The 461,373-nt window shown below is 53.7% G+C and carries 400 protein-coding genes, 1 tRNA gene, 4 pseudogenes, 4 riboswitches and 1 other annotated feature (1 of these 410 only partly in view); of the genes and pseudogenes, 285 read left to right on the top strand and 120 right to left on the bottom strand.

The genetic code is table 11. The features are described 5' to 3' along the window. The first annotated feature begins 193 nt into the window (after positions 1 to 193). Both AC27KL_RS02500 and AC27KL_RS02495 read left to right on the top strand, forming a co-directional pair. Positions 194 to 1,675, top strand: a complete 1,482-nt coding sequence (locus AC27KL_RS02500) for a chitinase (protein ID WP_487168694.1) — start codon at positions 194 to 196, stop codon at positions 1,673 to 1,675. Between the two features lie 510 nt (positions 1,676 to 2,185). Continuing rightward, the gene (locus AC27KL_RS02495; protein WP_487168693.1) at positions 2,186 to 6,001 is read left to right on the top strand and encodes a glycosyl hydrolase family 18 protein; all 3,816 of its coding nucleotides are present in this window, start codon (positions 2,186 to 2,188) and stop codon (positions 5,999 to 6,001) included. Positions 6,002 to 6,160: 159 nt separating this feature from the next. On the opposite strand, the gene AC27KL_RS02490 is transcribed toward AC27KL_RS02495, so the two are convergent. Further along, positions 6,161 to 6,460: an MGMT family protein gene (locus tag AC27KL_RS02490; protein WP_487168692.1), complete on the bottom strand. Its 300-nt coding sequence runs from the start codon at positions 6,458 to 6,460 to the stop codon at positions 6,161 to 6,163. Positions 6,461 to 6,660: 200 nt separating this feature from the next. On the opposite strand from AC27KL_RS02490, the gene AC27KL_RS02485 reads away from it, so the two are divergent. The 3 genes from AC27KL_RS02485 (at position 6,661) to AC27KL_RS02475 (ending at position 9,957) form a co-directional block, all read left to right on the top strand. Then, positions 6,661 to 8,259 (top strand): ATP-binding protein, encoded by a 1,599-nt coding sequence (locus AC27KL_RS02485; RefSeq protein WP_487168691.1) that lies wholly within the window; start codon positions 6,661 to 6,663, stop codon positions 8,257 to 8,259. Between the two features lie 62 nt (positions 8,260 to 8,321). Continuing rightward, entirely contained in the window at positions 8,322 to 9,170 is an 849-nt protein-coding gene (locus AC27KL_RS02480; RefSeq protein ID WP_487168690.1) for a hypothetical protein, read from the top strand. A 193-nt stretch (positions 9,171 to 9,363) separates the two neighbouring features. Then, the gene (locus AC27KL_RS02475; RefSeq protein ID WP_487168689.1) at positions 9,364 to 9,957 is read left to right on the top strand and encodes a TetR/AcrR family transcriptional regulator; all 594 of its coding nucleotides are present in this window, start codon (positions 9,364 to 9,366) and stop codon (positions 9,955 to 9,957) included. A 62-nt stretch (positions 9,958 to 10,019) separates the two neighbouring features. On the opposite strand, the gene AC27KL_RS02470 is transcribed toward AC27KL_RS02475, so the two are convergent. Both AC27KL_RS02470 and AC27KL_RS02465 read right to left on the bottom strand, forming a co-directional pair. Then, positions 10,020 to 11,468 carry an NAD(P)/FAD-dependent oxidoreductase gene (locus AC27KL_RS02470; RefSeq protein ID WP_487168688.1) on the bottom strand — a complete coding sequence of 483 codons (1,449 nt, stop codon included), beginning with the start codon at positions 11,466 to 11,468 and terminating at the stop codon, positions 10,020 to 10,022. 342 nt (positions 11,469 to 11,810) lie between these two features. Then, positions 11,811 to 12,620, bottom strand: coding sequence for an AraC family transcriptional regulator (locus AC27KL_RS02465; RefSeq protein ID WP_487168687.1), 810 nt, complete (start codon positions 12,618 to 12,620; stop codon positions 11,811 to 11,813). A gap of 163 nt (positions 12,621 to 12,783) precedes the next feature. Here AC27KL_RS02465 and AC27KL_RS02460 point away from each other — a divergent pair, with 163 nt between their 5' ends. The 3 genes from AC27KL_RS02460 to AC27KL_RS02450 all read left to right on the top strand — a co-directional run bounded on the left by AC27KL_RS02460 (position 12,784) and on the right by AC27KL_RS02450 (position 14,338). Next, entirely contained in the window at positions 12,784 to 13,236 is a 453-nt protein-coding gene (locus tag AC27KL_RS02460; RefSeq protein ID WP_487168686.1) for an SRPBCC family protein, read from the top strand. A 329-nt stretch (positions 13,237 to 13,565) separates the two neighbouring features. Then, on the top strand, positions 13,566 to 13,994 hold the full coding sequence (locus tag AC27KL_RS02455) for a hypothetical protein (RefSeq protein ID WP_036715152.1): 429 nt from the start codon (positions 13,566 to 13,568) through the stop codon (positions 13,992 to 13,994). Continuing rightward, the gene (locus AC27KL_RS02450; protein ID WP_339323022.1) at positions 13,991 to 14,338 is read left to right on the top strand and encodes a hypothetical protein; all 348 of its coding nucleotides are present in this window, start codon (positions 13,991 to 13,993) and stop codon (positions 14,336 to 14,338) included. Before AC27KL_RS02455 ends, AC27KL_RS02450 begins: the two co-directional genes overlap by 4 nt. A 40-nt stretch (positions 14,339 to 14,378) precedes the next feature. Here AC27KL_RS02450 and AC27KL_RS02445 read toward each other — a convergent pair whose 3' ends face one another. Then, entirely contained in the window at positions 14,379 to 15,212 is an 834-nt protein-coding gene (locus tag AC27KL_RS02445) for an AraC family transcriptional regulator (RefSeq protein WP_339323023.1), read from the bottom strand. Positions 15,213 to 15,409: 197 nt separating this feature from the next. On the opposite strand from AC27KL_RS02445, the gene melA (AC27KL_RS02440) reads away from it, so the two are divergent. From melA (AC27KL_RS02440) to AC27KL_RS02430, 3 genes are all read left to right on the top strand, one after another. After that, positions 15,410 to 16,708: an alpha-galactosidase gene (gene melA, locus AC27KL_RS02440; RefSeq protein WP_487168685.1), complete on the top strand. Its 1,299-nt coding sequence runs from the start codon at positions 15,410 to 15,412 to the stop codon at positions 16,706 to 16,708. Positions 16,709 to 17,250: 542 nt separating this feature from the next. Then, positions 17,251 to 18,543: a cupin domain-containing protein gene (locus AC27KL_RS02435; RefSeq protein WP_487168684.1), complete on the top strand. Its 1,293-nt coding sequence runs from the start codon at positions 17,251 to 17,253 to the stop codon at positions 18,541 to 18,543. A gap of 48 nt (positions 18,544 to 18,591) precedes the next feature. Next, positions 18,592 to 21,117 carry a glycoside hydrolase family 95 protein gene (locus AC27KL_RS02430; protein ID WP_487168683.1) on the top strand — a complete coding sequence of 842 codons (2,526 nt, stop codon included), beginning with the start codon at positions 18,592 to 18,594 and terminating at the stop codon, positions 21,115 to 21,117. A 3-nt stretch (positions 21,118 to 21,120) separates the two neighbouring features. Here AC27KL_RS02430 and AC27KL_RS02425 read toward each other — a convergent pair whose 3' ends face one another. Continuing rightward, on the bottom strand, positions 21,121 to 21,396 hold the full coding sequence (locus AC27KL_RS02425) for a hypothetical protein (protein WP_487168682.1): 276 nt from the start codon (positions 21,394 to 21,396) through the stop codon (positions 21,121 to 21,123). Between the two features lie 64 nt (positions 21,397 to 21,460). On the opposite strand from AC27KL_RS02425, the gene AC27KL_RS02420 reads away from it, so the two are divergent. From AC27KL_RS02420 to AC27KL_RS02350, 15 genes are all read left to right on the top strand, one after another. After that, positions 21,461 to 22,354, top strand: a complete 894-nt coding sequence (locus AC27KL_RS02420; RefSeq protein WP_339325005.1) for an ABC transporter permease — start codon at positions 21,461 to 21,463, stop codon at positions 22,352 to 22,354. 18 nt (positions 22,355 to 22,372) lie between these two features. Continuing rightward, positions 22,373 to 23,236 carry a carbohydrate ABC transporter permease gene (locus tag AC27KL_RS02415; protein WP_487168681.1) on the top strand — a complete coding sequence of 288 codons (864 nt, stop codon included), beginning with the start codon at positions 22,373 to 22,375 and terminating at the stop codon, positions 23,234 to 23,236. A gap of 136 nt (positions 23,237 to 23,372) precedes the next feature. Then, on the top strand, positions 23,373 to 24,953 hold the full coding sequence (locus tag AC27KL_RS02410; protein WP_487168680.1) for an extracellular solute-binding protein: 1,581 nt from the start codon (positions 23,373 to 23,375) through the stop codon (positions 24,951 to 24,953). Positions 24,954 to 25,026: 73 nt separating this feature from the next. After that, positions 25,027 to 26,049 carry a response regulator transcription factor gene (locus AC27KL_RS02405; protein ID WP_487168679.1) on the top strand — a complete coding sequence of 341 codons (1,023 nt, stop codon included), beginning with the start codon at positions 25,027 to 25,029 and terminating at the stop codon, positions 26,047 to 26,049. A 5-nt stretch (positions 26,050 to 26,054) separates the two neighbouring features. Beyond that, positions 26,055 to 27,941 (top strand): cache domain-containing sensor histidine kinase, encoded by a 1,887-nt coding sequence (locus AC27KL_RS02400; protein WP_487168678.1) that lies wholly within the window; start codon positions 26,055 to 26,057, stop codon positions 27,939 to 27,941. Between the two features lie 205 nt (positions 27,942 to 28,146). Beyond that, positions 28,147 to 29,709, top strand: a complete 1,563-nt coding sequence (locus tag AC27KL_RS02395; RefSeq protein ID WP_487168677.1) for an extracellular solute-binding protein — start codon at positions 28,147 to 28,149, stop codon at positions 29,707 to 29,709. A 33-nt stretch (positions 29,710 to 29,742) separates the two neighbouring features. Further along, a complete protein-coding gene (locus AC27KL_RS02390; RefSeq protein ID WP_487168676.1) occupies positions 29,743 to 32,175 on the top strand; it encodes a glycosyl hydrolase family 95 catalytic domain-containing protein in 2,433 nt (810 codons plus the stop codon). Between the two features lie 146 nt (positions 32,176 to 32,321). Then, positions 32,322 to 33,518: a glucuronate isomerase gene (locus tag AC27KL_RS02385; RefSeq protein WP_487168675.1), complete on the top strand. Its 1,197-nt coding sequence runs from the start codon at positions 32,322 to 32,324 to the stop codon at positions 33,516 to 33,518. Further along, positions 33,518 to 34,558 (top strand): glycoside hydrolase family protein, encoded by a 1,041-nt coding sequence (locus tag AC27KL_RS02380; protein ID WP_487168674.1) that lies wholly within the window; start codon positions 33,518 to 33,520, stop codon positions 34,556 to 34,558. The genes AC27KL_RS02385 and AC27KL_RS02380 overlap by 1 nt, the downstream gene beginning before the upstream one ends. Positions 34,559 to 34,569: 11 nt before the next feature. Next, a complete protein-coding gene (locus tag AC27KL_RS02375; protein ID WP_487168673.1) occupies positions 34,570 to 36,786 on the top strand; it encodes a glycoside hydrolase family 31 protein in 2,217 nt (738 codons plus the stop codon). Further along, positions 36,779 to 37,957, top strand: coding sequence for a glycoside hydrolase family 88 protein (locus tag AC27KL_RS02370; RefSeq protein WP_487168672.1), 1,179 nt, complete (start codon positions 36,779 to 36,781; stop codon positions 37,955 to 37,957). The genes AC27KL_RS02375 and AC27KL_RS02370 overlap by 8 nt, the downstream gene beginning before the upstream one ends. 61 nt (positions 37,958 to 38,018) lie before the next feature. After that, positions 38,019 to 39,881: an alpha-L-fucosidase gene (locus tag AC27KL_RS02365; RefSeq protein WP_487168671.1), complete on the top strand. Its 1,863-nt coding sequence runs from the start codon at positions 38,019 to 38,021 to the stop codon at positions 39,879 to 39,881. Positions 39,882 to 40,002: 121 nt separating this feature from the next. Beyond that, a complete protein-coding gene (locus AC27KL_RS02360) occupies positions 40,003 to 40,785 on the top strand; it encodes a TrmB family transcriptional regulator (protein ID WP_487168670.1) in 783 nt (260 codons plus the stop codon). Positions 40,786 to 40,863: 78 nt separating this feature from the next. Continuing rightward, entirely contained in the window at positions 40,864 to 41,661 is a 798-nt protein-coding gene (locus AC27KL_RS02355) for an inositol monophosphatase family protein (protein ID WP_487168669.1), read from the top strand. Positions 41,662 to 42,188: 527 nt separating this feature from the next. Then, positions 42,189 to 43,418, top strand: a complete 1,230-nt coding sequence (locus AC27KL_RS02350; protein ID WP_487168668.1) for a family 8 glycosyl hydrolase — start codon at positions 42,189 to 42,191, stop codon at positions 43,416 to 43,418. 106 nt (positions 43,419 to 43,524) lie between these two features. On the opposite strand, the gene AC27KL_RS02345 is transcribed toward AC27KL_RS02350, so the two are convergent. Next, positions 43,525 to 44,478 (bottom strand): phospho-N-acetylmuramoyl-pentapeptide-transferase, encoded by a 954-nt coding sequence (locus AC27KL_RS02345; protein ID WP_487168667.1) that lies wholly within the window; start codon positions 44,476 to 44,478, stop codon positions 43,525 to 43,527. Between the two features lie 321 nt (positions 44,479 to 44,799). On the opposite strand from AC27KL_RS02345, the gene AC27KL_RS02340 reads away from it, so the two are divergent. The 8 genes from AC27KL_RS02340 to AC27KL_RS02305 all read left to right on the top strand — a co-directional run bounded on the left by AC27KL_RS02340 (position 44,800) and on the right by AC27KL_RS02305 (position 54,070). Then, positions 44,800 to 45,468 carry a response regulator transcription factor gene (locus AC27KL_RS02340; RefSeq protein ID WP_487168666.1) on the top strand — a complete coding sequence of 223 codons (669 nt, stop codon included), beginning with the start codon at positions 44,800 to 44,802 and terminating at the stop codon, positions 45,466 to 45,468. Between the two features lie 2 nt (positions 45,469 to 45,470). Then, a complete protein-coding gene (locus AC27KL_RS02335; protein WP_487168665.1) occupies positions 45,471 to 46,904 on the top strand; it encodes a HAMP domain-containing sensor histidine kinase in 1,434 nt (477 codons plus the stop codon). Between the two features lie 43 nt (positions 46,905 to 46,947). Next, on the top strand, positions 46,948 to 47,739 hold the full coding sequence (locus AC27KL_RS02330) for a DUF3919 family protein (RefSeq protein WP_212949489.1): 792 nt from the start codon (positions 46,948 to 46,950) through the stop codon (positions 47,737 to 47,739). 20 nt (positions 47,740 to 47,759) lie between these two features. Then, the gene (locus tag AC27KL_RS02325; RefSeq protein ID WP_052146951.1) at positions 47,760 to 48,797 is read left to right on the top strand and encodes an ABC transporter substrate-binding protein; all 1,038 of its coding nucleotides are present in this window, start codon (positions 47,760 to 47,762) and stop codon (positions 48,795 to 48,797) included. Between the two features lie 90 nt (positions 48,798 to 48,887). Further along, positions 48,888 to 50,543 carry an ABC transporter permease gene (locus tag AC27KL_RS02320; RefSeq protein ID WP_036709476.1) on the top strand — a complete coding sequence of 552 codons (1,656 nt, stop codon included), beginning with the start codon at positions 48,888 to 48,890 and terminating at the stop codon, positions 50,541 to 50,543. A gap of 48 nt (positions 50,544 to 50,591) precedes the next feature. Continuing rightward, positions 50,592 to 51,677 (top strand): ABC transporter ATP-binding protein, encoded by a 1,086-nt coding sequence (locus tag AC27KL_RS02315; protein WP_487168664.1) that lies wholly within the window; start codon positions 50,592 to 50,594, stop codon positions 51,675 to 51,677. 127 nt (positions 51,678 to 51,804) lie between these two features. Continuing rightward, positions 51,805 to 52,836, top strand: coding sequence for an extracellular solute-binding protein (locus AC27KL_RS02310; RefSeq protein ID WP_052146953.1), 1,032 nt, complete (start codon positions 51,805 to 51,807; stop codon positions 52,834 to 52,836). A gap of 1 nt (position 52,837) precedes the next feature. Then, positions 52,838 to 54,070, top strand: coding sequence for a hypothetical protein (locus AC27KL_RS02305; RefSeq protein WP_487168663.1), 1,233 nt, complete (start codon positions 52,838 to 52,840; stop codon positions 54,068 to 54,070). 100 nt (positions 54,071 to 54,170) lie between these two features. On the opposite strand, the gene AC27KL_RS02300 is transcribed toward AC27KL_RS02305, so the two are convergent. Both AC27KL_RS02300 and AC27KL_RS02295 read right to left on the bottom strand, forming a co-directional pair. Continuing rightward, on the bottom strand, positions 54,171 to 55,961 hold the full coding sequence (locus AC27KL_RS02300) for an ABC transporter ATP-binding protein (RefSeq protein WP_487168662.1): 1,791 nt from the start codon (positions 55,959 to 55,961) through the stop codon (positions 54,171 to 54,173). After that, a complete protein-coding gene (locus tag AC27KL_RS02295; protein ID WP_339323049.1) occupies positions 55,958 to 57,700 on the bottom strand; it encodes an ABC transporter ATP-binding protein in 1,743 nt (580 codons plus the stop codon). The genes AC27KL_RS02300 and AC27KL_RS02295 overlap by 4 nt, the downstream gene beginning before the upstream one ends. A gap of 425 nt (positions 57,701 to 58,125) precedes the next feature. On the opposite strand from AC27KL_RS02295, the gene AC27KL_RS02290 reads away from it, so the two are divergent. Both AC27KL_RS02290 and AC27KL_RS02285 read left to right on the top strand, forming a co-directional pair. After that, the gene (locus AC27KL_RS02290; RefSeq protein ID WP_339323050.1) at positions 58,126 to 58,800 is read left to right on the top strand and encodes a response regulator transcription factor; all 675 of its coding nucleotides are present in this window, start codon (positions 58,126 to 58,128) and stop codon (positions 58,798 to 58,800) included. Then, positions 58,797 to 60,077, top strand: a complete 1,281-nt coding sequence (locus AC27KL_RS02285; RefSeq protein WP_487168661.1) for a sensor histidine kinase — start codon at positions 58,797 to 58,799, stop codon at positions 60,075 to 60,077. Before AC27KL_RS02290 ends, AC27KL_RS02285 begins: the two co-directional genes overlap by 4 nt. Positions 60,078 to 60,137: 60 nt before the next feature. On the opposite strand, the gene AC27KL_RS02280 is transcribed toward AC27KL_RS02285, so the two are convergent. Both AC27KL_RS02280 and AC27KL_RS02275 read right to left on the bottom strand, forming a co-directional pair. Continuing rightward, entirely contained in the window at positions 60,138 to 60,800 is a 663-nt protein-coding gene (locus AC27KL_RS02280) for a DUF2642 domain-containing protein (protein ID WP_487168660.1), read from the bottom strand. Between the two features lie 274 nt (positions 60,801 to 61,074). Then, positions 61,075 to 61,806, bottom strand: coding sequence for a DUF6897 domain-containing protein (locus tag AC27KL_RS02275; RefSeq protein WP_487168659.1), 732 nt, complete (start codon positions 61,804 to 61,806; stop codon positions 61,075 to 61,077). A 298-nt stretch (positions 61,807 to 62,104) separates the two neighbouring features. On the opposite strand from AC27KL_RS02275, the gene AC27KL_RS02270 reads away from it, so the two are divergent. Further along, entirely contained in the window at positions 62,105 to 63,163 is a 1,059-nt protein-coding gene (locus AC27KL_RS02270) for a CotH kinase family protein (RefSeq protein WP_487168658.1), read from the top strand. Between the two features lie 88 nt (positions 63,164 to 63,251). Here AC27KL_RS02270 and AC27KL_RS02265 read toward each other — a convergent pair whose 3' ends face one another. The 4 genes from AC27KL_RS02265 to AC27KL_RS02250 all read right to left on the bottom strand — a co-directional run bounded on the left by AC27KL_RS02265 (position 63,252) and on the right by AC27KL_RS02250 (position 67,779). Continuing rightward, positions 63,252 to 65,186 carry an FtsX-like permease family protein gene (locus tag AC27KL_RS02265; RefSeq protein WP_487168657.1) on the bottom strand — a complete coding sequence of 645 codons (1,935 nt, stop codon included), beginning with the start codon at positions 65,184 to 65,186 and terminating at the stop codon, positions 63,252 to 63,254. Then, the gene (locus AC27KL_RS02260) at positions 65,161 to 65,931 is read right to left on the bottom strand and encodes an ABC transporter ATP-binding protein (RefSeq protein ID WP_487168656.1); all 771 of its coding nucleotides are present in this window, start codon (positions 65,929 to 65,931) and stop codon (positions 65,161 to 65,163) included. The genes AC27KL_RS02265 and AC27KL_RS02260 overlap by 26 nt, the downstream gene beginning before the upstream one ends. A 177-nt stretch (positions 65,932 to 66,108) precedes the next feature. Next, positions 66,109 to 67,080 (bottom strand): sensor histidine kinase, encoded by a 972-nt coding sequence (locus AC27KL_RS02255; protein WP_487168655.1) that lies wholly within the window; start codon positions 67,078 to 67,080, stop codon positions 66,109 to 66,111. Continuing rightward, positions 67,081 to 67,779, bottom strand: a complete 699-nt coding sequence (locus AC27KL_RS02250; protein WP_487168654.1) for a response regulator transcription factor — start codon at positions 67,777 to 67,779, stop codon at positions 67,081 to 67,083. Between the two features lie 285 nt (positions 67,780 to 68,064). Between AC27KL_RS02250 and AC27KL_RS02245 the strand changes: the two genes are divergently transcribed. Then, positions 68,065 to 69,519 (top strand): catalase, encoded by a 1,455-nt coding sequence (locus tag AC27KL_RS02245; protein ID WP_487168653.1) that lies wholly within the window; start codon positions 68,065 to 68,067, stop codon positions 69,517 to 69,519. Positions 69,520 to 69,689: 170 nt separating this feature from the next. Here the strand turns inward: AC27KL_RS02245 and AC27KL_RS02240 are convergent, their stop codons facing one another. Continuing rightward, entirely contained in the window at positions 69,690 to 70,799 is a 1,110-nt protein-coding gene (locus AC27KL_RS02240; protein WP_487168652.1) for a tetratricopeptide repeat-containing glycosyltransferase family 2 protein, read from the bottom strand. Positions 70,800 to 71,083: 284 nt separating this feature from the next. Between AC27KL_RS02240 and AC27KL_RS02235 the strand changes: the two genes are divergently transcribed. From AC27KL_RS02235 to AC27KL_RS02215, 5 genes are all read left to right on the top strand, one after another. After that, the gene (locus tag AC27KL_RS02235) at positions 71,084 to 71,782 is read left to right on the top strand and encodes a class I SAM-dependent methyltransferase (RefSeq protein ID WP_487168651.1); all 699 of its coding nucleotides are present in this window, start codon (positions 71,084 to 71,086) and stop codon (positions 71,780 to 71,782) included. A 37-nt stretch (positions 71,783 to 71,819) separates the two neighbouring features. Continuing rightward, entirely contained in the window at positions 71,820 to 72,668 is an 849-nt protein-coding gene (locus AC27KL_RS02230; protein WP_487168650.1) for a glycosyltransferase family 2 protein, read from the top strand. 188 nt (positions 72,669 to 72,856) lie between these two features. Beyond that, positions 72,857 to 73,081, top strand: a complete 225-nt coding sequence (locus AC27KL_RS02225) for a hypothetical protein (protein WP_036709509.1) — start codon at positions 72,857 to 72,859, stop codon at positions 73,079 to 73,081. A 167-nt stretch (positions 73,082 to 73,248) separates the two neighbouring features. Then, positions 73,249 to 77,031: a stalk domain-containing protein gene (locus tag AC27KL_RS02220; RefSeq protein ID WP_487168649.1), complete on the top strand. Its 3,783-nt coding sequence runs from the start codon at positions 73,249 to 73,251 to the stop codon at positions 77,029 to 77,031. Positions 77,032 to 77,395: 364 nt separating this feature from the next. After that, a complete protein-coding gene (locus tag AC27KL_RS02215; RefSeq protein ID WP_487168776.1) occupies positions 77,396 to 78,595 on the top strand; it encodes a multidrug effflux MFS transporter in 1,200 nt (399 codons plus the stop codon). An 84-nt stretch (positions 78,596 to 78,679) separates the two neighbouring features. On the opposite strand, the gene AC27KL_RS02210 is transcribed toward AC27KL_RS02215, so the two are convergent. The 6 genes from AC27KL_RS02210 to AC27KL_RS02185 all read right to left on the bottom strand — a co-directional run bounded on the left by AC27KL_RS02210 (position 78,680) and on the right by AC27KL_RS02185 (position 85,379). Continuing rightward, entirely contained in the window at positions 78,680 to 80,008 is a 1,329-nt protein-coding gene (locus tag AC27KL_RS02210) for a 6-phospho-beta-glucosidase (protein WP_487168648.1), read from the bottom strand. Positions 80,009 to 80,055: 47 nt separating this feature from the next. Beyond that, a complete protein-coding gene (locus AC27KL_RS02205) occupies positions 80,056 to 81,048 on the bottom strand; it encodes an N-acetylglucosamine kinase (protein WP_487168647.1) in 993 nt (330 codons plus the stop codon). Between the two features lie 12 nt (positions 81,049 to 81,060). Continuing rightward, positions 81,061 to 82,059 carry a LacI family DNA-binding transcriptional regulator gene (locus tag AC27KL_RS02200; protein WP_339323063.1) on the bottom strand — a complete coding sequence of 333 codons (999 nt, stop codon included), beginning with the start codon at positions 82,057 to 82,059 and terminating at the stop codon, positions 81,061 to 81,063. A gap of 130 nt (positions 82,060 to 82,189) precedes the next feature. After that, positions 82,190 to 83,584 carry an ABC transporter substrate-binding protein gene (locus AC27KL_RS02195; RefSeq protein WP_339323064.1) on the bottom strand — a complete coding sequence of 465 codons (1,395 nt, stop codon included), beginning with the start codon at positions 83,582 to 83,584 and terminating at the stop codon, positions 82,190 to 82,192. A 56-nt stretch (positions 83,585 to 83,640) separates the two neighbouring features. Then, positions 83,641 to 84,525, bottom strand: a complete 885-nt coding sequence (locus tag AC27KL_RS02190; protein ID WP_339323065.1) for a carbohydrate ABC transporter permease — start codon at positions 84,523 to 84,525, stop codon at positions 83,641 to 83,643. Beyond that, entirely contained in the window at positions 84,522 to 85,379 is an 858-nt protein-coding gene (locus tag AC27KL_RS02185) for a carbohydrate ABC transporter permease (RefSeq protein WP_487168775.1), read from the bottom strand. The genes AC27KL_RS02190 and AC27KL_RS02185 overlap by 4 nt, the downstream gene beginning before the upstream one ends. Before the next feature lie 441 nt (positions 85,380 to 85,820). On the opposite strand from AC27KL_RS02185, the gene AC27KL_RS02180 reads away from it, so the two are divergent. Next, positions 85,821 to 87,230 carry an MATE family efflux transporter gene (locus tag AC27KL_RS02180; protein WP_487168646.1) on the top strand — a complete coding sequence of 470 codons (1,410 nt, stop codon included), beginning with the start codon at positions 85,821 to 85,823 and terminating at the stop codon, positions 87,228 to 87,230. 190 nt (positions 87,231 to 87,420) lie between these two features. Further along, on the top strand, positions 87,421 to 88,134 hold the full coding sequence (locus tag AC27KL_RS02175; RefSeq protein WP_487168645.1) for a DsbA family oxidoreductase: 714 nt from the start codon (positions 87,421 to 87,423) through the stop codon (positions 88,132 to 88,134). A gap of 90 nt (positions 88,135 to 88,224) precedes the next feature. On the opposite strand, the gene AC27KL_RS02170 is transcribed toward AC27KL_RS02175, so the two are convergent. Beyond that, positions 88,225 to 89,280 carry a serine hydrolase domain-containing protein gene (locus AC27KL_RS02170; protein WP_487168644.1) on the bottom strand — a complete coding sequence of 352 codons (1,056 nt, stop codon included), beginning with the start codon at positions 89,278 to 89,280 and terminating at the stop codon, positions 88,225 to 88,227. 240 nt (positions 89,281 to 89,520) lie between these two features. On the opposite strand from AC27KL_RS02170, the gene AC27KL_RS02165 reads away from it, so the two are divergent. Next, on the top strand, positions 89,521 to 91,899 hold the full coding sequence (locus AC27KL_RS02165; RefSeq protein WP_487168774.1) for an Ig-like domain-containing protein: 2,379 nt from the start codon (positions 89,521 to 89,523) through the stop codon (positions 91,897 to 91,899). 82 nt (positions 91,900 to 91,981) lie between these two features. On the opposite strand, the gene AC27KL_RS02160 is transcribed toward AC27KL_RS02165, so the two are convergent. Beyond that, complete coding sequence (locus tag AC27KL_RS02160; RefSeq protein ID WP_487168643.1) at positions 91,982 to 93,754, bottom strand: hypothetical protein; 1,773 nt, start codon at positions 93,752 to 93,754, stop codon at positions 91,982 to 91,984. Between the two features lie 136 nt (positions 93,755 to 93,890). Between AC27KL_RS02160 and AC27KL_RS02155 the strand changes: the two genes are divergently transcribed. Further along, a complete protein-coding gene (locus AC27KL_RS02155; protein WP_487168642.1) occupies positions 93,891 to 94,595 on the top strand; it encodes a hypothetical protein in 705 nt (234 codons plus the stop codon). A 19-nt stretch (positions 94,596 to 94,614) separates the two neighbouring features. Then, positions 94,615 to 95,934, top strand: a complete 1,320-nt coding sequence (locus AC27KL_RS02150; RefSeq protein ID WP_487168641.1) for a polysaccharide deacetylase family protein — start codon at positions 94,615 to 94,617, stop codon at positions 95,932 to 95,934. Between the two features lie 218 nt (positions 95,935 to 96,152). On the opposite strand, the gene AC27KL_RS02145 is transcribed toward AC27KL_RS02150, so the two are convergent. Then, positions 96,153 to 97,091 carry a hypothetical protein gene (locus AC27KL_RS02145; RefSeq protein WP_487168640.1) on the bottom strand — a complete coding sequence of 313 codons (939 nt, stop codon included), beginning with the start codon at positions 97,089 to 97,091 and terminating at the stop codon, positions 96,153 to 96,155. After that, positions 97,088 to 97,237, bottom strand: coding sequence for a hypothetical protein (locus AC27KL_RS02140; protein WP_197069951.1), 150 nt, complete (start codon positions 97,235 to 97,237; stop codon positions 97,088 to 97,090). Before AC27KL_RS02140 ends, AC27KL_RS02145 begins: the two co-directional genes overlap by 4 nt. Positions 97,238 to 97,539: 302 nt before the next feature. On the opposite strand from AC27KL_RS02140, the gene AC27KL_RS02135 reads away from it, so the two are divergent. The 7 genes from AC27KL_RS02135 (at position 97,540) to AC27KL_RS02105 (ending at position 112,378) form a co-directional block, all read left to right on the top strand. Next, a complete protein-coding gene (locus tag AC27KL_RS02135) occupies positions 97,540 to 99,321 on the top strand; it encodes a vWA domain-containing protein (RefSeq protein ID WP_487168639.1) in 1,782 nt (593 codons plus the stop codon). A 64-nt stretch (positions 99,322 to 99,385) separates the two neighbouring features. After that, positions 99,386 to 102,778, top strand: coding sequence for a tubulin-like doman-containing protein (locus tag AC27KL_RS02130; protein WP_487168638.1), 3,393 nt, complete (start codon positions 99,386 to 99,388; stop codon positions 102,776 to 102,778). Further along, positions 102,778 to 105,228: a transcription initiation factor TFIID gene (locus AC27KL_RS02125; RefSeq protein WP_487168773.1), complete on the top strand. Its 2,451-nt coding sequence runs from the start codon at positions 102,778 to 102,780 to the stop codon at positions 105,226 to 105,228. Before AC27KL_RS02130 ends, AC27KL_RS02125 begins: the two co-directional genes overlap by 1 nt. 58 nt (positions 105,229 to 105,286) lie before the next feature. Next, positions 105,287 to 106,567, top strand: a complete 1,281-nt coding sequence (locus tag AC27KL_RS02120) for a vWA domain-containing protein (RefSeq protein ID WP_487168637.1) — start codon at positions 105,287 to 105,289, stop codon at positions 106,565 to 106,567. An 18-nt stretch (positions 106,568 to 106,585) separates the two neighbouring features. Next, positions 106,586 to 107,233: a beta-mannanase gene (locus AC27KL_RS02115; protein ID WP_487168636.1), complete on the top strand. Its 648-nt coding sequence runs from the start codon at positions 106,586 to 106,588 to the stop codon at positions 107,231 to 107,233. Between the two features lie 697 nt (positions 107,234 to 107,930). Then, on the top strand, positions 107,931 to 109,193 hold the full coding sequence (locus AC27KL_RS02110) for a hypothetical protein (protein WP_212948614.1): 1,263 nt from the start codon (positions 107,931 to 107,933) through the stop codon (positions 109,191 to 109,193). Continuing rightward, positions 109,190 to 112,378, top strand: a complete 3,189-nt coding sequence (locus AC27KL_RS02105) for a GAP1-N2 domain-containing protein (RefSeq protein ID WP_487168635.1) — start codon at positions 109,190 to 109,192, stop codon at positions 112,376 to 112,378. Before AC27KL_RS02110 ends, AC27KL_RS02105 begins: the two co-directional genes overlap by 4 nt. Before the next feature lie 55 nt (positions 112,379 to 112,433). Here the strand turns inward: AC27KL_RS02105 and AC27KL_RS02100 are convergent, their stop codons facing one another. Beyond that, on the bottom strand, positions 112,434 to 112,841 hold the full coding sequence (locus AC27KL_RS02100) for a VOC family protein (RefSeq protein WP_339323076.1): 408 nt from the start codon (positions 112,839 to 112,841) through the stop codon (positions 112,434 to 112,436). 282 nt (positions 112,842 to 113,123) lie between these two features. Continuing rightward, positions 113,124 to 113,223: riboswitch (purine riboswitch) on the top strand. 140 nt (positions 113,224 to 113,363) lie between these two features. On the opposite strand from AC27KL_RS02100, the gene AC27KL_RS02095 reads away from it, so the two are divergent. The 7 genes from AC27KL_RS02095 to AC27KL_RS02065 all read left to right on the top strand — a co-directional run bounded on the left by AC27KL_RS02095 (position 113,364) and on the right by AC27KL_RS02065 (position 125,389). Beyond that, on the top strand, positions 113,364 to 114,794 hold the full coding sequence (locus AC27KL_RS02095; RefSeq protein WP_487168634.1) for an NAD(P)/FAD-dependent oxidoreductase: 1,431 nt from the start codon (positions 113,364 to 113,366) through the stop codon (positions 114,792 to 114,794). Between the two features lie 416 nt (positions 114,795 to 115,210). Further along, positions 115,211 to 116,539: an MATE family efflux transporter gene (locus AC27KL_RS02090; RefSeq protein WP_246536749.1), complete on the top strand. Its 1,329-nt coding sequence runs from the start codon at positions 115,211 to 115,213 to the stop codon at positions 116,537 to 116,539. A 245-nt stretch (positions 116,540 to 116,784) separates the two neighbouring features. Beyond that, the gene (locus tag AC27KL_RS02085) at positions 116,785 to 117,384 is read left to right on the top strand and encodes a TetR family transcriptional regulator C-terminal domain-containing protein (RefSeq protein ID WP_487168633.1); all 600 of its coding nucleotides are present in this window, start codon (positions 116,785 to 116,787) and stop codon (positions 117,382 to 117,384) included. A gap of 102 nt (positions 117,385 to 117,486) precedes the next feature. Continuing rightward, positions 117,487 to 117,759 carry a hypothetical protein gene (locus AC27KL_RS02080; RefSeq protein WP_487168632.1) on the top strand — a complete coding sequence of 91 codons (273 nt, stop codon included), beginning with the start codon at positions 117,487 to 117,489 and terminating at the stop codon, positions 117,757 to 117,759. A 458-nt stretch (positions 117,760 to 118,217) separates the two neighbouring features. After that, entirely contained in the window at positions 118,218 to 120,620 is a 2,403-nt protein-coding gene (locus AC27KL_RS02075; RefSeq protein ID WP_487168631.1) for a glycoside hydrolase family 95 protein, read from the top strand. Between the two features lie 258 nt (positions 120,621 to 120,878). Next, positions 120,879 to 122,006, top strand: coding sequence for a GntR family transcriptional regulator (locus tag AC27KL_RS02070; RefSeq protein WP_212948623.1), 1,128 nt, complete (start codon positions 120,879 to 120,881; stop codon positions 122,004 to 122,006). A 173-nt stretch (positions 122,007 to 122,179) separates the two neighbouring features. Further along, a complete protein-coding gene (locus tag AC27KL_RS02065) occupies positions 122,180 to 125,389 on the top strand; it encodes an alpha-mannosidase (RefSeq protein ID WP_487168630.1) in 3,210 nt (1,069 codons plus the stop codon). Positions 125,390 to 125,437: 48 nt separating this feature from the next. Here the strand turns inward: AC27KL_RS02065 and AC27KL_RS02060 are convergent, their stop codons facing one another. Continuing rightward, positions 125,438 to 126,601 (bottom strand): MFS transporter, encoded by a 1,164-nt coding sequence (locus AC27KL_RS02060; protein ID WP_487168629.1) that lies wholly within the window; start codon positions 126,599 to 126,601, stop codon positions 125,438 to 125,440. Positions 126,602 to 126,747: 146 nt separating this feature from the next. Here AC27KL_RS02060 and AC27KL_RS02055 point away from each other — a divergent pair, with 146 nt between their 5' ends. The 6 genes from AC27KL_RS02055 to AC27KL_RS02030 all read left to right on the top strand — a co-directional run bounded on the left by AC27KL_RS02055 (position 126,748) and on the right by AC27KL_RS02030 (position 132,515). After that, a complete protein-coding gene (locus AC27KL_RS02055) occupies positions 126,748 to 127,110 on the top strand; it encodes a winged helix-turn-helix transcriptional regulator (protein WP_036709587.1) in 363 nt (120 codons plus the stop codon). Positions 127,111 to 127,337: 227 nt separating this feature from the next. Beyond that, positions 127,338 to 128,381 carry a Gfo/Idh/MocA family protein gene (locus tag AC27KL_RS02050; protein WP_487168628.1) on the top strand — a complete coding sequence of 348 codons (1,044 nt, stop codon included), beginning with the start codon at positions 127,338 to 127,340 and terminating at the stop codon, positions 128,379 to 128,381. Between the two features lie 2 nt (positions 128,382 to 128,383). Continuing rightward, the gene (locus AC27KL_RS02045) at positions 128,384 to 129,319 is read left to right on the top strand and encodes a Gfo/Idh/MocA family protein (RefSeq protein WP_487168627.1); all 936 of its coding nucleotides are present in this window, start codon (positions 128,384 to 128,386) and stop codon (positions 129,317 to 129,319) included. Positions 129,320 to 129,443: 124 nt separating this feature from the next. Next, on the top strand, positions 129,444 to 130,331 hold the full coding sequence (locus tag AC27KL_RS02040) for a sugar phosphate isomerase/epimerase family protein (RefSeq protein ID WP_487168626.1): 888 nt from the start codon (positions 129,444 to 129,446) through the stop codon (positions 130,329 to 130,331). Positions 130,332 to 130,382: 51 nt separating this feature from the next. After that, positions 130,383 to 131,168: a glucosamine-6-phosphate deaminase gene (locus AC27KL_RS02035; RefSeq protein WP_487168625.1), complete on the top strand. Its 786-nt coding sequence runs from the start codon at positions 130,383 to 130,385 to the stop codon at positions 131,166 to 131,168. A gap of 108 nt (positions 131,169 to 131,276) precedes the next feature. Beyond that, positions 131,277 to 132,515, top strand: coding sequence for an N-acetylglucosamine-6-phosphate deacetylase (locus AC27KL_RS02030; protein WP_487168624.1), 1,239 nt, complete (start codon positions 131,277 to 131,279; stop codon positions 132,513 to 132,515). Between the two features lie 241 nt (positions 132,516 to 132,756). Here AC27KL_RS02030 and AC27KL_RS02025 read toward each other — a convergent pair whose 3' ends face one another. Continuing rightward, entirely contained in the window at positions 132,757 to 135,048 is a 2,292-nt protein-coding gene (locus tag AC27KL_RS02025; protein WP_487168623.1) for a helix-turn-helix domain-containing protein, read from the bottom strand. Positions 135,049 to 135,293: 245 nt separating this feature from the next. Here AC27KL_RS02025 and AC27KL_RS02020 point away from each other — a divergent pair, with 245 nt between their 5' ends. The 4 genes from AC27KL_RS02020 (at position 135,294) to AC27KL_RS02005 (ending at position 139,003) form a co-directional block, all read left to right on the top strand. Then, positions 135,294 to 136,271: an ABC transporter permease gene (locus tag AC27KL_RS02020; protein ID WP_487168622.1), complete on the top strand. Its 978-nt coding sequence runs from the start codon at positions 135,294 to 135,296 to the stop codon at positions 136,269 to 136,271. Continuing rightward, the gene (locus AC27KL_RS02015) at positions 136,265 to 137,149 is read left to right on the top strand and encodes a carbohydrate ABC transporter permease (protein WP_212948636.1); all 885 of its coding nucleotides are present in this window, start codon (positions 136,265 to 136,267) and stop codon (positions 137,147 to 137,149) included. Before AC27KL_RS02020 ends, AC27KL_RS02015 begins: the two co-directional genes overlap by 7 nt. Before the next feature lie 51 nt (positions 137,150 to 137,200). Continuing rightward, positions 137,201 to 138,763, top strand: coding sequence for an extracellular solute-binding protein (locus tag AC27KL_RS02010; RefSeq protein WP_487168621.1), 1,563 nt, complete (start codon positions 137,201 to 137,203; stop codon positions 138,761 to 138,763). A 63-nt stretch (positions 138,764 to 138,826) separates the two neighbouring features. Then, positions 138,827 to 139,003 carry a hypothetical protein gene (locus tag AC27KL_RS02005; protein ID WP_487168620.1) on the top strand — a complete coding sequence of 59 codons (177 nt, stop codon included), beginning with the start codon at positions 138,827 to 138,829 and terminating at the stop codon, positions 139,001 to 139,003. A 255-nt stretch (positions 139,004 to 139,258) separates the two neighbouring features. Here the strand turns inward: AC27KL_RS02005 and AC27KL_RS02000 are convergent, their stop codons facing one another. Beyond that, entirely contained in the window at positions 139,259 to 140,506 is a 1,248-nt protein-coding gene (locus AC27KL_RS02000) for a peptidase (protein WP_487168619.1), read from the bottom strand. Between the two features lie 408 nt (positions 140,507 to 140,914). Further along, a riboswitch (cyclic di-GMP riboswitch) is annotated at positions 140,915 to 141,010 on the top strand. 36 nt (positions 141,011 to 141,046) lie between these two features. Between AC27KL_RS02000 and AC27KL_RS01995 the strand changes: the two genes are divergently transcribed. From AC27KL_RS01995 to AC27KL_RS01870, 26 genes and pseudogenes are all read left to right on the top strand, one after another. After that, positions 141,047 to 143,062, top strand: a complete 2,016-nt coding sequence (locus AC27KL_RS01995) for an S-layer homology domain-containing protein (RefSeq protein WP_487168618.1) — start codon at positions 141,047 to 141,049, stop codon at positions 143,060 to 143,062. Further along, on the top strand, positions 143,055 to 149,753 hold the full coding sequence (locus AC27KL_RS01990) for a polymorphic toxin-type HINT domain-containing protein (RefSeq protein WP_487168617.1): 6,699 nt from the start codon (positions 143,055 to 143,057) through the stop codon (positions 149,751 to 149,753). Before AC27KL_RS01995 ends, AC27KL_RS01990 begins: the two co-directional genes overlap by 8 nt. After that, positions 149,754 to 150,164, top strand: a complete 411-nt coding sequence (locus tag AC27KL_RS01985) for a YxiG family protein (RefSeq protein WP_487168616.1) — start codon at positions 149,754 to 149,756, stop codon at positions 150,162 to 150,164. Between the two features lie 500 nt (positions 150,165 to 150,664). Next, positions 150,665 to 151,138 carry a hypothetical protein gene (locus tag AC27KL_RS01980; RefSeq protein ID WP_339323100.1) on the top strand — a complete coding sequence of 158 codons (474 nt, stop codon included), beginning with the start codon at positions 150,665 to 150,667 and terminating at the stop codon, positions 151,136 to 151,138. A 15-nt stretch (positions 151,139 to 151,153) separates the two neighbouring features. After that, a pseudogene (locus AC27KL_RS01975) lies at positions 151,154 to 151,430 on the top strand (RNA 2'-phosphotransferase). A 614-nt stretch (positions 151,431 to 152,044) separates the two neighbouring features. Further along, the gene (locus AC27KL_RS01970) at positions 152,045 to 152,485 is read left to right on the top strand and encodes a hypothetical protein (protein ID WP_487168615.1); all 441 of its coding nucleotides are present in this window, start codon (positions 152,045 to 152,047) and stop codon (positions 152,483 to 152,485) included. 14 nt (positions 152,486 to 152,499) lie between these two features. Next, a complete protein-coding gene (locus AC27KL_RS01965; RefSeq protein ID WP_487168614.1) occupies positions 152,500 to 153,012 on the top strand; it encodes an immunity 42 family protein in 513 nt (170 codons plus the stop codon). A 186-nt stretch (positions 153,013 to 153,198) separates the two neighbouring features. Next, positions 153,199 to 153,894 (top strand): RHS repeat domain-containing protein, encoded by a 696-nt coding sequence (locus AC27KL_RS01960; protein ID WP_487168613.1) that lies wholly within the window; start codon positions 153,199 to 153,201, stop codon positions 153,892 to 153,894. Between the two features lie 20 nt (positions 153,895 to 153,914). Beyond that, positions 153,915 to 154,889: a polymorphic toxin-type HINT domain-containing protein gene (locus AC27KL_RS01955; protein WP_487168612.1), complete on the top strand. Its 975-nt coding sequence runs from the start codon at positions 153,915 to 153,917 to the stop codon at positions 154,887 to 154,889. Continuing rightward, entirely contained in the window at positions 154,890 to 155,411 is a 522-nt protein-coding gene (locus tag AC27KL_RS01950) for a hypothetical protein (RefSeq protein ID WP_487168611.1), read from the top strand. A gap of 196 nt (positions 155,412 to 155,607) precedes the next feature. Continuing rightward, positions 155,608 to 155,763 (top strand): annotated as a pseudogene (locus AC27KL_RS01945) (RHS repeat-associated core domain-containing protein); the annotation flags it as partial. A gap of 574 nt (positions 155,764 to 156,337) precedes the next feature. Then, positions 156,338 to 156,595, top strand: coding sequence for a DNA-binding protein (locus AC27KL_RS01940; RefSeq protein WP_487168610.1), 258 nt, complete (start codon positions 156,338 to 156,340; stop codon positions 156,593 to 156,595). 50 nt (positions 156,596 to 156,645) lie between these two features. Continuing rightward, positions 156,646 to 156,975 carry a hypothetical protein gene (locus AC27KL_RS01935; RefSeq protein ID WP_487168609.1) on the top strand — a complete coding sequence of 110 codons (330 nt, stop codon included), beginning with the start codon at positions 156,646 to 156,648 and terminating at the stop codon, positions 156,973 to 156,975. Between the two features lie 233 nt (positions 156,976 to 157,208). Beyond that, on the top strand, positions 157,209 to 157,835 hold the full coding sequence (locus AC27KL_RS01930) for a hypothetical protein (protein ID WP_487168608.1): 627 nt from the start codon (positions 157,209 to 157,211) through the stop codon (positions 157,833 to 157,835). Between the two features lie 235 nt (positions 157,836 to 158,070). Further along, positions 158,071 to 158,793 carry a hypothetical protein gene (locus AC27KL_RS01925; RefSeq protein ID WP_487168607.1) on the top strand — a complete coding sequence of 241 codons (723 nt, stop codon included), beginning with the start codon at positions 158,071 to 158,073 and terminating at the stop codon, positions 158,791 to 158,793. 165 nt (positions 158,794 to 158,958) lie between these two features. Further along, entirely contained in the window at positions 158,959 to 159,201 is a 243-nt protein-coding gene (locus AC27KL_RS01920; protein WP_487168772.1) for an RHS repeat-associated core domain-containing protein, read from the top strand. 647 nt (positions 159,202 to 159,848) lie between these two features. Next, entirely contained in the window at positions 159,849 to 160,145 is a 297-nt protein-coding gene (locus tag AC27KL_RS01915) for a hypothetical protein (protein WP_487168606.1), read from the top strand. A gap of 219 nt (positions 160,146 to 160,364) precedes the next feature. Continuing rightward, positions 160,365 to 160,499: pseudogene (locus AC27KL_RS01910) on the top strand (RHS repeat-associated core domain-containing protein); the annotation flags it as partial. 651 nt (positions 160,500 to 161,150) lie between these two features. Further along, positions 161,151 to 161,411 (top strand): hypothetical protein, encoded by a 261-nt coding sequence (locus AC27KL_RS01905; RefSeq protein ID WP_487168605.1) that lies wholly within the window; start codon positions 161,151 to 161,153, stop codon positions 161,409 to 161,411. 547 nt (positions 161,412 to 161,958) lie between these two features. Continuing rightward, complete coding sequence (locus tag AC27KL_RS01900; protein WP_487168604.1) at positions 161,959 to 162,267, top strand: hypothetical protein; 309 nt, start codon at positions 161,959 to 161,961, stop codon at positions 162,265 to 162,267. 176 nt (positions 162,268 to 162,443) lie between these two features. Next, complete coding sequence (locus tag AC27KL_RS01895) at positions 162,444 to 162,731, top strand: magnesium and cobalt transport protein CorA (protein ID WP_487168603.1); 288 nt, start codon at positions 162,444 to 162,446, stop codon at positions 162,729 to 162,731. Positions 162,732 to 163,026: 295 nt separating this feature from the next. Then, on the top strand, positions 163,027 to 163,362 hold the full coding sequence (locus AC27KL_RS01890; RefSeq protein ID WP_487168602.1) for a hypothetical protein: 336 nt from the start codon (positions 163,027 to 163,029) through the stop codon (positions 163,360 to 163,362). A 116-nt stretch (positions 163,363 to 163,478) separates the two neighbouring features. Continuing rightward, positions 163,479 to 163,721, top strand: a complete 243-nt coding sequence (locus AC27KL_RS01885) for a hypothetical protein (protein ID WP_487168601.1) — start codon at positions 163,479 to 163,481, stop codon at positions 163,719 to 163,721. 4 nt (positions 163,722 to 163,725) lie between these two features. Beyond that, positions 163,726 to 164,388 carry a YfjL-like protein gene (locus AC27KL_RS01880; RefSeq protein ID WP_487168600.1) on the top strand — a complete coding sequence of 221 codons (663 nt, stop codon included), beginning with the start codon at positions 163,726 to 163,728 and terminating at the stop codon, positions 164,386 to 164,388. 1,020 nt (positions 164,389 to 165,408) lie between these two features. Further along, on the top strand, positions 165,409 to 166,332 hold the full coding sequence (locus AC27KL_RS01875; RefSeq protein WP_487168599.1) for a WG repeat-containing protein: 924 nt from the start codon (positions 165,409 to 165,411) through the stop codon (positions 166,330 to 166,332). A gap of 171 nt (positions 166,333 to 166,503) precedes the next feature. Further along, positions 166,504 to 166,854 (top strand): hypothetical protein, encoded by a 351-nt coding sequence (locus AC27KL_RS01870; RefSeq protein ID WP_487168598.1) that lies wholly within the window; start codon positions 166,504 to 166,506, stop codon positions 166,852 to 166,854. Between the two features lie 217 nt (positions 166,855 to 167,071). Here the strand turns inward: AC27KL_RS01870 and AC27KL_RS01865 are convergent, their stop codons facing one another. Next, positions 167,072 to 168,244 carry an acyl-CoA dehydrogenase family protein gene (locus AC27KL_RS01865; RefSeq protein ID WP_487168597.1) on the bottom strand — a complete coding sequence of 391 codons (1,173 nt, stop codon included), beginning with the start codon at positions 168,242 to 168,244 and terminating at the stop codon, positions 167,072 to 167,074. Between the two features lie 230 nt (positions 168,245 to 168,474). On the opposite strand from AC27KL_RS01865, the gene AC27KL_RS01860 reads away from it, so the two are divergent. From AC27KL_RS01860 to AC27KL_RS01845, 4 genes are all read left to right on the top strand, one after another. Then, complete coding sequence (locus AC27KL_RS01860) at positions 168,475 to 169,353, top strand: transporter substrate-binding domain-containing protein (protein ID WP_487168596.1); 879 nt, start codon at positions 168,475 to 168,477, stop codon at positions 169,351 to 169,353. 111 nt (positions 169,354 to 169,464) lie between these two features. Further along, positions 169,465 to 170,172, top strand: a complete 708-nt coding sequence (locus AC27KL_RS01855; RefSeq protein WP_487168595.1) for an amino acid ABC transporter permease — start codon at positions 169,465 to 169,467, stop codon at positions 170,170 to 170,172. Positions 170,173 to 170,185: 13 nt separating this feature from the next. Continuing rightward, the gene (locus AC27KL_RS01850; RefSeq protein ID WP_487168594.1) at positions 170,186 to 170,899 is read left to right on the top strand and encodes an amino acid ABC transporter permease; all 714 of its coding nucleotides are present in this window, start codon (positions 170,186 to 170,188) and stop codon (positions 170,897 to 170,899) included. A gap of 24 nt (positions 170,900 to 170,923) precedes the next feature. Beyond that, complete coding sequence (locus AC27KL_RS01845) at positions 170,924 to 171,679, top strand: amino acid ABC transporter ATP-binding protein (RefSeq protein ID WP_339323115.1); 756 nt, start codon at positions 170,924 to 170,926, stop codon at positions 171,677 to 171,679. A gap of 216 nt (positions 171,680 to 171,895) precedes the next feature. Here the strand turns inward: AC27KL_RS01845 and AC27KL_RS01840 are convergent, their stop codons facing one another. The 12 genes from AC27KL_RS01840 to AC27KL_RS01785 all read right to left on the bottom strand — a co-directional run bounded on the left by AC27KL_RS01840 (position 171,896) and on the right by AC27KL_RS01785 (position 184,339). Then, entirely contained in the window at positions 171,896 to 172,531 is a 636-nt protein-coding gene (locus AC27KL_RS01840; RefSeq protein WP_487168593.1) for a hypothetical protein, read from the bottom strand. Between the two features lie 185 nt (positions 172,532 to 172,716). Continuing rightward, a complete protein-coding gene (locus tag AC27KL_RS01835; protein WP_487168592.1) occupies positions 172,717 to 173,142 on the bottom strand; it encodes a DUF1801 domain-containing protein in 426 nt (141 codons plus the stop codon). A gap of 96 nt (positions 173,143 to 173,238) precedes the next feature. Continuing rightward, positions 173,239 to 175,020: a DUF5050 domain-containing protein gene (locus AC27KL_RS01830; RefSeq protein ID WP_487168591.1), complete on the bottom strand. Its 1,782-nt coding sequence runs from the start codon at positions 175,018 to 175,020 to the stop codon at positions 173,239 to 173,241. A 264-nt stretch (positions 175,021 to 175,284) separates the two neighbouring features. Then, entirely contained in the window at positions 175,285 to 176,457 is a 1,173-nt protein-coding gene (locus tag AC27KL_RS01825) for an MFS transporter (protein ID WP_487168590.1), read from the bottom strand. A gap of 75 nt (positions 176,458 to 176,532) precedes the next feature. Beyond that, a complete protein-coding gene (locus AC27KL_RS01820; protein WP_487168589.1) occupies positions 176,533 to 177,081 on the bottom strand; it encodes a TetR/AcrR family transcriptional regulator in 549 nt (182 codons plus the stop codon). Positions 177,082 to 177,267: 186 nt separating this feature from the next. Beyond that, entirely contained in the window at positions 177,268 to 178,500 is a 1,233-nt protein-coding gene (locus AC27KL_RS01815; RefSeq protein ID WP_487168588.1) for an aminopeptidase, read from the bottom strand. Positions 178,501 to 178,690: 190 nt separating this feature from the next. Then, positions 178,691 to 179,341, bottom strand: a complete 651-nt coding sequence (locus AC27KL_RS01810) for an amino acid ABC transporter permease (RefSeq protein WP_339323122.1) — start codon at positions 179,339 to 179,341, stop codon at positions 178,691 to 178,693. A gap of 41 nt (positions 179,342 to 179,382) precedes the next feature. After that, positions 179,383 to 180,048: an amino acid ABC transporter permease gene (locus tag AC27KL_RS01805; RefSeq protein ID WP_212948664.1), complete on the bottom strand. Its 666-nt coding sequence runs from the start codon at positions 180,046 to 180,048 to the stop codon at positions 179,383 to 179,385. 83 nt (positions 180,049 to 180,131) lie between these two features. Beyond that, positions 180,132 to 180,938: a glutamate ABC transporter substrate-binding protein gene (locus AC27KL_RS01800; RefSeq protein WP_487168587.1), complete on the bottom strand. Its 807-nt coding sequence runs from the start codon at positions 180,936 to 180,938 to the stop codon at positions 180,132 to 180,134. Positions 180,939 to 181,004: 66 nt separating this feature from the next. After that, complete coding sequence (locus tag AC27KL_RS01795; protein WP_036713440.1) at positions 181,005 to 181,733, bottom strand: amino acid ABC transporter ATP-binding protein; 729 nt, start codon at positions 181,731 to 181,733, stop codon at positions 181,005 to 181,007. A gap of 178 nt (positions 181,734 to 181,911) precedes the next feature. Further along, positions 181,912 to 182,613 (bottom strand): YcnI family copper-binding membrane protein, encoded by a 702-nt coding sequence (locus tag AC27KL_RS01790; RefSeq protein ID WP_487168586.1) that lies wholly within the window; start codon positions 182,611 to 182,613, stop codon positions 181,912 to 181,914. Positions 182,614 to 182,668: 55 nt separating this feature from the next. Continuing rightward, positions 182,669 to 184,339 (bottom strand): copper resistance CopC/CopD family protein, encoded by a 1,671-nt coding sequence (locus AC27KL_RS01785; protein ID WP_339323125.1) that lies wholly within the window; start codon positions 184,337 to 184,339, stop codon positions 182,669 to 182,671. Between the two features lie 665 nt (positions 184,340 to 185,004). On the opposite strand from AC27KL_RS01785, the gene AC27KL_RS01780 reads away from it, so the two are divergent. Beyond that, positions 185,005 to 185,172 carry a hypothetical protein gene (locus AC27KL_RS01780; protein ID WP_197070030.1) on the top strand — a complete coding sequence of 56 codons (168 nt, stop codon included), beginning with the start codon at positions 185,005 to 185,007 and terminating at the stop codon, positions 185,170 to 185,172. 148 nt (positions 185,173 to 185,320) lie between these two features. On the opposite strand, the gene AC27KL_RS01775 is transcribed toward AC27KL_RS01780, so the two are convergent. Further along, the gene (locus tag AC27KL_RS01775; RefSeq protein WP_487168585.1) at positions 185,321 to 187,180 is read right to left on the bottom strand and encodes a bifunctional diguanylate cyclase/phosphohydrolase; all 1,860 of its coding nucleotides are present in this window, start codon (positions 187,178 to 187,180) and stop codon (positions 185,321 to 185,323) included. A gap of 267 nt (positions 187,181 to 187,447) precedes the next feature. On the opposite strand from AC27KL_RS01775, the gene AC27KL_RS01770 reads away from it, so the two are divergent. From AC27KL_RS01770 to nfsA, 6 genes are all read left to right on the top strand, one after another. Beyond that, the gene (locus AC27KL_RS01770) at positions 187,448 to 187,813 is read left to right on the top strand and encodes a metal-sensitive transcriptional regulator (RefSeq protein WP_339323128.1); all 366 of its coding nucleotides are present in this window, start codon (positions 187,448 to 187,450) and stop codon (positions 187,811 to 187,813) included. Positions 187,814 to 187,858: 45 nt separating this feature from the next. Beyond that, positions 187,859 to 188,059, top strand: coding sequence for a copper ion binding protein (locus tag AC27KL_RS01765; RefSeq protein WP_036713454.1), 201 nt, complete (start codon positions 187,859 to 187,861; stop codon positions 188,057 to 188,059). A 164-nt stretch (positions 188,060 to 188,223) separates the two neighbouring features. Next, complete coding sequence (locus AC27KL_RS01760; RefSeq protein ID WP_487168584.1) at positions 188,224 to 190,665, top strand: heavy metal translocating P-type ATPase; 2,442 nt, start codon at positions 188,224 to 188,226, stop codon at positions 190,663 to 190,665. A gap of 65 nt (positions 190,666 to 190,730) precedes the next feature. After that, positions 190,731 to 190,960: a binding site (T-box leader), on the top strand. A gap of 88 nt (positions 190,961 to 191,048) precedes the next feature. After that, the gene (locus tag AC27KL_RS01755; RefSeq protein ID WP_487168583.1) at positions 191,049 to 192,599 is read left to right on the top strand and encodes a 2-isopropylmalate synthase; all 1,551 of its coding nucleotides are present in this window, start codon (positions 191,049 to 191,051) and stop codon (positions 192,597 to 192,599) included. A gap of 38 nt (positions 192,600 to 192,637) precedes the next feature. Beyond that, positions 192,638 to 193,114: a YbaK/EbsC family protein gene (locus AC27KL_RS01750; RefSeq protein WP_487168582.1), complete on the top strand. Its 477-nt coding sequence runs from the start codon at positions 192,638 to 192,640 to the stop codon at positions 193,112 to 193,114. 116 nt (positions 193,115 to 193,230) lie between these two features. After that, complete coding sequence (gene nfsA / locus AC27KL_RS01745) at positions 193,231 to 193,974, top strand: oxygen-insensitive NADPH nitroreductase (RefSeq protein WP_487168581.1); 744 nt, start codon at positions 193,231 to 193,233, stop codon at positions 193,972 to 193,974. A gap of 21 nt (positions 193,975 to 193,995) precedes the next feature. On the opposite strand, the gene AC27KL_RS01740 is transcribed toward nfsA, so the two are convergent. The 6 genes from AC27KL_RS01740 to AC27KL_RS01715 form a co-directional block, all read right to left on the bottom strand. After that, positions 193,996 to 194,775 (bottom strand): TatD family hydrolase, encoded by a 780-nt coding sequence (locus AC27KL_RS01740; protein ID WP_487168771.1) that lies wholly within the window; start codon positions 194,773 to 194,775, stop codon positions 193,996 to 193,998. Between the two features lie 208 nt (positions 194,776 to 194,983). Then, on the bottom strand, positions 194,984 to 195,445 hold the full coding sequence (locus AC27KL_RS01735; RefSeq protein ID WP_487168580.1) for a DUF3888 domain-containing protein: 462 nt from the start codon (positions 195,443 to 195,445) through the stop codon (positions 194,984 to 194,986). Positions 195,446 to 195,616: 171 nt separating this feature from the next. Continuing rightward, positions 195,617 to 196,450 carry an ABC transporter ATP-binding protein gene (locus tag AC27KL_RS01730; RefSeq protein ID WP_487168579.1) on the bottom strand — a complete coding sequence of 278 codons (834 nt, stop codon included), beginning with the start codon at positions 196,448 to 196,450 and terminating at the stop codon, positions 195,617 to 195,619. A 29-nt stretch (positions 196,451 to 196,479) separates the two neighbouring features. Next, positions 196,480 to 197,241 (bottom strand): ABC transporter permease, encoded by a 762-nt coding sequence (locus tag AC27KL_RS01725; RefSeq protein ID WP_487168578.1) that lies wholly within the window; start codon positions 197,239 to 197,241, stop codon positions 196,480 to 196,482. Continuing rightward, on the bottom strand, positions 197,238 to 197,531 hold the full coding sequence (locus AC27KL_RS01720; protein WP_339323136.1) for an MTH1187 family thiamine-binding protein: 294 nt from the start codon (positions 197,529 to 197,531) through the stop codon (positions 197,238 to 197,240). Before AC27KL_RS01720 ends, AC27KL_RS01725 begins: the two co-directional genes overlap by 4 nt. A 75-nt stretch (positions 197,532 to 197,606) precedes the next feature. Then, positions 197,607 to 198,653 carry an ABC transporter substrate-binding protein gene (locus tag AC27KL_RS01715; RefSeq protein ID WP_487168577.1) on the bottom strand — a complete coding sequence of 349 codons (1,047 nt, stop codon included), beginning with the start codon at positions 198,651 to 198,653 and terminating at the stop codon, positions 197,607 to 197,609. Positions 198,654 to 198,832: 179 nt separating this feature from the next. Next, positions 198,833 to 198,944: riboswitch (TPP riboswitch) on the bottom strand. Positions 198,945 to 199,139: 195 nt separating this feature from the next. Between AC27KL_RS01715 and AC27KL_RS01710 the strand changes: the two genes are divergently transcribed. Genes AC27KL_RS01710 through AC27KL_RS01700 form a run of 3 tightly spaced genes read left to right on the top strand, consistent with a single transcriptional unit; the run spans position 199,140 to position 202,758 of the window. Next, entirely contained in the window at positions 199,140 to 200,180 is a 1,041-nt protein-coding gene (locus tag AC27KL_RS01710; RefSeq protein WP_487168576.1) for a GerAB/ArcD/ProY family transporter, read from the top strand. After that, complete coding sequence (locus AC27KL_RS01705) at positions 200,177 to 201,616, top strand: spore germination protein (protein ID WP_487168575.1); 1,440 nt, start codon at positions 200,177 to 200,179, stop codon at positions 201,614 to 201,616. Before AC27KL_RS01710 ends, AC27KL_RS01705 begins: the two co-directional genes overlap by 4 nt. Further along, the gene (locus AC27KL_RS01700; RefSeq protein ID WP_487168574.1) at positions 201,613 to 202,758 is read left to right on the top strand and encodes a Ger(x)C family spore germination protein; all 1,146 of its coding nucleotides are present in this window, start codon (positions 201,613 to 201,615) and stop codon (positions 202,756 to 202,758) included. Before AC27KL_RS01705 ends, AC27KL_RS01700 begins: the two co-directional genes overlap by 4 nt. Before the next feature lie 23 nt (positions 202,759 to 202,781). On the opposite strand, the gene AC27KL_RS01695 is transcribed toward AC27KL_RS01700, so the two are convergent. After that, positions 202,782 to 204,026: an MFS transporter gene (locus AC27KL_RS01695; protein WP_487168573.1), complete on the bottom strand. Its 1,245-nt coding sequence runs from the start codon at positions 204,024 to 204,026 to the stop codon at positions 202,782 to 202,784. Between the two features lie 205 nt (positions 204,027 to 204,231). Between AC27KL_RS01695 and AC27KL_RS01690 the strand changes: the two genes are divergently transcribed. The 3 genes from AC27KL_RS01690 (at position 204,232) to AC27KL_RS01680 (ending at position 207,696) form a co-directional block, all read left to right on the top strand. Further along, complete coding sequence (locus AC27KL_RS01690) at positions 204,232 to 204,651, top strand: pyridoxamine 5'-phosphate oxidase family protein (RefSeq protein WP_036713466.1); 420 nt, start codon at positions 204,232 to 204,234, stop codon at positions 204,649 to 204,651. A gap of 243 nt (positions 204,652 to 204,894) precedes the next feature. Continuing rightward, a complete protein-coding gene (locus AC27KL_RS01685) occupies positions 204,895 to 207,174 on the top strand; it encodes a bifunctional 2',3'-cyclic-nucleotide 2'-phosphodiesterase/3'-nucleotidase (protein ID WP_487168572.1) in 2,280 nt (759 codons plus the stop codon). A 180-nt stretch (positions 207,175 to 207,354) separates the two neighbouring features. Further along, positions 207,355 to 207,696: a hypothetical protein gene (locus AC27KL_RS01680; protein WP_487168571.1), complete on the top strand. Its 342-nt coding sequence runs from the start codon at positions 207,355 to 207,357 to the stop codon at positions 207,694 to 207,696. A 38-nt stretch (positions 207,697 to 207,734) separates the two neighbouring features. Here the strand turns inward: AC27KL_RS01680 and AC27KL_RS01675 are convergent, their stop codons facing one another. The 3 genes from AC27KL_RS01675 to AC27KL_RS01665 all read right to left on the bottom strand — a co-directional run bounded on the left by AC27KL_RS01675 (position 207,735) and on the right by AC27KL_RS01665 (position 212,120). Beyond that, entirely contained in the window at positions 207,735 to 210,050 is a 2,316-nt protein-coding gene (locus AC27KL_RS01675) for a glycoside hydrolase family 65 protein (RefSeq protein ID WP_487168570.1), read from the bottom strand. Between the two features lie 104 nt (positions 210,051 to 210,154). Then, positions 210,155 to 210,826, bottom strand: coding sequence for a beta-phosphoglucomutase (pgmB, locus tag AC27KL_RS01670; RefSeq protein WP_487168569.1), 672 nt, complete (start codon positions 210,824 to 210,826; stop codon positions 210,155 to 210,157). 256 nt (positions 210,827 to 211,082) lie between these two features. Continuing rightward, on the bottom strand, positions 211,083 to 212,120 hold the full coding sequence (locus AC27KL_RS01665) for a LacI family DNA-binding transcriptional regulator (RefSeq protein ID WP_339323146.1): 1,038 nt from the start codon (positions 212,118 to 212,120) through the stop codon (positions 211,083 to 211,085). A gap of 417 nt (positions 212,121 to 212,537) precedes the next feature. Between AC27KL_RS01665 and AC27KL_RS01660 the strand changes: the two genes are divergently transcribed. From AC27KL_RS01660 to AC27KL_RS01645, 4 genes are all read left to right on the top strand, one after another. Further along, the gene (locus AC27KL_RS01660; protein ID WP_487168568.1) at positions 212,538 to 214,277 is read left to right on the top strand and encodes an alpha-amylase family glycosyl hydrolase; all 1,740 of its coding nucleotides are present in this window, start codon (positions 212,538 to 212,540) and stop codon (positions 214,275 to 214,277) included. Positions 214,278 to 214,557: 280 nt separating this feature from the next. After that, the gene (locus AC27KL_RS01655; RefSeq protein ID WP_487168567.1) at positions 214,558 to 215,877 is read left to right on the top strand and encodes a sugar ABC transporter substrate-binding protein; all 1,320 of its coding nucleotides are present in this window, start codon (positions 214,558 to 214,560) and stop codon (positions 215,875 to 215,877) included. Between the two features lie 204 nt (positions 215,878 to 216,081). Next, the gene (locus AC27KL_RS01650) at positions 216,082 to 217,377 is read left to right on the top strand and encodes a sugar ABC transporter permease (protein WP_487168566.1); all 1,296 of its coding nucleotides are present in this window, start codon (positions 216,082 to 216,084) and stop codon (positions 217,375 to 217,377) included. Further along, positions 217,374 to 218,219, top strand: a complete 846-nt coding sequence (locus AC27KL_RS01645) for a sugar ABC transporter permease (protein ID WP_339323150.1) — start codon at positions 217,374 to 217,376, stop codon at positions 218,217 to 218,219. The genes AC27KL_RS01650 and AC27KL_RS01645 overlap by 4 nt, the downstream gene beginning before the upstream one ends. A gap of 241 nt (positions 218,220 to 218,460) precedes the next feature. Here the strand turns inward: AC27KL_RS01645 and AC27KL_RS01640 are convergent, their stop codons facing one another. Continuing rightward, complete coding sequence (locus tag AC27KL_RS01640; protein ID WP_487168565.1) at positions 218,461 to 219,891, bottom strand: TolB family protein; 1,431 nt, start codon at positions 219,889 to 219,891, stop codon at positions 218,461 to 218,463. Between the two features lie 477 nt (positions 219,892 to 220,368). Here AC27KL_RS01640 and AC27KL_RS01635 point away from each other — a divergent pair, with 477 nt between their 5' ends. The 13 genes and pseudogenes from AC27KL_RS01635 (at position 220,369) to AC27KL_RS01575 (ending at position 232,546) form a co-directional block, all read left to right on the top strand. Continuing rightward, positions 220,369 to 220,992, top strand: coding sequence for a flavin reductase family protein (locus AC27KL_RS01635; protein WP_339323152.1), 624 nt, complete (start codon positions 220,369 to 220,371; stop codon positions 220,990 to 220,992). A 155-nt stretch (positions 220,993 to 221,147) separates the two neighbouring features. Next, on the top strand, positions 221,148 to 221,849 hold the full coding sequence (locus AC27KL_RS01630; RefSeq protein ID WP_487168564.1) for a response regulator transcription factor: 702 nt from the start codon (positions 221,148 to 221,150) through the stop codon (positions 221,847 to 221,849). After that, a complete protein-coding gene (locus tag AC27KL_RS01625; RefSeq protein ID WP_487168563.1) occupies positions 221,846 to 222,817 on the top strand; it encodes a sensor histidine kinase in 972 nt (323 codons plus the stop codon). Before AC27KL_RS01630 ends, AC27KL_RS01625 begins: the two co-directional genes overlap by 4 nt. Positions 222,818 to 222,946: 129 nt before the next feature. Then, complete coding sequence (locus tag AC27KL_RS01620; RefSeq protein ID WP_487168562.1) at positions 222,947 to 223,714, top strand: ABC transporter ATP-binding protein; 768 nt, start codon at positions 222,947 to 222,949, stop codon at positions 223,712 to 223,714. After that, a complete protein-coding gene (locus AC27KL_RS01615; protein ID WP_487168561.1) occupies positions 223,689 to 225,638 on the top strand; it encodes an FtsX-like permease family protein in 1,950 nt (649 codons plus the stop codon). Before AC27KL_RS01620 ends, AC27KL_RS01615 begins: the two co-directional genes overlap by 26 nt. 84 nt (positions 225,639 to 225,722) lie before the next feature. Continuing rightward, positions 225,723 to 226,343 carry a DedA family protein gene (locus AC27KL_RS01610; RefSeq protein ID WP_487168560.1) on the top strand — a complete coding sequence of 207 codons (621 nt, stop codon included), beginning with the start codon at positions 225,723 to 225,725 and terminating at the stop codon, positions 226,341 to 226,343. 31 nt (positions 226,344 to 226,374) lie between these two features. Continuing rightward, a complete protein-coding gene (locus tag AC27KL_RS01605) occupies positions 226,375 to 227,202 on the top strand; it encodes an undecaprenyl-diphosphate phosphatase (protein WP_445164778.1) in 828 nt (275 codons plus the stop codon). 116 nt (positions 227,203 to 227,318) lie between these two features. Beyond that, a pseudogene (locus AC27KL_RS01600) lies at positions 227,319 to 227,724 on the top strand (response regulator); the annotation flags it as partial. Then, positions 227,700 to 228,032: a response regulator transcription factor gene (locus tag AC27KL_RS01595; protein ID WP_487168770.1), complete on the top strand. Its 333-nt coding sequence runs from the start codon at positions 227,700 to 227,702 to the stop codon at positions 228,030 to 228,032. The pseudogene AC27KL_RS01600 and the gene AC27KL_RS01595, both read left to right, overlap by 25 nt. Positions 228,033 to 228,052: 20 nt before the next feature. Beyond that, a complete protein-coding gene (locus AC27KL_RS01590; protein ID WP_487168559.1) occupies positions 228,053 to 229,159 on the top strand; it encodes a sensor histidine kinase in 1,107 nt (368 codons plus the stop codon). A gap of 146 nt (positions 229,160 to 229,305) precedes the next feature. Further along, positions 229,306 to 230,241 carry an ABC transporter ATP-binding protein gene (locus AC27KL_RS01585; RefSeq protein ID WP_487168558.1) on the top strand — a complete coding sequence of 312 codons (936 nt, stop codon included), beginning with the start codon at positions 229,306 to 229,308 and terminating at the stop codon, positions 230,239 to 230,241. A gap of 27 nt (positions 230,242 to 230,268) precedes the next feature. After that, positions 230,269 to 231,393, top strand: coding sequence for an ABC transporter permease (locus tag AC27KL_RS01580; protein ID WP_487168557.1), 1,125 nt, complete (start codon positions 230,269 to 230,271; stop codon positions 231,391 to 231,393). A gap of 1 nt (position 231,394) precedes the next feature. Beyond that, positions 231,395 to 232,546: an ABC transporter permease gene (locus AC27KL_RS01575; RefSeq protein ID WP_487168556.1), complete on the top strand. Its 1,152-nt coding sequence runs from the start codon at positions 231,395 to 231,397 to the stop codon at positions 232,544 to 232,546. 99 nt (positions 232,547 to 232,645) lie between these two features. On the opposite strand, the gene AC27KL_RS01570 is transcribed toward AC27KL_RS01575, so the two are convergent. Then, positions 232,646 to 234,403 (bottom strand): alpha-glycosidase, encoded by a 1,758-nt coding sequence (locus AC27KL_RS01570; protein ID WP_487168555.1) that lies wholly within the window; start codon positions 234,401 to 234,403, stop codon positions 232,646 to 232,648. Between the two features lie 254 nt (positions 234,404 to 234,657). Here AC27KL_RS01570 and AC27KL_RS01565 point away from each other — a divergent pair, with 254 nt between their 5' ends. The 12 genes from AC27KL_RS01565 (at position 234,658) to AC27KL_RS01510 (ending at position 249,883) form a co-directional block, all read left to right on the top strand. After that, positions 234,658 to 235,332, top strand: coding sequence for a response regulator transcription factor (locus AC27KL_RS01565; RefSeq protein WP_036714246.1), 675 nt, complete (start codon positions 234,658 to 234,660; stop codon positions 235,330 to 235,332). Continuing rightward, complete coding sequence (locus AC27KL_RS01560; protein ID WP_487168554.1) at positions 235,329 to 236,771, top strand: HAMP domain-containing sensor histidine kinase; 1,443 nt, start codon at positions 235,329 to 235,331, stop codon at positions 236,769 to 236,771. Before AC27KL_RS01565 ends, AC27KL_RS01560 begins: the two co-directional genes overlap by 4 nt. Before the next feature lie 100 nt (positions 236,772 to 236,871). Further along, on the top strand, positions 236,872 to 237,786 hold the full coding sequence (locus AC27KL_RS01555; RefSeq protein ID WP_487168553.1) for an ABC transporter ATP-binding protein: 915 nt from the start codon (positions 236,872 to 236,874) through the stop codon (positions 237,784 to 237,786). Continuing rightward, complete coding sequence (locus AC27KL_RS01550; protein ID WP_487168552.1) at positions 237,786 to 238,505, top strand: ABC transporter permease; 720 nt, start codon at positions 237,786 to 237,788, stop codon at positions 238,503 to 238,505. Before AC27KL_RS01555 ends, AC27KL_RS01550 begins: the two co-directional genes overlap by 1 nt. Position 238,506: 1 nt before the next feature. Then, entirely contained in the window at positions 238,507 to 239,250 is a 744-nt protein-coding gene (locus AC27KL_RS01545; protein ID WP_487168551.1) for an ABC transporter permease, read from the top strand. A gap of 284 nt (positions 239,251 to 239,534) precedes the next feature. Then, on the top strand, positions 239,535 to 240,704 hold the full coding sequence (locus tag AC27KL_RS01540) for a GntR family transcriptional regulator (protein WP_487168550.1): 1,170 nt from the start codon (positions 239,535 to 239,537) through the stop codon (positions 240,702 to 240,704). A gap of 240 nt (positions 240,705 to 240,944) precedes the next feature. Next, positions 240,945 to 242,237: a glycoside hydrolase family 125 protein gene (locus AC27KL_RS01535; RefSeq protein WP_487168549.1), complete on the top strand. Its 1,293-nt coding sequence runs from the start codon at positions 240,945 to 240,947 to the stop codon at positions 242,235 to 242,237. Positions 242,238 to 242,361: 124 nt separating this feature from the next. Continuing rightward, on the top strand, positions 242,362 to 243,261 hold the full coding sequence (locus AC27KL_RS01530) for a carbohydrate ABC transporter permease (RefSeq protein ID WP_212948733.1): 900 nt from the start codon (positions 242,362 to 242,364) through the stop codon (positions 243,259 to 243,261). A 15-nt stretch (positions 243,262 to 243,276) separates the two neighbouring features. Next, complete coding sequence (locus tag AC27KL_RS01525; protein ID WP_487168548.1) at positions 243,277 to 244,143, top strand: carbohydrate ABC transporter permease; 867 nt, start codon at positions 243,277 to 243,279, stop codon at positions 244,141 to 244,143. Between the two features lie 107 nt (positions 244,144 to 244,250). Continuing rightward, complete coding sequence (locus tag AC27KL_RS01520) at positions 244,251 to 245,582, top strand: ABC transporter substrate-binding protein (RefSeq protein WP_487168547.1); 1,332 nt, start codon at positions 244,251 to 244,253, stop codon at positions 245,580 to 245,582. 103 nt (positions 245,583 to 245,685) lie between these two features. Next, positions 245,686 to 248,946, top strand: a complete 3,261-nt coding sequence (locus AC27KL_RS01515; protein ID WP_487168546.1) for a carbohydrate-binding protein — start codon at positions 245,686 to 245,688, stop codon at positions 248,944 to 248,946. Between the two features lie 181 nt (positions 248,947 to 249,127). Beyond that, positions 249,128 to 249,883 (top strand): MerR family transcriptional regulator, encoded by a 756-nt coding sequence (locus AC27KL_RS01510; protein WP_487168545.1) that lies wholly within the window; start codon positions 249,128 to 249,130, stop codon positions 249,881 to 249,883. 162 nt (positions 249,884 to 250,045) lie between these two features. On the opposite strand, the gene AC27KL_RS01505 is transcribed toward AC27KL_RS01510, so the two are convergent. From AC27KL_RS01505 to AC27KL_RS01490, 4 genes are all read right to left on the bottom strand, one after another. Further along, on the bottom strand, positions 250,046 to 250,300 hold the full coding sequence (locus tag AC27KL_RS01505) for a hypothetical protein (RefSeq protein ID WP_339323175.1): 255 nt from the start codon (positions 250,298 to 250,300) through the stop codon (positions 250,046 to 250,048). Positions 250,301 to 250,306: 6 nt separating this feature from the next. Beyond that, positions 250,307 to 250,852 carry a dihydrofolate reductase family protein gene (locus tag AC27KL_RS01500; protein ID WP_487168544.1) on the bottom strand — a complete coding sequence of 182 codons (546 nt, stop codon included), beginning with the start codon at positions 250,850 to 250,852 and terminating at the stop codon, positions 250,307 to 250,309. 75 nt (positions 250,853 to 250,927) lie between these two features. After that, positions 250,928 to 251,221, bottom strand: coding sequence for a MazG-like family protein (locus AC27KL_RS01495; RefSeq protein WP_339323177.1), 294 nt, complete (start codon positions 251,219 to 251,221; stop codon positions 250,928 to 250,930). A 60-nt stretch (positions 251,222 to 251,281) separates the two neighbouring features. Continuing rightward, positions 251,282 to 252,598, bottom strand: coding sequence for an outer membrane protein assembly factor BamB family protein (locus AC27KL_RS01490; protein WP_487168543.1), 1,317 nt, complete (start codon positions 252,596 to 252,598; stop codon positions 251,282 to 251,284). 386 nt (positions 252,599 to 252,984) lie between these two features. On the opposite strand from AC27KL_RS01490, the gene AC27KL_RS01485 reads away from it, so the two are divergent. The 9 genes from AC27KL_RS01485 to AC27KL_RS01445 all read left to right on the top strand — a co-directional run bounded on the left by AC27KL_RS01485 (position 252,985) and on the right by AC27KL_RS01445 (position 258,838). Continuing rightward, positions 252,985 to 253,200: a hypothetical protein gene (locus AC27KL_RS01485; RefSeq protein ID WP_036714239.1), complete on the top strand. Its 216-nt coding sequence runs from the start codon at positions 252,985 to 252,987 to the stop codon at positions 253,198 to 253,200. A gap of 31 nt (positions 253,201 to 253,231) precedes the next feature. Continuing rightward, the gene (locus AC27KL_RS01480) at positions 253,232 to 253,939 is read left to right on the top strand and encodes a hypothetical protein (protein WP_339323180.1); all 708 of its coding nucleotides are present in this window, start codon (positions 253,232 to 253,234) and stop codon (positions 253,937 to 253,939) included. Continuing rightward, positions 253,936 to 255,132 carry a glutathionylspermidine synthase family protein gene (locus AC27KL_RS01475; RefSeq protein ID WP_487168542.1) on the top strand — a complete coding sequence of 399 codons (1,197 nt, stop codon included), beginning with the start codon at positions 253,936 to 253,938 and terminating at the stop codon, positions 255,130 to 255,132. The genes AC27KL_RS01480 and AC27KL_RS01475 overlap by 4 nt, the downstream gene beginning before the upstream one ends. Further along, on the top strand, positions 255,133 to 255,795 hold the full coding sequence (locus tag AC27KL_RS01470; protein ID WP_487168541.1) for a signal peptide protein: 663 nt from the start codon (positions 255,133 to 255,135) through the stop codon (positions 255,793 to 255,795). Next, complete coding sequence (locus AC27KL_RS01465) at positions 255,792 to 256,184, top strand: DUF350 domain-containing protein (protein ID WP_036714242.1); 393 nt, start codon at positions 255,792 to 255,794, stop codon at positions 256,182 to 256,184. Before AC27KL_RS01470 ends, AC27KL_RS01465 begins: the two co-directional genes overlap by 4 nt. Before the next feature lie 54 nt (positions 256,185 to 256,238). Further along, positions 256,239 to 257,258: a potassium channel family protein gene (locus AC27KL_RS01460; RefSeq protein WP_487168540.1), complete on the top strand. Its 1,020-nt coding sequence runs from the start codon at positions 256,239 to 256,241 to the stop codon at positions 257,256 to 257,258. 195 nt (positions 257,259 to 257,453) lie between these two features. After that, positions 257,454 to 257,864 carry a hypothetical protein gene (locus AC27KL_RS01455; protein ID WP_487168539.1) on the top strand — a complete coding sequence of 137 codons (411 nt, stop codon included), beginning with the start codon at positions 257,454 to 257,456 and terminating at the stop codon, positions 257,862 to 257,864. A gap of 50 nt (positions 257,865 to 257,914) precedes the next feature. Next, positions 257,915 to 258,418, top strand: coding sequence for an NUDIX domain-containing protein (locus AC27KL_RS01450; protein ID WP_487168538.1), 504 nt, complete (start codon positions 257,915 to 257,917; stop codon positions 258,416 to 258,418). 48 nt (positions 258,419 to 258,466) lie between these two features. Continuing rightward, on the top strand, positions 258,467 to 258,838 hold the full coding sequence (locus AC27KL_RS01445) for a hypothetical protein (RefSeq protein WP_487168537.1): 372 nt from the start codon (positions 258,467 to 258,469) through the stop codon (positions 258,836 to 258,838). A 61-nt stretch (positions 258,839 to 258,899) separates the two neighbouring features. Here AC27KL_RS01445 and AC27KL_RS01440 read toward each other — a convergent pair whose 3' ends face one another. Continuing rightward, on the bottom strand, positions 258,900 to 259,322 hold the full coding sequence (locus tag AC27KL_RS01440; protein WP_487168536.1) for a GNAT family N-acetyltransferase: 423 nt from the start codon (positions 259,320 to 259,322) through the stop codon (positions 258,900 to 258,902). Positions 259,323 to 259,498: 176 nt separating this feature from the next. On the opposite strand from AC27KL_RS01440, the gene AC27KL_RS01435 reads away from it, so the two are divergent. The 3 genes from AC27KL_RS01435 to AC27KL_RS01425 all read left to right on the top strand — a co-directional run bounded on the left by AC27KL_RS01435 (position 259,499) and on the right by AC27KL_RS01425 (position 262,211). Beyond that, positions 259,499 to 260,200: a Type 1 glutamine amidotransferase-like domain-containing protein gene (locus AC27KL_RS01435; RefSeq protein ID WP_487168535.1), complete on the top strand. Its 702-nt coding sequence runs from the start codon at positions 259,499 to 259,501 to the stop codon at positions 260,198 to 260,200. A gap of 74 nt (positions 260,201 to 260,274) precedes the next feature. Further along, positions 260,275 to 260,664 carry a DUF4440 domain-containing protein gene (locus AC27KL_RS01430; RefSeq protein WP_487168534.1) on the top strand — a complete coding sequence of 130 codons (390 nt, stop codon included), beginning with the start codon at positions 260,275 to 260,277 and terminating at the stop codon, positions 260,662 to 260,664. Positions 260,665 to 260,708: 44 nt separating this feature from the next. After that, complete coding sequence (locus tag AC27KL_RS01425) at positions 260,709 to 262,211, top strand: amidase family protein (protein ID WP_487168533.1); 1,503 nt, start codon at positions 260,709 to 260,711, stop codon at positions 262,209 to 262,211. 173 nt (positions 262,212 to 262,384) lie between these two features. Here the strand turns inward: AC27KL_RS01425 and AC27KL_RS01420 are convergent, their stop codons facing one another. From AC27KL_RS01420 to AC27KL_RS01390, 7 genes are all read right to left on the bottom strand, one after another. Further along, positions 262,385 to 263,347, bottom strand: coding sequence for an L-lactate dehydrogenase (locus AC27KL_RS01420; RefSeq protein WP_339323191.1), 963 nt, complete (start codon positions 263,345 to 263,347; stop codon positions 262,385 to 262,387). Positions 263,348 to 263,498: 151 nt separating this feature from the next. Further along, positions 263,499 to 263,765, bottom strand: coding sequence for a hypothetical protein (locus AC27KL_RS01415; protein ID WP_487168532.1), 267 nt, complete (start codon positions 263,763 to 263,765; stop codon positions 263,499 to 263,501). A gap of 335 nt (positions 263,766 to 264,100) precedes the next feature. Further along, the gene (locus AC27KL_RS01410; protein WP_339323193.1) at positions 264,101 to 265,279 is read right to left on the bottom strand and encodes an NAD(P)/FAD-dependent oxidoreductase; all 1,179 of its coding nucleotides are present in this window, start codon (positions 265,277 to 265,279) and stop codon (positions 264,101 to 264,103) included. A gap of 37 nt (positions 265,280 to 265,316) precedes the next feature. Beyond that, entirely contained in the window at positions 265,317 to 265,757 is a 441-nt protein-coding gene (locus AC27KL_RS01405) for a DUF1641 domain-containing protein (RefSeq protein ID WP_339323194.1), read from the bottom strand. Positions 265,758 to 266,226: 469 nt separating this feature from the next. After that, on the bottom strand, positions 266,227 to 266,763 hold the full coding sequence (locus tag AC27KL_RS01400; RefSeq protein ID WP_339323195.1) for a CcdC family protein: 537 nt from the start codon (positions 266,761 to 266,763) through the stop codon (positions 266,227 to 266,229). A gap of 98 nt (positions 266,764 to 266,861) precedes the next feature. Next, positions 266,862 to 267,440 (bottom strand): TetR/AcrR family transcriptional regulator, encoded by a 579-nt coding sequence (locus AC27KL_RS01395; RefSeq protein ID WP_339323196.1) that lies wholly within the window; start codon positions 267,438 to 267,440, stop codon positions 266,862 to 266,864. Position 267,441: 1 nt separating this feature from the next. After that, positions 267,442 to 268,158, bottom strand: coding sequence for an MBL fold metallo-hydrolase (locus tag AC27KL_RS01390; protein ID WP_487168531.1), 717 nt, complete (start codon positions 268,156 to 268,158; stop codon positions 267,442 to 267,444). A gap of 484 nt (positions 268,159 to 268,642) precedes the next feature. Between AC27KL_RS01390 and AC27KL_RS01385 the strand changes: the two genes are divergently transcribed. Next, positions 268,643 to 269,248 carry an RNA polymerase sigma factor gene (locus AC27KL_RS01385; protein ID WP_339323198.1) on the top strand — a complete coding sequence of 202 codons (606 nt, stop codon included), beginning with the start codon at positions 268,643 to 268,645 and terminating at the stop codon, positions 269,246 to 269,248. Further along, on the top strand, positions 269,196 to 270,821 hold the full coding sequence (locus tag AC27KL_RS01380; RefSeq protein ID WP_487168530.1) for a DUF4179 domain-containing protein: 1,626 nt from the start codon (positions 269,196 to 269,198) through the stop codon (positions 270,819 to 270,821). The genes AC27KL_RS01385 and AC27KL_RS01380 overlap by 53 nt, the downstream gene beginning before the upstream one ends. Before the next feature lie 103 nt (positions 270,822 to 270,924). Here the strand turns inward: AC27KL_RS01380 and AC27KL_RS01375 are convergent, their stop codons facing one another. Both AC27KL_RS01375 and AC27KL_RS01370 read right to left on the bottom strand, forming a co-directional pair. Then, on the bottom strand, positions 270,925 to 271,500 hold the full coding sequence (locus AC27KL_RS01375; RefSeq protein ID WP_487168769.1) for a methyltransferase domain-containing protein: 576 nt from the start codon (positions 271,498 to 271,500) through the stop codon (positions 270,925 to 270,927). After that, positions 271,434 to 271,820 carry a putative RNA methyltransferase gene (locus AC27KL_RS01370; RefSeq protein WP_487168529.1) on the bottom strand — a complete coding sequence of 129 codons (387 nt, stop codon included), beginning with the start codon at positions 271,818 to 271,820 and terminating at the stop codon, positions 271,434 to 271,436. Before AC27KL_RS01370 ends, AC27KL_RS01375 begins: the two co-directional genes overlap by 67 nt. Before the next feature lie 408 nt (positions 271,821 to 272,228). On the opposite strand from AC27KL_RS01370, the gene AC27KL_RS01365 reads away from it, so the two are divergent. From AC27KL_RS01365 to AC27KL_RS01355, 3 genes are all read left to right on the top strand, one after another. Next, on the top strand, positions 272,229 to 272,663 hold the full coding sequence (locus AC27KL_RS01365) for an RrF2 family transcriptional regulator (protein ID WP_212948779.1): 435 nt from the start codon (positions 272,229 to 272,231) through the stop codon (positions 272,661 to 272,663). A gap of 213 nt (positions 272,664 to 272,876) precedes the next feature. Next, complete coding sequence (locus AC27KL_RS01360) at positions 272,877 to 273,404, top strand: sigma-70 family RNA polymerase sigma factor (protein ID WP_340996744.1); 528 nt, start codon at positions 272,877 to 272,879, stop codon at positions 273,402 to 273,404. Then, entirely contained in the window at positions 273,394 to 274,785 is a 1,392-nt protein-coding gene (locus AC27KL_RS01355) for a DUF4179 domain-containing protein (RefSeq protein WP_487168528.1), read from the top strand. The genes AC27KL_RS01360 and AC27KL_RS01355 overlap by 11 nt, the downstream gene beginning before the upstream one ends. 56 nt (positions 274,786 to 274,841) lie before the next feature. Here AC27KL_RS01355 and AC27KL_RS01350 read toward each other — a convergent pair whose 3' ends face one another. Further along, positions 274,842 to 275,423 (bottom strand): LOG family protein, encoded by a 582-nt coding sequence (locus AC27KL_RS01350; protein WP_339323203.1) that lies wholly within the window; start codon positions 275,421 to 275,423, stop codon positions 274,842 to 274,844. A gap of 385 nt (positions 275,424 to 275,808) precedes the next feature. On the opposite strand from AC27KL_RS01350, the gene AC27KL_RS01345 reads away from it, so the two are divergent. From AC27KL_RS01345 to AC27KL_RS01325, 5 genes are all read left to right on the top strand, one after another. Next, the gene (locus AC27KL_RS01345) at positions 275,809 to 276,855 is read left to right on the top strand and encodes a lactonase family protein (RefSeq protein WP_339323204.1); all 1,047 of its coding nucleotides are present in this window, start codon (positions 275,809 to 275,811) and stop codon (positions 276,853 to 276,855) included. Positions 276,856 to 277,208: 353 nt separating this feature from the next. Next, positions 277,209 to 278,318, top strand: coding sequence for a sulfate ABC transporter substrate-binding protein (locus tag AC27KL_RS01340; RefSeq protein WP_487168768.1), 1,110 nt, complete (start codon positions 277,209 to 277,211; stop codon positions 278,316 to 278,318). A gap of 30 nt (positions 278,319 to 278,348) precedes the next feature. Further along, the gene (gene cysT, locus AC27KL_RS01335; protein ID WP_036708671.1) at positions 278,349 to 279,188 is read left to right on the top strand and encodes a sulfate ABC transporter permease subunit CysT; all 840 of its coding nucleotides are present in this window, start codon (positions 278,349 to 278,351) and stop codon (positions 279,186 to 279,188) included. After that, positions 279,189 to 280,049, top strand: a complete 861-nt coding sequence (cysW, locus tag AC27KL_RS01330; protein WP_487168527.1) for a sulfate ABC transporter permease subunit CysW — start codon at positions 279,189 to 279,191, stop codon at positions 280,047 to 280,049. A 173-nt stretch (positions 280,050 to 280,222) separates the two neighbouring features. Continuing rightward, positions 280,223 to 280,450: a YezD family protein gene (locus AC27KL_RS01325; protein ID WP_487168526.1), complete on the top strand. Its 228-nt coding sequence runs from the start codon at positions 280,223 to 280,225 to the stop codon at positions 280,448 to 280,450. A gap of 140 nt (positions 280,451 to 280,590) precedes the next feature. Here the strand turns inward: AC27KL_RS01325 and AC27KL_RS01320 are convergent, their stop codons facing one another. Both AC27KL_RS01320 and AC27KL_RS01315 read right to left on the bottom strand, forming a co-directional pair. Further along, a complete protein-coding gene (locus AC27KL_RS01320) occupies positions 280,591 to 281,457 on the bottom strand; it encodes a hypothetical protein (protein WP_487168525.1) in 867 nt (288 codons plus the stop codon). A gap of 71 nt (positions 281,458 to 281,528) precedes the next feature. After that, complete coding sequence (locus AC27KL_RS01315) at positions 281,529 to 282,182, bottom strand: MgtC/SapB family protein (protein ID WP_487168524.1); 654 nt, start codon at positions 282,180 to 282,182, stop codon at positions 281,529 to 281,531. Positions 282,183 to 282,599: 417 nt separating this feature from the next. Between AC27KL_RS01315 and AC27KL_RS01310 the strand changes: the two genes are divergently transcribed. The 5 genes from AC27KL_RS01310 (at position 282,600) to AC27KL_RS01290 (ending at position 289,359) form a co-directional block, all read left to right on the top strand. Beyond that, positions 282,600 to 283,169 (top strand): glycerol-3-phosphate responsive antiterminator, encoded by a 570-nt coding sequence (locus AC27KL_RS01310; RefSeq protein WP_339325016.1) that lies wholly within the window; start codon positions 282,600 to 282,602, stop codon positions 283,167 to 283,169. Positions 283,170 to 283,188: 19 nt separating this feature from the next. After that, positions 283,189 to 284,664, top strand: a complete 1,476-nt coding sequence (glpK, locus tag AC27KL_RS01305) for a glycerol kinase GlpK (RefSeq protein ID WP_487168767.1) — start codon at positions 283,189 to 283,191, stop codon at positions 284,662 to 284,664. A gap of 158 nt (positions 284,665 to 284,822) precedes the next feature. After that, positions 284,823 to 286,505 (top strand): glycerol-3-phosphate dehydrogenase/oxidase, encoded by a 1,683-nt coding sequence (locus AC27KL_RS01300; protein ID WP_487168523.1) that lies wholly within the window; start codon positions 284,823 to 284,825, stop codon positions 286,503 to 286,505. Between the two features lie 501 nt (positions 286,506 to 287,006). Next, the gene (locus tag AC27KL_RS01295; protein WP_487168766.1) at positions 287,007 to 287,639 is read left to right on the top strand and encodes an NAD(P)-dependent oxidoreductase; all 633 of its coding nucleotides are present in this window, start codon (positions 287,007 to 287,009) and stop codon (positions 287,637 to 287,639) included. A 97-nt stretch (positions 287,640 to 287,736) separates the two neighbouring features. After that, positions 287,737 to 289,359 (top strand): NAD(P)H-hydrate dehydratase, encoded by a 1,623-nt coding sequence (locus tag AC27KL_RS01290; protein WP_487168522.1) that lies wholly within the window; start codon positions 287,737 to 287,739, stop codon positions 289,357 to 289,359. 21 nt (positions 289,360 to 289,380) lie between these two features. Here the strand turns inward: AC27KL_RS01290 and AC27KL_RS01285 are convergent, their stop codons facing one another. Then, positions 289,381 to 289,854, bottom strand: coding sequence for a hypothetical protein (locus AC27KL_RS01285; protein ID WP_487168521.1), 474 nt, complete (start codon positions 289,852 to 289,854; stop codon positions 289,381 to 289,383). A 278-nt stretch (positions 289,855 to 290,132) separates the two neighbouring features. On the opposite strand from AC27KL_RS01285, the gene AC27KL_RS01280 reads away from it, so the two are divergent. After that, positions 290,133 to 290,348, top strand: a complete 216-nt coding sequence (locus AC27KL_RS01280; RefSeq protein ID WP_339323211.1) for a hypothetical protein — start codon at positions 290,133 to 290,135, stop codon at positions 290,346 to 290,348. A 249-nt stretch (positions 290,349 to 290,597) separates the two neighbouring features. Here AC27KL_RS01280 and AC27KL_RS01275 read toward each other — a convergent pair whose 3' ends face one another. Together AC27KL_RS01275 and serS are read right to left on the bottom strand one after the other, a co-directional pair. Continuing rightward, positions 290,598 to 291,122: a DUF1572 family protein gene (locus AC27KL_RS01275; protein WP_487168520.1), complete on the bottom strand. Its 525-nt coding sequence runs from the start codon at positions 291,120 to 291,122 to the stop codon at positions 290,598 to 290,600. 278 nt (positions 291,123 to 291,400) lie between these two features. Then, entirely contained in the window at positions 291,401 to 292,693 is a 1,293-nt protein-coding gene (serS, locus tag AC27KL_RS01270) for a serine--tRNA ligase (RefSeq protein ID WP_339323213.1), read from the bottom strand. 509 nt (positions 292,694 to 293,202) lie between these two features. Here serS and AC27KL_RS01265 point away from each other — a divergent pair. Beyond that, positions 293,203 to 293,505, top strand: coding sequence for an MTH1187 family thiamine-binding protein (locus AC27KL_RS01265; protein ID WP_036708885.1), 303 nt, complete (start codon positions 293,203 to 293,205; stop codon positions 293,503 to 293,505). A gap of 100 nt (positions 293,506 to 293,605) precedes the next feature. Then, positions 293,606 to 293,677 (top strand) — tRNA-Thr (locus AC27KL_RS01260). Between the two features lie 545 nt (positions 293,678 to 294,222). Here AC27KL_RS01260 and AC27KL_RS01255 read toward each other — a convergent pair. Continuing rightward, entirely contained in the window at positions 294,223 to 294,846 is a 624-nt protein-coding gene (locus AC27KL_RS01255; protein ID WP_487168519.1) for a site-specific integrase, read from the bottom strand. A gap of 13 nt (positions 294,847 to 294,859) precedes the next feature. Here AC27KL_RS01255 and AC27KL_RS01250 point away from each other — a divergent pair, with 13 nt between their 5' ends. After that, positions 294,860 to 295,123 carry a holin gene (locus tag AC27KL_RS01250; RefSeq protein ID WP_487168518.1) on the top strand — a complete coding sequence of 88 codons (264 nt, stop codon included), beginning with the start codon at positions 294,860 to 294,862 and terminating at the stop codon, positions 295,121 to 295,123. A gap of 150 nt (positions 295,124 to 295,273) precedes the next feature. Next, positions 295,274 to 296,386 carry a hypothetical protein gene (locus tag AC27KL_RS01245; protein ID WP_487168517.1) on the top strand — a complete coding sequence of 371 codons (1,113 nt, stop codon included), beginning with the start codon at positions 295,274 to 295,276 and terminating at the stop codon, positions 296,384 to 296,386. Between the two features lie 146 nt (positions 296,387 to 296,532). On the opposite strand, the gene AC27KL_RS01240 is transcribed toward AC27KL_RS01245, so the two are convergent. Both AC27KL_RS01240 and AC27KL_RS01235 read right to left on the bottom strand, forming a co-directional pair. After that, positions 296,533 to 296,940 (bottom strand): hypothetical protein, encoded by a 408-nt coding sequence (locus AC27KL_RS01240; RefSeq protein ID WP_487168516.1) that lies wholly within the window; start codon positions 296,938 to 296,940, stop codon positions 296,533 to 296,535. Between the two features lie 63 nt (positions 296,941 to 297,003). Then, positions 297,004 to 297,459, bottom strand: a complete 456-nt coding sequence (locus tag AC27KL_RS01235; protein WP_487168515.1) for a hypothetical protein — start codon at positions 297,457 to 297,459, stop codon at positions 297,004 to 297,006. A 505-nt stretch (positions 297,460 to 297,964) separates the two neighbouring features. Between AC27KL_RS01235 and AC27KL_RS01230 the strand changes: the two genes are divergently transcribed. The 5 genes from AC27KL_RS01230 to atpF all read left to right on the top strand — a co-directional run bounded on the left by AC27KL_RS01230 (position 297,965) and on the right by atpF (position 301,707). Beyond that, positions 297,965 to 298,135 (top strand): hypothetical protein, encoded by a 171-nt coding sequence (locus tag AC27KL_RS01230; protein WP_487168514.1) that lies wholly within the window; start codon positions 297,965 to 297,967, stop codon positions 298,133 to 298,135. Beyond that, entirely contained in the window at positions 298,116 to 298,301 is a 186-nt protein-coding gene (locus AC27KL_RS01225; protein WP_487168513.1) for a YolD-like family protein, read from the top strand. The genes AC27KL_RS01230 and AC27KL_RS01225 overlap by 20 nt, the downstream gene beginning before the upstream one ends. Positions 298,302 to 298,504: 203 nt before the next feature. After that, positions 298,505 to 299,005, top strand: a complete 501-nt coding sequence (locus AC27KL_RS01220) for a hypothetical protein (protein WP_487168512.1) — start codon at positions 298,505 to 298,507, stop codon at positions 299,003 to 299,005. A gap of 57 nt (positions 299,006 to 299,062) precedes the next feature. Further along, the gene (locus tag AC27KL_RS01215; RefSeq protein WP_487168511.1) at positions 299,063 to 301,270 is read left to right on the top strand and encodes a hypothetical protein; all 2,208 of its coding nucleotides are present in this window, start codon (positions 299,063 to 299,065) and stop codon (positions 301,268 to 301,270) included. After that, positions 301,267 to 301,707 carry a F0F1 ATP synthase subunit B gene (atpF, locus tag AC27KL_RS01210; RefSeq protein WP_487168510.1) on the top strand — a complete coding sequence of 147 codons (441 nt, stop codon included), beginning with the start codon at positions 301,267 to 301,269 and terminating at the stop codon, positions 301,705 to 301,707. The genes AC27KL_RS01215 and atpF overlap by 4 nt, the downstream gene beginning before the upstream one ends. Positions 301,708 to 301,777: 70 nt before the next feature. Here atpF and AC27KL_RS01205 read toward each other — a convergent pair whose 3' ends face one another. After that, positions 301,778 to 302,938 (bottom strand): hypothetical protein, encoded by a 1,161-nt coding sequence (locus AC27KL_RS01205; protein WP_487168509.1) that lies wholly within the window; start codon positions 302,936 to 302,938, stop codon positions 301,778 to 301,780. A gap of 388 nt (positions 302,939 to 303,326) precedes the next feature. Here AC27KL_RS01205 and AC27KL_RS01200 point away from each other — a divergent pair, with 388 nt between their 5' ends. The 5 genes from AC27KL_RS01200 (at position 303,327) to AC27KL_RS01180 (ending at position 307,610) form a co-directional block, all read left to right on the top strand. After that, positions 303,327 to 303,539 (top strand): hypothetical protein, encoded by a 213-nt coding sequence (locus AC27KL_RS01200; protein ID WP_036708697.1) that lies wholly within the window; start codon positions 303,327 to 303,329, stop codon positions 303,537 to 303,539. A 190-nt stretch (positions 303,540 to 303,729) separates the two neighbouring features. Beyond that, positions 303,730 to 304,200: a 2-thiouracil desulfurase family protein gene (locus tag AC27KL_RS01195; protein ID WP_487168508.1), complete on the top strand. Its 471-nt coding sequence runs from the start codon at positions 303,730 to 303,732 to the stop codon at positions 304,198 to 304,200. Between the two features lie 124 nt (positions 304,201 to 304,324). Then, positions 304,325 to 304,609: a YolD-like family protein gene (locus tag AC27KL_RS01190; protein WP_212948815.1), complete on the top strand. Its 285-nt coding sequence runs from the start codon at positions 304,325 to 304,327 to the stop codon at positions 304,607 to 304,609. Positions 304,610 to 304,746: 137 nt separating this feature from the next. Beyond that, positions 304,747 to 305,625: a DUF4097 family beta strand repeat-containing protein gene (locus AC27KL_RS01185; RefSeq protein WP_487168507.1), complete on the top strand. Its 879-nt coding sequence runs from the start codon at positions 304,747 to 304,749 to the stop codon at positions 305,623 to 305,625. Between the two features lie 530 nt (positions 305,626 to 306,155). Further along, positions 306,156 to 307,610, top strand: coding sequence for a SulP family inorganic anion transporter (locus tag AC27KL_RS01180; RefSeq protein ID WP_487168506.1), 1,455 nt, complete (start codon positions 306,156 to 306,158; stop codon positions 307,608 to 307,610). A gap of 78 nt (positions 307,611 to 307,688) precedes the next feature. Here AC27KL_RS01180 and AC27KL_RS01175 read toward each other — a convergent pair whose 3' ends face one another. Beyond that, a complete protein-coding gene (locus AC27KL_RS01175) occupies positions 307,689 to 308,243 on the bottom strand; it encodes a GNAT family N-acetyltransferase (RefSeq protein WP_487168505.1) in 555 nt (184 codons plus the stop codon). A 339-nt stretch (positions 308,244 to 308,582) separates the two neighbouring features. On the opposite strand from AC27KL_RS01175, the gene AC27KL_RS01170 reads away from it, so the two are divergent. Together AC27KL_RS01170 and AC27KL_RS01165 are read left to right on the top strand one after the other, a co-directional pair. Further along, complete coding sequence (locus AC27KL_RS01170; RefSeq protein ID WP_487168504.1) at positions 308,583 to 309,320, top strand: glycoside hydrolase family 73 protein; 738 nt, start codon at positions 308,583 to 308,585, stop codon at positions 309,318 to 309,320. 133 nt (positions 309,321 to 309,453) lie between these two features. Beyond that, positions 309,454 to 309,822 carry a sensory rhodopsin transducer gene (locus AC27KL_RS01165; RefSeq protein WP_487168503.1) on the top strand — a complete coding sequence of 123 codons (369 nt, stop codon included), beginning with the start codon at positions 309,454 to 309,456 and terminating at the stop codon, positions 309,820 to 309,822. Positions 309,823 to 309,910: 88 nt separating this feature from the next. Here AC27KL_RS01165 and AC27KL_RS01160 read toward each other — a convergent pair whose 3' ends face one another. Further along, positions 309,911 to 310,249 (bottom strand): L,D-transpeptidase, encoded by a 339-nt coding sequence (locus tag AC27KL_RS01160; protein WP_212948822.1) that lies wholly within the window; start codon positions 310,247 to 310,249, stop codon positions 309,911 to 309,913. Positions 310,250 to 310,372: 123 nt separating this feature from the next. Between AC27KL_RS01160 and AC27KL_RS01155 the strand changes: the two genes are divergently transcribed. From AC27KL_RS01155 to AC27KL_RS01140, 4 genes are all read left to right on the top strand, one after another. After that, positions 310,373 to 311,359: a polysaccharide deacetylase family protein gene (locus AC27KL_RS01155; RefSeq protein WP_487168502.1), complete on the top strand. Its 987-nt coding sequence runs from the start codon at positions 310,373 to 310,375 to the stop codon at positions 311,357 to 311,359. Between the two features lie 511 nt (positions 311,360 to 311,870). Continuing rightward, the gene (locus tag AC27KL_RS01150; RefSeq protein WP_487168501.1) at positions 311,871 to 312,560 is read left to right on the top strand and encodes an ArsR/SmtB family transcription factor; all 690 of its coding nucleotides are present in this window, start codon (positions 311,871 to 311,873) and stop codon (positions 312,558 to 312,560) included. Positions 312,561 to 312,755: 195 nt separating this feature from the next. Beyond that, positions 312,756 to 314,294: an HD domain-containing phosphohydrolase gene (locus AC27KL_RS01145; RefSeq protein ID WP_487168500.1), complete on the top strand. Its 1,539-nt coding sequence runs from the start codon at positions 312,756 to 312,758 to the stop codon at positions 314,292 to 314,294. A 170-nt stretch (positions 314,295 to 314,464) separates the two neighbouring features. Continuing rightward, positions 314,465 to 314,767 carry a hypothetical protein gene (locus AC27KL_RS01140; RefSeq protein WP_487168499.1) on the top strand — a complete coding sequence of 101 codons (303 nt, stop codon included), beginning with the start codon at positions 314,465 to 314,467 and terminating at the stop codon, positions 314,765 to 314,767. A gap of 174 nt (positions 314,768 to 314,941) precedes the next feature. On the opposite strand, the gene AC27KL_RS01135 is transcribed toward AC27KL_RS01140, so the two are convergent. The 7 genes from AC27KL_RS01135 to AC27KL_RS01105 form a co-directional block, all read right to left on the bottom strand. Further along, complete coding sequence (locus AC27KL_RS01135) at positions 314,942 to 316,084, bottom strand: ABC transporter permease (protein ID WP_339323246.1); 1,143 nt, start codon at positions 316,082 to 316,084, stop codon at positions 314,942 to 314,944. Between the two features lie 42 nt (positions 316,085 to 316,126). Further along, complete coding sequence (locus AC27KL_RS01130) at positions 316,127 to 317,098, bottom strand: ABC transporter ATP-binding protein (protein WP_487168498.1); 972 nt, start codon at positions 317,096 to 317,098, stop codon at positions 316,127 to 316,129. An 11-nt stretch (positions 317,099 to 317,109) separates the two neighbouring features. Beyond that, on the bottom strand, positions 317,110 to 317,874 hold the full coding sequence (locus AC27KL_RS01125) for an ABC-2 transporter permease (protein ID WP_487168497.1): 765 nt from the start codon (positions 317,872 to 317,874) through the stop codon (positions 317,110 to 317,112). Continuing rightward, on the bottom strand, positions 317,874 to 318,587 hold the full coding sequence (locus AC27KL_RS01120; RefSeq protein ID WP_487168496.1) for an ABC transporter ATP-binding protein: 714 nt from the start codon (positions 318,585 to 318,587) through the stop codon (positions 317,874 to 317,876). The genes AC27KL_RS01125 and AC27KL_RS01120 overlap by 1 nt, the downstream gene beginning before the upstream one ends. Continuing rightward, a complete protein-coding gene (locus AC27KL_RS01115) occupies positions 318,584 to 318,991 on the bottom strand; it encodes a GntR family transcriptional regulator (protein ID WP_339323250.1) in 408 nt (135 codons plus the stop codon). Before AC27KL_RS01115 ends, AC27KL_RS01120 begins: the two co-directional genes overlap by 4 nt. 220 nt (positions 318,992 to 319,211) lie before the next feature. Next, positions 319,212 to 320,594 carry an MATE family efflux transporter gene (locus AC27KL_RS01110; protein ID WP_487168495.1) on the bottom strand — a complete coding sequence of 461 codons (1,383 nt, stop codon included), beginning with the start codon at positions 320,592 to 320,594 and terminating at the stop codon, positions 319,212 to 319,214. Between the two features lie 40 nt (positions 320,595 to 320,634). Beyond that, entirely contained in the window at positions 320,635 to 321,279 is a 645-nt protein-coding gene (locus tag AC27KL_RS01105; protein ID WP_487168494.1) for a TetR/AcrR family transcriptional regulator, read from the bottom strand. Between the two features lie 284 nt (positions 321,280 to 321,563). On the opposite strand from AC27KL_RS01105, the gene AC27KL_RS01100 reads away from it, so the two are divergent. After that, complete coding sequence (locus AC27KL_RS01100; protein WP_487168765.1) at positions 321,564 to 322,253, top strand: oxidoreductase; 690 nt, start codon at positions 321,564 to 321,566, stop codon at positions 322,251 to 322,253. 119 nt (positions 322,254 to 322,372) lie between these two features. Here the strand turns inward: AC27KL_RS01100 and AC27KL_RS01095 are convergent, their stop codons facing one another. Further along, positions 322,373 to 323,986: a response regulator gene (locus AC27KL_RS01095; protein ID WP_487168764.1), complete on the bottom strand. Its 1,614-nt coding sequence runs from the start codon at positions 323,984 to 323,986 to the stop codon at positions 322,373 to 322,375. After that, on the bottom strand, positions 323,986 to 325,791 hold the full coding sequence (locus AC27KL_RS01090) for a cache domain-containing sensor histidine kinase (RefSeq protein WP_487168763.1): 1,806 nt from the start codon (positions 325,789 to 325,791) through the stop codon (positions 323,986 to 323,988). Before AC27KL_RS01090 ends, AC27KL_RS01095 begins: the two co-directional genes overlap by 1 nt. 153 nt (positions 325,792 to 325,944) lie before the next feature. Here AC27KL_RS01090 and AC27KL_RS01085 point away from each other — a divergent pair, with 153 nt between their 5' ends. The 7 genes from AC27KL_RS01085 (at position 325,945) to AC27KL_RS01055 (ending at position 336,822) form a co-directional block, all read left to right on the top strand. Beyond that, positions 325,945 to 326,826 carry a carbohydrate ABC transporter permease gene (locus AC27KL_RS01085; RefSeq protein WP_339323254.1) on the top strand — a complete coding sequence of 294 codons (882 nt, stop codon included), beginning with the start codon at positions 325,945 to 325,947 and terminating at the stop codon, positions 326,824 to 326,826. Beyond that, the gene (locus tag AC27KL_RS01080) at positions 326,826 to 327,662 is read left to right on the top strand and encodes a carbohydrate ABC transporter permease (RefSeq protein WP_487168493.1); all 837 of its coding nucleotides are present in this window, start codon (positions 326,826 to 326,828) and stop codon (positions 327,660 to 327,662) included. Before AC27KL_RS01085 ends, AC27KL_RS01080 begins: the two co-directional genes overlap by 1 nt. 170 nt (positions 327,663 to 327,832) lie before the next feature. Further along, entirely contained in the window at positions 327,833 to 329,119 is a 1,287-nt protein-coding gene (locus tag AC27KL_RS01075; RefSeq protein WP_339323256.1) for an ABC transporter substrate-binding protein, read from the top strand. 153 nt (positions 329,120 to 329,272) lie between these two features. Then, positions 329,273 to 331,723 (top strand): glycoside hydrolase family 31 protein, encoded by a 2,451-nt coding sequence (locus AC27KL_RS01070; protein WP_487168492.1) that lies wholly within the window; start codon positions 329,273 to 329,275, stop codon positions 331,721 to 331,723. Positions 331,724 to 331,961: 238 nt separating this feature from the next. Then, positions 331,962 to 335,045 carry a DEAD/DEAH box helicase gene (locus AC27KL_RS01065; protein WP_487168491.1) on the top strand — a complete coding sequence of 1,028 codons (3,084 nt, stop codon included), beginning with the start codon at positions 331,962 to 331,964 and terminating at the stop codon, positions 335,043 to 335,045. Positions 335,046 to 335,086: 41 nt separating this feature from the next. Continuing rightward, positions 335,087 to 335,818, top strand: a complete 732-nt coding sequence (locus AC27KL_RS01060; RefSeq protein ID WP_487168490.1) for a hypothetical protein — start codon at positions 335,087 to 335,089, stop codon at positions 335,816 to 335,818. Between the two features lie 179 nt (positions 335,819 to 335,997). Next, positions 335,998 to 336,822 (top strand): M15 family metallopeptidase, encoded by an 825-nt coding sequence (locus tag AC27KL_RS01055; RefSeq protein WP_373316214.1) that lies wholly within the window; start codon positions 335,998 to 336,000, stop codon positions 336,820 to 336,822. Positions 336,823 to 336,958: 136 nt separating this feature from the next. On the opposite strand, the gene AC27KL_RS01050 is transcribed toward AC27KL_RS01055, so the two are convergent. Together AC27KL_RS01050 and AC27KL_RS01045 are read right to left on the bottom strand one after the other, a co-directional pair. After that, the gene (locus AC27KL_RS01050) at positions 336,959 to 337,576 is read right to left on the bottom strand and encodes a GTP pyrophosphokinase (protein ID WP_081992265.1); all 618 of its coding nucleotides are present in this window, start codon (positions 337,574 to 337,576) and stop codon (positions 336,959 to 336,961) included. A 394-nt stretch (positions 337,577 to 337,970) separates the two neighbouring features. Beyond that, on the bottom strand, positions 337,971 to 338,456 hold the full coding sequence (locus AC27KL_RS01045) for a MarR family winged helix-turn-helix transcriptional regulator (RefSeq protein ID WP_487168489.1): 486 nt from the start codon (positions 338,454 to 338,456) through the stop codon (positions 337,971 to 337,973). 214 nt (positions 338,457 to 338,670) lie between these two features. Between AC27KL_RS01045 and AC27KL_RS01040 the strand changes: the two genes are divergently transcribed. The 3 genes from AC27KL_RS01040 to AC27KL_RS01030 are packed head-to-tail and all read left to right on the top strand — an operon-like array spanning position 338,671 to position 342,019. Then, positions 338,671 to 339,420: an SDR family NAD(P)-dependent oxidoreductase gene (locus AC27KL_RS01040; protein WP_487168488.1), complete on the top strand. Its 750-nt coding sequence runs from the start codon at positions 338,671 to 338,673 to the stop codon at positions 339,418 to 339,420. Between the two features lie 20 nt (positions 339,421 to 339,440). Further along, complete coding sequence (locus tag AC27KL_RS01035) at positions 339,441 to 339,878, top strand: SgcJ/EcaC family oxidoreductase (protein WP_052146911.1); 438 nt, start codon at positions 339,441 to 339,443, stop codon at positions 339,876 to 339,878. A gap of 53 nt (positions 339,879 to 339,931) precedes the next feature. After that, positions 339,932 to 342,019 carry a multicopper oxidase family protein gene (locus AC27KL_RS01030; protein WP_487168487.1) on the top strand — a complete coding sequence of 696 codons (2,088 nt, stop codon included), beginning with the start codon at positions 339,932 to 339,934 and terminating at the stop codon, positions 342,017 to 342,019. Positions 342,020 to 342,179: 160 nt separating this feature from the next. On the opposite strand, the gene AC27KL_RS01025 is transcribed toward AC27KL_RS01030, so the two are convergent. Then, entirely contained in the window at positions 342,180 to 344,321 is a 2,142-nt protein-coding gene (locus AC27KL_RS01025; protein WP_487168486.1) for an ATP-dependent helicase, read from the bottom strand. Positions 344,322 to 344,657: 336 nt separating this feature from the next. On the opposite strand from AC27KL_RS01025, the gene AC27KL_RS01020 reads away from it, so the two are divergent. Together AC27KL_RS01020 and AC27KL_RS01015 are read left to right on the top strand one after the other, a co-directional pair. After that, positions 344,658 to 345,449, top strand: coding sequence for a zinc ribbon domain-containing protein (locus AC27KL_RS01020; protein WP_487168485.1), 792 nt, complete (start codon positions 344,658 to 344,660; stop codon positions 345,447 to 345,449). A 79-nt stretch (positions 345,450 to 345,528) separates the two neighbouring features. Continuing rightward, complete coding sequence (locus AC27KL_RS01015) at positions 345,529 to 346,341, top strand: TrmB family transcriptional regulator (protein ID WP_487168484.1); 813 nt, start codon at positions 345,529 to 345,531, stop codon at positions 346,339 to 346,341. Positions 346,342 to 346,498: 157 nt separating this feature from the next. On the opposite strand, the gene AC27KL_RS01010 is transcribed toward AC27KL_RS01015, so the two are convergent. Beyond that, a complete protein-coding gene (locus tag AC27KL_RS01010) occupies positions 346,499 to 347,149 on the bottom strand; it encodes an NUDIX hydrolase (protein ID WP_487168483.1) in 651 nt (216 codons plus the stop codon). Positions 347,150 to 347,236: 87 nt separating this feature from the next. Here AC27KL_RS01010 and AC27KL_RS01005 point away from each other — a divergent pair, with 87 nt between their 5' ends. After that, positions 347,237 to 347,542, top strand: a complete 306-nt coding sequence (locus AC27KL_RS01005; RefSeq protein ID WP_339323267.1) for a hypothetical protein — start codon at positions 347,237 to 347,239, stop codon at positions 347,540 to 347,542. Positions 347,543 to 347,609: 67 nt separating this feature from the next. Here AC27KL_RS01005 and mscL read toward each other — a convergent pair whose 3' ends face one another. Continuing rightward, positions 347,610 to 348,098 (bottom strand): large-conductance mechanosensitive channel protein MscL, encoded by a 489-nt coding sequence (gene mscL, locus AC27KL_RS01000; protein WP_339323268.1) that lies wholly within the window; start codon positions 348,096 to 348,098, stop codon positions 347,610 to 347,612. A 193-nt stretch (positions 348,099 to 348,291) separates the two neighbouring features. After that, positions 348,292 to 348,392: riboswitch (purine riboswitch) on the top strand. Positions 348,393 to 348,613: 221 nt separating this feature from the next. Here mscL and AC27KL_RS00995 point away from each other — a divergent pair. Beyond that, positions 348,614 to 349,183 carry a xanthine phosphoribosyltransferase gene (locus tag AC27KL_RS00995; RefSeq protein WP_036708925.1) on the top strand — a complete coding sequence of 190 codons (570 nt, stop codon included), beginning with the start codon at positions 348,614 to 348,616 and terminating at the stop codon, positions 349,181 to 349,183. A 36-nt stretch (positions 349,184 to 349,219) separates the two neighbouring features. After that, the gene (locus tag AC27KL_RS00990; protein WP_036708772.1) at positions 349,220 to 350,560 is read left to right on the top strand and encodes a nucleobase:cation symporter-2 family protein; all 1,341 of its coding nucleotides are present in this window, start codon (positions 349,220 to 349,222) and stop codon (positions 350,558 to 350,560) included. Positions 350,561 to 350,607: 47 nt separating this feature from the next. Here the strand turns inward: AC27KL_RS00990 and AC27KL_RS00985 are convergent, their stop codons facing one another. The 4 genes from AC27KL_RS00985 to AC27KL_RS00970 form a co-directional block, all read right to left on the bottom strand. Then, on the bottom strand, positions 350,608 to 351,504 hold the full coding sequence (locus tag AC27KL_RS00985) for a diacylglycerol/lipid kinase family protein (protein WP_487168482.1): 897 nt from the start codon (positions 351,502 to 351,504) through the stop codon (positions 350,608 to 350,610). Positions 351,505 to 351,598: 94 nt separating this feature from the next. Next, positions 351,599 to 351,940, bottom strand: coding sequence for a DUF4870 domain-containing protein (locus AC27KL_RS00980; RefSeq protein WP_212952979.1), 342 nt, complete (start codon positions 351,938 to 351,940; stop codon positions 351,599 to 351,601). Between the two features lie 124 nt (positions 351,941 to 352,064). Continuing rightward, positions 352,065 to 352,349 carry a hypothetical protein gene (locus tag AC27KL_RS00975; protein WP_036708775.1) on the bottom strand — a complete coding sequence of 95 codons (285 nt, stop codon included), beginning with the start codon at positions 352,347 to 352,349 and terminating at the stop codon, positions 352,065 to 352,067. A 56-nt stretch (positions 352,350 to 352,405) separates the two neighbouring features. Further along, a complete protein-coding gene (locus AC27KL_RS00970) occupies positions 352,406 to 353,419 on the bottom strand; it encodes a serine hydrolase domain-containing protein (protein ID WP_487168481.1) in 1,014 nt (337 codons plus the stop codon). A 396-nt stretch (positions 353,420 to 353,815) separates the two neighbouring features. Between AC27KL_RS00970 and AC27KL_RS00965 the strand changes: the two genes are divergently transcribed. From AC27KL_RS00965 to AC27KL_RS00880, 18 genes are all read left to right on the top strand, one after another. Beyond that, on the top strand, positions 353,816 to 354,004 hold the full coding sequence (locus AC27KL_RS00965; RefSeq protein WP_036651115.1) for a hypothetical protein: 189 nt from the start codon (positions 353,816 to 353,818) through the stop codon (positions 354,002 to 354,004). A 161-nt stretch (positions 354,005 to 354,165) separates the two neighbouring features. After that, positions 354,166 to 354,915, top strand: a complete 750-nt coding sequence (gene map, locus AC27KL_RS00960; RefSeq protein WP_487168480.1) for a type I methionyl aminopeptidase — start codon at positions 354,166 to 354,168, stop codon at positions 354,913 to 354,915. 453 nt (positions 354,916 to 355,368) lie between these two features. Next, positions 355,369 to 356,412, top strand: coding sequence for a cytochrome c oxidase subunit II (coxB, locus tag AC27KL_RS00955; protein ID WP_036708780.1), 1,044 nt, complete (start codon positions 355,369 to 355,371; stop codon positions 356,410 to 356,412). Between the two features lie 111 nt (positions 356,413 to 356,523). Further along, a complete protein-coding gene (gene ctaD / locus AC27KL_RS00950; protein ID WP_052146912.1) occupies positions 356,524 to 358,374 on the top strand; it encodes a cytochrome c oxidase subunit I in 1,851 nt (616 codons plus the stop codon). Continuing rightward, positions 358,371 to 358,988 carry a cytochrome (ubi)quinol oxidase subunit III gene (locus AC27KL_RS00945; protein WP_036708785.1) on the top strand — a complete coding sequence of 206 codons (618 nt, stop codon included), beginning with the start codon at positions 358,371 to 358,373 and terminating at the stop codon, positions 358,986 to 358,988. The genes ctaD and AC27KL_RS00945 overlap by 4 nt, the downstream gene beginning before the upstream one ends. Positions 358,989 to 358,991: 3 nt before the next feature. After that, positions 358,992 to 359,312 (top strand): cytochrome C oxidase subunit IV family protein, encoded by a 321-nt coding sequence (locus tag AC27KL_RS00940; protein ID WP_212952253.1) that lies wholly within the window; start codon positions 358,992 to 358,994, stop codon positions 359,310 to 359,312. Between the two features lie 101 nt (positions 359,313 to 359,413). After that, the gene (gene ctaG, locus AC27KL_RS00935; RefSeq protein ID WP_339323274.1) at positions 359,414 to 360,322 is read left to right on the top strand and encodes a cytochrome c oxidase assembly factor CtaG; all 909 of its coding nucleotides are present in this window, start codon (positions 359,414 to 359,416) and stop codon (positions 360,320 to 360,322) included. A 33-nt stretch (positions 360,323 to 360,355) separates the two neighbouring features. Then, complete coding sequence (locus AC27KL_RS00930) at positions 360,356 to 360,820, top strand: DUF420 domain-containing protein (RefSeq protein WP_036708792.1); 465 nt, start codon at positions 360,356 to 360,358, stop codon at positions 360,818 to 360,820. Positions 360,821 to 361,189: 369 nt separating this feature from the next. After that, the gene (locus AC27KL_RS00925; protein WP_487168479.1) at positions 361,190 to 362,020 is read left to right on the top strand and encodes a DUF4850 domain-containing protein; all 831 of its coding nucleotides are present in this window, start codon (positions 361,190 to 361,192) and stop codon (positions 362,018 to 362,020) included. 244 nt (positions 362,021 to 362,264) lie between these two features. Beyond that, the gene (locus AC27KL_RS00920; RefSeq protein WP_339323277.1) at positions 362,265 to 362,984 is read left to right on the top strand and encodes a hypothetical protein; all 720 of its coding nucleotides are present in this window, start codon (positions 362,265 to 362,267) and stop codon (positions 362,982 to 362,984) included. A gap of 95 nt (positions 362,985 to 363,079) precedes the next feature. Then, entirely contained in the window at positions 363,080 to 363,490 is a 411-nt protein-coding gene (locus tag AC27KL_RS00915; RefSeq protein ID WP_339323278.1) for a GntR family transcriptional regulator, read from the top strand. After that, positions 363,490 to 364,404: an ATP-binding cassette domain-containing protein gene (locus AC27KL_RS00910; RefSeq protein WP_487168478.1), complete on the top strand. Its 915-nt coding sequence runs from the start codon at positions 363,490 to 363,492 to the stop codon at positions 364,402 to 364,404. The genes AC27KL_RS00915 and AC27KL_RS00910 overlap by 1 nt, the downstream gene beginning before the upstream one ends. Before the next feature lie 4 nt (positions 364,405 to 364,408). Continuing rightward, entirely contained in the window at positions 364,409 to 365,311 is a 903-nt protein-coding gene (locus AC27KL_RS00905; RefSeq protein WP_487168477.1) for an ABC transporter ATP-binding protein, read from the top strand. Further along, positions 365,304 to 366,596 (top strand): ABC transporter permease, encoded by a 1,293-nt coding sequence (locus tag AC27KL_RS00900; RefSeq protein WP_339323281.1) that lies wholly within the window; start codon positions 365,304 to 365,306, stop codon positions 366,594 to 366,596. The genes AC27KL_RS00905 and AC27KL_RS00900 overlap by 8 nt, the downstream gene beginning before the upstream one ends. 41 nt (positions 366,597 to 366,637) lie before the next feature. Then, a complete protein-coding gene (locus tag AC27KL_RS00895; protein ID WP_487168476.1) occupies positions 366,638 to 367,852 on the top strand; it encodes a TraB/GumN family protein in 1,215 nt (404 codons plus the stop codon). A gap of 529 nt (positions 367,853 to 368,381) precedes the next feature. Beyond that, positions 368,382 to 369,920, top strand: coding sequence for a spore germination protein (locus AC27KL_RS00890; RefSeq protein ID WP_487168475.1), 1,539 nt, complete (start codon positions 368,382 to 368,384; stop codon positions 369,918 to 369,920). Positions 369,921 to 369,926: 6 nt separating this feature from the next. Then, complete coding sequence (locus tag AC27KL_RS00885; RefSeq protein WP_487168474.1) at positions 369,927 to 371,036, top strand: spore germination protein; 1,110 nt, start codon at positions 369,927 to 369,929, stop codon at positions 371,034 to 371,036. Beyond that, on the top strand, positions 371,033 to 372,235 hold the full coding sequence (locus tag AC27KL_RS00880) for a Ger(x)C family spore germination protein (protein WP_487168473.1): 1,203 nt from the start codon (positions 371,033 to 371,035) through the stop codon (positions 372,233 to 372,235). Before AC27KL_RS00885 ends, AC27KL_RS00880 begins: the two co-directional genes overlap by 4 nt. A gap of 216 nt (positions 372,236 to 372,451) precedes the next feature. Here the strand turns inward: AC27KL_RS00880 and AC27KL_RS00875 are convergent, their stop codons facing one another. Then, positions 372,452 to 373,939, bottom strand: coding sequence for an alpha/beta hydrolase family protein (locus tag AC27KL_RS00875; protein WP_487168472.1), 1,488 nt, complete (start codon positions 373,937 to 373,939; stop codon positions 372,452 to 372,454). A gap of 187 nt (positions 373,940 to 374,126) precedes the next feature. Between AC27KL_RS00875 and AC27KL_RS00870 the strand changes: the two genes are divergently transcribed. The 6 genes from AC27KL_RS00870 (at position 374,127) to AC27KL_RS00845 (ending at position 379,538) form a co-directional block, all read left to right on the top strand. Further along, entirely contained in the window at positions 374,127 to 374,864 is a 738-nt protein-coding gene (locus AC27KL_RS00870; RefSeq protein WP_487168471.1) for a response regulator transcription factor, read from the top strand. Beyond that, positions 374,861 to 376,309 carry a sensor histidine kinase gene (locus AC27KL_RS00865; RefSeq protein ID WP_487168470.1) on the top strand — a complete coding sequence of 483 codons (1,449 nt, stop codon included), beginning with the start codon at positions 374,861 to 374,863 and terminating at the stop codon, positions 376,307 to 376,309. Before AC27KL_RS00870 ends, AC27KL_RS00865 begins: the two co-directional genes overlap by 4 nt. A gap of 101 nt (positions 376,310 to 376,410) precedes the next feature. Further along, entirely contained in the window at positions 376,411 to 377,352 is a 942-nt protein-coding gene (locus tag AC27KL_RS00860) for a DUF5643 domain-containing protein (RefSeq protein WP_487168469.1), read from the top strand. A 204-nt stretch (positions 377,353 to 377,556) separates the two neighbouring features. Next, positions 377,557 to 378,093 carry an RNA polymerase sigma factor gene (locus AC27KL_RS00855; RefSeq protein ID WP_487168762.1) on the top strand — a complete coding sequence of 179 codons (537 nt, stop codon included), beginning with the start codon at positions 377,557 to 377,559 and terminating at the stop codon, positions 378,091 to 378,093. Continuing rightward, a complete protein-coding gene (locus AC27KL_RS00850; RefSeq protein ID WP_487168468.1) occupies positions 378,080 to 379,282 on the top strand; it encodes a DUF4179 domain-containing protein in 1,203 nt (400 codons plus the stop codon). The genes AC27KL_RS00855 and AC27KL_RS00850 overlap by 14 nt, the downstream gene beginning before the upstream one ends. Positions 379,283 to 379,397: 115 nt before the next feature. Next, entirely contained in the window at positions 379,398 to 379,538 is a 141-nt protein-coding gene (locus tag AC27KL_RS00845; protein WP_197069941.1) for a hypothetical protein, read from the top strand. Between the two features lie 123 nt (positions 379,539 to 379,661). On the opposite strand, the gene AC27KL_RS00840 is transcribed toward AC27KL_RS00845, so the two are convergent. After that, positions 379,662 to 380,210 carry a cysteine hydrolase family protein gene (locus AC27KL_RS00840; protein WP_487168467.1) on the bottom strand — a complete coding sequence of 183 codons (549 nt, stop codon included), beginning with the start codon at positions 380,208 to 380,210 and terminating at the stop codon, positions 379,662 to 379,664. A gap of 73 nt (positions 380,211 to 380,283) precedes the next feature. Next, positions 380,284 to 380,655: a winged helix-turn-helix transcriptional regulator gene (locus tag AC27KL_RS00835; RefSeq protein WP_487168761.1), complete on the bottom strand. Its 372-nt coding sequence runs from the start codon at positions 380,653 to 380,655 to the stop codon at positions 380,284 to 380,286. Positions 380,656 to 380,903: 248 nt separating this feature from the next. Between AC27KL_RS00835 and AC27KL_RS00830 the strand changes: the two genes are divergently transcribed. From AC27KL_RS00830 to AC27KL_RS00810, 5 genes are all read left to right on the top strand, one after another. After that, positions 380,904 to 382,703, top strand: coding sequence for a sensor histidine kinase (locus tag AC27KL_RS00830; RefSeq protein WP_487168466.1), 1,800 nt, complete (start codon positions 380,904 to 380,906; stop codon positions 382,701 to 382,703). A gap of 17 nt (positions 382,704 to 382,720) precedes the next feature. After that, a complete protein-coding gene (locus AC27KL_RS00825) occupies positions 382,721 to 384,052 on the top strand; it encodes a response regulator transcription factor (RefSeq protein WP_487168465.1) in 1,332 nt (443 codons plus the stop codon). Between the two features lie 198 nt (positions 384,053 to 384,250). Further along, complete coding sequence (locus AC27KL_RS00820; protein ID WP_487168760.1) at positions 384,251 to 385,084, top strand: carbohydrate ABC transporter permease; 834 nt, start codon at positions 384,251 to 384,253, stop codon at positions 385,082 to 385,084. Next, positions 385,081 to 385,956, top strand: a complete 876-nt coding sequence (locus AC27KL_RS00815; RefSeq protein ID WP_487168464.1) for a carbohydrate ABC transporter permease — start codon at positions 385,081 to 385,083, stop codon at positions 385,954 to 385,956. Before AC27KL_RS00820 ends, AC27KL_RS00815 begins: the two co-directional genes overlap by 4 nt. Before the next feature lie 118 nt (positions 385,957 to 386,074). Beyond that, positions 386,075 to 387,523 (top strand): ABC transporter substrate-binding protein, encoded by a 1,449-nt coding sequence (locus tag AC27KL_RS00810; protein WP_487168463.1) that lies wholly within the window; start codon positions 386,075 to 386,077, stop codon positions 387,521 to 387,523. Positions 387,524 to 387,748: 225 nt separating this feature from the next. Here the strand turns inward: AC27KL_RS00810 and AC27KL_RS00805 are convergent, their stop codons facing one another. Next, entirely contained in the window at positions 387,749 to 390,646 is a 2,898-nt protein-coding gene (locus tag AC27KL_RS00805) for a carbohydrate-binding protein (protein WP_487168462.1), read from the bottom strand. A gap of 404 nt (positions 390,647 to 391,050) precedes the next feature. After that, a complete protein-coding gene (locus AC27KL_RS00800) occupies positions 391,051 to 392,085 on the bottom strand; it encodes a LacI family DNA-binding transcriptional regulator (RefSeq protein ID WP_487168461.1) in 1,035 nt (344 codons plus the stop codon). A 260-nt stretch (positions 392,086 to 392,345) separates the two neighbouring features. On the opposite strand from AC27KL_RS00800, the gene AC27KL_RS00795 reads away from it, so the two are divergent. The 9 genes from AC27KL_RS00795 (at position 392,346) to AC27KL_RS00755 (ending at position 401,508) form a co-directional block, all read left to right on the top strand. Beyond that, positions 392,346 to 393,626, top strand: a complete 1,281-nt coding sequence (locus AC27KL_RS00795) for an ABC transporter substrate-binding protein (protein WP_487168460.1) — start codon at positions 392,346 to 392,348, stop codon at positions 393,624 to 393,626. Positions 393,627 to 393,684: 58 nt separating this feature from the next. After that, the gene (locus AC27KL_RS00790; RefSeq protein WP_487168459.1) at positions 393,685 to 394,578 is read left to right on the top strand and encodes a carbohydrate ABC transporter permease; all 894 of its coding nucleotides are present in this window, start codon (positions 393,685 to 393,687) and stop codon (positions 394,576 to 394,578) included. A 17-nt stretch (positions 394,579 to 394,595) separates the two neighbouring features. Then, positions 394,596 to 395,420 carry a carbohydrate ABC transporter permease gene (locus tag AC27KL_RS00785; protein WP_487168458.1) on the top strand — a complete coding sequence of 275 codons (825 nt, stop codon included), beginning with the start codon at positions 394,596 to 394,598 and terminating at the stop codon, positions 395,418 to 395,420. A 20-nt stretch (positions 395,421 to 395,440) separates the two neighbouring features. Further along, complete coding sequence (melA, locus tag AC27KL_RS00780; RefSeq protein ID WP_487168457.1) at positions 395,441 to 396,742, top strand: alpha-galactosidase; 1,302 nt, start codon at positions 395,441 to 395,443, stop codon at positions 396,740 to 396,742. Further along, on the top strand, positions 396,739 to 397,692 hold the full coding sequence (locus AC27KL_RS00775) for a carbohydrate kinase family protein (RefSeq protein ID WP_487168456.1): 954 nt from the start codon (positions 396,739 to 396,741) through the stop codon (positions 397,690 to 397,692). The genes melA (AC27KL_RS00780) and AC27KL_RS00775 overlap by 4 nt, the downstream gene beginning before the upstream one ends. 116 nt (positions 397,693 to 397,808) lie before the next feature. After that, the gene (locus AC27KL_RS00770; protein ID WP_487168455.1) at positions 397,809 to 399,344 is read left to right on the top strand and encodes a right-handed parallel beta-helix repeat-containing protein; all 1,536 of its coding nucleotides are present in this window, start codon (positions 397,809 to 397,811) and stop codon (positions 399,342 to 399,344) included. A gap of 229 nt (positions 399,345 to 399,573) precedes the next feature. Next, positions 399,574 to 399,828, top strand: coding sequence for a DUF2164 domain-containing protein (locus tag AC27KL_RS00765; RefSeq protein WP_487168454.1), 255 nt, complete (start codon positions 399,574 to 399,576; stop codon positions 399,826 to 399,828). Between the two features lie 128 nt (positions 399,829 to 399,956). After that, positions 399,957 to 400,286, top strand: a complete 330-nt coding sequence (locus AC27KL_RS00760; protein WP_487168453.1) for a four-helix bundle copper-binding protein — start codon at positions 399,957 to 399,959, stop codon at positions 400,284 to 400,286. A gap of 148 nt (positions 400,287 to 400,434) precedes the next feature. Beyond that, a complete protein-coding gene (locus AC27KL_RS00755; RefSeq protein WP_487168452.1) occupies positions 400,435 to 401,508 on the top strand; it encodes an SDR family oxidoreductase in 1,074 nt (357 codons plus the stop codon). Between the two features lie 66 nt (positions 401,509 to 401,574). Here the strand turns inward: AC27KL_RS00755 and AC27KL_RS00750 are convergent, their stop codons facing one another. The 3 genes from AC27KL_RS00750 to AC27KL_RS00740 form a co-directional block, all read right to left on the bottom strand. Beyond that, positions 401,575 to 401,949, bottom strand: coding sequence for a winged helix-turn-helix transcriptional regulator (locus tag AC27KL_RS00750; RefSeq protein WP_487168451.1), 375 nt, complete (start codon positions 401,947 to 401,949; stop codon positions 401,575 to 401,577). A gap of 133 nt (positions 401,950 to 402,082) precedes the next feature. Beyond that, positions 402,083 to 403,399: a bifunctional DedA family/phosphatase PAP2 family protein gene (locus tag AC27KL_RS00745; RefSeq protein ID WP_487168450.1), complete on the bottom strand. Its 1,317-nt coding sequence runs from the start codon at positions 403,397 to 403,399 to the stop codon at positions 402,083 to 402,085. Between the two features lie 71 nt (positions 403,400 to 403,470). Further along, entirely contained in the window at positions 403,471 to 403,854 is a 384-nt protein-coding gene (locus tag AC27KL_RS00740) for a DUF6220 domain-containing protein (protein ID WP_487168449.1), read from the bottom strand. A 687-nt stretch (positions 403,855 to 404,541) separates the two neighbouring features. Between AC27KL_RS00740 and AC27KL_RS00735 the strand changes: the two genes are divergently transcribed. Then, positions 404,542 to 404,676, top strand: coding sequence for a hypothetical protein (locus AC27KL_RS00735; protein ID WP_487168448.1), 135 nt, complete (start codon positions 404,542 to 404,544; stop codon positions 404,674 to 404,676). A 138-nt stretch (positions 404,677 to 404,814) separates the two neighbouring features. Here the strand turns inward: AC27KL_RS00735 and AC27KL_RS00730 are convergent, their stop codons facing one another. Further along, the gene (locus AC27KL_RS00730) at positions 404,815 to 405,693 is read right to left on the bottom strand and encodes a LysR family transcriptional regulator (protein ID WP_339325022.1); all 879 of its coding nucleotides are present in this window, start codon (positions 405,691 to 405,693) and stop codon (positions 404,815 to 404,817) included. 147 nt (positions 405,694 to 405,840) lie between these two features. Between AC27KL_RS00730 and zwf the strand changes: the two genes are divergently transcribed. Then, positions 405,841 to 407,376, top strand: coding sequence for a glucose-6-phosphate dehydrogenase (gene zwf / locus AC27KL_RS00725; protein ID WP_487168447.1), 1,536 nt, complete (start codon positions 405,841 to 405,843; stop codon positions 407,374 to 407,376). Between the two features lie 69 nt (positions 407,377 to 407,445). Next, positions 407,446 to 408,111, top strand: a complete 666-nt coding sequence (gene fsa, locus AC27KL_RS00720; RefSeq protein ID WP_487168446.1) for a fructose-6-phosphate aldolase — start codon at positions 407,446 to 407,448, stop codon at positions 408,109 to 408,111. A gap of 123 nt (positions 408,112 to 408,234) precedes the next feature. On the opposite strand, the gene AC27KL_RS00715 is transcribed toward fsa, so the two are convergent. The 4 genes from AC27KL_RS00715 to AC27KL_RS00700 all read right to left on the bottom strand — a co-directional run bounded on the left by AC27KL_RS00715 (position 408,235) and on the right by AC27KL_RS00700 (position 412,910). Next, positions 408,235 to 409,590, bottom strand: a complete 1,356-nt coding sequence (locus AC27KL_RS00715) for a sodium-dependent transporter (protein WP_339323319.1) — start codon at positions 409,588 to 409,590, stop codon at positions 408,235 to 408,237. A 236-nt stretch (positions 409,591 to 409,826) separates the two neighbouring features. Then, positions 409,827 to 411,203: an Nramp family divalent metal transporter gene (locus tag AC27KL_RS00710; RefSeq protein ID WP_339325025.1), complete on the bottom strand. Its 1,377-nt coding sequence runs from the start codon at positions 411,201 to 411,203 to the stop codon at positions 409,827 to 409,829. Positions 411,204 to 411,478: 275 nt separating this feature from the next. After that, positions 411,479 to 412,153 carry a M50 family metallopeptidase gene (locus tag AC27KL_RS00705; protein WP_339323324.1) on the bottom strand — a complete coding sequence of 225 codons (675 nt, stop codon included), beginning with the start codon at positions 412,151 to 412,153 and terminating at the stop codon, positions 411,479 to 411,481. Between the two features lie 127 nt (positions 412,154 to 412,280). After that, on the bottom strand, positions 412,281 to 412,910 hold the full coding sequence (locus AC27KL_RS00700) for a flavin reductase family protein (RefSeq protein WP_339323325.1): 630 nt from the start codon (positions 412,908 to 412,910) through the stop codon (positions 412,281 to 412,283). Positions 412,911 to 413,304: 394 nt separating this feature from the next. On the opposite strand from AC27KL_RS00700, the gene AC27KL_RS00695 reads away from it, so the two are divergent. From AC27KL_RS00695 to AC27KL_RS00685, 3 genes are all read left to right on the top strand, one after another. Next, a complete protein-coding gene (locus AC27KL_RS00695) occupies positions 413,305 to 415,002 on the top strand; it encodes a DUF4127 family protein (RefSeq protein WP_339323326.1) in 1,698 nt (565 codons plus the stop codon). A gap of 180 nt (positions 415,003 to 415,182) precedes the next feature. Further along, entirely contained in the window at positions 415,183 to 415,557 is a 375-nt protein-coding gene (locus AC27KL_RS00690) for a hypothetical protein (protein ID WP_339323327.1), read from the top strand. 2 nt (positions 415,558 to 415,559) lie between these two features. Continuing rightward, positions 415,560 to 415,733 (top strand): hypothetical protein, encoded by a 174-nt coding sequence (locus AC27KL_RS00685; RefSeq protein ID WP_339323328.1) that lies wholly within the window; start codon positions 415,560 to 415,562, stop codon positions 415,731 to 415,733. On the opposite strand, the gene AC27KL_RS00680 is transcribed toward AC27KL_RS00685, so the two are convergent. Beyond that, positions 415,720 to 416,031, bottom strand: coding sequence for a hypothetical protein (locus AC27KL_RS00680; RefSeq protein WP_212949964.1), 312 nt, complete (start codon positions 416,029 to 416,031; stop codon positions 415,720 to 415,722). The two genes, AC27KL_RS00685 and AC27KL_RS00680, sit on opposite strands and share 14 nt — an antisense overlap. A gap of 210 nt (positions 416,032 to 416,241) precedes the next feature. Beyond that, positions 416,242 to 416,823: a DUF6609 family protein gene (locus tag AC27KL_RS00675; protein WP_339323329.1), complete on the bottom strand. Its 582-nt coding sequence runs from the start codon at positions 416,821 to 416,823 to the stop codon at positions 416,242 to 416,244. A 329-nt stretch (positions 416,824 to 417,152) separates the two neighbouring features. Here AC27KL_RS00675 and AC27KL_RS00670 point away from each other — a divergent pair, with 329 nt between their 5' ends. The 26 genes from AC27KL_RS00670 to AC27KL_RS00545 all read left to right on the top strand — a co-directional run bounded on the left by AC27KL_RS00670 (position 417,153) and on the right by AC27KL_RS00545 (position 448,471). After that, a complete protein-coding gene (locus AC27KL_RS00670; RefSeq protein ID WP_156124501.1) occupies positions 417,153 to 417,323 on the top strand; it encodes a thiazolylpeptide-type bacteriocin in 171 nt (56 codons plus the stop codon). A gap of 60 nt (positions 417,324 to 417,383) precedes the next feature. Further along, entirely contained in the window at positions 417,384 to 417,554 is a 171-nt protein-coding gene (locus AC27KL_RS00665) for a thiazolylpeptide-type bacteriocin (RefSeq protein WP_081992076.1), read from the top strand. 123 nt (positions 417,555 to 417,677) lie between these two features. Continuing rightward, positions 417,678 to 420,116, top strand: coding sequence for a hypothetical protein (locus AC27KL_RS00660; RefSeq protein WP_339323330.1), 2,439 nt, complete (start codon positions 417,678 to 417,680; stop codon positions 420,114 to 420,116). A gap of 22 nt (positions 420,117 to 420,138) precedes the next feature. Beyond that, positions 420,139 to 421,236 carry a hypothetical protein gene (locus AC27KL_RS00655; protein ID WP_339323331.1) on the top strand — a complete coding sequence of 366 codons (1,098 nt, stop codon included), beginning with the start codon at positions 420,139 to 420,141 and terminating at the stop codon, positions 421,234 to 421,236. After that, complete coding sequence (locus AC27KL_RS00650; protein WP_487168445.1) at positions 421,233 to 423,074, top strand: YcaO-like family protein; 1,842 nt, start codon at positions 421,233 to 421,235, stop codon at positions 423,072 to 423,074. The genes AC27KL_RS00655 and AC27KL_RS00650 overlap by 4 nt, the downstream gene beginning before the upstream one ends. A gap of 105 nt (positions 423,075 to 423,179) precedes the next feature. Continuing rightward, the gene (locus AC27KL_RS00645; protein WP_487168444.1) at positions 423,180 to 424,043 is read left to right on the top strand and encodes an ABC transporter ATP-binding protein; all 864 of its coding nucleotides are present in this window, start codon (positions 423,180 to 423,182) and stop codon (positions 424,041 to 424,043) included. After that, the gene (locus tag AC27KL_RS00640; RefSeq protein ID WP_036707305.1) at positions 424,040 to 424,765 is read left to right on the top strand and encodes an ABC transporter permease; all 726 of its coding nucleotides are present in this window, start codon (positions 424,040 to 424,042) and stop codon (positions 424,763 to 424,765) included. The genes AC27KL_RS00645 and AC27KL_RS00640 overlap by 4 nt, the downstream gene beginning before the upstream one ends. Before the next feature lie 5 nt (positions 424,766 to 424,770). Continuing rightward, entirely contained in the window at positions 424,771 to 425,961 is a 1,191-nt protein-coding gene (locus AC27KL_RS00635; RefSeq protein ID WP_487168443.1) for a M20 metallopeptidase family protein, read from the top strand. Next, the gene (locus tag AC27KL_RS00630) at positions 425,933 to 428,512 is read left to right on the top strand and encodes a lantibiotic dehydratase (RefSeq protein WP_487168442.1); all 2,580 of its coding nucleotides are present in this window, start codon (positions 425,933 to 425,935) and stop codon (positions 428,510 to 428,512) included. Before AC27KL_RS00635 ends, AC27KL_RS00630 begins: the two co-directional genes overlap by 29 nt. After that, entirely contained in the window at positions 428,493 to 429,593 is a 1,101-nt protein-coding gene (locus tag AC27KL_RS00625; protein ID WP_487168441.1) for a hypothetical protein, read from the top strand. Before AC27KL_RS00630 ends, AC27KL_RS00625 begins: the two co-directional genes overlap by 20 nt. Beyond that, the gene (locus tag AC27KL_RS00620) at positions 429,574 to 430,902 is read left to right on the top strand and encodes a hypothetical protein (protein WP_487168440.1); all 1,329 of its coding nucleotides are present in this window, start codon (positions 429,574 to 429,576) and stop codon (positions 430,900 to 430,902) included. The genes AC27KL_RS00625 and AC27KL_RS00620 overlap by 20 nt, the downstream gene beginning before the upstream one ends. Then, entirely contained in the window at positions 430,899 to 432,836 is a 1,938-nt protein-coding gene (locus AC27KL_RS00615; protein WP_487168439.1) for a TOMM precursor leader peptide-binding protein, read from the top strand. Before AC27KL_RS00620 ends, AC27KL_RS00615 begins: the two co-directional genes overlap by 4 nt. Positions 432,837 to 432,852: 16 nt before the next feature. Next, positions 432,853 to 433,767 carry a thiopeptide-type bacteriocin biosynthesis protein gene (locus AC27KL_RS00610; RefSeq protein WP_487168438.1) on the top strand — a complete coding sequence of 305 codons (915 nt, stop codon included), beginning with the start codon at positions 432,853 to 432,855 and terminating at the stop codon, positions 433,765 to 433,767. Then, positions 433,751 to 434,578 (top strand): SagB/ThcOx family dehydrogenase, encoded by an 828-nt coding sequence (locus AC27KL_RS00605; RefSeq protein WP_487168437.1) that lies wholly within the window; start codon positions 433,751 to 433,753, stop codon positions 434,576 to 434,578. Before AC27KL_RS00610 ends, AC27KL_RS00605 begins: the two co-directional genes overlap by 17 nt. A gap of 17 nt (positions 434,579 to 434,595) precedes the next feature. Further along, entirely contained in the window at positions 434,596 to 435,381 is a 786-nt protein-coding gene (locus AC27KL_RS00600; RefSeq protein WP_487168436.1) for a hypothetical protein, read from the top strand. A gap of 170 nt (positions 435,382 to 435,551) precedes the next feature. After that, positions 435,552 to 436,472 (top strand): polyprenyl synthetase family protein, encoded by a 921-nt coding sequence (locus AC27KL_RS00595; RefSeq protein ID WP_339323343.1) that lies wholly within the window; start codon positions 435,552 to 435,554, stop codon positions 436,470 to 436,472. A gap of 157 nt (positions 436,473 to 436,629) precedes the next feature. Continuing rightward, complete coding sequence (gene comX, locus AC27KL_RS00590) at positions 436,630 to 436,803, top strand: competence pheromone ComX (RefSeq protein ID WP_156124503.1); 174 nt, start codon at positions 436,630 to 436,632, stop codon at positions 436,801 to 436,803. A 57-nt stretch (positions 436,804 to 436,860) separates the two neighbouring features. Then, a complete protein-coding gene (locus AC27KL_RS00585) occupies positions 436,861 to 439,236 on the top strand; it encodes a sensor histidine kinase (protein WP_339323344.1) in 2,376 nt (791 codons plus the stop codon). Further along, positions 439,214 to 439,873 carry a response regulator gene (locus AC27KL_RS00580; protein WP_339323345.1) on the top strand — a complete coding sequence of 220 codons (660 nt, stop codon included), beginning with the start codon at positions 439,214 to 439,216 and terminating at the stop codon, positions 439,871 to 439,873. The genes AC27KL_RS00585 and AC27KL_RS00580 overlap by 23 nt, the downstream gene beginning before the upstream one ends. Positions 439,874 to 440,276: 403 nt before the next feature. Next, a complete protein-coding gene (gene metG, locus AC27KL_RS00575) occupies positions 440,277 to 441,911 on the top strand; it encodes a methionine--tRNA ligase (RefSeq protein WP_487168435.1) in 1,635 nt (544 codons plus the stop codon). 163 nt (positions 441,912 to 442,074) lie between these two features. Then, positions 442,075 to 442,701, top strand: coding sequence for a TetR/AcrR family transcriptional regulator (locus tag AC27KL_RS00570; RefSeq protein WP_487168759.1), 627 nt, complete (start codon positions 442,075 to 442,077; stop codon positions 442,699 to 442,701). Between the two features lie 47 nt (positions 442,702 to 442,748). Beyond that, positions 442,749 to 444,248, top strand: a complete 1,500-nt coding sequence (locus AC27KL_RS00565) for a DHA2 family efflux MFS transporter permease subunit (protein WP_339323347.1) — start codon at positions 442,749 to 442,751, stop codon at positions 444,246 to 444,248. A gap of 330 nt (positions 444,249 to 444,578) precedes the next feature. Beyond that, the gene (locus AC27KL_RS00560; RefSeq protein WP_339323348.1) at positions 444,579 to 445,889 is read left to right on the top strand and encodes a hemolysin family protein; all 1,311 of its coding nucleotides are present in this window, start codon (positions 444,579 to 444,581) and stop codon (positions 445,887 to 445,889) included. 3 nt (positions 445,890 to 445,892) lie between these two features. Then, on the top strand, positions 445,893 to 447,038 hold the full coding sequence (locus AC27KL_RS00555; protein ID WP_339323349.1) for an AI-2E family transporter: 1,146 nt from the start codon (positions 445,893 to 445,895) through the stop codon (positions 447,036 to 447,038). Positions 447,039 to 447,189: 151 nt separating this feature from the next. Then, the gene (locus tag AC27KL_RS00550) at positions 447,190 to 448,071 is read left to right on the top strand and encodes a serine hydrolase domain-containing protein (RefSeq protein WP_487168434.1); all 882 of its coding nucleotides are present in this window, start codon (positions 447,190 to 447,192) and stop codon (positions 448,069 to 448,071) included. A 151-nt stretch (positions 448,072 to 448,222) separates the two neighbouring features. Next, positions 448,223 to 448,471, top strand: coding sequence for a hypothetical protein (locus tag AC27KL_RS00545; RefSeq protein ID WP_487168433.1), 249 nt, complete (start codon positions 448,223 to 448,225; stop codon positions 448,469 to 448,471). Positions 448,472 to 448,571: 100 nt separating this feature from the next. On the opposite strand, the gene AC27KL_RS00540 is transcribed toward AC27KL_RS00545, so the two are convergent. Both AC27KL_RS00540 and AC27KL_RS00535 read right to left on the bottom strand, forming a co-directional pair. Continuing rightward, positions 448,572 to 449,228 (bottom strand): glycosyltransferase, encoded by a 657-nt coding sequence (locus AC27KL_RS00540; protein ID WP_487168432.1) that lies wholly within the window; start codon positions 449,226 to 449,228, stop codon positions 448,572 to 448,574. 122 nt (positions 449,229 to 449,350) lie between these two features. Beyond that, a complete protein-coding gene (locus tag AC27KL_RS00535; RefSeq protein ID WP_487168431.1) occupies positions 449,351 to 449,764 on the bottom strand; it encodes an SRPBCC family protein in 414 nt (137 codons plus the stop codon). A gap of 104 nt (positions 449,765 to 449,868) precedes the next feature. Here AC27KL_RS00535 and AC27KL_RS00530 point away from each other — a divergent pair, with 104 nt between their 5' ends. After that, positions 449,869 to 450,306 carry a GNAT family N-acetyltransferase gene (locus AC27KL_RS00530; protein ID WP_487168430.1) on the top strand — a complete coding sequence of 146 codons (438 nt, stop codon included), beginning with the start codon at positions 449,869 to 449,871 and terminating at the stop codon, positions 450,304 to 450,306. A 108-nt stretch (positions 450,307 to 450,414) separates the two neighbouring features. Continuing rightward, positions 450,415 to 451,665: a serine hydrolase domain-containing protein gene (locus AC27KL_RS00525; RefSeq protein WP_487168758.1), complete on the top strand. Its 1,251-nt coding sequence runs from the start codon at positions 450,415 to 450,417 to the stop codon at positions 451,663 to 451,665. A 199-nt stretch (positions 451,666 to 451,864) separates the two neighbouring features. Here AC27KL_RS00525 and AC27KL_RS00520 read toward each other — a convergent pair whose 3' ends face one another. Further along, a complete protein-coding gene (locus AC27KL_RS00520) occupies positions 451,865 to 452,731 on the bottom strand; it encodes an arginase family protein (protein WP_487168429.1) in 867 nt (288 codons plus the stop codon). 104 nt (positions 452,732 to 452,835) lie between these two features. Here AC27KL_RS00520 and AC27KL_RS00515 point away from each other — a divergent pair, with 104 nt between their 5' ends. Continuing rightward, a complete protein-coding gene (locus AC27KL_RS00515; RefSeq protein ID WP_339323353.1) occupies positions 452,836 to 453,180 on the top strand; it encodes a winged helix-turn-helix transcriptional regulator in 345 nt (114 codons plus the stop codon). A gap of 190 nt (positions 453,181 to 453,370) precedes the next feature. Next, positions 453,371 to 455,320: an ATP-dependent DNA helicase gene (locus AC27KL_RS00510; RefSeq protein WP_487168428.1), complete on the top strand. Its 1,950-nt coding sequence runs from the start codon at positions 453,371 to 453,373 to the stop codon at positions 455,318 to 455,320. A 161-nt stretch (positions 455,321 to 455,481) separates the two neighbouring features. On the opposite strand, the gene AC27KL_RS00505 is transcribed toward AC27KL_RS00510, so the two are convergent. Beyond that, a complete protein-coding gene (locus AC27KL_RS00505) occupies positions 455,482 to 456,756 on the bottom strand; it encodes a serpin family protein (protein WP_487168427.1) in 1,275 nt (424 codons plus the stop codon). 182 nt (positions 456,757 to 456,938) lie between these two features. Between AC27KL_RS00505 and AC27KL_RS00500 the strand changes: the two genes are divergently transcribed. The 3 genes from AC27KL_RS00500 to AC27KL_RS00490 all read left to right on the top strand — a co-directional run bounded on the left by AC27KL_RS00500 (position 456,939) and on the right by AC27KL_RS00490 (position 459,175). Further along, complete coding sequence (locus AC27KL_RS00500) at positions 456,939 to 457,415, top strand: MarR family winged helix-turn-helix transcriptional regulator (RefSeq protein ID WP_487168426.1); 477 nt, start codon at positions 456,939 to 456,941, stop codon at positions 457,413 to 457,415. A 55-nt stretch (positions 457,416 to 457,470) separates the two neighbouring features. Next, positions 457,471 to 457,782: an ArsR/SmtB family transcription factor gene (locus AC27KL_RS00495; RefSeq protein ID WP_339323357.1), complete on the top strand. Its 312-nt coding sequence runs from the start codon at positions 457,471 to 457,473 to the stop codon at positions 457,780 to 457,782. A gap of 205 nt (positions 457,783 to 457,987) precedes the next feature. Further along, positions 457,988 to 459,175, top strand: a complete 1,188-nt coding sequence (locus AC27KL_RS00490) for an MFS transporter (RefSeq protein WP_487168425.1) — start codon at positions 457,988 to 457,990, stop codon at positions 459,173 to 459,175. Positions 459,176 to 459,241: 66 nt separating this feature from the next. Here AC27KL_RS00490 and AC27KL_RS00485 read toward each other — a convergent pair whose 3' ends face one another. Both AC27KL_RS00485 and AC27KL_RS00480 read right to left on the bottom strand, forming a co-directional pair. After that, complete coding sequence (locus AC27KL_RS00485) at positions 459,242 to 460,591, bottom strand: Nramp family divalent metal transporter (RefSeq protein WP_487168757.1); 1,350 nt, start codon at positions 460,589 to 460,591, stop codon at positions 459,242 to 459,244. 200 nt (positions 460,592 to 460,791) lie between these two features. After that, on the bottom strand, positions 460,792 to 461,373 hold the 3' portion of the coding sequence (locus AC27KL_RS00480) for a ZIP family metal transporter (RefSeq protein WP_339323360.1). It continues 153 nt past the right edge of the window; the window shows 582 of its 735 coding nt (coding positions 154-735); the start codon falls outside the window, past its right edge; the stop codon is at positions 460,792 to 460,794.

The following is a 461,373-nucleotide window of genomic DNA, read 5'->3' as shown; positions in this document are numbered from 1 at the left end:
AATCGGCGTTTCTTCCTTCGTTTATGCAGGTCAGGCCGGGTTTTTCCGTGGTTTTGCCGTGCCGACATGGTTACTTACATCCCTTTGACATAAAGCCAGGAGTTTAAGGAAAAGGAGGTGGCCGGAGCAAATTCAGGACGGTTCGACCGGAAGCATGAGAAGCAGAAGTTAAACAAATGAAGGAGGCGTATCGATGAGAAATGCATGTTCCCCGAAAAGCAAGCTGATTCGCAAATTTTTGCCGCTGCTGCTGATGATGGTGCTCGTCGTCGGATTGGCGCCGTCCATCGCCGCAGCGGCCGACCGCGGGGCTTGGGCGCCCAATGTCGCTTATGCGGTTAATGATACGGTGACGTATAGCGGAAGCACGTACAAAGCTATCCAGCCGCATACTTCCTTGGTCGGCTGGGAACCGCCGAACGTGCCGGCGCTGTGGCAGCTTGTCGCTGGAGGCGGGGGAGGCGGCACGACGGATACCCAGGCGCCGACGATGCCGACGAACCTTGCCGTCACGGGCACGACATCCTCAAGCGTGTCCCTATCCTGGACGGCCTCGACCGATAATGTCGGCGTCACGGGCTACGATGTTTATCAGGGCACGTCGAAGGTCATGACGGTTGCAGGCACGACGGCGACGGTTACCGGCTTGTCGGCAAGCACGGCTTATACGTTCCGGGTTGCCGCCAAAGACGCCGCCGGCAACGTATCCCCGCAAAGCGCCGCGGTGACGGCAACGACGCAAAGCGGCAGCGGCGGCGGAGGAGGCGGAGGCGGTCAGCTTCCGAAGCATGTGCTTACCGGTTATTGGCATAATTTCATCAACGGATCTTCCAATTTGAAGCTGAGCGACGTGCCGGACCAATACGATATCATCGTGCTGGCTTTTGCCGATATGGACCCTTCCAAGCCCGGGGGCGTTACGTTTAACGTCGATTCTTCGCTGTCGAACGCCCTCGGCGGATATACCAAGGCCGACCTGATCAACGACATCCAGGCGAAACACGCGAAAGGCAAAAAGGTCATCATCTCCATCGGCGGGGAAAAAGGAAACGTCAATCTCGGCAGCGCATCGCCGAACATCGCCAACTTCGTCGACAGCATGTCCAACATCATCACGACGTACGGCCTTGACGGGATCGATATCGATTTGGAGAACGGCATGAACGTGGCCAACCTGACCACGGCCGTCAAGCAGCTGCAGCAGCGGTTCGGCTCCGGTTTTATTTTGACGATGGCCCCGCAGACGATCGATATGCAGAGCCCGAATACGACTTATATGCAGCTGTATAACAACTTGAAGGACATCACGACCGTCATTAACGTTCAGTATTACAATTCGGGCTGCATGCTAGGCCGGGACGGCAAATGTTATTCCCAGGGCACGGTCGATTTCCTGACGGCGCTCTCCGATCTGTCCCTCCAGTGGGTGGCCCCGTCGCAGCTCGGCATCGGGGTGCCCGCCGTTCCGGCTGCCGCGGGCGGCGGCTATGTATCCCCGTCCGTCGTCAACAATGCGCTTAACTGTCTGGCGACCGGCACGGGCTGCGGAAGCTACAAACCCGTCGCAAAATACCCCGACATCCGCGGCGCCATGACGTGGTCGATCAACTGGGATAAAACGAGCAATTACAACTTCGCGGGCACGGTGAAGCCATTCCTCGTTTCCATGCCTTAGTTCCTTTTCCGACAACCCTCGGCCGCACAGGCCGGGGGTTGCGGCATGAGGAAGATACAAATCAACGAAATAAGATACTTATCCCGAAACCGATTTTCGCGCTGGAACCGGGGTGGTATGATGAGGCTGCAACGATCTTCATTCGCGATCCGCAGAACTTCCCCGGAGAACAGCTTATACGCCGCGTAATGCTGCGCCGCCTGCCATAAGACGGCCGATCCCGTTTTTCCTTGACAAATCTTTATGGCGGCTTTGCATATTTCCTAACGGGCAATCACCATTGCCGAAGTGACTTCAACGAAAAATCTCAAAACTTTTTGCTTGCTGCAGCTTTCCCGTCGGGCCGGCCCGATAGGGAACATACCGTTTGCGATTAAGTCCGGTCCAACGGCCGGGTTTAATACTCATGCCATACGCCCCCCGTTCCGAAGCCGAAGGAGGTGGAATATGCGTTTGACGAAGGAGGGGAGAAAGGGCGCGTGGCCAAAAAAGGATAGATAGGGGTGTATTATGAAAGCGCTTCATAACAGGATGGAATGGAAGTGGTTTATTTGCTTCGTCTGCGCAGCCGTCATCGTATCTTCATTCGCTTTTGCGGGACGGGCTGCAGCCGCCTCGTCCGACGTCAAGGGCCATTGGGCGGAACAGCTTCTTGCCGGATGGCAGGATCAAGGCCTGCTTAAAGGGTATCCCGACGGCTCCATGAAGCCGGATCGGGCGCTGACCCGAATCGAGCTGATGGCCATGATCAACCGGTATTTTCATTTGACGGCCGAGAAAGCGGCCTCCTTCCCCGATTTGAAACCCGGGCAGTGGCAGTATGCGGAAGCCGCAAAAGCTTTGGAGGCGGGCTATGTCTCCGGTTACGCCGACGGTTCCGTCCGCCCGGATCAGCCGGTTACACGGGAAGAGGCGGCCGTGATGCTGTTTAAGGTTTTGAAGGCCGAAGCGGACAGCGATCCGGGCGTCCTTAAAGCGTTCAAGGATGCCGGTAACATTGCCGATTGGAGCCGACAGGCGCTCGCTTATCTGGTTCTGAAGGGCAAGCTTGGCGGATACCCCGACGGCACGATTCGCCCTCAATCGGCGCTGACCCGGGCCGAAGGGGCGGTGCTGATCAGCCGTATGCAGGTGAGCGTGCCTAAGACGCTGCAAACCTATAACAAAGCCGGCACCTACGGTCCCGCATCGGGAACCGAAACGGTTGGCGGGGATGCCGCCATATCCGCCTCCGGCATTACCCTGCAAAATATGGTCATCCGCGGGAACCTTACCCTCGAAAAGGGAGCCGGCCCCGGCACCGTAACGCTGAAAAACGTGAAGGTGGAAGGGAAATTGGTCATTTTGGCAGAGGGAGTGGAGCTGGTCATCCAGGGAAGCCGGCTGGATTCCGTCGTCGTGGACGGACAAGGCAATACGCTGCAGCTCGGCAGCGATGCGGGCATCGCCCATTTGGTGCTGAATGCGAAGGCCAAGGTTCTTGGCTCCGGCAAAATCCAAAAAGCAACCCTTAACGAAGGGGCTAAAGGTTCCTCCTTCCAAACCGCTCCGCAAAGCGTCGACGGTCCGCAGGCCGGATCTATCCAAACGGGTGTACCCGGCAGCAGCACCCCCGGCGGCAGCTCCGGAGGAAGTTCCGGCGGCTCCGGCGGGGGATCGGGCAGCGGCGGCGGAAGCGGGGGCAGCCCCGGCGGCGATTCGACCGTTCCGCAGGCGCCCGTCGTCACCGGAGTCGCCAATGGCGAGATCTATACTTCGGGCGTGCTTCCGAACTGGACCGACGCCGCGGATACGACCAGCAGCGCCACGCTGAACGGAGCGGCCTACGTCAAAGGCACCGGCATTATCGAGGCGGGTCAATACACGCTGGTCGTCACCGCCGTCCACAAGAACAGCGGCAAAAAAGCAAGCACGACGGTCGACTTCACCATGAAGCCGGAGGTTAAGCTGATCGGCTACGTGGCGGGCTGGAAGGATTGGTCATCGGCGCAGCCGGTGGACGCCGCCAAGCTGACGCACATCAATTATGCTTTTACGCATATCAAAGACAATAAAATCATTCCGATCGAAGGCCAAAACGATGACGCGAACTATGCGTACCTGCAAAGCCTGAAAGCCCAAAACCCGAACCTCAAAATTTTGAACTCGGTCGGCGGCTGGGGGGCGGACGGATTTTCGGATGCGGCCATGACCGAAACTTCGCGGAACGCCTTTGCGGACAGCATCATCGAATACGTCAAAAAATACGGCCTGGACGGCATTGACCTCGACTGGGAGTATCCGACCCAAGATGCAGGCGGGATCGTGACGGGAAGGCCTGAAGACAAAGAGAACTTTACGCTCGTGCTCAAGCTGATCCGCGAGAAGCTGAACGTGCTGGGGCTGGAGAACAACAAGTATTACGAGCTGACCATCGCGGCCGGAGCGGGCTGGGGGTATTTGAACGGCGTCGAGATCGGCAAAATCACTCCGCTGCTCGACAACATCAACGTGATGACGTATGACTTCGCCGGAGGCTGGGTGCAAAATACGGCCCATCATACGCATCTGTACGGAACGAACATCAGCACGGATTTATCCGTCGACGTTTTGCTGAAAAACGGAGTGCCTGCCCATAAGATCGTGATTGGCGGCGCTTTTTACAGCCACAAGTGGACGGACGTGACCGGCGACGGGCCGATGGTGGGACGCAGCGCCAAAGGCAGCGAAGACACGCCGTCGTACAGCGCAACGATTGCGGCCTATAACGGGGAAACCGGATTTACCCGGTACTGGGACGAAAACGCCAAGGCGCCTTACCTGTTCGACGGCAGCACGTTCCTGTCCTATGACGATCCGGAATCCTTGGCGGAAAAGGCAAAATACGTGCTGGACCGCGGACTGGCAGGAGCGATGTTCTGGGAATACAGCCAGGATACGACGGGCGTGCTGCTTACAGCTTTGGCGGACGGCTTAAAGGGCAAACCTTACGAAAAAGACACGACCTCCGTTCCGGATGCACCGGCCATTCGCCCCATTACGGAAGGCGGGGAGTATGATCCGGGCGTCGCGGCAGACTGGAACGATGCGCCCGGAACTGCTAGCGCAGCTTTCCTGAATGAAGCCGTCTACGAAAAAGGAACCCCGATCACGAAAGCCGGAAGCTACACGCTGACCGTGATTGCGGCGCATGGCAAAAGTATGAAAACCGCAAAAACAACCGTTCATTTTACAGTCAAAAGCAAAGAACAGCCGCCTGCCGGGCCGAAGCTGATCGCCTACGTGCCGGGCTGGGTCGCCTGGTCCGAGGCCAACCCGATCGATGCAGGCAAGCTGACTCATATCAATTATGCCTTCACCCATATCCGGGATAACCAAATCGTGCCGATGGCGGGATCTTTCGACGAGGAGAACTATGCTTATCTTCAGCGTTTGAGAGCGGAACATCCGCATCTTAAAATTTTGAACTCGGTCGGCGGTTGGGGAGCGGACGGTTTTTCGGACGCCGTACTGACGGAAGAGAGCCGGGAGATTTTCGCTTCCAGCATAATAGACTATATCAAACGTTACGATTTGGACGGCATCGACCTGGATTGGGAGTATCCGACCCAAAGCGCGGACGGCGTCATGAAGGCAAGGCCCGAAGACAAACAAAATTTCACGCTGATCCTCAAGCTGCTGCGGGAGAAGCTGAACCAATTGGGTGCCGAAAACGGAAGGTATTACGAGCTGACGATCGCCGCCGGGGCGGGCCCATCTTATCTTAACGGCGTCGAGATCGGGGAAGTGGCTAAATACGTGGACAATATCAACGTGATGACGTTCGATTTTGCCGGAGGCTGGAGCCCGTCCACGGAACACCATACGAATCTGTACGGCGGGAATTTTAGCGTGGATGCGTCCATTCAGCTGTATTTGAACAGCGGTATTCCGGCGAATAAGCTTGTGATCGCGGCCGCATTTTACGGGCATGTTTGGACCGACGTCGAAAACGCCGGTTCCGGCGGCCTGGGCCAACAGGCGAAAGGTTCGCCCGACACGCCGACTTATACGGACATTTTGGCCAAATACAACGCGCAAACCGGGTATACGCGCTATTGGGATGAGACTGCCCATGCACCTTATCTGTTTGACGGCAGCACCTTTATTTCCTATGACGACCCCCAGTCTATCGCGGCGAAGGCGAAATACGTTCTCGACCGCGGACTCGCAGGGGCGATGTTCTGGGAATACAGCCAAGATGCGTCGGGAAGTTTGCTGGCCGCGCTTTCGAACGGGCTCAAAGACATTCCTTATGAAACGGATGCAGCTGCGGTTCCCGTCGAGCCGGTTATAGACGAACCCTAAGCTAAATAATTCAGCAAGTCCCCCGTAAAGCAGTGTGAAATGGCATGATGGTCATGCCCGCTTTGCGGGGTTTTTTCATTGGAACGCGTTGCGGTACAGTAGGGGCAGGTTGAAGCTTTATAGTTTCATGACGTACATAAAGTCGCTTCAGGCATTCTTTTATACTCCATATACAGACAAATCGATCCGGCCGCCGATCCCGACTTCGACCCCTTCGTCTTCCAGCAGGGCCTGCTGCAAAAAGCGGGACTCGTCGTCGCGCAAGGCGATCTCGCCTTTGGCATTGACCACCCTGTGCCACGGAAGATCGTATTTGGCGCTCATGGAATGCAATATTCGGACGACCTGCCGGGCGGCGCGCGGACTGCCCGCAGCGGCGGCGACGCCGCCGTAAGTCATGACTTTGCCCGGCGGTATGGATTGGATCTGCTCGATCACGGCCTTTGTAAATGGCTGCATCGTTCCTCCTTTGTAGCCGGACTCCGGCCCGTCTTCCAAAAATATAACATGCTTATGACAACATCAAAAAACCTCTAGTGAAGGATTCATTTTGAATGGTATGATATAGGGGTGGGCAAATAATTCTTACTATAATAAATGATCCGCTTCCAAACGATCCAATCACTAGGTAAAGTATATAACAAAATGAGGTGTGCTGCATGGGCGAGCCCTTATATCAATTGAATGATGCACACGCCATCGAGGTGTCCAAACAATATTGCATACATACGGGACTTGATCCGAGTGAGCCTCCGAGGTTCAATCAGAGATACAGTCCAGCGGAGCTGGCCGCCAAGCTGGTAAAGTACAAGGAGTACATCGAAGTCATTCATTTTTTCATAGGCAAATTTTTATCTTCCATTTCAGGCAGTCCCATCACGATCACCGTAACGGACGATCAGGGATATGTGCTGGAGTTTGCCGGGGATGAGACGATTATTAAAACGGTTAAACAATTAGGGATCGAGGAAGGCGTCCGGTTCAGCAAAGATGCGGGCACCAATTCCATTGATCTGTGCCTGACCCATGGCCGGCCGTTTCAGCTGCTGGGACAGGATCATTACCATACCATATTGCACAAGCTGGCTTGTTACTCCACGGGATTCCGCAGCGAAGACGGCCGCATTGTCGGGACGATCTCGCTGATGACGGAACTCGGGTTCGCCCATCCGCATTTACTCGCGCTTCTCTGCACGATGGCCGATTCCGTGGAGCGCGAGCTTTTGCTGCGAAGGCAAAACACCCAGCTGCAAATGCTGAACCAGTTTTTGCTGGATACGAATTTTTACGGTGTCGTCATTACGAACCATCTGGGCCATATCCTTGAAATGAATGAACGCTGCCGCTCGATGCTGCTTTTGGACGGGCAAACCGATTATGCAGGGACGTCGGTATTTAACATCGATTTGATCAGCCCATATTTTCAAAGAGCGATCAGGCGTCATGAGGAAACCATCGGGGTAGAGCTGAGCCTGGCGGTAAAGGACGACGAACACCGTTACATGCTGGACGTGCTTCCGGTGTACGACACGGACCGGACGATCATCCGTGTGGTCGGCAGCATCCGCGACATCACCGAAATGAAGAAAACGGAGGAAATCCTCCGCAATACCGAAAAACTTGTATTCGCCGGTCAGATCGCGGTGGGCATCGCCCATGAAATCCGCAACCCGCTGACCACGGTCAAAGGCATGCTGCAGCTCCTCGGCAAGGACAACTGCCTGCGCCATTATAACCTGATCATGTCGGAGCTGGAGCGGATGAACATGATCGTGAGCGAATTTTTGATTCTGGGCAAACCTCAAGCGGTGCTGTTCCGGAAGGATCGTTGCTTCCCGGTTCTTCAGGAAGTGCTCAACCTGTTTGAAATTCAGGCCGCTTTGAACTGCATCACGGTCGACTGCGTCGTTCACGCCGATCATCCCATCCGCTGCGACCGAAATCAGATCAAGCAGGTATTCATGAACATCGTAAAAAATGCGATCGAGGCTCTGCCTCACGCTGGGAAAATACATATACTTCTTGAAACCCGCGAGGGATACCAACGGATACGTTTCGCCGACAACGGCGTCGGCATGAGTGAAGAGATGCTGCAGCGGATCGGCGAGCCCTTCCATACCACCAAATCGGAAGGCAACGGCCTGGGCATGATGATCGTCAAAAAAATTATCGATGCCCACCATGGACGGATGGACATTGTCAGCGAAGCGGGGAAAGGGACGATCGTGGATATTTACTTGCCGCTGAGCGAGGACTAATGCAGAAAGTCGAATAGGGGCTTCCCACGGGCAACCCAGCCCTTTAAAACAGGAGGAAGAACATGCGTATGGAAAACGGACTGAAAAGCAATTTCGGAAAATACGCCGTCCCCAAAGCGCTGCAAGTTCTGGCCGAAATCGATCAAGGCTTAAAGGCGAAGGGCGGCAATTTGTATGACGGGTTGTCTTTTTATCTCGTGCATGAGGAGAATTTCCGTTACTTTAACACGCCATGCGATGTCGTGGTGTTCGGAAACATCGGCGCGGACGGAATCCATTACGGGCTGTTGACGGATTTCGGAACGGCGGCGGTGCTGGATGAAGCGCCTGTTGTTTGCGTCTCGCCCATGAGTTTTGATCATCCGGTTCACATCGTCGCCGAGAACCTGGAGCATTTTTTGAGCTTGAACATGAACGATTCGGGGCTTTTTTACAATCATTTTCGTTCCGAGGAGGACTATGCCCGGTTTTTGGGGGAACAGGATGATTCGCCTTATCGTCCAAGCGAGGAGGAAGAGGAGCGGGCTGAGCACATTCGGCAGCAGGTTCGGGATCGGCTTCATCTTCCGCGGATCGATCACCCCTACCGATATGTCCGGGAGCTGCAGGCAAAGCGGGACCGCGATGCCTGGATTCGTGTTCGAGGCGGGCTGCATGTGCTTCGGCCCCCGGGACAGCATGCCTCGTTTTCAGGGAAACGGTTTCACGTCGATCCTGAGGGAAGGTTCGAGACTGAGGAAATTTTCCGTTTTCTGGACGATGCCGAACCTCCGGCCGTGATGGCGCTCGTGCGGGATTTGCAGCTGCATGCGCTGAACGGCATGACGGACTTGCAACACAGGCTGTGGCATGCGCTGACCGACATCGGCCTTCATGACGAAGCAGAACGGTTGCGGATCAGCATGGAATGAAGGCGTATCTGGAACTTTACGGCCGCTTACGATGCTCAGGGGGGAAAGGCAGGATGAAACGGATACCGCAACTTTCGCTATACATACGGTAGAAACGGGTTGACGAGCATAATAAAATGCTGTATTTTTATCCTTGACTGACTTGATCAATCTAAAATTATTGCCTATGAAGCTGTAAGGGGGCGGGTGCGGCGTGGCACCATTAAATGAGGAACAACTGATTCAGATTCGGGATGAGCGCCGGGAACAGATTTTGGCAGCTGCCTTAAGGGTTTTTTCCAGACGGGGCGTTGTCGGGACCAAAATGAGCATGATCGTGAAGGAAGCAGGCATCAGCCATGGCCTGGTGTACCATTATTTTAAATCCAAGGAAGAGCTTTTTGTTACGCTTGTCAAAGGCGCCATCGATGGTGCGCAGGAAGCCCTTTCGTTCTTCACATCGCTCCCGGGAACCGCTTACGATAAAATCAGAAGATTTGTTGAAGAAATGATAGACGAGAAAGGGGCCCCGTACTTTCGATTGATTTATCAGGCGAGAACGTCCGACGGCGTGCCCGAAGAGGCAAAACGGCTGTTGGATCAATACACGTTGGATGATTACATCGAAGTTTTGAAACCCTTGTTCGAAGAAGGACAAAGAGACGGGACGATTGCACCGGGGGACCCGGGGGAATTAATTGCCGGTTTCCTAACGGTACTGACCGGCGTTACGGTGGTGGGATCGGTGGATGAACGCCAGTTTCGTATGCCGAATATCGAAATGTTGATGAAGATGATCAGCAAATAAAGCACCTATCGCCGTTTTGTGGCGGCAGGTGCTTTATTTTTAAAAGCGTCTATCGGTGTCTCTTATTGCGGTACGATCTGATCCAGCACCTCTTCAAGCGGCAGACGATGCTGCTCCAATAGTTCGTCGAGTATTGCTTTTCCTTCGTCCGATGCTTCGAGCACCGTTCGGATCATTTGCGGATTGAACAGCTCGCCGAGCGGTACGGCTAACGTGTTGATACCCCAATACATGCCGTAAAGCTGAAAGTTCTGGTTAGCCGTCCCCTCTTTAAGGAGTAAATCCATCACCTTCCGGCAGAAATCAATCCCTTCGAGCGGCTCCGCCCCGGCTTCGTATTCGACGCCTTCCCATTGCAAATCCGCTGCGCAGTTCAACCACCAGGCAGGCGTAATGGCTTCGCGCTGCATCCGTTTAAGCACCCGCTGCTCAAACTGCGGCTTCGGATCGCCAAGCTGCTCCCGCAAGGAGGATTGCAATATTTCCGCTTCGATGGCCGCGACCGTCATCCCCTGACCGAAAATCGGATCGTAGATGCAGTAAGCATCGCCGAGGACGAGCAGGCCGGCAGGCCAATTCTCAATCTTTTCATAATGGCGGCGGTACAATTCCGCTACGCGAAAGCCCCGTGGCTTGCCGACAGGCTCCAAGCCCCGGACGATTTCGGCGATCAGGGGAGACGGCAGCCCGGCCGCCGTTTGTTCGAACGCCTCCGCATCCGTAGGAGGAAACTGCCCCCCGGGACGGTACAGCAGCAGTTCGGCGACTTGATTTTCGATGAATGAGAAGACGCCCGTAAAAGTGTTGTTCTCCGGTTGGCCCATAATGTTGACGACGTCCCATTCTTCGGCCAGGTGACGCTTAGCGGGCGGCAATGTATAGCGGCGGGTGCTGTACCCGATCGACGCCTTCATCAAATCGGGCTTTGGCAATTCGTATCCCATGCCCTCCAGCCATTGCGGCAGCCGGGAGGTTCGGCCGCCGGCATCGACGACCAGGTCGGCCATCCGTACGCTTTCCGTTCCGGCAGTTTTCCTTTCCCGGATTCGAACCCCGGTAATGGCCGAGAGGTCTGGAGCCGCAATAAGCTCTAGCACGTCGTATCCTTGGAGAAACCTTACGTTCGGATTGGCGCTCACGCGACCGCGAATAACCCATTCAAGCGTAGCGCGGCTAAATTTAATATCATTCCGCATATAAGGACCGCTAACGACTCCATACTGATTCATAATATGCGCCGTTTTACTGAACGAGGAAGGCGAACCTAGCGCGGTCAACTCTTCTTCATAGCCTGGGAACAGGCTTTCCGTAATCATTTTGCCGCGATTCGTGAACCGGTGAGGATGGAAGCCGTGAGGTACGCCGGCCCGGTCGGTTGGCTGCGCCGGAAAATGATCTTTATCAATGATAAGCACCTCTGCGTAATAATCCGCCAATACTCGGGCAGTCATCAAACCCGCCATGCCGCCACCGATGACGATTGCCTTTTCCATGCCTGCACTGTTTACCATAAATGATCGCTCCTTTTTTGATTGATTAAATCAGTCAATAATTGAACGTACATATTCTTATGATTTTGGGATTAGATTCGTTGTTCATTGTTTTAGATTGACTAAATCAGTCAACAAAAGAATAAACTATGAATCGCCTTATGTCAACCAATTAATGTCATTTGAATATGGCTGATATCTTCCGGGAAATCGAAAAGGGATGGTTCAGAAGAAATCATCGAAAAATCGGCAAGTGATGTATCCGCGGTGGCTAAGGGAGCTATCAAAATACGATTTTTCGATTTTGGGAAAAAGGACACAGGGGCCCGCAGGCGCTCTGAAGCCCCGTGTTCAAACCCAACGTTACTGTTCCTGCAACCACCTCCGGTATTCCTCCGGCGTGCAGCCGACGACCGCTTTAAAGTCTTTAATGAAATGGGGCTGGTCATGGTATCCAAGCTCCGCGGCGAGCCGGGACAAATCAACGGGAAGGCTTCGGTCCATCGCTTCGGCGGCGTTTTGCAGGCGATAAAGGCGGATGACCCATTTCGGACTGATGCCGACGTATTGGTCGAACAGCCGCTGCAGCTTGCGGATATGAATCTGAAAATGTTCGCATACCTGGTCTACCTTGGAAATTTCCCGTTCGTCCGCGATAAAGTCGATGATGCGGTTGATCCGCAGCACCTCGTCGTCCAGCGGAGGAAGTTTGGGCAGCAGCAGCTTTTCCATGGCACGGACCATATCCTGGTCGTAGTCCATGGATAGGATCGTTTTTTCGAGTTCGGTTCCGTCCGCGCCCAAAATGCCGCGTACCCCAAGCGGCTGATCCAGCAGGTTGGACACGGGCCGCCGCAGGAAAGGGTAAAAACCGCCGGGCTTGAATTTGATGCCAAAAACAACGCCCTTTCCGTGGATCGGGTAAGAAAATTTGCCGGGAGACGGGGCATAAATAAGCGTCTTACCGGGCTCGACGACCAGATTGACGCAGGGATTCGGGACGACATGCTGCATGTACGGCTCCTCGTCCCGGCAATCCCAGCGGATGATCCAGTAATGTTTAACGAAAAAGCCCAGCGCTTCCGAAGCGGCGTGGCGGGACAACGCAAACCTTTTTTCGCCGCCCTGCGGGTTCAGAATTCCCATGCTTGGTTTGATTGCACCGGAAGACATGTCGATCAGCTCCTGAAAATATTTATGGAACAGGCGTTCTTGTCGCGTTTTTACAATACGTGGCATTCTATCAAAGGTATCATGAGTTTAGCATACAATTTCCGTTTGGGGAATTTTGCGGCAAATGAATAAACGAATACGAATTCCAAGGGAGCGTGAACGCATGAACAGCCTGAAATATGAATTTTATATCGGAGCCGAGCCGGAAAAGGTGTGGGATCTGCTCGTGGCGCCGGAAGGAACGAAAAAAACGTTTTTTAACTGCGTGCTTCAGTCCAGCTTTAAAGCCGGGGAGCCTTTTGCTTACGTCGGACCGGGCAATGACGGCGATGAAACGGTGCACGTGTACGGGGATATTTTGGCGTATGAGCCGAACCAAACGTTGAGTTATCTTGAGCATCCGGGGCCGTCTTATCATGCCAATCATGAGGAGCTGACTTCGCGTGTGACCTTTACGCTGGACACGGTGGGCAAATGCACGAAGTTAACGCTCGTGAACGATCAGTGGTCGGACAACCATCCCGCTTTTCAAAACGCCGAAGGCCATTGGTGGATGATTCTGAGCAACATCAAAACGGTGGCCGAAACGGGAAATACGCTTGATTTTGGCTGGTAAAAGGGAATAGCGAATCGGACAAGGGCGGCTGCGGATGGCAGCCGCTTTTTTTTTTATCTATAAACATGTCCCGCTTCCGGTGATATTTTGCATTTTTATGCATAGCAACCAGGCCCTTGATCATATAAGGTGTAGAGAAAGCTCTAAGGATTTTAGTAAAATAATCCAAAAAATGGGTACAAACCTAGAAAACTTGCAAGTTGAAGCAAAACCGTGCATAAAATAGCAGAACTAAGGACGCCTTCTGATATGTCAGCCAATTTTCACATCTCGTTATCACAAATCAGCTTCTCATTACATATTAGAATGGTATATGGGGGAATCCAATCATGCATTGGACTGATTTCGCGGTGATCATAGCGTCAGGTTCATTCGGCGGTCTTTTGTCAAGTTTGTATATCCACGACGGATCCCTTATACTGCCCAAAATCATCGAACTGGAACTCAGCGACGGATCCAGAAGGAAAAATTATCATATCGGCTTTCTTTCGGATATCATTTTGGGGGCTGGCGCAGGCTTGATTTCGGCACTTCCGCTTGGACTCGAGTTCCCGAAATATATTTACGTGGCGATGATCGCCGGCTTCGGCGGCGGCAGCTTTATCGCGAAACAAGCCAAGCTGACGGCCGAAGAAAAAATATCCTCCCAGGATAAGCTGCCGACGATCATTGCGTCCAGCGCTCCTGATACGGACGGTTCCGATGAAATGACGTTTGAACTTGCTATCCCAGACCGTAAAGGAGAGAAGTTGACATGACCCTTGGTAAGATCACGTTAACGAACGACGAAATCAACGAGTACAACAGGCTGAAGAAAAAAATCAGGGATGCCAGAACAAGGCTGGAAGTCTCGTTGTACACGAAGCAGGCAGAGCAAATCCTTGAGAGAGGGCGTCTTCGTTACGTCAGCAAGCTCGAGCAGAATAAGCCGCAAATCAAAGGCATCCAGGAAAAAAGCAAACCTCAGGTAAAAAACCAACCCCAAGAAAAGAAAGCGAAGCTTTCGGCGTACATGGCGGCAAATCAGAGTTATGCCCTTCCGCAAAGCATCAAACGTACCGCGTTTATGGGGAAATTGGCGAAATCGAATTCGGGCCGGTAAGGCTCTTTTTATTTTGAAAAATGAACCGGGGAAGTCCGCGTTACAGCCGCGTTTCCCGGTACTGCCGCGGGGAGGCGCCGGTGACCTTCTTGAACATTTTGGAAAACAAAAACGGATCGATATACCCGACGGAACGCGAGACGTCGCTGACGGAAAGCTCGGGATTGCGCAGCAGGACTGCGGCCCGCTTCATCCGGTATTCCAGCAAAAAAGCCTGAAGTGACACGCCGTACTGTTCCTTGAATAATCCGGACAGATACGTGCGGTCGAGGCCGACCGAACGGGCGATGTCAAGCACGGACATTTTTTGGCTGTAGCTGCTTTCTATATATTCAATTGCCTTTCGGATATAGCCTTCACGCGAATGCCGCGGCTTCTGCTCGTCGGTCGGCTCGGGAGAGCAGCGGATCAGATCGGCAAGGACCCGGTAGAGAATGCTATGGCCGACGACATCGCTGCCCCGTTCGCCTTCCGCTGCCTTTAGGTCATGATAGAAGCTGCCGAGACTGTTTTCGGAAAGCTCGGTAAACACCGGATGCCCGGCGTGAATTTGCGCACGCTGCAGCAGCGATTTCGCGTTCAGTCCGGCGAACCCGATCCAAGAGTACGTCCAGGGGTCCGCTTCGTCTGCGCTGTAATGGACAAGCATTTCCGGGAAAATGACGAAACCCTGCCCCGCCTCCAGCTCATATGCCTTCTCGGTTGTGCGGAAGACGCCGCAGCCGCTGTGGACGTAATGCAAAATATACGAATCGCGGAGCCCCGGACCCCATGTATGCCCAGGCAAACATTCCTCAAAGCCAAAAAAAAGCAGATTTAGATCCATTTGTCCCTGGATCGCGGGTACGGTAAGGTATTCGTCAACGCGGGCCATAAAACGGCATCCCCTCCTTTTTCATAAGGAACTTACTCTATATTATAACAGGTGAATCGTCATATTTCCCTATTGTAAACGGATACGAAAATGGGATTATGACATGTTTTGCTTTGTTTGCTCCATGTCGCTTCCGCGGGCGGAGAGGTATAGTTAAAACCAAGTTGAAGCGAATCGCGAAAGGGAGGAATCATTCCATGTCCAAAATTACGTTCATCGGTGCGGGCAGTACCGTTTTCGTCAAAAACGTGCTTGGCGACGTCATGACGACGCCGGCGCTTCAGGGCTTCGAGCTCGCCTTGTTCGATATCGATCCGGAGCGTCTCCAGGATTCCGAGCGCCTGCTGAACAGCATCAAAGCCACGCTTGGCAGCACCTGCGTCATCAAAGCCTACTCCGACCGCAAAGCCGCGCTGAAGGGCGCCAAATACGTCATCAACGCCATCCAGGTCGGCGGCTATGATCCATGTACGATCACGGATTTCGAGATTCCGAAAAAATACGGCCTGCGCCAAACGATTGCCGACACGGTCGGAATCGGCGGCATTTTCCGCAACCTGCGTACGATCCCGGTCATGCTCGATTTTGCGAAGGACATGCAGGAAGTGTGCCCGGACGCGCTGTTCCTGAACTATACGAATCCGATGGCGGTGCTCACCAACGTCATGAACACGGTGGGCGGCATCCAAACCGTCGGCCTCTGCCACAGCGTGCAGGTGTGCGTGCCTCACCTGTTCGAATCGCTTGGCATGGACCCGACCGGGGTGAAGGCGAAAATCGCCGGGATCAACCATATGGCATGGCTGCTCGAGGTGTCGAAGGACGGGGTCGACCTGTATCCGGAAATCAAACGCCGCGCCGCCGAGAAGCAAAAGGAAAAACATCACGACATGGTGCGTTTCGAACTCATGAACCGTTTCGGCTACTACGTGACGGAATCCTCCGAGCATAACGCCGAATACCATCCGTATTTCATCAAAAAGGCATATCCCGAATTGATCGAAAAATACAACATTCCGCTCGACGAATACCCGCGCCGCTGCGTCAACCAGATCAACGGCTGGAAAGAGATGCGCGAGAAAATTTTCGCCAGCGAAAACATCGAGCACAAACGTTCCAAAGAGTATGCGTCCTACATCATGGAAGCGATCGAAACCGACGTGCCGTTCAAAATCGGCGGCAACGTCATGAACACCGGGCTGATCACGAACCTGCCGAAGGAAGCCTGCGTCGAAGTGCCGTGCCTTGTCGACCGTTCCGGCATCACTCCGACGTACGTCGGGGATTTGCCGCCGCAGCTCGCCGCGCTGAACCGTACCAACATCAATACGCAGCTGCTCACGATCGAAGCGGCCGTAACCGGCAAAAAGGAGCATATCTACCATGCCGCGATGCTGGATCCGCACACCTCCGCCGAGCTGTCGCTGGACGATATCGTGGCGTTGTGCGACGATCTGATCGAAGCTCACGGCAGCTGGTTGCCGGAGTTTAAATAAGGAACGGCCGACCATTCGCGAGGCCGGTTGATATTGAAGACACGCTTTGCCCCTTGATTTCAAGGGGCTTTTTTATTTGGCGAAAAAGCAGGGGACTTCGAAATCGTCATTACCGATGCCGGGAAAAATGCGTCTAACAAGGAAAGGGCCGTTGTGGGCAATTCTCTTTTATACAAAGGAGGAGTTAAGGTGGGCATTCGGAGGATTTTTGGCCTGTTTTTTATTGTACTGATTGTTAAAAATATTCATTTATCGTCTCGCCCCGTTTTTTTCCTGTGCTTGTAAAGTATGATCCGATAAAACAAGAAGCGGCTGGGTATGGAAGGTTTCAGCACCGTAAACTTGAATAACATAATACAAGGTTAAGCGGGGGGCTTATATGGTTTGCCTTGAATACGAATTCGGAAAGCCCGGCAAGGTGCCGGGCTAATTTGCGTTTCATAAAAAAACACAAGCCGTACGCAACCCTCGCCATGGAGGAGAAGTGCTGCCGGTAGTAGCATGGAGGAAAGACGGATAAACGGGAAAGGGGAGGTTGTTTTGTGAAAGCGCTTTTAGTGGGGATGGGCGAAGCCGGAAGCGGCTGGTACCGAAGAGTGCGGAGCATGCACGGAGAACTGGAGCTGGCTGTTTCGGACCCGGACGAAAGCAGGCGGGAGCAGCTGCAGGCGGACGGGGTTCCTTTTTATATGGATGCGAAGGAAGCGATCGAGCGGGAAAAACCCGACTTCGTCATTAATGTGACGCCGCGCCATGTGCATACGGCCATCAACCATTTGGCTTTCGATTATAAGCTGCCGGTGCTTTGCGAAAAGCCGATCGCCGAAAACTACGAGAAAGCCCTCGAAATCGTAAAAAGAGCGGAGGAGGAGCGGATTCCGTTCATGATCGCGGAGAATTACCGCACCTTCGCGCCGCTGCGGAAGCTGAAGCGGCTGATCGAGGCAGGCGCGGTCGGGGAGCTGCAGTCGCTGGAATGCGAGTTTTTCCGGAAGCGCCAAAAGGTGGCGCTCGAGCCGAACGACGAACTGGAGGAAGTGATCATTCACCATTTCGATTTGCTGCGCCATTTGTCGGGACGGGAGGTCGGCAAGCTGTATGCCGTCAAACGCCACGTGTTTCATATCGTGATGGATTTGCAGGCAGGCATCCAGGCCTCCTTTCGCTGTTCGCTGCACAGCGCGGGGCGCGAAACCCAGTGGCCGGGCGATTGGCGGATCGAAGGGACAAAAGGCAGCCTGATCTTCAAGGATGGCGGGATCGAGCTGACGACGCCGGAAGGCATGCAGCGCTGGGACGACTTCAGCGATGTTTCGGCCCCGACCGCTTTGCAGGAATTTCTGGCTGCGCTGGCGGAGAAACGTCGCGGCGAAACCGATGCGAAGGAATATTTAAAAAACCAGGCGCTTGCCCATTATACGCGCTTGTCACTCCAGCAGGGGGAGCAGGTGGATACGTCGGCAAGCTGGGGATACGGCCCGGCGGACATCCGCAATTTTTTGCGGGCTGAACGGAAGCCGTCCCAAAGCCACGGGGGCCGGGGGATGGTGGAAGGCGCCCGGCTGTTCGGCGAAGGGGATTTCGAGACGCCGCTTAAGTTTTTGTATTATTCGGTGCTGCCTCCGGGCACATCGATTGGGTACCACGGGCATCGCGAGGATGAAGAGGTTTATATCATCCTGGAAGGCACCGGCCTGATGACGGTGAACGGGACCGAAATCCGGGTAGGTCCGGGGGATATCGTCGTCAACAAGCCATGGTGGAAGCACGGCCTGCTGAATGACGGCAGCGAGCCGATCCGGGCGATCGTGTTCGAGGTGGGCAAAGGCAGTTGATGCGGGAGCCGAAAGGACGTTGGCTTTGGAAGGGAGGATTTCGGGAAAGTGAGAGCGGCAAACGAGCGGGAATGGAAGGATGGGCCGGAGGCAAAAGAGGGAGCTCAAGCAAAATTTGACGGAGGAAACGGAATTGGAGCCAAAAGCAATACCGCCAGGCACGGCCGCCCGCTGCGGCTGTGGTATGCCGCGCCGGCGGCTAAGTGGGAAGAAGCGCTGCCGATCGGCAACGGGCGTCTCGGCGCGATGGTGTACGGCTCGACGGGGCTCGAAACGATCCGCCTGAACGAAGATTCACTGTGGTATGGCGGGCCCGGGCGGGCGGCTAACCCGGATGCCCGGCCGTATCTGGATGAAATCCGCGGACTGCTGCGTGATGGCAGGCAGGCGGAAGCGGAGCATCTTGCCCGCATGGCGATGACCGCCTCTCCCAAATACGAGCAGCCTTATCAGCCGCTTGGCGATTTGATGCTGAAGCCTTTGAATGGCGCCACTCAGGTTGAAGACTATGAGCGGGAACTGGACCTGGAGCGTGCCGTCGTCAACGTATCCTACCATGCGGACGGCGTCAATTACCGCCGGCAGTATTTCGTCAGCGACCCGGACGGGGTGCTGGTCATCCGCCTGACGGCAGATCGCCCCGGCGCGCTGACCTTTGCCGTCAATTTGATGCGCCGTCCCTTCGACGGCGGCTGCCGGGCCCTTGCAGACGGCACAGGCACGGTCGTCATGAACGGGGAATGCGGCGCGGACGGCGTTCGTCTCAGCGCCGCGTTCCGCGCCGTCCATGAAGGGGGAGTGGTGCGGAACATCGGGGATTTTGTATCCGTGGAAGGCGCGTCTTCGGTGACGCTGCTGCTGGCCGCGCAGACGTCCTTCCGCGCGGACGATCCGGAGGCAGCCAGCCTTGAGCAGCTTAAGCGGGCGTCGGAACGGCCATTCGACGAGCTGTTCCAGCGCCATGTCACGGAATACCGGCAAAGGTTCGACCGGTTCCAGCTGTCGCTGACGCCGGGCGGCGATCCACTGGCATGCCTGCCGACCGATCAGCGGCTGCTTCGGCTGAAAGAGGCGGAGAAGGCCTCGGGCAGCGAGCCGCCGGAACAAGCGAAAGCATCCGCCGATCCCGGCTTCATAGCCCTCTACGTGCAGTATGGCCGCTACCTCCTGCTATCCTGTTCGCGACCAGGTTCTTTGGCCGCAAACCTGCAGGGCATTTGGAACGACAGCTTTACTCCGCCCTGGGAGTCGAAATATACGATCAACATCAATACGCAGATGAATTATTGGCCCGCCGAAAGTTTAAACCTTCAGGAATGCCATGAGCCGCTGTTCGACCTGATTGAACGGATGCTGCCCAACGGGAAAGCCACCGCCCGCGACATGTACGGGTGCCGCGGGTTCGTCGCCCATCACAATACCAACCTATGGGGCGAAACCCGGCCCGAGGGCATCCTGATGACCTGCACCGTCTGGCCGATGGGCGCCGCTTGGCTCAGCCTCCATCTGTGGGAGCATTACCGCTACGGAATGGACGTTTCGTTTTTGAAGCGGCGCGCTTTTCCGGTCATGAAGGAAGCAGCCCTTTTCTTGCTCGATTACATGACGGAAGACGAGGACGGCATGCTCGTCACCGGCCCGTCGGTATCGCCGGAGAACCGCTTTTTGCTCCCGAACGGCCAAACCGGCAGCTTATGCCTGGGGCCGTCCATGGATTCGCAAATCGCGCTGACCCTGTTTGAAGCTTGCCGGGAGGCGGCGAAAACGATCGGCCGGGCCGAACGGACGGCTTCCGGTGCGGAGTTTGGCGGCGGCTATGTACCGCAAGGGGAAGCTGAGTTCGTGGCGGAACTGGAGCGGGCCATCAAGCGAATACCGAAACCGTCGGCCGGGCGTTACGGGCAAATCATGGAGTGGCGCATCGACCACGAAGAAGCCGATCCCGGGCACCGCCATATCTCGCAGCTGTTTGCGCTGCATCCGGGCGAGCTGATCGACGCGCTTGAAACCCCGGAGCTGGCGGAAGCGGCCCGGACGACGCTGGCCCGCAGGCTGGCGTCCGGGGGCGGACATACGGGCTGGAGCCGCGCCTGGATCGTCAACTTTTATGCGCGGCTGATGATGGGCGGCGAAGCGCATGGCCATTTGGAGAAGCTGCTGTCGCATTCCACGTACCCGAATATGCTGGACTGTCATCCGCCGTTTCAAATTGACGGCAATTTCGGCGGCGCTGCCGGGGTGGCGGAAATGCTGCTGCAATCCCATGCCGGCGAGCTGCGGCTGCTGCCGGCGCTGCCGCCGCAGTGGCCCGCGGGACAGGTGCGCGGATTGCGTGCCAGAGGCGGCTGCAGCGTCGATCTGAGCTGGAAGGACAGCATGATCGTGGAAGCCGTCATCCATCCGCAGCGCAGCGGAACCTGCCGGGTGTGGTCCTCCGTGCCGCTCCATGTGCAGGACCCGCACACCGATTGGCGCGAAGCAAGCGGCGGCGCCGAAACGCCGGGATACCGCTATCTCATCGAGGCTGCCGAAGGGCAAAGCATTATGCTCGTAGCCAAAAAGGACCGGCGGTAACATTCATGCTTCGGCCGAAAGAAAATAATAAAACACAAGCCAGCCGACAAATCCCCATTCCGGCGCAAGGACCGCGAACGTTAAGATAATCACGAAGGCAAGGGATCGTTCCGAACGTGGGCCGGCCCGACCGAACCGATTGAACGGGAGAACGGCAAGTTTCGGCCGATCGGTTTGGATAACGCTTTCTTTTCCAGAATACATTCCTGAACCGGTCTTACCAAGCGAGCCATCCGGCTTTCCAAACCGGTTCAAAAGCGAAAAAGGAGCGATGGACATGTCAGGACAGGCGCCGACGGCCCCCCGGGCAAGCCTCAAAACACCCAGCCGGTTCGCCAGGCAAATGAGCAATTTCCGCAAATACAAAGCGCTCTATTTGATAACGATTCCGGGCATTCTTTATTTTATCGTGTTTAAATATTTGCCGCTGATGGGCTCGGTCATGGCTTTTCAAAATTACAACATTTTCAAAGGATTCACCGGCAGCCCGTGGGTGGGTCTGGACCAGTTCAGGCGGATGTTCACCTACACGGAATTTCTGCGCATTTTGGAAAATACGGTGCTGATCGGCTTGTACGACATCCTGTTTGCGTTTCCGGTGCCGATCATCCTCGCGCTGCTGCTCAACGAGCTGCGAAAGGTGCTGTACAAGCGCATTTTGCAGACGGTCGTTTATTTGCCCCATTTCCTGTCCTGGGTCATCATCGGCGGGATCATGATCGGCATTTTGTCGCCGACGACGGGGATCGTCAATCAGGTGCTGAACTTTTTCGGCTTCCAGTCGGTTTATTTTCTCGGGGAGGATTCCTACATCCGCAGCATTCTGGTGGGCACGGGGATTTGGAAGGACAGCGGCTGGGGGACGATCGTGTATCTGGCTGCGCTCGCCAGCGTGAACCCCGAGCTGTACGAGGCGGCGCGGATGGACGGGGCGAACCGCTGGAGGCAGACGTTATCCATCACCATCCCGGCGATTTTGCCGACGGTGACGATCATGTTCCTGCTGCATATCGGCAACTTCCTGGATTTTGGCTTCGAACGGGTTTTCGTCTTCGTCAATTCGCTGAACGAGCAAAAGGGCGACATTCTCGATACGTACATTTACCGGGTCGGCCTGATCGACCAGCAGTACAGCTATACGACGGCGATCGGCCTGTTCAAGTCGCTTGTCGGCCTGATGCTGATCATGATCGGCAACGCCCTCAGCAAGAAGGCAAGCGGAGAAGGACTTTATTAGGGAAAGGAGCATGCGACAATGAACATCAAAGGACGCTGGTTCGACTGGTTCAACTCGATATTTTTGGCGCTCGTCGGCTGCCTCATGGTTTTTCCGCTGCTCCATGTGCTTGCCAAGTCGTTCAGCAGCAGCAAAGCGATCAACGCCGGCCTCGTGAAGCTGTTTCCGGTGGATTGGACCTTGGTCAATTATCAGGTCATTTTGTCGGACAGTTCGATCTGGAGGGCGTTCCTGGTCAGCGTCATCATCACCGTCGGCGGCACGGCCATCAACTTGATCCTCACGGCATCGCTGGCCTACCCGCTGTCCCGTCCGGAGTACACGATGCGAAAAATGGTGCTGATCTTCATCCTGGTCACGATGATTTTCCAGGCCCCGCTGATCCCGAACTATCTCATCATCAAAAATTTGCATCTGCTGAACACGTTATGGGCGCTCATTATCCCGTCGGCGATCAGCGCGTATAACCTGTTCATCATGAGGTCCTTTTTCGTCGGGCTTCCGTCCGAGCTGATCGACAGCGCCAGAATCGACGGGGCCGGCGAGCTGCGGACGATGTGGAGCGTCATTTTGCCCCTGTCCAAGCCGGTGATGGCGACGATGGGATTGTTTTACGCCGTATCGCACTGGAACTCGTATTCCACGGCCCTGTATTACATCAATAACCGCGCCCTGTACCCGCTGCAAATGCGCCTGCGCGAAATCGTGCTGAGCAACGATCTTGGCCAGGCCGGCAGCCTGCTGGAAGGCTTCAACGAAGTGTCTCCGGCGGGGGTGCAGATGGCGGTGATCATCGTTTCGGTGCTGCCGATCATCATCGTCTATCCGTTCCTGCAAAAGTATTTCATTAAAGGGATGCTGATCGGGTCGATCAAAACCTAGAACGCGGTACGTCCTGCCATTGAATGCGATTTCATAGTTGCGAAATTATGATAATATAGAGGTGTTCCGCACCAACGCGAAAAAGCGCCCGTCACGTCCTGCAGCGATACTCCGGAAGAAGAAAGTGGGGGAGGCCATGAAAAAATGGTGGTATGCGATCCTGACCATGATTGTGACGCTTGCAGGCTGTTCTTTTCCGGGAATGACCCATTCGCCGGGCACCTCCGAATCCTCCCCTGGGCAGGCGGCCGGCAGCGGCGCGTCTCCGGGGGCTTTATCGTTTTCCATCGCTCTGTCCACCGGTTCCAATCCATATGCGGCCAAGTCGCCCGACATTCAGCAGGATAAATGGGTCAAACAATTGGAAGCGCTGACAAACACCGATCTGCAAATTACGATGCTTCCGCTGAAGGATATCGACAAACGCCTGCCGGTGCTGCTGACCGGGGACGATTTTCCGGACGTCATCCAGACCATCGGCGGGGCAAGCTCCGCGGCCATGGCCGGAACCGTGGAGGCCGGATTGTTTATGCCTTTGGACGACTTGCTCCATCAGTATGCGCCCCGCCTGCTTGCCCGAATTCCGCAGGAAGCGTGGCAGGAAACGAGCTACCAGGGAAAAATCTACGGCATTCCGGCCTGGCTGGATAATCCGTCGCGGCGGGGCACGTACATCCGTACCGATTTGCTGAAAAAAACGGGGCTTCCGGCGCCGAAAACGGTGGACGATTTTCTGAACGTGCTGCGCGCCTTCAAGAAGCTGGGCGTGGAAAATCCATACCAGATGCGCGAAAATTTCAAATACGCGGATATCGTTTTTGGCGCGTATGACGTGCTGGGATACCAGTTCGAGCTTCAAAACGGCGAGGTCGTTCCGAAGTTTTTCGACGAAAAACGCATGATGCAGGCGCTCTCCGTCTATAAGACGATGCTTGACGAAGGCCTGATCGCGAAAAATTTCGCCACGGTCAGCATCAGCGAATACAGCCGCAACATCAATAGCGGCAAGTCCGGCATATGGACGGCGAATGCCGCAGGACTGCTCGAATTCCGGACGAAAGTAAAGGAATCGGTGCCCGAGGCCGAGGTGGATATCATTCCGTCTCCCATGGGGCCCGAAGGTTCGAAAGGTTACGGGCTTTACAGCTCGGTGATCAACTCCTATTTCATCAATAAGCATGTTTCGAAAGAAAAGGCCGTCGGCATCGTGCGGTTTTTCGACTGGATGTTGACCGACGAGGCCGAACGTTATTTTTCCTTTGGCATCCCGGGCGACACCTACACCATCGAAAACGGAAACATCAAATACCGGTTCCCGCAAAACCGGGAGCAGCAGGATGAACAAGGCTTCCGCGAGCTGCTGTGGCTGACCCATGATTTGACGATCAACCGCCAGCGGATGAAGCTGCTTCCCGGCGGCGGCGACGTGATTCATGCGATCGATTCGACGCTTGCGAAAGAGGGGCTCGGCAACATCGTTTTCGTTCCCGAGCTGGAATCGTTCGGCATTTATCCCGAGCTTGCGCCGAACAATCCGAACCAGCCGCCGCCGCTGATCGTCGACCATATGGTCCGGATGATTTACGGCAAAGAGCCGATATCGGACTGGCCCAAGGTGATTCGGGAATACAGGGACCGCGGAGGGGATGCCATTATCCGCGAGGCGACGCAGCGCTATCATGCCCGGGAGGGCGTTCTGGTTTTGCCTAGCCGCTAAAGTCGTGAAACAGACAGGCGCATAGCGCCGCAGCTTTCTTTTCAAATCCGGCGAGAAAAGGGGTTATGGATCCATGCGTGTGCTGATTGTGGAAGATGAACCTGTCATTCAAAAAGGGCTTGTCAAAATGGTGCAGCGGTATCCCGCGTCGTTTTCGGCCATATATACGGCAGACGACGGGGAGTCCGCCCTGGAAATGATCCAAAGCGTGGAGCCGCATCTGGTGTTGACCGATCTCAGGATGAAGCGGATGGACGGCCTGGAGCTGTGCGAGCGGATCCACCGGGAATTCGCGCATGTGCAGGTCGCGGTCATTTCCGGCTACAACGATTTCGGGTACGCCCAGCGGGCAATCGAATACGGCGTCAAACGGTACCTGCTCAAGCCGGTGACCCAGCAGGACGTGCATAACGCACTCCGCGAAATCATCGCCGGCATGAACGAAAACATCGTTCCCCTGCAAAAATACGTGGAATGGTCGGAAAAACTGGAGCAGAGCATCTGGATGCTGCAAAAAAGCGACATGGTCCGGCTGCTCGAAGAAGGCGAGCGGGAGGGATTGTTTGCGGGGCTGCATGTGCCCGGCATGAAATCCGTGCTGGAAGACTGCCTGCGCATGATCGCGGGAAAGCTCTCCCAGCGGGGATGGCAGCCGCAAATCGGCCTGGACATCCGCGGCACGGACATCAGCAAAAAGGAAACGCTCGCAGCATTCGGGGCGGTGCTTGAGCAAATGTATGCCCAGCTGCAGCTGACGCGCAAAGGCAAATTCAAGGATCCGATCGAGGAGGCGAAGGCGTTCATCGACCTGCATCTTTCGGAAGAGGTGACGCTGGAGGAGGTCGCCAAGCGGGTGGGCCTGACGCGGACCTATTTCAGCGCATTGTTCAAAAAGATGACCGGCGAAACCTTCGTGCATTACCGCATCAAAAAACGGATCGAGGAAGCGCGCAAGCTGCTTGCCGTCCCGACGCTGACCATCACGGACATCGCGGTTCAGGTCGGTTACGAGGATTATCCCCATTTTACGAAGACGTTCAAAAATTTCGTCGGCATGTCGCCTTCGGAATATCGGTCGTCTTTTGGCATCGAGTGATGCGGATGATGAAGCTTCGCCTGCGCGTTAAGCTGTTGATCGGATTTTTGGTCGTCATTTTGCTGTCGCTTTCGACCGTCGGGATCGCCTTTTACACGATATCGTCGAGGCAGCTGTCCCAAAGCGCGGAAAATCAGATGACGCAGATCGTCAATAACGCCGTCCATCATACCAACCTGTATTTATCTTCCTACCAGCGCTCGATGGTGGCCCTGCTTTCCAACCTGAACGTCAAAAAGTACATCGATCTGCCGTCCGACCGCGAGGAATACGAAAACTACCGCTACCTGACCGACATCCGCGATTCGATCGTGGAGCCGGTCTGGATCCGCAATCCGGAGATCAGCGCGCTGTACATCCTCGGCTACAACGGCAATGCGCTGTATTATTTCAACGGGGGCACCGAACCGTTCCTCGGCCCGGAAGATACGGCCAAACAAATCGATTACTTCAAGAAACATACGGACCCGTCCGGGCGCCTGACCATCGTCAATCACAGCATCCAGGGGGAGGGGGCGCCGATGCTGACCTTGATCCGCCGCATCCGCGGGCTGCGTTCCCCGGAGATGAAAGGTTTTGTCGGCATCGAGGTCAAGTCCGAGGAGCTGTCGACGCTGTGGAAAGGGATCGATCTCGGGAAGGACAGCTATTTTTTTATCGTCGATAATGAGGGACGGATTCAATACCATGCCGATCCCGGGATGACCGGAAAGGTGCTTCCCGCCAGTTTGGCCAACCAGATTTCCGGGGCGGGAGCTTCGATGTTCCACAGCTCGGCGGAGGGCGAGAAACGGGCGTACATCAGCCGCAAGGCCGACTACTCGGACTGGAACCTGGTCGTGTCCATCCCCGACAGCCAGCTTACGAAGCCGCTCGAAACGACGCGGACGCTGATTTTCATCGTAGCGGGAATCACGTTCCTTTGCGCGCTGTTCCTGGCGAACCGCTTCGGCGGGGCGATCACGAATCCGATCCGCAGGCTGATGAAAGGGATGAGCCAGACCGAAAAAGGGAACTGGGAATTCATCCCCCTCCCGAAACGGCACGACGAAATTACGGAGCTGATCATCCGCTACAATTTGATGGTCAATCGGCTGTCGGAGCTGGTGGACATCGTCTACCAGTCCGAGCTGAAAAACAAGGAGATGCAGGCCGAGCGGCAGAAGGCGGAATTCCAGTCGCTGCAGCTGCAGATCAATCCGCATTTTTTGTACAACACGCTGGAAACGGTCGTCTGTTATGCCGTCATTCAGGACTCGGAGGAAATTTCCGAAATCGTCGGGGCGCTTTCCTATATGCTGCATTATTCGGTGCGGACCCATTTGGAGGAAATTACGGTCGCCAACGAGCTGAAGCACGTCATGTATTTTATGGTGATCATCAACCACCGCATCGGACGGACGTTCGAGATCGATTTGCGGGTCGCGCCCGAGCTTTTGCTGCGGAAAATGGTCCGATTGACGCTGCAGCCGCTCGTGGAAAACGTGTTTCAGCATGCGTTCCGCGGCGGAATCGAGGATCATCATGCGATTGCGATCGATGCGGGCGAAGAGGAGGACTGCTTCTGGGTCAGCGTCGAGGACAACGGCTGCGGCATGGCGCCGGAGCGTCTCGAGGAGCTGCGCGCCAAGCTGCGCGAAAATCGGCTGGCCGACGGCGGCGGGGAAGGGCAAATTCACGGCGGCATCGGCATCGCCAACGTGCACCGGCGCATTCAGCTCGTGTTCGGGGAGGATTATGGGCTGAGCGTGGAAAGCAGCCCGGGGCGCGGCACGAAAATGATCATGCGCATGCCGCGCACGGCGGCGGCTCACGAAAAGGAAGCGGCAGACGGAGCCGGAACATGGCTACCTTCCGTCCGGTCCGATGGGGACGCGTGGCGGGCGGGGTGACCTTCTGAACGATAGAAATGGAACAGCCGGGAGACCGGTTGTTTTTTTGTTTGCCGTCCATTGCCTTCAGCTGCGGCCGTCACATCCTAAAAAAACACACCACCAGCATAATCCGCCCCATGGGTGCGCCCCGGGCTTTCGTTTTATCATGAGATCAGCAAGGAATGAATGCCTGTCTCTACAGTAACGGAAAGGGGAAAAGCCAATGAAGAAATGGATTAGCCTGGTTTTGGCATCGGCGCTTCTGACGGTTGGCGTCGCAGGATGCGGCAAAGGCAGCGGCTCCGAAGCGGCAGACGCTTCCGACGAGTCCAAGCCGCTCAAATTTTCGATCTCCCTGACAACAAGCGGAAACAGTTACGCAGAAAGCGCAAAGGATATCAACAACGACAAGTGGGTCAAAGAATTTGAAAAGAGGGCGAACATCGACGTAGACATCCGGATGATTCCGCTTAAGGATTTCGACTCCAAGATGTCGATCATGTTTGCGGGCGGGGAGATTCCTGACGTGGTGCAAAACGTCGGCGGCGCGACGGACAAATCGATGTCGGGATCCATTGAAGCCGGCGTTTTTATGCCGCTCGACGACCTGCTCAAGGAGTATGCGCCGAATATTATGAAAGCGGTTCCGAAGGAAGCCTGGGCCGAAGTGAGCTATAAAGGAAAAATCTACGGCGTGCCGACATGGCTGAGCAACCCTTCCCGCCGCGCAACGTTTATCCGGACCGACCTGCTCGAAAAAACGGGGCTTCCGGTGCCGAAAACGATGGACGATCTTCTGAACGTGCTGCGCGCATTCAAAAAGCTGGGCGTGCCTGCGCCGTACCAAGCCCGCGAGAACTTTAAATATGCGGACATCGGCTTCGGGGCCTACGACGCGCTCGGATACCAGTTCATGGAGAAGGACGGCGAAGTCGTTCCGAAATTCTTCAATGCCGGGAACATGGAAAAAGCGCTCAACTTCTATAAAACGATGTATGAAGAGGGCCTGATCCAGAAGGACTTTGCCACCATTCAGGCGCCGCAGTACACCGAGAACATCCAGGCGGGGAACGCGGGCATTTGGACGGCGAACGCCGCCGGCCTGCTCGATTTCCGCACCAAAATCCAGGAGGCCGTGCCGGATGCGAAGGTCGATATCATCCCGTCTCCCGAAGGAGACAACGGCTTGAAAGGCTACGGACTGTACAGCTCGGTCAACACCTCCCTGTATATCAACAGCAAGGTCAGCAAGGAAAAAGCGATCCGCATCATCAAGCTGTTCGACTGGATGCAGACGCCGGAGGCCGTGAAGTTCTTCAGCTTCGGCATCGAGGGGGAAAATTACACCGAAAAAGACGGCAAGATCGATTATAAGTTCCCGACGGACAAACAAGGCAATGACGAACAAGGCTTCCGTTCCTTGCTCAGATGGGTGGGCGACGCAACGATCAACCGCGAGCGCACCGAGCTGCTTCCGGGCGGTACGGACGTGCTGAAGGCGCTGGACGAAACGCTGGCCCATGAAGGCATCGGCGGCATCGGTTTCGTGCCGGACCTGGAAACCTTCAGCCAATTCCCGGATTTGGCGTCCAAACGTCCCGACCAGGCGCCGAAGCTGATCATCGACCACATGGTGAAAATGATTTACGGCAAAGAGCCGATATCGGATTGGCCGAAGGTCATCGAGGAGTATAAGCAAAAAGGCGGCAATGAAATTGTCAAAGAGGCGACCGAACGCTTCAAAAACAACGACGGCATTCTGAATCAATCGAGCCGCAACCAATAACATCCGCGGCAAGCGGGGAAAGAGGTGTACAGCATGGATACGGGTTCCGCGGAAGCATGGAGGCTGAAGCTCCTTACCCCGTCTTCCTGGTGGGGCGCTAGGTGGCGCGAAGCGCTTCCGGCCGGAAACGGCCGTCTCGGAGCGGCGGTGTACGGAGGCGTTCATCACGAGACCATCATGCTGACGCACGGCGATTTATGGTGGCAGAGCCGCACGCCCGAGCTGCCCGACGTCAGCGAACGGCTTGCGGAAATGCGCCGGCTGATGCTGGCGGGCCGGGAGGCCGAGGCCGAGCCGATGCTGATTCAGGAGCTTCAGGACCTTGGATACGATCCGGTGATGGCCGTTCCGCTTCCGCTGGGCGATCTGACGATCCGTTGCGAAGTAGGCGAAGGATTCAAACACTATTCCCGCGAGCTGGATATGCAGACCGGCGAAATCATCGTTCGCTGGCAGGACAGGGGGGCCGCTTTCGAGCGGGCCCTGTTCGTATCCCGCCCCGATGACATGGTCGTGATGGAGCTGCGCGCGGAAGAGCCTTCGGCCGTAAGGGTCGGTTTATCGCTGGGGCTCCATGACCCTGCCGATGTTAAACGGCCGCCGGGCCGGCCTGAAGCGCCGCTGCCGACGGACGCGGAGTCGGGGGCGGACGGCGCTTATGTATGGTACGCGGCCCGCAGCGACGACGGCAGCGAATTCGGAGCGGTAGCCCGGATCGTTCCGGCGGACGGCAGTTTGACCGCCGACGGGGCGGAAACGGTGGTCGAAGGCGCCGGGAAGGTGCTCGTTTTGCTCCGCATGTTCGTTTCCGGCAGCAGGGAAGCGGAGTGGGCGAGACTGAAAGCTGAACTGGCGGCGGAGCAAAGAGGCTACCGCGAACTGCTGGCCGCGCATGTCCGCGAGCATCGCGGGCTGTTTGACCGGGTATCGCTGGATCTCTCCGCGGGCGGGCGGGATCGTTCCAATGAGGAGCTGCTGCTCGAAGCCTATCAAGGCGAAGCGCCGCTGACACTGGTGGAGAAAATGTGGGCGTACGGCAGGTACCTGCTCATTTCAAGCTCCCGCGAAGGCGGCAACCCCTGTCATCTTTACGGATTATGGTGCGGCGAGTACCGGGGCTTTTGGGCGTTCAACATGGCCAATGAAAACCTGCAGATGATGTATTGGCAGGCGCTGAGCGGCCGGATGCCGGAGCTGCTCCTGACGGTGTTCGATTATATGGAGCGGCTGCTGGACGATTTCCGCTTGAATGCCCGGCATCTTTTTGGCTGCAGGGGAATTTTCATCCCGGCGCCGACGGCTCCGGATTCGGGGCTCGTCAAAACGCTCGCGCCGCATATCGTCCACTGGACGGGAGCGGCGGGCTGGATCGCCCAGCATTATTACGATTATTACCTTTATACCGGCGACCGGGAGTTTCTTAGAAACCGGGCGCTCCCGTTTTTAAGGGAGGTTGCTTTGTTTTATGAAGATTTTTTTGTCGTCGGGGAAGACGGCAGGCTGCTTAGCTGCCCGTCCAATTCGCCGGAGAACAAACCCGGCAACGGGGCGGGCGGACCGAAAGGGACGACGGTCAACGCGACGATGGATTTTGCCATCGCGAAGGAGGTGCTGAGCCGCCTGGTGGCGGGGGCCGGGGCGGAAGGCATGTACCCGGGCGAAATTCCCGTCTGGAAGGAGCTGCTGCGGCGCATCCCGGATTACCAGGTGAATGAAGACGGCGCGATCCGGGAATGGATGCATCCTTCATACGACGACGAATACCACCACCGCCATCAGTCGCATCTTTATCCGGTGTTTCCGGGCAAGGAGATGACGAAGGAGAAGGACCCTGCTTTGTTCGAGGCGTTTTGGACGGCGGTCCGGAAAAGGCTGGTCGTCGGGATCAAAGAGCAGACCGGCTGGTCGCTTGCCCATATGGCGAATTTGTACGCCCGCCTGGGCGAGGGGGATTTGGCGCTGGAATGCCTGGATTTGCTAAGCCGCTCGTCGGTGATCAACAACTTTTATACGCTCCATAACGACTGGCGGCAGATGGGGATCGGCCTCGCCATGGACTGGGCACCGGTGCAGCTGGATGCGAACATGGGCTGGACGGCGGCGGTGCAGGAAATGCTGCTGTATTCCGAGCCGGGGCTGCTGAAGATTCTTCCGGCGCTGCCTTCGAAGTGGCGAAGGGGGCGCGTGCAGGGGCTGTCGGCCTGCGGCGGCATCGAAGTGGACATCGGTTGGGATGGGGAACAAGGGCGGCTGGAGGTAAAGCTGGCATCGTCAACGGCCGATCAGCGCGTCTTGGTGAAGCTGCCTGAGGGGGCCGAAACGGTTGAGGGGAGTTGTACGCTCCGGAATACTGCCGGACAGAGGGCTTTGGCTGCCAAGCAGAGGATGGAGATTCCGTTGCGGCTTCATGCCGGCGAGGCGACGGTTCTGACAGCAACATTCAGGCCGTCGGCGAAGCGGAGTTGAGCCGGTTATCCGCCTATTTTCAGGCCGTATCATCGGGTTCCGGGCCGGCAAAAGTGATGTGCTTCGGGCGCGGCCCGGCGATGGGCGAAGGATGAACCGAAATGAAAACAATACAAACGCAAGCTGCAACCGAAGGAGGGTTCCGGATGAAAGAGGCATCTTTGCTGGACGACATCATGGCGATGGACGTCATCGATACGCATACCCATCTGGCGGGCGACCATCTGTGCGCGGAAGACTTTTGGGAAATCGCCGACTATTTCTGGCTGAACCGCGAGCTTCAGAGCGCAGGGTATCCGCCCGGGGCAGGATCTTTGCCGGAGGAAAAGCGGATCGAAGCTTTCCTGAACGCCTACCATGTTTCGCGCAACACGCTGATGAACATCGCGTTCACCACGATCTTGAAGGACTTGTACGGGGTGAAGCTGACGGACGCGGCATCGGTCCGGGAAGCGGATGCGCGGATCAAGGCACATCGTAAAGATCCCGGCTGGGCGCAGAACGTTGCGGACCGGCTGCATGTACGCCGTTTTGCCGTCAATCATCCGCAGCATGCCTCATTCGAAGGCATGGCGCACGATGCGCTGCTGTTTCCGCGGATCGACGGCTGGCTGCCGAAGCTGGTCGGACAAATATTGCAGTCGGATCGGCGGGAAGAAGCGTTTGAACTGGCCAAGGAACAAGTTCGCAAACAGTTGGGCGAATATCAGGAAATGGGCTGCCCCGGCATCATGACCACGCTCCCGGAGTTTGAGGCGTCGGCGCATGAAACGTACCGGATCGGCAGGGACAGCCGGTCCGACGAGGTGCTGTTCATGCTTTTGCACGAAGCGTGCGCGGAGCTGGAGCGCCGCGGCATGTTTCTGCAGCTGTTTCTCGGCGTGGAGCGCAGATGGGGCATCGCTTCCGCGGCGCCGGTCAATGACCCGCTCCGGGTCGTCCGGCTGTACGGATTTTTTGAAAAATACTCCATCCCGTTTGAACTGGTCACCGCCGCGGAGCTGAGCAATCTGGACGTCGTGCAGGCGGCATGGAATTTCCCGAATGTTCACGTCGGCGGGATGTGGTGGTACAACTTCCGGGCAAGCACGTATACGCAAAGCATGCAGTATCGGCTCGAAGCGCTGGCCCCCGCCAAAAGCTCGCTGATCGTATCCGATGCCCGCTGCATCGAATGGACGTACGGCAAGATTCATGTCGTGAAGCGGCTGCTGGCGGGATTTTTGGATGAACAGGTAGCCAAGGGATGGATGGACCGCGAATTTGCGCTTTACTGCGGGGTGCAATGGCTGTATGGGAGTGCGGCCGGGCGGTACGGACTGAAGGGGCGGGAGGGAGCATGATGGATTTTTCGCTGATGGATCGGATGCTGCCTGCGCCGGTCAACGGCGGCTTTCGGATGGATGGCTGGTGGGTATGGTGCGGCTCGGTCGTACGCGGCGAGGACGGGCGATATCATATGTTTGCTTCCCGTTGGCCCGACTGGCTGCCGATGCATCCGGGCTGGCTTCTCCGCTCGGAGATCGTCAGAGCCGTTTCCGACACGCCCGAGGGACCTTATGAATACGCGGAGACGGTTCTTCCGGCCCGGGGGGCGGAGTATTGGGACGGGCGCAGCACGCATAATCCTCATATTGTCCGGCACGGCGGCAAATATGTTCTCTACTATATGGGCTCCACGCATCCGTTTGCGGAGGCGAAGCCCGGGGAAGAGCTTGGGCTGGACGACTGCCGCGCGATCGCGGCGAGGGCGAACAAACGGGTAGGCCTGGCCGTATCGGACAGCGTGTTCGGACCGTGGGAGCGGAGGGATTCCCCGATTTTGCCTGTGCGCCCCGGCAAGTTCGACAGCTACCTGACTTCGAACCCGGCGCCTTGCGTCAGGGAGGACGGATCGGTGCTCCTGATCTATAAGGCGCGGAAATATGAAGGACACGCGTACGGCAACATGACGCTTGGCGCGGCGGCGGCGGATGGACCGGAGGGACCTTACCGCGTCATCCGCGAGGAGCCGTTGTTTCCGCCCGACGTGCATGTGGAGGACCCGTTCATTTGGCGGACCGATAACGGATATGCCATGATCGCCAAAGATATGGAAGGCCATCTTTGCGGCGAGAAGCACGGCGGCATTTTGGCTTTATCGGACAACGGGACGGATTGGCGGTTAGCCGATGCGCCTAAAGCTTATTCGCGGGAAATTTTATGGGATGACGGACGGAAGCGGGTGATGGGCAGCTTCGAGCGGCCTTTCCTTTTGTTCCAGGACGGCCGGCCGACGCATCTGTTTGCGGCGACCGCCGACGGTCCGGGAGGTTTCCGTCATGCGCGGCAGACATGGAATATGGTGATTCCGCTCGCGGCAGACCCGCCGGGCGGCCTGTAGGAGGGAGAGCTATGCTGCATACGGATTGGATTCAAGCGGCGCCGGGCGTATGGAAGACGACCCTCGGCAGCCCGGAGGGGCTGACGCCGCTCACCTGCATGAACCGGAAGCCGAAAACGAAAGCGTTGGCCGGAATGCCGGATATTCCGCTTCCGCTAAAATGGGAGGAAATCGCATTCACCGAGCTGAAAACAGGCGGGAGCCTGCTGTCGTTTCCGCTCGACCAAAGCGAGGAGATGTACGGCGCCGGCCTGCAGTTCATGCGGATGAATCAGCGCGGCCGAACCCGGTACCTGCGGGTAAACAGCGATCCCCGGCAGGATACGGGGGAGACGCATGCGCCCGTCCCTTTTCTGGTGAGCGGGCGCGGGTACGGCGTGCTGGTGGATACCGCGCGGGCCGTCACGATGTACTGCGGGTCGACGCTGCGGCAGCATGAAGGCGCCGCGGCAATGGCCCGCGACCGCAACACGGACCGCGGCTGGAAAGCGACGCCGGCGTCGGACCGACTGGAAATCCGGCTTCCGCCGGAAGGGGCGGCGGTATACCTGTTTGCCGGTCCCGGCATGATGGATGCGGTGCGCCGCTACAACCTGTTCTGCGGCGGGGGAGTTTTGCCCCCGCGCTGGGGGCTGGGCTTCTGGCACCGCGTCCCGACGCTGTACCGGGATGAAGAGGTCGAGCAGGAGGCGATGGAGTTCCGCGCAAGGGACATTCCTTGCGACGTCATCGGGCTGGAGCCGGGCTGGCATTCGGCGAGCTATCCTTGCACCTATGAATGGGATGCGGAACGTTTCCCCGATCCGGCCGGATTCGTTTCCCGCATGCGGCAGGCCGGGTTCCGGCTCAATCTGTGGGAGCATCCCTACATATCGCCGCGGTCGGAATTGTACGGCGAGATGCAGGCGCTGTCCGGCGATTACTCCGTATGGGGCGGCCTCGCCCCCGACTTTGCGCTGGAGAAGGCGAGGGAGCTGTATGCCGCCCAGCATGAGCGGGAGCATGTCAGCCTCGGCATAGCCGGCTACAAGCTGGACGAATGCGACGGCAGCGAGCTGACGCGCAATTCATGGATGTTCCCGGCGCATGCGGCCTTTCCGTCCGGACATGACGGGGAGCAAATGCGGCAGCTGTACGGGTTGCTGCTGCAGGACATCACAAGCGGCCTCTATCGCCGGAAAAACCAGCGGACTTACGGGCTGGTCCGTGCCTCCAACGCGGGCGCGTCGCCGCTTCCGTACGTGCTGTACTCGGATTTGTACGACCACAGGCAATTTGTAAGGGCGCTGTGCAATGCATCGTTTTGCGGGCTGCTTTGGAGCCCGGAGGTGCGCCGGACCGAAAGCACCGAAGACTGGGTGCGGCGGATGCAGACGGTATGCTTCTCGCCGCTGGCGATGCTGAACGCCTGGGGGGACGGCGTGAAGCCGTGGAGCGATCCCGCAGCGGAGGCGGCGATCCGCCATTATATCCGTTTGCGGATGCGCCTGCTGCCTTATTTGTATACCGTATTCGCCGAATACGAGGCGAACGGGACGCCTCCGTTTCCGGCCATGCCGCTCGTGCTGGACGAAGCAAAGCGCACGAAGCAGCGCGCCGCATCCGCCGCCGGAGAAAATCCGGACGCTGCAGCCTTGAACGGCGCCTCCCCTGGAAGACCGGTCCAGGCCTTCGATGTGCTTGATACTTCGGAGGGAGCCTACGGAACCCGGCTTGGGCGCGAATGGGATGACCAGTTTTGCATCGGGCGCGATCTGCTAGTCGCGCCGATGTTTGCGGGCGAAACCGGAAGGGATGTGCTGCTGCCGGAGGGCGTCTGGTATGAAGCCGAAACCGGCGTGCGCCGCGAGGGGGGGCGCGTCATCCGCGTGGAGTGCCCGCTGGAACGCCTCCCGCTTTTCGTTCGCGAGGGTGCCGTCATTCCGATGATACCTGCCCTAAGCCATGTGCCCGAAGGAGACATTTCGATCGAGCTGGTCCATTTTGGATCCGCACCGGGCGAAAGCCTGCTGTATGACGATGACGGAGAAACCTTTGATTACGAACAGACCGGCGGATGCTGGCGTAAAGTGACGGTGGCCAAAACCGCGGACGGGAGCTTTTCCGGCACCGTGGAACCGGGAGGAGCGGGAAGCCGATACCGCGTCGCGGGCTGGCGTTTCGGGCAGACCAGCTTGCCGCCGGAAGCATCTGAACCTGCGAATAGAGGAGGAATATGCAATGAGTGAACAGATTTTACAACAAGCCGACGCCAAACCGCTGCAACCGGCAGAGATCCCTGCTTCCGTCCAAGTTTGGGCGGACGGCGCGTGGGACCGGATTCGCCACAAAATCGGGCGGACCAGCCGCCGCATCGGCGTCAGCTGCCCGCATGCCTCCGTGAACGGCGTATACGACGATATGCGCGTGTCCTGGTGGACGGCCGGCTTCTGGCCGGGCATTTTATGGCAGCTGTCCGCAGACGGCGGACAACCCGAATTCAGGGACATCGCGGAGCGGTGCGAAGAACGGCTCGATGAACCGCTGCATGCGCTGGCGGTGCACCATGATTCGGGGTTTATTTGGCTGCTTTCCGCCGTGGCCAACTACCGCATCACGGGCAATGAACGCTCCCGGCAGCGGGGGCTGATGGCGGCATCGCAGCTGGCGAGCCGTTTTAACCTGAAGGGACGGTATATCCGGGCTTGGCATGATGGGGAGAACATCAACCGTGCCGGCTGGTCGATCATCGATACGATGATGAACCTGCCGCTTTTGTATTGGGCTTCGGAAACGACGAACGACCCGCGCTTCCGGCATATCGCCGCCGCGCATGCGGAAACGGTCCTTGAGCATTTCATGCGCTCGGACGGATCGAGCTATCACATTTTGCGCTTTGACGCCGAAACCGGGGAACTGTTGGGCGCGGATGCCGGGCAGGGTTATGCGGAGGATTCGGCCTGGGCGAGGGGCAGCGCCTGGACGTTGTACGGGATGGCGCTTTCCTATAAATATACCGGAAACGAAGCGTTTTTGACCGCCGCCAAGCGGGCCGCGCATTTCTTTTTGGCCCATCTGCCGGAGGATTACGTGCCTCATTGGGACTTCCGGGCGCCCCGGAACGACGACACGCCGCGCGACACCTCGGCCGGCGCCTGCGCCGCCTGCGGGCTGATCGAGCTTGCGGCCCATGTTCCCGCAGGGGAAGGCCAAACGTATTTGGACGCCGCCGGAAGGCTTGTCCGTGCCCTGGATGAGCAATACGGCGCGTGGGACCGGGAGGACGAGGAAGGGTTGATTTTGTCGGGCACCTCCAATCTGCCGGGCGGGGTGCATATCGATACGCCGCTTATTTACGGAGACTACTTCTTCGTGGAAGCCGTCTCGAGGCTGCGCGGTTCCAAGCTCGGTTTTTGGTAACGGATGTCCGAAATAGGCTATTGAACAGGACACGGGACAAGGAAAGGGGATCGGGAGAAGCATGGGGAATCGGAAGGGGCATCAGACGGACATCGACCTAACGGGACGCGAGCATTCATCGGCCGTCCGCGGGGAAAATCTGCTGGATGATCCTCTGCAGGCCGTAAACGACGGTCCGGAGGCCGGGGACGAAGCCCATGAGCGAAGGATCGCCTGGTGGCGCGAAGCAAGGCTCGGCCTGTTCATTCACTGGGGGCCTTACGCGCTTCCGGCCGGCGAGTGGAACGGGGAGGAAGTCAAAGCCTCTTACAGCGAGCATATTATGCTGCGCGCCCGCATCCCGGTGCAGGCTTACGAGGAAATGGCCGAGCGTTTCAACCCCACCGCCTTCGATGCCGGCAGATGGGTGCGGACCGCCAAGCGGGCCGGGCTGAAATATATTATTTTTACCGCCAAACATCATGACGGATTTGCGATGTACGACTCGAAAATATCCGACTACTCCATCGTGCGGCATACGCCGTTCGGGCGGGACCCGTTGAAGGAATTGGCGGAAGCGTGCCGCGAGGAAGGGCTGGTATTCGGCATTTATTATTCGCACGCCATGGATTGGCATGACCCGGACTCGCAGGGCAACACCTGGGATTATCCCGGCAATATCGGCACCTACGACGAGGTGGAGAGCTGGATTCACGATGAAGACAAACGTTCCCGGTTCGACCGCTACCTCCGCCGCAAATCGCTGCCGCAGGTGCGCGAGCTGCTGACCGAATACGGCAAAGTGGGGCTGATGTGGTTCGACTGCGGGGGCAAGCTGACCCGGGAGCAGGGGGAAGCGTTTCTGACCACCGTTCACGCCCTGCAGCAGGACTGTCTGGTGAACAGCCGCGTCTGGAAAAGCCCGCTCGGGGATTACGCCAACACCTCCGACAACCAGCTTGAAACCCGGGCCGTCCGCAGGGACTGGGAAAATATCATCACGCTGAACGACTCCTGGGGCTATAAAAAATCGGATGCCAACTGGAAGCGGCCGGATGCGATCATTCGCCAGATCATCGACGTGGTCAGCAAAAACGGCAACCTCGTCATCAACGTCGGGCCGACGGCCACGGGCGAGTGGGATCCCGTCTCCGAATCGATCCTGCTGGAGGTCGGCGAGTGGCTGCAGGCGAACGGGGAAAGCATTTACGGCGCGGGAGCGTCGCCGACCGCCAAACCGTCTTGGGGAAGATGTACGTTAAAAGGCCGTACGCTGTACCTGCACATATACGACCGGCCTGCGGACGGACAGCTGGTGGTGCCGGGGCTGCTAAGTCGGGTCGAGCGGATCTATCCCCTGGCAGGCGGGGAGGATTTGGCGTTCCGGCGGCAGGGCGCACAGGATATTGTCGTATTCCTGGACGATGGGCTGCAGATTCCGGACGGAAAACCGGTCGTGCTGGCGGTCTTATGCGCCGAAGCAGTCCAAGGAAACCCCGTCCGGTTGCTGATGGATGGCCCGGGGTCGCCGCCGATGTACGAGCTGGGGGTTTTTGAAAGCGAAATTTCCGGCGCCGCGCTGCGCTACGACACAGGCAAAAAGAACCGCGACAACCTGCTCGATTGGTCCGACCCTGGGGATTTTGCGTTCTGGAACATACGCACTTCAGGTCCCTGCACGTTTACGGCAAGCCTGGTTTACGGATGCGGCGGGGACGGGGGAGGTTCCTACCGCTTGGAGGCTTCCGCTCCCGGTCAAACGCTTCGTCAAAAGGTCGAGCCGACCGGAGGTCCATATGAATTCCGCGAATTCGAAGCCGGCATCCTTCATTTTCCGGATGCGGGCGAATATCGGATCGAGCTGCATGCCGAATGGATCGAAGGCGCGTATTTGATGCAGCCGCGTCAACTGAGGTTAACGCCGGCGGCCAAATCCTTTATATAGGAAGAACAGCCCGCTGCCGGCTTTCCGGTCCGGGTTGTTCTTTTTTCTCGGGTTGACATGTGATGGCTCTATGAGTAGTATTTATAAATAATACTATGAAATTTGAAAAGGGGGTGAGTCCATGATCGAGGAATTGCGAAGCATCGGCTTGTCCGATTTGGAGGCGAGAATTTACCTTGCCCTGCTGGAAGAGCCGGAGATTTCGGGGTATGAAGTGGCAAAAAGGGTATCCGTATCCCGAACCAACGTTTATGCTGCTTTGCGCGCGCTTACGGACAAAGGGGTGTGCCGCACGATTGAGGCCGAACCCGTTTTGTACGATGCCGTTCCGATCGCGGAGCTGATCCGCACGATGAAAACGCGTTTCGACCAAACCTCCAGGCTGCTGCTGCAGGAGCTGGATGCGCCTCCGAAAAAAGCGGCGTCCTTTTATTCCTGGAAAGGAGAGCAAGCGCTGCGGCAGGCGATGGATCGGGTGATCGCCAACAGCGAGCGCAGCATTATCGTCGATGTATGGTCCGAAGATTTTCAAGCGATGGAAGAAGCGCTGCTGGATGCCGAAGGGCGGGGCGTTCGCGTCATCGTCATGACGATCGGCAAGGTTCATACGCCGCTGAAGGAAGTCATCACCCACCTAAGGAGTGCGGACTGGGAAGGGCATATATCCAGGAAATTTTCCGTTTTAGCCGACGGCAAGGCCGCATTGATCGGAAGCTTTGGCAAAACCGTCAAATTGTCCGCGCTGGAGACGGACCATCCGTCGATCATCGAGCTTTTGAAAAACGGATTTTACCATGATCTGGTCGGCGAGCGGATCGAACGGGATTTTGGCGCTGCATTGGCGGAGAACTACGGCAAGGATTATGAAAAGATCATTGCCTCTTACCGGGAGCTGCTCACCTAGGGCTGGCTCCGCCTTTTTTGCGGATTTTATAGTAGTATTTATAAATACTATTAAAATATCGAAGGAGATGCATTTTGTATGATCCAAGTGAAAGTCGATGAAATTCGGGACGTTTTAACCCGCACCGGGCAGCTGCTTTTGCAAAAATATAACCGCGAACAGCCGCCGCAAACCCGGGAGCTTCTGATCGAACGTTTCAACGATGCCAACGGCTGGGCCGAACGGGAGATTCGAAAGGCTTTGGAGTCCCGTTACCCCGGCGTGCGCTGGTCGGGAGCCGAGCTGGATGCCGGCAAACAGGCCGCTCCCGAATTCGGCGGGGGCTATTGGGTGCTCGATCCGATCGACGGCGCGGTGCATCTGCACCAAGGGTTTGCGTTCTGGTCGACCTCTTTGTGCTTGATCGAAGATGGCGTTCCCGTCTTTGCCGCGGTATATGATGCGAACCAGGATGAGTTTTTTCATGCTCTTCGGGGTCAGGGGGCCTTTCTGAACGGAAAACGGATCGGGGTGGCGCGGAAAACGAACCTGAAGGATGCGCTGCTGCTGACGGCACCGCCGAACAAAGTCGACGTCGAACCGGAAAACGTCCGCTGTACCTCCTGGAGCCTCGGCAAGCTGCTCCCCGAATCGACGGCCGTGCGCATGCTGGGTTCCGTTGCGCTCCAAATGGCGTACGTCGCCTGCGGCCGGATGGATGCTTACTGGGAATACGGGCGCGAAATCTACGACTGGATGGCCGGTGCCCTGCTGATCGAAGAAGCGGGGGGAAGCGTGTCGGACGTGGACGGCAAGCCGTTTGCCTGGGGAACTTCAGGCGTTATCGCCGGATATGAGCCATTGCGGTTCAGCATTCAAAACGTATTGGCGGAGTAACAAAGCATCAAAATTTTTTTCCAGAGGGCAGAATCCGTTGGGGATGTGAACAGCGACGGTGGATGCAGAGGCGTTTTTTCGTATGAGGGCAGAGGACCGGGGCGTTAGCCCCGGGTTTTTTTATATAAACTACAGAGCCATTGCTTCCTGATATTGCATGAAAAACTACCTTTAAACGCTGTATGTCTTCCGTGAAAGCACGTCGATAGACGATTTTCATATTTTCAAGTTATACGTTTGGGCGGTTGAGATCATCGATTAGTTGCTTCTATCTTCAGGAAAAAAAAGAAAAACATGTCGAATCAGGACTTTCGATGCAATCTTTTCTGGAACTATTTACAAATATTAGCATGGCATCTAAAATGGATATAGGCGCTAAAATTAAAGCGCTTTAATTTAAAGGAGGTGTTTGCAGAGGCTTTTTTGATTTAACCGTTATTACTTTCCAACAAGATGCTGCCTAATGTCATCCGGCATAAAGGTTATGTCACGGATCCAAAAATCGACTTTAAAGGAGAGTAAGGAAAATGAGAAAAAACAGAAAGTTTTCGCTTCGCGGCAAAGCTGTTATGATGAGTTGTCTCGCTTTTCTCTTGATTCCCGCAAGTTTCGCTTTCGCATCTCCTAACAAGCCGTTTCCGCAGCATACGACATATACATCCGGTACGATCAAACCGAGCAACGTCACGCAAAGCGCGATGGACAGCGCGGTCCAGTCGAAATGGAACAGCTGGAAGGCGGCTTATTTGAAGCCGGCCGGCACCGGAAAATATTACGTGAAATACCAGTCGAACGGCGATACGGTGTCCGAAGCCCATGGCTACGGCATGCTGGCAACCGTTCTGATGGCCGGGTACGACAGCAACGCGCAGACCTATTTTGACGGACTTTATAAATATTACAAGGAACATCCAAGCGACAACAATCCGTACCTGATGGCGTGGAAACAAAACAGCAGCTTCCAGAACATCGAAGGCGCAGATTCAGCCACCGACGGCGACATGGATATCGCTTATTCGCTGCTCCTCGCGGACAAGCAGTGGGGAAGCAGCGGCAGCATCAACTATCTCCAAGCGGCCAAAAATATCATTGGCGCCATCATGGAAAGCGACGTGAACCAGACCCAATGGACGTTGCGTCTCGGCGATTGGGCGACGGACAGCAAATATAAAGACGCGACGCGCCCTTCGGACTTCATGCTGAACCATATGAAGGCTTTCCAGGCCGCAACCGGGGATTCGAGATGGAACAACGTCATCGACAAAACCTACACGATCATCAACTCGATTTACAACAACTACAGCTCGTCGACGGGCCTGCTCCCGGATTTCGTGGTGTTGTCGGGCGGGGTGTACAAGCCTGCTCCGGCCGATTTTCTGGAAGGCGCCAATGACGGGAACTACGAATACAATTCCTGCCGCACGCCATGGCGGATTACGACCGACTACCTGATCTCCGGGGATAACCGCGCGCTTAATCAGCTGAACCAAATGAACGCCTGGATCAAAAACAAAGTAAACGGCAACCCCGGCAGCATCAAAGACGGCTACAAGCTCAGCGGCAGCGTCGTCGGCTCCTACAACAGCGGCGCGTTTTACGCTCCGTTCGGCGTCAGCGCCATGACGTCCTCGGCCAACCAAAGCTGGCTGAACTCCATATGGTCCAAAACGGCCGGCAGCTCGAACGAAGGCTACTATGAAGACAGCATCAAGCTGTTTTCGATGATCGTGATGTCCGGCAACTGGTGGACGTATTAAGGGAAAGACCGGTTGAAGCCGGTAGTCTGCATAAAAAGACCCGATTCGCTTGTATTTCACAGCGGATCGGGTCTTTGTCATGTTTTGAATCCGAAAATAAGCCGGTTTAATGCATGAGATATTTCCAGATCAACCAGCAGATCAGCACCGACATCCACGAAACGAAACCAAAAATCATCACGATTTTGTTTTCGCTCCATCCGTATTTTAGCCTGAAATGGAAGTGGATCGGGGTCATCCGGAACAGCCGCAGCTTCGTGCGTTTATAGTACCACACCTGCAAAATGACCGACAGCTGCTCCGCCAAATAGATGATAAACAACATCGGGATCAAAATCTCGACCTTCTCGATCACGGCCAGCACGGAAAGGGAACCGCCGATCGCCATCGACCCCGTATCGCCCATGAACGCCCTTGCCGGATAAATGTTGTAAAGGAAAAGTCCGAGCAGGCAGCCGATCATGACGAGCGAAAAGGTCTGCACTTCAGGTTTGTCCGAAATCATGAAAAAGAAAAAATACGTCGGAACGGACACGTTGATGAGCAGGCCATCCAGCCCGTCCGTAAAATTGATGGCATTCGCGGAGCCGACCACAAACAGCAGGATGACCGCCACATACACGAATACCGGCAGGTGCAGCTCGTACCCTTGAAATAAAGCGATGTCGCTCGTGAGGCCGAAGAAGCGGAGAAGCAGGTACAGGATCGCCCCGGTAAAAAGAAATTGAAGCACCAGCTTCGTGCGGCCGGAGATGCCGGAAGGGTCCTGCCAGAAGGCTTTTTTGAAGTCGTCCAGGAAGCCGACCGAGCTGAACAGCAAAAACGTCGCGCACAGCAGCAGCATCAGCGGCACGGGGTGGAACTGCAGCGAAGTCGCTACCCCGATGAGCAGGATGAGCCCCGCCATCAGCGGCGTGCCCCGTTTGGCCTGATGATCCGCCGGAAGCTCGGCGCGAATCGGCTGCGTCAGCCGCAGTCTGCGCAGCGTCCAGATCAACAGCGGCGTCAGCGCCGCCACCAGCAGGAAGGACAGGCCGGAAACAGCCATAATTCCGTACATAAGATAAACTCCCTCATTTGAAAAATATGGTATCCCTATCATATAAATAATTCGGCAAGTAGACAAACATTCCTTTTATCGGGGCGCTGATCCGTTTTCAGGTCATTTTCCGTGTTCCGCGACGGGATATTCGTCCGCAGACGGATAATCCTGCATTGCGTGCCAGCGTCGAAAGTGGATTCCTAACCATGTTTGTTTGTAGTCCAAAAAACCCCGATTTACATCTTGCTCGATTTAAGCTAAGTTGAACGTAAATAAGTCATCTGATGTCGAAATACGCGATACGCGAAGTTCCCATATGGATGGGGGAGGTGCACGAAGGTGAATATTTTGATTATCGAAGACGATGCCAGCATCCAGATGCTGCTGAAGCTCAGCCTGGAGGTGGAGGGGTACCGGCCGTCCGTTGCCGGCAGCGTCGCCGAAGGCTTGGACATTCTTGCGGAAGGACAAACGGATCTTGTTTTGCTCGATTTGATGCTGCCGGACCGTTCGGGTTTTGAATTGCTCCAGCAGCTGCAGCGTCAATACCGTAACATTCCCGTCATCGTGCTGACGGCCAAAAACGAAATGAACGATAAAATCCTTGGGTTCCAGCTCGGGGCCGACGATTATTTGACGAAACCGTTCGAAACCCGGGAGCTGGTGGAGCGGATCAAAGCCGTCATGCGCCGAATGCGGGCCTCGCAGCCCCCGTCCGAGACGGTCGCGATCGGCTCCATCGAAATCGACCGGAGGGAGCGGTCCTGCCGGATCGCGGGCAAGCCGCTGAAAACGACGAGCAAGGAGTTCGACTTCCTGTGGCTGCTGTGCACGAATCCGAAAAAGGTTTTTACGCGGGAGGAATTGCTTGACCAGGTTTGGGGTTACGAATATTACGGCCATACCCGTTCCGTCGACATGATGGTGAACCGCCTCAGGGAAAAAATGAAGCCGCATGACCACCTGGTGGCAACCGTCCACGGTACAGGCTACAAGCTGGAGGTATAGGGATGGGGCTGCGCAATAAAATGTTTCTGCAACACGCCGTCACGATCGTAATGCTGCTGGCGGCGATGTATTTCGTCGTCAATTACACGCTGAACAAAAGCATGATCGAACGCGATACGCAAACCTTGAGCCAGTATTTTGCCCTGCACCGCATCGAGGCGCTTAAAATCGTCAGCGACAAAAAAATAAGGATGGACCAGCTGTTTTCCGGCACCTACGCGCCGTTTATCGCTTCCCACCTGGCCGCCAACAGCAATTTTCAGGTGCAGCTGTTTGCACCGGACGAAACGATCGTCGGGAGCAGCAGCGACAAGGACAACCTGCTTAAACGGGGCGACATCGCGGCAGCACTTCAGGGGCAAAACGCGACGGTCATCACGGAAAAGGAAGGCATGCGGACGCTCATTTATTCCGCTCCGTTTTGGTATGAGGGAAAAATCGTGGGCGGTTTTCGTTATTTGCTCGATTTAAGCCCGAACGCGGAGACGCTCCGGCAGATGCGCATCTGGTTTATCGGCGCGGCCGCCGGATGCCTGGCGCTGTCTTTGCTTGCAAGCTATTCCTTCGCTTCGTTTTTGATGAAACCTCTGTATGCGCTGCAGCGGGCGTTAAGGCGCGTTTCGGTCGGAGATTTCAGCAGCAAAATCGAAGCAAAAACCCGCGACGAGGTCGGCGACTTGGCCAAAAGCTTTAATGAGATGTCGCATGCGCTTCAGCATCACATCGAGCTGCTGCATTACGAGCAGGGGAAGCAGAAGGCTTTTTACGACAACATTACGCATGAATTCAAAACGCCGCTGACTTCGGTGATCGGGTTCTCCGAGCTCATCTCCAAAATGCAGCGGATGGAGGATATTCAGGAATGCAACCAGTACATCCGCAAAGAAAGCACGAAGCTGCTGAACATGGTGGAGGAGCTCCTGCAAACGTCGCTGAAGGGCGACGAGGCATGGCGCATCCGGCCGGAGAAAGCGGACCTCGGGGCCTTGATCGCGGACAGTCTCCGCATTTTGAAGCCGACGCTGGAAAAATCGATGATTTCGACGACGGTGAAGGGTTCGCATTTCGAGGTGTTCCTGGACCCGAAACGGACGCAGCAGGTGCTGTTCAACCTGATCGACAACGCCATCCGGCACAGCGAATGCAAACATCTGCATATCGAGCTGAAAGAGCAGGGAGGCCGCGGGTACGTCAGCATCATCGATAACGGCAAAGGGATATCCGAGCAGGATCAAGCCGCCTTGTTCCTTCCGCCGCAGGAAAAAATGGGCCGCGTCATTTCCAGGGATTCGCACGGCCTCGGTTTGCCGCTCTGCAAACAGCTGATGGAGCTCCAGGGCGGGGAATTGACGCTGAAAAGCCGCCCGGGCAAGGGGACGGAAGTGCAGCTTGGTTTCAGCAAAGAGATGCCCGGCATCGGGTTGTTACAAAACTGATACAAAGTTTCAATTTTTTTAAGAAAAAAGGAGGTTAAAGTGAATGCCAGAGGGAAAGAAAGGGCTTTCATGGTTTCGCCTCATTCTCGTCCAGGCCGTTATCGGCTGCGTTCTGATCGGCATTTGCTCCTATACCTTCCGGATTCCGCTGGATGTAGTCCGGACGATTCCGCCCCAGCAGGACCAATCGGACCGGTTTGCAGGCATCCCGATGCGGATCGATCTGAACTATCCGGGTCTCGGCCAAGTCGTTCTGGACGATCCGAAGGAGCTGCTTGCCCTGAAGTCGGCGTTTTCGGCTTTGCTGACGGCCGGCCGCGAGGAACGCTCCGTCAAAAATGCGCGCCTGCTGCTCAGCGGCAGCATCGCGTATTTGGATCAGGAGGATGTCCCGTTTCAGGTGCAGACGAGCGCATTCCGATTCGGGGACGTATCCGTCAATTCGTTAAATGTAAGCGCAAACATCCGCAAGCTGCAAAGCACGCTGATCGACAAGGTGTTTACGTCGTCATTGATCGGCGCGGCGGTCGAAAATTCCGGAAACGAAGTGTACGCGCTGAAGAGCGGCGTCATGACGCCGCTGTCCAAGGCGGAGCGCTCGGCGCTGACGGTGCAAATCCGCACTGCCGCCCGGGTGATCGACTTCAGCCGTTTCGAGGAGCTATCGAGGCAGCCGGACCGGCATTTTGTTATCTCGCTGCAGGCTTCCGAACAGGGGAAAAAGCATTGGCTGCACATCGACCGGTTTAACGGCGCTTACATGGTGGTGTACGATTTGCTGGACGAGACGAACCAAAGAGCCTATTTCAAACTAAACGTTGCCTCAGGAACATAAGTGAAGGGATGGTTTGAAGCATGGCTTCCAGAAGGAAAAGCAACAGCTCGCTTATTATCGTGATGTTGGCGATCGTCGTTTTGGTCGGGGGATTTTTCTTATACAAAGCAGGGGTGTTCGGCGGCAAAAGCAAAGAGAAAATTACCGTATACTCCATCTTCCAGGAGGAAGAAGCGCGAAAGATTTTGGATAAGTTCAAGGAAGAAACGGGCATCGATTACGACATTTTGCGCCTGCCGAGCGGCGAGGCCGTCTCCCGCGTGCAGAACGAAATGCTGAATCCGCAGGCGGACTTCCTGATGGGCGGACCTGCCGATTCGCATGAGGTGCTGAGAAAAGCCGGAGCGCTGGAGGCTTACGTTTCGCCGAACGCATCCGACGTGCCGGACAACATGAAGGACAAAGACGGCTACTGGACCGGATTTTACCTGAATCCCGTCGCGATCGGCATCAACGAGGAACGCTGGAAAGAGAAATACGGCAGCGATCCGTATCCGGAAACGTTCAAGGATCTGCTTGATCCGAAATTCAAAGGCGAAATCGGCATGTCCGACCCTGCCACTTCCGGCACGGCGTACACGGCGGTCGCATCGCTGGCCCAGGTATGGGGAGAAGACGAAATGCTGAACTACATGAAGGAGCTTCTGCCGAACCTGAAGGAAAGACCTAAATCCGGGATCGAGCCGATCCAAAAGGCCGCCAAAGGAGAGTACACCATCGGCATCACCTTCCTTGGCGACCAGCTGAAAATCAAAAACCAGGGCAATCCGATCCACAGCATCGTGCCGGAAGCAGCCGGATACGAGGTAGGCGGCCTGTCGATCGTGAAGGGCGGACCGAATACGAAAGCCGCGAAAAAGCTGATGGACTTCATGCTCACGAACGAGCCGGGCGAGCTGTACACCAAGTCGGCCTACGCCGTATCCGTGAAACCTTCCGTGCCTATTCCGCAGGGCGGCATCGACATCAAAACGACCAAGTACAATACGGCATACGATCTTTGGAAAGCGGCCGAGCAGCGCAAAGATCTGCAGAGTGCCTTAAAAAGCTTGAGATAATCGGACAGCCGCCGGGGGCATGCGGCACCCATCACGGGTGATGCGCTGCCCCTTCATGGATAGACAGAAGAAAGGTGGGAGCCCTACCCCATGAAAGAGAAAAAAGGCACCCGGGAGTCGCTGAGCCGGCTTCTGAAAGATCCGTCCTCCCTGGTTTTGGTGTTGACCAGCTTTATCGTGTTGATTCTGTTCGTCATTTATCCGCTGATCGTCGTCGTGTTCACCTCGGGTTTTGACAATTGGGGCACGTTTTTCAGCAAACCCCGCTACGGCCGGGCGCTGCTCAATACGGTCGTCAGCTCCTCGTTGTCCGCGGTGACGGCGACGGTCATCGGTTTCGTGTACGCTTATGCGATCCACTACAGCAACATCGCGGGCAAAAAGTTTTTCCGCATCATCGCGTTTATCCCGCTGCTGGCCCCGTCGGTCATGAGCGGCCTGGCGTTTCTGCTGCTGTTCGGCCGCGGCGGCATGATATCGCAGTGGATGAATTCTGTATTTCATATCGAGCTTGATTTGTACGGCCTGCCGGGGCTGTGGATCGTGCAGACGATCTCCTATTTCCCGCTGGCTTACATGACGATTACGGGCGTGCTGCGTTCCATCTCGCCGAATCTCGAAATCGCCGCCCAAAACCTGGGCGCCAGAGGGTTCCGGCTGTTCCGGACGATTACGTTCAAGCTGGCGCTGCCGGGCGTCATCAACGCTTTTTTGCTGGTGGCGATCAACTGCTTTGCCGACTTCGGGAATCCGAAGCTGATCGGCGGCAACTATTCGCTGCTTGCGGTCGAGATTTACGGGGAAATCATCAACAATGAGCCGGGCCTGGCTTCGGTAATGGGGATCATTCTCGTCATTCCGGCGCTGCTCGTGTTTTGGCTGCAGAACAAAGTGCTGTCCAAGGGTTCCTATTCGACGGTGACGGGCAAGCCGGTTTCCGGGCTGAAACGGATTACGACCTCCCGGAGCACCGACGTGCTGCTGTTCATTTTTAACGCTTTGATTTCGGTTTTCATCATTTCGATGTTCGCCATTACGGTGTTGTTTGCCTTCACGAAAAACTTCGGGCGCGACAACACGTTTACGCTGGATCATTTGATGAAGGTCGTGTTCAGTTCCTCCAGCCCGGCGGTCATGAACAGCTTGGTGTTATCGCTGGTGAGCGCCATCTTGGCGGTAGCGTTTGCGCTGGTCCTGGCGTATATCGTCGTCCGCAAGCCGTTTCCCGGCAAAAAGCTGCTCGATTTCAGCGCGGTGCTGCCGATTGCGCTGCCGGGCACGTTTGTCGGCCTGGCCCTCATCGTTACCTTCAGCAAAGGCCCGGTCGTGCTGCAGGGCTCTGCCGTGCTGATCGTCATGGCGATGCTGCTGAAGCAAATGCCCGTCGGCTACCGCGGGTTGACCGCTTCCTTCAAGCAGGTGGACAAATCGATCGAGGAGGCGGCGACCAACCTCGGGGCGAACAGCCGCAAGACGCTGACGACGATCGTGTTCCCGATGCTGCAAAAAACGATCGTCGCCAATTTCGTGTACGCCTTCATGAAAAACATGAACACGCTCAGCACGATCATTTTCCTGATTACCCCCAAATGGGTGGTTGCGGCCGTGTCGATCTTCAATTACGCGGAGACGGGAACCTACTATTGGGCGGCAGCCGTTGCCGTCGGCCTCATGGGCGCCACGCTCGGCACGCTGGGCATCATCAAGCTCATTTTCCGCTCGAAGGTGAAAATATTCGATTTCTAAGCTGCATGAGCCCCGCGGCAAAACTGGAAAAACAGGGAGTGGACAAAAGTGGAATCACAGGTACTGCTGGATTTGAAAGACGTCAACAAGGTATTCGGGCAAAATCACGTCCTTAAACATATCAATCTGCAAATCGAACGCGGCAAATTCATCACCTTTCTCGGCCCGAGCGGCTGCGGCAAAACGACGCTGCTGCGTTCGATCGCCGGGTTTTACACGGTCGACCAAGGGGAAATATGGATCGACGGCAAAATGGTGAACGACCTGCCGCCATACAAAAGGGGAACGCCGATGGTGTTCCAGGAATACGCCCTGTTCCCGCATATGACGGTTTTCGACAACGTGGCGTATGGGCTGGACATGCAGAAACGCCCGGAGGCGGAGGTGCAGCAGCGGGTGCAGGCGGCTTTGGCTCAGGTGAAGCTGACGGGTCTGGAGCAACGTTATCCGCATGAAATGTCGGGCGGCCAGCAGCAGCGCGTGGCAATGGCGCGGGCGCTGGTCATGAATTCGCCGATCATCCTGCTCGACGAGCCGCTCAGCAACCTCGATGCCAAACTGCGCGAGGAGGTTCGCGTCGAGCTGCGCAACATCCAGCAGGAGCTGGGCCTGACCGTCATTTACGTGACGCATGACCAGCTGGAGGCGTTGTCGATGTCCGATTATATCGTCGTGTTCAACAAGGGGAAAATCGATCAATACGGCACGCCGCATGAAATCTACTATAAGCCGCGCACCCGGTACGTCGCGGATTTTATCGGCACGACGAACTTCATCGAAGCGGTCGTCGAACGCCAGGAAGGGGATCAAGCTGCCGTCGCTTACGGCCAAGGGCGCCGGGCAGTCTTGAAAACGGACGAATCGTGGGCCGCGAATCAGCGCGTGATCCTCAGCATCCGGCCGGAATCTTTGCGCCTGAACCCGCCTGAAGGGTATGCGTTTCAGATGAAAGGTAAGGTGAAATCGTCCATGTTCCTCGGCGAAAAGGAGCGGTATTTCATTTTGGATGATGAAGGAAAAGAGTGGATCGTCGATGCCTACGACGTCGGGCAAACGACTTACGACGGCGAAGTTGCTTTTGGGGCGGCGGCCGACAAAATTCATATCATTCCTGACGATGGGGATCAAGCTTAGTTTGAACTCCATGTAGAGTTCGATTCGTTTCGACCTTGTTATGGATAAAAAAGGAAAACAATGTTGTTTTCCTTTTTGGCGTTTCAAGTTGTTTCAGGAGCTAAGGGCATGAGGGGGAGTTGTGGGGATGAAAAAAGGGAGCATGTTTTTGGTTCTGGCCGCCATTCTTGTTTTGGCAGCGGGATGGATGTATAAGGGCTACCCGGGGAAAACCGCGAAGCCGCCCCTGAAGGTGTACGTCATTTTCCAGGAGGACGAAGGCCGGATGCTGCTCGAAAAATTCAAAAAAGAAACGGGCCAGGCTTACGAGGTGATCCGGATGTCCAGCGGGGAAGCCAGCTATCATCTGCTGACGATGAACAAAACGGGGATCGACGTGGTGCTTGGGGGACCGGCGGATTTGCATGAGCAGTTGAAAAGCAGCGGCAAACTGCTACGGTATTCGCCCCGGATGAGCGACAAAATCCCGGCCGCCTACAAAGACAAGGAGGGATATTGGACCGGCATGTACATGGGGGCGCTGGCCATCGGCGTCAATGAGCAGGCGTGGAAGGCGGATCCGAAGCTTGCGCGGCTTCCTTACCCCGAGCGTTATGAGGATTTGCTCCGTCCGGAGCTGAAGGGGAAAATCGAAATCCCCGATCCGGAAACGTCCGGCACCGGCTATACGCTTCTCGCTTCGCTGGCGCAGCAGCTGGGGACGGACGAGGCGCTGAAGCTGATGCATGCGCTAAAGTCGCAAAGCTCCACGACCACCTTTTCGGGCATCTCTTCGGCGCAGCGTTTGGCGGTCGGGGACGTCGCGGCCGGCGTCAGCTTTTTGGGCGACCAGCTGCGCTTCGTCAGCTCCGGTTACGCGATCCGTACCGCCATTCCGCCCCAGGCGGGATGGGAGGTCGGGGCGGTATCGATCCTGAAAAACGGGGACAACAAAGCCGCGGCGAAAAAGCTGGCCGATTTCGTGCTTTCCAAAAGCGCGCAAACGGCATACATGAACGCGGCGTACTCCCTGCCCGTCATCCCCGGCATCCAGCCCAATCCGCTGCTGGCCGGCGTCAAATCCGAGGAGCTGCTTACCAGCTACCGGTTCGACGTGGCGGCAACGGCCCGGTCCGAGCTGCTGGCGCGGTGGAAGGAAGCAGGGCAAGGGAGCCGGTAGCTTGGAGTCCGGGGAGATTTTGAAGGTCATGGGCGCGGTGCCCCTGACGTTTCGTAAGCCGGCCGCGACCCGGGCTAAAGTCTCGGGCATTCCGGCTGGTTCCCGGAAAAGATACGACCCTTTGCCTATAAAATCCGCCGCTACGAAATGGGACTATGGCTCGCCGAAAATAGGGACGGGTTCCCTTCTGCAATCGGGCATCGCGGCTTATGATAAAGAGGGGATTTCCGCCCCGCCTTTCGCGGAAGCATCATTCTCCCGCGGATGGAATAAATATCGTTTTAGCCATTATGAAATGCAGGAGGTGCAGTTTATGTCGCTGCTTCGCAAGCTTACGACGATCGTGTGCGCCGTGTTGATTGCCGGCGCGTCGCTGTTTGGCGCAAATCCCGGCCAGGCATCCGCCGCTTCGGACCCGTTCCCGGCGTATCACAAGGTGTTCAAGAAGGGACCGAAGATCCCGAATCTCGATACGAATTACGTGCCGCAAGGGTTGACCTATTATCCGGCCAAAAACTGGATCCTGATCTCGTATTATTACCATAAGAAAAACAGCAGTGCCGTAAAAGACAGCCTGATCGCCGTCGTGGACGCCACAACCGGAAAATTCGTCAAAAACGTGTATCTCGCCGACGAGAAAAAGTCGGGAGGCATTTACCACAGCGGCCACGTCGGAGGCATGGGCGTATCCAAAACGTATCTGTGGATCGCTTCCTCCGCGAAGTCTTCGGATACGAAATACAACATGCTCCGCTACAAGCTGAGCGATCTCGCCGCTGCCAAAAACAACAGCCATCTGAAACTGAACAAAGGCTTTAAGCTCAAGGCATCCTCCTACGCGACCGTTGCGGACGGAGACCTGTACGTCGGCAAATTCGACGAGAAAAACAGCTCCTCCCTGTACCGGTACAACCTGAACGGTTCGGAGAATCCGTCGTCGAGTCCGATCGCGACCTATAAAACGCCGGCCAAGGTGCAGGGCGTTGCCGTTACCGGCAGCCATTTGATTTTTTCGACCTCGTACGGCCGGAACAATCCGGGATACCTTCGCATTTACACGAAGGCGGCTTCCCCCAAGCTGAAGAAAACGATGAAAATCCCGAACATGTCCGAGGATCTGGCGATCATCAAGGGCAATCTGTACATCAACTTCGAGTCGGGAGCCAAATATTACAGCGATTCGAGTTACATCAAAAAGACGTTGTCCTATGCCAAGCTGAGCTCTGTCATTTAAGGCGATTTAACCAAGAACGATCCGCAACAAAATAAAAAGACTCCGGTCGGAGTCTTTGGGTGCCGGGAAGGTCTGCAGGACTTTCCCGGCTTTTTATGTTTTATGTCGCCTTTACCAGGCTTTCGTCGGCTTCCTCGGTTTCCGAGGCCTCGCCCTGCCACAGCAGCTGCATCTCGGAGCAGGTCGCAAGAAGCTCGGTCAAGGTGCCTTCCGCTTCGATGCGTCCGTCCTTCATGACGATGATGTGATCGGCTTCGGCCAGCGCCGCTTTGCGGTGGGAGACGGCGATGCAAGTCGCGTCTTGTTCCTCGAAGAGCCGCCCCCACAGCTGTTTTTCGGTTTCGACGTCAAGCGCGCTCGACAGGTCGTCGAAGATAAGCAGGTCGGAGTCCGTCATCATCATCCGCGCGGTGGCCGCCCGTTGGATCTGGCCGCCGGAGAGCATGACGCCGCGCGGACCGACGAACGTATCAAGGCCTTTTTCCAGGTCGCCGATATCCTTTTCCATCACCGCCAGCCGTACCGCCCGCGCGAGGCGATCCTCGCCGCCCGGGCTGCCCTGGATGATGTTTTCGCGAAGCGTGTCGCTGAACAGCCGCGGCACCTGAGGCGTATAAGCTGCTTTCGGCGGGATGAGGAACTTCGCCGGGTCGATTTTTGTGCCGTTCCAAAGCACGGAGCCTTCCGATGCGGGCAGCAGGCCGAGCAACGCGCGCACGAGCGTGGATTTGCCCGAACCGATGCGGCCGGTAACGACCACGAATTTTCCGCGTTCCAGCGAGAAGCTGATGTCGCGGATGCCGTTTTCCGAACCTGGGTACGTATAGGATAACCCTTTGACTTCCAGCTTTTGCAGCCGTTCTTGCGGGTTTTTGCGTATCGCCGGCAGCTCGGGCGGTTCCTCGTAAAGATAGGTTTCGCTGAATTCCATGATCCGCTCCTGTTCGCCCGGACGGAACAACACGCTCATCCGATCGAGCGACACTTTTAACCGTTTATGCTGGAATACCATGAACCCGAACAGCGAGATGCTGAATGCAATGTTCGTCAAATAGGAGGTGAAAAGCGCAAAGTCGCCGACGGTAAACCGTCCGGCCTTCATCGCCGATGCGCACATCAGCAGAATGATGCCGGTGCAAATGCTGAGCACGTGCTGGTTCAGCGAGCGCATCCATTCCTTGAACAAATTATCCTTCAGCGCCGCCTGCCGGCGGGATTCGTTCAGCTGAACGAAGCGACGGTGAACGTGTTCTTCCGCCTGCCCCAGCTTCAGCGCTTGCACCGCCCCGAAGGATTCCGCAATAAAACTGGTAATGCGCCCGGTGGCTTCCCGGTTCATTTGGCCGTAACGTCTCGCCCGATTGCCCGACAGGTTGTTCAGCAGCGTCACCGCAAGCAGAGGAAGGAGGGCAACGAGCGTAATCTGCCAGTTGATCCGGGCCATGATGACCAGGGAGATGACCGCAAAAGCCAGCCTGCCCCAAAAATCGACCCAGGATTCGACGTATTCGACCACTTCGTCGACGTCCTCCCGGAACCGGCTGACCGCTTCCCCCGGAGATGCCGGGAGGTTGCGCCCGGGCCAGCGCATAATGCCTTTCAGCATATTGGTGCGCAAAATCGCCTGGACGTCGTAAATGTAAGTTACCCATTTCCAGAACGCCCAGAAAAAGACGCCTACCCGCGAGACTCTCACGAGCGCGATGAAAATGAGCGGGACGGCAAGCCACAGATAGTTATGGGACTGGCTGGTCGCCCGGTCGAAAAACCATTGCATGCCGAGCCCGATGAATAGCGGGATGGAATGAAATAATCCCCAAAGCAGCCCGTTGACGATAAAAAGCGAAATATTATAGGTAAACAAACGTTGGATAAAGCGGGTTACGGTCATGCCAAATCCTCCTCTCGGCCCGTAATCAGGAGCTGGGCGTAATGCGAGGCGGGATCTTGGGCGAGTTTTTCCCTCTCGCCGAATTCAAGGATGCGCCCATCCCCCAGCACCATTATGTGATCCACCTGCTCCAGCGTGGAGAGCCGGTGCGCGATCACGATGCCCGTGCAGTTCTTCATGAGCTGGTCCACCGCGGTTTGCAGCATCGCTTCGGTTGCCGCGTCGAGGCGCGAGGACGGTTCATCCAGAATGACGAGGCTCGGCTGGGTCAGGAATACCCGCGTCAGCGCGAACAACTGCGCTTCTCCGGCCGACAGGGATGAACCTCCCGCCTTCAGATGCGTGTCGAGGCCTTCCGGCTGCGAATCGATCCACTGCTTCAGCCCGAGGCGTTCCGTCGTTTCGAGAATGTAGCCGTCGGAGATGCTGCCGTCAAACAGCGTCAGGTTGTCGCGCAGCGTGCCGTCGAAGAGCTGGACGTCCTGCGTCACCATCCCGACGCGGCGGTACAGCGCCGAGAGGCTCAAGTCCCGGATGTCCACGCCTCCGACCCGGATCGTGCCGCTGCCGATGTTGTACAGTCGAAGCAGGACGCGGCTCAGGCTGGACTTGCCGCTGCCGGTGCGGCCGATGATCCCTAAGCGTTCGCCGGGGCGCACCGCAAACGTAATGTCATGCAGCACCGGCTTATCCGGGCTGTAGCTGAAATGGACATGCTCGAATTCGAGGCCGAGGGCGCCTTCCGGCAGCGCGGTCTTGCCGCCCTCCACGATTTCGCTGCGGCTTTCCAGCAGCTCCTGGGAGCGCATCATGCCCGACTTGGCCTTCTGGAACTCCTGCACCTGATCGCCGAGCTGCTCGATCGGATCATTCAGCATTTGCGTGTATTGGTAAATCAGGAACAGCGTGCCGAGGGAGATGTTTCCGATCAAATAATAATGCACGCCCAGCAGCAGGACCACCGTCACGGCAAGGGCAAACAGCACCACCGTCGTGTTCCAGGGAACGACGCGCAGCATCCACGCTTTGCGGCCCTTCAGAAAAACATTGCGCATCGCGCGGTAAAACCGGTTCATGACGTACGGCACGTTCCCGTTGGCCTGCACGTCTTCGATCCCTGCGATCCGCTCCTCGATAAAGCCGAACAGGGCCGCGCTTGCCCCGCGTTCGTCCTTGGACGATTTGACGCCCATGTCGCGGACGAATACCATGGCCCCGATGGAGGCGAGCGTGAAGAGGGTCATAACCGCCGCAATCGGCCAATTGATCGTAAACATAAAGCCGAGAATGCCGGCGAGCAGCACGAAGCTGCCGATGACCTTGATGATAAACATGGAAAAAAAGTTCGACATATGGGTGACGTCCCCGTCGATGCGCTCGATCATTTCCCCGGGCGTTTTCAAATTGTGAAACCGCATGTCGAGCCGGAGGCAATGCTTCAGCAAGTCCCCGCGCAGCAGGTTGGTGGAGCGCCAGGAGACGTCGTTGCCCAGGTAGCTGACGGCCACTGTCAGCACCTGGTTCAAGGCGGCGAGCACGAGATAAATGCCGGCCAGCGTAAGCAGGCTCGACACGATGCCGTTGTCGGCGGCCGTATCGATAAAACGTTGCACGATCTGCGGATTGACGAGCTGCACGCCGGTCGAAGCCAGCAGAAGCAGCAGCAGGATCGCAAGGCGCCCCGCAACCGGGCGAAGGTACCGGAGCAGCCATGTCATGGATTGCCGTTTAGGTTGCATGTTTAAAACCCCCAATTCCGAAAACAAAACCGTATGCATTGCATGTGATGGTCGCCTGGAACGTTACGGCCCAGACGCAAATAATACCCATCATACAATAATTTGGAAACGATTCAAGATAAAGTTTGACTAAAATAAAATCTTTCCCGGCGCCCCCTCCAAGAAAAAACGAGACATCCGGTTCATGTTCGGTTCTTGCCCAGTTCATATTGAGTTCATGAAACGGGGTTATACTGGATACCGTTCGCAAGGCAGGCAAAATGATCATGCCGAAAGCGCAGAGGGAAACGACGTGATGTTACGATTGTCGGGGACGCCGATGTTTACGAGATCGGAGCGAAATCGGTAAAATGCACTTAGACATGGGTGTGAACGCATAAATTTTGGACGATTATGTTTCCAAGTAGAAAGGAGCGGAGGCTGCAATGGCCCATATCCTAGTTGTCGATGACGACCCCCATATCCGGGAGCTGGTCAGTCATCTGCTGAAAAATGAAGGTTTTACGGTAACGGAGGCCTCCAACGGTCTGGAGGCGCTCAGCGCGATGGAATCGGCCAAGGCCGATCTCGTCATTCTCGACATCATGATGCCGGGCATGGACGGCTGGGAGCTGTGCCGGGAGCTGAGCAGGGATTACGACATTCCGCTGCTCATGCTTACGGCCAAAGGGGAAACATCGCAAAAAGTGAAAGGATTTGAGCTTGGGACCGACGATTATCTGGTCAAACCGTTTGATCCGCTGGAGCTCATCGTCCGGGTCAAAGCCCTGCTGAAGCGGTACCGGATATCGGCTTCCCAGGAAATCCAGTTCGGCGACTTGCGCCTGAACCGGAAAACGTACGAATGTTATGTCGGGTCCGATCCGCTGACTCTGCCGCTGAAGGAATTCGAGCTGTTGTTCCTGCTGGGCAGCTATCCGGGCAAAACGTTTTCCCGCGACCAGATCATCGAACAGATTTGGGGATACGACTATGAAGGCGACGAACGAACCGTCGACGTGCATATCAAACGTCTGCGGGAACGGTTCGCGGATCAGCAGGACCAATTTTGCATCCGGACGATCCGCGGGCTCGGATATCGGCTGGAGGTGCTCTCATGAGCAACCGGGAGCGCAGGCAGCGGCGGCGCGAGCTGCTGGAGCGGGATCGCGAGCAGAACAAGGCTTGGCGGCGGATGAAGCGGCAGGAAATCGCGGCAGCACGGCTCGAAAAAGCGGAAAAGAAACGGAAAGCGCGCGAAGAGAGATGGTATCAAGAAAAGGACGACCCTGCTTTCAGCTTTTGGCTTCGCGTCAGAATCGTATTGTTTATGCTGCTCATTTTGTGCTCGCTTGCCATATGCTGGATTGGAGCATACTATATTACCCATTCCTTAAGATGGAACATGCAGCCGCTCGTCGGACAGCTCGTAAATTCGGTGCTCGGATTTGTTATTTTCGGAACGATCATTTCGATTGTTTCCAGATTCGGGAGAGGGAAGCAGCGGGAATATTGGCAGATGGTCATCGATGCGCTGAAGCGGATTTCGAAAGGGGATTTTAAAGTCAGCCTGCCTGTGCACTTTGGCGGTGGCGGTGACAAAGGTTGGGGAGAAGTCGTCCAGAGCATTAACAACATGGCCGCCGATCTAGACAAAATGGAGCATATGCGTCAGGAATTCATTTCGAATGTGTCCCATGAGATCCAGTCCCCGCTCACTTCGATCACCGGCTTTGCGCGGGTTCTTCGGGAAGAGCAATTAACACCGGACCAGCGGAACTATTATTTGAACATCATCGAACAGGAAAGCGTACGATTGTCGCGTTTGTCCGAAAACATGCTTAAGCTTGCGTCGCTCGATTCGGAGAAACATCCGTTCCGTGCGGCTCCCTTAAGGCTGGACAAACAGCTCCAGACGCTCATTCTCGCCTGCGAACCCCAGTGGCAGGGCAAAAACCTGGAGATGTCGGTCGATCTGAAGCCGGTTACCATCGAAGCCGACAATGACCTGCTGAGCCAGGTGTGGGTGAATTTGCTGCATAACGCCATCAAATTCACGCCCGAGGGAGGTTCGATCCATGTCACGCTGGAAACGGACGGGCGCGAGGCCGTCGTTTCCGTCGAGGATACGGGGATCGGCATCTCGGCCGAGGACCAGGCGCATATTTTTGAAAGGTTTTTCAAAGCGGACAAATCAAGAACCCGCTCCGGCGGAGGCAGCGGGCTGGGCCTGTCCATTATTCAGAAAATCGTGCAGATGCATGGCGGAAGCGTTTCGGTGGACAGTACGCTTGGCGAAGGCACGCGCATGACCGTGAGGCTGCCGGCGGCCGCGGCCCGTGCCGGTCAAAAGCAAGCGCCTGCAAAGGATGTCCCCGATCGGGATGCTTTTTCGTAGGGATTCTTAATGAAAAAACGGCCGGTGTAGATGATTCTACAACAGCCGTGTTGTTGGCGGTTATGGCAGATGAATCGATTTGATATGGTCGCAGTGAAGGAAAACGGTTTTTCCTCCGGCCTCGATCAGTTCGATGATCCGGTTATCCACCTTTTTCAGCAGTCCTGCCTTTAAGGGGGATTCTCCCAAATCAAAGATGACGAGCTCGTTTTGAAATTTCTCCAATTGCTGCTCTAATGTACGGGAGAGGGGGATAGCCGGCTGCTGCAGATGGAAAGGATGCTGGCTGAGATAGAATGGCGTCATGTTGGGCGGAAGCGGGCAGATATATTTGACGTGATGAAGCGAAACATAAATCGAGTGGTACAGCGGCGAATAAAAAATAAAGTAATCGTTCATGATGCTTGTCACATAACCGTAAACGGGATGAGGGCCTCCCAGGCCGATTTCCGTAAAAATGCCCCTGGAATTCATCAGCATTTTCCGATAGGAAATGTGCACATGGTCCACGAGCGGTTCCCGGTCGGCCGGCGAGAAATCCTCGTCGTCATCGGAAAGTTTCAAATGCTGCAAATGGTGCACCGGCGCATACACATACCGGGAGTCGGAGAACACGACGACAATGTCGCTGCCAAGATCGATGAGCTCTCCGGTGATGGGGATTTTGCAGCCGGATAGTTTGAGTTCGATTTTTTTGCCGAGGAGAGAACGGATCGACTCCATAATCTACCTCCTTTCGCATTACGATCAGGGGGAAGCTGCATCCTATGGACAAGCCGTGTCGAAGCGGATTCGAAGATCATGAACGATACGGCTTGCATATACTCCTTTTAACGGTCTGCTAAACGGTAAGCCGCGGAAATAAGGACAGCTCCTGCGGAGTTAAGAATCTGCGGCGCGAGGAATGTAGATTCGTTGACTCCGCAGGGAGCGTCTATATTTTTTACGGCCCGATGACTAGATTAGGATAGAAGGTTCCAAGGCGAACCGGCTGCGGTTATTTGCGTCCGCCACTGCGTCCGCCGCTACGTCCGCCGCTGCGTCCACCGCTGCGTCCGCGGCTGCGTCTGCTGGCGCTGCGTCCGCCATAGCTGCGTCCGCCATAGCTGCGGCTTCCGTAACTCCGGCTTCCACCGCTCCGGCTGCCTCCGTAGCTGCGATTGCCGCCGCTGCGATTGCCGCCGCTGCGGTTACCGCTGCTGCGATTACCGCCCGATTGGCTGCCTCCGGATTTGTTGTTGTTGTTTTGGTTGTTGTTATTGCTGTTGTTATTGTTGTTGTTGTTATTTTTGTTGTTCGAATTGCTGCTTACGACCGCGACCGATTTGATATGGTAGATCGGGATGCGGACGACTTCCTCTCCTTTTACGGCGAGCATGAGGTAGTTTTGGTTGGCGTCGGCGACGATCCCCTCGAGCTTTTCAGGGCCTCCGCGGTTCACCTGCACATAGCGGTAACGGAGCGCCTGCAGAAGCGAGCCGAAGCTGTAAGCCCGAATCGGACTCGTCATGGTCGTTCCCGTCATGGATTGATCTCCCGATTGGCCCGTCGAAGAGATGCTTTTGATGTGTTGGGTGTTCACGTACACGACATTGCTGTCATTTGTCCAAACAGCCATGTAGTTGTTCTGTACGCTTTGCAGAACACCTTCAACCGAATCATGTCCGCCACGGTTGATCTTCACGCTTTGGCCGACCAAGTTCATTAAATCATAACCGGCTAAAGACATTTCACATTCCCCTTCCTTGGAGTGATTAGGTAGACGAGAGAGGCGTCGATTCGTCCTTCAAGTCTATCTATGCAATATTTATATGTGTCCTCGTGTTAGAAGGGACTAGCCGAATATACTAGATTATCAAAATTGAGTGAATATCCCTCTGCCCGGTTGCTAGAATGTTGCCAAGACAAGTTTAGGCATTTTCCCGGAACACCAAGGCATCCGCCCTGACGGCATCCGCCCCTTCGGCATAATATGGTGAAAAGCCCGCATCATAGGCTATTCTTCGTGTTGGAAAGGCGGTTGCTGCATGGGTCTGCCCGTATACCGGATCGCAATCAAGGATAAGGATTTGAAACAGATGGAGAACCACATATGGTCTGACCGTTTTTTTCCGGCGACGTTGTCGAACGGGAACGGGTCGCCTCAAGCCATCCGGATTCGGTACCGGGGCGGCCATACGCGCGAATATCCGAAAAAATCCTATGAAATTCGCACATCACGCGCAACGTATCACTTTAATGCCGAGTATGACGATCCTTCCTTGATTCGCAATGCGCTTTCATTTCATTTCTTTAATATGATCGGCGTTCCAAGTCCCTCGACGCAGCACTGCGTCCTGCAATTAAACGGCGTGAACCAAGGCGTGTATTTGCGGATCGAGGCGGTAAATCAAACCTTTTTCCGCGTGCGCAAGCTTCCCGTCCGAAGCATCATTTATGCCGTCAACGACAATGCCACCTTCGATTTGAACAACGTCAGCACGAATACCCCGAAAACTTCGCTGTTTTCCGGATACAGGCTGATCAAAGGCCGCGGGGAAGACCGTCTGAGGCTGATGCGCTTCATTCGGAACATCCACGCCAAACGGGGGAAAACGCTGGAAAAATATTTGAACCAGCGCCTGTATATGGACAATTTTTTGACATGGCTGAGCGGGGCGGTGCTAACAGGCAACTACGACGGATTTCGGCATAACTATACGATTATCGAATACAGGAAGCGGAAGGCATACGGTTTTCTGCCATGGGATTATGAGGGAACCTGGGGACGGAACTGCTACGGGAAGGAGGTCGCTTCGAATCTGGTCAGCATTAAAGGGCATAACAAGCTGACGGGAAAGGTGCTGGCCTACAGCGCCAATCGGCAGCGATACAAGGAGATTCTCGAGGAAATTCTCGCCTCCTCCTTTACCGCTCATCAATTGATGCCGGTGGTCCGGAACATGCTGCGCCAAATCGAAGACGACGTATACCGGGATCCGAAATACAAGTGGCCTCTCGGCATGTTTTTGAACGAACACAACGTGATTTACGCATACATCGAAAACCGCCGCCGGGATATCCGGCGCGAATTGCAGACGCTGTGAAGGCCGGAAATCCCAAAAAAGACATCTGGAGCCGTTCGCCAAACGAACGGGCAGATGTCTTTTGTTTAATATAATGAGAATTTATGCGTTACAAGATTTTTTGGTATAAATGGCTTAAATAACGCCAGCGGGTCACCAAGAAATAGACGACCTGAATGCCGAGAAACGTTGCGAATACGGCCAGCGTATGGGAGACGACGGAAAAGTCGACCAGGCCTTGGAGCGCGGCAAACGCCACGCTGCTGTGCACGATCGCCACGAGAAGCGGCAGGAAAAACATGAGGACAAGCTGGCGGGTGACGGTTGTGGCAAGTTCCTTGCGGCTCAGCCCCACTTTTGAAATCATCCGGTACTGCTCCTCGTCCCTCGATAAATCGGCATAAAGCCTGAAATAGATGAAGCTGGCGGCAAACGTGAAAAAGACGATTCCGACCAGCCCGCTGACGATGAGCAGCAAGCCGTTTAACTGCTTCGAATGCATCCAATCCAGTACAAGCGCAGAAAAGTTATAGGCGTATTGTTGCTCGTTTGCTGAATCCGCATCCAGGGCTTTCCTTATTTCTTCGGCAACCGTACGCGTATGATGCCACTCCGGGACGACGAACACGACAACTCGGGTCTTATATTCATCGCCCTTCGCCAGCCGCTCGTAATCCGAATCTGTAATAATCCAAACATTGCCGTAATCCGGAATGACGATATGGGGCAGCGCCTTGACGATGGGCAGCGTCATGGTATGTTCGCCTTTCGTGATCGTAAGCCGATCCGTTTGAAGGCCTTCGAGCCTGTACTTGTCATTTTGCGTCACCGACGACGGAGAGGCCATGGTTTCCCCGCTGCGCAGCGTTTCCTGGGGATAACCGAGGACAGCGGCCAGCCCGTTATAGTCGCTCAGACGGATCAAGGTTTTCCCGTCATCGGAGTAGGCCGGAACGAACGAGGCCGTGCGGTAGGCAAAACCTCCTTTTTTCAGCGTTTGCTCGATCAAATGGATATGCTTCTGCTCAAATGAAACGTCATCACCAGGTTCCGGAAAGGAGGTGTGCGTAAAAGCGTACGGGTTTTTCATCGCCGCAAGTCCCGGATCGCCGATGGCAAGGGCCGTTCCGATGCCGGTAAAAGCGATCGCCGAAATGATCGCGACCATAAAAAACATGACCGCGTTATCTTTCATCCGGTAGACGAGCTCCGATACCGTCAGCAGATTCGTCCGTTTGAACACGAAGCGGGGCCTGTTTTTCAAGGCGCGGATGACGTACACGCTGAGCTGGGTGAAAAGAAAATAGGTTCCGATAATGACCAGCACCACGCCGCCAAACAGCAGGCCGAACGAATAGATGCGGCGCAGCACGAACAGGAAGACGCAGGCATAACCCAGCCCGATCAGCAGCACAGCCAGGATGGAAAGCGGGACGGATGCCTTGGGTTCCGGTTTCGGTTTATCCTCGGATTTGATGAGGTCCGCCAGCGTCCCTTTTTTGGTCATAAGCGACGTGAAGGCCGCAACGGCCATGAACAGAACCAGATAACCGCCCGCGGTCAGCCCAATCGCTTTGGCCGGCAGATAAAACGGAAGCCCGCGTTCGATCACCAGCATGGATGCGCAGATGAGCAGGATCAGCTTGGAGAAAACGATGCCGACGAGAATGCCCGTCACGATCGCAGCCAAGCCGATCAAGACGTTTTCGATAAAAAGCATGCGGTTCAGCTGTTTGCGGGACATGCCCAGCAAAAGCAGGATGCCGAACTCCCTTTTGCGGACCTTGATGAAGGAACCGACGGAATAAAGCAGGAACAGGAATGAAAACACGAAGATGACGACTTGCGAAATATGCATTCCCATCGTTGCGAGGATGCTGAGCGTGATGCTGTCGGCCATGATTTGCCCCTTGAGGTCGGGGTGAAACGCCAGCATGGCGTACGTAAAAAAGATCATGACCGAAAACGCGCTGCTCAGGAAATGGGCGACATAGGTCCGTTTGTTCCGGAAGACGTTGTTAAACGCGAACTGGCGGAAATTCATGCCCGTTTCCTCCCAGCAGCGACAAGACGTTGATGATCTTTTGATAGAATGCGGTCCGGTTTTCGCCGCAGTAGATTTCGTTGTACAGCTGTCCGTCTTTGATAAAAATGACGCGGCTGCAGTAGCTTGCCGCCACGGCGTCATGCGTGACCAGCAGCATCGTCACCTGATCCTCGCGGTTTCGCTGTTCTAAAATTTCCATGACTTCGCGCGCCGATTTGGAATCCAGGTTGCCCGTCGGCTCATCCGCCAGCAGCAGCTTGGGCTCATGGATCAGCGCCCGAGCGATCGCCGTTCGCTGCGCCTGTCCTCCGGAGATTTCATACGTCCGCTTGTCCAGGATCGGGGCGATGCCGAGCTTCTCCGACAGGACCGCCACCTTTTCGTTCATGTCCGCAAGGCCGGCCCCGTCCAGCGTCAGCGGCAGCACGATGTTTTCCTTGACGGTGAGCGTATTGAGCAGATTAAAAGACTGGAACACAAACCCGAGCTCGCGTCTTCGAAACAGGGCCAGCTGATCCTGCGACAGCGCGTAAGGGTCTTTGCCGCCGATGCGGATTTCGCCCGTGGTCGGCTTGTCGATCGTGGAGATCATGTTGAGCAGGGTCGTTTTGCCGCTCCCGGAGGGGCCCATGATCCCTACGAATTCTCCCCGCTGGATGGACAGGTCGATGTTGGAGAGCGCTTCGTACGAAACCATGCCCTTATATATTTTGCCGAGGTTGCGGACGGATAACATTTCCATGGCTTGGTGACTTCCCCTTTCGTTTTCCGGGTTTTTATCCTCAAAACCCTTCGTTCTATTCGTATCCCCAGTATACGCCCCGGACAGGGGTTCCTCCTATCGACGCAGCTTTCACGCATCTTACAACGCTGTAAGAAATGCCGTTTACAACGATCCCGTGAATCGGTTCCGGATCAATCAAAAACGGATGCGGACAAGCGTGCCTTCGCCCTCAACCGATTCCAGCTCGATGCGGTGGTTCAGTTTGTCGATCACTTCCTTGACGATGTACAGCCCCATGCCCGTGGATTCCTTGAAACGCCTGCCGTTTTCCCCGGTGTAGAAGGGACGGAACACGCGAGGGAGATCCGCTTTGGGAATGCCGACGCCGCGGTCTTGTATGCTCAAGACGACGTCCCGGCCTTCCTTGACGGCCGACAGGGTCACTTTTTTTCCGCTGCCTGCCGAATATTTAATGGCGTTGTTCAGCAGCTGGCCCAGGATGAACTGCATCCACTTGGCATCGGTCCGTACCGAAATTCCTTCTTCGATCGAGACTTCCGGATAAACGCGGCTGCGGATGAAATACCGTTTGTATTCATGGACCGCTTCGTTCGCCAGCTGTTTCAGATCGACGGCATCCACGCTGAAATCCTGCTCGAAGGTGCCCAGCCGGGCCGTGTACAGAGCCATGTCCAGCCCTCTCCGCAGGCGGTCCGTTTCCTCGGAAATGCTGCCCATCCGCTCGTCCCCGCCATCCTGCGTGATCATTTCAATCACGGACAAAGGGGTTTTCATCTGATGGATCCATTGGTTTAAAAAGGTCATGTACTCCGCGTTTTTTCGTTCCCAATGCTGAAGCATGTTTTGGTACTGCCTGTATTGGTTTTCCAAAAGCTCGCTCAGGGCAGCGGGAAGCGGCGCCGGCTCATGCTTGTGAACGGATTCGGCGAGGGAAGCGACGGGCCGGGACAGCCGGGCGTAAAACCCGCGATGCGTGGCATAACGCAAACCGAGGTATCCCGCGAAAATAAACAGCCCCAAAAACAAGGCGTATATGGCGGTCAGCGGATGATCGTATCCGTCAAACCAAAACACCGCCAGGACGGCCAGCAGCTGCGCCAACGTAAATATGAGCAAGGGGAGGTGCTCCCGAATGAACAGTTTCATTTACTTCGGCTCCTCCGCGTTCAAGTTCAGTCTGTAACCGAGCCCCCGCACGGTCTCGAGCGTTTCCTCCAGGCCCAGCTCGGTCAGGCGTTTCCGCACGCGCGTGATGTTGACGCTGAGCGTGTTGTCGTCCACGAAAGCGTCGTCCCACAGCTTTTCCAAAATAACCTCGCGGCTTGCGACCCGCGGGCTGCGCTCCATCAGCGTTTCCATTAATATCGTTTCCTTTTTGCTGAGCGGCACGCTCCTTTTGCCGAAATGAAGCTCCATGCGTTCCGGGTACAAAACCAGGCCGCCCAATTCGACCGTGCGCTCGTCGTTTTTCACGGCATAGTCGCCGTACGCCCGGCGAAGCTGGCTGCGGATCTTGGCCATGACGATTTCGTAGTAAAAGGGTTTCGTAATAAAGTCGTCCGCGCCGTTTTCGAGCGCCATCACCTGATCCATTTGGCCGTCGCGGGCCGAGATGAAAATGATCGGGCAGGTCGACACCTGCCGGATCTGGCGGCACCAGTAATATCCGTCAAAGCTCGGGAGATTGATGTCCAGCAGCACGATGTGGGGGGAATGCCGCTGAAATTGTTCCAGAACCCGGTCGAATTCATGAATAACAATGGCCGTATCCCCGTACTTTTCAATATGGGCTTTCAACAGGTCGGCAATTTTCGGATCGTCTTCGACGATAAGCATTTTATACATAAAGGTCTCCTTCATTCATTCGTTTCTCGCAATGGATAGGTTGCTTTTTTGAATATTATACACGTTGTCCGCCGTTTCACGATCATGGGAAAGCGCAGGAAAGCTGCTTTTAACCATATGGTTGCCTGTACCCGGCATATATCGGCAAAAGAGCGCATACGATTAATTTAGAATAATTATAATTTAGTATTGATTTTCATTTTCAATGAGGGTACAATAAATGACGTCGAGTTGCTTATTTAGAATTATTCTAATTTAAAAATAAATCAAGGAGGCACGATCCTTATGGCCAAACTTACGACGAATCAAGGCGCGCCCATCGGCGATAATCAAAATTCCAGAACGGCGGGGCAGAACGGACCTACACTGCTGGAGGATTATCAGCTGCTGGAGAAGCTGGCGCATTTCGACCGGGAACGCATTCCGGAACGCGTGGTGCATGCCCGGGGAGCGGGAGCCCATGGCGTTTTTAAGGTCATCAACAGCATGAAACGGTACACGAAAGCGGCATTTTTGCAACAAGAAGGACAGGAAACGCCGGTATTCGCCCGGTTTTCCACGGTAATCCACGGTCAGCATTCCCCGGAAACGCTCCGGGACCCGCGCGGGTTCGCGGTCAAATTTTATACGGAGGAAGGCAACTATGATTTCGTCGGAAACAACCTGCCGATCTTCTTTATCCGGGACGCGATGAAGTTTCCGGACATGGTGCACTCGCTGAAGCCAGACCCCCGCACGAATATTCAAGAGGAAGACCGTTATTGGGACTTTATGTCCCTGTCGCCCGAATCGACGAATATGCTGGTCCACCTCTTTACGGACGAGGGCATTCCGGCCAATTACCGCCAAATGCGCGGCTCCAGCGTCCACGCCTTCAAGTGGATCAACGAATACGGCAACACGGTGTACGTGAAGCTGCGCTGGGTTCCGAAGCAGGGCATCAAAAACTTGAGCCGGGAGGAAGCGGCGCAAATCCAGGGCAAGGACTTCAACCATGCCAGCCGCGATTTGTATGAAGCGATCGAGCGCGGCGATTATCCGGAATGGGATTTGTACGTGCAGGTGCTTGATCCGGCGGATCTGGACAGCTTCGATTTCAATCCTTTGGACGCCACGAAGGACTGGTTCGAGGAGGATATTCCTTATCAGCTGGTAGGAACGATGACGCTCAACCGGAACCCGGAAAACGTATTTGCCGAAACGGAACAGGTGGGCTTTAATCCGGGCGTGCTTGTGCCGGGCATCGAACCATCGGAGGATAAGCTGCTGCAGGGACGGTTGTTCTCCTATTCCGATACCCAGCGCTACCGCATCGGGCCGAACTATTTGCAGCTTCCGATCAACTGCCCGTTTGCGAAGGTAAGCAACAATATGCGCGACGGGGCGATGGCGTTCAAACAGCCGTCCGACCGGATCAACTACGAGCCGAACCGCTACCAGCATACGCCGAAGGAAGATCCGGCCTACAAGGACGTGCCGCAGCCGGTGCGGGGCACCGTTTCCCGCGAAAAAATCGACAAGCCGAACGATTTCGGTCAGGCCGGCCAAGTGTTCCGGAAATATTCCCCCGAGGTCCAGGAGCAGCTGATCGGCAACTTGGCCGCTGATCTGGAGCCTGTAGCGGAACAGACGAAACTGCTCGCGATCTGCAATTTCTACCGTGCGGACGCCGAGCTGGGCAAACGTCTGGCGGCGGCGCTGAACGTCGATTTGACGCCGTTTCTGTCCCGCATGTCGTAAGCAATAACAACAAGGGTTGTCCCCAGAAGCCGCAGGGCTTCGGGGCAGCCCTTTTTTTGATCCGTAAAATGTTCTTTCGAGGCAAACTTTAGCAAAAGAAACCGCCCTCCGGTTCAGGCCATGCTCCGGAAAGGCGGTTCGTCCTCATCCGCCCGACCGTTAAACGCGCTTCACGAGTCGGCCGTTTCTTCTGAATTTTCGACGGGGATGATCCCCAGCTTTTGTTCCAAGTAGGCTTTGTTTTGAAGCACGGAGGGATGATCGGGCTGATATTGCCTTGCGGCTTCATTATGATGATAGGCGATCTGGTGCATGCCGAGCCGATCGTAACAGACGCAGAGCTGGAGGTGGGGGAGCCAGGTGGAACAGCTTAAATTTTGCATGCCCCAGGTGTTGGCCGGAGCCGGATTTTCCAGCGCTTGCCTATACCAATAAACGGCTGCCGCATAGTCCCCGGCTTGCAGAAAATGATAGCCCATGCGGCAGCAAAATTCCGGCCGGGGCGCGCCGTATTCGAACGATTTCAGCGTAAAGGCAAGCGCATTGGCGTTGTCGCCCAGCTCGAGATAACAATCCGCCAGCTTGCCGCAGGCCGCGATATTGTCTTCGACCCACCCTTTTCCTTCATCCAGAAACTTCCGGTAATAGACGGCGGCCAGTTCGAAGAAGCGATGATCCTTGAGCTCATTGGCGAAATAATAAGTATCCCTCGGCGTGAAGACCTCTCCCTTGGCCTGCCGTTTCATATAAATGTTCAGGTTCCGGTCGCTGTCCCGCTCATCGCCGCAGTGCGTCACGGCAATGTCGCTGTCGATAATCCGCCCGGCGACTTCGAGATATTCATGGACCGCCCCAATCCAGCGGAAATCGTTGCTTCGTTTGACGAGACGGTTGCGCCGCAGGCTGGATATGACGTTGCCGTGCTCGTCGAACGCCAGATGATACTTCATCGTGACGGAATCGACGCCGGGGTCCAGGTTTTGTTTCAGTTCGAGCAGCTTTTCGAGATCTTCCTCCTTTAAAATATCATCCGCGTCCAACCATAAAATATAATCCATTTCCGCATGGCTGAACGCAAAGTTGCGCGCTGCGGCAAAATCGTCGATCCATTCGAAGTCGAAAACGTATCGGGTAAATTTGCGTGCAATTTGCTTGGTGTTGTCCGTGGAGCCGGTATCGACAATGATCATTTGATCCACCGCTTTTTGAACGGAAGAAAGGCAGCGCTCCAGCGACTTCTCCTCGTTTTTGACGATCATGCACAAGCTGATGGTAATCATCTTCTCACTCCTTTGCATGCAGGACGATTCAAGCACCCGAATTTCCCATCCCGGAGCGAAAACCGGGCGGCAAAATTTTTGCCAATGGTACAAAGGCTGTAAATATGCATCTGCTGACAGGGCTGCGGGAAAAGGCATCAAGCGACTTCAGTCATATGTATGACGAAAATTCAGAAAGCAGACCGCCGCAGGCTCTTTTTACATGGGGCTCCAAGCATGAAACCGCTGAAGAGCTCATATATTGGGATGGGGTTTTCGACAATCTTCAGGTCAGGAGAGTGGCTATGCACCGTTTCTGGGAAAAGGTCATCAAACCGGTGATGATCGCCGCGCAGCCGGCGCATATCGTTGAAATCGGATCGCTGACGGGACTGAACACGTTCAAGATTCTGGATTATTGCCATCATACCGGCAGCAAATGCACGGTCATCGATCCTGCTCCGCAATTCGATGCGGATCTGTTGTCAAATTATTATGGGGAATCGTTCCGAATGGTCAAGGATTTCAGTTTGCAGGCGCTCCCGAAGGTAGAGCCCTATGACATGATCCTGATCGACGGCGACCATAACTGGTATACCGTATATCATGAGTTAAAGCAGGTGGAGCATATGGCCCTTTCGGCCGGCGCATTTCCCGTCGTCATGCTGCATGACATCGATTGGCCGTACGGACGGCGGGATATGTACTATTTTCCCGAGAGCATTCCGGCGGAATACCGCAAACCCAGCGCCATGCAAGGGGTGGAACCCGGCAATCCGCTGCTCGTGCCCGGCGGAGGCTTCAACCATATGGTCCATAACGCCATATTCGAACATGGGGAACGCAACGGCGTGTTGACGGCCGTCGAGGATTTTTTGAAGGAAACGGCGTTTGACCTGTCTTGGCATACTTTGCGTTCGAACAACGGCCTGGGGATCATGCTGCCTGGCGATACGCCGTACGGGCGGGTGATTCCGTTTATTTTAAACACATCGGGATTGTAGGCCATCCGTTCACATTAAAAAAAAGGGGGCGTTATCGATGCCGCTTACCTCGATCGTCATGCTCACCCGTAACGGTCTGGACCTGACGCGAAGATGCGTTGAAAGCGTAATGCGCCATACGGAAGAGCCGCTTGAATGGATTGCCGTGGATAACGGCTCCACGGATGGAACGCTGGAATTTTGGAATTCGATGGAGGACGTCAAGCTGATCGCCAACGCGGAAAACCGGGGGTTCGCCGCAGGCAACAACCAGGGCATGCTTGAGGCTTCCGGGGATTTTATCCTGCTGCTCAATAATGACACCGTCGTAACGCCGCGTTGGCTCTCCGGTTTGTATGCCGGGCTTTTCCGGGACCCTGACATCGGCATCGTCGGGCCAGTTTCCAATCATGTGGCTCCGATCCAGAGAGTTCCCCACGCAGAGTGGCCGACGCTTGAACATCTGGACGCTTATGCAGCCAGACGGCAGCAAGAGCAGGCAGGCTCCGGCTTTTACGCGCATAAGCTGGTGGGCTTCTGCATGCTGTTCCACCGTCGTTTGCTGGAGCGGATCGGCGGCTTTGACGAGCGTTTTTTTCCGGGCAACTACGAGGACGACGACTTTTCCATCCGGGCCCGCATCGGCGGCAAACGGCTGTGGGTCGCGCAGGATGTTTTTATCCACCATGAAGGGCAAGGGACGTTCGCATCGAACCGGCTCGACTACAAACGCTCTTCGCTGGCCAATGCCGAAAAATTCAGGGCCAAGTGGAGCACCGGATTATCGGCGCCCGAGATGGATTGCTTGGGTTATAATCCGTCCGACATCGTGGCGCGCGAGCCTTTTTTCATCCCGGAAAAGCATTTCGTCCCGCTTGGGGATCATACCCCTTCAAGGAATGAATAGGGGCCCGCGCCTGTCGAAAGACCGGAGCCATTCCCGCGAGGGGGAGGGTTCCGGTTTTTTGCGTGTATAGACCGATTTTCCCGGATTTTGGCGAAAATTTCATGTTCGTGATGCAATAGACAATATATACCATATGGGTTATATTGGAATATATATTATGTGGTGCGCACGACGGGAGGCCTTGTTCTTTGGAGAAAAAAGTCACGGTTCTGATCAGCTTTATTATCGGATTTATGCTCATGCAGCTGTCATCGGAAGAGCCTTTGTCCCTTTTCAAAACCTTTTTCGGGTCCGTTACCAAAATCGAGCCCTATCTCATTTACCTGCTGCAATTTGTCGGACTCATTCTGGTCATTTGGTCGATTTATCTGGCCTTTAACGAGCTGGTCAAGCTGCATAAAAACAAATCCTGAAAACAACAAGCTCTGCCTGGCCGGCAGGGCTTTTTTCTGCTGCGTTTCGGCTTTGGAAAGCCAGGGCATTTGGCCGATATATTTTTTTCGGGATGGAAAACATTTCAACCCGTTCTCCCGTCAAATAAGTGTAGCCTTTTTTACACAAAACCAAGAGGAGGAGAACCGTGAAAAAGCTTTGGATTATGCTCGTGGCCGTGCTGATGGTCGTTTCCTTGTCCCTTCCGGCTGCAGCGGTGCAGGCGGCGGCCAAACCGAAACCGATCAGCGTATACGTCGACGGGGTGAAACTGAACCCGCTGCAGCCGCCCACAATGACCAAGGGCCGGACCATGCTGCCGATGCGGGCCATTTTTGAGGCGTTTGACGCCAAGATTCTGTGGAATCAAAAAACAAGCACGGTCACGGCCATACGCGACGACATCACGATCGTGCTGAAAATCGGCGCCAAAACGGCGACGGTGAATCAGCAAAAGGTGACGCTTGACGTGCCTGCGCAAAACTTGAAGGGAACGACCATGGTGCCGGTCCGGTTCGTCAGCGAGACGTTGGGCGCGCAGGTGCTGTGGAATCAAAGCACGCAGACCGTCAACATCGTCACTTCGGACACTGCCGTGAATGCCGTTTCTTACGTGACCGCGCGCGTCATCGGGAAAAACGGCGACGGCCGCGACCTGGAGGTAAGCTTTCCGAAGGTCCAACGCGAGACGAACGTCAGCGAATACCGCGTCCTGATCGTCAAGTCCGCAAACGCGTACGGGTATACGCTGTCCCAGGCGTTATCCACCGGATACTATACCTCGGTGCGGCCGACGGGCAACGATTTGGCCATCAACCTGTCCGGGCAATCGCGGGACGTCACCGGCGAGCTGCTGCGGGCCAATCAGCCTTACAACGCCTATGTGCTCACGGTAGCCAAAAAGGGTGCCAGCGCCTTGTCGGGCATATCTCCAACCGTCACGCTGTCGACGGCTTCGCCCGTAAACGCGGTCTCCGGCGTCAAAGCGGCGGATGTCGGCGATTACGGCGACGGACGGGATATCTCGGTCAGCTTTAATCAGCCACCCAATACGGCCAACATCCAGAACTACCGGATCATGGTCGTAAAGACCAAGGATGCCGGCAGCTTCAATCTGAATACGGCTAACAACGCGGCAAGCGCCAATTATACGACAGTAAACAAAACAAACGGCTCCACGATTACGACGACTTTAAGTTCGGGCGCCAGGGATACTTCCGGGGATTACATTAAAAACGGCGTTTCTTATACCATTTTCGTGCTTTCCGTCGCAAGCGGCAGCAACGCTTCGAACCAGCTTTCCGCGGGTTCTCCGTCGTTTTCGCTGGCATCGAATCCGATCGCCGCTCCTGTCATTACCAGCGTGCAGGACGTTGGCAATTACGGCGACGGCCGCGATCTGAACGTGCGGTTTAACCGCTCTTCCGACGAATCCCGGATCGGCAGTTACCGGATTTTCGTCGTCAAGGACAGCAAGGCGGGAAGCTTCTCGCTATCCGATGCAAGGAACCTGTCGAGCTCCTATTATACGGAAGTCGGCAAAACGGGTAACAACATCAGCAAAACCTTGTCCTCCGGGGCCAGAGACGTAGACGGATCGCTGATCAGCTCCGGCGTCGCCTACCGCGTCTTTGTCATGGCGGTGGGAACGGGAAGCTACAATGGCAACTACGCGCTTTCGGCGCCATCGTATGCCGTCGTGCTGTACGGGAATTCCGGAGGTTCGGACGTTTATGCCGCAACGAACGTCGGCGTCAGCGACGTATCCGATTACGGCGACGGCCGCGATTTGCGCGTTTCGTTCAACCGGGCCGCGGATGAAAGCAATCTCTACGGCTACCGGATCATGGTCGTTAAAGCCTCCGACGCTCCTTATTTCAGCTTGTCGGATGCAAATAACGTTTCCAGCTCGAACTACACATCCGTCGGCAAAACGGGCTATAACATTACGAAAACCCTCGCTTCGGGCGCCAGGGACGTGGATGGACATTCGATCCGCAACGGGGTCAATTACCGCGTATTCGTGCTTTCCGTGGGAGCTTACGGATCCAATGCGTTGTCTTCGTATTCTGCGTCTATTACTTTGACGGGGAACTCAAACGTATATCCGGCGACGAACGTGTCCGTCAACGATGTCGCCGACCACGGCGACGGCCGCGACCTGCAAGTTTCGTTTACGCGGGCTGCGGACGAAAGCAACTTGAGCGGTTACCGGATTATGGTTGTAAAGTCCTCCGACGCCAATAGTTTCAACTTGTCTAAAGCCAACGCCGTTTCCAGTTCGAACTACACGTCCGTCGACAAGACGGGATATAACATCACGAAAACCCTCGCCTCGGGAGCCAGGGACGTGGACGGACAGTCGATCCGCAACGGGGTCAGCTACCGCGTGTTCGTGCTTTCGGTAGGGTCGTACGGGACAAATGTGCTGTCTTCGAATTCTTCGGCCATCACGTTGGCGGGGAACGCGAGCGTTTATCCGGCAACGAACGTGTCCGTTAACGACGTTGCCGATCACGGCGACGGCCGCGACCTGCAGGTTTCGTTCACGCGGGCAAATGAGGAACAAAATATCAGGGAATACCGGATCCTGGTCGTCAAAGATTCGGATGCCGGCTACTTTACCCTGGCGGATGCCTTGGCCGTATCCGGCTCGAATTATACGGCCGTCAGCAAAACCGGATCCAACATCACCCGCACGCTCGCCGCGGATTCGAAGGATGTCAACGGCCGGTTGATTCAAGGCGACACCAAATATAAGGTATTTATCCTGTCCGTAGGAAAGGAAGATGCCCATGCATTGTCCGCTCCTTCCCAGGCAATCGGTTTGTCGCAGACCTTTACGGTGGGACCGGCCAAAAACGTGGCCGTGAAGGATATCGGTGACGCGGGCAACGGCAGCGATTTGCAGGTCACCTTTACCCGCGCGGACCACGACGACGACGTGTCCCAGTACCGGATCATCGCCGTAAAGTCCAGCGAAGCGGGAAGCTTTAACCAAAAACTCGCGGCCAACCTGGGTTACTACAAAGCCGTGGAAAACGGCAATAAAGGAAGCTACGAGGTGGTCTTGGACGACAATGCCAGAGACTCCGACGGCCATTTCATCCGTAACGGAATATCGTACAAAATTTTTGTCCTTTCCGTCGGAAACCACAACAATTATGCGCTGTCTGCCGCTTCCGAAGCCATCACGCTGGATACGCTGCTCCCGGTTTCCCCGGTCAAAGAGCTGAGCGCGACGGATGCCGGAGACGAGCATAACGGAAAGGATCTGAAAATCTCGTTTACCCGCGCCGATCACGAAGCCAATATTAAAGAGTACCGGATTTTCATCGTGCCAGGGTCGAAAGACCTTAACCTTGAAAACGCGTTGGCGTCGGGTCAATTTACGAAAGTTCAGGTCGGCAGCGATTTTAGCGGGGCGATGAGCGATTCGACAAAGGATACGGATAATAAACCTTTGGCCGAGGAGAATCCTTACAAAGTTTATGTGCTGTCCGTGGCCAAAACGGGAACAGGCGCGCTGTCCAATCCTGTGGAGGTCGTTTTAAGGGATCTGACGCAAGTTCCAACGAATATTACGGCAAAATGGGCCGATGGCGGGATCGATGTCTCCTTCAAAAAGCCGGCAAACGAGAGCCAGGTTCAAAAATATGCCGTGATGGTCGTCCCTGCGTCTTTAAAGGATTTTACCCTGAAGACGGCGACGGCAAAAAGCATCGACTCGAACATGAAATTCATTAACGTCAATGAAGAGTACGCCGTCACATTTAAGGCGGACGATACCGACGTAGCGGGAAACCGTCTAAGCGATAAAAATTCCTATTATGTCTACATCCTTAGCGTCGGGGAAAAGAAAAGCGTGCTGTCCAACCCTGTTTCGATTGTCAAAGCCGATGCGAAAGCAACGATTCAAGGAAAAAAATAACCTTTCAAGAGCGCATTCGAAAAAAATGCCGGGTCCATGGGTCCCGGCATTTTTGCGTCTTGTGAAAGGGAGAGGGGCGTGTTTCATAAAGCGCGGTTCGGATTTGCCAATGCATGCGTGGAAGCCGGATTTGCAATTTAGGGTTCTTTTTCGGAAGGGAAATGAGCTACAATAGATGGATATGAACACGGGGAAGAGGGGGCTCGGCCCTCCGGGCTTGGCAGAAATGCGGGGCGCCTATGTTGTAACAGATTCAAAGGAGGAACAGTGACATCCTATGAGCAAACCATTAACGACGCGATCGGATCGAAGCGGCGGTCAAGAAGAAACGCTGACTGTGCGCCCGAGCGCAAGCAGGCTTTGGATGATAATCATTCTTGGGGCATTATCCGCTTTCGGTCCTTTTTCGCTGGACATGTATTTGCCTTCGCTGCCGATTTTGGCCGAAACGATGCATACGACGACGTCGCTGACGCAGCTCAGCTTGACTTCGTGCCTGATCGGGCTTGCGGTCGGACAACTGTTTGCCGGGCCGCTGAGCGACGTGCGCGGGCGGCGCATTCCGCTGTTGGCCGGCATGGTCGTATACGGCTTGTCCTCTTTGTTATGCGCGTTCAGCACGTCCATCGAAATGCTGATCGTGCTGCGATTCATTCAAGGGATCGCCGGTTCGGCCGGGATCGTCATTTCGCGGGCCATCGTCAGGGACATGTATTCGGGCTCGGAACTGACGAAATTTTTCTCCATGCTGATGCTGGTGAATGGCGCAGCCCCGATCCTGTCGCCGATCGTGGGGGGACAGCTCCTTCAGTTCACCTCTTGGCGCGGCGTGTTTATCGTGCTGGCGGGGATCGGTATCGTGATGCTGTTGGCGGTTTTTTTCGGCCTTCCGGAGACGCTTGCCGTAAGCAGACGTTCCAAAGGCGGTACCGCCAATACGCTTAAAACCTTTGGCGTTCTGCTGAGGGACCGCAAATTCATGGGGCTGGCGTTAAGTTCGGGATTCATCTCCGCCGCCATGTTTGCTTACATTTCGGGTTCGCCGTTCGTGCTGCAAAATATTTACGGGGTAAGCCCGCAGGTATTCAGCCTCATTTTTGCCATGAACGGCATCGGCATTATTATCGCGGGGCAAATCACGGGACGGCTCGCCGGAAAGGTAAGCGAAAAAAAGCTGCTTGTGACCGGCATTGCCTTGGCTACGGTCGGAGGCATGGCGCTTCTGCTGCTGCTTGCGGTCAAAGCACCGATCGCCGCGGTGCTGCCGCCGCTGTTTATCGTCGTCTCCTGCGTCGGCATCGTCGGCACGGCCGGGTCGTCGCTGGCTTTGCAGGATTACGGCCATGCCGCCGGCAGCGCATCGGCGCTGCTGGGGCTTCTGTCGTACATTTTCGGCGGGATCGTCAGCCCTTTGGTCGGTCTGGGCGGCAGCACGTCGGCGCTGCCGATGGGGCTTGTCATCGCCGGGGCGGACGTATGCTCGATTTTGTGCTACCTGCTGCTGGTTCGAAGCTCGATCCATCCGGCCAAGACGGCGGATGCAGCCCCAACTGTGAATCAATAATGAATATAAGAAAGAGACTGCCGCGGCAGTCTCTTTTTTTGCATATATTTCATTAACAAGTTTCGGAGGCGGCTATGCTGAAAATCAGGAAATGCCCGTCTCCGACGCTTTAAAAAATTGCGGCAAATACGCTTTGTTCGCTTCCAGCATTTCATCCAGCATCTTGATGGCGACTTCCACCGAAGGCACCAGCGGATGATGCGCCAGCGCCTGAATGGCAAGGCCCCGGTCGCCGGTGACGGCGGCCTCGATGGCAAGGCGTTCGTACGTTTTCACCGCATGGATCAAACCCGTCGCCATCGGCGGGATCTTGGTTAACGGCAGCGGCAGCGGGCCGTTTTGGGTGACGACGCAGTTCACTTCGATGCTGGCGTCGTCCGGCAGGAAATCGATGATGCCCTGATTGGCGACGTTCAATGTCTGGATGTCGTTTTTGCCGTTGTAAAGCGAACACATCAGATTCACGGCCGCTTCGGAATAAAACGCGCCGCCGCGCTGTTCCAGCTGTTTCGGTTTCTCGTTCAGGTCCGGGTCGTTGTACAGCTCGAACAACTCCTCTTCGACGCGTTTCACGACTTCGGCACGGTTTTCGCCTTTATGGAAGGATTCCAGCTGCTCTTCGAGCATGGCGTCCGTCATGTAAAAGTATTTCAAATAGTAGGAAGGCAGGGCGCGCAGCGACTGGAGAAACTCGGGATTCCATTCCCTTGCCGGGACGTTGCTTGCGCTGTAGCCGGCGGTGTCGGCAAGCAACTCATCCAGCTTGTCTTCGCCGTTGACATCGACGCGAGTCACCCAGTGCAGATGGTTCAGGCCGACGAATTCGGCATAAACCCGGTCCGTAGCGACGCCGTATTTGGCCGCGGTCCGCTTGATCAGCCCGATCGGCGCGTTGCACAAACCGATGCTGCGCACGTTCGTGTGCTTCAAAATGGCCTCCGTTACCATGCCGGCCGGGTTGGTGAAGTTCAGCAGCCAGGCATTCGGTGCCAGTTCTTCGATGTCGCGGCAAATGTCGAGCAGCACCGGAATCGTCCGCAGCGCCTTCATCATGCCTCCGGGGCCCGTCGTTTCCTGTCCGATGACGCCGTATTTGAGCGGAATGGATTCATCGCGTCCGCGCGCCTCCAGCATGCCAACGCGCATCTGCGTGCTGACGAAGTCCGCGCCCCGAATCGCCTCGCGGCGGTCCAACGTGAGATGGACTTCGATCGGAAGGCCGGATTTTTCGACCATGCGTTTCGCCAAGTTGCCGACGATGTTCAGTTTGCGCTTGCCCGGCTCGATATCCACGAGCCACAGCTCCCGGACGGGAAGCTCGTTGTAATGCTGGATGAAGCCCTCGACGAGCTCCGGCGTATAAGAAGATCCGCCGCCGATGACGGCGATTTTGAGTCCTTGTTCAGATGCCATGTCTGCACGCTCCTCACATGAATGAAATGGATGGATTCAAAAAGGGATTACCTTGTTGCTAACGGAATCTGCTCGAAGTCGCGGAAGGTCCGCATTTGTTCATACGCCTCCAGGCTTACCGAGGTCCCGTCGGCTTCCATGGCCGACCAGACCGCGCCGACGACAGGTTCCGTGGATAACGTAACGATCGTTGCGTTCGGAGCCGTGCCGGCAACGGCCTGCTCGATTTTGCCGCGAATCCAGCCGCGGTCGCCCCTTGTTAGCAGACTTCCTGCCAGCACGACGTCAAACGTGTCGTTTTGCATGCCCAGCCGGCGAATGACCGCCACCGCTGATTTTCCGAGCTCGATCCCCTGGTGCGAAAGAATCTCCAAGGCTACCGCGTCGTCCTCGGCGGCTGCTTCGAACAGCAGCTTGGCGGCGTGCACGGGCACATGCTTCCCATGGTCCTGAAAGTCGTCGAACATGTCGCCGACGTTGTCGTATCCCAGGAATCCAAGCAGCAGCGGCGTCAATTTGGTCGGCTGCTCGCGCCCGTCCCAGGCCCGGATGACGGACCGGAAGACCTCGATATTCAGCGAACCGCCGCCGCCGAAATCGCCGTACATATAATCGAAGCCGCCGACTTGGACATGCATGCCCGCCGGGTTTCGCCCCGCGGCGTTGGTTCCGGTGCCGCAGATCAGCGCAACGCCGTACGGGCGGTTCGTGCCGGCCCGAAGGCCGATCATCGTATCGCAATTAATGGTATAGTTCCGGGTAAAGCCGATGTCCTGTATAAGCGGATGCAGGATGCGGTAATCCGCTTCGCGGTCCGCCCCGGCGAGCCCGAAGTAGGCATGCGACAGCTGGCTTTTCGCAAGGCCGGCTTCGCTTAGCGCGCCTTCGGCGGCTTCGCGGATGCTTTGCGCGGCAAGGCTCCGGTCAATCTGATGATTGCCGTTGCCGCTGACGCCTTTGCCCAGCACGTTGCCGCGTTCGTCCGTCAGCAGGGCGTAAGTTTTGGTTCCTCCCCCATCGATTCCCAAGTAGTAAGCCAATGGTCGTCACTCCTATTGATTTGTCGTTGCGGCGGTGGATTCCCTGATGATCAGTTCAGGATTGATTTTGACGTTCGATCCGCGTTTCATCGTGCCGTCCATCCGTTTCAGCAGCATATCCGCGGCAGCCAGGCCGATCCGGTCGGCAGGCTGGCGGACGGTCGTGAGATGAGGATGCAGCTGCGAAGATATTTGCTGATCGTCATAACCGACGACGGCAACCTGATCGGGCACGCGGATACCTTCTTCCATCAAAGCATTGACGACGCCAAGCGCAATGTTGTCGTCGCCCGCGAAGACGGCGGAAGGGAGCTGTCCTTCGCGAATCCATCTGCGGCACGTCTCGTAGCCAAAAGCGATTTCGAATTCGCCGGTAACCATTTCGAACGGCTGGATGCCTTTTTCCTCAAGCGCCTGCAGAAAACCGCTGCGCCGTTCCTTCGTACTGCGGAACATTTCCTGTCCGCTCAGGTGCGCGATCCGGGTATGTCCGAGGTCGATCAGATGCTTCGCCGCATCGTAACCGCCTTTGTAGTTGTCGATCGTCACGGAAAAAGCGTCGTTTTCGGGCTTCTGGTTGTCGATCAGAACGTAAGGAATATTGCGGCGCTTCAGCTCCACGATATAGTTGTCCTCTTCCATCGGCGACAGCAGGATCAGGCCGTCGACGCGGTCTTCCTGAATCAGGTAATGGGCTTCGTCGGAGCCGATGCCCGTCGAGACCGAGACGGCAAGAAAATAGCCGTGTAGGGCAAGCACCTCGTTCAGCTCCTTGACGACGGCGTCGAAGAAGGAGTCCTGGAGCGTGGTGACGATCAAGCCGACGATCCCTGTTTTGCCCCGGGCGAGGCTGCGCGCCGCGGCGTTGGGGCGGTAGTCGAGCTCCTTGATCGCGTCAAGCACTTTTTGCCTGTTTTTCTCGCGCACCGATTCGGCGCCGTTTAATACCCTGGACACCGTCACAACCGACAATCCTGATTTTTTGGCAACATCAAATATACTAACCTTCATTGTTTTTATTCTCCTTGCGGCAGATTTTCCGTACATTTTATATCAGCTTAACATTAGTATACATGGACGAAAGGCCGCCGCGAAGCGAAATTAACAGATACCGTCCCGGTTCCGGGACGGCACTTCCTATTTATTTGCGTTTGATGATTTCCATGACCTTTTTCTGCACCGTCGGCATGACTTCTTCTACGGTTTTATGCCCCGTATCGAGCGGCTGCATCTCGTTGATGAACATGTCGTTGATTTGCGAATAGTTGGTGATCAGGTGGTTGTAGGATTCGAAGCCGTATTTCACCGCGCCTTCGTATACCTTTTTCACGTCCGCCGGATCGATCCCGTCAAAATGCTTGTAATAGGCTTCGGCCGCCTTCGTATTGACCGGAGGGTTGCCGCCGCTCAGTTCGATCGATTTTTCCTGGACTTCGTCGCTGACCAAATATTTGATCCACTCGAATGCTTCCTTCGGATGCTTGGAGCCTTTCAGGATAAACAGCGGATCGACGAACAGCACGCTGCGCACCTTGTCGTTCCCGCCTGCCGGCACGGCCGCGACGCCGACCTTGAACGGGAAGTCGTTTGAGCCTGCCAGGTTCCAGGAGCCGCCGATGCTCATCCCGAGCTTCCCGGTGACGAAGGCATCGCCGTTTTGCCCGGCGACGCTTTTGCTCCATTCGGTCGTCGGGGATACTTTGTCTTTAAAGATCAGACCGTACAGCTTGTTATAGGCCGCGATGACTTCCGGCGAGTCGAAACGGGTTTCGGACGGCACGCCGCCGTTGGTCCAGGTATCCTGGGAGTATGGCTCGACGCCGAAGTACAGCGGGCGCATGTCGCGTTCGGACCAGGTGAAATCGACGCCGTATTGCGTTTTGGCGATATCGTCGGAGACGTGGGTCAATTTTTTCGCGTCTTCCACCATTTTGTCGAACGTCCAGCTCTTATCTTCGTAATCGCTTGGCGGATAAGGCACGTTGGCTGCATCGAACATATCCTTGTTGTAGAGCATCAGCGTGACGTACATATTGACCGGAATGCCGTATACATGGTCCTTGATGGTGTAGATGTTCATGAGGTTTTCCGGGATGTTGTAGTCGGATGCCTTGAACCCGTCTTCTTTAATGATGTCGTTCATGTCGAGCAGCATGTCTTTGTTGTAGTATTCCGCGAACCCGCCGTAGCCGTAGTGGCTCGTCACGTCGGGCGATTTGCCGCCGGCGATCATCGTTTGCAGCTTGCTGTCGAACTGCTCGTAAGGGGCTTTTTCCACTTTGACCTTGATGTTCGGATGTTTGGCCTCAAAATCCGGAATCAGCTTTTCGATAAAGGTGCGGTCTTCCGAATCGATGGTGTAATGCGTAATGGTGACCTGACCGCCGGATGAAGCGGTTTTGCCGGTATCCCCATCGCCCGCGGGAGCGACGTCGACCGCCGATTTGCCGCCGCCGCAGCCGGACAGCATCAGAGCCAACAGCGTGGTGCTTGCCAGCAGAAGCGTAAACGTCTTTTTGATCCTTTTCCTTTTCATGAACGGTATCCCCCATCTATTCAAGAGTCGATGCCGCCCCTCTGGCGGCGGGGCCTTTACTTGATGCCTGTGAGCACGATTCCTTCCACGAACCGTTTCTGCGCGATGGCGAACAAGGTGACGATCGGCAGCATGGCGAGCACGGAGGCGACCATGAGCAGATGCCACGGCGGGATGCGGAAACGCGACGAGGTGAAGGAAGACATGCCGACCGGAAGGGTGAACTTATCCGATGAGCTTAAGTAGAGCACGGGCGTCAAAAGATCGTTCCAGCTGTAAATGAAAGCGAAAATCGCAACGGTCGCAAGCGCCGGGCCCGAAAGCGGGAGGGCGATTTGCCGCCACATGCGCAGCTCGCTGCAGCCGTCGATGCGTCCCGCGTCGAACAGCTCTTCCGGCAGCGTGGAAAAAAATTGCCTGAGCAAAAAGATGTTGTACGCCGAGCCGAAAAAGGCGGGCACGATCAGCGGCAAAAACGTATCCAGCCAGTTTAGCTTGGAAAAGAGAATGAACTGCGGAATCATGATCGCCGGGTAAGGGAGCATCATCGTGCTGAGCATCAGCATGAACCACAGGTTGTTGCCCTTGCCCCGGTACCTCGCGAAGCCGTATGCCGCCAAAGCCGACGACAGCAGCGTGCCTACGACGGTCAATACGCCGATGATCAGGCTGTTCATGTACATCTGGCCGAAGTTCAGCGTTTCGAAAATTTCCTTATAGTTGCTCCACTGCCACGATTCCGGCAAAAAGCTCGGCGGAAACTTCAGCAGCTCCTTTTTCGATTTCAGCGAGGTGGAGACCATAAAGAACAGCGGCAAAAGCATCAGAAAGGTGGTGACGATCAGGGCGATGAAGCTGGCGATGCGCACCCCGTCGATTTTGCGCCTGGACCGGATCGGCGAAGACGGCGCTTGGGGGCCTGCAGCCGGGATCGTACTCATTTACGTCCGCCTCCTTCGTAATGAACGAATCGGTTCGAAAATTTCATGATCAGGGCCGTGAACAGCATGACGACGATCAGCAGCACCCACGCCAGCGCGGAAGAGTATCCGGCCCGGTATTCCTTGAAGGCGCTGGTGTACAGATTGTACACGTAGAACCAGGTCGAGTAGTTTGGTCCCCCTTGGGTCATGACATACGCTTGGGTAAACACCTGGAACGAGTCGATGATTCCCATGATGAGCTGGAACAGCAGCACCGGCGAGATCATCGGAAGCGTCACGTTCAGGAAAATCCGGAAGCGTCCCGCACCGTCAAGCTTGGCGGCTTCGACGAGACTGGCGGGCACGCCCTGCAGTCCCGCGAGGAACAAAATCATGCCGGAGCCCGCCGTCCAGAAGGACATGATCATCAGCGCGTACAGCGCGTAGTCGGGGCTCATGAGCCATGCCGGGCCTTTGATGCCGAACCAGGACAGCACGTAGTTGAACAGGCCGATCGAAGGATTGAAAATCCAGTACCACAGCAGCGACATCGCCACGCCGGAGACCATGCTCGGAAAATACATGGCGGTACGGAAAAAGCCGCGGAACGGTATTTTCTGGTTGAGCAGGAGCGCAAAGCCGAGTGCCAATAACAGCTGGATCGGCACGCTGATGAACGTATACCGCACCGTCACCACGACCGATTTCCAAAACAGATCGTTATGCAGCATTTCGGTGTAATTGGCGAGTCCGACAAATTTCGGCGGGTGAATGATGTCATAGTCCGTGAAGCTGTAATAAAGCGATGACAGAATCGGATACAAGGCGAACACCAGGAACCCGATCAGCCATGGAGAGATGAAAAGGTACATGTACAAGGTCTGCCGCCGGCTTTCGCGGTGAGTCACGGAAACACCAACCTTTCTTTTGAATTAAAATTATAACGCTTTAACTTTTGGGATAAACTTTACTTGATTGTGTTAGTTTTTATACGGGTAGTACACTACAAAAGTTAAAGTGCTTTAATTTTTGATGCGGCCCGATGACCTTATCATAGAGGATGGTTTTCCAATTATCAACACTTTTTTTGCTGTCGCTGTAAGCGCTGCCTTCGGCGCTGCGGGCAGGTTTTGTCCATGCATGCTCCAAAAGGCCGCAGCGGCGCGATTTTTCATGGTTTTTCCAAGCAACCGTTTTCCTGAAAATTGTTAGAATGAAATTTGGATGAAAGGAATGTAATCTCATGAAAAGTGTGCTAACATACCATTGTTTTCATTTATTTTACTTTTAGGAAGCAAGGTGATTTCTGACTTATGACCGCACATTCGATGGATTTACAAGAACGGTCAGAATCCACACGTCTCAGCCTTGTGCGTTTAACCTGGCCCATCTTTCTGGAACTGTTTTTGTTCATGCTGATGGGGACCGTGGATACGTTTATGCTCAGTTCGGTTTCGGATGACGCCGTATCCGGGGTAGGGGCAGCCAACCAGATCATGTCGATCGCCATTTTGGTGCTCGAAGTGATCGGAACCGGGGCCTCCATCGTCGTCGCCCAATATTTGGGGTCCAGGAAAAAGCTTGAAGCCGCGCAGGTCACGGGAAACGCGCTGACGCTGAACCTTGCGGTCGGGCTGATCCTGAGCGTCGTGTTTATCGCGTTCGGAGGTTTCATGCTGCGGCTGCTCAACGTGCAAGGGGATATATTTGAATATGCGCACTCGTATATGAGAATCGTCGGGGGCGGGATTTTCCTGCAGGCGCTGATCAATGCGCTGGCCGCTACGATTCGCACGCACGGCTTTACGAAAGAAACGATGGTCGTTTCGTTTTTGATGAACCTCATCCATGTCGGCGGCAACTACGTGCTGATATTCGGGCACTTCGGTTTTCCCGCGCTGGGCGTGGAAGGGGCCGCGATATCGACGGTATTCAGCCGGTTCATTTGTTTCGGCATGTTTTTGTGGCTGCTGTACCGGATCATGGAGGTGCGGGTCGAGTGGCGGTTTTACGTCCGCTTATCCAGGGACTACGTCCGCAAAATTCTCGGCATCGGCATTCCCTCCGCGTTTGAAAGCATCGTCTACCAGAGCTGCCAGCTCGTTTTTACGATGTACGCGACTTACCTGGGGGCGGAAGCGATGGCAACGCGCCAGTACGCCAACAACATTTCGATGTACATTTATTTGTTCAGCATGGCAATCGGCATGGGGACGGCGATCATCGTCGGCCATTACGTCGGTTCGCGCCGCAACCAGGACGCCTACGCGCGCGTGTTTCAAAGCGTCAAATGGGCGCTGGCCGCGACCGTGGTCATCGATCTTGTCGTGATCGCGTTCCGCACCCCGCTGATGAGCCTGTTCACCGACAACCTGGCCATCATCCGCATGGGGGCCCAGGTCATCCTGCTCAGCATCGTGCTGGAGACGGGGCGGACGGTGAACATCGTCATCATCAACTCTCTCCGCGCGTCCGGCGACGCCCGCTTCCCGGTATACATGGGGCTGATTTCGATGGTCTGCATGTCGCTGCCGCTCGGTTATTTCCTGGTGTTCCGCCTGCATCTCGGCCTCGCCGGCGTGTGGCTGGCGATTGCGGCCGACGAGTGGACGCGCGCCGTCATCATGTTTTTCCGCTGGAAAAGCCGGGCCTGGGAGCGGCATGCGCTCGTACCGCCCGCGGAGCAGGAACCGGCGCCTGCGGCGTCGCCGACGACGGGGTAACGGCGGAATACGGACAAAGGGAAGATGGTTTGCTTTCCCGGGTTGCGGAAACCGAACCTTCAGTATATAATGTATATAAAATAGTTACAGTTAGACGGCAGGAAATCCTGCCTTTCTTTTTGGATCATTCTGTGTATAAAAAAGTATCAGTTAGTCGAACCTAAGCGTACCACTTTGAGGAGGATGACAAATGAAAGTTGAAGTATGGTCCGATTTTGCCTGCCCGTTCTGCTACATCGGAAAACGCCGTTTCGAAGCGGCGCTGGAAGGCTTCGAGCATAAAAACGAAGTGGAAGTGGTGTTCCGCAGCTTCGAGCTTGATCCAAGCGCGCCGCGCGATAACGACAAAGACATGCACGCGATTTTGGCGTCCAAGTACGGCATGAGTTATGAACGCGCCAAAGAGATGAACGACAACATGACCGAGCAGGCGAAAACGGTGGGGCTGACGTACCGTTTCGATACGATGAAGCCTACCAATATGCTGGATGCGCATCGCTTGACGCATTGGGCGGGCGAGTTCGGCAAACGTTACGAAATGACGGAGCGGCTCTTCAAAGCTTACTTTACGGATTCGGAGCATCTGGGAGACCGCGGGGTGCTTGCGCGCCTGGCCGGCGAGATCGGACTGGACGCGAAGGCGGCGGCCGACATGCTCGAAGGCGAAGCCTATAAAACGGAAGTCCGCGAGGATGAGGACCAAGCGTCGAAGCTCGGCATCACCGGCGTGCCGTTTTTCGTCGTGAACCAAAAATACGGCATTTCCGGCGCCCAGCCCGAGGAAGTGTTCGCGAACGCGCTGAACGAAATATGGAAGGAAGACCACCCGCTGAAGATGGTGGGCGGTTCCGACGATTTGGCGTGCCAAGACGGTTCCTGCGCGCTGCCGACGGACGACAAATAATAGGGTTAAGAAAATAGAAAAGGAAGCGGGTCCCGCATGCTTCGGCGAAGCTGCCGGCCCGTCTTCCTTTTTTTGCATGCGAAAATACGTTCAATGGATCGTTTTGGTCATCGCTTTGATCAGCTCGAAGCCGATGTCGTCGACGTGGTTTTTTCGCGGACGCAGAATGGAAAACGGCCCCAGCGCCAAGCTGCCGTTGTTCGCCAGCACGATCACCGCCATATTTTTCTCTTTATGGAAACCGATAAAGCTGCTCGATCCGTACGTGCCGCCGTTATGCCAATGCACGCTGTCGTGGTAAACGCCGGTTCGGATCATCCAGCCCATGCCGGCTTCGCCGCCGCGGCCGAGCCGGTGTCTCGGCTTCTGGGTTTCCTTCATGGCCGCCGTCACGGATGCGGCTCCCATGCCGACGTTGGCTTTGACGAACTGCAGCAGATCCCGGACCGTGGTCCGCAGCCCGCCTGCCCCCGCCAAGACGCCAAGATCCCAGTGGGGGACGGATTTGCCATTGGCCGTATATACAGGCAGGAGCCTCTGCTGCTGATCCGATTGGAGACGGAATGCCGTATCTTCCATAAACAGAGGCGCGCATATTTCTTCGCGAACAAGCTCCTCGAGGCTTTGGCCCGTGCAGCGGGTCAAAATGTATCCGAGAAGCCCCACCCCCAGATTGGAATATTCGAATTTTCCCGGAGCCTGCGGTTTGCAGGCCAGCAAATCTTGGAGCAGATGTTCTTCAGCGTAGTGCTCGTAAGGATTCAGTTTGTTTCCGATGACGGCTTTCAAGCCCGCGGGCAGCCGGGGAAGTCCGGAAGTATGCGTTCCCAGCTGTTCCAGGGTGATGCGGCTGACCTCATGGTTCGAGGCGCATTCAGGTATGTATGTTCCGACGGTGTCTGCCAAGCCGAGCTTGCCGCGCCGTTCCAGAATGAACAGAAGCGTATTCGTAAAAGCCTTGGTTAGGGATCCGGCTTCGTATATGGCGGAAGCATAATCGAAGCCCGGGGATTGCCCGTGCCCCCAGCAGTACTGGTTGCCTTGTTCCAAAATGCCGATCGTGACGGTCAGCGGGGACCTTTTGCCAAAATGTTTTCGGACCAGCTCCTCGGCCAGCCTTGCGATGGGATGGTCGGTTGTGATCATCGTTGGCACCTCCATATCAATATAGACGTTAATTTGGATGGATAGTTGCCTGAAGCTTGGCTTTTCTACCGTTTTCAGCACGTAAAAATCGACGGTCAAAATTCGACGGATTCGCCCCATTTTTCGAAAAAAAACCGAAAAACATTCAAAAAACCTAATATTCGACGGCCGGATGGCCGATATGTGAGGTATGATATGTTTATGTCAATACAGAATTGGAGGGAATTAACATTGCAGAAGATGCTTCGGAAGATGCTTGTCATGATGCTTGTGCTCGTATTGTGCGTGGCATATTCAGGGGTCGGCATGGCTGCGAACACCGCTGCCGATTTGACCAAGCTGGTTCTATCGAAATCCCAGATTACGCTGGAGATCGGCGATTCGGCATCCGTGACGGCGACGGGCGTTTATAAGGACAATTCAACCGAAAATGTGACGATAAAAGCAAATTGGAGCAGTAAAAACAACGCGGTGGCCACCGTTTATAACGGCACGATTACCGCGGTAGGGGAAGGTACCTCGACGATTTCGGTCGTTTACGGCAGCGAAACCGAATCAGTGCAGGTCAACGTGACGAAAAAGGTCAAGGCGCTCACGAAAGACGTGCAGAAGCTTGATCTGAAAATGGGCGACAGCCCAACCATCCATCTGACGGCAACCTATACGGACAATTCCACGGACACGGATGCTTCGAACAAAGCGGACTGGACCGTGGACGACAGCAGCGTAGTTTCGGTCGTGAACGGCAAGGTGACGCCGATCGGTCCGGGCAAAGCGACCATTACGGCCACTTACGGCAGACAATCGGCGACCATTCCGGTCAGCGTGGAAGTGGTCAAACGCTTGGACCCAAGCACAACGCAGGTATCGATGCTGCTGAGCGAAAACAAACCGGTTCAAATTAAGCTGCAGGCTACATATCCCGACGGCAACGTGAAGAACGACGTGTCCGCGCAAGCCGAGTGGTCCACCAGCAACGCGGAGGTAGCGGACGTCATTAAGGGCGAAATTACCGCTTACGGCCCGGGAACGGCGACCATTACGGCCAAATACGGCACGCAGACCGCGACCATCCAAGTGGACGTCGACAAGGCGATCCGTTTGCAGGCAAGCGAGCAGAACATCTTCCTGCATGCCAAGGAGTCGCTGCCGGCTCCGATCAAGCTGGAGGCCGTGTATCCGGACAAAGGCACGGTAGACGTGACAAAAGATGCAACGTGGACTTCCAGCAACGAGCAAGTGGTATTCGTGAAACAGGGCGCGGTGACGGCCAATTCGCCGGGCACGGCGGTCATTACGGCCAAATACGGGGATAAAAGCGTGACGATCAACGTCGACGTCGACGTGCCTCGCCATTTGGATATGGTCGAGGACGTGGCTTTGAGCCTGTCCGGAAACAAAACGCATCAGCTTGAGCTGAAGGCAACGTATGCCAACGGCCAAACGGAAATGGTACAAAACAAAGCGCAGTGGAAATCCAGCAAGGAAGATGTCGTATATGTTTCGAACGGGCTTTTGACGGCCTATAAAAAAGGCGAAGCGGACATTACGGCGACTTACGCGGGCGTGAGCGTGACGACCCATGTCGCGGTAGACATGCCTCTGAAGGTCGAGCTTTCCTCGAAAAAGGTCTCGTTGAAAGTGAACGGAACGTACCAAGCCAGCATCGTGCTGGATTACGGCGCCAACAAACCTGCGGAGCAAGTCACGGATAAAGTCGAATGGAGCTCCAGCAAGGAAGACATTGCCAAGGTGGACGAAAACGGCGTCGTGACGGGCGTTGGAACGGGCACGGCGACGATTACCGCCAAATACGAAGGAAAAACGTATACGCTGATCGTTGAGGTAGGACTCGTCAGCGAATTGACCTCTCCGCAAAGCCTGATCATCCTGTCCGCCGGCGATAAGAAGAAAATCGACCTGACGGCGGTGGACGATCCGGAATCGCCGGACGGCTTGAACAAGAGAGCAACCTGGAAGTCGAGCAGCCCTTCGGTAGCCAGCGTGGACAGCGAGGGCGTCGTGACGGGCTTGAAGAGTGGGAAAGCGACGATTACGGCGGAATACGGCGGCAAGAAGGCCACCGTACAGGTTGAAGTCGACGTCATTTCGAAAATCGATGCCAGCGCTGATTTCCTCTTCTTGAAAACGGCCGGCAGCGCGAAGGACCAAACCGCAAACGTGGCCGTAACGGTAACGTTCAGCGACGGTTCCGTCAAGGACGTCAGCAGCAAAGCGGAATGGAAAACCTCGAACTATAAAGTGGCCACTGTCGTAAACGGCAAAGTAACGGCGGTCGGCAGCGGCAAAACGACGATTACGGCCAAATACGCCAATAAAACCGTCCGCATTCCTGTGGAAGTGGACGTCCTGAAATATTTGCAAACGAACGAAGTGAGCCTGAACATGAGCGTTGGCCAAACCTTCAATCTGACCGCAACCGCCACGTACAGCGACGGAAGCGAATCGGACGTATCGAAGCCTGCGCTCTGGAAGTCCTCGCGGATCCTGACCGCAACGGTAAAGGACGGCGTGGTGAAGGCGACGGGCAAAGGCAAAGCCACGATTACCGTTTCGTTCGGCGGCAAGTCGACGAAAGTGGTCGTCAATGTAAAATAAATAAACCTATATTCAAATTCTTGAGTTTCATTTTAATGCTCAAACGGGCGGCGCAAGAAATCATCTTGCGCCGCCCGTTTTTTTATTCCACGCGTTCCACGTCAAACACCGGGACATTGATCGGCTGATTCAGCGGATCTCCGCCGGGGATGACGTCTTCGAATTGATTGAACATTCCGACGACGGTCAGGCTCGTTCCCTCGTTAAACATGTAATCGCCGCGCAGCTTGATGTAAGAAGCGCCCACCTGCGCCAGCGCCTGGCCTTCTCCTCCGTAGACGATATAGCAGGCGAAGCTTACTTTTTCGTTCGGATGCGCAAGCAGATCGGCTCCGTCGATGTCGGTGTAATCCTTTTGGAAGCCCGCGAACTGGTAGTTGTCCCCTTGCCGCGTATAGACCGCGTCTTGCGAGGCGGACGCACTTCCGTCTTCGCCGACGCCCGCCGGGTTCGTCACAAGCAGCGAACGGTCGGGCTGCACCGCGTAACCGTCGGCTTCGAAGAAAAACAACGGCGTCATTTGGCTGCCGTGAACTTCGTATGCGGCATACAGCGCTTTTCGTGAGGCGGATTCGCCTTCGACGAGAAGGACCGGCGCCGTTTTCGTGCTGAGCGATTCTTCGATCGTAACGTTCCGGATGGCAACGTCGCCCGGAAATTCGCGTGTGCTCGCCGCCTGCACCGTCTCGTCCGCATTCATGACCGCAAAATAAATGGCGTTGCCGTCATCCGAGCCGATGGCATAAGCGCTGCCGCCAAACCGACTGCCCCCGCCGCCGAAATGGCTGAAATTGGCCGTCTGGCCGACGAGCTGCAGCAGACGGAGCGGGTCATGGGCGGTCCAGGCCAGCCTTGCCTTTTTCACCTCATCCGATGTGTCCCGGTAGGCGGATAACGCTTCATAAAGGGCAATCGCCCCTTCATAATCGTTGTTTTTGATTTTCCGCTGCGCCGAGGTCAGCCATTTTCGGATTTGCCGATCGATTTCCTTCGTCAGGCTGGACTTGATTCCGGCGCTTTGGACGTAAGACTCGTAGGTTTTGGCGTGAAGCGCGTAATTGGCCGGCTGGTCTCCGTCCACATCCTTTTTCAGAATCATCCGGGAGAGCTCTTCCGTTTTGCTTTTGACCCATGGCGCCTGGATCTTCCGCCCTTCATACTGATCCATCAGCGTTTGCGAATAATCCAGCAGCTGGGCGAATTTTCCGCTTCCGGCGAGCCGGGACATCAGCTTTTCGTCGAAATCTTTGAATTTGGCGCCAAGCTGCTTGGTTTTTTCGTCTGCTCCGCCATAAAACGCTTCGGGAATCGCCTGCAGGTTCCACTTAGCGCCGGCTTCGTCCGTGAGCCCTTGATTCAGCTGCTGCTCCAGCTGGCCGTAAAACAAGCCCTTGAACTCTTTGAAATAACGCGTGATATCGTCCGAAATGCCGTAGCCCGCCGAAATTTTGGGATAAACGGCCGCAAACCGTTTTTCCGCGTTCATGAACTTGTTCCGCGCGTCCTGGAATTCGCCGTAAACCTGAAGAAAGCCGGTAAAATCCTGGCTGGAACCCGCGCGTTCCACGCGCCCGTCCAGGCGGGCAAGCATTGCTTTCATCTCCGTAACCGGCGCGAGCTCGTTCAGGCGTTTTTGGATCAACGCTTCTTTGTAATGAAAGGATCGGTTGTTTGCCGCCTTCCGGTACCACTCCTCCGCTTGTATGAGGTTGTTTTCCCGATAGTAGCGCTCCGCCTCGTCGACCCATGCCATTTTGCGCTTCATGTCGATCCCTTTGAACGCGATCAGGACCAGCATGGCGATGCAAAGCAAGATGAGAATATGCCTCAAGGTCAGCACTTGTTTTATTTTCATTTGTGGACGGCCCCCCAAGCTCCCTCTAAAATTCTCCTGATCATATTCCGATATTAATAGAATGTAGCATTTTTCGAATGTACGTCAAATGGCAAGCATTTCGACAGGTTAATTTGATATCGAGGAGATATGTATCATGAACGGCAAACCGAATCCGAATATGAAAACTAGAGGCTGGCTGAAAAATCTTTTGACCGCCCGCTCTGAAACCGCATCCGAGACTGCGGCGGCCGAAATTCAGGCAATAACCGAAAACGAGGCTGAACCTGCCGTCCCGGCTTCGTCTGACGTGGAACTTTCGCTGCTGGACCAGGACAAAGCGGCTTTGGACCTCATCGTTGCCGTCGAAAACATGCTGAATGACCGCCAGCTGACCGCGTTCAGATTGAAAGACCACGAAGAGCAGCTGCAAAACGCTTACGATACCATCAATCGACTGAAAAACGAGCTGGGCAAAAAAGAACACGCGATTCTCGAAAAGGAAAAGGAGTTCCGGAACCTCGAGGACAAGCTGACGCAAAAACAAATGAGCTACGACCAGCTGCTTGAAGACTATAAAGAATATCAAAACTCCGCAAGCTCCGGCATGGAAAATTTGAAGTACCAGCTGGAAAAGGAACGGAACAAATACGCCAAACTCAATGAGGAGTTCAGCCAATACCAGCATGAAAGCGTGAGAAAAACAAAGGAGCTCGACGAAAAAATCCGGGATCTGGAGAGCGAAAACCAGAAGGTGGAAAGCCAATACCAAAAGGTGCTGGAAGAGAAAAACCATCTGCTGCAGACCATTTCCGATTTTACCGCACGCATGAATTTCTCGCTGACCCCTCCAACGGAATAACGGCAACGGGAGGTTTACCATGCAGCAACCCTATTTGACGAAGTGGCTTGAGATCCGGTCCATTGAAGAGCGGGAATCCGGCGATTTTTTGATGCAGGTGGACTTCGTCTGCGATCAGACAACCGCGATGGTTTGGAAAGTAGACTCCTTTACGGGACCGCGGATTCGCCAGGCGCTGACGGAAACCGAGGACGCCGACATAAAATTCAGGCTGTCTTTTGCGAGCGAACGCAGCTCTCTGGATCAACAACGCTACGGCCTAATTACCAGGTACGGAAGAAACGCCGTGCGGAAAGTCAAATTCGCTTGTTCAGAGACGTTTGCGGAACAGCTTGCCGTGCTGAAGCGGATCGGCGATGCCGGCGAATTGGAGGGAGCGTCTTTCATCGCTCCAAGTCTTGACGGGATTAATAGCGGCGGAATCGAGCCCGAACCCGAGCCTGATCCGAAACCTGCCAAGGCTGCAGTGAATGCCGGAAAAATAGCAAGCGTGGGCGCCGCTTTGCTGGTCCTCATTCTTATATTTTATTTCTCTTTTTCCAAATCTTCACTCATGGATGAAAAGGTTCTGGCTAATACAGACGGGACGGCCCTGGCGGAAGGCGTTGCCGCGGAGGACAAATCCGCGCAGAGGGAACGTGCGACCGCGCAAACCGAAAGGGACTCCTGGGTCAAAACGGCCGCGGCCGCCGCTGCCATTCCTGCAGCGTCCGAGCGTCCCGTCCCCCTCAAGCCGGAAATTCAGGCGCCGGCAGCTGTCGGTTTGGATGAACCGGTGAATTTCAGCGTCCCGCAGGAGGCCGTCGCGATCACTTTTGATGACGGGCCGTCCAAATACACCCAAGAGATCGTCGATATCTTGGGGCATTACCATGTCGGTGGGACATTTTTTTTCGTCGGAACCCAGGTCAAAAAGTTTCCCGAGGCGGTGAAATACGCCTCCGACCATGGCTTCGCGATCGGCAATCATTCCATGACGCATTCCAATTTGCAGAAGCTGACTGCGGAGCGGCAGCGGGCGGAAATTTTGCAGACAAACAAGCTCATCAAGGACATTACCTCAAAGCCTGTCGCGCTGTTCAGGCCGCCCTACGGCTCCATGAACGGACATACCCGAAAAGCGGCGGAAGGCGCCAACATGAAAATCGTGTTATGGAACCGCGATCCGGAAGATTGGAAAAGCAAAAACAGCCCGCAGCACGTGCTCAATTACATCGAGCATGCCCGGGCGGGGGGATCGGTCATCCTTCTGCATGAATCCGAAAAAACGGTCCGTCTGCTCCCGCAACTGATTGAATATTTGCAAAAGCAGCAGATTCCGATCGTAAATTTGGAATAGCCTTGCCCCAAGCTGCTTTGTTCATCCCCTAAATATTTCATGTTTTTAATCATATGAGGAACCCGAAAAGGCCTGCTCCATTTTGAGCGGGCCTTTTTCAAATATAACCCGGCTTTATTTTGCGGCGTTTTGCGGACGAATCCGAAAATTGCGCAGGGTTTGCGGCGGTTTTATCGTCATATAATAACGGCCCCTTTAATAGAATTTGGACACATGCCCTAATCCCAGTTCTGGAATTCGGGGTCCCAACGGTACTTTTCGTTATAGAGGGCCGACACCTCGTTGCGAAGGCCGTTCCACGTTTGATCGGGATGGCGCCGTACCAGCCGGTATAAGCGAAGAAACCGGTCTTTCGGAAGATGGCGGACGTAACGAAGAATAAAATCCGGGTATGCATCCACGTATGTTTTCATCCGGACGGCCGCGCCGGCGACAAGCGCCATGATTCGGACGCCGTTCTTCATATCGAGAATTTCGCGTTCGTACCGCAGCACGTACCGGATGGCTTTATGTTTGATCAGTTCGCGTTTGATTTTGGCCAGCTCGCCGATGTATTCCGCAAGGGCGGGTTCGAAATCGCTGATCATCAGCGGTTCGAGCGTCAGATCCATGTCTTTGCGGAGCGCAAACGACTGAAGGAGCATGATTTGCTGCAAGCGGATCCGGTCATTATGTACGATCGTCGCCATTTCCCGCAAAATTTCGTAGCCGAGCTGCTCATCGTCCTTAATGGCGGCCGAAGCCGTCGTCAAATTCGTATAAATGCCTTCGATGATCCGGCGTTCGCTGCTTCGCAGCAGCTTTTCGAGCTGCCTCCGGGTTTCGGGTTCGATCATTTTCCGCTGAAACCACCAAAGCAGGCCCGTCAGCAGGATGCCGCCCGCCAGGCAGAGGATGATCAGCAGAATCGTTTGGCTGAACAGCACGGCCGCAAGGGTGATGAGCAGGGCGATCAGACGCTCGTTTTGCATGGAACGTTTGGCTTGGATGCGGGCCTGCTGCATGACCGGAATCAGCGCTTCCCGGCCGCAATTCGCGCATCGGTCTTCCCATAGCACCGTAAAAAAACGGCAATGTTTGCAAATTCTTAACTTTTCGTAGGCATATCTCGTCTTATGATAAGGGCGTAGGATCAGCGGCTTTTTCTTGGCCATCATGCGCGATCCCCCCGCGGGTTGGCGATTTCCAGGAGCGTTTCATCGATATCCTCGGGCGTAGGAGCTTTCTTTTGTCGATGGAAGTACACGGCGATTTTGATGACGATAAAAAGAAACAAAATGCCGAGGCATCCGTATGCAATCATAATCCGCACTCCTTTCGGGGTTCAAAAACGATGAGTTCAATCGTTCGCGGGACTTAAGTCCTATGCGCAGCGCAGCGGCTGCTCTCATTGAACTTTGCCGGCTTTAATTATATCATATTATAAAAGTATTGGGAGTTTTTAGTCGCCTTATGGCGGTTCCGCTGCTAGATTTGGAAATCCGGGGATTTCGTTTTTTACGTAATTTTATCGTTTCTTAAGCATTTTTTAAGACTTTTTTCCTAAAGTAAAAGGAAGGCTTAAGAAAATCCCACAATTCACTAGAGAAGGAGTATCGAAAGTCTATGCTTCATAAAAATAAAATAGCACTCTGTCTTCTGCTGGTAGGTTTGCTGGTCATGCTGCCGGTTTGGAGCCCCGGGGTTTCGGCCGCCGCCGCGCAGCCGTCTTCCCATATCGACGCGGTGCTGGTCCTCGACGCAAGCAACTCGATGAAAACAAGCGATCCGAACGAGGTCAGCGGCGAAGCGATGAAGATGTTCATCGACATGCTCCAGGCGCAAGGGGACAAGGTGGGGATCGTCTCCTATACCGACAAAATCCAGCGGGAAAAAGCGCTGCTTACGATCCAATCGGATGCCGACAAAAACGACTTGAAGCAATTCATCGACCAAATCGACCGCGGCGCCTATACGGATATATCCGTCGGGGTGAAGGAAGCGGTCAAGGTGCTGAAGCAGGGTGCCGATCCGGGCCATGAGCCGATGATCGTCGTGCTGGCGGACGGCAACAACGCGCTCGACCCGAAATCGGGCCGCACGCAGGCGCAGTCCGACCAGGAGCTGAACCAATCGGTGCAGGAGGCAAAGGCCGGGGGCATCCCGATTTATACGATCGGCCTCAATGCGGACGGCAAGCTGAACAAAGACGCGCTTTCCAAGCTCTCGGACCAGACCGGGGGCAAGTCTTTTTCGACCAGTTCGGCCGACGATCTGCCGCAGATTTTGAGCGAAATTTTTGCCAGCCACCAAAAGCTGAAAATCGTGCCGGTCAGTTCGATCACGGCAAACGGCAGCTATCAGGAAGTCGTCGTCAACGTGCCGAACGCGAACGTCCTGGAAGCCAACATCTCGCTGATGTCCGGCAAGCCGGTGGACGTCCAATTATCCGATCCGTCGGGGAAAGACGTGCCGGTACCGTCGGCAAACGTGCAGCGCTCCACATCGAAGACGTATTCCCTGATCAAGCTCCTCAAACCGGAGCAGGGCGATTGGAAGCTGCGGGTCAAGGGCGTTCCCAAGGATAAAATCGACATCAACCTCATTTTCAACTACGATCTTGAGCTGGCCATGGAGCCGCTGAAATCGACCTCCGTCAAAAAAGGCGATACGGTCGACATCAACGCCTACCTCGTCAGCAACGGACAAAAGCTGAACAATAACGGGCTATATAAGGACATGACCGCCAAACTTCTTGTCAAGGATCTCGATACCGGGGATACGAAAGAGGTGGAGCTTGCCAATCAAGGCGACCATTTCGAAGGCTCCTACAAGGTGGAGGCGAAACATCAATACGAACTGAAGGTTCGCGCCGAGGACAAAAGCTTTTACCGGGAATCGAAGCCGGTGACCATCAGCGCCAAAGCCGCCGGCGCCGGAAGCGGATCGGCCCCGAGCGCGGACAAGGAAGACAAGAAACCATTTCCGGTGTGGCCCGTAGTGATAGGCATCGTCGTCCTGGCCGCGCTGGCCGCAGCCGCCTACTTCGTCATGGGCGCGGTCCGGAAAGCGAATAAAGGATTCGTCGGGCAGATGGTCGTGGAGATCCGCGACGAAAACACCGGCGAAAAAACGTATCCGCAATATAAAAAGCTGACCGCCTTCAAAGGCAAGTTCAACTTGCATCAGCTGCTCCAGCTTGCGCCGGAGCTGAAGGAAACGGAAAAGCTCGTATTCACGCCGGGCAAAAACGACCGGCTCATGCTCAAAAACGGCTCCGCCTGCACCGTCGAAAAATCGGGGCGCGCGGTGAACGCCGCGCAGGGAACCGAGCTGAAAAGCGGCGACCGCCTCAGCATATCGCTGCCGCAGGTGGATAAGACGATTTTGATCGAATATTTGGTGTGACGCTGAACGATTGAAACGCAAGTGAAAATATACGAACCTTGAGAAGCACTCAGGAGGGGAAAAGATGAAACCGGTAGTAAGAGAACACATCCAGCAGCTTGACGTATCGCTTGGCGGAGGAATCGTCAGCGAGAAGATCCGGGTCGATACGATCGACAATCCGATTCTCATTATTGGCCTTGGAGGCACGGGGATCGACGCGCTGTTGCGCCTGAAATACCAGATCAACCGCCGCTTCAAGCTGCCGGAGGATCCGCTGTCCAAGAAAAAAATGGAGAAGCCGTCCAACGTGGAATTCCTGGCTTTCGAAACGAACGAACAGGACCGGAACAAACGCTATAAAGGAGTGGGACTCGATTCGATCAACGAATTCGTCCTGCTTTCCAACGCCGAAATCGGCGGGCTGCTGCAGAACCGCAGCATTTTGGAGCCGTACATCACGGATTGGCTCTCCCCGGAGCTCAGCATCACCGACGGCATGAACGGCGCTGCCGGCGTGCGCCAGGCGGGACGCCTGCTGTTGTTCACGAAAATCAATCAGGTGGTTCAAGCCATCGATAAAAAGATCAAAACGCTCTCCGTCGGCACCAGCAAAAAGCTGATGGTGTTCCTGCTCACGGGCCTTTCCGGCGGAACGGGCAGCGGCTGCTTCCTGGACATCGCCTACATCGTGCGGGGCATCATCGAACGCGATTACGGCTCCGCGGGGATCGACCGCGTCAACACGCTTGGCTACCTGTTTACGCCGGACGTGAACCTGTCGAACAAAAGCCTGAGCGAACATACGCGCGAATACATCAAGAAAAACGGCTACGCCGCCTTAAAGGAGCTCGACTACTGGATGAACGTCGACGCCCGCAGCGAACGCTTCAAGCAACAGTACGGCAACATTTTGACCGTCAATTCGCCGCTGCCGCCGTTTAACCTGTGCCATCTCATTTCCGCGACGAACACCGAAGGCAAGCTGCTGGAAAACGCGTACGATTACTGCATGAACGTCACCGCCGAGAACATCACGAACTTCATGGCCAGCGAAGAAAAGCAGTCCGGCGAAGAATTCGCGATCCACGACTACATCAGCAACATCCGGACCAACATCGCGCAGATGAACAAGATGTATCCGGCCAACTACGATTACAACATTATCGGCGCATCGTCCGCGGTGCTGCCGATCGAGGAAATGACGACATACCTGGCGTACCGCCTCTTCGGTAAAATGGAATCGATGTTCGAAAAGGCGCCAAGCCAGGAAGACGTGGAGAAGTTCGCGCGCAAGCTGGGCATCGACCTCGACACGATGGTCAAAACGTTCGAATCCCGCGTGCCCGAGCCGCTGCCGGGTTACCAGAACAGCGAACGCCTGAGCTATACGAACGTCGTGAAAAACCAGGTCATCAACATGGATACCGAGCTGGAGCAGACGTTCCTGGCCCGTGCCCGCGAAGAATACATCAAAGCGAAAAAACAGCTGCCCGGCGAAATCGTGCAGCAGTTCAGCGACCAGGTGCGCCGTATCTTCCTGCATCCGCAGCAAGGTCCGTTTTACGTATCGCGCCTGCTGTACACGGAGAAGGGATTCTGCCTCCTGAAGATGCTGCTGTCCTACATCGAGACGCTGCGGGAGAATTTGACCCGCATTCCGCGCGACATCGAGGCGGCCAGGGAGCAGGCGAACGAACGGCTGGGCGATGCGAAAAGCGCTTTTGTCTCCAAGGAGAAAAAGAAAAACGTCTACATCGAAGCGAAAATCAATGAATATTGGCTGATGGCGGACGTGGAGCGCACGGAGCAGATGATCGAGTTTTACGAAGATCTGTACGATCTTTTGAATCAGGAAAACAACCGCATTTATAACGTATATACCGAAATTTTGAACGCTTTGAACGCCATCTTCGCCAAAAACGGGGACATCCTCCTGAACGGCGAGGAGCAGCAGGATCATAAAGGCAACAAAACGTACTACTGGAATATCGTCAGCGTGCCGGACATCTCCAAGGTCATCAACCGGATGATGGAGCAGAAGGACGTCGAGGATCTGATCCGCGATTTCACCCAAGAGCTGCTGGAGCATTCCGACCGGTGGATCAAAGAGCAGGAAATCGATATCGTCAGCTCCATTTCCGACTTCCTGACGGAAAAATTCGGGGATCTGATCACGAAGTCGATGGAGGATTTCCTGGTGATGAAGTTCGGGCAGGAGGAATCCATCGAGAAATTCGTCGAGCGCAAAATCGCCAGCAAGCTGGACGAGGAGGCCGTGCCGGTTTTCCATTTGAGCAACAGCGCGGGCAACTTGTATTTCCCTTCCTGGGGCTTCGTGTCGGTGCCGGTGCAGGCGCCGAGCATCCTGAAAGGAATCCGCAACTACCAGAGCAACTCGATCGGCAAATCGAATTTCACGGTGAAGGAAAGCGAAGTGAAAAACCGGATTTTCTGGCTGAACACGAAAAACGGCGTGCCGCTGTTCGTGTATACGCCGCTGAAGGTATACGAGGAAAGCTACGAACGCACCATCCTCGACAAAGAGGGCATCGGTCGCCATCTGGTGCAAACCGACCGAGCCAACTGGACGTACCTGCCGTCCCCGATCCCGGAAAAATCATGGGGCGAAACCTACGTCAATCCGCGGGTTCAAAGCTATAACGCCCGCGTCCGGGCGGAATTCGACCGGGCTCTTGCGTACAAAATCATCGTGGAAAAAGGCGTCGACCAAAACACGAGCAACCGCTACGCGGTGGTCCATACGAAGCCGTTTGATCTGGATCAGCTCCTTCGCGCTTACGACATGCAGCTTGGCGCGGCCAAGCCGAATCTCGGCGAAGTGAAACGTGCCGCCACCGAACTGAAACGGCTGCTTGAAGACGGGCTGGAGCAGGAAAACGTCAAGGATATTTTCGGCAGCATCAACGAAGAGCTGGCGAAGGAGAACCTGATCCGCTCGCCGGAGCAGATTGCGCGCGTTCGGGCGGAATTGGCGAAATATGAGGCGATTCAATCCAAGCTGAAAGAACTGGAGGCCGTCATCAACAAAAACCAGGACGAGGAAAAATGGCTCGACCAGTTTATCGAAGCGATGTATACCGGCACGATCTGCAAAAAAGGGGCGCTGTACGTCTATGACCGCGATCCGGAAGAGGAAGCGTGGGAGCCGTTCGCGAACCTGATGAAAAGCGTCAATTATGTGGAATACGAGGTTTACAAGCATTTCCGCGGGCTGGATGAGCGAAGCCGGAGCACGCTGCTGCGCAAATCCTCCCGCCGCGATCAAGAGCTGACGGCTTCCGAGGACATTTCAGGGCTGCTCGTCAAGCTGGATGATCTGTTCGGGGTATTCCTCGACGCCCGCGAGCGTCTGGAATACGAGAAGGTGGAGCTGGCCGACGGGGAAGAACGCTATCAGTTCTACAAGCAGGTCGCTTCCAAATTAAACGATATCCGCAGAAGGTTGAAATCATGATGGAGCGGGTATTGGAACGGTTCGCCGCAGGTTATGCCGCCGATCAGGATAAGCTGTCGGGCAAAGGGGATGACCAGAGCAGCATCCACTACCCGGCCGTGTTTCTGTTCATTGGGGATAAATCGACCGAGGCCATCGAGCCGATGATGCGCATCAATCATAAAAAATGGGATAACAGCGCCGGCGTCATGTATTTTCATGTCGGAACCGGCCGCGCGCCGGGAGGGCCGCATTCGGGACACGCAAGCCGGTCCGCGTCCGGGAATCCGGGGTCGGCCTCTCCGGCCTCGGAGAAAACCGAAAGTTCCAGCGGTGCCGAGCTGCGGGTCAGCCGGTTTACGATCGACGCCGGACCTGCCGGACAGGATCCCAAAACGCTCCGCAAAGAGCTGTACCGTTCCTTTTACCGGGACGAGGAGCAGCTGTACGCCCTGAACCGGGCGCTGCGGCAGCTCAGCTACAACATAGCGGACTACGGGCGGCTGTATTCGTCATTCGACCGCATTCATCTTTCTGTCATTACGCGGGTCGACGACCCGCTTAATGTGTTCATACCGGAAGTTTCCCTGCTGGCGCAGTCCATCTTCGCCCAGTCCTTCAAATCGGTGCAGATGGATTTGTACGTCCTGATCAGCGAGCGGGACCAGATGGAATCGTTCGGGTACGGCAGCTCGGCCGGGGTGGCTTTTCTCCGGGAACTGGAAGTGATGCAGAGCCCCGACTACAGCTTTTCGGCAAAGCTGCACGTGACGGAGGACGGCCTGTCCATCCCGGTCACGCACCGGCCCGCCCCGCTGTTTGATCTCGTCTACGTGCTTTCGGACAAAAACGAACGCGGCATTACCGCCGCCCACGGCATGCAGGATAACTACGAAATCATTTGCCATGTCAGCCTGCTCAAAAACCGGAAGCAAAAGGAAAGCCATTTCGACATGAATGCCGGAGGGTATAACAACACCTCCTTCAAAAACAACGTCATGACCGAATCCGGTCGTCAGGGATACGTTTCGGCAGGTTTTTCCCGCGTTAAACGGCCCAACGAGTCGATTGCGCTGGCCGTGCTGTACCACTTTTACGGCGGTTTGCTCAGCCGGATGAAAAACGTGCCGGAATGGGGCTTCAAAGAAAAAATGTCCTTTTTCGGCCTCGACCCGGCGGCCATATCGGAGCAAGCGGAAAGAATCGTCCCGGACGGCGGCAAAATCGCCGAGATGACCGGCATGATGACGCACCCGGTCAGCTACGGCTCGCTAAAGCGCATGACCCTCCGCGATGCGGAGGAGGCGTTGTTCGGCGGCGGCTGCGAGGCTTATTTCCAGAGCAACTACGTGCAGGAGACCGAGCTGCGCTTAAAGCAGCTTCAAGCCGGCGAAGGGCTGGGGGAACGGATTCGCCGCCGTTTGCGCGAGCAGTCGGCCGTGGGGATTTTCGGGATCGCGTTATGGACGGACGAAAAAAACGGCGGCAGCGTGCTGGAGGCGGTACGGAGCCGCATCCGCGATTTGTCGGGGCATCTGGAAGCCGAAAAAGCGGAGCTTGCAAGTTACTATGAGGAGCGGGTCGAAAACCAGCCGTTCCCGAAACGGCCGCTGATGGAGAAGCATAACGTCCGCAGCTTCATCCGTTTTTTCTTCGAGACGGTGTACCGGCGGAAGCTGGAGTTGCTGCGGATCGAGACCGAGCTGAAGCTGTATCGGCGTTATGAAACGGAATTGGCCCGAATCCACGCGGAATATAAGCAAAAGGCGCTGGAGCTTACGGAGGTCGAGGAGACGCTGCTGCATGCGGCCCGCGCAAGCATTCGGGAAGCCGACGATTACATCGGCCAGAACGTCATGGAATATTACGGCGTGGTCACCGAAGAACTGATGCGCGAGCTGGAGTCGCGGCGCGGCGAAGGCGTTTTTTTCGAGGAGCGGTATATGGGAAGTTTCGCCGAGCTTTTGGATGAAGGCAGGGAACGGATGTTGATGCGGCTGATCGATGTGTGCAGAAGAGAGCTGTTGGAATCGGAAGCGTTCGATCAGACCTTCGAAGAGGAGCTTTTGAACCGGGCGAACGTAACGGCGGAGTATGGCAACCGGCAAGTCCTTTCGAAGGAAGAGCTGTTCAAAAGGCTGTACCGGACGTTGGAGGAGCATGCCGTCATCAACCTGCGCCTGCTCGAATACACGCAAGAGCACCGGTACGAGGAAAAATACTTTTTCGGGGATGCGGAAAGCGAATTTATCCGGTATGCGGCCGCAGCCGACGAGACCTCCCGGATCTACAAGCTGGGCGTCGTGCATGAGAAACGCAGCAGCGGCGTCGAGAAATTGAACCTGATGGGCGGATTTCACCTTGAGGATCTGATGTATTACCGCAACGGCAAAGTTTATTACGAAACCTATGTTCAGAACGGCTACGAATTCCATGGGATCGACGCCGAACGGTTGCCGGAGCTGAAATAGCCCCGTTTTCAATCGGTCGCCGAACTTTCGTTTGGCCTTAAAGGAAAGGAAGATGGATATGCAGCGAAAATTGAATCTGCTCCTGCTGCTGTTCAGCCTGCTTGGCGGTGCCGTCGGCTACATCATCGCGGAGATCATGCTGAATACGTGGGGAAAAGACTGGCCCCGGATCGTGGCGATTGGACTCTATTTCGGCGTGCTTGCCTTATGTATCGGGCTGGGCTGCCTGATCGCCGAAGTCATGTCGCCGCGGCTGAACGGCCCCTCCTGGAAGCAGCGTTATGCGGGGACGTCGTGGAAGCTGCTGGTGCCTGCCACGCTTGTGATGATATTCGTCCTGGCGCTGGCGCTCGAATTCGTGTACGAGATCAACGGCGGGGGAACGAAGCCGGTGAAGGACATCGCGCTGGTGATCGACAACTCGGGCAGCATGACGCAGACGGACCCGGACAACGAACGATACGCCGCGGCCAAAAACATGATCGACCGGATGGACGGCGGCAACAGGGTCGCGGTGCTGGTGTTTAACGATCAGACGACGCTGCTGCAGCCGTTTGCGAAAATGAAAAACCAGGCTGCCAAGGACGAAGTGACGGCCAAAATCGACGCGCTGGAAGCGACGGACGGCGGCACGGACATCGGCCTGGCTTTGTCGGATGCGATGAAGCAGATCGAGGATGAAGGCAATGCAGGGCGGGGGACGATGGTCGTCCTCCTTTCCGACGGCGCGAGCGAGGTAGACTTGAATGCGGCCCTTGCCCCTTATAAGCAAAAGCAAGTCCAAGTGAACACGATCGGGCTGAGACTGATGGATCCGCAAGGTTCCGATCTGCTGAAGGCGATCGCGCAGGAAACGGGCGGACAGTATTACGACGTGCAAAATGCCGGCGATTTGTCGCCGGTGTTCCAAAAAATATACCGGGATGCAGGCGAGCGCACGCTGCTCACCGAGCGGACCGGACCGCAGGAGAACAGCACCCTTTACTTGATCGCCCGCATGGTTTTCCTCGCATTGATCGGCGCCGGCATCGGCATTGCGCTCGGGCTGATCTTCGATAACCGTTATCTCGCCCGCAGCTTTGGCACCGGAGGCACGGTTTCCGGGCTGCTGGCCGGATTGCTGCTGGAATTCGGATTGACGGGCGAAGATTGGAAAGACAGCATCATCCGGCTTTTGGCCTGCCTCGTGCTCGCCGGCGTACTTGCGGTATTTACGGCGATCGTGCCGGTCAAAGAGAACGGAAAGATCGAAGCGGGCCTGCATCGTCCAGGCCAAGCAGGGCGTTCGCGGAACGGATTTGCCGGCCGGAACCCAAACAGCAACAGCAGAGGATTTTAAACGGGAGGAGAAAACGGGATGAGGTTCATCGATGCGGATATCAGCTCCATGCTCATTCGCGGCGTGACCCATCAGCTGGATGGAGACCGCTGCACGCTCCGCTGGCGTTGGCCGGAGGATATCAAGGCGGTCTATATCGAGCGCAGCATGGCGGGGGAAGAGCCGATGCCGGATGCCCGCCGGCCGAACATGAGCAGGCTGAAGCTGTATACCCGGAACGAATATAAAGCGGCGAACGGATATCACGACCGGATCGACGGGGTCGGCAAGGTCGTGTATACGATTTATGCCGCCACCGAAACGGAGGAGGGCCCGGCGCTGATCCGCCAGCATGACGGCCAGAACCGGAAGGAATTCAGCACGGGCAAAGCAAAGGTGTGGTTTTCCATCCGCCACAAGGGCGGTTGGCTGCAAAAATACAAGTCGGTGCAAATCAAGGTAACCACCGAGATTCCGATCCCGAAAGAAGCGCTTTGTTACGTCAAAAAGGCCGGCGGCTATCCGGCGAATAAAGACGACGGCACGCTGTACCCTTTCGTGGCGGACTTCGAGGCCGGCGTAAACGTACTGCCGGTGATCGAGGTCGGCAAAAACGATTACGTGCGGCTGTTTTTCACCGACGGGAAGAAATATGGGCAGATGTATGAGTTGGTGCCGGAATCGTAAATTGGGCGCTCCATGTAAATTCCCTTCGGCCTCTGTTGAAGTCGTGTTATATGGGGACTGAGCATCACTCCGCATGCGGATCATTCTTCCGATCGCTGTTGCCCCCAGATTCCTATGGAATATATGTTATGGTAGGAATCCGGGGACAAAGGCGACCGCTGACGCTTCTTCAGAATGATTCCGCCTGCTCCGTTGAAGCAAGGACATAACACGACTTCAAAGGATGCACGCAAACTCTCCGGGCAATTTACATTCCGCTTGGTGTTTCGAGAGGAAAGTGTGGGCTAATTCGGAGGAGGAAGGGACTGCCTTCGCCTGCTCCGTTGAAGCTGAAAATAACGCAACTTCAATAAATTTTATAGGGATCGCGCACCCAAACGAGAAGTTTCTTGCTTTAGGAAGTATAATGTAGTAGGAAGACGCATAAGACGAACGCAAACGGTCGCGAGAGGACGAATCGATAGGACGCCGTAATCGGCAGCTCGATTCCGTCCATCGCGTCGGCCCGCTGCGCAATGCTCGGCATAAAGTCATATTAGCCTTATTTATAGAGTGAAGTTTTAATAACATAAACGAATCATTCCATAAAAAGCTTCATCATGAACTATTTCTTTATTTTTGATATCATGATCGATACGCACAGGCAGCAGGGCTGCCGTGCGGCAACCCACCAGCCAAAGGGGGAAGAGGGAAACCAATGGGCATTTTCAATATGTTCAAAAAGAAACCGATCGCCGAGCCTAGGCCGCTTTTTTACGATATTGTGTGTCCGTATTGCTTCAGCAAATTCGCGCCGGACGAGGTCGTGTTCCGCGCGGCTCACAGCCGGGAGGACGACGAGGATTACGCGCTGCAGGAGGACGAGGTGCTGAACCGGTACCGCGAGCGCTTCGGCTTGGACTCGGTGTATGACATGGAGGCCATTTTGCGGCCAAGCGACATTCCCGAGGAACGCCATATTTATTCCGATCACGTGCTGGTCGGCCTGAATGACCGTTACGGGGTGGTGACGCGCCGCCGCTTGTGCCCGAAATGCCATAACGAGCTCCCGGTCACGTCGGGCAAGGTGCCGAGCAACATCATTTCAATTATCGGCGCTTCCCAGGTCGGCAAATCCGTCTACATGACGTCGCTGATCCATACGCTGCAGCATTCGACGGCCGACCACTTCAATGCGGCATGCATGCCGCTGAATGCGGAAATCAGCCGCAAATTCCGGACGATGTACGAGGAACCCCTGTTTGAGCGTGGGGATTTGCTGGCATCGACCCAGAAGGAAAAAATGCAGGAACCGTTCATTTTCCAATTCGTGTTCAAGGACGAGAGCAAACCGCCGCTGACGCTGGTGTTTTTCGACGTGGCGGGCGAAGGGATGGTCGACGAGGATTATCTTGGCCTGCACGGCCAGCATATCAAAAATTCGGCGGGCATCCTGTTTATGGTCGATCCGCTGCAAATTCGCTCCATCCGCGATAAAATCCGCATCCAAATGGGAGACGAGCCGGGAGAGTGGGTACCGCAGTACGACGAGCCGCGCGACGTGGTGCTGACGTTGTTCGGCGACTTTATCGCTTACGAGGATAAGGGGAAAACCGACATTCCGACCGCCGTGGTGCTGACCAAAAGCGATATGCTTCACTCCTTGAAGGACGAAGACGGCGAGTATATCAAATCGAACAGCAACGTGTTCCACAACATGGTGCACCGAAAGGCGCTCAATTTGACCGAATTCGAAAATATCGACGGCGAGATCCGCCGTTTCATCGAAAAGGTGGACCGCCCGTTCAAAGGCACGATGGACGTTTATTTTTCCAACACGGCGTATTTTGCGGTATCGGCGCTTGGCAGCAACCCGGTCAACCAAAAAATGCAGTCCGTCGTCAGCCCGATCCGCGTGGATGAGCCGTTTATCTGGCTGATGTATAAGCTGAATTACATAGAGGGGAGAGTCGACGCATGATGTTACCCCCGAATGTAGTGCAGCAGCAAATGTATACGCGCGAGCGTCGGGGCATTTTCCGCGATAATGAAGGGTTTGACACCGTCGCCCGTTCCTCGGGACTGGATCAAGCCTATATCAAAAAGGTGCTGCATCCGTATTGCCAATACGATGCCCCTGCCGAACTTGCGGCACGAACCGAGAAGGAAGGACAGGAATATCCGGATGCGCTGCACGTCATCCATACCGAATCCGGCGATACGATCGTCGGACGGAGCGTATTCCAGCAGGCGGATTTTACGGGGCTGCGCAGCGCCTTTTTTACGCATAACTACGTCATTCCCGCAGATTTCAAAGATTCGCCGGAAACGGATTACCGCACCTGGCTGAACGCTTCGTTTGCCGAACGGTACGATGTCGAGCAGGGGATGGACCTTCCGGAACTGCCCGCCATCCCGGCCAAGGACCATGACGGCCATCTTACCCGGGCGGAGGCGCTCGGGCTGCTTCAGGAGCTCAAAATCGACGAGCAGGCGTTCAAGCAGCTGCTGTTTGCGGCGATGGCTTCGGTGGCCGGCAAGAAAAAGGTCTACATTGTGCTGGACGTGCCGATCGAGCAGCTGTCCGAAAAAGCGAAACGGCTTTTGGCGCTGCTTTTTGCCAGCCTTCCTTACGGCATCCGCCGTCAGCTCGGCTTCCAGACTTATGCGCGGGAGCCTCAGAGCAAAAAAGGCGTCCAGATGATGTTCGTCGAAAAAGGAAGCTTGCGGCTGAACGACCGCAGCATCGAAAAGGACTTTCTGTTCGAGCTGGCGGCCGGGCGCATATTAAACGCCGATCTGGACTGGGACGACCAGCCTTACTTGGATTTTGCCTGGGCTAACCTTGGCAATCCGGAGCGGGCGGAGCGGTTTTACGATTTTTCGGCCCGGATGCTCAAAGACATGGAGCCGATCCGTCAAATCGCGATCGCCAGCTACCACGAGCTTGCCGTGCTTTTCCAAATGGAAGAAGGAAACCTGGAGCTGTACGAGCCGAACAGGCTAAGCGTGCTTCGGGCGATGCTCGATTTATTGGAACCGGCCGGTTCCCTGCCTGCAAAGATGCGGCTGAACGATTTGTTCCTGGCCAGCTTCGACCTGGAGTTTGACCGGGTCAAACAAGGAGAGCTGCCCGAGCTTGAAATTCTGGAATGCATCAAGGACTATTACCGGGTCGATAAAAAACACAGCGAACGGAAGATCGTGGAGTATTTTATCCGTGCGCTGAATAACGCCATAACCCTTGGCCGCAAGGATCTGCTGTCCGCGATCTATGGAATGATCGAAAGCGATGCGGACCTGTGCACGGCATTTTTTGGCCGGGTGCTCGCAAGCCAGGGGCTGCCGAAGCTGATGTTTAACCCATATATCGAAAACCGGCTGAAAAAAGCGATGAAAGCGCGGGACGTGGCGGACCTGCTGCATCGCTGGGTGACGTCGCATCCGGTGGTGTTAAGCAACGACTTTTTTGTCCAAACCGCCGAAAGTCAGTTGATAGACAAGCTGCGGAAGGAAGCCGAGCCGGTCAAAGCCGTCAATCAGGTGCTGGATCAGCTGGACGAGCTGGACCAGGATCCGCAGCATGGTTTTTCGCTGGTGGAAGGAGGCTCGTTTTTCGTCGACAGGCTGATGTATGCGGCGAACCTGTTCCTCCTGAAGGACGTGCAGCTCGACAAGATCACGAAAGAGCAGCTGCTGCAAATCGGCTTTTTGAACAATCCGAAGGAGTTCCGCTCCTGGGTGTCGCGGTTTGACACCCGCACCCGTTCGAAAGCGGAGGTCATGCTGGCCGCGCACCGCTGGTTTACGAGCGTGGAGCCGGACCCGTCCCTGCTGAAAGGACTTTCCCCGGAGGAGCGGGACGAGCTTCAGCGTCTTGCCCGAAATTGGCTGCGGAAGGAAGTCGGGTTATCCCGTTTCGGCAGCATCACGCTGGCATTCTGTTACGATGTGGATGCAGGGGCGGTGGATTACAACGGGCTGATGGAATTTTTGCATAAGCATGCGCCTCATCCCGAGACGGTCTACGAATTTATCGAATGGTCCGCGAAGGAGCCGGCGTTCGTGCGGCCGCGCGGGTTGATTCCGGCCTACGCGACGGCGATTTTGAATTATTTCCAAAATTACGATGCTGCCGCGTTCAAAAACAAAGAAAACGTGCGCAAATATTTCGACGCGGCGGCTCCGGAGTTAAAAGCGGTCTACGACAAAGCCAGATACGAGCTGGCATCGCCGCTTGTGAAGTTTTTCCGGGGCAACCCGAGAGTATTCAAGCTCAGCGCGGTGCTGATGTTAATGATCGTCGTGATCGGGGGCATGCTGATCGTCATGCAGGCCAACGGCGGGTTCAAAAAAGAGCCGGAGAAGCAGGTGAACGCCGAGGCGAAACCGCCCGTTGCGGCGACCGAAAACCAAAATAAGGCGGAGGAGCCGAAGGAACCGGTCGAGGCAGCGAAGGAAGTGCCGGTCTTGACGTCCAAAACGATCAAAAACGCGGACAAAACCCGCGTGACCCAGCTTGTTTTCCATTTCAAGCAGCCGGCTTCCTGCCGCGATTTCGTCGCAAACGAAGTGACCGTCATGGGGAAAGACGGAAGCATCATTTTGGAAGTCCCGACGCCGCGTTTCGTTCATGCATGCGCGGAAGAAACGGCATCGGATCAAGGCGCGGGTTCCGCGGATGGAACGGGGACGCTGTCGGGGGCGAACGGTACGGAAGGAACGGCAGGAGGCCAAAATACGGCGTCCGGCTCGGACGGTTCGGCCAACGAAACCGGAAATCCGGAAGATGCCGTCGCTTCGGATGGCACGGCATCCGGCCGGGAAGGGACCGCAGGAACGGATGCGTCCGGCACGTCCGCCAACGGGGGGGATAACCCCGGCGGCAGCGGGGCAGCCGGAACGGCGGAGAACGGCGGTCCGGAAGCTTATACGAGCACGGTAACGCTCAAACTGATCAAAAAGCTGGACCTGAACAAGGTGGACCAGGTGCTGGTCGATAACGTGCCTTACGTCATCATACCGGAAGACCAGTTAGGCAAAACGGACGTGACCGGGGAGGGCGCGTCCACTACGGATACCCAAAATACAGTGGAGGGCGGCACCGAAAACGGTTCGCTGGGCGGCACCCAAGATACGGGAAATGAATCGGGAGAATCGCCATAAAATAAACAGAGCGTCCTGATCCTCATTGGAGGAAAGGGCGCTCTTATTTTTTGCTTCAGGCCTTCATCTGCGGCGAATCTGGATGCATCGCCATAAATTCGATGCGGTTGCCGTCGGGATCCCTCGCCCAGCACTGCCAGTTGAGATCCTTCCCCTGCTGCGGCTCCACATCTAGGGGAACGCCGTTTTGTTTCAAATGGTCCGCGATTTCCTCGATGCTGTCGACTTCAAGACACAGATGGGAAAAGCCGACGGGGCGTTCCGGCCGTTCCGGTTTTTGCTTGCCGCCGTAAAACAGCTCGATGAACTGGCCGTCGGCGACTTTAATGTATTCGATCCACGGATTGCCTTGATCGTCTTCGATGGAAAACGCCTTTTTAAAGCCGAGAACGCCGCAGTAAAAATGCAGGGAGCGTTCCATGTCCGCCACGTCAAAAGCCAAATGCCCGATTCCTTTGATCATTTCGCAAGTCCTCCTTATCGCGTTGGCATGGGTCATACCGGTGTCTTTTTGTGGAAGCGCATTCATGATAACTCCAAAGGCCGCGTTTTTCAATACCATGACGCGCATGGCAAAGGGCGAAAAACACAGCAAAAGGAGAAGGCATTTCTTTAATGTTCGGTTTTAGGCTATTATTTATTAAATTATCTAAATGTACGAGCTCGTTTTATTCAGTAAATACGAATTATTTTATTATTTTTTATTGACACTTTCGTGTTTGTTCGATAAACTTATATTTGTTGTTGATGATATAGAGAGATTGTTCGTATATCCTCATTGATATGGTTTGAGGGTTTCTACAAGGGACCGTAAATCTCTGGCTACGAACAGGACTGCTTTTTGGCATACCTGTTCCTGCGCCGGGGATTTTTTTTGTGCTTATAGAAATTTTGTCCGGATTCCCGAACCGGGATTATGGCACCGGGGGCGGGGATGCCCCGCAGGGAATGAAATCCGACTACTCATACTTTCAGGAGGTTCGCGATGAACAAATATGACGTGATTGTCGTTGGAGCCGGTCCGGCCGGCATTTTTGCCTGTTATGAATTTGTGCTGAAAGCTCCGCATTTGAAGGTGCTTTTGGTGGATAAGGGCCATGATATTTATCGGCGCAGCTGTCCGATTCTGGAGGACAAAATCAAGCTTTGCCCGCCTGCAGGAGGCCGTAAGGAGTTTGCCGGCTGCGTGCCCGCGTGTTCGATCACGGCCGGCTTCGGCGGAGCGGGCGCTTATAGCGACGGGAAATTCAACATCACGACCGAATTCGGCGGCTGGCTGACGGATTATTTGTCTCCTTCCAAGGTCATGGAGCTCATCCGTTACGTGGACGCGTTGAATCTGGAGCATGGGGCAACGACGAACATCACCGACCCGACGACCGACGTCATCCGGGGCATCGAGCAGCGCGGTTATGCCGCGGGATTGAAGCTGCTGCGGGCACAGGTGCGCCATCTCGGGACCGAACAGAACCTGGAAATTTTGAAATCGATATACGAATTTTTGAAAACCCGCGTCGATATGATGTTCAAGGCGGAAGTCGAAGACATCGTCACGAGCAAAGACGGCGGCACGCATACGGTGCACGGCATCGTGCTGAAAAACGGGGAGACGTACGAAGCGGAACGCGTGATGATCGCGCCTGGACGGGACGGCTCGGGCTGGCTGACTTCGATCCTGAAAAAGCGCAGGCTGAAAATGTACAACAATCAGGTCGATGTCGGCGTCCGCGTCGAAACGTCCGATGTGGTCATGCGGGAGATCAACGAGCATCTATACGAAGGAAAATTCATCTTTAACACGTCGGTAGGAACAAGGGTCAGAACGTTCTGCAGCAACCCTTCGGGGCATGTCGTGGTGGAAAACCACACGGGGGCGATGGCGGCCAACGGCCATTCCTTCAAAGACCCGGCGCTGGGGTCGAGCAATACGAACTTCGCTTTGCTCGTTTCGCATAAGTTTACGGAGCCGTTCGACAAGCCGAACGAATACGCGCGGGAAATTTGCAAACGGGCCAACGATTTGTCGGGCGGCGGCATCATCGTTCAGAAATACGGGGACATTCTGCGCGGCAGACGTTCAACGGAAGCGCGGATCCGCGAAGGGTTCCTTGAGCCGACGCTGAAGGAGGCGGTGCCGGGGGATTTGGGGCTTGTCCTACCGTACAATACGATGAAAAGCTTGATCGAAATGATGCAGGCGCTGGATCAGGTGACGCCGGGGATCGCTTCCGAGCATACGCTGTTTTACGGCGTGGAGGCGAAGTTTTATTCGGCCCGGCCGAAGCTGTCGGAAACGCTGGAGACGGAAATCCGCGGGCTGTATTGCGGGGGCGACGGCGCGGGCATTACCCGCGGTCTGGCCCAGGCGGGAGCCGCCGGCGTGTGGATTGCGCGCAGCATCGTGGAATCGCTGTAAGCATGCATATGCATAAGGTGTTCCGGAACATGGCCGACGGCGTGATAGACGTGATCCGGACGCGAACATCGTTTTATTGCAAAGGTTGTTTAAAGGTATGCCTTTTCCGATTTTCGGAGGGGCGTACCTTTTTTTGTACCCCAATGGGTTAAAAAATGTGTTAGAAACAAACCGTGAAAAAAATGAGAGGGAACGCTTTTTTTTAAAAATAATTTCCTGGCTTCTATATTGATAAATAATAAACGATACAATATAATGTCTAAGTGGATTTCAAACCAATGAATTATTTGTCTAATAAAAGGAGATGTTGTCATATGAGTTCCTCACAACAGGCCGCCGGGCATGCGGATGAGATCCGAAGGCCTGAAGGTGCGCCCTCATTGAATGCTCAAGCGCAACCTGGCGTCTACCGCGCCATGATTGCTTTTCTGATTCCGCTCATCTTAAGCAACGCGCTGCAATCCGTCGGCCAGCTGGCCGGCACGATCGTGGTCGGTCGCTGGATCGGCGTGGATGCGCTCGCGGCCATATCGGCCTTTTTCCCGCTGTTCTTCCTGCTCGTTTCGTTCGTGATCGGAATCGGTTCCGGGAGCGCGATCCTGATCGGTCAGGCTTACGGCGCCGGAAATATGGAGAAGTTAAAGACGATCGTCGGCACGACCATGACCTTCACGTTCCTGCTTGGCATCGTGCTTGCCATCGTCGGCGGCATTTTTACGGAGGATATTTTGCGCATGGTCGGCACGCCGGCCAACATTATGGACGTCACGATCCATTACGCGCGCATTATGTTCTGGAGCTTGCCGGTCATGTTCCTGTACATGGTGTATACGACGTTTATGCGCGGAACCGGCGACTCCAAGACGCCGTTTTATTCGTTGATCGTCAGCACCGTGCTGAACCTGGCCTTCCTGCCGGTTCTTATCTTCGGATGGCTGGGTTTGCCGAAACTCGGCATTTACGGCGCGGCGTACGCTAACGTGATTTCGACCGTCATTACGTTCGTGCTGCTGCTTTGGTACACGTATTGGAAGAAAAGCCCGCTTCGTCTGGACGCTTCCGTACGCAAGCATCTGGGCATGAACAAAGACATGCTGAAGCTGCTGCTCCGTTTGGGCATCCCGTCCAGCGTCAGCATGATCCTTGTGTCCTTGTCCGAAATCGCGGTCATCGTGTTCGTCAATCGTTTCGGCTCCAATGCCACCGCGGCATACGGATCGGTGAACCAGGTCGTGAGCTACGTCCAGATGCCGGCGATCAGCCTCGGGATGACGGTGTCGGTCCTGGCGGCGCAGTCGATCGGCGCGAAACAGAATGATCGTTTGAAGGAGGTCATTCGGGCGGGAATCGTGCTGAACTACATTATCGGCGTGGCGCTGATGATCCCGATTTATATTTTCTCGAAAAATATTTTGTCCTGGTTCATTACGAGCCCGGAAACGCTGAATATCGCCCATGAGCTGCTCGTCATTACGCTGTGGAGTTACCTCATTTTCGGTCACGTGCAGATCGTCGCGGCAACCATGCGCGCCAGCGGCGTCGTGTTGTGGCCGATGATCTTCAGCGTCATCTCCATCTGGTGCGTCGAGGTGCCTGTCGCCTACGTGCTTTCGTACCATACGAGCCTTGGCATTCGCGGCATTTGGCTCGGCTATCCGGCGGCATTTATCGTCAGCATGATTTTGGTCTATTCGTATTACTGGTTGTCGTGGAAAAAGAAACAGATCACCAGTCTCGTGCAATAAATCAGCCTTTAAATCCAAGGGCGACTTCGTCTGAACGCAAAAAAGCAGCCTGCGCAATTAGCCTTAAAGGGCAAAAAGCGCAGCTGCTTTTTTCTATACTTCGCTTCCATCTCGACGAAACGGAGTTTAAATAAAGTTTGATCCGCGAATTGCTGCGCTTCTTGCCGACCGCCTGTTATTGCAATATACTCGGAATGGAACAATCGTTCAAAATTAAGGGAACCGAAGAACAGAGGGTTTATTCCATGAACAAACGTCATTACAACAGCGAGGAAACGCGGCAGGTCATCGCCGAGAAAGCGGCGCAGCTGTTTGCGCAAAAAGGCTTTGCGGGCACGTCCATCGCGGATATTTCGCGCGAGTCGGGGTTTAGCAAAGGCCATATTTACTACCATTTCGAAAACAAAGAGAAGCTGTTTGTCCACTTGTCCCTGGAGACGATGCGCAACTGGGGCGAAAAGTGGAAGGCGGTCGCGGGTTCGTACCCGACGGCCGTAGAGAAGCTGTACGGGATGGCTTATTTCGTCATGAACAACTACAAGACGCCGCTATTGCCTGTAGGCCAGGAGCTGGCGATGAATCCGAACACTTCCCCGGAGACGCTGCAGGCGCTGCAAGGTCTGGCCGCTACGCCGATGGCCGCTTACGCTGAGATTTTCCGCGAAGGGGTGGAAAGCGGCGAATTTGCGATCGAGAACCTCGAAGAGACGACGCTGCTGTTCGGCAGCTGGATGGGGACGTTGTGCCAGTTTACGCTGACGATGGACGGGGAACCGCTGCAGCGGCTGTTCCAGCAGGCGGTGACCATTTTTGTGGGAGGCATCCGGAAGAGGGACGACGCTTGATGTTACGCATGACTTTTGCCGTTTTGGCCTCGGAACGGTAACTTTCTGCGTCCCTATAACGTTCTCCTTAATAAGGATGACGTTATAGTGGAGGTGATGTGCATGCTTTATTGGTTGTTCGAAAGGATGAACGTCCTTCTTCCCGCATTTGTTATCTGTCCGCTCCTGGCAGTTTTGATCGGGGTGTTTTGCCGCCTGCTGCACGTCAACATCCTGGTCGGCGCAGCCATCGCGCTGCTGCTTCCGCTGCTGTTTCTTGCAAATGACTTGTCCGCTTTGGCGGCCAATATCGACGCATGGGCCATGTACGGCGCGATATATGGGATCGTCGCGTTTGCGGTCTACAAGGTATGTCCGAAAAAGGTAAAGTCCTGATCCGTTTTTGAGCCCGGCCTAAAGCTCCGCTAACCTTGCAGCATAGGCAGAACGGGAGCCATACTTGGGGAAAAGGCAGTCTATCAATGAAACGAACGGAAAAGGAGACCGCTTTGGGCAAAATCATAACCGTCTGAAAGTGCCGATGAATACATTCGTGAGGGTCGTTTCTCATCCGCCTATTGGAATGTTTGCGTCCGATGGGGGAGCAGGGAGGGCTCTTTTTTCTTTGAATAATATGTTTAATTTTGGATGTCGAGAGTGTACAATGTTCCTCAATACGGAGATGGGGTAATCATAAGGGCTGGTGCCGCTCTGGACCGATTCGGTCATATCGCTGAATATGGAAGCGCTTGCGGCGTGCGATAGGCGCTGGGGCACCAGCCGAACCGGATAACATCGTGGATTATATAGCTATGGGTAAGAGCCATAGAAAAATGAGATGGGGGTCGGCGAAAATGGCGAAGGGGAACATGCTTTGGTACAAGCAGCCCGCGAAAAAATGGGAGGAGGCGCTCCCGCTGGGCAACGGACGAATGGGCGCGATGGTGTTCGGCGGCATTCGGCGCGAACGGCTGCAGTTGAATGAGGATACGCTTTGGGCCGGTTATCCGGTTCAAGAGGATCATCCGGGGGCGGCAGCCTCCTTGCCGGAAGCCCGCCGCCTGCTGGCGGAGGAAAAATACGCGGAGGCGCAGCAGCTAATCGAGCGCAGCATGCTCGGTATGCCCGGGCAAGGCGTGCAGCCGTATCAGCCGCTCGGCGATTTGATTTTGGAATTTGCGGGGGAGCCGGATGAACGGGACTATACCCGTTCGCTGGACCTGGATACGGCGGTTGCCCGGACCGAATTCGGCGCGGAAGGACGCAGGCAGGTCCGCACGGCGTTTATTTCGGCGGCCGACCAGGTCATGGCCGTACGCATCGAAAGCGCCGATCCGGCTGGCGTGGAGCTGGCGGTGTCTTTGGCTTCGGAGCTGAAGCATGCCGTGCAGGCTTATTCTGACGGCTCGCTGCTGCTGTCGGGCGAATGCCCTCTGCGGGTGCAGAACCACAACAACGGGCAAGAACCGGCCGTGATTTATGACGAAGAACAGCCGGGAAGGCCGATGCGCTACGCCGCGTTCGTTCGCGTGCTTCCTGAAGGGGGGCGCCTTCATGCCGGGGATGGCCGGCTGATCTTGTCGGGCGCGAGCGGCGTCACGCTGTTGTATACATCGGCGACAAGCTTTGACGGTTCGGACCGGATTCCGGGGCATAGCGGCATCGATCCGGCGGCGGTCTGCCGCCGCGTCATGCGCGAAGCGGAGGGCCAAAGCTTCGATGTGCTGCTGGAGGCGCATGTACGCGATTATCAGGCGCTGTTCAAGCGCGTAGATCTTCAATTGGGCTCCCCGCAACGCGCGGATGTCCCGCGCGGCCTGCCGACGGACGAGCGGCTTCGCCGCATCATGAACGGCGCCATAGACCTGGATATGCTCAGCCTCGTGTTCCAATACGGCCGCTACCTGCTCATATCGAGCTCGAGGCCCGGAACGCAGGCGGCCAACCTGCAGGGGATATGGAACGACAAGGTGCAGCCGCCCTGGAACTGCGACTACCATTTCAACATCAACGTGCAGATGAACTACTGGCTCGCCGAAACATGCCATTTGTCCGAATGCCACGAGCCGCTTTTGGACCTGATCGGGCAGCAGGCCGTCACCGGCGCGCGTACGGCCCGGATTCAGTACGGATGCCGGGGCTGGACCGCGCATACGATGTCGGATTTATGGCGTACGAACAACGTCGGGCCGCACGGGGATGCGCAGTGGGCTTATTGGCCGATGGCCGGGGCCTGGCTGTGCAGCCATTTGTGGGAGCATTATTTGTTTACCAAAGACCTGAGTTTCCTGAAGGACCGGGCATGGCCGCTGATCCGCGAAGCCGCCGGGTTTTTGCTCGACTGGCTGGTGGCCGATAATGCTGGACGGCTCATCACCAGCCCGTCCACTTCGCCGGAAAACAGCTTCATCGTGCCGGGCACGGACCGGCATAGCTCGGTCTCGCGGGCTTCGACCATGGACATGACGCTGTGCCGGGAGCTGTTTGGAATCGTCATCGAGGTCTGCGGTTTGCTGGGAGAAGGAGAGGATTTCGCCGATCGCTGCCGGGAAGCGCGGAGCAAGCTGCCGCCGCTGCAAATCGGCGCGAACGGCCGTCTTAAGGAATGGGATCGCGATTTCGACGATGCCGACCCGAAACACCGCCACCTTTCCGATTTGTACGGCCTGTACCCCGGCAGCGAGCTGACCGTAACGGGAACGCTCGAATACGCGCAGGCGGCGCGGCGTTCCCTCGAGATTCGCGGCAACGAAGGCACGGGCTGGAGCATGGGCTGGAAAGTGGCGTTGTGGTCGCGTTTAGGCGACGGTGACCAGGCATGGCAGGTGTTGAACAATTTTCTTGCGATCGTGGACGGCGAAGGCTTTGATTACCATAAGGGCGGCATATATCCGAATCTGCTGTGCGCGCATCCGCCGTTTCAGATCGACGGCAACTTCGGAGCCGCGGCAGGCATCGCCGAAATGCTGCTGCAAAGCCACGAGCGGGACATCCATCTGCTGCCGGCCCTGCCGGGGGAGTGGAATGAAGGAAGCGTCAAAGGATTGCGGGCTCGGGGCGGTTACACAGTGAACGTATCCTGGGCGAACGGCCTGCTGGAGGAAGCGACCGTAAAGGCCGATTTCGACGGAAGGAGCAGAGTAAGGTACCGCGGGCAAACGCTCGACATCGATTTTACGGCCGGCACTTCGGTAACGATCGAAACGGCTGAGGCAGGGCTGCTGCACATTCGACGGGTCGACGCGGGGACTGCCTGAGCGGAGCGACCGAATGCTTTCGGGGATGAAGTCACCCCGGCTCCGGTGATCGCCATCGACGCAAATCGCATCCGCTCCGTTGACTTGCCTTGCAGCCTAAATGATATAATGAATGTTATAAAATCATGCCAACGAACGAATCGAGACTAAGGAACGCGCATCCGGAGGACTGACGGGAGAAGAACGCTTAGCTCATTCCATACACACAAGGGCGGGGCAACCGCATGCGAAGCAATAAACGTCATTGGGGGGTAGCAGATGAGTCAGGAACGGGAACCGCTCTATATCCAGATCCAAAACCACTTCAAACAATTGATTTCGTCCAGGCAGCTGGTGGAGGATGACCGGATTCCGACCGAAAAGGAATTGATCGAGCAATTTCAGGTCAGCCGCATTACGGTGGCCAACGCGCTGGCCGATCTGGCGAACGAAGGGTGGATTTACCGGATCCCCGGCCGGGGCAGTTATGTCAAGGGCATACCGGAGAGCTACATCCAGAACGCCGGGGACGGCCCTTTCGAAGCGCAGCAGGCGACAACGCCCAAAATCGGGCTTATTTTTCCTTCCATCGAGGACTTTTTTGCGATCCAAATGGTGCGGGGCATCCGCAAAGCGCTGAAGGACAGCAAATATTCGCTGATCATCATGTTTACGTACAATTCCAAGGAGCTCGAAAAAAACGCCATTCGCGAGCTGCGTTCCAAAGTGGACGGATTGCTGATTTTCCCGGTGGATGCCGAGGTATACAACGAAGAAATCATCGCCCTGAAAATGCAAAACTATCCGTTCGTGCTGCTGGACCGGCATTTGCCGGGCGTCGAGACGAATGTCGTGTTGTCCGATCCGCTGCAGGGTTCGATCCTTGCCGTGGAGCATCTATGGAACGAAGGGCACCGCAACATTGCGATCTGTTCCGACACGCCGATGCCGACCGTTACCGTCGAGGAGCGGATCCAGGGGTACAACGAGGCGTTGAAGCGTCAGGGAGCGCTCATTAATCCGGCGCTGATCCTGACCGATTTCAGCATTCAGGACGAGCCGTTTCAAGAGGACTACCCGTTGTACCGTTTCATCAAAAATAAAATGGCTACCGCCTACATCGCCTTGAACTGCAAGCTTGGCGTGCATATCTGGTCTTTGGCCAGAGCGGCCGGCCTGCGGGTGCCGGAGGACGTATCGATCATCACCTTCGACAATCCGAGCCCGATGTTCGAGGAGTTCAGCATCTTTACGTTCATTAACCAAAAAGAAGAGCAAATGGGATACGAAGCGGGAAAAGTGCTGCTGCGCCTGCTCGAAAATCCTGCACATACGCCGAAGTACAGCAAAATCATTATGCAGCCGGAGCTGGTCCCGCTGCGCACCACCGGACCGGCTTCTTCTTAACCGCATACGTGGCAATAACCGGTTTTTCCGATTGTGGAGAGCCGGTTTTTTCTTTTTTACGACATTCTATTCTTGGGGATCCCGCCGATGTTTTTTAATGATATTTTTAGATATAAATGATATATTGTATATATTAAAAGGTCATTTGAACCGGAGAAGGGAGCAGGGGATTTATGAGATTTGTTCTTCAAAAATTGGAGAACCGCATTCGCGAATTGGCTGGACTCAGATACCGGGAAGGCCGGACTTTGGATCGGGTCCGCATCGTGCCGGACGTGAAGGGATTAAAGGAGGCGCGGGAGCTCGCCCCGTCCAGTCCCGTTGTTCGCGTCGGCGACCGCTGGGGCGGCCGGGACCGTTACGCATGGTTTATTACGGAAGTCGAATTCCCTCAAAGCTGGAGAGGCCGGGATGTCATCGGCCTGATCAAATTCGGCGAAACGGGCGGAGGGAACTGTTCGGGATATGAAGCGCAAGCGTATTTGAACGGGGAACCGCTGCAGGCGCTGGACCGCAACCATGCCGAGCTGTTTTTCCCGGAAGCGGTGGTGGCCGCGGGCCGTGCGGAATTGGCCGTTTACGCGTGGAGCGGGCTGACTGCCCATGACGGGCGTTCGCCGTTCGATCACCGCATCGATTCGCTTAGCGTAGGGATCTTGGACGAACATGTGGACGATCTGTATTATACGTCCTTGCATATGCTGCAAACCGTAAAGCAGCTGGACGAACGCCAGGTGGAAAGGCATGAGCTCACCGCCGCTTTGGAAGAGGCTTTCCGCAAGCTGGACTGGAGCCGTCCGGGCTCGGAAGCCTTCTACGCTTCAGCCGCAGAGGCCCGGCAAACGCTGCGGGCACGGCTCGAAGCGATTCCGCGCGGACCCCGTCCGCAGATCACGGCCGTCGGGCATTGCCATATCGACGTAGCTTGGTTATGGCGCCTGCAGCATACGCGCGAAAAATCGGGACGTTCGTTCTCGACCGTGCTGACGCTGATGGACCGCTTTCCGGAATATGTATTCCTCCAGTCGCAGCCGCAGCTGTACGCCTATTTGAAAAAGGATTTTCCGACGCTGTTCGAAAAGATCAAAGACCGCGTCCAAAAGGGCAACTGGGAAGCGACCGGCGCGATGTGGCTTGAATCGGACTGCAACATTCCTTCGGGCGAGTCGCTGGTCCGCCAAATCCTGACGGGCAAACGTTTTTTCAAGCAGGAATTCGGCGTCGACAACCGCGTGCTGTGGCTGCCCGACGTGTTCGGCTACAGCTGGGCCCTTCCGCAGATTTTGAAGAAAAGCGGCATCGATTATTTCATGACGACCAAAATCAGCTGGAGCCAGTACAACCGTTTCCCTTACGACACGTTTACCTGGAGAGGGATCGATGGCACGGAAATTTTGACGCATTACATTACGACGCCGGATAACGACGGCAGCTGGTTTTACACTTACAACGGCAACGTGACCGGGGCGTCGGTGCAGGGCCTATGGAACAACTACCGCCAGAAGGACATCAACGACCACCTGCTGCTTGCGTACGGTTGGGGCGACGGAGGCGGCGGCCCGACCCGCGATATGCTCGAGGCGGTGCGGCGTTACGAGGACATGCCGGGTGCGCCGCAGGTGAAAGCCGGCCGGGCGGAGGATTTCTTCGTCCAGCTGGAGGAGAAGGTACAGGACCATCCGCTGCTTCATTTGTGGGACGGCGAGCTGTATCTCGAATACCACCGCGGAACCTATACATCCCAAGCGTACAACAAGCGGATGAACCGCCGGATGGAGCTGCTGCTGCATCAGGCCGAATTCCTGAATTCGCTGGCGCTGGCGCTTCATCCGGGCCATGCCTACCCGTCGGAGCAGCTTGCGGAAAGCTGGGAAATCACGCTGCGCAACCAGTTCCACGACATCATTCCGGGCTCCTCCATCCATGAAGTGTACGAGGACAGCAAGCTGGAGTACAAGGAATCCGAAAAGCTGGCGCTGGCGGCGATCGAAACGGGCCTTGCCGGCTTGGACGGGCACGGGGCGAAGGCGGCTGGCGGCATGGAGAAAGGGCTGCCGGTCCGCATTTTTAATGGGCTCGGCTGGACGCGTTCCTTCCTGGCGGAGGTTGACGTGGACGATGCGGCGGAATATGCCTGGTATGGGGCGGACGGCGCCCGGCTGGACGTGCAGGCGGCATCGGCCGGATCTTGGGATGAAGGCAAGGTGCTGGTGGCGGTTCGGGAGGTTCCGGCATACGGATATACGACCATCTACGGGCGGCGCGAGGCGGAACAAGTTCCAAGCGGCGCAGGAATGACCGAGTCCGGCAGCATGGCTTCCGAGTGGGCCCTCGAAAAGGATCGCCTGGAAACGCCATATTACAGCATCCGCTTGAACGAAAAAGGCCAAATCGTTTCGCTTTACGACAAGCGGGCCGGACGCGAGGTGCTGAAGCCGGGGCAGCCGGCCAACGTGCTGCAGGTGTTCGAGGATAAGCCGATGGCGCATGACGCATGGGACATCGATATTTATTACCAAGAGAAAATGACGGTCGTAGACGACTTGAAGGAGCTGACGGTTCTCGAAGCGGGCCCGCTGCGCGGGGTGCTGAAGCTGGTGTACGGCTACCACGGCTCGACGATCGAGCAGCATCTGACCGTTTACCGCGATCATCCGCGAATCGATTTCAAAACGCGCGTCGACTGGCATGAACACCAGCAGCTGTTGAAAGCGGCCTTCCCGGTGGAGATCCGTTCGACCAAAGCGACGTACGAAATCCAGTTCGGCAACGTGGAACGGCCGACGCACTGGAATACGAGCTGGGATTACGCGCGGTTCGAATCGGTGGCCCAGCGCTGGGTGGATCTGTCCGAAGGCGGCTACGGCGTCAGCCTGCTGAACGATTGCAAATACGGACACGACATCCGGAACCACGTCATCCGCCTAAGCTTGATCAAGTCGGCCGTTTATCCGGACGGCAATGCGGACCAAGGGCTGCACGAATTTACGTATTCGCTGTATCCGCACGGCGGCGGCTGGTATGAGGCGGGAACGCATCAGGCGGCCTGCGAGCTCAATGCGCCGCTGATGGCGGCAGGCATTAGCGGCGAGACGGGGCTTCCGGAATCGCTTGGCATGCTCAGCGTCAACGCGCGCAACGTCATGATCGATACCGTCAAAAAAGCCGAAGACGGCAATACGCTCATCGTGCGCCTGTACGAATTCGGCGGCATCCGGACGAAAACGGAAGTGGAAATCGATCCGTATCTCGGGCCGATTCGCTCGGCAGCAGAAACCGATCTGATGGAAGAACATCCGGTGCCGCTGCCTGTGGATGGCCGGAAGGTCGAGCTGGCTCTGGCTCCGTATGAAATCAAAACGTTGAATATTGCAATTTCCTAAACCTGTAGAGGGCGCCTTGTGGCGTCCTCTTTGATTTGACCGTAACATTCACGCAGTTTGAGGGGCGCGCCGTTTTCCGAGCGCGAAGCTGAAGACGGCCGTTCCAAGCCCCAGCGCGACGACGATTCCCGCCAGCCAAGGATTATAAAGCACGGTCGACGTGCGTTCGATCAGCATGCCCCCCGAACCGGCGCCGGCCGCAAGGCCCAAATGGATCATCGAGGTGTTCAGGCTGAGCACGAGGCTGGAGGACTCCGGCGCCTGTTTGATAAAGTGGGTTTGCAGGGCGGGCCCGCCCATAAACATCGAAAACATGATCAATCCGATCAGGACGATTTCTACGGCAAGCATGCCTGTAAACAAGGGAAGCAGAAGAAGCGCCGCCGCATGCACGGTTAAGGTGGCGATCAGGATGCGCTTGGTTCCAAAACGGTCCACACCGGAGCCGCCTAGGCGGGCTGCCATGGCGCCGATCAATCCCAGGCCGAGCATCAGCAGGCTGATCGAGCCTGCATTTAAATGCAGCATATCGTTCATGAACGTCGTCAAATATGTCAGCAGGACGGAATTTCCGGACTCGCGGAAGAAGCTGAGCATCAGCAGGCTGGCGATGACGCCGGAACCCAGCACCTTAAACTGCTGGCCGAACGAAGCGGGTTCGTCGCCGGGGATGCGTGGAAGAGACCGGAGGATGATAAGTCCCATCAACAAGCTCAGTACGCCGAGGATCGCAAATATCGACTGCCAGTTCAGCCATTTGGTGATGGCGATCCCGATCGGAACTCCCAAAATCATGGCAGAACTGAAGCCGAGCACTATTGTGCCGATGGCGGAGCCTATTTTTTCGGGAGGGGAAATTTTGGCCGCGGCCGCAAAAGCGGTGACCAGATAAACGCCTGAGCTGATGCCCAAAATAGCCCGGGAAGCCAAAATGATTCCGAAATGAGGGATGACGGATGCGGCGCTGCCCAGTGTAAAGAGGGCAAGAGAAAGGAGCAGCACTTTTTTTCGATCCCAGCGGGAAGTGAAAAATACGATTACGGGCGTTAGGGCGGCAAAAGCAAGCGAATACGCCGTAACCAGCTGTCCAGCAAGTGCAATCGAAATATGAAGATCCGAAGCGATAACATATAAAATTCCCGAAACTACAAGTTCGGAGGTGGCGGTGAGAAACACGCCAAGCGTCAGAATATATATAAATAAACGGTTCATCAAAAATCATTCCTTTCAGGGATGTTGGAGAGCTCTCGATTGCATTATAATGGCAGTACATTCCTTTCGTAAGAACGCAAAACATTTGGATCTTATCCAAATTTTTGGACTAACTTACAAAAAGTAAGTTCATGGGAGGTTCGTGTATGGAACAGAATAATCCCGGCGACGCGGGCGATTTTTCGAATATTTGCTCGGTGCTGCAGATTTTGGGGGCGAAGTGGGCTTTCCTGGTGATCGCGGAGTTGTCCAAGGGGCCGAAAAGGTTCAACCAGCTCAGCAGGGACCTGGCCATCGTCAAAACGCAGTCCTTGTCCAACGCCCTTCGCCATTTGGAGCAGAGCGGGATCGTTTCGCGGCAAGTGTTCCCGACGGTGCCCGTGACCGTGGAATATTCGCTGACGGAGAAGGGCATGGACTTCAAAACGGCGCTGCAGGAAATGGAGCGATGGGCTGCCAGATGGAACGTGCAGGAGCAAACCGGAGAGCAAAACAGGAGACAGGCGTAAAGAGGCTGGATCTGGGAGATGCATAATGCATCTTCTTTTTTTTGCGAAAACCGCGGGGTCAAGCCTCATATACATCTGAATATGCACTTCTGCGGATTCATCTTCCATTTTGCGGCTCACGCCAAAGATGTGGGCAAAGCGGAATAACGGAGGATTGGCAGCCGGGATGCCGGTTTCTAGAATGGGGATGAAAGTCCATGGTGCACTCACCGATTAAGGAGGTCGCAATGACAAAAAAGATGAGGTTTGCCATTGTCGGCGCGGGCGTCATTTCCCCGCTCCATGCACGTGCGATTGTCAATCATCCGGAGGCCGAGCTGACGGCTATCGTAGATGAAGTGCAGGAAAAGGCCGAAGCGTTAGCGAAGGAGTTCGGATCACCGCCGACATACAGAAATATGGAGCAATTGCTGCAGGGAGGGGAGGTTGACGCTGTTTGCGTATGCGTGCCGAGCGGGCTGCACCGCGACATTGCGGTGGCCGCGGCGCGGGCAGGAAAACATGTGTTTTGCGAAAAGCCGCTGGGCATTACGGCGAAGGACATGGATGAGATGATTGAAGCCTGCCGGACGAACGGGGTCAAGCTTGCTACCGTATTCCAAAAACGGACGACGCAGGAAGCGCTTCTGACGAAAAAGGCGATCGAAGAAGGCAAGTTGGGCAAACTCGTGCTGGGGGACGCCTACCTGAAATACTTCCGCAGCCGCGAATATTACAAAAGCGCCGGCTGGCGCGGAACGTGGGCGCTGGATGGCGGAGGGGCGCTGATGAACCAGGGCGTTCACGGCGTGGATATTATCCGGTGGATGATGGGCGACGTGGAAAGCGTGTTTGCCTACGCGTCGCCGCTCATTCATGACATCGAAGTGGAAGATACCGCCGTGGCCGTGCTGAAATACGCAAACGGCGCTTATGGCGTCATTCAAGGAGCGACGACGGTGAATCCGGGCCAGGAAGCGCGGTTCGAAATTCACGGGGAACACGGCTCGATCGTTTACGGGGACAGCGGCTTCAAAGTGTGGAAAACGGTGGATGGCGATGCGGCGCCGATCGGCGCCAAAAATGGAACCGCCGACGGCTACGACGACCCGCGCGCGATTTCGGCCGACGGGCATTATATTTTGATCGACGACTTGATCAAAGCGGTGAAGGAGAACCGGGAGCCGCTCATATCCGGGGAAGAGGCGCGGAAATCGGTCGAGTTGATTTTGGCCATTTACGAGTCCGCCCGAACCGGCAGGGAAGTGAGACTACAGCCTGGAGGCGCATAAACATGGATCCGAAAACATTGAATATCGGCATGGTCGGCCTGGATACCTCTCATGCCCCTTTATTTGCGGAAATGCTCAATGATCCGGCCCATCCCCATCATGTTCCGGGAGCGCGGGTGACCGTCGCCTTTCCGGGAGGTTCGCCCGATTTTCCGCTAAGCATCGATCGGGTGGCGGGTTTCACCGCCAAAATCGAAGGCGACTTTGGCGTGCGCATGACAGGCAGCATCGGGGAGGTAGCCGAGGAAGCGGATGCGATCCTGCTGCTGACCGTCGATGGGCGGATTCACGCGGAACAGTTTGCGGCCGTGGCCCCGTATGGGAAACCGGTCTTTATCGATAAGCCATTTGCCGTCAGCAGCCGGGATGCGCGCGCCATTGCCGATCTCGCCCGCGAGCATCGGGTGCCGATCATGAGCTGCTCTTCCGTCCGCTGGGCGGAAAATTTGGACGCGGCCGTCCGCGCAGGCGATCAAGGCGGAATCATTGGCGCGGACTGCTGCGGCCCGATGGAGCTGCAGCCGACCCAGCCGGGCTTTTTCTGGTACGGCATTCATATGGCGGATATGCTGTACCGCTGCATGGGCCCGGGCTGCACGGAGGTGCGGGTGACGGCCAATGAGGACCATGATCTGGCGGTCGGCGTCTGGGCCGACGGACGGATCGGCACCATCCGCGGAAACCGCAAAGGGAACCGGCGTTTCGGGGCGCTGCTTCACCGCGAGCAGGGAACCGAATACGTCGATGTCTATGCCGCGCAGAAGCCTTATTTCGCCAGCATGCTGGAAGAGGTCGTCCGCATGTTCCAAACGAAAACGCCGCCGCTCGATATCGAGGAAACGATCGAAGTGATCGCCTTTCTTGAAGCGGCGAACGAAAGCCGGGCAACAGGGAAATCCGTTCCTTTGCGCGTCTCGTTCGCGAAGCGGAACGGATAGAAGCGGGCGCATCAAGACAGGCGGACGGCAGGAATGAAATCAACTTATAAACCTTCCGGCTGTCGGAGAAATAAGGGATGTTGATAGGATCATTGGCTGCCGGAAAAAGAAAGGAGGCGATTGGATGATGGCCGGATTCAAGCTCGGAGTCATTACGGATGAAATTTCGCAAAACATCGAAGATGCCATCCGGATCGCCCAACGGTACGGGCTGGACGGATTGGAGCTGCGTTCGGTCGACGGCAAGCAGCTTCACCGGCTCGGCGACCGGAGGCTGGATGAGATTGCCGCCATGATCCGCGATGCGGGTCTAAGCGTGTGCGGCTTGTCCACGCCGGTGTTTAAATGCAATTTGCATAACAAGGAGGAGGTCGCCGCGCATCACCGCATGCTCCGCCGTTACGCGGAACTGGCGCGGAGGTTCGGTACGGGGATTCTCCGGGGCTTCAGCTTCTGGGCGAACCGGGACGATTATCGCACGGCTTTTCCGGGCATCGTGCGCGAGCTGCGGCATACCGTCCCGGTGCTGGAGGAATTCGGCGTCCAGCTTGCCCTGGAAGCCGATCCTTCCGTGTATGCGACGAACGGAACCAAGGTGGCTGCGCTCGTAAGCGAGGCGGCGAATCCGCGGATCCGGGCTCTATACGATCCGGGCAACGATCTGTGGGACCCGGATGGCGAAACGCCTTACCCGGACGGGTACGAAGCGCTGCAAGGCCAAATTTGCCACATCCACGTCAAGGATGCCGTACGGGAGAACGGCAAAACCGAAGCGGTCGCCATCGGCAGGGGCGAGGTGGGGTATGACCGGCTGCTTGCCAGACTGGCGGAGGACGGATACGACGGCTGGCTTGTCGTCGAGACGCATTACAGGCTGGCTTCCGAGCTGAGCGAAGAGCAGCTGAAGCGTCCTTCGGGATATGCCTTTTCCGCCGGAGGCGAGGAGGCGACGGAGGAGTGCTTGGAGAGCTTCCTCGGCTTGCTGCAGCAGCACGGGCAGCGCGTCGGTTGATGCCGGGGCTGCTTCGGAAAACGATGATTTGATGAGAGGAGGGGTGCATCGATGAATGCCAATGCCCCATCGCCTGAAAGATCATGGACGGCGGGCCGTTTGCGCGTGCATCAATATGCCAGCCGGGACGAGATGGGCAAAGCTGCCGCATCGGAAGCGGCCGAGGCGATCCGGCAAAAACTGAATACGCAGGAAGCCGTACGGATCGTCTTTGCGGCCGCGCCTTCCCAGAACGAATTCCTCGACGCGCTCGTGCGGGAGGAGGGCATCGATTGGGGGCGGGTAACGGCCTTTCATATGGACGAATATATCGGACTCTCCCCGGATGCGCCGCAGCGGTTCAGCCATTTCCTGACGACGAGGCTGTTCAGCCGCGTTCGCCCGGGACGGGTTCACCTGCTGAACGGTGCCGCCGAAGCGGCGCAGGAATGCGCCAGATATGCGGCGCTGCTGCGGGAAGCCCCGCTCGATATCGTTTGCCTCGGCATCGGCGAAAACGGGCATATTGCCTTTAACGACCCGCCGGTGGCCGATTTTAACGATCCCGAGCTTGTAAAACAGGTCAAACTCGATGATAGGTGCCGGGAGCAGCAGGTTCACGACGGATGTTTTGCTAAATTCGAGGACGTGCCGGAGTACGCGATGACGTTAACCGTTCCGGCGCTAATGTCGGCCGAAAGGCTGTTTTGCATCGTGCCCGGAGCCGCCAAACGCTGCGCGGTACAAGGCGCGCTGGAAGGGCCGATGACGACGGCTTGCCCGGCTTCGATCCTGAGAACGCATGCCGGTTGCCGGATGTACCTCGACCGGGATTCCTCGCCGGTCGCGCCGCATTGACGCCATTCGCGCGACGGAGGAAAGCTGGCAGATTAGGACGCAGGACGCCTGGAACATAAAATTTTTCTTGTCTTATCCAAACTTATGAAGCAAGGAGACGGTGCATGGATGGTCAGATCGAACATGGCGACGTCCGGCTTCGAATTGATCGGGAGGCACTACCGTACGGGGGAGCCGGTTGCGGTTCGCATCCGGGAAGGGGTCATCGCGGAATGCAAGAGCATTGACGCAGCGGATTTCGAGTTAAACGCGGTGAACCTGCCGGCAGTCGAAAGCCTTCCGTGGATCGCCCCGGGGCTTGTCGATCTGCAAATCAACGGTTACGGGGGACTGGACATGAACGCGCCGGACCTGGCGGAGGAGACGGTAAAAGCGCTGATCGACAGGCTGTGGGCCGAAGGCGTCACCTCGTTTTATCCGACGGTCATTACGGGCTCCGACGCATCGATCGAACGGGCGCTTGCGGTCATTGATCGGGTTTGCTCCCGGCTGGAGCGGGAAGGCGGCCTGGGCGGGGCGCACAGCATAGCCGGCATCCATCTCGAAGGCCCGTTCATCTCCCCCGAAGACGGGCCGCGGGGCGCCCACAACCGGGCCTTCGTCAAGGCGCCCGACCTGAAGCAGCTTGAAGCGTGGCAGCAGGAGGCCGGCGGGCGCATCCGGATCGTCACGCTGTCGCCGGAATGGCCGGAGGCCGAAGCCTTTATCGCCCGCTGCGCCGAACAAGGCATTGTGGCGGCGATCGGCCATACCGCCGCCTCCGCCGATCAAATCGGGCGCGCAGCCGCAGCCGGGGCCAGCTTGTCCACGCACCTCGGCAACGGCGCCCATCCGGTGCTGCCGCGCCATCCCAACTACATTTGGGATCAGCTGGCGGATGACCGGCTGTGGGCCAGCGTCATTGCCGACGGCTTCCACCTTCCGTCCGCCTTCTTGAAGGTCGCCCGGAAGGTAAAAGGAGACCGGCTGATTCTCGTCAGCGACGCCGTCAGCCTTGGCGGCATGCCGCCCGGGAACTACGATACGCCCGTCGGCGGTCATGTCACGCTAACCGAACAGGGGCGGCTGCATCTTGCCGGCCAGCCGGCGCTGCTGGCCGGATCGGCGCTGCCGCTGACCGCCGGCATCGCGCATATGCGGTCCTGCGGAATTTGCAGCCTCGGGGAAGCTTGGGACATGGCTTCGACCGCGCCTTCCAAGCTGATGAAGCTGGAGACCGGCGCCGGGCTGCAGCCTGGCGCACCGGCGGACCTCGCCGTGTTTACGCTGGACGAGGGGGAAATCCGGATGCTGGAGACGTATAAGCGAGGGAAACGGATGTTTCGTCGTGCCCCGGAGGCAAAATGATGTGAAAACGGCCCCCAAGCCATGCCGACAGGAGAAAGCGTAGCCTCATCTTCAATTCAAAACGACGTAACCAAATTCAAAACGGCGGCCAAGAAAATCGTTCTTGGCCGCCATTTCTTTTGCGCTTCGCGGTGGTGCTTTTTTGCCTTAGAAGCAGCCGCGCCAATTGCCGCCTGTCTTCTTGGACGCGGGTATAACTTGCTTCGCCGGTTTGTTGAACGGGTACGGACAAACAAACCCGTCAGGAAGCGTATTTCTTCCGAAATTCGCCCGGCGTCATGCCGGCATGCCGTTTGAACATGCGGATAAACGAATTGACGTTGTGGTAGCCGACCCGGGCGGCGACGTCCTGGATGCGCAAATCGAGGTTTTGCAGCATGTCCTTGGCCGCGCGGATGCGCAGATCGTTCAAATAATCGCTGAAATTGAGCCCGGTTTTTTCCTTGAAATAGGTGGACAGGTACCCCGAGGTGATATTCAGCTTATCGGCCATCATATCCAGGTTGATGTCCTCATCCAGATGCTCATTGATATAGGTCATGACGAAGGACGTGATCGGGTCGTGGTTTTCCGTTTTGCGCCGGATCAGTTCCAGCGCTGGGCCGAGCAGGCTGCCGAACCAGGCCTCATATTGCCCCGGGCTGTAGAAATGCCGCGTCGATTCCAGCGCCGGAACCGCCGCCGCCTCAAATTCTGCATGCAGGTTCTGGCTGCGCAGCAGCTTGTCGAGCTCGTCGGCCACGTCTTTGGCGAACCGCCGGTATTCGATGGCCGCCGCCTGTTTTTTCTCGAGCACACCCAAGCTTTTCGCGATCCATTCCTGCATGCTGTCGTCGCTTCCGCTGAGCACCCGGTTGTGGAACTCCTGCTCCCATGTGGCTTTGAAGCAGCGGGCGTCTTTGCCGGGCGCGGCGCTATCCGGGCGGATCCACTGGGTTTCATCCCGAAGCTTCCGCTGTTTCAGCATGCCGTTCACGCAAGCGAGCGCCGCCGTGAATGAAGCTCCCGCAGGCTGTACCGGGCTTTCCGCCATCGTGACGAGGTAGGAGCTGCGGTCCCGGTCGAACACCTGCTGCAGATGCCGAAGCTGCGCCGAGGTTTCCGCGTTTTCATCAGGAAGGAAAACGATGGACAAAATCTGGCAGGGTTCGGTTTGGAGCGTGACGGAGTCCGGATACACCTGCCGCCAAATCTGGTCGACGTATTCCCGCATGTAATAGGCCCCTTTTTCCTGCACCAAAGGATACTCGGCGCTGGCTTCCTTGAAAATAATCTGGTATGCGACCATGACGTATGGCATGCTGACATCCGCCAGCTCCTTCAGCTCGCTCAGGTTCATATGGATGTTTTTCAGGCGGTTGGTGTAGGCGTAATGGCGCAGCAGCGAATTTTTTCGGGCCAAATCGCTGGAGATCCGCTGATGGGTGGAGCGCAAATGCTGGACCCTCCGGCTGATCAGCTCGATTTCCTTGAACGGTCCCTGCACCGGTTCGGGCTCGTCGGCGCGCAGGGTATCGGCCATGATGCGGATCGGGCGATGCACCCTGCGGCTGAACGCATACGTCAACACGATCAGCAGGCCGACGATGCCGAGGAGCGAAAGCAGCACGAGATTCAAATTCAGAAGCTGGGAGGAGATGCTTTGGACGGGCACGCGGCTGACATACATGAACCCCGTGTCGGTTCCTTTCCGGTAAAAATAGTACGCGTCTTTCGTCTGCACGAACGAATGCCGTTCGTCAAACGTATGAAGGGCAGGCAGCAGACCCGCGTCGGATCCGGCTTCAGGCGCATAAAGCGGGCGACCATCCGAATCCAAAATATAAAAGCTGCCGCTCATGGCGGATTGCAGGTTCCGGGCGAGCCGTTCCGCATCCAGCGTGGCCACCAGATACATATCCTTGTATGGCATCATTTTGATGACGACGGGCATGAGTTTGCCCTTGGAGCGAACCGATCCGGCCGTGTTTTCCGTAAACGCCGCCGCGGGAAATACCCGGAACGCGTAACGCTTTCCGAACTGCTCATCCCAAAAAGCCGGCGGGTACGACGGGCTTGCATAATACGTGCCGAACATCGCCTTTGCGCTGCTCGTCCCGTCCTTTTCGACGACATAGGCGTCCTTTTGAAAATAGATGATTAAATTGTCCATCCCCAAAAAAGGGTTCCCATACAGCCGCTTCATTTCCCCGATCACGTCGTTGACGTAGCCGTATGCCTGATTGCGCTTGACCTGGCGCAGCTGGTTTACGTACGTCATCCATTCCGGGTTTTGGCTCAAGCCCAGCACCATCTCCCGGGTCAGCCGGAATTGGTTTTCGAAGCCCGAGGCCGCATGGTTCATGGCCAGCTCGTTGTATTTCACGATCTCCCGGTGGATTTGCCCTTTCAAATAAAAAAAGGAAACGAGATTGAAGGCGGTGAGCAGCAAAATGACCGCGAGGAAACCGGACAGCAGCTTGGTGAACAAGGTGGAAAAGCCAAACCTTCTCTTCATCAGCACAAACGACATCAGGTCGACACCTCCATGCAAGTATAGGCCCGCCTCCCGAAGGGTGAATGAAAATATCGGCCTACAGTGACTTTATCATAAGGTTTATTTTCGCGTTCACACAATATTCACCTTTTCAGGATTCTCTACAACCTTTCCACTCACCCGAAAAAAAGGGGATGGCGCCGCAAACTTGCCGATTTATTTTCCGCAGGGGCATCCGTTATGCTGTCGTACAGGAAGGCAAAAAGAAATACGACTTGGCGAAAAGGGGGTGCGGAAGGGACATGAAAACGGCGGAAACAAATTTGCCCGGAGCCGGCACAGCGTTAAAAGGACGCTCCCGCGCCCGCCCGGAAAGGGGGCGAATCGCGCGGGCATTCCGGCGGAGCAAATATTTATGGCTGCTGTTTTTGCCCTGCCTGATCTATTACGCGGTGTTCAAATACGCGCCGATGTTCGGACTGGTCATCACGTTCAAAAACTACAACGTCTTTAAGGGCATCTGGGCGAGCGATTGGGTCGGCCTGAAGTATTACCGGATGTTTTTCAGCAACCCGGACTTTTGGGTGTTGATGAAAAACACGTTTTTGCTGGGGCTTTACAAGCTGATCTTCGGGTTTCCGGCGCCGATCATTCTCGCGCTGCTGATGAACGAGGTCCGAAACGCCATATTCAAACGATGGGTGCAGACCTTCAGCTATTTGCCGCATTTTATTTCCAACGTCATCGTAGCCAGCATGGTCATCATGTTCCTGTCGCCGACGGGAGGCATCGTCAATCATGCCATTACCGCGCTGGGCGGGACGCCGATCAATTTCATGATGGAGCCGGGGCTGTTCCGGCCGATCTACGTCCTGTCGGAAATTTGGCAGCATATCGGCTGGGAAACGATCATTTTCCTGGCGGCGCTGACGGCGGTGGACCCGCAGCTGTACGAGGCGGCCGGCATCGACGGCGCGGGCAGGTGGAGAAAGCTGTGGCATGTGACCCTGCCGGGGATCGCGCCGACGATCATGATCATTTTGATCCTGGATATCGGCAAGGTGCTGGAAATCGGGTTCGAAAAAGTATTTCTGATGTACAATCCCGCCGTCTACAGCACGGCCGACATTATCAGCACCTATGTGTACCGGGTCGGCATGGAGCAGGGCAATTTCAGTTACGCCTCGGCGATTGACCTGTTTATGGGCGTCATCAGCTTTATTTTTATCTTTTCGGCCAATTACATCAGCCGGCGGTTGGGAGGAACGAGCCTATGGTAACTTTGGGGCGCGGCCGGCGCCGCATCAGCGTCTTCACGGTCGTCAATACGCTCATCATGCTGCTGGTTGCCGCCGTGATGCTGTATCCTTTCGTGTATATGCTCGCGGTATCGCTGAGCGAAGACGTATACGTGATGAAAGGCGAAGTCACGCTCTGGCCGAAAGGCTGGAATTTTCGGATGTATGAGCTGGTCCTTGGCGATCCGAAAATTTGGACGTCGTACCGGAATACAATTCTTTATACGGTGCTCGGCACGGCGATTGCCATGCTGGTGACATCGATGGGGGCGTACGCCCTGTCGCGCAAGGACATGACGTTTCATAAAGGTTTTACGGTTTTAATCGTGTTTACGATGTTTTTCGGCGGCGGCATGATCCCGACGTTTCTGGTCGTGCGTTCGCTGGGGTTGGTGGATACCATCTGGGGCATGGTGCTGCCGGGCGCGGTCAGCACCTGGAATTTGATCCTGATGCGGACGTTTTTCAGCGGCATTCCGAAAGAACTGGAGGAATCGGGGCGGATGGACGGCCTGAACGATATCGGGATCTTTTTCCGGATCATCGTGCCGCTATCTAAACCGGTGTTTGCCACCATCTCGCTGTTTTACGCCGTCGGCATCTGGAATAACTTCCTGTATCCGCTTCTCTATTTGCGGAGTCAGGAGCTGTTTCCGCTGCAGGTGCTGCTGCGCAATCTCGTCTTGGCCGGCAGCGTCAGCTCCGGGCAGGTCACGCAGATCGGCGGCGATAACCTGGTGGTCGAGGATTCGCTCAAATACGCCACGATCATGGTATCGACGCTGCCGATTTTGATCCTGTATCCTTTCGTGCAAAAATATTTCGTAAAGGGTTCCATGATCGGCGCGGTCAAAGGCTGACATCCATGGCTTTTGCTTTCGGAACGAAAAAAGAATTCAAGGGGGATGTACATGGGCAAAAAACGGTCGTATACGATTTTGGCGGCGCTGCTCGTATTGATGCTTGCTGCGGCCGGCTGCACTTCGGGCACGGGAAAGGAAACTCCGGCCGCGGAACCGAAAGGCGGGACCGAACCTGCGGCGCCATCGAAAAGCGAGGTCACACTCTCGGCGCTTCTGGATAACAACGCAACCTTTCCGTACAGCAAGGATTGGCCGATTTGGAAATGGATCAAAGACAAAACGGGCGTGACGTTAAACGTCGAAACGCCGTCCGGCAAGCTGAGCGATACGCTTAACCTGGTCATGGCCTCGGGCAACCTGCCGGACCTGATGTATATGTCGAGCCGCCGCGATTCCAACAAATACGGCGATCAGGGGGCTTTGGAAAACATTTTGGACCATGTCGACCAGATGCCGAACCTGAAAAAATGGATGGAGCAATATCCGGAAGAAGCGAAAGCGGCGCTGTCCGCCGACGGCAAAATGTATATGTTCCCGAACCAGGGCTTCGGGGAAACGAACCGGATGATCTGGCTCTACCGCGAGGATGTTTTCAAAAAGCATAACCTTGCCGTTCCCAAAACGTACGAAGAGCTGCATCAAGCCCTCAAAAAACTGAAGGAGCTTTATCCGGAAAGCTATCCGCTTTCCATGCGCTTCGGCCAAATCCCGGATGAAATGATGGCGAATTTGACGACCAATTTCGGCAGCGGCACGGACGTCTATTACAACTTTGACGAGAAAAAATGGAAGTTCGGACCGACGGAGGACAACTACAAGGCGATGGTCGGCATGTGGCACACCTTCTACAAGGAAGGGCTGATTCCGCCGGATTTTCTCTCGATCCAGACGAAGCAGTGGCAGGACGTCATGTCCACCGGCCAGTCGTTTATTACGATCGACTATATCAGCCGCGTCGATTTTTTCAACAACGCCATGCGCAAGGACAATCCGGAATACAGCCTGCAGTTTATGGCGCCACCGTCCGGGCTGCCGGGCCAGAAACCGCAGAATCCTTATTTCCACTACCTTGAGGGCGGTTTGACGGTTGCGTCGACCTCCAAGCATAAAGACGACATCATGAAATACATGGACTTTTTCTACAGCGAAGAAGGGCGGACGTTAAGCAGCTGGGGCAAAGAAGGCGAAACGTATACAGAGGAAAACGGGCAGAAAAAATTCAAACCCGAGTTCACCGACGTGACGGAAATGCGGAAGCAGACCGGACTGCAGACGAGCGGCACGTACACCTGGATCGACTTTAACGCGCATCTGTCGCTGTTTTCGCCGGATTTGAAAAAGGCTTACGAGGAAGCCGTCAAATATGATCCGCCTGCGATGCAGCCGAAACCGGCGTTTACGGACGAGGAAAACGAGGTGCTTTCGGTCACGGGGCAGGCCGTGAAAAAATACAGGGAAGAAAACTTCTCTAAATTCGTCCTCGGCACAAGAAGCTTAAACGAATGGGACCAATACGTAAAAGAAATCAACGGGCTCGGCGTGCAAAAGCTGATCGACACGTACGATGCGGCGCTGAAAAGAGTAGAGGAGACGAAGCTGGAAAATAAGTAGGAGGGACGTGAATTTCGCGCCGATTCCATGAAACACCTGGCCGAAAGCCGGGTGTCTTTTTTTATGGGAGCACAAATGAACGCTTATCTGATATCGAAGGATGCAAAAAGCCAGGCGAATTTTTACATCGATTCTCTCGGCGGGGAAAGCAAATATCCTTTTGCCCTTCAGCCCTGGGGCGCTTATTATGGAGAGGTCATTGACCGGTTCGGCGTGACGTGGATGATTACGAAGAAATAGTTCCTGGAATTTGCCTCCATCTATGCAGGCTTCGGCTCGGAGGTTACCGTTCTTGAGAACGGCGGCGTATTGCAGACATTGAACATCGTTGGCGATCGATGGTCTTTGATGATCATACATGAGATTTTGGTCGGTAAAAAAAACGTCCGCTGGTTATGTCCGCATACGGTCTGTTCCCTCATGTCCGCGCATACCAAAAAACCCGGCCGATTCTTCTGATGAATCGGCCGGGTTTTCGTGCGTTGATGATGCTGCTTATTTAGGCTGCACCGTATCTTTGTCCGACGTCACGATCACGACCTCGGCGCTTGTGATACCCGGCAGCGATTTGGTCATGATCGGCGAATGGAACGCGACGATTTTCGTTCCGGCGCGAAGATCCGTGTCGCCGCCGATCAGCGGGATGATCGTCGTATCCTTCGAAATGTTCAGGATCACGTCGTTTGCCGTGGAATTATCGGAACCGACGTTCACGTACACTTGATCTTTGGATGTGCGGTCGGACGGCATGACGGTGCCTTCGATTTTGACGGCTTCCGCTTTTTTCACCACGATTTTGTCTGCATGGGTGTGAGCGGGATAAATCAGCGTCATGACGGCGCTGTAGGTCGCTTCCACATGGCCGCTCGTTTTGAGCGCATCCTTGGTCAGTTTGTTGCCGTCTTCATCGACGATTTGCGTTTTGTCGTCGATGGACAACACGACATAGTTGACGCCGCCTTTTTCCAGCGGTTGGCCGATGACCGTGATTTTGCCGTCTTTTTGGTCGGTAATGACGCCTGCGGTCCCTGCCGTCAACTCGTTAACCTCCCCGGGATTGACGTCTTCCATGTTCGTGTTCACGATCACGTAATTCGTTCCGGATTGCGGCGGAAGGCTCATTGCAACGGCCGGACCGTAAAATGCTCTCACGCTCATGCCTTCCTTGATGTCTCCGGCGGCGATGGCTTTGCGGTTTTGATCGATGATCGTTGCTTTATCCGCGAAATGCAGCCAAATTTCCTCGTCGTGTTTGTTGTAAAGGTCAGTGCCTTTTACCAAAATGCGGCCGTCTCTTACCTCGGTTACCTTACCGTCGATAGCCGAGAAGCTTTGGTCCTGAACGACCAGCGTCAGCGCGGTTCCGCGGGCCGGAAGGCTTTTTGTGATGTTCGGGCTGTAGAAAGCTTTGACGGTTTTGTGCCCGTCGATGATTTTTTGCAGAGGAACGGTTTTGCCTTTGGCGTCGATGAATTTCGTTTTTGGCGTAATGGCCAGGATGATTTCGTCCTGATCGGTCGGCGCGAGTCCGCGTCCGGTCACGGTAATGAATTTATCCGATTTGTCTTGCACGAAATCCGTGATTTGTCCCCAGGTTGCCGGAACGTTTTTGACGTCGGTTTGCTTGTTGGCGTTTCCCTTTTGCACCGCTTGGGCAGGGAGCTGCTGCGCGTTTGCCGCCACGGGCATGGCTGCCAGAGCCAAAATGGATGCGGTCGCGAGCACTTTGTACATTTTATTCATCTGTCATTCCTCCTATATACGTGAGCTTGTACGAACGTTTTGGTTATCAGTCGGCAGCTCATTTCCGAAATACTTTTGCCAAACCTTTCATTGGAAAATGATGCATGCCTTTCACCGTTCCAGACGGGACGTTAACACAAAATGTTGCATAAGCGGCTGTTTTCAAAAAAAACCGGCACCTGGCCTTTTTTAGTTCAAGATGGTTTGCGTGGTGAACTGCGGTTGGTTTTCTTCCTGTTAGAAGAAATAAAAATGTTTTTGTTTACGCAATTGTGCAATGTTGAATGACGAAAATTAAGGTTCTAAGAACCATATATTTCATTACATATTGTAACTTTTTGTAACTATTTATATAATTCTGATTAAAAATAGATTCAAAGAACTACGCAGAAAGCGCTAAACCAGGTGCTTGAACAAAGGCAAACCCGTACGAAAGTCGGGGACGCAAAGCCACGGGTCTTACTCCATGAAGCCTATTCATGGACTGACAGCCGGGTTGCTCATGGTGCTTGGTTTTTTGCTGTCTTAAGGAGGAAAAACATGAGGGGTAGCACTAAAAAATGGATGTCAGCTCTGCTTGCGGCAGGACTGCTGGGGGGAGTCATTCCGGAGGTACAGCGGGTCTCAGCGGAAACCGTATTCACCTATCAGGACGAAATGTCCCCGTTATCGATTAGCGGCGCAAACATCCGGATTTCGGGTGAACATGCGGTATGGCGCGGAAACAGCGCCAAGCTGAAAGGGCAAATTTTTTACGGGAATACGAAAACCGGACAAAGCCAAGCGATCACGACCCATGGAAAATTGACCGATTCTCCTTCCGTCGGGATCAACGGCAAAGGGGAAGCGGTCGTCGTTTGGATCGATAAGCGGAATGACAGCGGCACCGACGACAATTTGAACTGGGACGTATACAGCTACAATGTCAGCACGAAAACCGAAACCAAGCTGAACAAAAATACGGGACAAAACAGCGCGCCGCTGGCGGACGGCGATTTTGTGGTCTGGCAGACGTTTCCTTCCTATACGATGACCTTGTACAACTTGGCAACTGGAGAGTTAACCGATTTGGGGCGAGGCCGGGATCCTGTGATAAAGAACGGACGCGTTGTCTACAAAGGCGGCGAAGACGGAGATTTATACGAATATAACGTCGCCGCGGGCAAACATAACAAAATCGTCGACCTGCCATATACCGAATATGTGGAGCGTTTTGTATATAACGGCGAAGAAATTTTATGGAAACAAAAAGATTTGGACGGAAACGGGAAGTACGTCTACATAGATATGAGCAGCAACAGCCCGCAACCGGTCGATTTGACGAAGCCGGCCAAGGAAGGGCAACGCGAGTATAAAGAAATGAGTATCTCCCACGGAACGGCTGTCTGGCTGGAAGCTTCCGGCGATGCGGCGATCATGCGGGCAGCCGATCTGAAAAGCGGGCAAATCTTCAGTTTGGGCCTGACGAAACCTACCGCTTTTATCGGCTTTAACGGGGAGAAGCTGACATTCGTCAACAACGGAACGTTGGTTAGCCGAGATATTATCCGGACCGAAAAAACGGAAGCCACGCCGGCAAACGGCAGCGGAACCGGAAGCATACCGGCTGATGGCATCGTTATCGGGCCGAAAGGAGGCGTGGCGGCGAAGGGGCAAGCGTTCCAGCTTGAATTCGGCCAGGGAGCGTTCGCTTCCGATACCCGGATTACGCTTGAAAAAATCGGCAGCCTTCCGTCCGACCGTCTCGCGAGCGGCATGACCTGGACCGGCGTGGCGTGGAAGTGGACCGCGGACACGAAACCTTTGAAATCCGCTGCGCTAACCTTCCAGCTGGATGAGCCGCTGAAAAATGCCGATGCGGCAAACCGCGCAGGCATTTACCGCTTTGACGAAAGCGCGGGACGCTGGGTATACAGCGGGGGAACGGTCGACGCGTTGTGGAAAACGGTACGCGCGAAGGTTCAAGAGTCGGGCTTATACGGCATTTTCCTGTATGCGCCATCCTTTAAGGACATGAACGGCCATTGGGCGAAGGCGGAAGTGGAAGTGCTGGCCTCCCGGTGGATCGTGAACGGCATGGAAAACGGAGCGTTTGCGCCCGGGCAGCCGGTGACGCGCGCGCAATTCGCCAAGATGCTCGTTCAAGCCGCCGGGCTGGATGCGCAGCAGCCTGAGAATCGCCGCTCCTTCCGCGACGTCCCTGAGGGGCATTGGGCGGCCGACTCGGTCGAGCAGGCGGCGGCAGCGGGATGGATCAAAGGGTATGAAGGCGGCCTGTTCAAGCCGAATGCGCCAATCACCCGGGCGGAAATGATGGTCATGCTGGCGAATGCGGCAGGCCTTCGTAAAGACGAACAAAGCGATCTCCTCGCCGGATACAAGGACGCCGGATCGGTTCGGGATTGGGCCAAGCCATCCGTACAGGCCGCGATTCAAAGCGGGTTGATCAAGGGCGACGGGGATCGTCTGAATCCGGGAGCGACATCGACACGGGCCGAGGCCGCAATGGTCATTTACCGCTGGCTGGCGATGAAGGGAGAGGTGTTCCATGATTAATCGGTTGAAACCCCGGGCGCTAAAGGGCTGCTTCGACAAGCTTGGGACCGTCGGCAAAACGCTGCTGGCGTTCATTATTTTGATCGCTGGGTTTCCTTTGTTCCCGTCCCAGCAATTGCCGAAGGCTTTTGCGGAAACGTCGCTGCAAATCGACCCGTATTCTTTTAGTTCCGTGTACGGAGGACAGACGGAGGTCAGTTTCAGCTTCGACAATCCCGATCCGAACGATACGACGCAGCAGTCGCATGAAACGGTCATCAGTCTGGAACAAAACGGTTCTACCGTTGCCGTACTGCACGAAGGAACCTATCCGACCCTGAATAAAAACAAGTACGTATGGGACGGAAAAGTCAACGGAAAGCCGGCGGCGGAAGGCAAATACGAGATTAAAGTGACGCCGAAACGGTTTCCGAAAAACGGAAAAGCGGGCGAAGTCCAAATTTCGAACGCCAATCCGCCGGCGCCGAAGGGCATGGAAATCGTGCCCGATCCGGCAAGCGAGGAGCATGTCATCCGCGGAATCGCGGAAATCGGCACCAAAGTGGAACTAAAGATGAAACGGATCCGCCGGGTGGGCAACGACACGACCGTAGACGACGGCAAAGTGGACACGCTCGCTTCGGGAATTCCGGTTCGTCCGCTCGCATCGGATTGGGCGAAAAAAATCGCGGTGGACAAAACCTATTTTACCGATTTTCCCGAAAGAGCCGACAACAAGCCGCAGAAATACGTCGGCGAGTGGGAGATCAAGGTCAAACTCCCGGCATACGAAATTGCCGAAATTCAGGCGTTTGCGACGAGGGATCTGGACAAAAAGCGTTCGAATGCGTCGGACACGCTCAGCGTGCTGCGCTATAAAACGCCTTCATGGGGCGTCAATTGGGCGGTCGTCGCCAGCTATTATTATAATGTCATCGAAAAGGACGCCATCGTTCAGAAGATTGCCGACATCGCCGAATTTAACGGCTTCCCCGTGCAGGATTGCAGCGGCCAGGTTTGTTACGGGACCCTCGAAAAGGACATCAACCTGCTCATTCTGAATCCGCGGCAAGCCGGCGAAATCGGCAGGGATGACGACGAGAGAATTCAGGAGGAATTCGCGAACCGCAACGGATTTCCGCTTGCCGCCGCGTTTGACCCGATCAACCTTGCAACAGGGGATTTCACTTTTTATCAAACGAATATCGACGTCCCGGCGTTGATGCCGCTCGACATGACCCTTACCTACCACAGCCGCGACAGATACGACGGGGATTTCGGGGTCGGATGGCATCATACGTACGAACGGAAGCTGGAATTCCGCGAAGGCGGAATCCTGTACGCCGTGTCACCGGAAGGCGCAAGCTTCCGCTTTGAGCCGATCGGCGGCGGACGTTATCAAGGCATGGACGGCCAGTACGATACGCTCGTTCAACAACCGGACGGAACCTTCACCCAGGAGACGCCGCAGAAGTGGAAATACACTTACCGGAAAGACGGCAAGCTGCTGCGGATCGCCGATGCCAACGGGAATACCGTTCAGCTGTCGTATGCCGGCAGCCTACTGACGGAGATTTCGACGGAAGGTGCTAAGCTGACGCTCACCTACGGGGACGGCGGCAAAGTGGTCCGGGTTACGGATCAATCGGGCCGGTATGCGGCTTACGAATACGATGCCGTGAACCACGACCTGAAGGCGATGATTTTGCCGGACGGCGCGCGGATCACTTACAAGTACGATGAAAAGCACCGGATGACAGAGATCGGCAACCCGAACGAGACAATGTCCCTCGTCAATGAATATGACGATCAGGACCGGGTCGTGCGCCAGCGCGATTTTTCCGGAGCTTGGGGGGATATCGAATATTTCCCGAATGAGAAGAAGACAGTGACTACCGATGCGCTGGGACGTAAAACCGTCCATTTCTACGACGAGCGGTACCGTCAAACGGCCATCACATACCCGGATGGAACGACCGAACGTTTCCTTTACGACGCGAACGACAATGTCATTCAAAAAATGGATCGTAACGGCAGCGTATGGGAGTATATGTACGACGGCAGCGGCAACCTGATCCGGGCAAAGGACCCTGAGGGATATCAGACCGAAATCCGGTACAATGCCTTCAATCTTCCGGAGGAAGTGGTCGACCCGCTGGGGAATAAAACGGTGTTCGGTTACGACGGAAAAGGCAACCTGACAAGCATGACCGATCCGCTTGGCGGCGTCTCCAAAATCGTCGTCAACGACCGCGGCTTCGCGGAAGCAGTGGTAAACCCTAACGGCGAAACGACGACGATCGAAAATGACGCGTCCGGTTTTGCCCGTTCCTTGAAGGACCCGCTCGGCAACCGGATGGAAATGGTCCGGGACCCTCTGCACCGGGTCACCGACATCATCGATGCGCTTGGACAGCGGACAAGCTTCGAATACGATCCGCGCGACCGGGTGACGAAACGAATCGACGCTTTGGGGCAGGCGGAACGGTTCGAATATGACAAGGACAGCAACCTGACCGCTTATACGGATACGGCAGGCTCCAAAACGAAATACGAATATGACAGTTATGCGCGCTTAGCCAAAGAAACGGACGCTTTGGGCGGCGTCACCCGTTACGAATACGACGGAGTGGGCAATCTCGTCAAAATAACCGACCCGAAAGGGGGCGAGACGGTTTATGCCTACGACGACAACAATCGGATCGCGGCGGCGACCGATCCTGAAGGCAGCGTTACCCGTTATGAATATGACGGCAACGGGAACCTGACCCTCCAGGTGGAAGCAAGCGGCGCGGAAACCCGGATCGCTTATGACCGGCGTAACCTTCCGGTTGAGATCAGGGATGCGGAAGGCGGCGTGACCCGATTCAGCTATGACGGCGCCGGACGTTTGACGCAGGAAACCGATCCGCTGGGCCACGCGGTTGTGTATGCGTATGATGCCTTGGGGCGACTGACTTCGCAGACGGATGCACTTGGGCAGGTAACGGCCTATGCCTATGACGGTTCGGGCCGCCTTACTCGGATCACCGGTCCGAACGGCGCAGAATGGAAGATGGAATACGACGCACGAGGTTTGCTCGTGAAGACGATCGATCCGCTTGGCGGAGAGTCGACGGTAACCCGGGATGCGCTCGGGCGCGTCGTTCAGTCTGCCGACGAAGCCGGAAAAACAACGATCTACGCCTACGACCCGCTGAACCGGGTCACCCGCATGGTCGATCCGTTGGGCCAAGCCACCCAGTTTGCCTACAATGCCCATGACCTGGTGACCGGTTTGACGGATGCCAAGGGGCAGACGACGGCTTATGCGTATGACGCGCTTGGACGCCTTACGCAGGTCACGAACGCTTTGGGCAACAAGACGGCTTATGCCTACGATGCTTTAGGCAACATCGTCTCCAAGACGGACGCGCTCGGTCGCGCGACAGGGTATCAGTATAACCGCCGCGGCGACTTGATCCGGGAGATCGCTCCGGATCAGCGGATTACCGAGTTTGCGTATGACAGCGTCGGCAATGTGACGGGCATGACCGCTCCGGACGGCACCGAAACCAGCTACGCTTACGATTTGCTCAGCCGTTTGACCGGCATCCGGTACCCGGACGGCAAACATGTCGGCTACCAATATGACGCCGCCGGCCGCAGAACACAGATGACGGACAATCTGGGCACGACGACGTACGCCTACGACGCGCTGAACCGGCTTATATCGGTCAAGGATCCGAATGCTCGCACGATTCGTTACGAATGGACGCCAACCGGTCAGCGCAGCCGCGTAGAATACCCGGATGGAACATCCGTCAGCTACCAATACGATCTGTTGGACCGCATGACGTCCGTGACCGACGCGGCGGGCAGAACCACTTCCTATGATTATGATGCCAGAGGGTTGCTTGTATCCAAGCATCTTCCGACGCTTGGGGAAAGCACGTATCGCTATGACGATGCCGGACAGCTCGTCGGCTTGACCCATCGGAATCAATTCGGCAAGGTCCTGGAGAAGCTGTCGTATGCTTACGACCCGGCAGGAAACCTGGTCCGGACGGAGCGTATGTCGGACGGCAACGACGAAGACGATGCCGACGCAAACGACAAAGAGAAACGTATTATTACAGATTACGCATACGACGCCTTGAACCAACTCATTCAGGTGCAAAGACAGAACGCGGAAGCGGGTCTGCCGTCCATCACGACCTACCAATATGACGCCGTCGGCAACCGGACGGCCAAGAGCAGCCATTGGGGCGACCTGGCCGATACGGAAAATTACACGTACGACGCGGCGGATCGGTTGCTTCAAATGACCAGCGGCACGGAAATCAACGATTACCGTTATGATCCGCGGGGCAACCTGCTGGAGGTCATCCGGCAGCAGCTGAGGCTTCCGGAAACATTCTCGGTGACCGGGATTACGTACGCAGATCCAAGCGTTACAACGGACGTATACGATCCGGCGACAATGGATCCTGCAGGAGTTGATCCTACAGCAGTGGATCCTGCAGCAGGGCTTCCGACTCCTGGGCCGGGCGCGCCATTAAATCTGCTGGATTCCATCGGAAAATGGTCCGCTCCGGAGATCGTTCAGCAATATGTTTGGGACGGAGCAAATCGCCTGATCAAGCAGACGAACGAGCGTGGAGACGTCACGAAATATGCTTATGACGGCGATGGCAACCGGATGAAGATGACGATTGACTATGCCCATGGGGGCAGAGGCAACGGCAACGGTAATGGTAACGGCAATAACGGAAACGGGAATGGTAACGGAAATGGCAATGGCAATGGCAACGGAAATGGTAACGGTCACGGAAATGGTAATGGAAATGGAAATGAAAACGGAAACGGCAAGGGCAACTGCCACGTAGTACCACCGGGCTTCATTCCGCCGGGACTAGCCAAAAAATGCGGCCAATACGACGAAGAATACCCGGATATGCATCCAGGCGGCCCACGGGACGGCTGGGAGAAACAGTACAAGAAAAAGCACTGGGAGCTGAACTTCACCAATGACGTCAGCCTGGAGCTTCCAGAGCCGCTGCAGGTCGCTGAAACGGACGACAGCAAGTGGAAGCAATCTTACGTATACGGAGCAGGCGGAGAACGGCTGAGCATGACCTACCTGCCGGCCTATGACCCGAACAACGGCTGGGAGCCGGTTCCGGGTGATGGCGGAGCCAAGCCGGGAACGCAGTCGAAGACGCTCTGGTATATGGAGGATGCGCTCGGCAGCGCCCTGGGCCTCGTAGAAAAAGACGGCCGCGTGTCGGCACGCTACCACTACGACGAATTCGGCATCCCGCTGGACGGCAAGAAGTTCGACCTAAACTGGCCGGGACCGGATAATTTGTTTGGATACACCGGTTTGGGATATGGTTATAATGACGGTTTGACATACGCCCGAGCTCGCTATTACCAGCCGGAGATTGGACGGTTTATTAGCGAGGATACGTACAGGGGGACATTAGGAAATCCGCTTAGTCAGAATTTGTATGCGTATGTGGAGAATAATCCGCTGATTTACGTGGATCCGAGCGGGCACTTTAAATTAAACCCATATAAAGCACAAGAAGTCGAGTACTACATGAACCAAGCGATGCTTCAGACATCAACCAAATATGATGATTATTGGCAGTATCGTGTTTACTTTGGCAATATATTTAAACCTATATATAACGATCGAAACAATAATAGATTTAAATACCTATACGGGCTTTTAACACAAACAAGCACTGTTGAGACAAATAGTCGAGGAAAAGCTTACTGGGCAAGAGATCAGTTGCTTAATGCTTACCGGGAGGCTATAGAGGAAGAAGTATGGGATAACCTATATCTTTCACTTTATGGCTCCATTGGTTCGATTGGTGGAAGTAGGGGGAGTAAAGGGGCCCCAGCCAAAGGATTAAAAAGCACGCCGAAGGCAGCTCAAACACCGAAGAACAGCACCTCGACATCTTACTCAAAAGCTAAATACGACTGTAACTGCTTTACGGCGGGAACCAAGGTGCAAACAGACGAAGGGGAGAAAAATATCGAAGACATTGAAGTCGGAGATAAGGTTCTTTCCAAGAATGAAGAGACTGGCGAGGTTGCGTATAAAGAGGTAACGGCTACGTTCAACCATGAGACGGACGAGATTTACAAGATTCATGTGGGCGGTCAGACGATTGAATCGACCTTCAACCATCCGTTCTATGTGAAGGATAAAGGGTGGACGTTCGTCAAAGACCTTAAGGTCGGTGACTTGCTTGTTCAGAGTGATGGGAATACACTCAAAATTGAGAGTATTGAACTGTTGCACAAGCATGTCACGGTTTACAACATGACGGTTGATGAGTTTCATACCTACTTCGTCAGTGACCTTGGGATTTGGGTGCATAATACAAATTGTTTTGATACGAAATCGGTAGCTAATTCATTATCGGGTAAACTGGGCGGTAATGTAGTTGAAGCAAGTGGCGATGGTTGGAAGATAATAAATATTACCAATCCCCTATCCAAGAATCAGCCAATAATGGTGCGAGTTATGAACGCAGGTTCAGGAGGGAGAGACAAAGCGTACTTTAGGGTTTCTGTTGGGAACAAAGGGGCTCTTACTTTAGATGGTAAACTGTCCAACGATATGGCTACAACGCATATTGATTTATCTGATAACTATATGGACCAAATTCTAAAAATGATTGATAATTATGTGAAGTCAGGTGGAAAGTAGGTGAAAGGAAATATGGAAGATATTCAAAACTACTTAAACTGTCTGTGGTCAGGCATTATTGAAAAACATGTTTTCGATATATTTAACCACTCAATCTTATTTAATATTAAGGTTATTAACAATGGGGAGCAATTTCATCATCAGCTGAGGTTTAACAATGTTAAGGCGTTCTACTATTTGAATGACCAATCCCCGTTTGAACCGGAAGGCGATGACTATCTAGAACTCACATCCGTTACGTTTCTTAAAGAAAAATCAAAACAAATAAAAGTGAGTTGTGTTTCTGACGAATATCCCCATCTAACAACTAGGACAAACTTTTGCTTGGAAATTTGGGGAAGAGAGCTGATAATTGAAGCATCGGCTGTAGATATTGATGGAAAGTTGTTTGATGTAGGATTATCACATTAAAACTATCAAATGTCTTGAGGGGGCTCACCCTTCAAGGCATTTCTTTTACCCCCACCCAGTGCCGAATAATAAATCCGCTGGATAAGTCCAAAGGAACTTAACCCTCATCACCCCCTTAAGATATTCTAATATGCCTGTACGCACAGCCCTGTCTCGATATAGAGAGTGAAAAGGTCAGATGTCGCATATTCTAGGATACGGATTCTCGTGGGAATAAGGTTGTGACCAACGAAAGTGGAGGAATTGTATCAGTTCATTCTCCTGCTTAGGGTGGGGTTTACATTCCAAAACCCAAAAAATAAAATTTGGAGATGATAAAACGAAATGACTAAGGATGTTCTGCTAGAATTATCTAAAACATTAAATACAGAATATGAAATAGGGGTATGGTCTGAAACGAAGGATTTTTTTGAAAGACAAGATAATATCGAAAATTTTTCTGTCAAGTATAATGAAGGTCCCAATTCCGGCAGATAGTGCACAAAGGTTTGTATAAAGGAATGGTCAAGTTCCAACAACTTGGGGTGAAGCAGTCACCAATAGAATTAACAATCAAAATTCATCCTATAGAACAACTAATCCAAATGGCTCAAATATTACAGGATGGGATGGTAATTAACATGGAGATTAGGTTACCCGAAAAATCAGTGTTGCCAAATGGGTTTCGCTATCCGGAATCGCTATTTAAGGTGGTAAGGCTTAATTTAATAAACCTTGACCCATGGATTATTATGAACGGTGACCAAGTTGTCTCAAGGATAGAGGGGTTAAAGGAGCGGTATCCTAATAGAACACTTATTCCATTTGCGAGAAGATTAGATAACGATGATTTAGCTTGCTTTGAACCAATGAAAGGGGAAGGAGTGCAAGTAATTCATGACTTTGCTTCCTCTGGTTACGAGCAGAGGAAAGAGTACGCCGATTTTTGGGATTGGTTTAGGGATGCTATGAACGAAATGATTGAATTTGATTAAGGAAGAAGATGAACTATGGACTTTCCTAAACTTAGCAAAGAGGTTTCTTGTGCTTTAAGACATGCCCCTTGGGAGTATGAATTAGGGCTAGATAATGAGGGTTGGGTAAGCATAGAACAATTATTAATGGCATTACGCCTTGCTAAAACGTAAAGATTCAAACCCAGTACTGCTCAAGATAGAAGCTGAAAAGGCTTCAAATGAGGGGGTGAAGTTTTACCAAGGCAATAATTCTGTATGGTTGGCAGATTCTATTCCATCTATGTTTATTAAAGTAGAATCGTATCGTTAAAGATATTAAAACCTTGATTGGCTCTTTAGCCCGTCAAGGTTTTTCTTTGTTTTGGTGGGCGCTACCAAGTGCCGAATGACTCCATCATTCAACCAATAACTCATATAACCCATGTAAGACCCGTATAAAGATTTTGTCAGTTTGCTTTTACGCACATCAATGCTTGAATTTTATAACCCGAATAACGCTACTCCGTTACACCGAACAGGTCGATTATGGTCAGATACCACCATGATTGACCTGTTTTTTTAGCCGACGATAAATGTTTGTATGTCACATTTGACGTTATTTCAACGCCATTCACTTGATTTCGGACATGGCTCAATCCCTTATCCAATGCGTCTTCCGACGATTTCTAATGCAATTATGCGAATTTGCGAAAGCGGACATTATCGACGGCAATCCCTTGGAATTTTCAACGTCCTACCAGCAATATCCTCTCCTTCAAATTAGACGTTATGGTATCGCCGTATTTCCGCTTTTCTGTCCTATATCGCGGCGACCTCTGGGGAACATTTCGGCGACTACTCTTCTGTTGTATTCCATTAATAATACCGTCACATCTACGGCGATTATGGCGACATATCCGAGCGTCAAGGATATCGCTGATTACGTTGACTAAATATCGTGGGGGTAATACTACCCCCGGCGTTAGTCATCGTATTATTCGCATGAACTATGCCGTTTTGGGGAAGAAATTTCAAAAAAGTTTGGGGGAACGTGAAATGTCGCGGACTAAGGATGCGCTGATTAAGCCGCGAAAACGGAGGGGACGGCAAGGGAATGCCATTAAACGACCTGTTACGCAAGATTCGCCGCCAAGCCGTTTTACTGCCACAGTAATTTTATCGCGGGGGAAGGAGCGGCGACCAGAGTATTACCGTTATAACCTGTCTTATGAACGGTTATTAAATATGAAAACATGGTATGGTGTAGGAAAGGACGGGAAAATTTACAGATATTTTGATGACAATGCAGGAGGAGTTCACTTTGGTACTGTATCAAAAGAATCTGTGCCAAAGGACGTACTTAATCAACTGGGAGTTAAAAAGTAGTGGGGGAATAATATATGGTTTTCGGTGATCGTTCGCTTTTTGCTGTGGAGTTTGAACTTGACCAAGAATACAATGGCGTTTGGTTATTCGGCAAATTCTGCTATTGGATAAGGGGAAAGCGTATAGGTGATTATGAATTGGGAACTTCACTTCGTGACGTATTATTCTCGTTGGATACTTTAGTTCAAGATAATGGGAATAGAACACAGGTAAATCTATTTGAACTATCTCGAAGTGATTTGTTTACAAGATTGGATGGGGCGCTATTTGGTTATGAAAAAACACTGTATGATGAGGTAGCTATAAAAGAAAATTGGGCCCGTTTTAATGTTGTTTTGCCTGTTGATATTTTTGATGGGTGTAAGGTATATCTTGTTGAGAATTTAGAAATGTCAAGAATGTTATTCAGGAATCTTAATGAAGTGGAAGTGCAAGAGGGGAATTTTGAGAAGGGTCTGTTTGATGAGGTTATATCACGAGCCCATCAGGAGCTAGCCATTCTTTACAACAATATAATTAAAAAATAGTTAATTCATCATCACTCATCACATTGTAAAACCTTGATTGGCCGAATGCTTTTCAAGGTTTCTTTTTTTAGTGGGCGTTACCCAGTGTGGAATGAACCGATCATTTAACCAATAATACATCTAACCTATGTCATTCCGCCGGGACTAGCCAAAAAATGCGGCCAATACGACGAAGAATACCCGGATATGCATCCAGGCGGCCCACGGGACGGCTGGGAGAAACAGTACAAGAAAAAGCACTGGGAGCTGAACTTCACCAATGACGTCAGTTTGGACCTTCCAGAGCCGCTGCAGGTCGCTGAAACGGATTACAGTAAATGGAAACAATCTTACGTATACGGAGCAGGCGGAGAACGGCTGAGCATGACCTATCTGCCAGCCTATGATCCGAACAACGGCTGGGAGCCGGTTCCGGGTGACTGCGGAGCCAAGCCGGGAACGCAGCCGAAGACGCTCTGGTATATGGAGGATGCGCTCGGCAGCGCCTTGGGCCTCGTAGAAAAAGACGGCCGCGTGTCGGCACGCTACCACTACGACGAATTTGGCATCCCGCTGGACGGCAAGAAGTTCGACCTAAACTGGCCGGGACCGGACAATTTGTTTGGATACACCGGGTTGGGATATGGTTATACTGACGGCCTGACATACGCCCGTGCTCGTTATTACCAGCCGGAAATTGGACGGTTTATTAGCGAGGATACGTACAGGGGGATATTAGGAAATCCGCTTAGTCAGAATTTGTATGCGTATGTGGAGAATAATCCAATTAATTTCGTAGATCCTAGTGGGCACTACTGCGTTTCACCTGATGGAAGAAACGCACATGATGGACTTTGTAATAATGAAAGTAATTCGAAAAATACTATATTCCTGATTTTTTAATTGGCGATGGCTTCCCACTGATGAAGGATGGTAAAGTTTATGGCCACTGGAAAGTCGGAAAAGATGATACTCTGAGATATCAAAGCTTATCAAAGCCGTATTTCTCGACTTTTTGGAAAGAAGCCAACTTAAGTAAAGAGAACTACTATAATGACTGGGTATTAGCGGTACCCCTAGCCCAAACCGTTTATACTCCTGTTTCTCCGAAGATCGTGCCAATAAAAGGAGCAAAGAGCACACCGAAGCAATCATCAGGCAAGCCAGCGAAAGTGCCGAATAGCAGCACCACACCATCTTACTCAAAAGCTAAATACGACTGTAACTGCTTTACGGCGGGAACCAAGGTGCAAACAGACGAAGGGGAGAAGCCTATCGAGGAAATCGAGGTAGGGGATAAGGTTCTCTCTAAGGATGATGAAACTGGCGAGATAGCTTACAAGGAAGTTGAATGGCTCTACCAACGTGATGTTGAAGAAACGTATAATATTTCTGTTGGCGGTGAAGTCATAACGACAACCGACGAACATCCGTTTTGGATTGTAGGCAAAGGTTGGGTGGAATCGAAGAACCTTGAGGAAGGCGATGTTCTGACAACTTCGGATGGCAAGGAATTAGCCATTGAGAAGATTGAGGTTAAGAAGGAACATAAGACTGTCTACAACTTTAAGGTAAAGGACTTCCATACGTACTTTGTTTCCAATCTTGGTATTTGGACGCATAATAGTTGTGGTTGGGTTCGGATGACTACAAAACAATCTACTGATGCGGCTAAGAAATTAGGTTGCGAACCGACGAACTACACTGCTAAAAATGGTGAAAAGATATATTATAATAAGAAAACTAAAACCTATATCAGTCAGGATATTGGCAGTGGTGATGGTAGTGGTCCTCATAATGGAGGGGTATGGAAAATGGCAAAATCACCTGAGGCATTGAATAAGAAGGATACACGGATGGGCACGTATGATGGAAACTTGAATAGAATAGGTGATTAAATGTATAAGTATCGTATTTCAAAGTACAATCCAATTTTTAAGGGGAGTACTGGCAGATATTTGAAAGAGGATTGGACGGCGATAAGCGATATAGGAAAAACCTTTGATAGCCAGTTACTTACGATTGAACTTTACAAGTCAGTTGAAGATAACTATGTAAATACCGTAAGAACAATTATGAATTATTTGAATGTATCTCATCTTACCGTAAGTAATATTAGAAAAAGTTCGAATGAAGAAGAATTCAAAAAGGTCGTTAATAAATACCAACCACTATACAACAATAACGAGATAAGAGATGCATATTACAATCTTGTTGACAACACGAAGCTATCTGCCCAAGAAATTGAGCCTGTGGTGAGACTGTTGCTAAGGGAAGATATCGGAGCTGATGTATATTGCGAGAATGTAATGAGAGTTTTTATTGGATACGATTTTCTAATGGGAATTCATACAGTTCAACCCATCGAATCAATAGTTCTCGATATTGAAAGAATGGGAGTGTTTGTCGAAAAAGTTTAATAATAAAGCATTATTATTGACCTTGGGGGAGCAATTCCTTCAAGGTCTTTTTTTACCCCACCCAGTGCCGAATGAGTCGGGAGGCATAGCCTGAAAGAACTTAACCTTCATCAGCCCCGTATAATAATTCTCTAATATACAGTGCGAAAGTTCGATCTGAACTGGCCGGGACCGGACAATTTGTGGTTATAATGACGGTTTGACATACGCCCGAGCTCGCTATTACCAGCCGGAGATTGGACGGTTTATTAGCGAGGATACGTACAGGGGGACATTAGGGAACCCGCTAAGTCAGAATTTGTATGCGTATGTGGGAAATAACCCCCTGATTTATGTGGATCCGAGCGGGCATGCGGGGCGCCTCTTTGACTTTCGTGGAGGTTCTGGAGGAGCCAGAAACTTTGGCGGTGGTGTTGAACGCGGCGGGGGCGTTGGATCAATAAGGGGTACAAATATAACCACCAAGCTTTCGTCAGGACCTTATAAAGTTAGCAGTCCAAGTAAAGTTGTAGTCGAAAATAGTTTGAACAATTTCCCTATTAAGGCTACCCCGAATAAAAGTTACTTTACTCCGAAGTATTTAAAAGTAGGGAAAGTGGCGAATAAGGGGACGGGTAATGGTGCTGACAATATAGCACAATACGAAAAGCTCAAAACCCACCTCCGACAAGCAGAAAAGTATGGCAAAGCTGAAATTAAGGAACTACCAGACGGTAGAATACGGTACTATGGAGAAGTAACTCCTGCTACAAAACCTGGTGAAATGGTAGAGTTAGAGAGTGGAATCCAGAAACAGGCTCTAAAAGAACGTGGCATGAGACTTTAGACCAAGCCGGAAATATAAGACAGGTTAGACCTGACACTAAACTTACTGGTGGTAATAAGGTTCATTATCGATTCGATGGCAATGGAAACTACATTGGACAGTGGTGATTAAATTGGTACAACCAACAAAAGAAGAATTGCTTAGTAAATTCCGGTCAATTTTACAAGGGAGTTTATCAAGGGAAGAAGTAGCTGATTGGGCTTCTGAATTCGTAATGCAAGATGAGCCTATCGTTACTGATGACGATGTGTGGGAGCTTTTGAATTTAGCTTCTGGAGTCGATATAAAAGATTCACCAGATGAATACTTGCATGTAGAACAAGATATTATCAATTGGATAAATAAGTTCAACAGTTAAAAATTACTCTTAACCTTGATTGGCTTCGTGCCTTTCAAGGTTCTTTTTCTTTGGTGGTGTCCCATCTGAATGAATTTCTTAAAAAATATACTGTCGAACTTGTTAATCAAGAATTTATAGGTGAATTTGATGAATGGTTTGAGTTTGACGAGATACCTCAACCAATCAAACAGTTTGGTCAAAATATTAAGGAACTTATAGAAAGAAAACTCATTGAACAACTTACAATAATACTTGTCCGGTATGCTTATGATGAAAAGGTGGCTGATAATATCTTTGTAGGTGATTTCCGAATAGAGAACATTTATGATGGGCTGTATCATGCATCTTGTTTTGGTAACTCAGGGAATATTGTGGTGATAAGGATAAGAAAATCCTAAAATCTAGTTGGGGGCTAATTAGTGCCAAATGAACCGCCATCCAACCAATAACACACATAACCCATGTATTACCCGTATGAAGATTTCGTCATTTACGTTGTACGCATCAAAATGCTTGAATTTTATACCCTAAATCCGCTATTCCGTTACATTGAACGGGTCGATATTTGGAAAAAGTACATTGAGCCTATATTTAAGTCGCGGTGAGGTTATACACATGCTAAGGGGGGGATATGCAGGTATGGTTTCGGCTTCTACTGATAGCAGTAATATTATTTAGCGCTTCATCATTTGTTTGGTTTCTTCTAGGCTCAACAGCTTATTTCCAACGAGGCATGGATATTATTGGGACTACCATACTTTGGGGCGCGGCGGTACCGGTTCTTTTGTTTGTTGGATTTTTTACTATACTACTCATTAAAGGATGGACTCCAACGAGCGGAGGACAATATGTTGCGGTTTTTATTGGGCTGGTAATATCTATACTACTCTCAGCTGCACTGATTCAAAGCGTCATTACTCATGGTTGGTCGAAAGAAAAGGTAGAAAGTGACTCAATACAGATTACGGCAGATAAAAAGTATGAATATCGAGTCGATTTAATCAATTTATTTCAAAGGAATAGTCATGCACGGCTCTTTCTAAAAGATTTAGGCTCTGGAAAAGAAACCTATATTCCTGTCGATATTCAGACAAACAAAATTATAGGACTTGGGGTAAAAAAGGTTAATCACTGGGTCATGCTTAAACCAACAGACACTGCATCTCAGTATATTCTGTATACCACAAATGAACTTGGCATCCCTGAAGAGAAATTCAAAATAGACATCTTATCAGGAACATCGAGTAGAGTTAATTAAAATATAATTAGCCACAATACGACTAATCCCCGTGTTGTGGTTTTTCTTTGTTGGGGCGGCTAAATTGAATATTTTGATTTTGTCGGCAACAGAACTGAACTGTTACGTAATTGCTCGACTCGAAAGCTATTAACCGGGTGGCCTAATGTCTAAATGTAAGAAATTCCAATAACCATCGATTTCTTGTAATACAATGTATCTAGGAAATTTTCGAAAAAATATGAGGGGATGCTACATGTCGATTACAAAAGGGATTAAAACTTATGTTGTACCAAAATTTTATTCATATGGTTTTAGTCTGGAAAAAACAGGAGGTAGTAGCTGGAGATTTGGGCGTAGCCAAAATGGAGTTGATCAGTTTATTGAGTTTGAAAAAAGTGATTGGGAGAAGAATGCCCTAAGAGTACACTTCTATACGTCGTCAGACCTGTCCGGCAAGTTTGATTCGCATTTTCAAACAGAAAATTGGAGAGGCTGGACATATTACACGGACTCTGATTCTTTACGTCAAGTATTAGAGCAGTTTGTTGAAATATCGGTACAATACGGCATGCCCTGGCTTGAAAGCAACAGCATCCCTCCGCTAATTCTGCCTAAGGAGACTTTAAAAAAATTGGAGAGAGATCCGGAAGGAATTGCGAGTTCCTTTGAAGACCGGTATTTACTTCAATATTCTGCTCAAGATGCAATTTTAAAACTGGAAAAGCTTCTAATCAGTCAAAAGAAAGTATGCGTGGAACCGGATTGGGACCTGGTAATTGGAGCGGCAGCGTTTTATGGAGAATATATTCGCAGAAATATAGGCGGTGAATGGGGAACAATCCAGGGTTCATTTTATGGTTTGAAAAATGTTGTTCGGAGCATCCCTGCAAATCCCGTTGAACTCGTCTTTGACTTTTGGCAAAAACCTGAGGAAGGTGGACTGGTGGAGTGGTTTGAATCTTTCAAGTCCCTTTAATAAACTAGTTAACTGTTTCGAAATGTCGAATTAAAATTTATTTCGGTTTCTGTCAATTAGGAAGTCTTAATTATGAGTTGTGAGAGATAAAACGTTAGATTAATTCTTAACTGTAAAATTTTAGTTCTAGAAAAAGGGGGAATTTAAAAATTTTTTCAAACCTTGATGATCCTCTCATTCAAGGTTTCTTTCTTTATAAAGACTAAAAAAAAGTTCGACCTGAACTGGCCGGGACCGGACAATTTGTTTGGATACACCGGGTTGGGATATGGTTATACTGACGGCCTGACATACGCACGAGCTCGCTATTATCAGCCGGAAATTGGACGGTTTATTAGTGAGGATACGTATAGGGGGATATTAGGGAACCCGCTAAGTCAGAATTTGTATGCGTATGTGCGGAAATAACCCCCTGATTTATGTGGATCCAAGCGGGCATGCGGGGCGCCTCTTTGACTTTCGTGGAGGTTCTGGAGGAGCCAGAAACTTTGGCGGTGGTGTTGAACGCGGCGGGGGCGTTGGATCAATAAGGGTTACAAATATAACCCCCAGCTTTCATCCGGACCTTATAAAGTTAGCAGTCCAAGTAAAGTTGTAGTCAAATATAGTTTGAACAATTTCCCTATTAAGGCTACCCCGAATAAAAGTTACTTTACTCCGAAGTATTTGAAGGTAGGTGAAGTAGCGAATAAGGGGACTATCCCTAAACTTGTTTATACAAGAGTTAATGTTCGTAATGGTGATGCCAATGTAAAAGGCACTGGTCTAAATTATGCTCTTGGGAAACATGGTGGGGTAAATAAGCCTAACAAATCACAATTCTCTATTTCTCGTGACGAGTTAAAGAAACTTTTGCAATCGAAACAGGTTGTAAATTCTCCAGTAACTGTATCGCCGACTTTGGGAAATTTTGTACGTCAGGTTGATGTAGGTTACAAAGTAATTTACCAGTTAACAGGGGTGGTGCGCCGACGAGTACGATAACAGTTATTACTGATATAAAAGGTAATCTTGTAAATACTTTTCCAGGTGGGCTGGGATTCGGGGAGGATAGTATGTTTAAAATTATTTTAGAATTAGCTAGTGGTGAACAGCTAGGGAAGGTGTATGAAGTTAGTAATGTGGAATATTTACAGCAAGATGAGGATGAATTTGAACTGTTGGGTGAGCTATCTACCTGTAGTTATGATGTTTTTTCAAGTAAAGACATGGATAAATTATTAAATGAACTTGAAAGATTGAAGGATAAGTTAGTTGACTCTAATGCAATAAAGCACATAGAAGAAATTAAATCATTAGCCCAAAAGTGCAAAGTGATTACTTGTAGCAGGTTAATTATCACACCTTTTTAATTTAATTAATCTGTTATATGACACTGATAAGCAAACAGGTTCTCACTTTTTTGGCGAGACTACCCAGTGCAGAATGAATCCAATATTAAACTAACAACACATCTAACCCATCTAATAATACATTTATTTTATAACCTAAATAACGTTATTACGGTACCTGAAACAGGTCGATTATGGTCAGATCCACCATGATTGACCTGTTTTTTTAGATAATGCCGCCGCTATTACCAGCCGGAAATTGGACGGTTTATTAGCGATGATACGTATGAGGGGCAGATTGATAATCCGCTGACGCTGAATTTGTATACGTATGTTCTTAACAATCCACTGATTTACGTTGACCCTACTGGTAATTGGTCAACGGAGGTTACAGCTAACTGGACAATCAATGAATACAAATTGGCTTATGAAAAGGCAAAAGCAAGCGGAGGCAACTATCAGAAATACGCTGATGCAGCTAACGCACTTCGTGCACAGTTAGTGGCTACAGGAAGATATTCATCATCAGATATAATGCAATCAACAGATAGTGCTATCCCTGAAAAAGTCGTGTTACAAATTGCAAACTCAAGTGTTGAGGAATGGGCAAAATCTGACCCTGCAGGATTTGGATTATACTTTAAGGGTGTTACTCTAAGTGTTCCAACATCCAAGACAGAAGTTGCACTATCTTTTGCAGGTGGTATGCTTGGCAAAATTGGGGGATTGGAATTCAGGTCTCAAAAGCTACTTGACGACCACTTCGATAAGCATGTTATAAAGCAAAAGGAGTTAGGCCCAATTACAAAAGCTGCATATTTAAAGGGTGCACAAAATTTATACTCAGAAATAGCAGACGGCACCAATATCCTCACTATGTCAAGGACAAGCGATAAAGCTACATTAATCTACAAGCCGTCAACAAACGAGTTTTTATCTATTTCATCTGATGGATATATTAAAACATATTTCAAACCTACAAATGGTATGCAATACTGGGAAAGTCAAAAATAGAGGAGTGTCAGTATGTCAGTTTGTCCTGTATGTGGTTTTAATGGCTTGGAAGAGCCCCCCTATGCAAACGAAAATCCGAATTCAGGGAGTTTTGAAATCTGTAGCTGTTGTGGATTCCAATTTGGAGTAGATGACGTAGATGGTGGATTTACACATGAAAGCTATCGTAGAAAGTGGATTGATGAAGGGGCTCTTTGGTTTAGTGGGTCTACACCTGCTCCGAAGAATTGGTCATTTAAAAAGCAACTTCAAAATCTAGGGATTGATATCTAATGTCGATTGCCACATGCGAGGGTAATAACTCCATGTGGTTTTCTTTTTTTATAGCCCCCCGTGGGTGCCGATTGAAGCGGGCTGCTTGGCCCAAACGAACTTAACCCTCGACATCCCCGTATAAAAATCTTCTGAATGTTGTACGCACATGGCAGTTGAATTTTATCCCCTTTTATAGACAACTTCTAATTACATTTGAATCGCAAAATCATTAGATACCATCATGTTCTGTTCCAATAACCTTATCTTCGTTTTCTCACAGAATTCTTGAAATCATAAGGAATTGCGATAATCGCAACAAACCACTACGCCAAGACGATAGGGAGGGCGAGAAAAGTCTTTCGCAACTCCGAGAATACACATTCCGATTACTACGCCTTTTTTATCGGACGGAGAAGGCTTTATTAACTAGGATACGTATAAGGGGGAACTGACGAATCCGTTAAGTCTTAACTTGTATACGTATGTTCTGAACAACCCATTAATCTATGTTGACCCGACAGGACACTGGAATGAGAAGTTAGGATTTAACTACGTAATAAACGAGATGAAAAATAAATGGGCTGTTGCACCTACTGGGGATGAAAGGGATTATTGGGCTCAGCAAGCAGAGGATTTAAGAAATCAGATTAGAGGATCACAATATTTCAAAAGCGGTTATTATACAGAAGCAGACATAATGCAATCTACTGATGTTATGATACCTATGGATAAAATCATGAAACGGGCACATGATATGTTTCCTGCTTTAAGTGCAATTCAAGGATTCACAGAAAGTGCCGCCATATACATTGAGAATCATCCCGGTGAAGGAATTGCAGTTTCAGCAGGTATGGGTATTATGGAGATGGAATGACAGACCCTCAAGGGACTAAAGCAATAATGTACTACACAGTCATGTATAAAAATAATCAAGCGTATAACCTAGAGGTTCTATATGATAAGGCTTAAAATACTGTATTGCACTTTATGTATACTAGAGACCCCCTTGGCAACCTTTCCGGCTATACCAAAGAAATGAGGTGGTGCGAAATGTCCGAACTAAGCCCTAAGGAACGACTTTATTGGCTTATGGAACTACTGATTAGAAAAGAAATAGAAACATCAAAATTCTGCGATGAGTTCTATCAAACTTATGAGCATGACTTTAACGAAGATTTAAGTGATATCGAGAAAACCTTATTTATGGAAATCTCTCATAAGGGTTCTAGATTCTCAGAATTCCTTGAAGACCATTTGCAGTATCCCGGTGTTTATGTTACCGATTTGGACATTCGATCCTTGGTACTTGATTCTTGGACTAAGTTGAAAGGACGATAGGTTTTGATTAGCCATGTGGAGCAAATAATCCTCCATATGGCTTTTCTTATTTACTCCCTTCTCACCCAGTGCCGAATGAATCGGGCGGCTAGCAATGAAAGAACTTAACCCTCATCTTACCCTCGTATGATATTCCCTAAATATGATTGTACGCACGTAAATGCTTTAATTTTATAACGAATCAGCGTTACTTCTAACTGGTTCATTATGGTCAGATACTACCATGATTGACCTGTTTTTTTAATCTTCGCTTTCGCACGGTTTTTTCAAAAATGAATAGAATCTGTATACGTATGTGGGAAATAATCCGCTGATTTATGTGGATCCGAGCGGGCATGATGCCATTGTGCTTACTAATCCAGATTTAGCAATGGGTTTTGGGCATACATCCCTATTACTCCAAAATAATAAAGGTGAATGGTCATATTTTTACTACGGTGATTACAGCATCGAATTTTCTAAGGTTGATTCTAATGCACTTAAGGATTTGAAAAATCTAAAATCATGGGGCAAAAAAATCGACTTTCTGGAGTTGGTGGAAACGGATATCAATTCTCTACTTATATACAGGGGGATTTTAACAAATCCTATTTTGCTGCAACAAACATGGTCAATACCTACGAAAGCCTGAAGGAACAAGACGGTAAGAATCCCCAGTATAATTTGATAACATGCAGTTGTTTTACTAATTCAAAAGAGCTTTTATCCATAGGAACCCTGTATAATGGTGTCAGTATGGAGAAATTTATGGCCACAGTGACTTCGAAAGAACTGGAGTTTGCCGGTATTGCTGGGACCAAGGTACCTAATGTGGGTAATGCTGCTTTTGCAATGACTTTCTATAATGATGCTTTCACAAAAGATGATTATGCGCAGCAACTAAGCAGCGAAATGGAACGATACGAAAATATGAATTGGTTTATGAAGACAGCGCATCGTGCTAACTATCATATTTTCAGGCTAAATATACTTTTCGGCCAAAATCCTTAGAAAGGTGGTTCCTGTAATTGCTAAAAAGTATTTAATGCTTATAATTATTCTTGCCATATTAATTGGGGCTTTCTTACTTAGTTTCAAGATAGATGGCAATCCGTGGGAGAGAAGATCTTTTAAAAAGGATGTAGAATCATACATTAAGTCGAAATACCCTGATATTGAGATTAAAAATCAAAAGGTTTCGTATTCTTTCAAAGAAATGAAGTATCGTTCTTTGATTGTTACTGATTCTGATGTTTATTTTTTAGTTTGGCTTGATTATAATGATCATTTTGTTGATAACTACTACGTTTCAACGTGGGAACAACAAGCTGGACATCAAATTTCTGAAAAACTACAGAAAGTTGTTAATCTTAGTGCACCTATAACTTTAAAAATTTCCCTAAATAATGAACAGATGGTACCCTTTAAAGATCTAAATTCCTTTACACAATTCAAGGATCGAATGCATGACAAGGTAAAGTTAATCGTTAACTATAGTGAAAGGGAAATTAGCGACGACTTATTAAAAGAGGGTTTTAAGGTAGTAGAATGGATAACTTCACAGAATTACGGAATGAAAATAGTCTTCATGTTTAAAGGTGAGAAATCAATACAAGTTAAGGAGGAGGATCTTCATAAAATCAGGGTATGGAAGGACCTCAGTAAATATATAATGTGAAGTTTATTAAAAAGTATGGGGTTCAATCATCTTTAAATTTTAGGTCACACATTTCATAGCTGTAACTGATAGAGATGACATGAAGTTAGTAACTCTTAAACGTTCTTAACTGAAAAGTTCAGTCTAAGTTTGTCAGACACTGAATTACAATTGATATTTATAATGAGGCCTTGAGGGGGGGCAATCCTCAAGGTTCTTTTTTTATACTACGGTGCCAAATGAATTGGGAGGATCTATCCCAACTAAATTTGCCGTTGAAGCGGATGACAGCAAATAGCTCCAGATGGAACTATTTCGCATTAAAGAAAGGAACGTACATGCAATGCTTGAATTTATACCCTAATGCATGGCTTGTTAAGAAGGAGAAGGGTGATGTAAGTGCAGAAGATTATCTGCTCCAAATTCCGGTGTAACGAAAACTATGATTTATCGAACGAATCAAAGAACAGGACAAATTTTAAAAATATGATTATATTATTGACACTAGTGGTTATTTGCCTATTAGTGTACGGCCTTGGGAGGTGTACAAATGAGAGATTCAAATAAAATTATTCTTTTATTTCTCATTTTGAGTGTAGTGGTGGTCGTTACTCTTATAGGCCAACTTAATCTGGTTAACATTGTAATTGTTATTTTCTATTTCGGACTTCTTGCTTTTTTTTCTCGATATGTATCCAGCAAAAAATCAAAAAACTTAATAATTGGATTAAATTGCGTTACAATAGCGATTTTATTGCTTAAACACATATTATTTCCATAATGATTAGCACATGCACCGGCCACAATACGACTGATCATCGATTTCTTGTACTACAATGTAGCTAGAAAATTTTCGAAAAAAATATATGGGGGGTGCTACATGTCAATTACAAAAGAGATTAAAACTTATGGTTTGTACCAAAATTATATATTCCGCCGGGACTAGCCAATACATGCTGACAATACAACGGGGAATGCCCGGATATTAAGATTATCGTTGCTATAGCAGAGGAGATAATACCCTGAAAAAAGAGGTGCAATATGGACTACTTCCCGTTTAACGAAGGCGAACAATGGGGATATATCGGTCGGGAGTGGGACGTTCTGATTCCTCCGATCTTTGAGGAAGCCGATTATTTTTCTGATGGATTAGCAGCTGTATTAAAAAATGGTTTATGGGGTTATATCGATATGGGTGGGAACGTGATCATAGACTATCAGTTTCAATCCGCAGAGAGGTTTGTTGAGGGAAAAGCCTGGGTAATGGCAGAAGAGAAATTCACATTACTGAATAAAAAAGGGGACGTGCTCAACCAGCTTCCAAAAGGTATTGCGGATCATATCGATGGTCTTTCCTCAAACTTGTATAGATTTAGCAGAGAAGATAAGTTTGGTTTCCTTGGCCCTGACGGAAAGATGCGTCTCGATGCTGTGTATGACGAAGCAAGTTCATTCATTGATGGGATAGCGCTTGTGTCAAGAGAAGGCAAATCCTATTTTATCAATACCGGGGGTTCAGTCATACTTGAAAGCCCGAAGTATAGACCTGTTGAAGGGTTCTCTGAAGGCTTGGCTCAGGTTCTTTTTGAAAATAGGCAGTATGGATATATCAATACGGAGGGGGAAGTCACTATACCTCCAAGCATGAGAATTGGCAGCAGATTTTCAGAAGGAATGGCATTCTTTTTTGATCCCCAGACGATGAAATATGGATATATGAACGCAACGGGGGATACGCTTATTGAGGCAAAGTATGATGCTGCTCTTCCCTTTATCAGAGGGCTTGCTTTGGTTAAAAAGGGGAAACAGGTGGAACTGATTAATGACCGGGGAGAAATGGTGTACCCTTTGCCAAAGGAGTCCAACGTAGATGTTGAGTCTTATCTTCAAGGGGCAGGATATTTCATGGTGAATGTAGATGGGGAAGAGAAGCTCTTTAATCGAGAACTGGGTGAAATGAGATAATAAATGGTACATTAAAAATAAGGACGCTGGTGGCGTCCTTATTTTTATGATTTGACAATGCTTAAAGGCAAGGGCAACTGCCACGTAGCTGCTGAAACCGACGGCAGAAAATGGAAACAAAGTATTAGCCAAAGACGATGAGACAGGCGAGATGGCTTATAAGGAAGTTGAGTGGCTCTCTTCCAACGTGATGTTGAAGAAACGTATAATATTTCTGTTGGCGGTGAAGTCATAACGACAACCGACGAACATCCGTTTTGGATTGTCGGCAGAGGCTGGGTGGAAGCACAGCATCTTGCGGTGGGCCGAACGGATTATTCCAAAATGCTTCATAATTCACCTCGCAGGATTGGCGTAAGCAATGGAGAAATCGTAATATTAGATAGAACAGAAGTTAGAGAAGGATTAGGACCAATTTGGCATGGTCATGTTAGAAGTTGGGACTCTCTGGATGACAAACTAAAAAAGATGTTAATAAATGCAGGATTAGTTGATAAAAAAGGGAGGCAGATTAATCCCTAATGGAAAAGGTATTTACATTTCACGTGTCTAGTGAAGAAGAACCAAAGGTAACCGATGAATATCATTCCTTTGAAAGTTGCATAGAAAACTTTGGTATAGTAAAGAGATTTAATATTGATCTTGATAAAGCTAAAGTGTGGCTTAATAAATATGAAGAGATATTGGAGTCACTATCTTAAAACTAATTTTGAGACCTTGGGGCGAACGTTCCCAGGCTTCATACTCGTGCCGCTGCTTTTAACTTATCCTGCTCGATGGCCGATAAAGCGATCTTTTGTATAGTAGCGTCATCCATAGGCGGATTATGCAAGCCGGCTCTTACATCCCGATAGTATCTCTGCAATGGACTGCTGCGGTGGATGCTTTTGATTCCCAGGATTCTCATCGCTTTGTCCACAACAGCAATCGCCGAATTGGTGACTGCATGTTTGGCAGCGCCGAGCTCGTTCGTGAGGAGCGGTCTTCGCGATACATCATCGTAGGCTTCGGCAGCACTATATAAAAAATGCCTTACTTTCATCAGCTCAAGATCCATTTCGCCTATAAGCTGTTGAATGTTGGCCAGCTGACTGATCGGCCCGCTTATGCTATTAGGCGAATATTGATTGGCAAACCCGACCGCGTAATCTCTCGCGGCCTGAGCGACGCCCAGATAACAAGCCGGAATGTGGAGCAGCCAACCGTTCACTTCTTTTCCTCTGCCAAGAATATCCGGCTCAACAAGCAGATCCTCATGAACGGTGACTTGCTCCAGGACAAGATCATGGCTGCCAGTTCCCCGCAACGAAATGGTATCCCAAGTTTCATCGATGCTAAGTCCCTCTAAATCCTTATGTACCAGGAAATACCCGATCGTCTCTGTCTCCTCTATCCATGCCGAAACCAGAAAATAAGTTAATATAGGAGCAAGCGATGTAAACACCTTACGTCCCGAGAGCACCCAATGGGTTCCCTTTTTTATGGCCTTGGTCTCGGGACGGCCGCCTCTTGTCGGGCTTCCTGTCTGGGCCTCAGAGGCAGCTCGATTGATTAAGGCCCCCTTGGCAATTTCTTCAGCTATAAAATTCAGGTCTCGATCCGACCATAATTTTTTCTCAAACAGCTCCCCGATCACGGACAAATGCCAGCCAATAGCTAGGGCAGTAGAGGCATCGAAGCTCGCGACCGTTTCCTGAAGCAGCACCATATCATATACGTTTAGCCCTCCCCCGCCATAGACCTTTGGAAGCGTCGACCGGGTGTAGCCCAGTTCAATTAAATCGACTATATTTTCGGTAGGGAAGAGCCCCTCCTCATCGGTACGCGCGGCTTTATTTTTGAAATCAGCCTCCTTTTCGTAAAGCTTGTTCAGCCAGTCCTGTTGAATATCCCGCCGTATAAATAAATTCATCCGGATTCCCCCTCCATGCGATAAAAATGCCCTCTTGCCTAACCATTCAAGATACCATATAATTCCGATTGGATTTATTTAGTATCATGTTATTTCCAATGCCTGTTATTTGTCAAGAAAAGAAAGCTCCCTCGATCAACTTTAAATCATACTTTACTGATTGGTTTACTTATGTTAATATTTGGTTCATCCAAAAATGGTTCACGATCAGATCAAAGGAGGTTTGCGTTATGAGAAAAAAATGGTTATCCATGGCTGTCGCTAGTTTGGCGCTGGTCACTTTCCTGGCCGGATGCGGTTCAAGCACAACGGCTTCCACAGACGCGTCAAAGGATTCTTCGGATGGTAAGGATTCCAAAGCCAGAGTTGTCAAAATAGCGTATGATCAAGCTTCCAAGCCGATAAGTTACACGGACGACAAGGGCAATCCAACGGGATATGATGTGGAAGCTATGAAGTTAGTAAGCCAATTACTCCCTCAATACAAATTCGAATTCGTTGGAACATCCAGCGACGACTTATTGTTAGGCGTTGAGCAGGGCAAGTATCAAGTGGGGATTAAAAATGCCTTTTGGACAGAGGAGCGAACCAAAAAATTTATTTTCCCCAAAGAATTCCTGGGCTTAAGCAGCACCGGACTTGTGTTGAAGAAAAAGAATGAAAACATCAAAAACCTGTCGGATTTTGCTTCAGCCGGACTTACCTTAGCGCCAATTGCCGCAAATAACGCGCAATATACCATTATTGACGAATACAACAAGGCGAATCCTAATAACAAAGTAAAATTGCAAGCCGGCGATTCGTTCACAGTGGATGTAGTTCAATGGGTAAATGAAGGACGCGTGGACGGAGGAGTCATGATTGAAGGTCCTTTTCATAAGCAGGTCACTGAACCGGACGGCCCCTATTATAAATTCAAGGATCAGATTGTCTACAACGAGTTCGCCGTAATCAAAACCTGGCCGTTGTTCAATAAGAAGGAACAGGAATTCGCAGATGCTTACGATGAGGCTATTCAAAAGCTGAAAAATGACAAGAAGCTCAATGAATTGAGCATCAAATTTTATGGGCGGGATTTATTCGAGGTATTAAATTCTGTTAAAAGGTAACAGCCTGTTGCCTAACCGGTTTTCCAAAGTCAAATAAAAGCTTGTCACTTGAGTGGCAAGTTTTTTCGATTAATGCTTTTACCTATTCCTAAGCCAGAATGAAGGTGAACCATGAACCAGTATTTCGATGCAAAATATATCTTTGACTCCATTCCCGTGTTAATTCCTTTTTTAAAAGTAACCTTTATGGTTACCGGTTTCTCTGTGCTGTTCGGCACCCTTTTTGGGTTCCTTTTAGCGGCGGCAAAAATAGGGAAGAATCGCTGGGCTAATAAAATGGCTCATGGGTACACCACTATGATCAGATGTACGCCGTCCATTGTACTTCTATTTCTGACGTATTACGGAATACCATACCTATTCAATCAGTTTGGCATCGACTTGAACAGCATTGATAAATCTGTATTTGTGGTTATTACGTTCTCGCTTCAATTCGCGGCAGCGATGTCTGAGGTCATCAGGACCGCCTACGAATCTGTAGATAAAGGGCAGTATGAAGCTGCCGTAAGTGTAGGATTGAGCAGCACGCAGGCTTACAGGAGAATCGTTTTTCCCCAGGCTTTTGTAGTGGCGCTGCCCAATTTCGGCAACAGCTTGCTAGCGCTGATTAAGGAAGGCGCCTTGGCGTATACGATCGGATTGATCGATGTCATCGGGAAAGCAAGTTTAATTATTTCCAGCAATTACAACGCTCACGCGTTAGAAATTTATCTGGCCTTGTCCCTGATTTACTGGGTGGTTTCCATTGCTATTGAGCAGCTCTTCTCGAAGCTGGAACGAATATTCGGCAAAGGAAAACAAGCACTAAAAACCGTATGAGGAGGTGGGAAACGTGTCGGAGGGGCTCGATTGGGGATTTTTGGTGAAAACCTTTTTTATAGCATTGTCCGGTGCTCCTACTGCTTTGGCCATTACGGTGGTTGCGCTGCTGATTGCGGCTCCGCTCGGCTTTCTGGGAGCGTTAACGAGAATAAACAAAATCCCGGTTTTACACCGGCTCGCTCAGATCTATGTTTCTTTTGTAAGAGGAACACCTATCATCGTGCAAATTTTTATTATCTACAGCAGCGTGCCCTTATTGCTAACTTCTCTATTTGCGAAATTTCATATTCAAGCTGACGTTTACAAGGTGAATCCGATCTGGTACGCATTCATCGTATTTTCCTTGTACACGACAGCGACGCTGATTGAGGTATTCCGTTCGGCCATCAACACGGTCAATAAAGGGCAGCTGGAGGCCGCTTTGTCTGTCGGATTAACTACCGTCCAGGCTTTTAGAAGGATTATCATCCCGCAAGCGTTAGTCGTGGCATTACCCAATATTTGTACGGCAACAACCAACTTAATTAAAGCTACCTCTTTGGGCTATGCGATGTCCTTGCAAGAAATCACTTTAAAAGCCAAAGTGGCTGCCAACGTCGGCTACAATTACGTAGAGGCTTATATCGATATTTTTCTTATCTATTTGATCATTTGCAGCCTGGTGGAATATGGATTCAAGCGGTATGAGAAATATTTGAGGACCTACAAGACGGTCAATACCTAAGAATGAGCAAGGGGGGCCACACACGTGTTAGAGATTCGGGATGTCTATAAATCATTTGGTAAGCAGGAGATTTTAAAGGGAGTCAGCTTAAAAATAGATAAGGGTGACGTGGTCGTCATCCTTGGCCCCAGCGGTTCGGGTAAAACCACCTTACTCCGATGCATTAATTTCTTGGAAAGATCCGACCACGGGCATGCGGTGTTTGGCAATGTCGATGTAAACCTTCGAACAGCTACAAAAAAACAAGTTCACGCGATTCGGCAAAAGGTCGCTTTTGTATTCCAAAATTATAATTTGTTCAACAATAAAACAGCGTTAGAAAATGTGACCGAAGGGCTGATCATCGGAAGAAAAGTACCTAAACAGGAAGCGGATGAAATCGGCAGAACCATGCTGGACAAAGTGGGGCTTTCAGACAAATACCACGCGTATCCCAGCCAATTATCAGGAGGACAGCAGCAAAGGGTTGGCATTGCGAGGGCTCTTGCATTAAATCCTGACATCATTTTATTTGATGAGCCTACTTCTGCGCTTGATCCGGAATTAGTCGGGGAAGTGTTAACCGTCATGAGAAACATTGCAAAGGAAGGGACAACCATGCTGGTGGTTACTCACGAAATGTCCTTTGCCAGGGATGTGGCTAACACGGTTATTTTTATGGATGGCGGAAGCATCGTGGAGCAAGGAACGCCGAAGGACATATTTACCAACCCGAAAGAAGAGCGCACCCAACAGTTCTTAAGGAGGGTTTTGCCGGCGGATTACTCTTATGACATTTAGGTCAAGATACAGATTCGGATAGGTTGGCAGCTTCCGTTAATCAGGAAAAAACGCCACAATGCAACTCATCTTTGTGGAATGAGCCTAAACAGAAAGTGATAACTAGTTAGGCGTTTCCAGGGCATAAGCTCGGTCTTTGTACCAGGCTCATGCCCTTTGATTTTGCCTCGATCCGTCTACGGTTATGGCCGAAATACATTTATGTACGGTTGAAAATCATTTATTGAATGGATCCGGATTAATGCCGTACTCTTTTTCAATACTTAATAAGCCCTCGATATATTTTTTTGTTTCCTCTGTACTTTTATGGGTGTATATGTTAAGATCTTTTATTACTTCTTCTTTGCTTAATTGTCCAGAGGTATCGTTTTTCAGAGATAGTATTAAAGCTTGAGCTTCTATTAAATAACTTATTGATTTTTGCATGTGTTCATGAATTGAAATGATTTTAGGATATTCTTTATATTTCGAGGCGATCTCATCGATTTCTTTTTTTACATCCAACAAATTATTATATTTTTGCTCATGAAATTCAAGATTTTGCTTTATTATCCCAGGTATTTGTCGTATAACCAAAAGTCGTATACCTAATTTAGCCGTATCCTGCCTGTACGATTTTATTTTATCTTTCATTTCCAGTTCGATTCTCTGAGTCCTTGCTTGTTCTAATAAAGTTTTAGCATCCTTATTCCGAGGGTCATCCATAAGAACGTCATTAAAAAGCTTCTCGGCATCCTTGTAACGTTCTTCTTTTAATGCAGCTTTCCCCTCTCTCATGGCCTTATCAAAGGGTGAACTGCATGCACTTAAAAACAAACACAACGCTGCCAAAACTAAGCATAACTTCTTCATGGTTACTGTTCCCTTCGTGATAAAATATGTACAGAATTATTTTAGTGAGTATTTTCTGATATGGCTACAGAAATCAACACGACAATGACTGCTAGAGAAGGGGAAATCACCGTTATCAATAAAAAATTTCAATCGAAAAAAAGGGCGCTGGCAGCGCCCTTTTTTCATCAACAAAAACTCCTCATTCACTCCCCGCCAGGATACGTCTCCCGCAAAAACTTCACCGACTGGCGAATCAGCTCCTTAAGAACTTCCACGTCAATGTCCGCCACTTTGTTAATGTAAACGCAGCCTTTGCCTGACGTATGTTTTCCAAAATCCTTGAGCAACGCCTCACGCTGATCGTCTCCCGGGGCCAAATACAGGCTGATTTTTGCTTTTCGCGGGGAAAACGAGACGAGCGGCGCATCTCCCTCATGGCCCGAAGCGTATTTATAATGGTACGAACCGAAGCCGATGATGCTGGGTCCCCACATTTTTGCCGGATAACCCGTCGTTTCCGTAAAAAGATCCAGCAGCTTGTACGCATCCTCGCGTTTGCCGGGGTGGTCGATTTGCTCGATGAATTCGATGACGCTGTTTTCGGTTTCCTTCGTTTTCAGCTCATACATGAACCGGCACTCCTTTGCGGGGCATTCGCCTGTTTGCCAATCATCATACCTTTTTTCGGACGGTATTTCACCTCGTCGCTGTTCCGGGGTTATCCGTTACTTTACGGAGTAAATTCCATCTTTGTAGACCAGCGTATAGATCATGCCCTCGTCCGTCAGGAAGGCGTCGCGAATGCTGTCGTTCACCAATCGGACGTTGCTGCCTTTGGCATCGACCTTGTACAATCCGGGTTCATACCCGTTCGATACATAATACAGGCCTGTTTTGCCCGCGTAAAATGATGTGACCGATTTGTCGCTTCGTTTGAATTCTTTTCCCGCCGACGGGTCGTATTGATACAAATCCCCTGGGATGGAATCCTTGCCTGCCTCATTTGAGGTGTAATAAAAGCTTCCGTTTGCAAATTGGACGTTCAGCATTTTTCTAGACACAACGGTTTCGGGGGTTGCTCCGTTCAGGTTGGTTTTGCTCAGGTAACCCGATTCGGCGTTGATATAATAAACATCGCTGCCGATCATCCAAAAGTGGCTGGCCGGAGGCGTCAGTTTCGTCTGCGTCGAGTCTGTCGGATTAATTTTGTACACCGCGCTTTGGTCGTTCGGATCGGCTTCTTTATAACCTAACGTATACAGGTAGCCGTCTTTTACGTACATGGTGTTGTTCGATGCATAACCTATTCCGCCATCCGGGCTAAGCATCCGGTTAACCCCGTAAGCAAACTCCGGTTGGCCGATCGGCTTTTGTTCCCCTGTTTTCAGGTTGACGCGAGCCAAATTGCCCGACATGTCGGTCATGAAATTAAAGTTGGCCTTGTACAGATAATCCCCGGACTTCACGTATCCGGCAAAACTTTTGGCACCGGCTACCGGTTTTAACACGCCTTTTTCGACTTTGTACAAGTCCACCCGGCCCAAAGTGAGTTCCCCGTTATTCAATGTGACAAACAAATCGTTATCGATCGATTCGACGCTGCCCAGAAAAAGCCCTTGATCCGGTCCCATCGGCTTCAGCGAACTGATTTTTTGCGGTTTCTGAGTTTTTAAATCCAGTGCATGCAGTTCGGCCTGGTTGTTGATGTATGTCGCATAATAAAGCTTGCCGTTAAGAACTTGAAGCGATGTTATCTGCGGTTTCCCGGGCAGCTGGATCTGAACGTCTTTTTGCCCGTCCGTTTTTTTGAATACTTGCTCGATGGTATCGTTTTTGGTATACGTTCGTTTGATATAGTAAGTCGTATTTCCATACAGGGTTAACGGCGAGATATCTGCCGACTTCACCAAAGGCTTCCGCGGATCGGTCAGCTGCGTTTTGATGCGGTCTTTGAGGGCGGCAGACTGCGTATCCTGCAAATCCACGGGAGCGCTTCCCATCAGGAGGAGTCCGTCGGACCATTGAATGTTTTTTCCGAGCGCTTCGGCTGTGCTTTTTAATGGAAGCATGATCTGGCCGTCTATTTTTTGCGGCGCGGCGTCTATCTCGCGGGGTTCGTTGTTGATCCGCATCGTGGTGCTGTTCACCTTCAGCTTGATGGTCTTCTTTGTCTCGTAGTTTACGAGCATCACATCGTCGGGACTTTTCGGCTCCCAAATGGCCTGCCAGGTTCCTTGGCCCTTGTCCAGCTCGTTGGCGAGCGTGCTCATCAAGCGGATCGGGACGTACACGCGTCCTTCGCGCTGAACGATCCGGTAATCGCTGAAATGATTGGCCATTTGCCCGTTTATATAGGCTTTTCCCTGAAAGTTTTGCGGGATGATCACGATGTGGTCGAATGCCTTGCTTAAAGGCTCCGGGGTGGTGCTTTCAGCCGCGTAAGCGGGAATGCTGCCGAATGCGAGCCAGGCAGACAACAACAGGGCGATGCTTTTGGATTTGTTCATTTGTTCCTCTCCTTGTCAATGGTTTGCTGGAAAACGGAAGTTGAAATAGCATGTTTAGGGATGAGATGCACACGGAAGATGTTTAAAAGTATAGACGCAAAAAGGAGGGGAGAGGTTACCGTCTGATTTTCCAACGTGAAAAGAAAAGCCCTTCCGCACCCGGAAAGGCTTTAACGACCAATCAGCTTCGGACCGTCTTTAACGCCGTTGCCCATTTATTGTTAGTTAGTTATAACTAACATCCCGTTCGAAAAAAACTTCGCCTTAAGATGAAAAATCGCTATTCCCCGATAGCTCCTCCTTTCCTCGCAGTATGGTTCTTCTGACAAAAACGGCGAAAATGAGCAAAGAAAGAAGTCCGGACACCGCGCATGCGGCAAACAAGAAAGGGTAACCCAGGTACTGGGAAATCAGGCCGAGAACCATCGACCCCAGGCCGATCCCCAAATCCATGGCGGTGAAAAAGGAAGCGTTGGCCACGCCTTTTTTCGTTGGGGCGACGAGGTTGACGGTTGCCGTCTGCAGCGTGGGCTGCGCCGATCCGAAGCCGATTCCGTACAACACCGCGGAGCACATCACGCCCACGTAACCGGTGGATATGCTTAACACCGCCAGCGCAATGACCGCAATGATCACGGCCGGGATAACGACTGCCCCTTCGTTGTACCGATCCGCCAGTTTTCCGGCAAAGGGACGGGTAATCGTAAGGACGATGGCGTAAACCAAAAAGAACGTGCCTGCATTGACTTGAATGGATTCGGCAAACAGGGGGAGGAACGTGGTGATCCCGCCGTACGTCAGCGCCAGAAAAAATATCGATGCCGATATAGGCAGCACGGATTTGTCGAAAAACGCCATTTTGTTTTTGCGGTCCGACCGGAAGGCGGGGACCCTGATAAACAATGCAATCGCGATGGCGGCGGCAGACAGGCAGGAGGCAAGCAGAATGGTGCGGTCAAAGGCGTAATGGCCGATCATCCACACCCCGACGATGGGGCCGATGGCCATCGATACCGTCATGGACAGCCCATACCATCCCATACCTTCGCCCCGGCGCTCCTCCGGTATGACGTCGGTGATCGAGGTTCCGATCGACGTCGTGGAAAGGGCCCAGCCGAAGCCGTGCAAAATCCGCAGCAGCAGCAACAGGACGAGTCCGCTGGCCCAGTTGTACAAAAACATCGAGACGGCAAACAAAACAAGTCCCGCCAGGATAAACGGACGTCTGCCAAAACGGTCCAGAAGTCCGCCGACGATGGGGCGGGCAACCACCGCGGATAACGTAAACCCGCCGATGATGAGTCCCAGCTGTGCTTCGTTGGCGCCGAGTTCCTTGATGTGCAGCGGCAGCGTCGGAAGCAGGATATAAAAACCGAAACATAAGAAAAACAACGTCACCATCAATCCGACAAACGTTTTGGTCCACAATCGGTCCATAAAGCAGCCTCCTCTATGAGCATGGTAATTATATATATGTTAGTTACTAGTAACTAACATTCAATCCAAAAAAAATTATGCCTTTAACCCTCTGGCTAATATGGATATCGATTCTTCGATGTGGTCTTCCCGTACTTCAGGGACGATTCCCTCCAGCATCGTGCTTGCCACGAACTTCCCGTAATTGAACTTCATGACCGTCAGAGCCTGGATTTCAGGGTCGCCTTGAACGACTTTGCCCTTTTCCTGCATGGTTTTGAGATATTCGGCGACGATGCTTAGGAACCTCACAGCATTGTTGTGCACACCCCGATGGATTTGAGGCATCGTTTTTCGTTCCATGACGGAAATCAAATAGATTTTTTTATCTCTTTTTAGTACGTCATGGTACAGTTTGCTGATCATCAATAAATCGGCATCGAGCTCATACGTGATGTTCTGCTTAATGATCTGCTCGATCGGGGTGGAGAACATGTAATGCTCCAAAATAGCTTCCAAAATCGCCTTCTTAGAGCCAAACGTCCGAAAAACGGTCATCTCGCTGACGGATGCGGCGGCGGCAATTTCCTTGATCGTAACGGCTTTATAGCCTTTTTCGGACATGAGTTCGACGGTGGCTGCCAATATTCGGTCGGCCGTGTTTTCGGTTTTGGTACTCAGACGGTATCACCTCGCTGCTGCGTTAGTTAGCGACAACTAACATTTTTGCTTATATCATATAATTCCAGTCCTTGGATGTCAAGGGGGGTTAGGAGCCCGACCGACGAAACGATCGGAGCTCCTGCTTTTTTTGATGATGATCGATTCAAACTAAAATGCCCAATTACCGTTCCGGAACACCGGCTCGATGGCGCCGTCGGCGGTAATGCCGTCAATGTCCATGTCCGCCGAGCCGATCATGAAGTCGACGTGAATCAGGCTGTGGTTCAGCCCGGCTTGGTCCAGCTCTTCGCGGGACATTGCCAATCCGCCTTCCACGCAGGTCGGGAATGCATCGCCCAGAGCCAGGTGGTTGGAGGCATTTTCGTCGTACAACGTGTTGAAAAAAATCAAATCCGACTCGGAAATCGGGGAGCGATGCGGCACCAGCGCCACTTCGCCCAAATAACGGGCGGCTTCGTCGATGCTGAGCATCGTTTGTAACGATTCATAACCCGTTTCCGCGGAAAAATCGACGACTTTGCCGTTTTCGAACGTCAGGCTGAAATTTTCGATCAGGTTGCCCTGATAGCTGAGCGGTTTGGTGCTGCGGACGACGCCGCGGGTTCCTTCCTTGCGCGGCGACGTAAACACCTCTTCGGTTGGCACGTTCGGGTTAAACGGGTTGTTCTGCGCGTTGACCGCGGTGCCGCCGTTCCAAATATGATGATCCGGAAGCTCGACCGTCAGGTCGGTGCCCGGGGCGCGATAATGCAGCTTTTTGTATTGTTTGCGGTTGAGGTACGCCCTTTTGTCATGAAGGGTTTCGTTATGCTCATGCCAAGCCTGTACCGGCTGCTCCCGGTCGGCGCGGGACGCCTTGAAAATGGCCTCCCACAGCGCTTGGATCGCCGCTTCCTTGTCGAGGTCCGGGAATACGAGCTTCGCCCAGCCTTCGGACGGCACGCCGATGATCGACCACGTGAATCTGCTGGCGGACATGTCCGCCCTCCATTTGGCCAGCGCTGCTCCGGCGACTTTGGAACTGGCTGCAATCCGTTTCGGATCGATGCCTTTTAGCAGTTCCGGGTTGCTGGATTCGAGAAACAAAAAGGCCCCGCCTTCCTCGCCGAACTGCTGCACCGCTTGCGCTCTCCATGCCGGATAGGTTTCAAAAGCTTCGTCCGGCGCGAGGCGGTATTTGATCTGCGTGCTGATCTCATCCTGCCATTCGATATGGACGAGTTTGGCACCGGCTTTATAGGCCTGCTCCGTCACCAGACGAACGAATTCGGGCTGATGGATCGGCGCGCTGATCCACAGCGATTGGCCCGGCTGAATGTTCACCGCGATTTTGACGGCCAGCTCGGCGTATTTTTCTAAACAGCTTTGGAAATGTATCATGATTTCCTCCTTCGGAATCGGGATCAGGATATATCCATTCGTCTTTTGCGGTTCGATTTCCTTTTTTGGAGGCCGAGAAGACGCCATGCAAAAAAAGGGCAACCCCTTTGTAAGCAAACGGGCTGCCTCTTTCCGATTTGTCATCCGGGCGGAGAGTCCGGTTAAAGGGAGCCAGAAACGTCCGGACGGGTTATGCGGTTTTGGCTTCGAGCCGCCGGGCAATGATGGATAGGGTATAGTTGACGGCAAAATACAATACGGCGGCCAAAAGCAGGGACGGGATGACATAGTTCGGGCTGTGCCCTTGCAAGATCTGGATGTTATGCATCATTTCCGGAAGCAAAATAATGACGCAAAGCGAGGTATCCTTGAGCAGGGAGATGAACTGGCTGACGATCGGCGGCACCATGCGGCGCAGCGCGAGCGGGAGAATGATGTAGCGCATCGTCTGCATGTAGCCGAGCCCGGAGGAACGGGCGGCTTCGATCTGACCGCGGTCCACAGAGTTGAGGCCGCCGCGGACGATTTCGGAGATCATCGCGCCTTCGAAAATGGTCAGGGCGGAGACGGCCGCCCACAACAGCGGGAGCTTGACCCCGACTAACGGAAGAACGATATAGATGAAATAGATGATCAGCAGCAAAGGCAAATTGCGGATCAGATCGATGATGACGGCTAAAACACGATACAGGATCGGAATGCGGGCATAACGAATGGCGCCGAGCAGCGTACCAAGCACGAAGCTGAACGCGATCGAAAGGGCAGCCACGAGAAGGGTGACGCCGAATCCCTGCAAAATGAAGGAAAGGTTCGGCCAGGAGTACGCTCCCGCAAAATCCATGCTTTAAGCCTCCTTTCGCAAAAGTGATGCGTTTCCCCGGTCTAACGGTCCGCGGCGCGGAACCTCCGTTCCATGTAATGCACCGCCATGCTCAACGGCAGGGTCAGGATAAGGTAAAATAAAGCCACGATCGTGTAGACGGTTAACGGCAGGAAGGTGTCGGCATTGATCAGGTCGGCATAATACATCAAATCGAAGCCGGAGACGACGGCGAGAATGGACGAGTTTTTCACCAGGTTAATAAACTGATTGCTGATTGAAGGCAGCACGATTTTGATCGCTTGCGGCAGGATGATATGCACCATCGTCTGCATATAGGAAAGCCCCGTTGCCCGGGCCGCTTCGCTCTGGCCGGATGGCACGGACTGGATCCCTGCGCGGATGGCCTCGGCGATGAAGGATGCGGTATATACCATCAGGCCGAGGGTGCCGGACGTAAAACCGTCCAGCGGCACGCCAAGCGTCGGCAGCCCGAGGAAAAAGACGAATACGACGAGCAACAGGGGGATATTGCGGATGAATTCGACGTAAGCGGTACCGATCCAGTTCAGCGGCTTCAGCGGCGCGATGCGCATGACGGCGATGATCGTCCCGAGAATGAAGCTGCCGACAAGGGCAAGGGCGCTGGAACCGATCGTATGCAAAAAACCTGCGGAAAACCGGTCCCAATGGTCAAAAAGGATGTGGATGTCGAACTTTCCCTCCATGCTTAAACTCTCCTTTCCCTAAAGATAAGCCCGAAGGAGGACGGGGGGAGGCTGAAGCCTCCGATGGATGCCGCAACTTTCCCTTACTCCGGCTTCACGCCCATCCATTGCTCGTATAACTTGTCGTATTCGCCGCTTTCTTTCATTTCCTTCAACAGGTCGTTGACGACGCCGACGAATTCCGAGTCCCCTTTTTTGATGGCGATGCCGTAAGGCTCGTCGGTGAAGTTGCCTCCGACCAGCTCATAATTTGGATCCTGCTTCTGCATGCCGAGCAAAATGGCGTTGTCGGTCGTCAGGGCGTCCCCTTGGCCGGCTTTCAGCGCGGTGAACGCATCCTGGTAGTTTTCGAATTCCAGCACCGTGGCGTCCGGCGCTTTTTCGCGGATGTTTTTCGCCGAAGTCGAACCTTTTACGGCCAACACTTTGGTTCCTTTTTTCAAATCCTCCAGGCCTTTGATGGGGCTGCCCTTTTTGACAAGAAGGGATTGGCCCGCCTTAAAATAGACATCGCTGAAGTCGACCTGCTTCTTGCGGTCTTCCGTGATGGTCATCGTCGCGATGATCAGGTCGATATCGCCGTTTTGCAGCAGCGGAATCCGGGTTTTGGAGGTAACCTCCTTCAGCTCCACCTTGTTTTCGTCGCCGAGGATCTTTTTGGCGAGCGCTTTGGCGATGTCGATATCGAAACCTTCGACCTTGCCCGTAGCCGGGTCCTTCAGCCCGAACAGCTTCGTGTCGTATTTCACGCCGGCGATGACCTTGCCGCGCTCCTTGATGGCCGCCAGGGTGCCTCCCTCGGCGTTCTTTTTCCCGCCGCCGCAGCCGGCAAGCGCCAGGCAGGCGGCAAGCAGGATCAGCAGCAGGCTGACATAAGATCTTTTTTTCATTCGTTTTTACCCCTTTCTTTTTGCGTGTTCCCGAAGCATATGTAAGCCGCAGTGATCAATCATCAATCAATGCCGGATCAGGCGGCTGAGGAACAGTCTGGCCCGCTCCTCGCGCGGCTCCCGGAAAAAATCGGCGGCCGTTGCTTCTTCGAGGATTTGGCCGTTGTCCATGAATACGATCCGGTCCGCGGCTTCCCGGGCAAATCCCATCTCATGCGTGACGATGACCATCGTCATGCCCTCATGGGCCAGATCCCGCATGACGTCCAGCACTTCGCCGATCATTTCCGGATCGAGGGCGGAGGTGGGTTCGTCGAACAGCATGATTTTCGGCTTCATGGCGAGCCCTCTGGCAATCGCTACCCGCTGCTGCTGGCCCCCGGAGAGCTGGGAAGGATAACTTTCGGCCTTGTCGGCGATGCCGACCCGCTTCAAATACGCAAGGGCTCTTTCCTCCGCCTCCGCCTTGCTTAAGCCGAGCACCTTCATGGGAGCGAGCGTGATATTGTCGATCACTTTTTTATGGGGATACAGGTTAAAATGCTGGAATACGATGCCGATGTCGCGGCGGAACCGGTTAATGTCGATTTTTTTATCGTGCAGCGGCGTGCCGGCCACAACGAGCTCGCCGGAGGATATCGTTTCCAAGCGATTGATGCAGCGGAGCAGCGTGCTTTTGCCGGAGCCGGAGGGACCGATGATGACGACAACCTCGCCTTCTTCGATCCGCAGATTGATATTTTGCAGAACCTGAAAGCTGCCGTAAGCTTTGTCGACCTTGCGAAACTCGATCATATCGATGACCTCCCTTCGTAAATGGTTGCGCCCGGCTTCCAAATTGGACGCCATACATCTTTACAATATATGGCCGGGCTACGGGCATCATGCTAAATATTGCAACCTGCATGTCCGCTTCTGGTGAACACGAAAAAGCCCGAGCCTATCCTAGGCACGGGCTTTCAGGATCTTATAGCTACCGTTTTTTCTTGGCTAGTGCGGCAACAAGAGAAATGATGGACAACACGAGCGCGGCAATCGAGACGACCAGCGTAGCGGTTTGTACGCCACTGGAGGACGAGTTGTCGGAGGCGGCGGGAGCCTTAGCGGCGTTTTCCGCGCTGCCTGCGTTCCCTTGCGTCTGGTCTTGCTGTCCTCCGGCCGCGGCATTGTGGCCGTGATCGGCCGGTGCAGCGGCCTGACCGGCAGCGGTCGTGATTTTCGTGATCGAATGCGGGGATTCGGAGCCTTCGTCGCCGCTCCATTCCACGATGCTTCCGTCTTTGTAATACTGGAACGCATCCCAGGCGACTTCCGTTTCTTTGCCGGGATTATGGGCCACGAAATTGAACTGCTGGAATTCGCCGGCTTGAATGCCTGCGCCGGTCGCTTCCCAGGTGATGCTGCTGATTTTGCCGGAGCCGTCCTTTTCGGTGGCGACTTTCCAGTCCGGAACCGGCTGATAGTTCATCAGTTCGACGCCTTCCGGCACTTTCAAGGTGACTTTGGTCGTCGGGATTTCTTTTTCGGACGGAATTTTGATCGTATAGGTTTCCCAGGCATCGGGCTGGGAAACGGCGGGCTTGACGGTGACATGCGCGCTGGCGATCCCCGAAAAGAGCAGGAAACCCGCCGCGGCGGTCGCAATAAACGGAAGACGTTTAAACAGTTTCATCATCGTTTCTCTCCTTATTTGCATTTTGGATTTGTTTCAACATTTTCATTTCATGGCCTTAATGATTACCGACATGAATGACGATATCGGTGTCCCAGGACTCGAGCTTGTCGGTCAGGACGTGCACATGGACGTTCCATTTACCGGCCATCGTGATCAGATTGCTAGCTTTGAAGCCTTCCGGCTTGCCGCCCGGCATCACGATTTCGTATTTGCCCATGTCCATGTCAAGATGCGTCAGCGTGAGCTTCACCTGCTGAATCGCCGTCACGGGCTGCCCTTGACCGTCTTTGATTTGCACCTCGAATTCGTTCGTGCCTGTTACGTTCGGAGTGATTTTCAGCGCGACGACCGCTTTGTTTTCCAGCGTCTGCTGCACGTCGACCGGGCCGGGCGAAGAAGCCGCCGTAGGCATGTTGGTCAGGGCCGCCGCCAGTACCAGGGCCAATACGCCTGCCGTAAGTTCAAACCACACGCCCGCCCCCAAGGATTGTTTGCCTTCTTTGCCGCGCAGCCAGTTCATGGCGGCGCAGCCGACCATGACGAGAAGCAGGGCGCTTTTGCCGTATAGGATCTTTCCGTACGCCGTGTGGAAAAGCGAATACCACGTCGGCACGTTTTGCAGGCTGGCATATACTCCGCTGATCAGAATCAGGACCACGAAGACCGTGCCCCATAAGCTGAATCTCCGGATGACGGCAAAATATCCCTGTTTTCGTTCCTCGGCTCCGGACGGCAGGGCCGCTTCTTTCGGCAGCAGCGCCCCGAAGGCCAGCAGACTGCCGAGCCACAGGGAAGCGGCGCCTAAATGAAGGAAGTCCATCGCGATGCCGAGCGCTTTTTGCGAAGAGGCGGCCGGATGGCCGATAAAAGCTTTGGCCAGCAGCAGGACCATCACGAGCAAAAAGGCGACCGTACCCGCGATGTAGGCATTGTCCTTGTCCTTGATTTTCGGCAGGGCGTAGGCGAGACCGATAAGAATCGCCAGCAGCAGCAGCTGCACCAGCCAGACTTCGCCGAAGCTCGTAATCCGCAGCATTTTGAGCAGCAGGGACGGGTCGGCCGCAACGCCGCTCCAGCCGACGCCGGCATCGATCCCCGTTTGCAGCGGCAGACTGATCAGGAAGCTTGCGGCGAACACGGCGATGCTGATCCACATTAGCCACAAGCTCCGGCGCGACCACGGCGGACGGATTCCCGCACCGGCCGGAAGCAGGTACAGCTGGTAGAAATAAACGCCTGCAAGGAAGGCCAGGCTGATGTAAATAAGCCAGCGAATGGCGATCAGGTCGGCGCCGGGCCAACCGGCGGACACGACCGTTTCGGACCCGGCCGCACCGCTGCCGCCTTCACCGATCCGGAACGAATAGGTTCCTTCGATGGGGTGCCCGTCGGCGGATACCGCTTTCCACTGCACGGCATAAATGCCGTTGGGAAGATTCGGCTGCAGGTCGGCCTCGAGCGCCGAGTTTTCCCCTTCGGGGAAACGGCTTTCGCTCGCGTTGACCGTCTTGCCGGCGGAGTCCGTCACTTTGATTGCGTGGAAAGCCTTTTGCAGCGGTTCGTTGAAATAAATGTCAATTTTGGCCGGAGGCTTTTGGAGCGCCTCGTTTTCGGCCGGAGACGATTTGACGATATACGCATGGGCCGAAACCGTTCCGGGATACAGCAGCAGGACGGCAAGGATCACCGTCATCAAACCGGAAAGCAGCCGCGTTTTTGTGTTCAATGGATCACCTTCGATCTGGGGATTTGCAAAAAGGCGTTGGTGTGGAAAGCCTGTTTGCAAACCACCGGATTGTTGTTCTTTGGGAAGAGGATTTTGCAAAATGTGATGAAATATACGCCTGAACGGCAATGAAGGACAAAGGTTCGCCCCTTCCGTCACGTTTCCTTTAGCCCAGAAATCATTGTATAGCCGGACTTTCCGGAAGGAAATGACCCGTGTGGGCTATAAGGACCACGGACAAACTTCCGCCCGAAACCGAAAATGCCTCAAACCCGCGGCGCAGCGGGGAAAGACGGGCATGTGGCAAAATTCCGAAAAGTGCAGGAAAACGAAGCATTTGGTGGAAGGGAAGCGCTGCGGTTTCCAACCGGATCAAGCTCAGGGATTTTTTGTGAACGTCCAAGCCGGCGATGCCCTTCATCTGGAAGGAAGAGGGGCATCGCTTCCGGTACATGAAGGCGCATCGGCTCTCTAACGGGGGATAAGGGAGGAAATCGGAGCATCTTTCCGGCTGGCACCGTTTATGGCGGGCTCCCGCGGGCTCAGCTGTCTCAGGGAAGTTTCTGGTTTTTTCTGAACGTTTTCAATATTTTTCACATCGCTTTATAATGAATAAATAAGAAAAACTTCCCGAGCAGGGGAAATCATTTATCAGGAGTGATGACATGAGCCAGGCCGTATTGGAGCGTCGCAGCGAGATGCTGAAGAAACACATTCAACAACTGCTTATCCGGGATAACCAGCACGGAATCAGCCGGCAGCAGAGCTTGTTTCTGCAGCAAATGATCAAGGAGCTTCATCAGACTTCGCATGAAATGAACGGCAGCAAATAAGACTTAGGCAACGTGTGCAGGAACCGGAATCATTTTGGATGTTCATAAGATCAGAATAAGGCTGTTCCCCAGAACCGCACCCCATGTAGACGAGAACAAAACTACGATGGGGGGCCGGGTTCAGGGAACAGCCTTTTTGTTCATTGTATTAACCCAAGGTTGGGTGCTCTTCTCCGTTTGTGTCCCAGACGCCCACGCCTTTTTCTTCAATGTATCCGATGAACAGTCCGGCAAGCTCGGGATCGAACTGGGTCCCCGAACAGCGGCGAAGTTCCTCCACGGCTTCCTGGACGGATTTGGTCGGCTGGTAAGGCCGTTCCGAGGTCATCGCGTCGAAGGAATCGATGATGGTCAGCATCCGGCATAATAGCGGGATTTCGGCCCCTTTATAGCCGTGGGGATACCCGGTACCGTCAAACCGTTCATGATGCAGCTCGATATACGGCGCGAGATCCTTGAATTTGTCGCTTGTGATCGCCATTTCCTTGCCCCAGTTGACGTGTTTCCGGACCGCGGCCCATTCTTCGGGAGTCAGCTTGCCTTTTTTGTTCAAAATTTCCCATGGAATTTCCAATTTGCCGATGTCGTGGATCAGGGCGCCGAGCACGAACTGCCTGCGGGCACTCGGATCGAGCTTCAATAGCAGGCTCATGTCCATGGCATAGCGGAATACCCGCTTGGAATGTTTAAACGTATTGATGTCTTTATACAAAAAGAGATTCAGCAGCTGCTCGATGTCCCGCACATCCTGCGCGATTTCGATTTCTTGCTCGAGCGGGACGGAGCTGCCGTAGATGTACGCGACATTTTTGCCCTGCTTTTTGGCGTCGTACAGCGCCTGATCCGCCTGCAGGACAAGCATGGATTTGTCGTGGATGTCGATATGGTAACCGGAAATGCCCGCCGAGAAGGAAAGGCATGCATGCGGCAAAATTTCTACTCCGGCAAAGGGCGTATCGTTGACCTTTTTGCGCAGCCGGTCCACGAACACAAGCGCCTCCTGTTCGGTAAACCCGGGCATCAGCAGCGTAAATTCCTCTCCGCCGTACCGGGAAGCGGTGATGTTCGCCTGCTCGGCTTCCTCTTTCAAGATGGACCCGAGCAGCCCCAGCAGCTTATCTCCTTCCAAATGGCCGAAATGGTCGTTATACCGTTTGAAATCGTCGATATCGATCATGACCAGGGAAAGGGGGGAGCCCTCGGACCGGGCCTGCCGGATTTCGTCCTCGAGAAGGCTTTCGAAATAGCTGTGATTGAACAGCCCCGTGCGCTGATCCCGGATCGCCCGTTCCTGAAGCTGCAAATACATATCGAACAGCTTTTTGAAGAGGTGGGACAAAAAAATGCTGATGCCGAGGAACAATACGAGCCCGGTCACCCCGTTGTTTTCGATCAGAATGGTAAGAACGAGCGACAGAATCAGGATGCACGTGTACACAAGCGCCGACTCCTGCAGCAGCCCCCTGACGGTGGCGCCGATCCGGCTCCGGTCAGTGAGATAATAATAGATTCCGATGCAGAGGACATTGACGGCGAAGTATATAATCAGGGCGCCTACATAAGATAGTAAATGCCGGTTTTCCAATTGTCCCAGCCGGCCTCCAAGCCCGCCGAAAACGGCGCCGGCCGCGCTGATCATGATCGCGTAAATGGAGAAATTGGTAAAATGCTTCCATCCCGACACCTTCCGCTCGACAAGGGCGAACAGAAGCGAGCTCAGGAAAAGGAGGGCAAGCGCCGCCGGCGTCCCGTAAATAAAGAGGCAGGCAAGGTACACCGCCGAATCCATCGACTGTTTGTTGCCTTCCGGGGGAATCTGAAAAGTATAAAAATATAGGACAAGAGACGCCGCGAACATCGACGCCGGCACCGCCCACTGTCCGGACGCAAAATCCCAAGAAAGACGGCTGATTTGCAGCCCAAACAGGAAGGTGCCGAGGACGCAGAACAAAAGGGCATTCATGTTTGCCGTAAACCAGGATCGCATGATCGGGTATTTTTTTACCATGGATATTTCCCCTGTTCAATCAGATTGTTCTGAAAGTTGAAGCATGAAGCAAATCCTATCAAAACAACATTGCTTGTTAAATCAATATAAGGGAATCGTTTTTAGTTCGCAAATATTGTTTCGCATTCCATGCAGCGGGTTGGCAAAAAAACGAAAACCGGGCCAGGGGAAATCGGATGCGGCGATGCCGATGAATGCCGCTTGCATACCTAGAGGGGGTATAGTATAATGATCTCGAAGGCTTCGATATAAAGGAGGTGGAGTGAGATGATTGCCCAGACTGAACTTAAGGAGAAAGATCCGGCCGGAAACGATGCCGGGCTTCGGAGCGATGCCTGTTCGGAAGGCTGCAGCGAGCGGCACAGCCACCATTCGAGTCAAACGAAAAATAATCTCATCACCCGCCTGAACCGCATCGAAGGACAGATTCGCGGCGTCAAGGGCCTGATCGAAAAGGACACCTATTGCGACGACGTCCTGAATCAGATCGCTGCGATCCAGGCCGCTCTCAACGGGGTCGGCAAACTGCTGCTGGAAGGCCACATGAGAAGCTGCGTGGTCGAACGGATTGAATCCGGGGAATACGAAGTCATCGACGAACTGCTCGTCACCGTCAAGAAGTTAATGAAATGACATCCCGCTGCCGGGATGAACCAAAATCCGAGGAGGAAATATACCATGAAAAGCGTAACTTTGAATGTTCAAGGAATGTCCTGCAGCCATTGCGTCAATGCGATCGAAGGCGCCATGAAGGAAATCGGCGCAACAGGCAAAGTCGATTTGGCCGACAACAAAGTAACGGTGGATTTTGACGAAAATAAATTAAGCCTCGAGAAAATCAAGGAAGCCATCGAAGAGCAAGGCTACGATGTAGTTTAAGATTTTCGGCGTGGAGTTTCTGGCGGCGGCTGACCTTTTGACAGGTCGGCCGCCGCCTTTTTGTTTTTTATTTTGCGCCGGCGCCAAGGTTTGTCCTTCTGAGAATGAGCCGTCCTGCATATAATACGCCAACAGGGTATGACTTGCGGAAAGGAGCCGGGACTATGGAACGGAATACGGGGAACCGGGAGCACGAAAGGCAAGCGACGCTGCTAATTACCGGGATGACGTGCGCCGCCTGCGCGGCCCGGATCGAAAAGGGCCTCGGCCGGATGGAGGGCGTCGTGCGGGCCCATGTCAACTTGGCTTTGGAGCAGGCGACCGTCTCCTACGACCCGAAACATACGGATCTGGGAAAAATGGAGGAAAAGATCGGATCGCTCGGCTACGGGATGATGAAGGAGACGATGGATTTCGATATTTCCGGGATGACGTGCGCCGCTTGCGCGGCCCGGATCGAAAAGGGGCTCGGCCGAATGCCCGGGGTTACGCGGGTAAACGTAAACCTGGCGCTGGAGACGGCCCGCGTGGAATATGCGGCAGGCATGGTCACCGTAAAAGACATGGAGAAAAAAGTGGAGCAGCTCGGCTATAAAGCCGTGCCGAAACGGGAAGCGAAGGACAGCGCCGAGCTCCGCCGGCAGGAGATTGGCCATAAACGCTTCAAATGGATGATGGCGGCCATTCTTTCCCTGCCGCTCTTGTGGGCGATGACCCAGCACTTCCCCATGACGTCTTGGATTCCGGTGCCTTCGCCGTTTCTAAATCCATGGTTTCAGCTGGCGCTGGCCACGCCGGTCCAATTCCTGATCGGCGGGCAGTTTTATGCGGGCGCCTATAAATCGCTGCGGAGCGGAAGCGCCAATATGGACGTGCTGGTGGCGCTCGGAACGTCTTCGGCCTACTTTTACAGCTTGTTCTTGACTATCCGCTCCCTCGGATCGGACATGCACCATCCGGCGGAGCTGTATTACGAAACAAGCAGCGTTCTGATTACGCTGATTCTGGTAGGCAAATGGTTCGAAGCCTTGGCCAAAGGCCGCTCTTCCGAAGCCATTAAGAGCCTCATGGGGCTGCAGGCAAAAAGCGCGCTTGTGCTCCGCGACGGGCGCGAGACGAGCATTCCGATCGATGAGGTGAAGACCGGGGATACGGTCATCGTGAGGCCGGGCGAAAAAATACCGGTAGACGGATGGGTGCTTCAGGGCGTGTCCTCGGTCGACGAATCGATGCTGACGGGGGAAAGCCTTCCTGTCGCCAAACGCGAGGGCGATGCCGTCGTCGGCGCCACGATGAACAAGAACGGCATGCTGCGCATCCAGGCCGCCAAGGTCGGCGGCGATACGGCCTTGGCCCGGATTATCAAGGTCGTGGAAGAAGCCCAGGGCTCGAAGGCGCCGATCCAGCGGATCGCCGACGTTATCTCGGGCATTTTCGTCCCGATTGTCGTCACGATCGCCATCGCCGCGTTTCTGGTTTGGTATTTCTACATTCTTCCCGGACAGTTCCCGGCCGCGCTCGAAAAAGCGATCGCCGTGCTGGTCATTGCCTGCCCGTGCGCGCTTGGACTGGCGACGCCGACATCGATCATGGCCGGCTCAGGCCGGTCCGCCGAGCTCGGCATCCTGTTCAAGGGCGGGGAGCATCTGGAAGCGGCCCAGGGGATCGAAGTCGTCGTGCTGGATAAAACGGGGACGGTCACCAGCGGCAAGCCGATGCTGACCGACGTCATCCCGGCGCCGCTTATGACGCAGCAATCGCTGCTCCGGACGGCGGCGGCCGTCGAGCGCAAGTCCGAGCATCCGCTTGCCGAAGCCATCGTGGCCGGAGCGCTCGAGCGGAGCAAGGCGCTGCCGCTGCCGGAAGCGAAGGACTTCGAAAATTTGCCGGGATACGGCGTTTCCGCCCGAGTGGACGGGCGGCCCGTGCTTGTGGGCACCCGCAAGCTGATGGAAGAGCGGGGCATCCGTATCGACCCGGCCATACATCCGATGAGGCTGCTTGAGGATGAAGGCAAAACGGCGATGCTTGTCGCCGTGGACGGCAAATACGCAGGGATGGTCGCCGTGGCGGATACGATCAAAGACACCTCCCGCGAGGCGGTATCCCGTCTGCATCAATTGGGCATCGAAGTCATCATGGTTACCGGCGATAACGAGCGTACGGCCAAAGCGATCGCCGACCAGGCGGGGATCCGCCGCGTGCTGGCCGAGGTGCTGCCGGAAGCCAAAGCCGATGAGGTCAAAAAGCTGCAGCAGGCGGGCAAACGCGTCGCCATGGTCGGCGACGGCATCAATGACGCGCCCGCGCTTGCCACGGCCGATATCGGCATGGCGATCGGCACCGGAACGGACGTCGCGATGGAGGCGGCGGACGTCACGCTGATGCGCGGGGACCTGAACGGCATCGCCGACGCCATCTTGATGAGCCGCCGGACGATGGGGAACATCAAACAGAACATGTTCTGGGCACTCGCCTACAACACGATCGGCATCCCGATCGCGGCTGCAGGTTTTCTCGAGCCGTGGCTGGCGGGAGCGGCCATGGCTTTCAGCTCCGTATCGGTCGTCCTTAACGCGCTGCGCCTGCAGCGGGCGAATCCGTAAATATCCGATGGAAGAGGTTGACAACGAAAAGTTTCATGCCCTATAATAGCCAATAATTTATAAAACCAAATGTAGGGATTAGAAATAGTAGAGGTGAAATGACCTTTCAGAGAGCCGTTGGTTGGTGCGAAACGGCAGCGTCGATCACTTTGAACTCGTCTATGAACAGCTGCCCGACAATGTAGGGTTAGACGGCTTCCCCCGTTACAGGGATAGATGGTGATGGCCATCGAAAGAGATCATTTCGTTATGGAATGAATTAGAGTGGTACCGCGGGTTCAACCTCGTCTCTATACAGAGACGGGGTTTTTTTGTTGGTTAAAGTCCGGGTTTAACCAATAATCCTTCACTATATATCAAATAACCTTTGGGAGGAATGAACAATGAACCGTAACATTATCGTTTTGGACACGACGCTGCGCGACGGGGAGCAGGTGCCCGGCGCAAAACTGAACGTGCAGCAAAAGATCGAGTTTGCCCAGCAGCTGAAGCGGCTGAACGTCGACATCATCGAGGCGGGGTTCCCTGCGTCTTCCGCCGGCGATTTTCAAGCTGTCCAGGAGATTGTGCGCACGGTCGGCGACAGGGTATCGATTACGTCGCTGGCGCGCGCGGTGAAAAACGACATCGATGCCGTATATGAAAGCATCAAGCTTGCGCAGCACCCGTTCATCCATATCGTGCTCGGCACCTCGAACATCCATGTGGACAAAAAATTCAACCGTTCGAAGGAAGCCGTCATGCAGATGGGCGTCGACGCGGTCAAATATGCCAAAACGCTGCTGCCTGAAGTGCAGTACTCCACCGAGGACGCTTCCAGGTCGGACTTCGAATATTTGTGGCAAACGATCGAGGCCGTCGTCAAAGCCGGCGCAACCATCATCAACGTGCCCGATACGGTCGGGTACGCCGTGCCGGAGGAGTTCGGCGAGCTGATCCGCAAAATCAACGAGCGGCTGAAAAACTTGAACGACAAGGTCATCCTGAGCGTCCACTGCCATAACGACCTGGGGCTGGCCACGGCCAATACGCTGAGCGCGATCCATAACGGCGCCGACAAAATCGAGGTGACGATCAACGGCCTGGGCGAACGGGCGGGCAATACCTCGCTGGAGGAAGTGGTCATGGGCCTGAAGGTCAGAGAAAACTATTACGGCTGCAAGACCAACATCCAAACGACCGAGCTGCTCAAAACGTCCAGATTGCTGACCCATTTGACGGGGCTGGACGTGCAGGTCAACAAGGCCATCACGGGCGAAAATGCTTTTGCCCATTCCTCCGGCATCCATCAGGACGGACTGCTGAAAGACCGCCAAGTGTACGAAATCATGACCCCGGAAGAGGTCGGCGGGGAAAGCATGGAACTGATTTTGACCGCCCGCTCGGGCCGCCATGCCTTCAAAAACGCGGTGGAGAAAATGGGTTTCGACGTCAGCAACGCGGAGGATTTCGAATTGCTGTTCGGCAAGTTCCTCGCGCTGGCGGACGCCAAAAAAGAAGTGTACGACCACGACGTCTTTTACCTGGTGACCAATCACCGTATGTTGGACGAAAGCGCAAGCGGCCATTTGTATGAGCTGGAATCGTTCCAGGTCGTCACCAACGACTTGTATCCAACGGCTACCGTCAAATTGAAAAAAGGCTCCGAAATATACAAAGACAGCGCGGTGGGCGACGGCCCGATCGATGCTTTGTACAGCGTGATCAAATCGCTCGTCGGGCTGGACGTGCAGCTGAAGGACTACAAAATCAACAGCCTGTCCCGAGGCAAAGAAGCCGTAGGCCGCGTCAACATCCGGGTCGAATACCAGGGCAAAATCTACTCCGGACGCGCCATGGACACGGACATCATCAAAGCAAGCGCGCTGGCGTTCCTGAACGGCATCAATGCCGTGCTGCTGGACGCTTCCGGGTCGGCGCCGGCCGCCAAGTAAAAATCATTGAGGAACATATGAAACAAGGAGGAACAGACATGGGCGAAATTCATGAAGGGGTGCAGCAGGTGCAAGCCCTGCTGTCCGAAATGGGGTACGGCCATACCGTCGTTTGGCTGCCGGATAGCGCCAGAACCGCCCAGGAGGCGGCCGAGGCGATCGGGTGCGAGGCGGCGCAAATCGCGAAATCGATCATTTTCCGCCTGCAAAGCTCTGGTCAGCTGCTGCTGGTTGTCGCAAGCGGAGCGAACCGCGTCAACGAAAAGCGAATCGCGGATTATGTACACGATACATTAGGCAAAGCCGATGCCGATTTCGTGCGCGAGCGGACGGGTTTTGTCATCGGCGGGGTCGCCCCGGTCGGGCACCGGGAAAAGATGATCACCATCATCGACGAGGATTTGCTGCAATTCCGGACGATATGGGCTGCGGCCGGGCATCCGAAAGCCGTGTTTCAGCTGACGCCGGGCGAGCTCGTCGCGATGACGAAAGGGCAAGTGATGCCCGTAAAATAAAACGAAGGATCAAATTGGCGCAAAAGGCAAGGCTTCCGCAGCATTGAGACGAGGGTACGAGGGGATTATCATAGAAGATGAACCGTACAGATACGATCAGGAGGAGATTATTCAACATGAACGATACGATATCTTTATTGATGAATCATCGCTCGATCCGAAAATTCAAGGACCAGCCGGTCACCGAGGAGCAGCTCCGAACCATCGTTTCCGCGGCCCAAATGGCTTCCACCTCTAGCAATGTGCAGGCGTACACCGTCATTGCGGCGACGGACCCGGAACTCAAAAAAAGATTGGCGGAGCTGGCGGGGAACCAGGCTTACGTGGAGCAATGCCCGGTATTTCTCGTCTGGTGCGCCGATTTGTACCGGCTGAAGCAGGTGACGGCAGAGCCGCTGCAGGGCCGGGAGTCGCATGAGGATACCACTGAAAACTTTATCGTCGCGACGGTGGACGCCGCGCTGGCGGCCCAAAACGCGGCCATTGCGGCGGAATCGCTCGGCCTGGGCATCGTTTACATCGGGGGCGTTCGCAACCGGATTGCCGAACTGTCCGAGCTGCTCGGTCTGCCTGAGTTGGTATACCCGGTGTTCGGCATGTGCGTCGGCGTTCCCGACCAGGAGCCGGGACAACGCCCGCGACTGCCGCTGCCGTCCGTGCTGCACTATAACGGCTATTCCAAGGAACAAAGCGTGGCCCCGGTCCGGGAATATGACGTGACGATGGCCGCATACCTGAAGGAGCGGACCGGCGGCAAAAGGGATGCGACTTGGTCGCAAGTGATGGCCGACCGATTGGGCGAGCCGATTCGCCTGCACATGAAGCCGTTTCTGGATGAGAAAGGATTCATGAAGAAATAAGCCGCCTGGCGCGCGGCCCGGTTAAATTCCGTAAAAACGCCTTGCGTTCGAATATAAGCGCTGCCGGGATTCTTGCAGGGAAAAGCCTTGGATCCGGCTCCATTCTTCCGCTACCGCGGCGGTCATCCGCGGATGGGTCATCTGCCCGTCGAACGGACCTTCAAACGGCCACGGGCCGTCGGTTTCGGACATGACCTGACCGGGAGGATAGACGCGGGCGAGTTCGCGGATTTCCGGCTCATAGGCGATATCCGGCGTGAAAGAAACGTAGTAGCCGTTTTCTGCCATACGCCGCACCGTAGCGGGCGAACCTTTGAACCAATGGAAATGGGCCCGCTTCACGCCGTACCGTTCAAGCAGGCGGCAGGCGACGTCGGCATCCTCGTATACCGCATGAAGCACGACCGGCTTGTCATGTTCCTTGGCGAAGGCGATAAACCGTTCCAGCAGCTCCTCGTAAGGTTTGCCGTCGAACGGCCGGCCGGCTTCTTCGGCTTCCTTGCGCGTATAATACGGTAGACCGACTTCGCCGACGGCGACCATGTCATCGGCATGCCTCCGCATCCAGGCCAGCAGCTCGTCCACGTCGCTTGGCGCCGGGACGGGCTGTTCCGGGTGGTATCCGAAGGCCGGATAGACCAGGGAAGGGTATTGCCGGGCGAGCCGCAGATTGCTGCGTGCGGATTCCAGGTGCATGGAAACGGTAATGACGCCTGCGATGCCGGCAGCCGGCAAGCCGGATAGGATGTCCCGCTGCTGGGCATGGTCGTAAGCATCCAGATGGATGTGGGCGTCGATCAGCGGAGCCGCCTTTTCGTCCCGGGAAGGTTCGGCTTGAACGCTGTCGGCCGGGCGGGCTGCAAACTGAGGATTCGAATTCGGTTCAGGAGCAAAATTCACGGGTAAAATCCCTCCTTATTCGTCGTTCATCATGCGAATTATTCATTGTATGAACATGATTATAACAAATAGGCTTCGAGGGCTCCCGAAAAGGTGCGTTTTTCCGGTATCAGCGATTTTCCGCGCCGACCTTCAGCATATGCTGATAATTCGGAGGCAGCTCGTAGGTTTGCAGATGGCGGAAAGCCGCCAGCTTGACTTTGTCGGGGAACAGCGGAGAAATTTCAATCGTCATCCGGTCTTTCCCGACGCCGATATGCGGTCCTAGAACAGGGGAGACCTCAAGCGTGACGGAGAAGTGAAAGCCCCGGTCTCCCGGACCGCCGTTGACCCGTGTGGCCTGAAGGATTTCGATTTCGTAGGGGTAAACGAGCGGATTCGCCGTCAGCAGGTTTTGGTAATAATCGTTTACGGCGTTTTGGATTTCGGGAAGAAGCAGCTCCAGCATCATGTCTTGGTACAGCTGCAGCTTCGGCTCTTTCGGCTGAAGCTCCTCCGCGGCGGCAGCGGCGGGGCAAGAAGACAGGAAAACGGACAAGAGCAGCACGGCCGATCGTAGTTGGGATTTCATCGTTTCACCTCGTATACAACGTTCCCCTGATTTGGATGAAAATATTCGGCTTGTAAAACGATTCGAACATGATCGGAGATCAAGAACATCATCGGGGATCTATACAAAACGGCCCGTGCATGGGTTCCTTCCGGAACGGCAAGCACGGGCCGTTTTTTATGCGGCCGAATCTTAAGTGGCTCCTTGCATTTTCAGCTGCTCTTCGCGCAGCCAGCCGGACAGCTCGCGTCTGAGCCGGATGAAATCGGGATGCTCGATGATGTCCTCGCGGCGCGGGCGTTGGAACGGCACGTCGATCTCGTGAAGCACCGAGGCGGGACGGCTCGAAAACACGTAAATACGGCTGGATAGCAGCAGCGCCTCTTCGATATTATGCGTAATAAAGAGCACCGAGCGGCGGCTCTCCTCCCAAATATCGAGCAGCCAGCGCTGCATGTCGCTGCGGGTCAGGGCATCGAGCGCGCTGAACGGCTCGTCGAGGCACATCAGCTCCTGCGGGCTGAGCAGGGCGCGCAGGAAAGCGGCCCGCTGCTGCATGCCGCCGGACAGCGTATGCGGATGGTTTTTCTCGAATCCGCCAAGCCCGACCTTACCGAGCCATCGGCGGGCATTTTCGCGGGCTTCCCGGTCAACCTTCCCTTGGACCTCCTGGGACAGCAGAACGTTGTCTTCGATCGTCCGCCATGGGAACAAGGCCGGCTGCTGCGGCATGTAGCTGATATGTCCCTGCTGGCCGGTTACGTCCGCGCCGTTCATGCGTATGCTGCCCGCATCCGGTTTGACGAGGCCGCCGATGATATGGAACAGCGTGCTTTTGCCGCTGCCGGACGGTCCGAGGATGGAGACGAATTCGCCTTTGCCCACGGTCAGCGTTACGTCGTCCAGCACCTGCAGCCGGCTTCGCTTGGACCGGAAGGTTTTGCTGATGCCGGCCGCTTCGAGGGCGGGAACGGTTTGATGATCGCCGGTTTCCAGGGCAGCCGGCTTTTGTTCCAGCGTTGACATAGGTTTAGCAGCTCCTTTCTTTTCCGGTATCAGTTTTCCTGTTTCGGTTTCCACCGTACAAGCCATTTTTCAAGCAGGGCGATGATGCCGAACAGGAGCAGGCTTAGCGCCACGATGATCATGATGGCGACAAACATGCGATCGGTGCGGTAGCCCGATTTTTGCAGCATCATATAGTATCCGATCCCCTTGTCGGCACCGATCCACTCCGCGATGACCGCTCCCATCACGCTGTACGTCGCCGCGATTTTGACGCCCGAAAAGATCGCGGGCAGCGCGTGCGGCAGCTCCAGTTTGGCGAAAATTTGCCGCTTGTTCGCGCCGATCATCCGCATGTAATTCAGCATGACCCGGTCGGTCTGCTTCAGTCCGCCCATCGTGGCGACGGCAACGGGGAAAAAGCAGACCAGGGTAATGACGATCAGCTTGGGCAGCAGCCCGAAGCCGAACCAGATCATCAGGAGCGGGGCAAGCGCGATGGTCGGAATGTTTTGGCTCAAAATGAGCAGCGGGTACAAGGCCGACTTGAGAAACGGGATCAGGTGCAGGATCAGCGCGATGATCAGCCCGACCGCCGTTCCGATGATAAATCCTTCGAGCGTCAGCCTCACCGTGGCCCCGACATGGCCCCACAGATCCCCGGCCCCAACTGCGGTTTCCTTGGCGATATCCACCGGGGAGGGGAGGATCCATTTTTCGATATGAAACAGCGAGGTGCTCAGTTCCCATGCGACCAAAAAGAAGAGGACCGCCACAAAGGGCGGCCATACGCTATTCCACCAACGTCTCATGGACGGTATTTCTCCGTAAGCCGCTCCATGCTGATGCCGCCGGGACGATGGGCGATTTTGATCTGGGAAATGATGCTTGGGCTGCCCGCCTCCACAAGAGCTTCATGCATGCGGCGCACGACGTCGAGCAATTCCTCGAGTTCGCCTTCCATCGTCGTTTCAAGCGGGTGCACCTCGTATTTGACGCCAGACTTTTGGATCACTTCGATGGCGCGGTCGACGTAATCGTAGGAATCCTCGTTGTTCGGCGTTTTTGGAATGACCTGTATGCTGAGCAGGGTATGAGCCATATCAATCACGTCCTTTTAAAATTTGATGATTGCTTTAAATCACGCAGCGGGTTCGCTTGGTACAGCGATCCTTACCTATTGCTGCGGCAAAAAGTCGTTCGTAAACGCGTTTTCGACGTCCAGCGGCTTGTCGAGCAGCTTATGCTCGTACATCCAATCCGAATATCCTTTCCATACCTGTTCCTTCTGCTCGCCCCAGCGCTTGGCGTCGTCCTGGTATTTCGGGCTGAGCCACTTCTGGCTGGCCATGACGAGATCCTTGTCGAGCTCGGGCACGGCTTTGATCAAGATGTTGGCTGCATCCTCGGGATGCTCAATCGCGAATTGATAACCTTTGGAGGTAGCGCGCATAAACGCTTTGACCAGCTCCGGATCTTCCTTGATCTGCTTTTCATTGGTGACGAGGACCGGCGTGTAATAATCCAGCTTGTCGGAGAAGTCTTTGACGTACAGCATATCGAGCGGCTCCTTGCGGAGCTCGGCTTCGATGCCGGTCCAGCCGTAGAAAATCCAGGCGAAATCGATGTCGCGTTTCACCGCCGTAAAATAATCCGCTTCGCCCATGTTGACGATTTTCAGCTTGCTGACGTCGGCCTTGTCGATGTCCATGATCGAATCGATCACGGCTTTTTCCACCGGGGAGCCCCAGCCGCCGTACGTTTTGCCTTCAAAATCCTTCGGCCGTTTGATGTTCCGGTCCACGGGCGCGGCAAAACCGGAAGTGTTATGCTGGATCACCGCCGCGATCGACACGAGCGGAACGCCTTGCGTGCGCGCTTGGGTGACGTTTTCCTGCACGCTCACGCCAAACGGCACCTTGCCCGATGCCACCATCGCCTCCGCGCCGCCGGCTCCCGGCTGCACGATGTCGACGTTCAGGCCTTCTTCTTGGTAGTACCCCTTTTCTTTGGCGACGTAGAGTCCCGTATGGTTCGTGTTCGGCGTCCAGTCCAGCACGACTTTGACATCCTTCAGCTTTTTGGGCTCGCCGCCGCCGGCCGAGGAGGTTTCCCCGGAAGGCGTTCCTTGGCCCGTCGTTTGGGCGTTTTTGCTTCCGCAAGCGGCCGTAACCAGCACAAGCAGGAATGCCAGCAAAAACAGTCCGATTTTTTTCGTTTTCATTGCGTTTCTCTCTCCCTTGTCCATTTAATCCCCTTCATTTTGCAAAAGAATCGCGTTTCCATATCTGGAGGCGAATCACGGGACCGCGGCCGTCTTTATTTTCGCCGGAAGGTCCGATCATTCAACAAAAAAAGCGCCCCGGATGCGGGACGCTTAAGGCGCAAGGATGACATGGCGAACGCCATGACGATGGCTTTTCCTACGCTGGCATTACCCAGATCAGGTTTAAGGGTCAGTATCTTGGAGGGATACAATCTCAGCCGGCCGATTCCAGCACCCCGGATTCTTATGAAGTTAACGGGTTATTACATTGGTATTATAGTCCTAAGCTCGGAATAATTCAACGCTTTCGGCCGCGCGGCTGGACAAGCCAGCGTATAAATGCCCGTAGAAATGCCACTATAAGGATGAAAGGAGTCTGGTTTTTACAGGGGGCTGAGGAAAATCAAAACAAGCATTTCGTTCATTCAAACGGTCATGATTTTGATGCTGAGCACCGGCCTGCTGAATCATGTCATCATCATTCCTATTTTGCTTGACGCGGCAAAACGGGACGCCTGGATTTCGGTGCTGCTGGCATGCGGACTCACGCTCGTATGGGCGGCATTTCTTTATGCGGGCATGGCGAAACTCAATAAACGCCATCTGTTCGATTGGTTGGCCAAAGCCTATCATCCGATCGTGGGCCGCGTTTTGGCCGTTTTCATTGGTTTGTACCTGTTTGCCATTTGCGCGGTAACGACCCGGGATACCGTATATTGGATTCATCTGACCTTCTCTCCCGAAACGCCCATTATGATCTTTTCGTTTCTGTTCCTTCTGATCTCGGCTTTAAACGCTTTTTTGGGCATTCAATCCGTTGCCAATACCGCGAGTTTATTGCTGCCGATGGTGATTGTGCTTGGCTTTTTTGTCATGTCGTTTAATATGCCCCACAAGGACTACTCCTTGCTGAAGCCGATGCTTGAACTTGGCATGGGGCCCGTGTGGAAGGGGACGCTTTATGCGGGGGCCGGCTTTGCCGAAGTCATCATGATCTTCTTTTTGCAGCATCATATCCGAACGCGCATAACCTATGTTTCCTTGGCCGTCACGGTTTTGCTTTTTTTAGGACTTACTCTGGGGCCCGTCATGGGCGCCATCGTCGAATTCGGGGCGGACGAAGCGGGCAAGCTCCGGTTTCCTGCTTACGAGCAATGGAGGCTCCTGAACATTGGCCGATACGTCGAGCATCTGGACTTTTTTAGCGTCTACCAATGGTTCTGCGGCGCATTTTTGAGAATTTCGCTCGCTTTGTTCCTCATTCTCGACGTTTTTCGGGTGAAGGGCAAAAAAGAGAAAGCGTGGGTGCTGGGGGGGATTTTTATCGCGATCCTGATCATCATGGCCGTTCCTTTCAGCGACCGGTATTTTATGAAGGCCCTGTCCGTCTATGTGCTTCCCGTATCGGTGTGGGGAATAGTGGCTTTTTCGGTGATCATCACGGGGCTGATCGGCTTGGCCCGGCGAAGGGGGAGAATATCGTGAAAAGCCGTGAACGAAAGGAAGCCCAGGCCATCGAAGGCATCGTTACGGAGCTGTTTGGATCAAGCTCGGATATCCGAAGAAAAACGATTCCGTTATCGGTACCGGGTTATTCGGTTCAGCTGATTTACTGCCAGGGATTGTCCGATACGGCAAGAGTGGAGCAATGGGTCGTGCCCGAACTGATGAATATACCGGAGCAGATCCTGCTGTCGGACGAGATGGATTGGCCGCGCAAAATTCCGTTCCCCATGGACCCGATCCCCGAGGACCAAAGGGAGGCGGCAATGAAAGAGACCGTGCTCGCGGGAGACCTTCTGCTGATCTTCGCGCCGTCGAACAGCTGCTACTCGATGATTATGACCAATGCGCCCAAACGGCAGCCGGAGGAGCCGAACACGGAGGTTTCGACGAGGGGGCCGAGGGACGGTTTTATCGAGGACTCGTACACCAATATCGCTTTGATCCGAAGACGGCTGAAGACCCATCTCCTTGCCGTCGAGGAGTTTACGATCGGTTCCGAAACGTCGACGAAAGTTCATCTTCTGTACCATAAGGAGACGATCCAGGAGCATGTCCTGCAGGAGATCCGAACGAAACTTTCCCGCGTGAACGTCAAAGGCCTTGTGAGCAACAGCCAACTCGAAGAGATATTGACGGGCTTCTCGCTTTTTCCGCTGATGACTTATACGGGAAGGCCGGACTATGCCGTCAACGCGCTGCTTCACGGGAAATTTGCGATCGTCATGAGCGGCGCTCCGACGGTGCTCATCGCCCCGGCGAGCTTCAACTTTCTGCTCAACTCCTCGGAGGACGCGCATCTCGTCAATGTCGTGGTTGCTTTTACGCGTTTTTTGCGGATTTGCGGCGTGCTGCTTTCCCTGTTCCTGCCGGGGTTTTGGATTGCGCTGACGACGTACCATCAGGACCAAATCCCTTTTACGCTGCTGGCGACCTTGGTGAATTCCAGGCAGGGCGTGCCGCTCCCGGCTCCTCTGGAGGCGATGGTGATGCTGCTGTTGTTCGAGATTTTCCGCGAAGCAGGCATGAGGCTACCTTCCGCGTTTGGACAGACCTTATCGGTCGTGGGCGGGCTGATCATCGGCCAAGCTGCCATCAGCGCAGGGATTGCGGGCCCGGGGACGATCGTCGTCATCGCCATATCGGTGCTTGCGACGTTTACTTTGGTGAACCAGTCCCTGGTCAACATCGTCAGTCTGTTTCGCATTCTCGTGCTTCTGATCAGCGGGCTGTTGGGGTTGTTCGGCACGCTGTTCTGCCTGCTGGCTTTGGTCCTGTTCATGGTCAACCTGCGCTCTTTCGGCACGTTCTATTTGTCTCCGGTAAGTCCTCCGAGATTCAGGGAGATGTATAAAATCCTGTTTCGGATGCCATGGGGAAAAGGCGAGTTCACCAGCAAGGCGGGGAAAAAGGGATGAAAAACGTGCGTTGGGTTCGCTGCCTCCTTGCCGCGGCGCTCTTGATCGTTCCGCTTACGGGCTGCTGGGGAGCAAGGGAAATCGAACACATGATTTACGTTAATACGATCGGGGTCGATTACGTTGAAAACCAGGTTGTCGTTTACATCCAAATGGTTAATTTCAGCGGCATCGCCAAAAAGGAGTCGGGACAGATGCAGCAGCAGAAGACCTCCGTCGGAAAAGCGGGAGGGGCTTCGTTCGATGAGGCGATTTTTAATTTGTACGCTTCCAGCCCGCAAAGGATCTCGTGGAGCAACGTAAAGTCGATCGTTTTCAGCGAGGCTGCCTTGAAGCATGGCATCGTGGATCAGGTGCTGGAGGTATGGGACCGTTATTACGAATTCCGGTATACCGTCTGGACGATGGCCACCCGGGATCCGTTGGAAGAGGTGCTCAATACGAAATCCATCAACGAGCTGTCGGTCGTATACTCCCAGCTTAACAGCCCGATGCGGATCTATGAACAGAGCTCGGTCATCGCCCCGCTGTACCTTTACAAGTTTATATGGAAATGGAAAGAGAAGGGCGAGACGGTTCTGCTGCCGTACGTCGAAATCATGCCGGGATGGACGGAAGACGGAAAACCTTCGCCCAACGTCAGCATGACCGGGGTCTGTTTTTTGAATAACCAGAAATTCCGGGGATGCCTCGTGTCGGAGAATATCCTGGGCCTGAGGTGGCTGGAAAAGAAAACGAGAAGAACCCCGCTTGCGGTCAAGCAGGAGAAAAAAGTACAGGCCATGTTGGTCATGAACAAAATCAAGCCCTCGATCCGTCCGAAGCTGAGGCAGGGCAAGCCCGTTTTCGACATTAGCGTGTCCATGCAGGCCACGATTCCGCAGCTGAACGCCAGACTGAACAAGAGGGAACTGGAAATGGAAGCTGCGAGGGAAGTGAAGCAACAGGTGATGAGAACCTACTTAAAAGCCTTGGAAATGGACGTCGACGCCTATGGGCTATCGGGCATACTCCGCCGGAATATGCCCGATGCCTGGCATCGATTAAGCGCCAAGGGGGAAATCGATCTGGATTCGGACAGCATCGGGAAGATCGATATCAAGGTGAACCTGATCAGCGGCGGCATTTCGAAATTGAAATAAACGCCGGTTGCCCGTCGATTGCTTCAGTTGCTGCAAGCCTCCTGCGCGATTTCCTGCCGTCGTTCGGCGGCTTGGAGCTGCCTGCGCTGCAAAACATATGCCGCGAAGCTGAGCGCGACCATAAAAAGCGTAAACAAAGCGAGCATCCACGAGGTTTGGTTCACCTCCAGATGGTCCATGCACCAGCCGATGATCAGGGGCAGCACCGCTCCCCCGACGCCGCCCGAGGCGATCAGGATGCTTGGCGTCGATTCTTCGGTTCCTGCCAGCAGCTTGCTCGCAAAGACAAGGGCGATCGAAAAGATGCCGGACATAAACAACCCAAGCAGCAGGATGACGGCAAACGCGGACCAGACCGCGGCGGTAAAAGGAAATACGGCGAGCAGCACCAGCGTGGCGGCGCAGCTGTAAAAAACATAAACGCGGTAATGGATCCGCTCGGCGACGGTCCCCGCGAAAATCCGCCCGACGGACATCGCGATCCAGAAGCAGGTGACGCTAAGCGCCGCGCCGGCTTCCTTCATGCCGATTTTCTCAATGAGAATGGCAGGCATGAAGTTGGCTAAACTCATTTCCGTGCCGACATAAAGAAAGAAAAAGACCATAAACAGCGCCAGGATTCCCCAGGATTTTCCCTGATACGGAAAACGTTTTTGGCGTGCAGCCTTGCTGATGTCCGAACCGCCGACGTTTGCTGCCGGCTTCTTGGCACGGAGCTCCGCGTCGATTTCCCCAAACGAGCTTTTGGCCCACAGCAGCAGCGTCGCCAGAGCAAACAAGGAAATGACGAGGAAGGAAAAACGCCACCAGCCTTGGGAGATGAATCCGCTGGCAATCAGCGGCATCACCATCGCACCGACTCCGAATAAGACTTCGAGCCGGCTCATGGCAACCGCCGTTTTTTCCTTGATCGCCGCGATGATGATCGTCCCGATGACCGCTTCGATCATGCCGAACCCAAATCCGGCGCATACCGCGATCGGGTACAACCATCCCCACGGCGGCAGCAGCAGGTACGCAAGCTCGGCTGCGCAAAGCAGGGAAATGGCGATCAGCAGCCCGCCCCTTTTGCCGAACCGCCGGTTGAGAAGCGGGGAGGCGAGGACGCCTGCCAGAAAACCGGCAAACTGGGTAAAAATGAGCGTGCCCCCTTGGCTGTATTCGCGGCCGTAATGTTCAAGCAGCACGGGGAGCACCGAGCCAAGCACCACATGGGCCAGCCCGATCAAAAAGTAAGATAGACATCCGATCCATATCAATCGTTTCATGGTGACTCCTTTTAAAGGTGATATTTGCTTCTTCCGGATTTTGACCGTCATTCCCGATGAGCATATATGTTTATCATACTCGAAAACGGCTTCCAAAAGGCAGCTAAATATTGAAAAATCCTTCTGAATGATTCATCCCGTTCCGAAGCGGGCACACTACCTTTACAGCAGTTCACCGTTTTATTCGGAAGGAGAAGCATTGTACATGGAAACCCGGATCGTCATGGAGCAAAACATCGTCAAAATTTTGGACCACCATGAATATTGCGCGTTTGCCACCGTGGAGGGAAACAAGCCCAAGCAGCGGTACATGATGCTGTACAACAGGGGCCTCAGCATTTATCTCATTACGGACCGGAAGACGCATAAAGTGGAGGAGCTGGAGGAAAACCCGCATGTTTCCCTGCTGTTCGGGTATGAAAACGGGAGCGCCGAAGGCTGGGCGGAAATCGAAGGAACCTGCAGCATCACGAATGACGGGGAGCTTCGCGAGCACTTCTGGAAACCCGAATTCAAAGCCAGCTTCACCGGACCCGAGGACCCGGACTACGTTGTTTTGAAAATCAAGCCGATCCGCATGATCCATGTGTCGGAAAACGGCGAAAGACATGAATGGATCGAGTAAAAACAGGGCTTTTTGCGGGATTTTAGGACTATATAAACGTATGTCACATCTTCCATAATACTCGGGACAGGGTCCCGGGTATTATTTTTGGCCATTTGGATGCATTTGTCTTTATTTTGGCTGGAAATGGATTTAAACTACTAGTGGATCTAAAACATATTTAACCGCTGGTCACTTTAGAAAACGGTTACAAAAGGTCCATGCAATGTACTTATCAGGTACATATTTTCAAGGAGGGGTAACATGTCGAAGTCCCGTAAAAAAGTAGCAAAAACCATTACAGCCGCCGCCGTGGCATTCAATGTGCTGGCGCTCCCGTTTGCGGCCTATGCCGACGGAAGCACGGCGAACCCGAAGGTCAAACTCCGTTTGATGGAAACATCCGATTTGCATGTCAACATGGTCAACTATGACTACTATGCGGACAAGCCGACGGACGAATACGGATTCGCCAAAACGGCCAGCCTGATCAACGCTGCGCGCAAGGAAGCCAAGAACAGCCTGCTGTTCGACAACGGCGACCTGCTGCAGGGCAATCCGCTGGGCGATTACGTAGCGAAAGTAAACCCGCTCAAGCCGGGCCAAATTCATCCCGTGTATAAAGCCATGGACTTGATGGACTATGACGCGGGCGGCGTAGGGAACCATGAATTCAACTACGGGCTCGATTTTTTGAAGCTGGCCGAACAAGGAGCCGACTTCCCGATCGTCAACGCCAACATTTACAAGGACGACGGGGATCAGGACGAAAGCAATGACGTGAACTATTTTACCCCTTATACCATCCTGAACAAAAAAGTGATTGACGAAAACGGCCAGGAGCAGACCGTCAAAGTCGGCGTGATTGCTTTTGCCCCGCCGCAAATCATGCAGTGGGACAGCGCCAATTTGGTCGGCAAAGTCATCGCCAAGGACATCATCCAGACCGCCAAAAAGTTCGTGCCGCAAATGAAAAAAGAAGGCGCCGACATCGTCGTCGCGGTTCCGCACTCCGGCTTCGAGGAGATTCCGCAAACGGAATTGATGGAAAACTCCGTGCTTTATTTGAGCCAGGTCGAAGGCATCGACGCGATCATGTTCGGGCATGCGCATAAAACCTTCCCGAGCGCCGAATTCAAGGGCAAAAAAGGGGTAGACCTCGAAAAAGGCACCATCAACGGCGTTCCTTCCGTCGAACCGGGATATTGGGGGGACCATCTCGGCATCATCGATTTGGACCTTGAAAAGGTGGACGGCAAATGGAAGGTCGTCGATTCCAAAACCGAAACCCGCGCCGTGTACGACGTAACCAACAAAAAGGCGCTGGTCGACGCCGACCCGAAAATCGTCGATGCGGTAAAAACCGAGCATGACGCCACGATCGAATACGTTCGCGGTCCGGTAGGCAAAACCACGGCGCCGATCAACAGCTATTTTGCGCTCGTGCAGGACGATCCGTCCATCCAAATCGTAACCAACGCGCAAAAATGGTACGTGGAAAAGAACCTGAAGGGCACGGAATACGAAAATCTTCCGGTGCTGTCCGCAGGCGCTCCGTTTAAGGCGGGCGGACGTTCGGGCGCTTCGTATTACACGAACATTCCGGCCGGCACGATCGCAATCAAAAACGTGTCCGACCTGTACGTATACCCGAATACGGTGCATGCCGTCGTCGTCAACGGCGAGGAATTGAAAAACTGGCTTGAATGGTCCGCGGGACAGTTCAACCAAATCGATCCTTCGAAAACGACGGAGCAGCCGCTTATCAATAACGACTTCCCGACGTACAACTATGACGTCATCGACGGCGTGACTTATCAAATCGACGTGACGCAGCCGAACAAATACGACCTGAAAGGCAACGTGGTCAACCCGAACGCGAACCGCATCAAAAACCTGCAATTCAACGGCAAACCGATCGATCCGAAGCAAAAATTCGTCGTGGCGACCAATAACTACCGCGCTTCGTCTTCCAAGCTGGCGAATCCGGACGGCAAACGGATCATCATGGCGGCTCCGGACGAAAACCGTCAGGTCATTATCGATTACATCCGCGACAACGGCACGATCAATCCTTCCGCGGACAACAACTGGTCGTTTGCTAAGGTCGACAAAAAGCTGAACGTCACGTTTACGTCGTCTCCGGACGCCAAAGATCTGGTAGCGAAAAGCAAAAACATGACGTATGTCGGCGACGGCGGCAACGGCTTTGCGAAATATGCGCTTGATCTGTCCGTAAGCGGGCCTGCGCCATCGACGGACACAACGACGCCTCCGGCGAAAACTCCAACCGTACCAACAAAGCCGGAACAGCCTCCGGTTCCTACGGTTCCGGAGAAACCGTCGCAGCCTGAAACGAAGCCTGCACCTAAACCGGAGACAGACAAGCCGTCCGCAAACGGTAAAGTATACGTCATCAAAAAAGGCGACAACCTGTACCGCATCGGACTCCGGTTCGGCGTGGACTGGGAGAAAATCGCCAAAGCAAACGGCATCACCAATGTCCGCGGCCTGAAAATCGGGCAGCAAATCATCATCCCGTAAGCCAAGGAGCCATATGAACAAGCCGGCAGCGATACGCTGCCGGCTTGTTTGGCGTTTGGAGAAGGATGGTTCAGGGATCGTCGACGTCTTTGCCGATCATCAAAATTGGTATATATTTGAAGTGACTGCGTTTAGGAGGTGTTCTTTATAGTTAAGCGAAGCCATTATGCGTTACTTTTTTTGTCGATGTTGTTGGTATTGGTGATCGGCTGCAATCATAAGAAGCCTGCAGGGGTTCGTGCTTTAACATCATGGGCTTTTAATTTTGTTAACTGGAACAACGCATTTTATAAAGAAACGGATGAAAAGCTGCACAAAGTCGGGCCGAAAATCGGCGAAGTTGAATCCTTTGCGACCGACGAAAACATAGAATATCACGGAACCTTTTCAAACGAATACGAAGTTGGTTCAGAGATTTACTCCGTTGAGGGAATAGATCCTGCGAAAGCCATCGCAGTGAAATCCAAGGGAGTGTTCACCTTGTTGATAGAACAATCATTGAACATGAATCAAATCCCCTAGGTCTGCAATACGTGACATGGACGGGAGGCAACCATGAGCTAGCCTTGCAAAGCGTGCCCGATTTGGACATGGCTCAGGCCATGAACCGTATGTTTTTTTCCATAAACGCAAACTTCGGCTGCCGTTTCCGACTCGTTGGCCACGATCACGTCGTGCTCCCCGACAGTGACTTTCAGGCGCGATCCGCGGAACATGACCTTAAAGGAGAAGGACGTCCAGTGCCCCGGATTAAACGGATTCAGGCGCAGAACGCCGTCTTGAACCTTCAAGCCGCCGAAACCGTAAACCACGGACATCCAGGTGCCGGCCATGCTCGTAATATGACAGCCGTCTTCGGTGTCGTTGTTGTAATTGTCAAGGTCGAGGCGCGATGTGCGCAGGTACATTTCGTACGCTTTTTCCCTGTAGCCCAGCTCGCACGCGATGATGGAGTGAACGCAAGGCGAGAGGGAGGACTCGTGCACCGTGAGCGGCTCGTAGAAATCGAAGTTCCGTTTTTTCGTTTCCAGGTCGTAGCGGTCTCCCAGGAAGAACAGCCCTTGCAAGACATCGGCCTGCTTGATGTACGCCGAACGCAAAATGCGGTCCCAGGACCAGTTTTGGTTCAGCGGCAGGTGGACCGGATCCAGCTCTTTGACAGGCGTCAGGTCTTTGTCGAGGAAGCCGTCCTGCTGCAGGAATATTCGACGTTCGTCATCGAACGGATAATACATTTTGGCGATGATGTCCTTCCATTTCGAGGTTTCCGCTTCGGTCAATTCCAGCTTATCGATCAGCTCGCGATAACGCGATGGCTCGTTCTCCCGCAAATAATCGAGCACTTCGAGCGTATATTCCAGCGTCCAGGCCGCGATCCGGTTGGTGTACCAGTTGTTGTTGACGTTGTTTTCGTATTCGTTCGGCCCCGTCACGCCAAGCATCATGTATTGATCCTTCGCGGCGACGTAGTTGACGCGCTCCTCCCAGAAACGCGAAATTTCGGCGAGCACCTCCAGGCCGTATTGGCCGAGGTAGTCGATATCCCCGGTGTAGTTCACGTAATTGTAAATGGCGTAAGCGATCGCGCCGTTCCGGTGAATTTCCTCGAAGGTGATTTCCCATTCGTTATGGCATTCTTCGCCGTTCATCGTCACCATCGGATACAGGGCGCCTTTCGCGAAGCCGAGCTTGCGTGCGTTTTCCTTCGCTTTTTCCAAATGCTTGTAGCGGTATATGAGCAGGTTGCGGGCGATGGAGCTGTCGGCGGTGCTCAAGTAGAACGGCAGGCAATAAGCTTCGGTGTCCCAATAGGTACTGCCGCCGTATTTTTCGCCGGTAAACCCTTTGGGGCCGATGTTCAGGCGGTCGTCTTCGCCGGTGTACGTCTGGTTCAGCTGGAAAATGTTAAACCGGATCGCCTGCTGCGCCGCGACGTCTCCTTCGATCACGATGTCGCTGTCCCGCCATTTATCGGCCCATGCCTGAACCTGCTCCCGGTACAGCGTTTCAAAACCTGCTTCCAACGCGCTGCGGAGAGCTGCACGCCCGGCGTCGATCAGCTGGCCCAGGCCATGGTCGCGGGAGGTGACGTTTGCCGCATATTTGTAAACGACGACCTGCTCATTTGCAGCCGCTTCGATTTGCGCGCGGAAGCCGACGTATTTCTCTTTCTCGACCTGCTCGGTTTCGAGCTTCACGGCTTCGCCGTTTTTGGCGATTTCAAAGGCCATGACCGAGGTCAGGTGGAAATCGAGCTTTTTCGTTTTGACGGTCAGCGCTGCATCGCGTTCCCCGAATTCCTTCGCAACTTCAACCCAAAATTTTTCGTCGTAGTTGGCGTCCCGGTTTTGCACGTCCCCGTCCAGATAAGGGGTGACCGTCAAGATGCCGTCAAAATTCAGCGGCGTAACCGCGTAACGAATGGCACCGATCTCTTGGCGGGCCATGCTGACGAAACGGATCGCATCGACGCGGATTTTTTTGCCGCCTTCGAATTCGGCCGTAAACGCGCGCGACAACGTGCCTTCCTTCATGTTCAGCACACGGGTGAAATCCGTGACCTTGCAGGATGCGAGATCGAGCGGCTGTCCGTCGACGGCGATATCGATGCCGATCCAGTTGGTGCTGTTCAGCACTTTAGCAAAATACTCCGGGTAGCCGTTTTTCCACCAACCCACGCGGGTTTTGTCCGGATAATAAACGCCGGCCATGTAGCTGCCCTGAAGGGAAGGCCCGCTGTACGACTCCTCGAAATTGGCGCGCTGCCCCATGTATCCGTTTCCAATGCTGAAAATGCTTTCGGATATTTCATGCAGATGCGGCTGAAAATCCTCTTCAACGATATTCCATGGATCGAGCTTTAAATACGGTTTCATCATCATCGGCTCCTTTATGAGGTAAATGGGTGGGTGCAAATTTCTGGTCAAAAAGCTTTTAGCCAATTTCACAAGCCAAAATTTCCAGGGAAATATGTTGAAAATTAGCTGGATGGAAAGATTTCTGCAAGACGGTTCAGCGACATTTCCCGCAAAGACGACACGACCGCATCGGCCCGGCCCAGCGTCGCAGGGGAGCCGACGCCGATGCTGCGCATGCCTGCGCGGATTGCGGCTTCGATGCCGGCCTCGGCATCCTCGAACACGACGCAGGCGGCGGGATCGACGCTTAGTTCCCGGGCACCAAGCAAAAACACCTCCGGATCGGGCTTGGCGCTGACGGTTTTGGTCCCGTCGACGATGGCGTCAAAATAAGGAGCCAGCTTCGTATTGTTCAGAATTGTCATCGCGTTTTTGCTGGCCGAGCCAAGCGCGACTAGCATGCCGCCGGCTTTCAGCTCCTTCAGGAAGTCCAGCGCGCCCGGAAGGATTTCGGATTCATCAATGCGGGTAATGTAATCCACATACCAGCCGTCCTTTTTTTCGGCGAGCGCGAGGCGGGCGTCGTCATCGGGCGAGATGCCGCCGATGGAAAGCAAAATATCCAGCGAGGCCATCCGGCTTACGCCTTTCAGCCTTTCATTGTCCTGCTCGGTAAACTCGAAGCCAAGCTCTCCGGCAAGCCGCTTCCAGGCCAAATAGTGATATTTTGCGGTGTCGACCAACACGCCGTCCAAATCGAACAGGCAGGCGCGAATCGGAGTATGAAGCGTCATGGAAAGTCCCTCCTCGAAGTTTGTGCAAACGTTTGAACTCGAACGGAAAATAAAAGAAGCACCGTTGATGCTCCGCTTATTTCGTACTCGTTTCATGGGGGAACATGCCGCTTTGGCGCAGGGCATGCCTGCTGCATCCCCAAGTTCCAAATCTATGCGGGAGAATCCCGCGGGGACGCCCCGATTGGGCGTCACGACTTCTTATCTGTCCGGCGGGCCGGCCATCGCCCAGCGCGATTGGCAGCCATTCGTCCGGTTAGTTCTGTTTCGGCGGCGTGTAGACGGATGATTCCCGAATCACCAGCCGGTGGGGAATGATATAACGTTCTTGAAGATTTTTTTCCCCGTCGTGTTGAATGGACTGAATCAATGCTTGCGATGCGGTGTATCCGAGATTATATATGCCGATATCCATGCTGCTGACCGGAGGCGACGCGAGTTCCGAGATCGAAAGATTGTTGAAGCTGACGATGCATAAATCTTCGGGAACCTTGTAGCCCAATTCATGAAGGCCGCGCAGGACGCCCAGGGAAACAAAATCGTCCATCACCACCAGCGCCGTCGGGCGTTCGGGCAGATTCATGAAAAAGGACATGGCGCGGTAGCCGCTTTCCTGCAAAAATTCGCCTTCGACGATCCAGTCGCGGCGCATTTCGAGCCCGGATTCCTCCAGCGCGTTCGTGTAGCCCTTCAGGCGGTCGCGGGAAACGATATGGTTCGGCGGGCCGCTGACAAACCCGATCCGCCGATGCCCCAGCGAAATCAAATGTTTGGTAGCGTCGTAGGCTGCCTGCACGTTATCGTTGTCCACGGACAGGATGTCCGGATATTTTTCGCTTCGCCCGATCAGGACAAACGGGAACTGGTTTTTTTTCAGAAACTCGACGACCTGGTCGTCTCTTCGGGAATACAGCAAAATCGCGCCGTCGACCCGTTTGCCTTTGAGCAGCCGGGATACGGCTTCGATCTCCTCCTGTTCGCTTCCGCCGGAGCTGATCAGCACGTCATATCCCGAACGGTTGGCCTGGGTGACGATGCCGCGAATCAGCTCCATGAAGAACAAATTCAGAAACAGCTCCTCGGCAGGCTTGGGAAGAATGACGCAAATGCTCTCGGTTGTTCTCGACACGAGGCTTTTGGCCATAATGTTCGGGTGGTATCCGAGCTCCTCCATCACGTCCCGCACCTTTTGGGACGTTTCCCGGCTGATTCTGGTATTGTTCGACAGCACACGGGACACGGTGGAGGGGGAAACGCCCGCCTTTTTGGCGACATCTTTTATCGTTACAGACATGGTGACCTCCCTGTGGAACCGTTTGCGTTCCTGGATAGACGGGAACCTTTGTTCAAATGTTCACCTTATTTTTTCACTTGATATCTTAATCCAAAGCATGTGCGCTTGTAAATACGGTTCATCCGGGTCTGTCCGAACAAGGCGCGGAAACGGCGAAAAATCCGGCAGATATCGGTCCATTTCCGATATTGCAATCGCGCCGGGCTGTCAAGGATCGGCCAAGCTTTGGCGTCGTTTTGGGGTGCCCGGAAGAAAAACGGCGAAGAAAAAAATGTCTTGCGCGTGCGTTTTCGGACAGCGTATCCTGCGTAGTAAGAAAGCACGGGCGGCAAACCATGGTGGTGCGGCAGAGCGTGACATGCTGCCTGAACGTCCGTTTTCTTAACATTGTCTGATGACTTTGCGAAGGAGGAGAACATGAAGCATAGAGCGCAAACGGCAAGTCAGGCGTCCATTGGAAGATGGGGGCGCGGTGCGGCGGCTGCGGCATTGGCCGGCATGCTGCTGGCAGGCTGCGGCAGCGAAGGTCCCGGGGCGCAAAAAGCCCAACCGTCGGAACCGAACGCGGCAGTCGAAGGGCCGCGCGAATCCGCCGGGACAGATAGGAAAGGGGAAGCGCCCGGGGGAGCAGGAGAAACGAAAACGCAGGTTCGCGAGCAGCCGTCGACCGTTTATTACGAGGTATTCGTCCGGTCTTTCGCGGATTCCAACGGGGACGGCATCGGGGATCTCAAGGGATTAACGGAAAAGCTGGACTATTTAAACGACGGCAATCCGGATACCCATGACGATTTGGGAGTAGGGGGCATCTGGCTGATGCCGGTGCAGCCGTCTCCGAGCTACCATGGCTACGACATTACCGATTACCGGAGCATCAACCCCGATTACGGAACGCTGGAGGATATGAAAAAGCTGATCGAAGAAGCCCATAAGCGGGGGATCAAAGTGATCATGGATCTGGTCGTGAACCACACCAGCGTGAAACATCCCTGGTTCATCGAGGCGAGCCAAAGTAAAAACAGCCAACACCGCGACTGGTACGTGTGGGCGGAGGATCAGGGCATCGCTCCATCCGGCGCCAGCGCGGCGGGCAGCGGCAATCCGTGGTTTCAACGCGGGGATTCGCATTATCTCGGCACCTTTTGGGAAGGCATGCCCGATCTTAATTTCGACAATCCGGAGGTGCGCAAGGAGGTCCAGGACATCGGGCAGTTTTGGTTGAAGCTTGGCATGGACGGCTTTCGGGTGGACGGCGCCAAGCATATTTACGAAAACCTGCAAAGCGACCGCGGCACGGCAACCACGGACAAAAACGCGGCATGGTGGCAGGAGTTCCGCAGCGCCATGAATGCCGTCAACCCTGACGCATACATGGTGGGCGAGGTATGGGAACAATCCGCGGCCGTCATCGCTCCCTACTTGGACCGGGCCTTCGATTCGGCGTTCGATTTTAACCTTGCGGACAACATCCTCAGCGCCGTCCGGCAGGAGAAAGACAACAATTTGGCTTTTACGCTCGAGCGCACCCACCGGTTCTACATGGAGAAGTCCGGAAACCGGTTCGTCGACGCCGTGTTTTTGTCGAACCACGATCAGGACCGGGTCATGAGCCAGCTCGGAAACGACGAAAACCATGCCAGAATGGCCGCCGCGCTTTTGCTGACGCTGCCGGGCAACCCGTTTATTTATTACGGCGAAGAAATCGGCATGCTTGGCGCCAAGCCGGATGAGCATATCCGCGAACCGTTTGCATGGACGGCGGACGGGCACAGCAAGGCCCAGACCTTTTGGGAAAAACCGGCCGTCAGCGGCGAAACCCGGGAGAAGGCCAATGTTCAAACCCAAACGGAGCAGGAGGATTCCCTGTTGTCTGCTTACCGGACGCTGATCCGCTGGAGAAACGAGCTGCCGGCCCTCCGCGACGGGGAACTGGCAAGCGTCGAAACCGGGAATCCGGCGATCGTTTCGTTCAAGCGCCAAAGCGCGGAGCAAACGGTGCTCGTGCTGCATAACCTTTCCGGCCAGCCGCAGGAAGTATCGCTGGAAACCGCCGGCCTGTCGGCTTTCAAGGATCTCATTCAGAGCAGCAGCAATGCGGCCGCCATGAACAAAAATATCGTTTCGCTCCCAGCCTATTCCACCGTTATTTTGCATTAAATCCATCCGTAAATCGAAGGAAACCTGCGATAATCGGAGATACAGGAGGCTTTTTACCAGTAAATGAGATAATTTAGCCGAAAATATGCTGTGCAAACGTTTTTACAAATCAAAAGACGGCGTGTATGATAAACCCATGATTAAAGCGCTTACTTGGAAATGAGACGATGAAAAATGGTCTGTCATACATAAAAAGCGGACCGTTATTGCTGATTGTGAAATCGTTTGCGCTAAAATCGGGACGTACAAAGATTAATTTCAGGAGAGGGGTTATTGCGAAATGAAAATGAAACAGTTTTTGGCTTTGGCTGCGACGCTGACCATGGCGTTTTCCATTACGGCTTGCGGCAGCTCGAACAAAACGGCCGAGGAGCCGGCACCGTCCAACAACAATACGGAATCGACGGCTCCGGCCGAAAATAACAACACCGAGGCTGGCGCGGAAGCGCTGCAACCGGAAGAGGGTGCTTCCCTGGTCGTTTGGGAGAGCAAAGACGAAAGAACGTTTACGGATGAAATCGCGAAGCAATTTACGGCGAAATATAATATTCCGGTCAAAATCGAAGAAGTCAATCCAACGGACCAAGTGACGAAGCTGTCCCAGGACGGACCTTCCGGGCTGGCCGCCGACGTCGTTATTTTCCCGCATGACAATTTGGGCAGAGCGGTTGAAGCAGGCCTCCTGCTTCCAAACGAAGCATTCAAGGACGAAATCACCAAAAACAATACCGAGGCAGCCGTACAAGGCGTATCCTACGACGGCACGCTTTTCGGATATCCGAGAGCGGCTGAAACCTACGCGTTGTATTACAACAAATCCCTCGTGAAAGAAGCGCCTAAATCGTTTGAAGATGTCATCGCTTTCGGCAAAACGTTTACGGATAACGCCAAGAAAAAATACGCCATCATGTGGGAAACGGGCAACATGTACTTCAACTATCCGTTTATCGCCTCGACCGGCGGATATATTTTCGGCAAAAACGGCACCGACAAAGACGACATCGGCATCAACAACGAAGGCGCGCTGGAAAGCTTGAAAGTGTACCAGGAGCTGAAAACGATTTTGCCGGTGAAGAGCGGGGACATCAACCCGGACATCAAACGCAGCTTGTTTAACTCCGGCGACGTGGCCATGGACATCAACGGACCTTGGGAGCTTGGCGGCTACAAAAAGGCGCTCGGCGACAACCTCGGCATCGCGCCGATTCCGACGATCGGCGGCAAAACAGCCATCTCCTTCTCCGGTATTAAAGCATGGTACGTCAACTCGTTTACGAAATACCCGAATGCGGCTCAATTGTTCGCCGAGTTCGCATCCACCAAAGACGCTCAGCTGCTGCTGAACGAAAAAGTCGGCTCCATCCCTACGAACAAGGAAGCGCTGGAATCCGACCAAATCAAAAACGACCCGTATATTTCGGCATTCGCAGAGCAAGCCAAAAACTCGCAGCCGATGCCTTCCATTCCTGAAATGGGCAACGTATGGAGTCCTGTGAATGCGGCGCTGCCGGAAATTTGGGACAACAATGCGGATCCGAAAGCAGCGATGGATAAAGCGGCTCAGCAAATTAAAGATTTGAACAACGGCGCGACCAAATAATAAAACAGAAGCTTGGCAGATCCTGTTGAATCGACCCGCCGCTCACCGAGCGGCGGGCGATTCTCCTTAAAACATCGTCATGTTTGCTGTTTTCGTCAAAAGAGCATTTTTCTCGCGTCGCTAGAGGAACTCCGCTTGGGGTCTGGTTTCACGCGGAACGCGTCAACAGATGCTTTCGCATAATTCGGGGAGGGGAGAGGGCTGATGCAAAGGCACCGCAGCAAGGCAACGATACTGTCGATTTTAAGCATGGGACTTGGACAAATATATAACCGCCAGTTCATCAAAGGCATCTTGTTCCTGCTTGTTGAAGCATGGGCTGTTTTTTATTTCAACAGCAATTTGGGTAGAGCGTTATGGGGGATCGTAACTCTTGGGGAAACACCCCGGAATATATCCAAAAAGATCGAGGGAGACCACTCCATTTTCCTTCTGGTCCAGAGCTTGATCACCCTTTTATTCTTGGTTCTGTTTATTATCGTCTACATCATGAATATCCGGGATGCCTATAAAACGGCGCAAAACCGGGAAAACGGCAAAAAGCCGAACAATTTTAAACAATCCGTCCGGTATGTGTTGGATTATAAATTTGCGCAATCCTTGTTGGCCCTTCCGACGATAGGCATTTTGTTTTTTACAATTATGCCGATTCTGTTTATGATCATGCTGGCATTCACGAACTATTCGTCGCCGAACCATATGCCTCCGGCGAAACTTGTCGATTGGGTCGGCTTTCAGACGTTTAAGGACCTATTGGCGCTGAAAACGTGGAGCCATACGTTTTTTGGCGTATTGACCTGGACGATTATCTGGGCGGTTCTGTCCACGCTAACCACTTATTTGGGAGGCCTGCTGGTGGCGCTTCTGATCAATCAGCAGGGCATCAAATTCAAAGGGCTGTGGCGGACGATCCTGGTTATACCATATGCGATTCCGCAGCTCATCTCGCTGCTTGTCATGCGGAACATGTTTAACGGCCAATTCGGCCCAATCAACCAATACCTTGGCTACTTCGGCCTTAGCGGTCTTCCTTGGCTTACAGATCCGTTCTGGGCCAAAGTGACCGTTATCGTCGTCAACATGTGGGTGGGTATTCCGGTATCCATGATTCTCATCATGGGTATCCTGACGACCATTCCGAAGGACATGTATGAAGCGGCGGAAATTGACGGGGCTAGCGGATACCAAAAATTCAAAATCGTCACGCTGCCGATGATCCTGTTCTCTACGGCGCCGACGCTGATCATGCAGTTTGCGGGCAACATCAACAACTTTAACGCCATTTATCTGCTGACGAACGGCAATCCGGTGGTCGGGGATTATCAATACGCCGGCGCGACGGACCTGCTCGTGACCTGGCTGTACAAACTGACGCTGGATCAGAATAAATACAATATGGCATCCGCTGTCGGCATCATCATTTTCCTGATTATCGCCTCGTTCTCGATTTACAATTACCGGCGGACCAAGTCATTCAAAGAGGAGGATATGATCCAATGAGCGGACGCAAAGTGAGAAGAGGTTTCCGGCTGGGACTAAGTTATCTTGTTCTGGTCATCCTGTCCGTATGCGCGGTTTATCCTGCCCTTTGGGTGGTCTTGGGATCGTTCCGGCCGGGGAAATCGCTGTACAGCAAGACGCTGATTCCGGAAACCTTTACGCTGGACCATTATCGCGAGCTGTTTACTTCGAAAAGTTTCATGTTCGGCCAGTGGTATTTGAACACGCTGAAAATTGCCACGTGCTCAATGATCATCGGCGTATTATTGACGCTGCTGACCAGTTATGCCGTATCCCGGTTCCGTTTCCGTTGGCGGAAGACGGCGTTATCGACCGTGCTTATCCTGGGGATGTTCCCGGGCTTCATGAGCATGATCGCGATCTACCTTTTGTTAAAAGAGTGGCATCTGCTGGACACGCATCTGGCGCTGATCGTCGTGTATGCCGCCGGAGCTCCTCTCGGGGGGACGTTTATTGCCAAAGGTTTTCTCGATACGATCCCGCGCACGCTGGATGAAGCTGCCAGAATCGATGGAGCGAGCAACTGGAAGATTTTTACGCGCATCATTTTGCCGCTTTCCAAACCGATGATCACCTATATGGCATTAACGCAGTTTGTCGGCCCTTGGGTGGATTACATTTTTGCACGGCTCGTTCTGCGGACGAAGGAAAACTGGACGTTGGCGGTCGGGCTATACGATATGGTCGCTTCGAACCAAAACACGAACTTTACGGCGTTTTCCGCCGGAGCGGTCCTGATCGCGGTGCCGATCACTATTTTGTTTATTTTCCTGCAGCGTTTGCTTGTCGACGGATTGACGTCGGGCGCAAGCAAGGGGTAACGGCGGTTGGTGACGGCGCGCTTGAAGCGCTTCAGTTCTACAAACAGGCGGATATTTTGAGGTATAACGGTATGGATGTTATGTCCAGATGTTGAAGGGCACTCACTAGGAGTGCCCGTTTTTTATGGTATAGACCTGCAAACTGAGTCGACCTTTCAAATTCCATCTTCCATTGATTATGGGATTCGGTTGAAGAGCAGGAGAAGTTCCCTTCAGTGTCGGTGGACGCTCGAAATGCCTCTCAGCACCCAAGGCTCGTTTGGCGGCTAAACGGTAAATATCTATACGCCCCTCGGGTTAAAAGGAACGACAACCGCTCGCTAATTTGACGGATGTGGCTGACGTCTGCCCACAGAATAAAATAATTGTATGACGTTTCCCCCATTTGAACGGGACGGGGATATCTCACGATAAGTGCCGCCTGTTTATTCATTTCTGCAGGCTGGTCGGCTGAGGGGAAAATGAAGCACGCCTCTTGACTTTGTATCATCGTACTGACAATCCTGGGAGATGAACCGTAAGGCATCAATGGATGAAAAGCTTCGGAGCGGCATACATCCGCGATCCGGTCGCTCGCTGAAATTGCGGATACCTGAAAAAAACCGTCGATCCCTTCGTACCTCTCTTCGCTTACACGACGCCAGTTTGCGGGATACGGAAAAGATACCCGATACACTAAGCTTGTGAAGATGTTTTCCGGAAGCCTTCTGACGCGAGGAGACCACTGTATGGCGGTAATCCGGCCGCCGCTGAGGACGTTCACCGGTTTCTGCTCCCCGATATCGGCAATCCAGAGCTGACTTGCGCTTCCCACGCCTGCGCATCCCGATAAATACGCGATTTTTTCACCGTCCGGCGACCAGCCGACGGGAGTGGCGAAACAGTCGGAAACTGCCAACGTCCTTTGATTTTGACCGATACGGCTGTCGATTTGGATGAGAGAATAATAATTCGGTTCCTGATAGGCCGTAGCGCTGTAGGCGATGCTCCGGGAGTCATGGGACCATGCCGGATAGTAGTTTTTGGCGAGCGGTCCGCCTTCCAGCTTATAGATGGTACCGGTGGTCAAATCCACCGTCGAAATGATAGAGATGCTTGCGCCGGGGGACGTATAAAGCGCGAAGGTTCCGTCTGGGGAAATCCGAACGTCATGAAGAGGTCCGTCCGTGTTTTGCGTGATTTGTCTTCGGTCAGTGCCATTCGCCCGCATCCGGAAGAGCTGGGTATTGCCGGAGGAATCCGGGGCCGCAAACAGAAGCTCGGTACCCGAAGGGAACCACTGGACATCGCTGGCACCCGGCTCCGTGATGGCATAGCTGCTATGTGAGAAAGTATCGTAGACGACGATTCGAGCGTTATTGACATACGCAAGAGATCGGTTGTCCGGGGACCAGTCCAGCAGCGTGTAGGGCTCGATTTGATCGATCCTGGCGACGGCGAGAGTAACGGTATCCAGCACGTAAACCACGTTGCCAGCGCCGATGAAGGCGATTCTCCTGCTGTCGGGAGACCAATAGGGAACGGAAAATTCCGCACCAAGTCCCTGGGTGAGTTGAACATTAAGACCGCTCTGCGGTCGGAACAACCAAATCTCGAACGTTCCGTTGCGGTTCGATGTGTAGGCAATCCATCCTTGATCCGAATGATGAGGAACAGCTTTCACGGCCAACATCCTCTCTTGAATTATCTTTTACCTCAGATATATTCAGTGGATGGAAATTAGGCGACAGTCCCGGACGGCATTTAATGTATCATTTTGAACATGTCGCATCTTTCATATTGAATTTTAAAAGGGTTGAAAAAGAAGGATTCGGAAAACGAAACTAATCATCTATACAAGGTCAAAAACGCTTCCGCTCTTGATCCGATTAAGAACTATTGGAATCATGAAACATGACTTAGCACGTTTAACATTCAGGCGAACTTACCGAGAAAATCATGTATGCATATACGGTGGAAGGACCAAAAGCCAAGCCCGTCTCGCCCGTTGAGAGGGGCTGTTTTTCCACGGGCATATCTCTATCTTGCTGTTATATTCTTAAAATCCGACTGTGCATGAATACGCGTGATATACTCCTAGTGACAAAACGGATGACTGGCAACGCATGATGAACGGAAGCCATAACTTCAAGGGAGGAGCGTATTTGAAATGCACAAAGTGATAGAGCCCAAAATTCTTTATTTCGGAACCCCTGTCGTCCTGATCAGCACCTTAAACGAAGACGGTTCAGCCAATGTAGCCCCTATGTCTTCCGCATGGTGGTTAAACCAGACTTGCATGCTCGGGATGAGCCGCAAATCCAAGACCGTCCAGAACCTTATCCGCGAAAAAGAGTGCGTATTGAATCTTCCGTCGCCGGATCTTGTCGGCGCAGTCGACAAACTGGCTTTACTTACCGGCGCGAACCCAGTGCCCGATACCAAAATGCAGCTCGGATACCGATACGAACCCGACAAATTCGGAACGGCCGGACTCACCCCCGAACCTTCGGACTTGGTTAAGGCGCCCCGCGTTGCGGAATGCCCGGTTCAGTTAGAGGCATCTCTCGTTAAAGTACACGATATTGGCCAACCCAGCAGTCTGGTAGCGATCGAGGTTGCCGTTACTAGAGTGCATGTCGATGAAAACCTTCTAATGGCAGGGGAGAAGAATTACGTCGATCCGCTAAAATGGAATCCGCTCATCATGAACTTTTGCGAATATTTCGGATTAAGCGGCCAATTGCATCCCTCCAGGTTGGCGCCGGTATTCGGTCCGGTTTCCCGCGGTTGAACTGGCCCGTAAGCATCGACCCCCCGAAAGGATAAGCAAGTGAAAAAGGAGCAGTTGTCTCTCGGCAGCTGCTCCTTTTTTATGGATGATTTCAGGCGCGGCCCGGCATGGTACAATACTAGGCAAATACACCTCTTGCGAAGGAGAACGCCCGAATGTTCAAAATATTTATCGTCGAAGATGACAAGGGACTTGTCGGCTTGCTGAAGGAGCATTTGCACAAATTCGGCTACGATGCGAAATGCGCGGCCGATTTTGGGGCGGTGATCGCCGAATTCGAACAGTTCCAGCCTCATCTCGTGCTGCTTGACGTCAATTTGCCGATGTTCGACGGATTTTATTGGTGCCGGCAAATCCGGAACGGCTCAACCTGCCCGATTATTTTCATCTCCGCCCGCGACGGCAAAATGGACCAGGTGATGGCGCTCGAGAACGGGGCCGACGATTATTTGACCAAACCGTTCGACTTCGAAATCGCCCTCGCCAAAATCAACAGCCAGCTCCGCCGGGCCTACGGGTCTTACGCGGCATCGCAGCAGCAGCGGACGGTGGGCGTCTCGGGGCTGACCCTCGATGTGGAACGGCTGGCGCTCTCCTTTAACGGGGACAAAACCGATTTGAGCCCGACCGAAGCGAAAATTTTGGACGAACTGATCGCAAGGTCCGGGCAAGTCGTCAGCAGGGACCGGCTGCTCGACAAAATTTGGGACGACCAATGGTTCGTCGACGACAACACGCTGAACGTTTATGTGACCCGCGTCCGCAAAAAGCTGGCCGCGGTCGGCATTCATGACGCCCTCCAAACGATCCGCGGGCAGGGATACCGTCTCCTGCCGAACTGGGGGGATGAAACATGAGGTTGTTCATCCGGGACCAGGCCCCTCTAGTCGCCGTCTATCTGCTGCAATTATTCCTCGTAACCCTCGTGTATTGGCTTGACGGCAGCCGCGATGTAAGCATCAGTCTATACGCCGGTCTGCTCAGCGTATGTTTGTTGTCCGTTTACCTCGTGATCCGCTATATAAGAAACCGTATTTTTTACGTCCGGCTGGCCGCGGAGGTTTCTTCCACCGAGGAGCTGCTGAAAGACAAACATCAGACGCCGCTCGCCCAAAGCCTGCAGCGTTTGATCAAGCTCCAGTACCGGCGCTATCAGACCGATTTGCAGCATTACAAACATAAAATCGAATCCCATATGGAGTTCATTCATCAGTGGGTCCATCAGATGAAAACGCCGCTGTCCGTCATCCATTTGATGATCCGGAACAGGGACGAGGCCGAATTCGCCGCCATCGGCGACGAGCTGGACCGGATTCGCAAGGGACTCGACATCGTGCTGTACACCGCGCGCCTGGACACGTTCGAACGGGATTTCCATGTCGAGACGCTTGATTTGCGCCGGGTCGTGCGCGAGGTGACCTCGTCCCAGAAAAGGCTGTTTATCCGCAGCCATGTGTTTCCGCTGATCCGGCTGGACGAGCCCCTGCTCATTGCTTCGGATGAGAAATGGCTTGCTTTCGTGCTGACGCAGCTGATCACCAACGCGGTCCGTTATACGCGGGGCGAAAATCGCAAGATCATGTTTTACGGCTATCGCCGCGGCGAACAAGCGGTGCTCGAGGTGCAGGACGAAGGGGTCGGCATTCCCCAAGGGGATTTGCCCCGCGTATTCGAGCCGTATTTCACCGGGGAGAACGGCAGAGAGTTCCAGGAATCGACGGGCATGGGGCTTTATTTGGCGAAGCAGATTTGCGGGAAGCTGGGGCATGACATTCAAGTGGAATCCGAGGCGGGGAAGGGGACGACGGTCCGGTTGGTTTTTTGAAAACTTGGTTCGCGCAGTGAAGCTTACAAAAGTGTAAGCTTGTGTAAGCTTACGGCATGGCAGCGGGAGAAGCATCTTCCCTATAATAAAACCATGAGATCGATCTTATGAAGCAAGGAGCCGGCAGCGTTGACAATTTTGGACGTGAAATACTTATCGAAAATTTACGAAGGGCAGGTGCCGCGGCAGGCGCTGGACAACGTTCGGTTCTCCCTTCGCGAGGAAGAATTCGTCGGGATCATGGGGCCGTCGGGAAGCGGGAAAACGACGCTCTTAAACGTCATTGCGACCATCGACGAACCGACCTCCGGCGAAATACAAATCAACGGCATCAATCCGCACCAGCTCGGCCGGACGGAAACGGCGCTATTCCGCCGCCGCGAGCTCGGATTCGTATTTCAGCATTATAACCTTCTTGACGCCATGACCGTGGCCGAAAACATCGTGCTGCCGTTGTCGCTTGACGGCGTGCCGGTGGGGGAGATGGAGCAAAAATTAAATGATATCGCCTTAAAATTGGGCATTTCGGACATCCTGGACCGGCGGATTTACGAATTATCGGGCGGTCAGATGCAGCGTGTTGCCATTGCGCGGGCCATCATCCACAAGCCGTCGCTGATCCTTGCCGACGAACCGACGGGCAACCTCGATTCCAAAGCATCGGACGACGTGATGAGGACGCTGCGGACCTTGAACGAGGAAGGGGCGACCATCTTGATGGTGACACATGACCCGGTGGCGGCAAGCTTCTGCAAGCGCGTCATTTTCATCAAAGACGGCCGGTTTTACAACGAGATTTACCGGGGGGACAACCGCCAGGGATTTTTTCAGCGGATCATCGACATGCTGTCGCTCTTAGGAGGGGATCGTCGTGTCCTTTCTACAATTCGCTTATAGGAACGTCTCCCGCAACAAGCGCACGTATGCAGCCTATTTTTTGAGCAGCGCTTTTTCCGTCATGATCTTTTTCGTCTGCACGCTGTTTATTTTTAATCCGGGGATCCGCGAGTCCATCATGTATCCGATCGTCATGCAGACGATGATTACGGCGGTATGCGTCATGTATCTTTTTTTGTTCTTTTTTGTTCTGTATTCCGTAGGTTCGTTTTTGGCCTCGCGCAAGCATGAAATCGGGATTTGGCTGATGCACGGCATGACGAAAAGGCAGCTGCACCGGATGATTTTTCTGGAAAACATGCTGATCGGCACCGGGGCCGTCGTCGCGGGCATCGCCTCGGGGCTCGTCACCGGGAAGCTGTTTCTGATGATCGGCTCCCTGGTGTTCGGCGTTCCCTCGATTCCGTTCCGCTTGACGTGGGAGGCGTTTGCACTTACGACCGGCGCGTTTGCGGTGCTTTTTCTGATCATTTCGATGTGCACGTCGGGTTTGTTGCGGAATCTTTCCTTAATCGAGCTTTTTCAAGCCGGACGCCGCACCAAACTTGCTCCCAAAGGGTCCGCCTGGCTATCGGCAACAGCCGTCGTGCTCATCATCGCAGCCTACGGGTTTGCGGCGACGACGAGCGTTTCCGATCTGTACGTCCGCATGCTGCCCGTCACCGCCATGACCGTCGCGGGCACGTATCTGCTGTATAACCACGCAGGGGTATGGCTTGTCGAGCGGCTTCAGAAAAAGCGGGGCTTGTTTTGGAAAAAAACGAACATCGTCACGTTGTCCAATCTGTCCTACCGGTTAAAGGACCATGCCCGGATGCTGTTTATGGTGACGATCGTATCGACCGTCTCGTTCTGCGCCGTCGGGGTATCCGCCTCCATTAATACGCTGTCGGAACAGTTCCATAACGATTACCCGGCTGCGGTCAGTTATTTGGCGAAGGACGGCAATCCGGCGGAAGGGGAGCATCTGCAATCCATACACAGGGAGCTGCTGGCAAAAGGACTGCACCCGCGCATGCTCCAATTTCCGGTCAAAAATATTCTGGTCGCTCCGGAAGGCTCCGGCTCCGATCCCGAGGTGCTGTCCGTCATTTCGTTATCCAGTTATGAACGGGCGGTCCGGATGGCGGGCCTTTCGTACGGCGAACAGCCTCTAACCGGTTCGGATGCGCTCGCCATGGTCAGCTCCGAACGGGATCGGGCGTACATGAAAGCGAGGCCGCTGGCGGTGCATGCCGTTACGGGCGGGCAGCTGCATATCAAGGAAATCGGCTATACCCGGCATGTCGCCGTGCCGGAGCATATGCTCCGGACGGGGCTGCGGCAAATGGACGGCTATACCAACGGCCTCGTGGTCAGCGACGAATTGTTCGACCGTTTGGAGTCCCGGGCGGGGATCGACCGCTATACCGCGTTTTACGTGGACGACTTCCGGAAAACGCTCGGAGTGGCGAGCACGCTGGCCGATTCGGGCGAGGTGAGGTTTAGCGAAAATCGCAGCTTTACGATCGCCGTCAGCGGCACGCTGTACGTGCTGCAAATGGGGGCGTACCGCGCGATGCTTTTTGCCGCCCTGCTGATCGGCACGGTATTTTTCATCGCCGCGGGTTCCTTTCTGTATTTCCGCCTTTACGCGGATCTGGATTACGACCGGCGGCAATACGCCGCCATGGCCAAGCTGGGGCTGACGGACAAGGAGCTCAGCCGCATCGTGACGCGGCAGCTGGCGCTTTTGTTTTTCGTCCCGATCGTCCTGGCGGTCATTCACAGCAGCTTTGCCTTTATTGCGCTTCAAAGCCTCTTTTATTTATCGATCGCTTTGGAGATGGGGTTCGTCCTGTTTTGCTTTTTTGCGGCCCAGGCGATGTATTTTTTCTTCATTCGCTTCCACTACTTGCGGAACGTCAGGAAAAAGCTGCTGTAACGGGGCTTGGAGAAATCGAACGGGGCAACCCGAGTTTTACCGAAAATCATATCGGCCTTCTGATCATAAGAACGGAGGTTCTGCATGCAAAACTGGATAACGGATATCATGGAACAATTCGGATACGCCGGCATTGCGTTGGTCATTGCGCTCGAAAATTTGTTTCCGCCGATTCCGTCGGAGGTGATTCTAACCTTCGGGGGATTCATGACCACCAAAACCCATTTGACGGTGCCAGGGGTGATCCTCGCTTCGACGATCGGTTCGGTGGCAGGGGCGGTGGTGCTTTATTTGATCGGCTTGCTGCTGGAGGTCCGGCGGCTGGAGCGGATCGTCGAGCGGTGGGGGCATGTTCTGCGCGTCAAAAAAGAAGACATCCATCGGGCGGACCGGTGGTTTGCCAAATACGGATATTGGACCGTCTTTTTCTGCCGGATGATTCCGCTCGTGCGGAGCCTCATTTCGATTCCGGCCGGCATGGCCCGGATGAAATTCGGTTTGTTCCTGCTGTTTACGACGATCGGGACGTTGATATGGAACACGGTCCTCGTGTATCTGGGCGCGGCTCTGGGCGAATCATGGGAAAGTATCGTGCACTATATGGACATGTACTCCCATTTCACCTATGCTGTAATCGGGCTAGTTGCTCTAGCAGTCCTATATCTTTATCTGCGCCGGGCGAGAAAAATGAAAGCCCAGCAATAACTTGAAGGAGTTGTGGAGAGTTTTGGAGTGGATGGAGTACATTAAAGCGGTGATCCTCGGGATCGTCGAAGGATTGACGGAATTTGCGCCGGTGTCTTCCACCGGGCACATGATTATCGTGGACGACATGTGGCTGAAGACGCAGCAGTTTTTGTCCCAGCCGGTGGCGAACACCTTTAAGGTCGTCATTCAGCTCGGATCGATTTTGGCCGTCGTGGTGCTGTTCTGGAGCCGGTTCATGGATCTGCTGGGTCTCCGGAGAAGAAAACCGGCAGAGGGAAGCGGGGAGCAGGCGCAAGGCCGCCTCAAACTGACCCAGGTCATTGTCGGGCTGATCCCGGCGGGCATTTTGGGCGTGCTGTTTGAAGATTATATCGACGAGCATTTGTTTTCGACACGGACCGTGCTGATCGGCCTGGTCGTCGGGGCGCTTCTGATGATCGCAGCCGACCTGTGGCGCCCGAAGCGCCCGAAGACCGAAACGGTGGACCAGATCACTTACGGACAGGCCTTTTCGGTCGGTTTGATCCAGTGCCTGTCCTTATGGCCGGGATTTTCCCGATCCGGATCGACGATTTCCGGCGGGGTGCTGCTGGGGATGAGCCACCGGGCGGCGGCCGACTTCACGTTCATTATGGCCGTGCCGATCATGGCCGGCGCAAGCGGGATATCGCTGCTCAAAAACTGGGAATATTTCACGGCCGACATGCTGCCGTTTTTTGCCGCCGGATTCATCAGCTCCTTTATCGTCGCGCTGATCGCCATCCGGTTTTTCCTGAAGCTCATCAACCGGATCAAACTCGTGCCGTTTGCGGTATACCGGATCGTGCTTGCCGGAATCATCTTTCTTATGTTATAACCCGATACGTTATGAAGCCAAGCTCCCGAGTCCTTTGACGCGGGGGCTTTTTTTCTAAGTCCTTCCAAAGCGGGCGGGGCATCGTGTACAATAGGGTCGGCAGAGGAGGCCTGCGGATGAAAATCAAAGTGCTGATTGCAGACGATAATTCCTTTATTCGGGAAGGCATGAAAATCATTTTAAACACGTTTGGGGATTTTGACGTCGTCGCTACCGTCGCGGACGGGTGGGAGGCCGTGGAATATTGCCGGAACCATGAGGTGGACGTGGCTTTGCTGGATGTGCGGATGCCGAACATGAACGGGGTGGAAGCCACCAGAATGCTGAGCGGGGAAACGTCGGCCAAACCGCTGATCCTGACGACCTTCGACGACGATGAATACATACTCGATGCCATCCGTTTCGGGGCGAAAGGATACTTGCTGAAAAACAATGATCCGGAACGGATCCGCGACGCGATCAAAAGCGTGTACAACGGTCACAGCGTCCTGCAGGACGTGGTGCTGGATAAGCTGAAGTCCCAGGTCGGGGGAGGGCAGGAGGCGAAAGCCGGAAGCCTGCCAGAGGCTGACAGGAAGCAGGCAGAGGGAACTCCGAAAGAGGCGGGAGACGGACGGGATGCCTGTCCTTTCGACCGCAGCTTGTTTACCGAACGGGAGCTTGAAGTGATGTCGCTGATCGCCCAAGGGTTGTCCAACAAGGAAATTTCCAAAGAGCTCTTTATATCGGAAGGGACGACGGCCAATTACATTACGTCCATTTTGAACAAAACGGCACTGTCGCACCGTACGCAAATCGCGATCTATTACCTGACGGGCAAAACCCGTTAAAGCGAAAGGACAACATAAGCATGGAACTATGGACGGTCGGCAATAAAACGATCATGCTGCTGTTTGTCGTGACCGCAACCTACTTTACGGCGGCCGCAAGGGACGTATGGCTGGTGTTCCTGTTTCTGGCTTATTTGGCGCTGAACCTGATTCTGCATATCGTCAAGCAAGCCCGCACCAAAAAGGCGATTCTTTTGGCGATCATCCTGTTTTTGATCGGCTGCGCGGTCTACCATCCGTATTTTGCGCTGCTGCTTCCGCTTAGCTTCAATGAGTTCGCTTCCTTTTATCCCCGGTCCAACGGATTTTTGCTGCTTGCGATTTTGGCTCCGCTCATGGTTCTCCGCGATACGATGATGATTTTGTATGTGTTCGCGGCAGCGCTCGGCTTTTTCAACTATTGCATGGTGCGCCATTACATGGGGAGAGTCGGCAAGCAGGAGGACGAGCTGGAAAACATGCGCAGGAATCTGCAAAAAATGGCCAAAAGCCTGAACGAAAACCAGGATTTTGCCCGGGCTTCCGAATATATGGTCAAACTTGAGGAGAGGAACCGGCTCACGCAGGAAATCCATGATGGCATCGGCCACGCGATGACGGGCGCATTGATTCAGATGGAGGCGGCCAAACGGCTGCTGAACAGCGACCCGGCCACCGCGGAAACGCTGCTGCAAAACGCCATCGGCATTTCGAAGGAAGCGATCGAAGAAATCCGGGTTACGCTCAAAAACAACAAACCCCCGGTGGAGCAGCTTGGGCTCAGCCGCCTGAAGACGGCCGTCGAAGCCTTCAGCGGAAGGACCGGCCTCATGACCTCGGTCGTTCATGAAGGCAATATGGAAGTCATCACGCCGCTGCAGTGGAAAATCATTTACGAAAACGTGACGGAAGCGATGACCAACTGCGCGAAATATTCCGGCGCCACGGCCGTTCACGTGGAAATCCGGGTGCTGAACCGGATGATCAAAGCGGTCGTCGCCGACAACGGCAAGGGCGCGGCCAAAATCGTCAAAGGCCTGGGCTTGATCGGGATGGAGGAGCGCACCGCGTCCGTCGGCGGGACGGTCGTAGCCGACGGCACGAACGGTTTCAGCATCACGACCCTGATTCCGTATGAGGGCAAGTGAGAATTTTCATCCGCCCCGCGGCGGATGCCCACAACAACATATGAGATTTCTCATGTACAAAGGATGAACTTATGCACTGACGTAAGGGCGTCCTTTTTTATTAACATAAGAGCATGAAGAGAACAACGAAACGGAGTGAAAAATAAATGAACATTTTGGATATTCGGGGCCTGACGAAAAAATTCGGCGAATTCGTCGCGGTCGACAACATGTCGCTGACGATCCGGGAAGGCGAAATTTTCGGGTTTCTCGGGGCCAACGGCGCCGGCAAAAGCACGACGATCAACATGATTTCGTCGCTGCTGCGGCCAACGAGCGGGGAAATTCGGATCTTGGAGAAGGACATCGTGAAGCAAAGCCGCTTCGCCAAGATGAATCTGGGCATCGTGCCGCAGGATCTGGCGATTTACGAAGACATGACCGCCTATGAAAATGTCAGCTTTTTTGCAGGGCTATACGGGCTGCGGGGCGACAAGCTCAAGGAACGCGCGGAAGAAGCGCTGGAGTTCGTCGGGCTCAGCGACAAGGCGAAAAGCTTTCCGAAAAACTTTTCGGGCGGGATGAAGCGCCGCCTGAATATCGCCTGCGCCATCGCGCATAAACCGAAGCTCATCATTATGGACGAACCGACGGTAGGGATCGATCCCCAGTCGCGCAATTATATTTTGACCTCGGTACGCAAGCTGAACGAATCGGGCTGTACGATCATTTACACAAGCCACTATATGGAAGAGGTTGAGGAAATCTGCTCGCGCATCGCGATCGTGGATCATGGCAAAATCATTGCCGAAGGCACGAAAGAACAGCTCAAGTCGACCATAACCGACGTGAAGGATATCCGGATCGAGCTGAAATCCGTGCAAGGAATGGAAGGGGAACTTTTGAAGCCGGTTCCGGGCGTACGGACCGTGCTGCAGGAGGAAAACGTGATCCGCGTGCACAGCGATGCGGCGGTCGATAATTTGAACCGGATATTGAAGCAGCTGATGGACGCTGGCAAGGAAATCCGCTCGGTCGAGGAACAGGAGCCGAATCTGGAGACGGTATTCCTGACGCTGACGGGTCGTAATTTACGGGATTAATATTCGCGAAAGGAGGTTATTGACGGGGTGAACATTTTATCGATTGCAATCAAAGAGATGAAACACGATTTCCGGGATCGGCGCACGATCCTGTTCATGCTCGGCTTTCCGATCGTGCTGATGCTGATTCTCGGCTTGGCGCTGACCAACGCCTTCAGCTCGGAAGTTTCGGTCGGGGACGTGAAGGTGGCCGTAAAAGACGCGACCGGGGGCGGTCCCCTTTCCGAAGCCTTTGCGGGTTTCGCGAAGGAGGTCGGCAAAACGGGCGTTACATTCGAACCTTTAAAACCGGGCGTAAACGGAAGAGAAGAGGTCGAAAACAACCATGTTTCGGGTTACGTGGAGCTGACGAACCAAGGCATTTCCTTGTACGGCAGCAGCCGGGACGCGATCGAAAGCAACATCGTGCAGGGGATGCTGGCTTCTTTTGCGGATAAATACAACGCGGCGGCGGCGGTGGCCCGCATCGAACCGGCCAAGACGGAGATGGTGCTTGCAACCGGCGGAAGCGACTATATCCGGGAGTTGTCGGTCGACGCCAACCGGACGCCCGGCTCCGTCGATTATTACGCGCTGGCGATGACCGTCATGGTCGGCATGTGGGCGGCGATGGGCGCGGGGGCGCTCATTCAGGGCGAGGTTTTGCGGGGAACGGCCGTAAGGCTTGTCATTGCCCCGATCCGAAAAAGCGAGATATTCGTGGGCAAGATGTTGGGCGGGATCATCTCGAACTTATTATGCGTTATGGTGATCATCCTGTTCAGCAAATACGTGTTTAAAGCCTACTGGGGCCATCATATGGGAGTCGTCATCGCGGTTTTAGTGTCGGAGGTCATTATGGCGATGAGCCTGGGCCTGGCCGGCAGCTATTTGTTGAAGGGAAAGGCTTCGCGGGGCGTCATCAGTCTGGTCGTTCAGCTGATGTCCTTTTTCGGGGGCGCGTATTTCCCGATTCTCGACGAAGAAGGCGGCGGCCTCATGGGATTTCTCGTCAACCTGTCGCCGATCCGCTGGGCCAACCACGGGTTAACGCAGGTGATTTATGCCGATAACGTCTCGGCGGCCTGGCCGGTTTTAATGTTGAACATCGGTTTTGCCGCGTTGTTTTTGGGCGTATCGATATTGGCAATGAGACGCAGGGAGGGACTGTAACATGTGGAGAGATATATGGTTTTTGGCGACCCGAACGCTGCTCATGACGTTTCGCAAACGCAGCACGCTCATCCTGTACTTCGGTTTGCCGATCGCCGGCATCGTGGCTACCTTTTTGCTGTACGGTTCGGTCGGAACGACGGAGCTGAGGGTAGGCGTCGTCAACGAGGACAGCGGTCAACGGATCGCGGAAGACACGGTCGGATTCGTTAAAAATCTGGATCATGTCAGCATCGTTCATGTCAGCCGGAACGAATTAAAAGAGCAGCTGGCCGCAAACAAACTCGACAGCGGCTTGATCATCGATTCCGGCTTTTCGGAAAGCGTACTCAGCGGCAGTCCCGATCATATCGCGATCGAATCGGTCAAAGGCGCCCAGGTCACGGGATATATGAAATCGATGCTGCGCGGGTATATCGACAACGTCGCGGCGATGGGCAAAATCGCTGGCGGAGACGGAACAAAATTTCAGCAGATCTACGATCAATACCGTTCTTCGGCATTCAAGCTCACGTCCGAATCCGTAAACGATACGTCCCTGGCCAAACAGATGTCGTACCAATCGATCGGTTTCCTGCTGTTGTTCATGTTGAATTCGGCCGCCAGCCTGGCGGAGTTGATGCTAAAACACCGGGAGAACCGGACCTATTACCGGATTTTGTCCTCCCCGATCAACGCGAAGACGTACGTGCTCGCCAACATTGCGGTGAATGCGGTCGTCATGCTCGCACAGATCGTGATTGCTCTCTTTTTCATGAAGGTCGTGTTTCATATGGATCCCGGCATTTCCGTCTTCGAAATGTTCGCCCTTCTGGCCATTTTCGCGGTCGTATCGATCAGCCTGTCGCTTGTGATCATCGCCTTCTCGAAAAGCTCGGGCATGGCCGGCGCGCTGCAAAACCTCATTATCGTGCCGACATGCCTGCTGTCCGGCTGCTTCTTTCCGCTCAGCATCATGCCGGAAACGCTTCGCCGGGTGTCCGACTTTTTGCCGCAAAGCTGGGTGCTGCAGTCCATCGAAAAACTTCAGGAAGGGGCAACGTTCGGCTCCATTGGGTTTCATCTGACGATTTTGCTTGCCTTTGCGGTGGTGTTTTTCCTGATTGCGACCTATAAGTTCGGACGGAACAACGATACGAGAAATTTCGTTTAGAGGCCGGTTCATTCCGAAAGCAGTTGAATATATGTTATTCCAAATGGTGAAGGGGATGTCCCGCGTTGGCGGGCATCCCCTTTGCTGCTTGCAGTATGCTTATTTTTGTGTCCGCTGCAAAGCCCGAAGCATCGCGCAGCCGTAAGCCGGGAGCTTCATGCTGAGCACGCCGCCGTGGGCGGATACCGTTTCGCCTGTGCGGATATCCTCCCAGCGTTCCTCCGGCACCGGCACGTTGATGATTTTCGCTTTGGCCGAATTATTCATGAAAATCACGATGCTGTCGTTTTCGTCCTCCCGGGTATAAACGAGGTTCGTGCTTCCCGCTTTCGCCGACAGGAACCGGAGCGAGCCGGTGCGCAGCGCGCTGTACTTTTTGCGCAGGCCGATCAGCTCCCGGTAGAAGGAGAACAGATCCCGGTCCTGCTTGGTTTCATCCCACTCCATGCATTTGCGGCAGCCCGGATCATGTCCTCCGGTCAAGCCGACCTCATCCCCGTAATAAATGCAAGGGGCCCCGGTATAAGTGAATTGAAACTGGACGGCGAGTTTCATTTGTTCCTTGTTGCCGTTGCATTTGGTCAGCAGCCGGGCTGTATCATGGCTGTCCAGCAAATTGAAGGCCACCTCGTTCACCTGGCGCGGATAGCGCACATACTGGCTGGCAAGGGCGTTCGCGAAACTCCGGGCGTCCCGGGTCCGGTCGACGAAGAAGTCCAGCACCGCATTCGTGAACGGATAATTCATGACGGCGTCGAACTGGTCGCCCATCAGCCAAGGGGAGGACTCATGCCAAATTTCGCCGAGAATGTAGGCGTCGGGTTTGATGCTTTTGACGACCTTGCGGAATTCGCGCCAAAACTCGTGATCGACCTCGTTTGCGACGTCCAGGCGCCAGCCGTCGATGTCGGCCTCTTGGATCCAATAGGCGGCGGCCTTCAGCAAATATTCCTTCACCTCGGGATTGGCGGTGTTCAGCTTGGGCATCAGCGGCTCGAAGGCAAACGTATCGTATGTCGGAATGCCGTCTTCGACGGCGATCGGGTATTTGCGGATGTAGAACCAGTCTTTGTAGCGCGATTTTTCCCCGTTTTTTTGCAGGTCCACGAAAGGCGCAAACGTCCGTCCGGAATGGTTGAACACCGCGTCGAGGACGACCCGGATGCCGCGCTCGTGACAGATGGCGACGAGCTTTTTCAGCGTTTCGAGGTCCCCGAACTGCGGGTCGATCTGCATGTAGTCCTCGGTGTCGTATTTATGGTTGGTCGTCGCTTTGAAAATCGGCGTAAAATAGATGGCGTTGATGCCGAGTTCGGACAAATGGTCGATATGGTCGATGACGCCTTGAAGATCCCCGCCGAAAAAGTTGTCCGGCTTAGGCGTTCCGCCCCATGGAAGCGTGCCTTCCGGATCGTTGGACGGATCGCCGTTCGCGAACCGCTCGGGAAAAATTTGATAAAATACCGCGTCCTTCACCCAGTCCGGCGTTTCGAACACGTCGGCCGGATTGATGAACGGATATTCGAACAGGCGGTCCGGATTTTCGGGCTCCTGCTTAACGAAGTCGTATTCGGTCATCCAATATTTCTCCGCGCCTTTTTCGAGCAAAAATCCGTATTTCAAACGGCGATATTCGGGAACGATTTCGCATTCCCAATAATCGAACAGCTCGTCGGACGCCAGTTTGTTCATCGGAACGTAGGTCTTGGACCGGTCCCAGATGTATTTGTCCCCGGCCATCGCGGATACGGCGGTAACGTCGCTTCGTTTGGTGCGAATGCGCAGATGGATCGTGCGCCCGTCATAGGCGTAACACCAGTTCAGTTTGGGACGGTGATAGACAGCTTCAAGCAGCATGGAAATTCCTCCTTAAGGCTCAAATATGATTTTTGTGCGTAAGAAAGCGATAGTAGCGAAGGGGGCAGAATCGATCCCGCCACATCAAAAAAGGTACAACCTGGACGGATAGCGTTGTCCGAGGTTGTACCTTGATTTCAGGGTAGCATAGCCTTTAAATTGATAATGAATGATACGTAAAATATACCATGGTTTCATGGACGACACAACCGGGTTTCTGCAGGGGCCGGGTGAAGGAAGGATGGGCAATCATCATGGGCATTCATTTGTTATATATCGAAGACGACGCGGAAATCGGAACATGGGTAAACGAAGATTTGAAGGGGAGGGGGTATGAGGTGACCTGGCTGCAAAACGGGGAGCGGGCCGTCGATCATGCCGCAGGCTGCCGTCTCGTCATTCTTGACGTGATGCTGCCGGGGCTTGACGGCTTTACGGTCGGGCAGCGGCTGAAGAAAGCCTACCCGGATCTGCCGATCCTCATGCTGTCGGCCAGAACCTCCATCGACGACAAGCTCGAAGGGCTGCAGTTCGCCGACGATTATGTGACCAAGCCGTTCCACCCGGATGAGCTCGCCGCCCGGATCGAGGTGCTGCTGCGCCGCTCCGGCTCGTATTCGTCGGAGGCGCTTGCGCTGGGGCATCTCCTCGTGTACGAACGTGAAAACCGGATCATGAACAAGGATACGGGCGAGGAGATCGTGTTGACGGGCAAGCAGTTCCAAATTTTCATGTATCTGCTCCGCCATCTCGGGCAAATTTTGACCAAAGAGCAAATTTACGAGGGGGTTTGGGGAGATCCGTACCTGGACGGGGACAAAACGCTGATGGTGCACATCCGGTATTTGCGGGAAAAGCTGGAGCGCGATCCGGCGAACCCGGAGATCATTGAAACGATCCGCGGCGTCGGCTACAGGGTGAAGGCATGAGGGAAAAAAAGCTGCCGAAGCCCCGGTTTCGCGGGTCTTTGCTTTCCAGGTACCTGCTCCTTATCCTGATTGCTCTGCTGTTCATTCCGGTCTTGTTCCCTGCGTCGCTGATCGGTTACCAGGTCGTGCAGAACATGGCGATCGGGAACGCGTTGCCGGATGCGGGGATACAGCCGGAGGAGCGATACCAGACGATCCACCTCGAAAAGATGTGGCATAACGAAGCCAAACGGCTGAAGGGAAGCACCCCGGAGGAAATCGACCGCAGACTGCGGGAGCTTAGCGAGGAATATGCGAAGGTGGACATGTTCTGGGTGGACGCGGATTCGCATGTGCGGCAGCCCGCCGGCGGCCGATTGCACTTGCCCGAAACTTGGGATGCGGCCGACGCGATTTCCTACATGAAACGTTACCGGGGAACGACGCAGCAGTTTTCCGTGATCGCATTTATCGGGGACGACGAAAAGCTGAACCGGGGATTTATGGTCATGCAGGTATCCAAAGCGGCGATAGGGCCAAGGGATGGCGGCCTGTCCGCCCGCGAATCGATGGTATTTTTCGGCATCATCCTGCTGATGTTCGTGCTTTTTATCATCGTTTCCTGGATGTTTTTCATGAACATGCGCCGCAGGCTGCTCCGCCTTCAATCCGCCATGACGGTCCAGGACGGAAGCGGGTTGCCTGACCCGATCGCGGTTCGGAAAAGCGATGAAATCGGGCAGCTGGAGGCGGCGTTTAACGGGATGGTGGACCGGCTCGACCGGAGCCTGAAACGGGAGCGCGAGGAGGAAGAGCTGCGCAAACGGCTGATCGCCAACCTGTCGCATGATTTAAGGACGCCGCTGACGGTCGTCCGCAGCCACGTGTATTCCCTGCAAAAGGAGCAGCTCTCCGAGCGCGGCCAGGAGCTGTTGAAATTGACGGAGACCAAGCTGGGCGATCTTGCGGGCCTCATCGACAACCTGCTGTCCTACAATTTGCTGACGAGCGGAAAATACACGCTTCACCCGGAACGCATCGACGTGCTCCGCATCGTCCGGGAGAGCGCCGCGGCTTGGTATCCGCTGTGGGAAAAAGAAGGTTTCGAGGCGGATATCGACCTGCCGGAGGGTCCCGTTTATTGGATGCTCGACGCGCAGTGGTTCCGGAGAATTCTGGATAACTTGTTCCAAAACGTCGTCAGGCATGCCCGGAGCGGACAGTATATCGGCATCCGGACGGCGACGGATGCCGCCGGCTGCCTGGCGATCGTCATTGCGGATAAAGGCAAGGGAATGCAGGCCTCCTCGGGAGACAAGGGGGCGGGCATTGGTCTGGCGATCGTCGGTTTCCTGACGAGGGAAATGGGGCTCGGCATGGAGATTCGCAGCGACGAAGGCGGCACGTCCATTTTGATTTCCCCGGCTTCCGGCAACGGGCAGGGGTTGAAGCTGAAATAAGAGGGTAAATGAGGGCGGCCTCAAGTTTAAAGAAATTTTAAACTTGAGGCCGCCCGTCTTTTAACCTGCGGGAGCTAATATAGTTCCCGAGGTGATTCATGTGAGAGAACTCGTGATCGAGACGAAAGATTTGAATAAGAAATATCGCGGGCGTTATGCCGTCAGAAATTTGAACCTGGAAATCGGAAGAGGGGAAATTTACGGATTCCTGGGCCCGAACGGCGCGGGTAAAACGACGACGATCCGGATGCTGCTCGGGCTCATCCGCCCGACGATGGGCTCCATCCACATTTTCGGCAAGGATTTAAGAAAGGAAAAGCTGAACATTCTTCGCAAGGTCGGCTCGCTGGTGGAATATCCGTCCAACTACGGGCATCTGACGGCGGTGCAAAACCTGGAGGCGGTGCGCCGGATATTGGATGTGCCGAAATCGCGGATCGACGAGGTGCTGAGCATCGTATCGTTAACCAAGGACGCCAAACGCCCGGTGAAGGGGTATTCGCTCGGGATGAAACAGCGGCTGGGCATCGCGACGGCCCTTCTCGGCAATCCCGAGCTGCTGATTCTGGACGAACCGACCAACGGGCTGGATCCCGAAGGCATCCATGAAATCCGCGAGCTGATCCGCAGCATGCCGCAGCAGCACGGCATCACGGTTCTGGTCTCCAGCCACCTGTTGTCCGAGGTGGAGCAGATGGCCGGTACCGTAGGCATCATTCGCGAAGGAGAGATGGTCTTCCAAGATACGATCAGCAATTTGCAGCAGCAGGCGTCGGGAGGATTCCGGCTGGTCGTTTCCGAACCGGCTGAAGCGCTTCAGCTGATCCGGGGACAAGGTTATGCCGGGCGTTTGGAGGACGGAGGTCTCCGGCTGGATCAGTTAAGCGATCCGGAAGTGGCGCTGCTCGTCAAGCGGCTGGTGGACCATAACCATGCCATATACCGCGTGGAAGAGAAGCGGCGCACGCTCGAGGATATATTCATGCAGGTGATCGAGCAAGGGGGGCTTTCCTGATGATCGGCAAAGCGTTGTCGTCCGATTTTCTGAAAATTCGCAGAAAAGGCATCTGGCTTCTCGTTTTCCTCGGCTCCGTCGGGCTGTTAGCCATGCAGGTTTTGAATTTTGGACTGCGTTACGATTACTTGATCGACCGATATAAAGCGGATTTGTGGAAGGGGCTGATCGGGGAGATTTTCTCCTTCGTTCCGATCGCCCTTTACTTGGGGGCTACGCTGATCTCCTCGCAGATCGCCAACGTGGAGCATCAGAACAATTCGTGGAAGCAGCTGCTCGCTTTGCCGATTTCCAGAGCCTCCGTGTTTACCGCCAAGGTTTTGCTCGGCTTGATCGCGATGGGAGTCGCCTGCCTTATTTTATCCGCCGGCACCGTCGTGTTAGGCATTCTGCTGAAATTCGGGACCGACGATATCCCGTATTTGACGATCCTGAAGCTCAGCTTCCTGCCTTACCTGGGGGCGCTGCCGATGCTGGCGCTGCAGCTGTGGTTATCCTTAACGCTCAAAAACCAGGCCTTGCCCATCACGCTCGGCATCACGGCGGCCATTGCTTCGATGTTTGCCGCAAACTATCCGGAATTCATACCGCTTTCTTGGCCGTTCCTGTCCTTTATCAGCGAAGCTAAACCGGCGCTTCCCGTAGGTGCGGGCATTATCCTTGCCTTTGTCGTCTACATGGTCGGCATGGGCCACTTTCGCGGAAAGGACGTGAACTGACATGGGAGGTTATTTTAAAATTTTGGCGTCGGAGCGGCTGAAAATGTCGCGGTCGTTTATCGTGCTGTTGTTGCTGCTGAGTCCGGCGATCTCCGTTCTGGTCGGGCTGATGTCCGACATCGAAGGGACGGACCGTCCTTGGCTGATTCTGCTCGGGGTGATGGGCATGATCCATGCCCTGCTGTTTCTGCCGATTTTGTCCGGGATCTTCGCCGCTTTCATTTGCCGGTACGAGCACCATGGCGGCGGCTGGAAGCAGCTGCTGGTGCTGCCGGTCACGCGGACGGGCGTATATTTCGCCAAATATACGATCGTCGCTGCCATGCTGGCCTTCATCCAGCTGTTGTTTTTGGGAGCGTTGCTTCTTGTCGGAACGGTCAAAGGCATCGACGCCCCCGTCGACTGGGGGATCATCGGGCGCTGCCTGCTTGGCGGATGGGTCGCCTGCCTGCCGCTGGCGGCGCTGCAGCTCGCCGTTTCGCTGATGTGGAGCAGCTTTGCGGCTCCGCTGGCACTGAACGTCGTATTTACCATCCCGAACATGCTCGTCGTGAACTCGGCCCAATTTGGTCCCTATTATCCTTGGGCACAGCCGTTTATTGCCACGGTTCCTGGTCAAGCGATGGAAGGAGGGGGCTTCGGGGCGATGAACCTGCCGTTCGAAAACCTGATTGTGACGGTACTCGGAAGCTTCGTGGTATTCCTGATTTTCGGCTGGACCTATTTCAAAATGAAGGAAGTATAGCAATAACGCCCTCTCCAAGTGGCTGTGAACCGCCAGGGAGCGGCCTTCCCATACCAAGCGTCTTCGCAGCGGCGAGGGCGCTTTTTGGTCTGCGCGGCATCAAAAAAGCGCCATTTCCGCATGAACACCGTACCGACGTTGCGGAGAGATTTCGGCATTCCTTAAGGTTAGCTATTCACAAAGTAAATATAACATGATATATTATTATATAACGTTTACATATTGTAGAAATTGGCGCTATCTATCCAAACCGGATAGATATTTTCTTGTGGAGGGAACTTAACATGTCGCATGAAACATCCTCAAAACCGATGTACGAGCAAATATTCGAAGCGCTGCGCGAGCAGATCATATCCCGCAAATACGCGCCCGGCGAACGGATTCCTTCGGAGAAGGAATTGGGCGAGGCTTACAACGTCAGCCGGATTACGAGCAAAAAGGCGCTGGAGATGTTGACCCAGCATGGATACATCGTCAGGCAGCCCGGCCGGGGTTCGTTCGTTTCCGAGCATTTCGGTTCGGAAAGGACGCAGGCCGCCGCCGCGCAAGGGGCTGCAAAACCGCGCCGCAGCCTAGGCCAGCCGTTGATCGGGCTCGTCATGACGGACTTCGGGGACAGCTACGGGACAGGGCTCATATACGGCATGGAGGAAGCCTCCCGGCAGCACGACGGCTATTTGGTTCTGAGAAGATCGCTTGGCGTGATCGCCAGCGAGGAAGAGGCGATCCGCGGCCTGCTGGAGCTGGGCGTCGACGGGCTCATCATTTTCCCTGCGCAGGGGGAGTATTTTAATGCCGAAATCTTAAAGCTGGTCATCGGCCAATATCCTTTCGTGCTGCTGGATCGCCATCTGAAGGGCGTTTCGGCAAGTTCGATCAGCACGGACAACGCGGCAGCCGCCAAGCGCATGATCGAGTATCTTTTCGAGCTGGGGCATACCCGCATTTCGCTTTTGACGACCCCGCCGCAGGATACGACGGCCATCGAAGAGCGGATCGAAGGGTTTATCCAGGCCCATGCGGAAAACGGCATCGTCGCCGACCGCAGCCTGTGGATGGAGCAGATTACGGCCACGCTTCCGGCCGCATTCGTCCCCGAGAATAAAGAGAAGGAAAAGGAAAACATCAAAAAACATCTGCGGGAGCATCCCGAAATTACGGCGCTTTTTGCCATGGAGTACAACATTGCCCAGCTGGCTTACGAAGCCGCCCGCGAGTCGGGCCTTCGGGTTCCGGAGGACGTATCGATCGTCTGTTTTGACAGCCCGGATTACGCGGGAGAACCGCTGTTTACCCATATGCGCCAAAAGCAGGAAGAAATGGGCAGGCTGGCCTTCGAAAACGTGCTGAAGCTCAGAAACGGGGAAAGCGTGCCGAATAAAATGCTGCTTGATGCCGAATTGATCCTCGGCTCATCGACGGGACCGGTCCGCAAGGAGAAGTCTCCGGCGTAGGCGTATCGAAGCGGAATGCCATTCTTAGCGAATGGCGTTTTTTTTTTGCGGATGTATGTTTAATGGCCTAATATTATATTGGTATATAAGAATGTTATAAAAAACATATTGACATGTTAATTAGCTGAATTTATAATGTGTCTATGCAAGCGCTCACAAGGTTGATATACAGTTGTTATTTGAAGTTTGGAAGCAATGGTATGACATCATAAACCAATCCGTACATAAAGGGGAATGCGCATGAAGACTTTGGGAAAAGAACCTGTTTCGCTCGGGCCGCTTACCGAAAGGATGTCCGCCCGGTTGGCCGGCAAGCCGCGGCTTTTGGATATTTTCCGGAACGCCATCCGCAATACGTGGGGGACGACGTTCAAGAAAATGGCGGACGGGACCACGTTTGTCATCACCGGGGATATTCCCGCGATGTGGCTGCGCGATTCGGCGGCCCAGGTCAGACCGTTTTTGGCGCTGGCGGAGGAAGACGCAGAAACGGCGGATCTGATCGAAGGATTGGTGATTCGGCAGCTGAGGGGGATTTTGCACGATCCATATGCAAACGCTTTCAATGCCGAGGCGAACGGGCATGGACATCAAAACGACGACACGGACATGACGCCTTGGATTTGGGAACGGAAATACGAGATCGACTCGCTTTGTTATCCGCTGCAGCTGAGCTACCTGCTGTGGAAAAATACCGGAAGAACTTCGCATTTCGGCAAGGAATTCGTCATGGCCGCGGGCGCGATTTTGGATCTGTGGACCACGGAGCAGCGGCATGAGACGCATTCGGCCTACCGGTTCCAAAGGAAGGACTGCCCTCCAACCGACACGCTGGTCCGGGAAGGGAAGGGGGCGGAGACCGCTTATACCGGCATGACCTGGTCCGGATTCCGTCCGAGCGACGATGCCTGCGAATACGGGTATCTGATTCCATCCAACATGTTTGCGGTCGTGGTGCTCGGCTATCTGCAGGACATTGCCCGCGAAGTGCTTCATGATGAAAAGTTGTGCGGCCGGGCGGGCAAGCTCGCGGCGGAGATCGACCGCGGGATTCAAACATACGGCATTGTGCAGCATCCCGAATTCGGCCCCATCTACGCTTACGAGACGGACGGCCTCGGGAACCACAACCTGATGGACGACGCCAACGTGCCAAGCCTGCTGTCCATTCCTTACCTCGGATACCGGGGAGCGGACGACGAGATCTACCGGAATACGCGCCGGTTCATTTTAAGCGAACATAATCCTTACTACTACCGGGGGAGCGCGGCCGAGGGGATCGGCAGCCCGCATACGCCGCAAGGATATGTCTGGCATATCGCCTTGGCGATGCAGGGATTGACCGAGGAAAACCCGGAGGAAAAGGGGCGGCTGCTGCAGCTCATGAGCGAAACGGATGCCGGAACCGGACTGATGCATGAAAGCTTTAATGCCGATGATCCAAAGGCGTATACCAGGCCTTGGTTCTCCTGGGCGAACATGATGTTTTGCGAGCTGCTGATGGATTATTGCGGGATTCGGGTACGGCGGTGAAGGCCGATGACGATGCGAAAACGCACGGGGTTGAACCATCGGACCGGCAGGAGATCGGGCTGCCGAGCGGCCGGGCCGGGAACCATTTTTGTCTAAACAATCGCATAAAGGAGGTATGTGAAACATGAGGGTCAACAATAGGAAACTTCGCGGCTGGACCAAGGGCTACCTGTTTATCTTGCCTTCGATCATCGGCTTCAGCGTGTTTGTCGCTTATCCGCTCCTCTCGTCCATGTATTACGCCTTAACGGAGTGGAGCGGTTACGATACGCCGCAATTTGTCGGCTTCGACAACTTCAAGTACATGTTCACGGAGGATCCGGCTTTTTGGCCTTCGGTCCGCGCGACGCTTTATTTCGTGCTTTTGAGCGTGCCCTCGTCGCTGATTTTGGGATTGCTGCTGGCGATGCTGCTCAACAAAAGCCTGCCCGGGATCAAATGGTTCCGCACGATCTATTATTTGCCGACGGTGGTGCCGTCCATCGCTTCGCTTACGTTGTGGCTGTTTATCTACCAACCGCAATACGGCTTGGCCAACTCCCTGCTGAGGCTGCTGGGGCTGCCCGAAGGGACGTGGCTGACGAGCGAAAAGACGGCGTTGCCCTCGCTTGTGCTGATCGGGTTATGGCAGGTCGGCTCGGGCGTCATCATTTTTTTGAGCGGCCTGCAGTCGGTTCCGCAGGAGCTGTACGAGGCGGCGGAGGTCGATGGTGCCGTCCGGTGGCGCACGGCGCTGCATATTACCGTCCCTATGATCACCCCGATTTTGTTCCTGCAGCTGATCCTCGGCATCATCGGCGCGTTTCAGGCCTTTAATCAGGTCCAAGTGCTGACGGGCGGCGGACCGAATTTTTCGACCTCGCTCCTCAATTTCAAAATTTACAATGACGCCTTCGGCGGCCGAATGTTCGGTTACGCGATCGCGGAGGTATGGGTCCTCTTCGTGATCATTATGATTTTTACGGCTTTGACCTACCGGTATTCCAACCGGTTCGTTTATTACGAAAGCGACAACGCGAGATAAGGAGGTAAGTTCGCCATGGCGATGCATACGGAAGCGCGGTTCCGGCGAAGACGGAAGTTCAGCTTGCTGGATACGCTGCGGTTTATCATCCTGGCGGTCGGCGCCGTCGCAATGCTGTTTCCCCTGCTGTGGATGGTGACCATTGCGCTCAAAGGCAACAATGACGTGTTCAAAATCCCTCCGGAATGGTTTCCGCGGGAGCTTCACTGGTCCAATTTCGTGACCGGAACGAAAGAAATCAACTTTTGGCAAACCTTCGGCAACTCGATGTTTATCGCGGTGATGTGCACGATCGGGCAGATCGTCAGCTCGGTGCTGGTCGGTTACGGGCTTGCCAGGCTGCATTTTCCGGGCCGCAAGCTGTGGTTTTCGCTGTTTGTCGGCAGCCTGATGCTTCCCGGATTCGTCGGCATGATCCCTCTTTTCAACCTGTATACCGAGCTGGGATGGTATGACACCTGGCTCCCGATCATCGTGCCCGCCTTTTTCGGCAATGCCACGTTTTCCTTTCTGTACGTCCAGTATTTGCGGACGATTTCCGTATCGTTTGACGAAGCGGCCAAAATCGACGGCGCCTCCGACCTGTACATTTTGACCAAGGTGCTGGTGCCGATGACGATGCCGGTCATCATGACGATGGTGATTTTCTCCTTCCAGGGGGCCTGGAACCAATACCTTGAGCCTCTGATTTACATCATCGATCCGAGCAAATGGACGTTGGCTCTGGCGATGGCTTCCTATAAAGGCACCTATGCGACCGCCTGGAACCTGTTCATGGCCGCGGACCTGATTTACATCCTTCCGATGCTGCTCATTTTCTTCTTCGGGCAGAAATATTTCATGCAGGGGCTCGGCTCCCTTAATTCCGCATCGCTGAAATAACCCGGGTGAACCGGATCGGAGGTGTGCGAGCCGATTTTATCCGATGATACAAGACATAACTGGCTTTCAGGCGTCATTTTATCTAATTCGTTTAGGGAGGTCTTTTTATGAAAAAGGGTGCCAAAAAATGGACCGCTGGAATGATCGCGCTTATGCTGTGTTCGAGCCTGCTCGCCGCTTGCGGGGGCAAGTCGGACACGGCCGATTCGCCGGGAACGGGGAAAGGGACGGACAGCAAGGGAAAACAGGTCGAAGTCACGATGATCACCTGGGAATCGGCCGAGATGAACGATAAAATCATGGCCGCCATGAAAAGCTTCGAACAGGAAAATCCCGACATCAAAGTCAAGCTGATCCCTACCCCGCTCGATAACTACGGCGTCAAAATCAACGGCATGCTGACCGCGAAAAAAGCACCGGACATTTTTATGACGGGCAACGACATGCTGCTGGACAATGCCTCGAAGGGACTTCTGTACGACTGGACGCCGATGGCGGAGCAGGACAAAGAGTTTATGAACGGGTTTTATAAAGGCGTGGTCGACAGCTGGCACTTTGACGGCAAGTTGGTCGGTCTTCCGGGCCTCTTGAATACGTACGGCATTTTTTACAACAAAAAAGCGTTCAAGGACGCGGGCCTGACGGAACCGAAAATCGGCTGGACGTACGACGAATTTTTCGCGGATATGGAGAAGCTCTCGAGCAAGGAAGGCGGCGTGGATCAGTTCGGCTATTACGCTCCGCTCGATCCGTTTTACGTCTCTTTGTATTCGGTATCCGCAGGCGGGGCACCGTTTGCCGATGCGATCATCAGCCCGTCGAAGGTGGAAATCAGCGACAAATTCGTCGAAGGCGTCGAAAAATACAAAAACGCGATCGCAAGCGGACATATGAACCCGCCGACTTTTGATCTGACGAACGTCATGAGCTCCTTCAAACAGGGGAAAGTGCCGATGACGCTGCAGGGGCAATGGGTGGCCGACGACCTGATCCGGACCGCGCCGAAAGATTTGGAATGGGGCTTCGTGCCGATGCCCGTCGTGAACAGCCAGACCGAAATTTACGATGCCGTAGGCTGGTGCAGCCCGACAACGATCGAACATCCCGAGGCCGTCTGGAAAGTGCTTAAATATCTGGATTCCAAAATGTACGAGGAAGTGCTGCCGAAAACGCCGGTCGCGCCGGCCGCCTATCAGGCATCTTCCGCCGCCTACTTCGACGCTTTGAAAGCGGCAGGGCATCCGGAAGTCGGGGAAGGCATCGACCATATTTTGAAATCCCCGAGCACGCAGCCGGTCCGTTTCCTGGCGACCTGGACGGGGAAAGCGAATCCTTTTATCGAAGCCTCCTGGAAAAACGTCCTGATGGGCAAAGCGCCGACCACCGAGCTGAACACGATGGCGGACAAAATCAACAAAGTGATTTCCGAAGCAAAGTAAGCGCCTGGCGTTAAAGCATGAAGCCGATCCGGTTCCACCCCTGGGCGGAGGTCGGCTTCAAGCTTTCGCAAATATCCGCAACATAACCAGGGAGGGAATTGGGATGTCATGGAACAAATACCGCGCATGCAAGCTTTTTGCCGCTCCGCTCGCGGCGGTGCTCGCGTTCGGGGCGTTGTCCGAAACAGGAGGGTCGGCGGCCTACGCCTTTCAGGCAAGCGACGGCGACGCGGCCATCAAGGCGTTTAACGCCGCGTTCTGGGATCCGTCCGCCAACATGTTTTGGGGCAACACGAACCGCAAAGACCATCAAGGCTTTTGGGTCGAAGCCGAGCTGTGGGAAATGGTGATGGACGCGTACCAGCATACCTCCGACCCCGGCCTGAAAGCCCAGCTCCGGGCCCAGATCGACGATATCTTCGACGGCACCGTGGCCAAATACGGCTCGGATTGGACGAACAATCCGTTTAACGACGATATCATGTGGTGGGTCATGGGAAGCGCCCGCGCGTATCAAATCACCGGAGAAGCCCGATATTTGGAGGCCGCAAAACGCCATTTCGCTTTTGTCTACGACACGCAGTGGGACGACGATTTTGCCGGCGGCGGCATCTGGTGGCTGAACAGCGAGCATAATACCAAAAACGCCTGCATCAACTTCCCGGCCGCCGAGGCGGCGGAATATTTGTACGACATTACGAAAGACCGGTATTACCTGGATGCGGCGACCCGTATCTTCCGCTGGGGCAAAACGATGTTGACGGACGGGAGCGGCAAAGTGTTCGACCGGATCGAAACGGAAAAAGGCGCGATCCCGGACGCCACGCATTACAATCAGGGCACTTACATCGGGGCTGCCGTCGGCCTGTACCGGATAACGGGGGATGCGACATACCTCGACGATGCGGTCAAAGCGGCCGGTTTTACCCAAAACCATCTGGTAGATGCAAACGGTTTGCTGAACTACGAAGGCCCGAACGGCGATTTGAAGGGCGGCAAAACGATTTTGATGCGGAATATCGCTCATCTCCAAAAGGCGCTGGACGAAAGAAGCGAAAGCAAATACAAGGAATTCAGCGCCGGGTTTGACGCCTGGGCGGCTTTCAACACGGAAATGGCATGGAGCCACCGGAATCCGGACAATATCGTCGACGGCAACTGGGCCGGCCAGCTGTTGTCCGGCACGTACGAATCCTGGTCGTCGGCCGCGGCCGTCGAAGCGCTGAACGTGATCAAACCGATGGAGGCGGAGCTCCGCTACGCCGTTAAGGATCCTTACAATAAAATCGAAGCCGAGCGCTATAACATCGGCAAAGGATTCGTTTTGGAAGGGGCGCTCGAAGGCGGCCTGCAGCTTGGAGGCATCCAGCCTGGACACTACGCGGCCTACAAAAACGTCGATTTCGGATCGGCCGGCGCCAAAGGTTTTATCGCGAGAGCGGCCAGCGCCACGGGCGGGGGCAACATCGAAATCCGGCTCGACGCGTTGGACGGGCCGAAAGTCGGGACGCTGCACGTCGAAGGAACCGGCGGATGGAACAACTACATCGATGCCGTCACGCTGCTGAAGGACGATCAAGGAAATCCAAGCACGATTACGGGAAAACACGACGTCTATCTCGTCTTTGCCAAGACAAACGATCCGTATCTGTTTAACCTGAACTGGTTTAAGTTCACCGCGGGCGATCCGACCAAAACCGACGCCTATGCGAAGCTGAAGGCAGGAGATTTCGAAAGCAGCGAGGGGCTGGGCAAAAATGCGGAGGGCGGTTATCTCGACGGCATCCGCAATAACGCCTTTGCCTCCTATAAGGGCATCGATTTCGGATCTGGCGCGTCCGGCATCAGCGTGCATGTATCCAGCGGCAGCCAGGGCGGCACGATCGAAGTCAAGCTGGATTCGCTGAACGGACCGACGGTAGGCACGGTGGACATTCCGGCGCTTGGAGGCTGGGACAAGTGGGTCGACATCATGGCCAACATCGATGACAAAGCGGCCGCAGGCGTGCATGACGTCTATCTCGTTTTCCATGGGGCGGGCGGCGGCGACTATCCTTGCAATCTGGACTGGTTCACGTTTACGACCATGAAAGGCAAAGCAAGGGATGCTTATGCTAAGCTCGAGGCCGAGGACAACAACGGCGGTGTTGGCTTTGGCACCGAATCGGGCGGCGGGCAAACGTATTTGGCGGGCATTAACGCCGCCAACAACCCGTATGTCATGTACAACTTTGTGGATTTCGGAAGTATAAGTCCTTCCAAATTCCATGTCCAAGCGGCCAGCGCGACCGGCGGCGGCACGATCGAGGTCCGATTGGACAGCATGAACGGCCCGGTCATCGCCGAAAACAAGATTGCGGGAACCGGCGGCTGGCAAAACTTCAAGGTGTTTTCGACCGACGTCACAACTCCTGTCACCGGAAAACATATCGTGTTCCTGTTGTTTAAAGGAACCGACTATTTGTTCAACGTGGATAAGTTCACGTTTGGAGACCCGGCTGTATTCACGGCGCCGACGCCGCCGGTCGAACCTCCCAAAGACAACGTTCCTCCCGGAGACGTGGAAAATGTCCGGATGACGCGGGCAAACGGCCAGCTTACTTTGACGTGGGACGGTCCTTACGATATTGACGGCCAAAAGGTGCGAATCACCTTGTTTTCGGACGGGCGGCAGATCGGCGATCGGATTGAAGTTAAACGGGGCGTACAAACGGCGGCAATTCCGGGGATCGAACCGGGGAAGGAATACAGCATTCAGTTTCAATCCGTAGACCTGTCAGGCAACGTGTCCAAGGGGATTACGGTGGAAAGCAAAGAGCAGCCCGTCTACTCGCTCACCGTGGGCGGCCATGCGCTGATGGACGGTGACTCCTTTACCGATGATGCGGTCCTGACCCTTCAGGCGGGAGACGGTCTGCCGGCAGGCGGTTCCGTTACGCTTGGCTTGGACGGCAAAACGTATACGGTCGATTCCCATACCCAAAACATCTCCATCGGATTGGCAGGTGAACTGGGCGATCGGACGGCGAAGGTAACGGTGAATGATGGCTCTGCGAATCCCGTTTCGAAAACGTTCCGGTTCCAAGTGACGACCGATCTGGGTTCTGTCCAAAACCTGATCAACCGCTTCGCGGTGGCAGGCGACCTCGACGGCCCCCTTGTCCCTCAGTTGACCAACGCCCTCAAACAGGCACAGCATCAACGGGATAACGGCAAAGCGGATCAGGCGATCAAACATCTGCAGGATTTCGTCAAGCATCTAAACAACGATGCGCTGGGAGGCCATGTCAAAGGCAGCGTCAAAGCAGCGCTCAACGCGGACGCGGAGTTTCTGATTCGCGCTTGGCGGGCAGGGGCGGAATAGCCGCCATCGTTCAAAGAACATCCAGCCCCAAACCAACCGCCGCCATTTATAGCCGGTTTGGTTTAAGCACTCCGCTCGTTTGAGCGGGGTGTTTTTGTGTTACGATGGGTAATAAAAGTTCCCCCTTGACCCTCCTCTAAGGTCAGACCGTAGACTTCACTACAGAAGGGAGTGAAGCATCATGCTTCTTACAGTCAAAGAAGTGTCGGAGCTGTCCAAGGTGACGGTCAAGACGCTGCACCATTACCATAAAATCGGCCTGCTTGAGCCGGCTGAAATCACGGAAGCGGGATATCGGTTATATGGCGCAAAAGAGCTGGAACGGCTGCAGGCCATTCTGTTTTACCGCGAGCTGGATTTTTCGCTGGAGCAAATCGGGCAGCTGCTGGACCGGGAACCGAATCGAGCGGCGATGCTGGCGGAGCAGGAAGAGCTTTTGGAACAGCGCAGGCTTAGGTTGGAGAGGATCATGGACACGCTGCGGAAAACAAAAGAGGGCCTGAAGCGCGGAAAACCGCTGCCGCAGGAGGAATTGTTTATCGGCTTCGAAAGCGAGGATGAGTGGCGGGAAGCGTTGCGGGAACAAAGCGAATATCTCAAGGAGCAATACGGCGTAGAGCTTGAAGCGGAGCAGATCGATGTGCTGGGGATGAACGAGCAGGCCGCTGAGGCGGCGGCTTTTATGAAAAGTATGTCCTCTTTTCTGGCCGGAGGGGTCAAACATAACGACCCAAGGGTTCATCAATCGATCCGGGAACATTTGGCGTTCATGAACGGTCACGGACATCGGGTTGCAGCCAAGGATTTTGCGGCACAAACGGCGTTTTTCCTGCAGGATGAGTTTCACCTCCGGATGCTGGAGGACCAGCAGACCGGGCTGGCTTATTATCTGAACGCGGCTGCGGCGGCGTACGCCGAAGCTGAACCCGATGCGTAACGCTATTCCGATTCATCCCGTTAAATTTTCATGAGATGAAACATTCCGTGAGGCGCGAGGATCATCCTGGATTCCATTTGCAGATACCAAAATCAAAGCACCCGACCAAGGGTGCTTTTTTATAATGGTTTTACGGATTTTGGCCTGGCGCCGAAATCCCGGTTACGGCCGTAACCGCATCCGGTCCAGCAGCAACCCGTCGGAATCCGGGTTTTCGCCTTCGACCCAGTCGCGCATGTAATAGCAGAGATATTTGCCGTAACGGCTGTCCGTCTGCAGTAGCAGCTCGTCGATGAAATAGACGCCCTCCGGAATCTTGTCCAACAGCAGCGTGCCAAGGGCTCCATAAATACCGCAGGCGACCTGAAAATAGGTGGCGTTGGTACGGTATTCCGGATATACGTCCGAACTGGCCATGATTTTCTAAGAATAAATCATATTATACGTAAGTTTATGGACTCCGTTTGAATATTGTTTCATGTCAACTAATTCCAAGTTCAAACGTGGCTTAGCACTACCAAACAAGGGGATGCCCGCTCCGATTATGACTGGATTTACTTTTAATACTAATTGGTCAATGAGTTTTTGCTCAATCAATGAACCTGCCAACTCTCCACCCCCAGAGAGCCACAACTTACCTGTCTCATTCATTTTGAGGTCCTTGATAAAGTCTGCTGCGTTACCTTTGACAAGTTCGACTTTATCGTTGGATTCAAACTGCAAAGTGTTCGAGAAAACGTAATGTTTTAGCTCCTTAAAATAACCAGGTTCACCGGGTTTAGCACCGAATTGAAATCCGTACTCGTATGTTTTCCCCCCCATTAATACTGCATTGTATTGCTGGACATCGGTAATAAAGTCAGTAACGTGCTCCCCTTCATACAAAAAGATTGAGCTGTCAGCATTTCCGTCTAAATCGGCGATGAAATTATCAAGTGTAGTTGCAATATGGTAGACTAACTTTGCCATACCGAGATCCCTCCATAAAATACAGACTACTCATTCATTCAAATTAGTTGTTCGAATTTCCTTTCATGACTGTTCTTAAGTCATCACCGAACTCCATTTATCGACTTTTTTGCTGAGAACGTCTTGAAGCTCATTTTCATCCTCGCTCAGCTTGTAAAATAACGCCAAGGCGACTAAGATCACGTCTACGCATTCTTCCTTCACGTCAGAGAGATCCAGCTTTTTATACTCGCTGCCGCTCGCCTGCCTGTAAGAAAGCATCGCTTGCGAAGTTTCCCCGACCTCTTCGGTCAGTTTTAAAACCATCTGCTCCAGCGTTTTCTTTTCCTTTTCGCTTAATTTCTTGATTTTTTGCAGTAATTGTTCCACGGTTCGTCTCCTCTTGAACGTATCGTTACATCTAAGATTGTACCATGTTTCATCGAATCGTTAACGCAATGCATTCGGCACCGGAACCGCAATCAGCCTCCCGTTATCTTGGGCCTGAATGATCAATGTGCTGCCGCTGCGCAGGGTCGGCCCGTAATTGCGTGATCCGGTGTTCACGGTAAAGGCGGGGGCGGTTGTCTGCAGGTTGTAACCATAAAACACGCCGTCGCTTTGCCCGATATACACGCCGTTGCCGTAGATTTCGGTCCGTACGACCGGGTTGTCGGCCCCCCATCGGACTTCCTGGCCGTCTACGAGCTTCATGCCTCCAATGGAATACCCATTGTAGGTCCAGAAATAAATCCTGCCGGCATGCACCGATCCGGTTAAATCGATGGGGTAGGATGGTTTATTCCACTTTTTCACCGGTTTGCCGTTTTTCTCGTAGTGCGCAAAATCGTATCGATGGATGGCGTCTTCCGTCACAAGATACAGGTCATTGCCGCTGAGCAGCATGCTGCCTGCGACTCCCGCAGAACGGGAGCTGTTCGTACGGTTCCATGAGTAGACCCGTTCGCCGACCTTTTCGCCGGTTTTGGCATTCAGTACGGATAGGGTGACATGAGGAGATTCGTTCGCATCCGCTTCATCAAACAAAGAAGGTTCCCTTTGGGAATATACCAGCCCGTCCCGGACAGCCAGTGGCTCTGCCTGGAACGCTTCCTTCCATAAGGTTTTGCCCGTTTTTTTATCGATGGCTTTAAGCTGCGAATAGGAATACGCTCCGGAAATGCTATTGGACATAAAAATGATGCCTTCCGCTTCCAGGGACAGCTTGCCTGCGGTGTCTGCCTGATCCTCGACCGCTTTCCAGCGCGGTTTGCCTGTCGCCGCATCCAAAGCGATGAGGGTTTGCTTTTTCGTAACGTACACGGTATCGCCGATTACCACCGGCTCGTCCGCATCCGATAAACCTGCAGCCGTTTTCCACAACTCTTTGCCCGTTTTGACATGGAGAGCATATACATGTCCGTCTTCCCCGACGCCGTAGGCCGCTCCTTTTAAGTATTGCACCGACGGCTTCAGGTTGCTGCCGTAGGTAAAGGCCTTTTTGCCCGTGGACAGATTCAGCGCGATCAGCTTTTTCCAGGAAAAAGCAAGCACCGTTCCGTCATCGGTGACGTCGGCCTTGGAGCCGGGATCGACCGCTGCGGTCCACAGCGGCTTTTGCACGGGAGCCTTAATCTTCTGACCGCCCGAAAAACCGATCGAGACGGCCGGAGCATCGGCATGGATTGCCGCCGGCAGGGAGACCGTGCCGCAAAGCAAAGTTGCCGTTAGGGCAGTTACATGGATAAACTTGGTTTGTTTCTTCATGATCATTGCGCCTCGTTTCCGCCATTATTTTTCGAATTTTGATAGGGTCATGGATGCCAAAATTTAACCGATCCTTAAATTAAACGCAATTTCCAATATAAGGTTGCTGATCGGCCAGGCAAAAAAAGGTTAATATGGACGAAAGGTTTTCTTTTCATTCCTGAAAGCGGCGGCCGGGACGATCCATTTTTTTGTTGCGTTTCGAATAAAGAGGTTTTATGCTGATAAATGCATGTTTCCATATTATGAGAGGCCTTGCTTTTCAGAGATGAGATAGCAAAACGACAATTTTCTCGAAAAAATGGAAACGGGAGATGGAACGGACCACGGTTTTCTTACGTATCAAAAGACATATCGATCAATTCAGAACAAGGGGTGGAGGCACAATGGGCAACGACATGAGCGTCATTTTAATCGAAAAAACGCCAAACGGCGAACTGCGTCACATCGAAGAGCGCAATTGGAGCATGAATATGGTGGCGGCGCTGGAGCATGTGAATTATCTCGTCGTCAAAGGCCAGGAGTACGAAACGATCGAGGGCAGATTAAACGTGGACGAAGGCAAGCTGGAGCTGCTTCTCGTCCGGATTCGCAATGAATAGCCATCCAAGCGGGCAGAAAGGAGGAACAGACATGACGAACGAACAACAGCCGCAGAACAAGGACAAATACCCGGCCAAGCTGTTTACGCCGGACGGCAAGCCGGTTCGGGTGTTATCCACGTCGCTGGGCGTGGCGCTTTTGGCAAACGCTTTTTTGCTGGCGGGCGGAGTAACAGCGGACTCTGCAAGCGCGGCCGGGGAATCGGCGGATGAGCCGAAGCTCGTCGCATGGTCGACCGAGGAAGTCAAAGCCTATTTCGACAAAAACGTCGACTGGAACATCCCGCTTCCCGAAGAAATCGAAAAAGAAGGGGAACCGCAGGCCGGAAGCTCGGGCGGCAGCGGAAGCGGAGGAACGACGGTCATCAACAATTACGGCGCAAGCCATTCGGGGTTCGGCTGGGACGACTTGCTGCTGTACCATTTTTTGTTCAACAGCGGATCCAGCTACCAGCCCAGCACGTATTACGATAACCGCAAAACGTATTATACCGGCACGTCGCAAAGCTATAAGCCGCGCTCCTATTCCAGCGGCACGTTCCAAAACAAGCAGGTCGTCGGGTCGACGGTTACGCCGAAAACCTCCCGTTCGACGGGTTCGATCACCCGGCGCGGCACCTCTTCAAGCTCCGGCGGCATCGGCGGCAAATCGAGCGGCTACAGCTCGTCCGGCTCCAGCTCGAAATCCAGCATCTTTTCGGGGTCAAGATCCAGCTCGAGGAGCGGATTCGGCGGATGACGGGCAGCGTATTCGAAGTGCTTAAGCCGGGCGGGTACCCCCGCCAGGAACGGGTCGAAGAGCTCGCGAAGCTGGGCTTCACCTGGGCGAACCTGGAGGATGAGGAGTATTGGCTCGATCAGCTCGTCGTGATGAACCGGAATACGTATGCAGAGCTTGAACAAGCGTCGGCCCGTTTATGGCGGATCTTGGACCGGACGGTGCGTTATGTCCACGGGAACAGGGCGTTGTACGAACTCATCGGCATCCCGCCGATTTTGTGGGATATGCTCGACATTTGCCCGCTGCCTGAGGAGAACCTGATCAGCCGGTATGCGCGTTTTGATTACGCCGTTTCGCATGACGGGAGCATCAAGCTGTACGAACTCAATGCCGATACGCCGACCGGTTATGTGGAAGCATCGATCGCAACGCCGTGGATGTGCCGGGAAGCCGGCATCGATTCGCCCAATGTCCGCATGAAGGACCTTGTAGCCGCGGCTTGGGGCGCGGAGCGTCCGGATACTGCCGCATGCGTCGCTTACGGGGAGCATCTGGAGGACTCCGGTACCATCGAAGCGCTGGTGCGCCACAGCGGGCTGGACATTCGGTGCGTCGATTGCCTGGAGCTTACCATCGATCATGGCATCGTCAAGGACGGCAGCGGACGGGAAATCAAGCGGATGTTCGCCTTGTATCCGAAGGAATGGATGGCCGTTGACGACGGAGGCGACGCGCTTGCTTATGCGATCGAGACGGGCAAGCTGACGCTGTTCAACCCGCCCCACAGCATCCTGCTGCAGTCCAAAGGGCTGATTGCCGCGGCTTGGGGGCTGTTTGAGCTGGGGTTATTGTATACCGCCGAAGAGCGGGAGACGATCGAAAAATATCTTTTGCCGACGTACAACAAGCCCGTATTTTCGGGGAATTACGTCTCCAAATCGATGTTCGGGCGCGAAGGCGGATCCGTGCAGATGTTCGACGGCAGCGGGGAGCTGGAGATCAAGGATGAGGACGGCTTTGACACCAGCGAGCTGTTCCCTTCCGTCTATCAGATGAGGGCCAATCTTCCGGAAATCGAGACGGTGGCCGGAACGCGGCGCCTGCTGACGGGGATGTTCATGATCAACGGGCAGCCATGCGGCCTGCTGGGCAGAGCCGGAGGGCTGATTACGGGAAATACGAGCCATTTTATAGCGATCGGAGTGAGATAGATGACAAGAAACGGAAAGAAACACCCGCGTTCCGGGCATACCTTCAGGCTTGCGGCCGTTTTGGCGCTTTCCATGCTGGCCTTGCTGCTCCTGAGCGCCTGTTCGGACAACGAGCAATCCGTGTTCTACTCGGGCTCCTCGGCGGACGGGCAGGACATGGTGTCCCGCGTGCCGTGGGATTACCGGATCATTGAAGGCAGCGTCGGCGATTTGATCGGCAGCGACATGACCGTATTGCCGGACAACGAGCTGATGCCCAACGACGGGAACTATGCGACGGGGGACAAAATCTGGGTCCTGCAATACATGGATGCGGAAATGACGACGGATTCCCGCCAGCGCAGCAGCGTCCATTTGTCCTCCTGGAGCACGATCAAAACCTTCAAATCCCAGGCGGAAGCCAAAAAAGACATGGCCAATCTGAAAGTTCCCGTCACGACGGAAATCGATCTGGTTGGCGTGTACAAAACGCAGTACAAGGACAAAACGCGGAACTTCGCCGTGCTGGAGCTGCCTTCCGGCAACCGGATCAAGCAGCCGATCGACGACGCTCGCTACAAAGCATTGGAGAAGAAAAAGAAGGTATCCGTCAAGCTTGAAGAGATTCATGATTTTGCCGACTACGATTCGGCATACGCAAAATTCAGGGGGTGGGCGAGTTGACCGTCGTCGTTAATCTGGTCGTAAGTGTACTTGTCATCATTGTGCTGCAGCTGCTGGGCATGCTGATTTTCAGCTGGATGACGCCGTTTAAGGATATGGAGGAATTGAAAAAGGGAAACGTGGCCGTAGGGCTCGCGCTTGGCGGCAAATTCATGGCCACGGCGATCATCTTGGGCGTTGCGGCTTATACCAACACGTCGATCTGGTTTTTGGCGATGTGGTTTGCCGTCGGTTACGTATGTTTGATCGCGGCGTATTGGATATTCGAACTGGTCACGCCGAGCTTCAAAATCTCGGAGTCCCTGAAGCAAGGAAACGTGGCCGTGGCGACGCTGCTGTGCATGGTGTTCATCGGAACGGCCTTTGCCATCAGCAGTTTGATCGTCTAACGGTGTTGCAATCATCCCGATATCAAAAGCTCGTCTTCAGAAGGGAAGAGGCAAGTGCATTTTTTTCTCCAATTATCCGCACGCATGATGCGTATGCGCAAAACGACCCTGGCCCTGATCGTATTTTTTTTCGTGACGGGCAGCGCAACCATCGCTTATCTCCTGGAGCAATCCACGTTTGGCACCTGGTTTAACGCCCTGTATTGGGTGATGACGACCATGGCTACCGTCGGGTACGGCGACTTTTTCGCCACGACGGTTGGGGGCAAGCTGTTTACGCTGTTTTTGTACATTTTCGGCATCGGTCTTCTCAGCTTGGTCATCGGCAAAGTGATCGATTCCATCGGAAGCATTCAGCGGCAGAGGGAGGCAGGAACCTTGAGTTACCACGGACGGGATCACGTCATCATTATGAACTGGAGCAAAAAGGCGAAATCCGCCGTCCAAGAAATTTTGACGTACGACGAAAAAGCTCAAATCGTCATTATCGACGAACTGGAGCGGCATCCGATCAAGGATCTGCACCAGGTGCATTTTATCAGCGGCGATCCATCGGCGGAGGATGTGTTGCGGAAAGCGGGGTTGGAAACGGCGAAGGCCGCTATTGTTTTCGCGGATACCCGGATCGAAGATACTTCCTTGATCGACGGCAAATCGCTGATGATCGCCTCCAGCATCGAACGGATCGCTCCGCAGGTGCATACGACGGTCGAGATCATGCATGAAAAGCACATCCAAAATTTCCGGTTCGTCCAGGTGAACGAATTTGTGCTCTCCCATGACGCCATCTCCAGCCTGGCGGTGCGCGCCGCCCTTCAGGAAGGGAATTCGGCGGTGATCAACCAGCTGATCAGCCGCGAACAGGGGGACGACATCTACGAGGTTCCGCGGAAATCGGAGTGGCGGACTTACGGAGACGCTTTTCAGGATTTGCTCCGGCAGGGGGCAACCTTGCTCGCCGACCGCAGCGATCTGTCCATCAACCGCAGGCTGAACGACCCGATTCCTTCCGAGGCCCGGCTGTATGTGGTATCGGATGAAGCGACGTACCGGCGCATTGCGGGCAAATCATGATGGAAGAAATGGCATCGATACATTACCAACATAGGCAGGATTCGCCCGGCAGCTTGTGGAAGCAAGTTTGGCGGGCGTTTTTTATATCGGGCCTTGGCGTCATTCGTCGAACATCCTATAGGTAGAGCCGAAGCAAGACGCATACATATGAAACAGATGCCGGGAAATGAACACCTATAAGCGAGGGGGAGTTTGGTGGATTTACGTCCTTATCCAAATTTGTGGATCTTCATGGCGTCCAATTTATTGATGTTCGGATTGTTTTGTTTCCGGCTTGTTTTGGATATCCAGCTCCAGGTTATGCCTGCATTTGCATGGCTCTCTTTTCTCGTCTGCCTGGGCAGTTTGACGGGGATCCTGTTCACGGGAGCGGAGCTGGCGACAAAAAAGCAGGAGCGTTTTCAAGGGAAAGTCATCAATATAGAAGGCCGGATCATCCATGTCTTAACGACGGAAAACCGGCTGAAACGGCTTCGAATCAACGCTGCCTGGGCGCGCGAAAGGCTGAAGGCCGATCAGGAAGTGGAAATCAGGCTGACTCATTATACCAAAATGCCGGTAAGCATAACGGTTTTGAAGGATTCTGCGCGGACGGAAACGGAGTAGGCCGTGGAAAGGGCAGAGATTCGTTATTTTTTTGAAAGGATGCATGCAGCATGAACCAAACCATATATGAAGATTGGAACGGCCACAAAATCAAGTTGACCTGGTTGCCCGGAGACGAGCCTCCCGATCCCGCGCTGGTGACGAGCGTGCACGGCATTTGCCTGCATCAGGGGCTTGTTCTTGCCGTGCATGTGCAGGGCCGGGGTTACAACGTGCCGGGAGGGCATGTGGAGCCGGGAGAAACGCCGGAGGAAGCTTTTCACCGGGAAGCATTGGAGGAAGGCAGCGTCAAGGGGACGATCGCTTACCTTGGAAAAATGGAGGTCAGCCACGAAGAAAACGAACGGTTTGATCCGAACGGGAAATATCCGATGGTCGGGTATCAGCTGTTTTACCGGATGGACGTGACCGAGCGGCTGCCGTTTAACCGGGAGCATGAATGTTTAACGCGGATTTGGGTCGAGCCGGAGGAGTTTCGTTATGTCGTAAACGACCATGAACTGGTCGGACAGGTTCTGTATGAGGCGCTGCATAAGAATGGGGAACGAAAATAGATTTTTGCGGACATACCTATAGAAAACGCAGGGCTGGGGGGCGAAAGCGTGAAAAAACGGATCGTATTATGGAGCGGCATCGGCATCGTCTTTCTTGCGGCGATCACGGCGGGTTCCTACGTCCAAAATATCGGAGTCCAAAACATCAAGCTTATGTATGTGCTGCATGCGACCGACAAGACGATCGTTTTGATGGATCAAGGTTTGAACGGAACCGTTAATTATCTGACGAAAGCTAAGAATCCGGCCGAAGTAGTAAAAGAAAAGATGAACAAGGAAGGCTGGAGTTATACTGAACAGGAGGGGGCGGGCTATTTTTTCGAAAAAGACCGGCAGCGCTGCATTGTGACCGTCAGGCAGTGGAACCACAGCTATTTTATACTATCGGTTGAAAAGAATCTCGTCGATCTTGCGGGATAAGTTTCCAAAAAGCGGGAAAAGAACTTGCCGGCATGGCGGCCGGCGGGTTCTTTTCCCGCGTTTATTGCGGATGGGTTCGCCCGGATTGATGCTCGTAGTTGCGAATCAGCATCCCCTGGGCTTTCCGCATGCCGAGTTTTTCGTAGAATGGCTGGAGATCGGGATCGCAGAGAAGATCCACCATGTAAATTCCTTTCAGCTTCTCGATCATCCGCCGGGCCAGCTCTTGTCCGATTCCCTGTTTCTGATAGGCGGGAACGACCTCCAGCAGCGGGATATAGGCCGTCAGCACGCCATCCGACAACGCGGTAATAAATCCGACGACTTTCCCCGTTTGCTCATCCTTGGCCAATATGCAAGAAGACGCATTGCGGAGAATCTGCATAAAAACGGCATAAGAAGGCGGGTTCGGCCACCCGTCGAAAAATCCCTCCGCCAGCGAAGCTTCGGTAATATCGCGTAAATGATCCTGATATTGAATCATGTCATGTTCCTCCTCCTGAACCGGTTCTCTACAACTTACCCTGATTTCGCGCAGTAAACAACCGTTTTAACGATTTTTTAGGTGGCGCCGCGAATCTTGGGGCTGTTATGATGGGGAGGAGAAATTTGGAATATTGCTCGCTTCGCGTTCGATGCGGGCTGAAAGAAGGAGATTCCATGAGACAGGTGATCGCGCTTGGCGGAGGCGGTTTTTCCATGGAGCCGGACAATCTGCTGCTGGACCGATATATTTTGAGCCAGTCCGCGGCCCGTAAGCCCAAGGTATGTTTTATCCCGACGGCTAGCGGGGACGCGGAAGGTTACATTGAGGGATTTCGCAAAGCTTTTTCGGCGTTCGACTGCATTCCTTCCCATCTGGCGCTGTCCAGGCCGCCTGCAGCCGACTTGGAGGATTACGTCCTGGAAAAGGATATCCTTTACGTGGGCGGAGGCGATACCGTGCGGATGCTGGAGATCTGGCGGGAACACGGTTTGGACCGCATCCTTCGGCAGGCGTGGGAGCAGGGCGTCGTGCTGGCGGGCCTCAGCGCAGGTTCCATGTGCTGGTATGAAGAGGGAGTCAACTGCGATGAAGACGGGCAGGCGAAAGTGGTCCAAGGATTGGGTCTCATCCCCGGAAGCCACAGTCCGCATTACGACTCGGAGCCGGAGTACAGGCGGGGGTATCATGAACTGCTGCGCAGCGGCCGAATCCGCGCCGGCGTCGGCGTAAGCGATGGAGCGGGCATTCATTATATCGGCTGCAGAATTCATCGGGTCGTCAGTTCGCGGCGGGATGCCCGGATCTACGGGGGCGAAGCCTTTGACGGCAAAGTCGCGGAAACGGAGATGATTCCCGAATATTTGGGAACGCTTTAAGACTGGGAGTTAATGCAAAATAATACAGGCCAATCTGAAAGGGCAGCGCCAATATACATAGGGAGTGGTTTCTCATGTTTGATGAAGCCATGGCGGCGGTCGAAGCGTACCGCAGAGTTATCCATGAAGGGACCGTGGAAGAGGTGAACGCATGGATATCGGATGACTTTATCGGTTATTTTGGTTATTACCCGGATCGGGATTACGAGGTTTACCGGTCCGAGCATTATAAAACGGACAACCTTGAAACGCTGGCCATGTATGAGGGTAAGGAACCTCATTGGGAGTATAGCGACCTCGCAAGGAACATGCGTACGGAAAATGAATTGGTCCTATCGTCCATCGTGAACTTCAGCCTGCACGGCAAACAAGTCGCGAGCGTGTTGGCCATGGAAGTATTTCGCAAGGAACAAGGAGCATGGAAGCTGTACAGGCAGCATATGGAGAAATATGCCTCTGTCTGAAATGATGCAGCCATGCCCTACTTAAAACCCGGGGGTGAGGACAAATGGAAAATCCACTGAATATCGAGGAATGGATCGTGGAGCTGGATATCCGCAGCATGCAGGCTGCCATGGAATCGGGCGAAACCACCTCCGAAGAAATCGTCAAAGCCTATCTGAAACGGATTGAGCGCTACGACGGCAAGCTGAAATCCATCATAGAAGTAAATCCGGATGCCCTAAGGATCGCAAGGGAGCTCGATGACGAACGTTACGAAAAAGGAACCCGGGGGCCGCTCCATGGCATCCCCCTGCTCTTAAAGGATAACATCGATACCCACGACGCGATGCATACCAGCGCCGGCACGCTGGCTTTGGCGGAGCACGTCGCGGCGGAGGACTCGTTCGCAGCGGCTCAGCTAAGAAAGGCCGGGGTGGTATTCCTCGGGAAGGCGAACATGACCGAGTGGGCGAATTTTATGGCGAGCGGCATGTGGGCCGGTTACAGCAGCCGCCGGGGATTATGTCTTAATCCGTACGGACCGGGGGAATTGTTCGTGGGCGGGTCCAGCTCCGGCTCGGCCGCAGCCGTGGCGGCAAACCTGGCCGCCGCGGCGATCGGCACGGAAACGTCCGGGTCGATCATCAGCCCGGCCAGCCAGCAGATGCTGGTCGGCATCAAGCCGACGGTCGGGCTGGTCAGCCGTTCGGGCATCATTCCGATCACGCACACGCAGGATACGGCCGGACCGATGGCCCGAACCGTCGCCGATGCCGCGATCCTGCTGGGGGCCATGACCGGAATAGATGAGCGGGACCCGGCCACGCAGGCAAGCGCAGGGCGGTTTTTGCAGGATTATACGCCATTTCTTGACGCTTCCTGCTTAAAGCAAGTGCGCATCGGCATTCCGAGGCATTATTTCCGCGATCTGGATCCGGCCCGAAAGGCCGTTCTCGAAGCGGCGATCGAAGCGCTCCGCAGGGAAGGGGCAACGATCGTCGATCCGGTAGAGCTCCCTTGTCAGGATGCGTCCTGGAACGGAAACGTGCTGGTCTACGAATTCAAAAAGGGCGTCAACGATTATCTCGCGCAGCTTCCTGAAAGCATTCCCGTTCATACGCTGGCCGAAGTGATCGCGTTCAACAACGGGCACGCCGACCGGTGCCTGAAATACGGGCAGGACCTGCTGGAGAAATGCGAAGCGACCAGCGGGACCCTAACCGAACCGGAATATTTGGAGACGCTCCGTTACAATCAGGAGATGTCGCGGGCTAAGGGGATCGATTACGCGCTTGAAACCTACCGTCTTGACGCATTGCTGTTCCTCGGCTGCGACGAAGGGGACGATATCGCGGCCAGAGCTGGCTATCCGGCGATTACGGTGCCGGGAGGTTACGCGGAGGACGGCGTCATCGCTCCGGGAGGCTACATCACCAAAGGCCCTGTCGGAATAACGTTTATCGGAACCGCGTTCAGCGAACCGACGCTGATCAAGATTGCCTATGGATACGAGCAGGCCACCCGACACCGCGTACCGCCGGATATGAGCAGGCTGGAGGAGCAGTAACAGCCTCATCGTTCGGATCACCGTCGGCAATCGCTTGATCTTGCGGCCGATGAAAAAAGGAGCCGTTCCCCCGCCAATCCGGATGCCGGAAAGCGGGGGAGGCTCCTTTTATTATTCACTTTGGCTCATGCTGCGAACGAGGATGATGGCCGTGACGGCAACGGAAGGTTAACTTAACGTATCGGCTCGAGCTGGAGACCCTCCAAATTGCGGCGGATCAGGGCGCAGGAATCCTCGAACCGCTTCCGTTCGTCTTCGCTTAACTTAAGCTCCAGCAGTTCCTGAATGCCGTCGCTGCTAATGATGGCCGGGACCCCGGCGCACACGCCGTGTTCGCCGTACTCCCCGTCGAGTATGGCGGATACGGCGATGATTTTATGTTCGTCGTTCAGGACGGCACGGGTAATATGGGCGATGGCGCTGCCGATCCCGAAATGGGTCGATCCCTTCCGCGTGAAAATTTCCCATCCGGCATCCTTCGTTTTGCGCGCGATATCGTTCAAATCGACATGCTTGAAACGTTCCGGGTGCTGCTCCAAAATATCGAGGATCGGCTTGCCGCCGATCGTGACGTGCGACCATGCGACGAATTGCGATTCGCCGTGTTCGCCCAACGCATACCCGCTGACGCTGCGCGGATCGATGGAAAACACGTCCGAGAGCAGCGTTTTGAGCCGCGAAGTATCGATGGAAGTGCCCGTACCGATGACGCGATGGCGCGGAAAACCGGTAAGCTTCCAAATCATGTACGTAACGAGATCCACCGGATTGGCGGCCGTGATGAAGATCCCCTGAAAACCGCTCTCCACGATCGGCGTCACGATTTGACGCGTAATTTCGGCGGCTTCGGCCAGGACGTCCATCCGGTTTTGCCCCGGCTTCGGATTGGCGCCGGCCGTCAGGATGACGACGTCGACGTCGGCGCAGTCCGCATAGGTTCCTGCGTACACGGTCGTGCGCGTATGCGTAAAATCGATGCAATGCGACAAGTCCAGCGCCTGGGCAAGCGCCCGGTCGTATGTGCGGTCGATCATCATGATCTCGTCGCAGATGGATTGGTTGATCATCGCGTAAGCGCAGCTGGATCCGACCATGCCGGAGCCTACGACGGCAACTCTTCTTCTTTTGCGTTTCATGTTTCATTCGCTCCTTCAATCCTATTGTACACGAGATTGTGATAAAAATCCCATAATCGGCCGCTTCGGCGAAATTCGGTCCATTACGGCCCAAAAACGATAAAAACCGGCAGCGCGGCGGCTTCCGGTGAGAGTCCTTTTGGAGCTTCGTTCAGGGGGCTGGAGGACTCCAGGGCCGCCGGATCCATGTGCCTGGCCGCAGCCTTAAAAAAAGACCCCGACAGCGCAAATATCTGCATAAATGCGTCCCGATGGAGCTCCCCAAAATCGCGATCGTTTCATGTCCGTTGATCCGTCTGAGCCCGGCATACAGGGCGGTGCTGAACATCACGTCGACGATGACGAACTTTGCCAGATCCGCGCGCGTAAATACCCAGACCTGAAACTCCTTTTGGTGAATCCCCGCAAGCTTTCGCATGCCGCCCTCCTTCCCTTTCGCCATAAATCCCTCGCTTTTTTAGGATATATCAAAGCAAAACGTTTGAGAACACGCGGACAAGATCGAATTTTGTTCGGCGATCATACTCTTCGTCCCATAGCCATATTGAAAATAGCCCAAAGCGCCGATCGGCAGCGGCTCTGCCGGTTCCGGAGCTGCCCGGGCTTGAGGGCATCCCGAAAGTCCCGTCACGACCTGTTATGGATGCAGACCGCGCTTGAAAAAAGCCTGGCATCGTAAAAAACAGGGTATCCCCGGTCGCCAAGACCGTGAGGATACCCTGTTTGCCGCTTCAAGCGGTTGTTGTAATGAGATTAGTAAGCCAGCGTATACAATGCTTTGATGTGGGAGAGGTAACGGATGTTACTTGCTTCCTTCATCAGCGTCGCCGGCAAACCTTTCAGCGAAATGTTGTTTTCGCCGATGGTTGCTACAGCGTCTTTGCGGCCAAGGCTAGCCAGCGTACCGGAGTTTACCGGAGCAAACGTTTCGAAAGCCTTGTCGTTCAGGAACGCATACAGGTTGTAGCCGATCAGCTCGCCCATTTGCCATGCGATTTGCGCGGTTGGAGGGTAAGGACGTCCGGTTTCATCGAAGTATACGGCGCTGTCGCCGGCAACGAATACGTCTTTATGGGACGTGGATTGCAGGAACTCGTTGACGGTTGCGCGTCCGCGGTTGACTTCCAGGCCGGATTCGCCGACAAGCGGATTGCCTTGCACGCCGCCGGTCCATACGAAGGTGTTGGTGACGATTTTTTGGCCGTCTTTCAGGTCAACAACGTTACCTTCCACGTTCGTTACAGGCAGTCCGGTCAAGAACGTTACGCCGCGGTTTTCAAGGCTTTTGGTCGCGCGTTCGATCAGATGGTCAGGAAGCACAGGCAAAATTTTAGGGCCGGCTTCAACGAGCATCAATTTGATTTCGCTGCGGTCAATGCCGTATTTTTTGGTCAGGCTTGGCAAGATGTCGGCGATTTCGCCCACGAGTTCGACGCCGGTCAAGCCGCCGCCGCCGATGAGGATCGTTGCGTCAGCCGGATCTTTGGATTGGGAGTAAGCTTGGATGCGTTCTTCGATATGGCGGTGGATGCGGTTGGCATCGTCAGCGGATTTGAGCACCATGCTGTATTTGTCGAGGCCGGGAATGCCGAAGTAAGCGGTGATGCTGCCGAGGCCGACGACAAGCGCGTCGTAAGTCAGCTTGGAACCGTCCGAAAGCTTCACTTCTTTGTTGTCCACGGAGAAAGACTCGACCTTGGCGATTTTCAGATCGATGTCTTTGCCTTTGAACAGTTTTTCAAGCGGCATGGCGATCGCTTTTTCTTCGATGCTGCCCGCAGCCAGGCGGTGAAGCTCGGTAATGATTTGGTGAGTCGGATATTGGTTCACCACGGTCACGCGCGCTTGGTCTTTGTTCATGTATTTGCGAACGGTCAGCGCGGAGAGGAGTCCGCCATATCCTGCACCCAAAATGACAATATGTTTTGACATAGTTTTTCCTCCGTCCTTACCTAAATATTAAAGTGGATTATTTTTGTTCTTTCGCGTTTTCAGCAGAGACTTGGAGATAAGCGTTCACGAAACGGAACATTTTTTGTGCTTGAGGATCTTTCAGCAATTTGAGCAGGCCAAAAAGACCGATCACTTCTTGACTGCTTTCTGCGCGGTCTTTTGCTTCGATCACGTTTGCGGCGACGGATTTCACCGATTTGATAACCGGGGTTGCCATCTCCTGAATGGCGCCAACCGTGTCGCTTTTCAGCGTTTTGTCCGTAGCCACGGCTTGAGCGAAATCGTAAGACTTTGTCAATACATTCACAAGCTCGGTCAGCTTTGGAAGATGGTTGACCAGCGTGGTCAAAGATTCCTGAACCTCGGGCTTGAGCAGCTGGTCGAGCAAATCCTGTTGATTTTGGCTGACAGGCTCGTTCGCTTGTTCAGTCTTTGCATCAGTAATTGTTTCCGACATGTCCATTTCTCCTTTGCGTAAGCAGCAGTGCTTAATTTTATTTTAAAAAGGGCTAATAGACCCTTTTTGGGCAGAGGGGTCTAGAAGCAACAGACCTTCCTCAAGTGAAAAAGGCCGCAATCTAACTCATCATTACCTATGTTAACATAATGTTCACCAAAAGGATAATGAGGCATTTCAAGCCTTACGCACAAATTGTGAAGTTTTACACAAGTATACGTCTTCTTGGTCCGAATCTCTCTGTTTTCCTCCATTTTTGTGCGCAAATTGTGACAAATTCAACAAAGTGTCGCTGAACGGATGAAACATGTTGCCGCTTTTTGTCCTTCTCCCCTAGGTTCTGCATTTCCATAATGCAATATACCTTTGAATGCAGCAAGATGCAAGGGGAAGGGGCTCCGTGCCGAACAAAAAACCGCCTTCTGCGGCGGGCCGCGGAAGACGGTGAAAGGATGCGTAAATATCGTTGTTATTTTGCATTCGTCGAGGTCGGGGGTTCCTGGGGCAGCGGGGTGCTTTGCAGTTCGCCCGACGCTTCGATGGAGCGGTATTGTTTCAGCATGAACACTCTCCAGCGGACGATCATGCCGAACGCCAGCAAGAAAAACAGGGCGCCGGACTGCGGAATCGAAACATACTCGTCAATCACCTGGTGAAGCACGGTACGGACGATCAGCAGGACGAACAAGATGACCACGAAGCTTTTGGAACGTCTGGCGAACACCTGGCCCTCCGAGACCTCGAATTTGGTGCTGCGAATGAGCGGATATGAAAATATGAACCAGCCGACAAGGAAGGCGGCCAACGCCCAGAGCCACGGAACCCGGACTTGCGGCGCCACGAACATCAGGAAGCCTGTGGCCATGCCTAGCGGCGGAATAATGATTTTTTTGATCGTTACCGGTCTGTTGCTGGCCTTCAAGCGGACAAAAATGACCAGAAGAGCCATCAATAAAGCCCCTACGGTGGATCCGATTTGAAGATATGAGGGACTGATATGAGCCACGTTCAAGACTCCTCTCTTCATAATGATATAATTAATCACGTATAACTATATTATATCACACCCGGCAAGAAGTAAACTTGAACGCCATATGACATTCTTTACTTATGGATCGGCTTTTTGCTCGTGTGCAGCCCTTCCAAAAAAGCCCGCAAAACGTATTCCAGGCTTTCATCCACCTTCAGGTCCATTTGAAATCCTCCGTGCTGCTCAAGCGACGCAAACCCGTGCAAAAGGCTGCGCAGTCCGCGGATCGCGTGCAGCGTTTCCGTTTCGCCGAGCCCGTAAGGCTCCATAATCCGCAAAAAGAGGTTCAGCAGCTCCTGTTTCGCCGATTCCAGCTCTTCGTGCCGCTGCGTGTTTACCTTATAAAAGGCTTCGTACAACCCGGGGCGGGAGCGTGCGAACCGGAGGTAAGCGCCGCATAAGCTGAGGATCGCATCGTCGCCCGTTTTGCCGATGACTGCGTCCCGTGTCGTTTCGACAAGCAAGCGGATGCAGTGAACGGTCAGCGCCGCCCGCAAATCGGGAAGGCCGTTCACGTGGTTATACAGGGAAGGCGAACGCACTTTCAGCTTTTGCGCAAGCGCAGCCAGGGTCAGCGAATCCAATCCGGATTCGTCGGCGATTTCGGCGGCGGCAACGAGGAGGGTGTGACGGTCGAGGCCCATTTTCGCCATCTTATTTCACCTCCCGAAAAGCGGCTTCGGCCCGCAGAATGGCCTGGTTCATGGCACCGGCGGGCTGCTCCAGCATCCGGCCGTGGCCGACGGCCAGCCAGGACGGCTTCAGGTCGGCCAGGCGGCGGGCGCTTGCCAATGCGGCTTCTTTATTCCAGGTCGCCATCGCGGGGAAAGGGAAAAGCGGCCGCGTGTCGCCGGATACGGCCATCCCGCCCCGGATTTGGAACGCGTCGCCGGCGATCAGGACGCCGCTCCGGGTATCGTAGAAGGCCATATGGCCGGGCGTGTGCCCCGGAGAGGCGATGGCCAGGAGGGAACCTATCCGATCCCCGTCCGCCAGGAGGCGATCCGGATTCGTGCGGACTTTTTGCGGGACGTCCCCCTTGATCGGCGTTTGCGGTTCTCCCGCTTCCAGGGCGCGGCTGCCGGCCAAAAGGGCCTGATCCCGGCGCGATATAACCACTTCGGCGTTTGGGAGGGCTTCCTTTAATCCGTCCAAAGCCCCGACATGGTCTCCATGCGCATGGGTGAGCAAAATGCGGGTAATCGGTTTACCGAGCGAATCCGCGGCGTTAAGAATCCCCTTCAGGCTGAACGGCATGCCGGCGTCGATCAGGGTCAGGCCGTCCGCTTCTTCGACGAGATACACGTTGACGGGGAACAGGCGGGGCAAAAAGGAAAGCTGGGTGACTTGATGAACGGTCGTTTTTTTCATGAAAATCATCCTCCCATACGCTAAAACTAATCTTATTAGCATTATAACTAATGGTATTAGTTTTTGGCAATCATTTATTTTCCAACATCAACACATTTTTTTATAAGGCATCTTCAACGTTCGATTCCGGACGCTCTCCGGACACAACGTTATAGTTGGACGAATGCGTTTCACGCCAAGGCTGCTTGGCGGAAAGCCGCTGCTCGGATGTTTGCAGCATTCTCTTTCAAAAAAGCGTTTTCAAAAGGACGAAATCATACTATAATGGGAATTGTAAACCCTTTCATATGTCTAATCTGATTTGGGCCCTTCATTCGGAGGGCTCCTTTTTTTCGGGGTTCCCCGCAAAAGCGCTTGAACCGGCTCGCAGCCCGGGTCCGCTTGACGGGGACTTTTTGTATAAAAAGCGAGAGGAAAAACCTGCCTCCTTCGTCTACTAGATATGTAAAATGGTCAGAGGAAGAGAGAGCAGGGGAGGATCGTTATGATAGACCCGTCACGGGACGCTGCGCTGGTCAAACAGGTGCTTGCCGGACATAAGGACAGCTTTGCGCAGCTGGTCGATACGCATAAAAACAAAATATACGGTTTGCTTCTGGGCATGGGGGCAAACCCGCAGGACGCTCAGGATTATACGCAGGAAGCTTTTCTGAAGGCTTACCGCAAGCTGGCAAGCTTCAGGGAAGACTCCAGCTTCGCCTCATGGCTGTACACGATTGCCGTGAACGTCATGCGGGACGCGATGCGGAAAAAAAAAGACCTGCTGGCGGATGACGGCGTCCTTGGCGAGGGAAGGCACCATGCCGAAACGCCGGAATTAGCCTTTCTGCGCAAGGAGACCGGCGGAGAAGTGCAGCAGCTCATCAACCAACTGCCCGAAAAATACCGCATCGTGCTGCTGCTGCGATATACGAACGAGCTCAGTTACGAAGAAATCGCCGAAATTGCCGGCATTAAGGTAAACCAGGTGCGGAACCGGCTTCACCGAGCCAAGAAGTCCTTATGCAAAATGGTCAAGGATAAGGAGGGGATAAAGCATGAAATGCTGGAATCTGTCTCAGACAAGAGAATTCATTCGGTCTGGAAATAACGCGATGGATGAAGAGGCGCGCCTCCACATGCAAACTTGTCCGGAGTGCCGTTTGCTGCTGCAGCTGGCGGAAGAGGGGGAAAAGGCGTGGGAAGAGCTGCTCTTTCGCAAGGCATTGCCCGACGGGTTCACGGAGCGGGTGATGGCGTCTTTGGCCGACATTGAAATCGAAGACGGGGACGGAACCATGGAGCATGGGCATCCGGCATCTTTTCGGCGCAAGCGCAGATACGGACGGATCATCCGAAAAAGCGCGCTGTGGATCGCATCGCTGGCCATCGTCACGGCTGCCCTCACCTTATATGCCCAGCCGTCCATCGCCGATTGGGTAAGGTCCATTTTTTCCAAAGAGACGACGGACAGCGGGATGCTCGATGCGCGCAAGCTGGGCATTGTGCAGAATCCCCATGTGAAGGTGAAGGATAAAGGTTACGCGCTGGAAATCGACGAGGTCGTTGCGGATGCCACCAGGCTCGTCATGGGCGTGAAGGTGACGGACCCCCAAGGGAAGCCTTTGGTTTACGCGATCGATTGGCATGATCTCCATATTACGGATTTGAACGGAAATGAGGTCGCGGAGCTGAGAGGCATCGAGGGATCGGACACGGTCGAAAAATTGACGTTTGTTTTTGTGAAGGAAATCCCGGCGGATGCGCTGATCGTGCAGGCACGAGTCGACCATCTGCAAATTCCGTACACCGGAAAGGTCGTCGACGGGAAATGGGATTTCAGGTTCGAGCTGGACATGAAAAAGGCGAACGCGATGAACATCACGACGCCTTTGCATGAGAAATATACGACCCCCGACGGTCTGCGGATCGAAATGGAGAAGCTGGTTCGCACGCCAAGCGGAGTGCGGCTCGAGTTAAGCACGTCGTTAAGCCCCCGGGCGGCCCGGCGTTCTCCGGGCGAACTGGAGTCCAAGCAGCAGCTGATGTTTCATTTTGAAAATGAGCAGGGGGAAGACATTTCGAGCGTCAATAACATCAAGTTCCCGCATATGGAAACCATCATTTCGCAAAACAGCGAACTCCGGGGCGGGAAACGCCACTGGACGTTCACGTTCCGTTATCTTCCCTATGACCGCCAGAAGCTGCGTTTCGTGTTGGACGGATATTCCATCCCGGTCCGAAGCGGCGGTTCGGTGGAGCTTGTTCCAAGCGAGCTGAAACACCATCCGGCCGTGTTCAAGGATCAAGGAGACGAACTGACGTTAAGCGATTTCTGGGTCGACAACGATCCCAACCAGAAAGAGGGGGCAGGCCCGAACGTCAGCCTGATCCGGATGAAGGGCAAATTCCGCAACATGTTCAACCATGACGAATGGATCGTAAAGGATTCGGACGGAAAGGAATACCTGGTGACGTACAGAGGATCGGTCGGGTGGGGTGAATGGAACGAGGCAACGGGGGACCCTGGCTTTATCGTGAACGGAATGAAACGGCTGCCCGAAAAAGCGACGCTTATCCGCATCGTTACGGACAAATGGTACAACAACGTGGAATGGTCCTTTGAGCTGCCGAAGGGTAAATCGATCCCCGGTCTGGAGCATGCGGACCCGCCGACGTATTAACGGAATCGGCGCGGGCTTGGCCTGAACGACAAAAGCGTACCCCTTCCAGGGAGCCTGGAAGGAGGTACGCTTTTTGGGCTAAAACATTCATTAGCGAAAATATTCATCCGATAAACGGTTTTCCCCATAAAATATAAAAATCAAACGTCAGCCTAAAGGAGCTACGGGCGAGCAGCCCTCGGACCTGTTCCTCGGTGGCTTGCCAGGACAGCGGCGTCATCCGGAGCATGGCTTCCAAATGATGCGGCTCCAGCTCGGCTTCGTACCGCACGTGGCGCTGCTTCATGTCCGGAAAATGTTTGGCGAACAACGCGGCCGTATTTTCCGCAGCCTTCGTGCGGCGGGCACGCTCCCCGTACAGAAACTGCCTGAACTCCCGCAAATACTCCGGTCCCGGAACCACCTTCGCAAGCATGCCGTTCGGTTTGAGCAGCCGACGGAATTCCCCGTAATTGGAGGGGGACAATATATTCGTGACGACGTCAAACGCTTGATCCCGAAACGGACTGCGGGCCAAATCGGCCACGACCCAGATGGCGCGGGCGTTTCTTTTGGCGGCCGACACGATGCCCGGCTTGGACAGATCGGCCCCTACCGCGACGATGTCTTGGTTCATGGCAGACTCCAGTCTGGCTTGAAGAGCGGATACGTGCGATCCTTCGCCGCATCCGGCATCCAACAGCGCCAAGGCACGGCCGGACCCGGCCGCATGTTGCCGTTGATGACGGAAAATAAATGTTCGAGCAGCAAATCAAAATATCCGGCGTCGTTGATCAGCCTGCGCGCCGCGAACAATTCCTTTTCGTATTTGCCCGGCTTGGCGTTCGGCAGCAGGTGGACGTACCCGTCGCGGGACAGATCAAAAAGGTGGCCGGCCGTGCATGACAGGCTTCGTTCGCCCGCCATGTTCATGGCCCCGCCGCAGACGGGACAGCGGAAGATGGTTGCGTGGCGGGCTAAAAGGCTCGCCAAATGATGCAGATGTTCTTTTTTGGACAATGCAAATACACCCCATTCATTCGTTTGGTTCGGGATATTGCAAATCCCGGGGCAAATGAAAAAGGCGCAGTTAAATAAACCTCGGCTTCAGGCTTCAAAAAAAAGCGGCCGGGTCGATTTAAACCTGCACCTCTCATTAACGCAAACGAATGTAATGGATCATGGCCTTGTCCAGCTCCTTGCCCCAAAATAGGCGGAAGCATTTTCTTCCGCCGTTCTATTGTAACACGAACCCGAAACAAGATAAAATCACAAGGATGGGGTTTATCTTTCCGACGGCTTGATACACTAGAAATAAAGGTTGTAGATTTCGTGTCCGGACCCCCAAAGGAACGTAAAGGAAATGGTCCGCCCCGGTTGACACCGGCAACTGTTAACCATATAATTACAGTATAAGGAGGAGCAAAAATGAATAGTGAGTTTAACATTGCCGTCCATTGTTTAACCCTTCTTAGCGTAAAAGAGGATCATATGGCTAACAGCGAGGAAATCGCCAAAAGCGTATGCACGCATCCTGCCCGCATACGCAAGGTGCTCGGCCTGCTGCGCAAACATGGGTACGTGGCGACAAAAGAAGGCGTCGGCGGAGGGTATCTGCTGAATCCGGACACCGAAAACGCGACGCTGGGAGACTTGTATCGTTTGCTCGCCCGAGGCTCCTTGAAGCCGGGCTGGTGCTCCGGCGGCGAAGAGCTGAATTGCGAGGTTGCAGCCAATATCCAGGGGATCATGGATCAAATATACAGCGGCGGAGAATCCGCGCTGGAACGATATCTGGACGGGATTACGATGAAGGACGTCAAACGCCAGATCGTTGAAGCCGGAACCGCGGACCCGGTTTAATATCGCAGTTATAGACAGGCAGCTTCTGAAGGGGCTGCTTTTTTGCTGCGCTTTTTTATGGAGCGATGTGGCAAAATCGATGGACAAAAAATAAAACCGTTTACGCTTCTGCGCTGTCTTAAATATACGGAATGACAACATCCGTTATCGATCCTGGAACGGTTCGATGAATCTTCACCGGCCGGTGAAAATGCAGGAAAGGGGTTAAGCGAGATGAGCGACCCGGAACTTACGGCCGCTGCCTGCCATGGGGATGAAGAAGCGTTTTACGCGCTGGTATCCGGATTAAAGAGAAAGCTGTACGGCATTGCGTTCAGCTATTTGGGCAATGAGGCGGACGCGCTCGAAGCCATGCAGGAAGCGGTGTGCAAAGCCTGGGCGAACTGCCGCAAGCTGAAAGAAGCTTCGGCCTTCGAGGCGTGGCTGGTCCGCATTCTGATCCGCTGCTGCATCGACGAACAGAAGCGGAGGAAAAGGACCCTGCCGCTTCTGTTCGACAAAGATGAGCGCATGGCCGAGATGGTCAGCGACAGCAGGCTGGACTTGCATCAGGCGATGGGGCGGCTGAGGCCGAAATACAGGCATGTGCTTGTGCTGAAATACTATCAGGATATGACGCTTGCCGAAATTGCCAACGTGTTGGACAAACCGGAGGGTACGGTAAAAACATGGCTTCATCAAGGCTTGAAGCAGCTGCGCGGCAAACTGAACGCAGGGGGCGAGGTATATCATGGGGAATGAACAAGAACGGCTGCTCGAGCAATATTTCGAGCCGGCGCATATCGCCAGGCGGAGAATTCCCGAACAGCGGCTTGATGCCGCGATCAAAAACGGAATGGCGCGAGGGGGAAAAGCCCAATACCGGCGGCGGGTCGGCAGGGTGGCTGCATCCTGCGCGGCAGCGTTACTTTTGCTCATTGCGGCTGCCGTCTATGTGCCCGAGCTGACTTTTGGAGGCCGTTCGGCATCCTTGCAGAGTGCAGCCGAACGGCAAATTCCGGCTTACGTCGAATGGTCCGTCGGCAAACGGGGAATGCTGCGCGAAGCCTTGGATCAGGGGAAATATCAGGCGGTCGGCGCAACGGCATCCTATGAGGGTTACCATGTCACGGTGGACGGAATCATGACGGACCGGAAGCATGTCGTGCTGTTTTATACATCGAAAAGCGATCAAGGGGATCGGATCACGCCCGTAAATCCCGGCCTGTACACGAAAACCTACGATAAGCTGCCGTTTCGGCAATTCGTGCGCGACCATCGTCAAAAAACGGGATATTACGACGAGGGAAGCTACCGGGATATGCTGATCTTCGATCTGACTGGCAGCACGCAGCTTCCGGACGAGTTTTATTTTTCGGGTAAGTGGAGCAACGGCGAGCCGGTAGCGACGCAAAAATTTCTGGAGGTAAAGATTCCCGTAGACTTATCCAAGCTTGCGGTGCTTGAACGAACGATACCGGCTGGCCAATCGTTTGATTTGGAAGGCCAGAAGATCAAGCTGGAAACGATGGTGCAGGTTCCCGAGCGTTTGAACTTAAAACTGACTTCGGATGCCGGCACGCCTAATATCGCCCGTTTTTTGGATTGGGGACTCTACACGAAAAATGACCGCGGAAACATGCTTCAGCCAGCCATGGGCCCGATAAAGGAAAACGGCGAGCTCATCTTTAGTTTCCATGCTCCGGACTATGTGAAGGGAGACCCGCTTGAACTGCGGGGATCAGGGATTGAAACGGCTTTTCGGGGGAAAAGGAAGCTCGTGATCGACACGAAACAGTTTAAGCTGATTCAAGCGCCGGACAGCAGGCTGAAGCTGGCTTCCATCGAAACGTCATACGAACGGATCCGCATCACCTCGGGGTTCCCGAGTTTTGATCCGCGGATTACCCAGTTTATGAAAGTAAATCCCGAATTCACGGACGGAAAAGGAAACAAACATAAGTTGATCGCCAACAATGCCGAGGTGATTCACGAGGGGTGGAGAAAGGATGCCGATACCGGATTGGATGCGTATTATTTCGACATTCCCGGCAAGGCCTATCCGCAGCCCCTAACCTTCGAGGCGGAGGAATATCCCGGTACGTTCATCCCACAAACATTCAGCCTTACGATTCAAAAATAACGAAAAAAACAGACCGGGCGCGGCAGGCCCCCGGTCTGTTTTTGGCTTCATCTATGTTACGTTTGGTCAGGCTTGAGAAAGGTTTTGACGGCCGGCGGCTCGTAGGCGCCGAACTGGTCGAGCAAGCGGCCCGGGTCGGTGTCGACCAAAGCCATGGTCAAATATTTTTCGTGCAGGAACTGCTCGCGGGCCATATGCTTGAAAAACTCGAGCAGAGGATCGTAATAATGGTTGATGTTCAGGAATCCGAGCGGCTTGCGGTGCAGCCCGAGCTGGGCCCACGTAAAGATTTCGAAAAATTCCTCCATCGTTCCCGGCCCTCCCGGCAGGGTCATGAATCCTTCGGACAATTCGGCCATTTTGGCCTTCCGCTCATGCATCGAATCAACGATGATCAGCTCCGTGAGATGTTTGTGGGATATTTCCCTTTTGTCCAAAAACCCCGGCATGACGCCGATCGCCTGTCCGCCTTCCGCCAGGACGGCATCCGCGACCGCCCCCATCACGCCGATGCTGGAACCGCCGTACACCAGCGTAATGCCGCGCCGTGCCAGTTCCTTCCCGAGCTGCTTTGCGCCTTCCGCGTACACGTCCGACGCGCCTTTGCTTGAACCGCAAAATACGGCTACCGATTTCAATCCAATCTCCTCCTCCAAAACGTTTTCTCTCATCTAGACATTGCCGATTGCTTCGGAAGCTTACGCTTTCCAGCCGAACTTACATCAACGCGATCCAAGCCCGGAAACGCAGAGTCTCCCTCACAGCATGTCCGCATGCAAGAGGGCTCATGCGTTCACGTCCTAAAAATGGAAGAACTTGCGTTCCGATACCATTATACCTGCAAAAAGTTTTGTCATAAAGGATGGGAATGCAGCAAAGAGAATGGGGAAGGGCGTTTTTTCGCCGGCCGAAAAAAGCGAAGTTAGCGTTGCCCCGCGGCACGGAAAAGATTATTGTTAGATTAACGGACAAGCGACATGGACACAGGAAGGGAAAATAAAATGAAGGAGCGGGATGAAAAGGATGAGCGACAACAAAAGATGGTTTTACGCCGGTACATACGCCGGGGCGGACGAAGAAGGCATTTTTTTGTGCGCCCTCGACATGGATAACGGCAGCATGGAAATCGTGCGCGGAACGGACGGCATCGCGAATGCGTCGTTCCTTGCGCTGGATGCGGCCAAAGACCGTTTGTATGCCGTGAGCGAGACGGAGGAAGGCGAAGTGTACGCCTACGCGGTAGATGGGGAAACCGGCGAACTGCAGCTGCTGGACCGCAAGCCGACCCACGGCTCGGCCCCTTGCTACATCGCGTTAACCCGGGATGGGAGCCATGTGCTGGCGGCCAATTATTCCAGCGGCCACGTGAACGCCTACCGGATCGAAGGCGACGGGAAACTTGCCGAGACAAGCCTCGTCCGCCATAGCGGCAGCAGCGTCAATAAGGAACGCCAGGAAGGGGCGCATCCGCATTCCGTGTTCCAGGATCCGACCGGGACATACGCGCTGGTATGCGATCTCGGCTTGGATGAAATTGTGTTTTACCGTTTGGACGGCGGCAAGCTTCAAGAGCATAACAGGGTTAAAATCGCTCCGGGGGCGGGTCCGCGCCATTTCGAATTCCATCCTTCGGGCAAATGGGCGTACGGTATCAACGAGCTGGACGATACGGTCAATGTGTATGCGTTCGATGGGGAGGCCGGGAACCTGGAGCTTTTGCAGACCTTGTCGGCATTGCCGGAAGGAGCCGCAACCGGAAGCAGCAGCGCGGACATCCATATTTCGCCATGCGGACTTTTCCTGTACGCCTCGAACCGCAGCGACGACAGCATCGGGCTGTATCACGTCGACCCGATGACGGGGCTCCTCAAGGCGGTCGAGTGGGTATCGACGGGGGGGCGAACCCCGCGCAACTTCGCGGTCGTCAAAGGCGGTTATGTGCTTGCCGCGAACCAGAACAGCGACTCGGTCGTTTCCTTCCGCATCGACAAGGAAAGCGGACGATTGACGCCGACGGGGCATACGCTATCGCTGCCGAAACCGGTTTGCGTCGTCCCGGTGTATAAATAATATTTTGCGTGCGGCTTTAGGCAGCTTTCGCTTGAATGCGAAGGCTGCCTTTTTATGCGGGTTCGCCGCTGTTTGAAAAAAGCCGCTTTTTTTCTAAAAAAAGGATTGACGGCGCTAAGAGTCATGATTACAATACCAATATAACATACTAAACAGGTAGGATTAATAAAAAATAACAACGCAACATTATCCGAATCACATCGTTCCCGCCGTACAAACGGAGGAACCGCCGATCCGAATGGCAAGATGCGCTTTTTTAGCGCGCGCAGATCATTGGACAGGGGTTTCTCCGTTTTTTTGTGGCTTGAAGCTTAGGCGGGGAACATCATTTAAGAAATGGGAGTGGGACCATGATGAATCGCAAGGGGATCCAAATCGCAAAAAAAGGAGCGGCAATCACGCTCGCAGTGCTGCTGACGGCGGCGCTGGCCGCTTGCGGCGCAAAAAAAGAAGCCGGGGAGTCCGCAGCGGCGGGGGGACAGAGCCAAGGCAGCGAGGCCAAAAGCGAAACCAAAAGCGAAGCCAAAGAGATTCAATTGCTGAACGTTTCGTATGACCCGACCCGGGAGCTGTATGAAAATTACAACAAGGCGTTTGCGGCGTATTGGGAAAAAGAAAAGGGGCAAAAAGTCACGATCAAGCAGTCCCATGGCGGTTCCGGCGCGCAAAGCCGCTCCGTGATCGACGGATTGGAGGCGGACGTGGTGACGCTCGCTTTGGGTTACGACATCGACGCCATCCAGAAAAAAGGGCTTATTCAAGAGGGATGGCAGGACAAATTCGAGCTGAACAGCACGCCGTACAATTCAACCATCGTCTTTTTGGTGCGGAAAGGCAACCCGAAAGGCATCAAGGACTGGAACGACCTGATCAAGGGCGACGTGCAGGTCATTACGCCGAATCCGAAAACGTCGGGCGGAGCAAGGTGGAATTACCTGGCCGCTTGGGGATACGCCCTGAAGCAGAACAACAACGACGAGCAAAAAGCAAAAGAATTCGTGCGCGAGCTGTTCAAGCATGTGCCCGTGCTGGACACCGGCGCCCGCGGGGCGACGACGACGTTCGTGGAGCGGGGCATCGGCGACGTGCTGCTGGCGTGGGAAAACGAAGCGCTGTTGTCGGTCAAGGAGCTGGGCCCGGACAAATTCGACATCGTTTATCCTTCGGTCAGCATTTTGGCGGAACCGCCGGTGGCGGTCGTGGATAAAGTCGTGGACAAAAAAGGGACGCGCGAGGTCGCGGAAGCTTACCTGAAGTATCTATATTCGGAGGAAGGGCAAAAAATCGCCGCGGAAAACTTCTACCGCCCGACGCTTTCATCGGTGCTGGACCAATATAAAGACACGTTTAAAACGCTCGATCTGTTTACGCTGAAGGATATTTTCGGGACATGGGCCGAAACGCAAGCGAAACATTTTAACGACGGCGGGGTATTCGACGAGATCTATACGCCGGGCAAATAATGGGGACCGAACAAGGGAAGGGGTGAACGCATGAGCCGAAGAAAAACGGGCCAAAGCCGGGTGCTTCCCGGCTTCGGCCTGACGCTGGGATTCAGCGTCGCGTATTTGAGCCTGGTCGTGCTGGTGCCGCTCTCGGCGCTGCTCATCAACTCGACCGGTCTCGACTGGGCCAAGTTCTGGCAGGTGGCGACCGACCCGCGCGTGCTTGCCTCGTACCGGATCAGCTTCACGACGTCGGCCGCGGCCGCGCTCGTGGATGCCGTGCTTGGCCTGCTGTTGGCCTGGGTACTCGTCCGTTACGAATTTCCGGGAAGGAAGCTGTGCGACGCGCTGATCGATTTGCCGTTTGCGCTGCCGACGGCGGTGGCTGGCGTGTCGCTGACTGCCTTATATGCCCCGAACGGATGGATCGGCTCGCTGCTGGCGCCGCTTGGCGTCAAAGTCGCCTTTTCGCAGCTTGGCATCACGCTGGCGCTGATGTTCATCGGCCTGCCGTTTGTCGTCCGGACGCTCCAGCCGGTCCTGCAGGATATGGACCGCGATGCCGAGGAGGCTTCCGCCACGCTTGGGGCCGGCAGGTTCCGGACGTTCCGCAGCATCGTGCTGCCGGCGCTGGTTCCGCCGCTGCTTACCGGTTTTGCTCTCGCTTTTGCCAGAGGCATCGGGGAGTACGGCTCGGTCGTGTTTATATCCGGCAATATGCCGATGAAAACGGAAATCGCGCCGCTGCTCATCATGTCCAAGCTGGAGCAGTACGATTACGCGGGAGCGTCGGCCGTAGCGGTGCTGCTGCTGCTCATTTCGTTCCTGATGCTGCTGGTCATCAATTCGCTGCAGCGATGGTCCAGCCGGAAAAAGGAGGCGGTATAGATGGCGGGAGGCGTACCTGGAGCCGCTGCCGTGAAGCAAGTGCAGGCGTCGCGGGCTGCAACGGAAAGACCGTTCGTCAAACGGCTGCTGATAGCCGGTGCAGGCCTGGTTTTGCTGTGGCTGATCGTGCTGCCGCTTGTCGTCGTCCTGACGCAGGCGCTGAAAAAGGGATGGGACGTATATATCACCGCTTTGTCGGACCCGGATGCACTGTCGGCGCTGAAACTGACGCTGCTTGTGGCGCTTGTGACCGTTCCTTTGAATACGATTTTCGGGGTGGCCGCCGCTTGGGCGATCGCCAAATTCAAATTTAAAGGCAAGGGCGTTTTGATCACGCTGATCGATTTGCCGTTTGCGGTTTCCCCGGTCATCGGCGGGCTGATCTTCGTGCTGGTGTTCGGGGCGAACGGCTGGTTCGGCCCGTGGCTGGCGGACCATGACGTCAAAATCATTTATGCCGTCCCCGGCATCGTGCTGGCGACGCTTTTTGTCACCTTTCCTTTCGTGGCGAGGGAACTGATCCCGCTCATGGAAGATCAGGGCCAGCAGGAAGAGGAGGCGGCCATCACGCTCGGCGCGAAAGGCTGGACCGTGTTTACGAAGGTGACGCTGCCGAACATCAAATGGGGCCTGATTTACGGAATCATCCTTTGCAATGCGAGGGCGATGGGGGAATTCGGCGCGGTATCGGTCGTGTCGGGACATATCCGCGGAGAGACGAACACGCTGCCGCTGCATGTGGAGATTCTGTACAACGAGTACCAGTTTTCGGCCTCGTTTGCCGTCGCTTCGCTGCTTCTGCTGCTGACTCTCGCGACCCTGCTGATCAAGAGCCTGTATGCAAGAAAACATGAGCATTGACGCGGCCCCGGGAGCGGCCGGAGCAAATTTTACAAAATCCGGATTGACAGCGATTTTGGCGGCATGATAATGTAACTGTAACATCATAAAACTAAGTAAATTGGTTGGAAAAGAATGAATTGATTGTGTATGGAATTCATGAATATCGTTCTGAAGCAAAGGAGGCGCTTGTCATGGCAAAAGGGCTCCAGTTAAATGAGGTATGGCTTGAGAGGATCGCCGGCCAGCTAAACGACATGGAATTCGGTTCCCTGCATATCGTCGTGCATGAAGGCCAAATCGTGCAAATTGAACGGACGGAGCGGAAGCGCTTTGAGAATACGCCCTCCAAGCCGGCGAAGGCGGGAATCGCAGCCAGATCGAGGCAGGATTTGAAAAAGGCCGCGCCGGACCGCCGGTAGCGGCGGCCGGGCAAATTTGCTTCAGCTCCCGGAATCTTCCCGGGCGGGGACCCGAACAGAACAGACACGGAAGGACGGAACGGAAAAAGTCAAAACCCGCTGATGCAGCAAGCCGTAAACGAAGGCTTGCCGTCAGCGGGTTATTTGTTGTGCCGCGTCGGGTCGCCAGGCTCCAACAAGTCGGCGGAACCCGCGTACGGACGGTCCCTCCGCGAACGCTTCGGTCCCAATCCGAAACCGCACAAAAACAAGAGAATTTGAACCGCTAATATGTAAGGGGCAGCCTGCAGGCCGGCAAGATGGGCCGCTGCCGCGGCGGTGATGCATAAGGCCAGCATCCGATAAGCGTATTTGGGCGAATCCTTGCGGGGCGTCATCACGGCAAAATGAAAGGAAACGACGGCCACGAGGCATGAAACATACCGCATCCACAGCTCGACTCCGGTCCAGGAAAGCGCCGGAATACGTTGATCATGGAACTGCCCGTAAAGCCCCAGGCTCCAATAGACGATGCAAGCCAAAAGGAAAAAAGGCACCGCAGGCCGCACGAGCTTCCAAAAGGCCGTTCCCCACCCCGGGTTGTCCAACGAGCGGATAATGGAAGCCTGCTCGGCGATTTTTTTCTTGATCTCGCGGTCCAGCAGCCGTTCAAGCTGGGCATGGCGCGAGGCGTCCCGTTCCCTGGCATAAGCGTCGATGGCTTCGATCATCTCCGTCGTCACCAGAGGGACAGCTTTGCATTGCTGCAGGAGCAGATGCAGCGGTTCGGGCTCATGCTCCGCTTCATCCGGAGCGGCATCCGCATCGCCGCTCAGCATGCCTGCCGCGCGGCAGTACGGATCAAGCGTCTGGCGCAGCCTTTCAAGCCGTTCCGAGGCGGCCTTTCGAAAAGAGCGGGCGGTGCGGACGTATATCCATATGAACGCGATCACCGCAAATCCCGTAAAGATGATTCCGGACTGCGTACCGGTGAGATCATCTGCATGAATCCAAGCCGCAAACGGCAATGCGCAACCCTCCTTCATCGCTTTTGATTCCACTATTGCACAATAGGCTCCGGATTTCAATATTTCCTGAATTATTCCAGCTTCGCCGACAAAATATGCGGCAAACTGTCCAGATCCTCGAGCAGCTCCTGCAGGGTCCCGTTATATTTCGTTTTGGCATCGATTTTAAGATGGTACATGCCAAGGCGTTCGGGGTCCTGCTCCATTTCGTACGACGAGATGGAGATTTTCCGCGACGTTAGCGACTCCAATATCGGCTTGACGGATGATTTGGAATCCAGCTCGAAGGAAATCTGCAGCGCCCGCCCGGATTTGAATATCATGCTGAGCAGTTCCAGGCCGATCATGACAAGGACCGTCGCGCTGATGCCCGCGGCATACATGCCCGAACCGATCGTCAAGCCGATGCCCGAGGTCGCCCATACCCCGGCGGCCGTCGTTAATCCGCGCACCATTTTCCGTTCAATGATGATCATGCCGGCCCCGAGAAAACCGATGCCGCTGACCGCCTGCGCCGCGACGCGGCTCGGATCCAGCGAGACATGGTCGTGTTTCAGCACCTGGGAAAAGCCGTATTGCGACACAAGCATAATAAGCGCGCTGCCGACCGCGACGAGAAAATGGGTTCTGAGCCCCGCCTCCTTGGCCCGCAGCTCCCGTTCCAGGCCGATGATCGCGCCCAGCAGCCCGGCTACCGCCAAACGGATGATGTACTCTGCAACCATGCATTCATCAGCTCCTTTGCAAAATAAAGAATCGATCCTGATCGCCGCTTATGGATTTGCCGGCGGCACACCATTTGGATAGAAATGGGTTATCCCATATGATAACAGAAAAGAACGAGCTTCGAGGACGGCCGTCCTGATATCGGAAGAAAAATTGGCGCGGACAACGGGTGTCTATATTTTTATGATTATAAGAAAGTTTAAACATAAAGAACGCTTTTATATCCGGCGAACCGCTTTCGCTGCCGGCCGAAGCGGGTAGACACCGCTTACATTTTGATTTATAATGAATCGCAAGTTCATAAAAGTGGCGGAGAAAAGGAGAACACGCGAATGAAGTCCCTCTGGGGACCGTTTGGTGTTTTTCTTTTCTCTTTTTCGTTTTATCGTAAAAAGGAACAGGGATGGGGGAGCGACATGACCTTTACGAATCAACGCATTTTGCCGGCCGCCCGTAAAGTGAAGGACCTGGAAAAACTGATGAAATTGTCGTACGAGCATATCGTCATTTTGGATACGCACATCAGCCAAATCAGTTCGATCGTTCAACTCGCGAAATCGCACGGCAAAAAGCCGCTGCTCCACGCGGATCTGATCGAGGGGCTGAAAAACGACGAATACGCGGCGGAGTATTTGTGCCAGGTCGTGAAGCCGGCGGGCATCGTTTCGACCCGGGCCGGGGTCATCGCGAAAACGAAGCAAAACGGGCTGCTTGCGATTCAGCGCTTATTCCTGCTGGATACGAACGCATTGGAGAAAAGCTACGCGATGTTCAAACGGACGCAGCCCGATTACATCGAAGTGCTTCCCGGTGTCATCCCGCATATGATTACCGAAGTGTCCGAACGGACCGGGATTCCGGTGTTCGCGGGCGGGCTGATCCGCACGGTGAACGACGTGGAACAGGCGATTGCCGCGGGAGCGTCGGCCGTGACGACGTCGAACGTCGAGCTGTGGAAGCATTTTGAGCATAAGGAGGGGGACTAGGTTGCCGCAAACCTTTATTATGGCTCTCGATCAAGGGACGACCAGCTCCCGGGCCATCATTTTCGATAAAAACGGGCAGGTCGTCAGCTCGGCGCAGCAAGAAATCAAGCAGTATTTTCCGGAACCGGGCTGGGTCGAACACGATGCGAACGAAATCTGGGTTTCGGTGCTGGCCGTGATTGCCGCATCGTTGTCGATGGCGGGCATCGGGCCCGAGCAGATCGAAGCGATCGGCATTACGAACCAGCGGGAGACGACGGTCGTGTGGGACAGAACTACGGGGAGGCCGATCCATCGCGCGATCGTATGGCAGTCCAGGCAATCGGCCGACATTTGCGAAGACTTAAAGGGCCGGGGATATGAAGAGCTGTTCCGCGAAAAGACGGGCCTTGTCATCGATGCTTATTTTTCAGGAACGAAAATCAAATGGCTCCTCGACCACGTCGAGGGAGCCCGTGAAAAGGCGGAAAAAGGCGAGCTGCTGTTCGGAACGATCGATGCCTGGCTCGTATGGAAGCTGACCGGCGGCAAGGCGCATGTGACCGATTATTCCAATGCGTCGAGGACGCTTCTTTATAACATCCACGAGCTCGCTTGGGACGACCAATTGCTTCAAATTTTAGATATTCCGAAAGCGATGCTCCCGGAGGTGCGTTCGTCCTCCGAGGTATACGGAAGCACCGTGGAGCACCATTTCTTCGGCAGGCAGGTGCCGATCGCCGGCATCGCGGGCGACCAGCAGGCGGCACTGTTCGGTCAGGCCTGTTTCGAGAAAGGGATGGCCAAAAACACGTATGGAACCGGCTGCTTCATGCTGATGAATACCGGGCATGAGGCGGTCGACTCCAAACACGGCCTGCTGACGACCATAGCCTGGGGGATCGGCGGCCGGATCGAATACGCGCTTGAAGGCAGCGTGTTTGTGGCCGGATCGGCTTTGCAGTGGCTGCGGGATTCGCTGCGGATGCTGAAAACCGCGGCGGACAGCGAGCAATATGCGGCACGTGTCCCGTCGACCGAAGGCGTATACGTCGTCCCTGCATTTGTCGGCATGGGCACGCCCTATTGGGACGGCGACATGCGGGGAGCCGTTTTCGGGCTGACGCGCGGAACGACAAAAGAACATTTCGTTCGGGCGACGCTGGAATCGCTGGCGTATCAGAGCAAGGACGTGCTGGACGTGATGGCCGTCGATTCCGGACTGAAGCTGACCAGCCTGCGCGTGGACGGGGGCGCGGTGCGCAACGAATTTCTGATGCAGTTTCAAAGCGATCTGCTCGATACGGAAGTGGAGCGGCCGATCGTCAACGAAACGACGGCGCTGGGCGCCGCTTATTTGGCCGGGCTTGCGGTCGGCTATTGGAAGGACCAGGACGAGATCAAAGGGAGCTGGAGGCTCGACCGGTCTTTTAAACCGGCCATGCCCGATGATGAGAGGCGCCGCCTGTATGAAGGGTGGCAAAAGGCGGTTCGGGCAGCGATGGCTTACAAATAGGGATACTGCAATCGCCGTTTGCATGCTATAATGATTACAAGTTCATACGATGGTAGGAGACGTTTGAGACAACCACGAACGCCCGCGCTTCGCGTTTTGCACGCGAAAGCCGCGGGATCTTCGTGGTTTTTTTACTTTATCGAAAGAGGGGCTGCGATATGAAGCATAGGTTTTCCGGAATGGATCGCCGAACCAAGCTTGAGGAAATGGCAAACGGGATTTATGACGTTCTGATTATCGGCGGCGGCATCACAGGGGCAGGCATTGCCCTAGATGCGCAGAAGCGGGGAATGAAAACGGCCTTGATCGAGATGCAGGATTTTGCGGCGGGAACGTCCAGCCGATCGACCAAGCTGGTCCACGGCGGGCTTCGCTACTTGAAGCAGTTCGAGGTGAAGATGGTGGCCGAGGTCGGCAAGGAACGCGCCGTGGTTTATGAAAACGGGCCCCACGTCACGACGCCGGAGTGGATGCTCTTGCCGTTTTACGAAGACGGCACGTTCGGGGCGTTCACGACGTCGGTCGGGCTGCGCGTGTACGATTTCCTGGCAGGGGTTAAACCCGAAGAACGACGCAAAATGTTAAGCAAAGAAGAGACGCTCGGCAAAGAGCCGCTGCTGCGGAAGCAGGGCTTAAGAGGCGGCGGTTATTACGTGGAGTACCGCACGGATGACGCGCGCCTGACGATCGAAGTCATGAAAAAAGCGGTGGAAGCCGGGGCGAGCGCCGTCAATTACGCCAAAGCGGAGGAGCTTGTATACGAAGGCGGCAAACTGGTCGGGGTGAAGGCAAGAGACGTCATCGGCGGGGGCGTATACGAGATCCGGGCCCGGAAAGTCGTCAATGCAACCGGGCCTTGGGTCGATACGCTGCGGGAGCTGGACCGGTCCAAATCCGGCAAAACGCTGCGCCTGACCAAAGGCGTGCATCTGGTTTTCGACGGCTCGCGTTTTCCGCTCCGGCAGGCGATTTACTTTGATACGGCCGACAAACGGATGGTGTTTGCCATTCCCCGCGACGGAAAAACGTACGTGGGCACGACCGATACCGACTATGCGGGAGACACGGTTCATCCGCGCGCGACGGCCGAGGACCGGGATTATTTGTTGGCCGCCTGCAATCATATGTTTCCGGAGCTGCTGCTGACGGCGAAGGACATCGAATCCAGCTGGGCGGGCCTGCGTCCGCTGATCTACGAGGAAGGCAAATCGCCTTCGGAAGTCTCGCGGCGCGACGAAATTTTCGTTTCGCCTTCGGGCATGCTGACGATCGCCGGCGGCAAGCTGACGGGTTATCGCAAAATGGCCGAAACCATCACGGATCTGCTCGCCCGGAAGCTCCAGGCCGAAGGGTTCGGGCCGTTCGCCCCGTGCGCTACGCGGACGCTGCCCATTTCCGGCGGGGATGTAGGCGGCTCGGCGCGTTTTCCCGAATTCGTTCGCGAAATGACGGAAAAGGGCAAGCAAGTCGGCCTCGCGCCGGAATCGGCCCAACGGCTTGCGCTCCGTTACGGCTCGAACGTTCCGGCCGTATTCGACCGGATCCTTTCGGCGCAAAAGGCTGGAACGGGCCGCGGACTGTCCCAGGAAGTGCAGGCGATGCTGCTGTACGCGATCGAGGAGGAAACGGCGGCAAAACCCGTCGACTTTTTCATCCGGCGGACCGGGGCGCTGTTTTTCGATATCGCATGGGTGCGGCAGTGGAAAGAACCCGTCGTCAGCTTCATGGCGGAGCAGTTGGGCTATAGCGAAGAGCAGGTTCGGGAATACGCGGAAGAGCTTGAGCTGGAACTGAAGGCGGCCGTCGTGCCGGCGGAAGAGCTGGAACCGGTGTATTCGTAACGCAGGGCTCGCCGGCTTTTCATCCTCCTCCAAAGCAGTATGCAATGGCGCCGGAACGGAAGGCGCGGCATAAACGAATATATGAGCTTGCAAGGATAACGAAGGCCTAGGCGCCGCGACTCCCGTACCCGGGAGCGCGGCGCTTTTTTGCGGGGTATATAGGAAAAATATTCGACAAAGCTTGGATGAAGCGGCACTTGGTCATTCGGCAGACGTTAATAAGACAAGTCAACGGATAGAATCGTCGAATGAATTGAAACGTGGGCTGCGGTCGCGGGCGGCGACAGTCCCATGAATCGTTCGGTCTATAAAGGATGGATGGGGGAAATCGCGTGTTTTCTGTGCCGCGTGTTGAACGCCACCCGAAGAATTGCGGGCATAAAACGGCTTTTGAGGGTAATATAGGAATAGCGGAAAAGAGATCATTTGGACTGAAGCTTCGGCAGGTTCAAAGCAAATTGAGACAGAGGAGACATCTTCATGACAGAAACCATTCACCCCATGAACATAACGATTTTCGGAGCCACCGGCAAAGTCGGGCAGGCCTTGGTCCGGGAGGCGCTAAACCGCGGCCATGACATAACGGCCGTCGTACGCGACGCCTCCCGGTTAAAGATAGAGCATGAACGTCTGCATGCCGTGGAGGGGAATTTGTTGGACCCCGCGACGGTCGAAAGAAATGCGAAAGGACGCGAAGCGGTGATCAGCGCCTACGGACCGAAGCCGGGAGAAGAGGAGGAGCTGCTTGAAGCGGCGCGTTCGCTGATCGAAGGGGTACGTCGTTCGGGAACGAAACGCCTGCTTGTCGTAGGCGGCGCCGGCAGCCTGCTGACCGATGACGGCACCCGGCTGATGGATACGCCTTCGTTTCCGGAAGAATGGTTTCCGCTGGCTGCGGCGCATGCCGACGCCTACGTGATTTACAGCCGTTCCGACCTGGATTGGACGTATTTGAGTCCGGCGGCCGCACTGGAAGACGGCCCCCGCAGCGGCAATTTCAGAATCGGCATCGACCGGCTGATCACCGACGAGCTCGGCAACAGCCGGATCACGATCGCCGATTTGGCCGCGGCGCTTGTGGATGAACTGGAGGATCCTTATTTCGTCCGTTCAAGATTTACGGTGGGGTATTAAGGCAAGCACGCGGGCTCCGCTTCCCTCAAAGCGGAACATGCGGTCGGTTTACGCGAAAATGATGGGTTCGGACCTGCTGACAAGGAGGTAGACTTGAATGCATATCGTAACTTCGGCGCAGATGCGGGAGCTCGATCGCCGCGCAATAGAGGAGATCGGCATTCCTTCCATGGCGCTGATGGAAAACGCCGGCAAGGCGATCGCGGAGGAAGTGATCCGGCTTTGCCGCGAGCGGCAGCCTGCGCGGGCAGACCGGAATGAGGCGGAAGGCATCGGCCGGCAAGCAGGAGGGCGCGGATGCATCCGGGGCGACGCCGGCCTTGCGCTGGATCAGCCGGAACGCGAGCATTGGCTGATCCTCGCCGGCAAGGGCAACAACGGCGGCGACGGTTTGGTGGCCGCGCGTCATTTGCGCGAGGCGGGCATCCGCGTGACGGTGGTCTATGCCCTGCCGCCGGAGCAGCTGCAAGGGGATGCCGCCCTGCAGCGGGACGCCGCCGCGGCCCTTGGCATCCCCTTGCTTGTCCACGGGCGCGATGCCGTGGACTATGACGGATGCACGGGCATCGTTGATGCCCTGCTCGGGACCGGCGCCCAAGGCCAGCCGCGGGGCGCGTACGCGGACATGATTGCCGCGGCGAATGCCAGCGGCAAGACCATCGTGTCGGCGGACATCCCCAGCGGGCTGGACGCCGACACGGGGGAAGTCGGCCGGCCGTGCATCGCGGCCCGGCTGACCGTTTGCCTCGCGTTCCTGAAGCGAGGCTTGACGCAGTACCCCGGCGCGGAAGCCGCCGGGGAGGTGGTGGTGCGCTCCATCGGGATCCCCTCGGAGCTGTGCGGTCAGCAGGAAGGGGGCGCCTACCTGCTGACCGAAGCGGTGCTGCGCGGCCGCTTGCGCGTAGACACGGCGCGCCGCCGCTCGCCGGACGGCCACAAAGGCACGTACGGCCACGTGCTTGTGGCGGCCGGAAGCCCGCGCATGAGCGGCGCGGGGCTGCTGTGCAGCCGGGCGGCTTTGCGCGCGGGCAGCGGCCTCGTGACCTGGGCGCTGCCTGCACCGCTGCTGACGCATATGGCCGGGGCCGCGCCGGAAATTATGCTCGCCCCCGCCGCGGACGGGGACTGGGACGAGGCTTCGGCCGAAACGGTGCTTCAGCTGGTCGCAAGCCGCAGCGTGCTAGCCATCGGCCCGGGGCTGGGGCGGTTTGAAGGAGACGGCCGCTGGCTGCGGCGCATATGGGAGCAGTCCGAGCGTCCGCTTGTCGTGGATGCCGATGCGCTGAATATGCTCGCGGACTGCAAAGACTTGCCCGTCTGGCAGGGAAGGAAGGCGGATACGGTGCTGACGCCGCATCCGGGCGAGATGGCCCGCCTGACCGGCTTGTCCGTCAAGGAGGTCCAGCGGGACCGGATCGGCGCCGCTTCGCTGTATGCGGCAACCCATCGGGTTACGCTTGTGCTCAAAGGGGCGCGCACGGTCATTGCCGGGCCGGACGGCACCGTTTATGTCAATACGACGGGCAATGCGGGCATGGCGACGGCCGGATCGGGAGACGTCCTGACGGGCATCATCGCCGGATTGTTGGCCCAGGGGCTGGACGGCGTCCAAGCGGCCGCTTACGGCGTTTACCTGCACGGACTTGCCGGCGAAGCTGCGGCCGAAAGACGCGGACACCCGTCCTCCCTGATCGCGGGCGATTTGATCGAGGCGCTTTAACCGACGGAAAACCGGCTCAACTTACAGCCAAAACATGCAAATGAGCGGAACGACAAGCGCAAACAGCGGGGTAAGCAGGGAGCGGTCGGAGAACATCCGCTTTCCCAGGAAAAAAACGAGCACCGTGCATACGCCCGCGGCCGCCCCGATGTCGCGGTAACCGTCAAACGCGGGATTAGCGGCGAACAGGCCGTAAAAAGCGCTATACGCCGCTGCCGCATACAAGGCGGCCTGCTTCATTTTGCTCAGCGGCGGCAGCACGGCGAGGATCGCATCGGACGCGATGGAGATCAGCATGGCGTAGCTGTAAACCCAAATTTCGGGCGTAATGGACATTTCGGGGTCCGCCGCGTTCCAAGGCGTTTCCGGAACGGGAAACATTCGGGAAATCAGCAGGAGCATCAGCAGCGTCAATCCCGCGGAGGCCAATTTGTTCATCGTATATTTTCCCGACTTCAGCCGGGCATGGATAAAGGAATAATCCGGTTTCATCATTCGTTTTCACCTTGCCCCATCGTCATTCTCGTCAGGATTTTGCCAATCCTCATGGTACAGCATAATCACAAGCCGCGGGAAAGGTTACAGGAGAAGTCCGGCTTTTAAGGGGGTACGGACCCCAAGCCGATTTGCGGGCAGGTGCTTGCCGCCAAAACGCTGCTCGATGTCTGTTTTTGGAACATGGAGAAGGTAGATTCTTTGGGTTGGAACATGAATTCGGGCCTGTTTTGCGGGAACGGGATCTTGGATTCGGCTGATGAAAAGGGAGTGGGTGCATGAAGAAATTCATGGCAGGCGTCGGCCTTTTTTTCGGTGCGGCGGTTGTGTTGTCTACGGTTTATCTGCTGGCGGGCGGTTTGGCGGATATAGTGCTGATCGTCGGTTTTAGTATCGTGATCGCCATGTTGGGCGTCGTGTTGTACGACCGGCATCGGGAGCTGGATGCAAGAAAAAGGGCGGAGAAACGTCGGCAAATGAACCGGAGTATGTAACACCAGGGCCTAATCCACGAAAGGATCACGGACCGATGGCGGACGATCGCTACCTCACATGGAGTAGTGTGGAATCGGACTCATCAATTCTTTGAGAATGTTTAGTCCCGGGTTCCGGGAAATCGCCGCGAAAATGGAACCGCATAGAATTCAGCCTCCCGCCCAAAAAGGCGCGGGAGGCTTTTTTCTTAAGATCCCGGGCTGTTGTTCCGGATATCTTTATTCGAAAAGGACCGGGCGGTACGAAAATCACGCTTTTTTTCTTTTCGGTGTGCTAAGCGTCTGCCATTCGTCGCCTTGAATCATTTTGGCCAGATAAATGATTTGGCCGACATGGCTTGAATAATGCGACATCTGGCGCTCGACGGCTTCAAGCACGGAATGCGGCTTCTGCTTAATATAGACGGTCCTCAGCAGGTCCTCGCCTTTGAGTTCCGAAAGCGTCCGTAAAAATACGTCCCAGCCCCGGTTCCACACGGCGAGGAGCTCTTCCCGGGACGAAAGCGTGCCTTCGAATTCCTCGTCCCGGTTGCGTCCGGGTTTTTCGCCGTCCGTCGTCAGAAAATCCGTCCATCGCGAGATCATGTGGCCGCTGATGTGTTTAACGACAACCGCGATGCTGTTGGACTCTTCGCCCGGAGCCCAATTCAGTCTGGCATCGTCCTTGATTTGGCTGATGGCCTTTTCGGCCGACGCTTTGAGCTCTTTGAATCCGGCGGTTGCGATTTGAAGATAAAGATTGGCTACATCCTGTACGTTCGAAGGAGTTTCCATCCCAACACCTCCAGCATGAATGTGAGACGTTCGCAAGCGATGACTTGTTGTTGCGTACAACCAGTATATTCCTGAAGGTCCGGCGTCTGCAACAACAGGAAAATGCTTTTGGTACCGGTCATAACCGGACAGGTCGGCTATGCACTTCATCGTTCAGGATCAAGGGCAGCCCTCGTGGGAATGCCAAAATTCCCGGCCGCATCGGGTGCAGCGCGTTGTTAGTATTGTATGAGGGGGATCCTGGTAAATGCCGGTTGAATACTTTTTCTGTCCTAAAGTTATTCCTCGGGTTCGGGTGGCGTGAGCCGCTCGATGCCGCCCATGTACGGCCGCAACGCTTGCGGGATATCTATGCTGCCGTCCGGCCGCTGATGGTTTTCGAGGAGCGGGATCAGAATGCGCGGCGAAGCGACGGCCGTGTTGTTTAGCGTATGGCAGTACTGGAGATTGCCGTCCTCGTCCCGGTAACGGATATTCGAACGCCGGGCCTGAAAATCCAGCAGGTTCGACGACGAGTGCGTTTCGCCGTAGGCGCCGCGGCTTGGCATCCACGTCTCGATATCATATTGTTTATACGTTTTTTGCGACATATCGCCGGTGCACACGGCCATCACCCGGTATGGAAGCTCCAGCATCCGTAAAATCGCTTCGGCATGGCCGGTGATCTCCTGCAAAATAGCCTCCGATACGCTAGGGTCGTTTTGGCAGAGAACGACCTGCTCGACTTTGGCAAACTGATGAACCCGGTACAGTCCACGGACGTCCCGACCCGCCGAGCCGATCTCGCGCCGGTAGCAGGCCGACATGCCTGCCAGTCGGATCGGCTGGCCCACGTCGACGATTTCGTCGCTGTAATACGACACAAGCGATACCTCCGACGTGCCGACAAGCCATTTTCCTTCGTCCGCGATCCCGAAGGTCTGATCCTGCCCAGCGGGGAAGAACCCTGTGCGGGTCAAGGCTTCCGGCCGGACCATGACCGGCACGTCCATCGGCGTAAACCCGTGCGCCGCCAAATAATCCAGCGCCAGCCGCTGCACCGCAAGGTGGAGGTAAAGGCCCGCGCCCTTCAAATAATAATTGCGCGTCCCTGCGGTTTTTACGCCCCGCGGAATGTCGAATAAATCATGCATTTCCCCGAGGGCGACATGGTCCCGCGGCTCGAAATCAAAAACCGGCGCTTCGCCGAAACGGCGAACCTCGACGTTGTCGCCGTCGTCCTTGCCGATCGGCGTATCCTCCGACACGACATTGGGAACGAGCAGAAGCAGCTCCGATACCCGGCCTTCGGCCGCCTGAAGTTCCGTTTCGAGGGCGCCCAGCGTTTCGTTCATGTCTTTCACCTGTGCCATCAGCGGTTCTGCTGCCCCCCGGTTCCCTTGCTTCATGAGGGGAGCGACTTCCTTGCTCAGCTCGTTTCGCCGGGCCCGGATCGCTTCCGTTTGCCGGAGAAGTTCCTTTCGTTTGGCATCCCACGCGAGCAGCTCCTCCACCTGAAAGGGGATGTTTTTGTGGATGGCCGTTTGCTGCACCCGCTTTTGATTGTTGCGGATAAATTGCATGCTTAACATGATTTTGACAGCTCCTTTGTCCGAAAAAATACAAAAAGCGCCCTCATCCTTTGGGACGAGGAGCGCTTGCTCGCGGTGCCACCCAAATTGACCGGTTTGACGCTGCATTCAGCGGCAGGGACCGATCCCCTTGGTTCCGCGGTAACGGACGGAAAGCCGTTAACTTAGAGAGCAACATATGTTATTGCTCCGGTCGAAAACGCCTCGCAGTTGGATGCTGGTCATCGGCATAATATCGGTGTTCAATTCTTGCCGCTAAGTATAGCGTAATCCGTTTTCCCGCGCAATATGCATTTGCTGCTTGCATTAAATCAAATGCGCGAATCCCGTTACAGGCGGTGACATTCCTAACCGGTACGCCGTTTCGGGTGAAGGGCGCCTCGTATAGCTTCGCACACGGTCAATCGATGTTTCGGTGGCTTTGCTATCTTTTCCGGAGTTGGATACAATAGGGGGAGATGAACGGGCCCGATTCAGGTTGCCCGAGCAAAGGACAGGGAGGCAAAAACATGGCGATTGCGGAAGTGACGGTCATTCCCATCGGAACGGCGACGACCAGCCTGAGCGCTTACGTGGCCGATATGCAAAAGGTGTTGGCGAATCAGCAGGGCATCAGTTATCAATTAACGTCGATGAGCACGATTATCGAGGGTTCGCTTGAGGACGTATGGAAAGCCATTGCGGCGCTTCATGAAGCTCCGTTCCTTGCGGGAGCGCAGCGGGTATCCACATCGGTCAAAATCGACGACCGGCGCGACAAACCCTCCTCGAGCGCGCAGAAGCTGCAATCGGTGCGGGCGAAGCTGCAATAGCGCCTCCTAAATTTTTTTAGGAAAAACTATTGCATTTCCCCGGAAAAGCTGTATAATAGTTTATGTTTCGTTTGATTATTTGAATGAAACGCCTTGTTAAGCTGGTGTAGCTCAGGGGTAGAGCAACGCACTCGTAATGCGTAGGTCGGGGGTTCAATTCCCTTCACCAGCATCCTTATGAAGCCTTACAGGACGCGGGATTCCGAATTTCGGAAACCGCGTCTTTTTTGTTCTGGTTGACGATTTTCTACCCTTTATTCGAGTAAAGTGGGATCATCGGTATCTAATCGCTTACCGGTGATGGAATCGCCAATGTTTTTCAAGACTGATTCCTGGAGATTGGGGAGGACGTGCGAGTATGTGTCCAAAGTGACCTTAATGGAACTATGCCCGAGCCGTTCCTGAACGATTTTAGGGTGTATTCCAGCTTTGAGCAGCAATGTCGCATGAGGTATGTCTTAAATCGTGAAAGCGGATCTTAGGGAAGTCAGGTTGTTCTTTTACATTAGTATCCAATATCTTGTAATAATGACGCATCAGATTACGTGAGCCAAGTGGGGTCCCGACACTAGTTTGAATGACGAGCCCAGGATCGTTATACAGGGGATTGGCCTCGCGTTCACGCTCCTGTCGCTAAAGTGAGCTTCCAGGAGCTTCACCGTGTCAGCAAACAGCGCGATAGAACGCACGCTGCTGTCATTCTTGGTATCATCAAAATCATGGCCGACTTCGGCCAAAGTGTAGGCGGACGGACACCGTCTTTGTATACAAATCAACATCCACACGTCGTAAAGCCAGAATTTCGCTTTGACGCATCCCTGTCGATGCTGCGAGCTCAAACGCCATATAATATTGGTCCTTGGCTGCTGTATCAAGGAATAATTTGAGCTGTGCTTCATTCCAAACTTCGAATTTTTTCTTCTTACCCTGCAGAAGTTCTACAAATTGAGCGACATTCTGAGATATTAATCCCCAAGTTACAGCACGATTTAGTGCATCTAAAATAATAACATGTGCTTTTTTTATGGATCCAACAAATAATTTTTTGAACAGAGTTTTATGATAAAAGTCATGAAGTTGTTGTGGCCGTAATTTGGCCACTTTCACATTCCCCAGATAGGGGATAATATGTGCATGAACCAGCCAGTCATATGATTTCCAGGTGCCATGTTTTACCGAAGTCTTTTTGCCTTCCAACCAAGATTCCATAATCTCTCCAAAGGTTTTCTTCGTAGGTTCTACAAAAGTTCGCGGCTCACCAGTTTGGAGACTCTGCCGGGAAAACTCATTACCATAACCTTGCGAATTACCTGCGGCGCGCAGAGAGGGGAATTTTATCATGTAAAATCAAGTATTGGATAGCGTTTTGACGTTTGCGTCGGTGCTGGCCGTGTTTGTGCTGGCGCTGGTCCAGCTGGTTAAGAGCACTGTCAACGTGCCGAAAAACATCGTGCCGGTGATCGGGCTGGTGGTAGGTCTGGTTGTTGGCGCCGCGGCATTTCCGTTTACGGACTTGGATCTGGTGCTCCGGCTTTGGGCCGGGGGTATTGCCGGCTTGTCGGCCACGGGGCTGTTTGAGCTCGCGTTTAATAAGCGAAACGGTGGAACGAAGGAATAAAGCGAAGACCCTGCTGGCTACGTGCTGGCAGGGTCTTTTTATGTTTATACCTGGCCAATACAGCGAATTAATTTTCATACCATTATTTACCTAGTTGATTTTCAGTTTGTAAGTTATAATTTGATCCAAAATAATTATGGAGCGATTGAAATGAAGAAATTACTATTCTTTAGTTTTGCTATCATATTGGTTTTTTTTACGGGAGCGACACCAACGCTTGCAAAGTTCAATACAAAAGAATACATAAAGCTTGGTGCTCCTAATGAGCAATATGGGTATCCCCAAGGAATGACGGCTGCTGGCAAAGAGCTGTATGTCATGGACAGCATTGTAATTCGTAAGTGGGATGGTAAAAGATTCAGTGATTACTTTGACCTGAAGAAGTTGGGGCCGGATTTAAAAGCTTATGGCCTTCAAGACCCAGAGACGATACACTCGTTCAGACTGGCTCAAATGCAGGTGTATAAGAATGAATTGTATGTCAGCGGCCTGATGTTCCTCAATCTCGAGAATAAGAAAATGACCTACCGGGACAGCCTGGTGAATGGGTATACCTACAACGTCGTGTTTAAAGTGACCGGCGGGAAGGCAAAGCTTCTGCAGGTGAATCACGCCAAGATAAACATTGGGTTTACACCTTTTGATGTGTTCGAAACGGAAGACGGCCGGCCAGGCGACCTGTACGAGTGGGGTAAATACACGCTCTACGACTACGCCAAGTACACGCCATATCCGCACTTTACATTCTACAAAGACGATATGATTTTGGTGCAGCGGGTATTTACTAAAGATGAAGCGGAGAAGACGCCGCTTAACCAAGTGATAAGCTTGGGCAAGAAAACCGAAGTCTTATACGAATGGCGAGGCAGCGTGCTTCCAAGTCAATTTGGGGATTGCAATGCACTGAAGTGTGGCAAATACCGAATCCCAGTTCGGGACGGCGATATGCTCACACTTTATGATGGGGAGTCTGGCGTTCATAAGATTGACCTAAAGACCAAGAAGTCTGAGGACTTATTTATGCCTGAAGAATTTCTTCTGGAACGCCCGTACTGGACGGGCAAAGAAGTTTACTTCCTCAATGACTTCGCTGTATTCTTTATGAAAGAAGAAGATAAAGAGTTTGCTTTCTATGGTAAATATGCGGAAGAGTTTGATTTCTCCGGGGATATTGCAGGCTATGCTGTGACTGATACCAATATCTACATTTTAAACTTCGACACCCGGACTATTCATAAGTACGACATCCGCTCTATCTCATAACATATAGGTAGAAATCGACCGAAAAAATTTTAATTTTTCGCAAGTATTGCAGGAAGCACTCAAAAGACGATTGGGCATTAAGGATTACCCTTCTGCTAAGTAATAAGTTAACAAATGTAATACACCGCCCGTGTTGGGCGGTTTTTTTATTTGACATTGAATTTGGTAAAGACCGGATCGCGCAGCATGCCCGACTTGGTCCAGTTTCGCATTTTTACCTGAGCTCGGATCAGCGGCTCAATGTACACAAAATTCCGGTCCTCCCCTGAAACAATTCCCTTGCTTACCCCGTAAAACGCTCTTTTTTCTTTCGGCCCTGGCCCATGCTCAATTATCCCGGTCGGGCGCAGCCTTCCGGACCCATCCAGAACAGCAGTCAGCCATCCGAATTCTTCTTTACGATATCCCATGATATGGTGCCGCGTATAAAGCCGAATTACACCGTTTTTTTGTGAAAATACTAAACGGTGCCCGTCTACTTTTGGTTCAAAGATGTAATCTGAATTTGAAAACGGGCCAGGTGTTGTTGCTAATAACATCGGGCTGATAAACAAATAAACCACCTCAACTGTAATTATAGCGTTCCTAATTATGCTGAGGTGGCGGTAAGTTATGGATTAGAACTTTTGTATTCCCTGAAGTTTATCAAACAATATTTCTTGTGCTCTTTGTGCTAGAGCACCCGGTTTTCGTTTTTGACCAAATCCAAATATTTCGTCTCTAAGTGTTACGGGACTACTATACTCGTTAAATATCATCCAATTCTTTAATACGATTAACGCATCGCAGGCTTGATGAGGTTCCCAAGACGAAGTCCTTATTACTCTTAGACACTCGAGAAAAAGGAAAAAATAATCTCGTGGTGGGTATGTAGTGTAATAATCCTTGAGTTGTTCCCACTGTAATGGAATAGGTGATTTAGTCATATCAAGCCCTGGTTTTATCAAACGGGGATAATTCAACTCTGAGACTTGTTCTATAGCTTGTTCTAAACTATCCCCCCTGTTAAGTCTGGCTATTAAAAATTCAAGAATGGTAACTACTTTTTCTCTGCTAATTGCTCCCTTTTCCATAGGAATCCCCCTTGTCGTAATCAGTTTTTAAGGCGTCTGTTAGATACTATAAGTTATCGTAAATGGAATTTGTACCATTTTTAGCAATTTTACCGATGACATCAAAGTCGTCAGTTTTATCAGGAGGAAATTTATATTGATTATCGAACGTATGTTCGTATATAATTAAGAACGGTTGCTCTTATCATTACATAAATAGGAGGCGAGGAGGAGTGTTATCGGACGCAGAGCGTAAAATACTCCGGATCCTTTTCAACTATTCCAGCGGCCGGCGGCGGCTCCCGTCAATGCATGAGCTGACGATCAAAGCAGGTCGATCTAAGCAAGACGTTACCAGGGCGCTGTTGTCACTCGAAAAGCAGAGTCTCATTGAGTGCGGAAATAAAAGTTACGTCGAGTCAATCCTGATCATAAAAGGATGGGAAGACGAAGACAAGAAGAAGCCTAAGTGATCGACATCGAGCAATATCGATTACTGGACTCAATATTAAGGGGAGGGTACCGCATGGCAAAGAAACTGGAAGGGAACGGACTATTCGAATCATCCCGCATGATACTGCCGGAACACCGGGAAGCGTACAACCAATATATGATCCATAAAGACCCGCGCCCGAAGCCGGTAATCGAACGAGCAAGAGTGGCAGTAGATCGGCCAGGTGCTGCAGGATTCGTTTAACCTGAATGTACGGGCGACGCTGGACCTGTATCACCCGTATGAGGATAGGCAGGCGAGTGGGTTTGTGACCGTCATTAATGTTTTTCGAAAAGAGATCAAACTTTGGATAGCCCAAGATGAGTGGGAATGGATTAAATTTGCTGATATAATTTCGGCAAGTACATAAAAAATTTATGGAGTAAAGAAGGATAAACTAAAGCATCGTCGAATAGGATTTCCATATTCTAACTAATTTAAAAAGTAATTTTTGAAATTCCCGGAAAATTCATTGTCAATTTTAAATTGATTGTTATATAATACTTTAATGGTGCATATAATTACTTATTTTGGGCATTATAATACAATGTTAAATACACGGAGAGTGTGATTATGGACAATAAAAACCTAATTGCATATTCAAAGGTTCATGAGTACCTTCTCGGTAAATTACCAAGTACCAATTCTTATGATGATCGTATCATAGCGCAGAAAATTGGTTATTTGGTACAAGATACTGGTATTTACCTTGGGGAAATGAATTTTTTTTGGCATAAAAGGGGTCCATATTCACGCTCATTAGCGTCTGCCTTAAGATATTTCGAAAAAAACAGAGATATATTTGAAGAAGAGTGTATGTTTGTCAAACTTAATAAATTCGTGATACCTAAATTGGATCATTTAAAAAGAATTATTTCTAACAGATCTGAATCGTGTCCCGTAATGTTTTGGTTAGAAATTTGTGCTTCATTGAAATTCCTAAGCAATGATATGGGAACAAAGGATATTAATTTATTATCAGCTGCTCTAATTAAGAAAAAACCTTTTTTGAAACAGTTCGAATCCGAATTTTATAAAAGTTGGAATTTGTTAAATGATAGAGTGTTTATTTAAGGGTTTTACATGTAAAATACATGTAAAACCCTTTTTTTTATGGAAGGTGGTCATTTTATGTCTGCAACTGTAGATTATGGTTTTACTGCATGTAGTAAAAGACTAGATAAGTGGCTTGAAGAATCTAAAGAAGTATTAGGTAAAGAAGGACTGAACGAAACAGAAACAAGGAATAAAATCATTGACCCGTTGTTTAAGAATGTTATGGGCTGGGACGAAAAGAATATTGATAGAGAAGGACACTTAAATCATATTGGTTACTTCGATTATCAGTTTAGCTGTGGTAATAATAAATTTATCCTCGAGGCAAAAAAAGAAACTGTACAGTTTATTATGCCAAAATCAACTTCAATAAAGTTAAAGTCGTTAAAAGATAAATTAGCAGATTTTAAAAATGCTATAGAGCAGGCAATTGACTATGCTGTACCCAAAAAAATAAATACAGTTGTAGTTTCTAATGGATCTCAAATTGCATTAACATACATCCCTTTTCTTAAACTATCCTGTAATGATACATATCTTTTTCACGATCACCATAAGATTCGAGATAATTTTAGCATTTTTTGGAATTTGTTTTCACCACATCAAGACATCGATACAGAGCTGAAGGAGCTACTTGAAAAAAATCAAGACAAGTTAATAAGAAATAGGCCACCTTTTGCTCAGAAAGTAAACCATCAGCAGACAAACCCTGAAGAAGTTGTGGAATATAATAATCTATCAAACTATCTCGCTTCATTACATGATAAGTATTTCACAGAGATTATTGATGATTGGGACTTGTTGAAAAAATGCTACTGTGATTATGAAGGTGCCAAACAATATGAAAGGAATATTGAATTCGTTTTAAAAGATAGGGCTCCACGTATTAGTCGTGTTCTTGAAGAAGTGACAGATATGGATGACGACTACGCAATTCAAGAAGGAGAAAAAAAAGAAGTTATCGATATTAAGACAAAAAAAAGATCTGCAGATATATTCGATAACCGTTTTACGCAAAGCAGAAATAAATCAAAGATGTTTCTATTAGTAGGAGGAGCAGGCGTTGGCAAAACTACATTCATACACAGATTCTTCAATTTTATTTTGTCAGAAGAAGACAGGGAATCAACGGTTTGGGTGTATTTGGATTGCAAGGAGTGCTCCAACGATACGGATATCGATAGGTTTATATACCAAAAAATAGAAGACCAACTGTATGAAAAATATAATGAACTAGGGATTTTTGAATCTCCTGAGGTTTTGTTAAAAGTATTCACTGATGATATTAATAAAAATAAGTCGATTTTAGCGCTATTACCAGAAGATAAAAGAAATGAAAAAATGGCTGAAATAATAAGTAATATTGTTTCTAATGATAAAGAATCTTATGTAAAAAGAATTTTTGAATATGTCCAGAAAACTGGTTATAGTACTTGTGTTGTGTACGATAACGTCGATCAGTTAGATCCCGATCTCCAAAAAAAGTTATTTCAGCACGGTAATGTTATTAGAGAACGATTCAGAACCACTGTAATACTGTCTTTAAGAGAGGAGGTTTATTACCAGCACGAACATGATAAATCCTTTAATTTTGTTGAATGTGATGTGTTTCATGTTCCTGCGCCTAAGGTCTATTCAGTATTATCCAAACGATTAAAAACTGCAAAAGAAAGCCTGTCTGAAGAAGACATTCTATTCGGCGTTAAAACATCCAGAGGTCTATCGATAGAAGTCAAGAAACTGGATATATTAGAAGTGCTTTCGCAAACTTTTATGGGAGATGACGCAAACATCTTGTTGTTAGAGATGTTGTCAAATAAAGATATACGGGAATCTCTAAGACTTTTCAAAAAAATTGTTTCTTCACCGAATGTTAATTATGATAATCTCTTGACTGCAGCAGGGATTAGCTCAATCAAAGGAATTAGTGATAAAAGAATCCCGTATGGTGACCTTTTAAGAGGATTAGCATTAGATAATCGATATCATTATTTAAGTTCTAAATCAAAATTAATGAATATTTTCGATATAAATAATGATGGTTTCTATTCACACTTCACAAAACTAAGGATATTAGCATATGCTCAGTCAAATTTGTCATTGACGATTTCTACCCTTCCAAAGGGATTCTTTAAGTTAGAAAGTATGTACCACGAAGTATTTATTTACTATGTGGAAATTTATGGTACGCTAGAAACATCTCTAGGCGAACCGGCACCATGTTATGACGCATTGCATGTCGATGAGATCAGAACTTTGGCTGCAAAGGAGCGGAAACGATGAATTTTTTCAGTGCAACATCCCTGCCTTCGATGGTGATGTCCCTCATTGCGTTTTTGGTTTTATATTTTTTGTTAAGCAAGTATGCATTTGGACCGTTGTTTAAGGTTATGGAGCAAAGGGAGGCCCGCACGAAACAACATCTGGAGTCGGCTGAACAGCTTCGGGAGGAGATGCAGAGGCTTGAAGCCGAAAGAAACGCGGTGCTGCAGTCCGCGGTGCAGGATGCGAATAACGCCGTACAGTGTACGATCCGTGAAAGCTTGGCGAAAGCGGAGCAGGTCATCAAGGAAGCTAGGGACGAGTCGGATCGGCATGTGGCAGAGGCGCTGGCGGAGCTGGAGCTGGAAAAACGAAAAGCGGTGGAAGCCATCCAAGGGGAGACGCAGGATCTTTCGAAGCAAATCGTGCAGAAGCTTATTCCCGACCGGATTCATTGAACTATATTACATGAAAAAAACGCAGACCAGCGGTAATGATCCCGAAGGTTCTGCGTTTTTGTTTTTGGAATTATTTCGTTTTCTGCACCGTAGAAACACTCATCAGAATGGCGTTGGTGGTTCCGCCGCCGATATTGTCAAACGAGAACAGAGAGGTTGGAAGCCCGACCATCGTGACCTCATCGCCTTCCAGGATGTCGCCGGTGGAGTTCATGTATAGGCCGACAAAGGAATTGTCGTTTTCATCCCCTACATGGATGATGGCGATCGTTCCGATCTCCGTTTCTTCCTCCTCGATATCGATGACCGGTCCGCTTACCTGCACCATTTTATCCAAATACGGGTTGATGTTTTTGAACAGATGACGTGACGTGACGCTGGCATCCACCGAAGATTTGGCGGCTTTTTTGCTTTCTGCCGTCAAGGCAGGGAACAGGTCTTTATGGCTCACTATGTAGTTATAAGTCTTTTCGGTCATTTGGCCGGTATTATCGGTTATCGACGGAATAATTTGAGCCATCATGTCAGCCAATTGCGTTTGTCCTGCATTTGCTGCGGCGTTAGCTTGGCCGGTGGACGTTTTCCCCGTGTCGGCAGCAGCGAAGGCTTTGCTGCTTAATTTGAAGGAATCGACCATTTTCTGTACTGTTTCTTTGCCGCCGTTTTCATAGGATTCCTTGGTATAAGAAATGCTGAGCGTATAGGTAGAGCTGCCCGTCGGAACGATGTATTGCGTCAAAACGACTGGAACTCCCGATTGCGCCTGCGTATATTCGCCCACCAAAATTCCGCTGTTATTGGCCCCGTCGGTATAGCTGATTTTTTTGAAATCCTTGATGGCATTTGCCAGCGCACCGCCTTCATATTGGGCAACGACCATATCGGCGTTTTCTTTGGCCGTAAACGTGGAATTGTCGGCGGCAACATTCACATTATCCGCAAAGGCGGACTTCGGCGCGGGATCTGCATAGGCTGCTTTGATCGCAGGCTGGTTAAGCTGGGACAAATCGTAGGCTTGCCAGGAAGCCGGGTACGAAAAAGCGAATTCTTCGGTTTCGGCGGTAGCCAGTTTTTGATCTTCCGATTCTTTCGGGGTTTCTTTCGGCGTTTCCTTAGGCGCTTCTTGGGTGGCGGTCGTCTTCGGTTCCTCGGCTGCTTTTTCCTTCTCTTTGGAGCTGCAAGCAGTCATTACGAGGCACAGGGACAACAATAATACGATTGATTTCTTCAAAGTGTTTCCATCCTTTTGTCGTACCCGTCGGCTGGGAGATTGGCTTTCATCGTCCTGTAGGAAGCATAAGCTCAATGCATCGATTGGCTTGTTCGTCACCTCCCGGCTTGCTGCGGCTTGAAAAATAGTGAGTCTAACGGACTACTGATCATTTTAAGATATTCGACATTCTTTTGACTTATTTTACGGGGCAGATAATCGTTGGTTTCAATAAAACGACAATTTACCGCCTGAAATGATTGTAAATGGAATTTTAATGATATTAAATAAACATTTTGGACATAGTTCCTTCCTCCCGTTTTCCCTTTCTCCGTCCCGTGTATATAAGAAGTGAAGGAACGGGGAATACTTCCATGATATGGAGCGAATTTCTGGAGGTGGAGGCATTTTGAGCGAAAGCAGCATTACAATTCATTTTGTCGGCGGGGAGTCATTGAATATCATTTCGGGCGACGTTCCGGGAATCATTGCACGGCTGAAAAGCGAGGAATGGGTTGTCCTGAACGAACATCACGTCAAAACATCGAGCATTTCCTTTTTCAGCGTATACGAGCCGGGGTTCGAGAGAAAAAGCGACAAGACGATTCCGGGGAGCGGCTGATCCTTTTATAGGATCGAAGAGGCGTTCTACGCACGGCTCAACCCGGGCAAAGCGCGGTTCACGAAAGTGGGCTCAGCGCTTTTTTTGTTGCTGTCGGTCCCGGGCCTGCCTGGTGCGCTCAGAAAGCAATTTGTTGAACCTGACCATTGAGGCCGTTCGTCTTGTATAATGAAGTTAAGGAGTGATTGGTATGATCGTAGTCAGTTCCTGCCTGGCAGGATTGAAAGTGAGATATAACGGAACGGACTGCCTGGATGAAACGATTGGGCGTCTGGTCGAGGAAAAAAAGGCGGTCACGGTTTGCCCGGAGCTGATGGGCGGATTCGCGACGCCGCGGGAGCCGGCCGAAATTCAAGGCGGAACCGGTGCCGACGTGCTGGACGGACAAGCCCGGGTCATCGAAAAATCCGGCAGGGACGTCAGCGAGATGTACGTCAAGGGCGCTTATGCGGCGCTGAATGTGATACGCGGATTGGGTGCCCGCCTGGTCGTGTTGAAAGAATACAGTCCTTCCTGCGGCAGCTTGATGATCTATGACGGCAAGTTTGAAAACCGCAAAGTGGCGGGAAGCGGAGTGACGGCCGCGCTGCTGCAGCGGGAAGGCATCGAGGTCATTTCGGAAGAGCAGTTTCTTGAACGCTTGCGGCTCCGCGGCGAATGACGCGAATGCATTTTCGGTGGCGGAGTCTGACTTTGCCGGGAGTTATTTCACATTGCCAAAAGGGAATGTTTTGGGGTATAATAGGAACATCTGTTCTTATTTGATTAACGGGAGATGATGATAGATGAACAAACCGCATCCATCCGCTTTGATGACGCCGGAGCCGGAACGCAAGGAGGCATCCCGCCCGGAGAAGGAGCATCAGGATTGGGCAAGCATCGAACGCGAGCTTACGCATTCGCTCGAAGCGCACGTCAAAATCGGCATGACGGTCGACACGCCGAACGGAAGCCGCCAGCTGCGCGGTTTTGTGACCGTCGTCAATACATATTTGAAGGAAATCAAACTGCGCGAGGAAGATGACTGGCAGTGGATCCGGTTCGAGGATATCCGGGCCGTGCACGTCTAAACTTTCAAATACGGCCAGATCAGCTCCCCTCCCAGACCAAAGTCCAGGGAGCGACTAGTCTCAGGCTCGGCGCGAGAGTCGCCTCCGACCCGTATAATGAGTACCAGATATAACCAGAGGGGTATCGGAGGGAACTCATGATGAAGAAATCATATCAGTGGGCAGTGGCCGGGGCGATTCTTTCAGGGCTGCTGTTGACGGGCTGCGCTTCCGTTAACGAAGCCGCGCAATCCGTTAAGGAGGACCTGCAGCAGGTTACGGCCGCCGCGGGGGATTCGATCGGCAACGCCGCTTCCGGGATGGCGGACCGAATCAAGCGGAGCGGCAAACCGCTCGAGTTAACGGCTAGGCATGAATCCGGCTCAGAGACGGTGCTGCGCATCGAGCATGAGGTTGGAAACATTCGCCTTGTGCCGGTAGCGGGGGACGCGATCCAGGTGAAGACGACGATTTGGTTTTTGAAAGACAGGTCTTACGAAAACTTGGCGGAACAAGCGGAGACTTCGTTCCTTCCAGAGGGCGGCAACCTGAGGCTCGCAACCAGCCCGAAAGACGACCCGGAGCGGAATTTATGGGATTGGGCCGAATCCAAATACGGCTATTCCGACTTCGTCATCGACTATGAAATCGAAGTTCCCGGATCGGTGACGGGCATCGATATCGCGAGCGACGTCGGGGAAGTGAACGTGGAAGGGTTTAAAGGGAACTACCGAATCCGCAATAATGTGGGGAATATCGTCGTGCTAGACGGCCACGCGTTGGGTGCGTCCGAGATTGAAGCCGATGCCGGAAGCCTGCAGCTCCGAATGAACGGGATCGAGGAAGGCGGCAGTCTGACGGCCCGGACCGATGTGGGAAGCATCCGCGCCTCCTTTGCCGATACGATGAAATATACGCTTCAGGCGGAAAGCGACCTTGGGGCGATCACCGGCGTGCCGGACGGAAAACGGGAGTTTAACGGGGGAGGAGCGGAGATTTTGCTTCAGACCTCCGCCGGAGAAATTACCGTCGAGTAAGGGAATCATTCGTTTCGTTGATACGTATGTACAGCGGTTTTGCGGCCAAGCCAAATCCATGCACCTCGCGAGAGAGGCAGGGTTTGGCTTTTTTCGTTTGCCGCGGTTGTTTGAAGCCATGCAAAAAGCCTGCGGATGAGCGGGGGCCGCAGGCTTTTTGCCAAGTAAGGGGAGTGATGGGTGAAGCATGAGGTTGGCGGAAAACGAAAATGTTTATAACATCTTCGTTTCTAGTAATATATTCAAAAGGTTTGAGATGTTTCGTGATAGAAACAGCAGGTAAAAAGCTCATTTATTGCCGGGGAGATGGCAGATAAGAATAAGTAATCGGGACGATGGGAGAGCAAACGCCGTATTTAATCGCTTACATGGCATTTTGGGATCGATTCGATTTATGTTTATAATAATGATCAGTGAAAATCGGACCCGGCGAACCTGAGAGTGGGGAGCTATCATCTTGTTTGTATGCTTTCTTTCGGATTATGTACGGACGCTTCGGCACAAAAAATAGGATAGGAGGAATTATTTCTTTGTTTTTGAATGGCTTGAAACAAGGTTTCTTTAGTAATGTCAGAAAAGATATTTTATCCGGCTTGACGGTGGCGTTTGCGCTCATTCCGGAGGCGATCGCCTTTTCCCTGATGGCCGGCGTGGATCCGATGGTCGGATTATACGCGTCCTTCCTGATCGCCTTCACGATTTCGTTTGTCGGCGGAAGGCCGGGCATGATTTCGGCGGCGACGGGCGCCATGGCCTCCCTGATGGGGCCGATCGTAGCTAAATACGGCATCGAATATTTATTCGCGACGACCATATTGACGGGGATATTGCAGTGGGTGATGGGCGCGCTGAAATTCGGCCGTTTGATTACCTTCGTGCCGCAGCCGGTGATTGTCGGTTTCGTTAATGCGTTGGCCATCGTCATTTTTATGGCGCAGCTTCCCAACTTCGTCGGCGCGACCTGGGTCATGTATCTGATGGTTGCGGGCACGCTGCTCATCATTTATTTGTTCCCGTTCCTGACGAAGGCCGTTCCTTCGGCTTTGGTGGCGATCATCGTGATGACGGTGATTTCGGTATGGACGCATGCGGACGTCAGAACGGTGGGCGACATGGGGACGATTACGCAGACGCTGCCGTCCTTTCATATTCCGTCGGTCGCCATATCGTTCCATCTGTTCATAACCGTATTGCCGTACGCCTTGGCGCTGGCGGTGGTCGGAATGACGGAATCGCTGCTGACGGCGAATCTGGTGGATGAGCTGACCGAGATGGGAAGCGACAAAAACCGCGAGATCAAAGGGCAGGGCATTGCCAATATCGTTTCCGGCTTTTTCGGAGGCATGGCGGGCTGCGCAATGATCGGACAAACGGTGATCAACGTAAAATCCGGCGGCCGTTCCCGGCTGTCGACGTTGGTGGCCGGCGTGTTCCTGCTGTTTCTCATTATCGTCCTTGGCAGCGTGGTCAAGGTGATTCCGATGGCTGCGCTGGTTGGCGTGATGATCATGGTGTCCGTCGGAACGTTCGATTGGCATTCTTTGCGGACGCTGCATAAGGTGCCGATCGGCGACACGATCGTGATGGTCGTGACCGTGGCGATCGTGGTGGCGACTTCGAATCTGGCCCTTGGCGTCGTGGCGGGCGTGATCTTGAGCGCGCTGCGGTTCGGCTGGAAAATGGCGCGGATTCATGCCTCCACGGAACGAACCGGGCAGGGAGCCAAAATATATCGTATCCATGGGCAGCTGTTTTTCGGAACCATGTCGCATTTTACCCAGCTGTTTGCCTATCACGAGGATCCCGAGCATGTCGTCATCGACTTTACGGGGTCGCATCTGTGGGACCAATCGGCAACCAGCGCCCTCACCAAAGTGATCGATAAATACGAGGCGCTCGGCAAACGGGTTACCGTGCAAGGACTCAATGAAGAAAGCCGGGTCATTCTGGATAAAATCGGCCGTACGCTGGATTCATCCGCATAGCGGCGAAATCAACGAAGAGGCGTTCTCCTTGGCAGGAGACCTCCTCTTTTTGCGTCCTTGAACGGCTTATTCCGCGCGTCAATCTGCGGCCGGTACCCGCTTTTCATAGAGATTGAACGAAGCTCCCGGGGCCGGTCCGCGATACTCGAACCCGGCCCCGCTATATAGGCGGTTGAGGGCCGGCACGGAGGCAATGCAGTCCAAACGGATCCGATCCTTGCGAGGAAAACGGATGCCGTTTACCGCCCAGTCCAAAATGGCGCTGCCAAGCTGCTCGCCGGCAAAGTCCCGGTTGATGCAAAGCCGGTGCAGGTAAACGGAGGATTCATGCCCCTCCTCCCCCCATAGCGAACGGTCCCACGCGCTGGCGTGCTGCTGAAGAATGACCATGCCGGCGAGCGCCTCGCCTTTTTTGAATATAAATACGTCACCGCGGTCGATCGCTTCGGGCACGCCGTGGCGGTCCTCTCCCGCAAGCAGCTCATGCCATTGCTTGGAACCTTTGCTTTGCAGCCAGGCCGCGGCTTGTACCATCAGGCCGTTCACCGCTGCTTTATCTTCCGCTCCCGCCTGAACGGCGCGGATTCCGGGCTTGACTTCGTCGCGGATGATGCGGTATTTCATATCGTTCATATTCATCTCTCCCCTCCGTAACAAATAAGATGCGTATATAGAGCATACACGTTTGCCATCGGCTTGCATGCTCGTTTTCAGGATGATTGCTTCTGTTATCTTAAAAAAGTTCGCGGCTTTAAGCAATACATGCGCCGTATGCCGCATCCTTGCCGGAAGAGGCCTATGGCTTGAAGCAGGCCGCTGGGAGGGCGTATGTTTCATCCGTCATGAAAAGGGCTTGTATGAGGTTCGGGCAAGGGTATGGCCGTACAGGCCGCCTGAAGCCGGTCGGCATTGAATGGTATGAGGAGGGTTTCAAATGTCGTATTTGCTAGAACGAAGAGGGGGTGTCTTTAGGTGAAACAGGAGGAGTTCATCGCCAAATTAGCTCCGCTTGCGGTTGCAGACCAGGCGAAGACAGGAGTCCCCGCTTCCCTTACGATTGCCCAGGCGGCGCTCGAATCGGCATGGGGGGCAAGCAGCCTTGCGGCGCAAGCGAATAATTTGTTCGGCATCAAAGGCGAAGGACCCGCCGGAGGCATCCGTATGCCGACCTCGGAATATGTAAGGGGCGCTTGGGTGGAGATGTTTGCTTATTTCCGCAAGTACCATAGCTGGGAGGAGTCCATCCAAGACCATTCCCGCCTGATTCTCAGCGGGGTTGCCGGGGACCGGCGGTACAGCGGGGCGTTGCATGCGGACGGCAAAACGGCGGCAAAAGCGGTGGCGAAAGCCGGTTATGCGACGGATCCGAACTATGCGGAAAAGTTGATGCAACTCATGGACCGGTACGATTTGTATCGTTATGATCGCAAAAAGGAGGAGGGCGGGCCCATGACCCCAGAAGAAAAGGCGGCGTTCGAAGCGCTGCAGGCAACGGTCGCGCAGCAAGCCGCCTGGATCAAGCAGCAGGAAATGCTGCTCAATATGCCCTGCCCGGTTTGGGCGCAGGATGCTTACGACTTTTACAAGCCGTATATCTCGGATGGAAAAGGAAGTTATGATTTTTGGCGGCAGCTCGTCATTCAATACCGGCACGAAAAGGGAATTCGGGTCAACCCCGACGGCCCGAACGCGGACGGCCCCCGGCAATAAAAAACCTGCGGCGCAAAGCGTTTTTCACGGAAAAAGGAAGGAATATCGGTTTCATCCGCAGAATGGGTAGAGCGAAAATGGAAATGAGTGTAATTTGACTGCCCAATACCTGATGAAAGCGGAGGAAACCATCATGCCCAAAGGCGAATTGCAGTGGATCATCCCGGACGGGTACATTCCGCCGGACAGCAGCGGACGACTGGAAAGCCATGAATCGATATGCGTGCTGAATTTGAACCGGGAGGACGTCACGGTTACCGTCAACGCTTTTTTTGAGGACCGCGAGCCGTTGCTCGGCATGGAGGCGACCGTTCCGGGCCAACGAACGAAGCATATCCGAACCGCGTCGCTGCAAGCGGAAGGACGGTTTATCCCCAAGGGCGTGCCTTATGCCATGGAAGTCGTCAGCAGCGGTCCCGTGTATGTGCAGTACAGCAGGCTGGATTCCACGCAAGCCGAAAACGCGCTGATGAGCGTCATGGCGTATCCAGTCAAAGCCTAGCTTATCGGCTCTAAAAACAAATCCCTGCGGAAACGGCAGTTTCTTGCAGGGATTTGTTTATTTGGGCGGCATGATTCGGGGCTTTAAGCTAGGGCCGGATCGTCACGCGCGTGCCGACGGGCACGTAAGAGGAAAGTTCGAGCACATCCTCGTTGTGCATCCGGATGCATCCATGCGACACTTCATGGCCGATCGAAGCCGGATCGTTGGTTCCGTGTATGCCGTAGTGCGGTTTGGACAAGCCCATCCATAACGCTCCGAACGGCCCGCCCGGGTTTTCCTGTTTGTTGATGATCGTAAATTCGCCCGTCGGGGTGCTGGTTACCATTCTGCCGATGCCGACGGGATAGGTTTTCACGACCCGGTTTTCGTCCAGCAAATGCAGCTTGCGGTCCGAAAGGTCAACGATGATCCGATAGTTGGGCATTTGCATCACTCCTTGTTTTCAGAGTATGTTTATTATGCAGGGAAGGTATCACCGGACAAGCGCGAAAATCATCCAAAAATAAAGCTTTTGCCATTATCGGTAACAAAGGAGTTCAAGCAAGCCATGCACCGGAAAAAAATATTATCGTACGGCACTTTCGGCATTTTATTGTTGATCGCTGTGTTGTTTTTATGGAGAGAGGGCCCGTACGTTTACCATCCGGCGCGGACCCCGCTTAAGGGAGGAGCCGGAGCGGCCCGCGTTCACGGCTTTTTCTCGACCCGGCCGACGCCAAACGCCATTTATTATAAAAATAAGGTGATCGTCCTGATGTATCACGACGTGCGGCCCCACCCCACCGACATCAAGAGCTTGGATACGGCCGTATTCAGGCAGCAGCTCGATGCGATGAAGGCGAACGGCTTTCATTGGATCACGATGGAGCAATACGCCGACTTCATCACGAAACGCCGCCCCGTGCCGGACAACGCGGTGCTGCTGACGTTTGACGACGGCTATGAGACGTTTTACAAACATGTTTTTCCCATCCTGCAGGAGTACCGCGCGCCAGCAACCAATTTCCTGATCGTCGCGACCATCGGAAATGACAAACATCCGGGACTGCCGAAGCTCAATTGGCAGCAAGTGCAGGAGATGCACCGCAAGGGAATCGATTTTTACAGCCACACCTACGACTCCCATGCTTACGGTTATATTCGGATTTTGGGCAAAAACAAGGACCGGGCCGAGCCGATGCTGATGGGGCCGGAAGTCAATAAAACGCTGCACCATGTCGAGACGTGGGAAGAATATACGCAGAGGGTCACGCGGGACCTGGACTTATCCAATCAAATTTTACGAGCCAAAATCGGAAATAACCGCGACATTCTGGCGTTTCCCTACGGCGGTTATTCCAAACCCGTGATCGACATTTGCCGCAAGCTCGGCGTTCAGGTGACGTTCTCCGTCAAACCGGGCATCAACAGCCCGGGCCAGTATATCGGCTATCGGGTCAACGCGGGAGGCATGGACAACAATCCGATCACCCTCCTTGAATACATGAAGCGAGGCGCTCCGATCAAAACGCCGATCAAAGGCTATCGCCTCTAAAATGGACGAACCCCCGAAGACTGCGAATGGCAGCTCCCGGGGGTTCTGTGTATTTTGTCAGGCGCAGCATGACGCCGTCTATTTAACCCCTGACAGCCCGAAAATGGCAGACTGCAGCCGGTTCCTTAAGTATTCTTGTCGGTAAACAGAATAATGACCTTTCCAAAACAACAAAAGCCCTACCTCTCTTTTGTCCTTGCGGCTCCGATGACCGCGCCAGTGTGAATCAGAATGCGTCTTTCATAAACTCTTACTTCGTTAGGGTCATTCAAAATAGGAATTTAATGCTTCGTCGATCCGAATGAAGGTTTCATGGATCTGAAGGGTTATTCTTCTTGCGAGGAACGTAAAAGGAGTTAAATGAAATTGTACATTCTTATACTATATCACAAAAACCAGGATTATGCAAAAGTATTCTGAATTGTAGTGGGCAATGGGTTGGTTGGGGATGGCAACACTTTAACGTTTCGATTAATATCGAAGTATGAATGTGTTTGAGGGAGGAACGGACATGAGCGCAAATCCTAAGCTTGCGGAACTGGTATCTCTTCTGGGGGATCCGTCCCGGGCGGCGATCCTGACGAGTTTGATGGACGGCCGTTTCCATACGGCCAGCGAATTGGCGCTTGCGGCAGGCATAACCCCGCAAACCGCCAGCTTTCACTTGGGGAAAATGGCTTCCGGCATGCTGGTCGCAGCCGAGAAGCACGGCCGGCATCGTTATTACAAACTGGCGAACGAAGAAATCGCGCGGGCGCTCGAGACGCTGCTATCGATTTCCCGGCCCGCCGAAATCAGGTCGCTGCGCCAATCCGAACAAATGAAAGCCTTATGCAAGGCCAGAACCTGTTACGACCATCTGGCGGGGAAGCTGGGCGTCGGGTTGACCCGGGCCATGGTCGAACAGGGGTGGATCGAAGAAGGCGACGGCGAATTTGTCGTGACGACGGCCGGCGAGAATTTTTTTGCCGACTTTGGGTTGGATCTGCCTGCGCTGCGCAAGGAGCGTCGGTCGTTCGGCCGAATTTGCCTGGATTGGAGCGAGCGGCAGCATCATCTTGCGGGCAGCATGGGCCAAGCGATCGTCACCCGTTTGTTCGACATGAACTGGATTGAACGGGCGGCTTCCGGCCGAGCCGTCGTCGTGACGGAACAGGGCAAGGAGGGAATCAAGAGATTTTTCAACCTGGAATGGAAATGATTTGAAACGGATCTATGAATAAATTCATAAGTTCTTATGCGTGCCCCGCCTTGGCGGGGCTTTTTTTGCCGTTGTCACAAAATGTTTCCGAAAGCGGGATGTTTCTTGCGATTATTGTCACATATTCCGTTCTTTCGTCCGATAATGATAGTAGTATTGGACTGGCCATTTTACGAATAAGGAAGGCTTTGCTGTATGAATACCGATTCTTCTTGCTTGGAGACGCGGAAGGTATACCGGTCGTTTCTGGGCAAATTGATGCGCAATTATTTGATCGGGTTGCTGCTTACGGTTCTCGTCGTCGGCAGCGCGATCGTGCCGGCGACGCTGAACATCGCCACAGAGGAGTATAAACGCCTTGCACTCGTCTTGCTCGTTTCGCTCGTTTCCATGGGGGCTGCCGAATGGATTTTTTTTAACCGCCATATCCGCTCCCTCCGGGAGGGGCTTGCACCGGGCGCAAGCCTGGACGTGCTTCGCAACGCGTTCATCCAAACGCAGCGGCTGCCGCTGCTGACCGTCTTTCGGATTTTGGTGCCGCATCAGCTGAGCTTCTCGATACCGGCACTGCTGTTGACGGCATGGATGCTGCACGAAGGCCTGCTGACTTTTCCCGGATCTTATATCCTGGTGGCGGCTTTGGGGGCGCTGCTGGTGGCCGGGATGCATGCGATGCTGGATTTTTTCCTGACGACGGCCGCCATCCGCCCGATGCTGATCGAATTCAAAATGCTTGCCGAAAAAAAGTTCCAGGTGGAGCTGGATGCCGACGACCATGTGTTGTTGTCGATCCGTCCCAAATTTTTGGTCAGCGGCATACTGATCGGCACCCTGCCGCTGCTGCTGTTCAGCCTTGCCGCGCATATCCGGCTGGAGCAGCTCGACGGCGGCATGTTCCAAAACTACTGGGGCTGGGCCGGGCTGATCCTGCTCATCGATTCGGCTTTTGTTTACATGGGGGCAAGGCTGATCACCCAAGACATCGAGCGCCCGATTTCGCAGCTGTACGACGCGATGAACGAAATTAAGGAAGGACGGCTGACCAAGGTCCAGAACGTGTATTCCGATGAATTTTCCAAGCTGGTTACCGGCTTCAACATGATGGTCAACGCTTTGGAAATGCGGGAAAAGGAGAGCCAGGTCATGCTGGACAGTTATTTCGTCACGCTTGCCGTAGCGCTGGATGCGCGCGATCCGTACACCGCGGGCCACTCGCTGCGCGTCGCCGAATATTCGGAAAAAATCGGCCGGCTGTGCGGCATGTCCCCGGAGGAGCTGGCGATCGTCCGGAAGTCGGCGCTGCTGCACGATATCGGCAAAATCGGCATTCGCGATACCGTCCTGCTGAAGGAGGGACGACTGACCGATGAAGAATTTGATCAGATCAAAGCGCATCCGGAGCTTGGCGAAAACATCCTGCTCCAGATCGAACCAAAGGAAGTGATGGCGCCGCTGCTTCCGGGCGTCCGTTCGCATCATGAGCGTTACGACGGCAAAGGATACCCCGATGGGCTCGCCGGGGAAGAGATTCCGGTGCTCGGAAGGATCATCGCCGTGGCCGACGCCTATGACGCGATGACCTCCGACCGCCCTTACCGCAGAGGCATGGCGCCGTCCATCGCTTTGTCCATTTTGGATGAAGGACGGGGAAGCCAGTGGGACCCGGTGTTCGCCAAGGTTTTTGTGGACCATATGCGAAAACAGCTGCCCTCGATTCCCAAATGGGGGGCCTGAAACCGGAAAACGTCTGCCGGAACGGCAGGCGTTTTGTTGTGGAAGGGCCGGCTTCTTTGATACAATGTCAACAAAGAGGCGGCGCCATGACGGATCGGGTGCCGTTTGACATCCATGAGCGAAAGCAAAACGGGCTGGATTGAAAAATGATCAAGGCGGAGGTGGGCGATATGGGGATCGGAAAAGCTGCGGCGTGGACGCTTGAAGCTCTGCGCAGCATCATGTTTTTGGCCGTAGGATTGTTTGCTTTGGGGGCCGTCGAAAGGCCGCTGACGGACGGGAAGGAGCTGGGGCCGATCCAGATGCTGCTGTTTCTCGCCGCGAATTTGACGGTTCTTTATGTACTGCACCGTAATTTGTTCGGGCAGCGCCGGTTTTACCGTTCCGCGGAAAAACCGAAACTGTCCGGGGCAAAGACGGCGGCGCTCATCGGGTTTGCGTGTTTTGCCATCTTCATCGTAAGCGTATTTTGACTCAAAAATCATGATAGGGATCAAGCGAAAGGGCTGTCCTGCCGGCAAATCGGCGGGACAGCCCTTCATTGTTGCAAGCTTCTTGCTTCTTGGGGAAACCTCAATCCCAAGCGGCCCGTTTTCTTGGAAAGTTCGCTAGCCGCTGTCTTTTATCGGGGGCCCCGTTCGGCGACGCTAGTTGGCCGCCGACCGGAGAAAACCCGGCAGTCTGAGCATGGCCACGGTAAGTCCGGCCAAACCGAACGTGAGAAGAATGAGGGCTGCGCCCCATACGTCCCCTAGATGTGCGCCATGGGCGATAATATCCTGCAGCGAATGCTGCGCCCAAAATTGCGGCAGGAAATGGCCGACCGTCTGCACCGCCTTCGGCAGGAGATAAGAAGGGACCCACAAACCGCCCAGCATGGCGCCCCCCATGGAAATGACCTGCGTGATGACCATGGCCGCGCCTTCGCCCGGCACGAGGAAGGAGAGGGCGAGGCCGATGCCCGTGCCGGCAATGCTGAGGGATACCACGATGACGGCGAGTGCGGCGACGTCGCCCAGCGCCAGGCCGTATACGAAATGGCCGAAGGCGAACAAAATGACGCACTGCGCGATGACCGTCAAAACGAACGGGAACCACATGCCGAGCAAATAATGCAGCGGTTTGATGCGCGTCGTCCGGATACGCGACAGCAGTCCGGTTTTCTTTTCCTCGAAAAAGCGGCGGGCCATCGTGATCATGATGAAAAAGACGAACATGACCGTCATGCCGGGCACGACTTGATCAATCATGCTGAACTTATCCGAGGAGGCCGTCACGTTTTCGATCCGGATCGGGGAGGCGAGCGCCGCTTCGGCCTGCGCTTCGGACTCTCCTTTGGAGATCAGCAGGTCGGTCAGCTTTTGCTCGCGGTATTGGGTGGAAATGCTGCCGAGAATGGCCTGGATGGGGGCGACCTCCATCTGGGCGGACGGGTCCTGATACAGCTTGACGTCAGCCGCTTTCCCCGACTTCATTGCCTGCCCGAAACCGCTCGGGATGACGAGCATGGCCGAGAATTGCCCCTGCTTGATTTTGTCGAGCTGCCCGCTAACGTCATCCGCGGGAAGCTGCTCCACGTCCATGATGCCCTTCATTTGGCCGATCAGCGCCTTGGACGCGGCGGTCTGGTCCTGATCGATCGTACGCAGCGTCACGGAGGCCCCGCCTTCTCCCTGATTAAAGACGGAACCGAACATGACGATAAAAATAATCGGCATCAAGAGGAGAAAAAAGAAGCTTTTTTTATCCTTGCCTATGAGCCGCAGCTCTTTGATAATCATCGATTTCATCGTTGGAATCTCCTTTGTTCAAAGTTTGGAACCGAATGTTCGCTAGTCGCGAAGCGCCGTTCCGGTGACCTTCAAAAACACGCTTTCGAGCGAAGGGCGGACGATTTCCAGCTGCTTGACGTCCCATGCCTGCAGCGAAGCCTGGCGCAAAAGATGCTGCATGAGGACCGAAGGCTGTTCCGTTTCCAGCAGCCAGCCGGACCCCTCCTTGCGGGAGGAGGCGATATATGAATCTTGAGGCGGTTCTGTCAAACCGGGAACTTCCAGATAAATCGCCTTTTGGCCGTATTGCTCGAGCAGTTGGCCCAGCGGGCCCATCGCTTTGACCGTGCCCTGATCCATAATCGCGATTTCGTCGCAAAGGGCTTCGACCTCTTCCATGTAGTGCGTGGAGTAGATGATGGTCACGCCTTCGCGGTTCAGCTCGCGGATCATCTCGAAGATATGGTTGCGCGACTGCGGATCGATCCCCACCGTCGGTTCGTCGAGAATGAGGAGCTTGGGCCGATGGAGCAGGGCAGCGGCGATGTTGATCCTTCTTTTCATGCCGCCCGAGAAGGTGCTGACCGCTTCGTTTGCCCGCTCGAGAAGTCCGGTCTTGGCAAGCACCTCATGAATCCTTTGCTTTAGCTCCTTGCCTTTGACCCCATAGGCTTCCCCGAAAAATTCAAGGTTCTGGTAAGCGGTCAGCTTTTCGTACAGCGTAATGTCCTGCGGAACGTAGCCGATATATTTGGCGACGGCATCCGTTTCGCTGGCGGCATCTTTGCCGAACAGCTTCGCCGTGCCGCTGTCGGCCTTTACGATGCCCGTCAATATTTTCATCGTCGTCGATTTGCCGGCGCCGTTCGGGCCAAGAAAACCAAACGAGGTGCCGGGCTTCAGCGAAAAAGTGACGTTTTCGAGCGCCTGCTTTTTGGCGTATGCTTTTCGCAGTCCTTTGACCTCTAGCATATATTCGTTGTTAGATGCAGTATAATCAGCCGCCTTTGGCGGATGGATCGTTTGAACCATGTTTTTTCCTCCTATAAATCCAGTTTCTTTTCAAGCAAAAACGCCGTGATCCGAAGCACTGCAAAGGCCAGGATCCAGTCCAGCGCGACGATGGCCGGAAGCTCCAGCGGATAGGAAGCCCACAGGCTTTGCTGCGGTGAAAAGCTTGATTCGGGAATGACGATGTCCGTCAAGGAATACGTCAGGCCGAGGGCCGCCATGAAACCAACCCACAGGATCGGCGCCAAAGGACGGACGACGGTGTGTTGAAGAATGCCCATTAGGATGCCGACCGCGATGATCAGCGGGCTCAGCGTGACGATCAGCGACAGCCACTGGATTCCGGTCGCCATAAACTCCCGGGTCGTTTCGAACGAATAGTAGGGGATGGTGAAGGAAAGAATCATGACGTATACGGACGTGATGACAAACAGCATGAGGATCGCTGCCCATACCTTCAGCCAGCTGCCCAGCCATTTGGCGGCAATGAGCCGCACGCGGGATGCGGGAATCGTGAGCCACCAGCCGTAGGTTTCGTTGCCCCATTCGTTTTTGACGGACCCGAATCCAAGAAAAAATACGATGTATGGAAAACCCAGGGTAACGGTCCAAATGGCATTAACCTGAAGATCGTTCCGCAGGGCAAAATAGGTAGCGGTACCGATCATGGCGGCCAGGATGCATAAAAAGTAGGCCCACCACCAACCTCGGGGGATGCGGGTCCGGTTTTGCTTCTTCCAGTTTCCTTTGCTTCTGAACTCGTGCCGTACCAAATCACGGAAAACTGCGGAAAACATTAATCGTTCCACTCCTTCGCGTACAATTTGCGGAAAACGTTCCGCAGCGAGCCGTATTCCGCCCGCAAATCCTCGGAATTGCCGGACCAGATGGCACGGCCTTCCTTCATCATGACCGTGTAGTCGAACAGCCCCTCCACTTCCTGGATGTCATGGGTGCTGATCAGGATGGACTGCTCGCTTTCTTCCAGGTAATCGATCAGACTGGCGACGATCGCTTCCCTGGACATGACGTCAATCCCTGTAAACGGCTCGTCGAGCACGACAAGATCCACGTCCCGCGCAAGGCATAAAATGAGCATAATCCGCGCTTCCTGGCCTTTGCTCATGCCGCCGACGCGCATGTCGAGGTCGATCTCCATTTCGTCCGCCAGCTGAATCGCGCGTTCCATGGAGAAGCCGGGAAGGAAAGAGTTTCCCCATTCGAGCGCTTGCCGGGCCGTATGATTCGGATACCATCGGGCGCGGTCGGGAAGATAGGCGATGCTTTCGTTCGTCCGCCAGCCCGGCGTTTTTCCCAGCACCTCGATCCGTCCTTCGTCAGGTTTCACCATGCCCGTCAACGTACGGAAAAAAGTCGATTTGCCGCAGCCGTTCGGGCCCAGTATGCCGGTGATCCTTCCTGCGGGAATCGCAAGTTCAAGCCGATCCAGCGCGATTTTTTTGCCGTAACGCTTCGTTACCTGATGGCATTCCACAATGTTTGGGGTCATAAACCGTATCCTCCCGTCCCCGAATCTTTTTTCCCCCGGACGTATTTCTCGATGTCTTCCCATGAAAGTCCGAGGCTTTCCATCTGCTCCATGAAACTGTCGATATATTTGGCGGCCAGAGCCGTTCGAAAGGAGGCCACGTTTTCGGCGGAGGAGGTCACGAACGTGCCTTGACCCCGGCGTTTCTCCGTCAATCCGTCCCGTTCCAGCTCCTGATAGGCCCGCATCACGGTATTCGGATTAATCCGCAGTTCCTGGGCGAGCTCTCTGACCGATGGCATTTTGTCTCCCAAAGCAATCTCTCCTTTTGCTATTGCGCTTCTGGCTTGGTCCAGTATCTGTTCATATAAAGGTTGACTGAAATCGATCTGAAAATGCAGCGAGCCAACCTGCTGTTCTTCCATAGAGGTTCCTCCCACCGTACCGAAGTACGATTAGTGATTTAAGTGTATTATATCACTTAATACACCTAATACAATAGGCAGGACCAAATTTTTTGAAGTGGAGGGTTTATCCAACGCAAAAAAACCTGTCCCCTCCCGGATGGGAAAAGACAGGCGGTGCGCGTGCTCGCGTGCAAGGCATGCAAGCCAGGGAAGACGTTTTGTTCTTGAACAGCTTCGGTCAAACGCGGTCCGCTTTCTTTGAAGTCATGGTGATCGACGCGTTTGTTTTGCCGTTTTGCAAAAATTTGACGTACAGGAAGATCGAAAGGGCGACGACGCATTCGGACAACGGGATGGACAGCCATACGCCGCTTGTGCCCAGCAGGTGAGGCAGCACCAGCAGGAAGATGACCATCAGAATGATTTCCCGCGACAACGTGATCCATACGGCTGCCTTGACCTGCTCGGTTGCCTGAAAATAAGTCATCATGACGAAGTTGACGCCCATGAACATATAGCCGATGAAAAACAACCGGATGCCGTTGACCGCCAGCGACCGGACCTCTGCGGAGAAATCGCCGAACAGCGACACGATGCCTCCCGCGGACACGAGGCCAAAAAGAAATACGGCAATGCCGGAGACGATGGCCGTAACGACGGCGATCCGGACGGTTTGCACTTCGCGCAGGCGCAGCTTGGCGCCGCGATAGTAGCTGATCAGCGGCTGAACCGCCGAGCCCATGCCGAGGAACAGCATCAGCATGACGCTGTGGGCGTAATTGAGCACCGAAAAAGCGGCGACGCCTGCCGTCCCGGCCCAACGCACCATCGCCACGTTGTATCCGATCGTGAATACGGACAATCCGACTTCGGATATAAAGCTTGGAAAGCCGATCGTCAGCGTCCGGATGGCCAGCCGGAGGGAGAAATACGGCTTGACGAAAGAAAGCGTCCGTTCCTTGCGGAAAAAATGGACGAACAGGACCAGCGCGCCGACCAGCGTGGCGGCGACGGTCGCCAATGCCGAACCTTTGACGCCCATATCCAGCACGTACAGGAATACATAGTTTAAAACAATGTTCAACACCGCCGAAACGACCATCGAGATCATGGACAGATTCGGGTTGCCGTCATTGCGGACGAACAGGCTGAACGTATTTTGGATCGTAATGATAAAGCCGTACGTGAGCAGCACCGTCATATATTCAAGCGCATACGGGAGCGTATCCCGGTTGGCCCCGAGCGCATAAGCCAACGGAATTCGCAGCAGATAGGCCGTGAGCGCGACGAGCATCGTTAAAACGAAAATAAGGATAAGCGAATGCGTGAATATCCGCTGCGCCTGCTTCGCGTTTTTCGCGCCTTTCGATTGGGAGAACAGGGTTGCGCCGCCGATCCCGAGCCATAGCGACATGGCGAAAAATACGGAGAAAACCGGGGATGCGATGTTGATGCCGGCCAGCGCCAGCGCGCCCAGGCGGTGACCGACGAAAATGCCGTCGGCCACGACGTTGATCGACATCATCAGCATCCCGACAAGGGAAGGAATGAGATAACGTACGAATACTTTGCCTACGGGGTCGGTTTCCATTGCGGGCAAAAGCTTTTTTTCTTGACTCATGAGAGTTCCTCCATAACTTGATCAGGCTTGTTTAAGATTGTTAAAGGTTCATTCGGTCGGCTTCCGTCGCCGACGGAGCGGCCGGCGGTTCCGTCAGGCCGGTAATGCCGTATAGGAAAACATGCATCGCCTTAAGGTACAGCGCGCGCGCCTCCTCAAAAGACATTTTGTTCGAAGAGAACTCCATGCCGGCAAGCATGCCTTCAAGGATAATGCTGAGCATGCGCGCGTCGTCCGGTTTGAATTCGCCCGTCCGCATGCCCTCTTCCAGCAGCTCCTCATAATTGCGGAGATATCCGTGCATCATCGCTTCGATCCGGTCCTGATTCGGAGATGTAATCAGCTCGGTCGCGTAAAACTCGTTCATCGCCTTGGTGAGCGGATGCTGGAATCCGTCCATCAGAAAATGCTCGACCAGCGCGATCATCTGCTCCTTGACGGTATGGTATTTGGCCTTTTTCGCCTGGAACTGCTCGGCCCATTCCCGGTTCCATTCGTCAAGCAGGTGCAGCAGCAGCCCTTCCTTGTTTTTGAAATGGTAATAGATATTGCCTTTGCTGATTTGCGTGGCGGCGACGATATCCTCGATCGAGGTGGAGGCATATCCTTTTTGCCCGAACAAGGCGCGGGCGGCATCGGCGATTTTCTGTTTCGTCTGCTGGCTGGAAAGCTGTTTTTTGTTCATCAACCTCACCTTACCTTGGCTCCAATATTTATACTGAACGTTCATTCTAAAATAATTCTATTTCAGTATATCCGCACGACATTCGAATTTCAAATCTACGGAAAAACGATAAACGCAAAAGGGAGGGGGAAGCATGACGGGATGCGGGGATGCTTGGCCCCTGCGAACACGGCTGCTAAGGAAGAAGGAGCTGATGGCCCCGGGGGGAGGGGCCTGTTGAAACCGGATACCTGGAACAGGTAGAATGAGGAAAAAAGGATGACTTAGAAAGCGGGGTGGGGAAGATCGGATTGCAGGCATTGGTGCTTGGCGCCACGGGCCTTGTGGGCGGAGAGCTGGTTGCGGAACTGCTGCGCAGCGAAGCCTATGATGCCGTCGTCGTGCTGACGAGGCGTCCATTGGCGGTTCGCCATCCGAAGCTGCGGGAAACGATCATCGACTTGGAGGCGCTGGAGGATCATGCGGAAACGTTCCGGGGCGTCAGGGATGTGTTTTGCTGCCTTGGCACGACGATCCGAAAAGCGGGATCGCAGGCGAAATTCCGCAAGGTCGACCTTGAATATCCGCTGCGGGCGGCGAAAATAGCGAAACGTCAAGGCGCCGGGCAGTTTTTGGCCGTTACCGCGATGGGGGCCGATCCCAATTCCAAAATCTTCTATAACCGGGTCAAGGGCGAGGCCGAAAAAGCCATGGCTTCTGTGGGTATCCAAGGCGTGCATTTGTTTCGGCCGTCGCTGCTGCTCGGCGAGCGAAACGAATTCCGCTTCGGCGAGGCGGCAGGGGCCTGGGTCATGAAAAGCCTGGACCCCCTCATGCGGGGCAAAGCGGCCAAATACCGGGCCATGCCGGCTAGGACCCTTGCGCGAGCCATGGTGAACATCGCTTTAACGGAGACGGCCGGCGTCCATGTATACCCGAACGACGTGATTCGCGTGCTTGGCACGGAGGCGGAAGATGGCTGCGTGAATGCTTGAAGCGTCTCGCGCTTTTTCGATGGCGATAGCATAAAAACAGACAAGCGTCCCGGGATCCGTCATGGATCCGAGGGACGCTTATTTTTTCGCCGATCAGCAAACGGAACGCGGGAGAAGCCTCAGCGCGCAGCCTGCTCCTTCCGGTACTCGTTGGGGGTTTGGCCTTCCTGCTTTTTGAAGACCTTGCTGAAATATTTTTCGTCCTGGTAGCCGACCATTTCCGCGACCTGCGCGATGCGCAGCTGCGGGTTCAGCAGCAGCAGCTTCGCTTTTTCGATGCGCACGCCCGCAAGGAAATCCGATATGTTCACGCCGAATTCCTGCTTGAAGCGGCGGGAGATGTATTCGCGGCTCAGGAAAAAGCGGGCGGCCATGTCCTGCAGCGAGATATCCTCGGCATAATGGTTCTCCAAATACGAAGCGATGTCGTAAATGATGTGGTTTTCCCGGGAATGCCGCTGCGTGAGAATCCGGCTGGCCGCCGTCAGCCGGCCTTCGTATTGGGCTTTCCAGAGCGGGAAGGAAAGCCTTCCCTGCGGGTCGAGCGGAAGCGACCGCGGGAGTTCGAGCAGCGCGTCCTTTTCGGGTCCGTCCTGGGACGGGCTATCGTTGTGGTCCATCCACTGCTTCAGCATCCAGTCCCATTCGGCATTCCACTGCTCGAGCTGCGCCGGCGTTACCGCGCCGAGCTCCCCGACCCGGCTCATCCAGGCGTCCACCGCGGCTCCGATTTTTTCCGCGCTGCCGCTGAGCGCGGCCAGCCGGAAGCTCTCTTCGTGCGAGCTTAGACGAAGCGGTTTCGGGGGCTGCGGCGCGTCGCCGTGAAGCCAGCCGGAACCGCTTAACGCGTTCCGCCGCCACAGGGCCAGGCGGGCCTCCTGATAGGAAGCGGCTGTCCCTTGCGGAAAAGGCAGGCACGATCCGGCCCCGATATGCACCTGCCGGCGCAGCGTCAGGTCGATTCCCTGCCGGATGTTTTCAAGGACGGCCTGATGTGGCATCGTTTCGTCCCAAAGCAGCATGACGATCTCCTCGGGGCGTCCCAAATGATGAAAGGCGATGCCTTTTTGTCCGGACATCAGCACTTCATTGCAGATATTGATCAGCGTAAAGTACAGCAGCTCCGGCATCTGCCCGAATTTATCCAGCACCTCGTGGTCGAGCTGGGCGGTGCTGATGACGGCGGCACGGCAGGAGGCGGCGGAATCCGGCAGGCCGAACTCGTCCCGGAGCTGCCGGGCCAGTTCCTCTTTGCCGCCGGGGCCGCCGATGAGGTCGGTCAGCAGCTTGTCCGCGTAATGCGGCCGCATCCGGTTCAGCTCCATGTTTTGGCGCGTGCTGAGCCGGTCCTGCAGCGCTTCTTTCCGTACGGCCTCCACGGCTTTTTCCAATGCTTCGTTCAGCGCATCCGGATCGACCGGCTTCAAAATATAATCGAGGCCGCCGCTCCGGATCGTGTGCCGCACCAGCTCGAAATCGTCGTATCCGCTGATGACGATCGTTTTGACGTCGGGGCTGTTGTCCTTGATCCATTCGAGCAGTTTGGTGCCGTCCATCCTCGGCATGCGCATGTCGGTCATCACGATTTGCGGGGATTCCTCCGCGATGAGCTCCACGGCCGCTTGCCCGTCGGATGCTTCAAGAATGCCCGTCACGCCATGCCCGTCCCAATCGGCCAGCATTTTGATCGCATCCCTCACGTGCTTTTCGTCATCCGCTATCAAAACCTTCATCATTCGTTCGTCTCCTTCGTATATTTCGCTTTGGTGTGTATTCGGGCGGTGATCCGGACGCCTTGCGGCTCGATGTTTTCGATGTGCAGCGCCGATCCGTGCTCGTTGTACAGCTGAAGGCGCATCATGACGTTGTGCAGCCCGATCCCATACTCCCCGTTTCCGTCGGCCTGCGTCCCGCTTTGCTGGCGTTCGAGCCCGGCGGCGAGGCGGCTTAGCACGTCCGGCGGAATCGACTCCCCGTTATTTTCGATCGTAACCGTGAGGACGCCTTCCGGCTCCATCCGGCTTATGATGGCGAGTTTTCCTTTCCCGCCTTCCGGATTGTCCATCCCGTGTTTGAAAAAGTTCTCGACGAGCGGCTGCAAAATCATTTTCGGCACCTGCACCCCCAGCGTGTCCGGCTCCAGAAGGAGCGAAAATTCCAGCTGATCGCCAAACCTCTCCTTTTGCAAATCCAGATACAGCTTCACGTGTTCCGCTTCATCCTGAAGCGTGACGAGCGCGTCGTTGTTGTTCATGCTGTAGCGCATGATTTTCGCGAGGGATGAGAGCAAGGCATAAATCCGGGGCGCGTTGTGATGAAGCGCCAGCGTGCCGATCGACTGCAGCGTGTTGTATAGGAAATGCGGATTGATCTGGGCCTGCAGCGCCTTGAGCTGATTGGTTTTGTTGGCCAATTCCAGCTTGTATTCGCGCAAAATGAGGTTGTTGATCGTATCCATCATCTGCCTGAACCTGGCGAACATGATGCCCGTTTCGTCGCGGCTGCTCCAATCGATATCGACGTTCAGCTGGCCGGATTGGATCCGGTTCATGTAGCTGGTCAAACGTTTGATCGGCTCGGTGATGCGCACCGAAATGAACAGCGTGCCGAAGATGATCACGAGCAGGGCGATGACGGCGATCACCGTATTGATTTTCGTGAGCTCGGTCGCCCGCTCATACAGCGTCGCGTTCGGGATTCGCTTGATAATCGTCCAGTCCGTATAAGGCGTTTGCATCTTTTCGTACACATGCATCGCGCCGTTCATTTCAAAATAGCCGCTGACGTTTTGGCCGATATGGTCAAGCACGGCATGATCCTGCAGCTTTTGGCCGATTTGCTCGTCGTTGCCGGAATAAATGACGCTGCCGCCCTGGTCGACGATGACCAGCTGCTCGTTCTTTTTATTAAACAGCTGTTCGCAAATGGCCGCAACCGAATCGAGCCTGACGTCGATGGCCAGCACCCCCAGCACCTTTTCCGAAGGGATGTTGGTGATCGTCCGGTGGAAGGTGAACACCTGGCGCTTCGTATACGAGGTCGGCGACGGGGGAAAACCATAATCATGGCTGTTATGGGTCGGCTCGACGGCGGTCGTGAATCTTTCGTAAGGCACGGTACTGACGTAAGGCACGGGACGGAACTCCCTTTTCGGAAAGGTGGCCGGCGTCACGAGCGTCGATTGGTTGGACTGCGAAGCATGCAGGTAGATCCGCTCGATGCCGCTCACCGTGTTTTGTATGTTTTGCAGCAGCGTAAACACCTCGGCCACGGCTCGGTAATCGTCGGGAATTTTGCGCAGGTTCCGCAAAAAATTGGCGTCGTTATACACGACGAGCGAAGCCTTGTTGATATTGTCCAAATAATTGCTCAGATTCGTTTTCCCCTGAAAAATCAAATGCCGGTTTTCCTCCAGCGCCTGCTCCTTAATCGTCTCCTTCGTATGGATATACGTGATGCTGATGGACAGCAGCAGCGGTATCGTCGTCGCCAGCAGCATGAACTGGATCAGCCGTGAGCGGATGCTGCGGAACTTCATCGGTTTGTCCCCTTCGTTTAAATAATGGCCTCTTTTCGGCATATCAATATTTTCCCCCTAACGGTTCACGATCCTCCGTTTTTTTTGTAAACGCATTCCTCCATACTTAACCTACAGACAGTCAGAGTATTTTTTGCAAAGGGGAGAATCGGGATGAATCGCAAAAAAACGTCCGGGCTGCTTCAGCAGCTGGTGTTCGTGGGGCCGTCCACGCTCTTTTTTACCGTCATTATTGTGATTCCGTTCCTGCTGGGCCTCTATTACTCCTTCACGAGCTGGAATGGAGTATCCGGCGAGGTCACCTGGGTCGGCATCGACAATTTCAAACAAATATTAACGAAAGATCCCGACTTTGGGAAGGCTTTCTGGTTTACGGTCCGCTTTACGGTGATCGGCATTATTTTAACCAATCTGCTCGGATTTTTCCTGGCGTATTTCCTGACGAAGCCGCTGAAGACGCGCAACGTGCTGCGCACCGTCTTTTTTATGCCGAACGTGATCGGCGGCCTGCTGCTGGGTTTCATCTGGCAGTTCATTTTCGTCAAAGGGTTCTCTGCGGTGGGCGATGCCACCGGCTGGCATTTCTTCAACCTGCCTTGGCTCGGCGACGCGACGACAGCGTTCTGGGGCATCGTGATCGTGTTCGTTTGGCAAACCGCGGGTTATTTGATGGTCATCTACATTTCGTCGATCAACAATATTCCGAAGGACATTATCGAAGCGGCGGAAATCGACGGGGCCAGCAGGCTGCAAATTTTGAAAACGGTCATTATGCCGCTGGTCATGCCGGCCGTTACCGTCTGCTTGTTCCTGGCGATCTCATGGTCCTTCAAAATGTTCGACCTGAACCTGTCGCTCACGAAAGGCGGGCCGTTCCGCTCGACCGAATCCGTGGCGCTGAACATTTACAACGAGGCGTTCCAGAACAACCGTTACGGGCTGGGCACCGCCAAAGCGATCATATTCTTCGTCGTCGTGGCGGTCATTACGAGCCTGCAGGTGAAATTGACGAAATCGAAGGAGGTTGAATCCTGATGGAAGTATCCAAAAAATACCGCTTCGGAACGCTTGCGACCGAAATCGTCATGGTCGTCATCGCGCTGCTCTTCCTGATTCCGTTCTACTTCCTGTTCGTGAATTCGGTCAAAACGTTCGGCGATCTGCTGACCAATGCCGCCAGCTGGCCGAAAAGCTTCGAATGGCACAACTACAGCAAGGCGTGGGACATGACGAATTTCCCGTCGGCCTTCAAAAACTCGCTGATCGTCACCGTATTCAGCAACGTGCTGCTCGCGTTGTTCAGCGCGATGGCGGCATACCGGATGGTGCGCCACAACAGCCGTTTCAACCGGTTTTTGTTCGCCATTTTCGTCGCGGCCATGGTCATTCCGTTCCAGTCGATCATGATTCCGCTCGTGAAAGTGATGAGCTCGCTTAGCTTGATGAACAGCATACCGGGATTGATCGTGAGCTACCTCGGTTTCGGCGTGCCGCTTAGCGTATTCCTGTTCCACGGGTTCGTCAAGTCGATTCCGCTGGAGATCGAGGAGGCCGCGCGGGTAGACGGCACCAACACCTACGGCACCTTCTTCCGGATCGTGCTGCCGCTTTTGAAACCGATGTTCGTTACGGTTATCATTTTAAATACGCTGTGGATCTGGAACGATTACCTGCTGCCGTCCCTGGTGCTGCAAAGCGCCGATCTGCGGACGATTCCGATCGCGACGTTCGCGTTTTTCGGGCAGTTCACGAAGCAGTGGGACTTGGCGCTGCCGGCGCTTGTGCTCGGCATCTTGCCGGTCATCATATTTTTCCTGGCGATGCAGAAATATATCGTGGAGGGCATTACGCAGGGCGCGGTCAAGGGCTGATGGATGTATGAAACGGGGCGGGGCTTCACAGGTCAATCCGCTCCCCCTGTTTGATCAATATCGTAAGTGCTCATTGGCGACGCCGGTTTTTATAATGAAGAAGTAAACGATTACAAAGATAAAAAACATGGCAGGATTCGGTTCACACCGCAAAAAGGGAGGACTCATTCATGAAAAAACGTTCCAAAATCACGCTTGCTTCGATGCTCGCGCTTTCCGTTGTTCTGGCGGGCTGCGGCTCGAAAACGGACAAAACGGCCGACGGCGGAAGCGAAGGGCAAGGCGGCACCAAAACGATTCATATTTTCCAGTTCAAAGTCGAAATCGCGGAAGCGCTCAATAAACTAAAAGCCGATTACGAGGCAAGCCATCCCGGCATCAAGCTGGATATCCAAACGGTCGGCGGCGGTTCCGACTACGGCGCGGCCCTGAAAGCGAAATTCGCGTCCGGCGAAGAACCCGACATTTTCAACGTCGGCGGGTATACGGATCTGAACACCTGGGCGGATAAGCTTGAGGATCTGTCGGGCGAAAAATGGGTTAGCGACATGGTGGACGTGTCCAAAGACCAAATCACGAAAGACGGCAAAATTTACGGCATGCCGATGAACCTTGAGGGCTACGGCTTCGTCTACAACAAGGATCTGTTCAAAAAAGCGGGCATCACCGAAACGCCGAAAACGCTGACGGAGCTGGACGCAGCCGCCAAAAAGCTGCAGGATGCCGGCATCACGCCGTTCGTCAACGGCTACCAGGAAGGCTGGATTTTGGGACAACATACGCTGAACGTAGCGTTTTCCCATCAGAAGGATCCCGGCGCTTATATCGAAGGCCTGAACAAGGGTACGGAAAAATTCGCAGGCAACCCGCAGATGGACGGGCTGATGAAGCTGTTTGACCTGACGCTGAAATACGGCAACAAAAACCCGCTGACGACCGACTACAACACGGAAATGACCATGTTCGCAAACGGCCAGGCCGCGATGACGCAGCAGGGCAACTGGACGCAGGTGCAAATCGACGGCATTACGCCGAACATGAACATCGGACTCCTGCCGATGCCGATCAGCGATAACGCGGAAGAAAACGACAAGCTGCTCGTCGGCGTGCCGAACAACTGGGTCGTCAACAAAAACTCCAAAGTTAAAGACGACGCGAAGGAATTTTTGAACTGGCTCGTGACGTCCGATCAAGGCAAAAACTACATCACGAAGGAATTCAAGTTCATCCCGGCGTTCAAGAGCATCGACGCGACGGAACAGGATCTCGGCGCGCTGGGCGCGGAAATCCTGAAATACAGCAAAGAAAACAAAGTGCTCAGCTGGCAGTTCGCCCGATTCCCTGAAGGCGCTTGGAATGAATTCGGTTCGAGCATGCAAAGCTATATTGCAGGCAAATCGGACAAAGACCAGCTGCTGGCGGATTTCCAGAAAACTTGGGATAACCTGAAAAAATAAAAAGAACGAAGCGGCATCGGCCGATAAGAGGAGGCTCCCTTTGAACATTCGAAAGGAGCCTCTTTCCATCCCGGACATCCGTACAAAGGCGTCACAACTACGGAAAACGCAAGGAATCGGCATCATGTGCACCAAGAAGAAGGAGCGAGAGACATGGAAGGAAGCGAAGCAATCCGCCCGGACAAATACACGGAGGCGGGTCACACGGAAACAGGAAGATACTTGGGTGCGTTCCAAAAGCTGGAGCGGCGCGGGGATGCGTTTGTTTTGCGGGCCGAACGCGGCGGAGCGGCGGTATTGTTCCCGGCGGACGGAATATTCCGGATCAAATTTTTTTGGCAGGGAGAACCGGACTTGTCGTCGACGGTGGCGATCGACCCGGCGTTCAGGCAAAAAAGCGAAAGCGAGATCGGGCTGGAGGAAACCGGCGACCGGGTGATCCTTCGTACTTCCCTGATCGCGCTTGAAATCGACAAAACCACGTTTGCGTTCACGGTCCGCGACAAGGAAGGGAAGGTTCTCTGCCGGCAGACCCGCCTTGTGTGCCAACCGCGGAGCGGCGTGCACGCGGTATATGACATGCCGCAGGACTCGCATTTTTACGGCCTCGGGGAGAAATCCAGCTTCCTCGACAAACGCGGCGAGCGTTACACGAACTGGAACACCGACGTTTATGCGCCCCATGTGCCGGAAATCGAGGCGCTGTACCAATCGATCCCGTTCGTGATCCATATGGCCGGGGGAACGAGCTGCGGCCTCTTCTTGGATAACCCGGGCCGGACCGAGGTGGATATGAGAACGCATGCCGATGCGTTTACGATGGGCTGCAGCACCGGGGATTATGATCTCTATTTCATCGCGGGGCCGTCGGTGAAGGACGTGGTCACGCGCTATACGGCGCTGACCGGACGCATCGAGCTGCCGCCGAAATGGGCGCTCGGGTACCATCAATCCCGTTACAGCTACATGGATCAGGAGGAGGTATTGGAGCTCGCGCGCACCTTCCGCGAAAAAAACATACCATGCGACGTCATTTATTTGGATATCCATTATATGGACGGGTACCGGGTGTTTACGTTCGATCCGCTGCGTTTCCCCGATCCGGAAGCGATGATCAAGGAGCTGCGCGGCATGGGCATCCGCATCGTGCCGATCGTCGATCCGGGCGTCAAAAAGGATCCGAAATACGACGTGTACAGGGAAGGCGTGCAGCAGGGGCATTTTTGCACCAAGCTCGAAGGCGACATTTATTTCGACGAGGTATGGCCCGGAACAAGCGCGTTCCCGGATTTCACCGATGACCGGACGTCGAAGTGGTGGGGGGATCTTCATTCCTTTTACACGGAGAACGGAATCGAAGGCATCTGGAACGACATGAACGAACCGGCCGTGTTCAATGAGAGCAAAACGATGGACCTGGACGTCATGCACCGGAACAACGGCGATTTGAAGACGCATGAGGAGCTGCATAACCTTTACGGGCTGCTGATGTCCAAAGCGACGGCGGAGGGGCTGAAGCGGCAGCTGGACAACCGCCGCCCGTTCGTGCTGACCCGCGCGGGGTATGCCGGCATTCAGCGTTACGCGGCGGTATGGACGGGAGACAACCGCAGCTTCTGGGAGCATATGGCGCTGGCGATGCCGATGGTGCTGAACATGGGCCTGTCGGGTTTGCCTTTCGCCGGTCCCGATATCGGCGGCTTTGCCCACCATACGTCGGGACAGCTGCTTGTGCGGTGGACGCAAATGGGCGCGTTTTTCCCGTATTTCCGCAACCATTCCGCAATCGATACGCTGCGACAGGAGCCTTGGGCGTTCGGCGCGGAGACGGAGGAGATCATCCGGAAGTACATCGGTCTTCGCTACCGCTGGCTGCCGCATATCTACAACCTGTTCCAGGAAGCGGCGGCCACAGGCCTGCCGGTGATCCGCCCGCTTGTACTGGAATATCCGGATGACCCAAACGTGACCAACCTATGCGACCAATTCCTGCTCGGCGATGCCGTGCTGATCGCGCCGGTTTACCGCCCCGATACGGATCACCGCGCCGTTTATTTGCCGGAAGGCCGATGGTTCGATTATTGGACGGGCAAAAAGCTCGAAGGGGGACGGCATATTCTGGCCGCCTGCCCGCTGGATACGATGCCGATGTACGTCAAATCCGGGGCGATCGTGCCCGAGGGCGCGCTTGCGCAGCATGCGGACGACCAGACGAACGGGAACCTGACGTTCCATATCTACGGCGCGGAAGCCCAAAGCGGATTCCAGGCGGAGTACAGCCTTTACGAGGATGACGGCGCCACCTACGATTACCGCGATCAAACCTACTCCCGTTTGAATGTGCGCCTTGAAGGCCAAGAGGGAGGCCTCAAGCTGTCGTATGCCTATGCGCATCGACAATACGAGGCGAACCGGAGCCTGCTGCGGTTTAAGCTTTGCCGTCCGGAATTCGCTCCGAGCGGGGTGCAGGGGCTGGATGCCATTACGGCCGAGCAGCTCGGCGAAGGAGCCGAAGGCTGGCATGTGGACGGAGAAGGCAGCCTGATCATCCAGGCGGCGGACCGGCCGTCCGGAGCAAGCTGGATGATCACAGCCGCAAATTAACGCATGAGCCAAGCCTGTTTTGAACCGGAATCCCGGGGAAAAACAGGCTTGTTTTTTTAGGCGAAACCGTTTCCCCTTTGCGTTCGAAGCCGTTTGCAGAGGCAGAGTCCCGCGCGCCGCCGCTCCCGGACAAAACTTCGTCATGCGCCGAAAAATAACGATTGAGGTTTTTAAATTCGGCGGTTTTCGTATAAGATGAAGATATTATGTTTAATCACGGAAACGACAGGAGACAACCATGAATCAACCGCTATATGGCGTATGGCTAGGAGACGTGTTTTTTTGTTTTTCGGGAGAAATGTCCGAACCGAAGGTAGACGCGTGGAGCAAGGTCGTCAGATCGCTCCAGCTTCCGGACGGGTCGAAGCCGTTTAAGCAGGCGGTTCTCCGGCTGGCGGAGCTTCGGTACCCTTCGCCGTCCGCCGGCCAGCGAACGGCCCGGCGCGGCGAAAAGCGGCAGCTGATGGGCAGAACGCTGGAGGGGCTGGCCCTTTCGCCGGCCGATGCCTTTCACATGCTGCTCGCTTTGGATGAAGCCGCCTGCTCGCGCCTCGGCCTTCGGCCGGGAGCGGAGATGGGCTATTGGGCCAAGGCTGCGCGTTTTGCGCTGGAGCTGCTGATTCGCGGCCAAATCGCGCCGGGAACGGCCGAGGTATCCGCGGGAGGCACCCGGCGGCGTGCGGGCGTGCTTGCGCTGACGGGCAGCTGGAAGCCAAGGCTGCGCGAGCCGCATGACGTGGAGCGTTTCAGGCAGCTTGCCGGCGCCATGCCGCCGGTCGGGCTTGGCGTGCCCGCGCTTCTTGGAAGCGAGCCGATGACGAAACATGAGGCGGGGGCAGCGGTGCTGCATTCGTTTCTCAGCGCGATGATCCATGCCAGCGTGCAGGAGATCGTGCGGGCGCAGGAAGGCAAGCTCTCGCGGTATCAGGCCGACTACCGGCGCGGAACGTCGCCGCTGGCCGAGCTTTGGTGGAACAGCCTGCTGACGGCGAGCCGGACGATTTCCGCTCAGGGAACGACGGAAGAGATCACGGGTTTGGCCGAGGACGTGGCGGCCGCGGGGTTTACTTCGGTTCCCGAAGGCCCGCAGGACGAGGAGCGTTCCCGATCCGGCCGGCTGCGGCTCGGATTTCGCCTCGCTCCGAACCATACGGAGGAGCAGGAGCGCTGGAAGGTTACCTTTTGGGCGGAATTTCAGGACGAATTCGGCGCCTGGCTGCCGGCCGCGGCGATCTGGGGATACAAGGAACGCGACATTGAGCGGCGCGGGAAAACCTATATGAACGTGCAGGAGCAAATGCTGACCCTGCTGGGGGAAGCGGCCGAACTCTCCCCTGAAATCGCCGCGGCGCTTACCGTGCCTGCGCCCCAGGGGTTGGAGCTGTCGAGCGAAGAAATGGTGGCGTTCGTAAGGCATTCGGTTCCGCGGCTGAACAAGGCGGGAATGGCCGTGCAGATGCCGTCCAAATGGAGCCGGAAGGGCCGGCGGCGGGTCGGGTTGTCTTTAAAAATGCAAACCGACGACCATAAACCGGGCCTCCCCGTGGTCGGCATGGAGCAGCTGGTCTCCTTCCGCGTGGAGGCGGCGCTTGACGGGCTAACGCTGTCGCGCGAGGAGCTGGCCGAGCTGGCCGAAGCTTCCTTGCCTTACGTCAAATTCCGCGGGGAATGGATCGAGCTGGATTTGAAGGAAATCCGCCAGGTTCTCCGATATTTGAAAAAACATGACGAAGGCGAAATGGACCTTTCGGAATGGCTTCATTTATCGGCGGAAGAAGGCGGGGAGCGGTTCTGGAAAGGCATTCCGGTGCTCGGGCTTGAAACGGCCGGGTACCTTGAGTCGCTGCTGGGCGAAGACGGCCCGCGCAAAGTGCCGGTCAGACCGGTGCCGGCATCGCTGCACGGCGTGCTGCGCCCGTATCAGGAGCGGGGATTTCAATGGCTGTCCGCCATGAGGGACATGGGCTTCGGCGTCTGCCTGGCGGATGACATGGGTTTGGGCAAAACGATTCAGGTCATTACCTGCTTGCTGGAACAGCACCGGAAGGGCATGAATCCGGTTCTGATCGTATGTCCGACGTCGCTGCTCGGCAACTGGCAGCGCGAGCTGCAGCGCTTTGCCCCGGATTTGAACCTGTATATCCACCACGGCAACCGCCGGCTGCACGGCGAACAGTTTTTGCAGGAAGCCGGCAAACATGACCTGGTGCTGACCACGTACCACTTGGCGGGAAGGGACGGAGCGGACCTGGCCGCCATGGCCTGGACGTCCGTCGTGTTGGATGAAGCCCAATACATTAAAAACCACCGCACCAAACAGGCGCAGAGCGTGATGAAGCTGTCGGCCCCCCACCGCATCGCGATGACGGGAACGCCGGTGGAGAACCGCCTGGGCGAGCTTTGGTCGATTTTTCACTTTTTGAATCCGGGATACCTCGGCACCGCGACATCGTTCCGGCAGCGTTATACGGCCAGCGATGCAGGGACGGAAAAACTGCAGGAGCTTCATAAGCTGGTCGCTCCCTTTATGCTGCGGCGCCTCAAAAGCGACCCGGATATCCGCAAGGATTTGCCGGAGAAGCTGGAAATCAAGTCGTATTGCGCGCTCACGCCGGTTCAGGGTGCCATGTACCAGGCCGTCGTCGAGCAGGTGATGGAGCAAATCGGGAACGAAACCGGCATTGCCCGCAAAGGGCTCGTGTTGTCCTCGCTGACCAAGCTGAAGCAGATTTGCGATTCGCCGCAGCTGCTCGGCAGGGAAGAAAAAGGGTCCAAGGGCGAATCCTCCGGCAAAATGGAGCGGCTCTGCGAGCTGCTTGACCAGATTCAGGAATCGGGGGAAGCCGCTTTGATTTTTACGCAATACGTGGCGATGGGGCATCTGATCGTGGCGCGCCTGGAGCAGCGGTACGGCGTCAAACCGTTCTTTTTGCACGGGGGCGTCTCAAAGCAGGAACGGGACCAGATGGTCAGCGCGTTCCAGAACGGGAAGGGTTCGCCGTTTTTCGTGCTTTCGCTGAAAGCGGGGGGCGTCGGCTTGAACCTGACCCGGGCGAACCATGTGCTGCATTACGACCGGTGGTGGAACCCGGCGGTGGAGAACCAGGCGACGGACCGCGTATTCCGCATCGGCCAGCAGAAAAACGTCCAGGTCCACAAGCTGATCTGCCAAGGAACGCTGGAAGAGCGGATCGACGAGCTGATCGAACATAAAAAGGCGTTGTCCGAGCAGGTCGTCGGCTCCGGGGAAACGTGGCTGACCGAAATGTCCGACAGCGAGCTCAGGGAACTGATTACGCTTCAGGGAGAAGATTGGATGTAACCTTCAAGGAAGTAAGAACACAGCAGACCGGGAGGGGTACGATGACGAATTACATGGATACGTTCGAGCTGAGCATTGTCCCCGGCTGGATTCATGCCACAGCGGCGCCGGTCAAGGAGATCAGGCAAGGTGCGCCCTGGGAGGCCCATATACCGGCGGCTCCTTTTGCCGCGGAGGAAACCGCGGACATTCTCAGGGAGCTTGCCGGACATCCGCTTGAACTGCATGCTTTGCTGAAAGGGCAAATGCCTTTATGGCTCGAGGAGGACGTCATGTCGCAGTATGCGCCGGATTTGGACCAGGCAACATGCGCATGCGGGCAGGATGGCTGCGATCATATCCGGCTGGTTTTGGAAGAAGCGGAGCGAAAGTTCCGGGCGGAGCCGCTGCTCCGTTTGGCGCTGCTGGGGCTGCCGAGGGACCAGCTGCTGAACGCCGTCTTCCGGGATTGGGCCGAGCGGGTGCCTCCGGCAGCCGAATCCTCGGACGGCGATGCCTTGGGCAAACTTGAGGAAAAAGGAAAAGGCGGTCCGCTGGCGGGAGAATGGCTGGCCGAGGCTGCGGAGCAGGGGAAACTGCATGAGCCGGGAGCGGGGTTTCGCGACGTGGCTGTTTCATTGCGGACGGAGCCGGTTGACGAATTCGAGGTCGACGATTGGGCGGCGCTGCTGCCCCGGGTGAAAAACGTGCAGCAGATCATTCGCCAAATCGCGTCCGATGCAGCCGATAAAGCGCGGGAACGCGCGGACAAATTAAACAATCCGGCTCCATGACCCGCTGAAGGGTTCCGCATTCTGCTTTTGGGGCTGCTGAACGGTTCCGTGACGATCCGTGACGATTCATGCGCGATGCGCTTATTCCCAAAATTCGACTTGTTTTGCCGCAACTCCAAGAATCAAGTACAATGGACATAAATGACTGGCGAGGCAGAGTTAGGAGAATGGACATGAGCATGCAAACATGGAAAAAGGGATTATGGACGTGCCTGCTTGTAACCGCGCTTGTGCTTCCGACGGCCGTGCTGAGCGGCTGCGAGAAGACCGGCGGTTCCGGCAGCGAGCAGGGACAAGCCCTGAAAGGGGCGGGAAGCAGCGAACAGGAAAATCAGGTTCCGGCGGATCCGGTCATGCAAAAACGCAGCGAAAGCTCGCTGCAGGCGACGATCAAAGAAGAGGACGGAAAAGAAGTGGTCACGAATCCGGAGGCGATGACGGTCATCGTCAACAAGCAGCGGAGCCTGCCGGAAGGATACGAACCGTCCGACCTCGTGGAGCCGAACGTGCCGTTTTCCTTCGACGGGCCGCACGAGAAACGGCATATGCGCAAAGAGGCGGCTGAGGCCCTCGAAAAGCTGTTTGCGGGCGCGAAAGAGGACGGCATTGAGCTTCGGGCGGTCTCGGGGTACCGCTCGTACAAGCGTCAAAAATCCATTTACGAAAACAACGTACGGACCAAAGGCGAAGAATATGCTTCCCGCGTAAGCGCGGTGCCGGGAACGAGCGAGCATCAGACCGGCCTGACGATCGACGTATCCAGCCCGAGCGTTAACAATGAGCTGGAGGAAACGTTCGGCGACTCGCCGGAAGGCAAGTGGCTTGCCGAGCATGCGCCGGAATACGGCTTCGTGATCCGGTATCCTAAAGGCCGCGAGGACATTACGGGGTATGTGTACGAGCCGTGGCATATCCGCTACATCGGCGTGGACCTGGCGGAAGACGTGGCGAAAAGCGGCCTGACGCTGGAGGAGTATTTCGACGAGGCGAATATCAAGCTGTAGGCAAGGGGATAGAAGGTATCGCTTCCTTGGACAAAGATAAAGGACGGACAGGCATGTTAGCCTGATCCGTCCTTTTTTGTGCAACGATGACTTGTCGTCCCGCTGTCGTTCATGGAGCACACGGGAAATTTCTGCCCTATTCCTCCTGGACTTCCTGCAATTCCTGCGGATAATACTCCCCGGCCGACGCCAGGATTTCGTCGCGCAAGCGAAGCATTTGATGATCCAGCTTATCCGCGGCCACGGCCGCTTCCTTCAATTCGGTCACGACGTGGCGCGGAACCTGTTTATCGTATTTGTAAAAAATGATATGTTCCATGCTGGCCCAGAAATCCATCGCTAACGTCCGCATTTGAATTTCGACCTTCATCCAGCGCGTGCCTTCGAACAAAATGAGCGGGACCTCGACGATGACATGCAGGCTCTGGTAACCGTTAGGTTTTGGATTGGCGATGTAATCCTTGATTTCGATGATGCGAATATCGTCCCGATGCGAAAAATGATCGAGCAGACGGTAAATGTCCTGCACGAAAGCGCACACGATCCGCATGCCGGCAATATCGTGAATATGGTTCAAAATATTGTCCAGCGTAAACTCGATGCCCTTGCGCTCCAGTTTATTGATAATGCTTTTGGGTTCCTTGATCCGGACCTTGATATGTTCGATCGGGCTGTAGCCGTCTTGAAGCTTCAGCTCGGTCTTGATGAGTTTGATCTTATTTTGGAGCTCCTCCAGGGCAAGCTTATAAAGCATCGGAAGCCTTTTCCATTCATTGAATTGGTTCAGCAAATTGTTCTCGATATCAAGCTTTTCCAAATCCTTCAGGGTGACAGAGCCCACTGCAAGCTGATGATTCGATTCTTCTTTCAATGGTCGGTTCTCCTATATCTGCTTTTTTTGATGTGCCTTGCGACCGGATGCATGCTCCGATCCTCTACACTTATTTTACCTGAAAAGACGGACCCATGGCAAAAGCGTCATATGGGAATTGCGGATCTTCGTCATGTACCAAAAGATATCTGAAAGCAGCGGTCATATTCGAAATATCGGCTCATGAGGTTGATAAACCTCAACTAATGAAAACCCTTAAGCATCCCGTTTTTTGGGAAAGCTTAAGGGTTTTTGCTGTACAGTACGGGCGGCGCTTTTAAGATTGATTCTTCATTTTTTCCATTTCAGCCAACGTCATGTCATTGCATAGCCGGATGAATTCAAGGATCAAACGCGTTTGTTCCTCATCGTACCGCGAAAGGATCTGAAGCGTCGACTGCATGATCGACTCGAACTGGGGAGAGATTCGGGACGAGCTGCCTTCGGCAGGTTTGACTACGACGCGCCGCCGATCCTTCGGGTCCTTATCCCTAACGACATAACCGGCCTGCTCCAATCGGTCGATCACGTTGGTCACAGCGCCTGTGGTTAGTCCGGTTAATTCAGCCAGCTGACCGGCGGTAACGGGTCCGGTGCGATTCAAAAAATCCAGGCACTTGTGGTCGGTTGCATTCAACCCCAATTTTTCGGAAACGAGTTGGTGCAGCATCACCGCCCGCGCGCTGTTTTGGCGTAATTCGTAAACCAGATCCTGTTGCAGCGGAGTAAGGTCTGAAAAAAGATGGGAATGATCTCTTGACATTATCTAACCTCCAAGTTATTATGAATTTATCTTAATCAGTTAAGATAAATAATTGATAAAGATAAATGATTCATTAAGAAACTTTATCTACCAAGATAATATGCCAAAAGTATACCATAACGCTGCATGATCGCCAAATTTTATCCGCGTAAGAGCCAATGAGGGCGAAATGATGAAAAAAGTAAAATATTTTAATTGATGGAGGGTACTGAGGATGGATTACGGTTTACGTGGAAAAGTGGTTTTGATTACCGGGGGTTCACGGGGAATTGGCAGGGCGGCCGCCCGGAAGTTCGCTGCAGAAGGCGCTCACGTCTACATTACCTATTTGAGTAATCGAAGCGAGGCGGACCGAACGATCGACGATATTCACTTGTCCGGAGGTTCCGCCCAGGCGGTCCAGCTATCCTTGAATGACGAGCAAAGCATCCATCGGGTCATCAATCAAGCGAAGGAAGAGAGGGGCCGATTGGATGTGCTCGTGAATAATGCCGTGTATTGGGGGCAAGAAGCCCCGATCGAGGATCCTGCGAACGAGGCGTGGTTTTCCGTCATCGATCAGACCGTCAAGGGGACGTATCTCATTACGAAAGCGGCCGTTCCGCTTATGAAGCAGGGGGGATGGGGGCGACTGATTCATGTTTCTTCCAGCCTGGTTTACAGCGGCAAACCTAATGAATCCGCCAACGTAACCGCTAAAGCAGCTTTGCACGGATTCAGCCGCACCTTGGCGGTAGAGCTGGCTTCAGATGGGATCTATTCCAATGTGGTTATTCCCGAATTAACGTTATCCGAATGGGTGTCGCACGCGTTCCCGCAACAGATGCTCGAAGAATACGCTCAATCGTTTCCGCCCCAAAGAATGGGGACCCCGGAAGATGTCGCTAATTTGATCGTTTATTTGGGATCAACGGCAAACAGTTTTGTAAATGGCGAAGAAATCCGCGTTACAGGCGGCAAATAACAAAGGGAGTGTGAATGAACATGGAAAATCGCAACCAAATGAAAGAAATTGAAAGCTTGTTTGAGAAGATGAAGCTGGCTTGGGGCAAAGGAGATGGAGAGGCTTACGGCGCATGTTTCACTGAAGATGCCGACTATGTCACGTTTCAAGGGGAGCATCTGCAAGGAAGAAAAGCGATTGCCGATACGCATCAAGAACTTTGGAACAGCGTATTAAAGGGATCGACTCTGGAAGGCGAGATCAAGAAGATCCGTTTCGTGACACCGGACATCGCGATTTTTCATGGACTCGGCGTCGTCAAACTCAAGTGGCAAAAAACAGCCCCGAAGAAAAGGGATTCGATAAATACGAATGTTGCCGTCAAACAAAACGGCGAGTGGAAGATCGCCGCTTTCCAGAATAGCCGGATCTCGGGCCCGAGCCTCATGCAAAAAATATTTACGAAGCTTAGCAAATAACAATTTTTATTTAAGAGATACCCGGCTATTTTAACGGTGGAAAGGAAAACGCAATGTTCGAAACGATTGCAAGTATGATGTTAACCTATGCGATGACGGCACTATGGTTTATCGTCGGTACGGGAGCCGCGGGGCTCCCGTACGTCCAAAGTCATCGCCGGCTGAAAGTCTGGGGAATGCTATTGCGCTGCATAAGTTATATCGGTCTTGCATTGGCCTTGTTATGGTGCATCCTGATCGTCAGCCTATACGTTAGGTGCGGCTGGTTGTTCGTTGAGGGCATCGTCAAATCGATTTTTCCCATCATGTTGATCGGTTATATCCCCGTGGTTTTGTACACGCTCCCCCGCTTAAGAAGCTTTCGAGCATCCAGTCCCGACAAACGGCCTTCAGATACGCTGATCAAAACAAGCCATCCCATGCTCGTGATCCCGCCTTATGCGGCTGCTTTCGCTTCAGGCATTGCGGCTTTTCATACGATCTTTTCGCAACCCACCCTTCCGAGCCTGCTCGAAACGGCACAGATGATCGTTCTGTTTCTCCTCGTTCAGGTTGTCCCTGCCCTTTTCGTCATCAGGAGACATCAGGCGATTCTGAAGGGGGCATTCACTGCGGCTCCTTTTTGGAAAAGGCTGTTGAAGTTCTTCGTGTCGGGTGCGGCGACGGCGATCGTAGCCATTGCGGTCGTGGTCGTTCAGGCTTGGGCAGACTTTAACGCGTCGAAACTGCCGGAGGCTTCGGATATGATGAATCATCAATGGATGGACGAAGGGGACGGTACGCCAACCATGATGATGTCCGGACATCATAACCATGCAAATATGGTGGAAGTATCGGCGCTTACGGGAGACATTTCTATTCCTGCGGATATTACGTATCTGCTCGTCGCGCAGAAGCGGGAAATTACGCTTGCATCAGGTGCCGTGGTCGAAGCCTGGACATATAACGGGGAGGCGGCTCCCGAGCTAAGAGCGCAGCAAGGAGATATGGTAGAAGTAAAGCTGATCAACAAGAATATCGATAAAGGAGTCACGATCCATTGGCATGGATACGATGTGCCGAACGCCATGGACGGCGTGCCTGGCATGACCCAAAACGTTGTCAATCCCGGGGAATCCTTCACTTATAAGTTTCGCGCCGAACAAGCAGGGACGTATTGGTTCCACTCCCACCAGCAGGCGGCAGAGCAAGTACGCAACGGTCTGTTCGGATCATTTGTCGTTGAACCCAAAAAGGAGACGATCCGCTACGATGAAGAGGTCACGCTCATCAATCATAACTGGAATACCGATCAAGGGGAGCGGACGGCTTTTGGGGATCAGGATCGTATGCAGAGGAAGCAGGTGAAGCCGGGGAAGATCATAAAGCTGAGGCTCATCAATGCCAATAATCAATCCCAGAAGTATTTGCTGCAAGGGAGCGATTATAAAATCACGAGTATTGACGGTACTCCCATTCAGCAGCCGGAGTCTTTATCGGATCAAACCGCATTCAGACTGGCGGCCGGCGGAAGATACGACGTCTCTTTTACGATGCCGGATCATCCGGTGCTCTTGAAATTAGGCGAATCTACGGATGCTGATGGACCGGGTATCCTGTTTTACGGCGATTCTCCGCCGGACGCCATCCGGTTTCAAACGGAATCCAGCCTGTTTGATCCGTCCCGGTACGGGAAGCCTGCCGTGAATGAATGGACTGCTGCGACTGAGTTCGATAGGGAATTTACGATGATATTGGGAAACAGGATGGGATTCTACAACGGAAAATTCAACTATCTTTGGACCATTAACGGAGAAGTTTATCCTCATACGCCTACTCTTGTCGTCAAGGAAGGCGAGAAAATCAAAACGACCTTTATCAATAAAAGCCTCTCCGAGCATCCGATGCATCTTCACGGACATCATATGACGGTATTGAAGAAAAACGGGAAAAGCGTCGAGACGCCTTGGGTAACCGATACATTAAACGTCAATCCGGACGAAACGTATGAGGTGGCATTTACTGCCGACAACCCGGGTATGTGGATGGACCACTGTCATATACTCGACCATGCTTCGGTCGGCATGATGCTGCATCTGATGTATGACAATGTGATCCCCTCTTTTGAAGCGGGAACGAGATCGGGAAACATGCCCGAATAGCGTCAAGACCTATATAGAAGCAAAAGATATTTACGAACTTTAGCAAATATGTACGCCCATATAAAAAGGCAGCCGACTTCTTTCAGTCAGCTGCCTTTTTTTAACCAACCGCCAGATTTCTGGTCATTTCCCCGCGACCGGCAGCGGGCATTCCCGACAGCTATTGCCGGGTACGCTGCCTGGAACCCGCGGCAGGGCGGGTAGAAGCGGATTTGGATTCCTTGGCGGGTTTGATGCCGTAGGCCTCCAGCAAAAACCGCGACGGTGCGGCAGGCTTGCTGTGGTAATAGGCCGGCGAACTTATGTACAGCCGCTCCTTGGCCCGGGTCACGGCCACATAAGCGAGCCTTCGCTCCTCTTCCAGGGCCGCCTCATAAATTTGTTCCTCCGCCGCTTCGGGACGGACGGCTTTGAGCTCCTCCGGCGGTTTGTCTTTCAGGGCCGTGCTGTGCGGGAGAATGCCTTCGCTGGCCCCGATCAAATAAACGTACGGAAATTCAAGCCCTTTGGCCCGGTGGATGGTCATGAGTTGGACGGCGTCGCCTTCGTTTTTGTCCTTCAGCGCCTCCATTCGGGCATGGCGCAAGGACAGCTCGTCCGCATAAGCGACAAACCGCTCCACCGAATCAAAACGCGCCGCGGCGCTTTCGAGTTCCTCGAGCGAATCGAGAACCATGTCCCTGTATTGCGTATATACAAGGGGATCGCCCGCCTGCACGTATTTATCGTAAAAAAGGCGGCGCATTTCCTGAAGCGCATAGGCGGGCTTCATCGCTTTCAATGATTTGATCAGCCGGATCCGCTCTTTCACGGCGTCCTGCTGAAACGATTGCAGCCTGCTCCAGCGCGTCAGATGGATAAGAGGGTATTTCTTCCGGGTTTCCTTTTCCTGCGCCAGAATGAAGGCATGGCCTTCTTCCTTGGGCACGTAAAGCGGGCCGAGCGCGCCCGGCAAAGCCTCCATTCGGCGCGGATTCAGGCTGAGCCGCAAATGGTCCATCAGCGGCTTGATCAGCGGCTGGTCGTAAAACACGGCCTGGCTGCCGTATTGCACGAACGGAATGTCGCGCATGAGCAGCTGCTCCAGAACGGCGCGGCTGCTGCCCGCGGTCCGGTGCAAAATGGCGATGTCCTTATACGCGGCTTTACCGCTCCGCACCTGGCGGGCGAGATGATCCACGACCCATGCGGCTTCCTCCTCGGGATGGGAAGGCCGGACATATTGCGGCATCCGCCCGGACGGGCCTGCAGCCTTGAGATCTTTCGGGCGGCGGGCCCGGTTATGGCGCACGATGGCGCCGCCGAGTCCCAGGATCCGGCTGTCGCTCCGGTAATTGATATCGAGCGTGACGATTTTGCTTTCGGGATACAGCTTGTCGAATTCCAAAATCGACTCCTGGCGCGCTCCGTTAAACGTATATATGGTCTGGTCGTCGTCGCCGACCACGGCGAGGTTGCGGTGCGCCGCAGCGAGATATTGCACCAGCTCGTATTGAATCAGGTTCGTGTCCTGGAACTCGTCGACCATAATCCAAGCGTACCGGTTCTGCAGCCGTTTAAGGAACAGGCGGTCATCCATGCGCCGCCGCAGCTGCAGCAGGATGTCGTCGAAATCCCATAGGTTCCGCTCCTGCTTCCAGTCTTCATAGGCTGTCAGAATATTCTTTACCGCCGCTTCATCGTCCGTTCGGTCCGGGAGCTCGTCGGCGCCTTTCCCCTGCATTTTCCATGAGGACAAAGCGGCAAGCAGCGTTTCGGGCTGGAAGGTCTGGGCGGAACCCAGCCGCCTCAGAATCATTTTCATAATGGTGTGCTGGGCGCCGAATTCGCCCAAAATCTGCTCCTTGTATCCATTCCGCCGCAGCATCAGAAGGGCGAAAGAGTGGAACGTCCTGGCCTCGACGGCATGGGCGGCGGCCGGACCGACGCCGGGCATGCGGGCGATTCGCTCCTTGATTTCGCGCGCCGCTTTGCTCGTGAACGTCACGAGCAAAATGCCGGAAGCCGGCACGCGCCGGACCGCAAGCAGGTAAGCGGTTCGCGCCGCGAGCACCGTCGTTTTGCCGCAGCCGGCCCCGGCGAGGATCAGCATCGGGCCTTCCCCGTGCCGTACGGCCTTGATTTGCGGCGCATTCAGCAGGATGCCGCTATTCTCCAGCTCGCGGAAGAAGAAGGCGTCCGGTTCATCGTTTTTGACCAGCTCGCGGCTGGTCAGCGTAGGTGCGGTTTTGGCCTGCGGAGGCGCGGCCGAAGCCGGCACTTGGGCTGGAACGCCTGTCGGCGTCAGCTGCGTGTTTACCATGGCTGCACCCTCCTTATGTCTGAAAATATTGAAGTTATCGATTGCTTTTTTAGCAGTGGCACATGAAATTTGGTATGATATAAGCACCCTAAACCGCATGCAGTCCATTATAACCCGAGCGGCGGCGGGCAGAGAAGGCCAAAGAAGAGTCTTTTCGCACATTTCACAGCAAAGCCAAGGCATGGTATCTTTGTAGCATGAGGTTTTGATGTCATCCAACAAAAAACGACGCTATTAAACATAGGCTTGCACCAATGGACAAGCGCTGCATGGCTTGCCGGGCCTAATATGGATTCATACACGAGATGATCAATTGTGGAACTGGAGGAGAAATCAATGAAAATTTTGCAAAGGCTTAAGGACGGAGCGAACCGGGCGACGGAAAAGGCGCAGGGCGCCGTGGAAATCAGCAAGCTGAACAACCAGATTGCCGACGTCGAAAAAGAAATGGAATTTCATTTTATCGAAATGGGACGCGTTTTTTATGAAGGGTACAGCCAGGAGGACATGACGCTGGCCGAAAAAGAGATGCTCAAACATTGCAAAACCTGCGACGGGCTGCAGGAGGAGATCGAGCAGCTGCGCCGCCGGATCGCGGAGCTGAAAAACGAAAAGCTGTGCAAATGCGGGCGCACGGTCGAACTGGACGCCAATTTCTGTCCTTCCTGCGGCAGAAGCCTGAAAGGCGAAGCGCCGGCAAGCGCGCGCGACGAAGGTCGCAAATCGCCCGCAGCCGCCAAATTCGAGGACGAGGACTTCGGCGAAACCAAAATTTACAGGGAACCGATCGTCCAGGACGACGACGATTTCGAATTCGAGCTGGCATTTGACAAGGAAGAAACCGGAGCCGCCGCGGAAAGCTTGTACGATTATCCGGGGGGCAACGACTGGAAGGAGCCGCAAGAAGAAGAATTCGCCGATGAACGGGAACGCCGCCAGGCGGAGGAGCGGGAACGCGAACGTCAGCTGGAGTTGGATGAACGAATCCGGTTCTGGAAAGAAAACAACGACGGTAAGACCGAGGCGGCTGGTGCATCCCAGCGCGATTCGGTGAAGTGCCAAATCTGCCGCGCCGATCTGCCGAAGGGATCGAAATGGTGCCCTCGATGCGGAGCGGAACAGATCTAGACGGCATAATGCCTATCGGGCACGATATCAATCATTTAACGACTAACGCAAGGGTTTGGCAGCTTGGGAGGACAGAAGAATGGAACAATTGCTACAGCATCTGCGGAATTTGAACTTCACCGAGATGGAAGCAAAAATAATGGTGGAGTTGGCCGGCAAGGGCCCTTCCTCGGGATACGAGGTGGCAAAAGGGCTCGGCGTTTCCAGATCCAACGTTTACGCCGCCCTGCAGCGCCTCGCGCAGCATGGATTTTTGCGCCGGAGCGCGGGGGAGCCGGTCCGCTACAGTATGCTGAAGCCAGAGGAACTGACGCGGATGATCTCCGGCCAGGTGAAGGAATCGCTCGCGTTTATCGAGACCAGAATGCCGAGAGTGGAATCGGAGCAGCAGCCGTTCTACAGCGTGGAGGGCGAGCGCAACGTGCTGGAGACGCTCTCCCGGGAGATGGAGCGGGCCGAACATGAAATCGTCGTCGACGTCTGGCGCGAGGAAGCGGCGCTGCTCAGGCAGGGCCTGGAAGAAGCGGAGGGACGCGGCGTCAAGCTGCTGTGGTCCTGCATGAGCGAGGAGGCCGGCAGCCGTTTCCTTCCTTGGCTTTCGTTCGGGCACCAGAAGGACGGGGCGGCCTCGGGACGACGATTTTCGTTTGTCATCGACCGCCGCTGGTGCATGCTGGGCATGCGGGGGGACGACTGCACGACGCAAGGGCTGGTGACGGAGCATCCGGTCATGGTCGAGCTGCTGCTGCATCATTTTACGCAGGAAATGGTGCTTTACGAGCTGGAGCAGGATATCGGCGAGGAGCTGTCGGAACGATACGGCCCGCGGTATGAGCGGATCTACAGCAAATACATCGGGCCGGACCAACCGAAGGATTCCGGTCAGGATTAGGCGGGCTGCGGGCACAAGACGCGTCCGCCGGCCGTCCAAAGCAAGTTGTCGGAGAGGGCTCCCCCTCGGCGCTTGAAGCCGGGACGCCTGTCATTGAAGTTCATAGGTTTCGGGGATTGAAAAAGGACGCCGGGGGCGCCCTTTTGTTTTTAGCGTGTTATTTTTCATCCGGCCGCAGAAGCTTTAACTTTTGGAACACATGGAGATAATCGTCATATTTATGCGGCACGAATTGATGTATGCTTAGCGTAGCGGGGAACGTTTCCGGAGCGGCCTGCCCTTCCCGGACCGACGGGATTCCCGTCGCCGGAATGACGTCCCTGCGGCCTTCGAACAGCGCGATGGCGTCGTCCAGCCGGGCTTCGTACAATCCCGCGACCTCTTCTTCCTGCAAGCGGTAAGCGGTGAGCGGAACATCGTGCAGCAGCCCGAACACGTAACATTTTTCCCTGTCGATAAACGATTTGCCGCCCGCCGTGCCTTCCGCGTAATGGTCGATCGTCCCGAGGGAGGTCAGCTGGTCCATCCGGACCGGAATGCCAAGCTCCTCCTCGACTTCCCGAATGGCGTCTTCGACGGTTTCTCCCGCGGAAAGATGCCCGGCAGCCGTAATGTCGAAATGCCCGGGAAAGGTATCCTTGCTGTCCTGCCGTTTCTGGAACAAAATGTGCCGGCCCTCCGGCGTATCCCTGACGATCCAGCAGTGGAAGGAATGGTGGAGATAGCCTTTGGCGTGCACCTCGTCCCGGGGCGCGGTACCGATTTTGCGGTCGTGTTCATCATATATATCGAATAATTCCTGACTCATGGATGCACCTCCGGGGTTTTATGAACATCGATTCCGGCTCAACGTCCGCATCTGTACCATATCTTATAAAAAAAGGAGAGAACGAGCATGGAATGCATCGTCCGCTTTGAAGTGAAATCCAAACAGGAGACCAAACGCCTGCGCGGTTTGCTTTTCGTCGAAAAGGGCAAAAAACCGGATACCGGGCAGCTCATCGACATGTTTAAGGACATGAATTACCACGTGGCGCTGGCGGATCCCGATAAACTGCTGTTTACGCCCACGGCGGCCGGCCAGACGTTCGACCACATTCGGGTCCTCGAGCTGGATACCGGGGAAGCCAAATACACCGAAGACCGGGATTTGAAAAAGGTCGTCACCACGCTGCTGCCGCAAAGGCCGCTGGGCCTGTAGCCTAACGGCCTTTGCAACCTGATATTCGGCTTTGGTCTTATTAGCCGGGAGCCGTAACGGGCGGCTTTTAGCCGTGCTCCGGCGCGCCTTCAAGCATCGAAGTGCAGTGTCCGCAGCGGGTAGCGGCCAAAGGGATCTCGGAAAGGCAATACGGACATTCCTTCGTCGTTTTTTCCGGCTCCGGCTGCTCCTCTTTTTTCTCCCGTTTCAGCCAGTTGATGCCTTTAACGAGCAAGAATATACAGAAAGCCACGATCAGGAAATCGATCACGACATTGATGAACTGGCCGATCGCGATGACCGGGGCGCCGATATCTTGGGCTTCCTTTAACGTGTGAATGGGATGTCCGTCCAGCGTTAGGTTTGGTTTAAGCGGAATGATCAGTTGACCGAAATTCACGCCCCCCAAAAGCAGCCCGATCGGCGGCATTACGATATCGTTGACGACCGACGTGACGATTTTGCCGAATGCGCCCCCGATGATGACGCCGACCGCCAGGTCAACCACGTTGCCGCGGACGGCAAATTCCTTGAATTCTCTTAAAAAGCCTCTCAAAGCGTTTTCCCTCCCGATGATTTCGAATCTATCTGCTGACCAGTATGAAACATTGCCACTAAAGTATAAACGAGATTCGCGCCGAAATCAGCAGAAACGGCCGATTTTTTGCGTTTTTTGCGTCCTCCATCAAATACCTCTTTATTTTTGGCCCGGTTTTGCGGTATACTTCATGCATTGTCTCATATGTTTTTGCAAATTTTCATAGGTTTCTCGTATATGTGCAGGAATGGGCCTGCATGTCTCTACCCGATCACCGGAAATGATCGGACTACGGGAATAACAAGCAACCCGGGCCAACGTCCCGGCGTCTTTTTCGTTTGTTACCGTAAGTCCGCTCGGTTTCGTGTCCTGCCAGCAAGGCAGTTCCCGGAAGAGGCGGGCTTTTTTTGTCATGACATTGCAGGAAGGATATGGCCGAATCGCGACGGATCGTCTTTTGACGGATTCCCGGGGAAGCCGCCGACGGAGATTGCAATGCCTTGAAAGAAAGAACTTTGGAGGGAGAAAAAACAATGCAGCTGCTGAAGGAGAAAGTCATGAAGGAAGGGATCGTGCTTAGCGATCAGGTGCTGAAGGTCGATTCGTTCCTGAACCACCAAATGGATCCGGTGTTGATGAAAGAGGTGGGCAAGGAGTTTAAACGGCTGTTTGCGGGACAAAAAATCGACCGCGTGCTGACGATCGAATCCTCGGGCATCGCCCCAGGCATCATGACGGCGCTTGAGCTGGAGGTTCCGCTCATTTTCGCCCGCAAGCAAAAGTCCCTGACGCTTCGCGAGGACATTTACGTGGAAAAGGTATATTCGTTCACGAAGCAGGAAACGAACGAAATCACCGTCTCCCGCAAGTTCATTCAGCCAGGGGAGCGCGTGCTGATCATCGACGACTTCCTGGCCAACGGGGAAGCGGCCTTCGGCCTTGCGCGCATCGTGGAGCAGGCGGGAGCGGAAGTGGCCGGCATCGGCATCGTCATCGAAAAAGCGTTCCAACCGGGCGGCCGTTTGCTGAAGGAAGCGGGCTACCATGTGGAGTCGCTCGTCCGAATCGCTGCGCTCGACAACGGCACCGTTACGTTTGCATAGAATCCAATCCAAAACTTCGGGAGGAATGAAATCCGTATGGAACCGACGAAGACAAGAAATCCATTCAAAACCTTTTCGTTAGGCATTCAGCACGTGCTTGCCATGTACGCGGGCGCGGTCATCGTGCCGCTGATCGTCGGGGGAGCGCTCAATTTTACGACGGAGCAGCTGACTTACCTGATTTCGATCGATTTGATGGCCTGCGGTTTGGCGACGCTGCTTCAAGTATGGGGCAACAAGTTTTTCGGAATCGGGCTTCCGGTCATGCTCGGCTGCGCGTTCCAGGCGGTGTCGCCGATGATCGCCATCGGCATGAAAGACGGAGTATCGGCCATTTACGGCGCGATCATCGCTTCAGGTCTTTTCGTCGTTTTGTTTTCGGGGCTGTTCGGCAAATTGATCGCCTTTTTTCCGCCGGTCGTTACCGGGTCCGTCGTTACGGTCATCGGGGTCACTCTCATTCCGGTGGCGCTGAACGATCTCGGCGGCGGGGACGGCGCGAAGGCGGCAGGGGAGTTCGGAAGCCTGCTGAACCTCGGGCTCGGTTTCGGGGTGCTGCTGTTCATCGTTTTGATGAACCGGTTCGCCAAAGGTTTTATCCGCTCCATTTCGGTACTGATCGGACTTATTATCGGCACGCTCGTCGCCGCGCTGGCCGGGCATGTGGACTTGACGCCGCTCAAGGAAGCAAGCTGGTTCCATGCCGTCAGACCGTTTTATTTCGGAACACCGACGTTCCATGCTTCCGCGATCATCACGATGATTCTGGTATCCATCGTCAGCATCGCCGAGTCGACGGGCGTATTTATGGCTCTCGGCAAAATCGTCGACAAGGACGTTTCCTCCAAGGACCTGGCACGGGGTTACCGGGCCGAAGGCCTGGCGATCGTGCTTGGCGGATTGTTTAACTCCTTCCCGTACACCACGTACTCGCAAAACGTCGGCCTCGTTCAAATGAGCCGGGTGAAAACGAGGGACGTCATCGTCGTGGCCGGAGGGATTCTGATCGTTATCGGATTCGTTCCGAAAATCGCGGCCTTGACGCAGCTGGTTCCGACATCGGTGCTCGGCGGCGCGATGGTCGCCCTGTTCGGCATGGTCGTGTCTTCCGGCATCCGCATGCTGGGAGGCCAGGTTGACCTGAACAAGTTCGAAAACCTCTTTATCATCGCCTGCTCGGTCGGAATGGGACTGGGCGTGAGCGTTCATCCCGAATTGTTTGCGGCGCTGCCGGATTGGGCCCGCATTCTCGTCGATAACGGCATCGTGGCCGGAAGCGTCACGGCGATCGTTCTCAACTTGCTGTTTAACGGTCTTAAGGGCGGCGCGCTCTCCGGATCGAAGGACGCAGCCATGAAAGAAGGGCAAGCCGCGTAAGCGGGCTTGCCCTTTTTTTTATGAAAGAAAAACGATGATGGCTTAAGTTATGCGGCATACACCCGTAAAGCGTTCGGCTCCACGGTGATATCCAGCGGCCCCGCGGACAGGTTTTCCCCGTCCCCGAGCGCAAGCCTGTGCTGATCGAATTCGACGGAAATGGCTTGGCCGCGCAAAAACGTCACGAACGGTAGGTTGACGTGCTTTCCGGTGAGCACCGTCGGGAACAGGCGCAGAAGCTGCAGCCGCGAGCAGCCGTGCACGATGCAAATATCGAGCTGGCCGTCCCCCGGGTGGGCATCCGGACAGATATGCAGTCCGCCTCCGTAACTGCTGACGTTGGAAATGGCGGTAAGCCACGCATTCGGATAAGTGCTCGTCATCCCGTCGCAGGCGACGGTGACGCGGCACGGCCTAAAAGTCAGCAGCGTATGCAGGATGCCCACGATGTAGGCGGCCCGGCCGACCCTGAAAAAGTTGCATACCTTTTTATAGAGGCTGGCATTGACGTTTTCGGCTACTTGCGCGTCGAAACCGATGGCCAGTGCCGTCAATGTCAGCCCGTTTGCCGTCGCGATCAAATCCGCGGCCCGGGTCCGGCCTGCAAGCATGATGTCGAGGGCGGACAACGGATCATGCGGGATGCCGAAGCCGCGCGCCGTGTCGTTGCCCGAGCCGGCGGGAATGACGGCAAGCGGGATCCCGAACTCCTTCAGGGCCGGCAGCACGCTGTGAATCGTGCCGTCGCCGCCGATGACGGCAACCCCAAGCCAATGTTCCGGCTCGGACAGCGTGGCGGCGATCACGTCCTCCGCCTGGCCGGCGCTTTCGGTGAATACGTGCCGGTAGCGGATCAGGCGCGCGTCGAGAGCAGCCCTGATTTTGATCCAGGTCCGGTAGCCGTTGCCGTTGCCGGACTTTTTATTGATCACGAACAAATACATTTTCTGTCTCCCCCATCGTCTCAATGAAACCCATGCTTTCATTGTAAGAACTCGGGAGGCAAAAGGGAATCACGAAATGCAGGGGAGAAGGAATTCATAGATGATGCAGCTGTTTCTCGGCCAAATCGCCGATCCAAGGCAGCTTCAGCCATTTTCCTTGCAGGGAAGCGAATAAAAGGACGATCCACATCACCAGCGTCAAGATGGAAAGAAGTCCGGCGATGAGCGGACCGATCAAGGGGATGAACCCGCACAGCACATGGGCGATCATGACCGCGCCGAAGGCAAGGACGGATTGCAGCGCATGGAACATGACGAAGCGGCTGCGCTTCTCCAGCGCGAGAAACACGATGCCGCCGATAAAAGCGAACAAATAGCAGAGGGAAGCGGAGATATTTTCGGGCAGGCCCGTCGACGATTTGAAAAAAGGGGACATGGTATGCACACTCCTTGTCTTGCGCGGGATTGTTGTATAAACATATGTCCGGCTGAGACAAGTTATGAAAGGTATGCAAACAGAAAAGCATCCCGGAAGTCGGGATGCTTTTTCGCTATATTGATTATTGTGCGTCCCCGCCTTGCTGCTGTCTGCGCGGATGCGTAATTTTCCCGATTTTATCGGTATCGTTTTCTTTAGGCACCAGGCGCTCGTCCGTCCGGCCTTCGTGATGGTTATCGAACAGAAACTCGCTGAGCTGCCATTCGGTCGTTCCCATGATCGGATCGGCAGGGAAGTTTTCTCCTCGGTGCAGCACCTCTTCGCGGCCCCATTCGTTGGTATAAACGCCGTCCACTTCGACCTCCTCGCGGGAAATCGGCAGCATGGCTTTGTTTTTATCGCCCATTGATTAGTCCTCCTTCATCGCTGTGTAAAAAATCATCCTTGTCGTCGCATGCATACTTAAGTTTCCCTGGCATGCCGGGGATTATCCGGCTGCGGGGCCTGGGCGACGGCTTCCAGGACGAATTCCTGCAACAGCGGGCGCGGATTTTTCCACCGGCTGACCTTGCTGTCGGCCGTAAACACGACCACGGTTTCTTTTTCGGGAAAAAGGTAAATTTGCTGGCCCCCATGGCCATGCGCGCAGCTGAACGTTTGGCCGTTCATTTTGCTGCACCACCAGCTGAACCCGTAATCCCCAAAGGCGGGGTATCCTTCCGCATGGGGGCGAAGGGCCTCCGAAAGCCAGGAGCCCGGGATGACTTGCTCGCCGTTCCAGCGGCCGCCTTGAAGGCAGCACATTCCGAATTTGGCCATATCCCGCGATGCGAGGAACAAACCGACATGTCCCATGCTGTGGTTTTCGGGACTGGCGAGCCACTCCGACGGTCCGATGCCCAGCGGTCCGAACAGGTTCCTTTTTGCAAAAGCATGCGCATCCATGCCCGTGCATTCGCTGAGAATGACGGACAGCAGATGCGTGTCGACGCTGCGGTACTGAAAACGGCCGACCATATCGGGAAGCACCGGCAAGGAAAGGGCAAAAGCGGTCCAGCGTTTGCTGCGGTGCAGGCGGCGGATCATCGGCTCCCCCAGCTTTTTGCCGGTCTGCCACGCAAAGCCGGTGGTCATCGTAAGGAGCCTTCGCAAGGTCAAAGACCGATGCAGGGCGGGGTCGACGTCTTTTGCGGCATAATGCCGAAGCAGCCCGAGCAGCGGCTCGTCCAATGCGGGAAGCAAACCTTGCCCGGATGCGATTCCGATCAGGACGGAGATGAAGCTTTTGGTTGCGGAGCGCAGGTCGTTAAGCGATCCGGCATCATGGCCCCCGTAATATTTTTCGTAAATGAGCTTGCCGCTCCGGGCAACCAGGAAGCTTCGCATCTTCGGGAAGGCCTCGTTGATTTTGGCGTGGGTCTGGTCCAGCAAACGGACATCGCAGCCGGCTTCCTCCGGTAACGAAACGGGCAGCACGCGAAGACCACCTCCTCAAGCTGAAATGATGCCCTGAAAAATCATTCTTATTATGGATTTAACCCTATCGGACGATGATAAATACAGGGATTTCTTTTTGCCCGGAAGGTATCGCCTAAACCCGGCTTATTATCGTTCTTTGGTCATGTAAAAAAAGTTAATCTATTCATTTTTTTGGAAAGCTGTATTCCTTGCAAGAATATGATACAATGAAAGGAGTGATTCAGTTTTTACGCTTTTAGGTTAAGTACCATTACAGAACCTTGAAGCGAGCAGCCGGGAGCGTTCAGCCCAAACCTAATAACTGCATATGACTACTTCTTGGTGTCAGGTAAGGTCTTTTCGGCATTCTCTTAATTGGAGCAATCCATTCAAGTGTCTTGGGAGGGAACTATCATGGCAACGAAAGGTCACAACGAAGTCAAAGAAAGTCTGCGGGAAATGACACGGATTTTCCGGCCTAAGGATCCGAAGAAGTTTGTGAAGGAATATGTCCGGAAGTATCATATCATGGGAGGATACGAAGAGGAACTCACCTCGGTTGTAGAACATGAACTGGGAAGAATGAATTCTTCCGTTTCTTAATCACTTTGAATATAACGTAAAATATTTGAACCGTATTCTGTGAACGAGCTTCACGCCGAATACGGTTTTTTTTGTAGACCTGCTGCAGGATGCCCGCGTCGATGCATATAGTGTACCATCCGCTTCCGGATAGCAGTATGCTAGGCGAAAGGAGCAGCAGCATGGAGATCCGCTTGAAAAGCAAGGAAGAAATCGGGTATATGCGCGAAGCGGGGCGCATTCTATCGGCGTGTCACCGCGAAATTGCGCGGAGGATCGCTCCGGGGGTCACACCGCTTCAAATTGACGCTTTCGTCGAAGAATATCTGGCAAAGCACGGCGCCGTTCCGGAGCAAAAGGGGTACCGCGGTTTTCCGTTTGCCACTTGTTCTTCCGTCAATGACGTCGTCTGCCACGGCTTTCCGAACGACGTTCCGTTGTCCGAAGGGGATCTGGTCACCATCGACATCGTCGTGAACAAAGACGGCTGGCTGGCCGATTCGGGCTGGAGTTATGGCGTCGGGAAGCTGGGCAGGCCGCAGCAGAGGCTGATGCTTCGAACGGAGCAGGCGCTTTATGCCGGCATTGACCAGGCCCGGATCGGCCATACCACCGGAGACATCGGGCACGCGATCGAAAAAGCGGCGAAAAAAGGCCGATTCGGCGTCGTCAAGCCGCTTGTCGGCCATGGCATCGGAAGCCGGCTTCACGAACCGCCGGATGTGCCGAGCTATGGGCGGCGCGGGGAGGGCGTCCGGCTCGTCGAAGGCATGGTCATTACCGTTGAACCGATCTTTACGATGGGATCGACGGGAGCCGTATTGTGGGATGACGACGGTTGGACCATCCGGACGGCGGACGGCACCTGCGGCGTGCAGTTCGAGCACACGGTCGCGATCACGCCGGAAGGCCCCTTCATCATTACCGCTTAAAAACCAAGAAGCCGGAAGGCTTCTTTTTTTGTTGCCGCAGGAAGCCCGAAGCTCGGCTTGCCAAAGCCTGAAATAACGGCAACGCATTCGACGCGGATGTTGAATTTTGACGATTTGGTGACGTTTTGATGGACGAATCCGGAGGGAAAGTGAATGAAAAGAGGGAAAAATGGGTATACGAAAAGGGAATAACATGGTTGCAAACGGAAGGTAGAAAGGGGCCGCGCAGCGTGTCCGAAAACGATTGCAAATGCTTGCGTGGCGCGACTTTCAGCACTTTTCGAACAATTTGTGAACTAGGTCAGAATCATTGACAAAATATTACCTTAAACTTATATTAAATAGGTGATTGTTTTAGTTGACAGTAGCAATACATCCGTTATAGCGCAGGTATGAGACCGCCTAGTGCCTCTTTGGCGGCGCCTGTGAAAATGTAAAAAGTGGGGTAGATCAATGATGAAACGGTGGCAGGCTGTAAAGCGACTTCTTCCCTTGCTCGCAGTGTTTTCTCTGCTTTTAGCCGGGTGCGGCCGCGAGGACTTGTCGGCATTACGACCACAGGGGCCTGTGGCGGAAGGACAGTACGATTTGATGAAGCTTTCAATCACGATCATGATCGTCGTCCTGATCGTCGTATTTGCAATTGCGGTGTACGTTTTGATTAAGTTCCGCAGGAAAAAGGGACAAACGGAAGTGCCGAAACAAGTGGAAGGCAACTTCAAGCTGGAGGTCATTTGGACCGTTATTCCGCTCGTTCTGGTATTCATTCTTGCCGTACCGACCGTGCAAAAGATTTTTGCTTTTGGCGACGATCATTACAATGAGAAGGGTTCCGTGCAGGTAAAAGTAACCGGCCACCAGTACTGGTGGGAGTTCGAATACCCGCAATACGGCGTGAAAACCGCTCAGGAACTGATGATCCCGACGGGCAAAAACATTGCCTTCGAACTGAAGACGGCGGACGTTCTCCACTCCTTCTGGGTACCGTCCTTGTCCGGTAAAATGGACACCAACCCGGATGGAACGATTAACAGATTCAGCTTCAAGACCGACAAAGAAGGCGTTTACCGCGGTAAATGCGCCGAGCTTTGCGGGGCTTCGCACGCGCTGATGGAATTCAAGGTCAAGGCGGTAAGCCCGGATGCGTTTGATAAATGGGTAGCCGCAATGAAAGCGCCTGCGGTTCTGCCTAAAGATCAGGCACTGGCCGAAACGTTCAAAAAATCTTGCTTGTCTTGCCATGCTGTAGGTGACCAAGGCGGTCCTGTGGGCCCGAACCTTACCGGCATCGGTTCGCGTGAATCTGTTGCGGGTATCTTGCTGAACGAGGGTCAAGACGGAGGCAAACCGGTGAAGGAAAACCTTAAGGAATGGCTTGAAGATCCGCAAGCCGTCAAACCGGGCAACAAAATGCCAGCTCCAAAAGATTTGGGTCTGACAGACGAACAAATCGATGGCATTGCCGATTACTTGGCTAACTACAAATTGAACTACTAAGGCGCCGATTCGCATTTTTTGAACGCGCCAATCGTTATCAACAGCAAGATTTTTTATAAGGGGGTACCAACCTTGGCTCATGCTCATAGTGTCAAGCGCCACAAGGGCTTGATGGATTGGCTGACGACAGTCGACCATAAGAAAATAGCCATTCTTTATTTGCTGGCCGGCGGTTTGTTTTTCGCGATCGGCGGCATCGAAGCGATTCTGATCCGGCTGCAGCTGATTAAGCCGATGAATGATTTCGTCTCGGCGCAAACCTTTAACGAATTGATTACGATGCACGGAACGACGATGATCTTCCTGGGCGTCATGCCTGTCATCTTCGCGCTGATGAACGCGGTGATCCCGCTGCAGATCGGCGCGCGCGACGTCGCGTTTCCGTTTTTGAACTCTCTGGGCTTCTGGACATTCCTGTTCGGCGGCTTGCTCCTTAACCTGAGCTGGATTATGGGTGGAGCTCCAGACGCGGGCTGGACATCATATACCCCGCTTTCGACAAATACTTACAGCACCTCGCATGGCGTCGACTTTTACACCGTCGGCCTTCAGATTGCCGGTCTCGGTACGCTGATCGGGGGCATCAACTTCCTGGCGACCATCATCACGATGCGCGCCCCAGGCATGTCTTTCATGAGAATGCCGATGTTTACATGGACGTCTTTCATCACGTCCGCCATGATCCTGTTTGCATTCCCTGCCATTACGGTAGGTTTGGTACTGCTGTCGTTCGACCGGATTCTGGGAGCGAATTTCTTCGAAGTCGCCAATGGCGGTAACCCCGTTCTTTGGCAGCATATCTTCTGGATCTTTGGCCACCCTGAAGTGTATATCCTCATCCTGCCGGCATTCGGCGTCATTTCCGAGGTTATACCGACATTCTCGCGCAAACGTCTTTTCGGTTACAGCTCGATGGTATTCGCTACGATCCTGATCGCCTTCCTGGGCTTCATGGTTTGGGCGCACCACATGTTTACGACGGGTCTCGGGCCGGTTGCGAACGCGCTGTTCTCGATTGCGACGATGCTCATCGCGGTGCCTACGGGCATCAAAATCTTTAACTGGCTGTTCACGATGTGGGGCGGGCAGATCCGTTTCACGAGTCCAAACTTGTTTGCGATCGGATTTATCCCGACATTCGTTATGGGTGGGGTAACAGGCGTGATGCTGGCTTCGGCTCCTGCCGACTTCCAGTTCCATGACACGTATTTCGTCGTCGCTCACTTCCACTACGTTATCGTGGGCGGTCTCGTATCGGGCCTCTTGGCAGGCTTGCATTACTGGTGGCCGAAAATGTTCGGCCGCATGCTGAACGAAACGCTCGGCAAAATTTCTTTCTGGTTCTTTATCATCGGTTTCCATCTGACGTTCTTCGTGCAGCACTTCCTGGGTCTGATGGGGATGCAGCGTCGCGTATTTACGTACCTGCCTAACCAGAATTTCGACACGCTGAACTTGGTAAGTACGATCGGCGCGATCCTGATGGGCATCGGCATTTTGGTCTTCCTGATCAACGCGTTTGCGACTTGGGCAAAACCGAAAGGCGTTGCCAACGATCCTTGGGAAGACGGACGTACGCTGGAATGGACCATCGCGTCTCCACCTGCGGAATACAACTTCAAGCAAATTCCGCTCGTGCGCGGCATCGATGCTTTCTGGAAAGAAAAAATGGCCGGCAACAAGGAAATGACTCCTGCGGAACCGCTGGGTCCGATCCACATGCCGTCGCCAACCATTTTGCCTTTCGTCATGTCCGTCGGCATTTTCATTGCCGGTCTCGGATTCATGTTCAGCAAAGAGCAATTCTCGAATTCCTTTATGAGCATGATTTTCAACAACTGGATCGTTGTCATCATCGGTCTGGTCATCACGTTCGGTTCCATGCTGCTTCGTTCCTTGTATGACGATCACGGCTGGCATATCGAAGTAGAAGAGCTGGAGGAAGAGGGGGTAAAAGCATGAGTGCAACGCACACAGAAGGCGCTTTGCCGCACGAACCGGAAAAAGCGACGTTAGAAGGCCGCAATAAAGTACTCGGCTTCTGGCTCTTCCTTGGCGGAGAGGCCGTATTGTTCGGTACCCTGTTCGCGACGTTCCTGGCGCTTCGCAATCAAACGAATGAAGGTCCTACCGCGAGCGAACTTTTCCAACTGCCGATGACGGCGATCACGACGTTGATCCTGCTCGTCAGCAGCTTGACCAGCGTGTTCGCCGTTCAGGCGATGCACCGCCACAAGGTCGGCGCGCTGCGCGGCTGGCTTGCGATTACGGTCCTTTTGGGTCTGGCCTTCCTTTGCCTTGAAATTTACGAATTTGCCGAATACGTCCATGCCGAAAAATTCGGCATGACGACCAGTGCATTCAGTTCGGCGTTTTATACGCTGGTCGGCTTCCACGGCGCACACGTTGCGTTCGGGGTCGTCTGGATTTCCATCCTGATTGGACAGCTCTTTAAAAAAGGTTTGACGGTCGTAACGGCGCCTAAGATTTACGTGTCGGCCATTTACTGGCACTTTATCGACGTCGTTTGGGTATTCATCTTTACGGTCGTTTACCTGCTCGGGAAGGTGGGCTAAGATATGACGACAGAACATCAGGCGAATCGTGGCATCGTGAAACATAGCGAGCGCCACGAGGGGCCTCAAAAGCATATCATCGTTTTCATTTTCTCCATCATTCTGACAGCCATTGCCTTTGCGGCCGTTATGGCGGGCGGAGTGAACGCCGCGTTTACCGTGCTGCTGCTTCTGGTGATGGCCATACTTCAGGTTCTCGTCCAAATGGGTTATTGGATGCACTTGAAGGATCGCGGTCATTTGATTCCGATTATCTTCATGATCGGCGGATTTTTCGTAGCCGGTACGGCGATTGTCACAGCATTGTACTGGGTATGGTGGTAAAATAGATAAAGAGGCGGGCTTTGTTGCCCCCTCTTTTTTTCAATGGAAGGCCATTGTCACAAATTCGACAGAACTGATACCGCTTGAGAGGAGGTTTTCACATGCTGGGGTTAGAATATTTTAGCTTTAGCGAATTGTTTAGTCCGCTGTTTCTGGCGTTTATGCTGCTTGTAACGGCTGCATATTTCGTCGTGATCGGTCCGCTTAGCGAGAGGTTTGCGGGGAGCGAACCCGTCCCTGTAAGCAAAAAAATCAGCTTCGTCTGCGGTATGCTGGTGTTATACCTTGCTCAAGGCGGCCCAATCAGTCTGCTCGGACATATGATGTTTACGTTTCACATGACGACGATGGCATTATCCTATCTGGTGGCGCCGCCGCTGCTAATGATGGGGATACCGGCGTGGTTGTGGAGAGCGATTTTAAAGGTGAATCCGTTCAAAAAGCTGGGGTTTTTATCCCGTCCGATCGTCGCTGCGCTCGTATTTAACGGCTTGTTTTCGTTTTACCATTTTCCGGCGGTACATGACTACGTCATGCTGCATTTTGCCGTGCACCGTCTATATTATCTGGTGCTGTTCATTGCGGCTATTTTGATGTGGTGGACGCTGATCAATCCGCTCCCGGAAAAAGACAAAGCTTCGGGGCTGGCCAAAATCGGTTATATTTTCTTGAACATGGTGCTCCTGACGCCGGCTTGCGGCCTGATCATTTTTTCGGCCAAGCCGATGTACGCCACGTTCAGCGATCCGAACGTATGGGCCGAAGCGATGGGATACTGCGTGTCGGGCGATCCGTCCAAGCTTCTGCAAGCGTTTGGCGGCCCAACCTTTTTTAACATCATGAGCACGAAAGTCGACCAGCAGGTAGGCGGCATCGTCATGAAGTTCATACAGGAGTTCATTTTCGCCTCGATGCTGGGAAGAGTATTTTTCCGCTGGTATCGGGCTGAAAATAAGGAAGAAGACATTCCGCCTGCCGAGTTTAACGAAGGTTCATTGAATCGGGCGTAAACCGCCCGTTTTTGTGAAGTAAGGAGGATTTCGATGGATTTATATACGCTGCTGCCGACCATCAGCACGTCGTTTATCGTCATCAGCGCGATTTTGGTGGCTATAGGCTGGGCGCTCATTATTCGCGGCAAACGGGAAGCCCATAAAAAAGTGATGATCCTTGGTGCCGTTGCGGCGCTCCTGTTTTTCATCATTTACGTGTCCAGAACGGCATTCGTAGGCAACACTTCTTGGGGCGGCTCGGATGAGCTTCAAGTATACTATCAGATCTTCCTCATCTTCCACATTACCCTAGCGACCGTAGCTGCGGTGTTCGGAATAACGACGCTGGTGCTTGGCTTCAAGGAGAAATTCGCGAAGCACCGGAAATGGGGAAGAGTGACGGCGACCATCTGGTTCATTACCGCCATTACGGGGGTCGTGGTTTATGTCCTGCTTTACGTCTTGTATCCGGGCGGGCATACGAAACCGGTTTGGGACGTTATTTTGGGTGCTTGACCAAGCGAATATGTTCATTCGAGTGAACGGCTTTAAGAAAGACCTTTTCGAGTTGACCTGGAGGTGCTTCGGCATCTGATACATGCAGGCCAAATGAAAAGGTCTTTTTGTTTTTTCTCCCTCATATTAGTATTTGTGCGCTTTTTTGCGGCTAAACCGGATGATCATGATAAGGGGTGAAAGCATCAAGTCGGACAATTTACAGAAAAATTAAAAAATTGATAACTTTATGGTCCCTCATTACGTCTAAAGAGTATAAGAGTGAAACTCCAAATCACTAAAGAAAGTCCGGGGATCCACATGAAACGTATCGGCAAAACTTCATCGGGGAATATGAGGGGAAGGCTTTACATCTTGGCGGCTGCCGTTATGCTAATCCTGCTTTTTACCACCTCGTTATCAACCCCCGGCTCGATGTCGGCAGACAAGCAGCATGATCAAGAACAAACCGGTCAGCGTCCGGAGGACCAGCCCGCTTCGGGCCAAGAAGGCAATTCAAGCCCGGATTCCAGCCCAGGGCAAGGCGGCCCTGCAAGCACAAGCGAGCAGGCAAGCGTGCAGTGCGGCGTGCTGAAGCTGGATCAACAGGGAGAAGGCATCGGTCAGATTCCGCTGTATTGCATCTCGGGAACGTTTTACGGCGGGATGACGCCGCCGAATGTTCCGCATAAGGATTTGCCGATATTGCGGGGAACCACCATTCCGGTTCCTGAATTGGCGCATTGGGGAGCCTTTTTCCTGAATGAAGGCAGCAATCACGGTTATCTGCTTCTGGCTCCGCGCCACTGGAAGGTCGTGACGGCGGATACCGGCATGGACGGCTCGGTCAAAATCGAGCTCCAAGACCCGTCCAACCCCCGCATCCGCATGACGTACCTGGACACGGGATCCTGCGGCGGATGCGCGATTCAAAGGATCGGAAGTTATTTTCCGGGTATGAAGGCATGGGCGGAAGAACAAGGGATGATCCCGGATCTGCCGGCATTCGAAAAACGTTCGATGCTGAACGAACATGTCGTTCAATATCGCATGCAAAAAGACGCCGAAGCCTATCAGACGTTCGGGGCGGCCTACCGGTTTACAGGGCAGGACCATAACGCTTTTTCGATGCTGGAAATCGAAGCGCCCGAAGCCCAGCTGAAGGTTATGCAAAACATGCTTGATTTTTTTGCCAAGTATCCGGCTGCATTCGTTTATTGATAAGTGATCAAGTCCTTGCGCAGCAAGGCCCGAGATCCGTTACGGCGGATCCGGGCCTTTTTTTCGTCCCATAAATTTTTCCAAACTTTTAGCGAAACGGCTATTGCATGAGTGTGCTTCACCCTGTATACTGTGTATAAAGATATATACAGTGAGCACAGTAAACGTGGCATATGCACACCTGAGAAGATGGAACAATTTTAACCTGACGGATAAGTCTTGACGGGAGCGAGGGAGAGCCGTTTTGGAAAACGCGAGAAAAGCTTGGTTCATCATGCAGAAGGACCTGAGATGCGAGAAAAGATATCTGGTTTGGACTGTTGTTTATGCGGTATATATGGCGGTGATGATCGGGATGGCCGTTCGGGGGCAGATGGAAGCGCCGGAATACGTAAGCCCGGTCACCGACGGGATGTTTTTGCTGCTCATTCCGATGCTGGGTTTTTATTTCAGCCGAAGATCCTTCAAATATTTGAGCGAGGATTCGTATACGCAAATGCTGGCGTATTTCAGGGCGCTGCCGATATCGGATCACGTCATTATCAGCTATCGCCTGCTGCAGATGTTTATCGCTTTCAGCATCAATGGCATCGTATTTTTCGGGATCATGTTCTGGACCGCCGAACCGATACGAAGCGGGATATCGTTGGCCGGTTATGCGGCTTTTGCGTTGACATGGATCGGTTATGGACTGGCGATTTCGGGACCTTATATGTATTTTGAATTTGCCAAACACGGCAAAGCGTATTTCAGATCGACGTTGATCCTGTTTGGTGGAGCGATTGCAGCGGCGGTCGTCATTAAAATATGCGGCGGAAACATGCTGCTTTATTCGATCGAGGCGGGGACCCGGTGGAAGCTGCTTTCCCCCCTGATGTGGGGCATGCTTGCGGCAGCGGCCGCGAGTTTGACGGTGTTTACGAGGTTAACACGGCTTAAACTGAGAAGCAGAGACTTGGTGTAACCCGACCGGAATAAGGATTGGATTAAAGGCTGACCTCTGGCAGAATTGCCGAAAGCGGCGTACTGACCGGGAAAGCAAGAGGTGAGGTGCGAAAGGTGTGGATTCCAATACAACTGAATGAAAATAGCGCTGAACCGCTTTATCATCAGATCGAATCCCAGTTAAGGTCGCTGATCATCAGCGGGCAAATCAAGGAGGGGACCCTATTGCCGTCCATCAGGGAATTTGCTGGAGGTTTGAACTGCAGCGTCATTACCGTCCGCCGGGTGTATCAGGACCTGGAAAGCGAAGGGCTGCTGCGAACGAAGCAGGGCACCGGAACGTTTGTCGCCAAGGTCGGCGATACGGAACGGGAGACCTTCCGGCGCGAAGCGGTAGAGGAGGCGCTACGTTCGGCGGTGGACGTCGGCATGTCCGTGAAATACGAAGAGGAAGAGCTGAAGCGGCTGTTTCTGGCCATTTTGCATAAAAAATATCATCCGGACGGGAAGGAAGGTGAGTCATAATGGAGCAAACAGCCATCGAAATGAAGGGCGTCGAGAAAAAAATGCGGCAAAAGCTGATCGGCCCGATCAACCTGAAGCTGCCTAAAGGATACGTCATCGGATTGATCGGGGAAAACGGTTCGGGCAAAAGCACGCTCATTCATATGATTTTGAAAATCGTTTTTCCCGACCGGGGCGACATTGCCTGGTTCGGCGAAAGTTATCCCTACGAGATTCCGCAGCAAGTGCGGCGCCAAATCGGGTTCGTGTCGGAAAAGTCCAGCGTCGAAGAGGACAATTTGACCGCGGAGGAAGCGGCGGAGTTCCGGGCGGAATGGTATCCGGAGTGGGACCAGACGTATTTTGAGGAGCTGCTTGGAAAATTTAAGGTCCCCAGAAACATCAAGCTGAAAAAAATGTCCAAGGGGGAGCGGCGCAAATACGAAATATCCGCCACGCTGGCTCATCGCCCCAAGCTGCTGCTGCTCGACGAACCTTCCTCGGGGCTCGATCCGTTCGCTTGGAAGCTGATGATCGACGAGCTTCGCGAGTATATGGAATCCGGGGAGGCAACCATTTTGCTTTCGACCCATATCGTCGAGGAAGTGAAAAGGCTGGCCGATTACGTTGTGCTCCTGCATCACGGCAAGCTCCACGGCATGGCGGAAAAGGACGGCCTGATGGACAATTGGAAAGAGCTTTGGATCAGCGGCGGCATGGACCTGGCCGAGGATTTGCCCGGCATCATTCAGGTCCAACAGGATTTTCATGGCGTGGTGCGCATGATTACGACGGAGTGTTTGCAAGCGGAACGGATTTTGCACGACTCGGGCATTTCGGTGTTAAAGACGAGAACGCTTGAGTTGGATGAAATATTAAGCCTGTGGCTCAAAGGCCATCTGCCTGCGGGAATGCAGTCAGGGAAAGGAGATTAAACGCATGGTATCGTTGCAATTGGATCACGTGTTTAAGCAGTATGGGGAAAAAACGGCGGTGAACAACATATCGCTCCAGGTAGAGCAGGGCGAAATCTACGGTCTTTTGGGCGCAAACGGCGCCGGCAAAACGACGACGATGCGGATGGTGCTGGGGCTCATTTATCCGGACGGGGGCGAAATCCGTTACCACGGCAAGCCTTACAGCAATGAACTGACGCGGGTGATGGGATATCTGCCCGAGGAACGAGGCTTGTATCCGAAGATCAAGGTCAGCGAGCAGATCGTTTATCTGGCGCGGCTGCGCGGGATGTCCAAACAGGACGCGGACAAAAGCCTGCGTTATTGGCTCGACCGGTTCGAAGTGCCGGAGTATTACGATAAGCGGATTGAAGAACTGTCCAAGGGCAATCAGCAAAAAATGGGTTTTATCGCCGCCGTCGTGCACAGACCGCAAATTTTGATTTTGGATGAAGCCTTCAGCGGCCTGGATCCGGTCAACGTGGAACTGCTCAAGGCGACGGTCAAAGAGCTCCGGGACAACGGAACAAGCATTTTGTTCTCCACGCACCGGATGGAACATGTCGAGGAGCTGTGCCGCCGCATCACGATTCTTCATCGCTCTAATACGGTAGTGCAGGGGGATATCAAGGAAATCAAAAGCCGTTACCCGCGGGAAGAGGTCGTGCTGCATACCGAGGGAGAGGTGGAACGGCTGGAATCCATCCCGGGCGTCAAATCGGTGGAACGCAACGAGCGGGGATACCAGATCAAGATCGGCACGCCGGATACGGCTCAGCTGATTTTGCAGCATGCGATGGCGCAGACCGACGTTGAACGCTTCGAAATCAAGGAGCCGACGTTGAACCAAATCTTCATTCAAGAGGTGGGTGAATCCAATGAGTAACAATCTGGGGACGATTATCGGTTTTACGTTCAAAAATAAAGTCAAAACGAAATCATTTCTCATTACGACGCTGGTGCTGGCCATTTTGATCACGATCGGGATGAACGTGCCGTATTTCATCAAACAATTCAGCGGCGGGGACGACGGCCCGGATCGAATCGGCCTTTTGACCGGCAGCGGGCAGGCCGTGGCATCCGAACTGGAAAAGTATGCGGCGGCTTCGGGTAACAAGGATTATACGTTTGTGAAATATGAAGGAAATGCCGAAGATCCGTTGAAGCAGGACGTGAAGGACGGCAAGCTTGAAGGGTATCTGAAGTTCGAGGAGGATCCGGCCGATTCGTCTTTTCCGAAAGTCGTATATGCCGGCGAAGGCGGAATGGGGCAAGGGCTGAGCACGTATCTGCAAGGAGCGCTGCAAAACGTCAAAACGGCCATGATCGCCAAGGATGCCTTGACCGCGGAGCAAATCGCCGCCCTGAATAAACCGGTAAGCCTGGATTCGCTTGACTTATCCGAAGAGGCGAAGGCCAATGCGGGAGGGGACACGGAAAAGGAAAGAAACCAGAAAATCATGAATTACGTCACGGTCTATTTTCTCATGATTTTGTTCTTCAGCTCCAACATGATGACCGGGAACATGATCGCCGCGGAAGTCACCGCCGAAAAAAGCTCGCGCATTATGGAAATTCTCATTACGAGCGTGAAACCTCTGAACCAAATGTTCGGCAAGATCATCGGGATTTTCCTGGTAGGGCTCGTTCAAATCGCCGTGTTTGGCGTGGTGGTGGCAGCGAACCTCATGCTGCCGAACAACGTGGGCATGCTTCAGGAGTTCCATCTGAGCCTGACCGATCTCAATATTTCCGTGCTGCTGTACGGTCTGGTGTTTTACATTGTCGGCTACTTCCTGTTTGCGGTGCTGTATGCCGCCGTCGGTTCCATTGTCAGCCGCACCGAAGAGCTGGGGCAGGCGGTCATGCCGATTACGATGCTTGGGCTTGCCGCGTTCTACATCGGCATTTTCAGCATCAGCTCGCCGGGAACGATGCTGATCAAAGTCACGAGCTTCATCCCGTTCACGGCTCCTACCGCGATGCTGGTGCGGATCGGAATGGGAACCGTGCCGACCTGGCAAATTCTGATTTCCCTGGCGCTGCTCGTCGTATCGATCATCGTGTTCGGCTGGTTGTCGGCCAAGATCTACCGCACCGGCGTTCTGATGTACGGCAAACGTCCGTCGTTCAAAGAGCTTCGCAAAGCCATGAAGGCGTACAAGATTTGAATATCATCCAAATACTCATTTCATTTTAAGGAGAATCCAACATGAAACATTGGAAACGAATGCTCTTATCCATCACGATCTCGGCGGGACTCATGGCCACGGCTGCGCCTGTCATGGCCGCTCCGCAGCAGCCGGCAGTCAAAGTGAATAACCACGCCGTTCAATATGCCGGAGGGGCGCCGATCATCGAGCAGGGGACCACGTATGTTCCGCTGAAATCGACGCTCCAGGCCATGGATGCGAAGCTGACGGGCGCGGAGAATGATACGATTCACGCCGTCGTGAACGGCAAAACGATTACGCTGAAAGGCAAACTCAAACGGATCAACGGCGTGACCTATGCGCCTATTCGGGTGGTTGGCGACGCAGTGGGTTACGAGGTTCGCTGGGACGCCAACACGCGCACGGTGCTGCTCGTTTCCAAGGGAGCCGAAACCGCCAAGACCGGCGGCAAAGGTTTCATGTGGGAAGTGGAGAACAACGGGAATACGGTGTATCTGGTAGGCTCGATCCATATTGCGGATGACAGCTTTTACCCGCTGCGTCCGGAGTTTGAAGAAGCGTTTGCCGAGGCCGACTATCTCGGCGTCGAGATCGATCTGAGCAAAGCGGCCGACGAAGCGCAGCAGAAGATGGTCATGGATATGGGCATGTATCAGGACGGAACGACGCTGAAGAATCACATTTCCGGCGAGACGTACGCCAAGCTGGGCAAAATTCTGCAGCAAAGCGGCATGAAGCCGGATGCCTTGGATGCCTTCAAACCGTGGGTCGTCGAAACCACGATCAGCAGCCTGAAATCGGTGAAGGCCGGATACGAAGCAGCTGCAGGGATCGACCTGTATTTCATCCAAAAAGCGATCGAACGCAAAATCCCGGTGGTCGAGCTGGAATCCTATGAGTCCCAATTGAGCATGTTCAACGGCTTCTCCAAGGAATTGCAGGAGAAAAACCTGAACACCGCGCTGGACAATTTCGACGTGCTGGACGACGGCGTAGACAAGATGGCCGAGATGTGGAAAACGGGCAATGACGAGCAGCTGCTCGAGTTGACCAACAGCATGGCCTCCGAGCCGGAATACAACAAAGCGATGCTGATCGACCGAAACGAGAAAATGGCCGAAAAAATCGACGGATACTTGAAAAACGGCAAAAAAGAAGAGTATTTCATCGTGGTTGGGGCGGCTCACTATTTGGGCGAGCACGGCATCATCAAGCTGCTGCAGGATAAAGGATACACTGTCGTTCGGAAGTAAATCGACTTGAATTCGTTGAGGCCCAAAGACCAGGTTTGAAGAAAATGTAGCAAGATGCACAGCCTTTTGTCCCCCGAGCCTTTGCCGTTACGGCGGCAAAGGCTCTTTTTAGCGTACGCCGAAAAAGAGATATCCAGGCTGTTAACGAGCGGCCTTAACCGGAAAAAGCGCCGGCTAGGGGCGCTCTACGTTCCTGTCCCCAGGCTACCCCCCTGCACGGAACGAAAAGCTTCTGTGGGGGCATCCATTCCAATGATCAACCGTTCTACTTCTGCATAGTCGATGTATGAAGAATAAACGATTGTTGCTTAGACCATAATGGAATTACAGGGATTCATGTCTATACGACGCAAATGTTGCCTTAACAGGGGGCCGACATGTGGAAAATGGTGCTTTTCTACCTTCCGGATTGGAAGGTTTTTATGCAGGGTTTCATTGCATTTGCGATTCCGTATGTGCTCTCAAGGTTTTTTAAATGGATTCATCACTCCAAGGAAGACGAAGGAAAATAACATGGCAGGTACCAACGATGGAACAACATGAGAATAAAGAAAACAACACATGGAATGCTGCCCAAGCCTCATTACAGCCTTTTACAGGGAATTTTGCCGTAGATCTTGAACGGGTGAGAAAAGAAATCGGCCATAACTCGGATGTGCACTTTAGGGAGTTTCAGATCGGAGGCACAGGCATTTGTGCGGCCGTCATTTTTGTGGATGGACTGTCGGATAAAGAACTTATCGACAAACACATTATGAAATCGCTGATGGCGAGCTTCTCGGAAAAACATCATCAGGAGCCAGCCTTTGTGCAAGGAGCCGTTTCTAAAGAGTATATTAAAAATCAAGTTCTTACCATTGGTGAAGTAACGGAAGCACATCATGCAAAAGATTTGGCGTCCAAGATATTGACGGGTTCGACCGCCCTGTTAGTGGACGGCGTGCAGAATGCGCTCCTTCTCGGTACAACCAAAGGGAAGTCGCGCAATATGGAAGAACCGTCATCGGAGCCGTTGGTTCGAGGCCCGCGGTTAGGTTTCACGGAATCGTTAAAAGATAATACCGCCCTCTTACGACAGCAAGGCGGCAACAACAACTTATCCATCATCAAGTTTCAAGTAGGTGAGCGTTCAAAAAAAGAACTCGTCATCGCCTATATCCAAGATCTGGCTGATCCTGCTTTGGTGGAAGAGGTTCAGAAAAGAATCAAAAAAATCAATCTCGATGATGTGCCGGAATCAGGCTATGTAGAGCAGCTGATCGAGGACAATTACCTCAGTCCTTTTCCGCAAGTACAGAATACGGAGCGCCCCGACCGCGTATACAGTGCCTTGATGGAAGGACGAGTTGCCATCTTGTTGGACGGGACGCCTTTCGCATTGATCGTTCCTGTGTCATTAAGTATGATGCTGCACTCACCGGAAGACTATTATGATCGTTGGATGCCGAGTTTCCTCATCCGCTTATTACGATATTTTGCAGCCCTTATCTCGCTTTTTGGACCCTCCCTGTATATTTCGTTCGTCTCGTTTCACCAAGGGTTGATCCCTACCAAACTGGCCTTGTCCATCATGGGCACGAGGGAAGGGGTACCGTTTCCCGCCATCATCGAAGCCCTGATCATGGAAGTTTCGATCGAGATCCTGCGGGAGGGCGGTCTGCGATTGCCTACACCTATTGGTCCGGCCATGGGGATCGTTGGCGGATTAGTCATAGGAGAAGCAGCCGTACAAGCGGGAATTATCAGTCCTATTATGGTGATCGTGGTGGCGTTGACGGCGATTTCCTCCTTCGCTATCCCTCAATACAGCGCCGGAATTTCGTTTCGCATGCTTCGTTTTGCAGCCATGTTTTTCGCGGCGGTGTATGGATTGTACGGGGTGGTTTTGTTTTTCCTTTTCCTTTGCAGCCATTTAGTGAGGCTGAAGAGTTTTGGCGTTCCCTTTATTACGCCGGTCGTTCCGTATCGAGTAAGTGATTGGAAAGACTTTATGATTCGAATGCCGCTTGTGAAAATGAGACGCTTTCGGAAGGCGATACATAAGAAAGATTCCATGCGTAAAGGATAGCTCTTTATGAAAGGAAATAAAACCAACATGAGTAGTCCAAAAAGCCAAATTACGAATTTGCAGGCAGTGGTTATCCTCGTCAATTACATTCTTGCAGCCGGGATCCTCACCCTCCCCCGAACATCCGTGGAGAAGGTGAAAACACCCGATGTGTGGATCACCGTTATTTTGGGCGGGATCATCGCCATGATCATAGGGCTGATCATCGTGAAATTAAACCAGCGATACCCCGCAAAAACTTTCTATCAATACAGCCAGGAAATTGTAGGAACGTGGGTGGGCGGGTTCCTCAGTTTACTTATTATAGGTTACTTTTTTACTCTTTCTGCATATGAAGTCAGAACGATGGCAGAAGTAACCGGGCTTTTTTTGCTGGAAGGCACCCCCACCTGGGCCATCATCCTTCCTTTTATATGGATAGGTCTTTATCTGATCATAGGCGGAATCAATGCGATCGCCCGATTGTTCGAAATTATATTTCCTATTACGATCATCATTTTTTTACTGGTTGCTTTTTTGAGTTTAGGCATATTTGAAATAGATAATCTCCGTCCCGTATTGGGATTGGGAGTTGTCCCTATGCTCAAGGGAATCAAGACAACTACGCTCGCTTTTTTAGGTTGTGAAATTATGCTGCTCCTTGTAGCATCCATGAAACAGCCGGACAAAGCCGCAAAAGTCGTTCTGGTTGGCGTATTCATCCCTTTGCTTTTTTACGTCATCACCGTTGTCATGGTCATCGGAGCCCTGTCAATCGACGGAGCGGTCATGAGTACATGGCCTACGCTGGAGCTGATGCGAAGTTTCGAGATCCCCGGTCTGATCTTTGAACGGTTTGAATCTTTGTTGCTTGTCATATGGATTATGCAAATATTCACGACCTTTACGATTACCTACTATGCGGCTGCTTTAGGTTTGTCCCAACTTTTCAAAAAGAAGATTCGCCCATTTGTTTATGGCTTGGTTCCGGTTGTTTATCTCATTGCCATGGTTCCAAAAGATATCAATGACCTGTTTAAATTCGGGGATATGGTCGGCAATGCCGCGTTATTATTATTTGCCGTACTGCCAGTCATTTTGCTTCTGGTATCGAGCGTGAGAGGTGGAAAAGCTTGAAGCACGTTACGGTACGAAACCTTTTGATTTCGCTGTTGGTTCTTACACTCCTGTCTGTTACAGGATGCTGGAGCAGTAAAGAAATTGAAGATTTAGGCCTGGTTGTAGGCACTTCTTTGGATCTGGACACACAGGAGGAGTCCCGGGAAGAATCTGCTGGACAAGCAGGCGGGCCTCCCCGCCGGGATCGAATTACGATAACCAATCAGTTTGTCACCGCAGAGACGACAGGCAAAGGCACAAAAAACGCTTCTTCACAACCCAAGGCTTATAACAACGTTTCCGAAACCGGAGATGCGATCCTCCCGACCTTACGCAATATGATATTAAGAATCGAAAAGCGCGCCTTTGCCGAGCATTCAAAAGTGATTATTATTGGCGGGGATCTTGCACGTACCTTGGATCTGCAAAAGATCTTGGATTTTTTTATTAGGGAACAGGAAATGAGGCCAAGCTGCCTCCTTCTCATCGCTCAGAACCGGGCGAGCCAAACGCTGGATTCGAAAAAGCCGATGGAAGTTCCAGCGTTTAAACTGGTTGAAATGACACATGGCCACGGCAGAACCACCAAGATATTACCACCGACAACACTGACCAAGATCGAGGGGAAGCTGCATTCCGGGACCAGCTTTCTATTGCAAAATGTCGTCTCGTCGGCGAGTGGCGACATAAAATTTGAAGGAGCTGCCGTCATTGAAGGGAAAACCAGAAAGCTGCGCGGATTTTTGAATGAAAAGGAATTGGAAGGCTTAACGTGGATCATCGGAGAGGGGAAGGGCGGTTTGGTTAAAAGCGTGGACAAAAAGACAGGTGAGCCCATAGTATACGAGGTGTTGTCCATGAAAAGCAAAATGAAGCCCCGCGTTGATGGAAACAACATTTCATTTAAAATAGAAATCGAGTCTGAAGGAAGAATCGCCGAGCATTGGGTGGTTTCGGAGAAAACCATCGAAACGGACTTTTTGAAAAGAGCGGAAAAAGCGGCCGAAGAAGAGGTGGAGCGTTTAGTAGAGAATGTATTGGATAAAATTCAGCATGAATACAAAACGGACGTTGCCGGCTTCGGAAACAAATTGAGAATTGCATATCCTCATGTATGGAAAACAGTCAAAAAAGATTGGGATCAAACCTTTAGCGAGGTTCCGATCCGGTATGAGGTCAACCTAACGATCAAAGATTATGGGACGGCCGATGAATAAGTTGGGTGCTAAAAACGGCTGAAGGACGGGGACGAGGCGGCTGCAGGGATCAGCCTGTATTTCATTCACAAAGCGATCGAACGCAAAACCGGTCCCGCGTTACTGCAAAATCCGGATCGGAAATTGCACAAACAAAACATATTAAGCTAAAGACGTACCAAAGCCCCGGGCAGGCATGCCCGGGGCTTCTTTGCGGTACGTGGATACGTTGTGCGGCTATGGCATGGTTACGCCCGGAAGGCGGCCGGCAACCTCCTCGATGGAGGGACCGGGATTTCCCTTGACGTAACGATCGAAAAATGCAACGGTGAGCGCGTTGATCGAAGCTTGCGTCTGCCTCGGTTCGGCTCCTTTCGGGTGAAGCAGCGGCGAGAACAGATAAAAATCGGTAAAGCTCATATGGTTCGCGTGGGCAAAAGTGACCGAATACGCCTCGCTCGAGGCAGTGGCCCGCTGGCGTCGTTTCGCGGACTCGTCCCAAAATTGTTCGTAATCCTCCCGGCTGCGGCCGGATTGCTGGATCGCCTGATCCAGCGATTTGTCGAAGACGTCCCGGCTGATGCTCAGCTCCGCGTTCATTTGCAGATAGGGTTTGCCGAAGCCGCCTTCCGGCACAGGCTTGCCGTAAAGCGTGCCGTCCATGTTCAGGGCTGCTTTGACCCGTCCATCCGCCAGCAGCATTTGCGCTGCCGTGGCGCCGCCGAATGAATGTCCGAACATGCCGACCTTGTTTAGATCGAGCCTGCCGGAAAACATCCCTTTTTGGCTCGGATCGTTCAAACGCTGCAGTTGATCCAACACGAATTTGGCGTCCTGGACCCATAATCTGCTTTTGTCCACATAAGCGTCGAAGCCGGATGTATGTTCAAGCTTTAGCGTGGCCGTATGGTCCGGAAAAACGACGGCGGCCGCATCGTAGGCATGGTCGATGCCGACCACGACATATCCGCGGCTGGCGAGTTCCGCCACCTGAAACGTGTTTTGGTTCCGGAACCCGGTTAATCCGTGGGAAAACAGCAGCACCGGGTAACGTTCCTGTTCCCTGGATGGTTCCGCATTTTGCATTGCATCGGTATGCACGTATTTGAGCTGGCCCAGCAGGAACGGGGGAAGGGTGATCGCCTGGCGCAAGCCGTCCAATATTTCCGGCAGGTGCTCGATGTAGGGGGCCGGCCCCGTTCCGGTACCGGCTTGGGCCGGATACCAGATTTGAATCATGAGCTTTCGGCGATCGGCAGGGTCCGCGGTGGCCGGTTCTTCCCTGCTTGGATCTTCAAGCATCATCGTCGTGGTTCCTACCGGGTACGGCCCTTGGGGTTTGGCGAAACCGAAGACGGGCAGAAGGGTCGGCAGCGCGACCGACACTCCCGCATATACGAGAAACAGGAACGCCACGATTCCGCGGCGGAGTCCCTTGACTGCGGCGCGCGGTTTTTCCGGCAGCGTATCTGCCCGGGCCTCCGCTTTTCGCGACGTATGCCGGCGGCGCAGGGCCAAGCCTCCGGTGACAAGACTGGCTGCGTAGACCGGAAGCATCTGCCAGCGATATCCTTCGGCGATTATTTGAACCAAGCTAAGAACTGCCGTTGCGGCGGTAGCCCAGGCATACCCGTAAAACGAGGGCCCCCGTTTCCTAGTAACCAGAACGCTGCCGAGAATCAGCGTAAAGTTCGCGATGAATAAGGCAATTTCCCAGATTCGCATGTTTTTCCTCCTGTCTTGGATGTGTACCATCAGCGTATCAATCGAAACTGTAGCCCATCTGTAGCCAACCTTACATTATCCTTACAATTGACATTCGTTTCGCATGGGACGATCATAGCAATGTATATTTTTAAATGAATAGGGCGGACAAGCCGCCAACATACAAGTGGAGGAAGAAATCATATCGATGCATGAACGAAGAGAGATTGAGGAGCGTACGATTCTTGTCGCGGATGACGAGCCGGAGATTGCGGAGCTGCTGAAACTGTTTCTGGAGCGGGAGCGCTGCCGCGTGATCGTGGCGGGAAACGGGCAGGAGGCATGGAGGATCATTCAGCAGGAACAGGTGGACCTGGCCGTAGTCGATATTATGATGCCGGAGCTGGACGGCTATCAGCTGATCGGGCGGATCCGGGAAAAACATACGATCCCCGTTATCATTTTGTCGGCCAAGGGCGGTGACGTGGATAAGGTGACCGGGCTTGGGATCGGGGCGGACGACTACATCTCCAAACCGTTTAGCCCGATCGAGGTGGTGGCGAGAATCAAAGCCCAGCTTCGCCGTTATTATGAGCTGAAAGGGGCCGGCGGAGAGGGTGCTTCGCCGAAGCTTGCCACCGTCTGCGGGCCGCTGAAGCTGGATCACGAAGCCTGCATGCTGTACAAACGAGGCGAAGAGATTGCGCTTGGGCCGCTCGAATATAAGCTGCTCAAGCTTTTGATGGAATCGCCGGGAAGGATATTCACGAAACGCCAAATATACGAAAACGTATGGAACGAGCCTTATCTGGAGGACAGCAACACTGTCATGGTTCAGATCAGCAGGCTGAGGGACAAGCTGGAGGACGACCCGCGGGAACCGCGGTTTCTCGTGACCATTAAAGGGCTGGGATACAAACTGGATCCAAGGGACGTGGCGCCATGAGGAACATGCGCAGCGTCCATGCGGGCTTAATGCTGAATTACGTCCTTTTTTCCGTCATTCTCGGCATCATTGGTTTCATGGTGTACAAAGGCATGTACGATGCGCGGGACCAGTACTTGAACCAAACGCTGCCTATGGTGGAAGCCAGCCATTTGATCCGGGACGATTGGGAAAAGATCCCTTATGAAACCGTTCAATCCTTGGGCGGTTACATTCAGGTGCTGGATTCCGATTTGCACGTCGTTTTTTCGCGCGGCAGCGGCAAGGAAAAAGCCAAATCCGCTTATACGGAGGAGGAGGTGTACGCGATGTTTTATGATGGAAACCGTTCGGCCTGCTATTCCTTGGCGCCTTTCGTTGCGCCTGACGGCCGGCCATACCGGCTGCTTGTTGCGATCCCGGGCGGGGCCGTTCAGAAGGAAAGCCGGTTGGTCAAGACGAACGCCGAAATCACCGGCGTATTTGTCGGTTTTCTGCTGCGGGGTTTGTTGTGGTTCGCCGCCGCGTTTTTGGCAAGTGTATGGCTGTACAGCCGGATCACGGCCAAACGGATTACGAAGCCGCTCGCCGCGGTAACCCGCGGACTCGACCGCATCGCCGAAGGGAGGGAAGACGAGAGGCTTTTTTATCGGGCCGACCGGGAGCTGATGGACCTCCAGTTTCGCTTCAACCGCATGGCCGACAGGCTCAAGCAGGCCGAGGCGGCAAAACGGAAGCTTGAAGAAGGGCGCCGCCGGATGATGATGGATATTTCCCATGATCTCAAAACGCCGATTACGACGATCCAAGGTTATGCGGAAGTGCTGCGGCTCGGCATGGAGCAGGACCAAACGCAACGGTTCGAATTCGCAAACCGCATTTATTTGAAAGCCAAGTTCATCGCTTCGCTCGTCGATGACTTGTTCGAGCTGACCAAGCTTGAAAGCTTGGAGCCGGCGTACGAGCGCAGGACCGAAGATTTGGCGGAACTGTGCCGTACCGCGGCGGCCGATCTATATGATTCGTTTGAGCAAAAAGGCATCGCCTTCGATGTCCGGATTCCGGAAACGCCGGTCAGGGTGTGCTGCCACGAGGGGCTGATACGCCGGGCGGTCACGAATTTGTTGGCCAATGCGTTGAAGTACAATACGGAGGGCGCCCGTGTATGGCTATCGCTGGAGGTTTCGGAAGAAAGCGTTCGGGTGACGGTAGGAGATAACGGGCCGGGGATCTCGGACCAAGTGAAAGAAACCGTGTTCGAGCCGTTCGTTCGAGGCGACCGGGCCCGCCGGAGCGACGGCGGGAGCGGGCTGGGACTATCCATCGCCAAAGGCGCCGTCGAGCGGCATGACGGGCGGATTTGGCTCGATCCGGAAGCGAAAGGCACCGTCATTCACATCCTCCTCCCGACTCAAAATTGCACGGAAGGCGCCAAGGTTAAAGGGCGAACGAAAATGACAATTTGAGCCATGCCTACGCAAACGCCGTATAACATTTCCGGTCCCCGGTCCATCTAATCCTATAGAGGGCCCTCGAACGATACTGAAATGTTTAGGAGGAACTATAGATGAAGCCGATATATAAAGTGATGAGCGCCGCCGTTTTGGCCAGCTGCGTATTGGGAGGAGCCGTATGGGGGACAGCTTACGCCGCCCAGGCTCAGGCAACCAAATCCGTTTCCGGCACCGTGACTCAGCAAGACATTTCCCTGCGCATCTCCAAGGCGACATACGACGGCAACGTCGTTCAGCTGGAAGTCGAACGTAACGGCAAGGGCCTCGTCGGAGGCATGACCGACTGGAAATGGGATGATCAAAAACAAGAAAGCGTTCAGGAAAAAGGAGCGATTACATCCCTGGAACTCTTTATTAACGGTATCTCCGCCAATGCGTACGGCGGGTCCAAGCTATGGGAGCGCCCCAACGTTACTTGGCAAGCGGGCTCCGGCCCGGACAAAGCGCTCATCACGATGGCCGATGCGACTTATCTCGGAGATATAGCCAGCCTGAAGGCTTTGCCGGACAACTTCAAACTCACGGCGAAGATTACGCTGAAAGGCGTCAACAAGCCGTATACGCTGAACGTTCCCGTACAAAAAAATGCAGGCACGGTGCAGAAGCTGAATCCGAACATCACGAAAAAATCGGGTAAAACCTCCATCACATTCAAAAAGGCAAACGTGACTTCGCATTCCGCGAGACTGCAGCTGATCGTTACGGGGATGGACGCGAACACGACGATGCTGTACGATTTTTATGACGATCAAGGCCGTAAAATCGAGCAGTTATCGGGGGGAAGAGGCACCGACGAAAACGGGGCCAAGGGGGTCATGTACTACGACTTTTTCCTGGATATGCAGGGGAAAAACATCAAGTCCATTACGATTAAGCCGGCCAAACCCGTCTTTGAGGAACCGGGCGCCACATCCGGCGCATTCAAGGTAGATGACCAAGGCGAAGTCGTGATGGAATACTTGAAAGATCTCGAAATGACTGCCAAGATAAAATAGAAGCAGCAGAATAAAAGGCTTATCCTACACTTTTTTTAGGGTTCAATGAATTTTGAAAACATCGCGGTCCCTTTCCGGCAGGCACCTGTTCGCCGGGAAGGGATTCTTCGTTCTGCCGCAATTTTTTCCATATAACATTTCGCGCCTCCGGACCATCTAATCCATAGAGGGCCTTTAAAAGGAGATGAAAGCAACGTGGTAACCATGGCACTTGAAGTCAAGAAGGCGCAGAAGGGAGACCTGGATGCGTTCGTCCGTATCATGCGCGATCTGGAGCCCCGGCTGTACAGCTTGGCTAAGTCCATTCTGGGAAGAGACGAAGACTGCGCGGATGCGATGCAGGAGGCAACGCTGAAAGCCTATAAATCGCTGTCGACTTTAAGAAAACCTGAATATTTCAAGACATGGATGATCCGGATTCTTATCAACGAATGCAATCAATTGCTGCGTAACAGGCAGCGGACCGTGGTGATGGACGAGCTTCCGGAAGCGAAAACCTCGGAGGCTTATTATGGCAGCTATCAGAAGGTGGATCTTCAGGAGGCGGTGAGCCGGTTGGACGAGTCGCTTCGAATCGTCATTCATCTGTTTTATTATCAGGATCTTCCGATTAAGCATATTTCAGAAATTCTCGGCATTTCGAACGGTGCCGTCCGGGCGCGCCTGCACCGGGCAAGGGGCATTTTGGCGGATCAAATGAAAAACGGAAAGGAGGGGGATTTATCTTATGAGCCTGTTTGATTTGGAACGTGAACTGACACAATCCGGCAAGAAGCAAATCGCCGCGGAGGTTCCGGAGCTGATCCGCCGCAAGCAGGATGAAATCTACGCCGCTTTGGCCGAAATGGAAGGGGGCGCGCAGCCGGGAAGAAACCATCAACGAAAGAAAACCGGCAAAATCGCTGCAGCGGCGTCGGCTGCCGCCTTGATCGCGGTTTTGGGAAGCGGCTTCGTTTCTCCGGCGATGGCTCAAACGATGAAACAGATCCCTGTCGTCGGCGGCATTTTTAAGCTTGCGGACGAATTGGGACTGCGGACGGCGGAAGAACAGGGGCTTGTATCGAATCCCGAGGCCTACGACGAACATGACGGAACGGTTCTTAAAATACGCGAGGTCGTATTCGACGGCACGCTTCTGTCGTTTTCCCTTCAACGGGAGGGCGGAGATTTTCACGGAGGAATATCCGATTATAAAGAAGTTCGTTCGGGCGGCGAATCAAAAATCGTCTACGAAAAGGGAGCGATCAAAGATGCCGAAATGTTCGTGGACGGCGTTGCGATGAATAGTTTTCCGGGAGCGTACCGTCCGGACTTGACATGGGAACCGTCGGCCGATGACGACGCGGTGTTGTTCCATGTCTTTAACAACAGCAATGGCTCGGTCCCGAATTCCACGCATTTGCCGGACGAATTTTCGCTCACATTGAAGATTACCCTGGAAGGCTTCAAGGATCCTTTCGTGATCACGCTCCCTGTCTATAAACAGGCGGATCGCGTGACCGTTTCATCCGGTGAACAGAAAACGTGGAACGGGCTATCCATGACGGTAAAAGAATTGGAATTCTCGCCGGTTTCAACGATCCTGAGGCTGGAAGTCCATGCCGACCATGAATGGACCGATGCCGAGAAGGGCAACCTGCTTTTTGAGGTGGTCGGAAGCAACGGCGAAAAGGGAAATCAAATCGGCGGCAAAGGGATTTATCCGGACCGAAAGACGGTAGCGTTCGATATCGTGCTGGATCGCTTCAAGGAAGCGCCCGAATCCGTCACCATCAAGCCGTTTATGCCCGTCTTTGCCAATCCGGGCGCGACCTTTGGCGGGTATGCGCTGGACGAGAACGGGGAGATTCGGAAACATTTCATGCAGGAATTGAACATGACGGTTCCCGTCGACCGGCCGCGCATCGACGAATTGTATCGTCTTAGATAAAGATGTTGACGTTTTTGACGGAAGGATAGGTTAAATCAGTCTATGGGATCGTGAGATCAAGCTCGGGGTATGAAAACAAGGTCAGGCGCTCATGTTATGTATGGAGGTGAACGTTATGACTGGAAGAAACAACAAACCGAAGAATGACGGACCTGCCTCTTCCCCTGGACGGCTGGATCAATTCGGCGAGAAGCTGGCGGAAGATCAAGGAAAGAACCCGATGAACCCGGGGAAAAACGGCGGAAAAAGCTGCTGAGTTATTTAGTTGAAAAGAAGCCGAGAGCAGAGATTTGCTCCAGGCTTCTTTTTTATGGTTCCGTGTTCAAAAGCATATCTGCCGCGCGGTAACGCGACAAAAGGAGCCTCTTATCATGTATGCCTAAATCATGTCGCGAAGGCTGCTTGTGGGGATGACTTGAGCAAACGTACCCTGCAGCGATGCCATAAAAACATCATGGACGGTTTGGGCCGGAATCACGGCACCGTTCCATTCCAAGTCCCTGGTGGCACACGCATCGTCCAGCAGCACCACTTCATATCCCAAGCGGCTTGCGCTTCGAACCGTCGAATCGATGCATATGTGGCTCATCATGCCGCAAATGACCAACCGCTTTGCTTGGATCGATTCAAGATGCTCTTGCAATTCGGTTTGAAAAAAGCTGTCCGGCGTATGTTTGACGATCACTTTTTCGTCGGATCGAGGTTTTACGCCTTCATGGATGTGGATTCCTTCGGTGCCGGGGAGGAAAAACGTGGCCTGCTCATCCAGAAGAATGCACTGAATATGAATGATGGGCAGGTTCTTTTCCCGGAACAGCGCCAATGCTTCTTGGGCATGGGTTAACGCCTGGTCGGGATGGTATAACTCGTTTCGGCCCCCTTTGAAATAATCGTTCTGAATGTCTACCGATATAAATGCAGTATTCATGGTACATGGCTCCTTTGCTCGTAGAAAAGTTGGTTTCTACACGCATTATAGTACCGGTATGACGTACCGTGAATTACCCACTTTTTTGTGGGTATGGAATGCCTTTGCGGTCGAGAAGTTCGGTTTGCCCCATCTCCACCATGTAATCAATGCCTATTTCCTGCATGATCAACACCGCGTCCAGCAGCCTTTTTCCGCGCTCGGTAAGGTAATATTCGACATGCAGCGGATAACCCTCCGTTTTGATTTTATCGACGATTCCGGAAGACCTGAGCTCTCTTAAATGCTGCAGCAGCATCTTTTGGGTGATCTGGTCGATATCCCTCTCCAGTTGGGCCAAGGACATGCTCCCGTCTTTTAATTGATAAATGATCATGGTTTTCCATTTGCCCTTTATAATGTCATGTACAACCTCTAAAGGGCAGGTACATTGCTCTCGAATCATCATCGGACTCACCTCTATGCCATCATATCAAAAACAGGAAAATTCTTCATTTGTTCGTTTGCTCCGCTTTTTTCGTTCGCCGCTTGTTTTTACCATAAAAAAACTGGCAAGCATCCCAAAATGATTTACACTAGAGTTACATTTTCTGACAAACGCCGCGTATGTGGAAATGCCCATGATGATCGTAGAAATGCACATACTGGCCCGATTTTAGAACTGATATATTGAAAGGGCGGAGGTGTTGGCAGATGAAGCTGCGGAACCCGTTAACGAAAATGAACGTCAAGCAGCAGATGATCCTGCTGTTTCTGGTGCTCGTCATTCCGCTTTTTATCCTGAACAGTTACGGCAACGGCAAGGCCGGGCAAGTGTTGAAACGCCACGTGACCAATGCGTACATCGAGTTGAACAAGCAAAACTTCAAGCTCATCAGCCGGGATATCGAGACGATCAACAAGGTGACGTCCACCGTGCTGCAAAATGCGATGATTCAGCAGCTCAGCACGGCCGGGGACGAAACGATTTTGACCCGGGTGAAAAATTACGAAAAAATCGAGGTCATGCTCAATACCTACTCGCAGGAGACCGATGAGCGGGAGCCGCTGTATTATTCGCTGTACGTGTACGATCCGGATAACGCTTATTTTTTTGCCCCTTATTACCCGGAATCGAAAAAGTCGGGGCTGTATTTCTTTTCGAGCGAGAAGGAAAAGCCGGAATGGTTCGACGAAGCCGTTTCCCGCAAAGGGAACGGTTATTTGAGGCTGACGGATCATCTTTCGCCTCCCGTGAAGGGACAGAAGGATCAGCAGACGCTTCTTTACGTGCGGGCGATCAACAACATCTACAAAGGCGGGACGATCGGCGTGCTGGCGGTGTCCAACGTCGATGCCCGGATCGGCGAATCCTTGAAAACGGTGTCACTGCCGGAAGGCGAGATTTATTTCACGGATTGGAACAACCATATTTTGACGACGACGGAACAAGGGAGAACGGGCGTGCTCGACCTGCCGCCGGAGCTTGACCCCGGCAATTCCGCCATTGGCGTCAAGGACGTCATCGCGAAGGATTTCATCTACGTGGCGGATTACAATTACGTGCTTCAGCAGAAGCTGATCTACAAAGTGCCCGTCAAAGCCCTGCTTCAGCAGCAGAACGAAATCAAGCGGGTCATTCTGGTCATTTCGATCGCTTATTTTATCGTCGGCCTGATCATCATTTTGTATTTCTGGCGGTCGCTGATGACGCCGCTGCAAAAGCTGGTGTTTTTCGTCCGCAGGTACGAACCCGGCCAGATCGTGCCGCAGACCCCGCTGCGGAAACGAAACGACGAGGTCAGCGTGCTGATCTCCACGATCTATGACATGGCGCGAAGGCTGAACGATCTCATCCATTATCAATACGCGATGGACCTGAAGCAGAAGGAATTCCAGCTTTCGCTTTTATACCAGCAGATCAACCCGCATTTGCTGTACAACACCCTGGAAAGCATCTACTGGAAAAGCATGATGGAAGGGAACACAACTTCCGCCGAAATGATCAAGGATTTGTCCAAGCTGATGAAAATCAGCCTCAGCCGCGGGCGGGAGCTGATTACGCTGGAAGAGGAACTCGAGCATGCCACGGCTTACATCAAGCTGCAGCAGAACCGGTACGATTATGCTTTCCGCGTCGAAATGGACGTACCGGAGCATTTGTATTCAGTCCACATTCCGAAAATCACGCTCCAGCCCCTGATCGAAAACGCGATCATTCATGGCATTAAAAATATGGGCGAAGACGGGGAAATCCGTATTGCCGCCGAAGAGCGCCGGGGCGTGCTGTACATCCGCATTTCGGACAACGGCTTCAAACCCGTGGATTACGAAACGATCCGCAAAGTGCTCGGCGACGATTCGCCGAATCCCGCGAAAGGGTACGGCATCCGCAACATTCACCAGCGCCTGCAGCTGCATTTCGGGCCCGAATACGGACTGGCGTACGAGGCGCGGGAAGGCGGAGGCACGACGGTCACCGTATCGCTGCAGATCACGAGGCAGGAGGATTAAAAGGAGGCACTAAAGCGATGTACAACATTTTGGTCGTGGATGACGAACCGCTGATTTGCAAAGGGCTGGCCGGGCTTTTGAACGCTTCGGGCCTTGGCATCGGCAAAATCATGACGGCGGGGAGCGGAGAAGAAGCGCTGGATTACATTCGCTTGGAGGATATCGATCTGCTCATCACGGATATCCAAATGGGAGAAATGAGCGGGATCGAGCTGATGCATCAAGCCAAAATCGTCAAACCTTGGGTGCAGACGATCATCATTTCCGCGCACGAGACGTTTCAGTATGCGCAGATGGCCATCCGCCTGGGGGCGCGCGATTATTTGATCAAGCCGCTGAACAGCGAGCAGTTTCTCGACTCGGTGCGCAGCGTGCTGCTCAAGATGGATAAGCCGCTGCCGCGCACGGAAGAGGTGCTGTCGGGCGGCCAAGGGGATTTTCGCATGGAGGAACCGCAGCCGGAGGTTAACGAGCCGCTGAACCGTCTGCTCGCGGAAACCGTCGAACATCCGGATGAGCCGTATCCCGAGCAGCCGTATTACGAAAGCATCGGGATTGCCGGACCTTATTTCGCCGTCATCAAGGTGAAGCTTGCCTTGAACGGGACGGACGGGGAAAACCTGTTTCCGGAAAAGGACATTCCGCTCATGCAGTACGCTTCGCTGAACATCATCCAGGAGCTGCTGGATCGGGAGCTGGATGCGCGGGTGTTTTATGCGCCCGACCGCAGCATCAATATTTTGGCGCAATGGAGCGAGGAGGCATACGAGGAGCAGCATGCGAACCGGATCAGCCAGCTGGAGATGATCGGCCGGAGCATGCACCATCATATCGGCAAATATTTGAAAATGGAGTGCACGGTCGGCATCAGCCAGATCCTGAAAGGGCTGCAGTTCGTCCACGTACTCAGCCGCCAGGCCGACAAGGCGATGCTTTGGGCCCGGGAGCACGGCGATTACCACGTTTTTTATTACGGCGATTTCAGCTGGCATAACTATGCCCGCGACCCGAACCCCGACGAGCTTTCCACCCAGAGCAACCGCATCGTGGAGCAGGCCAAAGCCTACATCGAAGACAACTACTGCCAAAAAGGGCTCACGATCCAAGAGGTCGCAAGGCGCAACCATGTCAGCCCGAACTATTTGAGCTATTTATTCAAAAAAATGACCGGCTTTAACCTGTGGGAATACGTGGTGAAGCTGCGGATGGAGGAAAGCCGGTCGCTGCTGCTGCACACCGATCTGCGCCGCTACGAAATCGCCGAGCGGGTCGGCTACGAATCGCCGGAGCATTTCAGCAAAATTTTCAAAAAGTACTACGGCGTCAGCCCGAGCGACCTGAAGAAATAGAAGAAGTAAGATCAACCATAATTCACATAGAACTAGACATGTTCCAGGGCAGCTCCCTTTCCTACAATGAAACGTAAGCTGGAAATCAACAAGGAATGAGGGAGAACCATGGGGGAGCCAGGTTTGGTGAGGCAGCCGGCCATCGAGAACCAATCGTCCAAAAGAAGAGGCCTTTTGAAAAAGCACTTTTGGGGATACATGTTTTTGCTGCCGGCTGTCGTGATTTTTATTTTGTTTTTATGGGTGCCGATCGCCAAAGGGGCTTTGTACAGCTTTTACAAGATCGATTTCGTCAATGGCAACACCTTTGTCGGCCTGGACAACTACGTCCGGGTGTTCCATGATCCTGACGTATGGACGGCGATCAAAAATACGCTGTATTACATGCTGCTGACGGTCATTATCGGATTTTGGGTGCCGATCGTCGCTTCCATCGCGATTTCGGAGCTGCGCCGGTTCCAAGGCTTCGCGCGCATCGCCGCCTATTTGCCGTTCGTCGTGCCCGGCGTGGTGCTGTACGGAATGTGGAGATGGATGTACGATCCGGTCGGGCCGATCAACGGGCTGCTCAGCTCGCTCGGCGTCGATCCGGTGTCGTTCATTTCGGACAGCCGCTGGTCGATGATCGCTATCGTGTTCATGGAGACGTGGCAGCAGTTCGGGTCGGCGATGCTGATTTACCTGGCCGGCGTGCTCAGCATTCCGCGGGATTGGTATGAGGCGGCCGAGATCGACGGCGCCGGCGTATGGAGCCGGATTCGGCACATCACGCTTCCTTCGATGCGCAGCCTGATCATCCTGATGTTCATTTTGCAGGTCATCGGCACGTCGCAGGCTTACCAGTCGCAGCTCGCCTTGCTGGACGGCGGACCGAACAACGCGACGCTGACGTATGCGCTGCTCATCGTCAAATACGCCTTTACGCGGCTGGATTACGGCACGGCCACGGCGCTCGGCATGCTGATGTTCATCGTGCTCAGCCTGGTGGGCCTGCTTCAATACAAGCTGAACAAGGAGGAGTATGAAAGATGAGCAAGCAGCATGAACGCGGCATCCTGTCCGGTTCCGACCTGAAAAAGCCGTTGAACCGGATCGTGTACGGCCTCATGGTGTTCGGCATCCTCGTCATGATCGTGACGATGCTGTATCCGATTTTGATGACGATGTTCAACGGCCTGAAAACGAATCAGGAAGTCAACACGTTTCCGCCGCATTTTTTCCCGGAGACGTGGAACTGGAGCAACTTCAAGGAAGGCTGGGAATACATCGATCTGCCGATGTTCCTGAAAAACACGCTGTTTGTATTCGCCGGCAACCTGGTGATGACGATTTTCGTGCTCGGCCTTGCGTCCTTCAGCATTTCGCGTCTGAAGGTGCCCTATCACCGGGCGATCTACTTCTTTATTTTGATGACGTTGTTTATTCCGGCTTCGAGTTACATGATTCCGAACTTCGTCAACCTGAAGGACCTCGGGCTGCTTAACACCTTCTGGGCGTTCTGGCTTCCGGCGGGGGCAAGCGCGTATTATTTCCTGCTGATGAAAAATTTTTTTGACGGCATCCATCCGGAGATCTTCGAGGCCGCGCGAATCGACGGAGCTTCGGAAATCAACAGCTACATCCGCATTGCGGTCCCGCTGTCCGTGCCGATTTTTGCGACGCTGGCGATCTTTATTTTTTCGGGCGCCTGGAACGACTGGTTCTGGCCGTCCCTGGTGCTGCACAGTGAAGAGAAATACACCTTGGCGACGGCGATCTACAAATACGTCATCAACGCGCGCAGCATGGACAACAGCATCAAATTCGCGATCCTGTTCATGGTCATGGTGCCGCCGATTTTCGTATTCCTAGTGTTCCAGCGGTTTATTATGCGGAGCGTCAGCCTGTCCGCGGTGAAGGGATAACATCCGGCAACATCGTAGGCCTGCACACGAAGGGCATATGATTGCACATCGTTAGAACGAATCATCTCTTTTATGATAAAAGGGCAAGTATAACTTTGAAACGAAAAGGGGAGTTTCCATGCGCAAGTTTTCCATGTTGCTGCTCAGCCTGATGCTGTCGGCCGCCATGCTGGCAGCCTGCAGCGGCAATAAAACGGCGGAGGATAACAAAAGCGGAACCGATTCCCAAGGCACGGGCGGGACGGGAAGCAAAACCGAAGAACCGGCCAAAACGGACGACATCTCGCAGAAAAAGATCACGATCAAGATCCACTATCCGCTGCCGGACCAGAAGGAAGCCAGAGCCCAGGAAGACGATAAAATCAAACGGTTTACGGAAAAATATCCGAACGTGACCATCGTCAAGGACGACTGGCAGTACAACGTGAACGAAATCGGCATCAAAATGGCTTCGAACGAGGCGCCGACGTTCTACAACACCTTCGCGACCGAAGCCCAAATGCTCGTCGAGCACGGCTGGGTGGCGGACATCAGCGACCTCTACAACAGCTGGGAGTACAAGGACGAGATGAACCCGCTCCTGCAAAACCAGTTTATCGTGGACGGCAAAGTGTACGGCATCACGCAAAACGGTTACGTGACCTCCACCGTCATCAACAAAGGCCTTTTGGATGCCAAGCAGGTTCCATTGCCGGACATGGACTGGACGTGGGATGACATGTACAACACCGCCAAAGGCGCCACGGACGCCAAGAAGGGCATTTCCGGGATCGCGCCGATGGGCAAGGGCAACGAGGCCGGCTGGAACTGGACCAATTTCCTGTTTGAAGCCGGGGGAGAAATCCAAAACATCGAAGGCGAAAAATATACGGCGGCCTTCAACTCCGATGCCGGCGTCAGAGCGCTCGACTTCTACAAAAAGCTGAGATGGGAAGCGAACGCGATCCCGCAGGACTGGGCGCTCGGATGGAGCGACGCGATTAACGCGTTCCAACAGGGACGGACGGCCATGGTCATCGCGGGCGCATACGATATTATCGACTCCGCCTTGAACCAGGGCGGCCTCAAGCCGGAAAACGTCATTGCCTATCCGATGCCTGCGGCGGAAAAAGGCGGCAAGCATATCGGCATTTTGGGCGGAAACTATTTGGTCATCAACCCGAACGCGACGAAAGAAGAGCAGGAAATGGCTTTCCGTTACATCACGTTCGATTACTTCACGGATAAAGGCCTGGAAGCCCTCGACGCCAACATTCAGGAGCGCAAGGGCAAAAACAAATATTACGTGCCTGCTCCGCTGAACTACTTCAGCGACAACTCCGAATACGCGAAAAAGGTCAATGCCATCTACGCCAAATACGACAACGTCTACCATTATGACGAAAAAATGCTGAGCCTCATCGACGGCAAACCTGAAGCGCAGTACGGAACGCAGGACTATTACGGCGCCATGTCCAACGTCGTGCAGGAGTCCTTCTCGAAGAAAGGAACGGATTCGAAAGCGCAGCTGGACGCAGCGGCCAAACTCGTGCAGACGAAGTTTTTCGACCAGATCAAAGCGCAATAATCGATATCCAAAGAAGCAAAAAGAGGTTCCACACGGGCGCGCAGCCCGGTGGAACCTCTTTTGCTTTTGGGATGCGGGGCATATAACGGGGACGGAGGACTGCCGCGGTTCGATTCCGCCTTACAGTCCTCCGTGGAGGCTTTCTCTTTTAATTGTTTTTCATATACGAGCCAGTTGGTGCGATCGGCCGGGCCGTGTTCAGCTTGCCGAAGCCCGTTCGTTTGCTTACCAGTTGTTTCCCGACACCCGGATCACCTTAAAGTTCGGGCTTTTGTCTTCGCCGTAAATGGCCTTGATTCCGGGACTGTTCACTTTAACGTTGGTGAAGCTTGCCGCGCCGACTACGGGCCCTTGCCCGTCTTCCGCTTTGGCTACAAGCTTGATGCCGTAGCGGGTCGGATTGTTGATGTTGATGTTCTCCAGGCGGATGTTTTCCATCGGTAGGTTTTCCGGGGATTTTGATTGGAACATCAGCCCGAAATATACCGGATTGTTGATGTCGACGTTTTTGACGACGATATTTTTGAAGCTTCGGTCGCCGCCGTAGAACCAAATCGCGCCGAAGTTCTGGTAGTCGTTGATTTTATCGTCGGCCCCGACGCTGGTCCAGAAATCTCCGCCCGTGCGGTCGAGCGTCACGCCGTCGATGACGGTATCCTGATCGCCGAAACCTAACGTGTTGTATCCGAAGCTGAGGCTGCTGACGGTCACGCCCGGGTAGGTCAACGTATCCGCGCCATACAGGTTCTGGAACAGGTTGCCTTGACCGCCGTAGACCGCAAAAGCGGCCGCGCGTCTGACGTTGGTGGCGGTGAGGTTGGTGTACTTGTTGCCCACGTTGTAGGATCCGCCCGAATCGATCGCGCTGAATAACGCAAACGAGTCGTCTCCGGTGCCGCGGGCGTAGTTGTTGTCGATGATATTGTAGGACGATCCGTTGGTCATGTTGATGCCGTCCGCGAACATGTTTTTGATCCGGTTGTTTTTGAACGTGTTGTAGGAAGAGTTGACCCCCCAATAGAGGCAGACGAAATGCTCCGCCCAGACGTTTTCGACGGTTACGTTCCGCATGCCGTTCCCGTCGATGAATTTGCCGGGACCGTCCTGCCTGTACACATAGTTGCCCCAGGCGGACAAGTTTTTGATCGTTGAACCGTTTGCTTCCGATCCGATATTAAATCCGACATCGGTATTCGTTTGGTTTTGGGGGGCCATCAGTTTGGTGTGCCAAGGGCCTGCGCCGATAATTTCGGTGGCCCGGCCGTATAAGTAGATCTTGGAAGGAATCGTCCATTCGCCGGCCGGTATAAAGATCCCCTTTTTGGTCGGGTCTTGCCTGAATTCGTTCAGGGCCTGCTCAATCGATTTGGTGTTCGACACCTGGACGTATTTGCCGGGATCGGGATTAGCGGCGGGCGGAGCGACGTTTTCCGTTTCGATCATATCGACGTAAATCCACGGAACGTCTCCCGGGTCTTTTTGAATCTTGATCTTGGTGCCCTTCGGATAGACTTGGTCGAGCATGAGCTGGGCATCTTCGTACAGCCAATACGCCTTGGAACCCGAGTTGTCGTATCCCAGCCGGCCAAGCGTAGACGGCGTGGCATAGACGTACGAGAATTTGGACGAGACGGCAAAGTTGCCTTTTTTCACGCCGTCGACGTACACGCTGACCGTTCCGGCGGTGTTCTCCGCAACGGCATTGCGAAGCACGAAAGCGTTCGCCGGGGAGGTGAGGGTGAATTCTACATATTCTCCGTTAGCGTCCAGGTAAACGGCCGAACGTCCGGAAGCTTCGCCCGCAAAATCGCCCGGGGTAAAGTTGGGAGCGAGTTTCGTTCCGTTCGTCTTGTTGGAGGAAGACTCGGCTTCAAGGATGGTGAAAGGCATGTTGGCGCCTCGGCCGGTGTGGTTGTCTCCCGAACCGAACCGGGTGACGGCGTTGCTTGGCGCGGAGGAATTGCCGGCGGCGTCTTTGGCGATGACGTAATAGGACACGGTTGCGTTCGAAGGCTGATTGTCCGTAAACGTAAGCGTCGATCCGTCGACGCTGCCGCGGAGCTGGCCGTTTGCGTAGATATCGTATCCGGCAACGCCTGCATTATCGGTCGCCGCATTCCAGGTCAGCTTGATCGTGTCCGGGGTCGGCTGCGTGAAAGCTAGATTTGCGGGGGCGGCAGGAGGCTCATGGTCTCCGTTGTCCGGCACGAACCGGATCCAGTTGATATTGAAGTCATAGCCGCTGGCGTAGATGCGAAGCGTTTGCGGTCCTGCGTTTAACGTCACGTATGCAGTGACGGTTTGCCAATTTTGCCATCCGCCGGTGTTCGGCACCTTCGTGGCGGCAAGCGTCGACGGGCCGGATTGAAGCTGAAGTTCGCCGGTGGAGGCATTGCTGGCCACCCGGTACTCGACAGCGTACGTGCCGGCGTTTTGCACGTTAACGTTGTAATCCAGCCAGTCGCCGACATGAATCCACCCGACGTTGAGGCCGCCGCCGGTATCCGTCGTCGGTTCGGTTTGGATGCCGTTCATGGCGCTATAATTTTCGGCTTCGATTTTGCCCGGGATCGCTCCGGGTTCGGCTTCGCCGCCGGAAGTGCCGTAAATTTCGATTTCCGAAAACTGCGCGGCCGGCCAGCCGGTATTGGCGGTGACGTGAACCCGCACGTAACGCGTATTGACGGCGGGGAAGTCGATCGCGACCGTATTCCCGGCATTCGGATCGAACGTATAGTTAGCCGATGCCTTGACGTTCGAGTAATTGGTTCCGTCCATGCTTCCCTGAATGGCTAAGGTCTGCGTCCGGCTTTCCCATCCGGAGGGAAGCTTCAGCACAGTCTGGTTGATGGCGGATTCTTTGCCGAGGTCGACCTGAATCCATTGCGGGAAGGCGTTGTTGATGCTTTCCCAGTAGGTGCCCTGATTGCCGTCCGTTACATTGGAGGCGACATACACGTCGGCGTGGCCGGATGCCGTCGCAGGTTTGCCGGCCGCCAAATTTTGAGCGGCGGCTGCCCGGACAGGGCCGGGGAATCCCGCCGGACTAAGGAACATGCCCCATATCATGGTTAGGGTGCAAACGGAGGCCAAGATTCGTTTTTTGCTTCTCACGTTTTTCATTCTCCCTTTACAATAGTTTTTTTTGAGCGGCTCTGGGTCCCTGTTGTGCTACTCTTGCGTTCTCATAATGGAAATATACTTCCTTTTATGCAAATGTAAGCGCTGCCTAAAATCGGGAAACACCTCCTTTATTTTCATGATAATCTAGTGCTGCATTATGATCATAAGGCAGTCTTTGCTTCGAATTGAAGTCGCATTTCTATCGACATTGTGTGCGGTATTATGAAATGTCGGGCATCTCCCGGAGTAAGCGGAAGGCCCTCAATCCCGTCTTATCGCGGGGTTGAGGGCCTCGTTGTCCGCATCGGACGTGATGGAAGTTTTTCGGTTCCGGACCCGTTTCCAGTCCGCTCTCGAGGCAGCATCGATCCGCCGTCCAACGTCCGTAATCGGTTATTCCCGGCTTATGGCTGCTTCGGTACGCGCCAATCGCTTGACTGCCGGAACATCGGTTCAAACGGCAGCAAAATTTTGACAGGCAGCGGATACGGGGAGTGGATGCATTGGAGCATCGTTTTTGCCGCAACGACCCCAAGCTCGAATGCCGGGATGTGGATGGTCGACAGCGGGGGCACCGTGTACCGCGACGGTTCGTTATCGTCAAAGCCGACGACGGCGAAGTCCTGCGGGATCCGGTAGCCCTTCTCCGAGATGGCTCGCATCGCGGCCATGGCCATAATGTCGCTGGCTGCGAATACGGCCGTCGGCAGCTGACCGACGGGCGGCTGCTCAAGGAATTTCAGCATCAGCCGGTAAGCATTGTCGGGCTCCCACTCGGCATTCAGGACATACTGCCTTTGGACGGCGAGACCGGCCTGCTCCAGCGCGGTTTTGTAGCCGCGGTAACGCTTTTCCCGCTCAAAGTTGCCGGAAAGGCCGGTGCCGCCGATGAAAATGATATCGCGGTGGCCTTGGTCGACCAGATGCGCAACGGCCATGCGCGCAGCTTCGACCCGGTCGTAGGAGATCGTCGGGATGCTCGGATCGGACACGTCGATGCCGACAATCTGTTTGACGTGCTTTTTCATATGGTTGTACATTTTTCCATCGAGGCCTTCGATCAAAATGATTCCTTCGATCTGCGGATCTTCCGTCACTTCCCGCCAAATTTCCGGCCGCTTCAGCTCCTCCTGCGTATGGGTAAAGGCGAGCTTGTAGCCGTTTCTAGCCAATTCCTTGTCGATGCCTTCGCATATCACCGAAAAGTAGGGATGGTAATGGCGATCCTGCATCGTCGATACGATGCACCCGATTCCCTTGACCGTCGGAGCCTGTTCTTGAGAGGCCGGCTTGACGGGGTACCCAAGGTCCCGTGCGGCATCCCAAATTTTTTGCTTGGTTTGGCTGTTGACCGAGCGGTTGGATTCGTTGGCCAGCACGCGGGAGACGGTGGAGATGGAGACGCCGACGCGTTCGGCTATATCTTTTAATGTGGGCATAACGTATAACCTGCCTTTTTTCGCTATGTCAGTCATGTTATTGCTTCTATTTTTGCGGCAAAATCCCACATTCTATGTTAAGTAAAAAGAGATAGGAGGTCAACTGCATTTAGCGCAAACACAGACAAAACACGAGGAAAATTTGCCGCAAAACATGAGATCGAAACCATTGACGTAATCCGTTGAATGCGCTATATTTTCCATATGGATTGAGGGACATTGCCATGGGAAGTTAGATAAAGGTTGAAAGGAGGAGGAATGTGCGATCTTTAAAAATTGCGGCAATTTTATTATCTTTTTGCGCATATTTTGCAATATTGGGGTGCTCGGCAGGAGTAGGATCGAACGCAAGCGTTGACGGCAAGGTAAAGCTCGTTTTCTGGGCGCATCAGGAAGACGCTTTCGTTGCGGCTTATGAAAAGCAGATTGAAGCCTATCAAAACGAGCACCCCAACGTCGAAATCAAATTTCAAACCTTTCCTTACGAAATTTACAACCAGAAATTAAAAGCCTCTTTTTCGGCGAGGACCCCTCCCGACGTTGCAGAAATGTTCGGTACATGGGTGCCGGAATATTCCCGTCACGGCGCGCTTGCCGAGCTTCCGGACGGGGAGACGCTGAGCAAGGAGTATTACCCGGCGCCTGTCGGCGGTTATATGCTGAACGGCAAACTGTACGGGCTGCCGATGGAGTACAACATCGAAAACGGCGGCATGCTCATTCACCCGCAGATGTTGAAGGAGAAGGGAATCGACCGTCCGCCGGCCACATGGGACGAACTCGTCGATGCCGCGAAAAAGCTGACCGTGCGGGATGGCAAAGGCTTGAAAGTGAAAGGCTTCGATTTCGTATCTTCCGATAACATCACCTTTTCGTTTCTTTCGCTCATTTTGCAGCAGAAGGGCCATTTCTGGGGCGAAGACGAGCACGTGAATTTCCAGACACCCGAAGCTGTCAAAGCGATGATGGCGCTTAAGGCGCTCGTCGCCGACGATAAAGTGGCGGATTTGACGACCTTCGGCAGCCAGCTGGATATCTCGGATTATTTTTTTCAAGGCAACTCCGCCATGACCTACCGCGGACCTTGGACGATCGCGGCGGGGCTGGATAACTACCAGGTGAAGGATTTCGATTACGTGCCCGTGCCGTCGTTCACCTCGGAAAAACCGTTTTTTGCGGCGGAATCTGGGTGGGGAACCGTCGTCGCCCAAAAGAGCAAGGCGAAAGCGGAAGCGCTCGATTTCATTCAATTCATGGCGCAGAAGGATCGTTTGAAAGCATGGAATCTCGACACCTTTACCGTTCCGGCCAAGAAGGAAGTTGCGGCTGACCCGGAATTCGTCAAGGAAAATCCATATATGAAAACATCGCTCTCCGTCCTTCAGTACGGGCAATGGATCGGTCCGATCGCGGACCGCGATTATTTCTTCAAGCAGGTGAATGATCATTTTCAACTGATTGCAGCGGGGAAAGAGAGCGTGGAAGACGGTCTCAAAACGATGGAGAGAGCGATAAACGATAGTCAGGACAACCATAAATGATCGGAGTGTCTGGATAATGAACGAAGCGACCGTAATAAGCGATAACAAGCGGGCAGGAATGCGAAAGAAGCCTGGCCGTTACCGCAACGAGCGGCGATTTGTATTCGCTTTCTTAACGCCTGTGCTGCTGTTGTTCGGCGTGTTTGCCTTCCTTCCCATTGCGTGGAGTCTGATTTTGTCCTTGTTTCAATATAACCCGATGAGCGATCATGCCCGCTACGTCGGCGCGGCGAATTATTTGCGCATGTTTACGGACGTGGTGGTCCTGAAATCGCTGTGGGTCACGTTCAAATTCGTCTTTATTACCGTCATTTCCAATCTTGTCATTACGCTTTTGATTGCGATGGCCATTCAGCGGGTGCGGGTACGCTGGCTCAAGGATTTATTCCGCACCGTATTTTTTCTTCCGACCATTGCTCCGCTTGCCGGGACGGCCATCGTCTGGAGCACGATGTTCAACTACCATAACGGCTTGTTCAACATGATCCTCGGCGAGCTCCACATCGCGCCGGTACAATGGCTGAGCGATCCGCATTACGCTTTGCTGTCGGTCATCATGATGACGTTGTGGGCCGATATCGGATACAACATCGTCCTGTTCATGGCGGGCCTTGATTCGATTCCGGAAATGTACTACGAAGCCGCCATTTTGGACGGGGCGAACCGTTGGCATTTATTCCGTCATGTGACGCTGCCGTTGTTAAGCAGATCGACGCTGTTCGTCACGATTACAACCGTTATTTCTTATTTTCAAGCATTTCCGCAGTTCCAGATCATGACCAAGGGCGAGCCTTTCAACGAAACGAGGGTACTTGCGCTGCAAATTTACGACCAGGCCTTTTCCAATTCGAATATGGGCTATGCGTCGGCTTTGGCCACCTTGTTCCTCGTGATTATATTAATCGTCACTGTGCTGCAGTTGAGATTGGGCCGTACGCAGTGGGAATATTGAAAGGAGTCTGAAAACGTATGCGTCGCAAAAATGTCTGGCTTGATACTGCCGTCACGGCCTTGCTCGCGGTAGCAGCCTGTGTCATGCTGGTCCCCTATCTGTGGATGGTGCTTTCGTCATTCAAGGGCAACATGGACATCATTTCGGGCTCAGGCGGCTTTTGGCCCAAGCATCCCAGCCTGGACGGCTATCGTACGGTGTTTGCGGACGCTCCCTTCGGCGTCTGGCTCTTGAACAGCGCAGTCACTTCGGTCATCATCACGGCCGCCACGCTGTTTACCAGCGCGCTTGCCGGATATGTATTCGCCAAACATCAGTTTCGCGGCAAACGAATTTGGTTTCTGCTGATCCTGGCTACGATGATGATTCCCTTCCAAGTCATCATGATTCCGACGTATTTGATTACCGCCAAGCTTGGGCTCGTCAACAATTTGGCCGCGATCGTTTTGCCCAATCTCGTCAGCTCTTACGGCGTGTTCCTGGCGAAGCAGTTTATCGAGGAGATTCCGAACGATTTGCTCGAGGCTGCGAGAATCGACGGGGCGGGCGAACTGAAGTTAATGGTCCGCATCATCGCGCCGCTTATTTTTCCGATGTTGTCCGCGCTGGGGATTTTTACGTTCATGAATGCATGGAACAACTACTTATGGCCGCTCATCGTGCTGAACGATACCGAAAAAATGACGGTTCCGCTCGCGCTGGTCTATTTTAACGGCACCCATGTCGTCAATTACAATGTCGTGATGTCGGCCGCCGTCTTAATTACGATTCCCGTCATCGTCGTGTTCCTGATTTTCCAAAAGCAGTTCGTTAAAGGTTTGACGATGACCGGCATGAAATAAACCAAATGGAGAGAGAACATATGACGAAAATAACGATTATCGGCGCAGGCAGCGCTTTTACGCAAGAAATTGCCGTGGATATTTTAAACATCGAAGGCGTGGAGGGCGGTACGATCGCGCTTGTCGACATCGATGCGGATCGGCTGGAGATTGCCCGGAAGCTCGTCCTCAAAATCATCGAAATGACCGGGAAACGATGGGACGTCATCGCCTCCGTCGACCGCAGAGAGGTACTCGCCGGATCCCGTTTTGTCATTAATCAGATCGAAGTCGGCGGACTGCAGACCGTTCGGTATGAATACGAAATTCCATTGAAATACGGCGTGAATCAATGCATCGGCGATACGCTGGGCCCCGGCGGTTTGTTCAAAACGCTGCGAACGCTGCCGAGCTGGATGGACATCGTGCGGGATATCGAGGAGTTGTGCCCGGACAGCATTATTTTGAACTATACGAATCCGATGTCGGCCGTGACGCTGCTTACTTCCCGGATCACCGAGATCCCGGTCGTCGGGTTATGTCACTCGATCCAGAACACATCCAGACAGCTTGCCAAATATGCAGGCGTTCCTTACGAAGAACTGCAATGGAAAGCAGGGGGCATTAATCATATGTCCTGGTTCGTGGAGCTGACGCATCAGGGCAAGAACTTATATCCGGTGCTTCGCGAAAAAATCAAGGACCCTGACCTGCTGAAAAAAGATCCCGTGCGTTTTGACGCGATGAAATACTTGGGAGCATTCGTCTCGGAATCGAGCGGACATTTCTCCGAATACATTCCGTATTACCGCAAACGGCAGGATTTGATCGATCAGCATTGCAGTTCCGGCTATAATGGGGCAACCGGCTTCTATGCCAACAACTGGCCGATCTGGCGCAAGGAGAACGACGAGCAGATCCTGCAAAAGCTTGAAGGAAAACTCCCGATCAGCCTGGAGTCCAGCAATGAATATGCCGCGATTATTATCGAAGCGATGCTGAAGAACGAACCGAAAGTGATTTACGGCAATGTGCCGAATGAGGGGCTTATTCATAATTTGCCGCAAAACGGCGTCGTCGAGGTCGCATGCATGATCGACCGGAACGGCATAAACCCTTGCCGGTTCGGCGAACTGCCGGAGCATTTGGCCGCGCTCTGCCGCTCCAATATGGCATTCTTCGAGCTGGCCGTCGGCGCCGTGCTTGAAAACGATAAAGAAATGGCGCGGCATGCGCTGATGGTGGATCCGTTATCGGCCGCCGTATGTTCCCTTAAAGAAATCAGCGACATGTTCGAAGAACTGTACGAAGCGGAGCGGGATTTCATCCCGGATTTGCGATGAGCAGAACGGGAAGAGGGGAGGCCATCCCTACCGTCGTCATCGTCGGAGAGTTGAACGTGGATGTCATTGTTACGGGCAGCGACGTTATGCCGGAATGGAACCGGGAGAAAATCGTCGACGGCTTTCGGGTCGTCCTCGGTTCTTCCTCGGCCATCACCGCCTGCGCTCTTGCCAGCCTCGGGGCGGACGTCAGGTTCGTCAGCGTCGTTGGCGACGATGATTTCGGGACGTTCTGCATATCCGAATTGAAACGTATGGGAGTGAATACGGAACATATCGTCCGTTTGCCCGGCGTGCAGACAGGCGTGACGATGTCCTTCTCCACGCCGTCCGACCGCGGTTTGCTGACTTATCCGGGCAGCATTCCGCTTGTCGGACCGGAGCATGTCCCGGAAACGCTGCTGATGGAAGCAGACCATCTTCACTTCGGCTCCTATTATTTGCAGGACGGAATGAGGCCGCATTGGCCGCAATGTTTCAAGCGCGCACAAAGCCACGGCGTCAGCACTTCGTTCGACACGGGATGGGACGTAAGGAATGTATGGGACCGGGAAGGAATATGTGCGTTGTTGGTCCATACCGATTTGTTTATTCCGAGCGAGGAAGAGATTCTGCATATTTTCGAGTCGGCGTCTCTCGGCCAAGCATTTGCCAAAATCCCTCCGACTGCAGGCCGCATTGCCGTCAAGCAAGGATCCAAAGGGGCTTCGCTGCTTGAACCGGACGGCACGGTTATTTTGGCTGAGCCATACCGTGTGACGCCCGTCGATACGACGGGAGCGGGGGACTGCTTTAATGCCGGCATCATCTATGGGTATTTGCATGGAAAAACGGCTAAATCGCTGCTTCGCTATGCCAATGCATGCGGCGCGTTGTCGACGCTGGGCGTGGGCGGCACCGGCAGCTTGCCGACGGCGGAGGGGATCGCCCGCTTGATGGCAAAAAAATAGCCTTGCGGCGAGCTAACCCGGTGTTACTGAGTTTTGAAGGAATCGAAGCCGATAGAGAGGGGAGGTGGTTTTGTAATCTTGTTCTAAAACCTATATTGAAGGAGCTGATTGAAATCATGTTGAAATTCGGTAAACGTATGATCATGGGTCTGAGTATTGCCGCCTTGGCGGTCTCTCTTGGGAATACGGCACCGTCCAAAGCCGCGGCGGATGGAACGGCCGAGTATTACGTATCGCCAAACGGCAACGATTCGAATGCCGGAACGCTGGCCTCCCCGTGGAAAACGCTGCAGCATGCAGCCGACGTTGCCGTGCCAGGCAGCACGGTCTATGTCCGCGGCGGCGTATACAACCAGAAGCTGAAAATCACCCGTTCCGGGTCCGCGGAGCAAGGTGCGATCACGTTTTCGAATTATGATAATGAAGTACCTGTTATCGATGGCACCGGGCTCTCGGTCAGCGGAACGGAAGGAATCGTCGATCTGACCGATGCCAAATACATCACAATAAACGGCTTTGAAATCCGAAATTATACAACGACCCAAAACGGCATTATGCCGGTCGGCATCTATGTGCACGGCTCGGGCAGCTACATTACCCTATCGAACAATAAGGTCCATGACATCAAAAATACCGCTGCCCCGAAAGGATCGGACTTGGAAGGCAGGGATGCGCACGGGATCGCCGTATACGGCACGAAAGCGCCGGATTCCATCAACAACATTACGGTCGACGGCAACGAGCTTTACAATCTCGTCCTCGGCTCCAGCGAATCGCTGGTGGTGAACGGCAACGTCGATACGTTCCATATCACGAATAACGTGATCCACGACAACGACAACATCGGGATCGATGTGATCGGCTTTGAAGGCAAGTCCCCGAACGCCGCCTACGACCAGGCGCGAAACGGACTTATCAAAGGCAACAGAATCTACAATGTCACGTCCGCCAACAATCCGTCCTACGAGAAAGGCAGCACCGAAGCGGGCGGCATTTACGTCGATGGCGGCAAAGACAGCATCATCGAGCAGAACTACAGCTACAACAACGACATCGGCATCGAAATCGCATCCGAACATGCCGGCAAGTCGACCAGCAACATTACGGTGCGCAGCAATATGATTTACAAAAATCGCTTGACCGGCATTGCCATGGGCGGATACGACACGGAACGCGGCTCCACCAAGAATTGCAGCATCGTCAACAATACGCTTTATAAAAACGATTCCTTGGGCGAAGGAAACGGCCAACTATACGTTCAGTACGATACGGAAAACAACGTCATCAAAAACAACATCATGGTGGCCAGTTCCTCCGATGTCCTGATCTATAACGAATACACGAAAAATACGGGGAATATCGTCGATTATAATCTTTACTTCGCGCCAGGAGGCAGCTCCAACGCAACGTGGACATGGAAAAGCAAAGAGTACACCGGCTTTTCGGCGTATAAATCCAAAACAGGCAACGACGCGCACTCCATCTTTGCCGATCCGAAGTTCCTGAACGTTTCGAATAACGATTTTCACCTTCAGCCTGCGTCGCCGGCGATCGATGCCGGTTCGACGGATACGGCCATCATTGGTGAATACGATATCGACGGTCAAGCCAGAGTACAGGGTTCGTCCGTGAACATCGGGGCGGATGAATAGGGATAGATCGCATATTTTCTAATTACGGTCCGATTTGGCTCAAGACGACTTGCGTCGAACCTTTATGCTCAATGAGCATAAAGGTTCTTTTTTTGCGTGGATGAAACGCGCTTTGTTAGAACCCGCCTTGATCTCTTTGTTTTTTTGTATTATGTTTGCTTGGACGTTCCGTAATAAATAGGCGTGGCGCAAACCCCCAACAATCGAGGACAGAGGGAGGACGTTCATTTTGGTCATCAAAATTTCCAGGGAACAAAAGGCTGTTATTGCCGATAAGGTGCAGGCTTACTTCGAGGAGGAGCGTTCCGAAAGCATCGGTCGGCTGGCGGCGGAACAGATCATAGATTTTATGATCGGCGAACTCGGGCCGTTTATTTATAATCAGGGCATCGCAGATGCCAGGGCCGTGATCGCCGAGAAGACGGCTCAGATCGACGACGAACTGTACGCGCTCGAGAAGCCGGTTTTTCAACGGGGACGCTAGCATGGTGAGCGCCATTAAAAAATAAAGCGGGAGGCTATCGTTTGTTCCCGTTCGCTTTTGGGTAAAAACTACCTGACGCAGCTTGGATGATCAGGCTGCAAGCATTTATGCGAAGGTAGGTGGATAGGATGTCCCAAGAGCAAATGCAACAATGCATTGATGCATGTTTACAGTGTATGGTCGCCTGCAGCATCTGTTATGATGCCTGCTTGAAAGAAAACGACATCGGCAGGATGAGGGATTGCATCCGCTTGGACCGCGAGTGCGCGGACATGTGCGAGCTGGCGGCTAAATCCATATCCCAAGGCAGTCCTTTCGTTCGGGAAATATGCACATTATGTGCCGACATTTGCGATGCATGCGGAAAAGAGTGCGAAAAACATATGCACGAGCACTGCAAACATTGCGCGGAAGCCTGTTTTGCTTGCGCGCAGGCATGCCGGAACATGGCGGCTTGACGGATAGGAAAAAGGGCGGAATCGGGTTGGCGGCGCTCCTTGGTTACAAAATAGTGCTTATATGACTTGAAAGTGCGTACTTCGCAAAGCGATGTTTTCGATGCACAATGGGAGCATATCAAGCACAGCCAAAAGGAGCTGAATTGCCATGAATCACCCGTCTGTCCATCAAGAACGTAAAGTCGCGCTGGTCATCGGCGCCAACGGCGTCATCGGCCGCAACCTGATCGAATATCTGACGACGCTGCCGGATTGGGATATCATCGGCGTATCCCGCAGGGGAGGGGAGGATACCGGCCGGGTCCGCTACGTAGCCGCCGACCTGCTGGATCAAGAGGATACGCGCCGGAAGCTGGGAGGTTTATCCGAGGTTACCCATCTGTTTTACGCGGCTTTTCAAGACCGTCCGACTTGGGCGGAGCTGGTCGCGCCGAATCTGGCCATGCTGACGAACAGCGTGGAGGCCGTCGAAGCGGCCGCTCCGGGTTTGCGGCATATCAATTTGATGCAGGGATACAAAGTGTACGGAGCGCATTTGGGTCCGTTCAAAACCCCGGCGCGGGAGACGGACGCCGGCCATATGCCGCCCGAGTTTAACGTGGATCAGCAAAATTACCTGGAAAAGCGGCAGCCAGGGAAGTCATGGACCTGGTCGGCGCTGCGCCCCTCCGTCGTTGCGGGTTTTGCGCTCGGCAATCCGATGAACCTTGCGATGGTGATCGCGGTGTATGCCTCCATCTCGAAAGAGCTGGGCATCCCGCTCCGTTTTCCGGGCAAGCCGGGGGCATATCACACCTTAATGGAGATGACGGATGCGGGGCTGCTCGCGAAAGCGACGGTGTGGGCCGCGACGGATCCGCGCTGCGCCAATCAGGCGTTTAATATCAATAACGGGGATTTGTTCCGCTGGAACGAAATGTGGCCGAAAATCGCCGGTTATTTTGGTCTCGAGACCGCTCCCCCGCTGCAGATGCCGCTGGAGATCGTCATGGCGGACAAAGAACCGCTGTGGAATGAAATGGTGAAGAAGTACGGACTTGCGCCGCATTCCTATCAGGAAGTGTCCTCCTGGCGGTTTGGCGACTTCGTGTTTTCCTGGGACTATGACTTTTTCGCCGACGGCTCCAAAGCCCGCCGTTTCGGTTTTCATGAGTTCGTGGATACGGAAGAGATGTTTATGGGCATTTTTGACGAATTGCGCCGCCGTAAAGTCATACCTTAACGGCAGGGCGTAACCAAAAAAGGCTGTTCCCACGCCGGCTTCAACGGGAACGGCCTTTATGCGTTTTTACCGGGAGGCTTCGAGCTCGCGGCTTTGCAGGACGACGGCTTTGCCGTCGTATTTTTGTTCGATGTGGGTGTCCCCCCAGCGGCACATCATATACAAAATGTCTTTCAGCGTCCAGCCGTATTCGGTCAGCTCGTATTCGACTCTGGGCGGCACCTCGTTATAGACGATCCGGGAGATGACGCCTTCGTCCTCCAGTTCCCGAAGATGCTGCGTCAGCATTTTTTGGGTGATGGACGGAATCAATTTCATGAGCTCGCTGTTGCGCTTTTTTCCGAACGTCAGATGAAAAAGGATCACGGGCTTCCACTTGCCGCCGATGACCTCAAGCGTGGCTTCCACTGCCGTATTGAACACTTTTACGGGTTCTTCCATGCTATTCGCCTCCCATCGATCGGATCATCATAGAACAATATAGCACGAAAATAACCCTTTATGGCAGGATCTCTCGTACCGGGATCGCGTTTTTTTGCCGCGTCGAGGGCATTGGCCTGTTGTCCCTTTTGGATCAGGCGCGCGGGTCGTCCGTTTTTTCGCCCTCTTTTTTATTTTTTTGAAGCATCCTCAAAATTTCGAGCAGCAAGACGTTTAAACTGATCCACACCCCTCCAAAAACGTACCCTGCAACCACGTCGCTCGGAAACTGCGTACCGAAATAGACGCGGCTCGTGCCGATCAGGACGCATACCAGGATGACGATGAGGGTCACGGGAATCGCCACCGCGCTTTTGCCCGCATGACGGAGCAGCAGAAAGGCGGAAAAGCCGTAGATCGTCACCGCGGTGAGCGTATCCTCGCTCGGAAACGTGTTGATCCATTGATGGCCGGATACGACCGGGCCGGGACGATGGAACAACGCGCGCAGCCCCTCATCAAGCAGCTCGCCGGAGGTGAGAACCCAAAGGAAAAACGACAGCTCCAGCAGCTTTTTCCGGGATTTGAACAATACCCATAACGCCGTCACCAAGATCACGGAAGCATAAAGAACATCGGAGCCCAGCGCGGCGAAAAATCCCATCGGCTGCCGCCACTCCGGCCCGAACAGCGCAAGGATGATGTAGGAGGCGATCTCGTCGAATTGGCTGAATTCCTGCGCCAAAAAGTCTTGGATAAGCCCGAGCATCAATGAAACGCATGTCACAAACACCACAAACGCGACCAAAACCAGAAAGCGGACTTTGCCCAGCGAGTTGAAATGACGTATTCCCTTTTGAATTAGAGACCCGATCGATTCCAGCAAACGTTGTTTATTTTTTCGGTATATATAGATCAAGGCGCCCAGTACTGCTGACAAAATCCCGAATATCACCATATAACGGTTTACGGTTTTGTGATACATCTCCCACTTGGGGCCAAGCACTCTTCCGAGCGAAATGAACAGACTGACCCAAAACACCGCGCCGGGGAGCGCGTATACCGCGTATTTTCTGAACGGCATCCGGGTGATCCCGCAAAAATAACCGGTGATATGCCTGACGCCGGGGATAAAATATGTGACAAACAGCAGTTTGTTTCCGTATTTCTCGAACCAGCTGGTCATCTTGGCGAGCCGTTCTTCTCCCAAATGAATGCGTTCGCCGTATTTGGTCACGAGCGTATTGCCGAAGCGGTAACCGATCCAATAAGATAACGTAACGCCGGCCGAAACCCCCAATCCCGCCGCAACGATGCTTATTAGCCAGTTCAATTTTCCTTCAAAGACAAGCAGACCGGTGTAGCTCATCATCATTTCGCCGGGAAGGGGCAAAGCAAGCATCTCTAAAAATAAGGCCGTAAAAATCAGCGCGTAACCGTATTGTTCAAGCCAAGAAGTTATGCTTACCATAGAATGCCCTCCTTTCCAGTAGTTTGCTCGGAATGAGGCAAATTCAAACTTTGGCGGTTCTTAGGGCGCGATCAGCGAACGACGCGGTTTGCCCGGACCATCACATGCACGGAGGTCCAGAACAGCAGGGCGGCGATGACCGTATGGAATGCACCCGCTCCGGGAACATGCGCGGTAAAATACTGCCCCCAAATCAGAACGAACAGCAGAAGGCTGAGCCAGCGAAGCGATTTCGGGAGTTTTCCCGTAAAGGAAAAGATCAGCATAAGGATCGGGAGATATTCGAAGATCCGAACGAAAATGATGTGGCTGCGCCAATAAGCCGAGTCGGTAAAAAGCGCCATTCCGGCCATAAAAATTTGTACCAGGACGGAAACCACCAGCAAACAAGCCAGGCCTAAAAAAATGAACCTCGAAATTTTCCCGCGTTCTTGCGACGGCGTATTCGTTGACATGATAGACAAACCTCCATGACATGATATCTTCATCCATGGTTCCTGTTTGGAGATGAGATGGATGTTGGGTTTATCCTATCATCGTCATATTGCGAACCTGTGACGAAAACGTTCGCGTTCCATGAAATTGGCTGGAACCGAAAACGCGTCGCTGGTAAAAAGCATGAACTTCGATCCTCATATCAAGGGTCTTTTTTTGTGAATAGGTTTTGCGTGTCTGGGAGTCCGGTTGTTGTCTATGATCAGTAACGATTGCCGAAGCTTAGGATGTCCGTTTGAACTTTTTTTGCAACCCGAGCGCTTCATTTCCTACTTTATAAGTGAAGGCTTTAATCAAGCTTTACGAAATTCCGACGTACCCGTCCCATTTCCGCATTGCGGTGGAATACCGGCAGCATTATTACCTCGCGGAAATCGTGGCAAAAGCGGACGACTCCGTTATTCTTGCCAAGGACTATCTGAACATGTCGGCCTCGAGGAGCATGTGCGGAATATTCGTATCCTGAATCATGCGGGGAATGAAGTGCTGAAAAAGGTTACGGATCATGCGTCCGTAGAATCCGTCATCGAAGGGTTGTATGAGGCGAAAGCGGCGGATTTGACCGGCAAGGAATACGAAGCGATTGCCGAGGCGCAGGCCAGGGGAAATCGTATCAGTTGCAGTTTAACCTCAAGGACGGGACCGGAATGGCGATGTATATTATTCCGGAGCTGAACATCGTATCGATGGGCGATGACTATTACCGATTGCCCGATGCGTTTTTGAAATGGACCGGAGATCTTTTCGAAGGCCTCAAGCAGGAGACGCTGCCGCTCTACTGATCGTTTGCTAATAGAAATCTGCTTTCCTAAGAGGGCAAAGGGGAAGCATTTTTTAGAGGACCAGTCGGATCGAACGTGGATCCGGCTGGTTTTTTTGCAGTTGGCCTTTCGAGGGCTGCCCGGTTTGCCGCGCCGCTTTTACGGCACCATCTCGATGAATTTGGTTGCCGCCGCGGAAATCGGGAGGTTGCGCATGACCATGATCCCGACTTTGGAGGGCGGAATTTCGACGTCCAGCTTGACCTCGAACAGCGAACCTTCCTTGAGTTCCTTGGAGACGAATTCCCGCGTGACGTAAGAAATGCCAAGCCCCCTGCGGGCAAATTCGATGAGCAGGTCGACGCTCCCCACCTCAATGTCGGGCTTCAGCTCGTGTCCGTATTTTTCGAACAGCTCGTTGATCGCCATTCGAACCCGGCTGTTGCGCGAAAACAAAATGATCGGATATTTCATCAGTTCTTCCATCGTCAGCGTCTGTCCGCTCAGCTCCGCATAACGTTCGCCGGCGACGAAGCAATCCTGAAGTTCGGTGCTTTCGGTAACTTCCAGCTGGGCATCCACGATCGGCATCCGCACGACCCCGAGGTCGATGCGTCCCTCCTTCAGGTAGGAGATGACCTCCGGCGTCGTGCCGTGCTTCAAATGCAGCTTGATGCCCGGATAACGCACGTGAAAGTCTTCCAGATACGGGAGGAGGTAATGCTTGAACAACGAATCGCTGCCGCCGATGCGAAGCTCGCCGCTTTCGAGGCTTTTGAGCGCTTCCATTTTTTCTTCGGCTAACGAAATGAGAATTTGGGATTGCTCGATATACGAAAAAAGAATTTTGCCTTCCTGCGTCAGCGACACGCCTTTGGCGTTGCGGTAAAAAAGCGTGAGGCCGACCCGCTCCTCCAGCTGCTTGATGGCATGGCTGACGCTGGGCTGGGTCAAGTACAGCGCCTTGGCCGCTTGCGTGAGGCTCCCCGTTTTGGCCGCCCAATAAAATACCTTATACAGCTCATAATTATTAGTCATAGACATGATCTATATCTCCTCAGAAATATATCAATTACGTGTATGGTACTTATTTGTATTATAGTGAATCCAAGACATAGAAACCAGAGTGGAACCGGCGAAGTCTTCACCCTCGTCCCAAAGCTCTGAAGGAGGGAGAAAATCGAAATGAATCCTACCACTTTCGTATTGTTTGGAGCCACCGGGGATTTGGCCAAGCGCAAAATCTACCCGGCTTTATATCATTTATATATCCATGGAAAACTGCCTGCGTCTTTTTCAGTAGTTGGACTTGGGCGAAAAGAATTGACCGACGAGACGTTCCGCGCGCACGTCAAGCAATCCCTGCATGATTTTTACCGTCTGGAGGTCCAAGAGGGCGATACGCTGCAAGCTTTTTTGGGTTTGTTCGGCTTTCATGTCCTGCATATCGACCGCGGGGAGCATTTTGTTCAGTTGAAGGAACGGGTGGAGCGCTGGGAGAAGGAACAGGAAGGAGCGGCCAACCGCTTGTTTTATTTGTCCGTCGCCCCGGACTTCTTCGGCACGGTCGCGTCCCAAATCGAGCAAAGCGGCCTGGGCAGCGTCACGGGCTGGAAAAGGCTCGTCATCGAGAAGCCCTTCGGGCATGATCTTGCTTCGGCGCGCGAACTCGACAGCCAACTCAGCCAGGCGTTTACCGAGGACGAAATTTACCGGATCGACCATTACCTCGGCAAACCGATGGTCCAGCGGCTTGAAGCGCTCAAACAGGCAAACCCTGTCATTCAGGCGCTGTGGACCAGCCGCTACATCGCGAACGTCCAGATCACGGCCGACGAAACGGTCGGCGTGGAAGACCGCGCCGGTTATTACGACAAGGCGGGGGCTATTCGGGACATGTTCCAAAACCATATGCTCCAGCTGCTTATGATGTTGTCGATTCATGTTTCGAACAGCAACGCTACGGCCGAAGATATCCGACTGAAGAAAAAGAACGTGTTGGAAGCCTTGGAGCCGCTGTCCAGACAGGACGTGCACACGCGCATCGTGCGCGGCCAATATACGGCGGGATCCATCCAGGGCAAGCCGGTGCCCGGATATACTTCCGAGCCGGGCATTTCGCCCGATTCGACGAACGATACGTTTATCGCGGCCAAGCTGAACATCGACAATTATTACTGGCGGGGCGTGCCGTTTTATATCCGGACGGGCAAACGCCTGAAATCGAAAAATACGCGGATCGTGATCGAATTCAAGGAGCCGCTTCGCTCCTCGGCTTCCGCGGAGGATTCGAGCGTGCCGAACCTGCTGGTGTTCGAGATCGGCCCGAACGAAGGCATCACGCTGCAGCTGAATACGAAAGACCCGCATCATAAAGGCGAATTCAAGCCGGTTCATATCGACATGTTCCCGGACCGCGCAGAAGCGCAGGAGGCTTACGAAACGCTGATTCATGACGCGCTGAACGGCGATTCCACGTTTTTCGTGCATTCGGATGAAGTCGATTTGTCCTGGCAGTGGGTTCAGCCGATCCTTGAAGCGTTTGAAGCGGGCGAAGTGCCGCTTTATCCGTATCCTGCAGGTTCCCACGGTCCGGAGGCCGCCAACGAGCTGCTTGCCCGGGACGGATTCCACTGGTGGTTCGACGAACCGTCCGAACAGGAGGCGGCAAATGCCGCAGAGGCGCGGAAGCAGCCTGTTGAGCATGTCACGGCCAGCTGATTAAAGCAAAACGGATCACCTAATCCAACATAAAACGATGAAAAGAACATTTTCGGGAGGTTGTATTTCATGAAATTTTTTATTGATACCGCCAATTTGCAGGATATCCAATCCGCTTACAAAATCGGAGTATTGTCCGGGGTGACGACGAACCCGTCCCTGGTCGCCAAAGAAGGCGTCAAATTCGAGGACCGCATCGCCGAAATTTGCCAGGCCGTTCCTGAAGTCGAATCGGTGTCCGCCGAAGTGACGCCGGATGCGGAAACCGCCGAAGAGATGATCGCGCAGGCCAACGAGTTGATCAAAATCAACGGCAACGATCCGAAAATCACGATCAAGCTGCCGATGACCCTGGCGGGTCTGGAAGCCTGCCGTTATCTGTCCCGGAAAGGCGTCAAAACGAACGTTACCCTGATCTTTACGGTCAATCAGGCGCTGCTTGCGGCCCGTGCCGGAGCAACATACGTATCGCCTTTCCTGGGCCGGCTCGATGACATTTCGGAAGACGGCGTGCTGCTGGTGGACAAAATCGCGCAGCTGTTCCGCACCCATAACCTCGACACGCAAATCATCGCCGCATCGGTCCGTCATCCGGACCATGTTACCCGCGTAGCGATGGCGGGCGCCCACATCGCGACGGTGCCGTTCTCCGTCATTGCTCAGCTGGCGAAACACCCGCTGACCGACCAAGGCCTCGTCAAATTTGCGGCCGACTGGAAAAACAGCGCGAAGTAATTCTACAAATGAAAAAAAGGCAATCTCCGCGGTGCTGTCCAAGACAGACCGGGAGATTGCCTTTCTTTTTTTACCCTTGGTATGCGATACGCATGCGAGGATGGTGTCTCGAGAGGCGTTCCCTTATTTGAGCTTGATGACGCCGGTCGTGTGCAGTAGCACGAGCACGACAAGGATCGGAGCGATGTACCGCAGCATGAACAGCCATACCCGGAACCATCCGGATTTAAGGCCGGCCGCTTCTGCGGCTCCCTTCCAGAAGTACCCCGCAAACAGGGTGGTGATCAGGCCGCCCACCGGAAGCAGGATGTTGGAGGCGATAAAATCGAGCCAGTCGAAAAAGTTTTTGCTGCCCATGTGCGTAAAGGCCGGCACGATGCCGAAGGACAAGGCCGAAGGAAGGCCGACCAGCAGCACGAGCACCGAGATGATCAGAACGGACTTCATGCGGCTCCAGCCCCAGCGGTCCATCGCAAACGAGACAGGAACCTCCAGCAGCGATACCGCCGACGTCAGCGCCGCGATCGCCAGCAGAATGAAAAACAGTCCCCCGAAAAACGCGCCGAACGGCATGGCCGAAAAGGCGGCCGGCAGGGCGATAAACACGAGGCTTGGCCCGGAGTCGGGCGCGATCCCGAAGGAAGCGGTGGTCGGGAAAATGATGAGCCCGGCAATGAAGGCATAGATCAGGTCGCCTGCCCCGATCGCGATTGTCGCCGCCCCGAGCGATTGGCGTTTGTCCACGTACGCCCCGTATGTCAGCAAAATGCCCATCCCCAGCGACAGGGAGAAGAAGGCATGTCCAAGAGCGACCAAAGCGGATTCCGCGTTTAATTTCGAAAAATCGGGTTTCAGGAAAAACGATACTCCTTCGCCCGCACCCGGCAATGTAACGGCACGGATCATCAACACGATCAGCAGGATGATCAGGCCGGGGATAAGGACCTTGTTGAATTTTTCGATGCCCCCGGAAATCCCTTTAACGACGACAAAACCTGTGATCGCAATGGCGATGACCTGCCAGACGATCGGCATATAGCCGCCGATAAAGCCGTTAAATTGACCCGTGAAATCCGTACTGTTGTACAAATGCCCGCTAAACGATTGTACCGCGTAATGAAGCGTCCAACCCGCCACGATGACGTAGAAGGTCAGGATCAGAAACGGGGCGATGATCTGCAGCAGGCCGAGACGGCCGAAGATTTTGGAGCCGCCGGCATTGACGAAGGAGGTCGCCGCGCTGCCCCGGCCGGCCCGTCCGATGGCGAGTTCAGCCAGCAGCACGGGCAAACCGATGATGATCAAGCAAACGATAAAAAGCAGAAAAAAAGCTGCACCGCCATTTTCGCCCGTGATGTACGGAAACTTCCACATGTTCCCGAGACCCACGGAGCTGCCGATGGCGGCAAGGATAAACCCTGCCGAGGAAAAACGTTCCTTTTTTCCCGACGCCGCTGGGTTTTTTGGTGGTGTTGTCATAGATGTTCCCCCAGTTTATTTTTGAAAGTTCCTTTTATTATATTTCATTTTAACCGCAAAGCTATATGAAAATCTTCCTAAAAAGCAAAAAAGGGTTACGGAAACCGGAAAGATTGGAGAGGAGACGGATATGCGGATTGGAGCGATTGAAGCGGGGGGAACCAAATTAGCTCAAAGCAAAACTGCCCTGGGGAGTCTCCCCGGGGCAGTTTTTTATACTTTAGAAAAAAATCGGCTCAACCGATGCCGGCAAAGGTGCCGTAGACCAGGAATACGTTCAGCGCCGTCAGCACGATCGCGATGGCCCAGGTCAAATATTTGATCCAGGAGCGGTTCGCGAACTCGCCCATCCGCTTCTTGTCGCTGGTGAAGATGACCAGCGGGATGATCGCAAACGGAAGCTGGACGCTCAGGAATACTTGCGTGTACAGGAGCAGCTGTTCGACCGCGTTTTCCCGGCCGCCGTACAAAACGACGCAGATGATGACCGGAATGACGGCGAGGAGCCGCGTAATGATGCGGCGCAGCCAGCCGGGCATCCTCATCCGGATAAAACCTTCCATGACGATCTGGCCGGACAACGTGCCCGTAATGGTCGAGTTTTGGCCCGAAGCCAGCAGCGCGACCGCAAACAGGGTACTCAGCAGCGGGCTGGCGATGGCGCCGACGATGGCGTTATCGGAAAGCGCGTTGTACAGATCGGTGAACCGGCCCAAATCGCTGGTCGAACCGAAAAACATGGCGGCTCCCAGCACCAGCAGCAGACAGTTGATCACGAATGCGATGCTGAGCTGGATGTTGGAATCGATCGTCGCGAAACGAACGGCTTCCTTTTTGCCTGCGGAGGTGCGTTCGAATTGGCGCGATTGCACCAGCGACGAGTGCAAGTAGAGGTTATGCGGCATGACGGTCGCCCCGACGATTCCCAGCGCGATCAGCAGCATGCCGTTGTTGGTCGCGATTTCCGGACTCGGGATAAAGCCTTGGAGCAGCGGCCCGATGCTTGGGCTGGACAATAACACTTCGTAAAAGAACACGATAAAAATGGTGGCGATCAGCGTTGCGACGATGGCTTCGATTTTACGGAAACCGACTTTGGCGAGCAGCAGCAGCAGCAACACGTCCAGCGTCGTAATCAGCACGCCGACCAAAAGCGGAATTTTGAATAACAGCTGCAGCGCCACCGCGCCGCCGATCACTTCGGCAATATCGGTAGCCATGATGGCAAGTTCGGTCAAAATCCACAAGACGATGGCGACCGGTTTGCTTGTCGCTTGGCGCGTCGCCTGCGCCAAATCCATGCCCGTCACGATGCCGAGCTTGGCGCACATGCTCTGAAGCAGCATGGCTATCAGGCTGGAAAGCAAAATGATGCTTAGAAGCGTATATCCATATTGTGCTCCGCCTTGTATGGAAGTAATCCAGTTTCCCGGGTCCATATATCCGACGGCGACCAGGACGCCGGGTCCGCTATAGGCGGCGAGCTTTTTCCAGAACCCCGCGTTTTTCGGGAGCGAAACGGTATTGTTGATTTCGCTGAGGCTGAGCCCGTTCGTGGAGCTGAATACCTGATGTTTCCGGTTATGTTTTGGGGTTGGGTCAATAGAAGTCATGTTTTCCATCGTTATCCCTTCAATCTATTTATGAGTTTAATGATTCATGATATAGAACGTTCTTCGTCTTGATACCTCTATTTTGCCCCCGGTAAACTTTTTTGTCAATGGCAAATATAATTTGATACGATTAACTTAATTGTTGTTGTACAAGTCTTGGAGGATGACGAAAAAAGGAGGGTCCTGCGGGCGCCTGCCTATTAAAAATATAAACGACAAAAAACCGCCCGATAAACCGGAGGGGCGATTTTTTGGATAGGCGTACATTGTGTTTTTCAGTGCGTTTCTCTCGGCTTTCCGGAGCCGAATCCGCGTTTGAACAACATCGTCGTCGACAGCTTGGCGCAGCATAAGGAGACCGCAACGAACACGAGACACCAGACAACGGCCGGAACATACGTCGCTTCGGCCAGGTTGGCGGCATCGCCCGCGGAACCGGGACGCGTCACCGACCGGAACAAAATGACGAACGGGCTGATCACGGACTCGACCAAGCAGATAAAAGCAATAAGCATATAATAGCATTTTTGCAGCAGAGGCGGAGCCGCAAAAGCGACGAGCCCGCTCAAAACCGCAAAACCGATGCACCAGATGACCCCGTAGCCGTTGCGCACGAATAGCGCGGCCGCGACGATGGCCAGAATCATGGCGGTGATCAGTCCGGCGCGCTCTTGTCGTCTGGCATAAAGGTAAAAGAGCAGCACCGCAAACAGCGCGGAACCGACGTATCCGGCAAGCGAGATCGGAATAGCCATCCAGTTGCGGTCAAACGTGGAGAGCGTGACTCCGCCCTGGTTGCTGTACAAATGGATGACATTGACCCGGCCCGATAAGGCCAGCGTCATCAGGGCATGCGACAGCTCATGGACAAGGGTGTCCACGTTGCGGAAAAACGCCGAAAACGGAAGAAAACGCGTTAAAATGCTGGTCAACACGACAACCGCGATCATTTTTAACCAAGCTTGAATGGCGGTTCCCTCATTTCAGTATGATTTGCTTCTATCTTACATGCGGCTGAAGGGAAATGCCAGCGCCAATCCGGAGAAAGCGGATGCCGAACGTGTCTTTTCCTGAGAATCAGGTCTCGCTCCGGAACGTCTTCCCGAGAAAATCGCCCAGCGCGAAATAATGTCTGAAATTATAGATCAGCGGGCTCCATTTGGCGGGATCGACGTGGTTTTCGCGAATCAAAATATCTTCGTGGGCGTGAACGCGAACCGCCTTCGTTTCGATCACCGCAAAAAAGTCGGCGTATTCCGGCAGGCGGATGTTCACCGCTTCCGCTTCGATTTGCAGCGGACACTCCAGAATGCGGCTCGGGCGGACGGCTTCGGACGGAATCGGCGTCAGGCCGCTGACGGCGTATTTGTCTTTGGCGCAGGTGAAGCCTAACGCTTGTTTGAACGCGGGGACGGGGTCTTTGCCCGTAAAAGGGGCAAGTTGTTCGACATGTTTCCACAAGGACGGATCGGGGATATTCAACACGCACTCCGGATGGCGCTTTAAATTGTCGTACGCCTTGCTGCTTGTCCCCAGGCCCAGAACGATGTAATCGCCGAGCGCCCAGGAGGACGAGATCGGGCTGATATTGACCGTTTCGTCCTCGTTCAACGTATTCAGCAGCAGGACGGGGGTGCCGTAATATAATATTTTGGGCTCTATCGTTGCGATTCGAACATCGGATGTTTTCTTTTGCGTATGAGGCATGAACTCACATTCCTTTCTGCGATGGGTTGCAAGGAATAGTTTAATCGAGAAAAAATTCGATGCTCATCGAAATGTGAATGTTAGTTTCGGAACTGCCCCTTCCGGCATGTTAGCGTTCTGATCCGGTCCTTGGTCAAAAATAATGTACAGGAAAAATTTAACGAAATTATATTGCGTATCGATACGTAACATGATATTATTGTTTCAACGAAGGGCACATCGATGAGATGGCCTTCGGGTTGGATCGGGGATGACCTGGGATGTCCGGACGTCCGCGATGTTCCCGCCAATCAGACCAAGGTATCGATACAGGAAAGGAATGATTTTTTTTTGATCATTCATATAGCGTTACGTAACGTCATATACTATTTTGAATCGAAAAGGAGATGTATTTATGAAAAAAGTTTTGTATGTGCCTCTAGACGATCGCCCTTGCAATCTTGACGACGTGGTCGTGCAGGCTCGGGCGGCAGGGATTCAGGTCATCACTCCGGATGCGGAAGACGTGAAAAACAGGCTTGACACCGAAGCGGACGCCGAAGGGAACACGCTGCTCGACACGCATTCCCCGGTCTTTGGAAACACGGATCGGATCCGGCGGTTTATTCAGAAACATATTTTGGCGGTCGACGGATTCATCATCTCGTCCGATATGCTTGCCTACGGAGGGCTCATTGGCAGCCGGCGCTTCCGCACCAGCGGGGGCGGCACTTATCCGGACTATGATCCGGAAACGACCGGATTGCTTGACGTCATTCGCGAAATTAAGCAAACCTGCCCCCATAAGCCCGTGTACGTACTCGATACGATTATGCGGCTTGCCACGACCGTATTCGTCGAGGGACTGACCCAAAGCGCGTACGACGAGGCCCGCGCCTTTGCGCAGCAGCCGCGCGCGGCCGCTTCGGAATTCGATGCGATTTTGGACGGCTACGACATCAAGCCGGACGGCACGCATTTCGGGACGCCGGTACACTTCGACAAGGAGCAGTATTACAATGCGCGGCGCCATAAGTTCAAATCGAATTATTACATTTTGGACCAGCTCGTCCGCTCGGGAGCGATCGATTTTCTTGCCATCGGCGTCGACGATTCGTATACGCAGGGCGTGCAGTCGAATGAAATCGACTTTCTTGAAGCTTATGTAGACCAGCATTTGAACGGCCACGACGGCCAAAATCCGGACCGCGTCATCCTTCTTCCGGATGCGGACGGCCTGGGTCACTCCCTGATGGGGCGCATGGCACTCCATTTGCACCGCTGCGGCTTCAAACCGCGATACAGCGTCCGGTACTTCGGGCCCGACGGTTCGACGATCGTGAATCCCTATGAGTATATGAGCGTGCACGATAATATCCGGTATCATGTGGACATGATCGGCGGACGTTTCGTAGACTCGGGGCCTTGCGACATCGAAATCGTTGCGATTACGGGAGCCGACAAGGCCATGGAAGCCGCGAGCCATATCGCGGGCAATGCCGATCGGCAGCTTCCGACCATCGCGATCGACTTCGTGGGAGGCGGCGCGGCGAACGAAACCGTGACGCAGGCGCTGCTGGACGATGCAGCCACCGGAATGCTGCTTGGGTACAGCGGCTGGAATACGGCCGGAAACAAAATCGGGCTTGCGCTCGGAATGGCCCAATCCCGATATGCGTTTCTGATCACGGAACGCCGGCCCCATGCGTTGGGGGATGCCGCCAACGCGCATGGCTCGCTGCTCTTCAAACGTTTCCTGAAGGATTATTATTATAAAAAGCTGACGATAGCCGAAGTTCGGACCTATTCCCGGGCGCATTCCCTGTACGAGAACGTTCCTTATGCAGACCAGAATATGCTTCTGTTCAACTCGCCGGAAGACTATGAAGTTCTCGTGAAGCTGCTGCGGGACCGGATGCAGGAGAATACGAAAGCTCTTGCGGAACGTAAAGCGTTCCAGGCCTGCGCTTCGCGGGCGATCCGCCAGATCAAACGATCCGGCAGCTGGATTTGTTCGGCTTATGCCGGCGCATCGTTAGCGTATGATAATCCGGCATTCATTTGGGGACGCGCGTTTGAAATTACCCTCGGGCCATGCGTTACGTTGGAGTGAATAAAGATATCCATAACCGCTACAGGAACTTATAAGGAATTATAGATCGTAAAAATCATGAGAGCAGTCCGTTTCCTAACGGGCTGCTCTTTTAGGGATGACGGCATGCCGGATGGATGCCTTATATTGCGTAACGTTACAAGGCATACTATAATACAACCGTGAGAAAGGAGAGGTGGCATGAAATACGCCCTCAATTTATTCGGATATACGGTTGACTGCCGGATCGATTTTCGGGACGGAACGATGCGGATCGACATTGACGATGAGGATCAGGCCGCATTGCGGGCATATCTGCTGCGGGTATTGGTAAAATACGGACGGCAGCCGGGACCGCAGGACAGCCTCGAAAGCCTGGTTCGGGCCGCGATCGAAATCGAAAAGGGCATGAGCGGACACTTAAGCGAGCCGAAGCTGAAGCTTCCTTATGAGTTTCAGCCCGAGATCAAGGAAAAGCTGATCGAAGCCGCCGAGCTCCAGGACATGTCCGCAACGCAGCTTTTGATTCGCCTGATTGAAAGAAAACACCAAAGCGTATTCGGGAAGGAAGGCTGAAGATGGCATACGGAAACAAGGTGAAATTCCATTACGACGTTCCTGTGTACATTAAGCAAATGCTGGCGGATACGGCCAAAAAATTGAACATGACCGCAACCGAGCTTCTGTCGAGAACGATTGAAGAGGAATATGCCCGCGTCAAGGCTTTGAAGGAAGGGGCTAAACAAGATTAAGCTTGTCCGCCATATCGGCAAACACCCGGACGTTGGAAAGCGGCAGGCTTTCATACGCGTACCCGGGGTCGCCCATGTCCGTCGAAAAGCAGTGGCACTGGGCGTAATTTTCCTTACGGTTCCTCTCGATCAGCAAAAGCTGAATCTGGGCGCGATCCGTCAGCAGCTTATAGAAATAATCCGAACCGGAATCGGCTTCGATCAGGTCCATCACCGCTTGCCTGATTTGTTTGGGCAGCCGGCATCTTAAATCCGCGGCTCCCGTTTCCGGATCCATTTTTTGAACGATCGTCGTCAAGCCCATCAACTCCGTTTCTTTCGTTCATCTGTTTTCGCTAAAAACATAAACGGTCCTTTATTTCAAATTATACCAAACATATGTTCCTATGTTAAGTGGATTTTTGATACCGTTCCACGCAAAAAAAAGGGATTCGAGCCCTCCGATAAGGAGCGATCGAATCCCTATTTATGTTGGGCAGCCATAGATTTGGCAGTTTTGGCGTCCCGCTTAATGGGTTAAAGGGGTTTCGGTCTGCGCTTTATTGTTCATCGGCTTTCCGGTTAATAGAAGGTAAATGCCGAACACAAGCTTGAGGCCGATATCGACATATGCGAGCAGATGAAAGCTAATATTCGAATCGAGAAGGCCCAGAAGCGCATCCGCGATCAGCAGCACGGCGAGCACCAACATCGAAGGCCCGTGCACCCAAGCCATCGGGATAAAATGAATGCCTATAGCGAGAAACGCCCCAAGCCATATGAGGCGGTAATTTTCGTCCGCAAAATGCGGCCCGCCGATCAGCACCATCAGTACGAACATGAGGATGATCGAAAAGAAAAGCATCCGGTTTTGCCCTTGCGTCGGTTTTCCGTACGATAATTTGCTGCTTAACGATTTGTTGGCCAGAATGCCGAAAATCCCGATGACGTAACCGAAAGAAAAAACGGGCATCATGATCAGCTGCTTTCCTCCCGCCATCAGCCCGGCGAAAATGACCACAGCGACCCAGATCAGCCATAACCCGCAAACCCGCTTATTCAAAAAGTTAGATTTGTTCCATATTCCCCCAGACAAAGACTTTTCCGTCACTTGTTTCCCTCCCTAACAACTGGTTCAGTAACCATTATAGACCAGAAGATTCGGCTTGAAACCCTGCCCATACACCTAAAAATGCTGATTCTTTCGCCCCTTGCGGCCGCTCGTAACGACCGTAACCGGCTCCGCAAAACCGGCCGCAAGACAATTGTGGAGAACCCTAAACACGTATTCGGTGAAGCCGGATAAAAGCTATGTTAGTCTGTTTACAGGAAGCAATTAACAAATGCACCAAGAACTTTTGAAGGGAGACATTCCTTTGGGAAACTGCTTGAACGTTAACTTGCCCCGTACCCAATTGTCGTAAAAAGGAGGTGAACGTCATGAGCGACCTGAACATGGAATTGAACAAAGAACTGGAAAATCTCGACCTGGAGCTGATCGAGCTTGATCAAGCGGAAGCGATCCCTTCCACTGCGGCATCGAGCGGAAGCGGCAGCAGCTCCACCTGCGGATCTTCGTCCTGCTCCTCTTGCTCTTCATCTTGTGCATAAGCTTAAAAAAGCGAGACCATCCGATCGAACTCATTAAAAATTTTAAAGGAGATGTTAAACATGAACCAATTGAACAAGGAATTGAACAAAGAACTGGAAAATCTCGATCTGGAGCTGATCGAACTTGATCAAGCGGAAGCGATCCCTTCCACTGCGGCATCGAGCGGAAGCGGCAGCCACTCCACCTGCGGATCTTCTTCCTGTTCTTCCTGCTCTTCTTCCTGTGCTTGATCACATTCAGCCGAGCAAATCAAACGCCTGCGCAAGACTTACTTTCCTAAGATGGATTCAAAAACCTTGGATGGGGCGGTAGCGGCCGCTTCATCCAAGGGATTTTCCGGAGGAGGAGCATTGGTGACGGAACCCCACGTATTCATCCGCCAGAATCATCTGTCTTCACATTCTATTCAGCGCCTGAAGGATCATTTCTACCTACGATTCGCCAACTATCGGGAAGAGCGCGCTGCCTATGCAACGCAGCGGCAGAAGCTGCGCCAACAATTATCCGGATTCATTGAACGTGAGCCGGGAGCCAGAATTGCATACATACGCCTCCAGCAGGGGATGAAAAGAGGCAAGGTACAGTTCGAAAAGATCCCCAAGATTGAATTCGTAGATCCGCTTCTGTTGGAAAGCATCCGGTCCCATCTAATCCGTGGACAGGAGCTTCAGCAGCATGAGGAACTTTTGCGGGAACAATTTGAAAAAGTATATAAAAGGCAAGCGGAAGAGCTTTATGAGCTGTTCCGGGAGCAGTCAAACGTACAAAATGCATTGCTGTTCACCAACTTTGAAATGTATTGTTCGATGAACAATTCCTATAGCCCCAAAAAAACAGGAAAGGTTTGGAAAATCATGATGCGTTCATTTGCCAAAACCGCCCCGTTATCCACGTTTACCTCCATCGGCAGGATAGGTGCCCGGACATCGAGTAGCCGGATCCGTTTGGCCCAGTGGATATTGCTTGCATGGTTTGATTATTTTCTCCTGCTGCCGGAAGTCATCCGAGCAAGCCGTTTTCGAATTAAATATGAGGCCGATCCGTCCGGAGAAGCAGTTTGGACCGTCGGCGCCGGGGAGCCGTTAGAGGTCCGGCCCGGTCTATATCAGCGTCAAAAACGGCGATTCATGTTACAGGAACCCAGGCTGCGAAATCTCCCTTCCGGCAGCATCGTTACATGGGAAGAACTCGCCTCCCGCTTGGGTGTCGGAACGGATTGGATTGAAAGCCGGACCGCGAAGCTGTTGGCCGCCGGCTATCTTCGAAATGTGCTGGAGCGCAAGGCGGAGACCCTTACCTTAAACACCCTGATTGACGAAGCGTCTTCTTTCCGGAGCGTTTCCGGGAGAGTCGACGGCTTTGTCAGGCATCTGGAGGCACTGCATCTCATCGCTTCCCGGCTGGAGAACACCGCGGATCTTCATATAAGGGAGTCGCTGATCCTTTCCGCGCAGAAGCATGCGTCAGCATGCTGCGATGCGGTGTTGTGGAAAGGAAAACGTCCCTTGGATCTTTTTCATGAAGACAGCTATATTCCTGCGGGCCCCTATGAGATTCGGGCTTCCGCCAGAAGAATGATCGACAAATGGGCAGATATTCTTCCATTATTCGATCACAGATTAAAGTTCAGGCTGTTCATGAAAGAATGGCTTAAGGACCGGCTCCCTGCTTCCTATGAGTCGCTTCGCCAGTCTCTTTCGGAATACGCCGGCATGTACGAAAAAGAGGTAGCTCTGCGCCGCACCAGCCGAAATACAGTGTTTGCCGCATCGCCCCAGGTAACCCGCCTTGAAGATATGAAGGACGTTTATCGGGAACGGATCCAACCGGCTGAAAACGGCGAGGACGTGCATATCGGGGAAGATGAACTTATGGATCTTAAAGCGCAGCTTGAGGAGCTCGGCATCAAGCCGCAGCGGACGCTGCAGCTATTCATTCAGCCGGCGATGGACGGGAAATACGTCGTCAATGATTGCAAAAACGGTTATCTGGCGTATTCCATCTACCATGACCCGGGGCGCCATGAGCAAGTGCTCCATAAAATAAGATCCGCTTTGGGATGCAAAGAGGCGTTGCTGCTGACGTATTCGCCGTCCTGCGGATTTAATCCGAACACGAACGATTTTACGGAAACGTATTCCTTGACGGAAGAAATACACGATCCGGAGGAAGGGGGACAATCGGAAACATCCCGTTTGATTGCCCTAAACAGCTGCACATTGGAGTGGAACGCGGACATGAACCGGTTTGAGCTGCGGGCCGGAGATGTTCGGGGGATCGCGCTTTACACGGGCAGCCTTGCGCCGGCATATCTTCCGGAAGATTACAGGAATATTGCCCTTCTAAGTCAATCGGGCTTTTTAAACGGAATTGGATTCGAGTATAACGAGATTTCCATCGGGGAGAGCAGGAAGCTGGGAAGAATCAGCTTTGGTGATCTTATTTTGCAGCGCCGCAGAAACATATTGAACTCCAGCCTTTTCTCAAGTCTGACCTTCGACCTGGAAGGATACGGCTCTTTCCATGAGCTTCTAGAATCCCATGATATTCCGCTGCGTTCTTTTGTCAGGATTTTTCCAGTCCGCGAAGGAAAGCTCCATATCGAATATGGGGCGACGGCCATTCACAAGCCGATTTTTTTTGATGCGGAAGAGCCGCTCTATGTTATCGAAATGCTGAAGCACATCCAGCGGAGCCGGCAGCAATATGGGGACATCGCCGTTGTGTTTGAAGAAGCGCTGCCGGATCCGTACCAGACGGATTATACGGCTGAATATGTGTACGAAATGTAATGCCGGAAAGGAGGAAGAAGCGATGGATAAAAGTCCCGTGCGGATCATTGGCGGCCCCGGCAGGGTTGAATTGCTTGGACGCAGCCGGATGATCAGTCTTCCAGCTGCCAGTTATGACGATATCGTCCATCTTTTTGCAAAGCCTGATTCGAACCCGCAGGAAGCGGAGTGGGTGGCCCGCGTTCGCAGCCTGCTGCGGGAGACGGAAAGGCCCCGGCCGAAGGAACGTTACGAGTTGGGAGACCGGATCATATTCGCCGATGGGGTGTGCATGAGCTGTCTTGGGCGGCAATATCCGGTGTCTTCTTTGAACAGGTTTCCTCTTCCCAAGCTGTTGGAAACGCCGTTATGGGAGGGAGACCGCATCATCACGATGGATGCTGACGGCCTTGTGGCCATTGCTCCGCTGCCCGAAACCGCTCATGCGGAATGCTGCCCGCTGGTCCGAAGCCCGCTTCTGAAGTTGGGAGAAGAAACACGCGATGAAAGCGTGCTTGAACAGGAATTGGTTCAGGAGCGGGTGCGGCAAATAGAGATCGATTTCGAAACGTACTGGACGTTAACGGCGGATTTCGGAGATCACGTCCGCAAATTTGACGGTCCGAGCAAACGCCGGGTGCTGGAGGATATGTACGCATACATGCTCACCCATTATTGCAGCTACCGCACGCTTTCTCCCGGATTAACCGATCGGGCCGCCTATCTGAATCATATCAACCGTTACGGATTGAATGGCGGGGAAGAAACAGAGCAGCGGATTTTCGATCCCGGACAATTTTCGTTTTGGATGCCCGGCCCCGTGTTATTCCCGCCTGTCATGAGTTACAAGGTCATTGAAGCCTTGATGCCGGTATACGGCGTTGAATGGAAAAGCGGCGGAGTTCTTTTGCGGGCTTTCGGAGAGGATCTGGAGGATGCCTTGTTCCGGTTATGGAACAGACTCCGCGGAAAGGGAGGATCCACGGAGGCTAATGCAGGAACTTTCAGGGATGAAAATAGGCTGGCGGGGGGCTATCATACACGGGACCGGCAGAATGGCGAGCTTCCTCTTTTTCGATATGAAGACGGGTTTTCCCGCAAATACGGGTTTGCTTTATTGGGGGGAGGTGATGATTCATGATCGCAACACACGCGTTAAACGAGGTACTGAACCGGAGAGAGCCTTGGACGCTTTTGGAGGTCGAGGGGGAACGGCTGCCCTGTTTGATCACGTACGGCGACCGTCCGGAAACAAACGGATATTTGGAGCGGAAGCCTCCGAAATTTGCCCTGCTGCACGTGGACGCGCATGAATGCATCGTCGGGCCGGTTTTTTACCGTGAAGAATTAGGCTGCCCTTCCTGCTTCCTGAAACGAAGGACTTTCAATCTTCGGGAGCATGAATATCGGCTTGAAGGGGCGCCCAGCAGGCTGGTCGGAGACCTGCAGGTACCCGAGGATCTCGTGATGGAATGCTTCGGCATGCTGCTCCGCAAGCGCAGGCGGCCGGGGCTGCTGGACTATTACCGGATGAACGGAAACGGGTTGTTGAAACGGCTGACCTTTTGGCCGGCGGAACGATGCTCCAATTGCCCGGAAGGCGGGAAGCCGGATGACGCCGAAGCGTTTGCGGCGGCTTTTAGGGAGAAGGCGGTTTACACGTATGGAGACAGTTATCGCCCGAAGGAGGCCTCCATTCCGAGCGATGCATTCAGGGCGGATAATACCGACTCGAATTTTATCGTTTATAAAGACCGGAATACGCGGTCCTTCTTTTCCGTCTCCACCTTTTTCCGGGTAAATAGGGAAGAAAAATATGGAATGGGGATCGGAAGTACGACCGATTATCGGGCAAGCGAGCGCAAGTCTTTGTTTGAAGCCCTCGAAAGGTATGCGGGCATGCATCCGCGAGGCCGGGAGCGAACGGTTGCCCGCGCCAGTTTTAACGCCATGCGGCAGTCGGGGCATGTGACGGATCCCCGGATCTTTATCAGGGATGTTGCAGGTTCAAGCGAGAGTCTGATTCCCTTTGACGAAGATGGCGAGTTGCCATGGATCCCTGCCTATTCCTGGAGCTCAAAAGCGCTAACGTATGTTCCCGAAAGCTTGGCTTACTACAAAATGGATCAGAATTATCCGGGCGGCGCGCTGCGGGTTTATAAAGGGAATTCCAACGGCAACGCGGTGGGTACCGGCCTTCTGGACAGCGTGTATTATGCCTGCCTCGAATTGATCGAACGGGATGCTTTTCTGAATCATTGGTATTTACGGCATGCGCCCCCGGAAATTCGACTGGAATCCGTTACGAACGGCAAAGCCCGTTACATGTGCGGAAGGCTGGAGCAGCTGGACTACGATGTCAGGTTGTTCGACATCACCATGGATACCGGAATCCCGGTCATCTGGGCGCTTTGCTTCGGCAGGACGCCGGAAAAGTTTGCGGCGTATTCGACGTCCGCGGCGCACCCCGATCCGGAGAAAGCCATTCAGAACGCGCTCGAGGAAATGCTGCTTGCCCTTGAATTTTACGATACGCATACCGGCGAAATCCGTGAGAAGGCCAAACGCATCAAGCGCCAGGGCGTTCGGGAAGTCGAAGATCACCCGATCCTCTACTTCTTGCCGGAGGAAAGGCATCATTTCGATTTTTTGTTCGGAGGCGGCGACGTGGATCTTATGGACCGCTTTGCAGATTATTACGAAAAACTCAGATATACCGCCATTGATATGGCCAGCGAAACTTCGGGGCTCCTTGACCGGCTGACAGCCATTTTCGGCGACGTCATTCTGGTTCGTCAGACGCCGGAGGGATATACGCATCTGGGCCTGGAGGTCGTCAAAGTGCTGATCCCCCATTTGCAGCAGCTCTGGTTTGGAGAGGAACATCGGATGTTAAGCCGGAAGCGGCTGGAGCAAGCAGCCCGGCTCTGGGGCGTTGCGCCGGGAGACATTCAGCATGCGCCTCATCCTTTTCCTTAAAGGAAAGGCTCTAAAGTTTCTATAAAGCTCCTCGTACGAAGCCCGAAACAGAGACATGGCATATTTTACGAAGGCCAAATTTTAAAGGGAAGAAGGAGATTGTTGATGCTGTTGAAATTTAACCAGGTTGAAAAGCGCTTTAAGGAAAAACAGGTATTGTCCGGAGTAAGCTTCGAGATCGACGAAGGGGAGAGCATCGCGCTGATCGGGCCGAATGGAGCCGGAAAAACGACGATGATCCGTTCGGTATTAGGCCTTACATCGATTGATGGCGGCGAGATCATCCGGAACTTTAATACGCGGCAAGATGTCGGCGTCATGCTTCAGCACGATTTGTTTCCGGATCATTTGCGGGTCAGGGAAGTGATCGAATTGCACAAAAGCTACAGCAAATCAAACGTAAGCACCCATGCCCTGCTCGAGGCCGGCGATCTTGTCAAAGAAGCGCGCTCAATGGTTCAAAACCTTTCCGGCGGCCAGAAACGGAGACTGTCTTTTGCACTTTCGCTGGCGGCGGATCCCAAGCTGCTGTTCCTGGACGAACCGACGGTAGGGATGGATGTGACGGCCTCCCGAATGTTCTGGAATAAAATCCGGGAAATTCAGGAGCAGGGCAAGTCGATTTTCGTAACCTCCCATCACCTCGACGAGTTGAATGACTATTGCCGCCGGTTTATTTTCCTGAAGAACGGCGAGATTATCGCCGATGTGCGCAAAGAGGATTTGAACACCCAAAAGGTGATCGTCGTTTATCTGGAGACGGCAGAGGAAGCACTCGATCTTCAGCGCCAGTTCGGCGGTCTGATGGAAGACCGCAAGCTGTATGTCACCGACAAGAATAAACATTCCGTGCTTTGCGCGTATTTGCAGCAGCGGGGCATGACGTTTGAGGAAAGGCTGAAGGAAGTCAGGGATTGTTACCGGGAAATTTATGATCTGAATCCGGAAGAAGGAGTGAAACAGGCATGATCACGATCATTCGTTATGAAATATTGAAGGTGCTGCGCAACAAACGTTTCGTATTTTTTACGTTGGTGCTGCCGCTGGTGTTTTTGGTGGTTTTGAACGCTTTTGCCAAGCCGGAAGGCGACCAAGGGCAATACATTACTTATCTTGCCGTATTTTGCACGTTGTTCGGAACGGCGGGGAGCGGACTGAACACGCTTAGCACGCGCGTCGCCAAGGAAAAGTCCTACATTGGCAGCATCTATGCCGTCACGCCGTATTCGCCGGGAAAATTCATTTTTGTGACAGCGTTTGTCCAGCTGCTGCTCAACGTGTTGATCGCCGCCGTCATTATTGTATTCGGCCTTGCCGTTTTCAGATTGAACATCGACGGAATGCTGCTGAAAATGGAGCTGCTTGCGGTCTACTCCAGCCTCTACTACATTTTCATCGGGCTGAGCCTGGGATTCCTGCTGGATGTCGTTTCGCTTCAATCCCTCTCCTTCCCGCTCTACATGGGATTCATGGCAATGAATCTGACGAACGATCTCGGACTTCATATGCCGGAGTTCATGGTCCATATTCAGAAGTTTTTCCCCGGATTTTATTTGAACAAGGCTGTCGGAGCGATATCGGCCGGCAGTAACGCGATCCAGGACATCGGGATGCTGACGCTTAACATCGCTGCTCTGCTCGTGGTCACGTTGTTCGTGTACCGATACAAAAGAAGCGCGATGATGGGGTAGCCGCCATGACGGACGTATTCGAAGAACTGCGGAGAATTCGGAGAGAACTTCACCGGATTCCGGAGCCGGCAGGGAAGGAAATCAAAACGAGGGCTTTTGTCGAGCATTACATCCGTCAGCATACCCGGCGGATTCGCATCGACCATCATTCCGACAAAGGCTTGATTGCGTCTTATGACGGTGGGTCGAAGCTACCGGCCATAGCGTTTCGGGCTGAGCTGGACGGACTGCCGATCCGGGACGATAAGGAGCTTGACTATAGAAGCCGCCATGCCGGCATGAATCATGCCTGCGGACACGACGCCCATATGTCGATTTTATTGCAGCTGCTGCGATGGGCGGATGAGGTCGGTCCCCGCAGAAATCTTGTCTTCATCTTTCAGGCGGCCGAGGAAGTGCTGGGAGGCGCGCGGGAGCTTGTTCCGCTCCTGCGTAACCGGGATATCGGTTATATCTTCGCGGTCCATGTCACGCCTGATTTGTATCCGGGATACTTCGCGCTGCGGGGCGGCACGGCGCTTGCCGGCGCCCTGACGGCCGAGCTCGGATTGGAGCTTTGCTCCGGCCATGCGGCGGACCAACAGGATGTTATGGAGCTGTTGGCCCAAGTCCATGCGTTCCAACGGGAATATAACGATGAGCGCCGCATCTGTAAAGTTACGCATATCGAAACGAACGGCTACTACAATGCGGTTCCTGACCGGATAACGTTTTTCCTATCGTTCCGATCGGCGGATGAGGAAGCGAACCGCAGCGGATACGCCCAGCTGCTTCACCGGATGCAGCACAACGGTTCCGTGCGCAGCGTTTTGTGGAACCGGGTCGTCTCGGAGTATCCTGCGTATGCCAATGACCCCATATTGGCGGAACGGATCCGGGGCTTGCTCGGCAAGAGATTCGGTCAGGAGTCGGTGTTGAACTCGCCCTTTTTATTTTCAAGCGATGATTTTGCTTTCTATGCCAGGGATTTGCCGGGCCTTCGGACCTGTTATTTCTTTATAGGCGCCTATATAAGGGAACATAACGCGGTGCATACGGCGTCGTTCGATATTGGCGAAGAGGCCCTTCTGTACGGATATGAAAGCCTGCGGGCGATTGTCCGGCTGTTCGAGCAGGCTGAAGAACGGGCTGAAAGAACACGACTTTACGAAACCGGGAGTGAAAACGATGAAAGTATCCCCCCTTTATATCTATAGGGAAACCCATTTTCCGCTGCGGCGGGTCTCTCATTATTTGGGAGATTTGGCCGAAAGGTATGCGGAAGCCAAAGCGCGGGCAACCCGGCTCGAACCCACGGTCAAAGAAGTTATCGAAGAAATGGAGCATGAAATTGCCGGCATCGCGGAGGATCATGACCGCATGGAAGCGATCCGCTTCAAGCGTGATTTTTTTAATGCCCGGCCTTCGGCCCAAGGCCGCTACGAGCGGGTGAAGCATTGGTTTCCTGCAGGTTTGCGGGAAAAGGTGGAGGGCGTATTTGCCGCCCGTGAAGCCGCGCAGTCCGATATGACAGAGATTGAAGAAGAGTTTGGCAAGCTTTCCAGCGCCGACCGGCAATGGCTGCACGACGCCTACCGGGAAGATCCGGAACTATGCGATGCCGTCATGTTCATGAACAGCGCCATCGTGCCCAAATTGGAAAAATATTTGCAGACGCCGGTGGAGCAGCATGACCGCAGCTTGAGAAAGCTCGACTATACCTTAATCAAATTTTTAACTCGGGCCAGCATGAAGACGAGCCCTTTTGCCAATCTGACGTACTCCGGGATGGGCAGCTTCGACGGCGCGGGAAAGGAAGGATGCAAAAAATTGTATCCCCGGATCAACGATTCGCTGATCCTTCAAGCATTCGACAGGCTGTGCCTGGAGCCCGAGCTTATGACCCGCCTGCATTACCGGCTGAACGCCACATGCGTGGAGCTGGAAGGCAAATATTACATTACGGTGCTGCAAAATGCGAAGGGGGAGCGGCAGCTTTACAAATCCAGACAGGGTCTTGTGACGCTGCGTTCGGGCGGAGCTCTCAGGGCTCTTTTTGGCAAATTGTCGGATCGCGGCCCGCTTTCGTACGACGAATTGAAATCAACCCTTACCGGCCTCGGCATTGACGGGGATCAAGCGGACGGCACGCTTCGCCACCTGATCGGAAGCGGCGTTCTTGAACGTACCGACGTGCTCAACGAACAATCCGGCGAGCTGTTGGCTGAGCTCATTCGAAAGCTTGAGCATTACGGCATCGTACACCCGTGCCTGGACGCGTTTCGGCAATTGCGCAAGCTGACCGCAGAACTGGCGGCGTCCTTTGACCGTACCAAGGCGGAACGGCTGTATGAAGCCCTTGAGGAACTGTCCGCGATGTTCGGCATGGATCCGATACCGCGGCGGAGCATGCTGTACATTGACGGCATCGACGAAAAGGTGACCGCTCGCAGCTACCGCGAGCAGCAGCATAAGCTGAATCGGCTGTCGCAATACCAATGGCTGATGATGTGTTTTGACACAGTCGTCAAAATGCAGTTTGCCGCAGGCGAATTTTTCCGGCAGCGTTACGGCAGATCCTATGTGCCTAGCAATTCGCAGGAAGCTTCGAGAATGCTCAGGGATATGGCCCAGGTGATCTTTTCGGATACCGAACTGATGAAAGAGACCTACGGCTTTTTCAACTGGAATAAAGCATATATGCATCCGCGCATTCGCAGCCTGCATGACATTGCCGGAGAGTTGGCATCTTTTCTGACCGGGGCAGGGGATCGCCAGGAAATCGTTATTCCGGACGACCACATTTCCCGGTGGCTGCGGCAAATCGAGAAGGTGCTCGGCGAACGGCTGCTTTCCCATTCCTTTTTCGTGCAGGAAGACGGTGAACGTATGGTCGTTAACCATATGTATAAAGGCTTCTCGATCTATTTTGCGAGATTCCTCAAATATTTGAAAGATACGGGAGCCGCGTACGGCGAATACTTGAGCGAATGCTTCGACGGCAACCGGGTGGCGGATATACGGAACACGTTTGGCTTTAACGCAAACATCCGGAAAAAGACGGTCGAAAGGGAGATCGCGCTGCCGATCCAATCGATGACGGAATCCGAGCGGTTCCTTTCCTGGTTGGATTTGGGCCTGAGATACAATGCTTCCACAGGGAGCGTGGAGTTTTTTGAGAAGGAGACCGGAGAGGTTGTGCGCCCGCAATTTTTGGGAACGCTTGTTCTGGTCGCCGCACCGGCTATTTTAACCACTTTTGACGTGCTGTCTTCCCATGGAACAAGTTATTTTGACCTTGGGGAGCTGGTCATCCGCGAACGGCTGAAACATTGGGATGGGCATGATGATGCAATCATTCGCGTCCCGCGGATCAGCTTCGGGGATTCAGAGTTAATCGTTTCCCGCGCCAAATGGCTGATTCCTGCCAAAACTTTGCTTGAGCTGTATAAAGAAAAGGATCGGTTCGGCTCCTGGAAGCGGGTGCTTGATTTCATGGAGGAACATGGCGTGCCTAGCCGGTTTTATGTGCGCGCATTCATGGCGGAGATGGAGGAAGTCACGGAAGGGGGCGAACGCAAGCCGCAATTCATTAACCTCTCATCGCCTTTGTTGTTCCACCTGCTGATTCAGCTGGCGGGTAAGACCGGGTACCTGATGCTCGAAGAAGAGTTTCCCGTGGCGGATCCGAAACAGGAATGCGTCAGGGAGTACACTTACGAAATTACTTGCGGGGAGGTGTACGGCGATGCGGCTGCGAACCATTAGCTGCTTTTTGTACGACAGCGAGGCGTCGGCGTCATTGCTTCGAGGTATCGTCCGGTATATCCAAGCGGGGAGCCTGAAAAATGCCATATTGCAAAAAAGCTGGGTGAACGGCTTCCATGTCAAAACGACGCTCCCCGTGTCCGAGGCCGACCAAGGCCTTGAACGGATGATCCGGCGGGCCGCGGAACGTTATGCTAAACCGCGCAGTGCGGAGGAATATGAAAAATACGAGAAGATGCTTCATAAGCTTGCCGGTATGGAGAGGTACTCCGGGGATTATTTACCCTTGTGCCGGGACGGCGAAGTGGTTGTGAAGGAGGAAGAGCGGCTGACTGGCGGAAATCCGCTGTGCAGCCCCAGGATCAATTATGGGATGGAACTGCTGAAAAGCCAACTGCTTGCGGACATTTACGAGGATTGGAACAAGCTTTCGGAAGACAGGCAGAACGTTGAATTCGCCAAAATATTTCTCATTACAGGCAGCGGCAGTCCGGGAGGGCTCAAGGTCGGCTACTTATCCCTGCGTTCGAATTTCGAATACTTTAAAACCCAGATCGAAGCCATGAAAAAGAATCCGGCCATCGAAGCGAAAATCCGGGCGGCGCTATTGGGCCGGTCGGAAGTCGAAAGGGAATTTATCGCGGACGGCGTTCAGAAATTTTCAAACGGGATCTTTGAGCGGGAGTTCCTCTTCGGGCGGTTCAAAATCTTCGTCCACTCGCTTTCGGCGATGCTGGCGCAGGCTTATGACGGGGGGGAGCTGGAGGTGGAGAAGCTGACGCATGGCGATGATTTTTTTGAACGTCATGACGAAGTGAGCGAATTTCACCGGACATTTTATTCGAATCCGCAATTTTTACGGCATTACCATGATAAAGGGTTCATTGTATACCGGTTCGTGGCTTCCGCTTTGTACTCGCTGATGCCGCTGCTGGGCATCTCTTCGCTGCGGAGGCAGCGGATTACGGGACTGGTGGCGGAATGCGTGGAGAGCGGCTTCGGCATGGATTGGCGGGCTGCATATCGATATTTGGAAATGAAGATGGCAGGTGATACCGATTATGGCAAACTGGCTGATTAAGCAGGAAGACCGGCTTTATCTGTATGAAAGGAAGGGGCTTCACCGCCTGCAAATGCCGCCGGAAACCCAGCGGATATTGGAAGAAGCCGTGCTTGGAGGCAAACCGGGCAGAATGGCCGAGATCGACCAGACATTGACGGATCGTCTTCTAAAAAGGAAAACATCCGGGAGCCCCGTTCAGCAACCAGCCTCTTCGGCCGGCACCAGAATATTGGAAACGGAGCTTCCCCCGGCTTCCGGCCAGTGGCAGATGCTGCATCTTGACGGCGCAACGTCGGTGCTGTTCCGAAACGTGACTCCACAAAACTATGCGGAGCTGATGGCAGCTGCCGAAGCCGGCCCGCAGGAAAAGGACGATCTTTTGCTCGATATTTACGCAGGGCATTTGGCAGCCGCAAGCCGGGCCCGTGCGGGGGATGCAGGAAATGAAGAAGCCAAGACCGTTCTTGCGATTGCCATGGACGCCAAACGGATCGCGGAAGAAAAAGAATTGTTAAGCGACTACGCATTGGAAGAACTTGATTTGCGGGAACTGTTCTCCGGAGAGGACCGTTTGGAATGGACCGCAATGATCGATGCGATGGAGCGCCTCGAAAGCCGCATCATTACGAGCTTTCTATTCCGCCGGAATGAATGGATCCAGGTTCCTTACAAGTTGGCGAGTGCGGATGACGGCAGTTTCTTTGCCGGGGAATCGGGCGCGGAGCAGATCGTATACGCATCCTGCCGCAACCTGGAACTCCGATTGGAGAAGATGGATCCGGAGGCAGCCTGGTTGGTGGTGGCCGGATCCCGGCACGGGCTCCAGCGGCTCGCCCAATTTCTGATGACGACCTATGCCTTGGAGCAGGGGCCGGTGGAAAGACAGGTCATTCCTTATGCAGAACTTGCCCTGAATGGGCGAATAGATGCCATGATCAACCGCTTCGTAAAGGAGAAGGAGCAGCTGTATCTCCATGTGGACCATATTCCTGGAACCCCGCTGTGGAGCGCAGCCGCAGGCCCTAAAGAGGAGACGTGGACGGACAGGGTATACGGCACCGCGTCCAGACGGGTGATGGAGGATGCTCTGATCCTTTATTATGCCTTAGTCCGCCAAAACGGAATCCGGGCCGCGGGTCCGGAAAGTTTCCGGATGATCGAAACGCAACCCCCCGTAGACTTGGACCGTCCGGAAACTTGCCGGGCGGAGGATCTGAATCGGCTGATCACCCGGATATACGAGGTCAGGGCGATGCGGATTCCGCTGCTTCAGGACAGCGGAATATCCGTGATTCAATTGCGCCGCAAAGGAGGGAAGCAAGCATGAAAGAGCTGATGTTATATGAAACGGGCGGCGTGCTGCTGCAGCAAGTTCTGGGCGAGATGGACCGGCGCGGCATGTTGTACCGGCTGACCCAAGAGAGGTCCGGCAAGCCGGGCATGGTCCTTCACGTCATCTCCGATGGCCTCAAGGAAGAGGAATTCGCGCCGTTTTTCCAACCGGCTCCCCAGCCCGCCGGGGGCGTATTTTTCTATCATCAATTGCTGAATACGCTCCTGGTAGGCCCGTTTGTCGCAGACCGGTCCGGCGTATGCTTCGCCTGCTTGAAGCGGAGGCTGCAGGCGAATGGCAGGGAAAATATCGTTTCGCTCGCATACGGGGAGCCGGGGCTGTCTTCGCCGCATCCCCAAGCGGCCGAATTTGTCGTGGATATGATGGAGGCGTTTCAGCTCTCAGGAGAACTGCTTGCACGTTATGACCAGCGGGCGGAGCATATCCAGCTTGATGCATGGCGGGCCGATTCCTACGTGTTGAGACGAAGCGGATATTGCCCTATATGTTCGCCGGACGTAAAACGCGAAAATCCATTCATCCATGGTTTGCAAAGCGGATTTAAGCCAGCCCCCCGGATATACCGCCTGAATTCCGGCCCGGATACCGGCGCGGTCCTAAAGCGTTGGTTCGACAGGGACAGCGGAACGGCGACGCACAGCTATCGTGAGCTTCGCTCTTCCATGATCGAAGCAGGCGGCGTCGAAATTCGGGTGAGTCCGGCATATGTTGAGACCGGGTTCGGAAGAGCCTATCGTCGGACGGATGCCGAGAAGGTGGCCGTTCTGGAGGCTGTCGAGCGGTATTGCGGCATGTGCGCTCACGAGGCGCCTTCGGCCGAGAAGAAAAGCTATGCCCAGGTGCGCGCCATCGCGGCGAATCCGGTGGATTTCGGCTTGCATACCGAAGCCGATCCGAAACATCCGGAATTCCGGCTGAAACATTACACGGAGGAGCTGCCTATATACTGGACGCCGGCCTATTCGCTGAAGGAGAAGCGGGAGGTTCTGGTCCCCGAGCAGCTCGTTTATTACGCCGACGGGCATTTCAGGGACCAGACCAATCGGTTTGTGTACGACAGCTCGAACGGACTCGCGTTAGGAAGCTCCCGTGAAGAAGCGGTGCTCCACGGATTGTTCGAACTGATCGAGCGGGATCATTTCCTCTGCGCCTGGTATAACCGGCTTTCGTTGCAGGAGCTTGACATCGAGGATACCGGCCTGGACGAGTTGAAACAGCTCCTTTACTTCCTGGAACTGGAAGGGATCCAAGTCCGGTTTTTCGATATTACGATGGAACTTCGGGTGCCGAGCGTATGGGCCGTGGCTTACGATACCCGAAAGAATGCGCTCATGAAATGCTATAATGCGGCGGCGGCCCATTTTATTCCCGAAAAAGCCATTGAATCGGCCGCCATGGAGGTCATTACGTCGCTTCCGATTTATGAAGATGCGCTTCGACGGGATGAGGCGATGCGCGAGCGGGTGCGGCAGCTGGCAGGCCGGCCGGAAGCCGTAACGGAATTTGAGGACCATGTGCTTTATTATGCAAGCGAGGAAAACTGCGGGAGAGGTCTGGGATTCTTGCTGAACCAGGACGCATCCGCCAAACTTCCGGTCCGGCAAGCGTATAGGGAAATATTTTATGAAAGCTCCCGCTTTACCCATGAGGATTTGGCGGAGGATTTGGAACAGTTGGCGTCGGAAGTGCTTCAGCATTACGAAAATATATACGTTGCAGACGTGACGCCCGGCGAGGTTGCAGAATTCGGCCTTTATGCAGCCAAGGTGCTTGTGCCCGGCATGCTCCCGATGACTTTCGGCCATCAGCATCGGCGCGTTATTCCCGAGCGGCTAAGCCGCGAGCGGATGCGGCGGGGCTTTCGCGGGGAGTTTGAATTGAATCCCGAGCCGCATCCGTTTCCTTGATAGGAGGAGATATTCCATGGAAACCTGGAAAAGTTACCGGATTTATTATCAAAATTACGCCATGTACGACGGACTGATCCTGCTGCTTGCCGATCTTATGGAGAGATGGATGGCCGAAGGGAACATTTCAAAATGGTTTTTTCTCAGATATTGGGAGGACGGACCGCATATCCGCATTCGTTATCTCGGTCCGGAAGGGCAGGATGCGGAAGAACTGTTTGAAAAGGCCAAATCGTGGATACGGCAGCATCCCGCCAGCAGCCGGCTCACCAAGCAGGAGTACTTCCGCAATCATAAATTCGACGGGGTGGCGTTGTCGCTTGAACAGCTGGGCTGGTACGAGGAAGGGGAGATCGTGGCAAAGCCTTATGAGCCGGAATACGAGCGGTATGGCGGCATGCAGCTGATGCCGCTGACGGAGACGCTTTTTCTTGAATCGAGCCGGATGGCCGTTCGGCTTCTCCGACTTACGCAGCAATCTTCGTTTACGGCACGTTTTTTGGTAGCCATGACGGCCGTGGAGGAGCTGGCGAATCTCTTTTTCGCCGGGAACGTCCGGCTTGGCGGCGTGGTTTCCTATTACCGCAAAAGCGCGGACAGCTGGAAACGCCTCTATCAATTGGAACGGATGTCGATTCCGGACCGTTTCGTTCAAGCAGGGAAGGATTATCCCCGGCTGAAAGAAGCGGCCTCCCGCCTGATCCGTTCGGATGAGGAGTACGGCAGGTTGCGCGAAAGGCTGATTGCCGGCTGCTCCACGATGGCGGATGCGATCGAAGACGATCAAAAGGTCAGGTCGATATTCTACTCCCATCTCCATATGCTGAACAACCGCCTTGGGATGGGCCCGGAATATGAATATGCGCTTTATGAGGTTTTATGGAGATTCCATACCGGTCAGGAGGCGAACGTAAATGCAACCGTCTCATAACGAGCTTTCCGAATTTTATGATTACGACGTGCTGTTCGAGGAGTTGGCGAATCAGGAACCGCGGTCCGTCGCATGGCGTTTTAACCAGCGGCCGCTGGACGATTACGTTTTTTCCAAGCATGAAGTGCCCCTGCCTGAATATATGGAGAAAATTGCGCTGGAGCGGGGAGCGTCGTTTCCCGAAAACGCGGAGGCCGAATTGGCCCGGCTGCTGCTTAAACGAAGATCAACCTTTATTAACGGCATGGGGCAGACGTGGACGTTATCCGACGTGAACGCTTTGTTGACCTGGTCGGCGGGAATCCGCGATACTCACCGCCATATGGGCAGCCGAGGAACGGAAGAAGTGATTGCGATGCGTACATATCCGTCGGGCGGCGCCATGTATCCGATTAAACTGTACATGTATATCCGCGGCGTGGAGGGGCTGGAGGAAGGCGTGTACTATTACGCGCCGGTACAGCAGGAGCTCTACCGGTATCGGGGTTCTCTTGAAATAGGCGAGCTTGAACGGATGCTTCCGATGACGCTATACAAAACGGATGCCCGCAGTTCCATGCTGGAAGGCGTTTCGATTTTGCTGTTTTTCATTGCAGACCTGCAGTACAGTTTCCGGAAATACGGGCGGTTGTCTTATAAGCTTGCATTGATCGAGGCAGGCCATATCGCCCAGAACATCCAGCTGATCAGTACCGCGCTCGATAAACGAACGCTGCCCATCTGCGGTTTTTTTGCCGATAAAGTGGAGGAAATGCTGCAGGTGCGTGAACAAAAATACCAGCACTGCGTGTACGCCATGCTGCTGGGGTAAAGGAGGAGGACATTCGAATGATTAATGCCTTTTTCGAACTTGAGCCGGCCGAAAAAGCTTTGCGGGTGATGAACCGTTACCGCCGCGACCATCCGCTTTACACGATTCCCCATCAAGAGCCCGAGAAGCTGAAGCGGATCTTGGAGAATCAGGACCTGCCTGCGGGCGCCCAGGGGGTCCAAAACTTGTACCATAAAGGGATTTTGGTGGACCGGGTCCGCTCGGAAGGGCTGGAAAGGTTCAAACGGTTCTTTTCGCAGGTTGGCCCCGACGTGGATCTCTATTCATTGTCGCTGGTCGTCGCCAGGGAATATTTGCGCTCGGAGTTTGCCGTCATCGCATACGAGGACGCGGACTTGGACCTTCGGTTGTGGCAGACCCCGTCTCTTAAAGACACTAACGCTCCGAGAAACTATCTGGTCTTGTACCGCGAGCCCGGACAGCTTCGGCAGCTGAAGCAGGAGATGGATACCAAGCGGGGAGATACCCTGTTTCTGTGCCGTGTCATGCAAGGCCGGATCGCCGAGATTGGACCGATGTACGTCACTCACCCAACCTTTTGCCTGGATTGCATGGTCCGCAAGCTCGAAGCTTATCAAATCCGTTGGTCGAGTCCTTTGTCGGTGCCTGCCGGACAGCTCCTGGAAGAGGAGTTCCTCAAATCGCTGATCGACCACTATAGCTCCTATATTACATTGCTGTCTACCGTCCATGAGCGGAAAATGCTGCTTCGCGATCAGGAGATCGGTTTTACGAGTTTGATCACTCCGCGTTATTCCCGCTGTCATTGCCTAATAAGCTGAATAAAAGCGTCTGCCGGCCGATCCAGGGCCTGCAGATGCTTTTTTTTCAACTATTATAGGGCCTATCAATTGCGGGGGAGTTTCAGGAAAACTATGGAAACGGATTGTAGCATCCATTAAAATAAGAGTTAAATATTGGTGGAAATTGCGAAATTTCGGGAGGGGAGTTCGTGGAGCAATTTGAACCCAGGATCATGTCCGAATTGGAAGGCCAAGCAAAGGCGTTTTTCAGAGTGGAAATGCTGCTTGAGGCTGCTTTGGCGTCTTTGCGGGTGAAGCAAGCCGAATCCCTATTGTTCGGCAAAATGACCGTTTTGCATTACCGGATGTTCGGCGGGGAAGGCGACGCCGTCTACAGGGCTGCGGCAGCGGTGGAGCTGATGATTCTTGGCCTGGACATCATCGACGATTTGCAGGATGAAGACCATGGAGGAATGCCCTGGCACCGGCTTTCGAAGGATATTGCGCTAAACCTCGCCATCGGCTTTTTGACCTTATCCCAGGAGACGCTGCTTTACAGCGACTTTCCGCTGGAGAGGGTGCATGAGTCCGCAGCCTTTTTAAACCGTCAAATGCTGGTGGCCATTAACGGCCAAACGTTGGATCTGCTGAATGCCGCCCGCGACGAGGATGAATACCTGAAGATGGTGGAGCAAAAGTCGGCGGCCCTATTGGTATGCGCCTGCATGATTGGAGTCATTTTGGCTACCGGACAGGCGGACGAACGGGTGGCCGAGTATGCCCGGGAGGTCGGCATCGCCGCTCAGATTAAAAACGATTATAGGGATTTGCTGGATTGGGGAAACAAAAATGATTTTTTGCGCCGCAAAAAAACGCTCCCGGTACTGTTTTTGCTTTCTACTGCCGAGGAACAGGATGAACGCTGGATCGTGGACTATTTTGCGGGCCGCCTCCAACCGGAGGAGGTGCTGCATCGCGAAGAGGAGTTTTGCGCCGTGGTGCAGCGGACAGGCACCGCATTATATACTTCCGTTCGGATGCGATCCCACTATTACCGGTTTCTGAACATCATCGAGGGCATGGAGATGGACGCGAAATGGCGTGACTTAATGATCGAAGCCGCGCGGTAACAAGCTGATCAACTTCTTCGGGGTACCGCAATGATGCCGCAAACTCCCACGCAATCGATTTGCGGGAAATACGTGATACGTTGTCGTTTTGCAATGGATGCTGCCTTGATATATTGAAATCAAAGGAAGCAAATTGATCCATTGGGAGGAAACGACAATGTTGAAAGAAATGATTCGCAAAATTGTAACGGAACCTGAATTTATGGCCCGGATTCAAAACGGACAACTGCAGCTGGCCGGCATGTCGGCATTCGAACAGCGCGCATTCTTGGATGTCATGCAAGAGCGCAAACCGGATGACTCCCTCCGCAAAAGCGCATATTGGGCTTAAATTCTCAAGTTGCTTAACCCCCATACAACACACTAAGTGATCTGGAGGCCTACTTCATTGTCGAAATGGACGAATAACATCAAACTTGCTGCAGGATGGATTGCACTCATCGTATTGGTCGCATATTTGGCAGGCGTCATCATCAACCAGCGGGACATGGGGATCGACGTCGCTCCGAACGCGGACGGCCGCATGGCCGTGACGGCCATCGAGCCCGACAGCTGGGCCAAAGGCATCATTAAGCCCGGCGACATCGTGGTCAATGTGGACGGAGCCGATCCCCTCCAATCGGAAGCGATCCGGACGTATGGAGTCATTGTAGGCGCAGACCACATCGAGATCGAACGTCAAGCCCCGGACGGTTCTTCGTATACGATAACGCTGCCCGTTGATCATGGCGTTTCGGCGTACGGCACGTTATTTTATCTGGTCATCCCCGGCTTATCTCTGGTGCTGCTGCTGATTTTCTCGGTTTATGTATATAAGAAGGAAAAGGAAGACCGGGCTGCCAAGCTCTTGATCCTGTTTTTTCTGAGCATTGGTCTAAGTTATTTCAGCTCGGCGGCTTCGGGGCTGCTGAACCCCGTCGGAAGAATTACGCTCGGAATCAGTTTCGCCAGCATACCGGTCTTCTTTATCCACTTTATGGAGGCCTATCTTCGGAACTATCAAGAACGATTTATTACCAGGGCGGGGCTTAGAGCGTTTTACCTGTTCGCCTCGTTGGTCGGCATGATGATGGTGCTGAGCGTCATTCCCGGAATCCCGATCCATCCGTATGAGACGACGGCGCTGCTTGTGTTTTTCGTGTACGCCAATGTGGTCATCGTTTACAAATTGATTAGCAAATTCATAAAGCACCGTTCCGGGGAGCTCCGCTCGCTTTTCAAAATTACGTTAACCGGACATACGGTTGCTTTTCTGCCATTTTTGCTGTTTGACGCGATTCCCGGGTTTTTCGGCCTGTCCTTTGCTCCGGCAAAGCTGACGGCGATTTTTCTGGTGGCCATTCCGGTCGTGTATTTTTATCTCTTTATCACGAAAAGGCTGTTTGATATCGACTTTGTGCTGAACCGCTTCTTTTATTATACGTCGATTTCTTTTATTCCGGCTTTGGTCATCATCGGTTTGATGGCCGTAATTATGCATCAGGATCAATATACCTGGGTCAAGTGGATTCAAATTTTTATATTGGTCTACTTCATGATTACGCTGTTTTTGTTCGCCAAGGAATTTATGGACTATAGGCTCAGGCCGCACTTTCTTAAGGAAACTCATGATTTTCAAGGAAGCATCGACCGCTTTTCCAAGCGGATTTCGAAGGTGATGAAACGTTCCGATCTGGAGAAGCTGCTGGAGCGGGAGGTCTGCATGATTTTGCCCGTTCGGAATGTCTCCTTTCTGAAAATCGTTCAGGATAAAAGCATGGACCGACCTGCGGTTTCGGGGGACGGGAAAGCCGCTCCGGAGATCGAAGCCGCGCTGCAAAAACTGGGCCATAAGCCGGCGGTAGGAGATATGATCCGCCTGCCGGTCGGCACCGGGCTGGTGACGGGCAATTACGGAACAACGCAGCACGTATTGTGGATCGACGAAAAGGTTAACCATACGAGCCTCAACATGGACGAAAAAAACTGGCTCAAAACGATTGCCCATTACAGCGGTATCGTATACGAAAACCTGTATTTGATCGAAGGGTTGATCGAGAACCTGGAAATGGAGATGAAAAGCCAGAGGGAGGCGCCTTCCTGGGTGCTCCGCCTGATTTTTACCCTTTCCGAAAACGAGCGCAGACGGCTTGCTTCGGATCTGCATGACGCGGCTTTGCAGGATCAGCTTATCTGGTACCGGAAGCTGGAGTCGCTGATGCTGGATTACCCGATGGAAGACGGTTTGCTGGAACAGCTGGACCAGATCAAAGAAGGACTTCTCGACGTTATACATCAGATCAGGCAGACCTGCAACGAGCTGCGCCCGCCCCTCCTGAAAGAGATGGGGATCGTGGAGGCGCTGGAACAGCTGATTCAGCAGGAGCAGATCCGCTCCAATTATTCCGTGACGCTTCGGGCGGAACCGACCGTCATCGAGCTTAATGACGTGCAAATATTGGCGGTTTACCGTATCGTGCAGGAATTGCTGCGAAACGCCGACAAGCATGCGGGGGCGTCCCAAATCCTGATCGAGCTGGAGCAGCGCGACAGCGAATTGTATTTTTACTATAAGGATGACGGCCGCGGGCTTCAGTTGACGGAACTTACCGATTCGTTCAAGCATATGGGGATTTCGGGCATCAAGGAACGCGTGCGCAGCCTTGACGGGGATATTGTTTTTCATTCGGAACCGGGCAAAGGCTTTGAAGTTCAGTTGACGCTGCCGATGAATCCCCACAGTGAAGAAGGAGGAGAGAACGATGATTCGTATTTTGCTAGTTGACGACCATCCTTCAGTTTGTGAGGGTACGAAAACGATGATCGAACAGGACCCCGATATGGAAGTAACGGTTTCCTATCATTCGCCGGAGGCGTTGGAAATAGCCAAAACCCAGGAATTTGACGTCATGCTGTTTGATCTTAACATTCCGGTCATCAGCGGTCTGGAGCTTACCAAACGATTGATGGGCATCAATCCGGATTTTCGGATTCTGATCTATACGGGCTACGAGATCAGCTCGAATTTCAATTTGCTGGTGGAGGCGGGTGTTTCGGGCATCATAAGCAAAACGGCCAGCCGGGAGCAGCTGTTAAATGCGATCCGCTGCGCGCTCCGCGGGGAAGCGGTAATCCCTGTTTCGCTTTTGAGGCAGCTGCGGCGAAGCGAGGTACGGCTCTCTTCCATCCGCAACGATAAGACGATGGAGGACGTCTCCATTAACGAGAGGGAGCAGGAAATTTTGCAGGAGGTCGCAGGCGGCAGCAGCAACAAGGATATCGCCGCGAAGCTGCTTATGAGCCAGCGTACGGTCGAGTACAATTTGACCCGGATCTTCGAAAAACTGGGCGTGCGTTCACGCTCGGAGGCGATTGTAGAGGCTAAAAGGCTCGGGCTGATCCACAATGGGGAATTCGTATAAGCCCAGGTTTCATGGAACAAGGCTTTTCATTCTTGACTCTGCTTCGCCTTTCTGTGTATAATTCTTCCAATAACTTCAAACTCGCCAAAAGCGATGAAAAGAAGAGTACCGCGGCGACGCCCTCTGCAGAGAGCTCCGGCAGCTGAAAAGGAGCAGGGAATACCCCCGGGAACATGGTCTTGGAGCTGCGCATCGAATCCCGCACGGGATGTAGGCTGCGCCGGATGCCCGCACCCGTTAACGTGCTAGGGTATAACCGCGGATTTGCCTGCGGCGTACCTGACGAGGTGAGTGCCGCGAGGCATTGATGAATTTGGGTGGTAACACGTGAGCAATCAGCTCTCGTCCCTTATGGGGATGAGGGCTTTTTTGTATTTTCAAGCGAAAAAAGGAGGAGTAAACGATGAAGCATATTTTTATCGGCGGGGCGTGGCCTTACGCCAACGGCTCGCTTCACTTGGGCAGGCTGGCCAGCCTGCTGCCAGGGGACGTGCTGGCGCGGTATTTCCGGTCCAAAGGAGAGAAGGTGCTTTACGTTTCAGGCAGCGACTGCCATGGAACGCCAGTGGCCGTTCAAGCGGGGCAGGAAGGCATCGAGCCGGGAGAGTTTGCGGGGCGGTACCATGAGGAATTCGCGGCTTGCTTCGAAAAAATGGGATTCAGCTATGATCTGTATACGCGCACGGATCGGCCGGCCCATCATGCAACGGTGCAGGAGCTGTTTTTGCGGCTGCTGGAACGAGGATACTTATATCCAAAAACGGTGCTGCAAACCTACTGCGAAACCGACCGGCGCTTTTTGCCGGACCGGTATGTGGAGGGCATTTGCCCGGTTTGCGGCAAGCGGGCGCGGGGAGACCAATGCGATGATTGCCAGACGCTGCTGGAGCCCTCGGAACTTAAGGAGCGAATTTGCAAGCTGTGCGGGAATGCGCCGGTGGAACGGCCGACGGAGCATTATTATTTGGCATTATCTCGGTTTCAGGAGGAGTTGTCCCGTTATGCCGGGCAGGCGGAGGGGTGGCGTGACAACGCCGGGAAGATAACGAAGCGGTATTTGGAAGAAGGCCTGCAGGACCGGGCGGCGACCCGGGATTTGGCATGGGGCGTGGATGTTCCGCTCCCGGGTTTTGAGGATAAAAAAATATACGTCTGGATCGAAGCCGTCAGCGGTTATCTGTCAGCGAGCAAGCAATGGGCCGCGCAATCCGGGGAACGATGGGAGCCGTTTTGGGTTGAGGGGGAGGGAGAAATGACTTCCTATTATGTGCACGGGAAAGACAACGTTCCGTTCCATACGCTGATTTGGCCGGCCATTTTGCTGGGGGCAGGCGGTCTGCATCTGCCGGACCGAATCCTTTCCTGTGAGCATTTGACGCTTGAAGGCAGGAAGTTTTCGACCAGCCGCAACTGGGCGGTGTGGGTTCCCGACCTGCTTGCGAGATACGAGCCGGATTCCATCCGGTATTTCCTGATTGCGAACGGACCGGAGCACCGGGACGCGGATTTTTCGTGGCGGGAATTCATTCACAGCCATAACGGCGAGCTGTTGGGCGCTTTCGGCAATTTCGTGCAGCGGACGCTTGCTTTCGTTCATAAATCGTTTGACGGGTCGATTCCGGAAGGAGAACTTCCGGCCCGATGGAAAACATCGCTTGAAGAGCTGTACCGAAGCACGGGAAACCTGATCGAAGCCGGGCGTCTGAAGGAAGCTTTGGAGGGTGTTTTCGCCTTTGTGCGCAAAGCGAACAAATACTTTGACGAACAAAAGCCTTGGCTGCAAATCAAGGACAACCGGGAAGCCTGCGGCGTCACCCTGCACAACTGCGTTCAGATCATTGCCAATTTAAGCAGCCTGCTTATGCCGTTTATCCCTTTTTCCTGCCGCAGGATCCAAGAATTCCTCTCGCTGCCGGAACCTGAATGGCAAATCGTCTTGGTGCCGGCCGGCCGCAAGCTGACCGCTCTTGCGCTCTTGTTCGAGCGAATCGAATCGTCCCGGATCGCGGAGGAAACGGAGCATCTTCGGCAAAGCTGACATAAGGAGTTAAAATGCTTCGAATAACAACCCGTTTTAACGCACCCTGATTTTTGCAAATCCTCGTATGAAAATATTGACAATCCAAATTTGGGCAGGTAAATTAAACGATGTATTAAACATTGTTTAAAAACGGCCGGAAAGGGGGACGGAACCTGCTTTGATGAAGGAAGACAGCTCGGTAAACGCAGCAGGAAACGATACCAAATTAGACTTGTTAAACGCCACCGTCGAGCTGATCCGGGAGGAAGGGATCGCATGCGTTACGCTGCGCAGAATTGCGGATAAGGCGGCGACGAATTTGGCGCTGGTCAACTACCATTTCGGCTCGAAGGAGAAACTGATCGCTCAAGCCATCGGCAGCATCGTAGGCACCTTTGGGGACGCCTTCGCCCTGCTTGACGAACATGACATGGAGCCGATTGAGCGGCTGAAGCAGTTTTTTTACCGGTATATTTCGCATCTTCAGGAGTATCCGGGCCTGGCCAAGGAGCTGCTTGACCAGAGCCGGCTGATCCTCTGCTCCCAAAACGAATATGTCCGGTACAGCAAAGTGATGAAGACGGAAAAGCTGATGGACACGTTAACGGAGATCACGGGCGAAACGGACGAATCGGTTGTGCGCGGCATGATGGCCCAGCTTTACGGAGCATTGTTTTACCCGGTCATCATGAACTCTTACCTCGGCATGGGCGGGGAAGAGCCTGCGCCGGAGATTCACCTGCCTGATCTGGAAGATCAGGTCGACATGCTGTTCAGTCACTATTTTCACCGGTACAAAACAGATTAAAGAGATGTTAGAGACGAATCCAACTATAGAAATGAGTGGAGAAACCTATGTCTAAACCGCTGTCGGGCCATACTGCCGCCGAAGAGGCGCCTTTTTCGCTGAAGGCGATCCTTCCGCCTCTTTTGGCGATCATCGTCGGGATGATTATGGTTATTTTGGACGGTACGGTCGTGAATGTCGCCGTTCCGAACCTTGTAGACTTTTTCAATTCGGATCTAAAAACGATCCAGTGGGCCATAACCGGCTATACGCTGGCGCTGTCGGCCGTCATTCCCCTTGCCGGCTGGATGACCGACCGCTTTGGGGCAAAGCAGGTTTTCGTCACGACGGTCGTCTTGTTCGTGCTGGGATCGGCGTTGTGTTCGATCGCCCAAAATGCAACGCAGCTGATCATCTACCGCGTCATTCAGGGGCTCGGGGGCGGCATGGTCGCGCCGATCGGGATGGCGATGGTGTTCAAGCTGGCGCCGCCGGAACGCCGGGGCGCGATCATGGGGATGCTCGGGGTGCCGATGCTGCTGGCCCCGGCGCTCGGACCGGTATTGTCCGGATGGCTCGTGGAATACGCCAACTGGCGCTGGATCTTTCTGATCAACGTGCCGATCGGCGTCATTGCCGTCATTCTCGGCATCGCTTATTTGCCGAAGGCGGACCGCTTCGCGCCGAAGCAGCTGGATCTGCTGGGCATTCTTCTGGCGCCGATCGCGTTTGCGATGCTGGCCTACGGGGTCAACGAGGGCGGCAGCGTATCCTGGACCTCGCGCGGAGCCGAGCTTGGCCTTGCGATTGGCGGCGTGGCTTTGGTGTTGTTCATCATCGTGGAGCTGCTGCATAAAAATCCGCTGCTCGAGCTGCGGGTATTCCGCTCGTCGGATTTTACGCGCGGGATCATTTTGACGTGGATCATGCAGGCCTCGCTGTTCGGCTGCATGCTGTTCGTGCCGCTGTACCTGCAAAACATCCGCCAATTCACGCCGCTGGAGACCGGCCTGATCCTGCTGCCGCAGGCGCTTTGCTCCGCCATTGCCATGCCGATCGGAGGCAAATTTTTCGATAAATACGGCGCTCGTCCGGTCTCCTTCGTCGGACTCGTCATCATTGCCGTATCCTTGTTTTTGCTGGGCGGAATCCATGCCGACACGTCGCTTTACGTCATCATGCCGCTGCTTGGGGCCATGGGCTTCGGCATGGGCTTGTCGATGATGCCGCTGAACACGCATGTGCTGAATGCGGCGCCCCGCCAGTGGGTGAACCGCGTGACGCCGCTTACCTCGGCGCTGCAGCAGGTGGTCGTGTCCTTTGCTGTGGCCGGCATGACCGGATATATGACGAGCCGCATCACCCATCATGTCGCAGCGGCCGGAAAAGGAGGCAACCCGCTGGAGGCCACGGTGCTTGGCTTCGACGACGTCTTTTTGCTGTCGGCCTGGATGGCCGTCGCAGGCGTCGCGCTTTGCCTTATTTTACGGAAACCGAAGGAAATGATCGTGGGGGCGGGGCCGGAAGGCGAAGGCAAGCCGGATCCGTCGCTCATGATCGGACACTGATGCGGACAGCCGCGCCCTGATGCTGCATAGAGCCTGAAGCCTGTTTTCTTGCATGAATCCGGCTTCGGGCTCTTTTCCTCATTGTGATACGCCGGCGGGAATCTTCGGATTCGCGCGCAAGAGGTTTGAACGCCCGGCATGCGGCGGCATATCGCAGATAGTGGAATGTTCGCGCCCATTCAGGATATGATGTAAGATAGACGTTTTCTTTTTGGAGGAAACAGGCAAAATTTTTTTAGGCTGCAGTTGAAACCTTAGCAGCTGAATTATCGTATTAGCATTTTATATAGTTGATCAATTTTATTTTGCAAAGGAGAAGATGAGCTTTACATGGACAGTGACAGGTATGTATTAAATTTGGTTTTGGTTGCACTCATGATTGGATTGTCGGCCTTTTTCGTAGCAGTGGAATTTGCGGTGATCCGCGTCCGCGCCAGCCGCGTGGACCAGCTGATCGCCGAAGGGCGCAAAGGCGCGAATGCCGTGAAAAAGGTGCTTGGAGACCTGGACGGCTACTTATCGGCCTGCCAGCTCGGAATTACGATTACGTCGCTTGTGCTGGGCTTTCTCGGAGAGCCGACGGTGGAGAAAATTTTGCATCCGCTGTTTGAAAAATGGAATGTTTCCGAAGGGTTAAGTTCTTTCTTGTCCCTCCTGATCGCTTTTGTCGTCATTACGTACCTTCATGTGGTCATCGGCGAACTGGCGCCGAAAACGGTGGCGATCCGCAAAGCGGAAACCATTGCCCTCTGGTTCTCGGCCCCCATTATCTGGTTTAAAAGAATCATGTACCCGTTCATCTGGCTGCTTAACGGTTCGGCTAACCAGCTCGTTCGTTTGTTCGGCGTCAAGCCGGCCTCGGAGCATGAAGAAGCCCATACCGAAGAAGAGCTGCAAATCATCTTGAACGAAAGTCACGAAAGCGGAAAAATCAACGACAACGAATTCGGATACGTAAGCCGGATCTTTGCGTTTGACAATATGCTGGCAAAAGAGATTATGGTGCCGCGCACCGACATGATCTGTCTCGACAAAAACAAGCCGCGCAGCGAAAACGTGGAAATCATAAAGGAGCAACAGTATACCCGGTTTCCGCTGATCGACGGCAGCAAGGACAACGTGATCGGCATCATCAACACGAAGCAGTTTTTCCTCGCATATGAGGACAACCCGGACGTTGACGTATCCACGCTGATCCACCCGGTCATGGCCGTGTCGGAAGTGACGCCGGTGAGCGTGCTTCTGCAGCGGATGCAAAGCGAAGGCACGCATATGGCGATATTGATCGACGAATACGGCGGTACGTCGGGCATCGTTACGATCGAGGACATCATCGAGGAAATCGTCGGCGAGATCCGCGACGAATTTGATGCGGACGAAGAAGATGAGATCCAGGAAGTGCAGAAAAACCATCTGATCGTAGACGGGATGGTCTCCGTTTCGGAAATCAACGACTACTTCAATCTCGAGCTGGACACGAAGGAATGGGATACGATCGGCGGCTGGCTGTACAGCCAGAGCAATGAAATGGAAGAAAACGAGTCCTTCGAGCATGAAGGGGTGACGTTCAAGCTGCTGGAGCGGGAAAACAACCGTTTCTGCAAGCTGGAAATTATTAAGGAAACGCAAAGCGAGGAATAAAAGATGGACAACTCCGTGAATTGGGCGAGCCGCTTTAAAAAGTTTTTTCTGAACAACCGTTTCGTATTGTTTTTGCTGGTGCTGCTTTTGATCGGCCTCAATATTATGGTGCTCAGCAAAATATCGTTTATTTTCCATCCGGTGGCCGTTCTGTTGAAAACCGTCATTTTGCCCATTATCCTCACGGGGATTGTGTATTATCTGCTGAATCCGATCGTCGATTTTCTTGAGCGGCACAAGGTGGGGCGGCTGCAGTCCATATTGCTGCTGTACGTGCTCATCATCGGCATCATTGCGGTGCTGCTGACGCTTGTCATTCCGGTCATCCGGCAGCAAATCATGGACCTGGTCACGAACTTTCCGGCATACAGCGAGATGATCCGGGTGCAAGTCGAACATCTGATGGGCAGCCAATTGATCAATCAAATCCAGGAGTCCATCAATTTTGACCCGCAGGAAATGATCCGCACCGTCTCCGAAAAGGCATCGACCTTCCTGAACAAAACGTGGACGGGGATCGGCGGGGTTCTCGGCAATATCATCGAAGTGGTGCTGGCCGTCGTGACGGTGCCGTTCATCCTGTTCTATTTGCTGAAGGACGGGAAGAAGCTGCCGGGTTTCATCCTCGGCTTCGTGCCTACCAAGCTGCGCGGGGAAACAAGCCGCGTCATGAACGAGATGAACCATCAGATCAGCTCCTACATTCGCGGGCAGATCATCGTCAGCTTCTGCATCGGCGTGCTGTTGTTCATCGGCTATATTATTATCGGGCTGAAATATTCGCTCATTTTGGCAGTCATCGCCGCCTTCACCAGCGTCGTGCCGTATTTGGGGCCGGCCATCGCGATTACGCCTGCCCTGATCGTCGCCGCGGTCACGTCCCCGATGATGCTGCTGAAAATGATCATCGTGTGGACGGTGGTGCAGCTGATCGAAGGCAAGTTCATTTCGCCGCAGGTGATGGGCAAGACGCTGAAAATCCACCCGATTACGATCATTTTCGTCATCTTGACGAGCGGCAACCTGTTCGGCATCGTCGGCGTTTTGCTGGCCGTGCCGGGGTACGCCGTGTTGAAGGTCGTCGTTTCGCACATCTATCGGTGGTTTAAAGTCCGCTCCGGTTTATACGAACCGGTGAAGCCGGAGTAATCATAACACCAAAAAATCCGCAGGCATGTCCTGCGGATTTTTTGGTGTTTCATAAAGGAGTTATTAGGCAGGAGAAGCAGTGGGGATTGAGGTATATCTATTAGCTTGCAAATGATAACATTTAGAGGAATTAAAAAGCCGATCAGGGGGAGTGTGGCAGGTGCAAACAAAAAGCAAGAGACTTGAAGCATACATAAACAAATACTTGGAATTATGGGATGTTTACGGCGTGATTCAGGTCGTCCAAAAAGGCGAGGTGCTTTATGAACGTGCATCCGGCTTTGCAAGCATCGAATTTGGGATACAAAACAATCTAAACTCTCGTTTCTCGCTCGCTTCAATCTCCAAACAATTTACGGCCTTTGCGATCATGCTTCTTTATGAGAAAAAGCTGATGGACATCGATAAGCCCGCGCAATGTTACCTTCCCGGCAGCATGAAGATCGATGAGTCGATCACGGTCCACCATCTGTTGTCGCATACTTCCGGTTTATATAATTTTTATCGTTTTGAAGATGATTTTTTTGGCGGATACAACCGGACTGTTTATTCGCGGGACGAGTTCTTCCGGCGTTATTTCAACCAGAAGCCCACGAATCCGCCGGGCCGCAAGTATGATTACAATAACTCCAACTATAATTTGCTCGCTTGGATCATTGAGCACGTATCGGGAGAACAGTATGGGGATTATCTTCGAAACCATGTGTTCCTGCCCCTCCATATGCTGAACACAGAAGTCGATGACGGCTGCAAACCGATTAACAACAGGTCATGCCGTTATGTGAGAGATTTTGATGCCATCGTCAAAAGTCCGTATTATAACGAGAAATACAGCATTGGTGCAGGGGCCGTCGTTTCAAACTGCGAAGATTTAATCAAGTGGCATGCCTGTTTGCGTGATCGAAACTTGTTGTCACAGAAAACGTATGGCAGATTTTTTAGCGAAAACCAAAACAACTATTGTTATGGGCTGGACATCATCAAATGTACGGAACGGACCGTTATTCCCATGGGGGAGACCACCTTGGCGTAAGTGCTTTTGTGCAGCATTATTTTGATGAAGATCTTTGCATCCTCATTCTTTCGAATAACGAAGCGATGAATCAGTATAATTAGGCAATGCCGTTTCGGATATTCTGCATGGCGTTGAAGCCGGCGTTCCCGGCAAACCCGAAGAATTCTTCATGAGCGAAAACAAGCTTAAGCAGTATTGCGGTACATACTTCAAAGATAAAATCCAAGTGGAATTCATTTACGGCAAGTTATACTTTACGAGGTTCGCCGGCAATCTCCACATCGAAATCTATCCGGTGGACGAGGGGAAATTCGTTCGCAGGCATTCCGACCAGATCCATCCTTATAACATTCATGAGAACGAAGCTGGACAGATGACGTTTTTCGGGTATGCAAAGGAGGAAGACGCCATGAAATAATCCGTCTGCAGCCGGTTGGCAATAAAAAAGCTTTCTATAGCCACCCCATCGGGCGACTATAAAAAGCTAATCTGCTTTGCAAGCAACTCGTGCCTTCTCTTTAAAATTTTGCCGGGAACTGTTTGACAATGCCTTCCGTCAGGATGTCGGCCAAATGAATCATATGAATCTCGTTTTTGTCGGTTGCCGCAATATCGGCTTTCCAATCCCCTTTGAGACAGTCGAGGACGATTTCCGTTATCAGCTGAAGATGGGTATACAGCATATCCTGCAGCGTTTTAAACGGCCAGTTCGGATTCGCCGCGCTTAAAAATTTGGCGATATCGTCGGCGTTTCGATGCCAATCCGCCTCTAATTTTTGCACATCCGCCTGATTGCCCGCTTTGGCCGCATCCACAATTTTTCCTGCGATCAGAATATGCTCTCTCAGAAGATCGGCCAGCTTATTGCCGGCGGCTTCTCCATAATAAGGTTTGATCACATTGCCTATATCCTGCTGGTTCCGCAGCAGCCGGTCCAACACGTCCTTTTGATCTGGGCGATTGGAAATGGCGCTGACAATGTAGCTGCGGGTCCATATCGTATGGTCAATCCAGACCTTCTGCATATCGGTTTTCAGCTGCACCATTTTGGGGCTTAGGCAGGTCTTATCCAGATTCTTTCCCTCTGCTGCCTTCGCTTGTGCAAATGCCGGCGGAGTCATGTTAAACAAAAGCGCCAAAGTTAACGGCAGCGCCAGTAACCATTTGTTTTTCACTTTATCTGCTCCTCTGTGCTTTGGATAAAACAGGCTGTCTTATTATGGGTGGATTTTCCGATTTTATGCAGCGGCTGGTTGAGGTTGATATGATGAGCAGCTTATTCGGGGAATTCTCACGTTCAGCCTTTTTTGGCTTCGTTTTCGATGGTTTCTTTCATCACTTCCGCTCCGCGATGTATGCGTGCTTGAATCTCGGGGGCAAGGTGCTCCGGCAGGAAATCGGTGATCCACACGAGCTTAGAAGCGTTCTCGCCATGAGGGAAAACCTGAAAGGACGCATGATGATGCAACAGGGGCAAACGCGTTTCTTTTACCGCATAAGCCATCCGCCGTTCCTTGTCATCAATAGAGACGATGAATTCGCGGGTGATCCCGCCGTTCGGCAGAACCAGAGTCCTTTCGTAGCCGTTCATGATCGTATCTTCGGTATAGCCGGGAACCAAACGATGATGAACTGCTCCTACATCGCTTACTGCATCCCATACATGTTCAGGTGTGGCCTCAATCAAAATCTCCTTACGAATCGTTGGCAAAAAGATCACGCTCCTTGAGGTTATTTTATTTTAGAGTGAATTCATGGTCAATCAGTAATTGTGGTAGAATATGTAATTATACGCGAGAGGACTAGACGAATAAAATGAATGCGGATATAAAGGCAAGACTAGCATCCTTAACCGATGCGGAGGAACTGTCGAGGCTAAATCAAGAATTTAACGGAGGCGACAGTAGACCTCCGGCCCAAATCATTAAAAGCCTGAACACCAACAATGAATTGGTTGCCGTGGCGGAGGTTCATGGCAGAATCGTCGGTTTTGGCTGTGCCCAAAGTTTTGATTCATTTTGCTATGAAGAGCCTCAGGGGGAAATTACCGAATTGTATGTAGAAGAAAACGCCCGAAGAAAAGGGGCTGCAGCCGCCATACTTTCTTGTCTGGAAGACAATCTTAGAGAGCGTGGCGTAAAGGATATAAAAGTACTTACAGGAAAAGGGAACGACGCCGCAATTAGAACGTACGAACATAACCATTATGTTATAGACGATGAACTTTTATTGAAGAAAAGACTAGGGGAATAAACCGCAAAAAAACCGGCATCCGTAGTCGTGAACAAGTGGATTGTGCCTCAAGTGAACCAAGCCGCCGATGTTTTATATAAAAAAACGAGGGAGGGATCCGTGCAATCCATGCAAATGAAACTGGAAGCATACATAAACGAATATTTGGCATTATGGGACTTTTATGGCGTTATTCAGGTCATCCAGCAAGGCAAAGTGCTTTTTGAAAACGCCTATGGCTACGCAAGCATCGAGCTCGGAATTAAAAACGGTCTGCATTCGCGCTTCTCCACCGCTTCCTTATCCAAACAATTTACGGCCTTTGCAATTATGCTCCTACATGAAAAGGGACTGCTGGACATCGACCAGCCTGCTAAACGATATCTTCCTGCCGATATGAACGTGGATGAATCGGTCACGGTACACCATCTGTTATCGCATACCTCCGGATTATATAATTTCTATCATTTTAAAGACGATTTTTTTGGTCAATACAATCGCTTGGAGTATTCGCAGCAAGATTTCTTCAAGCGGTATATCGATAAAAAACCTGCGGCGTCGCCAGGGGCAGTGTTTGATTACAACAACTCAAACTATAATTTGCTTGCATGGATCATCGAGCATGTTTCCGGGAAGAAGTACGCGGATTTCATTCGAAACCATATCTTTCTGCCCCTGAATATGATGAACAGTGACGTTGATGACGGCTCCAAACCTATGATCAACAGGTCCTCCAATTACGTAAAAGATTATGATGTATACATCAAAAGTCCATATCATAACGAGAAATTCAGCATCGGCGCAGGCGCCATCGTTTCGAACTGCGAAGATTTATACTTATGGCATGCCTGTTTGCGGGACCGGAAAATGCTGTCGCGGAAGACGTATGCCAGGTTTTTTAATGTGAACCAAAACAACTACTGTTATGGGCTGGAACACCATCATGTTTACGGAACGGACCGCTATTCCCATGGGGGAGATCACCTCGGGGTCAGCGCTTATATGCAAAGTTATTTTGAAGAAGATATTTGCATTATCATTCTCTCCAATAATGAGGCTGTGAATCAGTACAGGTTGGGGAATGCCATCTCGGATATTTTGCATGGCGTCGACGTCGATGTTCCCGAGAAACATCAAGAATTTCCCATGAGCGAAACCCTGCTGAAGGAGTACTGCGGAACATACTTGAAAGATAAAATCCAGGTAGAGTTCATTCATGGCAAGTTGTACTTTACGCGATTCTCCGGCAATCTTCATATCGAGATCTATCCGGTAGGCGAGGGGAAATTCGTTCGCAGATATTCCGATCAGACCCATCCCTACAGTATCACTCGGAACGAAAATGGAGAGATGACGTTTTTCGGGTATGCCAAGCACTGATTATTGAATTGGTAACCAAAAGGTTATTTTCAAATACAGAAGGGACAGATGCTCAATGAAAATGTTTGTGCCGATAAGCTGGGGACGCGAAAAACGAAGAATATGTTGCTTAGCTGAGTTTTGCACAGCTAAGCAACAGCAGGCGGCTTAAATTTCTGTCGACTAGTCGGATAGCAGTGCTTACTGTGGGGAGTAGCGATCAAGCACCATGCTCATTTAAAATAGGTATTTCCGAAAGCAGTTTTTTTAAGTTAATAGAATCCCACGGCATATGCTCCGTTATGCCTAATCCAACTACATCGGATTCTGCTGACAACTCTTTAATGAGATTAAGGAGCTGAGGAATTTGCATGGTACCGGCAGCGGAAAAATCATAAGAGGCTTCAGGGTTGGCGAATAATAATGAACGAAATGCCTTTGGGTCAAGCACATCCAAATCAAGGTGAATAGCCAGGTGCTGGATGTTATTTTGTTTAATCCAACTTTTTATAGGCTCAGTGCTGTTCAATAACTCCTGGCTTCCAGCAGTTTTAATACCAAGTCTTTGGATAATTTCTGTATCCAGTTTTGTTAGTACATTTATACCTGCGATAAACACATTTTCAGGCTTTAAAGGGATTTTCACATGTTGGGCAAACTCTTCATCTCCTTCTCCCAACAGATTCCCCAGAGGCAAGGTATGTCCATAATCATAGCCAACAATCCTACCTAAATCGCTGTGAGCATCAATCCAAATTAAACCTAAATTCCCGCCGTATCGTTCGTTCAAATAGGCAAATGGGGCTTGCTCGACTAAGCAGTCACCACCAAACATGACAATGCGATCCGGCTTATGGGTATCAATGATGTGATGAGCAGCCTCTAATTGCTCAAGCAGTTGTTTTCTTCCATACGTACCGTTCTCGTTTTCCAGTGGAGTTCCGTCATAAGCTTGAACAGGGACATGAATAAGGGGCTGATCATTGTCAGGAGCAAGCCAGGCAAGCAGTTCGGCCCCAATAGAGTAGTTAGGATTATTTCCTCCTTGCCATTGCGGCATCAGCAGGCGTATGGTTTGTTTAGTCATTTTTTTCTCCCCTTTACTTGAAGTAATGTTAGTATAGAATTTAGACGTACAAAAGAATAGAACGCACTTTTTTGGTAGGTACTATCAGAAAGGATAGTGTAAATATGAGTATGGCTGAATATAAAGGTAAGGTTAAGCATATACAAGATACGCCTTTTGGTTATACATTGTCAGTTATTGGTGGAAAATGGAAGATGGTTATTATTTACCTCCTAGCCGAAAACCAAACAGTTCGCTTTAATGATTTGAAAAGACAGATTGGTGCTATCACCTATAAAATGTTGAGCGCACAGCTTAAGGAATTGGAAGCAGATGGCATGGTTAAACGGACGGAGTACCCTCAGATTCCCCCTAAAGTCGAGTATAGTCTCACAGAAAAAGCGGAAACCTTATTGCCCGTTTTGGAAGGGTTATGTGAATGGGGAGTCAAGAACCAGCCGAAGGAGTAGAACATCCATCGAATCTGGGAGATTTACGGGAAAGAATCGACCCCCTAACCAGGAAGGCCCTGCGTTGCGGGGTTATTTAGCATTTTTCGGCACCCCATTGTAATTGCGCATGGAGCATGTGATAATGGGATGTTCGTTATAAAAATGAGCGGTAGAACGATTTTGATTGGAAAGCTGAGGTTATTCGAACGTGGAACGGTACCCATTTGCATATGATCCTTCCCGGCCTTTTATCCAGCAAGCGTCGGATTGGGTGGCGGATGTATTTTATGAGCTGCTGCCCGAAGCGGGCTTTGAAGTCCGGGACGAGCAGATTTACATGGCCTTTCAACTGGAAAAGGCGTTTGCCGAGAAAAAAACGATTTTTGCCGAAGCCGGCGTCGGTACGGGCAAAACGTTGGTGTATCTTTTGTACGCCGTGTGTTACGCGCGTTATATGCGGAAGCCGGCGGTCATCGCCTGCGCGGACGAGTCCTTGATCGAGCAGCTGGTCAAGCCGGAGGGCGATATCGCCAAGCTGGCCCGCCATTTGGATCTCGTGATCGACGCGCGGCTCGGCAAGTCGCCGGATCAATATCTTTGCCTCAAAAAGCTGGATCAGGCGCGGATTCAAGGCGATGAAGAGATGGTCTGGGAAGACATCGCGTCCAGTTTGCCGGATTTCGTGTATTCTTCTGCGCCGATGCAAACCTTCCACGCATACGGCGACCGGCGGGACTATCCGCAGCTTGGCGACGAGGAGTGGAAGAAAATCAGCTGGGATCCCTTCCAGGACTGCTTCACCTGCGACCGCCGCCACCGCTGCGGGCAGACTTTGTCGCGGGACCATTACCGCCGGGCCGCCGACGTGATCATCTGCTCGCATGACTATTACCTGGAGCATGTGTGGACGTACGACGGCCGCAAACGGGAGGGACAGCTGCCGCTGCTTCCGGAACATTCCTCCGTCGTTTTTGACGAGGGGCATTTGCTGGAGTCGGCGGCCATGAAGGCGCTTGGCTACAAAATGAAGCATACGGTCTTCGAGGACCTGATTACGCGCCTGTTGCAAAACGAAATCCGCGAATCGCTGGCCGTCCTGATCGACGACGCCATCGTGCAAAGCGAAGCGATGTTTGCCTTGTTCGGGCGAAACAGCCGCCCGATTCCCGGGTCGGACCGCAAAGAAATCCTGCTGACGGACGAGCTGCTCGGCGAAGTGCGCCGGTTCCGGGGGTTGCTGACGGCGATTGAAGAAGAGCTGGTATTCGAAGGCGAGTTGTACACGCTGGACGAATATCAACTCCGCATCGTGGAAGAGCATTTGGATATGATGCAGCAGGCGCTGATGCTGTTCGAGCGTTCCGAAGCGCTGATTTGCTGGGTGGAGGACAGCCCCGAAGGACTCACGCTTTCCATTATGCCGGGAACGGTCAAGGATGTGCTGAAGACGCATGTCTTCGGCCTGCGCATGCCGATCGTGTTTTCGTCGGCGACCATGTCGGTGGACGGTTCGTTCCGTTACCTGGCGGACAGCCTCGGCATCGAAAGCTTCCTGTCTTTTTCGGTCGCTTCGCCTTACGCGTATCCGGAGCAGATGGAAGTGCTGGCCCCGGCATGGGATCTTGCGGAAGGCTTTGAAGGCAAAATGAAGGAAGCGGTACGGCTGCTGCAGGAAAGCGGCGGAAGGGCGCTGATCCTGTTCCGTACGCGGGAGGAGCTGCGGCAGTTCAAGCAAGCAGCGAAGGACGAGCCTTTGCTGGCGGGAATACCGTTTTACTTTGAAGGCGACGGGGAAATCAGCCACCTGATTTCGGCCTTCCAGCGCGAAGAAGAAAGCGTCCTGTGCGCGGTCAGCCTATGGGAAGGCCTCGACGTGCCGGGGCCGTCGCTGTCGAACGTCATCATCTGGTCGCTGCCGTTCCCGCCGCATGATCCGGTGTTTATCGCCAAAAGGAAGGCCGCCGCCGACCCGTTTGGCGAAGTGGACCTGCCGTATATGCTGCTCCGTCTCCGCCAAGGCATCGGGCGGCTGATCCGTTCCCGGGACGACCGGGGGATCGCCGTGCTGTTGGGCGAAGAGCTGCGGACGAATCCCGAAGTCAAAGAGAAGGTGCTGTCCGTGCTGCCGGAAGGCGTGGAGCTTCGGGAGCAGCTTTAAATGTTGCTATGGCTTGCGGATGCAGCTGAAAAAATACATCGTAGAATCGGCAAAAGCCGCGCTAAATGCGCGGCTTTTTGTTATGGAAGCGTCCAGCGGAGCCATCACTGTAACTCCGTAGTTGCACTCGATGATAAGTTGAGCGTTGGTTATGTTCTGTTTTACGCCGGATTCTCGACCGTCCCCATAAACAGCCAAAGCCCGGTTTGGCCGTCTTCGATGCAGAAGAAAAAGGGATGGTCCACATTCATCTCGAACCGGCCCGTCGGCGGAGCCGAACTCGCCATGCCCATTTCCGTGACGGCCGCGGCTTCCGTGCCCTCTTCGTTTACGTCAATCACCATCTTATGCCGCACCGAAGACACAAACAGCGGCTTCGCGCCAGACATGGCCGTGAAATCGGCGGCCGCCGGATCAAACGCCTGCTTCATGCCCATCGCGATGAGCGCCTCGTTTAACTCCAGCGACGATTCGGCTTTGAAGCGGGGGAGCCGGATTTCCCCGGAGGCATGATCGAACCGGGCCTGCCATATGGAAGGGTCCTTGCGGATGGTGTTCATGACATCGGCAAGCGAACGCCCTCCGGCCGGCAGCACGATCAGCATGTACAACCGTCCGTCCCCGTAAGGCAGGCGAATCGCCTGGGCTTCGGGCGTTTGCTTGTATTCGTATAAGCCGGTCTGCTTCATCATCGGCACTTGTATATCTGTTTGATCGCCAAGCGTAAACCCGCCTTCCCGGGTGTTTTCCGGATCGAAGGGACTTTGCCAGGCGCCGTTGAAATAGACCGTGTTCAACAGCATCGCCCGCGTATCCGGGGCAGGGGCTTGATCGAGAACTCCCGGAATTTTGCCGCGGGTATGCCGGCTTACCCAATCGTTGATCTCTTTTAGCGCTTCCTGTGCTGCAAAATCAACGGCCTGAACGTCGGCATGGTAGCTGTCTTTGGCCGTTTGAATAAAAGAGTTGTTGATCTCCATGCCCCTGCTGTACCAGACCGAATTGGCGGAGTTCAATCGGACGCCCGACCCCGCATCCTCGAGCAGGGTATGCAGCGTGCGGATCGAGGCGTTCGCCTGCTCCCGGCCGATTTTGTCGATGCCGAGCATCCGCGCCATTTCTTCCCCGGTGTTTCCGCCGCTGCCCTGATAGGCCAACGATAACGCGGTAAAGATACTATAAGGGGACAACAGGGTGTTGTCTCCCGGTTTTGCTGCCTTTGTCAGCTTCTCATGCATATGGAGCCCGAACCGGTTTTGCGCACGTACCACGTCCGGATGGAGCTTTTCCGCGACCTGCCGTCTTTCGGCGAGGGAGAGAACCTGCACGTTCGATTCCTTTGCCGAGGAGTCGGGCTGCAGGCCGGCACAGGAGGTCGTCATGAGCAGCAGCAAAACGCAACATATCGGCAGCAGCGGGTTGTTTTTCCGGATCATCGCCGTCGAACCGCCTTTCCGTTCACATGATATTCATAGACGCTTCCAGTTGTTAGGAAGTTGCACCGCAAAAATCCGGGACCGATTTGATTCTCTTTGATCCGGAGCGGTATAATGGACCTATAAGTCAACTAAACTGACCAATTTTTAACTTTTACACCTAACAAGGAGTTGTGCTACTTATGCCCAAAACACCCCGTCGACATCAAGAGGATTTGGCATCATTGTTTTCGCTCGCATTCAGCGCTTTGAATGAGGAACTCCATGAGCGCCTGAACGAGCTAGGATTCGGAGATATCCGGCCCATGCACGGTTTTTTGTTCCAGGGGCTGATTCCGGACGGGGCCACGGCCAAAACGCTGGTTGAGCTTTTGGGTATATCCAAGCAGGCGGTGAGCCAGATGCTGGATGATTTGGAGGAGCGCGGCTACGTTGCGAGAAAACCGCACCCTTCGGACGGCAGAGGCAAGCTGGTGGTGCTTACGGAGCGCGGCCAGGCGCTGATGAAGGCCAAAGAAAGCATCTACAGCCATATCGAAAGCCGGTGGGGAGCCGTCATCGGCCATGACCGCCTGCAAACGATGCGTCTCGATTTGAAACGGATTCTCCAAAACGTAAGCGAAGGGGATGCTCCGAGAAAGCTGCGTCCTTCCTGGTAACCCCCCTGTTTGCTTCACTGCTTGGAAAATATTATGCCAAAGGATCGAAAAACCAATGGAACCGTCATTAATCATAAAAGCTTTATCGAATGAAACACGCCGTCAAATATTAACGTGGTTAAAACATCCGGAGGAGCATTTCGATGAAACTCCGTATGTCCAGCATGGGCTGCCCCAGCAGATCGGCGCCTGCGTAAGCGACATCCAGGAAAAGGCGGGGCTGGCCCAATCGGTCGTTTCCAGCTATTTGCTGATGATGCAAAACGCCGGACTGCTCGAAATGGAACGGGTAGGCAAGTGGACCTTTTACCGCCGCAACGAAAAAACCATTCAGGCTTTCGCGGATTACATCCGAAATGAATTGTAACGCGATGAAAAAGGAGGAAGCTCCTTTTTTTTGCGCTTACGCATTTACATATCTAGATAATTGGATGTATAATGACTGAGGATTAAACGGCCGGGTCATTTGGCGGAAGGGGGACAAGGCGGGAAGGGTATTTTTTTGCGAAAATACATCTAAATAATTGGATATGTAGATCTGAAATAACTTGAATGGAGAGAGAACATAAGGCATGAAAAATAAAGTAACGCTGCTGATTCTGATGTTGTCTTTGGGCGTTTTTGGCATCATCACAACCGAAATGGGAATCGTCGGGGTTTTGCCCCAGATTACCGAAAAGTTTCATGTTTCCGCTGGGCAGGCCGGGCTGTTGGTGAGCGTGTTTGCGCTGGTCGTCGCCGTTTCGGGCCCTTTTGCCACGTTGCTTGCATCCGGCGTGAACCGCAAGGCGATGTTAAGTGTGGCGGTGTTGATGTTTGCGGTTTCCAACGTATGTTACGTGCTGACGAGCCGTTTTGAAGTGCTGATGGCTTTCCGCATCATCCCGGCGATATTCCATCCGGTATTTTTTTCGATTGCGCTTGTTGCGGCTTCGCAGCTGGTTTCTCCGGAAAAAAGCGGGCAGGCGGTGACGAAGGTTTTTGCCGGCATCACGGTCGGTTTCGCGTTCGGCGTGCCGTTGACCTCGTATTTGGCGGAGCAAATTTCGCTGGATACCGCTTTTTGGTTTGCGGCTGCCGTCAATACGATTGCCTTCGTCGGCATTTTGGCGCTGATGCCTTCCATGCCCGTCCAAGGTAAAATGTCATACGCCAAGCAGCTTGGCGTACTGCGCAAACCGGCCTTGTGGCTGAACATCGCGGCAGTTTGCTCCATATTTGCGGCCATGTTTTCGGTCTACAGCTATTTTGCCGAATACCTGGGACAGGTCACGCGCATGAACGGCACCTGGATCAGCGCCATGCTGCTGGCGTTTGGGGTCATCATGATCGGCGGCAATTTCCTGTTCGGGGGTTTGCTGCAAAAAAACATGCGTAAAACGGTAGCGTTTTTTCCGGTGTTGTATCTGGCGCTATACCTGCTCGTTTATGTCTTCGGCGCTTCCTTCATCCCGATGCTGCCGATCGTCTTTTTGTGGGGCATCGTTCATTCCGGCGGGCTGATCGTGAGCCAAACCTGGCTGATGAGCGAGGTTGAAGAAGCGCCCGAATTCGGCAACAGCCTGTTCGTATCGTTTTCCAATCTGGGCATTACGCTTGGTTCTTCTTTGGGCGGCTGGGTTATTTCCCGTTTCGGGATCCATCAGCTGATCTGGAGCGGGTTGCTGTTTGCGGCGCTGGCTTTCGGATTGATCGTAGCGAAGATGAGCGTCTTCGGCACGTCCCGGAATGCGTCGGCTGCTTCATTCGATAACATGTAAAAGGTTTGGGTTTTCCGGGATGACCCTGTTTTGCCGAGCGGCTATGGCACCGGGCAGCATCCTTCATTAAAAAGCAAACGTTCCGTACAACAGATATATGTTAAGCACCGCGATGAGGATCGCGATGAACCAGGACAGCAGTTGGAGCCACCGGGGGGCGGCGTGCGGGCCCATTTTCTTCCGGTCCGAGGTGAACATGACGAGCGGGATGACGGCAAAAGAGAGCTGAAGCGACAGGATGACCTGGCTCAGGATCAACAGGCTGCCGGTTGCCTGTTCGCCGACGATCCCGATCACCAGCACGGCCGGAACGACGGCGATGGCGCGGGTAATAAGCCTGCGAATCCAAGGTTTGAGCCGGATGTTAAGAAAACCCTCCATGACGATCTGGCCGGCCAGCGTCCCGGTCAGGGTGGAGTTTTGGCCGGAAGCGAGCAGGGCGACGGCAAAAAGCACGCTGGCGATGCCGGTGCCGAGCAGCGGCGTCAGCAGCTGGTACGCATCCTGGATTTCGGCGACTTCCGTGTGACCCGTCGCATGGAACGTGGCGGCGGATAAAATCAGGATCGCCGCATTCACGAACAGGGCCAGCATAAGCGCCACGGTCGAGTCGATCGTCGCGAAACGGATCGCCGATTTTTTGCCCTGCACCGTATCCTCGTAATTCCGCGTCTGCACGATCGACGAATGAAGGTACAAGTTATGCGGCATGACCGTCGCGCCCAAAATGCCGAGGGCAATGTACAGCATGGCCGGATTTTGGACGATTTCCGCCTTGGGCACGAAACCGGACAACACGCCGCCTAGATCGGGCCGCGACAGCACCATTTCGGCGACGAAGCAAAGCATGATCATGGCGATGAGCGAGATGACGATCGCTTCGATGTAGCGAAAGCCTTTGTTTTGCAGGAAAAGCACGAGCAAGACGTCAAGCACCGTCAGCAGCACGCCGTAGATGAGCGGCATGCCGAACAGCAGCTGAAGGGCGATGGCCGAGCCGATCACTTCGGCCAAATCGCAGGCTGCGATCGCCAGCTCGCACAGTATCCACAGGCCGAAATTGACCGGTTTGCTGTAATGGTCGCGGCAGGCCTGCGCCAGATCCCTACCGGTGGCAATGCCCAGCCGGGCGGAAAGCGATTGAAGCACGATCGCCATCAGGTTGGAGATGAGGATGACCGACAGCAGCGTATAGCCGAACATGGCTCCGCCCGCCAAATCGGTAGCCCAGTTTCCCGGATCCATGTACCCGACCGCGACGAGGTATCCCGGACCGACAAAGGCGAGCAGCTTCCGAAAAAAGCTGCCTTTCGTCGGCACCTTCATCGATTTGTAAACTTCGGGCAGGCTGGGGGCATCCCGCTTGGAGCGCCAGCCCTGCTCGGACTGCGATTCCTTTACGCGTGGTGCGGACATGTTCATGTGTACAACCTTCTTTCTTACAGAAAATTATTTTGCCTCCGGACAACTTTTGATGTAAAAAAAATCTCTCCTTTACCGAAGTAAGATATGAACCTACCGCTCTTCTATGTGCATGGATGTTCCAAAGCGATCCGCAGGCAAAAGAATTGGATTGAAACCCGGCTCCTTGTCAAGGCGCTTCTCGACGAAGCGCCCTAGCGCAGGAAATGGGTGAGCCCAATCATGGTCAGCAGGCCGAAAATGAAGGAAAACGTCGCGGCCCGTTCATTGCCGTCCCCGTGGCTTTCGGGGATCAGCTCCTTGTAGACGACGAACAGCATGGCTCCGGCCGCAAAGGCAAGTCCGTAAGGGATGACCGCATGGAAGGTTTCGGCGAAGCGAAGCCCGGCCCAGCAGGCGGCAAACTCCAGCACGCCGGTAAACGCGGCCAGCGCCAGCGCCCAGCGCCGCCGCATGCCATGGGTAATCAGGAACAAAGCAGTGAGGAACCCCTCCGGAATGTTTTGCAGGCCGATGCTGAGCGCGACGATCGTTCCGAGATCCTGGCTGCTGCTCCCGTAGCTGACCCCGACCGAAAGCCCCTCCGGTAAGTTATGCAGCGCCATCGCGGAAAGGAACATGAGCGAGCTTGTCCGGCCGTTTTTTTCGTTGTGCGGATGATGGCCGGGATCCTGATGGGGGATGATCAGCTCCAATATGGTTAGAACCGCCGTTCCCAGCAGCGTGCCGATCGTGAGAATCCACAGGTTCGATAATTTCAGCGCTGCCGGGATGAG

It is taken from the genome of Paenibacillus sp. YAE3, assembly GCF_057546105.1.
The sequence above is the reverse complement of the archived record's forward strand: the minus strand, read 5'-3'. Positions and strand labels throughout refer to the sequence as shown.

What these genes read in the sequence shown, in the direction of transcription:
- AC27KL_RS02405 (WP_487168679.1), top strand. Translation starts at nt 25,027, where the DNA reads ATGCGTGTGCTGATTGTGGAAGATGAACCTGTCATTCAAAAAGGGCTT.
- AC27KL_RS00840 (WP_487168467.1), bottom strand. Translation starts at nt 380,210, where the DNA reads ATGAATACTGCATTTATATCGGTAGACATTCAGAACGATTATTTCAAA.
- AC27KL_RS02105 (WP_487168635.1), top strand. Translation starts at nt 109,190, where the DNA reads ATGATGTTACCCCCGAATGTAGTGCAGCAGCAAATGTATACGCGCGAG.
- serS (WP_339323213.1), bottom strand. Translation starts at nt 292,693, where the DNA reads ATGTTAAGCATGCAATTTATCCGCAACAATCAAAAGCGGGTGCAGCAA.
- AC27KL_RS01470 (WP_487168541.1), top strand. Translation starts at nt 255,133, where the DNA reads ATGACAAGAAACGGAAAGAAACACCCGCGTTCCGGGCATACCTTCAGG.
- AC27KL_RS01080 (WP_487168493.1), top strand. Translation starts at nt 326,826, where the DNA reads ATGGAAGTATCCAAAAAATACCGCTTCGGAACGCTTGCGACCGAAATC.
- coxB (WP_036708780.1), top strand. Translation starts at nt 355,369, where the DNA reads ATGATGAAACGGTGGCAGGCTGTAAAGCGACTTCTTCCCTTGCTCGCA.
- AC27KL_RS00730 (WP_339325022.1), bottom strand. Translation starts at nt 405,693, where the DNA reads ATGACTAATAATTATGAGCTGTATAAGGTATTTTATTGGGCGGCCAAA.
- AC27KL_RS00785 (WP_487168458.1), top strand. Translation starts at nt 394,596, where the DNA reads ATGCGTCGCAAAAATGTCTGGCTTGATACTGCCGTCACGGCCTTGCTC.
- AC27KL_RS01550 (WP_487168552.1), top strand. Translation starts at nt 237,786, where the DNA reads ATGATCGGCAAAGCGTTGTCGTCCGATTTTCTGAAAATTCGCAGAAAA.
- AC27KL_RS02445 (WP_339323023.1), bottom strand. Translation starts at nt 15,212, where the DNA reads ATGGCCCGCGTTGACGAATACCTTACCGTACCCGCGATCCAGGGACAA.
- AC27KL_RS02275 (WP_487168659.1), bottom strand. Translation starts at nt 61,806, where the DNA reads ATGTCTTTAGCCGGTTATGATTTAATGAACTTGGTCGGCCAAAGCGTG.
- AC27KL_RS01500 (WP_487168544.1), bottom strand. Translation starts at nt 250,852, where the DNA reads ATGGCAAAGTTAGTCTACCATATTGCAACTACACTTGATAATTTCATC.
- AC27KL_RS00670 (WP_156124501.1), top strand. Translation starts at nt 417,153, where the DNA reads ATGAGCGACCTGAACATGGAATTGAACAAAGAACTGGAAAATCTCGAC.
- AC27KL_RS01110 (WP_487168495.1), bottom strand. Translation starts at nt 320,594, where the DNA reads ATGAGTCAAGAAAAAAAGCTTTTGCCCGCAATGGAAACCGACCCCGTA.
- AC27KL_RS02335 (WP_487168665.1), top strand. Translation starts at nt 45,471, where the DNA reads ATGGGGCTGCGCAATAAAATGTTTCTGCAACACGCCGTCACGATCGTA.
- AC27KL_RS01280 (WP_339323211.1), top strand. Translation starts at nt 290,133, where the DNA reads ATGAAGAAATTCATGGCAGGCGTCGGCCTTTTTTTCGGTGCGGCGGTT.
- AC27KL_RS00995 (WP_036708925.1), top strand. Translation starts at nt 348,614, where the DNA reads ATGCAGCTGCTGAAGGAGAAAGTCATGAAGGAAGGGATCGTGCTTAGC.
- AC27KL_RS01135 (WP_339323246.1), bottom strand. Translation starts at nt 316,084, where the DNA reads ATGAAATCGATGATTATCAAAGAGCTGCGGCTCATAGGCAAGGATAAA.
- AC27KL_RS01960 (WP_487168613.1), top strand. Translation starts at nt 153,199, where the DNA reads ATGCATCCAGGCGGCCCACGGGACGGCTGGGAGAAACAGTACAAGAAA.
- AC27KL_RS00485 (WP_487168757.1), bottom strand. Translation starts at nt 460,591, where the DNA reads ATGTCCGCACCACGCGTAAAGGAATCGCAGTCCGAGCAGGGCTGGCGC.
- AC27KL_RS01735 (WP_487168580.1), bottom strand. Translation starts at nt 195,445, where the DNA reads ATGAAATCCCAACTACGATCGGCCGTGCTGCTCTTGTCCGTTTTCCTG.
- melA (WP_487168457.1), top strand. Translation starts at nt 395,441, where the DNA reads ATGACGAAAATAACGATTATCGGCGCAGGCAGCGCTTTTACGCAAGAA.
- AC27KL_RS02150 (WP_487168641.1), top strand. Translation starts at nt 94,615, where the DNA reads ATGCAGCAACCCTATTTGACGAAGTGGCTTGAGATCCGGTCCATTGAA.
- AC27KL_RS02365 (WP_487168671.1), top strand. Translation starts at nt 38,019, where the DNA reads ATGGGGAATCGGAAGGGGCATCAGACGGACATCGACCTAACGGGACGC.
- AC27KL_RS02180 (WP_487168646.1), top strand. Translation starts at nt 85,821, where the DNA reads ATGACCGCACATTCGATGGATTTACAAGAACGGTCAGAATCCACACGT.
- AC27KL_RS01835 (WP_487168592.1), bottom strand. Translation starts at nt 173,142, where the DNA reads ATGTATGAGCTGAAAACGAAGGAAACCGAAAACAGCGTCATCGAATTC.
- fsa (WP_487168446.1), top strand. Translation starts at nt 407,446, where the DNA reads ATGAAATTTTTTATTGATACCGCCAATTTGCAGGATATCCAATCCGCT.
- AC27KL_RS01800 (WP_487168587.1), bottom strand. Translation starts at nt 180,938, where the DNA reads ATGAAAAAAAGATCTTATGTCAGCCTGCTGCTGATCCTGCTTGCCGCC.
- AC27KL_RS00525 (WP_487168758.1), top strand. Translation starts at nt 450,415, where the DNA reads ATGCAAATGAAACTGGAAGCATACATAAACGAATATTTGGCATTATGG.
- AC27KL_RS00620 (WP_487168440.1), top strand. Translation starts at nt 429,574, where the DNA reads ATGGCAAACTGGCTGATTAAGCAGGAAGACCGGCTTTATCTGTATGAA.
- AC27KL_RS01090 (WP_487168763.1), bottom strand. Translation starts at nt 325,791, where the DNA reads ATGAAGTTCCGCAGCATCCGCTCACGGCTGATCCAGTTCATGCTGCTG.
- AC27KL_RS00900 (WP_339323281.1), top strand. Translation starts at nt 365,304, where the DNA reads ATGAGTAACAATCTGGGGACGATTATCGGTTTTACGTTCAAAAATAAA.
- AC27KL_RS02040 (WP_487168626.1), top strand. Translation starts at nt 129,444, where the DNA reads ATGATGGCCGGATTCAAGCTCGGAGTCATTACGGATGAAATTTCGCAA.
- AC27KL_RS01950 (WP_487168611.1), top strand. Translation starts at nt 154,890, where the DNA reads ATGTATAAGTATCGTATTTCAAAGTACAATCCAATTTTTAAGGGGAGT.
- AC27KL_RS02330 (WP_212949489.1), top strand. Translation starts at nt 46,948, where the DNA reads ATGCCAGAGGGAAAGAAAGGGCTTTCATGGTTTCGCCTCATTCTCGTC.
- AC27KL_RS01675 (WP_487168570.1), bottom strand. Translation starts at nt 210,050, where the DNA reads ATGAAACCGTATTTAAAGCTCGATCCATGGAATATCGTTGAAGAGGAT.
- ctaD (WP_052146912.1), top strand. Translation starts at nt 356,524, where the DNA reads ATGGATTGGCTGACGACAGTCGACCATAAGAAAATAGCCATTCTTTAT.
- AC27KL_RS02325 (WP_052146951.1), top strand. Translation starts at nt 47,760, where the DNA reads ATGGCTTCCAGAAGGAAAAGCAACAGCTCGCTTATTATCGTGATGTTG.
- AC27KL_RS00855 (WP_487168762.1), top strand. Translation starts at nt 377,557, where the DNA reads ATGGCACTTGAAGTCAAGAAGGCGCAGAAGGGAGACCTGGATGCGTTC.
- AC27KL_RS02035 (WP_487168625.1), top strand. Translation starts at nt 130,383, where the DNA reads ATGAATGCCAATGCCCCATCGCCTGAAAGATCATGGACGGCGGGCCGT.
- AC27KL_RS02290 (WP_339323050.1), top strand. Translation starts at nt 58,126, where the DNA reads ATGGCCCATATCCTAGTTGTCGATGACGACCCCCATATCCGGGAGCTG.
- AC27KL_RS00530 (WP_487168430.1), top strand. Translation starts at nt 449,869, where the DNA reads ATGAATGCGGATATAAAGGCAAGACTAGCATCCTTAACCGATGCGGAG.
- AC27KL_RS02010 (WP_487168621.1), top strand. Translation starts at nt 137,201, where the DNA reads ATGGGCAAAAAACGGTCGTATACGATTTTGGCGGCGCTGCTCGTATTG.
- AC27KL_RS00875 (WP_487168472.1), bottom strand. Translation starts at nt 373,939, where the DNA reads ATGCGAATCTGGGAAATTGCCTTATTCATCGCGAACTTTACGCTGATT.
- AC27KL_RS00690 (WP_339323327.1), top strand. Translation starts at nt 415,183, where the DNA reads ATGAAATACGCCCTCAATTTATTCGGATATACGGTTGACTGCCGGATC.
- AC27KL_RS01310 (WP_339325016.1), top strand. Translation starts at nt 282,600, where the DNA reads ATGACCTTTACGAATCAACGCATTTTGCCGGCCGCCCGTAAAGTGAAG.
- AC27KL_RS01750 (WP_487168582.1), top strand. Translation starts at nt 192,638, where the DNA reads ATGGGCGAAATTCATGAAGGGGTGCAGCAGGTGCAAGCCCTGCTGTCC.
- AC27KL_RS01355 (WP_487168528.1), top strand. Translation starts at nt 273,394, where the DNA reads ATGGGGAATGAACAAGAACGGCTGCTCGAGCAATATTTCGAGCCGGCG.
- AC27KL_RS01150 (WP_487168501.1), top strand. Translation starts at nt 311,871, where the DNA reads ATGAGCGCAAATCCTAAGCTTGCGGAACTGGTATCTCTTCTGGGGGAT.
- AC27KL_RS01175 (WP_487168505.1), bottom strand. Translation starts at nt 308,243, where the DNA reads ATGAACGATATGAAATACCGCATCATCCGCGACGAAGTCAAGCCCGGA.
- AC27KL_RS01720 (WP_339323136.1), bottom strand. Translation starts at nt 197,531, where the DNA reads ATGGCTCATACCCTGCTCAGCATACAGGTCATTCCAAAAACGCCGAAC.
- AC27KL_RS00570 (WP_487168759.1), top strand. Translation starts at nt 442,075, where the DNA reads ATGAAGGAAGACAGCTCGGTAAACGCAGCAGGAAACGATACCAAATTA.
- AC27KL_RS00885 (WP_487168474.1), top strand. Translation starts at nt 369,927, where the DNA reads ATGAAAGGAAATAAAACCAACATGAGTAGTCCAAAAAGCCAAATTACG.
- AC27KL_RS01925 (WP_487168607.1), top strand. Translation starts at nt 158,071, where the DNA reads ATGTCGATTACAAAAGGGATTAAAACTTATGTTGTACCAAAATTTTAT.
- AC27KL_RS02125 (WP_487168773.1), top strand. Translation starts at nt 102,778, where the DNA reads ATGGAGCGGGTATTGGAACGGTTCGCCGCAGGTTATGCCGCCGATCAG.
- AC27KL_RS02055 (WP_036709587.1), top strand. Translation starts at nt 126,748, where the DNA reads ATGGAACAGAATAATCCCGGCGACGCGGGCGATTTTTCGAATATTTGC.
- AC27KL_RS00805 (WP_487168462.1), bottom strand. Translation starts at nt 390,646, where the DNA reads ATGAAAAACGTGAGAAGCAAAAAACGAATCTTGGCCTCCGTTTGCACC.
- AC27KL_RS01665 (WP_339323146.1), bottom strand. Translation starts at nt 212,120, where the DNA reads ATGTCTGTAACGATAAAAGATGTCGCCAAAAAGGCGGGCGTTTCCCCC.
- AC27KL_RS02115 (WP_487168636.1), top strand. Translation starts at nt 106,586, where the DNA reads ATGAGGTTCATCGATGCGGATATCAGCTCCATGCTCATTCGCGGCGTG.
- AC27KL_RS01770 (WP_339323128.1), top strand. Translation starts at nt 187,448, where the DNA reads ATGATTGCCCAGACTGAACTTAAGGAGAAAGATCCGGCCGGAAACGAT.
- AC27KL_RS01545 (WP_487168551.1), top strand. Translation starts at nt 238,507, where the DNA reads ATGGGAGGTTATTTTAAAATTTTGGCGTCGGAGCGGCTGAAAATGTCG.
- AC27KL_RS01540 (WP_487168550.1), top strand. Translation starts at nt 239,535, where the DNA reads ATGTCGCATGAAACATCCTCAAAACCGATGTACGAGCAAATATTCGAA.
- AC27KL_RS02255 (WP_487168655.1), bottom strand. Translation starts at nt 67,080, where the DNA reads ATGAAACTGTTCATTCGGGAGCACCTCCCCTTGCTCATATTTACGTTG.
- AC27KL_RS02195 (WP_339323064.1), bottom strand. Translation starts at nt 83,584, where the DNA reads ATGAAAAGGAAAAGGATCAAAAAGACGTTTACGCTTCTGCTGGCAAGC.
- AC27KL_RS01490 (WP_487168543.1), bottom strand. Translation starts at nt 252,598, where the DNA reads ATGAAGAAACAAACCAAGTTTATCCATGTAACTGCCCTAACGGCAACT.
- AC27KL_RS00715 (WP_339323319.1), bottom strand. Translation starts at nt 409,590, where the DNA reads ATGACAACACCACCAAAAAACCCAGCGGCGTCGGGAAAAAAGGAACGT.
- AC27KL_RS02065 (WP_487168630.1), top strand. Translation starts at nt 122,180, where the DNA reads ATGAGATTTGTTCTTCAAAAATTGGAGAACCGCATTCGCGAATTGGCT.
- AC27KL_RS01560 (WP_487168554.1), top strand. Translation starts at nt 235,329, where the DNA reads ATGAGGGAAAAAAAGCTGCCGAAGCCCCGGTTTCGCGGGTCTTTGCTT.
- AC27KL_RS00580 (WP_339323345.1), top strand. Translation starts at nt 439,214, where the DNA reads ATGATTCGTATTTTGCTAGTTGACGACCATCCTTCAGTTTGTGAGGGT.
- AC27KL_RS01685 (WP_487168572.1), top strand. Translation starts at nt 204,895, where the DNA reads ATGTCGAAGTCCCGTAAAAAAGTAGCAAAAACCATTACAGCCGCCGCC.
- AC27KL_RS02455 (WP_036715152.1), top strand. Translation starts at nt 13,566, where the DNA reads ATGCATTGGACTGATTTCGCGGTGATCATAGCGTCAGGTTCATTCGGC.
- AC27KL_RS00990 (WP_036708772.1), top strand. Translation starts at nt 349,220, where the DNA reads ATGGAACCGACGAAGACAAGAAATCCATTCAAAACCTTTTCGTTAGGC.
- AC27KL_RS00655 (WP_339323331.1), top strand. Translation starts at nt 420,139, where the DNA reads ATGGATAAAAGTCCCGTGCGGATCATTGGCGGCCCCGGCAGGGTTGAA.
- AC27KL_RS01760 (WP_487168584.1), top strand. Translation starts at nt 188,224, where the DNA reads ATGGAACGGAATACGGGGAACCGGGAGCACGAAAGGCAAGCGACGCTG.
- AC27KL_RS01405 (WP_339323194.1), bottom strand. Translation starts at nt 265,757, where the DNA reads ATGTCGGAAACAATTACTGATGCAAAGACTGAACAAGCGAACGAGCCT.
- AC27KL_RS00820 (WP_487168760.1), top strand. Translation starts at nt 384,251, where the DNA reads ATGTTTTTGCTGCCGGCTGTCGTGATTTTTATTTTGTTTTTATGGGTG.
- nfsA (WP_487168581.1), top strand. Translation starts at nt 193,231, where the DNA reads ATGAACGATACGATATCTTTATTGATGAATCATCGCTCGATCCGAAAA.
- AC27KL_RS01065 (WP_487168491.1), top strand. Translation starts at nt 331,962, where the DNA reads ATGAATCAACCGCTATATGGCGTATGGCTAGGAGACGTGTTTTTTTGT.
- AC27KL_RS01980 (WP_339323100.1), top strand. Translation starts at nt 150,665, where the DNA reads ATGGTCAAGTTCCAACAACTTGGGGTGAAGCAGTCACCAATAGAATTA.
- AC27KL_RS01830 (WP_487168591.1), bottom strand. Translation starts at nt 175,020, where the DNA reads ATGAACAAATCCAAAAGCATCGCCCTGTTGTTGTCTGCCTGGCTCGCA.
- AC27KL_RS00735 (WP_487168448.1), top strand. Translation starts at nt 404,542, where the DNA reads ATGGCGATGTATATTATTCCGGAGCTGAACATCGTATCGATGGGCGAT.
- AC27KL_RS01275 (WP_487168520.1), bottom strand. Translation starts at nt 291,122, where the DNA reads ATGGAAACTCCTTCGAACGTACAGGATGTAGCCAATCTTTATCTTCAA.
- AC27KL_RS01155 (WP_487168502.1), top strand. Translation starts at nt 310,373, where the DNA reads ATGCACCGGAAAAAAATATTATCGTACGGCACTTTCGGCATTTTATTG.
- AC27KL_RS00740 (WP_487168449.1), bottom strand. Translation starts at nt 403,854, where the DNA reads ATGTCAACGAATACGCCGTCGCAAGAACGCGGGAAAATTTCGAGGTTC.
- AC27KL_RS01440 (WP_487168536.1), bottom strand. Translation starts at nt 259,322, where the DNA reads ATGATTCAATATCAGGATCATTTACGCGATATTACCGAAGCTTCGCTG.
- AC27KL_RS01055 (WP_373316214.1), top strand. Translation starts at nt 335,998, where the DNA reads ATGCAAACATGGAAAAAGGGATTATGGACGTGCCTGCTTGTAACCGCG.
- AC27KL_RS01160 (WP_212948822.1), bottom strand. Translation starts at nt 310,249, where the DNA reads ATGCCCAACTATCGGATCATCGTTGACCTTTCGGACCGCAAGCTGCAT.
- AC27KL_RS01385 (WP_339323198.1), top strand. Translation starts at nt 268,643, where the DNA reads ATGATAGACCCGTCACGGGACGCTGCGCTGGTCAAACAGGTGCTTGCC.
- AC27KL_RS00870 (WP_487168471.1), top strand. Translation starts at nt 374,127, where the DNA reads ATGCATGAACGAAGAGAGATTGAGGAGCGTACGATTCTTGTCGCGGAT.
- AC27KL_RS01895 (WP_487168603.1), top strand. Translation starts at nt 162,444, where the DNA reads ATGTCCGAACTAAGCCCTAAGGAACGACTTTATTGGCTTATGGAACTA.
- AC27KL_RS01340 (WP_487168768.1), top strand. Translation starts at nt 277,209, where the DNA reads ATGAATCGCAAGGGGATCCAAATCGCAAAAAAAGGAGCGGCAATCACG.
- map (WP_487168480.1), top strand. Translation starts at nt 354,166, where the DNA reads ATGGAGATCCGCTTGAAAAGCAAGGAAGAAATCGGGTATATGCGCGAA.
- AC27KL_RS01565 (WP_036714246.1), top strand. Translation starts at nt 234,658, where the DNA reads ATGGGCATTCATTTGTTATATATCGAAGACGACGCGGAAATCGGAACA.
- AC27KL_RS00940 (WP_212952253.1), top strand. Translation starts at nt 358,992, where the DNA reads ATGACGACAGAACATCAGGCGAATCGTGGCATCGTGAAACATAGCGAG.
- AC27KL_RS01285 (WP_487168521.1), bottom strand. Translation starts at nt 289,854, where the DNA reads ATGATGAAACCGGATTATTCCTTTATCCATGCCCGGCTGAAGTCGGGA.
- AC27KL_RS01655 (WP_487168567.1), top strand. Translation starts at nt 214,558, where the DNA reads ATGAAAATGAAACAGTTTTTGGCTTTGGCTGCGACGCTGACCATGGCG.
- AC27KL_RS01300 (WP_487168523.1), top strand. Translation starts at nt 284,823, where the DNA reads ATGAAGCATAGGTTTTCCGGAATGGATCGCCGAACCAAGCTTGAGGAA.
- AC27KL_RS02060 (WP_487168629.1), bottom strand. Translation starts at nt 126,601, where the DNA reads ATGAACCGTTTATTTATATATATTCTGACGCTTGGCGTGTTTCTCACC.
- AC27KL_RS00545 (WP_487168433.1), top strand. Translation starts at nt 448,223, where the DNA reads ATGAGCGAAAACAAGCTTAAGCAGTATTGCGGTACATACTTCAAAGAT.
- AC27KL_RS00980 (WP_212952979.1), bottom strand. Translation starts at nt 351,940, where the DNA reads ATGTCCCCTTTTTTCAAATCGTCGACGGGCCTGCCCGAAAATATCTCC.
- AC27KL_RS01315 (WP_487168524.1), bottom strand. Translation starts at nt 282,182, where the DNA reads ATGGTTGCAGAGTACATCATCCGTTTGGCGGTAGCCGGGCTGCTGGGC.
- AC27KL_RS01120 (WP_487168496.1), bottom strand. Translation starts at nt 318,587, where the DNA reads ATGACCCCAAACATTGTGGAATGCCATCAGGTAACGAAGCGTTACGGC.
- AC27KL_RS02420 (WP_339325005.1), top strand. Translation starts at nt 21,461, where the DNA reads ATGAGCAATTTCCGCAAATACAAAGCGCTCTATTTGATAACGATTCCG.
- AC27KL_RS01035 (WP_052146911.1), top strand. Translation starts at nt 339,441, where the DNA reads ATGGAAAATCGCAACCAAATGAAAGAAATTGAAAGCTTGTTTGAGAAG.
- AC27KL_RS01245 (WP_487168517.1), top strand. Translation starts at nt 295,274, where the DNA reads ATGAAGAAATTACTATTCTTTAGTTTTGCTATCATATTGGTTTTTTTT.
- AC27KL_RS01920 (WP_487168772.1), top strand. Translation starts at nt 158,959, where the DNA reads ATGATCCTCTCATTCAAGGTTTCTTTCTTTATAAAGACTAAAAAAAAG.
- AC27KL_RS01695 (WP_487168573.1), bottom strand. Translation starts at nt 204,026, where the DNA reads ATGAAACGATTGATATGGATCGGATGTCTATCTTACTTTTTGATCGGG.
- AC27KL_RS01610 (WP_487168560.1), top strand. Translation starts at nt 225,723, where the DNA reads ATGCAAAACTGGATAACGGATATCATGGAACAATTCGGATACGCCGGC.
- AC27KL_RS01450 (WP_487168538.1), top strand. Translation starts at nt 257,915, where the DNA reads ATGAACCAAACCATATATGAAGATTGGAACGGCCACAAAATCAAGTTG.
- AC27KL_RS02120 (WP_487168637.1), top strand. Translation starts at nt 105,287, where the DNA reads ATGCAGCGAAAATTGAATCTGCTCCTGCTGCTGTTCAGCCTGCTTGGC.
- AC27KL_RS00835 (WP_487168761.1), bottom strand. Translation starts at nt 380,655, where the DNA reads ATGATTCGAGAGCAATGTACCTGCCCTTTAGAGGTTGTACATGACATT.
- AC27KL_RS02050 (WP_487168628.1), top strand. Translation starts at nt 127,338, where the DNA reads ATGACAAAAAAGATGAGGTTTGCCATTGTCGGCGCGGGCGTCATTTCC.
- AC27KL_RS02345 (WP_487168667.1), bottom strand. Translation starts at nt 44,478, where the DNA reads ATGTACGGAATTATGGCTGTTTCCGGCCTGTCCTTCCTGCTGGTGGCG.
- AC27KL_RS00890 (WP_487168475.1), top strand. Translation starts at nt 368,382, where the DNA reads ATGGAACAACATGAGAATAAAGAAAACAACACATGGAATGCTGCCCAA.
- AC27KL_RS00925 (WP_487168479.1), top strand. Translation starts at nt 361,190, where the DNA reads ATGCTAATCCTGCTTTTTACCACCTCGTTATCAACCCCCGGCTCGATG.
- AC27KL_RS02425 (WP_487168682.1), bottom strand. Translation starts at nt 21,396, where the DNA reads ATGTCCATCGCTCCTTTTTCGCTTTTGAACCGGTTTGGAAAGCCGGAT.
- AC27KL_RS01505 (WP_339323175.1), bottom strand. Translation starts at nt 250,300, where the DNA reads ATGGCCAGTTCGGACGTATATCCGGAATACCGTACCAACGCCACCTAT.
- AC27KL_RS02490 (WP_487168692.1), bottom strand. Translation starts at nt 6,460, where the DNA reads ATGCAGCCATTTACAAAGGCCGTGATCGAGCAGATCCAATCCATACCG.
- AC27KL_RS00975 (WP_036708775.1), bottom strand. Translation starts at nt 352,349, where the DNA reads ATGGGCGATAAAAACAAAGCCATGCTGCCGATTTCCCGCGAGGAGGTC.
- AC27KL_RS01810 (WP_339323122.1), bottom strand. Translation starts at nt 179,341, where the DNA reads ATGGATTTTGCGGGAGCGTACTCCTGGCCGAACCTTTCCTTCATTTTG.
- AC27KL_RS01030 (WP_487168487.1), top strand. Translation starts at nt 339,932, where the DNA reads ATGTTCGAAACGATTGCAAGTATGATGTTAACCTATGCGATGACGGCA.
- AC27KL_RS01515 (WP_487168546.1), top strand. Translation starts at nt 245,686, where the DNA reads ATGTCATGGAACAAATACCGCGCATGCAAGCTTTTTGCCGCTCCGCTC.
- AC27KL_RS01410 (WP_339323193.1), bottom strand. Translation starts at nt 265,279, where the DNA reads ATGTCAAAACATATTGTCATTTTGGGTGCAGGATATGGCGGACTCCTC.
- AC27KL_RS01165 (WP_487168503.1), top strand. Translation starts at nt 309,454, where the DNA reads ATGCCCAAAGGCGAATTGCAGTGGATCATCCCGGACGGGTACATTCCG.
- ctaG (WP_339323274.1), top strand. Translation starts at nt 359,414, where the DNA reads ATGCTGGGGTTAGAATATTTTAGCTTTAGCGAATTGTTTAGTCCGCTG.
- AC27KL_RS01805 (WP_212948664.1), bottom strand. Translation starts at nt 180,048, where the DNA reads ATGGAGGGAAAGTTCGACATCCACATCCTTTTTGACCATTGGGACCGG.
- AC27KL_RS00565 (WP_339323347.1), top strand. Translation starts at nt 442,749, where the DNA reads ATGTCTAAACCGCTGTCGGGCCATACTGCCGCCGAAGAGGCGCCTTTT.
- AC27KL_RS01690 (WP_036713466.1), top strand. Translation starts at nt 204,232, where the DNA reads ATGGAAACCCGGATCGTCATGGAGCAAAACATCGTCAAAATTTTGGAC.
- AC27KL_RS02265 (WP_487168657.1), bottom strand. Translation starts at nt 65,186, where the DNA reads ATGAATTTCCGCCAGTTCGCGTTTAACAACGTCTTCCGGAACAAACGG.
- AC27KL_RS01185 (WP_487168507.1), top strand. Translation starts at nt 304,747, where the DNA reads ATGATGAAGAAATCATATCAGTGGGCAGTGGCCGGGGCGATTCTTTCA.
- AC27KL_RS02145 (WP_487168640.1), bottom strand. Translation starts at nt 97,091, where the DNA reads ATGATGGCCAAGAAAAAGCCGCTGATCCTACGCCCTTATCATAAGACG.
- AC27KL_RS02000 (WP_487168619.1), bottom strand. Translation starts at nt 140,506, where the DNA reads ATGAATAAAATGTACAAAGTGCTCGCGACCGCATCCATTTTGGCTCTG.
- AC27KL_RS02450 (WP_339323022.1), top strand. Translation starts at nt 13,991, where the DNA reads ATGACCCTTGGTAAGATCACGTTAACGAACGACGAAATCAACGAGTAC.
- cysT (WP_036708671.1), top strand. Translation starts at nt 278,349, where the DNA reads ATGAGCCGAAGAAAAACGGGCCAAAGCCGGGTGCTTCCCGGCTTCGGC.
- AC27KL_RS02190 (WP_339323065.1), bottom strand. Translation starts at nt 84,525, where the DNA reads ATGAGTACGATCCCGGCTGCAGGCCCCCAAGCGCCGTCTTCGCCGATC.
- AC27KL_RS01435 (WP_487168535.1), top strand. Translation starts at nt 259,499, where the DNA reads ATGAGACAGGTGATCGCGCTTGGCGGAGGCGGTTTTTCCATGGAGCCG.
- AC27KL_RS00640 (WP_036707305.1), top strand. Translation starts at nt 424,040, where the DNA reads ATGATCACGATCATTCGTTATGAAATATTGAAGGTGCTGCGCAACAAA.
- AC27KL_RS02270 (WP_487168658.1), top strand. Translation starts at nt 62,105, where the DNA reads ATGGGTCTGCCCGTATACCGGATCGCAATCAAGGATAAGGATTTGAAA.
- AC27KL_RS02355 (WP_487168669.1), top strand. Translation starts at nt 40,864, where the DNA reads ATGATCCAAGTGAAAGTCGATGAAATTCGGGACGTTTTAACCCGCACC.
- AC27KL_RS02285 (WP_487168661.1), top strand. Translation starts at nt 58,797, where the DNA reads ATGAGCAACCGGGAGCGCAGGCAGCGGCGGCGCGAGCTGCTGGAGCGG.
- AC27KL_RS00515 (WP_339323353.1), top strand. Translation starts at nt 452,836, where the DNA reads ATGAGTATGGCTGAATATAAAGGTAAGGTTAAGCATATACAAGATACG.
- AC27KL_RS00860 (WP_487168469.1), top strand. Translation starts at nt 376,411, where the DNA reads ATGAAGCCGATATATAAAGTGATGAGCGCCGCCGTTTTGGCCAGCTGC.
- AC27KL_RS02485 (WP_487168691.1), top strand. Translation starts at nt 6,661, where the DNA reads ATGGGCGAGCCCTTATATCAATTGAATGATGCACACGCCATCGAGGTG.
- AC27KL_RS00645 (WP_487168444.1), top strand. Translation starts at nt 423,180, where the DNA reads ATGCTGTTGAAATTTAACCAGGTTGAAAAGCGCTTTAAGGAAAAACAG.
- AC27KL_RS02005 (WP_487168620.1), top strand. Translation starts at nt 138,827, where the DNA reads ATGGGAGCACAAATGAACGCTTATCTGATATCGAAGGATGCAAAAAGC.
- AC27KL_RS00520 (WP_487168429.1), bottom strand. Translation starts at nt 452,731, where the DNA reads ATGACTAAACAAACCATACGCCTGCTGATGCCGCAATGGCAAGGAGGA.
- AC27KL_RS01790 (WP_487168586.1), bottom strand. Translation starts at nt 182,613, where the DNA reads ATGATGAAACTGTTTAAACGTCTTCCGTTTATTGCGACCGCCGCGGCG.
- cysW (WP_487168527.1), top strand. Translation starts at nt 279,189, where the DNA reads ATGGCGGGAGGCGTACCTGGAGCCGCTGCCGTGAAGCAAGTGCAGGCG.
- AC27KL_RS01510 (WP_487168545.1), top strand. Translation starts at nt 249,128, where the DNA reads ATGCTTCTTACAGTCAAAGAAGTGTCGGAGCTGTCCAAGGTGACGGTC.
- AC27KL_RS01045 (WP_487168489.1), bottom strand. Translation starts at nt 338,456, where the DNA reads ATGTCAAGAGATCATTCCCATCTTTTTTCAGACCTTACTCCGCTGCAA.
- AC27KL_RS01990 (WP_487168617.1), top strand. Translation starts at nt 143,055, where the DNA reads ATGATTAATCGGTTGAAACCCCGGGCGCTAAAGGGCTGCTTCGACAAG.
- AC27KL_RS02135 (WP_487168639.1), top strand. Translation starts at nt 97,540, where the DNA reads ATGCTTCATAAAAATAAAATAGCACTCTGTCTTCTGCTGGTAGGTTTG.
- AC27KL_RS01020 (WP_487168485.1), top strand. Translation starts at nt 344,658, where the DNA reads ATGAAAATTTTGCAAAGGCTTAAGGACGGAGCGAACCGGGCGACGGAA.
- AC27KL_RS01095 (WP_487168764.1), bottom strand. Translation starts at nt 323,986, where the DNA reads ATGAAGGTTTTGATAGCGGATGACGAAAAGCACGTGAGGGATGCGATC.
- AC27KL_RS01145 (WP_487168500.1), top strand. Translation starts at nt 312,756, where the DNA reads ATGAATACCGATTCTTCTTGCTTGGAGACGCGGAAGGTATACCGGTCG.
- AC27KL_RS01190 (WP_212948815.1), top strand. Translation starts at nt 304,325, where the DNA reads ATGAACAAACCGCATCCATCCGCTTTGATGACGCCGGAGCCGGAACGC.
- AC27KL_RS00695 (WP_339323326.1), top strand. Translation starts at nt 413,305, where the DNA reads ATGAAAAAAGTTTTGTATGTGCCTCTAGACGATCGCCCTTGCAATCTT.
- AC27KL_RS01885 (WP_487168601.1), top strand. Translation starts at nt 163,479, where the DNA reads ATGGCCACAGTGACTTCGAAAGAACTGGAGTTTGCCGGTATTGCTGGG.
- AC27KL_RS00810 (WP_487168463.1), top strand. Translation starts at nt 386,075, where the DNA reads ATGCGCAAGTTTTCCATGTTGCTGCTCAGCCTGATGCTGTCGGCCGCC.
- AC27KL_RS02020 (WP_487168622.1), top strand. Translation starts at nt 135,294, where the DNA reads ATGAAAACGGCGGAAACAAATTTGCCCGGAGCCGGCACAGCGTTAAAA.
- AC27KL_RS01900 (WP_487168604.1), top strand. Translation starts at nt 161,959, where the DNA reads ATGAAAAATAAATGGGCTGTTGCACCTACTGGGGATGAAAGGGATTAT.
- AC27KL_RS01230 (WP_487168514.1), top strand. Translation starts at nt 297,965, where the DNA reads ATGGCAAAGAAACTGGAAGGGAACGGACTATTCGAATCATCCCGCATG.
- AC27KL_RS00930 (WP_036708792.1), top strand. Translation starts at nt 360,356, where the DNA reads ATGGATTTATATACGCTGCTGCCGACCATCAGCACGTCGTTTATCGTC.
- AC27KL_RS01325 (WP_487168526.1), top strand. Translation starts at nt 280,223, where the DNA reads ATGGCAAAAGGGCTCCAGTTAAATGAGGTATGGCTTGAGAGGATCGCC.
- AC27KL_RS01380 (WP_487168530.1), top strand. Translation starts at nt 269,196, where the DNA reads ATGAAATGCTGGAATCTGTCTCAGACAAGAGAATTCATTCGGTCTGGA.
- AC27KL_RS00830 (WP_487168466.1), top strand. Translation starts at nt 380,904, where the DNA reads ATGAAGCTGCGGAACCCGTTAACGAAAATGAACGTCAAGCAGCAGATG.
- AC27KL_RS01930 (WP_487168608.1), top strand. Translation starts at nt 157,209, where the DNA reads ATGCAGGTATGGTTTCGGCTTCTACTGATAGCAGTAATATTATTTAGC.
- AC27KL_RS01875 (WP_487168599.1), top strand. Translation starts at nt 165,409, where the DNA reads ATGGACTACTTCCCGTTTAACGAAGGCGAACAATGGGGATATATCGGT.
- AC27KL_RS01650 (WP_487168566.1), top strand. Translation starts at nt 216,082, where the DNA reads ATGCAAAGGCACCGCAGCAAGGCAACGATACTGTCGATTTTAAGCATG.
- AC27KL_RS02045 (WP_487168627.1), top strand. Translation starts at nt 128,384, where the DNA reads ATGGATCCGAAAACATTGAATATCGGCATGGTCGGCCTGGATACCTCT.
- AC27KL_RS01360 (WP_340996744.1), top strand. Translation starts at nt 272,877, where the DNA reads ATGAGCGACCCGGAACTTACGGCCGCTGCCTGCCATGGGGATGAAGAA.
- AC27KL_RS02390 (WP_487168676.1), top strand. Translation starts at nt 29,743, where the DNA reads ATGGATACGGGTTCCGCGGAAGCATGGAGGCTGAAGCTCCTTACCCCG.
- AC27KL_RS01570 (WP_487168555.1), bottom strand. Translation starts at nt 234,403, where the DNA reads ATGCTGCTTGAAGCTGTCTATCACCGTCCCAAACTGAACTGGTGTTAC.
- AC27KL_RS01865 (WP_487168597.1), bottom strand. Translation starts at nt 168,244, where the DNA reads ATGAATTTATTTATACGGCGGGATATTCAACAGGACTGGCTGAACAAG.
- AC27KL_RS01085 (WP_339323254.1), top strand. Translation starts at nt 325,945, where the DNA reads ATGAATCGCAAAAAAACGTCCGGGCTGCTTCAGCAGCTGGTGTTCGTG.
- AC27KL_RS00750 (WP_487168451.1), bottom strand. Translation starts at nt 401,949, where the DNA reads ATGGAAGAACCCGTAAAAGTGTTCAATACGGCAGTGGAAGCCACGCTT.
- AC27KL_RS01295 (WP_487168766.1), top strand. Translation starts at nt 287,007, where the DNA reads ATGAACATAACGATTTTCGGAGCCACCGGCAAAGTCGGGCAGGCCTTG.
- AC27KL_RS00505 (WP_487168427.1), bottom strand. Translation starts at nt 456,756, where the DNA reads ATGATCCGGAAAAACAACCCGCTGCTGCCGATATGTTGCGTTTTGCTG.
- AC27KL_RS00490 (WP_487168425.1), top strand. Translation starts at nt 457,988, where the DNA reads ATGAAAAATAAAGTAACGCTGCTGATTCTGATGTTGTCTTTGGGCGTT.
- AC27KL_RS02245 (WP_487168653.1), top strand. Translation starts at nt 68,065, where the DNA reads ATGGCCAAACTTACGACGAATCAAGGCGCGCCCATCGGCGATAATCAA.
- AC27KL_RS01010 (WP_487168483.1), bottom strand. Translation starts at nt 347,149, where the DNA reads ATGAGTCAGGAATTATTCGATATATATGATGAACACGACCGCAAAATC.
- AC27KL_RS00815 (WP_487168464.1), top strand. Translation starts at nt 385,081, where the DNA reads ATGAGCAAGCAGCATGAACGCGGCATCCTGTCCGGTTCCGACCTGAAA.
- AC27KL_RS01755 (WP_487168583.1), top strand. Translation starts at nt 191,049, where the DNA reads ATGAACCGTAACATTATCGTTTTGGACACGACGCTGCGCGACGGGGAG.
- AC27KL_RS01105 (WP_487168494.1), bottom strand. Translation starts at nt 321,279, where the DNA reads ATGAACAAAAAACAGCTTTCCAGCCAGCAGACGAAACAGAAAATCGCC.
- AC27KL_RS00615 (WP_487168439.1), top strand. Translation starts at nt 430,899, where the DNA reads ATGAAAGAGCTGATGTTATATGAAACGGGCGGCGTGCTGCTGCAGCAA.
- AC27KL_RS01590 (WP_487168559.1), top strand. Translation starts at nt 228,053, where the DNA reads ATGGAACTATGGACGGTCGGCAATAAAACGATCATGCTGCTGTTTGTC.
- AC27KL_RS01050 (WP_081992265.1), bottom strand. Translation starts at nt 337,576, where the DNA reads ATGCTTTATAAGCTTGCCCTGGAGGAGCTCCAAAATAAGATCAAACTC.
- AC27KL_RS00650 (WP_487168445.1), top strand. Translation starts at nt 421,233, where the DNA reads ATGATCGCAACACACGCGTTAAACGAGGTACTGAACCGGAGAGAGCCT.
- AC27KL_RS01535 (WP_487168549.1), top strand. Translation starts at nt 240,945, where the DNA reads ATGAAGACTTTGGGAAAAGAACCTGTTTCGCTCGGGCCGCTTACCGAA.
- AC27KL_RS01220 (WP_487168512.1), top strand. Translation starts at nt 298,505, where the DNA reads ATGGACAATAAAAACCTAATTGCATATTCAAAGGTTCATGAGTACCTT.
- AC27KL_RS00895 (WP_487168476.1), top strand. Translation starts at nt 366,638, where the DNA reads ATGAAACATTGGAAACGAATGCTCTTATCCATCACGATCTCGGCGGGA.
- AC27KL_RS02280 (WP_487168660.1), bottom strand. Translation starts at nt 60,800, where the DNA reads ATGGAGTCGATCCGTTCTCTCCTCGGCAAAAAAATCGAACTCAAACTA.
- AC27KL_RS00610 (WP_487168438.1), top strand. Translation starts at nt 432,853, where the DNA reads ATGGAAACCTGGAAAAGTTACCGGATTTATTATCAAAATTACGCCATG.
- AC27KL_RS00700 (WP_339323325.1), bottom strand. Translation starts at nt 412,910, where the DNA reads ATGCCTCATACGCAAAAGAAAACATCCGATGTTCGAATCGCAACGATA.
- AC27KL_RS01130 (WP_487168498.1), bottom strand. Translation starts at nt 317,098, where the DNA reads ATGGTTCAAACGATCCATCCGCCAAAGGCGGCTGATTATACTGCATCT.
- AC27KL_RS02140 (WP_197069951.1), bottom strand. Translation starts at nt 97,237, where the DNA reads ATGATTGCATACGGATGCCTCGGCATTTTGTTTCTTTTTATCGTCATC.
- zwf (WP_487168447.1), top strand. Translation starts at nt 405,841, where the DNA reads ATGAATCCTACCACTTTCGTATTGTTTGGAGCCACCGGGGATTTGGCC.
- AC27KL_RS01005 (WP_339323267.1), top strand. Translation starts at nt 347,237, where the DNA reads ATGGAATGCATCGTCCGCTTTGAAGTGAAATCCAAACAGGAGACCAAA.
- AC27KL_RS01255 (WP_487168519.1), bottom strand. Translation starts at nt 294,846, where the DNA reads ATGATAAAATTCCCCTCTCTGCGCGCCGCAGGTAATTCGCAAGGTTAT.
- AC27KL_RS01575 (WP_487168556.1), top strand. Translation starts at nt 231,395, where the DNA reads ATGTGGAGAGATATATGGTTTTTGGCGACCCGAACGCTGCTCATGACG.
- AC27KL_RS02500 (WP_487168694.1), top strand. Translation starts at nt 194, where the DNA reads ATGAGAAATGCATGTTCCCCGAAAAGCAAGCTGATTCGCAAATTTTTG.
- AC27KL_RS01530 (WP_212948733.1), top strand. Translation starts at nt 242,362, where the DNA reads ATGAGGGTCAACAATAGGAAACTTCGCGGCTGGACCAAGGGCTACCTG.
- AC27KL_RS01660 (WP_487168568.1), top strand. Translation starts at nt 212,538, where the DNA reads ATGAAGCATAGAGCGCAAACGGCAAGTCAGGCGTCCATTGGAAGATGG.
- AC27KL_RS02075 (WP_487168631.1), top strand. Translation starts at nt 118,218, where the DNA reads ATGGCGAAGGGGAACATGCTTTGGTACAAGCAGCCCGCGAAAAAATGG.
- AC27KL_RS02090 (WP_246536749.1), top strand. Translation starts at nt 115,211, where the DNA reads ATGATTGCTTTTCTGATTCCGCTCATCTTAAGCAACGCGCTGCAATCC.
- AC27KL_RS01860 (WP_487168596.1), top strand. Translation starts at nt 168,475, where the DNA reads ATGAGAAAAAAATGGTTATCCATGGCTGTCGCTAGTTTGGCGCTGGTC.
- glpK (WP_487168767.1), top strand. Translation starts at nt 283,189, where the DNA reads ATGGCTCTCGATCAAGGGACGACCAGCTCCCGGGCCATCATTTTCGAT.
- AC27KL_RS02130 (WP_487168638.1), top strand. Translation starts at nt 99,386, where the DNA reads ATGAAACCGGTAGTAAGAGAACACATCCAGCAGCTTGACGTATCGCTT.
- AC27KL_RS02240 (WP_487168652.1), bottom strand. Translation starts at nt 70,799, where the DNA reads ATGATTACCATCAGCTTGTGCATGATCGTCAAAAACGAGGAGAAGTCG.
- AC27KL_RS00495 (WP_339323357.1), top strand. Translation starts at nt 457,471, where the DNA reads ATGGAACCGTCATTAATCATAAAAGCTTTATCGAATGAAACACGCCGT.
- AC27KL_RS01480 (WP_339323180.1), top strand. Translation starts at nt 253,232, where the DNA reads ATGACGAACGAACAACAGCCGCAGAACAAGGACAAATACCCGGCCAAG.
- AC27KL_RS02100 (WP_339323076.1), bottom strand. Translation starts at nt 112,841, where the DNA reads ATGATCAAAGGAATCGGGCATTTGGCTTTTGACGTGGCGGACATGGAA.
- melA (WP_487168685.1), top strand. Translation starts at nt 15,410, where the DNA reads ATGTCCAAAATTACGTTCATCGGTGCGGGCAGTACCGTTTTCGTCAAA.
- AC27KL_RS01730 (WP_487168579.1), bottom strand. Translation starts at nt 196,450, where the DNA reads ATGTCAACGCTGGAACAAAAGCCGGCTGCCCTGGAAACCGGCGATCAT.
- AC27KL_RS00665 (WP_081992076.1), top strand. Translation starts at nt 417,384, where the DNA reads ATGAACCAATTGAACAAGGAATTGAACAAAGAACTGGAAAATCTCGAT.
- AC27KL_RS02015 (WP_212948636.1), top strand. Translation starts at nt 136,265, where the DNA reads ATGGTAACTTTGGGGCGCGGCCGGCGCCGCATCAGCGTCTTCACGGTC.
- AC27KL_RS01780 (WP_197070030.1), top strand. Translation starts at nt 185,005, where the DNA reads ATGAGCCAGGCCGTATTGGAGCGTCGCAGCGAGATGCTGAAGAAACAC.
- AC27KL_RS01625 (WP_487168563.1), top strand. Translation starts at nt 221,846, where the DNA reads ATGAGGTTGTTCATCCGGGACCAGGCCCCTCTAGTCGCCGTCTATCTG.
- AC27KL_RS02495 (WP_487168693.1), top strand. Translation starts at nt 2,186, where the DNA reads ATGAAAGCGCTTCATAACAGGATGGAATGGAAGTGGTTTATTTGCTTC.
- AC27KL_RS02175 (WP_487168645.1), top strand. Translation starts at nt 87,421, where the DNA reads ATGAAAGTTGAAGTATGGTCCGATTTTGCCTGCCCGTTCTGCTACATC.
- AC27KL_RS02415 (WP_487168681.1), top strand. Translation starts at nt 22,373, where the DNA reads ATGAACATCAAAGGACGCTGGTTCGACTGGTTCAACTCGATATTTTTG.
- AC27KL_RS02070 (WP_212948623.1), top strand. Translation starts at nt 120,879, where the DNA reads ATGAGTCAGGAACGGGAACCGCTCTATATCCAGATCCAAAACCACTTC.
- AC27KL_RS02080 (WP_487168632.1), top strand. Translation starts at nt 117,487, where the DNA reads ATGCTTTATTGGTTGTTCGAAAGGATGAACGTCCTTCTTCCCGCATTT.
- AC27KL_RS00630 (WP_487168442.1), top strand. Translation starts at nt 425,933, where the DNA reads ATGAAAGTATCCCCCCTTTATATCTATAGGGAAACCCATTTTCCGCTG.
- AC27KL_RS01645 (WP_339323150.1), top strand. Translation starts at nt 217,374, where the DNA reads ATGAGCGGACGCAAAGTGAGAAGAGGTTTCCGGCTGGGACTAAGTTAT.
- AC27KL_RS01075 (WP_339323256.1), top strand. Translation starts at nt 327,833, where the DNA reads ATGAAAAAACGTTCCAAAATCACGCTTGCTTCGATGCTCGCGCTTTCC.
- AC27KL_RS02395 (WP_487168677.1), top strand. Translation starts at nt 28,147, where the DNA reads ATGAAGAAATGGATTAGCCTGGTTTTGGCATCGGCGCTTCTGACGGTT.
- AC27KL_RS01060 (WP_487168490.1), top strand. Translation starts at nt 335,087, where the DNA reads ATGACGAATTACATGGATACGTTCGAGCTGAGCATTGTCCCCGGCTGG.
- AC27KL_RS02165 (WP_487168774.1), top strand. Translation starts at nt 89,521, where the DNA reads ATGCTTCGGAAGATGCTTGTCATGATGCTTGTGCTCGTATTGTGCGTG.
- AC27KL_RS01415 (WP_487168532.1), bottom strand. Translation starts at nt 263,765, where the DNA reads ATGCGAAAGCTTGCGGGGATTCACCAAAAGGAGTTTCAGGTCTGGGTA.
- AC27KL_RS01995 (WP_487168618.1), top strand. Translation starts at nt 141,047, where the DNA reads ATGAGGGGTAGCACTAAAAAATGGATGTCAGCTCTGCTTGCGGCAGGA.
- AC27KL_RS02370 (WP_487168672.1), top strand. Translation starts at nt 36,779, where the DNA reads ATGAGTGAACAGATTTTACAACAAGCCGACGCCAAACCGCTGCAACCG.
- AC27KL_RS02210 (WP_487168648.1), bottom strand. Translation starts at nt 80,008, where the DNA reads ATGGCATCTGAACAAGGACTCAAAATCGCCGTCATCGGCGGCGGATCT.
- AC27KL_RS00635 (WP_487168443.1), top strand. Translation starts at nt 424,771, where the DNA reads ATGACGGACGTATTCGAAGAACTGCGGAGAATTCGGAGAGAACTTCAC.
- AC27KL_RS00905 (WP_487168477.1), top strand. Translation starts at nt 364,409, where the DNA reads ATGGTATCGTTGCAATTGGATCACGTGTTTAAGCAGTATGGGGAAAAA.
- AC27KL_RS02215 (WP_487168776.1), top strand. Translation starts at nt 77,396, where the DNA reads ATGATAATCATTCTTGGGGCATTATCCGCTTTCGGTCCTTTTTCGCTG.
- AC27KL_RS01125 (WP_487168497.1), bottom strand. Translation starts at nt 317,874, where the DNA reads ATGTTTTCCGCAGTTTTCCGTGATTTGGTACGGCACGAGTTCAGAAGC.
- AC27KL_RS01635 (WP_339323152.1), top strand. Translation starts at nt 220,369, where the DNA reads ATGCACAAAGTGATAGAGCCCAAAATTCTTTATTTCGGAACCCCTGTC.
- AC27KL_RS00625 (WP_487168441.1), top strand. Translation starts at nt 428,493, where the DNA reads ATGCGGCTGCGAACCATTAGCTGCTTTTTGTACGACAGCGAGGCGTCG.
- AC27KL_RS00825 (WP_487168465.1), top strand. Translation starts at nt 382,721, where the DNA reads ATGTACAACATTTTGGTCGTGGATGACGAACCGCTGATTTGCAAAGGG.
- AC27KL_RS00985 (WP_487168482.1), bottom strand. Translation starts at nt 351,504, where the DNA reads ATGTATTTGTTCGTGATCAATAAAAAGTCCGGCAACGGCAACGGCTAC.
- AC27KL_RS01475 (WP_487168542.1), top strand. Translation starts at nt 253,936, where the DNA reads ATGACGGGCAGCGTATTCGAAGTGCTTAAGCCGGGCGGGTACCCCCGC.
- AC27KL_RS01640 (WP_487168565.1), bottom strand. Translation starts at nt 219,891, where the DNA reads ATGTTGGCCGTGAAAGCTGTTCCTCATCATTCGGATCAAGGATGGATT.
- AC27KL_RS00790 (WP_487168459.1), top strand. Translation starts at nt 393,685, where the DNA reads ATGCGAAAGAAGCCTGGCCGTTACCGCAACGAGCGGCGATTTGTATTC.
- AC27KL_RS00605 (WP_487168437.1), top strand. Translation starts at nt 433,751, where the DNA reads ATGCAACCGTCTCATAACGAGCTTTCCGAATTTTATGATTACGACGTG.
- AC27KL_RS00710 (WP_339325025.1), bottom strand. Translation starts at nt 411,203, where the DNA reads ATGACTTCTATTGACCCAACCCCAAAACATAACCGGAAACATCAGGTA.
- AC27KL_RS00965 (WP_036651115.1), top strand. Translation starts at nt 353,816, where the DNA reads ATGGCAACGAAAGGTCACAACGAAGTCAAAGAAAGTCTGCGGGAAATG.
- AC27KL_RS02320 (WP_036709476.1), top strand. Translation starts at nt 48,888, where the DNA reads ATGAAAGAGAAAAAAGGCACCCGGGAGTCGCTGAGCCGGCTTCTGAAA.
- AC27KL_RS02235 (WP_487168651.1), top strand. Translation starts at nt 71,084, where the DNA reads ATGCACCGTTTCTGGGAAAAGGTCATCAAACCGGTGATGATCGCCGCG.
- AC27KL_RS01525 (WP_487168548.1), top strand. Translation starts at nt 243,277, where the DNA reads ATGGCGATGCATACGGAAGCGCGGTTCCGGCGAAGACGGAAGTTCAGC.
- AC27KL_RS01195 (WP_487168508.1), top strand. Translation starts at nt 303,730, where the DNA reads ATGATCGTAGTCAGTTCCTGCCTGGCAGGATTGAAAGTGAGATATAAC.
- AC27KL_RS02350 (WP_487168668.1), top strand. Translation starts at nt 42,189, where the DNA reads ATGAGAAAAAACAGAAAGTTTTCGCTTCGCGGCAAAGCTGTTATGATG.
- AC27KL_RS00775 (WP_487168456.1), top strand. Translation starts at nt 396,739, where the DNA reads ATGAGCAGAACGGGAAGAGGGGAGGCCATCCCTACCGTCGTCATCGTC.
- AC27KL_RS02480 (WP_487168690.1), top strand. Translation starts at nt 8,322, where the DNA reads ATGCGTATGGAAAACGGACTGAAAAGCAATTTCGGAAAATACGCCGTC.
- AC27KL_RS00755 (WP_487168452.1), top strand. Translation starts at nt 400,435, where the DNA reads ATGAATCACCCGTCTGTCCATCAAGAACGTAAAGTCGCGCTGGTCATC.
- AC27KL_RS02400 (WP_487168678.1), top strand. Translation starts at nt 26,055, where the DNA reads ATGATGAAGCTTCGCCTGCGCGTTAAGCTGTTGATCGGATTTTTGGTC.
- AC27KL_RS00850 (WP_487168468.1), top strand. Translation starts at nt 378,080, where the DNA reads ATGAGCCTGTTTGATTTGGAACGTGAACTGACACAATCCGGCAAGAAG.
- AC27KL_RS01430 (WP_487168534.1), top strand. Translation starts at nt 260,275, where the DNA reads ATGTTTGATGAAGCCATGGCGGCGGTCGAAGCGTACCGCAGAGTTATC.
- AC27KL_RS00945 (WP_036708785.1), top strand. Translation starts at nt 358,371, where the DNA reads ATGAGTGCAACGCACACAGAAGGCGCTTTGCCGCACGAACCGGAAAAA.
- AC27KL_RS02030 (WP_487168624.1), top strand. Translation starts at nt 131,277, where the DNA reads ATGGTCAGATCGAACATGGCGACGTCCGGCTTCGAATTGATCGGGAGG.
- AC27KL_RS01420 (WP_339323191.1), bottom strand. Translation starts at nt 263,347, where the DNA reads ATGAAACGCAAAAGAAGAAGAGTTGCCGTCGTAGGCTCCGGCATGGTC.
- AC27KL_RS00600 (WP_487168436.1), top strand. Translation starts at nt 434,596, where the DNA reads ATGATTAATGCCTTTTTCGAACTTGAGCCGGCCGAAAAAGCTTTGCGG.
- AC27KL_RS01115 (WP_339323250.1), bottom strand. Translation starts at nt 318,991, where the DNA reads ATGGAAGAACAGCAGGTTGGCTCGCTGCATTTTCAGATCGATTTCAGT.
- AC27KL_RS00770 (WP_487168455.1), top strand. Translation starts at nt 397,809, where the DNA reads ATGTTGAAATTCGGTAAACGTATGATCATGGGTCTGAGTATTGCCGCC.
- AC27KL_RS00555 (WP_339323349.1), top strand. Translation starts at nt 445,893, where the DNA reads ATGGACAACTCCGTGAATTGGGCGAGCCGCTTTAAAAAGTTTTTTCTG.
- AC27KL_RS02460 (WP_487168686.1), top strand. Translation starts at nt 12,784, where the DNA reads ATGAACAGCCTGAAATATGAATTTTATATCGGAGCCGAGCCGGAAAAG.
- AC27KL_RS01700 (WP_487168574.1), top strand. Translation starts at nt 201,613, where the DNA reads ATGAAAAACGTGCGTTGGGTTCGCTGCCTCCTTGCCGCGGCGCTCTTG.
- AC27KL_RS01795 (WP_036713440.1), bottom strand. Translation starts at nt 181,733, where the DNA reads ATGATCGAGTTTCGCAAGGTCGACAAAGCTTACGGCAGCTTTCAGGTT.
- atpF (WP_487168510.1), top strand. Translation starts at nt 301,267, where the DNA reads ATGAATTTTTTCAGTGCAACATCCCTGCCTTCGATGGTGATGTCCCTC.
- AC27KL_RS01345 (WP_339323204.1), top strand. Translation starts at nt 275,809, where the DNA reads ATGAGCGACAACAAAAGATGGTTTTACGCCGGTACATACGCCGGGGCG.
- AC27KL_RS02110 (WP_212948614.1), top strand. Translation starts at nt 107,931, where the DNA reads ATGGGCATTTTCAATATGTTCAAAAAGAAACCGATCGCCGAGCCTAGG.
- AC27KL_RS01040 (WP_487168488.1), top strand. Translation starts at nt 338,671, where the DNA reads ATGGATTACGGTTTACGTGGAAAAGTGGTTTTGATTACCGGGGGTTCA.
- AC27KL_RS01725 (WP_487168578.1), bottom strand. Translation starts at nt 197,241, where the DNA reads ATGAGACGTTGGTGGAATAGCGTATGGCCGCCCTTTGTGGCGGTCCTC.
- AC27KL_RS02170 (WP_487168644.1), bottom strand. Translation starts at nt 89,280, where the DNA reads ATGATCACAACCGACCATCCCATCGCAAGGCTGGCCGAGGAGCTGGTC.
- AC27KL_RS01825 (WP_487168590.1), bottom strand. Translation starts at nt 176,457, where the DNA reads ATGGACCGATTGTGGACCAAAACGTTTGTCGGATTGATGGTGACGTTG.
- AC27KL_RS02380 (WP_487168674.1), top strand. Translation starts at nt 33,518, where the DNA reads ATGGATTTTTCGCTGATGGATCGGATGCTGCCTGCGCCGGTCAACGGC.
- AC27KL_RS02385 (WP_487168675.1), top strand. Translation starts at nt 32,322, where the DNA reads ATGAAAGAGGCATCTTTGCTGGACGACATCATGGCGATGGACGTCATC.
- AC27KL_RS01840 (WP_487168593.1), bottom strand. Translation starts at nt 172,531, where the DNA reads ATGAAGAAGTTATGCTTAGTTTTGGCAGCGTTGTGTTTGTTTTTAAGT.
- AC27KL_RS02300 (WP_487168662.1), bottom strand. Translation starts at nt 55,961, where the DNA reads ATGACCGTAACCCGCTTTATCCAACGTTTGTTTACCTATAATATTTCG.
- AC27KL_RS00560 (WP_339323348.1), top strand. Translation starts at nt 444,579, where the DNA reads ATGGACAGTGACAGGTATGTATTAAATTTGGTTTTGGTTGCACTCATG.
- AC27KL_RS02155 (WP_487168642.1), top strand. Translation starts at nt 93,891, where the DNA reads ATGAACGGCAAACCGAATCCGAATATGAAAACTAGAGGCTGGCTGAAA.
- AC27KL_RS02465 (WP_487168687.1), bottom strand. Translation starts at nt 12,620, where the DNA reads ATGTCTTCCGGTGCAATCAAACCAAGCATGGGAATTCTGAACCCGCAG.
- AC27KL_RS00800 (WP_487168461.1), bottom strand. Translation starts at nt 392,085, where the DNA reads ATGCCCACATTAAAAGATATAGCCGAACGCGTCGGCGTCTCCATCTCC.
- AC27KL_RS02410 (WP_487168680.1), top strand. Translation starts at nt 23,373, where the DNA reads ATGAAAAAATGGTGGTATGCGATCCTGACCATGATTGTGACGCTTGCA.
- AC27KL_RS01855 (WP_487168595.1), top strand. Translation starts at nt 169,465, where the DNA reads ATGAACCAGTATTTCGATGCAAAATATATCTTTGACTCCATTCCCGTG.
- AC27KL_RS02095 (WP_487168634.1), top strand. Translation starts at nt 113,364, where the DNA reads ATGAACAAATATGACGTGATTGTCGTTGGAGCCGGTCCGGCCGGCATT.
- AC27KL_RS01815 (WP_487168588.1), bottom strand. Translation starts at nt 178,500, where the DNA reads ATGATACATTTCCAAAGCTGTTTAGAAAAATACGCCGAGCTGGCCGTC.
- AC27KL_RS01605 (WP_445164778.1), top strand. Translation starts at nt 226,375, where the DNA reads ATGGAGTACATTAAAGCGGTGATCCTCGGGATCGTCGAAGGATTGACG.
- AC27KL_RS01715 (WP_487168577.1), bottom strand. Translation starts at nt 198,653, where the DNA reads ATGAAAACGAAAAAAATCGGACTGTTTTTGCTGGCATTCCTGCTTGTG.
- metG (WP_487168435.1), top strand. Translation starts at nt 440,277, where the DNA reads ATGAAGCATATTTTTATCGGCGGGGCGTGGCCTTACGCCAACGGCTCG.
- AC27KL_RS00760 (WP_487168453.1), top strand. Translation starts at nt 399,957, where the DNA reads ATGTCCCAAGAGCAAATGCAACAATGCATTGATGCATGTTTACAGTGT.
- AC27KL_RS02085 (WP_487168633.1), top strand. Translation starts at nt 116,785, where the DNA reads ATGAACAAACGTCATTACAACAGCGAGGAAACGCGGCAGGTCATCGCC.
- AC27KL_RS00745 (WP_487168450.1), bottom strand. Translation starts at nt 403,399, where the DNA reads ATGGTAAGCATAACTTCTTGGCTTGAACAATACGGTTACGCGCTGATT.
- AC27KL_RS01585 (WP_487168558.1), top strand. Translation starts at nt 229,306, where the DNA reads ATGAACATTTTGGATATTCGGGGCCTGACGAAAAAATTCGGCGAATTC.
- AC27KL_RS02375 (WP_487168673.1), top strand. Translation starts at nt 34,570, where the DNA reads ATGCTGCATACGGATTGGATTCAAGCGGCGCCGGGCGTATGGAAGACG.
- AC27KL_RS00865 (WP_487168470.1), top strand. Translation starts at nt 374,861, where the DNA reads ATGAGGAACATGCGCAGCGTCCATGCGGGCTTAATGCTGAATTACGTC.
- AC27KL_RS01395 (WP_339323196.1), bottom strand. Translation starts at nt 267,440, where the DNA reads ATGGCGAAAATGGGCCTCGACCGTCACACCCTCCTCGTTGCCGCCGCC.
- AC27KL_RS01390 (WP_487168531.1), bottom strand. Translation starts at nt 268,158, where the DNA reads ATGAAAAAAACGACCGTTCATCAAGTCACCCAGCTTTCCTTTTTGCCC.
- AC27KL_RS00500 (WP_487168426.1), top strand. Translation starts at nt 456,939, where the DNA reads ATGCCCAAAACACCCCGTCGACATCAAGAGGATTTGGCATCATTGTTT.
- AC27KL_RS01520 (WP_487168547.1), top strand. Translation starts at nt 244,251, where the DNA reads ATGAAAAAGGGTGCCAAAAAATGGACCGCTGGAATGATCGCGCTTATG.
- AC27KL_RS02260 (WP_487168656.1), bottom strand. Translation starts at nt 65,931, where the DNA reads ATGGAAATGTTATCCGTCCGCAACCTCGGCAAAATATATAAGGGCATG.
- AC27KL_RS01710 (WP_487168576.1), top strand. Translation starts at nt 199,140, where the DNA reads ATGCTGAGCACCGGCCTGCTGAATCATGTCATCATCATTCCTATTTTG.
- pgmB (WP_487168569.1), bottom strand. Translation starts at nt 210,826, where the DNA reads ATGACGCTTCATACTCCGATTCGCGCCTGCCTGTTCGATTTGGACGGC.
- AC27KL_RS00910 (WP_487168478.1), top strand. Translation starts at nt 363,490, where the DNA reads ATGGAGCAAACAGCCATCGAAATGAAGGGCGTCGAGAAAAAAATGCGG.
- AC27KL_RS01265 (WP_036708885.1), top strand. Translation starts at nt 293,203, where the DNA reads ATGGCGATTGCGGAAGTGACGGTCATTCCCATCGGAACGGCGACGACC.
- AC27KL_RS00705 (WP_339323324.1), bottom strand. Translation starts at nt 412,153, where the DNA reads ATGATCGCGGTTGTCGTGTTGACCAGCATTTTAACGCGTTTTCTTCCG.
- AC27KL_RS00845 (WP_197069941.1), top strand. Translation starts at nt 379,398, where the DNA reads ATGACTGGAAGAAACAACAAACCGAAGAATGACGGACCTGCCTCTTCC.
- AC27KL_RS01025 (WP_487168486.1), bottom strand. Translation starts at nt 344,321, where the DNA reads ATGGTAAACACGCAGCTGACGCCGACAGGCGTTCCAGCCCAAGTGCCG.
- AC27KL_RS01365 (WP_212948779.1), top strand. Translation starts at nt 272,229, where the DNA reads ATGAATAGTGAGTTTAACATTGCCGTCCATTGTTTAACCCTTCTTAGC.
- AC27KL_RS01235 (WP_487168515.1), bottom strand. Translation starts at nt 297,459, where the DNA reads ATGGAAAAGGGAGCAATTAGCAGAGAAAAAGTAGTTACCATTCTTGAA.
- AC27KL_RS01070 (WP_487168492.1), top strand. Translation starts at nt 329,273, where the DNA reads ATGGAAGGAAGCGAAGCAATCCGCCCGGACAAATACACGGAGGCGGGT.
- AC27KL_RS02470 (WP_487168688.1), bottom strand. Translation starts at nt 11,468, where the DNA reads ATGGTAAACAGTGCAGGCATGGAAAAGGCAATCGTCATCGGTGGCGGC.
- AC27KL_RS02250 (WP_487168654.1), bottom strand. Translation starts at nt 67,779, where the DNA reads ATGTATAAAATGCTTATCGTCGAAGACGATCCGAAAATTGCCGACCTG.
- AC27KL_RS01915 (WP_487168606.1), top strand. Translation starts at nt 159,849, where the DNA reads ATGTTTAAAATTATTTTAGAATTAGCTAGTGGTGAACAGCTAGGGAAG.
- AC27KL_RS02295 (WP_339323049.1), bottom strand. Translation starts at nt 57,700, where the DNA reads ATGCAACCTAAACGGCAATCCATGACATGGCTGCTCCGGTACCTTCGC.
- AC27KL_RS00685 (WP_339323328.1), top strand. Translation starts at nt 415,560, where the DNA reads ATGGCATACGGAAACAAGGTGAAATTCCATTACGACGTTCCTGTGTAC.
- AC27KL_RS01215 (WP_487168511.1), top strand. Translation starts at nt 299,063, where the DNA reads ATGTCTGCAACTGTAGATTATGGTTTTACTGCATGTAGTAAAAGACTA.
- AC27KL_RS01485 (WP_036714239.1), top strand. Translation starts at nt 252,985, where the DNA reads ATGGGCAACGACATGAGCGTCATTTTAATCGAAAAAACGCCAAACGGC.
- AC27KL_RS02185 (WP_487168775.1), bottom strand. Translation starts at nt 85,379, where the DNA reads ATGTACCTTTTCATCTCTCCATGGCTGATCGGGTTCCTGGTGTTCGCC.
- AC27KL_RS02200 (WP_339323063.1), bottom strand. Translation starts at nt 82,059, where the DNA reads ATGAAGGTTAGTATATTTGATGTTGCCAAAAAATCAGGATTGTCGGTT.
- AC27KL_RS01290 (WP_487168522.1), top strand. Translation starts at nt 287,737, where the DNA reads ATGCATATCGTAACTTCGGCGCAGATGCGGGAGCTCGATCGCCGCGCA.
- AC27KL_RS01905 (WP_487168605.1), top strand. Translation starts at nt 161,151, where the DNA reads ATGTCAGTTTGTCCTGTATGTGGTTTTAATGGCTTGGAAGAGCCCCCC.
- AC27KL_RS01630 (WP_487168564.1), top strand. Translation starts at nt 221,148, where the DNA reads ATGTTCAAAATATTTATCGTCGAAGATGACAAGGGACTTGTCGGCTTG.
- AC27KL_RS01425 (WP_487168533.1), top strand. Translation starts at nt 260,709, where the DNA reads ATGGAAAATCCACTGAATATCGAGGAATGGATCGTGGAGCTGGATATC.
- AC27KL_RS02160 (WP_487168643.1), bottom strand. Translation starts at nt 93,754, where the DNA reads ATGAAAATAAAACAAGTGCTGACCTTGAGGCATATTCTCATCTTGCTT.
- AC27KL_RS01140 (WP_487168499.1), top strand. Translation starts at nt 314,465, where the DNA reads ATGGGGATCGGAAAAGCTGCGGCGTGGACGCTTGAAGCTCTGCGCAGC.
- comX (WP_156124503.1), top strand. Translation starts at nt 436,630, where the DNA reads ATGTTGAAAGAAATGATTCGCAAAATTGTAACGGAACCTGAATTTATG.
- AC27KL_RS01955 (WP_487168612.1), top strand. Translation starts at nt 153,915, where the DNA reads ATGAAGGATGGTAAAGTTTATGGCCACTGGAAAGTCGGAAAAGATGAT.
- AC27KL_RS02310 (WP_052146953.1), top strand. Translation starts at nt 51,805, where the DNA reads ATGAAAAAAGGGAGCATGTTTTTGGTTCTGGCCGCCATTCTTGTTTTG.
- AC27KL_RS02360 (WP_487168670.1), top strand. Translation starts at nt 40,003, where the DNA reads ATGATCGAGGAATTGCGAAGCATCGGCTTGTCCGATTTGGAGGCGAGA.
- AC27KL_RS01775 (WP_487168585.1), bottom strand. Translation starts at nt 187,180, where the DNA reads ATGGTAAAAAAATACCCGATCATGCGATCCTGGTTTACGGCAAACATG.
- AC27KL_RS01965 (WP_487168614.1), top strand. Translation starts at nt 152,500, where the DNA reads ATGGTTTTCGGTGATCGTTCGCTTTTTGCTGTGGAGTTTGAACTTGAC.
- AC27KL_RS01765 (WP_036713454.1), top strand. Translation starts at nt 187,859, where the DNA reads ATGAAAAGCGTAACTTTGAATGTTCAAGGAATGTCCTGCAGCCATTGC.
- AC27KL_RS01015 (WP_487168484.1), top strand. Translation starts at nt 345,529, where the DNA reads ATGGAACAATTGCTACAGCATCTGCGGAATTTGAACTTCACCGAGATG.
- AC27KL_RS02230 (WP_487168650.1), top strand. Translation starts at nt 71,820, where the DNA reads ATGCCGCTTACCTCGATCGTCATGCTCACCCGTAACGGTCTGGACCTG.